The organism is Candidatus Nitronauta litoralis, from assembly GCA_015698285.1.
Lineage (GTDB): Bacteria > Nitrospinota > Nitrospinia > Nitrospinales > Nitrospinaceae > Nitronauta > Nitronauta litoralis.
In genome coordinates this window covers 2998914-3460286 of sequence record CP048685.1, presented here as the reverse complement: position 1 = coordinate 3460286, position 461373 = coordinate 2998914, and the positions used below count along the sequence as shown (strand labels likewise).

The window sequence follows — 461373 nt, the reverse complement described above, 5'->3', positions numbered from 1 at the left end:
TACAAGCCCGGTTGCGTAAGCAGCCGGGTTTTTTTATGGGAAAAAATCTTCTCTTTTCAAAAGGGATTAAATTGAATCGAAAATTTGTGTTACAACGTTGTAGAAATTCATAGAAATCCAGCGAATATTGAAAAAACTTCGGTGCAGGTACTCTGCTCTGATAGAATAGACCAGTAAATATAAAACTTATAAATCCCTTAGGAGGCGCATGAGCCGGATCGAAGATTTAATAAAAGAAGGCCTATCTGAAGATGGGACCATTCTCAATCTGCGGGACAAGTTTATTGGATTGCGTGGAACAATGGAATTGATGACAAAAGAAGACGCGCTGAAGAACGTGAAGACGTTTGTTTACTCAAATAATCAGATCGCTGATGAAGGAGCAGAAGCGATAGCCAGGTGTAAATTCTTACCGAATCTTGAAGTTCTTACACTTAATCACAATGAAATTGGAGATGAGGGTGCTGTTCTCCTGGCCAAAACACCCTATTTGCCCAAAGTATCTCACCTGTCACTGTTCGGAAATGTGATCGGTGATGAAGGAGCTCAGGCCTTTGCTGATTCGGAAACAAGCAAGAAATACGTCAAACTCGACTTGTACAAAAACCAGTTCACCCGTGAAGGCATTAAGGCGCTGACCGAGTCTCCTAATCTGAAAAACTGTGAGGAGTTGGAAATTTACCGGGAGTGATTTGACTCACACTTTTTGGTTTGATTCCCAATCATTGGGAGTAAAGGTTTTGATCTGGATGGCGTGGATAAGTTTAGGGGTACCATTGATCTGGTCGTCAAGAGCGGTATAAACCAGTCGACGCTGATCCAGCAGGTTCACGTCTTCAAATTTGGACGATACCACTGTCACGTGGTAGTGCCCTCCTCCTCCTGCGGCTTTGTGTCCCCTATGCAGATGGCTTTCGTCAATAATATCGACATGCGTGGCTCCCAGGGTTTCACGCATGATTCGGTCAATTATCTCTACTGTTTCATCCATTGTGTTAAACTCAGCGTATCAAGATTAGTAATGGGTTTATCAGGACAATTCTATTTCTCGTTTCTAAGACCAAATCCAGGCAGGTCGTAAAATTTTTTCAAATTTTGAGAGTATTTGGCGTGGGCGTCGTTTTTTTCTTCGTCGACCAGGGCAGTTTTGCATTTGGCGCAAACGGGAAGCTTTCCAGCTGAGTATACTTTAATTCGGTTTTTGACACCGCACTCAGGGCATTCTATGATGAAAGTGTCTCTTTGGTTTGTCATGTCTCATTATAACTTAATAAAACTGGAGAAAAATGCTTTTCATTCGAATTAACGAAGGTAGTCAGAAGATACCGTGGACGACCCGTCTTTTAATGATCCTTGGTGGCTTAATAGTGTTTTCACTATTGTTCTTTTTCGCTTTTACATTTTTTGTTGTGGCGATGGTTGTAACCGGAGTGGCACTGATTGCACAGTTTTTTGCAGGCAAAAGGCGTCCGGAAGTTCCAAGACCACCCAACATGCAATACCGTGGCCCGCGAAAAGATGATGATGTTATCGATATCTGATTAATTTTTTTTTCGATAGACATGGGTGGATATTCCCATTGCCACTTCCGCCGCTTCCATCACTGTTTCAGATAAGGTCGGATGCGGGTGAACAATATGCGCCAGATCTTTGACTGTTGCGCCCATTTCTACAGCCAGAACACCTTCCGATATCAATTCCCCTGCCCCCACTCCTACAATCCCGACTCCCAGTATTTTCCCGGATTCTTTTTCAGTGATTATCTTGGTGAAACCATCGTTCCTTCCAAGAGCTGTGGCGCGACCTGAGGCCCCCCAGGGAAATTTGGAAACCAGAACTTCTCTTCCTGATTTTGCCGCCTCTGTTTCAGAGATTCCACAAAGGGCGATTTCCGGGTCAGTGAACACAACGGCTGGAATTGTTGGTGCTTTTTCTTCAATATGTTTGTTGAGAAGGAAATCGACAGCAAGTTTAGCCTCGTGGGAAGCTTTGTGAGCCAGCATTGCTCCTCCGATGACATCTCCTATAGCGGAAATAGTCCCCTCCTCTGTTTTAAAATTTTGGTCAACTTGAATGAAATTGCGGTCAGTCAATTTGACCTTAGTATTTTCCAGAGAGAGGTTTTCGGTGTTTGGAACTCGACCTACGGAAACAAGGGCTCGGTCATACTCGTATACTTCCTCCTTGCCTTCAAAACAGGCTTCCAGAACTCCATTTTTTTCAGCAAGAGAATCCAGCCTGGTTGAAGTGAAGATCTGATTGAATTGCTTTCTAAGCCGGGCTTGCAGGATACGAACGAGGTCCCGGTCGACCCCTGGCAAAAGATCTTTGGTCATTTCGACTACGGTCACTTTACTACCTAAAGCGGCATAGACTGTCCCTAATTCGAGGCCTATGTAACCTCCGCCAACGACTAATAGACGTTCTGGAATATTTCTGAGTTCAAGAGCTTCTGTAGAGTCCATTATTAGCGGACTGTCCAGATTTAATGCCGCGGGGATAACTGGTCTTGAACCGGTTGCAATGAGGCAATGGTCAAATGAAACCGTTTCCCCGTTTTCTATATTGACGGTGTTTGAATCCAAAAATGAGGCATGTCCGGAAACAAACTTCAATCCACGTTGTTGGTTCAATTGTTTCAATCCACTGGTGAGTTTTCCTATAATGGAATCCTTCCACGCCCGCATTGCATTCAGGTCAATGGTCGGGTCAGAAAACTTAAGTCCCCATTCTGCAGCTTCCCGAGTTTCATTTATCAACCTGGCAATATGTAAAAGCGCTTTTGAGGGAATGCAGCCTTTGTTCAGGCAAACTCCCCCCAGTCGACTTTCAGTATCAACCAGAGTTACGTCTAATCCCTGGTCTGCTGCATAGAAAGCGGCTGTGTACCCACCCGGACCTGCTCCAATTACCAGAAGTTTTTTCATGAATAAGAAATTCCAGGTGAAAATAATGAATGAATGGCTTTCCTGAAGAGTTTTATTTGTGGCGGCGGCGACTAAGCTGGATCCATTCCCTTGGCTCGCCTTTCATTTTTACTCGACTGATAATAAAATTAAAAATGTGCCTTGCTTGTTGGCGATTGGTATTGGGGCCTTCGAGTTTTCTTAGAAAATCATTTTCCATTTCAATCAAGGGAGAAAGCTGCCGCCCGACTTTTTTTACAATTTGCAGATTACTTAGGTTGGATGAAGCATTGCCTTTCGAAGATTCACTATTTTCTAGAACTCCCTCTGAAATTGCACCTTGAAATCCTTGCGGATCGGGATACGCTAATGAAACTGACTCTGGAAGTTCTTTAATAAAATACTTTAACGCAAATCCTTTTGAGCTTTCGCAAAGTTTTCGGACCTTATTGGACCAGGCTTCCTTCCATTCTGCGGAAGATGTTTTGAAGTCTATACCTTCAATAATCCAGAAGGAATCCCTGGCTGAAGACAATAAACCCAGGTCCGCAAGATGCCCTAAAAGTGCATGAACGGACTTGTCACCCGGCCCCTCCAGTAGCAAGGTGGAACGTAAAAACTGCAGCAATTCCTCTTCATGAATTTCCTGTTTCAAGGAAAAGACCTCATCAAGTTTTGGTGGTTATTCGCTAAGGTAAACGCTTCTTGAGAAGTTTACGCCATTCATCTGTCAATGAATCCAGTTTTACAGCTTTCGCTAATCTCTGGAGGTTATTTTCTCCCTTGGACTTGGAGAGAAAGCTATTAATTTCATCGACAGAAAAAGTACCCTCCCCTTTTCTTACCCGAATAACCTTATCACCAGGTGCCACCCAGCCTTGTTCTATCACCCGAAAGTAATATCCCGTAAAACCAGAAGATTTGACCCAGCAAGCCATTTTCTGGTTATCGTAGACTTTGTTTATCTTATGGCAGGGTTGTCGTGGTTGGCTCACCTGAACCTGAGCTTGCCCAATATTGAAAACATCTCCAATATTAGTCTGTGTTTCAAGAAGGCCTTCAACGGTCAGGTTCTCTCCAAATGCTGGTGCATTTAATTTTAATCCCTTTTCGTTGGTCCAGTAAACAAAGTGTTCCTTACAATAAACACAAACAGCCTTGTCAACACCTCCGTGCAATCGCGGATCTCCAACCTGATCATTTTCAAACCCTTCGTATCCTAGAAATATTTTACTCTCGATAGGTGTTTTGATAAAAGAGGATTTAATGGGCCGGGAACTCTTTACTGGTATGGATTTTGGTTTTCCGATGCTGATGGATATAATTTGCCCCATTTATTTGAATTCCAGAAAGATTAAGGTTGGGATAGTTATTCAGAATCGGCAAAGTGAAAACTGTCGCGTCCTGCATTTTTTGAAAAAAACAGGGCTTTATCTGCTTTTTGAAGGAGAGTTTTTGAAGTGTCGCCATCTTTAGGGAAAATCGAGATCCCGACACTTACTGAAGTTTTAATTTCGGTACCTTCCAGCATGAATGGAGGTTTTACCGTTCCGTTTATTTTTAGAGCCAATCGCGCGATATCTCTAACTTCCTTTATTTCTGGAAGAACAATTACAAACTCATCCCCTCCCAGTCGGGAAACAGTGTCGCCTTTTCGCAAACAAGCTTCCAACCTTCTGGCGCCTTCTTTTAGAAAAAGGTCACCTGACAAATGGCCATAGGTATCATTGATGTTTTTGAAATGGTCGAAATCGAGGTAAAGGATTGCTACCATATCCTTATTTCGACGGGCCTGCCTCAAAGCTACATCCATTCGGTCATTTAATAAAACACGGTTGGGGAGCCCAGTTAATGAATCGTAATAAGCCATATTACGGATTTTAGATTCAGATTTTTGCCTTTCCAGTTCAGCTCCCGCCCGGGCTCCAAATAGTCGAAGAATAGAGAGAACACGTTCCGAATCGGTCAAAGGGTTTTCACTCATGATGGAAATGTGTCCCATCAGTTTCCCGGAAGTATCATAAAAGGGAACGGCAGCGAAACCTTCAATATTCGTTTCCTGTAAATAGGACAAATGTGGGAACAGGGTTTTTGTTCTCTCCGGGTAATAACTGTACATTCCACAAAGTATTTCTTCTGCGGGAGTGTTTATTAAATCAAAACTGCTTCCTCCTACAATTTTTGAACCATCCCAACCTTTTAAAGGTTGAGAATATGAAAGCCCACTTTCAACTATTTCGCAGACATAGGCGGTGCGGACTTCCAGGGCTTTTGCAAGATGGACGACCAGGGCTTCAAAAAAGGCATCACCGGTTTCACCCGAGGTTTGCTGCACCAGCTCCTGCAAAGCTTGTCCTTCACGGTCGCGTTTTAATTCCCAACCCAGACTTACAGAAAAAGTTTTTAAGGTTGATTTTAATTCCTCGTTCCATAAAAAATTTTCCTGATTTGTTCCAAAAATTATAAAACCCCAGAAACGATCGTGAACCCGGACGGGCACCAGCACATTTTTTGAAAAGCCGAAGATGCCATTCTGAAACACGGCATCCCTTTCCAGACCTTTTTCAAAATCATTGATATAGCTATGGAGCTTTGGATAGCTTCCAATATTCAAAAGAGTTTCACTTATCGCTTTATCTGTATTGTTTTCATTGGGTGAGGCCCATAGGGAGCTCAGCGACCATTTGCCCTGATTAGATTCCACCAGAGGAGATTTTTCAATGAGTGCTGCTGCGTCTGCCGGACATGCTTTTGCCATGACTTCCAGGGCATGAGTTATTCCAGATTTGTGGTCTGCAGATCTTAACAAACAGGATGTGGCTTCGGAAAGCCCAGCTAGCAGTGACTTTTGCAGGGCAAGCCTGTTCTGCATTAATTTTCCCTGCTGGGTATCCCTGTATAACCGGAGGCCTCTTTGAATAGAATGGTTCAGGGTTTCTGCCGTAAGATTGCTTTTTACGACATAGTCCGTAGCTCCCAAACGCAAAGCCTCAACTACGGTATTCTGATTTCCCTGCCCCGTCAAAACGATTACCGGTTCTTCACAATTATTTTTTTTAAGAATCTTCAAAAGATCGAGCCCACTGCTGACGTCCATTCTGTAGTCAAGAAGGTACAGGTCATATTTGCCAGGTTTTAATTTATTAAAAAAGTCTTCACAGGTAACGGCAACATCGAGTTGAAAATTAGATTCGCCTAATGAATCGACCAACAGTTTTTCAATTAAATATGCATCTTCCTGGTCGTCATCCACCATGAGAAAGCGCAGTTTTTGAGGGGATGCTGTTGAAATCTGGTATTCTTCTCGCATCATTATGGCATCCAGAGATAGAAAAAATGGGGGCCAGGATTTTCTGGTAAAAAGTTCAGGTTCAGATTTACAAGATTGATTACCGGTTGACCTGAAATTGACGAATACAAGTTTGATTTGTATTCACCAGACCGCCGGTAAGTCACCAATTTAATTTTATCTACACCTAAATCTTTTTTTATTAATTCAATGGCTTCATCGCGGTAAGCTATTTGGTCTATTAAGTTATTATTTAGTGCTTTTTCCGAAGAAAAAACTTGCCCGTCTGCCAGAGATTTGACCTGATCTTCAGTCAGGTTTTTCCTGTTTTCCGCGATAATTTTTACAAAGCGTTTGTAAAAATGGTCGATTGTTTCCTGAAACAGTTTTCGCTCTTCAGCCGTTATTGCTCTAAAGGGTGAAAGGAAATCTTTTTTCTCACCCGATTTTATGACTTCCCAATCAACCCCTACTTTATCCATTAATCCCTGGAGATTGACCTTGACTGTTATCACACCAATACTGCCTGTTATCGATGTAGGGTGTGCAAGTATTTTATCAGCAGCTTGCGCAATATAATAACCCCCGGATGCTGCCAGATCTACAACCCATGCATAAACGGGAATCTTTCGATCTTCTTTAAATCTTTTTAGTTCATGGTAGATGATATCGCTTGAAGTGACAGTTCCACCTGGTGTGTTAATTTTTAAAACGAGCGCCTGGATATCCTCCTCCTCGGTCGCTTTTTGGAGGGTTTCGCGAACTCTCTCTACCATCCCGACATCGGATTGAGAACCCATTAAAGTGCGTTTTTTCTGGTTGGAAATAAACCCCTCAATATTGAGAATAAGGACTTTTGCATCTCCTTCACCGCTTATAACTTTTTCCTCAAGGGGGGAAATTGAAGAGCCAAAATTCAACTTTACGAGAGAACATCCCGCAAGAAATGCGCATAACAAAATGCTTAAAATTATTTTCAAAATATTTTTTTCATTAAAAATCATGAAAAATATTATTTTCCGGTTCCTGTTGAAACCTCGAAAACACCTTTAAATTTGGGAATGGCTTCAGCCCAGTCGTTACGGCCCTGGAAAAACAGTCCCTCAATTCGCTCCCACAACTTTTTTAAAACTTCCTGGTTGCGTTTTTCCTCGGGGAGGATTGATTGCTCTATCAGAGGTTCCATATTAAGGACTAAATCTCGAAATAAAAGCGTTTCCCTGGCAACTTGCATTTTCCTCGCTTTTCTTTCCTTCATTGACTGCATTTCGCCCGACCCTTCATCCTGAAGAGTTTTGGCCATAGCCCGAATTCCCTGCTGCACTCCAGTTATGGCTTCATGGAGAGTTGGGTTCGCTTCTGCTTCTTTAAACATTAGATTAATGCTTTGGAGTGGACCCAGTAAATTCAATTCGTGCAGGAAAGTATCTTTCAGGTCATAAAAGTCGCAGATCTCTTTTGGCGACATTCTATTTTTGCTTTTCGAGTTCTCATCAGAGAGTTCACGACATTTTTCCATATAGGTTTCTGTGAGTTCCTGACATTTTTCCCTGGCTGCATTGACCCTGTTTGAGAATTCCTCGGAGGCACCGAATTTTCTAAATTCATCCTTATACAGTTTTTCTGTCTTCTGAATTAGGACTTCGATTTCAGTATTGATGAAGCTTAAAAGTTTTGTCTCCCTTTCGGGAGTAAACCCTTCAACGAACTTGACCCGGATTTCCTTTTCGATTTTAAGGATTTCCTTGGGTATGGCCTTTAGCAAACGCTCGTAGGACTCAAGGCATTTATCCCAATGTTCTAATGTGTGTTTCTTGTTGCTTCGGGTATATCGGATATTGTGTTTCCCGATCCGCACCTGATTTTGCTGGATAAGAGAAATGAGTTTTTCACGTTCCAACTGGTCAATTTGTAAATCAACTTTATCCATTGGTTTCCTGAAAAGACTAAATGTTTAGGGGTTTCTGAACAGGTTATTTTTTAGTGAGGGCGCACCGGCATCCAATGCCATAAAAGTCCTGGCCGTCATTGTTCCCATAGCGACGGCGGCTTCTCATGTAATCAGGAAGGCTATTCCAGGCCCCTCCCCGGACCACATGATATTTTCCCGCCTCCGGTCCTTTGGGGTTTCGGTAAGGACTTGACTTGTAGTAAGACGAATCATACCAATCAAGAACCCATTCAGCAATATTTCCACTCATATTGAAAATTCCATCAGGAGTTTGACCCTCCGGATACGCATTGACCTCCTCCAATACTTCGCCTTTTCGGATGAAACAACACCGCCCAAAATTAGCTTTTTTTTCGTTGGGGGGAGCATTGCCCCAGGGGAAAACCCGTCCTTCCAGCCCTGCAGCGGCCCGTTCCCATTCTGCTTCTGTGGGCAGACGTTTCCCACTCCATTTACAATAATTGCGGCATCGTTTCCAGGATAGTCCAATTACAGGGCGGTTTTCCATACCCGGTCTTGGAACACGGTCATACCAACCCGTAATGGTGGGGTGCTCTTTGGGATTGGCTTTTAAAAATTTACTGAAGTCTTCTCCGGAAACTTCGAAGCGGTCTAAATAATAAGCATTCAGGTAAACTTTATGTTGAGGGTGCTCATCGGCTAGCCCCTGATCCTCTGGACTCCCCATCAAAAACTCACCTTCCGGGAAAAGCACCATTTCCTTTTTATCCTGTGCTAAAACGGTTGAAAAGTTCCCCAAAAGGATTGCCACAATGGTGAGCTTAATACTCAATAAAATCTTCAAATCCTTCAAGATTCAGGCTCCAGGGCAAGGTTCGTCCAAGCAGTAAAAATGGTATTATATGGACCGAAGGGTCAGGAGAAAAGCTTTTACTAAGGAAGTTCCCGGGTCTTTCCATAGTACTTTCGCCCCGGCTTTGAGAAAAAACGTTTTCCCATTCCTGTAGAACGGGCCAGATCATGCGCATTTTGAGAAGTTTTGATACTCTGCTCGCCCGGGTAGAAACTTTTTTTTTAATATTAGTTTTAATTGCCCTAGTTTCCCTGTCATTTGGGCAAGTGGTCCTCCGAAACTTTTTTAACGAGGGGTTTTTGTGGGCGGATACCCTGTGCAGACAACTTGTCCTGTGGGTCGGTTTTCTGGGGGCTTCTCTTGCCGTTCATGAGAACCGTCACCTCTCAATAGATTTTATCCCTCACCTGGTATCTCCGCAAGTCAGACGATGGTTAAAAGTCATCTCAAGGCTTGCTGCAGCTATTATCAGTCTGTTCCTCGCCAAAGCAGCCCTGGAATTTCTGGTTTTCGAACGTGAAGGAGAAGCCACTCTTTTCGCAGAAATTCCAACCTGGTGGTTTCAGACGATTCTCCCCTATAGCCTGACAATTATTGGGGTCCGGTTCCTTTTCACCGCCTGGGACGCTTTCAGACAAACGGAGAGCTCCAAATGACACTGGCCATTACAGGTGGGTTGGTTCTGCTGGCTTTGGTAGGGACCCCGCTTTACGCGATTATTGGCGCATTAGCCCTGATCCTGTTTTTTCTTGCTGACATTGAAAGTGCCGCAGTTTTTATCGAACTGTATCGAGTAACCAGTCAGCCCAGTTTGATCGCCATTCCCCTTTTTACATTTGCCGGTTTTCTGATGGCTGAAAGCGGGACCCCAAAAAGGCTCACTCGGTTGACCGAAACTTTTCTTGGGGCCCTTCCAGGTGGGACGCCTCTGGTAGCTCTTGTGGCCTGTGGTTTTTTTACTGCATTCACAGGCGCATCCGGAGTGACCATTATTGCCCTGGGAGGATTGCTCTATCCAATGCTGATTCGTGAGCACTATTCACGAAAATTTTCTCTTGGGCTCCTCACCGCTTCGGGGAGCCTTGGACTTCTTTTTCCCCCATCTCTTCCTCTCATATTGTATGGCCTGATTGCTCAGGTAAACATAGATCAGCTTTTTCTGGCAGGGATAATTCCGGGAATTTTCCTGATCCTGATTTTTTTCTGTTACAGCTTTGCTATGGGAAAAAAGTTGAAGATTCCTATCACCCCTTTTAACCGTCGGGAGGCCTGGTCTGCAATCAAACAGGCGCGCTGGGAGATCCCCCTGCCCTTTCTGATCCTGTGGGGAATTTATGGTGGGTTCATAACCGTTACCGAAGCGGCGGCGGTTACCGTTGTGTATGTTCTGCTGGTTGAGACGGTCCTATACAAGGATTTGAACCTTCTTAGCGATGTGCCTCGGATTATGAAAACCAGCATGGTGCTGGTCGGTTCAATCCTGATCATCCTCGGAACCGCTCTGGGTTTTACCAGTTATCTGGTTGATGAACAGGTCCCGATGCAGATACTTGAAGCGATGGGTACTTATATTGATGACAAGATTACCTTTTTGATTGTTCTCAATATATTCCTGCTGATTGTAGGCTGCCTCATGGATATTTTTTCGGCAATTATTGTGGTGGTTCCCCTGATTGTACCGATCGCTCAAAGTTTCGGTGTCGACATGGTTCATCTTGGAATCATTTTTCTAACAAACCTTGAAATTGGCTATATGACTCCCCCAGTCGGAATCAATCTCTTCTTGTCCAGTTCCAGATTCAATGAGCCGGTATTAAAGATGTATCAGGCAAGCCTTCCGTTTCTTGGTTTGATGCTCATCGGGCTCATGCTCATCACCTACTTCCCTGAGCTCAGTCTTTGGCTGGTTCATACATTTCAATAATTCCATTCTTCGGTGCTAACTGCATCCCGTCGTCGTATAATTAGAATATGGAAGGACGTGGAAAAAGCAGTGTTTTTTTGAAGAAAACTCCCTTGACGTTACCCGATACTCCGGTGATTACCAAAGGAATTAGGGGCGCCGTGGTGGCACCCGCGACGAAGTTTGTGGGAAAAAGTTTTCTCGACCATAGGATCAGAACCCGGATCAGCAAGCTTAAAGAGGAAAACCCGAATATTGTGGTTGGGGAATTGCATTGCCACTCTTTTTACTCAGATGGGTATTTCTCCGTTGAATCGATTCTTAATCGAGCCGCATCGCTAGGGTTGGACTTTGTTGTTCTAACCGAGCACCTTGCTGCGGACCGCTTTCCAATGGAGCCGGTAATTAAATCGATTCAGGATCGCTATCAATGTCTCCAAAACTGGAAATTAAAAAACATTCCACCCATAAGGGCTTATCCCGCTTTTGAGATCAGTACCGAGCAGGGACATTTGATTTCCCTTTTTCCCGAAGAGTATTCAGCAGGCAATGATCTTATCTCTCTTGAAAAACGATTTTTACCATTCGAGCAAAAATGGTTTTCTGTGGAAGCGGCAGCAGGACTGACCCGTGAAATGGGAGGTGCAACAGTTATCCCCCACCCTGAGCTCCAACGCTCTTACCCGTTTGGCGTTCCCATTTCATTTATTAAAGAGTATCTCACTGGGTTAATAGATGGGATCGAAGATATCAGCGCTGCCCATGGATTCAATGAAAATTACTCAGGGTCACTAGGGCTTTCTTCGATTGGTTCCAGTGATGATCATTTTAATTTTCTTATTGGTGCGGCCGTTACAGTGTATGATGGTGACCGTCATAATAGTCTGGTATCTGCAATCAAAGCGAAGGATACCCGGGCTCACTCCATCGACAATTCCCTGGCTCCACTTATTTCATTAGCACGCAAAATTCTTTGACAATGAGAAAACCAGGCACAGGGCCGTTCAAGGCTCAAAAATTCTACTTTACAATTTTTGAATCGCCCATGGGGGACTTGGGATTGGTATCATCTGAGAAAGGGCTCTGTGAAGTCCGAACCCGAATCAGGAACCGGAATTCGTTCATAACCTATTTGAAAAAAAGCTACCCAGAGATACCGCAGGAAAACCCGGTAAAGTTGGAAACGGTTATTCGTCAACTGGAAGAATATTTTGCAGGAAAGCGCCAAAAGTTTACCTGTAAACTCGATCTGAACCAGGGGACTGATTTCCAACAAAAAGTCTGGAAAGCACTTCAATCCATCCCACATGGAGATACCCGAAGCTATGCCTGGATTGCCGAGGCCATCGGTCAGCCCAAAGCCGTTCGGGCCGTTGGCGGGGCAAATGGAAAGAACCCGATTCCAATTATAGTACCGTGTCATCGGATAATCCGAAAGGACGGGAGTATTGGAGGTTATACCGGGGGCCTGAACAAAAAACGATTCCTGCTTGAATTGGAAGGAGCCTGACTTGCCTCTTTTCAGAACCCGGGCTCTCGTTTTAAAAGTCCATTATTTATCTGATACAGACAAACTGGTGACGTTCTTTACCGAACGATATGGAAAGGTCAAAGCTGTGGCGAAGGGGGCACGTCGCCTAAAAAGCCGATACGGTGCTTCCCTGGAGCCCTTAACCCTGGTGTCCCTGATCTATTTTGGGAAAGAGCACCAGGATCTGTTTCGCGTCAATCAGTGCGACATCGTTTCCTTTCATCAGGAAATCCGCGACTCTCTGGATACCTTTTTTTACGCCCTGTACTTTATTGAACTGCTCGATAGTCTGACGGCAGAAGGCCATTGTGATACCGAGGTTTTTGCTTTTGCGACAGCTTCCCTGGAAGCTCTCAATCCTGAACAAAACCCGGAGCTCTTGTGTCGTATTTTTGAGCTTCGGCTTTTATCCTTGCTGGGCTACAGGCCACGCCTCGAGCAATGTGTGAAGTGCCGGAAGTTTCCGCGTTCACACTGGGTGGGATTCAGTTACAATAGCCAGGGAATTTTCTGTGCGCCGTGCCTTGAGGGAAATCCGGTTGAAGCCAGAATTAAGTTGGGAACACTGCAATACTTGAAGCGGTTACTCACACATGATCTTCAGCGCTGGACCCGCTTGAAAATCCCAAAAGATACGGAGCAGGAACTGGAACAATTCACTCACCGTCTCGTTCTTGCCCGTCTTGGGCGTGAGTTAAAATCTTATCCTCTGCTGAAGCAGATGACACAAAGCACTTAATCACTAAAAACGGATCTTGAAAATGAAAAAAGAAGGCATTCATACAGATAAAGCTCCTGCGGCGATTGGTCCTTATCAGCAGGCGATACGAGTTGGCAGTTTTGTTTACACTTCAGGGCAAATTGCGCTGGACCCCGTAACAGGTGAATTTCACTCGGGAGAAATTGAGGAGGAGACGGAAAGAACCTTGAATAATATCCAGGCCATATTAGAGGCTGCTGGTTTAACTTTGGAACACGTAGTAAAGGCAACAGTATATCTTGCCGATATGGGTCATTTTGCCCGCATGAACGCGGTTTATGAGAAATATTTTGCAGAAGGCAAACCCGCCCGGGCCTGCGTGCAAGCGGCCGCCCTTCCCAAGGGTGCCAAGGTGGAAATTGACGTTATCGCTTTCACGGATTGATTCGGGATTACAAAAGATCAATACTTTTGGTCACGAACAGGGCCTGAAAACTCAGGGCCTGGATGTTGCCAGGTTAATAATTATTTAAACATTTGGAGTCCCGTTAAAAAAATGGCTAAACGCAAAAGGAAAAAAGAGAATCCGCTGGCAGGGCAGATCAATTTTTATAAAGCCATGGCGGTATTGGGACTCATTATTGCTGGAACCTTTATATATTATTTTCTTGATTCCGCGCCACATCTAACGGCCCACCCGTATCATATTCCGACTGATACAGCTGCCAATTGTTTAGAGTGTCATCTGGGGCAAACTAAAAATGTTCCCATCATGCCGCATCGCCCGATGGAGGGTTGCACCTACTGCCACACTCCTCAGGAAACCGAAAATTGAATCCCTGTTTGTGATAGGCGGGTTTTCAATAATCCAGGAATAAACCTGAACCTTTATCTTGTTTAGCGAAGTCTGGGATTGGCAAAAAATGAAACCAGATCCCTGACGGATAACATCCCAACAATTACCCCATTGTCTGTGATGGCCAAATGCCGGATTTTCTTTTGGGCCATGAAGGAATTAGCCTCTGTCACAGGCCTGTGGCAATCGAGTGTTTGAATGGGTTGACTCATTACTAAATTAATCTGGGTCGTTTCGGGGTTTAATCCTTTTCCGATCACTCTCCGAGTCAAGTCTGTTTCTGTGACGATGCCATCATAGGTTCCATTTCCCTTTACAAGCAAGGACCCTAAATTATTTTCGGTCATCAATTTTGCAGCTTCTTTTACTGTTGCGGACGAATTAATACTCAAGACCGGCGAACTCATGTAATCCGCTATTTCCTGCCGGGAACCCGTTTGATCCTTTGCGAAATGATGTGGCTCATGTTTGTTGGCCATGGTTGGGCCTCCTCTCGCAAAATATGATGTGAGGTGTTTTTCTGATCCTTTGTTATTTTTACTTTTGGTATTATAACTGTCTTATTCCCTTGAAACATTAGAAATCATGCCAGTTCATTTTTCAGGACCTGATTGTTTCTCATGTTTTTGGAATGAACACAGAGCTTTCATATCACATTTAAACAATGAGATAATCTATGGAACAACGTATCAGCATCATAACCCTTGGCGTGAAGGACATTAAAAAAGCGCAGGCTTTTTACGATGCGTTGGGTTGGAAAGTTGCATCCGAAGACCAGGCGGAACAGATCGTCGCGTATGACCTTAGCGGAATGACGCTCGCCCTGTATCCACTTGAAAAGCTGGTCGAAGAAGCGAAGGTAAATGTTCAAAGCTCAGGGTATTCAACAATCACCATTGCCTATAATGTCCGATCTGATTCTGAAGTGGACGCGGTATTAAAAGAAGCCGTCACCGCTGGTGGGAAACTCGTTAAACCGGCGGAAAAGGTGTTTTGGGGAGGGTACTCGGGGTACTTTGCTGACCCGGATGGTAACTTGTGGGAAGTGGCCCACAACCCTTTTTCAAAACTCGGACCCAATGGTGAGTTCCAATGGAAGGGAGTGGGGTAAGCTATAAGGAAATAAATATAAACATGTTTGAATATCAGGAAATTTAATAAACGTGACGACCCGACGCATCTCCTCTATTCCTCCGGGCGTTGCCAGGCTAAAAATGATCCCGATCCGGTTTCCCGACTGAATACACGTTGAAACCAATATCAAACAATTTATCGTGGTCTAGATGGTTACGGCCATCAAACAAGTAAGCTGGTTTTTCCATACTGTCGAAGAGCCTTTGAAAATCGAGGTCCCGGAACTCCTTCCATTCTGTTAGTAAAGCAATGGCATGAGCCCCTTCCGCCGCTTTATAAGGGTCTTCCATAAATTCAATATTGTTACAACCTTCCATATCCAGTTTGGCGTTTTCGATGGCATGGGGGTCTGTAATCGCTAAATGTGCCCTTTCTTCCAGCAATCGCTTGCAGATAAAAATCGCCGGCGCATCGCGTGTGTCCCCGGTATCCGGCTTAAAGGCAAACCCGAAAATGGCAATTTTTTTATCGACCAGTGTGTTGAACATGGCTTTTAAAATTCGCTTTACAAACCGGTCCATCTGGAAATCGTTTAATTTCACAACGTAATTCCAGAATTGCCCAATTTCATCGAGGCCGTAATGTTCGCAAAGATAAACCAGGTTCAGGATATCCTTGCGAAAACAGGACCCTCCAAAGCCCACGCCCGCTTTGAGGAATTTAGGACCGACTCTGGAGTCGCGTCCTACGGCATCGGAGACCTGGGAAACATCTGCCTCGGTCATTTCACAAACAGCGCTGATGCTGTTGATCGACGTAATGCGTTGGGCCAGGAAAGCGTTGGCTACCAGTTTGGACAGCTCGCTGCTCCAGAGGTTGGTTGTGATAATCCGTTCGCGTGGGACCCAATGTTCATAAATCTTGATGAGTTCATCGCGAGCCGCCTGTCCTTCCGGTGTTTCCATGGACCCGATTAAAATTCGGTCCGGACTTTCCATGTCCTGAATACCGGTGCCTTCTGCCATGAACTCGGGGTTTGAAAGGATTTCAAAACGAGGCCCGCCTTTTCCGCTGTGTAGAATCTTACCCAGGGTTTCTGCGGCACGAACCGGTATCGTACTTTTTTCAATAACAATTTTGTTTGATTTGGAGGCTTCTCTGATTTTTCTTGCCGTCTGTTCGATAAACTGTAAATCGGCAGCCCGCCCGATGCCTTCCCCAAAAGTTTTGGTCGGGGTGTTGACGGCAACAAAAATTATATCCGCTTCTTCAATGCCACCTTCAATATCCGTTGAAAAAAACAGGTTTTTCCCGCGCACCTTAAATACACGTTCTTCGAGACCGGGTTCAAAAATGGGAAGGTTGTCTGAATTCCAGCGTCCTATCCTTTCCTCGGAAATGTCAACGACGTGGATTTTATAGTCTGGACAGTGATTGGCAATGACGGTCATTGTGGGGCCACCAACATAACCTGCGCCAATGCACAGTACTTTTTTCTTAAAGTTTAATTCAGGCATCATTTTTTCCTATTGATTTCAGCCAGAGGCCATATAAAAAAAAGGACCCGCCGAAAAACGGCGAGCCCTTTATTCTAAACTGGAAAGCTCCTACATACATTAACCTTTTTTGTATAGGGGCTTTTTCTTCTTTTTGCTGTAAGGCCGGGTGCCTTTTTTGAATTTGAGCTTGCCCTTGTCATTGACCTTCCATTCTTCAATGCGCAATGGCTTTTCATCGGATACACCCTTCTCTGCAGCACGATCTTCCACTTTCTCAAGTTTCTGATCCATGTTGTCTTCACTGAAGTATTTATCCTTGTCATGGACCTTACCCTTGCTCGCTTCATAGTCGAACTTTTCGTCTTTGTGCGGGCTTTGCGGGTGCATGTGACACCGGGTACAAACGTTGGCGTAATCCCAACGCATACCGTATTTCTCAGTATCGGCCTTTTTGAAATCGCCTTTGGTGTTTTTCATCACCACGCGGAACTGACTGCCTCCCATCGCGGCATGACACATTTCACAGCCAACCTGCTCCTTATTAGGTTCTTCTGGATCAATAGGAGTACTGGTATCCTTGCCTTTTTTACTTTTACTTCCAGGAGGTTTAAAGCCGCCTTTTTCGCGATACCCGGTGGTGTGACAGCGCAGACAGGTGGGGTCGTCTGTATAGTCTTTTTCAGGGTCAAGGCCAGCGGCTTTTTTAGCGTCAGCCTTTTCACCGGCTTTTAAACTTGCGAACGAATTCCCGTGAGGTGTGTTTTTCCAAGCCTGATAATAAGGATCGTGACAGCTACCATTACATTTTACTGATCCTACATACTTTGGCTTTTTTGGGATTTTCTTTTTTCTAGCTTCAGCATCTGGCGCTGCGGTCATGAAAAGACCTAAGGCTACCAGCATTAATGTCATACATTTCAGTACGTTACGCATATTAAGCCCCTGATTTCGCATTGGTGGTTGGTTTGGACCCGTTTAAATACTAACCGGAAGAGTATAATATCTTCCCCCGCGAGGTCAACCTGAAATTCATTGTGTAACCGATTGTAAATACGCTATAAAGGTTCAGCTTTTTCTATCAAGCCTTTACCCGTTTATCGGCTCTTTCAGGAAGAAATATAAGCTCATAAAATGTAAATAACCATTAAATTTTATTAATAGTTTCAATTGGTTAGGGACCCTATTCCAAAATTAACTTTAGACTATGAATCTTTCAGATTTCAATTTTGATTTGCCTGAGGAGTTGATCGCCCAGACCCCGGTTCCAAACCGCGAAGAATCGCGGTTGATGGTGGTGGATCGTGAATCGGGTCTCATTGAACATCACCGATTTCCGGCCTTTCTCCAATATTTAGAAGATTGCCCATTGGTGGTTATGAATGACACCCGGGTTTTACCGGCACGTCTCATCGGAAAATATACGGACACAGGAAAAGCGGTGGAACTGGTGCTGGTGCAGGAAACCAACCAGGCAACCTGGCAGGCACTGGTGAAGGGACTGGCCAAAATAAAACAGGGGCAGGAATTCGAGTTTGGAACCCCGGAATACCCGCTCAAAGCCATCTTCCATGGAATTCATGAAGGACTGGGTATATTTCGCTTTGAAACCTCCGGAGACTTGTTAACAGTATTGGAAAAGGTGGGGCTGCCTCCCCTTCCCCCCTATATCAAGCGTAAAGAGAGAAACCCTGAACAGGACCGTTTGGATCGTGAGCGCTATCAAACAGTGTTTGCTACAGCTCCGGGAGCTATTGCCGCCCCGACGGCAGGGCTTCATTTTTCAACTGAACTTCTGGAAAAAGTAAGGAGTAGGTCGAAAACGGTGTCACTCACTTTGCACGTAGGTGTGGGGACCTTTCAGCCAATCCGCACTGAGGTTGTGGAAGATCATGAAATGCATAAAGAATATTATCGAGTTCCGGTAGATACTTTAAATGCCGTCAGGGAGGCTAAGGAATCGGGTTCTAAAGTGTTGGGGGTGGGAACCACCACCACCCGTGTATTGGAAAGTCTGGATATGGAGGGGCTGCCTAATCGGACCGCTTCCGGTTGGACGAACCGGTTTATTTATCCTGGGCAGTCTTTTAAAGTGGTCGACCGTCTATTGACCAATTTCCATTTACCCAGGTCAACCTTGTATCTTCTTGTCTGCGCCTTTGGGGGAAAAGAGCTGATGGACCGCGCCTATCAGGAGGCCATTGACCAGCGGTACCGGTTTTTCAGCTATGGGGACGCTATGCTGATTATGTGACCTGTTCGGGGCCCCTTCGGATTACTCGTCTTCGTTGACCGCCTGTTTAAAGTGCTTGCCGGATTTGAATCGAACCACTTTACGTTCGCAAATTTCAGCTTCTTCACCCGTTTTTGGATTTCTACCCATCCTTTTGGATTTCTGCTTTACCTGAAACGTACCAAAACGCCGCAAAATTACAGGCTCTCCCGCACCAAGCGATTCTTTGATCAGACGAATAACGGTTTCAACCGCCTCTTCAGCCTTGGCTCGAGAAAGGTGAGCTTCTTGCGAAACGTGGTTGATAATATCCTGCTTGGTCATGATCCCTCCTTAATCAACATCACTATAAGAATTAAAATTTGATCCTCGATCACAGTGACCAGGAAATCAAGCTAATTTCACTTGGAAGACATTTACAGAAATTTTATTTGGTTTAAAACCGGGCAAAATCAGTAAACCCACCACGAATAACGCACAAAATTAAATTAGCCAAAGAACCTGGCGTATAAAAAAACTGTGCTAAAAGCTGCCTGGATTTGCCCCGGTATGTCCCCCGGTATTCAGTCTTAACGGATGTTCTTACTGTAACATTTATAGCAAAATTATCAATAGGTTAATCAATTTACGATTAATTTTTTTGGATCGTTTTTATAGGGGTAATTCATTGGCCAAAACCGGCATATAAGTATAAACGAACAAAACCCTTTAGACATAAAGGGTTCAGCTTTTAGAGCCTGCTGGAATAATGCGTTGAATTGAGGTAAATCTGAAGAGGGAAATTTTATTCGGGTTGGGACTCTTCTGGAACAATCTGATACACCACCTCACCGGGTTTAACCAGGTTGAGTTTTTCCCGTGCCAGGCTTTCTATTTGATAACCATCTGTCTTCAGACCTTCAATTTCCTTGCGTAGTTTTTCATTTTCCTCTGCAATATTCTGATTGAGCTGAACCAGTGATTGAAGCTCGCTTTCAAATTCATGCACAGTCACAAACCCGTCTTTACTGAATATCGCAACTACCAGCATCATAAGGGAAAGCGACAATCCCAGAATGAGCGTCTTCTGGGACTTCGAAAGGTTTAGCAGGAGATTTTTTATAAATTCCATATTGGAATCAGGTCAGGTTGTAAAACACATCTGGTCCGACAAATTCAGCCACGGGACCCAGTGTTTCTTCAATCCGTAATAGTTGATTGTATTTTGCTACTCGATCAGTTCGGCACAAGCTACCCGTCTTGATCTGGCCCGCATTGACCGCCACCGAAATGTCCGCAATGGTGGTGTCCTCTGTTTCACCCGACCGGTGAGAGATGACAGCGGTGTATCCCGCGCGTTTGGCCATTTCAACGGCTTCAAGAGTTTCGGTCAATGTTCCGATCTGGTTGACCTTGATCAGAATGGAGTTGGCAATTCCCTCTTTAATGCCTTTTGACAGAATCTCGGTATTGGTCACGAAAATATCGTCTCCCACCAGCTGCGTGTTGTGACCAACCTTATCTGTCAGCTTTTTCCAGCCCTTCCAATCGTTTTCTGCAAGACCGTCCTCAACGCTGACTATCGGATACTTTTTAATCAGGTTTTCCAGGAAGCCGACCATCCCATCGGATGACAGTTTTGATTTTTTTTCAGCCGCGAGTGTGTATTTGTTGGCTTTATACAATTCACTGGCTGCTACATCCAATGCCAGGAGGACATCCTTTTCAATTTTGTATCCTGCTTTTTTTACGGCGGTGATTAAAACCTCAACAGCTTCTTCATTGGATTTCAGGTCCGGAGCAAACCCGCCCTCGTCTCCCACTGCTGTGTTGTAGTTCTTGCTTTTCAAAACACCTTTCAGGCTGTGAAAAACTTCCGTTCCCATCTGGAGTGCGTGGGAAAAACTTTTTGCCCCGACAGGCATAATCATGAATTCCTGGATATCGACATTGTTGTCAGCGTGCGCACCACCATTTAAAACGTTCATCATGGGGACAGGTAATTGCCGGGCATTGGTGCCACCCAGGTATTGGAACAACGGAAGCTCAACATCGTTCGCCGCAGCTTTAGCAACAGCAAGAGAAACGCCCAGCATGGCATTGGCTCCCAGTTTGCCTTTGTTTTTGGTTCCATCAAGCTCCAGCATGATGCCATCAATGAGCGCCTGCTCTGTGACCTCTATTCCAAGCAGCTCCGGTGCGATTCGGGTATTAACATTTCCCACCGCTTTGCTCACCCCTTTACCGCCATAGACTTTCTTTTTTCCATCACGTAATTCGAGAGCTTCACGCATACCGGTGGAAGCACCGGAGGGAACTGAAGCTCTTCCCATCAGAACATCTTCCAGAAATACATCCACCTCAACTGTCGGGTTCCCACGGGAATCAAGAATTTGCCGGGCCATGATGGCGCTGATTTCACTCATTGAATTGATTTTCCTTTCAAATCGATGGATTAAGCTTCAATTGCTTTTTTTAGAGCCCGGAACTGGGCTTCTATAGTTTTTTCGATATCTTCCTGGGTGTGGACTGCGGACATGAAGCCAGCTTCAAACTGGGAGGGGGCTATATAAATGCCTTCATCCAACATGCCGTTGAAATAACGCTTGAACAAGTCGGTATCGCAAGACGTGACGGATTCATAGTCCACAACTTCTTTGTCGGTAAAAAACATGGAGAACATGGAACCAACCCGGGTGAAGCAGGCACTGATGCCAAGCTTCTCAACGTTGGCTTTAAACCCATCACAAAGCGTTGCTGACTTTTGCTCGAGATCGTCGTAGACGCCGTCCTCAGAAAGAAGGTTGAGCATTTCAATTCCTGCAGCCATCGCCAAAGGATTGCCCGACAAAGTTCCGGCCTGATAAACCGAACCAGTTGGGGCAATGCCATCCATAATGTCGCGTCGCCCACCATAAGCTCCGACAGGCAATCCGCCACCAATGATTTTTCCAAGACAGGTCATGTCAGGGACAATTCCATACAATTCCTGTGCACCACCTAACGCCACCCGGAATCCAGTTATGACTTCATCAAAGATGAGCAGGGTGCCATGTTTCTCTGTGACTTCGCGTAATGTTTGCAGATAGCCGGGTTTGGGTGGAACGACTCCCATATTTCCTGCCACAGGTTCCACAATCAGGCAGGCGATCTGGTCTCCTTCCTTCCTGAATAATTCTTTGACTTTTTCTGCGTCGTTGAAGGGTAAGGTCAACGTATGCTTGGCGAGATCCGCCACAACACCGGGACTGCCGGGAATCCCAAGCGATATCAGCCCTGAGCCTGCTTTCACTAAAAGGCTGTCGGCATGTCCGTGATAACACCCTTCAAATTTCAGAATTTTGTCGCGACCGGTATGGCCTCGGGCCAGACGTATCGAACTCATCACCGCTTCTGTACCCGAGTTGACCATTCGTACCGTTTCAATGCCGGGAACAGCGGAAACCACCTGCCCTGCCAGCCGGATCTCGTTTTCGATTGGTGTGCCAAAACTGGTGCTCATTCCCGCTGTCGTGCGAATGGCTTCCACGATCCGGGGATGGGCGTGGCCAAAGATAAGGGGGCCCCAGGATGAGTTGTAATCAATAAACTGGTTGCCGTCTTCATCGGTCAGGATATTTCCGTGAGCTTCTTTCATGAAGACCGGGTCGCCACCAACAGCGGCAAATGCCCTTACAGGACTGTTCACTCCACCGGGAATCACTTCCTGGGCTGCTTCAAAAAGTTCTTTTGATCGTGATCTATTCATAATGAGCCAAATAAAACTTTCAAATCTTTTTTAAGGTTTTCAGGAATTCGAGAGCGGTCTGTTACCACCGCACTCGCCGCCGCATTGGCACAGTCGCACTTGGTCTCTTCAACATTCCCGGCTGCTGTTTCCTTTACAATTCCCTGCGCCAGAGCGACATTCTGATGCATGATTTCAAGTATTGCTTCAAGGGTGACCGAGTCGTGGTCATTGTGCCAGCAATCGTAATCGGTTGAAAGAGCCATGGTCACATAACACAGGCCAGCTTCTCTGGCGAGTTTCGCCTCGGTGACATTGGTCATGCCAATCACATCGACACCCCAGGACCGGTACAACATGGATTCCGCTTTTGTAGAAAACTGAGGACCTTCTATGCAGATATATGTCCCACCGACATGAAGGGTGGCTCCTGCCGCCTGTGCAGCTTCTGCGACTTTTCCTTGAAGGTCCGAACATATTGGATCTGCAAGTGCCACATGGCCGACAATTCCGTCTGTGAAAAACGTACTGATGCGCCGATGGGTCCTGTCTATAAACTGATCCGGGAGAACAATGTGCCCCGGAACAATTTCCTCTTTCATGCTGCCGACCGCGCTCACGGATAATATTCGCTTAACACCGAGTTTCTTCATCGCAAATATATTGGCGCGATAGTTGATCTCTGATGGTGGAATCCGGTGACCCACTCCATGACGAGGCAGGAACAACATTTCCCGTCCCATTAAATTTCCGCGAATGAGTGCGTCGGATGGAGCACCAAACGGGGTGTCTACTGTTACTTCTTCCAGGACTTCCAGGTCTTTCATGCTGTAAAGACCGCTGCCTCCAATGACGCCTAGTACCGGTGCTGCCATATTAGTTTTGTCTCCTGAGATTGTTTACCGGATGGTAATTCATGATTGTGGGTGGGGAATCCTGTGATGCGAAGATTGTCGAAGGGCAAGGAAAGCCAGAAATCAGCTTTCGGTTCGTTTGTCCACTTCTTCCAATAAAAATTTGAGTTCGGAAACCTTGTCCCCCGCCTGGTGGATTAAGCCAGCTTCCTGTTTGAGATTTTCAATCTTGACATTGACGTCTTCAGTCATCAGATTCAACTGGTTTAACCGTTTTTCCAGTTCTTCAAGTAAATGGATTTTGCCAGAGAGCGCGTCAATTTTGGATTGAGCCTCATGGGTGATGGCGTTGAGTTTTTCAATGTTGATTGAGATGTTGTCGAGGTTGTCTTTTTCCAGTTCAATGCGTGCCTTGTCTGCCTGCACTTTCGATAAGGCACCGTCCAGTTCCTTGACTGCCTGCCGGGTTTCCTTGACCTTGCTGTCACTTTCCTGAACCTGGCGCAATCGGTCTTCCAGCCCATCCATCAGGTTCTGCAACTGGTCGATTTTCTTTTCGGCATGTACCACCATCTCTTCTTTTTCTTCCAGAATTTCCTGCCGGACTTTTAAATCTTTCAACAGAGTATCCTGATCGGCCAGCCTGGAATCAGTGGCATTGATTTTTTCTGTCTGATGAGAGATGGTTTCAAGTTTGTCTTCAAAGTTCCGGACAATCTGCCCAAGGTCTTCCCGGACTTTCCCAACATGTTCGATTTCCTCTTTGGATTCCTGCAATTCCTTGTATTTGGAACGGAGCTCGATTTCCATGATGCTGAGTTTGGAAGCGAGGTGGTTCATGCGGCGTTCCTGGTCGTCCACCGCTACTTTTTCCTTGGTCATATCCAGGATTTTTTCTTCCACCTGGTTGGTCATGGATTTCAGGTCTTCCAGTTTCTGATCGACCTTCTCCAGGAAATCGATCTTTTTGGAAACTTTGGAAATTTTCAGATTGGCTTCTTCAATAAAAAACTCGAGGCCATCCACTTTCTTTTCCATTTTTTCGATGAGCGACTTGCGCTGCATCTGGGTTTCCATCTTGACGTCGAGACTGATGACCATGGAGCTTAGATCGTTTACTTTTTTATCAACCTGATCCACCAACTGCTGTTTGCGGGCAATCTCGTCCATCTGTTGACGGACGGATTCACTCATCCCGGAATTTTTTTCCAATATTTCGCTGATCTCGTCGGCTTTGCGAATCTCCTGCTCAAATTGCTGGACCTTCTGTTCAGCATCCTCCGCCATTACGTGGAAACGCCCCATTTTTTCGGTGGCGGTGTCAATAACTTTCATCTCATCGTTGAGAATTTTCATCTTGTTGCTGATGTTATCGATCAGAAACGTGTTGAGCTTGGTGATTTTCTCTTCTGTCTTCTGGACTTGAACGCCCTGGTCCTTAACCTGCGCTATCTTGTTTTCGACATCGACCACGAGTGAATCCAGATCCCGTATCCGGCTGCTGACACTCCGCATCTGGTCGTTCTTGACGGAAACATTCTTGGCTTCTATTTTTAGTTCCTGGATTTCCCTGATCAACTGGTTGATGGTTCCCTGGGTTTCCTGCACCAGCTGATTGTGGCTGAGGACCTTGTCCGTGTTGGTCTGGGACTGCTCGAGCAGTGAGCGCAGGTCGTGTAAATCCTGCTGGTAACTGTCGACAACGGTTTTTTCCTTCTGGACCCGCTCCAGCCTTCCTTCCACGTTGTGGACCAGTTGATTCAGTTCCGAGACCGTCTCTGACCCGGTTTTCATGGTCTCCCGGAACAGATTGACCTGATCCATCTGCTTGGTGATGTTCTCCAGCATGTATTCAAGTCGGTTAATGTTCTTGTCCGTGTTCTTGACCTGCTTGATCTCCTCCTTGAGCTTTTTCATCTTGGAGTCCATATCCCACACCAGCGTGTTCAGCCGACCGGCATCCTCGTTTGCTTTTTCAACGAGACCGCGTTGCTGATTGAGGCTTTTTACCTTGTGGTCAATGTGCTCACTTAATAAATGGAGGTTGTCCAGCTCCCGCTTGAGGTGCTGGTACTGGGAGTCGAGGTCTTTGGAGATCGTCTGGAATTCGCGCACGCGGACGTCGAAAGAGCGTACCTCTTCAATGCGCTGGTTTACCGATTCCAGTTTGTCCAGAGTACCGGGGATCTGTTCCTGGATGCGTTCAAAGAACAGGCGTTTTTCATCAAACTGTTCTGATTTTTTTTCGAAGTATTCGACCAGAAGCTGCAGGTTTTTTCTTTCCTGGCTTGCCCGTTCAATGAGGTAATTCATCTCACGGGTAGTATCCGCGGAATCCGGCTCATTGGACGAAGGCGTGGAAGGTGGATCGATTGGACTGGAGGATTCTTCAGACATTGTTGTGTTCCTCGAACCTGAGGCTGGTCGGAGACGGGTAGAAAACCCGATAAGGCCCTATTTTTATATAAATTAGGGGTTTTGTAAAGTAATCCTTGAGGGTGGTTCCAATATTTTTCTGGGGCAGGCATTTGGCCGCGGTTTTTTGGACATGTTCCTTTTGTTTACATCATGAACCTAGATTCTGATGATGGTTGCCAGTAATTGACTGACAGTTGATCATTTTTGAAAAGAAAGTGGTCATTGGCCCTTGATTGGGTAAATTGTAAGTGTCTAACGCTTACGAACCTACTCGACAAGGAGAATCCAATGACCACCGTGAACAAGGTAGCACGAAGGAAACTGTCCATGCTAGAGCTGGCAAGTGAACTGGGTAACGTCAGCAAAGCCTGCAAAATCATGGGGTATTCCCGCACCCAGTTCTACGAGATACGAAGAAACTACCAGACCTATGGTGCTGAGGGTCTTATTGACCGTCTGCCGGGAGCTAAAAGCCCTCATCCCAATCGGGTTTCAGAAGAGATTGAGAAGGCGGTTCTCGAATATTCTCTTAAACATCCCTCCCATGGATGCCTGCGCGTTGCCCAGGACCTGATGCTTTCCGGAATCAACGTTTCCTCGGGTGGTGTCCGGGGTGTGTGGAGTCGGCACAACCTGCTACAGAAACATCAACGCTTCCTGAGATTGGAACAATCGATCAAGGGCAAGAAGATCGACCTGACCGAAGATCAGATTCGTGCGTTAGAAAGGTTCAGTCCGGAGTTCCGGGAACGTCATATCGAAACCCGGCACACTGGTGACCTGGTAGCCGTCGACACCTTCATGGTCGGAACCTTGAAAGGCGTAGGCCGTGTGTACCTGCAAAATGTCATCGACTGTTACAGCCGATACGCCTGGGGAAGGCTCTACACCAGCAAGTTGCCGGTCACCGCAGTCCAGACGCTTAACAACGAGGTACTCCCGTTCTTTGAATCTCACGATGCCAGGATCACGACTATCCTCAGTGACAATGGCAGAGAGTTCTGCGGACGAAAAGACCGCAACCCTTACGAACTGTTTTTGCAGTTAGAACAGATCGAACACCGCACCACAAAAGTACGTCGTCCCCAGAGCAACGGCTTTGTTGAACGTCTCCATCGAACACTACTCGATGAACACTTCCGCATCATGGGAAGAAAGAAGTGGTACGAGTCCGTTAAGGAAATGCAGAAGGACCTCGACACCTACTTCATCCACTACAACACTAAGCGTCCTCATCAGGGCAGAAATATGAACGGCAGGACACCGGAAACAGTCTTCAAGGAAGGTCTTCCAAAACCAGATAAAATACAGGAGCAAAAAATAAAAAAGACGGCTAAAATAGCCGCCTAAATCCAATACCCAACAAGGGCCTCTGTTCGGCAAATACTAGCTTTGTACACATTTTCCGTAAATTCCTTTATCATGATATTCGATCTCTTCATGTATGTTGATAGGTTCTGGATGATCAACATCAAACGGTTTTCATTCTATGGACTCGGTTGCAACACTAACTGGGTGACACACGGACAATCCCTACCCATAACAGCACCACCAACCGCGACTTCACCGGTTACGAACACCTAAACGAACTTGGCCCTATTTATTTTAGCTACAGGGCGCAGGATCCTATATTGAGTAATATTCGCCTATTATATGCCTATTAATATAATTCAACCTTAAGAACAATACTAACAGACCATTGTTTTTAAAGAGCCGGTGAGAGGAGTCGAACCCCCGACCTACTGATTACAAATATTCAATTCAGGTTTTCACTTTAGTTCTTGATTCTTCCTAACGTATTTATATCATAAGGTTTGGAGTGTTTTGTCAGTTCTCTATATTTCTGGGAAATGATGGGGAATAGCAGGGAATTCCAAGCAAGATTACACACGAATTACACTAAAAGATTTGGGCTCTATACTCAGAAGAATAGCTGAAATCAAATGCAACCAAGGAAAGAAAGGATTCTTTTTCCTTTTGATAACAGTACTCTGCACAAATTATTTATTGAAAACAGATTTTATAATTTTTCCCGTAGCAATATCAATTTCGCAATTATAGGAACAAACCGAATCAGCCATCAAATAAAATGACCAAGGGAGCAATTTACTCCTTACCTTGCTCATTTGGTAATAAGTATCCCTTTTTTTATCTGTCGGTAACTCTATACTGCCCCCCAAAAAGACTGGACAGGTGATAAGTGGTTTTATGAATGTTTCTGAGGGAGCTAAGATTCCCATCGGAGCCGCCCCGTCACTTTAGACAGGGGGCGGAGGAGATGGGGAATCGTATTCCCTTTGGTGAGCCCTTATCTGGAGTCATACGATGGAGAATGGAATTCAACGCTGGACGGCGAAGCGTAAGTCGGATTTGGTATTGCAGTTGATTAAAGGTGAAAAAACGCTGGTAGAAATCTGTCGGTCTCAGGACCTGAAGCAATCAGAGGTTCAGGGCTGGCTGGATCAGTTTTTAAAGTCTGGTGAACAGGGATTGAAAACGAGTGCGAAAGGCGAGCAATCGTTACATGAGCGCGAGGTGAAGGACCTGCGGGCCAAGGTTGGCGAGTTGGTCCTCGAACTGGATGCCAGAAAAAAGTTGCAGGCTCTGATCGAGTTGGAAGAGAACGCCTCTTAAACGTTCAGAGCCGAATGCAAGAGGAAGGTCGTCTGGTGTCAGTATCGAAGCTGTGTCGCTGGTTCGAGTTGCCGCGTTCAACGTTTTACTATCGCCCGCCTTCACCACAGCCTGCGAAGATGGACACCGAGTTAGTGTTGGAACTGAAGCGTGTGATTGATGAAGAACCGACCTATGGCGTGCGTCGGTTAACCGCGATGGCACGGCGGAGCCTGGGAATCCCGGTGAACCGCAAGAAGGTGCATCGCATTGTGAAACTCAATCACTGGCAGGCGATCAAACGGTCGAAGGGAAAACGTCCGCGTGTTAAAGGATGGATCTCAAGAGCCCAGCACCCGGATCAACGTTGGGCGATAGATGTGACGCATATTTTTTGTGGTCGGGATGGCTGGTGTCATCTGCCGGGAGTGATCGATTGTTCGGACCGGGAGTTGGTCGGCTGGCGATTGTCTAAATCCGGCAAGGCGAAAGTTGCGGCGGCAGCACTCGAAGACGGATTGAGGCAACGCAGGATTACGAAACGCCATAAGCTTGATCTTCGGTCAGACAACGGCCTCGTGTTCGGATCAAAAGTGTTCACCAGGGTGGCGAATCACCACGGCGTGAAGCAGGAATACATCACGCCGTACACACCGCAACAGAATGGCATGATCGAGAGGTTTTTCCGAACGTTAAAAGAGGAATGCGTGTGGCTCCACAGGTTCGAGTCGATGGACCATGCGTTTGAGGTGATTGCGGACTGGATCGACAAGTACAATCAGGCCCGACCGCACTCGGCACTGGGCTACCTCAGCCCACAAGAACACAGAATCAAATTAGCCGCTTAATCTGTCTTGAAAACAGGGGAGCAGTACAACTCCGCGATCCATAATTGCTCGCCTTGCAAATTGTAACCAAACAGGTTTTTAAATTGCTCCTGGTTCTTAAATTTTAACTTTTCGTCGGAATCCAATAAAACGATGACCGTGTCTTCAATGATAAACGCGTCATCAACTTTATATTCACAAGAAATTGTAACATCATCAGCTTTTACAGTATTTTCTGAATAGCTAATACTGGTCATCTAAAAGGCACCCCTTCAAGAAACTTTCCTTTAGGAATATCACTAAGTAGCTCAAATTGCTCTGCGCCACCCCTTCGGTTTGGAAACAATTCATTTGGTTACTTTAATTATTCAAGGAGCACGTACCCATCATCTGTTTCGGTTGGCCTCTCAAATCCAATTGCCTTGATACTTATAATTTGATTATTTTCAATCAATACATCGAATTCAATGCCATTCGCACCACAATGAGGGCATGGCCCCCCAAACCCTTCCACAAGGACTTTCTTATATTCAGGTTTTCCTTTGTCATTCCCTCCCCATTTAATTTTATCTCCTAGTTTGTATTCGAATTGCCAAGTACTGCCATATTTAAACTGGACTTCAAATTGACCTTTTTCCCCACATTGATGGCAATCGGTCTCTCCAAAAACTGTATTAAAAGCACTCATTAAAATAACTCCCCGATTGGGCCTACTCTCTTAAGAAGTTTTTCATCACGTGTTAACAACTTGGCGTTTTCCCTTATTGCTGATCCGGTAATTATGGCATCCTTATTTTTTATTCCCGACCTCTTTAGTCTATCGACTAAATCTCGGGAGCCCGCCTTGCCAACTCTTCCTCCATGGGTTGTTAAAAACTCACGAAGGACATTCATGTCCCCTTTTGCGCTAAACTCCTTTATTGCCGTCCTAGAGATTATAGGTCTTCGACCATCAATTGCCTTAATTACAGCATTTACTTCACTAGGAGAACCCTCCAATCTCTTAATAATTGCGTTGGTATCTAAAGCAACCTTTCTTCTTTTGAAAGTATTAAAAGCTTGTCTCGCCTTATTGGCTATTCTAGCAAATTTTATGGCTTGCAGGGCACCGGCGAAGGGTGCGCCGTAAAGGAGTCAAATCTTTATTTGACTGCATTTAAATACTATTGCCACACTTGCAGGTGGCGCGCCTGGCAGGATTCGAACCTGCGACCTACGGATTAGAAGGGTTCAAGTCAGGTTTTCGCTTTAGTTCCAGATTCTTCTTAACGTGTTTATAAACTTTGTGTTGGCGTATGTTGGCTGTTCTCTAAAACTCCCGGAAATGATGTGGAATAGCAGGGAATTCCAAGCAAGATTACACACGAATTACACCAAAAGATTTAACCACTGAACTGCAAAAAATTCACCTAAATTCAAATGCCGTCAAGAAAAGACTTGCCCTCTTTTTTGAAGAACTCTTTGCCTTAAACCAGATGGGTGACTGATGCGTATCATTGAAAGGAACCACATCCACCAGAACGAAAATCAGGACGCGTAATAAACAACTCTGGCCTGTTTAAAAGAAATTAACTTCCAGTAGAATGGTTTATTGGAAACAAAGGACACGCTCGCTCCTTGACACGGAACCGCTACTGGGTGACCCCTCCCTTCCTTTTATGTGAAACTGGGCTAGAGCGATAAGTCATACTCTGGTGGTGACTTCACATTTGAGGTTAAACGAACTCCAGCTTCTAATTTTTCCATAGCCGAGCTACCAACATAAAAAGCTTTTACCTTTTTAAACCTCTTCTTAAATTCCCTCAAAAGGTCCTTATATAAATCACCCGACCATTGATTGTCTGAAACTGTGCCTATCTGGCCTGCAATAATACACTCAAATTCTCCCATGACACCCCCAGGTTTAAGCAATACACTTTCTGGGTGAGAGAGTTGATCAAACAACTTTCTTGTCCCTCCTCTCCTTTGTTCTATATGCCTTATTTTAGGAGTCACACCATTTTCAATTAACAAATAACTATTTTCTCTGTTTAGTTCACCATTGACCGAAACGGATAAATTTGGCAAATCCAAAATAGAACGATATATTTTAGGAAATCCCTCCTGATCGTCCATATAAGAGGCGAAACAAAATAGGGTTCTAGATGCAACCACCTCCAAAACTTTCGAAAGATCATTGCGTGTTGCAAAAAATGAAAGTTGCCTTTTAGCCATTTCCCTGTACCTACTTCGGTTTTGGTATCAATAACAAGTGATCGCCGGGAGTTTGCGACCTTATTCTTGCCGCATTACGAGACTCCCTAGTAGTTAGAGAAATTCCGTCAACCCGAGTATCGACAGTATTTACTCTTAGTGTTTTACCCTCCACCTCCTGGTCCTGGAAGAAATTCCTCAGGGTGCCTGTTTCCACCACCAGTTATTTTAAAGCCACGCCTCTCCATTTCAGTAGCAACGGAATCGATATGATCTCTGGTGCTTCTCTTACCCAATTTCCCATCAGGGTTAGGTACTTTTTTAACACCTTTAAACCGTCCAAACAAACTTGAAAAAACTTTCTCCCCTTGCTGGAAATTGTAGCCAGCCTAACTGGCGCCGACTTTTTTTCCGATCCGTCGATTACGCCCGTCAATGAGGTACTCTATATCATCCGTCGTGTTGGGCAGATCAACGTTGCGCAGGTTGCCGAGTACATCGTAGGTGTAAGTGGTTACGTCCGATGCAACGGTTTTTGTGAATAGCTCCCCGTTGTCCGTGTACGCATAGCTGTTGCCCGCGTAGGTCGTCAACCGATCCTGATCGTCATAAGTCGCGTTGGTTGTCGTGCCGCCGTCTATACTTGTCCGGTTCGAGTTATCGTCATACTCGTAGTTGTTTTGAAGAATAGTGTCCTTCGTAACCGTATCCAGACGACCCGCCGTGTCATAGGTATAATCGTACACATGCGTGGTTGTGCCGTTCAACGTCTCGGTCTTCTTCGTGATGCGACCGAGTTTGTCCCGGTCCTCGCCGGACGGGCGACTGACTCAAAAAATATAAAAATTTAAAGGAGAATCACAAAAACAAAAATAGACGGCTAAAATAGCCGCCTAAATCACATACCAAACAAGGGCCACTGTTCGGCAAATACTAGCTTTGTACAGGCAATGCGTGTGCGCCAACGTTCTTTAATGTCATAGGCAGGAAAAACGTTACCTTTAAAGAAATAACCGGGGTTTCAACTTGTAGTCAAGTAAAGATTTAATCCCTTTACCCTTACACACCCAACAAACAATGAAATTCTTCCTTTTTTTACAATGAGGCACTTATGGCAGTTCAATCAGAACTAAATCCTCTCTCTCGTTCAAAATCTTTAATAATTTCTTCTGGTGACGTGTAAGAACCAAGCGCAGTGACCTTCCCATTAGATTTTTCCACAAGAAGAGGCCCGTTTCCCGCCAATCCATCTCTAAAGATTTTTGTTTCCAAATATTTTTTCGTGTTATAGAAAAAGAGCCAACCATAATTTTTCTCTATAGTGTATTCCGAAAGAATAGTGACAGGCATATGGCTTTCATATCTCTCACTTAAATATTCATTTGCAACTCTATATGCTGATTCCTTGTCAATCATGGGTTACCCTTAAATTAGTCCGTTCTCATAAACCTAAAAAAATCGAACTTGCCAATTCTAGCAGGCCCGCCAATTTGACCATCTGGAAAAAAAACTCTACCATTCCGGTTTGTGACATTAAAAACATGACCTACTCTTCCAGATTCGCCAAACACAATCCCTCTTGAACCAGAGCCCGCATTTAAAAAGCTCGATTCAATTGTAAAGGAGTCAAATCTTTGACTGTAAAGGAGTCAAATCTTTATTTGACTGCATTTAAATACTATTGCCACACTTGCAGGTGGTGCGCCTGGCAGGATTCGAACCTGCGACCTACGGATTAGAAGGGTTCAAGTCAGGTTTTCGCTTTAGTTCCAGATTCTTCTTAACGTGTTTATATACTTAGTGTTGGCGCATGTTGGCTGTTCTCTAAAACTCCCGGAAATGATGGTGAATTGTATTGAATTCCAGGCACGATTACACACGAATTACACCAAAAAATAAAGCCGCTACACCCAAAAAATTAGATTAATGCAGATTTAGCCAAGAAGAGAGGCGACAAAAAAGAAAACCAGAATGCGCATCAACCAGCCCCGGCCTGTTAAAAGAAATTAACGTCCAGTAGAATTGTCTATTGGAAAATAGGGACACGCTCGTTCCTTGATACAAAAACCGCTAATGGGTGCCCCCTTTACTTTGTCTTAAAATTTAGATTATTTCTTGGCTTTATAGTTTGGGTTAAGTATAAAGTCACCGCTTATCTCACCTCTATCATTGACCTTCCAAGCACCCACCACTGCCTCTGGAGGAATAGCTTCATCGTCTTTAAAGCTACCCGAAATTCTATAAACCCAACCATTGGGATATTTTTTAGCTTCTTCAATTTCACCAGGATCTGGAGAAATGGGTTCCATTTGGTCATTTCCCTAAAGATTTAAACCATTTTTCGTGAAACTCTTCTTGGGCTTCAGGTGTAGAAATTAGGTGAGGCTCAGTAAAATCAAAAATATCTATCAAGTTTTCAGGGTTACCTTGTTGTCCAAAAATTGTAATATAAGCTTTTCTACCACGACTCATGTCTCTCGACATAGCTGAGGGGAAAACATCCGCTCGTGCTCCATTACATAAAACAATATAGTTCTTCTCTTTAAGGAAATTTCTCAAGTATACCATTGCTTCAAATAAGTCATATTCTTCAATTAGTACTTCTCCAATACTAGGCGAATTGAATGCATTTTTCCAAGGTGGTTGGTCAGAAATAGAAAAAAAACCTATCTCTCTATTACCCTTAGAATCTTGAATTTCAATTTCTTTTATTTCCATCAAGGTATAAAGTTAGGGTTTAAATATGTAAAGGAGTCAAATCTTTATTTGACTGCATTTAAATACTATTGCGACACTTGCAGGTGGCGCGCCTGGCAGGTTTCGAACCTGCGACCTACCGATTAGAAGGGTTCAAGTCAGGTTTTCCCTTTAGTTTCAGATTCTTCTTAAAGCCTTTATATACTTTTTTTTTTGGTGTATGTTGGCAGTTCTCTAAAACTCCCAGAAATGATGGGAAATATTAAGGAATTCCAGGCAAGATTACACACAAATTACACCAATAGATAGGGCTTCTGCCCCCCCAAGAAACAGATCAAAGTGAATGCATCTAAGAAGAGAGGCGACCAGAACGAAAACCAGTATGAGTAGCAAATAGCTCCGTCCTGCTTAGAAAAACTATTTCCAGTAGAAAGGACTGCTGGAAGAAAAAGACACATTCGTCCATTGACACGGAGCCTGCTAATGGGTGACCCCTTTGCTTTACATGGCCTAGTAACGAGTTGCGTTGACAGAGTTGGTTCTTTGAAAGAGAAAGAGCCATGGTTTTCCGGTTAAGATAAGTTGTCGAATCTTAATCTTAAAAGGAGAAAACCATGACTCAATCACAATACGTTATCAGAAGAAAGCTGAACATTCTAGAGCTCGGTCAGACGCTGGGGAATATCAGTGAAGCCTGCCGGAAACTGGGCGTTTCTCGCCAGCATCATTACGACATTAATCGGCTCTTGAAGAGGATGGCCTGGAGGGACTCTTAGAGAAGTCCCGCAAGGCCCCTCGTATCGGCAATCGGGTGTCACCTGCAATCGAACAGAAGGTGCTGGATTATGCGCTGGAGTTTCCGACCCAGGGCCAGAAGCGGGTCGCCAATGAACTCAAGAAACAAGGCATCCAGATCAGCGATGGTGGTGTTCGTAGTATCTGGCTGAGACACAATATCCAGATCGCAAGCTTACGGCTGAAACGGTTGGAGGCATGGTCTGCCGAGAACGAAGGCATTCTCACCGAATCGCAGGTTCAGGCGTTGGAACAGGCCAAAGAGGAAAAGGAAGCTCATGGAGAGATCGAAACACCGCATCCCGGTTTTCTTCTTGGCCAGGACACTTGCTACATCGGTTACATCAAGGGTGTCGGAAAGATATACCAGCAAACGGCGATTGATACGCATTCTAATGTTGGTTTCGCCAAAGTGTACTCGGACAAAACGGCTCTGACAGCGGCGGACTTTCTGAACGACAAGGTCCTGCCGTTCTTCGATGCCCAGAACATGGCGTTGCTCCGCATTTTAACTGACCGGGGCACCGAGTACTGTGGCCGCATCGAAACCCACCCTTACCAACTCTTTCTTCATCTTTCTGGCATTGAGCATTCCAGAACCAAAGTCCGGCATCCGCAGACTAACGGCTCGACCGAACGCCTGAACCAGACTGTGCAGAATGAGTTCTACAAAGTGGCGTTCAGAAAAAAACTGTACCAATCCATTGAAGATATCCAAAAGGATCTGGACGACTTCATGCATCACTACAACAACGAAAGAACCAATCAGGGAAAACACTGCCAGGGCAGAACGCCCATGCAGACCTTCCAGGACGGAAGACCTCTCTATCAAAAATACGTCTTTGAAACTTTAAAGGAGGAAAATCAAGCCGCGTAGTATAATCAAAAACCCTTAACCGGAAAACCACCTGTACAGACTAATGTTACGCAGGGCAAATTAGTTTTAAAGAGCAAAAAGAAAAATTAATAAATCAAAACCCCTTAACAATATCTATACATTCTTCTATCCCCTCTAATCCATTTAGAGCTTTTTTCGACTTTGAATTCTCAGGGTTATCCTCTAATGACTCCTTAAAATATGACCTGGCTCTAATAAAATCTTTCTTGGCTCTAAAAACCAAACCCTGAAAATATAATATTTCATCATCTTCAAAAGATCCCCAATGACAATCGTAAACCTTTTCAAAACATTCATTCGCTTCATCTAATCGGCCCAAAAATAAAAAGTTTTGCCCTCTATTTTTCCAAAAAAAACCCTCATCCTTTCCTTTAACTTTACAGGCCAATGCGTACCACTTATCCGCCTCCACACTAGCCGCCTCTCCTCTACAGCTATTTATTCCCAATTCCACAAATATTGCTCCTTGAATTTCTTCTTGGCAATATTCAAGCGCCTTTTTAAAAGCTTTCTCTGCCTTCCTCCAATGAAACAATCCTCTCAAGGCTCTTCCGTACCAAATCCAAGCCAAACCATGGTCTTTATTTAGCTTCAAATATTCTTTTAATGTTTCAAAAATTAATATTTCATTCCAATTATCCCTTGCACTTTCATGAATTGCTAAATATAACTCTGCAACCTGATCTATCCGATAGTGAGATTCCCTTATTTTGCGGGCAATATCACTCGCCTCTCCGACACATTGAATCTTATCTAATTCATGTCTAGCCTTTGAATCATTAACAACATTTTTAAATATTGCTTCAGATTCTTGATAGGCTCCCATGGATTTATGGACTAGTCCAATATTCATTAAAATTTCATCCATTAATGAATTTTTATTATTCTGGTTACTTTCTTCAATTTGAATAGCTCTATTAAAGCTATCTAACGCATCTCGGAAGCGTTCTTCTTTTATTAGAAAATTTCCAAAAAGAACAAAATGAAACGGTTTACATACAAATGGATGCCCAAAAAATTTTTCAAATTATTTTCCTGCATTTCTAAAGTTCCCTATGTTCATTTCCAGATTGGCAAGTCTAAAATATACTTGGCCGTTTTCATTTCCCTGGTCATATTTTAAGCATTCCTGATATGCGTTCCTCGAAAGATCTATACAAAAATTTTCACCAAGTGAATATGCATACCAGAACCATCCAACAGGATTCTTTGGGTTTAATTCAATATATTTTTCAAAACAAATTATTGCCGGCAAAATCTTTTCAAGCTTTAAAATTTCATTTTGCCCTCGAATTAAAAGGTCGGAACCATCGGGTTTCAATTTGGATTCTCCATCATTTAAAATAACCTATATTTTAAAAAAATTATAACAGAAGGGGTTCTTGTTTTTATTATTTCTCATCCCAGTACAAATTTTCAACAGGAATCAAAAAATCTATATAACATATTCTATTTCAATAAAAGCGTTTATTTAGTGAGTTTTAAAAATCATTCAATCCCAACAAAACCTATTCAAGCATGAAATTTATTTTAAAATGTTATACAAAAAACTTAAGAAATTGATGTGATTCAAACAAATGAGACCCAATAGATTTTTACTTAAAACCAAAAAACTAGGTAAAATTTATTCCTTAGTTCTGCTTAAAGCTTTGCAATTCATTTTGCAATGATTTATCAACATTATTTATTGCTGTAGGGTTTTTACTCTGTTGGTCAATTATATCCGTTGCTTGGTCTGTAGGATTATCTCTTTTTATTCTATTTCTTTCTTTCTTGAATTGCTTGGTAAAGGAGTCAAATCTTTATTTAACTGCATTTAAATACTATTTCCACACTTGCAGGTGGCGCGCCTGGCAGGTTTCGAACCTGCGACCTACGGATTAGAAGGGTTCAAGTCAGGATTTCGCTTTGGTTCCAGATTCTTCTTAACGTGTTTATACTCTTAGTGTTGGCGTATGTTGTGAAGAGTGCTAGTAATAGTCTGACAGTTGATCATTTTTGAAGAGAAAGTGGTCATTGGCCCTTGATTGGGTAAATTGTAAGTGTCGAAGCTTACCAATTTACTCGAAAAGGAGAATCCAATGACCACCGTGAACAAGGTAGCACGAAGGAAACTGTCCATGCTAGAGCTGGCAGGTGAACTGGGCAATATCAGTAAAGCCTGCAAGATAATGGGCTATTCCCGCACCCAGTTCTACGAGATACGCCGCAACTACCAGACCTATGGTGCAGAGGGTCTCATCGACCGTCTGCCTGGTGCCAAAAGCCCCCATCCCAACCGGGTCTCTGAGGAGATTGAGAAGGCGGTTCTGGACTATTCCCTGAAACATCCTTCTCATGGTTGCCTGCGGGTGGCCCAGGACCTGATGCTTTCCGGAATCAACGTTTCCTCTGGCGGCGTCCGGGGTGTGTGGAGCCGTCACAACCTCTTGCAGAAACATCAACGATTCCTGAGATTGGAACAATCGATCAAGGGCAAGAAGATCGACCTGACCGAAGATCAGATTCGTGCGTTAGAAAGGTTCAGTCCGGAGTTTCGAGACCGCCACATCGAAACCCGGCACACCGGTGACCTGGTGGCGGTGGACACCTTCATAGTCGGAACCTTGAAAGGCGTAGGCCGTGTGTACCTCCAGTCTGTCATCGATTGCTACAGCCGGTATGCATGGGGAAGGCTCTACACCAGCAAGCTTCCGGTTACCGCAGTCCAGACGCTTAACAACGAGGTACTCCCGTTCTTTGAATCTCACGATGCCAGGATCGCGACCATCTTGAGTGACAACGGCAGAGAGTTTTGTGGACGAAAAGACCGCCACCCTTACGAACTGTTTTTGCAGTTAGAACAGATCGAACACCGCACCACAAAAGTCCGTCGTCCCCAGAGCAACGGCTTTGTTGAACGCCTTCACAGAACCCTGCTTGACGAGCACTTCCGCATCATGGGAAGAAAGAAATGGTACGAGTCTGTTGAGGAAATGCAGAAGGACCTCGACACCTACTTCATCCACTACAACACCAAGCGTCCTCATCAGGGCAGAAATATGAACGGCAGGACACCGGAAACCGTCTTCAAGGAAGGTCTTCCAAAACCAGATAAAACACAGGAGCAAAAAATAAAAAAGACGGCTAAATTAGCCGCCTAAATCCAATACCCAACAAGGGCCACTGTTCGGCAAATACTAGCTTTGTACAGACAAAATATCCACCTATAGTCAAAGAAGGCTTATCTCCTCAATGAATTCTAGAACTGAATTATGTTCTAGTTAGATCAATACAACTGGCTTACTTGCCTTTCTCCGACAACCTTTCTTCGCTTTTCTCAAGAAAATATCCGTAAGCAACAACTTCATCCTTCCAAGGCTTGTGCCGTTTACTTCGCTCATATACGGTCAAAAAATTAGTAGTTATATTTGCCCAAGTCGAATACTGAGGATAGTCCAAGTCCACATCAAATTCAAAAATCTCTCCGTCCTGCCTAATTATTTTTCCAAAAAACTCTGAAGCTCCAGTCATATACCAACTTACCAACACACAAAATTGGTAAGCAAAACCAGCATTTTTTAGCTGCTTATAAAAGGCTTGTCCAACTAACTCCTTTGACTGAAACTGTTGATTTAACAACTCGTTTCCTTCAATGCTGGCATCAACTTTCATGCTGGGTTTACGCTTATTTTTCTTATGAGGTAATTCCATGATCATCTCCTCAGTCTGCCTGGAAAAGTGGATACGAGATTTCCCTTAATGTCTGAAATAATAGACAAAATATTTGTTGATCCACCGCCAAACTTAGCTGCATTTATACCAACACTTTGACCTAGGTGCACTTCCCTTAGAAAGGTAGCCTTTTTACCAATACCAGTTAAATGACTTGCCGGGGATTGAACCACACTTTTTGAAGTTAAAATATTCTTTAAGGCTGATTGTGAAATAGTAAATTGGCTTTTTGATGCAATTTTTCCGGGATTAAAATGACCTTTTATAGTATGCCCAAAACCCTCATTGCTAACATTTATCCGGGATTGAACACTTCCAGGAATTTTAGTTGCAAACTTTCCTAGTCTACCAAAATAATTACCAAAGTTTAAAAACTTTCCAAATTGAAGTGGGTTTTTTCCTGCAGTTAAAGTGTCTGTAATTTTGTCACTGTCAAACATAGCAAATGCCGGGCCAAAAACATTTGCTAATAACCTTTCAAAATCTCCTGCGTCGTTAGAGATTGCCCGTTCGGCCCAATATTCCGCTCTTTCTCTAGCAATAAAGTAAAGGGGTCAAGTCCTTATTTAACTCTTTACTGTTGTTTTTTGATATTTAGAATATGTCTGACCTCTACGACTTGAAGTAACGCACGGCTGGTATCAAGAAAAGTTTCGAGGGTTAGTTTTTAAAGAAATCAGGAACTGACAATAAAAATAATCGATGTCTCATTAGAGATGTATAGGTAATGTTATGGATAAGCAAAGCGGGAAACTATTTGCAGGCTCCGGGTCAATGGACGAACGTGTTCCTATTCTCCAAAGGTTGATTTTGATTCAGTGATTATTAATCTTTTTGCAAATGAGACTTATATCGATCGCGAATCTGGGCGACGAGGGCGTGATCCGGACCAAAACGTTTTTCAAATATTTTGATGGCTTTTTCATAGGCCACCTTGGCTTTTTCGTCTAGCGCCTGCGACCTGTAATTTTCTGCCAGGTTATTCCAGCTTGCTCCCACATTAGGGTGATCTGCCCCCAACAATTGCTCATCCAGCGCCAGCATTTTTAGAATTATCTTTTCCGATTCTTTTAATTTGGACTGCTGACTGTATATACTTAATAAAGAGTTCAACGTTCCATGCAATCTCGGGTCCCCTGCTTCAAACTTCTCTGCATCTTCCAGAGCTTTCAATAAATATCGCTCTGCTTCCGCCAGGTTTCCTTTCAAATACTCCTGCTTCGCCGCCTCCCGATGGAATTCCCAGCCTTTATTTTGGAAATAATTTTCTTTAAAAAAAAGAAAAGTTCCGGCCATCAGAACTAATATCGCCAGAGCTTTGAACCAGAAATTTTCAGATCCCTTGGTGTTTTTCACCCGTGGCACTTTCCCAGTGTTTTCTTTCGAGTTTCCAATACTGGTTCATGTATTTTTGTACCCAGGCCAGTATTCCCCCCTGGAGACCCAGCAGGATCACTTCACCCGCCCAGTACCCTGTCATATTCAGCGGTAGAGCCTTGGCTAAGAGGCTGAATACGGCAAACAGGGAAGCCAAGGCGTAACTATTGAACAGGGCATCACACCTTTTTTTTATTATTTTACACAAGGTTTTTAAAAGAAACCAAAAAAACAAACCTTCGGCAATGGAAACGAAACCATATATAAAAAGCTCAGCAACATAACCACTGTAAGGAGTTTTAAATTCTCCCAGGAGCCGGGAAAATATATAGAAGGGAATGAGAGTGGCAATAAATAGAGACATGACCCTGAGTTCCGGGTTTACGTGGCATCCTTTATAGTTTCTGACCTGCCGGTAGGTCCTGTAAAACCAGAAATAAAAATAAAAGCCAAAAGTGAATATATAAAATATTACTATTTTTAATAGCGACTGCTGAAAGGGAGGGAAACGGGTAATGACCCAGCGCCTCTTTCCAATATTTCTAAAAAAAATCTCTTTGATCGTTTCCTGTTTTCCGGTGTCAACATCCACCACTAAATCATCCGGCCCCAGTTTTCCATCGGCAAGCTTGTTACGAATATTTTTTAATAAAAGAGGTCCGGATTTGATTCCCTCTTTTATTACCCAGAAATTTTTACGATAAAATTCGATTACCTTTGAATGCCGGGACAATTCTTTTTTGGCTCTCAAACCAAAATAGATTCCCAGACTCACCATTCCAAACAGGAAGACAAAGGACCATTGCGCGCCAGAAAAAACTATCGTGTCATAAAGGCCATGGATCAGGATAACCAGGAGGGTCCCGCCGGCAAAAATTCTCCTGGCATTTGGGCTGAATTTTGCCGTCCCAATGAAGTAGCCCAGAATCATCCCCAGAAAGGCGTGACCAGGAACAGCGGTGATCATTCTTAAAATCCCTACAGAGTGGCCATAGGAAAATACATAAATAATATTTTCAAAGGTAGCAAAACCGCACCCCATGATCCCGCCATAAACAATTCCATCAAATGGTTCATTAAACTGGCGGTCTTCATAAATAAAGGCCTTGAGAAAAAGCACTTTGCACAATTCTTCTACCAGGGCCACAACTAAAAAGGCGTAGACAACATCATCCCATCCAAATGCCAGCCCACTTCTGTCCAGTTCAAACGCCACACGAAGCGTGTCTTCTATATATCCAGAAGGAAATACTGCGAATCCACCCAACAGAAAACTCTTCACCACCATCCACCGGGGTTCCGGCTCCCATTTATCTGAATAATACAGATAAATGGCTAGAGCAATTCCGGGACCGATAGCCAGATAAAGCAGGTGGAAGAACGCCATTCAACCCACACCAGTTTAGGGTTTTTATTTTGGAGAGCTTTGCATATAACTCCAGAAGAAGGGCTGATTCACTTACAATATTATCCCCTTCAATAACTGCTATTCGTATTCTAGAATAAAAAAGGAGAGAAACAGAGGTGGTTTTATTGATGACCTCTCACGCACCCTCCTTTTAAAGGGGAACGTAATTAATAAAGAGGGAAAACCTTTAACTGGCTACAAGTTTATTTAGAATATTCCAATTGCCGGAATAGGGCCTTGTTTTTCTGTGCTTGCTCTTTAAAGGGAGCAACTGATTTATCGACTAGTTATGATTCTCTTTAATCTAACAAAGGGGATATCTAAATCTTTCAATTATACGCAAATAGCAATCTGTTCTTTGGAAGTCCTTAACGCCCGATCAGCTTCTCGGCTATCTGGACGGCATTTAGTGCGGCGCCTTTTCTTAAATTATCCGCCACGACCCAGAAGTTCAGGACCCGTGGGTTACCCAGATCTATCCGGATTCTTCCGACCTGCACTTCGTCTTTGCCCGCGGCATCGGTTGCCAGCGGATATTCATTTTTTCCGGGTGCGTCTACTACCTTGACCCCCGGAAAGGCATTGAGTTTGTCTCGCAACTCATTCAAATCGATTTCCCGTTCACATTCAACGTTCACCGACTCGGAATGTGCGACCATTACCGGAACCCGCACGGTGGTGGGAGAAACATCGATTGAATCGTCTCCAATTATTTTGCGGGTCTCGTTGACCATCTTCATTTCTTCCTTGGTGTACCCGTTGTCGGTAAACACATCAATATGCGGCAGGCAATTGAACGCGATCTGATGAGGATACACTTCCGGATTGGGTTCCTCACCCTCCAGCAAACTTCGGGTTTGATTCAATAACTCTTCAATGGCTTTTTGTCCGGAACCTGAAACCGATTGATAGGTGGACACCACCACCCGCCTGATTTTATACAAATCGTGGATCGGTTTCAGTGCCATGACCATCTGGATGGTGGAACAGTTGGGGTTGGCGATGATTCCCGGCCCTTCGCCAATTGCCTCTGCATTGATTTCCGGGACCACCAGGGGAACATTGGGGTCCATGCGCCAGGCACTGCTGTTGTCCACAACGACACAACCCGATTCTGTGGCAATGGGTCCGTATTCCTTGCTGATGGAACCGCCCGCAGAAAAGAGCGCGATATCCTGTCCATGGAAGGATTCCTTATTCAGCTCCTGGACTTCAATTTCTTTTCCTTTAAAAGAAAGTTTGGATCCAGCAGAACGGGCAGATGCCAGGCAGGTCAGTTTTGCCACCGGAAAATTGCGATCCTCCAGAATGGACAGCATGGTCCGGCCAACGGCCCCGGTTGCTCCTGCAATGGCTACGTTATACGCTTCTTTTTTTTTCACGCTAAATTCTCTCCTACCCCTTTAGCTACCAAGTCACCCATCTCCTTACACCCTACCTGCTTCATACCATCGGACATGATATCCGGCGTTCTGTACCCTTCTTCCAGAACTGATTCGACCACCTTTTCAAGGGCATCGTGAACATCCTCCCTGTTAAAGGAATACTTGAACATCATGCCTGCAGACATAATCGTTGCAAGAGGGTTTGCTTTGTCCTGCCCTGCGATATCAGGGGCGCTCCCATGGATCGGTTCATACATCGCGTGTTTTTCTCCAAGGCTGGCAGACGGCAGCATGCCGATGGAACCGGTCAACATTGAAGCCTCGTCGCTCAGGATGTCGCCGAACATATTGGTTGTGACGATTACGTCGAACTGTTTTGGATTGCGGACCAGTTGCATGGCGGCGTTGTCGACATACATATGGGACAGTTCGATTTCAGGATGCGCCTTATGTGCGTCGATCACGACCTCACGCCAGAATCCGGTGCACTCGAGTACATTGGCCTTGTCGACGGAACATACCTTTTTGTCTCTTTTTTTGGCCACATCAAACGCGATGGCGGCGATTCTCCGGACTTCACTCTCCGTATAAACCAGAGTGTTGAAGCCTTTTTTCTCGCCTTCCGGAGTGGTCCCGGTTCCGCGGGGTTCACCGAAATAAATACCGCCGGTCAGCTCTCGGACCACCATGATGTCCAATCCTTCGACCACTTCCGGCTTGAGAGTGGAAGCGTTGGTTAATGCGCTGAAGATTTTTGCCGGTCTTAAATTGGCAAACAGGCCCAGGCTGGAGCGAAGGCCCAATAAGGCGCGTTCCGGTCTCAATGAAAAGTCTATGGTTTCCCATTTGGGTCCGCCGACTGCACCGAGTAAAACTGCGTCAGCACTTTCCGCTTTCTTGAGGGTTTCTTCAGGCAGTGGATGGCCGGTGGCATCGTAAGCCGCCCCACCTACCGGACATTCTTTTAGCTCCAGGGTCAGACCCAGTTTTTGCTCCACAACCCGTAAAACTTTAATCGCTTCGGTCATGACTTCAGGGCCGATTCCGTCCCCGGGGAGCACCGTAATATTAAACTTTTCAGACATGGTTCGATCGCCTCATTTTCATAAATAAAACATTAATTTATACCCGAACCTGTCGCCTGTGGCAACCATCTCACTTTGTTTCGCTGGATGAGGGCTTTGTGTGGCATGCGGAAATCGTTTGATTCTCTAAAAACTGTCCTCTCTTCATTCTAAAAGGAAGGGATACAGAGAAGGTTATATTGATGGCCCCTCCCATACCCTCGCCTTACAAGGAGAGGGATTTTCAAATACAAAATCCAAGGCGAGATTCTTCTTCGCCTGGAGGCTCATCAGAATGACAAGATGGGATCAAAAATGTCACCCTGAGCTTAGAGCCTCTCTTGAGTTTATCGAAGGAAAGTGAGACCTCCTAATTGTTTTCATTTAGAAGGCCCTTAAACAAATTTCTCATTAAAAAAGGCTTCCAAAATTTAATCCTGATAATTCCGGGGTTCATAGGAAACCCACTCCAGGCAAAGGCCGCGGGAAGGGGCTGTAGGTCCCGCCAGGTTGCGGTTTTTGGCATCCAGAATCCGCTGCATTTCACCGACATCCATTTTCCCTTTTCCAATCTGAATCAGGGTGCCCGCTATGATTCGTACCATGTTCCTTAAAAAACCATCCCCCTGGATATCAATCCGGATATAGTCGCCTTCCGTTACAATCTGGCATTCGTGGATGGCTCGGATAGCGGTTTTTGCCGTACATCCCCTGCCCCTGAAAGAAGTGAAATCGTGGCATCCCACCACCACCTGGGCAGCGGTGCGCATCGCATCAACATCGAGGGGTGTGGCGATGTAGTGGGCAAATCGGCAATCCAGGGCCGAAGGGAAATCCCGGTTCAAAATTGAATACCGATATAATTTGCAGACAGCCGATTTCTGGGAATGAAAATTCGAATCGGCCTCTTCGACCTTCAGGATGACTACCTCTGGAGGAAGGCAACTGTTGAGGGCTTTCAGGAATTCCCGCAGGGTCATGGTGGACTCCGTAAAAAAATGGGCCACCTGCCCTTTTGCATGAACCCCGGAGTCTGTTCGCCCAGATCCGTAGATAGTGGTGCGGGTTTTGGTGATTACCTCCAGCTTCCTTTGTAGAAGTTCCTGGATAGTCGGGGCCTTGGGCTGGCATTGCCACCCCTGGTAATTCGTTCCATCGTATTCAATCGTTATTTTGAGTTTGCGCATTGAGGAATTCTAACAAAATGGGATGGGCTGGTCATGATACTGATTTCAACCGAATATGAAAGAAGGATTGTAACTTTTAGAGGTCAGGTCGGGTTGCCGGGAATTTCAGGTTCACCGAGCGCTCTTTTCTTTGGGAAAAAGGGCATGATTTCGCGGGCATGGTCAAGTACCTTCTGCTCAAGAGCGTTTCCTGTAGAAATATTTTTCAGCTCTTTTAAAAATTGATCCGCCCATTCATTATTACCGAGGTCCAGGTCATACAGTTCATTGGCTTCCAGAATGAATCGAGCCCATTCCTGTAGTTTTGAAGGTTCTTTATAATAGCGAAGGATCCCCCGCGCCAAATCTTCAATCTTTGCCACAATATTCAAATGGCGGGGATTTTCGATCCTGTGGCCTTCGGAGGTAAGGCTATGGTTGATCTTCAAAAAGGAGAGATGGTGATAGGGTCTTTCACCCCACAGGATCTCTTTAAGGATAGTTTCCTCTTTTTTCAGCATATTGATGACTGGAGAAAGATCCCAAAAAATCGAGGGGACTCACCGGGCCTTACAACCCGGGGTCCCCATTCCATTTCCGCTGGGCGCGGTATGTGCCTAATTATATAGGAACTTGAAAGTGTTTGGTTTTAACTTTTCTGGTCAGGTGGATTCATGGCTCCCTCTCTTTAAAAAGGTTGGGATCTCGGCTGCATTTATAATATGGGACAGTTCTGTCCGATTTCAATAGCCCGAAGCCAATAAATTGGGCAAACAAAACCTTCCCAATAATCACGACATTCTATATGATAGGGTGTGTTTCCCCGCAGTGAATGCGGCTTTCCCATCATTTCAGGAGGTTCCATGAAAACCTATGATGACCTGGCCACCGATGGTGGTTCCAATATCATCGGTCAGGTTGTAAGCCAGCGGGAGAAGTTACGATCCCGTCTGGACCAAATAAAGCACAAAGTCGCCCTTCTTTCCGGTAAGGGTGGTGTCGGCAAGAGTTCATTAACTGCAAATGTTGCTGCGTGTCTTGCAATGCAGGGTCACAAGGTGGGTATTCTTGATGCAGACCTCAACGGACCAAGCATTGCCAAACTTCTGGGCGTCCCTAATGACGTGAAGCTTAATGTTGAGGAGGATGGGGTGCAACCGGGAGAAGGTTCTCTAGGGATCAAAATCATGTCGATGGACATGTTGCTCCCCTCAGCAGATGCCCCAGTAATGTGGACTGAAGGTAAAGACGCTACGGCCGTCTGGGTCAGTACAATGGAATGCACAGCGCTTCGTGAGCTTTTAACGGACACGAAATGGGGTGAATTGGATTACCTGTTGATTGACATGCCGCCGGGAAGCGATCGAATGGATAATATTCGCGACCTGGTTCCAGAATTGGCGGGTGTTGTGGAAATCACGATCCCTTCAAATGCCTCTCAACATATTGTGACCAAATCAATCACCAAAAATACCAGCCTGGGTGTTCCCATCATAGGCCTGGTGGAAAATATGGCAACCTATGTGTGCCCCCATTGTAATGAAGAAGGAGAGCTTTTCGAAGGCGAAGACACCGAGGAACTTGCTAAGAAAAAAGGTGTGACTTTTCTGGGAAGAGTTCCCTTTGATACTCGAATCTCACGTAGAACAGATTCGGGTTCATTGTTTTATTCAGAATTCAAAGACTCACCAACCGGAAAAGCTATTTCCGGTGTGGTAGACAAAATACTAAAATTTATCGAAACTGGTTCCAAATAAAGGAAAGCAGGAGGAAGAATGAAATTTTTATGTATCAAGTGTGACGAGCAAATGGAAACCCAAAAAGACGGGCTGTTCAACGAATCCAATCGTTCCATCAGCCTTAGTTTTAAATGCAAAAAATGTGGGTACGCCATCGCCATGCTCACCAACCGGTTCGAAACTGAGTTTGTCAGTAAGCTCGGCGTTGAAATGGGTGGTGAATCAGAGGTCGGATCGGGCCCAATGAGTATGGTGGGATCTACACTGGCTCAGGGTAAGGAAGAATTGAAACAGGCCGAACCGCCAAAAAATGAAGTGGAGTGGACTCAGGGAGCGAAGGACAGAATGGCCAAGGTCCCCTTCTTCGTACGTGGCATGGCAAAGAAAACAGTAATCGATTTTGCTAAAGAGCGTGGCGTTAAAGTGATCGACGAGGAGTTGATGGATGAGGTTCGTGAAAAAGTGGGTATGTGACCCGGCCCAATCAGGTGTCTGGTCAACGACCATCTGAAACTATCGTCCCCAGGGGAAATTCATGGACCAACCATTTAAGAACTGGACAATCGATCTGGAAGAAAAAACTGCCACGGATAGTAGCGGACTTGTGATTAAGTTCACAGAACCCACAGAAGGAACTTTGGAGGGAGAAATCCAGAACCCGGATGATCTTGAAAATGAGGGAGACGCTATACCTCTAATCCAGGATGCCGCCCGTGCCCTTCTCGCAGAAATGAAGAAAAAGCGCGACAGTCTTAATTAGTTGTTTAGTTTAAAAATAAAACCCCCGAAGGTATTTCCTTCGGGGGTTTCTTTTTTTTACCGTGACTGGAGTGAGCTAAAGGGGCTGCTTGCCTTCAAGTTGTCGAAGCAAGGCGTAGGGATAAAGTCCTGTGCTATGGCCGTCATTCCAGTCGAACTGAAGAGCGTAGAGACCGACCGCCTTTATCTTCAGTGGACGAATGGTTTCGGGAATATCTCCCGGTTTAATTTTTTTCTCACCAGACCACTCGTCGATGCAGTGTGCGCACGGACAGCTTTCGCGTAGCATTCGTACAGAATAGGTAGACTGTTTATCGTCAGTCCAGGTAATGCCCAACGTGACAGGATCGATCTGTTTTATGTCACGTGGAACCGGCGTGTCTTCCTGGCTCTGCCTCAACTCCTTTTTTTCCTGGTAGCGCTGCTCTACAGGTGAAGGGTTCTTTTCACTCATTAGTACTCCTTACCCTTCCCAGGCGAGTTCAAAGCCTGAATCGATTTTATCTTCTTTATTAAATTGATTGATACTGATTTGCGCGGCGACTTGCTCAGCGAGATTCCTGTAAGCGAGCCCTGCTGGAGAATCCGGATCAGTGATCGTGATCGGTTGTCCTGTATCACCGGCTTCCACAATTTTCGGGATGATCGGGATTTGTCCCAGCATGGTGGTTTCGAATTGATTGGCCAGCTTTTGTCCCCCACCCTGCCCGAAGATGAAATATTTCTTGTCGCTCTCTTCAGTTTGAAACCAGCTCATATTTTCTACCACACCTAACACCGGTACTTTAACCTGCTGGAACATTTTGACACCTTTTTCGGCATCAATCAGGCTGATCTCCTGCGGCGTGGTGACGATTACCCCACCGGAAAGAGGCGCCTTCTGCGTGAGAGTCAACTGAACATCCCCCGTTCCAGGAGGCAGGTCAATCACCAGATAATCGAGTTCACCCCATTCCACATTTTGCAGAAATTGCTGAATGATTCCTCCAAGCATGGGACCACGGAGCATTAAAGGCTGACCTTCTTCAGTCAAAAAACCGGCAGATATTACTTTCATGCCGTATTTTTCGTGGGGAAAAATTTTATTGTTCTCTCCGCCTTTTGGTGGTGAGATTGGGATGCCCAGCATTTTTGGAATACTAGGTCCGTATATATCCCCATCCATGATTCCCACCTTTGCCCCTGTCAGGGCAAGGGCACAGGCCAGGTTAACGGTCACTGTGGATTTACCAACACCGCCTTTACCACTGGCAACTGCAATGATGTTTTTTACTGTAGTGAGGATGGGTTGTGAGTGATCGGTAGACCTTACAGCAGCAGTCATGTTGACGGAAACTTCACTGACTCCCTCAACGGCTCCTACTTTTTCCTGACATTCCGTTTTTAATTGTTCCTTGACGGGGCAAGCAGGCGTTGTCAACTCAACGTCGAAAGAAACGCTGCCACCCTCTATTTTCATGTTTTTCACAAAACCAAGGTCGACTATGTTCTTATGCAAATCAGGGTCCATAACGGTTTTCAGGGCCGTCATGACTCCAGTTTGAATTTCCTGTTCAGACATGAAAATCTCCTATGGGTGAATCCGGGCTCTGTATAACCGGCAGAGGCCGTCAAAATATTGAAAGCTGCTTATCAAAGATAAGATGTTAAAAATCAAAAGCAAGCCCGTCTTATAACCAATTGAGAGGACCTTTTGATAAATAATCCCTTTTCTTAGGATGCGTTCGTAAGCCTAAAGTTTTATCTTAATTGACTAACGGGCCCCCCTACCCCTTTCAAAACTGGCTGGAATCCGGAATCAGGTGTTTTTTAGGGTTTCACCTTTACAATACTCAAGCCATGTGATAAATCAAACAGTTAAGAGTATCAAGCCCTTTCGCCCGGTTTCAACCCAGGCTCATCTTCCTTTATTCTTGCTAGTATCCTTCTTTTCAAGCCGAAGCCCGGTAAAACGCTTTTTAACTCCCTCAGACTGAATTAATCACTCAAAACCCTTATCTTCGATAATCCTGAAATGGCCAAAGAAAAACCATCTGATATTGCTTCCGAGCTGGAAACACGCTTTCTGACCTATGCCCTCTCGACCATTGTCTCTCGGTCGCTCCCTGATGTACGGGATGGCCTGAAACCTATCCACAGGCGGATATTATATGCAATCCATGCTATGGGGGTTTCGGGGGACGCCAAACCGGTAAAGTCCGCCAAAATTATCGGTGAAGTCCTCGGTAAGTACCACCCTCACGGTGACGCTTCCACATATGAGTCCATGGTACGCATGGCTCAGGATTTTTCAATGCGATATCCATTGGTAGACGGGAAAGGCAATTTCGGATCACTCGACGGGGATGCTCCAGCTGCATACAGATACACAGAGGGAAGGCTGACTCCGATCACCTCGTACCTCCTTAGTGATATTAAAAAGGAGACAGTTGAATTCAGGGCGAACTACGACAATACCCTGAAGGAGCCTGTAGTCCTACCCTCTCGAGTTCCCAATCTTCTGATCAATGGATCATCAGGTATAGCAGTAGGGATGGCCTGCTCCTTTCCAAGTCATAACCTTTCTGAAACTCTGGAAGCACTCAAGGCTCTTGTCAAAGACCGGGAGTTATCTACCCCTCAAATCATGAAACACATTAAAGGACCCGATTTCCCGACTGGCGGGATTTTGCTGAGTTCTAAAACGGAGATCCGCAAGGCTTACGAGGAGGGTCAGGGAGCGCTCAAAATGAGGGGCGAGTGGGAAACAGAACAATTACCCCGTGGGAAGACTCAGATCATTGTGACGGCTATCCCCTACGGTGTAAACAAAGCCAGGTTGATTGAAAAGATTGCGGAGATCATTATTGCGAAGAAGGTACCAGGCCTCATTGATGTACGTGATGAAAGTGACCATCGCATCCGGGTTGTGCTTGAGCTTAAAGGTTCAGTCGATTCTGAAAAGGTAATGGCCTATTTGTTCAAGCACACGGACCTTGAGTGCAATTTTCAGATTAATTTTAATTGCCTCAAACCCAGCGGCGAACCAACCCGCATGCCGCTAAAAGAAATCTGTATTCATTTTCTGGATTTTCGCAAGGATGTGGTCACACGCAGGTTGACTTTCGACCTGGCTCTGATTGAAAAACGGCTTCATCTACTGGCTGCCTTTGCCATTATTTTTAACAACCTGGACAAGGCACTTAAACTCATACGTTCCTCCAAGTCAAAAAAAGAGGCAGGCCAAAAACTTCAAAAGACATTTAAACTTGACGAAGAACAAAGCGGAGCGATCCTTGATATACCCTTATTCCGTCTGGTGTCTCTTGAGATTGAGAAAATTCTTCAGGAGCAAAAAGAAAAGCTGAAGGAGCAAAAGCGTCTCAAAAGCATTTTAAATTCGGAGAAGAAAATATGGCAGGAAGTCACTAATGAATTGGATGAGATTAAGAAAGAGTTTGGAGACAAGCGAAGAACCAAATTGAAGGCTAACCTCGAAACCGTTGAGTTTAATGCCGAAGATTTTATTGAACACGAAGACGTTGTTCTGGTCTTAAGCCGTAACGGCTGGTTACGCAAACTAAAAACCTTAAATGATCCGTCGACATTGCGATTTAAAGAGAATGACTCTTCACTTGCAATAGTTCAGGCAAATACAAAAGATCTTGTGGCTATATTCACATCCCGCGGCATGGTCTATGTTCAGAAAATTTTCAGCCTGCCCTATACGCGTTCAGGATTTGGAGAGCCGGTTCAGAGTCTGTTTAAATTTGGTGATGGAGAGCGGGTTGTCCGTGTTTTCCCCTTAATACAAAACGATGATGAGAAAAAAGAAAAGACCAGTCAGGGTAAACAGCAAAGTCTTTTTTTTGAGGAACAGGTCGAACCGGAAACGGAATTGTTGTTAGCTGGAACTGGAGGATTTGGTTTTCGGTTTCCAATGGGCAGTCTTGCAGAAACCACTCGGGCAGGTAAACGGGTCATGACTCTGAAAGGTGATGATCGTTTGGCAGCTGTCGTTCCAATCACAAAGTCCCACCTGTTCCTGATAACCCATGCCGGGAAAGGCATGTTGATTGAACCGGGTCCAATAGCCCAGTTATCAGGCACCGGTAAGGGAGTGAAGCTGATCAATGTTGGAGACAGCTATTTGGTTGGCGGTGCGAGCGTTACTAAAAAGGATAAAGTGAAACTGCTCCTTTCAAATGGGAAGGAAAGTGAAATAAAAATGTCGGGAGTCCCGGTATACAAGCGCGGCAGCCAGGGTGTCGGGGTAGTTAAACGAAATAAAGTAGAACAACTTTCAGGTTAAATTTCATGTCGGATTATAAAGCTAAGGATATCCAGGTTCTCGAAGGTCTTGAACCCGTTCGCCGTCGACCCGGAATGTACATCGGTTCAACCTCTTCAACCGGACTGCATCATCTTGTCTGGGAAATTCTGGACAATGCCGTTGATGAAGCCCTCAATGGACACTGCACCATTATAGAAATCAATTTGCTCGATTCAAACAGGATCTCCATCAAAGATAACGGTCGCGGAGTGCCCGTGGACCAATACAAGAAAACCAAAAAAAGCGCCATGGAGATTTTATTTACCACCCTGCATTCCGGTGGAAAATTTGATGAAGGTTCTTATAAAGTTTCTGGAGGGTTGCATGGTGTTGGCATGGCGGTTGTTTGTGCCTTATCCAAGTCGCTGGTATCCACCTCTTACAGGGAGGGCCACGAATGGACCCAGGAGTATTCACAAGGGAAACCAAAAACGAAACTTAAAAAAGGGCCCAAGACCCGGAACAAGGGAACGCGGATAACCTTTAGCCCGGATCCCAAGATTTTCAAGAAAACAGACTTCAACGTCAAACTGATTTTAGAACAGGCAGAATCCAAGGCATTCCTGAATAAAGGGCTTAAAATCCTGGTAAAAGAAGGAAAGAACAACCATTCGTTTCAATATCCTGAGGGTATTAAAGACTACCTGAGAAAATTAACGGATGGGAAACCGATCCTGTCACCTGATCCTTTTTATGTAGAAAAGGAAGCTGACAAACTGAGGATGGAGTTTGCTTTTATATGGACCTCAAATACTGAATCACAGATCTATTCTTATGCGAACGCAATCCGGACGATTGATGGTGGAACGCATGAAACAGGTTTCAGAAATGGGATGACCCGCGCTTTGAAATCTTATATAGAGCGGCGCAGCCTTCTTCCAAAAGGGGTTCCAAGTATTACCGGGGAAGATGTGAAAGAAGGTTTGATTGCCATTCTAAATGTTTACCTGCAAGGGGAGGTTGAATTCCAGGGGCAGACCAAAGGCCGATTGAATTCGGATATAGCCTCACAGGTTGAGTCGGTCGTAAAACATTCTCTGGAACATTTTCTTCTTGATAACCAGACTATTGGAGATCAAGTAGCCAACCGTGTGGTTTTGGCGGCGCAGGCACGTATTGCTTCCCGCCTGGCAAAAGACGCGGTTCAAAGAAAGAGTAACATTTCCCACCGCCTGAACCTTCCGGGAAAACTTTCCGATTGTGCCTCAACTGTTATGCAGGAATCGGAGCTTTTTATATGTGAAGGTGAGTCTGCCGGAGGGTCCAGTAAGCAGGCACGGGACAGGAAGACCCAGGCGATTCTCCCTATCCGCGGAAAAATTCTAAACGTTGAAACGGCGACCCTGGACAAAATTTTGGCAAATACGGAAATAAAGAATATTGTTTCCGCCCTTGGCACTGGGATTGAACCCAAATTTGATTATAGTAAGTTGCGTTATGGAAAGATTATTTTAATGACAGATGCTGATGTAGATGGTGCTCACATTTGTACCCTTCTACTCACTTTTTTCTTCAGGTATATGCCGCAGATTATTGAAAATGGAAATTTATTCATTGCCCAGCCACCGTTGTATCGAATTGATGCAGGTAAAAAATCCTTTTATGCTTTGGATGATCAAGAAAAGGATTCCATTGTTGAGAAACTTAATGGTTCGAAGCACGAGATTGGTCGGTTTAAGGGATTGGGCGAAATGCCAGCGGCCGATTTAAAATCGACTACCATGGACAAGTCAAAACGAACCCTTATTCAAGTGAAAATTGAAGACCAGGAAAAAACCAGTGATCTGTTTGATCGCCTCATGGGAAAGGACCCGGGCTCTCGATTCGTTTTTATTAAGGAAAAAGCGCCTTTTTTCCAGGACTTGGATATTTGATTTTAAAAAGTATTTTCTGTTTTTCAATGCACCCGGCTTTTTTTATTTTAGCCTAACCTCCCCTCTTTCAAAAAAATTTCGACTACTCGAAATCCTGGTCTTACTCTTTTAAGCTTTATGTGTTTGTTCTCCCTAACCCGATCAAACAAAAAGTCGTTGAACCTAAAGGGCAAAGTCAGTAAGATAATAATGCGGAAATGCAAGGTTTTATAAGCGCACTATACTGTGTAGTCAAATTTGCTAACCTCAAAATATCGAGATAATCCATGGCAACCACAACTGCGGGAGAAAAAGTTAAATCACTTACCTCCCGAATAAATTCTGCAAGTGACCTGTCTACTGTGGTGCCTAATATCATAGATGAGCTTAAAGAGTTATTTGAGTCAGAGGCTATTGTGCTTTTCAGCCTGGAACGGGCAACCAAGCAACTTGTTTCCCGAAATCATCTCGGCAACGGAGTTGGCGAAATCAGACAAGATATTTCGCCTAAAACAATTGTCGGCCATGTGGTCACCAGTGGCAAAGCTCTTAACATTTCAGATGTTAATTCCAAGGCTGAACTTGCCATGTACAACCCGAATATGGACCTCGGATCAGCGCTGGACGGCGAATCAGGATTCACCACAAAATCATTGATTGTCGCTCCCCTTGCCCACAATAAAAAACTGGTGGGGGTGATAGAGATCATCAATAAAAAGGGAAACGGAAAGTTTTCCGATGAAGACTTTAAAACCGCCAAAGACTTATCGATCCCTCTCGGTTTAATGGTAACCAAATTGGATGAAGTGAGTAATGGTTCAGGGTCCGCTGGGGGCGGACAGAACTCCCAGGAGAAAATGGTTTCAATCGTTAATGCCATCCACTCTGCTAAAAATGTGGATGAAATTTTAATTGAACTCAAGCCCTCCATCCTGGAGCTATTCGACGCGGAGTTGATGACAATATATGCTGTAGACCAGCCCAAGAATGAGATTTACTCAAAAATGAAATCGGGTGATACGGTAAATGAAATTCGTGTCCCCATTGCCCCGCAAAGTATAGCCGGTTGTGTGGCCATGGCCCAAAAAGCGGTGGTCATCAAGAATGTTTACGATCAAAACGAGCTACAGGCATTCCACTCGGAATTGTCATTTGACAGTTCGTGGGACAAAAAATCCGGATTCAAAACCCAGAACATGCTAGTGGTTCCCATGATGAACCAGAACCGTCTCATGGGTGTTCTTCAGTTGATCAATAAACATTCAGGTGCTCCCTTCACTTCAAACGACGAGAAAAACGCGACTTCTATAGCTGAAACGATTGGCCTGGCATTTTTTAACCAGACCAAGTTTGTACAACAAAAACCAACCAAGTTTTCATACTTAATCAACAATGGAATCCTTTCAGATACTGAATTAAACCAAGCTATAGGAAAAGCAAGACGAAACCAGATTGATATTGAGCAACTATTGCTTGGTGAACTCAAAATTTCCAGAAATGACCTGGGGAAGTCACTTGAGAATTTTTACAATGTTTCTTATGTGGGATATGAGCAGGGAACGGTTCTACCCTCCTCCTTGTTTGAAGGATTGAACCTGAATTTTCTGCAAAAAAATGCCTGGGTACCAATAGGAAGAGAAGGCAAAAAGGTAACTATCCTGATAGATAATCCACTTAATCAGGATAAAATCCAGAACATAAAATTGATATTTGCAAAACATGAATTAGAGTTCAAGGTTTCTTTGAAAGCTGATATTCATGACTTTCTTACGGGAACCCTGGCCGATGATACGGTTGAAGAGGACGATGAGGAGGGGGCTGGAATCGGTGAAATGTCCTCCCTCCTGGACGCGCTGCAAAGTGAAAAAGATGATGGTGTTGAAACCATCGATGACGATGATGATGAAATAAATGCAATCAATGAAGCTGATAACACTATCATTAAGCTTGTAAACAAAATTTTAATCGACGCTTACGACCAGGGAATTTCAGATATTCACCTTGAACCCGGCGTGGGTAAGGACAATATGCTGGTTCGTTATCGCAAGGATGGCTCCTGTCGGATATACCAGGAAATTCCTCCTCTATACAAACAAGCGATTTTGTCCCGTATCAAGATTATGTCTAAGCTGGATATTGCCGAAAGACGTCTCCCCCAGGATGGCAAAATCAAAATGAAATACGGCAGGAAGGATATTGAATACCGCGTTGCGACATGTCCGACAGTTGGCGGAAATGAGGATGCGGTCTTACGTATTCTGGCAGCCAGCAAACCAATTCCTCTTGAAGGAATGAATTTTGCCCAAAGAAACCTGGAGCTGATTCAACGTCTGGCTGCAAAGCCATACGGTCTTATCCTGGTGGTGGGCCCGACGGGATCTGGTAAAACGACAACTCTTCACTCAACACTTGGATTCATCAACAAACCTGATCGTAAAATCTGGACGGCAGAAGATCCTGTGGAAATCACACAAAGGGGTTTAAGACAGGTCCAGATGCATCCCAAGATCGGGTTGAACTTTGCAAGGGCAATGAAATCCTTCCTCCGAGCTGACCCTGACGTCATCATGGTGGGTGAAATGCGGGATGCCGAAACCTGTGCTATTGGATTAGAGGCTTCCCTCACGGGTCACCTTGTTTTCAGTACTCTGCATACCAACTCAGCTCCCGAAACCATTACTCGTCTTTTGGACATGGGAATGAATCCGCTGAATTTTGCAGATGCATTGCTCCTGATTGTGGCCCAGCGTCTGGTGAGAACGCTTTGTAAGAAATGCAAGGAGGACTATCATCCTGGCCGCGACGAATACGATACTCTTGTCAAAGAATATGGTAGTGAAGAATTATTTATGAAAAATGTAGGAATAGAATATACGGACGACCTGACTTTAAAAGGTCCAAAGGGTTGTGATAAGTGCGGCAATACCGGTTATGCAGGAAGAACTGGTCTGCATGAGTTGCTAGAAGGAACAGATGAGATCAAACGGATGATTATGAAAAAATCCCTCGTCGAAGAATTACGTGAGCAAGCTTTAAGCGATGGTATGACTACCCTGAAACAGGATGGGATTAAGAAAATCTTCAAAGGGGACTGCGACCTCAAACAGGTCATGGCAGTTTGTATCGTTTAGCAGTATTAATTGTCAGCTTTTTAAATTTTCCAACCAATCCTCTTGAGCATTTAGTGCTCTCTCGACTATCGCCGCATTTCGCAATTTTTTGTCCCGTATGCGGGTTTCCTTGCCAGTAAAGAGACCAAAATTTATATTCATAGGCTGGAAGCTTCCCTTCCCTTTTTCAAGAACGTGTTTTAATAAGGAACCAATCGCAGTATCCCCCGGAGGAAGTTTGAAAGGTTTGCCCTGGATTTGTCTTGATCCGGATAACCCTGCCATGGCTCCCATGGCGCAGGATTCCACATACCCTTCTACTCCAACAATTTGCCCTGCAAAATAAAGACCTGGTTTTTCTTTAACCTGAAAATTAAGATCCAGTAATTCGGGTGCATTGACGTAGGTATTCCGGTGAATGGCGCCGTAGCGAAAAAATTCCGCTTTCTCCAGACCAGGGATCATTCGAAATATTTCTTTTTGGCCTGGATATGTGAGTTTGGTTTGGAAGCCTACTATATTATAGGCCGTACCTTCCTTGTTTTCTTTTCTTAGTTGGACCACTGCATAAAATCGTTCTCCGGTTACAGGATGGTTTAACCCGACCGGTTTCATCGGACCAAATGCCAGAGTCTTGTGGCCACGTGATGCCAGTTCCTCAATGGGCATGCAGCCCTCAAAGTAGACCGGCTTCTCAAATTCTTTTAGCGCCACTTTTTCAGCTTTGAGAAGAGCATCCAGAAAAGCATCGTATTGTTCCCGGGTCATCCCACAATTTAAATAATCAGCCGTCCCTTTGCCATATCTGGAAGCAAAAAAGGCTTTGGAAGTGTCTATTGTATTGGCATCCACAATGGGAGACAGCGCGTCGTAAAAATAGAGATATTCATCACCCATCAACTTTGCAATTTCACTGGATAAAGAAGGAGAGGTGAGCGGACCCGTTGCGATTACGACCGGCCCTTCATCGGGGATTTTTTCTATTTCTTCCCTTTTGAAAGTGATATTGGGGTGGTTTTCAAGGTGTCGGGTTATCTCGGCAGAAAACAAATCGCGATCCACGGCCAATGCAGCACCGGCGGGGACGGCATGTTGGTCTGCTGCCTTTATGACAAGGGAGTTTAAATTTCGCAGTTCTTTTTTTAACAGGTAGGGAGCCGAGGTTTCGTTCAGCGACCCCAGTGAATTACTGCAAACCAGTTCAGCGCATTGGCTGGTTTTATGAACGGGAGTAGGCTGATTGGGCCGCATTTCATAAAGGACAACGGGAACTCCGTTTTCTGCAGCCTGCCAGGCCGCTTCGGAACCGGCAAGTCCAGCCCCAACCACCGTTAGAAATGAGTTCATAGGGAGGGTCCGGTAAAACTGTTAAGCGGCTTCTTCAGATTTTTTAAATTTGCACTTGGGACAAATAATAGAGGCACCCTCATTCTTCTTCCATTTTTCCACCATGAATTTGCTATCGCAATCTTTTTCCGGGCATGGCTCTGGAACGGGCTTGTCCCAGGAAACAAAAGAGCAATCAGGATACGCGCTACAACCGTAAAATGTTCGCCCTTTTTTGGAACGGCGGGATGTCACGTAACCTTTACAGGATTCCTCCGGGCAGTCAATTCCGAGACTGAGGGGTTTAGTGAATTTACAATCAGGATATTTCGAACAGGCCAGGAATTTTCCAAATCTTCCCATTTTGAGTACAAGAGAACCTCCGCACTTATCGCATTCTCCTTCAATTTCCTGAGGAGCCTCTTCCTCCTCCTGACCAGGTTTCTTGACCTCACGAGTGTTTTTGCAATCAGGATAGCCGGAACAAGCCATGAATTTACCAAATCTTCCCCACTTAATAATCATGGGCTGATTGCATTTTTCACAAACCTCGTCAGTTTCTTCTACCTGGCTTTTGACATCCTTCATTTTCTTTTCTGCTTCAACCAGGTTTTTCTCAAAAGGCCCATAAAAATTCCGCAGGGTATCAACCCATTCAGATTTTCCCTCCTCTATGAGGTCTAGATTGCCTTCAAGCTCCGCAGTAAATTTTTCTGTCAGGATATCGGGAAAATTCTCCACCAGCATTTCACTGACCATGACCCCTAATTCGGTGGGTGAAAGCCGCTTTTCTTCGTTCCGGACGTAATCCCGATCTTTGATAACACTTATGATCGATGCATAAGTACTGGGTCGGCCGATTCCACGAGCTTCCAGCTCCTTTACGAGCATGGCCTCAGAAAACCGAGGTGGAGGCTGGGTAAAATGTTGCTCCGGATCTATTTTCAGGAGCTTTAACATTTCGCCTTTGGGAAGGTCAGGTAAAACTTTTTCTCCGGGCTTGCCTTTTTGCTCCTCACCCTCTTTCACGTTTTTTGACTGAGCCTCCTCTTCCGCGTCTTCAACATAGACTTTCATGAAGCCATGAAATTTAATGACCGAACCATTGGCGCGGAACACCAGATCACCGCATTTGATATCAAACTGGGTGGTGTCCAGTTTGGCAGGGACCATTTGACAGGAGACTGCTCTGGCCCAGATCAGGTTGTACAACCTGTACAGGTCTTTTTCGAGTTTCGGCTTTAAGCTTTTGGGTTCAATAGTGACATCCGTTGGGCGGATGGCTTCATGGGCTTCCTGTGCTGATTTTTTACTTTTATAGACATTTGGTTTTCCAGGCAGATAATCTTTCCCAAATTTTTCTACAATATACCCACGAATGGCTTCGATAGCCTCGTCAGCAAGGCGCGTAGCATCCGTTCTCATATAAGTGATCAGGCCAACATTTCCCTTGCCCTCAAGAGGGACTCCTTCATACAACCTTTGGGCCAGCATCATGGTTTTCTTTGGAGAAAACCCTAGCTTTCGGGACGCCTCCTGTTGCAGGGAACTGGTGATAAAGGGAGCCACCGGGTTTCGCTTGCGCTCCTTTTTAACAACATCCTCCAGTTTAAAGTCTTTGCCCTCGGTTTGGGCTACCAGTTCTTCAGCCTGCTTCTGGTTAGCGATTTCGGCCTTGTCCTCTCCAATTTTATGGAGTTTGGCAGAAAAGGTGGGTTCTTTGCTTCCTTCAAGGTCAGCGGTGATACTCCAGTATTCTTCTTGTTTGAAATCCTTGATTTCCTGTTCCCGCTCGCAAATCATCCTAAGGGCAACCGACTGCACCCTACCGGCGCTCAAGCCGCGATGAATTTTTTTCCAAAGGAGTGGGCTGATCTTGTATCCCACGAGCCGGTCCAGAATTCGGCGGGCTTGTTGAGCGTTTACCCGGTTGGTATTTAATTCCGTCGGGTTTTTCAGAGCCTCAGTAACACCTTTCTTGGTGATTTCGTTGAACATGACCCGGTAGACTTTTCCCTTAACCAAGGGTGCCACTTCATTCAGGATGTGGTAGGCAATGGCTTCTCCTTCGCGGTCGGGATCAGGGGCGAGATAGACATCATCAACCTTTTTGGCGGCAGCTTTCAGGGCGCTTAATATTTTCCCCTTACCCCGTATGGTGATATATTTCGGGCTGAAGTCGTTTTCTATGTCGACACCCAGGTCCTTCTTGGGCAAATCCTTGATATGGCCTACCGATGCCTTAATAATAAAGTTTTTGCCGACAATTTTTTTAAGCGTGTCCACCTTGGTAGGGGACTCGACAATAAGGAGTGACTTACCCATACAACCTCAGGAAATTTCGACTTGATTGTTAATAAACTTCTTACCCTCTGTTTGGCGCACCAGGTTTTTGAGCTCCAATTCCACCAGAGTAGCCGAAACTTCGGCTGGAGACAACCCGCTCTTCAGAATGAGTTCATCAATCTGAATTTCATTTTCGCCAATAAAAGACATTAATTTCTGCTCCCGGTCATTCAAGGATTCAGCGGAAATGCCTGAATCCCCCCTTTTTCCGGATAATGTGTCCAAGGCATGATCCGGCAATTCTTCCAGTATGGAATCAATGCTTGTCACCATTTTGGCCCCGCATCGTATCAGATTGTTGGTCCCCCTGCACTTCTCAGATGTGATATTTCCAGGGACGGCAAAAACTTCACGACCCTGCTCCAAAGCAAATTCTGCAGTAATCAATGCGCCACTTTTTTCACCGGCCTCAATGACCAGCGTTCCCAGGGATATGCCGGATATCACTCTATTTCTTGCAGGAAAATTATTACGATCAGGTCTCGTTGAAACAGGAAATTCGGTAAGGACGCATCCGGTTCCTATAATTTCCTCACGGAGCTTATTGTTTTCAGGAGGATACGTGTAGTCCAGGCCACACCCGAATATTGCCACTGTAGTGCCTCCATTGTCCAGTGCGGTTCGGTGAACCAGGGTATCAATGCCCCGAGCCATACCGCTTACAAGCGTTATTCCCAACGAAGCCAATTGGGAACAAAGACGTTGGGTCACGATTTTCCCATAGCTTGAAGCTAACCGGGTTCCCACAACAGCTATAGAAACCGGAAAAGTGTCAGGAACTGCCCCCTGATAATATATTACCGGTGGAGGATCATAGATGTTTTTGAGAAGTTTTGGATACCTCGCACTGTTTAAGGTCAAAACACCAGCATTGAGCCTGTCCAGTAATACCTGTTCACGTTCAATTCGAGAAACCGAATCAAAATCTTTGATTTGTTCTGCAGTTTTCTTCCCAACCCCTTCGACCTGCAATAAATCCCGATTGCTTGCCTTAAATACGTCCTCAGCAGAATGAAAATGGTTGATCAAACGGTAAAAGAGGGTTTTTCCGATGCCGGCCACCATATTGAGGGCAACCCAATACTGCTCTTCCCGGCTCAATCCTCCTGACAAAATAGCCTCCTGAATCAAAAAATCTCTACACGCTATAAAGTTAATTTAATTCTTCAACTACCAGAGTCTAAGAAAAAGCTCTTGAACACAAAATAATATGGAACTACGAAATAATCAATTCTCTTAAACGCAGGTTGTAATATTTCCCAACTATTAATGTTGTTTTGAGGGAGAGTTTATCACTATAAAAACCCCTGTTAAAATAACTGGAGTTCGATTAAACAACCATCGGAATCTTTTAGCTCATGGGATGGAGTCGTAAAGCCTGTTCACATCCAAAACAGATAAATTGAACTGATATATCGAACCATAATATCCAACTAAAACCTTCGTGTAGATTATTAAGGCTTCAAACAGGTCCCCTTCATCTCCAATTCCAAAATCATAGTTTGCTACTTCGGTAACCAATAAAGCCCTGGTGAGTTTGCGGACTTTACGGGCTAGTTCCAGTTTTTCCCGGGAATTGTTGACATCGACAAAGGCCTCCTGAATTTCAAGAAGCTTCTTGCCAACCGGTTTTTTTGTTTTATCGATCGATTTCTGGAAGGCTTCAAAATTCTGGTGAGGAAATTTAAGGACCACTAGCCCCTCATCAGTAACTTCACCATTTTCATCTATCGGTTTTCCTGTCCAGAATTCAAGTTGAAGTCTTGATTTTTGGATATCTGCTTTAAAATTGGAAATATCGTTCTGGGTTCCGGAGAGTCCAAGTTTTAACTTTGTAATTGCCGACTGGGTTACCTCCCCATCATCAGATTCCATCCGTTCATCAGCCTTGGTCACTGCCGTTTCAAAATGGCCCTTGACCTCATCAGATATTCCAAGCTGCTCACGTTTTGCTAAAAGCGTGAAGTAGGATTTACTGACTTCGTACTCAACCTGGTTTTGGTCAGTTTCAGGATGCAACTTGATCGCTGTTTGAATGGCTTCCTTTAGCGACGGTAGGGGGTTGACAGTGTCCGGACCCCCCGCAAAACTAAATTCAATCTGAATGGGAAGCAGAAGAAACAGAAGACTAATGATCCTCAAATGAGGAACAATAAAACGAAACCTTGTTAAAAAACTATTTGTAATATTTCGGTTTAACATCGAGAGGAGGCAGGCGAAAGGAAAGAAAAAAGGGTACTGAACAATCCGAAAAGAGGTCTTGATGGCAACCAAGAAAGGCAGTTCTCACTACCTAGGCAACTCTTTTTTGGAAAATGCCCTTTTTTTGGGCAATTGTCCAGTACCCAGAAACTTTAAGGACTCGAATCTAGCACATGGCCTTATGGCTGTCAATACAATTCTAGATGATTTCAACCTAATACCGCCAACTTTATTGTTTCTAACTCTTTATAAATAAAGGGGCTTCTCTTTTTATATCCTGTATTCAATAATCAAAAACCAATAATTATTGGAATGGGGATTTGCCTAGAAAAAGCTCTCACTTTTATCTTATAACCTGTTGATTTATTTATGAAATTTTTACTTTATAAGTGAAAGGGGAACGGGAATGAATGTAAGCAAAAATATCCCCATACAGCAATACCCCATCCACTTATGGACGGGCTCCAGCAGGTCATCATCATATGTAATAGGAGGGTGCTGAAGCCCCATGAGAAGAACCATGGCCGCTAGTATCCACCACCCTGCCCAAATGAATCCAAGCGCTATTAAAGCGCCAAAGGATAGTCTGGCGACCAGGAGATGCTTTTGCCTCTTATACATTGAATAAATCACATGCCCACCATCAAGTTGTCCTAGCGGAAGAAGGTTCATTGCGGTAAAAAACAAACCAAACCACCCTGCAAAAGCTGCTGGATGAATCCACAACATCATTCCTTCCCTGGAAGGTGACCCGACTAATAATTGAGTGACTCCCATGGAAAGAATCGAATGCCCGAACGATTGATCGCTTCCAATTCCGACGGCAGGTCGAACTTCTGACAAAGCAACACCTATCAAGAGAACAGGAAGAGCCACCACAAAACCGGCCAGGGGGCCTGATGCTCCAATTTCCATTAAAGCTTTACGATTCGGAATGGGTTCCTTAATATTTATAAAAGCGCCAAAAGTTCCAGCCAGAAATATGGAGGGTGCTGGTATAAAATTAGGCAGGCTGGCGTCTACATTATTTTTTACGCAGGCAAAATAATGTCCAAATTCATGGGCGGTGAGGATGAGCAAGAGACAAAATGAGAACCAGGGCCCACCCTGAGCCCATGTGGTCCAAACTGTTGCAAAGAAGAGGATACTGAACAGTCCCCAGGTTTTGGGGGTTAATTCGAAGCGGGAGGAAACGGGCTGGACAGCAGGAATTCCAGGTTCAGAAGAGAATGACTCCGAGGCCACAGGTGTTTCTTGATCTTCATGTTCTTCCTTCTTGGAATCCATGATTACCCATTGTTAGTTGGTAATGGCAATGCTTTATGTGTGAATGATTTTCCGTTTGCATCCGAATATTCTGAGACGGTCTGGCCCTGCCCTTTCACTTTATATTTGTAAATTACCAGTCCTTCCAGGCCGACCGGGCCCCGTGCGTGGGTCTTGTTGGTGCTAATACCTATTTCAGCTCCTAAACCAAAACGAAATCCATCTGCAAATCGGGTTGAAGCGTTCAACATGACACTTGAGGAATCCACTTCATTCATGAACCGTTCAGCGGCTTTTGGATTTTCCGTCACAATGGTGTCTGTATGACCTGAACCGTGTTTATTGATATGAGCTATAGCCTCATCAAGGGAATCCACCAACTTGATGGCAAGTTTAAGGTCGTTATACTCAGTATCCCATTCAGATTCGTCAGCACGATCCAGACCGGGGACAAGCGTACAGCTCCGAACACAGCCAACCAGATCGACTTGTTTTTCCTTAAAAGCATGCACCAGTTCAGGTATCAACTCTGGTGGCACCTTTGAATGGATCAACAGGGTTTCCATGGCGTTACAGGCTGCGGGATATTGCAGCTTGGAGTCCAAAGCAATGGCCAGTGCTTTTTCAGGATCTGCCTTTGAATCGATATACACGTGGCATAGACCCTCAGAATGGCCTAAAACAGGAATCCGGGTGTTGTCCTGAACGTGGCGGACAAAGGCATTGCTGCCACGAGGAACAATGAGGTTAATGTATTCATCCTGTTTTAACATTTCCGCCACTTCTTCACGGGTTTCGATCAATTGAATCGCATCTACGGGAACCCCCTCTATCGTGCCCACTGCTTTTCTCAGATTTTCAACAATCACGCGGTTGGAGTTCTGGGCCTCAGCGCCTCCTTTAAGGATTACGGCGTTTCCAGATTTGAGGCACAGGGAGGATATCTGGGGAACTGCATCAGGGCGTGCCTCAAAAATAGCCCCAATCACACCCAACGGACAGGTTACTCTGGTAAGAGTCAATCCTTCATCCAGTTCCATGGCCATTTGACACTCACCAACGGGGTCTTGAAGGGAAGCTACCGACCGAATTCCTTCCGACATGCCTGTTATTTTATTTTCGTTTACAGCAAGGCGGGCAATAAGTGGACCTGGCAGGTTTTCCTTTTTCGCATATTCGAGGTCCTTGCTGTTCGCCTCCAATATTTCTGTTGAATGGGCCTCCAAGGCATCAGCCATGGCCAAAAGTGCCTGATTTTTGATTTCAGTACTGATACCAGCCAGAGTCAAAGAAGCTGCTTTAGCTCTTGCTGCAATTTCATCGAGAGATTTACTAGGCATTAAGTTTTTCCAAAAATGGGGAATGAATGAAACTGGTATTGAGAACAAATTCTTCGGGCACGGATTACCCGATAAACTCAAGGAAAATTGTGGACCGTTACCCGCACCTCCAAACCGTCCTGCATCCAGCCAATGTTTTCATTCCCCGCAATCGAGGTGATGATCCCGTTTTTATCAATTTTACGGATCCTGTTATTGTCCCGGTCAGTAAAATAGAGGTTTCCCTGCTTGTCAAAAGCCATTCTATACGGAGCTTTTAGCAATGCGTCCCTGGCATATTTTCCATCTCCAGAGTATCCGGGCAATCCCTTTCCGGCAACCGTTGTGATAATTCCCTTTTTGTCTATCTTTCGGATCCGATTGGACGTTTCTTCGATGATATAAAGGTCACCCTCCGGTCCAAACTTCAGTCCACCAGGAGACCTGATCCCCGCTTCAATTGCAGGTCCTCCGTCACCGGAGTCTTCAAAATCTCCATTTCCAGCAAAAATGGAAATTTTCCCATCAGGCGAAATTTTACGGATTTTACTGCTTCCTGAATCAGAAAAAAAGACATTCCCTTTTTTATCTACAGCAATCCCATTGATGTGGACTTCATGGTCTGGAAGGCTGTTGATGGCGTTTGGCGCAATGGTCGAAATGATTCCATTCGGAGTGATTTTTCTGATATTTCTGTTGGAGTAGTCCACCAGATACATGTTCCCATTTGAGTCTATTGTGATGTCTTTTAGCATGGAAAACGCTGCATCAATGGCTTTTCCACCATCTCCCTTGCTGCCATGGCCTCCCATACCTGCAAAGGTGGTGATAATTCCGTCGGGGCTTATTTTCCGGATCAGGGAGCCTCTTCCTACCGGTGAAACCACATATAGATTTTCTTTTGAATCAAGGGCCATTTCGCCTGGAAGAAATAACGCAGCATGGTCGGCGGGTCCACCATCTCCTTCATTCCCCTGTTTCCCTGTTCCCGCAATGGTATGAATAAACCCATTTGGATCAACGCGACGAATCCTGTGGCTTTGTTTGTCAGAAAAGATGACGCTACCATCCCCTTTGACCACGATACCTGTGGGTGACCGAAGGCTTGCACCCAGTCCTGGGCCCCCGTCGCCTTTAAACAAAGCTTTACCATTACCCGCGATTGTTTTAATATCCCCGGTTTTTAGATCTACTTGCCGTACCCTGAAATGTGATCTGTCGACCACAATGAGGCGGTTTCCTGGGGCCATCGCCAAAGCAAATGGCAAATGCAGAGAGGTTTCCGAAGCGACTTCGTTGTCGCCATTATACTCATACTCCCCGATTCCCATAAGGGTTGTGATAATGCCGAGGGGGTCTACTCTTCGAATTCGGTTATTGTTGCGATCTGCTATGTACAGGTTCCCTTCTTCATCTTTGACTACATCTGTGGGATAAGCAAGACTCGCCCGAGGAGCGGGGCCGTAGTCACCTGAAAAAAAATGATTCCCATCTCCAGCAATTGTGACGATGGTTTTGTCAGGCCGAACCATTCGAATTCGATTGTTCCCTCGGTCCGCAATGTAAAGGTTTCCCTTAGCATCAAGTTCAACTCCAAATGGGTATTTTAGAAGGGCTTCAGTGGCCATCCCATAATCCCCCCCGAAATCAGGTTCCCCCATTCCAGCTATTGTGGTGATGATTCCATTTGTATCGACTTTTCGGATCCGGCTGTTGGATCGGTCGGAAAAAATTAGCCCCCCATTATTTTGACATGCGATATCGGATGGAAAATGAAGAGATGCTTCAACAGCCTTTAATCCATCACCGGTAAATTCTGGTAGTCCATTTCCTGCTACGGTAGTTATGATCCCGTGCTTGTCAACTTTTCGAATGCGATGATTATTTCGATCTGCAATGTACAAATCTTCATCCGGGCCAATGCAAAGCCCAGCCGGGAAATTGAGGGCTGCGTCGAGAGCCGGTCCTCCATCTCCCGAAAAGCCTGCAGCACCATTTCCAGCAACGGTTGTTATTTTTCCATCCAGACCCACTTTTCGAACACGATTCTGGGATCTGTGTGACAAAAAAATGTTTCCAGATTTATCAACGGTCACTCCATCCACCAGAGTGAGGGGCACATCTATTGCCGGCTTTCCATCGCCAATTTCCGGATAAGGCCAGGTTTTGGCGTTGGCTTGTAAAACTGCCCCGCTTCCAATCAGAAAAAATGCCAGGAACCAGGTAACCTGGTTTTGAAGTTTGTTCATTTTAAAAGTTCTCATTTGAAAGAGCGGTGAAGTCGTTTGCTTTTTACCTTCCGAAACTGCGTCAACGTGTCACAATCTTGCGTTTTCCGTCCGGATTATATTTAAAAACAGCACGTAAAGTTTCGTCTCCCAGAGAATTCTGGCTTAAATCCAAAACCTGAAGATTGGGGAATCGGTCAGATTTAATTAAAGCGATGGCCCCCTTGTCACCTATATTGTTTTGTCCGATAAACAATTTATTAATGTTTTTTAAATGCTGAGCGTCAGCGAGTATCATAGCCCCCTCATCGCCAATCTCATTTCGAAAAAGACTTAGAATTTCTAATTTCTGAAAACCCTTTGTTTGGGCCAGGTGTTGTAAGGCTTCTGGAGTAATGAGGTTGTCGCTAAGCAAAAGTGTTTTTAAATTTGAAAAATTTGGCGATTCTGCCAATAACCGGACACCGGCCTCCCCCACTTCATTTTTCCAAAGCTTCAAGGTGACCAGATTTTTTAAATAGGAAGATTGGGTAAGAGCCTGAATCCCTCTATCCCCAAGAAAATTCCCAAAGAGATCAAGATGTTCCAGATTTGCGACATGCGGTGACTTGGCGAGAATTTTCATTCCTTTGTATTGGATTTGATTACCTTGAAGGAGCAAGGTCGTCACATTTGCCAGTCGCTGGTCATCGGCCAGAGCCTGGACTCCTTTTGGCCCTATGCGGGCACCACTGAGGTCCAGTTTTTTTCCATCGGCACTTAAACGACTACTTATTAATGTGGTGATATCTTTTGCTAATGCCGCTTCGCAAACTAAAAACCAGAACATACAGATAGAGAGAATGTGCAGTATTTTTTTATTTCGAAAACATTTGGCGGCCACAGGTTTTCTCCAGATTGAATTTCAACCAATCTAGATTAGCAAATATTTAATTATGGTGTATATGATTTTTGTTCCTGCCCTAAAGGTTCCGGATACCGTCCCGGTTATTTTCGATACCCCTACCCGGTCGCGGTAGCGGACTGGGATTTCAAGGATAGACAGATTTTCTTTAACAGCCTTGATCTGCATTTCAACAGTCCACCCGAAGTTGGTATCCTGCATCTTGAGTTTCTTCAAAGATTTGTAACGAATGGCCCTGAATGGGCCCAGGTCTGTATAGCTTTTTCCGAAAAACAACCGGATCAAGAAAACGGCCAGCCAGTTTCCATAGCGGGCTTGGGGAAGGAGGGCTTTTCTGGACTCAGCCAGAATCATCCGGCTGCCAAGAACAAAATCCGCTTTTTCCTCTTCAATGGGTTTTAAAAGGGAAAGAATTTCTTCCGGATAATCACTGAAATCTCCATCCAGGAAGACCACAATATCTGGCTCATCCAAATGTGCCATTCCAGCAAGGCAGGCACTTCCGTAACCTCTTCGTGGTTCATGCACTACCTTTGCCCCATGGATTTGGGCAACGGCTACGGTGTTATCTGTGGAGGCATTATTAACTACCAGTATTTGGTGAAGTATTTCTTTGGGAAGAGCATCGAGAACGAGGCCAATGGATTGCTCTTCATTAAAGGCGGGGATAATGACCGATATTTTGTTTGGCATTCAGGGAGGTTGTCAGGCCAAAGCCTGCTTCATTTGACTGACAAAGTCTTTAACCTGGTTCACCCTTTCGTTTGAGTCCGGGTTTGCTTCAATCAAACGGACTATCGCACTGCCTACGATCACACCATCACTGATTGAAGCAGCTTCTTTTGCATTTTCCGGATTTGAAATTCCAAATCCAATGAGGACCGGAAGCGTGGTTTCGCTTTTTATAGACTTAACCTTCTCCGCAACTCCCTTTGCAAGGCCCTCACGCATGCCAGTGGTCCCGGTTAAGGAAACATAATAAATAAAACCACGGCTCTTTTCTCCTATCCAGGAAACACGTTCGTGGGTACTGGTAGGGGCCAGGAGGTAGATTAAATCCAGTTGATTGTTTTTGCAGTCTACTTCAAATTCCTCAGCTTCCTCGGGCGGAAGGTCGGGAACAATCATTCCGTCCACCCCTGCTTTCGTGGCATCGGCAACGAATTTCTCGGGTCCGTAAGCCCATACAGGGTTGTAACTGGTCATTAAAACAATGGGAAGTTGGGAAGTCTGGCGGATTTCGGACACAAGTTTAATGATTTTTTTCAGGGTGGTCCCAGATTTTAAAGCCCGCTGGGCGGAAGCCTGAATAACTGGTCCATCAGCCAGAGGATCTGAAAAAGGGACTCCGAGTTCTATAATATCGGCTCCACCTGCTTCGATCGCTTTGAAAATTTCTTTGGTGGTGTCGAGATCAGGGTCACCTGCGGTAATGAAAGCCACCAAAGCTTTTTTATTTTCTGCTTTTAAGCCATTAAAAGTTTCTGTAATTCGACTCACGTTAAATCCAATCCTTATAAGTCATTTTTCAGTAAGTCAGCCACTTGTTGTACATCCTTGTCCCCGCGTCCAGAAAGACAGACAACAATGGTCTGGTCTTTTTTCATTTTGGGTGCCAGCTCCTCAAGGTAAGCGATAGCGTGTGCTGATTCCAGAGCTGGAATGATGCCTTCTGCTCTTGAAAGAAGTTTTAAACCATCCAGAGCCTGTTTGTCCGTAATCGAAACATAGTCCGCACGGCCCGATTCTTTAAAATGACTGTGTTCACAACCCACACCGGGATAATCCAGCCCGGCGGATATCGAATGAGCCTCCTTGATCTGTCCATCCTCATCATATAGCAGGTAACTTTTCATTCCGTGGAGGACTCCAACATCACCCTTGCTAAGGGAGGCTCCGTGCTTATCCGTATCAACACCATGACCAGCAGCTTCTACCCCGATCAATCTTACTGATTCGTCTTCACGGAAGGGGTAAAACAATCCCATAGCGTTACTGCCGCCACCAACACAGGCCACGCAAGCATCCGGAAGGCGCCCTTCAATTTCCTGGATTTGCTGGCGTGCCTCGTCTCCGATGATTCGTTGGAAGTCTCGTACAATTTTCGGGAAAGGATGAGGGCCTACGACCGATCCAATGATGTAATGCGTGCTTTCAACCGTGGTGATCCAGTTCCGGATAGCTTCGCTGGTGGCATCTTTAAGAGTACGGGTGCCTGAGGTAACCGGGATTACCCGGGCACCGAGCAATTCCATTCGAAAAACATTAAGCGCCTGACGTTTCATGTCTTCTTCGCCCATGAAGACATCACACTCAAGCCCAAACAAGGCCGCTGCGGTGGCACTGGCAACGCCATGTTGTCCGGCGCCGGTTTCTGCGATAACCCGTTTCTTGCCCATGCGAAGCGTGAGCAAGGCGGAGCCTATTGTATTGTTTATTTTATGGGCTCCGGTGTGGTTAAGATCTTCGCGCTTCAAGTAAATTTTGGCCCCGCCGAGTTGTTCGGTCAGTCTTTTTGCAAAATAAAGAGGAGAAGGCCGACCAACATATTGGCGCAGATAGTACTCGAGTTCACTTTTGAATTCAGGGTCCTGGATCGCTTCATCGTAAAGAGATTCCAGCTCTTTAAGCGCTGGCATCAGCGTTTCGATGACATATTTTCCGCCAAATTGTCCGAAATGTCCTTTTACATCCGGTAAAACGGGTGTGCCCATCACTTACTCCTTTTTTGCACCTTTTACTGCCTTGAGAAATGCACGTAGTTTTTTTATGTCTTTTATTCCAGGAACCTTTTCAACTCCGGAGCAGACATCAACACCGTATGGCCGTGACTTCTGAATTGCTTCTGAAACATTTTTTGGAGTCAGTCCGCCTGCGACAATTATCCTTCCAAACTTATTGGCTTGTTTTGCCAGTTTCCAGTCAAAAACTTTTCCCGTTCCCCCATAAACGCCAGGATGGAAGGTATCCAGCAGGAAACCATCCACATCGAATTTTTTCAATTCATTGAGGGATGAGACATCATTGACTCTGATTGCTTTCAAAACCCGGGATTTTATCTTCCTGCAAAAGACCGGTGATTCGTCGCCATGTAATTGAACCACGTCCAGTCCCAGCTTTTCCTGCAATGAATTTATTCGCTCAGCAGATTCATTCACGAACACTCCAACCCGATGAACGAAAGGTGGAAGTTCTTTGATTATTGATTTTACCTGCCTGACGGTTACCGCCCTTGGGCTTTTCTTATAAAAAATGAAACCAACTGCATCTGCACCCAGTTCAACCGCTTTTTGCGCATCGTCTTCACGGGTCATTCCGCAGACTTTTACCCTGGTATTAAGCTGCTTTTTCATGGCCCAGTAATTCGCGTAACTTATCAGGGATGGAGTCAGCCCGCATGAGCGTTTCACCAATTAAAAATGCATGCACTCCGGCTTTCTCAAATTCGTCAATTTCTTGTCGGCCACGAATCCCGCTTTCACAGACAAGGGTTGGGTCTCCATATCCCCGGACCATTTTGAGCAATCGCCGGGTAATATTCAAGTCCGTCTTTCCAGAGGTCAGATCGCGGTTATTTATCCCTATTAAATCCGATTCTGCATAAAACGCTTTTTCGAGGTCGGCTTCGTCATGCGCTTCCACAAGTGCAGGCATCCCTAACTCCAAGCCCAGTGCTTTTAAGTCGCACAACTGATTTTTTTCCAGGGAGGTTGCAATTAAAAGAAAAAAATCCGCCCCAAATGCACGCGCCTCATAAACCTGATACTCCGAAAAAATAAAATCTTTCCTGATAATGGGGATCGGCACATCAATGGAAATACGGTCCAGATAATCCAGATCGCCTCCGAAATGGCGAGATTCCGTTAGAATAGAAATTGCCGCAGCACCATTATCAGCATAACTTTTTGCAATGCTCTGAGCGTCGAACTGCTCCACAAGGTCTCCCTTGAATGGAGTTCTTCGTTTTATTTCGGCTATGATTCGAGACCCTTCCTTTTCACGCAAGGCAGGTATCACCGGTTTTGGCTCGTGTCGACTTTCAATTCGGTTTTTGAGTTCGGACAAGGAGCGTTTGGATTTTGTTTCCTTAAGCTCTTCCTTTTTATCTGCAAAAATTTTGTCGAGAATATTTGCCATCAGCGTTCACTCATTTGTCAGTCGACACAAATCTTTCAGCTTTTGCCTTGCCGCACCGGAATTAATCGATTGCCTGGCTTTGTCGATACCCTCTTTCATGGATTCAGCTGCCCCACTTGTAAAAATTGCTACACCAGCATTCATCAAGGTGATGTCGCGGGGAGGTCCGCCGGAGCCATCCAGTATTTCACGCAGGATTTTTGCGTTCTGAACAGCATCGCCTCCTGCCAGATCTTCTTCGCAACAATACGAAAACCCGAAACCTGTGGGATCGATCAACCCCTCAGTCACCTCCCCATCTTTCAATTGAGAGACACGAGTGTCGGCAGCGAGGGTGATTTCATCCAACCCGTCTTCCCCATGCACCACCATTCCACGTTCACACCCCAAACCTTTAAGGACATGAGCAAACGGTTCCCGCCATTTGTCATCATAAACCCCAATTACCTGAGCCGAAACCCCTGCCGGATTAGTCAGGGGTCCAAGTAAATTGAATATAGTTCGGTATCCAAGTTCTTTTCTAATTGGCGCTGCATGTTTCATGGCAGGGTGAAATGAAGGTGCAAACAGAAAACCGATTCCGATTTCCTTGAGACACTGTTCTACTCTGGAACGGTCTATATCCAGATTAACACCAAGAGAAGCCAGAACATCAGCACTTCCCGCCCGGCTGGAAACCGCTCGGTTTCCATGTTTTGCCACCGTCACACCAGCTCCAGCAACAACAAAGGCGCTGGTGGTGGAAATATTAAACGTGTCGGCACCGTCACCGCCTGTCCCACAGGTGTCCACAGCGGGAGATTTGGGACTCTCAATTTTTTCCGATTTTTCCCGCATGACCCGTGCGGCGCCAAGCAATTCCGGTACTGTTTCTCCCTTCATCCGTAAAGCCGTGAGAAAACCACCAACAGACGCGGGGGACACGGTTCCTTCCATGATCCCAGTCATTGCCTGCATCATTTCATCTTCGGAAAGGTTTTCTCCTTCCACAATTTTGTGAAGAAGAGTTTTAATTGTCACGGATTATCAAGCACCCACAAGAAAGTTTTTTAATAAATCCTTGCCCTGCAACGTCAGGATTGATTCCGGGTGAAACTGAACTCCCTCGACTGCCAATTCTTTGTGACGGATTCCCATAATTTCTTCCTGTTCTGTCCAGGCGGATACTTCAAAACATTCTGGTAAAGTTTCCCTCTTTACAACAAGGGAATGATAACGCGTAGCCTGGAAAGGCTGCGGTAAATTTTTGAAAACCGTTTTATTATCATGATAGATCATCGAAGTTTTACCATGCATGATTCTCGAGGCTTTTACGATGTCGCCCCCAAATGCAGAAGCGACAGATTGATGGCCCAGGCAGACACCTAAAATTGGAATTTTCCCCTTAAATCGTTTCACTACTTCGACGGAAATTCCCGCTTTCTCCGGGGTGCAGGGCCCTGGTGAGATTACGATTTTACTTGGGGCTAGTTTCTCGATTTGATCCAGTGTGATCTTGTCATTTCGATGTACCTGCATATCCGCGCCCAGTTCACCCATGTATTGAACCAGGTTGTAGGTAAAAGAATCGTAGTTGTCGAGCATTAGAATCATGGCTGCAACCCCTTTTCAGCCAACTCAATTGCCTTAAGCAATGCCTTGCCCTTGTTCATGGTTTCTTCAAATTCTTTTTCAGGTACAGAGTCTGCAACAATTCCAGCTCCAACACCAAGGTAGGCTGTGTTGCCCTTAACCACAAGGGTGCGAATGGCGATAGCGGTATCCATATTGCCATTGAAGCTTATATAACCCACCGATCCCGAATAGACTCCCCTTCTGGTGGGTTCCATTTCATCAATGATCTCCATAGCCCGGATTTTTGGGGCTCCACTTACGGTACCGGCTGGGAAAGATGCTTCCAATACATCAAAGCTATCGAGTCCTTGCTTTAATTGTCCTCTGACATTGGAAACGATGTGCATGACATGGGAATAACGCTCAATTGTGAACTGCTCGTTAACCTCTACACTATGGGTTTGGGAGACCCGCCCCAGGTCATTGCGTCCCAGGTCAACCAGCATGATATGTTCTGCAACTTCCTTGTCGTCGTCCAGCAATTCCTCTGCCAGGCCCACGTCTTCAGCTTCATCTTTCCCGCGGGGCCTCGTACCTGCAATGGGTCGTACTTCCACCTGGTTATTTTCAAGCCTTACCAGAACTTCCGGAGAGGACCCGACTATCTGAACATCTCCAAAGTTTAAATAGTACATGTAGGGAGATGGATTGATCGTCCTGAGGGCTCGGTAAACGGTAAACGGGTCCTGCCCCAGGGTGAATTTTAATCTTTGCGCCAGAACTACCTGAATGGCATCCCCTTCATTGATGTAATCTTTAATGCGTTCGACCGCCTTGAGAAAATCTTCTTTTTGGAAATTGGATTCAAAAGTCGCGGGGGTATTGTTTGACTCAGTAAACTTAACTTCCGGTGTGGGTTGTCTTAAAAGCTGTTCAAGTTTTTCAATTTTTTCTATTGTTTCCCGATAGACTTCCTCAAGCTCCCCCTGGTCGGTATGGGCATTGGAAACAATCTTGATCGTGTGAGAAACATTGTCAAATATCAGAAGTGTGTCTGTGATAACAAAAAGGGAGTCCGGGAGCTCCAGATCGTTTTCGTTTTCGTCGGGGAGTTCCTCGAAAAACCGGACCATGTCATAGCTGATGAACCCTACCGCCCCACCAAAAAACCTCGGGAGGCGATCGTCCACAACCGGTTCGTAATCCTTTAATATTTTACGGAGAGCAGAAAGGGGTGACTCCCCTTCTATGGTTTGGGTAACGGTTTCGCCGTTTGTCTCAATAGCGACGGTTCGCCCCTCAGTTCGAACGATGGTCGATGGATTGCATCCGAGAAAACAATAGCGTGCCCATTTCTCTCCTCCCTCCACACTTTCAAGTAGGAACGAATATGGGCCATGCCCTATTTTCATATAAGCAGAAACAGGGGTATCGAGGTCCGCAATGATCTCTTTGCAGACCGGGATCAAGTTACCTTTACTGGCTTTTTCTTTGAATTCGTCTAACGAGGGGAAAAGCATGATCGAACAACAAGAAGGTATTTGACCTTCTTTCGCTAAAATTAAAAAGAGCCCTCAAGACACTGATCTGCCATTGCAGGGTCCCTGTAAAATACTACTAAATCAAGGGTTTAAACTCTGCACAGTAGCATGAAGGCAGGGTGTTGCGCAAGGCGTATCAATGTAGTTGGAGATGATTCGTTTACCCCTTAATGTTTTGCTTTTTAACCAGTTTTAAAATTGTTATCCAAACAGGTAATGAATCCCCCCATTAGAACGCTATTCATATTCTAAAAAATACATCAAAAATTTTTTCTGCTTTGTACATTTTAATTCAACATACGCCGCGTGACCTGATTCCGGGAAAACAAAATCCCGATAATGAAGTTCTGTTTGTCAGCAAAACTTTCCAAATGATAGATACAGGGTGGTCGAAAGCTGTCGGTGCAGTCCATGCTACCGGGTAAATCTATACTTTGAATATTGGCAGGTATCAACGCTTCAGAAGACCGAGAAAAGAGATTTTGCTGGCTCCACCACGCCACGATCGTGCTTTAACTTGTTTCCATTAATAATTATCACCCAATTCCACTTCGTGGAAGAATTTTAACCAAAGCTGTTTGTTGGGCAACAACCGGTTCAACCGAAAGAAAATAACCCCTTCATTTTTTAAGGTCAAACAAACGATCCCAAAGGCTTCGCGGACCGGTTTGGAAGTATTAAATTGGCCGATCAGCTTTACTTTTCTGGACCGGAATTAAACAAATTCTTCACTCGCAAATAATCCGATCTGCACCAGTATTCTGGTGGAAGCGCCCTAAGAACAAAGTTTTTAATGGACAAGGCCAGGCTAATGTGTATATATTGATATTGATTATGATTATTATTTTCCTCGGGAAATGTAATTCTACGATAATTTCGGTCTTTTAAAAAACTATATGAATCTGGTTTCCACAAGATCCAGGGAAGAATGGGTGGAACAGTTGTTCAGGCAACATCATTCTGCCCTGTGCCGGTATCTGGCTCGGATGATGAGGTGCGAAGAAGCCGCTGCCGAAGTCGCCCAGGAAACCTACTTGCGCCTCCTCCGGTTTGCTTCCCGTTCTCCGGTAACCAATCCACGGGCATACCTGTTTCAGGTAGCTTCTAATGTGGCGCGGTCACGTTTGGCCAAGGAAAGCAATCCCACTGTAGTTTTCCTCGATCCTGCCACCACCGCAGAAATTTCTTCACCAGCCTCTTCTGTAGAGCAAATCGCCAGCGTACAGCAGGAACTTGATATGCTGGCACGTGCCATAGAAGAACTTCCTCCACGGTGTCGGCAAGTATTCCGCATGAACCGGTTCCAGGGTATGAGTTACAGCGAAATCAGTCGGGAACTAAAAATATCAGTAAACATGGTTGAAAAACATATAATCAAAGCTCTCCTTAAATGCCGCAAATATCTTAAGCAAGACTTATAACAATTTAAAGGTCAGGGGTTCATGTGTTCTCGAGGTCTTAACTAATTATATATGAGAACACCCCTCTTCAGCTCCTGCTTGACGGTAATGTGTCCTTTGGAGCAGTATAGGACCCATGAATACGACCGGTTCCACTAACGAATCCCAGATAGAAAAAGCCACAGCATGGTTTGTCCGAATGCAGTCGGACAAGGTAACACCTGCGGACCACCGTGCCTTTCGCAAATGGCTTAAAGAAGACCCGCGCAACCAGGGGGCCTATCGGGAAGTGAAAACCCTTTGGGAAAAATTGGGGAAGATGCCCGCTCACGCACCACCACCAGTGGACTCCCCCCCTACTCCTACCCCGTATCCGTCAGCGTCTGCCGTTAGCAGCCAGGCCTCGCGCCTGCTCGTCCTTGCCGCATCGCTGGTTCTTACTTTGGGACTATGGTGGCAAGGTCCGCGGTATTTGGACCAGATGCTGGCAGACCAGTCCACCGGGTTCGGTGATATTCGAATCGTCAATTTGCCGGACGGTTCCAAAATTCACCTCAACAGCGACACCGCTTATCGTATGGATTTTAATGGACAACATCGGGGAATCATTCTTGACCGGGGAGAGGCTTTCTTTGAAGTGGTTAAAAACCCTGGCAAACCGTTTGAAGTAGTTGCCGGACAAACCCTGACCCGCGTCACCGGCACGAAATTCAACGTCAGACGGTCGGATGCTGGAGTGACTGTATCGGTTGTATCCGGGACCGTCCTCGTGATTCCAAACGAACAGTTAAACGAGGGCCCGAAGCCAGTCCTGTTGAAGGCAGGACAGGCAACTCACTACAATCGGGAAAATCCTGTTTTGGCTTCTAAACCGTTCAAAGTGGAAGAGGTTGTCTCATGGCAGCAAAAAAAACTGGTCTTTACAGACCAGCCACTAGGCAAGGTTATTGACGAATTGAACCGCCACCGCGCTGGCACCATTCTTTTAATGGATTCCTCCTTGAGGGAGGTCCCTTTCACCGGTGTATTCGATTTGAATCACCCGGACTCCGCTCTCGAAGTCATCGAAGCGGCTTTGCCCGTTACCATCCACCAGGCCACCCGCTATCTAATCCTGATCCGTCCCGCAAGCTGATTCGTAAACATATCTACCCCACCACGGACACACCCCCTCCAAATATTTTTTCAATCCAGGGTCAGGGGTTCCTTCTGAATTTGGGTCTTACCAGACATAAACTCAAAGTTTTTGCACTGGACCCAACCGTTCATAGGAGCTTAAAAAATGGATCAAAACCTGAAACTTTCCGGATGCATTCCGGGCTGGACTCTATACCCCCAACGAACCTTTCGTACGCTTGCGACAGGCCTGATTTTTGTTTGGGCTGGATTTTCTTCAGTCTGTTTCGCTGCACAGGAAGAATTGCCCCAAAAACCTTTTCAAATAGCCGAGGCAATCACGCTACATACTTTTCATATCCGTGCCCAGGATCTGCAATCGGCGCTCCTTGAATTTTCCAAGAAACTCAACCTTCAACTCCTGTATCCGACCGAACTGACCCAGGGGATGCATACGCTTGGCCTCGATGGCACCTTCACCACAGAGGATGGATTGCGACGGTTGCTCGAGGGTACAGGTCTGAAATACAAATTTGTCGGTACTAAAAGCATTACACTTTCCAATTCCTCAGATCAGATCGAACTGTCCCCGATCGATGTGGTTGGGACCGACAATATCGGCTACCTGAGCCAGAAGGCCATATCGGCCACCCGGTCCGGAGCCGATGCGCATGATATTTCGCAGAATATCGAAGTCTATAACCGGAATTTACTGGAAGACACCCGCAGCAACAGCATTGGTGAAGTCCTGCGGTTTTCCCCCGGTGCCAGTTGGGACGGAGACCAAATGGGGCCATTTGGTGACAATTTTCTGTTTCGTGGGTTCTTTGGCAATGAAGTGGTCAACGGGCTGAGAGGCGGCACAGGGATGATCACTCAGCGTGACACGCAAAATGTAGAGCGCGTCGAGGTACTCAAAGGGCCCGCATCGGTGATGTACGGGCAAATGGAACCCAGCGCAACAGTGAACGTCGTCACCAAACAACCCCTCGACCATTTTTTCGCGGAGGGGGGCGTGCAGTTCGGCACATTCGATGACTACCGCCTGACCGGCGACGTGAGCGGACCGGTTACTGACAACAAAAAAGTAAAATTCCGGATCAACGCGGCTTACGAAGACAATGAATCCTATATCGACTTCTTTACTCACAGGCACATTTTTGTCGCTCCAGTCGTATCAGTGGATTTCACGACGGATACCCGTTTGACTGTAGAGGCAACCTATTCTAATGACCACTGGAGCTCAATCAACAACGGACAACCCGCAAGCGGTCTGCTCACTCCCAATATTAATGGAAAATACGACCCTGCAACTCAGATATCGGAACCCAATTTTTTTGGCACCACTCGAGGTGGCATCAACGTCATGTCCCGTCTGGAGCACCGTTTCAATGACTGGCTGGTGGCCCGGGCAAATTTTTCCTGGATGCAAAACCGCCGGACCTTTCAAGAAGGGTTTGCAAATTCGTTTTTAGCTGATGAACGCACCCTGACCCGGGGAATGTTTTACACGCCTGGCGATACATCGGATGATTTTTACTACCTTGTGGATGTCACGGCCAACTTTGATACGGGCCCCGTGAGTCACGACCTGTTACTGGGAGTTGATTACCAGCGGCAAACAGCAGATTTTCATACCCTGTCTGTCCCTATGGGTTCCATCGACCTGTTTGCTCCGGTCCGCAACGTGACTCCGTTGCCCCCCCTATCGCCGACCAACACATTCATTCAAGACATCAGTACCTTCGGTGGGTTCCTGCAGGACCGTATAACGGTTTTCGAAAACTTCAAGCTGGTGGGCGGTTTCCGGTACACCTACCTGGATCAGGATACCTCCTTCGCCCGCGGGCTCGGGCCGCTAGTGCCTAACAACCGTCACGATTCAGCCTGGACCACCCAGGCCGGAGCGGTGTACCAACCCTGGGAGCCGGTGTCGTTGTTTGTCAATCGCATGCAATCCTTTGTTCCACAGGGTGGAACTTCCGTTGGCGGTACCCCGTTCGACCCTGAATCCGGTACCCAGTACGAAGGCGGAGTCAAAACCACCTTTCTGGACGGGCTCTTGAACACGACGGTCAGTTATTACCACATCACCAAAAGCAATGTTCAGACCTCGGACCCCAACAATCCTGGGTTTTCAATCGCGATCGGAGAAGTGGAAAGTCAGGGACTCGAAGCATCTCTTCAAAGTCAACCACTACCCAACCTGAACCTCATCGCTTCATACGGATACACAGATACGGAAATCACCAATGACAATGACGGCAATATGGGCAATGAATTACGCAATGTACCCCAGCATACGTTTGCCTTGCAAAGCCGGTACGATTTCCGGGGAGGGCCTCTGGACAAGTTCAGTCTCAACGGCAATATCCAGTACACCGCATCCCGGCAGGCCGACAACGCCAATACCTTGATAATTCCGGGCTACACCAAAGTGGACATGGGAGTTAATTACCAACCGGTACCCAAGGTGGATATCGCGTTTTGGATTGAAAACCTGGCCGATGAGAATATTTTCTCAACCGCCTTTGGTCCATATGTTTATTTGCAAAACCCCCGCACCTTTCACGGACAGTTGAAATTCCGTTACTGATGGAGATACATGGCAAACCCGGAAAACGTTGAGCCCTCCCGCAGCACCGTTACAAACCGCCGGACTCCTCTTCCTTCGGCGAGTAATCGTGCCGCCGGGAGGCCGCTCGCGTTTCTCATTCACTCCCTGCTTGGACTCAAGCTTTCATTTCTCACCTTGCTGGTGCTGGGCACGGGAACACTTGCCACGGTCAGTCATGAAATCGACTGGCTGAGGGACCCCAGTATCAGGGCTTCACCCGGCACCCACCCGGTTGATTTGTCCATGATCTGGAACACTGTCCAGAAACAATTCCCAGATAGCCGGCTGGAATACCTGGAGCTGTCTCCGGAAGAAATCGCACCATGGGCAGGCCTGGGGTTTGCTCCGAGGGTGACCCTCTACCTCCCTGACGGGAAACGAAACACGGTATTCGTCAACCCGGATTCAGGCCATATTATAGGTCAACGCGGGCATCCTGATTTTCCCTGGTATATGCGCTGGTTACATTTGAGCCTTTTTTTTTACCCGTTGGGTTTTTTCCTCGTGTGCCTGGTTTCCTTCCTGCTGCTAATTTCCACGGTAACCGGATTAATGATTTTTAAACGGTTTACGAGCAGCTTTTTTAAACTCCCACGCCGGAACAAAGGCCTGAGAACCTTTTTAGGGGACCTGCACCGTCTGGTGTCGGTCTGGAGCCTCTGGTTTATCCTGCTCATTTCCTTGACTGGTGTCTGGTATCTGGCGGAAGAGCTGCTCTGGCGCTCCGGTCTGCCTCAATTTGCCGACAACGCCCTACGCTTAACTGAGTCAGATATTGACAATTTACCAACGGAGGTAATGGGCCCTCTCCCCTTTAAAACCCTCCTAGACCGGGCACAAAATTTGATGCCCGACCTGAAGATTCGGTCTATTTACTGGGGGCGGCCCCCCTTGGGTGCCGTTCAATTTTCCGGCCAGACCGGCGCCTGGTTGACCCGTGACCGCGCCAGCTTTGTCTCTCTCAATCCTTATACCGGAGCTGTGCTGGAAAAAGGTCGCGCAGAAGAGTTGAATGCCTTTTGGCGCTTCTCTCACATGGCGGACCCCATCCACTTTGGCAATTTCGGCGGATTGCCAACGAAGCTGATCTGGTTTGGGTTCGGAACAGCTCTTTGCCTGCTGTCTGTTACAGGAGTCTGGATATTCCTGAAAAGAACAGTGCGTGCAACTCAACAATTCGCACCGGAATCAGACTCCCCCTCATCCCGACTCTGGTGGCTGGGTAAATGGAAGTGGATCAATATCGCCGTTCTGGTGATTCCAGCAGCCGGATTCATAATAAGTATCCAGCCGGAACCAATTCCTCAATGGGTCAGCCTCGGAAAAAAATCCGCCGGACCTTATCAGGCCGAACTGAAGATTCAGTATCCCAATACAGGCAGCAATCCGTTGAAGGCGAAGGTTGAACTGAGCCCAGATTCTCTCCGTAAGATCAAAACAGTTTATTTGAAAGCAAACCTGCCTAATGCATCCCCCGCCTTGCTGGAGGGATCACCCAGCCTTTCACCCGTTGTCATTAACCTAAAAACTCTTTCGCCCGATCCGCCATCATTTGGATTGACCATTCACGAGTGGAAAGGAGCCACGCATCGGGTCGCGTGGCCTTGACTGGTCCAGCTAGAACGGACCCGAAACAGTTTTAGCAACCTCTCTTTTAAAAATAATGATGGGTGAGCAGGTGGTGGAAGTCCATGTTGGACCATTCGAGGCCGGGTTGGGTGCTGCAAATTACAGGTGCAACGGCAGGTTAAAAAGCGTGACTGTTTTAACGTCCACGCCCACAATCTCTGTTTGTGCGGTGTTAAATTATCCTGGTATCAGTGCTTGGGTTGAGTAAGGTGGTTTTTAGAAAAATATTGACTCAGGCTTCAACTTGTTTCCAGTCTTCTCCATCCCAATGAAGAATAAGCCCAAGGTCTCCTGCTGCGTAGATATCATCTTCTGAACTGCCCCAGATTGCAGTCAGGTATTCCTCTGTATTGGATTCAATGCGGGTCCACTGGTCCCCGTCGAGATACATAATCATTCCAAGATCACCTACGGCAAAGACCATGTCTTCGTTGGGACCCCAGATATCGAGGAAAAACTCCATGGTACGTGTGGGCATCTCTTTAAATTCGGAGCCATTAAAATGGACAATGGCTCCGTCTGACCCACAAAAGTACATATTGTTCGGACCAAAACCATAAATTCCATAAAGCTCTTCATTCGAATTGTAGGTCAGCCTTTTCCATTTATCGCCTTCCAGTTGAAGTACCAGTCCATCGACTCCAACGGCGTACGTCGCTTCGGCACAACCCCAGACACTGGCGACATCGTTATTGGTTCCGGTGTTCATGAACTTCCACTCGGTGCCATTAAATTTAGAAATTTTTCCCAGACGGCAAACTGCGTAAATTTCATCCGGTCCCAGCCCCCAGATTCCCTGCATTGGGGGGAAGTTTTCGCTTTCCACCATATTCCAGGCACTGCCGTTAAAATGCAGGATTTTTCCGTCTGTGCAAACGGCGTACAAATTCTCCCGATCATGTCCCCACATGTCTTTCACCGTCCATCGACCACCTGTCTCCATCTTGGTCCAGTCCTTACCATTGAAATGGAGAATGGTGCCCTCAGCACCGCCGATAAACACATCATCACTTCCAAATCCGAAAATTGAAAGCAGGTTACTTTCAGTCAGGTTTGCCATACTCTTACTTTCTCAACAGAAGGCGTTCAGTATTGATCAGGGAGGGACATATCGTGCCATTTAGCACCATCCCAACGCAAGACAGTTCCATTTTCACCACAAATATAGATGTGGTCTTTAGATAAACCATGCACTTTGGCAAGGTATTGCTCTGTTCCGGGATCCTCTTTGTTCCATTTTGTACCGTCATAGTGGAGCAAAGTAGCGGCATCCCCTACCACCCAGATATCATCATCCCCCGTGCCCCAGATGCTGAGCAAATATTCTTCTGTTCCAGATTCCATTTTTTTCCATTCTTCACCATCAAAATGCAGAATGGTACCGTAGGAGCCTACAGTGTAAACACTGTTACTGTTAGCTCCCCAAACCCCATATAGGGAAATGGTTTCTTCGGTTAATTCCTCTTTCCGTTTAAACTCTTTGCCGTCATAAAACCTGTAAATTCCTTCGCCACCAACCGCGTGCATACGATTGATATCTTCTCCCCAAAACCCGAATAGATCATGGATAGTATTGGGTTCCCGGTATTCCCAGTTTTCTCCGTTCCAAAACAACACCCGTCCACCCACCCCGAAGATGAACATAGAATCCGGACCAAACCCATAAACCGAGTTCAATGAGTCGTAATTGCCCGTATCTACCTGGGTCCATTCCTTCCCATTATAGTGAAGGACTATTCCGCCAATTCCCACAGCATAAATATTGTCTTCACTGGAAGCCCAGATCCCCATAAGCGGGTTGGTGTTCGTTGTCCGAACGGGGGTCCAATCCTCCCCATCCCAGTGTTGGGGCACTCCATCCTTTCCCACGACATAAATACTGTCATGGCGAAATGGACAGATATCCATTAAATCTGGTTTAGCGCCGGTGAACATTGTTGATTTAATCCTCTAGCGTTTCTTTATTGTCCTGAATGGCAGGGACCAATATGTTAACTGCAATGGTGGGGCTTGTGGAATGAAATCGAAAGGGAAATCAGAATGGAGTTAATCTTCCACCCCACCCATCTTAAATACTGCTTGCTTTAGTTTGGGGAGATTCTCGGAGTTTTTGATCAATTCCTGGGTTTCCAGACTAATGTCATTATGAATGAGAACCAGGGATTCCAGATTTTTTAGATATGGAGAATTTGCGAGTGCCTTGGCTCCTTCATCTGTAATTCCACATTCGTAAAGGTCCAGTAACGTCAAATTTTTTAAAACCTCAGATTTTGCCAATGCTTCTGCACCACGATTGCCAATCGGGTTGTAAGTGAGAGTAAATTGTTCCAGGTTCTGGAGCGTCTCGGAATTAGCCAGTTCTATCAGGCCAGCTGTTTCGATGTAATTCCAGTTAAGATTAAGCTCCGTCAGTTTTGAAAGATTTTTGGATCGGGCAATCGCTTTAGCTCCCTCATCCGAAATATTATTCCGGTAAAGGGACAACAAATTCAATCGAGTGAGAATCTCGGATTCAGCTATATACTTTGTTCCTTCATCTTCCAGTGAGTCGCCCAACCAGAGTGAGACAAGATTTCCCATAATGGGCGACTCTGCAATAGCTTTAGCTCCCTCTGCGGTCACCTGATTGTCGCTCAGCACCAGTTCTGAAAGATCCAAAAACTTTTTCGATCCTGCAATTGCCTTAACACCCGCATCTGTAACCTCATTTTTAAAGAGATTGATTACAGTAACGTGTTTGGCATGTTCACTATCAACCAGAGCGTGAACTCCTTCATCCCCGATTTCATTGAATTCGAGGAAGAGCGCAGTAACTCCATTTAACTTTTCGTTTTTGAGGATTTCTGCGAGCGTAGCATCATCAATTTCTTTTTCGCGTAAATCCAGTTCCTGGTTTTCAATATTCAGGGATTGTTCAATAATTGTTTCTGCACTGGCTTCAGTCATGATGGCAACTAGCTTTCTTAAAGATTTTGATGTTTCAGGATGAGTTTCACAACTACGGTTTTGTTCTTTGCTAAAGACTGTTGCTAAATTTAGAACATATGAATGCCTGCAGCAAAGTAAAAACAGGGTTGGCCGGGGCCCACTAAATGAATTTCGGGCGTGTAACTGGTGTATTTTAGGAAATCGTCGTATTTTGTAAAGGTTTAATTTTAAGGGGTGTTCCCTTATCCCGGTAATCCGGTGCCAAAAATTTTATAATTTTTACCTGGTTCAACCACTACTTGAGACTTAAGGCTAGGAATTGATATATTTAAAGTTCAGAATGCAACCTGGTTTGGCCTTTTCCTGTCCTGATTTATAGACAGGACCATTTAGACCCATTACGAAAAACAGCAATTGACTTATTCCAAGGCTCTATTAGTCCCTAAATTATTCCCGAGACCCTTCAAATGACCCAGGAAATTGAAGTTTTGACCCAGCAGGTCCGCGAACAGAGCGGATTTATTCAAGAGATATTTCACGAGATGGAGCGTGTGGTGGTCGGCCAACGCTATCTGATCGAACGGCTTGTGCTAAGCCTGTTGACTGGAGAGCATGTCCTGGTAGAAGGTGTACCGGGTCTTGCAAAAACTACCGCCGTAAAGACTCTGGCAGATACTATCCACGCCTCGTTTAAACGCATTCAATTCACTCCGGACCTTCTTCCTGCCGATTTAATCGGGACCCAGATATACCAGCCACGTACAGAAGAATTCGTGATTAAAAAGGGACCTGTATTTGCCAACATAATTTTGGCAGACGAGATCAATCGAGCACCAGCGAAGGTGCAGAGTGCCCTTCTCGAAGCTATGGAAGAAAGACAAATCACCATAGGTGGCGAAACTTTTGCCCTGGAATCACCATTTATGGTTCTGGCGACACAAAACCCGATTGAACAGGAAGGAACCTATCCCTTACCTGAGGCTCAGGTAGACCGTTTCATGTTTAAACTCAAAATCGGTTATCCAACCAAGGAAGAAGAAAAGAAAATTTTGCAGCGGATGGGGAATTCCTCAAATCACAGGCCGCGTGTCAAAGCGGTTGTCCACCCCGAACAAGTTGTGAAGGCCCGCGAGGTTATCGATACGATTTACATCGATGAAAATTTACAGGATTATATTGTAAACTTGGTAACCGCAACCCGAGATCCGTCCTCACATGGCTTGAAATCCCTGGCACCATTGATTCAATTTGGAGCCTCACCAAGAGCATCGATTTTCTTAAACCGGGTTGCCAAGGCCTATGCCTTTATGCAAACCCGAGGATATGTCGTCCCACAAGATATCAAATCCATAGCCCTGGATGTTTTGAGGCATCGTTTGATTTTATCTTATGAAGCCGAAGCCGAAAACCTGACCGCGGATGATGTTTTAAAACAGGTTTTCGATACTGTTGAGGTTCCATAAATTCATTCCATGTGGCAATCACTTAAATCCATTTTCACAAGCCTTTGGGCCCCCATTCCTAAAGTCAGGGATACTGGGGAAGAGCGTCAACTGACTCCTGAAATGATCAAGACCATCAAGGAGATCCAGGTCAAGACCAATCATCTGGTGAACCATATGATGGCAGGGGAATATGTTTCAGCGTTTAAAGGTAAAGGTATGGAGTTTAGGGAGGTAAGAGAGTATGAACCCGGAGACGATATTCGCCTGATTGAGTGGAATGTTACTGCGCGTATGGGGCATCCCTATGTAAAAGAGTTTCGCGAAGAGCGAGAGATGACCATGATGCTCCTGGTGGATGTGAGTTGTTCAGGGCAATTCGGTTCCCGGCAGAAACTGAAAAACGAGGTGGCTGCTGAAGTGGCTTCCATTATGGCTTATGCAGCAATCAAAAATAATGACAAGGTTGGATTGATCATATTTTCAGATCAGATTGAACATTTTGTCACACCTCAAAAGGGACGTTCTCACATATGGCGTCTCATCCGGACGATTTTAAATTTCAAACCAGAAGGACGTAGAACCGATATTACCCTCCCCCTCGAATATTTGCTTCGTGTGCAAAAAAAGAAATGTGTGGCATTTTTAATATCGGACTTTCAAGCCAGCGGTTACGAGACGGCTCTCAGGCTCGCCCAGCAAAGGCATGATCTGGTCGCCATCGAAATTACGGATCCGCGGGAAATGACACTTCCTCCGATAGGCCTGGTTCACCTTGAAGATGCTGAAACCGGGGAAATGATTCTAGTCAATACACGGGACAAGGCCCTCATCATGAAGTACGAAAAAAAAATGGAGTTAGAAAGGAAAAACAGGAAGAGGAGTTTTAGATCTATCGGGGTAGACACTATTCATATCCGAACGGACGGTTCCCTGATCAATCCCATAATCCAATATTTCAAAATGCGCGAGAAAAAACATTGATGGAAAACGAAAAAGGAATTTCAAAAGAAAAGGAAACCGCATCAGGACACAAGAAAACGGATCCGGTTTTACCTCCATTGAAAAATGAGGAAAATAATTCGAGCACCGGGGAACCTGTAGATGGAATAAGTCCCACACTTAAAAAAGGCATTATTGGGTTTACAGCCATAACGGTACTGATTTTTGGAGTTTTTGGGACCCTTCTGATTAAAAAGCTCTTGAGTCCAGGGAAGGAAACCCGTCCGGAAAACCATGAGGTTTTGACAGTAGCGGAACGCCTTCATCAGGCGGGGCTTGAAGAACAGGCTCTGGAGCAATATGAGAAATTTCTGGTATTGCCCGGAATTGGTAGAGAAACCCGGGCTAAGGTTTCTTTCGACACCGGAAAGCTCTATTTGAAACTGGACAATTGCGCCGAAGGATTGGTTTATTTTTTTCAATCCCAGGTGGCATTTCCCAAAGCACCCTGGGCTGCAGAACTGACCTCACATATTGACCATTGTCTGACCCGCTTAAATCAATCACCTCCCAAATGATCTGTCTGCAAAAGTTTTTAAAACGATATTGTTCGCTATCCATTTGTTTGGGATTGTTGATGGTGCTTACAGCATTTTCTGCGTGGGCAGAAGACAAGCCCGCTTCTTCCGGGGTGAAGATTGATGCGGAAATTTCTCCGGCAGAGATAACCGTTGGTGACCTGGCAATTTATACGGTAACCATTACCCATGATAAATCTGTTCAAACGTCCCCTCCAGTTCCCAATGGTGACTTTACTGGCTTTGAACTGGTCGATCAGGGAACTTCCCAAAAAAATTTAAAGGCGGGAAAAACGGAGCATCAATTTTGGTACAAATTGAGAGGCGACCACGTTGGGGTCCATATCTTTCCAGGGCCAAAAGTAAAATATAAAGGCCTGCAACCGGATATCGTGGGGGAATTTGATAGCGGAGAGGTGTCAGGACCCGATGTTCAAGCTACTATCCGTTCCGTACTTTATCTGGATGGAGAGCCAAGGGATATCAAGTCGATCAAGCCTATTGTTGGCGCGGCCTGGCCTTGGAAAAAATACCTGTTACCTGCGTTAGCTTTTGTTTTATTGGCCAGCCTGATCGGATTCGCTGCAAATTGGTGGGTTAAACGAAATTTAGTAAAACCCCAGATTCCGAGGGCCCCTGCCCTGCCTCCTCATGAATTAGCCCTTAAAGAATTGGAAAGGTTGTATGCAAAGGGTTATCACCTGAAAAATCAGAATCGCGAACTATATTTTGAATTTTCTGAAATTTTTCGCCGGTACCTGGGATTCCGTTTCAACATTCCAGCCCTGGACTGGACAACCGAAGAAATCGGCCGGGTGTTAAACCATCACAACGATTTATCGAAAGCAGAACTTGATGGAATCCTGCGGATTCTGACAAGTACTGATCTGGTTAAATTTGCGAAATTTGAGGTTGATTCTGACACGGCTGTCCGCTTGATGAAATCAGCCCGAAGCCTGATACAGAAAATCACCAAAACCTCCAAACCAGAGACATCCACCGAATTGGAAACGGTAACCAATACCTCATGACCTATTTTCAGTTTCAGGATCCCTGGTTGTTCAGTCTGCTTTTGTTGATTCCGCTTGTTCTTTTTTATAGTTCAAAGAATCGACGGGCTCGACTCCAGTTTTCCGATCTTTCAATTCTCAGGAAATTTCCATCCCCCAGAACTGCCTTCCTTGGAGCAATTCCGATCTTATTGCGCTGCTTGGCAATTGTTCTACTGGTTGCGGCCCTGGCTCGTCCACAGGAAGGACGAAAAAGTACCGAAATTCTTTCTGCCGGGGTGGATATTATCCTGGCGATCGATACCTCAGGCAGTATGCGGGCTATGGACTTTGAGCAAAACGGTCAACCGATAGACCGGTTAACCGCCGTGAAGGGAGTTGTCTCGCGTTTTATCGAAGGTCGAGAATTCGACCGTATGGGGATGGTGGTCTTCGGGGCCGAAGCCTTTACTCAATGCCCCTTAACTCTGGATCACAGTATCCTTCATGGATTCCTTGAAAAACTCACAATTGGTATAGCGGGTGATGCAACTGCTATTGGTTCAGCAATTGGAATTTCGGTCAAGAGGTTAAAGGAATTAGCTTCAAAATCGAAAGTAATCGTATTGCTCACCGATGGCAGAAACAACGCAGGAAACATTACGCCCGCTCAGGCGGCAGAGGTGGCTAAAATATATGGAGTCAAAATTTATGCCGTCGGAATGGGAACAAGTAAAACGACAAACTCGGTCTTTGATCCGTCATTCGGCCCCAGATCCCTTATGCGAAAAGCTTATCTCGATGAAACAACTTTGCGGCAAATCGCAGAAATTACCGGGGGTCAATATTACAAAGCGACCGATGCCAACTCCCTACAGAAAATTTATGCGACGATCGATGAGTTGGAAACATCGGAAGTACGCTGGATCGATCATTCTGAATACAACGAATTGTATCCATATTTTCTGATCCCGGGTATGTTGTTACTTTTACTTGAGGCCTTGCTTGCAAATCTCATTCTGGTGAGGATTCCTTAAATGAAATTTGCCCAACCTGAATTCTTATACTTATTGTGGTCTGCCATTGTTCTTTTTTATTTTTTTAAATGGGCAAATCTTCGAAAGCGTAAACTCGCCAGTCAATTTGCTGAATGGGGTTCATTCCAGAAGCTTGTCCCAGGACGAAGCCTGACGGTTCAAAAGTACAGGGCCCTTTGGTGGATCGCGGCCTGGATGTTGTTCACCGGGGCTTTGGCCCAGCCGCGATGGGGTTTCCAATGGGATCAATTGCACCAACGAGGAGCTGACGTTATTGTCGCCTTTGATGTGTCAACCAGCATGCTTGCGACTGATATTAAACCCAACAGACTGGAGCGCGCGAAACGCAAGGTCACAGACCTTATACACATGCTGAACGGTGATCGTATTGGTCTGGTTGCTTTTGCCGGAACCAGTTTCGTTCAATGTCCTTTGACCCTTGATTATGAAGCAGCAGAAATTTTCCTTTCAGCACTGGATGTGGATTTAATTCCGGTTCAAGGCACCGCTCTGGGGCATGCCATCCGGACTTCCATCAATGCTTTCAGTAAAAAAGAAAAGAAGTCCAAAGCTCTCATTTTGATTACAGACGGGGAGGACCATAGCGGAACGGCTATGATGGCTGCCCAGGAGGCTCGAGAAGAAGGAGTCAAAATTTTTGTGATAGGTATTGGAAGTGATGATGCGGTGCCTATTCCTGATCCTTCCTCCGGAGGAGGTTTTAAGAAAGATGCGAAAGGCAATGTGGTGATGTCCAGATTGAATGAAACCTTATTACGAAAAATCGCCGAGGAAACGGGAGGAAGTTTTGTGCGTTCGGTTACAGGAGATCTGGACCTTGAAAAAATCTATGAAGAGGAAATAAAAACCCGGGTCGAGCAGAAGGATCTCAAGAGTAACCGTCGACGCCGTTGGCAGGAGCAGTTCCAATGGTTCATAGCATTAGGCCTGGTCTTTCTGGTTGTGGAGCGGGGAATTCGGGAAAGGTGATTTCTTCTGTTGAAAAATTAAAGCCTTAACTTGACCCCACTATCCGGCGATTTTATTGGTAAACTATTAAGTGAGTAGATTTGATAAACCTTAAGGAGTAACGAATGCAAAACATACCTTACCGCATGAGTGCCGACGCTATTGCATCTGAACAGCAACGGTTCATGGTTCGCGTTTATAACTGGATGGCAGCTGGTCTGGCTCTTACCGGTATTATGGCCCTTTATGTAGCCAGCAGTGAAACCATGATGAATCTGGTTTACAGCAATAAAGCGGTTCCCATTATTTTGTTTGTTGTCCAGATTGGACTTGTGATTTATCTATCCGGATGGGCACAGAAAATGTCTGCAAGCCAGGCTACAGGTGTCTTCCTACTATACGCGGGTCTGACCGGAGTCACGTTATCATTTATTTTCCTTGTTTACACTACCGCCTCTGTTGCCTGGACTTTTTTTGTTACAGCCGGAACATTTGGATCGCTTAGTCTTTATGGCTATGTCACCAAAAAGGACTTGAGCGGAATGGGTCAATTCCTTTTTATGGGACTAATCGGTCTTATATTGTCACGAGTAGCCAATATGTTTATTGAGAGCGCATCTTTTGATAGTGCCCTCAATATTATTGGCGTTTTGATTTTTGCAGGACTAACTGTTTACGATACTCAAAAAATCAAGCAGATGAACATTTTAGGAAATGAAGGTACGGAAGAAGACACGAAAGAAGCTATCGTAGGTGCTCTGACTCTTTACCTTGATTTCATAAATCTGTTTCTTCATCTTCTCCGAATCATGGGTGACCGTCGTTAGAGAATAAAACCGGCAAATGATTTCTATTCGGAATACAACACGGTGGGCTCTGGTCGCTATTGGTCTGTTAAGTTTCGTATGGAGCAATGCATACGGAAGTCCGTTTGGTTCAGAGGCTCAAGACGGGATTGACCTTTACAACCAGGAGGATTATGCAAAGGCTCTGAAAAGCTTTGAGGCAGCCCGGTTAACAGATCCAGAAAATGGTAATGTGCTTTACAACCTCGCAAACACCCACTACAAGCTTGGAAATTTTGATCATGCACTCAAGGCACTGGAAGAGGCAGAGTCCGTTTTAGACGACCCTGCCATGAAGCAGAAAACACACTACAATCGTGGCAATGCCTATTACCGAATGGGAGACGTGGAACGGGCAATAGAATCCTACAAGAAAGCTTTGGAATTGGACCCCAGTGATACAGACGCCAAGTTCAACCTGGAATATGCACGAAAGCAATATGAACGGGCTAAGCAGGCCAACCGGATGGCTCCCAGGGGTAATGACAAAACGGAGAAAGACAATGAAAATGGAATGAACCCGGCTCATCAGCAAGACCCAAATGAAAGCAAAGAACAAACAAATGAGACAGGGGAACCACCGGACTCTAACCCGCCCGAGGATGAAAAGGACAGCCAAAAAGCCGAAGTCGATAAACCACAAGATTCGGGCGGAGGAAAACTAAACGAAGAACCTCACTCTCCACCTGCCGGGGAACCTTCTGACGAAGAACAAAAAATGGCCAAGGCCATGCAGGAAATCACCTCAATGAACAAGGATGAGGCTGACCGCTGGTTAAATTCCCTGGATGAGGACCTCAAAAAAATGAGCCGTCGACAGGTGCAGGGCCAAATGAAGGACTTGTTTGTTGAGGGTGGCAAGGACTGGTGAAATTTTCTGCAAAAAACCTGGTAGCCATTTTCTTTTTTGTGCTGCTGGTCATTCTGGGGATGACTTCAAAGTCTCAGGCGACAGTGAGTATATCGGCCACTGTCAATAAAACCCACCTCACATTGGAAGACACCCTTATCCTCTCGGTAAAAATCAACGGAGTAAGGGAATCCGCCGAACCCGTTTTACCTCCCCTCCCCGATTTTCAAATTCAACCACAGGGAACTTCATCATCCATACAGGTAATAAACGGGAAAATGAAGGCAACCCTCACCTTCAAGTATGCTCTTTTCCCAAAGAGAACGGGAACATTTACTATTGGTGCCATTCGGTTGGAGCGCGACGGGAAAAGTTACCAATCCCCCTCCATTACGGTCGATGTTTCTGAAACATCCTCTAATTTACCCGATGGAGAAAAGAACGTTTTTGCAGAGGCAATCGTTTCTAAGTCTACCGCCTACCTTCAAGAGCAAATCAGATTGACCTATCGATTTTACCGAAAGGTCGAGGTCCGAAACCTTTCCCTGGACGCCCCTCTGGAACATTTTCGCAAAATCCCTTTAGGTGAACCTACAGAAACCAGTAGGGTGATAAACGGAGTTCGCTATTATGTGTCGGAAATAAACTATGCCCTCTATCCGTTGCAATCAGGGGTTGTAAAAATCCCGGCTGCCACATTCCAACTGGATGTTGTGAATAGAAATGGTGGAGGCCGCCGACCCTTTGGTTCGAGGCATTTTCCTGGCTCTATCTTTGACGATCCCTTTTTTTCAGGAGGAGCCACTCTCGATCGTAAAATCCTGAGAACCCGAACCATTGATATCAAGGTTCTCCCGTTTCCTGAAAAAAACAAACCCAAAAACTTTCAAAGTTTAGTTGGAGAAATCGCCCTGGATTCCAGGTTAAGTGTAGATTCTCTCAAAGTTGGAGAAACAGCTACCTGGATTCTGACTCTTAAAGGTAGAGGAAACCTGGAAGGTGTTTCTATTGAGGTTCCTGAAAACACGTCTGAATATAAGGTTTACAAAGATCAACCGGTTTTAGATGAAAGGGCTGTTGCTGGTTATATTGAAGCCACTAAATCATTCACCACCGCCCTGGTTCCTATCAAAGAGGGTTCTTTAAAATTACCCAAGGTGAAAATTGGATACTGGGACCCAAAGGAAAATATTTACCGTATGGTTACTACCAAAGATCAGATACTTTCGGTGTCCGGGGGGCAAAGCAACTCTATGAATATTTCTCCTTCAGATAGTTCCCGCGAAATTCGATCACAACCTGCAGTCGGCCCAGGTCTCCTGCCAATCCATACCAGGACAGAATATTTTGATGATCCTGGAAGCTTTACAACATCCAATACATTTAAATTTGCTGCTTTTATAATGCCCATATTGGGTTACCTCATGTTCAGATCCTTTTATGGCAATCGGCTTAGAAAAAAACGTGACCATGTATTTGCAAAAAAGCAGGAAGCTTTTCCAAAAGCAGTTAAAAGGCTTGAAGGACTGGGTAAACAAGGGAAACCTACCAAAGCAAAAGATGTTTCCGCTATTTTCCGGGAATATCTGGGTGACAGGTTTGAATTCCAGGGAACCGCACTAACTCCAGAAGAAGTCGATGATAAATTAAAACATAAAGAACTTTCCGAAAATCATATTGCTGCTGCCCTGAGTCTTCTGGATAAATGTCAGACAGCAGAGTTCACGCCGGATGGTTTACGAGGCAATGATGATTTGGTAGCAGAATCTCTAAGCCTTATCAATACCCTGGAGAAAACAAGGGCATGAAAAATATACTTTTCACCCTATTCTTTCTTTTGTTTTTTGCCAACGGGGTTCAGGCCGGTTCAGGGTTTTTCCAAAAACTTGCACAGACAAACAAACTTTACGAAGAAGGGGATTACAAAAAAGCGGCTACAGGCTACCTGCAATTGTTGGAGGAAAATCCGTCAAACGGACATCTTCATTATAATTTGGGTAATGCTTTTTACCAGAGTAACGAGTACGCCAAGGCTATCTACCATTATCTTCAGTCCAAAAAACAACTCCCTCGCGATGAGGATGTCGAGGCCAATCTTTCAATAACACTCCGAAAAACTGAAGATATCTGGGACGGAAGGAAAAATTCTCCTGCATCAGCCGTTTTATTTTGGTTGAATGATTTTACCCTTGATGAGCATATAAAAGGAATCATTGTATTGAATTTTTTGTTCTGGGTCGTAGCTGTCTTTCATTTTCAGAGAGAAAACGAATCGCTTGGAAAGGTAAAGCAGATCCTTGCAGGTATTCTGATAATTACCTTGCTTTCAACAGGGGCTCGCTGGCATTTGGAAAACTTTGTAGTGAACGCCGTTGTTAGTGAAAAAAGCCTGGACGTTTACTCTGGGGAAGGAGATAAAGACGAAGTGGCCCTTCAACTGCATGAGGGAGCAGTTTTGCCAGTCTTGGATAGAAAGGGAGAGTGGGTCGAACTGGAACTTCCAAACGGTAAAAACGGGTGGGTTCCCAGTAGTTCTGTGTTGATTTGAACCCACCCTTTTCAAGTCAGCCAGAAACGTCTAACTCAACCCCACTTAAAAAACCTTTTAACATAGCTTTTTGAGATGAAGTGCCCCTTTTATAAACTTCAACAAGGCGATTTACCGTTTTCCTCAGGTCCTTATCCTGCATCATTTGCATAAAAGCCGCTTCATGGGAAGTGTCTATTTCAATATTGCGGTCCTTTACAGTGATCGGCCCGGTCCCTGTTAACAGCCAGTAAATATTCAAGTCCGTCCGAATACAGAGGCCCGTGAGAGTTCCGGCCGAGGGAAGCGATTTATCATTTTCCAGGTCAGAAAGCGACCCTTGAGAAACACCGATTAATTCCGCTAAATCAACAAGGCGTAGCATATTGGAATGTCTCCACATTCTTAGCCTTGCTCCTACGGAATCGATTTTCGGTGAGTTATTTGTTTCTGTCATTACATCCTCCATGACCATATCCATTGGGTGATTCTCCCATATCAGATTTATGATGTTGTCAGAATACTGACTAAATTTGAAGAAAATATGTTGATTAAGTTACAATTTTGTCACAACCGAAATTTTTTTCTCGATTAAGATAGGTAGAAGCAACTTGGGGAGTATTGGAGATAACTTTCAAAAGAGTTATTGGTCTTCCAGGTGAAACCTGTATCCAATGCCTCGAACTGTTTCAATGTACCGTCCTGCGTTCTGTAATTTATTTCTTAACCGTTGAATGTGGGTGTCTACTGTTCTTGAAAAAATTTCTTCGGTATGGTCCCAGATTTTGTCCAATAGGGAATCCCGACTTTTCACCCTACCAGGAACTTCCAGTAACTCCGAAAGTAAACGAAACTCTGTGAGGGTAAGGGATACGGGACGGTCATCTACCCAGACCTGATAGTTTTCAAAATTCACCTGTAGTTCTCCAAGACTCAGAGTTTTTTCCCGTGGATTGCGCCCATACACTCGCCAGAGTATTCCTTTTATCCTGAGGAGCAGTTCTTTCGCGTTGTAAGGTTTCAAAACATAATCATCGGCACCGGTTTCAAGTCCATTGATTCTGTCTATTTCCATATCCCGTCCAGAGAGAAAAATAACAGGGAGGTGTGAAAACTTTTTATCCTTGCGCAACATTTCACAAACCTCCAACCCGTTCAGGCATGGCATGTTTACATCCAGTATTACCAGGTCTGGGTTTTCATTTTTAATGAGCTGTAATCCTTCCTCCCCATTACAGGCCACAGACAAATGCAATCCATCGCCACGAATATCCTCCACAAGAGATTCTAGAATCTCAGGATCATCGTCAACTGCAATAATGGAAAACTCTCTTCTGCTTGCCAGGTTGCTGGTACCTATCATGACTGTTAATTAAAATCCATGAAGTTTAAAAAAATGAACAGCGTCTTTGGCTATCCAATTGGAATGAGATAATAACCCATGATCGGATTTAAGCTCCACCAATTCCGCACGGAAATTTTTTTGGACATAATTTCTCGATTCTTCGATCGGGACAACATCATCCAACATTCCATGAACCAACCGGGATGAAATCTGTCTTCCCAAATTGATTTGCTCCCAACGCTTGGCATCACAAAAAATTTCACTGCTTAAATCCATCACTTTATTGTAACGAAAATTAAAAACCTGAATCAAGCTTGGAATTCTTACTCTATGGGGATATTCAAATCCGAGCCGTCTTTGCCACCGTTTTACAAAGTTTATTCCCGGACACATTAAAAACAAGGTCGTTACCAGAGGTTGAGTTTCTGCCGTCAGCAAAGCCAAATAACCTCCCATACTGCTTCCAATAACCCCATATTTCGAAGAAGGATTTTGATAAATAACATTGCGGATAATATTCATCTGGCTACTAATGGTTAAATTCCTAAAACTTCCTCCTTCCAAATCAGGAATAATCAAATTTATTCCATGTCGGGAAAACTCTTTACGGAATAAAACTGCCTTGTTGGATTGCGGACCAGATGAAAACCCGTGCAAATATAAAATAGTACTATCCGCTTCCACGATTTTCTCCTTCGGACCAGGCCAACATTTTTTTCACCCAGGGAAGAAAAAAGTAAGCGGGGAAAGCCAGAAAAAAGGTCAAAAGAAAATAGGGAGCGTATCCCATCGCATGAGCGCCAAATCCGCCAGCCCAGCCTGCTACTGAACGGCTAAAAGCAAAAATTGATGAAAGCAATGCATACTCTGCAGCTGATCTACGCTGATTGACAATGGCCATCAGGAACGCAAGGAAAGCAGCGGATCCAAGGCCGCCTGTAAATGACTCGAGTACACTAGCGCTGTACATTAATATTTTTGAATCGGCTGTTAACGGTATTCCCGATTCAGCCAGGGGAATGACAGAAGCAACGTAAGCGTATCCAAGATTAGACAAAGCCTGCCACAACCCCAGAACCCAAATCGCTTTGAATATTCCAGCGCGGTCCGTATACCACCCCCCTACCAGCCCACCAGCAATTGAAAGTCCAAGCCCTATTTGAACAGAAACCAGCCCGATTTGTGATGCAGAAAAACCGGTATCCACCCAAAAAGGTTTCACCATAAATCCCATAGAGGTGTCTGCCAGTTTAAAGATAAGTATAAAAATAATGATGGGAATAATATACGGCCGCTGTAATAACTCAAAAATTGCGCCAAAGACAGGTCCTTCCTTGAGTCGGGCTTTGGTTTCATTGTCTGTTCGTTTAGCTGAAGAGGAATAAAAAATTACTGCAGCCCCATATAGAACCCCTCCGGACAACAACAGAAATGGCCAAAGATAAGGGCTTGAACTCAGAATCCCGGTTTTCAAATCCACGAGTCGAAGAACACCAAGAAAAATGAAGTACACTCCAAGTACGGCCATTGGATGACTTGCAAGGTTTTTCCATTCCTGCCTTACGGAGATCGAGGATCGCGTATTGATTTGCTTTTCATCTGGAGCAAACAAACAAATCATTCCACAACATGCCAGGATTCCAGCCCCCGCCATGTAAGTTGCTGCCCACCCAAGCCAGTCGCTTAGAATTAAAATAAAACCGGCTGCCAACATTCCCACTCTATAAAATCCGTTGCGGAGCCCATTTGCCATTCCCAGCTCCTTTTTCTCAAGCATCTCGATGGTGTATGCATCAATGGCAATATCACTGGTGGCCGAAAACAAGGTGAAAAGACCTATTGCAACCCAAACCCAGGGTCCAAAATCCACCCAAAGTGCAAAAAGAAGAAGCACCCCTCCCATGAGCATATCCATACCAAAAATCCATTTTCGGTGGTGACGAAAATAATCGATGGCTGGAGCCCATAAAAATTTAATGGTCCATGACAAACCCAGTAAACTCATAAACCCTATTTTCCAAAGATCAACGCCTTGTTGTCGGAAGTGGACGGGAAAAACATCGTAAAAAACCCCCAGAGGAAAGCCCTCGGCAAAATAAAAAATGCCTATCCAAAAAAATTTTGACTTTAACAAGGGAGGTTGGTTTTTCAAGAAACGCGCCGAAAAAGGTGGGTTCGGAGGTATGAGACCTTCAACTGGCCTCAGGAAAAAGAGGATTTATAGGCCTGAATGGGATTATCTGGCAGGCCAATTGAAACAATATACCTTTCACCAGTTGATTTTAATATAATTATCTTAACCTTTCCAACCGTTATGTAAGGAACGGGATAAGAATACATATGGAAACTTCAGATAACATACAGCTTGTCAAAGAACAGCTAAAGATCAAATCGAATGAGCTGAAAAAGCAGGAAAAGGAAAAATCCCAGCTCAACGAAAAGATCCAGGCCATTCTGACCCTGAATCGAAAAAAGATTCAGGAAATGCACAAGGAGATCGAAGCCAAAGATGAGCAAATCCGGGAAGCCCAGTCGCAAGCCTGGGCGGCCAGGTTGGCTCGTCATTCCGGGATCAAGGATTCATTAAAGGAAATTGAAGAACCCACTCAGGAGATTGTCGATCAAGACCCGGTTCTACAGGATAAATTTGAAAGATTGAAGGAACGAGAGGCACATTTAAAGGAGCGTATTCAGGAAGAAAAACAGGTTAATGAAAAAAACCAAAAGGACAAATCCCTTCTTTTGAAAGAACTCAAACGCCTACGTAAAGACCAGGAAAAGTTTGAAACTCTTAATGATGAGATTGAGCAATTAAAAGAGGATTTGAATAAACGGTCCGGAAAACCCACCAAAGAAATTGAAAGATTGCTGCGGGAAAAAGATGACCTAATAGAAAACTATGAAAAGATGCTCTACGGAAGTGTCGAGCCAGGTGAAGAAGGTATGCTTCCTTCCGAAATCATACTGGATCTCAAAATGGAGATTAACGATCTACTAGAAGAACGAAAAAAAATGGTCTCGGACCTGGACAAACTTCAGGATTATATTGCTCAGTTAGAAATGAAAGTTTCTTTGAATGAAGAAAAAGATGCTTCAGAAAAAATGGAGCATCGAATGGGGGTTGAGAGCCGGGCGCAGGCCACCGCTGAGTTTTCCTCAGGTCTGGAAGGATTTTTGATTACCTATTCAGATATGATCACATTATTGTTGGCTGTGTTCATCCTAATGGTGTCGGTTTCACGTATTGATGCGCAAAAATTGTTCGATGTTACATCCTCCTGGCAAGACAGAAAAATACGAGTCGATAAAAAAAACTTTTATCTGACTCAAAAAGAATGGGAGATGTTGAATTGGATAAAAAAAGAATCCGAGAAGCATCAAGCCCGATACGAAACTTTTATTCCAGGAAACCGGGCAACCATACATATCGCTCTGAAGTCAGATGAGTTCTTTTCCCCAGGCTCGGCAACCCTTGTTAGTGGTGCTGAAGAAAAAATCATTGAATCGATTGGTGACCGGTATCTCGAAGGTCTTAAGGAAGTTATGGTTCAAGGGCACACTGATGATGTGCCGCTTCGTGGTGGTGGAGTTTATGCCTCCAATTGGGAACTCTCGGCCGCGCGGGCAGCTCGTGTTGCAAGAGTAATGATCGACAGACTCAAACTTCCCCCCGAAAAAATGTCTGTCACAGGGTTCGGGGAATTTCGCCCCAAAATGGACAATTCCAAAGGAGATGATGCCCGAGCTCATAACCGCAGAGTGGAAGTAGTTTTAGTTAAAGATAAAGATGTTGTTGAAGAAGAGTCCAATAAACAGGGGCTTAAAATTGGTTCAGAGCGGATAAAGAAAGCGAGTAGTGCCTTTGGAAAATCTCCCTCCGAAATAAAAGAAATGGAGGCTTCCGGAAAAAATTAACTTTTACCCGGTTTTTTGGACTCAAAATTTTAAATTGTTGGTTTTCTCTATCCTCCCTTATACTTAAAAAGACCCCGTTAAAACTCCCAAACGGCGGCAAAATAAAAGAGCCTGAATACTCACAACGCGAGGTCGGAACTTAATCCCGGTTTTTTTAAATTGTAATTTTTGCGGAACCAATATGACTGCAGACAAATCAAGATTTATAAATGAATTGTTTAACAATCGGCAGTTATTTATTCGTTACAATCGTTTCAAACTCGATCGCATAAATGAAATCCTTGCATTCAAGGATAGACGGGTTTTCACCCTGATTCCAAGGTTGCTTCACTCCAATCAGGAGGGGTTGCCTGGCTATATTCCTGGAGATATTCCTCAAGGAATATCCAATTACGTATTGACCCCAGAGATACTATTCACTGCCGAAGAGCTCTTCCCCGATGTCGTCATCCGGAGAAATATTGAGCTAAATCCCTTTATTGAGACGGTTCTTTTAATGGGGAGTATCGGCTCAATCGCCCATACTCAAAAATCAGATCTCGACTACACGCTTTTAGTCCACAAAGATAATGTCTCGTCCGAACAGCTGGATCTTTTTTCCAAAAAATTGCGCCTGATTGAAGAATGGGTATGGGAAAACCACCGTCTTGAAATCCACTTTTTTGTAAATGATATTGAGGAGGTTAAACAAAATATTTTTGGGGAAAGTGATAGTGAAAGCACGGGGTCTGCACTGGCTAAATTGTTGAAGGAAGAAATGTATCGTTCTCTAGTTATCATTGCAGGCAAAATACCTTTCTGGTGGATCATGCCCCTGGAAACAACTGATCAGCAATATGACGAGGCCTGTAAAATGATCCGGAACTACCAGACATTGCTCAACCCGGATGAATTTGTGGACATCGGAAATGTGGAAGATATTTCTGAGGGAGAGTTTTTTGGAGGCTCGATCTGGGCCTTGATCAAGTCTTTCAAGTCCCCTTTTAAAACCCTGATAAAGATGGGGCTTTTAGAGGAGTACATGTTCCGGGAAACCCGGTTCAACCTTTTATGCCACGATATTAAGAAAAAGGTGTTTTCCCAGGAATCTTTTGAAGACATAGATCCTTATCTGACACTGTTTTTAAGGTCTGAAGCATATTTTAAAGAAGAAAAAGGATTCAATGAACTGGATGCCCTACGCACTGCTTTTTATATTAAAGTTGGCACCCAGGTTTCAGCGGAAGACCTGGATCGCAGGAGTCGCGATCAGAAAAAAAGAATTTTAATTGACCTTATTAAAAAATGGGACTGGCCGGGGTCTAGATTGGATCATTTGAATAAATACATTGATTGGCAAATGATGCAAAAGGTTGCTCTTGGAGACAGAATCAATAAGATTCTTATGAGTTCTTACAAAATGATCTCGGAGAAAAACAAATCACTGGGCGAAGGCAAAACCCTCATAACCGAACGAGACACACATCTTTTGGGTCGAAAGTTATTCAGCTTTTTCAACAAATCCAATCATAAAGTTGAAAGTCTGTTTGCCCTCATTGATGGGGAAACGGGCGAAAAAGAACTCACTTTTCTTTTTCACCAGAAAGATCCAAGGGAAAAAGGCGAATGGTATCTTATCCGTGGAAAATCAAAAGCCTTTCTTGAGCAAATTCCAAAAGAAAACATCATCAAGAAAGCCTCCACCCTCCCCTTTTTATTAGCCTTCACTTGTTTTAATAATTTGTTTCGACCAGATTCGAACCTTCTCCTCAGATCTGAGCACCATCAATCTATCAAGGAATATGATTTGCGGTGTATTCTCCAGGAATTATCCAACTTTCTGTCTCAAGTCGATGTAGCCAATATCCCCAATGAACAATTGCTGATGGATGCTCATGTCGAGCAGCTTTATATGATTCTCGATTTTGGGAATCCCCTTCCTGCAGAAGTCCTGAAGGGGAGTATCAAGGAATGCCAGACTTCCGCACAATACAGTGAATTTATTAATTTGAGGGTTGGACGACTTCGGGCAGTTACAGTGATTTATCTCACCTCCTGGGGCGAACTGTTCTGTAAAACCTTTGGAGGGCTGAATTGCATGCACCGGGCTGTTGCAGAGCTTGGCCCGCAAGTTACGGAAACAGAAGCAGATAAGGAAGATTTTCTTAAGGTTTTTATCCCGGGAAGCCGCAGAGATGTAATGAGCCTCTCCTGGCTAAATGGTTATATTTTAAAGTCTCTAAGAGTTAGAACACGTGATCGCTCTGCCGGGGTAAAATCATGACTGGATCCAACTGGAACGGGAATAACAAAGTTAAATGGCAACTGCCGTAAAAACACAAGAAGAACTCAGGCAACAGGCTATCGATGCCACTCCACAACAGAATGTTGTGGATATGGGGACGATTCTGGGAACTCTGTGCGGATTCCTTTTGATCTTTGGGGCCATCCTTTATCAGGGGGAAGTTGGGTTGTTCTGGAGTATCCCCTCTGGTTTGATTGTCTTTGGGGGAACTGTAACCACGGCATTTATTGCTTTCCCTTCCCAAAAAATTCTGGGAATGATCCCGGTTATCATCAATGCCTATAAACCGGATGTTCACAAACCGGCGGATTATGTTGACGTAATTATGGCGCTTTCGTCGAAATACCGCACTGGTGGAATGAAGCGACTTGAATCCGAAGAGGAATTTCTTAACAACCGGTTTTTACGGTCCGGGGTTTCCATGATTGTTGATGGTTACAATTCAAGGGAGATCCAGGAAATCATGGAGCGCGAGATGCAGGCCCTCGTAGAAAGGCACAATAGTGGTCAGAAAATCCTGAGGTTCATGGCGGTCCAGTCACCCGTGTTTGGAATGGCTGGAACTCTTATCGGGTTGATTCAAATGCTGTCCCAACTTGAAGACCCAAGCCAGATTGGTTCTGGCCTGGCTACCGCACTGATCACGACATTTTACGGGATCATGCTGGCCAACCTTATCATCATTCCACTTGTGGCCAAATTGAATACCCGCACTGAAAATGAAACAACACTTTTAAAAGCGATTCGAGTAGGCGTAATGGGAATTCATGATCGTGTCAATCCACAAAAAATCCGCAGAAGCATGAATGCTTTGCTGCCCCCGGATAGTCAAAAGTAATGTCACAGGTTGAAGAAGTTTTAAATCAAGCGTTGAAAAATCCCACACAGGATGGGATAAACCTTCATGAATACGATTTAACTGGAATCAGCCTGAACGGAACTTCCTTTATTTTTGCAGTCCTGAATGAAGTTACTTTCGATAACGCCGAATTGACCGATATCAATTTTTCAGAAGCCAATCTTGAAAAATCAACCTTTCGAAATGCCCGCCTCAAGAATGTAAATTTTGCCAATACCAATCTTCAGGAATCCAACTTTGAAGATGCCATGCTGGTGAATTGCACCTTTCGTAATTCCAGCCTTCAGAATTCAGTATTTTCCGGAGGGACTATTAGAGGATGTGAATTCCGAGGATGCAACCTAAATCATTCAAACCTTTACCATTCAAAAATCATTGAATCCGACTTTGGTTTTGCACGAATGATGTACGCCTTTGCCAAATCAATTGAAGTAGAGAAATGTCAAATGACCGGACTCAATGCCCGCGGTTCCGATTTCAGTTTTTCTAAAATGGAGAATATCGATCTGAAAGGTGCGATTCTTAAATATTCAGATTTCAATTCCAGCACACTCACCAATGCTGATCTTTCAAATGCCGTTTTGGTTGGATGCGAATTTAAAGATGTTTTTTGCAAAGAGGCAATTATGGTGGAAACCAATCTGGAGGGTGCCGATATGACTTACGCTAATCTCGAAGGAGCAAACTTGGAAAATGCATTTTTACTGGAAAGCAACCTGCACGGAACTGACCTCTCTAAAACCAATCTGAAAAATGCTTATCTTGTAGATTCAAACCATTCTAAAGCGAATACAAAAGGAGCAGATATCAAAAATACTATATTCGATTGAATAGCCCTTAATATACAGATTACTCGTCTCCATCCATCAAACGTTTTATGTCCTTAACACATCTGAAACCGACGTTTTCATAGAACTCATCCGGATCAGCCTCTGTTCGATGGAAAACAAATCGATAAGCATCAAGAAAATAGTGCCCCCCTTTTTGAAATCCATTGCCTCTCAATACTTTTAAACGTTGCCCCATTTTTTTATTGCGGTAGTCACTTCCCGAATATGGAAGATACCAGCTCAGAGTCCATTCCATAACATTTCCCCCCATATCCATGGCACCGTAAGGGCTTATGTCTTTTGGATAACTACCCACTTTGGCTGAGTCTTTTCGACCTTCCAGTCCTATGTTGGAAACCCCTTTTTTATAATCATTGCCCCATGGGTAAAGACGTCCATCCTCTCCTCTGGCAGCTTTTTCCCATTGTTGTTCTGTGGGGAGGGTCTTCCCAGCCCATAGGGCATAAGCCATCGCTTCTCCCCAGGAAACATTGGTCACCGGGCGATCCGCAAGTTCAGGAGGATAATTGTCTCCCTGCCAGTTAGAGGGGCGGTCATGGTACAGGGTTTCATCAATAAACTTTTTATACTCCCGGTTGGTCACTTCGTACTTATCTATATAAAATGCATCCAGATGGATTTTTTGTTTTGGTTTTTGATCAAGATAAAGTGGTTTTACTGTACCGATTTTGAGGTGAGTGTCCTCAGTATCAACTTTGTCGGTTCCCATCCAGAATTCTCCGGCAGGGACCAGTACCATTTCTTTCCCATCCTTCTTAAAAACTGTAGAGGTTGGGAAATCCCTGCTGTTTTTATTTTTTCCTTCGGGAGAACAGCCGGAGAAAACCATAAACTGAATTGCAAAAGTAGCCAGCAACGAAAATTGCAATCGAGTTAACTGTATCAATGGAAATGTACCGTTCTAAAAATCGTCATCATCATCGTCATCGCTTTCTACAATTTCATGTTGTGCATCAACTTCAGCCTGTTCTGCTGCATCCATTAATTCCTTTATTTGCCCAAAACCAGTAGCCATACGCTGCATGTTGATCAAAAGGTTTATCAAATCCTCATCCGGGCATTCCCGAATACCTGCAACCAAGGGTCCACGAGGGTCTTCGCCAAACTCTTCGTCCCATTTATCAAAAGTTAATAGAACCTTATCTTTACAGTGGATCATGTCATAAAAAAAGCTTTGAATTTCTATCTTGGCTGCCATGAGTAGTTCCTGTCAGTTGAAAGATTGATCATTGCCTGAATCCAGCAGTGCGAAAACTATTGATATCATATATCACCTTTACCCGGACAGGCAAAATAGCCAATAAAAATATTTTTCAGTTCTTCTTCCCTGTTTTTGGATAGGGGTGACCCGAATCCTAAATTTGGTTTGAACTTGACAGGTGAGTTAAGGTATTTTAATGGTTTAATGCTGTATCCAGTCCTTCTTAGGACTTTTGAAAAACTTCATCCAGAAATCACATTTATGTCCGAGCGTTTTATCGACAACGAAAACGGTACCATAAGCGATACCAAGTACAAGTTAATGTGGACCAAAGAAGACAGCTATCAGATGAGAGGTCGCTGGTGTAACTGGAGAGGGGCCAATAAATTTGTGGCCTGGCTGAATGAACAAAATTTTGGTGGATTTAATGATTGGCGCCTTCCCAAAAATCAGGAGTGCCGTAATTTGTATGACCATGATTCAAAGAACATGGACTTTAATGATGACATTGTCCACCTTGATTACATATTCCCTGAAGGTTGCGGGTTTACCTATTGGTGCCAGGAAGAAAATGGGATCAACGCCATGGCCTATAATTTCTACAGCGACCGCGGTTATTTGATCCGGAAAACAGCCAAGGATGAATCCAATATGTCCGCTCGTGCCGTTCGCTCCACAGGAAAAGCGAAAGTCGCCAACCGGGTTTCAACATCCGGTCGAAGCCGCAGGGAATAAATCCTGCCGGCAAACTCTATTCTCCTACTTTTTGTGTGAACCCCATTTCGGACCCCATCCTAAACACAATCGAAAACAGTAAAGGCCAGCACAGAGCAACAGTAGCAGAGGTCAACATTCCTGCGCTCAAAAATAACTTTCAAACTTTGCAAAGTCTGCTGAAGCCCGGCGTTGAAACCATGGCAGTGGTGAAGGCCGATGCATACGGTCATGGTGCCTTGCCCTGTGCCCAGGCCCTGGTTGAAGCTGGAGCCCGGTCGCTTGGGGTGGGAGTAGTGGAAGAAGGAGTACAAATTAGAGAGAAAGGTATTAGCGTACCCATCCAGGTGCTTTGTGGAATATTCCCGGAAGAAATCGACGACCTGATTCGTTTCAAACTGACAACAACTCTCAGTACCCTGGAAATGGCTAAAACGCTGGCTATTCGTGCCGAAAAGTTAAATACCCAGGTTGGGGTTCATATCAAGGTAAATACCGGAATGGGGCGCCTGGGCATTCCACCAGAAGAGGCAACAGATTTTATTGAACAGGTACGCTCACTAAAGACCCTTCGTATCGATTCATTATTCACTCATTTTTCAACAGCAGATGAGCATGATCCTGAATATTCGCAAAAGCAATTAAAGCTTTTTGAGGAGCTAATGACCCGATTGGCTTTCAGGAAAATTTTGATACCGAAGATTCATGCAGCAAACAGCTCTGCCCTTCTTAAATTTCCGGAAAGCCAGTTTGACCTTGTTCGACCCGGAATTCTTCTTTACGGAGCGCTGACTTCTCCCGGTCTTGAGCCCTATAGAAAAGTGCTGGAACAACAATCAACCTCTTTTCAACCTGTGATGCAGTGGAAGACGCGAATTATTAACATAAATGAAGTTCCGAGTGATTCGTCTCTTAGTTATGGCAGGAAATTCACTACAAAAAAACAAAGCAAAATAGCCACTCTGCCTGTGGGGTACGCCGATGGTTTGCAAAGAAACCTTTCGGGAAAAATAGAAGTTCTTGTAAATGGGAAGCGGGCACCCCAAGTGGGCACTATTTGTATGGACCTTTGCCTGGTCGATGTGTCAGATATCCCGGAGCCACGTGAAGGGGATGAGGTTGTTTTGTTTGGGAATCAAGGCAACGAAACCATTCGCATTGAAGAAGTGGCATTGCATGGTAATACGATTCCATATGAAATCATGTGTTGTGTCGGAAAACGAGTGCCCAGAGTTTATACAGTGGAATGATGCCAAGTCTCATGGCTTTAGCTCGTTTAACGACTTGACCCCGTTTTGTTTACACCACTCACGAATACCGTTCACTATTTTGATAGTTACTCCAGGATCAAAAAAATTAGCAGTTCCAACCTGCACAGCGCTAGCCCCAGCCACCAAAAACTGCAAGGCATCTTCCGCCGTGCGAATACCCCCAATCCCAAAAACAGGTATCTTCACTGCGCGAGTTGTCTGATAAACCATCTGCAAGGAAATTGGTTTTATGGCGGGGCCGGATAAACCACCAGTGCCATTCGCAAGATAAGGCTGTCGGGTCTCCATATCCATCACCATACCAACAAAAGTATTCGTCAGGGACAAGGCATCCGCTCCTGCTTTTTCAGCAGCACGTGCAGTTTCCGTAATATCCGTAACATTCGGGGAGAGTTTAACAATCAGGAATTTTTTTGTTACCGCCCTCACTGCCTCCACGACTTCCTCAACAAGCTCCGGTTTTGAACTGAACTGATGTCCACCTTCTTTAACGTTAGGGCAGGAGATATTCATTTCGAGGGCATCGACCCGTTTCTCATCAGAAAGGGCGCCGGCCATCTCAATATACTCATCTACCGTATTTCCAAAAAAATTGCATATCAGGCGGCATTGATAAGGATGAATAAGAGGAAGCTTGGTCTGGATGAATTTTTCAAGACCAACATTCTCCAGCCCAATGGCGTTGAGCATCCCCGCTTCCGATTCAACAACTCTAGGAACCGGATTACCAAGCCTTGGCTTGAGTGATAGGCCTTTAGTTGAGAATCCACCCAGGGCATTCAAATCGACAAAAGGAGTAAATTCCAGGCCGTATCCAAATGTGCCTGATGCTGCAACCACAGGATTTTCAAGGAAAAGCCCTCCCATATCCACAGAAATGTCTGGGTTTTGTTGAGCCTGGGCCATATAGATCCTGTTCTAACTTTCTATCAAAAAGGTCGAAACTTCTTAAACAACAAATAGTTGTGCTTGACACTTGATTTCTGTGAAAATATAATACCAAAGAAATCAATTAGTTAAAAATTGGTTTCTTTAACACATTAAAATACAAGCATTTAAATACAGAGATGCTAACAAGATTCGAGTCCTACTTTCTAATCCCTTGGAAATCAATTGGTTTTAGCATCAGTCTGAAACTGCCAACAGGATTAACAACCTACACCACTGGGTAAAGCCATGTCCATCAATCTGACCTTAGAAAAACCAGAAGCCAATACCGAAGAACCTGCCGTTCGTTACACCAAGCGCATTGATGACCTGATTGAAGATGCCGAGATTGAGGCGGAAATCGAAGCGGAACGTAAAGTTCGTGCAAAGAACACCAAGATTGTCGCCATCGCGGGCGTGGCTATAAGTTTACTGGTTTTTCTTTACTATGGCATTCAGTCCCAGTCAAATACTTCAAAGTCGGATTCTGTGGCAAACAAAACTCAGATTGCCAAGTTGCCTCCGAAAGCACCAGCGAAACCAATTCCTTTTCCACTAAATGGAGGCACCAAGTTAGACAGCAAGGTTCCAGAAATTAAACCTGTTGCCAAGACGCCTCCACCGGCCCCAAAAAAACCGGAAACCAAACCGACAGTAAAAAATCCTGCAAAAACTACCAAAGCGGTGAAATCCTCGCAAGCCAACCCATCGGTCAAAAACCCACAAATCAGTTTTTCTGAAACGGGCGCAAAAGTAAAAACTAAAAAGAAGGTTGTGGGCACAACTTTGAAAGCCATGAACTTGCCACCAGCGCGAGATCTTAAAGCCCCAGGTTCAAACCTGTCTTCAACATCAAAAGTATCTGCTTCCTCCGGCTATTTTATTCAGATAGGAGCATTTTCCAGAAAAGCCAATGCTGATCGTCTGGCAGGAAAGTTAAAAAAAGCCGGCTTTAATCCCTCCATAGGCACCAAAACGGTAAACAACAAATCCATCAATGTAGTAAAGCTTGGCGGGTTTAATACCTCTTCGCAGGCACAAACGGCCCGGTCTGGTCTGGCGAAAGCGGGGTATAAAAACTCGTTCATTTTTTTCGTTAAAAAGGGTTAATGCCCTACCCCAATTAACGGTTTTGGTGGCAAAAGTTTAAAACGATTTTGCCTGATTTTTTTATATTCTTTCGTTCCACATCTAAGATACTCTGGGTGAAGCGACTTCAGGAAACATGCTTTGGCTATGTCGGCTTCAACCCAGCATGGCTGCGCACAAATTAATTTTAAAAGGAGATTAAAATGCAAAAATCAGGTATTGCAATTGTAACAGCACTCATGGCTATCTTTTTCTTTATTGGGACAGCCGTGGCAGACGATGGTAAACATCCCGGCAAGGGGCACGGAAAAGATAAGGCTCACATGGAAGAAGGAAGCGGTTCTTCTAAAACGGACAAACATGCCGGTGGTTCGGAATATAAAGACGGTCATAAAGGTGAAGGCAGCAGTGGTGAAAAAAATGGTGACCATAAAGGCAAGAAAATGGGACATGATAAGAAAGGCGCAGGCAACATGAAAGAAGGCCATATTGCCAACGCCCATTAGAATCATATTTCAGATTTTTTAGTTATGAATTAACCCTGGAGCTCACAAGAGTTCCAGGGTTTTTTTATTTGCTTTAGATAACCAGTGGTAATTAGTTGTATCACCCGCTAAATTAGATAGGAGTCTCTTTCAATTTTCCATATAACCTGATAGAGTTTCTCGTCAATCAACACACCATCAACCAGCCGCAACGCTCTTTTATTATCTGTTGCGTTATTATTATGACTGCCTATGTGGTTTGACCTTCTCCTCATCCTTTTAGGACTCGGCTTTCTTTATTTCGGTGGGGAGTTTTTGATTTCGGGTAGCATTCAAGTTGCCAAGTTTTTCAAATTATCCCCCTTTACCATTGGCGCCGTTGTGATAGGTTTTGGCACATCGGCTCCCGAACTATGTGTCAGTTTGTTAGCAACCCTACAGGGAGCCCCAGAGGTTTCGCTAGGCAATGTAGTGGGTAGCAACATTGCAAATATCGGGTTGGTTTTAGGAATAACAGCACTTATTGCCCCTGTTACTATTGAGCCGGGACGTCTGAAAAAAGAAACTCCTCCATTATTGTTTGCAACCGGAATGCTTCTGTTTTTTACCTGGAATCAATTTTTAAGCCGGATAGAAGGAGGCATTTTATTCGCCTGCATTGTGGGGTATGTCTTGTTGGCATTGACCGCAAAAGATGGGGGGGATCTGGAGCTCGAAGAGGAATCCAGCTATTTCCCAAGCGCAGGACTTCTCATTCAGGTTGGACTCATCATTGTGGGTTTGGTTGGGCTTGTTCTTGGAGCGCATTGGATGGTACAGGGCGCGGTCAATATTGCCCGATCCTACGGGATCAGTGAATGGCTCATCGGGATCACTATTGTTGCGGTTGGAACCAGCCTTCCCGAGATTGTTTCAGCCACGCTCTCAGCCCTAAAAGGTCACGGGGAAATGGCCCTTGGAAATGTGTTTGGCAGCAATATTTTTAATATCACAATGGTACTGGGGACCGCGTCTCTCATCCAGCCTCTAAATATTGTTTCTCCAATTCAAATGGACCTTGTCTATTGTGCAGGCCTGACCCTTGGACTCATCGCACTTATACGGTTTGGACACAATCTTAAAAAAATTGATGGTTTGTTTTTACTCACTGCGTACGCAGTTTATATCGTTATAAAATCGGTAGGCCAGGCCTGATGCTAACCTGCGGGAACTTTCTCATTTTTGAATTTCCACAATTGTTGCTTGAAATATTTTGAATTCGGGGCAATCTCTAAGGCTTTGGATATCATTTCCACGGCCTGATCTTTTTCACCAGAAGCAAAATAGATTTCTGACAATGTATCCATGTATTCTGGTTTCTTTGGAAACGCTTTTACCGTTTTTTGTGAAAGCGATAATCCCTTTTCCAGGTTAATTCTCTTTTTTGCATACAACCAGGCCAGGCGATTCATTGCCTCGTAAAAATTATCAACCAGATTGATACTTTTCTCGCAATAGCGGATCGCTACCGTGTAATACCCTTTTTTCCTGTAAGCATTACATAGTTCAAACTGGGCCTGGCCATTTTCAGGATCATTTTGAATGAGAGTCGATAACATTTTTACAGCACTATCGTATTGTTTTACTTCTACCAGCGTCTTTGCTTTTTGAAACTTATAATCTGTAGATTTCGAATCCAGTTTTGCCGCTTGATTAATGTGCTTTAATGCTTCTTCATACTTCTCAAGTTGAAAGAGGACCTTACTCAATTCATAATGAGCGGGAGCCAGAAGATCATTGAGTGACAGGGCTGTTTCCAGGGAAAGCCTGGCTTCATCCCATTTTTTAGCAGCCGATTGTAATTTCCCCAAATGAAAATGTCCGTCCGAAAATTTGGGATCCAGCTTGACCGCTTTTAAGAAAGCTGTCTCAGCTCGTTTCGAATCGTTTTGATCCAGGTAAATTTTACCAAGACGGGCTTGGACTCGCGGGTCCTGTGGTTTCAGTTTTTCTGCTAACTGATAAGACACCAGAGATTGATCGAGCGCTCCCGTTTCAAAATACCAGTCTGCCAGCTTTAACTGCGCTTTGAAATTCTGCGGATATAATTCGGTGACTCGCTTGAAGGCTTTTACGGCTTCTTTTTCTTTTCCGGCTTTAATTAACAACTCTCCCTTTAACAAAAAAAGATCCGGGTCATCATCCTTGGCTTTAATTGCATTTGCCACCTGATCCAGGGCAAGGTCGAGTTTTCCCTGCTCCGAGTAAATTTTTGCCAAAGACTGAAATACCCGGAAAAAACCGGGCTTCAGTTTTGCCGCCATTTTCAAATGCTGTATCGCTTCTTCCGTTTTTCCCTCTTTTAGTCTCAATTGCCCCATATCATAAAACGCCAAGTGATTTTGTGGGTCGATATCCAACGCTGCGCGATAAACCTTAACGGCCTCATTGAATTTGCCTTTTGCTGTATAAGCCTTGGCCAGTTTTATGTGGTTGGAGGTTGTTGAAGGCTCGAGCTCTATGGAGCGTTGAAACTGTGTGAGAGCTTCGTTGTATTCTTTCTTTTGAAGATATACATCACCTAAACCAGCATAAACCTTTGAATTATTTCGTGAAATTTTAAGCGCCTTACGAAACTCAGATTCCGCGTCCGAGTACCTTTTCTGGGCAATGAGCGTTTGTCCACGGGTAATGTGAAGGTCAATCGATTCGCCAAAGTAACGCGGATAGTTGTACCAACCCATACCAATCATTGCCAAAATTCCAGCCGCTGCAATGGGACGGGCTAATTTTCGCTTCTTTTTTCGGGTAGCCTTTTCTGGAGGAGAAACCGGAGATAGAGCCTCTGAAGCCTGATCTTCAATAACTTCATGTGAGGTCAAAGTTTCAACCAAAGCTGAGGGGGTAATTGATTTCTCAGGGGTGCCAGCCACTTCCCGCATTTGGCAGCTGCCTTCAAAACGGCACCCTTCTTCAACCACAAGGTGATGGGTCAGGATATCTCCTTCCAGCCGACTGCCACTGGCGAGAGCTACCTTGTGCTCGGCCACAATATTTCCGGAGATCAGACCCAGATTGGTAATATCGTAAGTCTGAATATCTCCCTTGACCCTTCCCTTCTCTCCGATAATCAGATGGTCCGTGGCAATGATCTCGCCATCAATTTCACCTTCGAAATGAACCGTTCCCTTTACCTTGAGAGTACCGACTAATTTAACGTCACTTTGAAAATAGGAGTCCACAAGTTATCCATTAAAATTTCAGGGGAATTCCGCGTACAGTTACCTGAATTATTATAAAGGCAAATAATTGAGTGTGTTAAAAAAAATAGCCTGCAATTGCTACGATTAATTGATTCGACTGTTTCAACCTGCTAAGGTACGCCCCTGATTCTCAATTTATCTGCAAATATCAGCCTTTTGGAGAGTGAAAAATGGAACGTCCAGATAAGCGGGCTTCGGATCAAATGCGACCGGTCAATATTAAGAAAAACGTCAACCGGTACGCCGAAGGTTCCGTACTAATTCAAGTGGGGAACACTCACGTTCAATGCACTGCAAGTGTTGAAGATAAAGTACCCCCATTTCTTAGAGGAAAAGGCCAAGGCTGGGTCACGGCTGAATATTCCATGCTGCCGAGGTCAACTCACACCCGCATGACAAGAGAATCCAGTAAAGGAAAAGTGAGCGGACGTACCCAGGAAATCCAACGGTTGATCGGTCGTTCACTACGAACCGTTGTGGATATGGAAGCATTAGGCGAGAGAACTGTATGGATCGATTGTGACGTATTACAGGCAGATGGTGGTACGCGGACGGCATCAATCACCGGATCATTTGTTGCCCTTTGCCTCGCCTTGAAAGAACTCAAGAAGAAAAAAGTCCTGACCTCGATCCCGATTCGGGATTTCGTCGCCGCTACCAGTGTCGGGATTTACGAAGGCAAACACATTCTGGATCTCAATTATGATGAAGACTCGACCGCCAGTGTTGATTTCAATGTGGTCCGTACAGGAGCGGGAAAATTCATTGAAGTGCAGGGAACAGCAGAGCGCGACCCATTCAGCACCAAGGATCTTAACGCTATGCTGAAACTTGCCGACCAGGGAATCAAGGAATTGATCGAAATGCAGAAAAAAGCGATTGGGGCTCTCTAGGCGAAACTCGTTTAAAATCATGTACTTCTAATTTCGAACTAATTTACGAATCATAATTTCCCGGCTCAAAAAAATAATCAGGTAAAGGATTTGATGGTAACGGTTTTTCAATATGCCCGATAAACAGATCATAATAATTCCCTCCGGGAGTTTTAAAACTCTCATCCTGAAGGATGTCAAAACGGGCCTGACCTACAGGGATTCCTCCAATAGCAACGCTTGGAACGGCAGTAGAAAGAAATTTATTAATTACATTTGCCACTGCTTTGTCACCTTTCAAGGAAAACATCCCATAGTTTATTGGCAATTTATCTACATCTTTGCCCCATATAAAAAAGTAATTTAAGGTTTCATGGAGCATTTCTCGATCCATTGTGTCGGTCAGCTCTTCATAACTCCTCAATTACTAATTTCAATTCACAATACAAAGTCGAAACTAAACTCTTAATATTCTCAATGTCTATACCCACTCTTAAAAAATCAATTAACGCTTCTTTTTAACACCTCGGTTACGACAAAACTCTTCGACCGGGCATTCGCTGCAGATTGGGGATGTCGGTTTGCAGCAATTCTGACCAAACGCAACCAGCAATTCATTGAACTCTTTCCAGTATCTTTTTGGGAGTGACTCACGAAGAGCCATTTCGGTTTCATCCGGGTTGCGCGTCCTGACATAATCCCACCGGTTCACTATCCTGTGAACGTGGGTGTCCACACAAATACCCGGTTTATCGAATCCCAGTATAAGCGTCAGATTCGCCGTTTTTCGTCCCACTCCCGGTAGGGCGAGCAATTCTTCAAGTGTATCCGGCACCTCCCCACCATATTCCGCAACCAGTTTTTGACACAAAGCCGAGAGGCTCCGCCGCTTATTTCTGAAAAATGCTACGGGATAGATTGCTTTTTGTAGTTTTTCGGGTGGTATCCGCAGCATGCTTCTGGGGTTGTTGGCAAGAGCAAAGACGCGTTCTGCCGCCTCTTCCATCACTTCATCCCGGGTCCGCAAACTGAGTAAAGTGCTTACCAGAACACGAAACGGGTCCCCTTCCCTCGCTATTTGAGTTACCGATGGAATCCGCCACTTTTTGGCTGCCGCGCGGAGTCGTTTCAAGGTTATGGGAAGTGAATTGGAGTCCATGGAAGATAAACAGTGGAATCTTGGCGGAATTTCTAGAAAAAAGTCTTTGATTTTGCTAGTATAACCAGCTTGAGGACAACTCAAATACAGGGTGCCCATTAGAGCCTCTCCCCCAATAACAGGGAGGGGCTGTTTCAGTCCTGAAAAGAGTACTCATCCTTAAAATAATTTCTGATGAATAGCGGTCTATTTAACTCTTAAGTTTTTAACTCATGCAACATACCATATCCATTCTTGTTTCCAATAAATTCGGGGTTCTGTCCCGGATATCAGGGCTGTTCAGCGGTCGGGGGTTCAACATAGAAAGCCTCAATGTGGCAGAAACCACAGACCCTAATATTTCCCGGATGACCATCGTCACCCGTGGAGACGATAAAAAAATTGAACAGATCACAAAACAACTCAATAAGCTGATCGATATTATTAAGGTTATCGATCTCACTGAGGAAAGCTTCATTGACCGGGAAATGATTCTGGTCAAAATGAATGCTGAGCCCAGGGTCCGTGAAGAAATTCTGCGTATCGTTGAGATATTTCGGGCCAAGGTGGTTGACGTCAGTTCTGCAACCTACACAATCGAAATCACCGGTGACCAGGGAAAAATTCAAGGCTTCCTTGAATTACTGCGTCCACTTGGAATCAAGGAACTTGTGCGGTCTGGGCGTATAGCCATGAGCCGCGGTGTGAAATCAATCAACTAGCCTAACTGAAGGAGAACTCCCTTGGGCAAAGCATATTACAACAAAGATGCGGACATCAAAATTCTTAAAAAGAAAACTATCGCCATCATCGGTTATGGTAGCCAGGGGCATGCCCACGCACGTAACCTTCATGACAGTGGACTGAAAGTCATCGTTGGCCTACGTAAGGAAAGTAAGTATTGGAAACGCGCGCAGAATGACGGCCTGACTGTTAAAACCGTCGCAGAAGCAGCTAAAGCGGCCGATATCATGATGATTCTTGTGCCGGACGACAAACAACGCGCACTTTATGTTTCCGAGATTGAACCGTATCTTAAAAAGGGAAATGCTATCGCCTTTGGACATGGTTTCAATATTCATTTTGGTCAAGTTGTCCCACCCGAAAATGTTGATGTATTCATGGTAGCTCCCAAGGGTCCCGGACATCTGGTTAGAAGAACGTACGAGCAAGGAGCCGGTGTTCCATGCCTTATGGCCATTCACCAGGATGCGACCAAAAATGCCAAGAAAATCGCCCTCGCCTATGCCAAGGGAATCGGCGGAACGCGTGCCGGAGTTCTTGAAACAACTTTCCGTGAAGAGACCGAAACCGATCTTTTCGGAGAACAGGCTGTTCTTTGCGGAGGTGTTACTGAACTTATCCGCGCTGGATTCGACACCCTTGTAGACGCCGGGTATAATCCCGAACTGGCATACTTTGAATGCCTGCATGAACTCAAACTTATTGTCGACCTGATTTATGAAGGAGGTATTGGCAATATGCGTTATTCGATCAGTACCACCGCAGCATATGGAGATGTGACCAGGGGACCGAGGATTATCACTGAAGAAACCCGCAAGGAGATGAAGAAAATCCTGGGTGAAATTCAGAGCGGTGAATTCGCCCGCGAGTTCATTCTGGAAAATCAGGCCAACCAGCCCGTTATGAACGCCAAGATGAAACGGGATTCAGAGCATACCATCGAAGTGGTCGGAGAAAAATTACGCAAAATGATGCCGTTCGTCGGCAAAAAACTTCAGTAATCTATAAAGCATGCGTATTCCTATCGCCGGTGATGGCTACCGTTTTATTCTGCCACTTCTTGCAGTCACAGTTCTGTTCTTTTGGTTGAACTGGATCATCCCTGCAGGTTTAAGTTTCCTGGCTCTGCTGTTCGTGGTGAACTTTTTTCGTGATCCGGAGCGGCAGATCCCCACTGAGCCAGGTCTGGTTGTTTCTCCGGCAGACGGCAAGGTGGTCGAAATCCAGGACGATACTGACCCTCTATTAACCCAGCCTTCGGTCAGAATCAGCGTTTTTCTCAATGTGTTTAATGTTCATGTTAATCGAGTCCCGGTTCCAGGCAGAATTCTGGCAATACGGTATAATAAAGGGAAGTTCCTGAATGCCGCCAGTCATAAGGCATCTCTGGATAACGAGCAAAACGCTCTGTTAATTGAAACCGGCCCCCACTCTGTACTTGTGAAACAAATAGCTGGGTTAATTGCAAGGCGTATAGTCTGTTGGGTTCGGGAAGGCCAAACGATGGAAACGGGGGAACGCTTTGGCCTCATCAGATTTGGGTCGCGAACCGACATTTTCTTACCTGCCGATTCTAAAATTGATGTAAAAATTGGCGATCACGTAAAAGGTGGTAGCAGTATTCTGGGAAAACTTCCTGAAGGTTCCTGAGGATGAAGGTTAATCGGGTACAGTTAAAAAAAGGCATCTATATCCTACCCAGTCTTTTAACAACTTGTGGGGTGTTCTGCGGGTTTTACGCCTTTATTGCCACGATGGAAGACAAATTTGATGTGGCAGCAGTCGCCATCCTGATTGCCATGGTCTTTGATGGTCTCGATGGTCGGGTAGCCCGTCTGACCAAAACATCAAGCGCCTTTGGAGTCCAATACGATTCTCTTGCAGATGTAATTTCCTTTGGCATGGCACCGGCATTTCTGACATACGCCTGGGTTTTAAAGCCCTTTGGTCACCTGGGCTGGATGGCGGCTTTTCTTTTTCTTCTATGCGGAGCTTTACGTCTGGCGCGTTTTAATGTCACAAAGCCCGATCTTCTGGGGAATAACTTTCTGGGTCTGCCAATTCCAGCAGCCGCAGCGGTTATCTCATCAATCATTATCGCGTTTGAAGACCTTTTCTTTACAAAACTCGATCCTATAATAATGGTTGGCGTTGTTTACTGCCTCGCTTTTTTAATGGTGAGCAATCTTAAATACCCGGCATTCAAACAACTTGAGTTTAAAAAGAGAGTCCCTTTTACCCGTTTCCTTTTTATTGTGCTCGTTCTTTACGCCTTTGCCACTGTCCCCAAGATCGCCCTGTTCATTATTACCGGGCTCTATCTTTTAAGCGGACCATTCCTTTTTCTGAAATCTGTTGCCCAAAGCTCAAATGCTCCACAGCAACAGGGTGTCGATCCCAAATAATTAATCTTAATTTTGTCCCTGGTAATAAGGGGATTCTTTATAACTGGAATTAAAAATGTCCTGGATTGATAAATTTAAATCCAAAGCGGGAATCGGGAAAAAAATCCCGAAACCCACTCAAAACTGGGTTGAATGTAAGCGCTGTAAGGAACAGCTTTACCAAATTGACCTGGAAGAGAACTCCAGCGTTTGCCCAAAATGCGATTATCATTTCAGGATCAGTGCGGGTGAACGGGTTGAGCAATTATTGAACCCGGGTTCATTTATTGAGCATGACGGGAATCTTGTTTCCGGTGATCCACTTAAATTTAAAGACGTAAAAAAATATAAAGATCGTCTTAAATCTGCACTACGGGATAACCCCGGCAAGGATTCTGTATTGTCAGGCACAGGAATGATCGGGGATCATCACGTCGAAATTTGCGTGTTCCAGTTTAAGTTCATGGGTGGCAGTATGGGCTCGGTGGTAGGTGAAAAAATCACCCGTGCTATCGAACGAGCCATTCAGGAAAAACACGCCATGATCATTGTGAACTGTTCAGGAGGGGCTCGTATGCAGGAGGGTATTTTTTCTCTTATGCAAATGGCCAAGACCTCCACTGCCCTCAACCGACTTTCCGAAAACGGCCTTCCCTACATTTCTATACTGACAGATCCCACGACAGGAGGCGTTTCAGCCAGCTTTGCTTTTCTTGGAGATATAATCCTGGCCGAACCAGGTGCGACGGTAGGTTTTGCGGGCAAACGGGTCATTGAACAAACGATCAAGCAAAAGCTGCCGGAAGGATTCCAAACGGCAGAATTCCTTCTGGAACACGGATTAATCGATCAGGTCGTGCACCGGCGCGAGCTCCGCTCTACATTAAACCGGCTTCTTTCCCTCCTTAAAAACACTCCTATCGAATCTCTAAGGTCTTGATTCTCGCCCTTTTTCTTCTTAAAAAACGGTTTATCTGATAGCATTATTCTTAAACTTTTGAGGAAAGATTCTTGCGCCGTTCATTCGAAATATTAGGTCTGCCTCCCGAAAGCTCATTCGAGGATATAAAACGGGCATATAAATTTCAGGCAAAGAAATGGCATCCGGACCGTTTCCCCGAAGATGCTCATCACCTTCAAAAGAAGGCGCACGAGCAATTTCAAAAAATCACAGACGCTTTCAAAAAACTGGAAGAGCATTTTAAAAATCATGAGAAAGGCCGATATGCGGCTGACCAGCCTGATACCAGTTTTCAGAGCGCAACAACGGAAACCGCTTCAACTTCTTCATTTGATAAAGGAAATCCTGAAGGACAAACGTCGACAGTCCGCGAACACGACCATGTCCCGGGTTATTTTTACAGGGAATGGCCTAATGGTGATCGATACGAGGGCCAGATGCGCGGTGAGATCCCTCAGGGTATGGGGGTGTACACCTCAAGCGACGGTACAATTTATACCGGACAATTCGATTGCGGGAAACCACACGGTCAGGGCAAATTATCCTTTTCTAACGGTGATACTTTTAATGGCGAATTTCGCGAAGACCGGATGTGTGGGCAGGGAACCTATAAATATGCTAACGGTGACCGCTATATAGGCCAGTTCGAAAATGATCTGCCCCATGGAGAAGGTGCTCACATATTGGCGTCTGGAAAAGTTTATGCCGGGCTTTGGGAAGGCGGCTATCTCATCGACCAACGCTGATTTCACTTTAATCTATTATTTTTCTGGAGACTATAATCTCCATCCTGCCTCGGCAATAAAACAGGAAGCTCAGGATATTTGCGCATGATAATTCGATAAGTATGATGACGCCGGTCAACCAGAACCGCCTGGCTTGGGTCAATTTTATAAAGCCTGCACAATTCCAAAGGCTCAACAAAATGGGGAGACCCGTCTTCATCTGTCAAATGGTCTCCTACCACTATATAACGTTTATCCTGCATGGTTTCCAAATATTAATCTAAAAACTATCGCCAATTAATAAAAAAGCCACCCTGAAAACAGAGCGGCTTTTTAAAGTTTACCATTTGTTTCTTACTTAAAACTTTTTTGTTACTGCTACCCTTTGGCCCCTGAAATTAAATTCCAAGTGCGTTTACGGCATCTTCCGGAGCCATTGCAGTACAAGTATAAATTGGGGTGTCCTTTTCAGTAAACCGACTACCTTCAGTTTCACGCAAGTCCATGACAAGGTCAACAAAATCACCTGGTTCATCACTTTCAAACGCCACGACGAACTCATAGTCGTCTAATCCAAAGCAGTAGGTGGTGTTCAACTTTACTGATGGGTATTTATTGCCGACAAAAATATGCTCATCCATGATTCCCTGCCGGGTGTGCTTGGTCAACAGGTACCACTCACGTTTCTTTACGAAAGGATAAATGAACAGGTATTTAGCCTTTCCGGGAATGATATGAGTTCTATCTTCCTCATGTTCAGGATTCAATGTGTCCATATACATGGACCGCTTTGTCTGGGATAGATAGGAATCGGTTGTGATAAGCCACTTGCCAAGTTCCGTTTGATACATCCGGGTGCTCATTTTCTGGAAGTCTTCCATCTCGTATGAAATCCTCCAGAGCATCAAATCCGCATCGGCTCTAACACCAATAAGCGTATAGCAGATCATGATCATGTTACCTTCGCTGTCAATATCAGTCAGCAAGTCAATGAACTCCTGCCTCGCACGTTCACGTACTTCTTTGGGCTGACGACGGAACGCTGGGTCCAGTTTATAAAAACTGAAATTGACATATTGCCGTTTAACTTCTTTTCCCTCCTCAACTTGTGCTGTTCGTTCCGCCTGTCGTGCTTCAATGGCGGCACCTTCTCTTTCCTGTCTTGCTCTGGAGACCACCGCATCATCTATAAGGTCCAACCCCTTTTCCTTGGCAAAGGTTTCGATGCCTCGCACCACACTCTTGCGAACGAAAAAAGGAACATTCAACATACGGGCTTTGGCGTCTTCGGTCCAATCTACGGTGAGAGCCGGCATCAGAGTTTCTAGCTCTTTGTCATCAATGGCCATAACTATCCCTTAGGAAAATAGGTTTTTAAACATTTAAGATTTATCCTGGCTTTTCAAAAGGTACCAGCGAGCAAGTGGCCAGCCTTCCCTTTTACAAAATTGTATGCAAGCGGCCCAAGTCTTTATTAGACGTGGGTTTTCGGATTATCCGATTATACCTAACAAAACCTTGAATTATCAACGCTAATTTATGTTTCTGCAGGGTGTTTTCATCCCCTTCCTGAATGATAAACTGAAAGTAGAATATTTTTCCAAATCCACACCAAAAACAAGAGGTTAATATGAACACAACAGATTATATCGAGCTTGAGGAAAATTGGGGCGCAAACAATTATCGCCCTCTGGATGTGGTTTTGACACGTGGCAAAGGAGTCTGGGTTTGGGATACAGATGGGCGAAAATATCTGGACTGCCTGGCAGCCTATTCAGCGGTCAATCAAGGACATTGCCATCCCCGGATTAAAAACGCCCTTATTCGGCAGACAGAAAAACTGACTTTGGTTTCAAGGGCTTTTAGACATGACCAACTGGGTAAATTTTACGAAGAAATTTGTGAATTAACCGGGTCGCACCGGATTCTTCCCATGAACAGTGGAGCAGAAGCGGTTGAAACTGCCATAAAAGCAGCTCGAAAATGGGGCTATCAGTATAAAAATATTCCATATGGAAAAGCCGAGATCATCGTTTGTCATAATAATTTCCACGGACGAACCCTTACTGTAATCAGCTTCAGTACTGAGGAACAGTACAAAACAGGGTTCGCACCATTTACACCCGGCTTTATCACAGTCCCATTCGGAGATGCACAGGCACTACGAAATGCGATAACTCCAAATACTGTGGCCTTTCTGGCAGAACCCATTCAGGGCGAAGGTGGAGTGATCCTTCCCCCCGATGGGTATTTAAAAGAGGCAAGAAAACTCTGCGATGAAAACAAGGTTCTCATGGTACTGGATGAAATCCAGACTGGCCTGGGCAGGACAGGAAAGTTGTTTGCAGAAGAACACGAAGGGATTGAAGCCGACCTGACCGTGATCGGGAAAGCCTTATCCGGTGGTTTCTATCCAGTGTCGGCTGTATTGTCCAACCAGGAGGCACTTGGGGTTTTTAATCCGGGTGACCATGGAAGTACCTTTGGTGGTAATCCGCTTGCCTGCGCAGTTGCCCGGGAGGCCCTCAAGGTATTGGTTGAAGAAGGGCTAATCGAAAACTCTGAAAAGATGGGAAATTACTTTTTAAATGAATTGAAGAATATTTCCTCTCCCCATATCAAGGAAGTGAGAGGGCGCGGTTTATTAATAGGCATTGAACTGCATCCTGAAGCCGGTGGAGCCAGGAGATTTTGTGAAACCCTCATGGAACAGGGCCTTCTCTGTAAGGAAACTCACACTCATGTACTGCGCGTGGCCCCTCCCCTGGTCATTGAAAGTCAGGAAATCGACTGGGTACTTGAAAGGTTGTCAAAGGTACTGACCGGGCCGTGATAAACTTTTCAAATTAAATAATTGAGGCCCTATGAATTCAATACTATTAATCCAGGGAAGCCTGAATCCAAATTCAAAAACATCAGTGGTTATCCAACATGCTGCTGATGAACTTCAGAAACGTGGTAAAGGCCATGAGATCCTCGATCTGCGTCATTTAGACTTACCTTTTTGCGATGGCCGTTCCCTTGCGCAATACAACGAGGACACACAAAAAGCCTATAAAAAGATGGAAGATGCCCAGGGCTATATATGGGGAATGCCTGTTTACTGTTTTTCAGTTTCGGGCCCTTTAAAGAACTTTATTGACCTGACAGCTGGTGCCATGGAAAACAAGGTATCTGCCACAATTTGTAATGCTGGAGGCAACCGTTCCTATATGGCTCTGGGAGATTTGAGTCGTATACTTGCTTTTGAAGCCCGGGTGGTTACGGTTCAGCCTGCTGTCTACACCACTTATGAAGACTTTAAGGACGGTGCGCTTATAAACGAAACAATTAATGAGCGTATCAATGAAATGATTGACGCACTGCTAATTCACACATCCAATCGGTTATGACTCAAGCTCATCCAGAAATTAAAATTAGAATTGGCTGCAAGAATGATGCAGCGGTATTGGCAGAGTTTAATCAACTTCTGGCAAAGGAAACCGAAGGAAAAGAACTGGACAACAGCACCATTATGGCCGGAGTTGTTGGCGGTCTGGAGAGACCAGAGCGTTGCCAATATTTTGTTGCGGAATCCAGAGGCCAGGTAATTGGTCAGGCAATGATTACCTATGAATGGAGCGACTGGAGGAATGGTGAACTCTGGTGGTTACAAAGTGTTTATGTCCAAAGAGATTATAGAAGGCAGGGGGTCTTCACCGGCATATACAGATATATAGAGAGCCTTGCAAGAAAAAACGAATCCGTCAGGGGTTTGCGGCTATATGTTGAAGAGGAAAACAGTCCGGGACGAAAAGTATATTCACATCTTGGTATGAAACATGCGGGGTACCACGTGTACGAGGTGGAGTTCTAAAAGCTATTTTTTATCCAACCCTGAAAATTTGAAGATTTGCGACATGGCATTCAGGAATTGTTCCTGCTCTTTCTTCTCCATGTCTTTAGTCGCACCTTCCTGATCATAAATATTCAGTTGGATAATTGGCGGTCTGGTTAATTGGGAATCCAGATCTTCGGCTGATGTAACTGGGGGATGACAGGTTTGTTTTTGACATAAGTACACAGTAGATTTACCCATAATGGGTCCCCGATCCTGTGAAAGGGGTACACGCTTCTCCTCATCAGCACCGGGATATCCGACAACAACTTTCGAGGGTCGAAAGTCCTGGTATATACGGTCCATGAGCTCTTCATGGTCCGTCCCCGAAGTTGGGCCGCTCACAACAATTTCGGTGAGGGAACCGGAATCGAAATCCTGGGCCGCCAACAAGCCAAGATGAGCTGCTGGCCGGTTCTCCATTTCTGCCCGAAACGAATCCAGAACCCCACGCCCCTGCTTTGTAAAATTCGAATTTCCCGTAACAACGCCAAGTTTTAAAAAGGCCAGGGCCGCAACAGCATTTGCTGATGGGATTGCCTCGTCGGCCCCAGGTTTGAGTCGGGTGATCAATCCTTCGTGATGATTACCCGTCATAAAAAAACCGCCCTCTTTCTGGTCAGAAAATTCTTCAATTGTATATTGGGCCAAAGACTCACAGCGATCGATCCACTTCAGGTCAAAGGTTGCTTCATACAAGTTCAAAAATCCATCGAGCAAATGAGCACAATCTTCCAGGCAGGCATCGTATTTAGCTTCACCTTCCATTATTACTCTCTTCAGGCACTTTCCATCCCAAAGGGTGTCCCAAAGATAATCAGCACATTTAATGCTCCGGTTCTTTAATTCGGGGTTATTCAAAACCCGGGAACCAAATGCAAGAGCCGAAATCATCATGCCATTCCAGGACGCGATTATTTTGTTATCGCGGGTTGGCCTCTGTCTTTTACTCCTTGCCTCGAACAGGGTTTCTTTTGCTTTTTTAAGGGAATGGTCAACTTCAAAAATAGCCATCCCTTCTTCTTTGGAAATGGTTTCAGGGTCAACCGCACGGAACAGGACATTCCGCTTCTCAAAATTTCCTCCGGGTGTCATGCCATAAGCACGTGCAAACACTTTTGCATGTCGTGGTCCGAGCAAATCAAGAACTTCTTTTAATTCCCAGGTAAAAAAGTGTCCCTCCCCTGCTTCCGTGTCCGCATCCTGGCTGGCATAAAACCCGCCGGCTGAAGAAGTCATTTCACGGTCGATATATTCAAAAATTTCTAATGGGATTTCACGATATAGATCTTGACGGGTAGCCTGACAGGTTTCCAGATAGAGGCGTGCCATCAAAGCATTGTCATAAAGCATCTTTTCAAAATGCGGCACGCGCCATTCCCTGTCGGTTGAATAGCGATGAAAGCCACCACCAATCTGGTCATAAATGCCACCACCTGCCATTTGCGTCAGACTTCGGTCTATCATTTCAATCGAACTGTTTTGCCCCGATTTCACCCAATGCCGGAGGAGCAGGCTGTAAACCATAGGTTCCGGGAATTTCATTCCGTTCCCAAAACCTCCAAACTTTTCATCAAACCGTTCCATCAGGAGATCCACTGCAGCCTGGATCACTGTATCCGCTGAGTGACCTTTTGGATCTGGCAAAGGTATGGGCTCTTCAATTTTCTTTATCACTTTTGCCGCCTGTGATTCGATCTGTTGCGTTTTGTTATGAAAAAGATCATGGGCCTGTTTAAGAACCTGGGGAAAGCCAGGACGATTGTGTCTTGCCTCAGGAGGATAGTAGGTTCCACCTAGGTAAGGTTTCTGGGCAGGAGTCAAAAACACACTCATGGGCCAACCACCGTGCCCATTCATGGCTACAATTGATTTCATATAGACAGCATCAATGTCGGGCCGTTCCTCACGATCGACCTTTATATTGATAAACCAATCGTTCATCAACCGGGCAATTTCTTCATTATCGAATGATTCATGTGCCATGACATGACACCAGTGACAAGCCGAATACCCAATGCTGAGGAAGATGGGTTTATTCTCTTGCTTGGCTTTTTCAAGGGCTTCCTGGCCCCAGGGGTACCAGTTTACTGGTTGGTGAGCGTGCTGGAGAAGATAGAGACTGGTCTCATTTGCCAGCCGATTGGAATTTTCAGGGGAGTTGTTCAAGGTATCCTGCCTGTATGTTTGTTAAAAACATTGGCAGGATACCTAAAAGAAAGATCAGTAGAAAGAGACAAGTTGGGAATAAATCAATTTTTAATTTATTTTAAAACCTGTCCTTCAGTGTACTGATGATAGAAGTCGCGCATGCTGATATAGGGGTCGATGGCTTCCTTCTTCAGCGTTTCTATGTCTTCCACTCTGAAGGAGGTGTCGTTAACAATCCTTCCACCTGACAATGCAGCCCCAACTGCAAATCCGGGAGCCGCCACGATAGTCGGGCTCAGAAAGGAGTCAACCACACGGCCAGCAACACCTCTTGCAGTCGTGGGCCCTAAAAAGGGAAGGACAATATAAGGTCCCGAACCGACACCGTGATACCCAAGTGCCTGGTTAAAATCCTCATTCACATCTTTGATACCGTACTCCTGGCCCGCAACGTCCAGCATACCACCCCAACCAAAAACCGTGTTGAGGAGGGTGCGCCCAACAACTCGGCCCGCTTTTCCGGGATTCAATTGGACGACACTACTGACAAACTTTACAGGAGCCAATGCATTGTTAAACAAGTTACGAACTGCTATGCGCACTTCTTCGTGAAGCAGATCGCGGTAAGTCTCTGCCACTGGCTTGAGCAGATTGTCGTAAACGGTATCGTTAAAATTATAAACAGTCCGGTTTAGACCCTCAAGAGGATCACTAAGCTCCGGGATTTCCTGCTCTTCAGTTGCAAAGGGGTCATCTTCAAAATCTGATTCCATTGGGTCCGGCCCAAGGAATGGCTTGTCACTAGACCCTTGCATTGCGGGCATCTTTTTTTCCAACTGAATTGTTACTTCAGTTGTCTGCGTAACTTCAAATGGCCCTTTATTGGTTTGCGCCCCGGGCTTATTGGATTGGCCTTTGGATTCATTATTATTTTTATTTACTTCTTCATGAACGGACTCCCAATCAAAACCCTTAAAAAAATCAAGATTCCCTTCAAAGTCAGCCGCAAATACGGAAACCGGAGCAAAGCCGATCAAGGCAAACGCAATTACGGCAAATAAACGTTTAGAACTACCTGTTTTGTAGGACAACACTAAGATTTTCCTCCCAAGCTGTATGACAGGGACTGACCAGGTGGGAACTACCAATGAAGGTCACCTGAATAGGGCAAATAAAACTGGAATAATATAGCAAAAAACTGGGAAAATACCACAAAATATTGAAATAACTTGAAATTCAGCCCTTTAAAACCAATTTTTTAACCCAATTCTCTTAAAATGTTTCCATTTTAAAGTTTTAATTGAACTACCCCTTTTCGGGGCTTACTTTCCTCAATCTTGACAAAGTTCCTTCCGGAATTGTCAGTTTTTGTTTTTTTGCATTTTTAACAGTCTCCCATGCTTTGGGATAATCTCCAAGATGGAAGTAAGAATCAACCAGAACTCCGTAAGCCAGTTTGTTAAAAGGATTCAAATCCAGAGCTTTAATCAACTTTTCAACAGCTTCCTTATGGCGCCCCATCTGTCCCAGCGCTGCTCCCCAGTAAGTAAACCCGTTGCTGTTTTCCGGTTCCAGAAGCAGAGCGTTTTCATATTTATCTATGGCTTCCTGATAGCGTCCCATTTTTACCAGGGTGAGCCCCCAAAATTGATAGGTCTTAGCCTGGTTCGGGTCCTTAGATGAGGATGCTTTAAACATTTCAATCGCCTCATCCATTTTCTTCAAGTTTACCAATGCCACTGCCCACCAGGTGCGTGCAAGGGCATTTTCAGGATCTTTCTCAACCACTTCTTTCGCAAGTATAATCGCTTTTTTATTTTTTCCCGAAGCTACCATTTCCCGGATATTTTCGACCTTTTTAGAAAGGGCCATGGCCGCCTTGCGTTTTGCCAGTTTCTCCTCATAAGCTATCCGTGATTCTTCAGCTCGGCGCTTGTGGTCCTCACGAGATTGTTGCACTTGAAATTTAATAGAGGTAAAGAAAAACCCAAGTACAATGACAATGCTGGTTAGAACCCATAAAACTTTGATTTTTTTAGGCATATTTAAAAATCACTCATCTCATCCGATATTGAAGATCAAGGATGTTTCTGTTTATTTCCGTTAATTATAAACTTTTCAACAGTATGAGAAAGTTCTGCGAGTATACAGACTACCCAACAATGATTAAAGTTTGTTTAAAAGCTCCCGAGCTTTTTGCTCCATATTCTTAAACCGGCTATCCCCGGCAACCCGATTGAGGAAATAATCAAGATACTTACGGGCCTTGCTACTATCTGATTCTGATAGATACAACCCCAGATAGAAATAGGCTGGAAGATAATAGGGGTCAGATTGAACTGCTTGCATGATTTCCTCAAGGCCCTCTTCCAACCTATTACTCTTAATATACGACAATCCGAGCCAGGTCCTAATTTCAGCATCCTCCGGCAAAATCTGCAGAGCCCGATTCAACACCTTATGAGCCTTACCCGGTTGCTTGGTCACAAGATAAACCTGCGCCAGTCCCATGGAGGCAAAAACATAGTATGGATTGATTTCAAGCGCTTTTCTGTAGGAAATCTCTGCTTTTTCATATTTCCTCATCCCTCGATAGACGTTTCCCATATTGAAAAATGTCAGCACATGATCTGGATCGAGCTTTAATACTTCAAAATAGTTTTGTAGAGCTTTTTCCATCTGCTGAGCATTTACCGCCTCCAGGGCTCGTCCCAAGTGTTGTTCCACCTGAGCTTTTCTTTTTATTTCTTTTACCTGCGTTTCAGTTCTTTCAAGTGCCGCAACCTCTTTTTTAACCTTTAGACTGGTATCAACATCTGTCGTTGTAAATTTCAGTAAATCCGGTTTTCCCCCAAAAAACGGAGTCAACTGACGGACAATAATATGTCGTTCATCTTTATAAATATATTCCGGAGCATTAAATTCAAGCAGTGAGTTGTCATCAGTATGCATTGGGGCTTCTGCACTAAAATTTTTCAGTCCCTCCTGGTCCATAATAAAAAGTCCCATTAAATCTTTAATTTCGGCCAGCCCCAGCCTTCTTAAAGCCCGTCCACGCTTTGGGTCATTAAAAAGGGCTTGTGTCTTTTCGAAGGGTAACTGATAGGGCTGCATCGAGCCCACCAGCAGATAATCTTCTCCAACAATTGATTCCCACATAGTCACATGCCCAAAAACGGAAGTGAAGGCTTTGACTATAGATTTGAAATTGTCAGGCGACATATTGGTATGAACCCAGACACAGGCGATTCCGCCTGGATTTAGCTTTTTGACCAGCAACTGGTAGAAATCTTTGGTGAATAAAGCACCAACTCCAGAAATCCAGGGGTTAGACGGTTCGGAGATAACCACGTCATAACTTTTGTCTGTCAAAGTGAGATGATTGCGTCCATCCTGAAGAATGGTTGTGACTCTGCTGTCATCAAGTGAGTGGTTGTTGAACGGACCAAAATAGCGGGAACCTTCAATAACAGCAGGAGAAATTTCAACCAGATCTGCGCTTTCAACAGGAAAACTCAATACAGCTCCAAGGGTCACTCCACTACCCTGCCCCACAACCAATGCATTTTTTGGATCAGGATGCACCAACATTGGAATGTAGCCGGATAAAAGTTGAGTCCTCATATCTCCGGCAAGTGATGCATCTGTTTTCCCATTTACTCTCAAGAAAATATTTCCTGAGTAAGAAAGTTCTGTGGTGACCGTTGTATGAATACCCTCTTTATAAAATAAAATTTTATTTTTTTTCTCAATAGCCTGTTCAAGATCAGCCAGGCGATAAGGCATGAAAGACCCACTTGATATAATTGCCCGATCCCAACGCGGGACAAGCTGGGAACCCATCAGGCATAAAAGCAAAACCATTGTAAGAGTCACAAATTTTGATTGGCGATTTAACTGACTTGCAAAAGTGAGTAAAACAATTCCAGTGGTGATGTTAATTAAAGTGGATATCCAGAGGGTGTCCTGGATTCCAACAGCAGGAATTAAAATAAATCCGGCAAGAAACGCTCCAATAATTGTCCCAATAGTATTACAAGCATAGACCTGTCCTACACGTTTCCCAAGGGAATCAAGCCGTTTAGCAACGAGCTTAATTACAACCGGGAATTGTCCTCCCATTAAAAAGGTTGGAAGAAATATTAAAACCAGAATGGTTAGAAAATTGGCCCATTGGATAGTTTGAAAATCCTGGCCCCAATTAAGATAAACCCAGCGGTTGACATACGGGATAGAACCGAAATATGGGAGTGTAAGCAGAGCGGAAAACCCAATTGCCAGCTGCAGGTAAGAAAACACTTCATTCAGGTCTTTAAAACGATGACACAATCGGGAAAATGCAATCGTCCCCAGAGCCAGGCCTAATATGAACGTAGTCAGGATCAAGCTGAAAGCGTAAACTGAAGAACCAAGGACAAGTGAAAAAATTCGGTTCCACGCAACTTGATAGATCAAAGCGGCTACCCCGGAAACTCCAAAAGCCAATAACACCCCCCATTCCTTTCGTGTCAATTCTGGTTCTGATTGCAGGGAAGCTTTTTTTTCGAGGTTCCGTGTAGAATCTGTAATTAATACAAATGAAGAAGGAAATTTTTTTAAAAAATAAAAAATGATGATGGCAATCCCGATGTTTATGGAGGCCGCCAGATAAACAGTCATACTGATCCCCAACAACCGCATTAACCAGTAGGCACTGACATAGGCCCCCACAACAGCCCCAAATGTATTCAAACCATATAAAGTTCCGACATCACGCCCAATTCCTTCAGGGTTTCGGGAAACAAACTTGCCAAGGACGGGCAAGGTAGCTCCCATCAAAGTTGTCGGGATTATCAGGATGGATGCACAAACCAGGAAGCGTAAAAAGCTGGATTCCAGGTATGAACTCTGGAAGCCAGCATAAATCATTTTAAACAGCGGTAAGGCAAGATCAATCAACCAGGGGATGGCAAGACAATAAAGACCGATCGCCGCTTCGAGCATGGCATAAACCAGTAAAGGATTGCCATGCCTATCTATCCATTTTCCTCCAAAAAAACTACCCAGTGCCAACCCGGCCATGAAAGTGGTAAGAACGGTGGCCACTGAATAGTGGGTGTTTCCAAGAACCAGGGTGAGTTGACGGGTCCAGACCACTTCATAAATAAGACCCGTCGCCCCTGAAATAAAAAACAGGAAAAATACAGCGTAGCGGAATCGATTGGAAGGCGTCTCAGTCAAAGCTCAGATAGCTCAGTGTGGTAATTTTTCAAACCCTTGGTGCCATTACAAAGAATTAAATCAGGCGAGATAAAGTCAGGAAACCGGTTTAATTGGCCTTGCAAATGATTAAAACTATTTTGCAACGGATTTTTCCTTTTCGGATGATTTCCCACAACGAAAACCTACAATCGCATCTTTTCTACCAGGTGTAGCGGCAAAGCGCTTGGAAGCGCGTACATTCACCTTGGTAGCATCCCAGGATCCGCCCCGATAAACACGGGTTTTGGTTTCCTTGTCGTAAACAGGATTGATCATCTCCAGCCGTTCAAATGCAAACTGATCGTAATAATCTTCCACCCATTCCGAGACATTTCCTGCCATATCGTAAATGCCATATACGCTGCGGCCCATCGGATAACTGCCTACCGGAGCCATATAAGGGAAATCGTCTGCGGTGCCTTTAATATTAGCCCGTTTTGGCAACATATCATTTCCCCAGGGATAAACCAGGCCATGGGTCCCACGCGCCGCTTTTTCCCATTCTGCTTCAGTCAAAAGTCGTTTCCCCGCCCAGGCACAATAATTAACTGCGTCGTACCAGGAAACACCAACCTGAGGAAAATTAGGAGTGTCCAGAATCTCATGATTTCCCTGGAAAAATGGAACAGAAGCCTCGACATAATCAGCAGCTTTACGAAATTTGTTGTACGCTTCAACTGTCACTTCAAACTTATCCGCATAAAATGCGTCTAAATAAACTTCCTGTTCTGGTTTTTCATCAATATCTCCCATTCTGGAACCCCGGGTGAACACCCCTTCAGGGATCAGGATCATCTCTCTTCCGTCATCACCCACCATGGTTTCATAAATGCTGAAATCCCTGTTATCTTCTATTTTCATTTGTTTGTTGTCAGGCCGGGAGTCAGCCATTTTTTCCTGAAAATCGATAGACTTCTTGATTTCCCAGACAATCACCATAAAAAATAGAATGGCGATGAAAAACACAAAAATTATCCCAAACGTTAACTGTTTATTATTCATAATTTTAGAAAGACCTTTTCAATTTGGTGCCCAAAGATTTTGAGTTTATAATTTACAGGGTCTTGAGCGCAACCTGTTTTTATATTGAGTGACGATAAATAAAAGAGCCTCACTAACAGTACCACTCCCTTTCAGGCATCAATATTTTGAAATTCCTTCTTGAAACGAAAGATTCTGTAATCTCCTGGCTTAAACCCGCGAACCGGCAGGTAATGAATTATTTCAGAACCTCGGTAAAAGTTGAAACCAAATCCGATCAAAGCCCTGTCACCATAGCCGACAAAAAGGTTGAGGAAATGTTGCGCAAACGGATTATGCGGTCGTTTCCTGATCATGGAATTATAGGTGAAGAGTTTGGTTCTGAAGAAGATCATCGAGAGTGGGTATGGACAATCGACCCTATTGATGGCACTAGATCTTTTATTCGGGGGCTTCCACTTTTCTCCACCCTCGTCTCTTTGTTGCACCACGGTAAACCGGTTTTAGGCATTATTTCTTTACCCGCCCTTGGTGAAACCGCCTGGGCAATCAAAAACCAGGGGGCCTGGCTTAAGGAGGAGAGGCTTCATGTTTCAAAACATTCAAAAATACAGGGAGCGGCCCTGGCAACAGGGGATGTTTATTGTTTCCGTGAAAAAAAGCGGATGCGGCTTTTAAATCAACTACATAGAGAGGCGGGGTTAGTCAGAACCTACCCAGATGCATTTGGGCATCTAATGGCCATCCGGGGTATTGTAGACGCCATGGTAGACCCCTGGGCCTATATCTGGGATTTTGCTCCCTGCAAGGTGATGGCCGAGGAAGCTGGTGGAACTTTCATAAATATGGGAGGTACCGGGAATGACGTTAATTTAAGACAGGGGTCTGCTTTGGTTGGGAATAAAACACTGGTAAAAAAGTTAAATCAACTTATTTAAGTTACCGAAAACAGGGATGAAGCGTTTGTCACCCAGTTTATACAGGCTGTCTACCACTGAAACCTGTATCCAGATCGTGCCAATATTCAATTTTGGTTTCAGGGTATTTCCAACAAAGATAGACTTCTTTCCCCTCCCGAATTGATAAAAAATCGACCAAACCCTGTTCTACACCTTTCAGGTCGGCACCCATCTCATCCAATTCCTTTTTAAGACGCTGGTATCTGAGGACGTGCTCCAGGTAATCAGCCCCTTGCATACTCCCCCCATTAAACTTGGACTGTCTCCATGCATTTCTCACATCCGGATAATCCTGACTCATAGCGGCATGTAATCGCTGCATGCAAGGTAGAATTTCCAAAAGTTTAGGAACAAACTGATTGGCCTCTTCCAATGTGTAATATTTTTTTTCGTTCACGCAATACCTCTGCCAGTTTTGATTCAAGATTTTCAATTATTTTCAAATAATTCAAGCACTTCTTTGCATATCTTAATGTTAATTCAGATATGATTTGGGCTCGCGCCAATACAAGAAATTTATGAAAAACAAAACAGCAATATCATAAACTCAATGTGGGTTCAAATTTCACAGGTTGTCATGGATAAAAATAACACATGAACTGAAGCTATTATCTTTAAGTATTTCTTATCCGGGATGCCGACTTAAAAAACCTCTGCATACGAGCACCAAAACCAAAGGAGGGTTAGTCTGATAACAACTGCGCCTTAAAACCGGTCTGCGAAAACGGTCAGAGGTCTTGATCGCTTTGTTGCTTAAGTTCCTTGGGATGATTAACGTTGTATCAAATTATCCCGATTATGCAAAGCTTTCCAATTAAACGACGTCCTTTGAAATCAGAATTACCACGAAAATTTAAAAAAAAGCTGATTTCCTTATTATTTTCAAATAGTTAAACTCACAATGGTTTAAAACCCCTGTTTTATCGGAAAACTACATTCGAAAACCCGGTTTTGCTTTGTTTTAGGGAGTTTTGTGTTGACAAATCATCTACAAAATTATAAATTGCGCCTGTAAACTTATAGAAGAGTATATTTTAGCTCTTAAGGTAGGTTGACTTACTACTTTGATAACTTTCCTGCTTTCACGTAATTCATTCACTTTGTGAATTATTAAATTAATAGAGTTAACATTAACAGGGGAGATTACAATGAAAAAGAAAGCTTTGTTGTTTGTTGCAAGCTTCATGGTTGCTGGTTTTATGGGTTCCAGCTCCGCCATCGCTGACAGTGTTGTTCCTGGCACAGTAATTGGTGTTGATCAGAGTGTAATGGGGGTTGGCAAAACAATTATGGAAATGGGAAGTGCTGACCGTGCTTATTCAAGGTCTCTGATTGCCAAATCTGGTGCTTTGCTTGCAAACCAGGGCGGTTTGTCCGGTGTTAATACTTATTTCCAGTTTGGTTCTTCTCAGACCGATCAGTCTTGGAAAGCCCAGCGGACCGTTGAAGAAGCTTCAGTACGTGGCCTCGTTCCCGGTGACTGTCAGGGAGACAACTCAGACGACGCATATCGCAACGCGATGAATCAGAGTCGTGATGGTTTCATGAAAGAAACGCTGGTTCCAAACAGCATGTGTGCTGATAACCATCCCACATTGAAGTAAGCTAAAGGAAAAGTTCCTCAGGGTGCAAAACATCCGGAGAGTAATTCATAGAAAAGCCGGTAGACAATGTCTACCGGCTTTTTTTTATTCCCCAATCAATCTTCAAAAAGTCAGCCTTCTTAATTCAGTTTAAATTATTTATTACTTTGATTATTTTGAGAAATAATAAGTGTAAAAAAATTGAAGCAAAAGTTCTCCTCTCCACCGGCTTTTTTGTTTTTTTTATGTTGTTTTTTGCTTTCAACAGTTCTTTCGGAAAAGAATTAATTTCATTAAACCAATACAAAACAAAAGCCATCGCAGTTGATAACCCGCTAGACATTACCCAATTGCAACGCGGAGCTGTCTTCCAGGTCAATACACCTGGTTTTATTATCCAGTTTTTTCTGAATGGAAAAAGCATTATTGGAATTGTGCTAAAGCGAGATAAGCGTTTTCCAATTCATATCCGCTGGTGTTTTTTTCGAAGCTGTGAACAAAGCGTATACGACTACAAATCGGTATTAGCCCAGGCATACCAGAAGCCTTTTAATGAAGACTCATTTCAAGTCCGCTTGCCAGCCCGGTTTTCCTATAGGTTTCACGGACTACATTTTACAAATGGGCCTCCACCATTTTTTCTAGACTAAATTTGTTATAATGCAAAACAAACACAAAGAGGCTTTACTATATAAGTTTTAAATTAAAGCCCGCGAAAATATATTTCAAAAATTTCTAGTCTGTTGCGGAGGACGTTAATGGCAGATTCAAGGTTCACAGATAATGGGGATGACACAATCACCGATACCCAGACCGGGCTAACCTGGCTCAAAAAGGACACCCGGCAGTTGCTCGGTAAATGGCGAAACCTGGAACAGTGTAAGGCTTATGCCGAAGACTTGAACCAACAACAATTTGGTGGAAAAACGGATTGGAGAGTCTGTTCCCTTGAAGATATTAAATCAATATTTGATAAAAATTGCCAAATGAAAGCAAAAGGAGGAGATATGATTCACCTCCCTCCAATATTCGAACCAGAATGTGCTGATGTAACCTGGACTGATACAGTGAACGGAGATCGCGCAATGATGTTTAATCTCATAAAAGGCCGCTCAAACTGGATCAATAAACTGGGAGAAGGCCCCTTCGCCGCCCGCCTTGTAAGTGGTGAACGAAAAACCTGATCCTTCAGGCAGCACTGCGAGTCGTCCAGAATAACCAACAACCAATTCCAATTATCAAACAGGCAAATCCCCGTTTAAACATGATTTCTGGAACCTGCTGCAATAGAACAGGTCCTATTTGCGCCCCGACAACCCCGCCTACAGCCAGTAATAGCCCCGTCTTCCATTCTATATTTCCAAATCGACCATGGGCTGCTAAAGAAGAAATAGCAATTAGAAAAATAACCAGAAAGGAAGTTCCAACGGCCAATTGGGCTTTTTTTCCCATGTAAATTAAAAATGGGACCACTAGAAACCCACCCCCCAAGCCTGAAAGGGAAGACAATACTCCTATTAACACTCCAAATAGTATCAGGATTAACAATTCTTCACCCTCCTTCCACATATTTTTTTTCCAGTTCATCTACAACCGCAACTCCTACCGAATCTCCCCATACGTTTACGGTAGTTCGACATCGGTCCAGAAACCAGTCGATCGCCAATACCATCCCTATCCCTTCGAGAGGAAGACCGACAGACTGCAAAACTATAACCATGGTCACCAGACCTGCCTCCGGAATTCCCGCTGCTCCAATAGCTGCCAATGTCGCTGTCAAAAAAATGATGAACTGCTGCATAACACCCAGCTCAACTCCAATCATCTGGGCGATAAACATTGCCGCCACCGCTTCATAAAGAGCCGTTCCATCCATATTTACCGTTGCGCCAATAGGCAGGACAAACTGAACCATACGACGGGAAACCCCGTTTTTTTCCTCTGCGCATTCCATAGTAACCGGCAAAGTAGCAGAGCTGCTTGCTGTGGAAAAAGCAGTCGTCAAGGCCTCCACGACATTTTTCATATACTTCACAGGGTGTCGACCAGTGAACTTCCAAAGTATTAGAGGTAAAACAACAAACGCATGGACACCTAGGGCCAGGAGAACGGTCAGGACAAATTTTCCTATTTTTAACAGCTCTGCAAAAAACGCGTCTCCCCCACCAGCGGAACCCAGTTTCGATGCTACAAGGCCAAAAATCCCAATGGGTGCAAGATACAAAACCAGATGCACCATTTTCATAACAGCTTCATTTACGGTTTCAAAAAATCCGATTACTTGTCGCCCCTTTTCGCCAAGGGTTGTCAGAACACCGCCAAAAATCAGAGAAAAGACGATTAAAGGCAAGATATCCATCTCCGCCATCGAGTGGATCAAATTGGGGGATACAACGCTAAGCAGGATGTCGACAAAGCTGGTGTCCTTTTTCGCGTGTGCCGATTCCGGAACTTCAGCATCAAGAACAACCCCTACTCCTGGCTGCAAAAGGTTTACAAAAATCAGGCCCAGGAATACAGAAATGGCAGTCGTAATCATGTAATAGCCAATAGTGATCCCCCCCGTTTTTCCCATTTTGGTGACATCACCCAGACCCGCAACTCCCACAATCAGAGAAGAAATGATAAGTGGAATCACCATCATTTTCAGCGCATTTAGAAACAACTCTCCCATCCAGGCTACTGAGCTCATAGCAGTTCCAAAAAACCAGCCACAAACCAGCCCCAGGCTCACACCAAACAAAATAAAATAAAGTAATTTATTTGAAGATTTCATAGTCCAGACATTTAGAAAATAAAACGTATTCTTCTTCTATCCCTATTTATAATGGTTATAATTAAAAGGAAAGAACTGTTAATTTATAACTTCATTTTGATATCTTGGGGGCCATTAATGGGTGATTCAGTTCAGGTCAGTTATGAAGGCAAAACGTACACCTTCCCTGTCCTTGAAGGAACTTGCGGTGAAAAAGCATTCGACATCACAAAATTACGCAACGAATCAGGACTGATTACTTTTGATCCTGGGTTTATGAGTACAGGAAGTTGCAAAAGCGATATCACTTTTTTAGATGGTGAAAAAGGCATCCTGCTTTATCGCGGAATCCCGATTGAACAACTTGCCGAGAAAAGTAATTTTCTCGAAGTGTGTTACCTGCTCATTTATGGAAATTTACCCAATAAGGACCAACTCGATTATTTCAACTACAATATCACCCACCATTCCATGGTGCATGAGTCAATCAAAAACCTTTATGATGGGTTTCCCCAGAACCCTCATCCAATGGCAGTTTGCAGCACTATTGTCGGATCATTAGCCACTTTCTATCCAGAACATCAGGTCAACGTCCGGGATGAACGGGAAATCGAAATTTCCATTCATCGTCTACTTGCAAAGTTGCCAACCATTGCCGCTTACAGCTACAAGAAGTCCATTGGGCAACCTTTACCCTATCCCAAAAACTCGCTTAATTACACAGAAAATTTTCTCCACATGATGTTTTCTAATCCCTGCGAGGATTTCGAATTGGATCCAATTGCCGCCAAAGCTCTCGATGTTTTGTTAATGCTTCATGCCGATCATGAGCAAAACTGTTCGACCAGTACCGTAAGGCTGGTAGGCAGTTCGATGTGCAATTTATTCGCTTCTATTTCAGCAGGAATTTACGCACTTTGGGGCCCCCTACATGGAGGAGCCAACCAGGCGGTAATCGAAATGCTGCAACGTATTCACGATGACGGTCGTGAGGTTGAGAAGTTTGTTGATATGACTAAAACACCTGACAGCAATTTTCGCTTGATGGGTTTTGGTCATCGGGTATACAAAAATTTTGACCCCCGTTCCCGAATAATCAAGGACCTGGCTCATAAAGTTTTTGAAAAGTCTGGCGTACATGAGCCCCTGCTTGAAATCGCTCTCAAGCTTGAAGAAATTGCATTGAAAGATGAGTTTTTCATTGAACGAAAACTCTATCCCAATGTGGACTTTTATTCTGGGCTAATTTACAAAGCTCTCGGGATACCCGTCAATATGTTCCCGGTTATGTTTGCAATAGGAAGACTGCCAGGTTGGATTGCCCAGTGGAAGGAACTACAGGAAGATTCTGATTTCAGGATCAGCCGACCCCGCCAGGTTTATACTGGGCCGGCAAAGACGGATTATGTTTCATTGGAAAAAAGATCCGGGTAGACCAGAGAGACCGGGGAGGCTAATTAAACGGGTTCTATGGTACAGCGGAATGGGAAGCCTTCCATTTTTGCCGCAGTATGGACCTGTTCTACTTTAAATTCAGCCCGTTCGAGAGGAAGGGTATCAACGTGAGCAGACCCACTGTAATGAACCTCGTACGTAAGGCTTTCAGCAGTTTTAATATCTTTTACAAAAACCTTGACCAGAATACGGATTACAAACTCCATAGTCGTCACATCATCATCCCACATGATGACGCGGTACAATGGCATATAGCCGGTTTTAAGGCCAGTTTCTTCATCCTGAACAACCTCAGGCAATTCTTCCACAACACCGGAAGTTATCGGAGTCAGTGCACTTTTCATAAATTAAACGGTTTGGAAAGTTAGATGATTATGATTTTAATCCAAAAATTTATTATGGAACCAATCCGCATTTTAATAGATACAACCCATGTATTCAATCCCTTTGTCCCAATTTTCAAATCCCCTTCTGTGTTCTCCACAAGAAACCCCACAGGTTTCAGGATTTCCGATGCTTTTTTACGGGTTCTTTTAATTGGACTGGTCTGGATAGGGACGTTCGCCCCGGTAACGGGAATTGCGGAAACTGAAACTACTCAGAAAAAGGGACTATATAAAGGATTTAAAGCAGAAGGAGATATTCGCCGTTTTGAGGGGGAACAACTCCTCTTCGATATAAGTTTTATGTTTTTTGATAATGCTGCCACAGCCCACGTCCGGTTTTATGAAAAAGATGGCCGTTATTTTTCAACTTTGAAGGCCGAGACGAAAGGGTTCGTGGGTTTTGTCACCAGCCAAAGAAAACATTTTTACAAAGCCACATTTGATGTTTCAAAGGACGGTCGCCGGGTATTGACCCGGAAATTTGAACGGGAAGTCAAAATTGGAGATGATGTCGAGAAAACCACACATTATCTGGATTACACCAATAGAAAACATTTCTGGTTTAAATACAATAACGATAAGTTGACCGAACAGGAGACAGAAGTTATTCCTGAGGGGAAATTTTACGACGATATTCTCGCCTCATTTTATAATTTTAGAAATGGGGTTTACGGCCCACTGATCAAAGGGCGCCGATATAAAATTGACACTATCCCTGATAAGAGTATGAAAGATATTTCTGTCTATATCCTCCCTGAGGCAGAGGAAAAAAAAATTCGTGAAGAACAGGATCGTCCTAAAGGTGATGAATATCTTTTGAATGTGGTGATCCCGAAGGAAATATTTAAAACCGATACCGGGGAACTGCTGTTCTGGGGATCCCGCCATTTTGTTCCGCTAGAAACTAAAGTCCTGAATTACGTTTTACTTGGGGATTTGCACGTCAAACTCAGCAAACGCGTCCAGAATTAATTTTCTTCCTTCCCTTAAACATCAAAAGTAGGCAAAGGTGGGTCGCTCCAGACATTCACTTCTGTTTTATCATCGAGGGTTACGGGACCAAAAGTTACTGAATAGGGCTCTGTATTTTCACAATTAAAATCGACCTTTATCGTTTTAACTTCCCAATCGCCCTTTACCGGACCTATCAGGGTCATGCTATGAGCAAAACTGTTCACCTGGAAACCACCTGAAATGGTTTCCCCGGGTCCACAACCACCTTCAACATTTTCCAATGGTACCTGATGGTTATTGATGGAAAACATCACGGGTCCCTCCGTGCCCTTTTCCCCGGTTTCAATGGTCATTTTAAAATCTAAAAGTCTAGGCATAGGTTATCAACTGAAGTAAGGGTTTTGACCAGCAGCGTGATCGGTTTCATCATATATCGCCCCAACAAATGGAACCGATTTTCGAAATGCTCCGTGAATCCCCTGCTTAAGGGTCAGGTCAGCAGCACTGCAGCCCTGGCATCCCCCTCCCATTTCAATGGTCACAGAATTGCCTTCAACCTGCCTGAGGGTAATTTTCCCTCCATGCCCTGCAACGCCAGGGTTAACTTCGGTATCAATTACTTTCTGGATTTCCTCTTTTATTTTTTCCTCAGGTGGCATTTCATCCATTATCTTTTTTGCAAGAACCTGTTCTCCATCCTTCAAGGTCTCTCGGATCATTTTTCCAATTTCGGTAGCAAGCGGCTTCCAATCAGAATGTCCTTTTTCCTTTTTTGTTACGGTGGCTGTAGAATCGTGGATCAAAAGGGACTCCAGTTCATCAAGACTGAACAATTTTTCCGCAAGAGCCGATCCCTCGGCACTTTCAAAGGAGGGAAAATACCACGAGTGCCCGGGAAACAAACTACGATTGACCATGAATTTACAGGAGTCTCCTTCACGTGAAGGCTCGGCTTTAATTCTGATTTCACCATCATCTGCCGAGGCCTCTTCCTTTTTGGTAATAATCACCGGGGCCTGAATTATTGTCCGCTGTAAAGGACGTTGGTCTTCTGCACTTTCCTCTCTGGGTGGCGTCATGGATGCCGGCGGGCTTCCAGCCGGTTGAACCTCTTCGACTGTTGCCTTCTCCGCCTCTTTAGCACGGATCTCTTCCGCAATCCTCGCTGCTTTCTGCTTATTATTTTCGGTTGGAGCTTTATCTTTATTTTTGCTGCCGCCGAATAAATTCGACAGTTTTTTTAGCATGGGTGTCATCCCTGATATCTCCTGGATTAAAATGGAAACACTGGCACAAAATTAAGATTCAATTATTATCAAAGGGATTCAAATACTTATCGAGCAATTCCTGTAAATTGTGATTTTTCAGAACTCATACATGAAACCTGAAGGCATCCTGAAAAAGTTCCAGTTTCCAGGACTTGGGATCCTCAGGAGCTCCTGTAATGGCAACCACGTCGAAGCGACAATCCCGACCTAATAGTCCATTACTGATCCGAAATCTCTCTGCAACCTGTATCAATTTCCTCTGCTTGGCTGAAGTAACTGCATCCAAAGGATGACCATGTTCATTGTCAGCCCTGCTTTTGACTTCAACAAATACCAGTACCCCACCCTGCTCTGCCACAATATCAATTTCGCCTGCTTTGGTGGTGAAATTAGTCTCCAGAATACGGTATTTGTTTTTCTTTAAAAACTTGACTGCCCTTTTTTCGCCATCCTGACCAAAACTAAGCCTTTTAAAAGTCATGATTCGAACCGATTGCAGACACTCCGACATACTGCTATTCTTTGCAGCATGGTTCTTAATTTTGAAGACATAACAGGCAGTGCCTTTATCATCTGGCTTATATTCACCGGACTATTTTACCTCGTTCTTTATATGGCCGTGCTCAATATTGCCGATGATAAATTTGGTAATAACCCCCTGAAAATCCCAGTCTTATTGGTTTTGTCGGGTCCCCTGGCCTTTCTTATTGCGATGTTTGACTACAACCCAATGATCTTGTTTTTTCTCATGGTTGGGTCAAATTACTTCCGGATTAAAAATCAAACTCATTTGCGCGGCACTCAAACACCCGTCAACAAGCCTCTATCCTATATTGCCAGTTTTGCTTATCTGGTCGCGCTGTACGGACTCGCTGCCTGGTTTCAACAACCCGTTGGTCTTGAAGGGGACCAAATTCCTTTATGGAAAACCTGGTTACCCGAAACTCCGCAGTAATTCGCAAACATCAATTACGCCAAGGAAACCACATCCCTGTCCTGCCTCTATAGAGCCTGTATTCCTCGCCAAATTGCTGCTTGAGAGCCTTCTCTTCATGATAAATTCTATACTGAAAACCACACCAGGCCACAATCAAACCGAAACTTCCTGCTAAAAAATCATGGGTGGTCAGGGCATAAGAAAAAATCACAACCATCATCGCTGTGTAGGAGGGATGGCGCATCCAGGAATATAATTGACCAGTCATCAACTTTTGTTCCTCACGAAAAACAATATCAAACTTAAAACCGGATCTTCCTAGCTGAAATACTGCTAAAACCCTGAATAAAGAACCTAATAGGAAAACAATCAATATCGTCCACCACTCATAGCAGGTCACTTCCACAATGTTACCCCGGGCATAATACGAAAGCCCAATCAAAGCCGCTGCAATAGGCAAGGTATGTCCCAGAAACTGTTTCACATGCGCACTGTCGAAACGGGCATCATTGGGTTTTACAGTCAACACAAAGATAACAAGTTCAATAACCCCGAATACTGTATTTTGAATTGAAACCAGAATCACTCTTGTCAGGTTAACGGGGTCAAAACCAAAAGGAACTAGAGGAACCAGATAAATAAGGCCCACAACAACCGTGTTGAAATTGTAATTTGCGTATAGTGAAAACGCGAAAACCAGACAATACAGCAGAAAATTGAACCAGACCCAGAAAAGGCCTAAATCATGGGCACTGAAGGAGGAAATATCCATAAACTCTCATTTTTTCGACGCTAACCCGGGGGGTGGTCAGCCATTAAAATACAGCTTAAATCCTTTAGAGGGTAACACCTGACCCTGTTTTTCAAGGCATTTTTGTTATATTATACAAGATCATTCGTACGGGAGGCTCTGCCACTTCGGCCGATTCCAAGCCGATCCGGTTTTCAGCACTTTTCAGTTAACTAAAGCCCCTCAACATCAATAAAAAAACGGTTTGCTTAAACGTTGTTAATACACAAGAGGACCCCATGGACAGTTCCGAACTTAAATCATTGAATGTTCCACCTGCTGTTATACAAGAGATCGAAGACTTTGCAACGGAAGTCGAACGTCTCACAACAGGAGAACTGGACGTCGAGGATTTCAAGCGGTTCCGTCTCCAACAGGGTATTTACGGCCAGCGTCAGGATGATGAGCAAATGGTTCGAACCAAACTTCCTTTTGGGCAGTACTCTGCAGATCAGTTGCGCTGTCTGGCGGAGTTTGGCGAAAAGTATTCAAATGGCATTCTGCATGTAACCACTCGTCAGGACATCCAGTTTCATTTTGTCAAAATTAAAACGGTGACGGAAGCTTTGGCCCTTCTTGCAAAAAGCGGCCTTACCACCAGGGAAGCCTGCGGCAACACCGTGCGCAATGTAACCGCATGTCACAAGACGGGAACCTGTCCCGACGAGCTATTCGATGTCACCCCGTACGCCAAGGCAGTGATGAGTTATCTAATCAGACATCCCCTGACTCAGAGCCTGCCCCGCAAGTTCAAGATCACCCTTGGAGGATGTAACGGATGCGGCCTTGGCCCAATTAACGATATCGGACTGAATGCCCGCGAACAAAATGGGGAACGTGGTTTTCGAATGCTGATCGGCGGAGGACTGGGGTCCTACCCAAAATCCGCAGAACCTCTATTTGAATTTTTACCTGTTTCGAAATTACTGCGGACTTGTGAAGCCATTGTGGCGGTATTTGACAAATATGGTGACAAGCAAAATCGGAATAAGGCACGCTTCAAATTTGTTCTCGAGCGTCTCGGGCTTGACAAGACCCGCGAACTCATTATGGAGGAATATGAGAAACTCGCGGACAGAAACTATCCACAGATTGAAGCGCCGGATGAAGTCGTTCCAAATATTCCACAGTTTAAAGACAATACCGATTTCGATCATGATCCCGAGTTTCAAGCCTGGGTAGCCCGCAATACCTTTGAACAGCGTCAGAAGGGTTTTTACAACGTTCACATAAAATTACTTCTGGGTGACCTCAATACCGTACAGGCACGAAGCATTGCAGACCTTGCCAGTAACTTTGCAGGCAGTAAACTGGTAAACACCGCGCATCAAAACATCATGATACCGTGGATTAAAAAAGGAGCACTGGGGCATGTTTATGGAATTCTGAAAGATCTGGGATTGCATAAAGCGGGCACTGAAGAACTTAAAGATATGACCAGCTGCCCGGGTTCAGAAACCTGTAACCTTGGAATCACTCACTCCCGAGGATTGATCGACCAGTTGAGCGACGATGTCGACAACGAGTTCACTGGAGATTCAGACCTTGACCACATCACCGTTAAAGCGAGCGGATGCCCCAACTCCTGCGGCCAGCACCATATTGCCGCCATTGGTTTTTCAGGATCAGCCCGCAAGGTAAACGGAGTTCTGGCACCGCACTATGAAGTCATGCTGGGAGGACGCATTGATGATAACAAGGCAACTTTTGGAGAAACGGTTGCCAAAATTCCAGCCAAAAATGCGCCCAACGCGGTTCGTCGTCTGATTGATGACTATAAGAATGCTAAACAGAATGGAGAAACCTTTCAGGACTACTACGATCGATTGGGCAAAAAGTATTTTGGAGTCCTGTTAGAAGATCTAAAAAGTGTTCCTCCAATTGAAAATTCGCCCGAGTCCTATATTGACTACCACTCATCTACCCGGTTTTCGCTGGATGACCGTGGTCAGGGTGAATGTGCCGGTTCGATAAGTGAATTAATTTCAGATCATATCTCCGAAGGTGAGCGCGCCCTGTTCCAATGTAAGAAACTACTCGAAAAGGGCGACTTTGCAGATTCAGTGAAGCAGGCACAACGAGCATTCATCTGTTGTGCGCGCGGTATGATGCACACTGAAGGGATCGACTTTTCGGATAATCTTTTGACCATTCAAAAATTTGAATCACTGATTGTGGACACTGGGATTGTTAATGAAAAACATTCTGGTATCGCAAACCGCTATGAAGCTTCTGCAGATGAAATGAAAGAAGCTATGGCCCGGGAATATCTTGTCGAAGCCGAGTCTCTGGTGGCTGAAAGCAAGGAAGCCTATCAAAAAATGAAAACTCAGGGTACCTTGCGCATCCGGGTTGAGAATAGCGATGAGAAAGATAATGATGGTCATACTCCCACCCGTGAAACTTTTTTCGATGTCACGCATGCAAAACATGAGGAAAAGGTATAAGCCGGAATGTTAAAAAGTATGACCGGCTACGGTCGATTCGAGCAACAAAACGGTTCATTCTCATGTAAGGCGGAAATTCGCTCTGTAAACAACCGGTTTATAGAAATCTCTGCCAGATTGCCCAAATACCTTTCCTGTATTGAATTACCTTTGAAGAACATGGTCAAAGCCCGCTGTGCACGCGGGTCTTTTGACGTGTTTATTACGATCGAGAAAGACAGCAGTTCGCAGGAAATGGAAATCAGACCCAACCTTGACCTGGCGACGCAGTACCACAATGCGTTTAAAGAAATTCAGGATCAGCTGGGTCTGCATGGAAATATCGAAATTTCATCACTGCTTTCCATGCGGGATATCATCAAATCCGAACCTATGGAATTTGATGAAGAAAAGCAAAAACTGATTCTCGATACGGTGAACAAAGGGCTCACAGAATTAATCCGGATGCGAGAGGAAGAAGGAAAGAGTCAAAGCAAAGATCTTTCGGGACGCCTGGATGAAATAGAAGACTGGATTGACAAAATCAGGTCCCGGCAGCCGGAAATCATCAATGCCTATCGGGACAAATTACAGGAAAAAATCAAAACAATCAGTGATGGAATCGATATTGATCCTGCTCGTTTAGCCCAGGAAACGGCCATCATTGCGGACAAATCCGATATAGCAGAAGAGCTGACTCGCCTGGAAAGCCATCTCGCCCAATTTCGGGAGCTCATTAAGCAAGATCAACCGGTAGGTCGGAAACTTGAATTCCTGACACAGGAGATCAATCGGGAAACCAATACCATTGGCTCAAAATCTATAGACTTTGAAGTTTCCCAGCATGTTGTCGAAATCAAAAGTCTGCTTGAAAAAATCAGGGAACAGCTCGCCAATATTGAATAATTCAGGCTTTACAAATGTCTTCCCCCTCCCCTAATCAAGGTTTGGCACTCATTGTATCCGCTCCCTCCGGTACTGGTAAAACCACGGTTTGTGGGAAGTTGCGTGAACAGATACCTGACCTGCGATTCAAGATTTCCGATACCACGCGCCAACCTCGTGAAGGTGAAAAAGACGGTATCCACTATCACTTTATTTCAGAAGACACTTTTCAAAATGGAATAAAAAATGGAGATTATCTGGAGTGGGCACAAGTCCATACAGATCACTATGGGACCCGGCGGAATCAGATCGAGCAAAACCTGCAGCAGGGATACGACCTGTTAATGGAACTTGATGTTCAGGGTGTGACGTCTTTGCGTGAACAGAATTTCGATGGAATATTTGTATTGATACTTCCACCTTCACTTTCAGAACTGGAAAAACGCCTGGTGGGCAGAGGCACCGAATCACCGGAAAAAATCCAGAAACGTCTCGAAACTGCCAAAAGTGAAATTGCCCAATACAAACTATTCGATTACATCGTCACCAATAATGAGGTGAACGAAACTGTTTCGGTCCTTAATAATATTCTTCAATCAGAAAGATTCAAAACAACCCGGTTCCGTCCGAAAAGCGACGAGATACTTTCAATTTTCAACTCCCAGGAAACCAACTAATGGCGCGGATTGATCTTCAGACAAAAGTATGTGAACGCGTCAAAGCCCTTAAGGCCTATCACGTGGACAACTATGACGCGGAAATAAAGTTGCACGCCAATGAAAACTCACACTCCTTACCTCCTGCAGTGGTTGAGCAGTTTGGCAACCGGCTGAGAGAACTTGATTTAAACCGCTACCCGGACCCGGATTGCGCTGATTTAAAAAAGACTCTGGCACGACAGCTCAACATCAACCACAACCAGTTGACCATCGGAAACGGTTCCGATGAACTCATCCAGATTCTTATTCAGATATTTTGCGATCCCGGCGACGCTCTGGCCATTCCAGATCCTACTTTTGCGATGTACAACATCATCGCGAAAGGACTGGGAGTTCGCCCTATCCCTTATTCTTTAAATGAGCATTGGGACCTGGAAGCAAAACCATTTCTGGATTCTATCCGCGACCAGAAAGTACGCCTGATATTTTTCAGCTACCCCAACAATCCTACCGGGAACTGTTTCAATAAAAATGAAATCCAGAAAGTAATTGAAGAGTTTGATGGAATCGTTGTATTGGATGAAGCTTATTATGATTTTGCCCGTTTATCATTTATTGAACAGCTTTCGAACCACAACAACCTGATTGTGCTAAGAAGTTTGTCCAAAATTGGACTGGCGGGTTTGCGGGTAGGATATGGAATTGCTACCCCGGAGATTATTCAGGAAATTGACAAAATAAGACTACCTTATAATTCCAATATGCTTTCACAGGAATTCTCTGATATCGTTCTTTCCCAGTTTGAACTTGTGAAGGAACAAATAAATGAAATTATTGAAGAGCGTGAACGGATTCGCCAAAGCCTTTCCGAAATCGAGGGGGTGACCTCATACAAATCGGATGCTAATTTTATTTTATTTCAGACTGAGAAAAGTTCAAGAGATGTGTTCAACGAACTTGCAAAACGTGGGATATTGATCCGAGACCTCGGAGCCCATCCAAGGTTAAAAAATTGCCTGCGGGTCACGATTGGAACCCGGGACGAAAACAACTTTTTTTTAAAAGAACTGAAGGCAATCTCGCAAACCGCCTGACCGGGGCTTGGATGAAGAGGTTCCATGCGTAACCTGAAACCCATCTTGACACTCACAGCCGTCGTGCTCACTTTAGTGAGTCTTACCTTTGGATCTGTTTTTCTTGTTTACGTAAATCAGGCGGCAAGCAATAATAAGGCGGAAGTGATGATCAATGTAGAACCCGGGATGTCCCTGACCCAGGTAGCAAACCTCCTCACCACCAAAAAAATAATCGCTAATAGCACCACGTTTCGAATTTATACCTACCTCAAAGGCAAGCAGAGGGATATTCAGGCCGGAGAATACTTATTATCCCCTTCCCTTAAACCAGAGGTCATTCTGAATAAACTGACTTCCGGGGAAACAGTAGCCCATACGATCACCATTCCTGAGGGATTCCGAATTCTTGAAATAGCCGATCTGTTTGCCGCAGCCGGCCTGGCCAATCGAAACCGTTTTATAGAAGCCACCCAGGATCCGGAGCTTTTAAAACGATTAAAAATTCCCACTGCAGACCTTGAGGGTTATCTGTTCCCAGACACTTACCAATTTCGTCGTCAATCAGGAGAAAAAGAAATTGTACGGACCATGCTCAGTAACTTCGAAAAACGTCTGTTTAAATCGAAATACATTGAGCAGGCAAAAAGCTTAGACATGACATTCCACGAGGTCATTACCCTGGCTTCCCTGATTGAAAAAGAAACAGGGTTACCCAAAGAGCGGCCGTTAATATCATCAGTATTTCATAATCGGTTGAAACGCAAAATGCTGCTGCAAACAGACCCCACTGTCATCTATGCCCTGACCGGGTTCGACGGCAATATCCGGAAAAAAGACTTATCCATTGACTCTCCTTACAACACCTATGTCTATAAAGGCCTTCCACCCGGCCCCATTGCCAGCCCTGGAGAAAGTTCGGTAATTGCTGCACTCAACCCCGCCATATCCAAGGCCCTCTTTTTTGTTTCCCGCCAGGATGGTAGTCATCAGTTTTCTACCAATCTCACAGATCACAACAAAGCGGTAGTGAAATACCAACTCCAACCTGCAAAGGGATGAAACATTTTAAATTGTTTTTAAACTTCAAATTTAACCTTTAAATACTACAGTAATCACAGTTTATCCCACCGTTAATCGTCTGAAACTGGATCAAAAATTGTGTTGCAAAATTTTGTCGTAGTACTTGTATACTTACTTTCAATGCAAAGTTGTGGCCGATAATTTCGAACCCAATTTCCCTGGATGCCCTTTATGAATCGTTCAATTCATTTTCTTCTGAGCGCACTTTTTTTAAACCTTCTAATTCCCTCTTTTTCATTTGCTGTTCCCGCTAATCCGGATGATATCGAATTTATCCAACCTGATGGAAGTGTCTTCACCGGTCACCTTATTGGAGACGAATGGAACAACAGGGCGGAAACACAATCGGGGTTCACTATTGATCAGGATCAAGATGGAACCTGGCGTCATGTGTTGCGGTTCGAGGGAAATACTGCGGTGTTGGGAAATACCCGTGCAGATCAGGCTCCGGCACCGGGCCTTTCCCAGGGACTTCGCAATACCCAGCCACGTATCCCAAGCGACGCACATAATCGTTTGGGATCACCAGAGCACTCTCATGGAGAAGGACCCCATGCACCAACAGGCAACTTCACCGGACCCGTCCTCTTTATTCTGGCAGAATTTTCCGATCGCGCCGGCACTTATGGAGAGTCCACCTGGGGAAATTTTGTTTCCAATAATATCGCCGACTATTTCAGCGAAGCCTCCTATGGAAAGGCAAACCTTGTACCTGCCACAGAAACCTCAGGAGTCAACAATAATGGAGTCATTGGATGGGTTAACCTGGGTTACCCTCATCCCAATACAGCCAACAGTACCGGTACGGCCAATCAGGTCATCACACGGAATGCAATCATCGCAGCCGATCCTTTCATCGACTATGCTTCATATGACACTGATGGCAATAATGTTCTCAGCTCTGAAGAGCTCGCTATAGTCATCGTGGTCGCCGGATTCGAAAGAGCATACAGTGCAAACTACACACCCAGTGTCTGGGGGCACAAGTGGGGAATCGGATTTCTCGCTGGTGGCGCACCCACTGTGGATGGCGTTTCCGTTGGTGGGTTTTCTGGGGGTTATGCCCAGTTCGGGGAAATTCATCAAAGCAACTCCAGTAACCAGCACCAGGCAACCATGGGCATCATGGTTCACGAATTGGGCCACTTGATATTCGGGTTGCCAGACTTGTACGACACGGACGGCTCCTCCAGCGGTATCGGAGCTTTTGGTGTTATGGGGGGAGGCAGCTGGGGCCGGGCCAACGGTCAATCTCATTCTGGAGAATCCCCTGTTCTCCCTACCGCCTGGACAAAATTGAAACTGGACTGGGCCGATGAAACCGAGGGAATCAGCGTGGAGGCGTTAACCGCATCCGGAGACCCCGCTGCCAATTCAGCCAACTCTGTGCGAAAAGCTTCAACTTCTGTATCCACTCAGTATTTTCTGGCTGAAAACCGTCAACCTGTAGGATATGACCTTGGGCTCCAACGTTGGCTGGGTACCAATTTTGGTGGTGTGGCCATCTGGCATATTGACGATTCTCAATCTACAAACAGGAATGATTCAAACCGGCTTGTTGATCTGGAAGAAGGAGATGGAACCCAAATGGGTAGCAGTCGGGGTTCAGCAACGGACCTCTGGTATCAGGGAAATGGAACAACCTTTAACGATACCTCCACTCCAAACAGCAAGCTGAATAATGGGGCTACATCGAATGTGGCTTTGACCAATATTTCCTCATCATCTACTGTCATGACAGTTGATTTCGGCGGAATTGCTCCTGGCGAAATTGCCCTTTCCACAACTGACGACTTTTTTTCGAATGGAGAAGTCGGTGGCCCTTTCAACCCCGGTTCCATGGTTTACGGAATCAGCAACTCAGGTGGAACTCCGATCGACTACACAGTTACCAAAACGGAATCCTGGATTGATTTAAGCAATGCATCGGGCACCCTTGCCCCCGGCAACAGCGTAAACGTAACCGTGACGATCAACGCTACAGCAAACGGACTTGGTGATGGAGTGTATAACGATACCCTCACGATCACCAACACAACCAATGGAAACGGCAACACGACTCGCGATGTAACCCTCACAGTGCTACCCGTTACAACTTCTGAAACAATCAACGACTTTGACAACGATCAGGATTCAGATCTGCTCATGGTGCATGACACAGGAATTCTTGTTGGCAGCATCCTGCAAAATTCTGTTCCTCAAACGTTTGACTTCCTGCTTCAGGCTGACCCTACTCAAGGCTGGTCTGTACATTCCACCTCGGATTTTAACGGCGATAACAATGCTGATATCTTGCTCGCCAATACCACGACCGGAGATTATCGCGTTGTCACCATGAATGGCTCCAGCGTAATCACAGATACGGTGGTTTTATTTATGGATCCGGTTCATGGACTGGAACCTCGGGGAGTTGGAGATTTCAACGACGATGGTCTGGCAGAAATCATTTTTTACCAACCATCCAGTGGTTTTACAGCGCTGGCCTATTTGAATGGAGGCGTCTTTTCTTCATTTGAAACAGTGACTATTATTGACGAAGCCAATAACTGGAGCCTTAAAGATGCCGTCGATTTTACTGGCGATGGAAAAACCGATCTTTTCATAACCAACTCGGTAACCGGGGAAGCTTCGGTGATTGAAATGGATGGGTCCACACCCGTTGCCACCACCCCTATTCTCTCCCTGGATCCTGCTACCGGCTGGACATATAAAGACACTGCAGATTACACGGGTGATGGTAAAACCGATGTTCTTATTCTTCATACCTCCGGTGCGCTAGGAGTCCTCGTAATGGATGGTTTGGTGTTCCAATCAATTTATGTTCCGGGGGGGTTGCAGGCTGGTTGGGACCTTGTAAATTCCGGACACTACAACAACGATGGAAAAGCCGACTTTCTCTTTCACGTTCCAGCAACAGGAGAATTGATTGCCGGCATTCAGGACGGGGCCACGATCACGGCTTACAACAATATTTTGAACCTGGGACCCGGCTCCGGCTGGAACTTTCATAGTGGAAAACCATTGAATTAAAAAAAAACTAAAAACTAACTTATATTTTTCAAATACTTAAATTCTACTCCCTAATGTCATAAGTAAAGCTGTTAGTTGGGGTTTTTAGTTAAAGCCAGATCATTCTAAATCGGGCTAAACCAATCAAATTTCATTTTTTAAGCCCCTTGTCTTTTTAGGCTTTACAACCGATAAGCAAAGCATGTTTTGCTATAAATTTTGGATCTATAAAAACTTCGGCAGGGTTGCAAGCATACCGCTGCTCACAATTATTCTTTTTCATACTCCGGTGCGGGGCCAGGTGCTGGATAGACTTCCCCTGCTTCCTGAACCCCGGCTATCCGAAAAATTTAACTTGCAGTCGGGCAAGAACCAATTCCGCGGCACCATAGAAGATTATCTCCAGGCGATCCATGACGACCCCAGGAATTACCGGGCACACTTTGGGTTGGGCCGGTTGTACCAGCAGATGGGCCTCTATGAAAAAGCCATTGCTGAGTACCAGTTATCGCTCGACACAGAGCCCCTGTTTCCGGGAGCCTATCATGGCATTGGAGGAAGTTATCTCCAGTTACAAAGATTTGAAGATGCCGCTAAATACTACCTAGATGCGGTCCATCTGGATCCCTTATACCCGGAAGCTCAATATGGTTTGGGACGCTCTTATTTCTTTCTAAAGCGTTATTCAAAAGCCATTGAACCCCTCCTGACGGCTCTCGAATTGAATCCCAAAATGGCTGTTGCCCATTTCGCTCTGGGACAGGTTTATCAAGTCTTGAAGCGTCCCAAGGAGGCTTTAAAAGAATTTAAAACCACAGTCCAGTTGAACCCCCTCGATATCGAAGCCTATTTCGCCATGGGCGAAAGTTATGAAACCATCCTCGATTTTGAAAAGGCCATCGACGCTTATGGGGAAGCGCTTGATATCAACCGCAACTACGGGCCTTCTTATAGCGGCATAGGACGTGTACAGGTGAAAATTGGTAACCCGAGAATGGCAATCGGTCCCTTAAGAGAGGCACTGCGTTACTACCCAAACGACGACCAGGCGCTTGAATATCTTGGAAAAGCCTATCGTGACCTGGGTCGGCATCAGGAGGCTGTTGATCCGTTCCGGAAGCTGACCTTACTTCGCTTCAAGGACCCGGAAGCTTTTTATATGCTGGGTATCGAGTTTATGGAAGTCAGGAAGTTTGAAGACGCCATCACCAACTTTGAAAACACCGTTCGTCTGAATCCCAGACATAGCCGCGCCTATCTTGCACTAGGCGATATTTACGAAATGATCAATCGTCCCCGGGACTCCCTGAGGAATTACAAGGCCGTTATCAAAATCAACCCAGACCACCTGGAAGCCTGGCGACGTATGGGGACTCTTTATGCCAGTTTGAAGCGGTTCAAATCTGCCGCCAAAGCATACAGGGAAATGGTTCGCATCGACCCCAAAGACGGTGAAGGCCATTTTCTTCTGGCAGATGTCTACCTTGAACTGGGCGATCTTGAACGTGTCATCGAATCACTTAAAAAGGGTTTAAAGCTCCAGCCGGGGAAAGCACGCTCTCTAGAAACTCTTGGGCGGTCTTATGTACTCCTTGAGCAATACAAGAAGGCTATTCATCCCCTTAAACAAGCGATCAAAGCTGATCCAGGCCTGGGGTGGGCCCATTACTATCTGGGAAGTGCACTTGTTAAATCAGGAAGGTTTCCGGAAGCCCTGGAACCCTTAAAAAAATCTATCGAACTTCTGCCGGAACATTCAAATTCAAAAAAAGACCTGGGCATTGCATTGGGCAAGCTGAACAGATCTCAGGAAGCCATTCAATACCTTGAAGAGGCGGTCCGGATTGAACCGGGAAATTTCGAAGCCCAGTTTTTGCTGGGGAAAAGTTTTGCTGAACTTAAAAGGTATGAACAAGCCATAGGCCCCTTGATAAAGTCGCAACCAGGCTATCTTAAAGATCCTTCCCCCTGGGCAGTGCTAGGTAGATCCTATGAAGGTTTGAAACAATACCCGGAAGCTATACAAGCCTGGAGGCATGCCGCCTGGTTGAAACCCGGAAACCTGGATTTCCAGTTAAACCTTGCACGCACCCATACCCTGGCGAACCACCCTATTCCGGCTCTAAAGACTTATGACAAAGTAATCAAACTCGACCCTAAAAACGCAAAGGCCTATTTCAGGAGAGGACTGCTCTTTGACCTGCTTGGACGCTATGAAGAAGCCATTCTTTCCTATCGAAAAGCAATCCAGCTTGACCCGACACATCCTAAAGCACGGGTCAGCCTTGCCTGGGCTTTAGGTGAAAAGAAACGCTTTCTGGAAGCACAGGAAACGGCACGTGAAGAAGTCCTGTTGCATCCGGATAACACGTCCGGGCATTTTACGTTGGGTTGGGTTTACCAGCAGATGGGGCGTTATACAGAGGCGCGTCAGTCTTACGAAAATGTTTTGAATCTAGAACCCGGTAATACCGGTGCTCTCAGTCAATTGGAAGAAATTCAAACCCTGCAATCAAGGCCCACCGTGGCTGCCACGCGGGAAGCATTTCCACGACCAAAAAAAACGAGACGCTTAAAACCAAAATTTGAGGAACAACCTCAGCCGGAAATCCAGATTCCCGCCATGCAACCGGATTTATCCGGGAAATAATTAACCGTTAAAATCTTGCCCCCCTCCTCTACTGCTTTTGGGACAAAAACTGACTCACTAAAAACCCGGTAATAAATTGCGGAAGGGACATCACTATCATCATAATTATCGAAATTGGCCAGAGGTTCATCGACCCTCCGGCTATCCACATGGCCGATGTCTGCCCCAAAGCCATAGCTAGTGACCAGCGCCAGGCTTTTACAGGCGCAAAGTAACTGAGGCCTGCAATTAACAGGCACATCACAGGAATACCAATCGGGTAGTAAATAGAATTATCCCAGACTTCCTTTTTTCCAGAATCGATCAGGATAAGATAGCAAATCAGGAAGCCGGCAAGACCCGAAACTGCATAAGCTATGTAGTCTTTATTTTGACCTTCCTGTTTCAAATTCGTCTCCATACCCTTAAGATCCATTCTCCGATACTCAGTCTAACTCCTGATTCCACTCAATCAATAGCAATAAAGCCATTGAAGGATTCCGGGTAATTCAGACTCTATTTTAAATCTCGTATCCAACTGCCCTACTATACCCCTCTGGGAATGGCCGTTCTTTGCCCTTTCCGTACCCCTTAAAACCGCCGACCCCTTATAAAATAACCAGTTATTCCATCCGGACGTCCAGATTTGAGTTGACTACCTAAAACCCCGCAGATATACTTCTGTTTTTTCTCAGGCCTCTGCTATATTGGGCCTGATTTGAAGTCTTTAGAAGCCGGGTAACGTCCCCAGCTCCTTAATAATCCAATCCGAGACAAAAAGATTATGACAGAAGCTACCGACACTGCTGAAGCAACACAGGAAGCTCCGGAAGAGAAAAAGATTTGCATGACTGCGTTCTACGAAATTCTCGACAGCTTTCCGGAGAAATCGCGGCGCTATCTCATCCCGATAATGACCAAGTTGCAGAACGAGTACCGTTTCCTCCCGCCTGAAATGATGGAAATTCTCAGAGAAGAATTGAACCTGTCAAAAGCGGAGCTCTACGGTGTCATTTCCTTCTACCCTCAATACCGAACAGAAGAGCCTGGAAAATATATCTTCAAGCTTTGTTACGGTACCGCCTGTTTCGTAAAAGGGGCTCCTATTATTGCCGACAAGTTGAAAGAAAGATTCAATATGGGTAAGGGCGAAACCGACCCATCGAAACTGTTCACCCTGGAGTTCGCCTCATGTCTCGGTAACTGCGGTGCAGCACCCATGGCAATCATCGGAGATGATACCCACGGCAACATTGACCCCGAAAAAACCTACTCGGATGTCACTGACAACTACTCTCTATAAATCCAAGCACTGGAGTGAGCTTCCAAGATGAGCACAGTCGTAAAACAAACGATTAACTTTAAATATAACGGACAGGATATGTCCGCACCTGAAGGCACCGTCATCCTTGATGCGGCCAAGCGGGCGGGTCATTTCATCACCAACCTGTGCTCCAATCCCAAACTCAAACCTTTCGCCGCCTGCCGTACCTGCATGGTTGATGTTCGCGAGGAAGGCGAGAAAAAGCTGGTCTACTCATGCACTCACCCGGTGTCTGAGGGTATGGAAATCTTCACCGATACCGAGGAAACCAACCGCTACAATGGCGCCTGCCTCGAGATGCTGTTGGTTGAGCATCCCCTGGACTGTCCCATATGTGACAAGTCCGGTGTTTGTCCTCTTCAGGACAATACCGATGCATTGAAACTGTATAACGGCCGGTTTGAAATCAAACGACGCAACGAACCCAGTATCAAGACCAACCCGATCATCGAGTTTTATCTGAACCGCTGCATCATGTGTGGCATGTGTGTTCGTATCTGCGACGAAATTCAAGGCGTGCAGGCACTGGACTATCACAAGCGTGGTTATCAGATCATGATCGGTACCGCTAATGAAGAACCGCTTGATTGCGAATTCTGCGGCCAGTGCATCACGGTGTGCCCAACGGGTGCTTTGATGGACCTGACGTCAGAAGCACGCGGGCTGGCTGCCATGTTCACCGAAACCCATTCAACCTGCAGTTTCTGTTCATGGGGTTGTACGGTGAAACTGGAAACCAAAAAAGGTAAATTGATCCGGATTGAGGGCGATGAAACTTTTGATCTTGGAATCAACGAAGGCAACTTGTGCGCCAAGGGCCGCTTTGGACACGGCATTGTCCAGAATGAAAAACGCATTCAAACCCCAATGATGAATGTGGGCGGAGATTTCAAGGAAATATCCTGGTCCGAGGCAATAGAAATGATTGCCGAACGTATGAACACCCAGGTCAATCGCAGCGGTCCGACGAGTATCGCCGGACTTGCAGGGGAAAACCTGACCAATGAAGAGGCCTATCTTTTCCAAAAACTTTTCCGCGGAATTCATGGATCAAACCAGGTGACCAACCTGCAACACCTTCGGGCACCCTACATCAACCGTTTTCAGGATAAATGCTTCGAAAATGGAATCGTGTCAAAGCCAATCACCGAACTGGAAAATGCCGACGCTGTCCTGATCTTTAATTCAGACATTCCATCCGAATACCCGGTTGCCGGGAACTCCATCAGGAAGGGAGCCATCTACACGGGCACCGATATCCTGATTGCCAACCCACGTCGCGTAGTCTTTAATAACGAGGCAAAAGTAGATATCCGGATGACCTACAAAGCCGGAGCCGATCTTGCGGTGGCCTCCCGTCTTGCCCGGATATTAATTGACAACAACATCATAGACACCGACAAAGTAAAAGGTGCGGTTCCCAATTACGACGATCTCGTTAAATCCCTCGCACCCTATACAGCAGAAGCGACAGAAAACCTCACTGGAGTCAGCGACTCCGTTCTCGTCCGGGCAGCAGAAAGGTTTGGGCGGACTGCAGACAGGGCCATCCTGATTGGAAACGATATTCTGGAAACAGGACAAGGCGATTCCATACTCGACACTCTGCTAAACCTCTCCTTACTGGTACACCACGGAGCTGAAGGCAGTGTCAGTATTTACCCACCACGTGAACACGCTAACAGCCAGGGTGTTCAGGATATGGGGTGTACTCCCGATCATCTTCCAGGTGCTGCCCAGGTAAATGATGCCGAAGCCCTAAATCGGATCAAGCAAACCTGGAATATTACAGAATTCAAACCGGATCAGGAAAACCTGGTTGCCGACTTATGGAACAATTGTTCGCACGGTCACCTGAAATTGCTATATATCGCAGGTGAGGATCCGGTCCGATCTTTTTATAAGAGTGCCCCCGTTATCGATGCATTGAAGACGGTTCCATTCATGGTGGTCCAGGATCTCTATTGGACGGAAACCTGTCAATTGGCAGACTTGGTTCTACCGACAACATCAGCTGCAGAAAAGGACGGGACGTTCACGAATATGTCGCGGCACGTTCAAAGGGTTCAAGCTGCGGTTTTACCTGAAGGACAGTCCCGGCCTGATTTTGAAATATTCTCAGACATTGCAGAAGCCTGCGGCAAGCCTTTCCCCACTTTCGATGTCAAGGAAGTGCAGGATGAAATTGAAAAAGTTGCGCCTGCCTACCAGGGAATGTTCCCCGGGAGGAAATCCAAACAGTGGCAACCAGAGAAACAAGGCAATAAATCAGGCTTTTCACTTGTTAATGAATGGGTGGAGCCAGAAGCTAATGAGAGCTTTCCGTTTAAACTGATCACTAATAACCATATGTTCCATATTGGGGGCTACACCCATTATGCAAAAGCATTAGTGGATATTGGGCCCGAGTGCATAGCTGAAATAAACCGCGAGGATGCAAAAAACCTCAACTTGAATGACGGAGACCGTATCCAAGTAGAATCGGACACCGATTCCGTGGAAGTTGCGGTGATGGTCAGCAGCCGTTCCACCCCTGGTGTTGTTTATGTCCCAAAAAACTGGACCGATGTCCCGGTCAATAAAATGCGAAACGGCCACGAAGGTCTGGTCGCTGTAAAAATTTCCAAGGTGGGGTGAAGGTTCCCCAAATCCAAAAACTGTAACGTCACCCCAAAGAGCCTGCAATGTCCGATTTAAAAGAAAACCTGCATACAGACCACATGACTCTTAACATGGGTCCGTCCCATCCGGCGACCCATGGAACAGTTAAATTTCTCCTCACTCTGGACGGCGAAACCGTGGTCGATATGATCGTGGAAGTCGGCTATCTTCATCGCGGGTTCGAGAAGATGTGTGAAAGCGTGACCTGGACAAACGTGTTCCCTTACACGGATCGTTTGAACTACTGTTCCGCTATCATGAACAATATCGGTTACGCGGTAGCTGTTGAAAAGTTGCTGGGAATTGAAACGACTGAGCGCTGCGATTACATTCGTGTAGTCATGAATGAGTTGTCCCGTATCGCCGATCACTACACCAATATCGCTGCAGCTGCTCTGGAACTTGGGGCGTTAACAGCTTTTATTTACTTTGTGGAAACCCGTGAGATTGTGTGGGATCTTCTCGAAATGGTTTGTGGGGCTCGGCTCACATCCAACTACGTTCGGATCGGAGGCTTAATGTGCGACCTTCCGGACAATTTCAATGAAGAACTTGAGGCCCGCTACCCGAAACTGGATGCTCTATATGACGATGTAGACAAACTGCTCACCAAAAATCGCATCTTTCTTGACCGAATGCGCGATACGGGAATCCTTTCCAAGGAAAGTATGCTGTCTTTCGGGTTCACGGGTCCCTGTCTAAGAGCGGGTGGAGTTGATTATGATGTCCGTAAAGCCCACCCCTATCTTGTCTATGACAAACTGGATTGGGACGTACCAATCGGTACTGTAGGAGACAATTTTGATCGCTATCTGGTGAGAATGGAAGAGATTAAACAGAGCTTTAAAATGATCAAGCAGGCTATGAAGGACATGCCCGATGGTCCCATCAATGTTGACAATCCATATATGCGTCAACCTTCCAAGCAGGATGTGTATTCGCGGATGGAAGAGATGATCGCCCATTTCAAAATGACGATCGAAGGCTTGAAACCACCTGTTGGTGAAGTTTACATGCCCACCGAGGCCGCCAACGGTGAGCTCGGTTTCTATCTTGTCAGCGATGGCGGTGGCAAACCCTACAAATGCCGTGTCCGTCCTCCTTGTTTCACAATGACAGCGGCAATGGAAGAAATCTGTAAAGGCTCCATGCTGGCAGACATCATTCCCACCTTCGACATGATAAACATGATCGGTGGGGAGTGCGATCGATAATACCCTTCTCGCAACAAAGCCCTGATCCGTATAAAACTGGAATCAAGTGAATTCAGTTCTTTTCCTTTAATCTCCCGATTAACAATCCCTGCAGGGCCACCTGGAGTTTTCTACTCCTAACCCCATGCCCAAAATACTCGTAAAATTTCTTTTTCTGGCCCTTGGGTTAGGACTTTTCGTCTGGGCAATTCTCGCGGTGGATATAAAAAGTGTACTCGGCCTGATAACTCAACTGGGTTGGGGCCTTTTCTGGGTGCTGGCGATCTATAGTATTGTAACCTGGGTCGACACCATTTCCTGGCAATACGCGTTTAAACCCGCTGAAGCCGAAAAACTCTCTTTGTGGAACCTCTGGAAAATAAGGCAAATCGGAGAGGCCTTTAATATCATCACGCCTTTCGGAACGGTTGGAGGAGAGCCCTTAAAAGCCCAACTCATAAAGGTCCAGCACGGTTTAACTTTCAAACAGGGTATCGCCTCTCAAGTCGTAGCCCGCACAACCTTCCTGGGAGCACTAATCGGATTCATGATCCCGGGAATCATCATTTTGATTTTATCCGACACTGCTACGGGTCAATTCAAAATCATAAGTTCGGTTTTGCTGGTTATATTCACCATCTGTATTTTTCTATTCTTTCTGTTCCAGGCCCGTGGCAGCCTTGGACGCGTTACCGGTTGGCTCACCAAGCCCTTCCCTTCTCTAAAAGGCAGCGATTTCCTGAACCAGATGAAAGATCTGGATGAACTGATGTCTTCCTACTATCAGAATCATGCTGATCGACTCGGCACCTCTGTATTGTATGCTCTGGCAGGATGGATCATCGGACTGGGCGAGCTATACGTCACTCTTTATTTTTTAGGGGCCGACGTCCAGTTTTTCGATCTCTGGATAATGGAAGCTGTGTCCCAGCTTATCAGGGTTTGCAGTTTTTTTATTCCACTTAGCCTGGGAGCGCAGGAAGGTGGCCTGATTCTGATATTTTCTTCTATTGGGTTTACAGCAGACCTGGGCCTGGCGGTTTCATTTGTCAGAAGAATAAAGGAACTTTTATGGGTGGGATTAGGTTTGGCTCTGGGCGGCGGAGCAATATTCAGGTCACGGCCAGCTTCAAATTAAAGAAGGCCTGCTACATAACATCCCGATTGACCCCTTTATCGCGGCCTTTCATATGCCAAGGGGTTTTATCGACTGATTTGGTGAAAACATCTCCCTGCTGAACCAGTCCGTCGTGCGGCGTGCGGATGGTGCCCACGCGCTTGTCCTTGATCTCTTTTATCGCCTGTTCAATCAATTCTTCTTCAAACGATTTTTCCCCTGGATCTGCTTTTTTCTTTTTGGAGGATGGCTTGGTGCTTTTCTGTGCGTTTGCTGGTTGAGCTTTTGGAGCAGCCTGGGCAGGAGTTGAGTTTGCGACTGGCTGGGGTGCAGGGGGTGCAGTTGGTGTTTTGGGTATTCCGGCGCTTGGTGGTAAAGCAGCCCCATCGGACACCGAGCTGTCTTGAACCACGGTAGCATTTTCAGTTTCTACAGGAGCAGCTTCCTTGGACTCAGTTTTATCCAGTTCTTCGGCCTCTTTCATAGAGGTTTTAAAATTACGGATACTCTGCCCAAAAGCCGATCCAATTTGAGGCAGTTTACCTGCGCCAAATATAATCATGATAATGACCAGAATTACCATCAATTCCGGGAAACCAATCCCCATCATCGCGTATTCTCCAAGAGTTGTAGATTTTTTCTAAACTAAGGAAATTATAGCACAAACTGCCTTGGCAACCATGTTTCCTAAAAAAAATCCGGCCCCGCTTTTCTAGCAGGGGCCGGATAAATTTTTGATTTAAAAAGGTCAGTGGCCAATATGGGCATTAAGAATCGGAGAATTGATAATTTTCTCATTGCCATTGGCATTCTTTTTTGCGGCTTTAAAATGCATGGTCGCTTCTGCATGCCGGCCCATTTTATCAAGAGCAACGGCTTCATTAAAATGAACTTCACCAATAGACTTATCAGCGGCTGCGGCTTCCTCAAAATGCTTCAATGCAACATCAAAGTGCCCCATGCCAAAATGTTTGATCCCTTCTTCATTGTGCATATTCGCATCTGAATTGGATCCTGAGGGCAATTTCATGGGCCCTTCACTCGCCAAAACTGTACCCGGAATGACCCACAGACTCAATGCCAGAAATAAAATCGTCAAACGTTTCATAATTAAATCCCCCAAAAATGAAAAGGTTAAATAGGTTGCTTCATACCTTTACTGATTACCACCTTCTTCTATTATGCCTAAAATGAACCCGCCTATGCAATGGTCAGTTCAATTCAATTTAAACCCGGAAATAACCGCTTGGAACAATGAGAATCAGGTCTTGAGGGTTGATTGAGGGCTTAAAATTCAATACACTTAGCTTTTACTAGTGTATTGGCAAACCTTTGGGAGTTCCGTGAATGGCTAACGTTGAAGACTTGGTTCAAAGAGGTCTGCATGAAAATGAGGTTCTGGATCTTGAGAATAATAACCTGGGTGATGACGGGGTTCATCAGCTTGCTCAAATGGAAATTCTCAAGGATATCAAACGCCTCGAACTTGGCGACAATGAAATCACGGATACTGGAGTTGAAGCTCTTGTAAACTCTCCTTACGTGTCTAACCTAAAATCACTGAATTTAAAGTCCAATAAACTGACTTCAGTGGGAACCCGGGCCATTGCAGTTTCACCGCATCTGGGAAATCTGGATTCATTGATCCTCAAATTTAATGACATCGGAGAAGAAGGTGCTCGTCACATCGCCAATTCAGAAACGCTGACAAACCTGACTACCCTCGACCTTTTCCGCTCACGTATTGGCAAGGAAGGCACGCTTGCAATTAAAAGATCACCCCTTTATAAGAACTTGTCACGGGTTCGCCTTTCAGAAGTCTGATCATCATGCAGGAAGTACTCGATCTAAATATAAGGAATCCCCGCCAACCCAGGGATTCTTGGGCAGGTATGGTCTGGATTCCCAGAATGGCAGATAAAGCACGTGCAGCAAGGGTTGGTACCCTTGGAGAGTTTATGTATCCCTGCCCGATGGATAAGATTATTCTGGGCTGCCTGAAGCTTGATGCTGGAAAATTTGGGGATCTGGCAGAAAAACTTTCTGATGAAGAGCTTTCATCCTGGTTTCAAGATCACCTTAAGAATGCACCCGAGAATGAAATAGAAAAAGCCAACCAGGCCTTGTTGACCAAACAACCCGACACCCCGGAAAAATGGGAAAAGTTTTATGCCATCCGCGATGAATTAGCTCCCGACCGAACAGATATAAACACCTGGGCAGCTTTGATAGAGCTTGAAGAAAACCAGGCTTGACCACTCAAAGTTAAATTCAGCCTTACAACCCCTCTTACATGAGTCGAATCCTGGACAATCAACCTCCCGTAACTTTCCGAAGAAAACTGAAAAAGAAAAAAAAGAAAAAACCCGGTTTCAAAAAATTAATGCTGGTTTCTTTTCTTTCACTTTTTCTTCTGGTTCTATTTGCTGGTTTTGTTGGAGCTGGTTTCATTTTCTTCTATTACTCCCAGGATTTACCAGATGTGCGATCCCTGAAAGAATACCAACCCAGTACAATCACTCGGGTTTACTCGGATCAGGATGATCTGATTGCCGAGTTTTATATTGAAAAGCGGATCATCGTTCCCTTAAAAACAATACCAAAACTATTAAAGCAGGCTACACTCGCCGTTGAAGATTCCAATTTTTACTCTCACTTTGGAATAGATCCCAAAGCCATTTTCAGAGCTTTTCTAACCAATATACAGGCTGGTCATGTGGTTGAGGGAGGCAGCACCATCACCCAGCAGCTTTCCAAAACTCTTTTTCTTTCCAGCGAGCGAAGTCTCGAAAGAAAAATCAGAGAGGCGATTTTATCGGTCCGGATGGAACTGGTTTTTTCCAAAGATGAAATCCTTGAAATGTACCTCAATAATATTTACTACGGACATGGCAGTTATGGTGTCGAAGCAGCAGCAAGGACTTATTTTGGAAAAAGTGTAAAAGACCTGACCCTTGTGCAATGTGCGGCCCTCGCAGCTCTTCCAAAAGCACCAAATAACTATTCTCCGTACCGTTATCCTGAGAAATCCCTCAAGCGCCGGACTCATGTTTTAAAGAGAATGGTGATCATGGAAAACATCACCCCTGAAGAAAGAGAGGCAGCTTTAAAAGCGCCGCTTCAATTGGGTGAGATCACCAACATGCTGAACAAGGCCCCCTATTTTGTTGAACATATCCGGCAGTTTCTGCAGGAGAATTATGGGTCCAATAAACTTTATCGGGATGGGCTGAATGTCTACACCACCTTAAATCTCCCATACCAGGAAATAGCAACTGCCGCTGTTCAAAAGGGTTTGCTGGAGGCTGACAAGCGTTATGGCTACCGAGGACCGATCAGCTCTGTGGATCTGGATGGGGGCCGCGAAGCCATCATGAATTCGCTTGATCAGTACAACAAATTCAAGGAAGGTCACATTCCTGAAAGTGGGGATCTCGTTCACGCGGTAGTTCTTCAGGTGTTCCCTAAAGAAGTGGATGTGGACCTAGGTTTCGCTGAGGGTTCGATTGCCCTTGAAAAAATGAATTGGGCGCGCAAACCCAATATCCGTCTTGACGGACGATGGGCGCGCATCAAGAATGCACATCAGGCTTTAAAACCCGGAGACCTCGTTCAGGTTCGATTGCTTAACCAGAATCAGGATGGTGATTGGGCTCTTGCCTTGGAACAAACACCGGAAGTCCAGGGAGGGTTGATCAGCTTAAACCCACTAACGGGTCAGATCCTTTCAATGGTCGGAGGATACGATTTTCAGGAAAGCCAGTTTAACCGGGCAATTCAGGCCATCCGACAACCCGGCTCTGCGTTTAAACCCATTATTTATACCGCAGCACTCCAGGAGGGGTATACCCCTGCTAGCATTATCATCGATGCACCAGTCATTTTTAATGAAAAGGAAGATACCTTTGATAAATGGAAACCCGTAAATTTTGAAGAGAAGTTTTATGGTCCTACTTCCATTAGAACGGCTTTAACCCATTCGCGCAATGTCGTCACTATTAAACTCCTGCAAAACACAGGAGTTCAAAAAGCAATTGACCTTGCCAGACAGATGGGGATTAAAAGCCCTATGTCAGAAAACCTGTCTATCGCCCTGGGTTCTTCCGGTCTAACCCTTTATGAACTGGTGTCTGCTTATTCTATTTTTGCTAATGGAGGAAAGAAGGTGGAGCCCACTTCCGTCCGCCATATCATAAACCGGGACGATGAGGTCATATACCGGGCAACACCTTCTGAAATTCAGGTTATCTCCCCAGGCATGGCTTATCTGATTACAAGTTTGCTTCAAAGTGTAGTGCAACACGGAACCGCTACTAAAGTAAAAGCCCTGGGCCGTCCTGTGGCTGGAAAAACTGGCACAACCAATAACTTTGTAGACGCCTGGTTCATGGGATATACCCCTGAAATGGTAACAGGAGTCTGGGTTGGAAAAGATAAAGACGAGCCGCTGGGACAGAACGAAACAGGCTCGAGGGCTGCCATTCCTATTTGGCTGGATTACATGAAGAAAGCTATGAACGGAAAGCCCATAATGGATTTTCCAGTCCCCGATGATGTGATGTATATAAAAATTGATCCTGAAACAGGAAGTTCGGCAGAGTTTGATTCACCTTCATCAAAATTCGAGGTTTTCCTTAAAGACAATCCACCTGAAAAGGGAAAAAGCGAATTGGATCCAATGTCGCAGAATACATTCTAGAGTTATACCGCTATCAAAATAAAATCATTCTACTTCTTCTATTCGGTGACCGCGTACGCGTAACCGTGACAGTTTCTTTTCTGATTCACCCGATGGCAATATCGTAGTGGTCCCAGCAACACCGGGAAAATCTTTAATCTTGGGAAGGCGTTTCAAAATCTCAATCCGGTTTTGAGCATTCTCCCGAATGAGCTTAATGAAGATTCTCGCACTGTCATAAGCCTGGGCTGAAAGCGCTGGCGGCTCTTCCCCGAACGTGGTGAAAAATTCCTTCTTGAATTTTTGCACATGTGGCAAACGGGAATTCGAAAAATAACCATCTACAAACAAAGCTGACCCCAGATATTTTCTGGCCTGATCCACCAACTCTCGGGAATTCCATCCATTGGTTCCCAACAACTGGACTTGCTCGATATTATAAAAAACCAATTGCGGGGCAATCAACCCAACCTTGTCATACAAACCAGGGATGAATATAGCGTCATAGTTTAGTTCCATTGAGACCTTCAACCCTTCGATCTCATCCTCATCGAAGACTCCTCCTTCAACAACCGGTCTGGAAAATACTCCTTTGTCATTAAGGTCCTTTGGCCTCGTCCCATTTTTAAGGTGCCGCATAATTATTTTCTTTAGCTTATCATCGGGGACACCACCAATTTTCAATATCTGCTCCTTAAAATCGCTTTGGCTGCGATCATAAGAAAGGCTTTCAACAATCGTTCCTCCTAGAGCTTTCACATGTTCCGTAAACTCATCTCGAAGTTGATGCCCAAAGTTTTCGTCGGGATAAAGAATGACAAATCGATAAAGCCCCATATCATTTATTGCGTGTTCAGCGAGGAATCGGGCTTGGATACCTCGAGTCAACGCATTGCGAAAAATATTTGGGCTTAACTCGGTTAGCCCTGGAGATGAAGCTGTTGGTGTAAATGCCGCCAATTGATATTGTTCCAGGGTTTTTGCAGATTCTCTTACTTCACCGCTTAAAATAGGGCCGATAATACCTACCACGTTGGGGTCTTCTGCCAGTTCTTCAATCATTTTATTAACATCACGGCCTATCCCCGAGTCTCGAACCACTAATTCCATTTTTTCTTTTTCAACCAGGGATAATTGATTAAATGCCAATTGAATCCCCTGTAAAACCTTTTGCCCGACAAGAGCACGTTCGCCGGAAAGTGGAAGCACCGCTCCGATTCGAATTACCCTCCGGGAATCCTTTTTCTGCCTCTTTTGTACCCTACGAAAAAACTCTATCTTTGGATGGGTCGGGAAGCGGGAAATAAAGTCCTCAAGTACAATCTGATAACTTCCAGAATCACGCTCCGCCCGGTAATAATCCATTAATCGGAGAAGAGCCAGGTCCCCTGGGTATTGCCTTAAATACTGGCGAGATAATTCTACAAGTTGGCCTTTGTCCAGACCTTCTTTGATAAGGGCCTCGATCTGCTGATGCGCCTCCTCTTTTAGATCTTCATCCAGCTCCTTCCCTTCAATTTCCAGAAGCCTTTCCAAAGATTCTTTATAGTCGGCTTTTTTTGCGTTAATTTTTCCAAGAAAAACCAATGCTTCCCAACGCAAGGCTCCATCCGGATTGTCCTTTAAGACCCGATCAAATACTGCTTCGGCTTCATTGAATCGCTTCAATTCAAATAAGCATTTCCCTTTAACTGACAGTCCTCTTTTCGCAAAGGATGAACTGGAATGGTTAAATACAAGAAAATCCATTAATCGGAGAGAAGATACGTAGGATTGGCGCGCAAAATCTATTGTACCTAGCCGATATATAGCCTGGGGAATCCGAGGATCATTCGGGTGAAATTTCAGAAAATCATTGTAATTTAATTGTGCATCAGACAAATCACCTGAGTGGTAATAATTCTCCGCCTGCAAAAAGAGATCGCCCGGATTACTCAATTCTTTCAAAACAGGCTTCTTTACAGCAATGGAATTCTCCCCCGATTTCACAGTTGAAAAATGAGAGCTTTCCTTTTTCAATTTTCGTAAAGGCGGTAATCCCGGAATAATATCAGTTTTTACTTTTCCTGTTTCAAAATTGGATTCGCTTAAAGAGTCATTAGCAGATTTAACAGCTGAGCCCGTGGAAGGTGAAGCGGTTGTCGAGGTGTTTTCATCAGCATTCACAGATCCCGATAATAAAAGGCAAATCACCAGAAACAATGAAGGCCGAGATAAAATGACCGGCTTTAGTTTTTTAAAGGGTTTATTCATCAATCTGAACTTTTCCTTTTAGCTGGTGTTTCTTGACTCGGTACCGCATGGAACGAAAACTCAAATTAAGCATTTTAGCTGCCTTGTTAATCATACCGTCTGATTTACTTAGAGCCTTTAGCAACATGCTTTTTTCAATTTCATCCATAGTTGTTTCTAGATCGATAGGTCCATCTGTTTCTATATGAGGAACCGCTCCTATTGGTACGGTTTGAGTTCCGGTAATATCATCAGGCAGGCTTGATTTAGTGATCAGGTTTGAAGTTTCCAAAACAACGGCGCGCTCAATTACATTTTCCAATTCTCTAACATTTCCTGGCCAGGAATAATTCTCCAGGACTTTCATTGCTTCCGAATCAATACCCTCTATTTTCTCTCCTCCCTTGTGTTGACTGATAAATTTTTGAAAAAAATGATTCGCGAGGAAAGGAATATCTTCAGGTCTGGAGCGTAGCGGTGGTAACTCTATCGGAACAACTTTCAAACGATAATAAAGGTCTTCTCGAAAAGTTTTGTCTTTTACATTGGATTCGAGATTCTGGTTTGTCGCCGCAACAATTCTGAGATCTACTTTGATAGGATGAGTTCCACCAACACGGACAATCTCCATTTCCTGGAGAACCCTTAATAATTTTACCTGGATGGATAAGGGAGCTTCTCCAACCTCATCCAGAAAAAAGGTACCCCCACTGGCCGCCTCCATCAAACCAACTTTGGTACTATCAGCACTGGTAAACGCACCTTTTTCATGCCCGAACAACTCACTTTCCAGCAACGCTTCCGGAACGGCCCCACAATTGATCGATATAAAGGGGCCCTCTCTGCGTGGGCTGTTGAAGTGCAAAGCTTTGGCGACCAGTTCTTTTCCGGTCCCACTCTCTCCAAGAATAAGTACGGTTGCATTGCTCGTGGCCACTTTGGAGATGTAATGGAAAACCTTCTGCATCCCCTGGCTTTTCCCAATAATGTTTGCGAATTCGTATTTTTCCTTTAATGCCAGTTTCAGTTGAATGTTTTCGTCTGCAAGGCGTTTTTTCTCAACAGCATTTTTGAGGATCAGCTTTAATTCTTCATTTTTAAACGGTTTGGACACATAGTCGAATGCTCCCTGTTTCATAGCATGCACTGCCGTTTCAGCGGAAGCAAAAGCGGTCATCATGATTACAGGAGTTTGGGGGCGTTCACGGGTGACGGCATCCAAAACGTCCAGACCATTCGATCTGGGCATTTGGATATCGGTAAGAATGGCATCAAAATCTTTTTCTCTGAGGAGTTTGACGGCCTCAATACCATTTCGAGCTGTCCGGACAGAGTAGCCCTCTTTCTCGAGCATTATGGAGAGAACTTCACAAATGTTCTTTTCGTTGTCGACCACCAGGATAGAACTCATGGGCCTCATTTAGTCATCAGACTTCATACTTTCCAAAAGCCTGAGCGTAGAGCTTCAATCGGAGAGCATTCAACCGGATAAAACCTTCAGCATCGTCTTGCCTATAAACGTCGTCTTTTTCAAAAGAGGCGGTTTCCTGATGATAAAGAGATTTTTCAGCCTTCCGGCCTACTATCCAGCAGCGCCCTTTATAAAGCTTAACCCTTGCCGTTCCGGTTACATTTTTTTGTGATTCATCAATTGTTTTTTGAATCAGTTCCCGCTCGGGCGAGTACCAAAAACCATTATAAACCAAGCGGGCGTATTCCGTGATGAGCGAGTCACGCAACCGCATCACCTCTCTATCCAGTGTAACCGATTCAACACCTCTGTGAGCCTCATGCAAGATTGTTCCTCCCGGGGTTTCATACACACCACGGGATTTCATTCCAACGAAGCGGTTTTCAACAATATCCACCCGACCTATTCCGTGCTGCCCACCCAGCTCGTTTAATTCAGAAAGCAAGGCATCTGGAGCCATCCTCACGCCATTCAAGGCAACAGGATTTCCTTCAACGTATTCAATCTCAACAAGGCCTGGCTCTTCTGGCGCATCTTCGGGGGATACACTCATAACAAACATATCAGCTTCCGGCTCAAACCAGGGATCTTCAAGCACTCCTCCCTCAAAACTGATGTGGAATAAATTACGATCTGTGCTGTAAGGCTTCGCTTTGGTTACGGGTACCGGAATCCCATGTTTCTCTGCGAAATCGATCAAGGCAGTTCGCGAATCCAGGTCCCATTCCCGCCAGGGAGCCACAATATGAATATCGGGGTCCAATGCCAGGTAGGCCAGTTCAAAGCGAACCTGATCATTTCCTTTTCCCGTGGCACCATGGGAAACCCCATCTGCTTTTTCAAGGTGGGCAATTCTTATTTGCTCCTTTGCAATCAATGGACGCGCAATCGATGTTCCAAGTAAATAAAAATTTTCATAAAAAGCGTTGGCCCGGAGCATTGGGAATAAAAAGTCGCGTGCAAACTCAAGTTTCAAGTCCTCAACGTAGACCTTGCATGCTCCCGTCGCAAGAGCTTTCTCCCGAACAGGATCCAGTTCCGCTCCTTGGCCGATATCTGCGCAAAAGGCGACCACCTCACTTTGATAATTCTCTTTTAACCATTGAATGATTACAGATGTATCAAGTCCGCCAGAATACGCCAGCACAATCCTATTTAACTTGGTTGGTTTCATAAATCCACTACCTGATCTTTTTTGATTATTAATTAAGGAATCAACTTTCCGGAATTATTATATGGGGATTTACCAAAAGGCCGGCAGCCCCCCATAAAGGAGCCCGTTCATTAATGATCATATAAACTGGAACTGATTCCATAAAAGTATTGAACTTTTTTTTATTTCTAAAACTTTCAAGAAACAACTTTTGCTGTGGTTCCTTCAGGATTTTTGGCGGAATGCCTCCCCCGATGTACACTCCCCCAGTTGCCAGCAATCGAAGAGCCATGTCGCCAGAAACGGCTCCCAGCATTGAAGCGAACAAGTTTATAACCCGACGCCCCAGGCTTGAATCATCCTGACAACTCTCTTCCAGAATTTCAGCGGCTGTCAGCTTAATTTTATGGCCTGCAGTTCCTTCATTCTCTTTTGAAGACTCTTCGGGCTTATTAAAATATTTGTAAATTCTTTCCAAACCTGGCCCAGACAATAAATCCTCAATAGTTAATGAAAGCCCTGCGTCTATAAAGCTGGAGCACAGTTTCAATTGTTCATGAGTGGAGGGTGCAAAACCGCATTGCCCACCCTCAGTATCCAGAATCTGAAATTTGCCATCACCCTGTGAAATCAAATAAGCCTGTCCTAAACCGGTTCCTGCTGAAACCACTGCTTTCCGGCCTGAATCCACAGGTTTTCCAGCCTGTAAAACCAAAAGGTCTGCCTCTTTTAAAAGAGGCAGACTGGCAGCCGTTGCGGCAAGATCATTTACAAGCAAAGCTTTTGAAAAACCAAACCGTGACTTCAAAGAAGCCGAATCTATTTCCAAGTCAACGTTTGTCAGCTGACATCGACCATTTAAAACAGGCCCAGCGACCCCAATACAGGCTCTATCCGGCTGTGCTCGGGCATCTTTTAAAAATTTCTCCAGTGCTTCATCAAGGGAACCCAGTTCTTTAACAAGATACCCTGCAAATTGTTCCAGTCTTAATTCACCGGCAACAAAATCAAACAGGCCAAAGTTTACTTTGGTTCCTCCAATGTCACCTGCCAAAATCATTTGGAGTCAGCGTTTACAGGAAGGATGCAATGCGATCATCCAGTGCCGCCTGATCTTTAGTGAATGACATTAAAGCGGATTGGGTCATGAGGTCATCCAGGCTCACTGTTTCGGGCCATTTCCCCACATTCGGAATTTTTCCATGGGCCTGGATCGAATCAAGGTCCTGCTGGGAAAAACGATGAAACAGGGAAATATTTTTCCCCTCAAAAAATCCCACAAGTTCCTCCCCTGTCATTTTATCCAGACCTGGTGCCTCCAAAAGCTGATCCACTCCATTTTTAAACGATTCGTTGACCTCCCACAAAGCGTTACATTTGACTCCCCACATCTGATCAAAATCAATACCGGGCTCAGGGTCGTTACCCACCTGATTCGCAATATCTCCGGGTGTTCGGGATGAGTCGATAAAGTCCTGCATGGCTTTAGGCGGAATGGTCTGCACATCGACTCCACAAAGGGCCGCTACCTGATCGCCATTTCGAATACTGGCTGCAATCAATTTTGATTGTATAGCGGGATTCTCCCGACGCAGCTCCAAAAGGGCCCGCTGAGTAGCCCGGGTAACCTTTTCTCCAACCATTTGTCCTGAGCCCAGTTTATTATCCACGACTACCTGATTGAGACGTCCCAGAAAAACATTAACAAACTCAGGATTTGACAAACGTGCGGCAAGATAGTTTTGTCGTGCAGAGAACCCCAGCGTGAAGTTTATGGGCATGCCCTCTTTTGCAAGTTTCCTTACCGAAAGTAATCCTTCGGGTGTCAGAGGAATTTTAATAATGAAAAACTCCGGGCAAACACGAAGATATCTGCGGGCATAATGCAAAGTGCTTTCAATATCACGTGCCATAGTGGGATGCAATTCAACACTGACCTTAACCCGGAAGGCTTCAACCAGACGTAGAGCGATCCTGCAGTTAATTACAAAGCCGATTTCCAAGAGCAGGTCTTCCCGGCTTAAATTCCCCGCATCCCCTTTCAATCTGGTCACTGTTTCAGAAATCACGTCATCCATCACCCCACTTTGAACAACCTGATTGGCTAACGTATTATTCGTTGTCAGGGCAGTCAATTCCTGTCGCCAAACGGACTGGGCTAATTCCAGGTCACCAGTATCGATCCATAATTCCGACCCGTTTTTTTTAAGGGCAGCAAGCAAAGGTTCGCTTTTATAATTTGCTGAAACAGCTTTTTCCCCTATTTCCTGACAAGCCAGTTGATGAACTATCCCATCCAATTGTTCGCTCACAAGCCCCATGACGTTATTCCTTTCCATAGCCTGGTTTACCAAGAAGACGAAACATATTGCGTTTGTAAAACTCCACGCCCGGTTGATCAAACGGATTCACTTCCAAAAGATATCCGGACATGGCGATAGCCCTCTGGAAAAAATAAAACAAGGCCCCTAGAGTCCTGGGGGACCGGTCTCTTAATTGGAGCGTCAAGTTAGGAACACCACCCTCCAGATGGGCTTCTACGGTACCTTTGTAAGCTTTTTCGTTGATAAAATCCAGCGATTTTCCTTCAAGATAAGACAACCCGTCCCCATCCCCGGCAAAGGCTGGGACCTTGAGGTCTTTATTGGATTTTTCAATCGTCATAAACGTTTCAAACAGGTTGCGTTGGCCCTCTTGTATCCATTGGCCAAGTGAATGCAAGTCCGTTGTGAACAGCACAGAAGCAGGAAATATCCCCTTTCCTTCTTTACCTTCACTTTCACCCGCTAATTGTTTCCACCACTCCAGAATAAACTCTAAAGAAGGATGAAAACCCGACATCACCTCCAGAGTTTTACCCTGCTTATAAAGCGCATGGCGAACGGCGGCATAGCGGTAGGCAGGATTCCCAAGTAAATCTGCAGTCTCAGTGCTCAACTGCTCCATTTCACGAGCCCCTGCCATTAATTCCTTTATGGAAATTCCTGCAATTGCAATAGGAAGCAAACCGACTGGAGTCAATACAGAAAAGCGCCCTCCCACATCATCTGGAATCACAAAAGCAGGGTAACCTTCACTATCAGCCAATTCCTTTAAGGCACCGCGTTGACTGTCTGTTGTGACTACAATCCGCTGTTTCGCCCCATCAATACCAAAGCGCCTCTCCAGGTGCTGCTTCAAAACCCTGAAGGCAAGAGCAGGTTCTGTTGTGGTCCCGGATTTCGAAATGACATTGAGAGCAAAAGGACGGTCACCTATTGCATCAATAAGGTCGGAGAGGTAATCCGAACTGATGGCATGCCCTGCAAAATAAATCTCTGGGCCACCCCTTTTGTACCTCGAAATCTGATTCCCGAAAGTGTGGGAACAAAATGTCAAAGCAGCCTTGGCCCCCAGGTAGGACCCTCCGATACCAATACAGACAACTACATCAACGAGATTACGAAGTCGATCGGCTTCTTTTGAAATTTCTTCCAGCAAGCTTTCTGAAGTTTTTGAAGGAAGGTGAAGCCAGCCTAGAAATTCACTACCGAGCCCCTCCCCTTTTTCCATTTGATGGTGGATTTCAGCTATTTTTTTCTGACATTCAGCAAGGGTATCCCCACAAATCAACTGACTTAAATTTTGGAGATCAATGGAAATAGGAGTCATTTGGGAAAGGCCCTCTAAAGCGAACCTGAGTTTCCTGGTTTGAAAAAATCTGGCCTCAGGAAGACTTGGCAGGTTGCTTTATGGCGATAAGAAAATAGTTGCGAATTAATCTGAGCTGCACCATTCGATCCGCTATTGAACGAGCCTGATCTTTTGTGTCGAAAGTGCCGACCCGTATCTTATACCAGTATCCGCCTTTTTTCCGCTCAACTTTAAGAATATAGGCCCCGTCTATGCTGTTTCTCTGGATGGCTTTGATCAATTTATCTGCTTTGGCCTGTGTGGTCACAGCCGCCACCTGGATGGTGTAGGTTCTATTGTCAGCAGATGGGACCGGCTTGGGAGTCGCCTTCTGTTCCCATTCGACCCCTTCACTTTCATCGGGTAACGGTTCTGGGGTTTTAAGTTGCCAGTCAACCATAGCGGCACCCACAAGAAAAAGAAACACAGCAAAACCAAAAACCCCGAATTTCACCCGGGTTGGCTGCCCGCCAAGCTGATGTACCCCATCCATAGCCTTGAGAACCAAAGCTTTTAAACCTAACAAAATGGAATTAAAAACCCAGCTGAAAAACTCCCTGATATAACGCCCCCAAGGTTTGACAATACCTGTTTTGACCAAAAGCTCTTTTAATACTTTCTGGTCTTCCGAGGTAAATAACCTGACGCGTTTCCACTTTCCTCCCAATCGGGATTCTTCCGCCCTGTCAATAAGGGCACCACGAACTCTGGGGTTTAATTCCGAAAACACTTCTCCACATTTTTGGTGCAAAACCGGGTCTCCGGTTTCAAACCTCTTCTCGGCATAGCAATACCCGATCATTTCCATCAACTTTTCTTTTTGTTCCGGGTTAGCCTCTGGAAGAGCGTAAAGATAAAACTCAATGGTATGCGTGTCGTTTTTTTTCTTTGCCAGTAGAATCGGCAACATGAAACGCGCTATTTTCTTATGTGCGCCGGTTTTCAGTTCCAATGCCTTTCGGAAAACAGGTTCCGATTTATGCGTGAAAAGATCCTGTTCCAGAAAGTAGTTGGCAAGAAACTCTACGAGCGGTTTGTCCTCGTAATGCTGCGCCTGCAAAATTAATAGCAAAATATCAATTTCCTTCGAGCTTGGGTCGACTTTACGAGTCAGCGAAGACACCATTACATCCCGAAAACGCTTGTCTTCAGGATCACGCAGGAAGGCTTGCAAAAAAATGCGCTGGGCTTCAGAGTCCTCAACCCCGGTTGCCAGTAGATACTCTGCATATTCTCTCAGAGCCCTCTGCCGCAAACGCTTACCTGTTCCAGGCCAGAAATAGGAAGAACGTGTAAAGTCGATCAGGTTTTCAAAGCGGTGGGTGACCCCTTCTCGCCCAGCTTTAATATCAATTTCACGTAGACCCGCGAGCGCATTGGCAAAACGCCAATCTCCAATAAACCCAAATGCAATGAAACCCACCACCATAGAAGTTCCCAACAGGGACCATTTCAGAACGGAGTCGTCTACCTGCATGCCCTGGAAAAAAACTTCGTGAAGGGCAAACAGAACACCATAACCGCAGGTAATCACAAGCATCACCACAACGCCCATGCGAACAAAAATAAATTTAAAACCCTGGTATACCATTTGTCTCAGACTGCCCTGTTAAAGGAGGCGCGGGAACCAACTCATCCACTTCTCCCCTGGTTTCATTAAAAATTGGAGCCATCTGAAGTGGAGTCTCCAACTTGACGGCCACCTCCAGAGTATTTGGCATATTAGCTGTCGCAAGGTAACCGGTGGTAGCGTCAACCCTCGCAAACCGGATTCCATCCGGAACTGGAAACTTCACCCGTGATTTATCTTTTAACGCCTTTTGCATGAAATATGTCCAGATAGGAGCAGCGGCAGAAGCTCCTGTCATTCCTTTGTCATTTTTGTCCAGCATGGGGAGGTTATTATCTTTTCCCACCCATACGCTGGTAGACAGGTCTTTGGTAAATCCGTTGAACCAGGCATCTTTAAAATCATTTGTGGTTCCGGTTTTTCCACCAGCAGGATGCTTGAAGCCCATTCGACGCACTACTCTACCGGTTCCCTGCTCCACCACACCTGTCATCATATCCAACAAAGGATAAATAGCTTTTTGCGAAAACTTTTGAACACCATGATAAAAATGCTCATAGAGTGGGTTTCCTCGGTAATCTTCCACTCTTTGAATTAAGTACGGCTCATTCACTACACCCAAATTGGCTATGACACTATAGGCTGATGCCATCTCGATTGGAGAAACCCCTGAGGTACCGAGAGCCAATGAAAGATGTGGTCCCAGCGGACTGGTTATTCCAAACTGCTTTGCAGTCTTGATCACTCTTTGGGGAGTAACCTGGTGAATCAATTTGGCAGAAACTACATTGAGTGATCGCATTAACGCTTTTTTTAGAACGATGGGACCTTCATAAGAATCGTTGAAATTTTTTGGCTGCCAGGGTTTTGAGCCCGGCACCGGAATGGTTACCGCTTCGTCCACAACAACACTTGCGGGGTTTAGCCCAAGGTGTTCCATTGCAGTAAAATATACAAATGGCTTAAAAGAGGAACCAGGCATTCGTATATTGGAAACAGCACGATTAAACTGGCTTTGCGAGTATTTCCGACCCCCAAGCATGGCCCGTACAGCACCTGTTTTATTTTCTATCGAAACCAACGCGGCCTGCAATGGATGCAATCCATCAAGTTCCGGTTTTAACCTTTTTTCCAGAGCAGTGAGGTGGGTTTCAACAGACAATTGGGCCAAACTTTGAAACCTGGAGTCCAGCGTAGTAAATATTTTCAGCCCCCCAAAATGCACAAAATCCTTTCCGTATTTTTTTTCAAGTTTTTCAATAACAAAATTGACAAAATAAAGGTTCGGGTTGGTTTCCTGTTTAGGAGGTACCAGCTCCAGCGGCTCGTTCAATGTGGCATTCATTTCACTTTGGGTTATAAACCTAAGCTCCACGAGACGCTTGAGCACATAATTTGCCCGTTCCATTGCGCGATCAAGATTGTTATATGGATTTCGATAATTTGGGGAATTGGGTAGACCGGCCAAAAGCGCTGCCTGGAGAAGAGTGAGATCACGAGCCCGTTTCCCAAAATACTGGAGGGATGCTTCTTCAACCCCATAAGCCCCACTGCCAAAATATACCTGGTTGCAGTAGGCCTCCAGAATTTCCTCTTTGGAAAATGCACTTTCCATTTGAAACGCTATTAACAGCTCCTTGTATTTCCTGATCCAGACACGATCAAATGCAAAAAATAGATTTTTGGATAATTGTTGGGTGATTGTACTCCCGCCCTGAACTATACGACCCGCTTTAAGGTTCGCGATGGTGGCCCGTATCATCCCTATATGATCCAGGCCATGGTGATCCCAGAATCTTGAGTCTTCTGTAGCAACAATGGCTTTTGTGAAATGAGGGCTGACTTCTTTGAGTGATATTGGATGCCTCTCACCCAGAACCTTCATTACCTCACCATCGGCCGAATAAACCTCAGTCGGTAAACTCAATGCAATCTTCTCGAGACTGTCGGGTAATTGTGGAAGCTGATCCTTGACCATGTGATAGATTCCCACGACCCCAAAAAAACCGATCAGGATAAAAACATAAATGCCAAAAACAAGATTTTGAAGGAACGACTTCATCGAAGCCCTCCTTCATTTGAGAAGGAAGACAGAGCTCCCGCATCTTGCGGAGAACGCTCAATTAAAGACAGCATGTTATTGGCCACTTCCTGGGGAACAGGAATGAGCAGGACCTGTGTAAAAAATTCGGATTCGTATTCAATTCCGAAAACAACAGCCCCTGGAAACCGTGGGCTATCATTTTTCACACCGACGCGCGTAATATGAAATTCCTTTGATAAAAACCACTGGGGATCGGGAAAAAGGGTTTCCTGTGTAATCGGATCGAGCGTTCGCATTACCTCGAGAAATTCCTTTATCGGGTATATGGACTCAGATAAAAACTCCTGTGCCTCTAATGTCCCCTCCTCCACAGTCCGGGTCGACTCCATTTCCTCAATCTGATCAACAGTAAGAAACACTTCGCGAATAGGAAAGTTTTGAGCATTAATGAAACTGACTGTGATCCATGAGCCAAAACGGCTCATCAAGACTCGACTCCAGGATTTGTTGGAATCAATTTCAATCAGCTCAAACGGAGATATGATTCGCCTCGCCCACTTTCCGGGGAAATCAAAATACAATTGCAGGAACTTGTCGCGGGAAACCAACAAAGGGAATGAAGGGTTCAGAGATTGAAATAATTCACGGAAAGACTTGATGGAATCGGAGGAAATTCTGCGTAAATTCTGGTTAGAAAGAATGGATTGAATTTTCTTTTTTGCTGCGAGCTGCTCCTGATCCCTCTCCCACATACGGCCCAATTGTGCACGTTCATGGTTATTCCATTTTAAATAATTCCCGACAGCCTTTTCGACGGCCTTGCCATAAAACTCGGCGACCCCCAGGAAGACAATAAACGAGAAAAATACAAGACTATTCAAATAGCCCTTTATTGCTTTTTCTTTCAAAGCCTCAACCTACCGTTGTTTTTCGAACTGATCGAGTTACGGACTTTAATTTGCTGATTTTTTCTTTAAGAGATTTACGGTTTAATTTTTTTCGACCTGGTTTACCCGGGCTTGGCTTTGTATCAGGTTTTATGGCACCAGCCTGTTCCAGAACCTTTGCCTGCTCTTTCATGTTTTTTTTATCCCGGGTAGTTGTAGACCACGATCCAGTTCGTTTTCCACTCCCGGACACCCTGTATTTTTTTCCAATATTATTTAAAAAAGCTTCCTGTTGCGGCTCCGGCAATTTTCTAAATAAAGCCAGTAATTTCATTTCTTCACTGTCCATCGCAATTATTGATTCTGTTGCAGGATTCTTGAATCTGACAATACCCCGCTTCATATCAAAAGATTTAATCTCAGGCTTTGGGTAGTCCAACCTATCTGCCAGCATGGGGGAGAGTTGGTAAGGAGTCATTTCCTGTGTCAGCAGGCGTTCAAGAGAGATATTGCCCAAGCGGGATAACTTGACCAGAGTGCCCACCGAAGCATCTCTTTCTCCTGCTTCGTACCGCACATATGTTCGAAAGCCGACTTTCAAAATTTCCGCCATTGCCCCCTGGGTGCACTTTAATTCCTTACGAATGGTCCGGATATTTTTAGACAAAATGGACATTAACCCCCTCCTGATTTTAAAAATCGTAACTGAGTAATTTCTCTGGGTTTCATTTTGATCGAGCCCCAAATTACCTAAGACCTTTTTGTCGACCAGGTTATTTTTAATAACTTTTTGGCTGGCAATTATGGGTAAAAATAGACACCTCTGGTCCGAATTAGGATGAGGGTATTTAGGGCAGCATAAAACTGTTTTTACGAGGTTTCGTAGTTGCCAACTGGAAGTTTGCTAAGGCAGGTCCAATTGGAAAAAGCGGCAGAAACTCCTTATCTTCGATAATATCTTGACCTCGCTTTTATTGTCAAGGCAACAGAAAATAAAGCAGTTACGGATGCTCCTGCCAGAAACCCGGGAAGAGGAAATAACCATTTCCTGGAAAACATTTTCTTGACACTCTGACCGTTTTTTGACGATTCAATCGACCACCCGTCAATTGCTTGAAATAATAATCCTTTACTTCCAATAAGTTAGCCGACATAGACGTATTCGCATTTTGGTATGAGTTTTGCTTTTTTATTGTGGGAACCCAATAACAACCCAAACCTGGAGACCCCGACCATGGAACAAGGTGACCCAATGGAAGAACACTATTCCCGGCTGAGTGATGCCATTATGAAAGCCATATCTAATTCCCCTGAAATCAGTAAGTTGCTAACCGAATTGAAGGAAAAGGGATTGATCACTCCCGAATCTTATTTCAACTTTATTTTGAGCCTGGAAGAATTGTCGACCCTTCTGGAAATCCCGTCTTATCCTGAAAACCTCTACAAATTGGAACCGTCCAAGGAATCAGATGATGAAGAAATTTTAGGGGAGAACATTGAAAAAAGTGGATTTTCTGAAAACGAAATGCGCTTTGAAGAGTATTACCGCAAAATGTTTGACGAAAAAGAGTGGTTAAGAAAAGCTCGATTAAAATTTTAGTCAACCTGGCTCAGGTTTCCATTTGGCGAAAAACGCTACCATCACATGAAACGTATTTGATCTGCCTGACTGGTACGATGATCACCTCTTTGTTAGTGGTAACCTCCAGCATCTCTAAATCATCGCTAATGTAATGCTTCTCCGTGTCTTCAAGTAACAATTCTTTATTGTCAACAAAAACCACTTTTAACCAGTAAGCCATACGTCACCTTTTTAGTTTTCTCTTTATTACAGATCCCGCTTTCTGGACCTACGCCGGCAAAGGAACCTGCTCGAATTTTTTTGAAAGCGGGTTTCTTACATAGTCTTCGATATAGTTCTTGATGAAACCTTTTTCATATAGTTTTTTATTGGATTTTGCAGTATTTACATTGTGGAGAATTCGAAACCGTTTTCTCGGAAACCAGGATTTAAACTCATCAAATGTGGTCCCGGCAATATCCCGATCCCCACCTGACGGATGCTCCATAATGACTTTTGGCAGATAGACCATCCCTTGCCCGTTCAATCGTTTGGCTACATCTTCAAAAGTCAGTAAAGTAGAACAATCTGAATCCCCCCCGAGCATTGCATTAGGAACATAAAGATAGCGCGCCCTGTTTTTTCTGAACAAGGTCAGAAGCCGAAAAATATTTCCGGAAACCACTACCCAGTCATTTTTCTCAAGACCGCAGGCATCAAACATCTTTAATATTTTTTTTCGATTGAGCCAGGCAGTGATGTAGGACTCCGTGTGTAACTGGGTCATGTTGGGATAATCTGCATCCAAAATTTTTTCTGCTTCTTGCGCAAGATGCCTTCGTCCCACACGCATCACTTCGGTAGTTTCCGCATCAATATATTTTAAAGGAGTGAGGCATCCCATCCACAGAGCGCAATCCGGGTTCACCCTGGATATGACCTTCGCATCAGCGGACATGGTATTGGGCCCAAAAGAATAAAAATTCGCCGATGTCACCGAAGGGCCATCAATGAGCTGCAGAACCTGCTGGACGGATGGTGCATGTGGCATTAATTTCTTTCGAGCTTCCCCCAAAGTGATGACCGATAATTCGAAATCTATTCTCCCTGGGTATTTTTTTGCCAGATAATCTATTTTTTCGGGTTTTGCATAGCCCACCGTAAAAAAAATAACTTTCTTGTCTGTGGTATCCAGAAACTCTTCCAGCCAGTTCATGGCTTTAGGATGCAAAAACAAATCGGTCCATTCCATATATTCGTTGCCACCAAGCAGCCAGGCTTCGTTTCCTTTGGTAGGATAACTCTGAATTTCGCGGAGGATAAATTCCCAGTGCTCCTGGGTTGTCATTGGAGCTTCAATTGTAGGACGATAGCTGTGGTCTTTTTCGTAACAAAAGGTACACTTGACAGGGCAGGTTTTCCCCAAACTTATGGGGATTTTTCTTTCTCTTATTTCCTGACGCAAAACATTGTATAAAACTTCAGAATCCAATTCGTTTCCCCTGCATTACTTACTGTAAACAAACTTCAAGTATCGGGATGATCTTAACTGAAATGAAAATAAATTTACCCTTAAAAAGAGGAATTATTTTCCCATCAATTATACGACACTATATCATGTTTTTTAAGGTAACTTTCTTACAGGAACCAAAGACAGGGAGCCGAAAAAAGACAAAAATCACACCAAGGTTGGTGGACAGTTTCTTTAACTAGAAATCTACCTTGAATCAATGAGGTCGGAAGTTAATAGAAATAACTGGTATTGTATTTTCTCACTTACAAAACATTTGTTATTTAAATATAAAACCGAAAAGAATTCGGTACCCAAATCATAGGTTTCCACCTATTTTATATGTAAAATTTTCAAATATTATTATGCTTTTAAACCCCAAGCGCCCCCGGCAACATTAGCCTGGGAATCAATGCCAACTGTTAAAAGCTTCCAGAAGGGATTGTTCAATTGGGACCTCTTCCTTTTCCTCTTCCGTAAGCTCCGCTACTAAACTGTTCAGGTGAACCGCAGAGCAACCCATATAGGCGATGCTTTCCTGATCAAGCTTATAAGATCCCGATTTCAGTTTTTTAGTCAATTCTCCGAGATGACTGGCATCCTCAGGATTGACTGATGCACAGGACTTAAACAACTCAATTGCTTCTTTAAATTTTTTTTCCTGATGCAGGTCCATCCCGTTTTTAAAAAGCTCCTGGGCTTCGCGGACCTGTTCAACCGAAACGGTTTGTTCTCGCGGCATGATGATTATCCTGTTCCCTGAAAATTAAAACTAAGAGCGTTAATTCGTCATTATACCATGATTACCCGTTACTTCTTTTCTTGCAGGTTGGCAATGCCACAGTTGAGAAACTGCAAAAAAGAAAAGCCCGCCAACTTTGGCGGGCATTTTCATTTACCAGTTCCTTGACCTGTTTGAAGAGAAAAATCAGGGGCACGGTATATTAGGGACTCACAACCCGGGATTAGTAAAAACACAAGCCCGCTAAAGAACCTTCACAGTTCTTTACTTAATTGATGTCCCATTGAGGTATTACCAAGTGTCCGTCAAATAAAGACTATCCTTGAGGAAAGTCCATAACCTGACGGTACTATTCGCCTCCGCCGGCTTTATCCGGGTTTGGAATTTCTTTCTCGATCGCTGTAGGGTTGTCGTATTTTTGCTTACAAACACCATGAGGACAAACACCCGTCGCGTCCTCGCACCCGGCGGTCATTACGGAAAAGGCGATAAACATTATCGCGATGACCAGCTTTTTCATCAATTTCTCCTCTTTATTTGGACGACATAGAATTCTGCATATTACAAGACACGCCTTTTTATCATATTTCACAAACATTTCAATCTATTTTTTCCTCCATAGGCCCATTTTTTCTTTTCCCACGTTCCATGGCCAGTTTAGCCCGTACAAGCTGCCTATGAGCCTTGGTATCTATACCAATTACAAAGAAATAGCCAACCACAGCTAGAATGGTGCCAACAATGCATCCACCAACCCAAAGGGCCTGAAAAACCTCCCCGCTGAGTTGTTTAAGACTATCCATCGATAGATCATTTACCAGGCTGCTGTCAAATTGGGTTCCCAGTATTTCAGCCCCTAAATAATACGTAGCAAAATAAATGGGAGGGGCAGTCAACGCATTGGTTAATTGGGCTGCCACAACCGCCACAACTTTACTGCACCTGAATATGGCAGCCAGAACCAATGCTATTCCAGTCTGGAAACCGAAGGTTGGTGTGGTACTGATAAAAAGCCCTAACGCCATTCCCCTGGCCATACTCTCTTGACTCACCTGAAGACGGATAAATCGGTAATAAAAATACCTGAAAACTCGACGTATGGTTTCCATTATGGATTTGAGATAAAGTGAGTCAACACAAGGTCCACTTTTCTGTGGAACCACCATGTCGAGCAGAAATTTTCCAATCTGGAAAACATCTATTGATAAGAATTCTCATTAAAGCTTTTCGTGTATAAGGAAGCCTTCTGGCGGAATACCAGGGCGCAGGAAAAGTCATTTGAAGTCAATTTACGCCCATTATACCCAACCCGGGACTTTTAGCCATGTATGAAGATACCCTGGATCCCGTTTTTCTTATCGAAAACACAAAAACCCACCTACTGGGTTCCCGCTGGATTTTCGAAAAAAGCATTTCTTCTACCAATGATCTTGCAAAACAAATGGCTTCCGAAGGAGCCCCTGACGGCAGTCTGATCGTGTCAGACACTCAAACCATGGGGAAAGGAAGATTGGGAAGACAATGGGACTCACCTCCTGAAAGTGGAATCTACTTATCTGCCCTTTTGTATCCACCAGACCCGGAGAAATCTGGCCCCTTCCTGACCCTGCTCGCTGGTGTTGCAGTAGTCAATGCACTAAATACCTGGTGTGAAGTCACTTTAAAGTGGCCTAATGATTTACTTACAAATAACAAGAAAATATGCGGCATTTTATGTGAATTTTTCCATGAAATACGCCCCCGGCCTGCGATGGTGATCGGTATCGGAATCAATGTTCACCAGAAAGCTTCCCACTTCCCCAAGGAAATTCGACAAACAGCAACTTCCCTATTCATGGAAACTCAAAAGCACCTTTCGCGCACAAGGATCATTAAAAAGCTGGTAGAAGAACTTGATAAAGAATATCAGGAGTTTTTAGCGAATGGCCCTCAACTTCTGATTCAAAAATGGTCTGACCGCAGTTGCATGTTTGGGGAAGTAGTCGCCCTAAAAAAAGGAAAAAAAACAACAAGAGGTATCGTCAAACGGTTGGATTCAAAAGGCCATCTTGTACTGGAAACCGAAAGTGGCGAAGAATCTTTTGGATCTGGGGAAGCAACAATTCTAAAATAATTTCCCTTATTTATTAAATAGTTAAAACGACAAACCTCCGCCTATACTGAAAGTCGATAGCGGCCTCGAATAATAATAATCCTCTATTGGCCATAAATGAACTTCTTCCAGATTCAATATTGGATAAGTGTAAGAGGTTTGCCCCAAAGCTCTTGATTGAACTCCTACTACCTTGCCCGCCAAAGTCACCAGTCTGTCCCTCGACCAAACCTGCGGGTCCGGCTGTCCTGCCATTTGAATGAGGAATCTTCCGGCTGAAACATCAGCATCTGCAGGACGTAAACGGGAATCGAGGGGATGTTCCAACACCTCAAGGTAAGAAATTCCATCCACCTGATGAATTCCCAGCAATCTCCCTCCTACAACCACCAGTTTTCCCGTGGACTGGTCCGGGTTTTCCCGCACTGTGGCAAACGAAACAGAAGGCTGTGCCTCCAGAACCCGGTCCGAAAGGACTGATGAGCAGCCTGCCAAAGCCAATAACGTAACAATCACTATCAGATATTTAACCATTAGCCTCTACCAGTAGTAGTATGGGTAAAATCGGCCGTAGTATCGATAGGCATAAAAGGGATAGGGCCTCCAGAAAGGTCTCCATCCGGGACCATAATAGTACGGTGGATAACCATAATCCGGATATAAATTTTCCCTCCACAGCTTAAGCTCCTCAACTTCGACCACGGGAAATTGATAGTCTGCCTCCCCTATTTTTCCTCTTTGAGTTCCAACCAGCTTGCCAGCACCTGTCACAACCCGGCCCTTTGAAAATATCTCTGCTTCCAGATACCCTGGCTTTCTAAATATAAACCGGCCTAATGATTTATCAGCGCTACTCGGGTACCCGGAATAGTCGAGATCCTTTTCAACCACTTCAATTTCGGTGACACCATCCAGATTGCGGGTTTCAGAAATCACCCCGCCAAGAACTACCGTTTTACCTATATAAGCCTCCGGAGCCTGAAGCACATGAACAAATGTAACCGAAGGATCCACCTGCGACCTCAGCCCGGAAGATATGGGATGAGCACAACCTGAAAATGCCAGGCCAAAAACCATGAGGACAAAATAGAAACGTTTCATAAATCGCTCCCTTAATTTCCATTTCTCAATCTTGAACTTTAAGCGAAGCAGCCATTTTCTAAATAAGAACAAAAATATTCCATGCCACCAATATAAGCTCCTTCACTCGATGTCGCCAGAAATTGCCTTTTCCCAAATGTCGAAAAACCCGAAAAAACCTGACTAAAAACTTGATGATTTTCCGTTATTTCCAAGGTGGCCTGTTTTATCCTAGAATTATAATCCTTAGTCAAAAATTCCTTCGGGAAATCAATGATCGAATCCTTATTCATCCTTCTTATTATTTTTCTGTTTATCATGCCGGTTCCAACCCTGGCACTGGCTACCGGCTTGGGAATCGGGCATCTTTTTTACAAACAGTTTCTTTTATTCCGTTTTCAACCAGCTTCCCAGAAAAAACTCATCTGGTATACCCTGCTTTGTAACGGAATAAATTTTATTTTGAGTTTGTTTCTGGCCTTCGGCATGTCCTACGCTGTTCATTATTTTTTAACTGACCTTTTCTGGCTGTTCCTATTCAATTTTCTTTTTTGTTTTGCGGTATCCATACGCTGGTTTGATTTTTCAAACCGGTTGTTCCGTTTCCTCGTCCACCGTCTTTCAGAAAAACACACCCCGTCATTAAAAACAACGGGGAATACTGCTTTTGTCATGGTTTACGGGTTACGCAAAAGTATCGGTTGGGGTGCGGGCTGGACTCCGGTTTTTGTGGACGCAGGTGATATCGACCTGACCCGGGAAATACTGAGATTCAAAGGATTGTTTCTTGATTTGACTCTTAATTCGCAAAGTCTTGAAAATGCGATTTCGGTCAGCTCAGAACAAATCACACTCATTCCACGACGGGAAAATGATTATCAGAGGGCAGGACGCTACAAACTGGTGATCCGCGACCAGTTTTACCCCTTCCGTTGTCGAGAAACCCGTGACCTGATTATTTCCAGAATATTCCCCACTGAAAAGCCTCCAGCCAATACACCGTCCTCCCCCCTCCCTCTCAATAATCCTACAACCGGTTGAACGTTAAAGGATAAAAGGGATACAATAGACACCGCTTTAATTAAAAACCTCAAGCCCTTTTCAGGGCTCAATCTCCCAAAAAAATATATGGGCACACGGGCTTCCGCAAATCGAGACTATTACAAAATCCTTGGCGTTCAAAAAAAGGACAATGCCCAGACGATTAAGAAAAAGTTCCGAGCCCTGGCACGCGAGCACCATCCGGATGCCAATTCAGGCAGCGAAACTTCTGAAGAAAAATTCAAGCTAATCTCAGAAGCTTATGAGATTCTCAGTGACAATAAAAAGCGCAAGGAATATGACCGGATGCGGTCCGGCAGTGGGAGTGGACCATCCTCGCGACGCTATTCCCGCCAAAGGGGATCAGGAGCACCTGGAGACGATCCTTTTGACTTTGGTAGAAAGTACCAGCGTCAAGAACAACCAAATGATGGACCGGGCCCCGGAGCTGGTACAGGCTTTGATCAGGAACCCGTTATTGACCCTGACCTTCCCACGCGGGGTTTTGATCTCCAGTTTATGGTCAACATTCCGTTCCAGACGGCCTGCCTGGGAGGCCAGATTTCTTACAATTATGACAAGCATGTGCCCTGTACAAATTGCAAACAGACCGGCAAGACAGAGGACTACGAAACCTGTCCGGTTTGTGATGGCAATACGCGGGTAGTGGAAAATGTAACCGTCGATGTTGAAATTCCGCGTGGTGTACGGGATCAATACACGCTCAGGACACGAAATCTGGGAGGAGCAGGCCGCAATGGAGGCCCTCCCGGCGATTTGCTCATCAAGGTCTGCATCATCCCGGACAAGCGTTTTAAACGCGTCATAAACGATGTCTGGATGGAACTGGCTATCCCAGAACCTTTGGCTGAAACCGGCGGCCCTCTGGAAATTAAAACCCTCGATAAAACCCAGACAATTGAAATTGAGGAAAATACGCTGACAGGAGAGGAACTTCGCATACGAGGCGCCGGGGCCTATGAGCCCTGGGGGAAAAAACGAGGCGACCTGATAATCAAATTCCGTGTTGAACCGGTTGAGGAAACCGTATGAAACTGGCCCTGTCTCTTTTAGTCATGGTCCTGGCTCTTATTGGACTCGTTTTGGTGTTAAAACCCGAGAAGAAAAAAAAACCACGACCGTCGCTGAAAGGAAAGTCACCCGCAACACCACTCCCCCCTGCCAAAGAAGAAAAGAAATTCCTGACTCAACCAACACCCTCGGACAAGAACTCGCTCCCACGCGAACCCACTATGACTGAGATCCGGTTTGCCGTTCGTAAATACGTCAACAAGTTTCCCGGTGTAACGGCAGACGTCATGCAAGACTGGATGAAAAAACGTCCCTGAATTTTATTTCCAGTTTGCCTCGACTATTCGACAGGAGGTGTCGTGCCGGATGGATTTGAAGCGGTGGGCTTGGGTTTGTACTCTATTAATTGAGATTGTAATTCTTCGATCGTTTTATCTTTTCGATGCAACAGGGCCTTGAATTTGAGTCGGGAGACCCACCCGCTGAACCAGGCAATGGAAAACCCGAAGGCCATTGAACCAATCATGACCAATATCAGAGGAACCTGGATATTATGGGAATCCAGAGAGAAATCGTAAAAACTCACCTCCACAAGCTCCCTGTTTTTTAATCCCAGGACCACAACCAATAGAGCGATGATAATTACCAGAATTAATTTAAATGGGGACATGCTCTTTCCATAAAACAACGGCCCGGAACCCTGTTAAGGGTCCAGGCCGCGTTGTTGATATCAGTTACAGAACAGGGGAAAAGGTTCTATTCATCTTCCTCTTCTTCGTCATCTTCACCCTCTTCTTCGCCACCTTCCTCTTCGCCTTCCGATTCATCAGATTCTTCAGACTCACCTGAGTCCTCAGACTCTTCAGATTCCTCGGATTCACCTTCAGAGGCCAGTTCAATAACTCCAGTGGCATCTTCTTCTGCTGCCGGTTCCTCTTCCACTGCTGCTTCTTCAGCAGGTTCAGGAGCAGGCTCCGGTTCATGGGCTGGTTCTGGTTCTGGAGCAGGAGCCGCATCCTCTGGTGCTGCTGCTGGCGGTACGGCCATAGTCAAAGGCGCACTACCGTCTCCCGCACCCAAGTCATTCAGCAGACTATCAATATTGGCGATGAGTTGTCCACTTTTACTCTGGAGTTCAGGATCAGAGTTTGCGGTTACTTCCTGAATGGCCACCTTGGCACGCTTCAGTTCCATAACCGCTACCATTTTCTCGTAATTTCCTACTTTGCCTTTCAGATCACTGACATCCTGATCAATGCGGGCAAAACCGGATTCCATCGTTTGTTTGATCGGTCCAAATTTGGTTTCAATGGTCTGGATGGCGGCATCCACATCCCCGACCTTGCTATTGAGATCCCGAATAAAAAACAGGATAAAAATGATGGCCAAAGCAGCCATCCCAAAACCCAGGAATGCTACGGCTTTAAGAAGGCTCATCTCCTCCTCTTCAGGATCAACAGGAGGAACCGGCTCTTTGAAATCAGCTTCAGTCAATCCTTTTTCACCACTGCTACCCTGAGCGTAATAGGTGCTGGCATCTTCTTTTTCTTCCTGCTTGATAGCTTCCAGCTTATCCTCGTTGGAAGCAGGCTTTTCTTCTTCAGGATTTTGATCGCTAGTCGTCATGGTTCCTCCAACTCACTCCATCGAAATTCAAGGCCCCGCAGTCAACACAATCTAGCCCTTCCGACCTTTAATTAAGATCAGGAAGAAGCCACCCCGGACTTCGTTCGACTGCCTCTGACCTGACTTGGTCAGGTGACCCAAATGCTATATAATAAAAAGAATTAACCGGCCAGGGAGATTGTACTAAAGGGTACCTCTAAAGGCCCCCTTAAAGGGTATTTGGCCAAAAAATGAAGACTGATATTACAAGCGAGAGCCGCATTTTGTCAAGGAAAATGAAGCCTTTTTACAGGGTTCTGGGGGCTCTCTTGTGTTTGATTTCAACGGCATCCTCCATCCAGGCCAGCCCGGCAGCAAACAACCTCCAAATGACACCAGAAGAGCTCCATTCTCTGCCCGAAAACCAGCGCGTCATTCTCGATACCCGATCCAAATGGGGCTACCTATGGGGTCATATTCCGGGAGCCCAGTCCACAGGCAGTTGGAAGGATTTTGCTACCACTAAAGATGGTGTGCAGGGTCAACTCAATCGCGATAAAAAATTTCTCGTCGAAAAACTAAAAAAACTGGGCGTAAGCCCGGGCAAGGCAATTTTCATCTACGGCGACCCAGAGAATAAATGGCGTCAGGACGGCCGGTTTTTCTGGATGTTCGAGTTCCTGGGCTTTAAACAGGTTTATCTTCTGCAAGGCGGGTTCGATAGTTGGAAGAAGGCCGGTTTTCCAGTGGAACGGGGTTCGGGCAACCCTCCTCCAGGATCAACTCTCAACGAACAGGATATCGAATTCAACCCCGATACCATCGCCGACTCTAATTTAATCAGGGGAAAACTTGGCCAACCCAATTTTGTGCTCATCGACAATCGGGAGAAACATGAATATGAAGGATCAACCCCATACGGCTCGTCAAGAGGAGGACATATTCCCGGAGCCATTCACATTGACTGGCGGGATTTTTTCACTACCAAAGGCCAGTTGAAACCCGGTGCTGAACTGGAAGGAATGCTGAGCCAGTACAAGATCAAACCAGGGAATGAAATTGTTGTTTATTGTACCGGCGGGGTGCGATCCGCCATGGCCTACTTTGTTTTCAGAACCCTGGGGTATTCCGTGCGCAATTACGATGGTTCCTGGTGGGACTGGAGTCACAACCCTGCCCTCCCCGCAGAAATTTCTTGAATGAAATATTCGGGAATTTGCGGAAAAGTTCACAATCCGCCTTCATGAGGCAAATTAAACCTCAGGAATGTCATTCTGAGCGAAGCGAAAAATCTCGCATTAGATTTTGATGTGATATAAACAAATCCCTCATAAATTTTAATCAAAAAAAAATTTCAAACGGTGAATCACAAATGCCCTTCATTCCAGTCGCTAAAGTAGAAGACATTCCCACAGGTGAGCGCAAACGCTTCGATATCGAAGGAAAACGCATCACTGTTTTTAATATCGACGGAGAACTGTTTGCCATTCTCGACACCTGTCCACACAAAAAAACCGCGCCCTTAGTAAGAGGTACTCTGGACGGTGACGGAATCAAATGCCCGAACCATGGTTATCGCTTCTGCCTCAAGACAGGCGCGTGCGACGTCGGGGAACGCTGGAATACCGAAGTCTATGAAGTGAAAGTAGAAGATGGAAAAATATTAGTTCTGCCTGAATGCGAAACCGCATCAAACTAATTACAGGTTATCCCTTTTCTAATTTTTACTACTAAAGGGAAAACTGCCAGATCTGAGTTACTTTAAAATCGAGAGCCCAAAAACACGATAAGACCGACTGAAGAGATTTTAACTCAGTCAGATTTGGTTGAAGCAGCGGCAGTGGCGCCTGAGGCGGGTTTCGCTGCGGGGGTTGCCCCTGCTGCAGGAGCAGGTTTGGCTGCAGCGGCAGCGGGTTTGGCAGCCTCTGCTGGTTTGGCTTCACCACGTACAGCGTAGATAGACGCCCACACTTCTGAAGGGGGATAGATCATCTCGCCGCCAATTTTAAAATCGAAGCGGATGACTTTTTCCGGCGTGCACTCGGTGATCCAGGTATTACATACACGACCTTCTGAAAAAATGGGATCAAGCGGGAACTGGGTCCCATTTTTATCCAGACACATTTTAGACTTGGTCTTGTCTACCAGTGTTGTGGCCTCTGCCTTGTTTGGCATTCGCCAATCATCATAACCTGCAAACTTTTCTTTATTCAAATTGTCTATATATTCACCTGCTGCTTCAAAGGTGAAAAACTTGTGGCAGTCGAGCCAGGCATCTGACTGTTTCCACATGTAACCAGAGTTTGGGTCCGTAATCGTTCCATCGCCATTGTCGATGAGAGGATCTTTGGGCTTGGCTGCGGCTTTTGCCTTTGCTTTGGCTTTTGGAGCAGCCTTAGGGGCGGCTTTTGGAGCGGCTTTGGCAGCAGCCCCAGCGGCAGGTGCAGCTGGTTTTGCAGCTTCTGCTGCAGGTTTTGTTGTGCTCTCTTCTTTTGGTTTCTCTGGTGGTGTTTCAGACATTTTTTATTATTTTATCTACAGGAAATTTTTTAAACGGGACTTCCCTTTCCATTGCGTTCTACAAACGCGGGAGAGTTGTCCAGTATCTCGTTCAGGTGTTGGCCGGTTGTCGCTACCTTTTTCAAAATGTCACCCAGTTCAGAAGTAGAATGAATTTCAAGACAGTCACGAAAATGCTCCCGATAACCCCGGGCATTGTATCTCACCCAATTCATCACCAACTCATCGCATTGGTCGGAACAATTGTTCTTGCTGTAACCTTTTTGCTCGAGAAGGTTACACTGTGACTTCCGAATAATTTCGCAGATCAGGTCTGTCTTAAGCGGAGACATTTATTTTCCAGATTCAGGTACCGCTTCCCGGGGCAAAACCCCAAAAGAAACGGTAATTTAAATCGACTTTATCAGGTTGTCAACCACCAAACCTCACAGGCTGATGGAATCAGCTGCAGGCCTTTTTAAAACAAAGGTTAAACAGCTACCAACTATTCAATTAATATTTTACTCCTATCCAAATTCAATGAAAACCCCCGTGACCAGAATTTCTTACATTTAAAGCACTGTAAACATTCTAGATAGCTTTCCTCCGTTTAGGATCCAGGTAATCACGGAGCCCATCGCCAAGGAAATTGAAGGCCAGAATGGTTATAAAAATCGCCAGAGAGGGAAACAAAATAAGATGTGGGTAAAATTTGATCGCTTTCCAGCCTTCATTTGCGAGCGTTCCCCAGCTGCTTGCCGGGGGCGCTATTCCAAGCCCAATAAAACTGAGGGTCGATTCCGATAATATGGCTGCCGGTATTCGAAAAGATAGTGTCACCAGTAACACGCCATAAAGATTGGGCAAAATTTCTTTCCAGAGAATCCGGATGGGACCTGCTCCCAGGGCACGTGATGCCGTAACATAGGAGTACTCTTTAATCTTGAGAACCTCTCCGCGGACAAGTCGGGCTACGGTGACCCAGCTCACCATGGTCAACGCAATAAAGATACTGAGCACCCCTTTCCCGAGCATTACCATAATCAGGATGATGAGCAACAGGTCGGGTAAGGCAAACACCACATCCACCACCCGCATCATAAAACTGTCGACGCGTCCACCTGCATAAGCGGAAGCCGCACCGTATGCAGTTCCAATCACCAGCGCGATCAGAGTGGTGAGGATGCCTACAAACAGAGAAACGCGTGCTCCGTAAAGCAGCCGTGAAAAAAGGTCGCGTCCCAATGTGTCCGTTCCCATCCAATGTTGAAAAGATGGTGTCTGTAAAGCCTGTGAGGTGTCCTGCAAGTCAAATGAATAGGGAGAAATCCAGGGAGCGAAAACGGCAAGCACACACATCGAGACAATCAATCCGGCACTCACCTTCCCCATTCTGGAAAAATGCCTCATGCCTTCTTTCCACCTCCGGCGGATTCAATCAACTTCACTCTTGGATCCAGTTTGATATAGACAAGATCTACCAGAATATTGGCCAGAACAACCAGCACCGCGTAGACCAGTGTCACTCCCATGATGAGAGGGTAATCCCGATTGGTCACAGCGGTGATGAAATAATTCCCCATTCCTGGAATTGAAAAAATGTACTCGATTACAAACGAGCCAACCACCAGGCCTGCTGTTAGCGGTCCCATAACCGAAACGATTGGAGATGCTGCATTGATCAAAGCGTGTTTTAAAATGACTGTCGATTCACGCAGCCCTTTAGCCCGTGCGGTACGGATAAAATCCTGTTCCATTACTTCGAGCAAGGTGGAGCGGGTCAAGCGGGCAATATAACCTGCAAATCCGGCACCAAGAGCAAAAGCTGGCATCACAATATGCCGGGGCCCTTCCCATAAAGCCGGCGGCAACCACTGCAATTGATGGGAAAAAACGAGAATCAGAAGAGTGCCAATGACAAAGCTCGGCAGGGATATCCCGAGTGTGGCCAGAAAAATACAAGCCCGGTCGATCCAGGTATCCCTGCCCACTACAGACAAGACACCAGCAGGAATTCCAAGCGCTAATGTAACCAGTACGGCACACAAACCCAGAGTGAGCGATACAGGAAATGTTTCTTTAAGGATGTCGGACACATTACGTCCGACGTATTTATAGGACGGCCCAAGATCCCCCTTCACCACCTGCTTTAGATACAGGAGGTATTGTTGAGCCAGAGTTTTATCGAGATGATATTTGGCTTCAATATTGGCTAAAATTTCGGGCGGTAGTTTCTTGTCACGGTCGAAAGGTCCACCCGGAACAAGCCTCAAAATAAGGAATGTCAAAGTTGCTACTACCAGAATGACAGGCAAGCCGTGAAGAACCCGTTTAAAAAAATATCCAAGCATTTATTGCCTCCACTTTCCCGACAAACTTAACACAGACTTCTACAGAGGAAAATCTAACAAATTCCCCTCAGTTCCCCGTGCTGCGATATAATAGCCTCTTGACCTTTTTCCACGGGGCATCAATGGCTTTTCCATCATTAAGAGAGTTCATCGCAAAAATTGATTCCATGGGAGAACTTGTCCGTATCTCCCAACGCGTCTCACCCATTCTTGAAATTTCCGAAATTACCGATCGCGTTTCAAAACTGGAAGGCGGAGGCAAGGCACTTCTGTTCGAAAATGTAGAAGGCAGTGCCATGCCGGTATTGATCAACACGTTTGGCAGTTGGAAACGTATGTGCGCAGCGCTGGATGTTGAAAAACTGGATGACATTGCCACGGACATGGAACGGTTTTTAAAAATCGCTCCTCCGCAAAGCCTTTTTGATAAAGCCCGGTTGATTCCACTTTTACTCCAGGCATCCAATTTTCCGCCACGCATGGTATCCACCGCTCCCTGTCAGGAAATTGTACACACCGGCGACGCAGTTGACCTGTCTCGAATTCCGGTGCTCCAGTGCTGGCCCAATGACGCAGGCCGGTTCATCACTTATCCCATTGTCATCAATCGCAGCACAGACCGGAAGATAAGAAATGTCGGACTTTATCGAATGCAGGTTTATGATCGCAACACCACCGCGATGCACTGGCACATTCATAAAGATGGAGCGCATTTTTTTCACGAATTTAAAAGAAAAAACAAACGCATGGAAGTTGCCGTCGCTATAGGAGCAGACCCAGCTACCTGCTATTCCGCCTCTGCTCCCCTCCCCTATGGGGTCGACGAATTTTTGCTGGCCGGATTCCTGCGGAAAAAGGCGGTTCCTTTGGTGAAATGCAAAACCGTAAACCTCGAGGTTCCTGCCAACGCTGAAATAGTTCTTGAAGGTTATATCGATCCCCAGGAGTTACGCTTGGAAGGGCCTTTTGGAGACCATACGGGTTATTATTCCCAGGATGGCGATTACCCGGTTTTTCACGTCACAGCGGTCACCTATCGAAAAAACCCGATTTATATGACCACCATCGTCGGCATTCCTCCTCAGGAAGATTATTACCTGGGAAAGGCGACTGAACGAATTTTTCTTCCTCTACTGAAGATGCAATGGCCGGAAGTGGTGGATATGAACATGCCCCTGGAAGGGGTTTTTCACAACTGCGTTATCGTCTCCATCGACAAGCGCTATCCCATGCAGGCTCGCCGACTGATGAGTGCCTTATGGGGTGCGGGACAAATGAGCTTCGTGAAAATTATTATTGTTGTGGATTCCAGCCAGTGTTCTGTCCATGATGAAGGCGAAATTCTAAAACTGATACTCAATAGAACAGATCTGGACCGTGACCTGTTTTTCTCTGAAGGCATCCTCGACGTATTGAACCACGCTTCCGACAAGGCTCTCTACGGTTCAAAGCTGGGAATTGACCTGACTGATCCGGTGGATGGTGAAAGTGAGAGAAACGAACTTGAGCAAGCCACGATAAATGATTCAGGTAACCTGGAACGCCATATTCTGAAATCCTTCCCGAAACTTGAAGGTTGCCGACTGGTTCATGCGGACACCAGGCGATCTGTCCTGCTCGCATCAATGAACAAGACCCAACCGCACCAGACATCTGACTTTATAAAAGCTTTCCTGGCAAACGAGGAGTTCGCTGACATCACAGTCCTTTGCGTGTTTGAAAAGCATGTCGATTTGAGAAACAATTCCACCATGCTGTGGAAACTTTTTAACAATCTCGACCCGAAGCGCGATTACTATCGTGATGGGAAGAGGATTGGTATCGACCTGTCGCAAAAATTAGCTGAAGAAGGATATGAACAGGATTGGCCAGAGGAAATCATTATGTCGGAAGACATTAAAAAGAAAGTAGACGAAAACTGGAACAGGATTTACCCTCAATAATTTTCCCTCCGATAAAGAAAACGAAACCACCATGGCTTTAGACACGATCACCATTAAAGGCGCACGCGAGCACAATTTAAAGAACATTGACCTCTCTCTACCACGCAACAAATTGGTGGTGATCACAGGCCTTAGCGGTTCTGGAAAATCTTCTCTGGCATTCGATACTATTTACGCAGAGGGCCAACGACGTTATGTGGAATCCCTATCCGCTTATGCACGTCAGTTTCTGGAGTTAATGGAGAAGCCGGACATTGATTATATAGAGGGGCTATCTCCAGCGATTTCTATAGAACAGAAGACGTCCAGCAAGAATCCTCGTTCAACGGTCGGAACAGTTACCGAAATCTACGATTACCTGAGACTGCTCTACGCAAGGATCGGAAGAGTATTCTGTTACAAGTGTGACCGCGAAATCGCATCCCAAACCGTACAACAGATTGTCGATCAGGTACAAGGCTTGCCAGAAGGACAAAAGGTCATGATCCTCGCACCAGTTGTCCAGGGGAGGAAAGGAGAATTCAAAAAAGAACTCGCCGCCCTTCGAAAAAAGGGATTTGTACGAGTCAGGATAAATGGTGAGGTCAAATCCCTTGAAGAAAATATCGTTCTGGATAAAAAGTACAAACACACCATTGAAACGGTGGTCGATCGCCTTGTCATTAAACCAAACCTGAATAAACGCCTGGCAGATTCTGTAGAAACCGGCCTGCTGGAGGGCGATCATTCACTGATTGTTTCAATTTTACCAAAAGGGAAAGAGGAAGGCGAAGACCTGTTGTTCAGCGAGAAGTTTGCCTGCAGCTATTGCAACATCAGCTACCCGGAACTGGAGCCCCGCCTGTTTTCATTCAACAACCCAACGGGTGCCTGCCCGGCTTGTGACGGACTCGGCAACAAGATGGTCATTGATCCTGACCTGGTGGTACCCGATGACTCATTGTCCATAAGAAATGGTGCCATCAAACCCTGGGAGAAAAAAACCTCAGTCTATTTTCACCAGATGCTGGAAGCAGTTTCAGAGCATTTTGGATTTAAACTCAACACTCCCTTCAAAGACCTTCCCAGGAAAACAAGAGACCTCATTCTTTATGGCTCAGGTGACACCAAGGTCCCCTATTTTTACGAAAAACAGGAGCGTCGTCACACGTATGAAGGAACCTACGATGGAGTGATTCCTGATCTGGAGCGACGCTACCGGGAAACCGACTCCTCACACGTCCGTGATGACATTTCCCGTTTCATGCGCTCCCTCCCCTGCCCTTCCTGCAAAGGCAATCGGTTAAAGCCCGAAGCGGTTTCAGTACGGGTTAATGATGAAAACATTATCCAGATGACAAGTCGATCCATTGGGGATCTCAAAACATTTTTTGAAAAGCTCAAACTTAACCGGCAGGAATCCCACATTGCCAGACGCATCATAAAAGAAATCAAAGAACGATTGACCTTCCTGAATAATGTCGGACTCGACTACCTCACATTGAACCGGACCTCTGCGACGCTTTCAGGAGGAGAAAGCCAACGTATCCGTCTCGCAACACAGATCGGTTCCCAACTCATGGGTGTACTTTACGTTCTGGATGAACCCAGCATCGGCCTGCATCAGCGTGACAATGACCGCCTGTTAGAAACACTGGTCAAGCTTCGTGACCTTGGCAACACCGTGATCGTGGTCGAACACGATGCCAACACCATTCTGGAAGCGGATCACGTGGTCGACCTCGGACCAGGTGCTGGTCGCCATGGCGGAACCATCGTATTTTCAGGTACGCCCAAGGCCATGTTGAAAGATAAAAAGTCCCTCACGGGTCAATACCTGTCGGGTCGGCGGTCCATCCCACTACCCAAAAAGAGGAGGAAGGGAAACGGAAACTTTCTGGAAATCACTGGAGCCAGGCAGAACAATTTAAAAGACGTTAACGTCAAGTTTCCTCTGGGTTGTCTGACCTGCATCACAGGTGTTTCCGGGTCCGGCAAGAGTACACTGACTCTGGATATTCTTTATAAATCACTTGCCTGTCATTTCTGGAATTCCAATACCCGTCCAGGTAAATTCGATAAAATCAAGGGAGTCAATTTTCTCGACAAGGTGATCGACATTGATCAGTCTCCGATTGGCCGAACCCCTCGCTCCAATCCCGCAACTTATACAGGATTGTTCACACTGATCCGTGAGTTGTTCAGTGAGGTTCCCGAATCGCGTGCTCGTGGCTATAAGCCAGGCCGGTTCAGCTTTAATGTTAAGGGTGGACGTTGTGAGGCTTGCCAGGGTGACGGCATTTTAAAAGTGGAAATGCATTTTCTTCCCGACATCTTTGTCACCTGCGAGGTCTGTAATGGAAAGCGCTTCAATCGGGAGACCCTCGAAATCCTTTACAAGGGGAAAAATATTGCCGAAGTTCTTGAACTCACAGCGGAACAGGCACTGGAGTTTTTTAAAAATATTCCTGCTTTGAAAAACAAACTGAAAACCTTAACGGATGTTGGCTTGAACTATATCCACTTGGGACAACCTGCGACTACCCTCTCCGGTGGCGAAGCTCAGCGCGTCAAACTTTCAAAAGAATTGAGCAAACGCAGCACCGGGCAAACCCTTTACATATTGGACGAACCAACAACCGGCCTGCATTTCGAAGATATCGAGCATCTACTCGGTGTGCTGCAAAGATTGGTGGATGCCGGCAACACCGTCATTGTAATTGAGCACAATCTGGATGTAATCAAAACAGCAGATCATATTATCGACCTGGGTCCCGAGGGCGGTCACAAAGGCGGGGAAATTCTCGCAGTGGGCACACCGGAGGAAGTCATAAAAATCAAAAAATCCTACACCGGGCGATATTTAAAAGAAACGCTCCAAAGCGTCTAGCAGGAAAGACACTTTTTACTCTGCAGGATATCGATAATGACCGGTTATTTTAAAGTCAAACAACACATCTTCTAGCTTCGGGCCCTCCCCGATATTATGTACAATCAAGGGGCGCATTCCGTCCCTTGATTTTTGGTCAGTCACAATTCCAATATGAGGTAAATGGCCTGACTTTTTGAGATTCCAGGTCACCAGGTCCCCCGGCTTGTAGTCGCCTCCTCTTCGCGTTTCAGGAAGTTCAACCCCATGCCTTTTAAAGAATATCCGCAGATTGGGGACACGGCGGTGGTCAATATTCGAATCCGGCGCCTTCAATCCCCAGAAACTGGGATACAACTCAAAATGCTTGACCATATCTTCGTGAATCTTTTGCTGCAGGTCTATTCCAAGTTTCCTGAAACTACGGATGACCACATCACTGCAGACGCCAATATCTTTTGGGACATCCCCTCCCGGGTACTTAATTGAAACATACCGCCCATCATAGGCAACGGTGTGCCGGGTTCTTTCCAATGCTGCCGCGACCAATCGTTTAGGGAGTTTTAAATCGGCGAATGCGGGTGCGCTGGAAAAATGGAGGGAACTACCGATTAAAGCCAGATATAAAAACACATTGGGAATCTGCATCCTTTCCCCCTAAATTGTAAATAACTACAAGATTACCAGGAAGGTTTACGCGATTTCCAACCCAATTTCAGGCAAAACCAAAAACTGGTTTCTCTTTCAGGGAAGTACTTTAAAAGGTGGGTGGTGGGGAAAAGTCAGTTGCTTTGGGAGTGTTCCAGTCGGGCCAGGGCGCGGAACAGTTTCTTTTGCGCTTCGCGGAGTTCATCTTCCTCAAGACCACCTTTGGCGATCAACGCTTCCGCTTTCTTGCGAGCTTCTTCAGCCCGTTCACGGTCAATACCACTGACATACTCAGCCGTTTCTGCAAGAATCGTCACCCGGTTGGAGGTGACTTCAACATAGCCATCACTGACAACAAGCGCGACCTCTTCACCGTCTTTCTCATACGACAGTTGTCCGGGTCGGAGGGTGGAAAACAGGGGCGAATGATCGAACAGAATCCCCATGTCGCCTTCGGTGCCTGGCACATTCACCTGGTCGACTTCATCAGTCACCATATGCCGTTCAGGTGTAACGATGCTGAGTTGTAGTTTATCTGCCATGATTCTTATGCCGCTTCCGCTTTAAGTTTTTCAGCTTTCTCGTAGACTTCATCCAGTGCCCCAACCATATAAAATGCCTGCTCAGGGATGTGGTCCATCTTGCCGTCAATGATTTCCTTGAAGCCTGCAATGGTGTCTGCAACCTTAACGTATTTGCCTGGAGAGCCCGTGAATACTTCAGCCACAAAGAACGGCTGTGAGAGATATTTCTGAATTTTACGGGCTCGATCAACGATGAGCCGGTCATCTTCAGACAACTCATCCATACCGAGAATGGCAATGATGTCCTGTAAATCTTTATAACGCTGCAGGGTTTGCTGAACGGCACGGGCCACCTGATAATGCTCTTCCCCAACGATCTGTGGATCCAGAATCCGTGACGTAGAGTCAAGTGGATCCACCGCAGGGTAAATACCCAATTCAGAAATACGACGGTTGAGAACGGTCGTGGCATCGAGATGTGAGAAGGTGGTCGCCGGCGCGGGATCAGTCAAGTCATCCGCTGGAACGTAGATCGCCTGAACCGAAGTAATTGAACCTTTTTTCGTAGAGGTGATGCGCTCCTGCAGGTTACCCATTTCAGTTGCCAGCGTCGGCTGGTAACCCACGGCAGAAGGGATACGACCCAGCAACGCGGATACTTCGGAACCGGCCTGAGAAAAACGGAAGATGTTGTCGATGAACAGTAGAACGTCTTGTCCGCCTACATCGCGGAAATATTCGGCCATGGTGAGCCCGGTCAGAGCAACCCGCATACGCGCTCCGGGAGGTTCCGTCATCTGCCCGTAAATCAAAGCCGTTTTATCGATAACGTTAGAGTCAATCATCTCGTGATAGAGGTCATTACCTTCACGAGTACGTTCCCCAACCCCTGCAAATACTGAGTAACCGCTATGCTCCGCACCGATGTTACGGATGAGTTCCATGATGAGAACAGTCTTGCCAACACCCGCACCCCCGAAGAGGCCTGTCTTGCCACCTTTCAGGTAGGGCTCAAGCAGGTCGATAACTTTAATACCGGTCTCCAGCATTTCCATACTGGTGTCCTGGTTCTCCAGGGAAGGCGCATCGCGATGGATACTCCATTTTTCATTCGATTCAGGAGCCGGTTTCTGATCCACCGGGTCACCTGTTACGTTCAGGATTCGGCCCAGCACAGAATCACCCACCGGAACAGAGATCGGGGCACCCGTATCGACGGCGTCCATTCCACGAACGAGCCCGTCTGTCGGGTGCATGGAGATAGTGCGGACAGCGTTGTCGCCAAGGTGCTGCGCAACTTCGAGAACGATCTTGTCCGTCTTGCCATCGTCTGTTGGTTTTTCAATATTGATGGCGTTGTAAAGAGAAGGCAGTTGCCCTTCTTTAAAACTCATATCCACTACCGGACCGATGATTTGCGTCACAATCCCCTTGTTCATTCTTATCTCCTTTGTCCTGTTTAGCCTTTGAGCGATTCGGCCCCGTTGACCACTTCGATCAATTCTTTAGTGATGTACGCCTGACGTGTGCGGTTGTAAAACAACATCAGTTCGCCAATCATTTCTTTTGCATTGCGGGATGCATTATCCATTGCCGTCATCCGGGCACCGTGCTCGCTGGCACTGGATTCCAGAAACGCCCGGTAAACCTGGGTTGTCATATAACGAACCAATAAATGTTCCAGGATAGATTCTTCGTCCGGCTCATAGATATAGTCCACTGAAAGTTTTTCTTCACCCTCTTCCACAGGCTCCGGAACAATCGGCAACAATTGCTCGAGGATCACTTCCTGATTCAACACCGACTTGAATTCATTGTAGACCATGTAAATTTTATCGGCCTTGCGTTCGATAAACATCTGGGCCAGCTGGTTCCCGATTTCCTGGGCCTTCAGATAATCAAACTCCTTAGTCCAATTGAGGAACTTGTCGGCAATGTTCATTTCCCTTCGATTGAAATACTCGTAACCTTTTTTACCTGCACAAAGCAGCGAGAATTCGCGGTTTGGATTTTTCTCCAGAACCTGTGACGCCATCTTCAGAATATTTGAATTGAAGGCACCACACAGACCACGATCGGAAGTGATGACCAGTAAAAGGATTTTTTTCCCTTCCCGGTCATCAAGTAGCGGATGCAGGTCATTATTACACCTGGCCGCCAAATGGTTCATGACTTCCATCAACTTGACTGCATAGGGTCGAGCACTCAGGATCGCCTCCTGTGCGCGGCGCAGTTTGGAAGCCGAGACCAGTTTCATGGCCTTGGTCATTTGCTGCGTATTTTTTACGCTACGAATCCGTTGTTTTACATCACGAAGACTGGGCATGGGTTAGAACAATTCCTTATATTCTTTAAGAGCAGCAATGATTTTCGCCTCAGAATCATCGTCCAGCTTTTTCGCAGCGGCAATGCCTTCCATGACATCATTGTGTTTCTCTTCCATGTAATTAAGAAAACCGGACTCGAACTTCTGGACATCACCCGGTTTAATATCATCCAGCAGACCTTTAACGCCGGTGAAAATCGAAACGATCTGCTGAACAACACTCAAGGGCCTGTACTGATCCTGTTTGAGAAGTTCTACCAGACGTTCACCCCGGCTAAGCTGTGCTTGTGTTGCAGGATCAAGGTCACTGCCAAACTGGGCGAAAGCTGCCATTTCGCGGTACTGGGCAAGATCCAGTCTCAACTGACCCGCAACCTGCTTCATGCCTTTGATCTGAGCGGAACCACCAACACGAGAAACTGAGAGTCCCACATTAATCGCCGGTCGGACACCGGAGAAAAACAGATCTGATTCGAGATAAATTTGTCCATCCGTAATTGAAATCACGTTTGTCGGAATGTAAGCGGAGACATCCCCAGCCTGGGTTTCAATAATGGGCAGTGCCGTCATTGAACCCGCACCCAGATCATCGCTCAGTTTCGCCGAGCGTTCAAGCAACCGTGAATGAACATAGAAAACATCACCCGGGTACGCTTCACGTCCAGGAGGTCGTCTCAGCAAAAGGGACAACTGACGATATGCCGCTGCCTGTTTTGACAGATCATCGTAAACGATGAGGGCGTGCATGCCGTTGTCACGGAAGTATTCACCGATAGCACAACCACAATAGGGAGCAACAAACTGCATCGGTGCAGGGTCACTGGCGGTTGCAGCAACCACTACGGTGTACTTCATGGCATCGTGTTCTTCGAGTGTTTTCACAACACGCGCAACGGTGGATCTTTTTTGACCGATCGCAACGTAAATGCAGTAAACGTTCTGCCCTTTTTGGTTAATGATCGTATCGAGGGCTACAGCAGTTTTTCCGGTCTGCCTGTCGCCGATGATGAGTTCACGCTGCCCGCGTCCAATCGGGATCATACCGTCGATCGCTTTAATACCGGTCTGCATTGGCTCATGCACCGATTTACGATCAATAACGCCGGGAGCGATTCTCTCAATCGGGCCTGTTTGAGTTGTGTTCAGAGGCCCTTTTCCATCAATGGGCTGTCCGATGCCATTCACAACACGCCCAACGAGTTCCATACCCACCGGAACTTCCATGATACGGCCGGTTCGTTTTACCTCGTCGCCTTCCTTGACATGGGAATCGAATCCCATAAGGACCGCACCGATGTTGTCCTCCTCAAGGTTCAGGACCATTCCATACAGGTCATTGGGGAAAAGAACCAGTTCACCCGCCATGGCATCTTCAAGGCCATAAATACGGGCAATACCATCACCAACCGAAATTACCCGACCGGTTTCCTTGAGCTCAATTCCCTCGTCAAATCCTTCAATTTGTTTTTGGATCAGAGAACTGATCTCATCAGCTCGCAAGCTCACTTAAGGCCTCCTCATTACGGATCACGCGTTTTAATTGCTCCAGCCTGTTTTTAATGGTGGCATCCACCACACGGCTTCCCACCAGCAGGCGAATCCCGCCAATCAATCCCTCATCTACAGAGGTTTCAAGGATAGCGGTTTTACCCAGTTGGCGATCCAGCGAAGTTTTTAATTTATCCAGTTCAGCCTGCCCAAGGGGGCTGGCTGATATAACTTTGACACGAACCTGGCCCAGGCGTTGATCGACAAACCCCTGGAAGTAGGTTGCAATATGTTTCACGAATGGCATTTTTTGACGTTGAACCAACAGCGCCATCAGTTTACGGACCTGATCCGGAGCTTTGGTGCGGTCGCACATTTCCCCGACCATCGCCTCTTTTTTTTCATCCGGAAAAGAAGGATGAATAAAAAATCGATAGAGGTTGGGATCCAGGCTAAATGCTTCGCCTATATTTGTCAGCGATTCCAGAGCCGCATTCAACTGACTCGATTCTGAAATAGAATCGGACAACGCTTCGGCAAATCTTTTACCAATCTGATTTTCAATCATGTCTTATTACCCACACCTTAAATCCTGAAACAACTTTAATCAGGCGTTTTGCTCCAGATTACTCAGAACTTCCTCAATCGATTCATCGATCAAACGCTTCTTGTCATCGTCGCTCAAAGTCCGGCGCAATACTTTCTCAGTAGACGCAACCGTCAGGACTGAAATGTAGTCCCTGATTTCACTCATCAGTTGGTTGCGTGAGGTGAGAATTTCATGTTCTGCATCTTTTTGAATTTGACGGCATTTGGCCTGAGTATCGCTGATAGTTTTTTCCGAAATTTTCCTGGCCTCTTCCTGTGCAAGAGAAACAATGGTCGCCGCCTTTTCCTGGGCGGTTTTCAACTGGGCTTCAAAATCCAGTTTCAGTTTCTCTGCTTCAACCTTCAGATTCTCTGCAGACTGGATATCCGTCCGGATTTTGGAGGTTCGCTCTTCCAGAGCCTTTAAAATAGGCGGAAAAGCAAACTTCCAAAGCAGAAAGAGAAATATTGCAAAGGAAATAAGAGACCAAAAAAGCAGGGGGGTAAAGACTGCTGTTTGTTCAAACTGTGGCATATTTATTTACGTTTAAGTTGGAGGTTAACATTCGGTCGTCTCCTGAAATGGAGCCCACCGGATTAGCTTATGCTTTCCCCATCAAAATAAACGCCAGGACCAGCGCATAGAGCGCGACGGCTTCCACGAGTGCAAACCCGATCCAGCAGTACTTGGCCACACGGGCTTCGGCGTTGGGCTGACGGCCTACGGTTTCGATCGTCTTCGCAAATATGTAAGCGATCCCGAGAGCGGCGCCAAAAAACCCGGCAGCACACAATCCCATTCCCAAATACGCAGCTGCTGATGCTTCCATCCTATCCTCTCCTATTCTTTAAGGATTCAATCAGTGTAACTTGATGACATCTCCGATGTACACGCAAGTCAGTGTTGCAAATATGTAAGCCTGGATCAGCGCAATCGCCATTTCCAGGACATTGATGATGACAGTAAACCCGAATGGCAACCAGCCAATCCAGATTGGTGCAGACATGGTTAACGCAAACAAAACGCCCAAGACAGTATGCCCTGCCGTCATGTTGGCAAACAAACGGACGGAAAGTGAAATCGGCCGTGCCAACAGGCTGATCGTTTCAACAATCACCATAAACGGAATCATGATCTTGGGGACTCCCGGTGGAACCAGAATTCCCAGAAAATGAAGACCATGCTTGGCGAAACCAATGAGCAGGGTCATGATGAAAATCAGAACAGAAAATGCACCAGTGACGACCAGTTGACTTGTAATGGTATAGGAACCGGGAACCAGTCCAATGAAGTTGCACGCGAATATAAAGAAGAATAATGCAGCAATAAAATGAAAATATTTTTTGCCTTCTTCGCCGATGAATTCGTCCGTCATTCCACGAATAAACTCCAGCGCCACCTCCCCAACGCTTTGCAACTTACCGGGAACCAGTTTCACTCCCTTGCTGACCACAAGCATAAAAAACAAATACACAAGAGCCAGCCCGATCCACATCGCAATGATTGCTTTGTTGATCGATATATCTAGACCCCCCAGGTGCAGTTCCACCAGGGGATGCAATTCAAAATGGTGTAATGGATTTTCTCCGGACATTCACGCTCCTAAAATTTTAAATCGTCCGATTTTTCCTTTGACTCTGGTTTATCAGAATCGTTTTCTTCTTCCGGAGGGGTCAACTCTTTGGCCGCCCGGTAAACATTCAAACAACCGGCTGCCCCACCAAAAATCACTCCGAGAGCTAAAAACCAGGGACTGCTCTCTAACCAATCATCCAGAAAGTACCCCATCAATGTTCCAACCCCGGTCGCTACCGTAAACTCTATCCCGAGTCGGGCGGCAAACCCCATGCCCTGTCGGAAACTATTATTGGTTTTCATGGTGGCTTGGGTGGGTTTGTCCGGGCCGGGGATCAAAGCATTAAGCTGGTTCGTCTCCTTAGGGGGTGTATATCACATAACCTTCTGTTTTATTTACTCTAGAAAAGTATTCAGACGAACACCTTGTCCACGGCCCCCACCTTAAAACTGCTCAAACATAAAAAGGAACAGTTACAAGATGGTTTCTTCGCAAGTAAATTGGACCGAAAATATCGTTCAATTCGCTATAAGTCAATGGAAAAGTGGATATTTTCTTGCAAGAACACTGGGAGCAAGTGAAACCGGTCAAAAAAGCCCAAAAAAAACCGCCCCTTTTCCAAGGAGCGGTTTAAATTTTTCGTGTCTCCCGTTCAATAAGGGAGCTCTCCCATCTCAGTTTCATACTTGGCGAGTGGCCACATATCGATGGCATCCCAGGGACAACCTTCCAGGAATGTGTCCATGGGCCCTTTCGACGTGCATTTTTTACAACCAATACAGGTCAAAGGATCCACTTCTACCCGGTTGAAAAAAGGAGCATCCGGGTTTGTCACCTCGTACATACAATTGTCAACGGGGCATTCAGTTATGCAAATGGGCGATCCGCCACAACCCGTACAGGCATCGTTGATCACCGCGAGAATTTTTGGTTTGCGCTTGCGTTTCTGAGTCCGCTTGGCTCTTTCTGCAACTGCCATGTCAGTCCTCTAAATTAAGCCTGCAATTCAGGCTGTTTCTTTAATTAGGCTAACAGTTTCCTGCCAGATTTATAACAAAATACAAGGATTAACGCAAAATAAATCCCTAAATTTTCTGCCAATTTTCAATCAAATTTTTAAGTTATTGCATTAAATATGCAAGAAAGGGAGGCTCATTTCCTTACATATTTCAGGCACTGTTATTGAATCGGTCAAGGAACAGTCTATAATGTTGTTGCCTTTTCAACATTGGGCCAAACGACCTACCCCTCAAAAAAACACCTGATGTTTTACCTTAGGCTTTCTTGTTTAAAGTTGAATTTAAAAGTAATTAAACCATGTCTCTACAAGCAATACTAGGTCAACCGCAAGCATCGGGAATTCTCACGCGGGCTTTGGAAAGCGGGAGAATAGCCAATGCCTATCTGTTTTACGGCCCCGAAAGTGTTGGCAAAAAGAAGGCGGGTTATGAACTTGCCAAAGCCCTCAATTGCGAAACCCTGGGGCCAAAAAATTCCTGTGACCAATGCTCTTCATGCAGAAGGATTGACCAGGGACTTCATCCGGACGTTTTCTTTCTCGAACCCGATGCGAGCGGATCCGTCCGGGAACCATGGATAAAAATAGAAGCGATCCGTGATCTGCAAAAAAAACTGGCGTTCATGCCCTACGAAGGTAAAACAAAAGTTGTGGTTATCGATGCGGCCGACAGGATCAATCCTCAGGCTGCAAACGCTTTTTTAAAAACGCTGGAAGAACCGCCGGCAGAAACAGTTTTGATTCTCATCACCTCCAACCCGCAGCAGCTTTTGCCCACTGTCGCTTCACGTTGTCAGGGAATCCGTTTCCAGCCACTATCAGAACCCACTCTGGAAATAATTCTGAAAGAAATTACCAACGGAAACGAAGAATTTAATAAAGATGAAATTCCCAGAAGAGTCAGTCGTTCCGGTGGCAGCGTACAAAATGCTCTGGATTTCGATCTCGAAGAATGGGGTCAAGTAAGACAATCTCTCATCCAGCTGCTTTTAAACCTTTCGTTGGACAGGGTCGATATTCTATTTTCATTCGCGCGCACATGGGCAAAATCTGAACCGACCCAGATCACCCGGATGCTAAAAGAAATGAGCGGTATGCTGCGGGATGTTACACTTCTACAGATTCAATGCTCCCCGGAATTACTTTTCAACCGGGACCTTTCGAGTGAAATAAAACCAATGGTTGGCAGGCAAAGTCAGCAGGCACTCGCAAAGATGCAGGAAACGATCCATAATACGAGGCTGGCTTTAAAAGGGAATGCAAATGTGCAGTTGACCCTTGAAACAATGCTGCTCGATTTTTGTGAGGTACGATAGAACCCTATGGCCATGAACCCAATCTGCAAACTAGAGCCTCCCAATGATGCCCCTAATGGCCCCCCACCCAAATTTGTACTGGGTGTCCGGGTGAAGGGAGTAGACAAATCGGTCCTCTGCAACCCAGGCGACCGCAACCTCAGAGTCGGTGCTTCCGTGATGATTGCCACGGCCCAGGGGGATAAACTTGCCGTGGTGGCCTCAAATAAACTACCCAATTTCAAAAAAGAATCAACAGCCCCCATTTTAAATATCATCAGGTTAGCAACAGAGCAGGATATCGCGAAGGAGAAAGAACAGGAACAGCGGGAGAAAACAGCTCGAGAACATTGTCTGGACCTCATAGGGAACCTCAAACTTCCTATGAACCTGAGTCGGGTCATGTATTTAAACGATGAGAATAAATCCGTTTTTTTCTTCACCGCGGAAGGCAGGGTCGATTTTCGTGAACTGGTCAAGCAACTGGCAGGCAGGCTCAAACACCGTATTGAAATGAGACAGGTGGGAGTGAGGGATGAAGCCAGGTCCATCACAGGGTATGGAACCTGCGGAGAGGCTCTTTGCTGCTCCACATTTCTCGACCAGTTTTCCCCCGTCACCATACGCATGGCAAAAGACCAGGGCCTCGCTCTGAATCCCAGTAAAATTTCAGGTGTGTGTGGCCGCCTTATGTGCTGCCTGCAATATGAACACGCCAACTACAAAGAACTCATCAAGGAAATGCCGAAAATGAACAGTCGCGTCCAGACACCGGACGGCCCTGGTAAGGTCATTAAACAGGATATTCTGAAAAAGACACTGACTGTCCGCCTTGAGGATGAATCGATCCTGTACTATCATCTGGACGAAATCATAACGGCATCCAAACCCGCTGCCAGTTCTCAAAACACCCCATCCTGATTCTCCCTGAAAGTGAATTGAAATGAGCGAGCGTTTTTATATCACCACACCTATTTATTACGTCAATGATGTGCCTCACATTGGGCACGCCTACACCACGATAGCTGCAGACGTTGCTGCGCGCTTTCACCGCTTAAAGGGTGAGGAGGTTTATTTTCTGACAGGCACCGATGAACACGGGCAAAAGGTTCAGGAGGCTGCGGCAAAACGAGGCATTTCATCTCAGCAACATGTTGATGAGCTACACGTCCGGTTCAAGGAACTCTGGCAGCGCTTTGATATTTCCCACAGCGACTTTATAAGGACCACAGAGGACCGCCATAAAAAGGTAGTTCAATCCATTCTGCAGGATCTATTCGACCGCGGTGAAATTTATAAGGATACTTATGAGGGCTGGTACTGCATCCCCTGCGAGAGGTTCTTTACCGAAAAAGATTTAATAGAAGGCAACTGCCCTGACTGCGGACGAAAAGTGGACCAGATAAAAGAAGCTAATTATTTTTTCAAGATGGGTCAATATCAGGACTGGCTCATTGATCACCTAAAATCAAATTCAACATTTATTCGACCTGAATCCAGAAAAAATGAAATTCTCGGTTTCCTGAAAAAACCGCTTGGTGATTTGTGTATCTCCCGCCCTAAGGAACGTTTGCCATGGGGCATCCCCCTGCCCTTCGATGACCAATACGTAACTTATGTATGGTTCGATGCGTTGATCAATTATATTTCAATTCATGGTCAGGTCCCGGAAATTAAAGCGAGCGGTTTTTGGCCTGCCAATCATCATCTCATTGGCAAAGACATTCTGACCACGCACTCGGTGTACTGGTCCACGATGTTAAAAGCGGTCGGACTCGACCTGCCAAAAAATATCTTTGCACACGGATGGTGGACGGTGAACGGTCAAAAAATGTCGAAATCACTTTTCAACGTAGTTGAACCCAATAAGCTGATCGACCAGTTTGGAGTCGACGTTATCCGCTACTTTTTGTTGCGCGAGGTTCCCTTCGGACTCGATGGAGATTTTTCTCACAAAGCTTTGATCGGCAGAATCAATAGTGACCTTGCCAACAACCTGGGCAACCTTCTTAATCGTTCTCTCAATATGATTAAAAAGTATTGCAATGGAATTATCCCGAAGCCTGGAGAAACCGGAGAGGAAGATGGAGCCCTCATTTATAAAGCTCGTGAAGTGACCAATGAGGTTAATAGACTTTTCGACGAACTGGCGTTCAACAAAATTTTGATGCAGATATGGGAGTTCCTCGATGCAGCCAATGTTTACATAAACGATACCGCTCCCTGGAACCTGGCCAAATCAGATGAAGATAAAGGCAGGTTGTCGACAGTTCTTTATAACGCCGCAGAAGCTATCCGTATTGCTTCCGTTTTGTTACACCCATTCATGCCCTCTTCCTGTGACAAAATGCGCCAACAGCTCGGGATATCCGATCCTGTCATTCAGGATAGTTTGTCCTCTCTGGAAGATTGGGGTGGAATCCAGGCAGGTACTAAAATCAATCCCGGTGACCAATTGTTCCCAAGAATTGAAGAAAAGGAAGCGGAGAAAATAATGGCAGAAGCAGAGGCAGAAGAAAAAGGCGACGACAGCACCACTAATGTTGACCCAATAGCCGACCAGGTGACCATCGACGATTTCATGAAACTCGATTTCCGAACCGGTGTTATTCTGGAAGCTGAGAAAATTAAAAAATCCAGGAAACTAATCAAACTCAAAGTGGATATCGGTATCGAGCAACGCCAGGTTGTTGCAGGAATCGCCGAAGCCTACGAACCCGAACAGTTGATTGGCCGCACCATCGTTCTGGTCGCAAATCTAAAGCCCGCCAAACTGATGGGCATCGAATCTCAAGGCATGGTTTTAGCGGGAAGCGATCCAGATAAAATTGTCCTCGCGGGTTTCGATCAGGAATTACCAAAAGGTTCGAGAGTAAAATAAAACACTATGATTATTGATACCCACGCACATATCGACCAGGACGCTTTTGATGAGGACCGCGATGCGGTTGTAGATCGTGCCCGCGAAGCTGGCATCAAGTATATGGTGAATGTCGGCTGCGATATTGAAAGCAGCTATCGCTCAGTGGAACTTAGTGAAATGTACGATTTTATTTTCGCCACGGCTGGTGTTCATCCGCATGATGTCAAGACTATAGACAACGACACCTACCTTCATCTTCGCGATCTGCTATCCCACCCCAGGGTAATCGCACTGGGGGAAACAGGCCTGGATTATTTCAAAAACTATTCGCCACAGGATCAACAGCGGGAACACTTCCGAAAACAGATCGAACTTGCCCTGGAATGTAAAAAACCGATCATAATTCATTGCCGCGATGCAAAGGAAGACATGATCAGCATCCTGCAGGAATACTATCCCCAAAATATGGACAACCGGTCCGGGATTTTTCATTGTTTTTCAGGCGACCAGGAACTTGCCGATGCAGCGCTGGCTATGGGCTTCTATCTTTCCTTTTCCGGTTCGGTCACCTTCAAAAAGCTGGAAGGATTGCGTGAAGTGGCCAAAAATGTGCCCGCGGATCGATTGTTTGCCGAAACCGATTGTCCCTATCTCGCGCCGGTTCCCAAGCGTGGTAAACGTAACGAACCGTCCTATGTTGAGCACACCATAAATCTACTGGCGGAAATCAGAGGCCTGAAGGTGCAGGATGTTGAACGGACCATGGAGCTCAATTTTTTTGACCTGTTTGGTATTGGCGAAGCCGCGAACCCTGGGACCATCACTTATAAAATTCGAAATTCTTTATATCTCAACCTGACGCAACGCTGCACGGCCAATTGCGTTTTCTGCACACGCCTCACTAAACCCGTGGTGCAGGGTTATAACCTGGCACTTGACCGCGAACCCTCTGCCAGTGAAATTTTAGGCGAGATTGGGGACCCAACGGCTTATGATGAAGTTGTGTTTTGTGGATTTGGCGAACCGACATTAAGGCTCGATGCCCTTAAGGAAATTGCGCAAAAAGTAAAATCCATGGGTGGACGCACAAGGCTTAACACCAACGGTCATGGCAACGTGATCCACAAACGCAATATCGTTCCGGAATTATCAGGCTTGATTGATGAAGTGTCCGTCAGTCTCAATGCGGACAATTCAGAAGCCTATGACGAAATCGTCCAGCCCCTGCCAAATTTTCGGGGGAACATATACCAAGAAGTAGTGAAGTTTATCGAATCTGCACGCGAGCATATTCCGGATGTCCAGGCGAGCATAGTGACCCATCAACCTGGGGTGGACGAAGAAAAGTGCGAATCAATTTCCCACGACAAGCTGGATGTAAAGTTCCGGGCACGTCGCTATAACCTGGTAGGCTGACCATGCGAATCTGGATCATGATCGGAGGAATCCTCGGGTGTATCGGTGTCGTCCTGGGAGCCTTCGGTGCCCATTCCCTGAAGGCGGTTCTTACCGCGAAGCAACTTGCCGGCTTTAAAACCGCCGTCCAATATCACTTCCTTCACAGTTTCGCTCTTATCCTGATTGGGGTCATTCATGGACAGGCCGATCCGGCGAGTCATGCAAAGATTAATCGAGCAGGCAAGTTTTTTGTAGCGGGCATCATCATGTTCAGCGGCAGTATTTACGCTCTCACACTGGGGGGGCCCAAATTCCTGGGGCCTATAACACCCCTTGGCGGACTGTGCTTCATGATCGGCTGGCTCATCCTCGCCTTTTCGACTCCGAAGAAATAAACTTTTACGATCAACCTTCCCTCTTCCACATCCAGGTGAGTTCGTGTTTGTTGTGAAATAGATGCTGGACCTTGCTTCCGGGTATTGCAGCAAACCGCTTGGCTATTGAGTAATCGGCTTCACCCTGGAATTTGATAGTGGCAATCATGTGCTGTGCCTTTCCACTCTCGACCCAGCGGATGACCCAATCCAATAGTTTCTCTGGATAACACACCACATCGCAAATCAACCAGTCGACCTTTTCAAAATCTTCGGGTTTTTTGTTGAACGCATTGCCCTGTTCAAATTCAACCTCTTTCAGATTCATAACCTTTTCATCAAGTGGCGCACGGTCCACACTTAACACCCGGGCTCCCAGTTTCGCAACCGTCCACGCCCACCCACCCGGCGACCCGCCAGCATCTATACAAAATTCACCTTGTTTCGGACAGGACTCCATCAAGGTAAATGCTTCCCACAGTTTCAGGTAAGCCCGGTTTGGTGGACCCGTCTTGTCCTCTTCAAAATATATTTCACCGTTTAAAAATGCACTGGAACATTGAGGGGATGCAAGCAAGGTGTTTTTATCCAACAGGGTCCAGGAACCCAGAGTGGCTTTGGGAAGCGGGGAAGGAAATACTACTGGTTTTGCCGAAATATGGGGAAGCTTTTCCTGAATGAGCGCCGACCTTCGATGCAGATCTTTGGCATAACAACACCAGTTTCGCTGAATCTGTTTTAACGTCCGTACGGCATGATTGATTGATTCGATTTCATGAGTTTGCGGATTGTGCCAGATATTTTGCGCCCAGAAAACATTTTGAGGGGGCTGGTCCGAAAAGAACAATCGGCCATGCCGGCCAACAATACCTGCCAGTTCCTGCTCCAGTTGGGACTCGTACCCTTCAGCCAAAAGGTACGCCGATTTGATTTCAGGTAACATTATGGTTGCGAGTAGACCGGAACCAGGAAACGGGCGCTGTAATCAATACCAGGAGTTTGTGCTTCAATCACCATCTCCCAGAAAAAAGCGGGACGTTCAGCAAGACGTGTACCCAGATCATTATCAGTAGGCAAATCCCAGGTTATCTTGAACCTTCCATCGGGACCTATTGAAATATTTGACTGTGAACGCTCTTCCTCATAGCGCTTGTAACACACAACCTGTTGCCGCCTGTTTTTCCCCGACCCGCGCATCTCGTAGGCTTCCTCAACAGCCCGAAGCTTGATACCCAGATGGTCCATGTGATTTGGAAGACCTTCCAGAATCAAATCAGCTCTCGATCCAAGAAAAAAAGGAAAATTCCCAAAACGCAAACGACTATTACCATATTTGATTAACTGGAACAGTTTATAAAACGCATGCCCGGAAACAATAAGCAGAATCAGGTCGAAAAAACCGACGATGCCAACGACCATGGCGGAGCTATCTTCGGACATAAAGGCCCACCAATTAAACGGAGACAAAAAAATTATTAAAAATACAGCCACCATAAAATGGTTAATGACCTCTTTGTGCTTGGTCTCACTGATACCCAGCGGCTCCCAGTCATAATCCCATAACCAGGGTTTATCTGGCTGATGCTCCCTCCCCGCCTCAAGTCGAACTTTTAGAGACAATCCCTTTGCACCATGAATCATCAGGAAAGCTCCTGGCAGCCCAAACATTAGTCCTGCAGCGCTCAGTACCCACAGGGGTGCATGTACGGTCGAGGGGTCGACGGGAATTACACCGATTGAAATCAGAAATATGAAAACACCAACACTCAGAAAGGGGATTCCAAAAATAACGGAAGGCCATCCATGTATCGTTGTTCTACTCTCAGGCCGGGCCCCTTTTATTTCACTTCTTGAAAATGTTCCGGCCAAGGCAATCCTCTTTAACAAAATAAACGTTATTTCCGGTCAATCGGAGACACTCGATGGTTATGACAGATTTTCCAGGTTGCGACGACGTAACACTTTAAAAATCCCATAAGATAAAAAGAGGAAAACAAGCATTTGAGGCAGGAGGGGTCCTGCTCCCCAGAATGGTCCGAAATTAACCGTTCCCGGTATATCCCCGGAATAATGTTTTAACATCTGGCCATATTCAAGCAGCATATGAACTGGGAACTGCCCACTGGGAAGTCCCGCGTTTTTCTTCACCTGTATATCAAAACTTTTCTCCTCACCCGAACGCAGGGTGAAACCTTTCATACTTTGAAACTGCTCGGCTTTAATACCAGGTGGTAAAACCAGCATCATTCGGACATTTTTAAAAGAGGTGGATTCGTTTTTCAACACCACCCTTAACAGGGAGTCATCAGCCCTTTTCGAGGTCAGAATACTTCCTTTAATTTCAGAAGGCAGGGCTTCCTTGAAAAAGAAACTGCCTGTGTGCACCGTGGAAACAGGATCGGCCGTTTCATCTGGCTTGTAGCCAACCATCGCGACCAGGGGATAACTGCCCGGCAGCCTGACCGGCGGATGTTCGTTATTTTCTATAGTCACCGAATCCCCAGCATCCAACCGATGGATGCCATCCAGCATGGTCATGGTGTGGTGAAAATGGAGCATGGGGTGGATATGAAAAAGCGGAGTCGAGCCCTCGTTTTTTAAAGTCAGGGAAATACCAACCTTCCCTTCCTGATTCACTTTGGCCTCAATCGATATATTCAATGGGTCAGACACTTGTGCGCTGGCTACAACAGGAATGAGAATGAAAAGCAGGCCTGCAGCCTTAGCAAAACCATATTTGCTTAATTTCCGGAAAAATTTCATGGATTCAATTTTAGCATAGGTCATTCTATTCAATAGCACATCGGGTCAGTTTAATTTCAACCGTTTAAAGCTGGCAAAACTCACAGGTTGCTGATACATTTATAAACAAACAAAAACACGAACCCCTTTATTTATATGCGACTACGCATCCATATTCTTATTATTGCTTCGCTGTTTTTTAGTCCTCATTGTCTGATGGCGGAGCAATTTGGAGTGGTCACAAATGAACTGAAAGCTGCTGCCAGGTTTAAGGAAGGTGTTGATCTTTGGCACTCTGGCCACAGGAACAATGCCGTCTTAGCGTGGGAAAAGGCGATCGAACTTGACCCAAAATTGACAGAAGCCCATTACAATTTGGGAGTGGCCTTGCGAGACAAGGAAATATTATCCGATCAGGAAAACTGCCTGGAGAAAGATGACATCCTCCAATGCCTGTCAGCAAAAAGTAATCTTTCACACGGCCCAGCCACACAACTTGAAAAAGCCCTCCGTTCCTTAAAAGAAGCCTCCCGTCTAAACCCGGACCATCCAAAAGCGGTTTATATGAAGGGAGTCATTGAGGGTCAATTGGAGCGATACGACACTGCCAAAACCTCCCTTATTCAACATTTGGATAAACATCCCAAAGATGCTCAGGGACATTACCTGCTTTGTGCCGCATACCGGGCTCAAAGGGAATTTAACAATGCCATTGCTTCCTGCGAGCAAGCCGTTGTTGAGAAACCCGGATACCTGGAGGCGAATCACATGCTGGGCATGATCTACCTTTCACTGGAACGCTCCGAGGATGCAGTTACTGCTTTTAAGGAAGTGGTGCGCCTTCAGCCAGGCTTACAATCTGGATGGTTTAATTTAGGACTGGCTTACAGCGGGCAGGATAGTTTTATTGAGGCAATCGATGCCTACAAACGGGCACTCGACATTGGCCCAGCCAATGGCGCCATCAATTTAAACCTGGGAGCCGCCTACGACGAACTGGGGAGAGGGTCACGGGCCATTGCGTTTACCCGCACTGCCAGAGAGTTATTTTCAGAAAAACAGGAATGGAGACAGGTCGCGCGTGCAGAGCAGAACCTCAACCGCTTCCTGAACAAATATTGGGGCCTGCCAGATAAAAAGCCCTTTTTCTTAAACTAAATTCCCCATTAAATTTTTTACCGTATTTGAATCTACCCTTTTCAATTCCACGTATTCCTTAAAACCGGACAAATCGGGTAGTTGAAGGAATGTCCATACTCTCTTGAGGATTCCCTGATGGGATGAGATAATAAAGGGGTTAGCAATAGATCAGGCCCTATCTTTTAATGGAATCCAACAACCGAATTCAGCTGTTTCTGGACGAAGTGCGGCGTCAACGCGCCCACAATTTTGGTCTCAATGGAGCATTTCTGGCCGCTACTGTATTAACAATCGGGTTTCTCCTCGTCAGCATACTCGCTTATTTTATTCCGGGTTTTGGTGCATATTTCCCCTACTTTTTAGCTCTGTGGGCAATCCCCATTGGGTACGTGATATTCCGTTATTTCATCCGGGGAATGTTCGGTCGATTTTCCCGGGAATCGGCGGCCCTGCTAGTTGAAGAAAAAACCGAAGGACTCGAAAATGGTTTGATCAACTCAGTCCAGCTCCAACCTTTCCTCAAGGAAAAACAACCCGGTTCAAATAATATCTCCCCATCATTTGTAAAGGAACTTCTGGATCGCACCAGTAAGCGTGTTGAAACCCTCAAGCCCGATACCCTTTTACCGAGCCAGGAACTTTTTCGTAACCGCAATATTTTTGTTGCCGCACTTACCGTTCTTTCGACTTTATTTTTATTCTGGCCAAATTTGTTTTCCGAAGGCTTTCGCAACCTGATGGCGCCTCCTGCTGAAGCCAGGATTAACCCGACAGATGATTCCGGGTCAAACCACCCCGATCAAGCAAACGCCAACACCTCCTTTCATCTTGAAAGCCTGAAATTGACGTTCAACTATCCGGCTTACACTCGATTGAAACAAGTCACCCTTGAACCTTCTGATGGAAAAATCCAGGTTCTCCCAGGAACAGAAGTTGTGGTGACAGCAAAATTTGATCGTGTCGTAAAAGACGCCGAACTTGTATTGAACTCCCGGGATTTTTTATCCATGACTGCCAAAAAAAACGGGGCTTTCGAAGGCAGATTTTTTGCCAAGGACAACGGTTATTACCAGTTCCGGTTAAACACCGAAAACGGTGGCAAGGTCCTTCTCGCCTCCCAATACCCGATCAAGGTAGTCAATGATCAGTCGCCAACCATCACCCTGATGCTCGCAAACCCTAAACCGGTATATCTTCCCAACGACAAAATAAAAATGTTTTTCGAGGCCCATGATGATTATGGAATCTCGCGAATAGAGCTTGTCTCCGAATCCGGAGGACAAATTACTCGAAAAGCCATCAAAACGGTCAAATCGATTGAAACCGAGCTAAAAGATGGCTTTACCTGGGAACTCGGTACTATGAGGTTTGAGCCGGGAGCTGAAGTCCGTTATTTCCTTGAGGTGCGCGACAACGACAATATTCTTGGCCCAAACACGGGCCAGTCCGAAATGTTTTCCTTTGAAATTTTCGACGAGTTCAAAAAACGCGAAGACTTGCTCGTGTTGCAGGAAGAGCTATTGGAGAAAATGATCGCCTTGCTGGCCAATACACTTTTGTTTTCGCCCCAGGGCTTAACGCATACCGTAAAGGGCCTGAACACAGTTAAAAGGCAAATGGGAAATCACACAGATCAATTAATAGAAGTCATACGACTCACTCAAACTATTCATGAACAGGCGAAAACAATAGGATCATTTCCACAAACCTATCTCACCCTGTTAAAAAATATGGCCCGTAATTTTAATGGTATCAGAGAGGACCATATACAGGCCATAAGTCGTTTAACCGACGCAATTGGTAACGCCACTCCAGTCGGGCTCAATTTCCCTCCTATCGAATCTGTCAACCAGGACCTCGTCACCCACCTTGAAAGGGATATTCTACTCCTTGTGAAAATCATCAATCGGGAGCGTATGGATCAAGTTCTTGACCTGAACGATGATCTGCAAAGCCTGGCCGATCAATTGAAAGAAGAATTTGAAAAAGCTCGGGACCAGGAAAATGCCCTGAACAAACCTCAGTTCAAAAAAGCCTTGGAAAAAATCAGGGAAACGATGCAGAAGATTATGGAACAATTGGCTCGCCAAACTCAGGGAATGTCAGATGAGTTCCTTAATCCAAACGCCATGGAAAATCTTGAAATGCAGGATTTCAAGGCTTCACTCGAAAAACTGATGAGTCTTGTTGAAAATGGGCAAATGCAAAAAGCCATGCAGGAAATGGAAAACATGATGAAGGACCTGCAACAATTGTCCCAGCAGCTCGACCAGATGATGAACGACCAGGAAAACCTGATGGATATCCAGACGGTAAAAAAACTGGAGGAATCTCTCGCAAAGGTTGAACAACTTGAAAAAGAACAAAAAGGCCTGCTTGAGAAAACTGCCAAACTGAACAAAAAACTCAGATCCAAGCAATCTCAGCGCTTCGAAGACAGGCTCAAAGAATTTTTTGCAAGTTTGAGAAAGGATGTTAACCAGATTCAAACTCTTCTCAGGGATTCTGGCACTTTCCTCGAAGAACACCAACAGATGAAACAGCTCGAAGCTTTAATGGACGAGGAAAACAAACTGAAACAGAAAATTCAGGACCTGAATCAGAAAACCATCGATGCCCTGCAAGATCAATTGCAACAGGAGAAATTTGGAGAGCTCAATATTGCCCGCGAGGAACTTTCAGGAATAAACCAGAAAATACAGGACCTCAGGCTAAAAATGTTCCACGGATTCAAAACTTTTCTCCCCCAACTCAAAGATCAATATGACCGGCTGGAGGAATTCACAGAATTGCAAGACCTCCATGAATTCGACGCCTTGTTTAAAAATACCTATCCGGAAATTTTCAGGTGGGATAACCATTTTCGGACCGCCCGTGATGCTCGTCCTGATCTCAAGGATCGTCTGACTGCAGACTTACAGGAAGTTTCCAGGCTCAACACAGAAATCTCGAAAAAGCTCGGTACCATGCGCCGCGATCTCCGCGCAGACTATCGGGCCTTAATCACAGAACCAGACAAGGAAAACCTGCAATCCATGGCAAATAAACAGGGAGAGTTAAAAGATCAATCCAACGAGCTCGCAAATGATTTCAGAAAGATGCAGCAGGACAACCCGATGGTTCCCTCAATTCTTGACCAGAAAATGAAAGGTGCTTCCCGCAATATGGGTTTTTCCCAAAGCAATTTAAAGGAGCAAAATGTTCCGGAAAGTATCCGGGCAGAAAACAAGGCCCTCAAAGATTTAAGTGAACTGAAGGACATGCTTCAACAAATGCGGGATGGTCAGGGCAATACAACACCACAGCAAACCCGTCGTATGGCTCGATTAGGTACTGGACGAGCCCGCGATACAAGCCCGGGTGGTGGCTCAATTCGTATGCAACGTGAAAAAGTCACCCTCCCCTCTGAAGACCAGTATCATGTCCCTCAGCAATTTCGCGAGGAAATTCTGGAGGCGATGAAGCATCAGCATCCTCGCCAATATGAAAAGATGGTCAGTCAGTATTACAAGGAGCTTGTGAAATGATCCGTTCTCCTTTACCCAATATTCTTCTTTTATCAGTGCTTCTGCTGAGCATACCTTCCCTCACCCGGGCAGATCTCCGTGGGGATTTGAATAAAGGATACGAACTGGTTGACCAATGGAGAATCGAGGAAGCTGATGATTTTGTCAGGGAACTCGACAACACCTATCCCAATTCAGGCGATGTACTTTTTCTGAAGGCCCGTGTCGAATTTTTTAAGGGCGACTACGATACCGCAAACACCATTTTAAAAGAGGTTGAAGAAACCGAGCAGGTTGTTAAAGATTTCAAAGGTCTGGTTTCCAGAACCCAAAAGGCCTCTGCCAAGTTTGTCACAAAAGAAACGGAGCATTTCAGGATTCGCTACATTGATGGACCTGATGAAATTCTTATTCATTTTGCTGAACAGGTCCTGGAACAATCCTACAAAGTTCTAGGTGGGATAATTGATTATCATCCACAGGAAAAGGTGCTGGTAGAAATTTATCCAGGACGAGAGGATTTCTCTAAAATATCTCCGCTCACTCTAAAAGACATCATGACATCGGGAACGGTCGCTCTCTGCAAGTACCGCCGAATCATGATCATCACGCCCGCCTCAGCTCTCCGCGGATACAACTGGATGGACACACTCAGTCACGAGTTTGTTCACTACCTTCTCAGCTCTGCAAGCCATAACAACGTACCGCTCTGGCTGCACGAAGGCATTGCCAAGAACCTGGAGGCCCGCTGGCGTGATGGCGAGCAAATGACACCCATCATGGAAACAGTACTCGCTTCCGGAATTCAAAATGATTATCTGGTGAAATTAAAAGACATGATGCCTTCGTTCGCCAAACTGAAAAGCGCAGAGGATGTTCAGTTGGCTTATGCCGAGGTATCGACCATGGTCGATTACCTGATCAAGCTGAAGGGCGGCACGATTATCTCGAGTCTCGTCAAATCCCTCCGGCAGGGCACCACGTTTGAAGAAGTGATTCAAAAAGAAGTCGGGATGAGTTTACCGGCATTTCAAGAGGCATGGAAAAAAGATATTAAGTCCAAAAAACTGAGGACTATTCCTGGCTTGCGCGTTCTCCGTTTTGAGTTCAAGAAAAAAGGAGAAAAGACACCTGAAAATGAGGAAGACATTCCAAGCGCTTTCGCCGCCATCGGTGGAAAAAGGACAAGAGACCTGGTCTTGCTTGGGGACATCTTAAAAGAACGAAACCACGTGCCTGCAGCCATTGTGGAATATGAAAAGGCCCTGAAATCAGCAAGGTCATTATCCCCTGTTCTTTACAATAAACTGGGTGGCACCTATCTGCAGGAGAAACAATACGACGAGGCTAGAGACCTGCTGACAACTACACTGGGTTATTACCCAGATTTCCCAACAACCCTGGTCAACCTGGGCGAGTTGCATTACCAGAAAGAAGAAATGACCAAGGCCGAAGATTATTTTCAACGGGCTATCCGCCTCAACCCTTTCAACCCATTCCTGCACCAGCGATTGATCTCCTTGTACAAAACCACCGGTCAAAAAGAGGCAAAAGCCAATCAGGAGAAGTTGTACGGCTATTTAAAATAAGGTAATCTGAAACCCGATTCCAGAAACGCGGCATTATAGCAAGGGGACCCCAATCCAAATGGAAACAGAAATTACCCAGGATGATCTGGCACTCGCCAAAGAGTTTTTTGAAACAAAGGAAAAAGTAATACGCGAAATTCGCAAGGTCATCATTGGGCAGGAGCCGGTGATTGAAGATTTACTCATCGCCCTGTTCTCTCGCGGGCACTGCCTGTTTGTCGGCGTTCCCGGGCTTGCCAAGACCCTCCTGGTCAATACCCTGGCAAAGGTTCTGCAACTCCGCTTCAGTCGCATCCAGTTCACCCCGGACCTGATGCCCTCAGACATTACGGGCACGGAAATCCTCTATCAGGACAAGGCAAGTGGCAACCGTGATTTCCGATTTATTGAAGGTCCGGTTTTCGCCAATATCATTCTGGCGGATGAAATCAACCGCACCCCGCCAAAAACACAAGCCGCTTTGTTGCAGGCCATGCAGGAGCTGCAAGTGACCGTGGGCTCGGAAACTTATCCTCTGGAACAACCTTTTCTAGTCTTCGCCACTCAAAACCCGATCGAGCATGAAGGAACCTATCCATTGCCAGAAGCGCAGTTGGACCGTTTCATGTTTATGATCAACGTCCCCTACCCGACCCGCGAACAGGAAGTCCATATAGCCAAGTCCACAACCTCGGGCGTGCAACCAAACCTGGAAGTGGTGATGGACGCAAAACGGATTCAGGAATTACAGAATCTGGTCCCGCGTGTTCCTGTATCGGATCATGTCGCCCATTTCGCAGTCGACCTCGTTCAGGCCACCCGCCCCGGCAATGGCGCGACCCCTGACTTTGTCAATGAATGGGTGGATTGGGGAGCCGGACCAAGGGCATCGCAATATTTATTATTGGCCGCCAAGGCCCGCACCTTGATGGAAAATCGCGTTGCCGTCACCATCGAGGATATCCGCATGATTGCAAGGCAGGTACTGGAGCATCGTATAATTTTAAACTTCAAGGCCGAAGCCGAAAACGTGAAGACCCTCGACGTGGTCGACCGCCTGCTCGAAACCGTTACTCCTGCTACTGCGGAAGTGAGCTGATTTTTTGAACCAATCCAAATAATTTGCGGTTTTTTGAAGTCTTATTGCGTTTCAACTTTCGGAATAAAAATTGCCACCCACAAGTAAAAAACCCCTCAGAACCCTATCTACTCCGAACAACATTATATGTACTTGTTGTGACTTCCTAGAAGCAAGTATCTGTAATTTACAAGAAAGCATCGGCAAAGACTTTATTCAATTGAAAGGGTTACGTAACAAACTGGTACATTTTAATAGTGATATAAATACAGTAAAAATTTTCGAAAAGAAGGTTAGTGGCTTATCAGACACTACCGTTTTTCACAATTTAAAACTGTCTGACTAAGAAAATGCTTTGAAGGTCGTACGAGGTTTTATAAGGGAATTTTTATCTTGCAAGGAATCTCAAAAGAGGAGTTCCCGGAAAGGATGCAATATTGGACGGGGCTGACTCAAGAACATCAAAACCCAAAATGAGGCCCGCTAGGCTCTCGACAAAACTTAAGAATTCCCGTTTGATTTGGCGAGGCGTTTGATGAGATCACTGGAATTCCAGTCGACGTTCATGCTTTGCGGTCCTCGACTGCGGCTGTCGTATTTCACAAAACCGTTTTCCTGCCCGAATAGAAACAGATCCCGCGTCACGTTGACGTCCTGCTTGCAATACTCAATGATGAGGTCCATTTTGCCCTCTTTGTACCATTGCAGGGCCTTGAGTCCATCCGCACTTTTGGTCTCGCCGAGAGTCCGGGACGCCAGATTGTCGAGCGACAACCGGTGATTGAGCTTTTTGTGGACATCTGCCAACATGTCATGGGTTGGCAATTCAGTCAGGTCGACTCCAAGTTTATTGGCATAAGGCTGAAGAACCGAGTAGTCGAAGCCAATAACGTTAAATCCGACCACGAGATCGGCTTTCTGCAGATGTCGGACCAGGTCTTCCGCCTTGTCTTCTTCGTAAACTCCGTAATCATTCTCAACACTGTCCCAGACCACACCCACTGACATCTTCATCAGATGGCTGTTTCCCCACCCACCGACGTCATCCGCACTTTTCTGGGTTTCCAGATCGAAGTAAAGAATCCGGCCAGAAGTTTGGGGCTTGGGAGTCTCTTTTTTCGGGCTTGGTTCCGGGGCTTCCCCGAATAGATCAAATTGTTCAGACATGGCCAACTTATACCATGCCTGCAGGGGCTTAATCAAGCGCTCATTACAGCCAGAATTAACATCACATATAGTCACATAACCTATTGATAATTAATACCTTTTAAAATTATTTATTTATCGGGTTTTTAAGACCTGGTTATCTGAAAATCTCCCTAAAGTTTGACAAAAATCAAGCCGATAAATCAGGTGATAGAAGTTGACCTGAACCACACCAACGTTTTCGAGCCCCCCAATGGCAGAACTCACATCCGTCTTCGGCATTAATTCAGGCTTTGACACTGCAAAAGTCGTCGAATCCCTCATCGCCCTGCAAAGTCGCCCGATTGACATCAATCTGGCAAAACGCGACGCTGAAGTTGAAAAACTGGAAACTTTCCAGGATTTGAAAGCACGGCTTGGAAGTTTCAAAACCGTACTCAATACCCTCAATAAAGAGAGTCGCTTCATCTCAACCCAGGGAAGCTTCTCTGGAACAGGAACCACAACCACCGATATAGTGGACATCACCACCACTTCGACCGCGACCTCCGGGACATTCACTTTATCCGTCTCACAACTGGCACGTGAAGCCAAGCTGACCTCTGAGGGCTTTGCCTCTCTGGAGGCGACCATACCGTCTGGCACCCTGGAGCTGATCGTGGGAGGCAATACCACCCTAATCGATATCAATTCCACGAACAACACGGTGGACGGGCTTCGACTGGCGATCAATAATTCCGGGGCTGAAGTTTCAGCTAATTTTGTTAATGATGGAAGCGCCAACCCGATTCGTCTCGTTATTTCCGGAAACCAAACCGGTGCGGAAAATACCGTGAGTGCCCGCATTTTCACCAATGGGCTCGGTGTCGGAGAGCAAACCCAGTTATCTTTTACCGAGACCCAGACACCGCTTGATGCCCTCATGACCCTTGATGGAATCAGTATTTCCAAATCCAGTAACACCGTTACAGATATCATCAATGGAGCGATTCTCAAGCTCAAGGGAACTGGCGACGGAAATATTCAACTATCTACGGATTTGGGAGCAATAAGCGACAAGGTCACGGATTTTGTCACTGAATACAATGACCTGACCGAGTATATCCAGGAACTTCTCAGCTTCAATCCAGAAACACTGGAGTCTGGAGCATTCCTTGGCAATTTTGCTATCCAAAACCTGCAGAACATATTACGTGGAACTGTATCAGGTGAGGTCAGTGGAACCCAGGGCCCTTTCAGCTTTCTTTCGCAAGTTGGAATCACCACCCAGTCGGATGGGAAAATAGTGCTCGAGAATTCCAAATTAAACGATGCTTTGCAGTCCGACCTGGGAAACGTGGCCGATCTTTTTTCAAGCCGGGCGACAGTTGACAATGTCAACACAACCTTCATCGGGTTTACCGAAACCACTCAGGCCGGGACATTTGAAATCCGGGTTCAGGGAGGAGTCCCTCAAATCCGCCGTCAGGGAGAAACCGCCTTTGTCGATGCCACTGGAAGTGGCAACTTCTTTGCCGGACCTGAGGGGCATTCTTCAGAAGGTTTGAATTTTCGACTCGCCAACCTGACTGATGGAAATTACGGGACCATCAACCTGACCATTGGGGTAGCGGAATCCCTGAATCGGCAGATCTCATTCCTGACCGACTCCAGTCAGAATGGACCGGTCACCAGCGAGATCAATACCATAACAGAAACCATCGACAACCTGGACGACACCCTGCTCCAACTGGATGCCAGAATTGCCGAATTCGAAAAAAATATTAAGGAACGATTTGCCAATCTTGAGATCATTCTGGGCCGTTTGAACACACAAAGCCAGTCTTTTTCAAGTTCAATCGCCAGCATTCAAAACCTTGGCAAGAAATAAAGGGATTTTAAACTGATGGGCCCATCAAATTTTCACAAGGAATATCAGAAAAATGCGGTCGCAACATCCAATCAGGGAAAGCTTATTCTGATGATGTATGACGGGGCGATCAAGTTCACCCGCATGGCCCTGGACAGCATGGATCGAAATGACTTGGCAGGAAAAGGAAACAACATCCGCAAGACTCAGGATATCATCAACGAATTGTCTCTGGCGCTCAATATGGACAAGGGAGGCGAGATATCGGTAAAACTGGAAAGCTTGTATCGATACACGATCAATCAGTTAACCCTGGCCAATGTGAAGGCGGATCGTGACGCCCTGCAAACGGTTCTCAAAATTCTGGTACCCCTGCGGGAAGCCTGGAATCAGATTTTCACTTCGCCCCCCGAGAAGGAAACCTCCGGCCCTCCAGAGACTTCGCCAAATGCAACTGCCCCCCCCTCCTCAATAATGCCTTCTTCCAATTCCAATGGGGCAGAAACACCACCACCCCCCAGAAAAACATCCTTTACATTCCGGGCTTGACTGATACCACTAAAAAATTCTCCGGTGGGTATTAATTTTATCAGTTTGTTTTTCGTTTGACTGGTTTCCTTTTATCCAAGGTCTTCTTTTTTTTCATACTCCGGATGGTTTTGGGTTTCAACTCCGTAACCCCCAGTGGTTTTTTGTAGTAGGATTGTGAAACTTCATTTCCTTTCATGAGGCGGGTGATTTTTCTGGCCCTCTCTGAATGGATGGAGACCATGGAAGGATTTCCGCAGTAGGCACACACCATATGGCTGCGTGCCCGTCTCCAAATGGAATAAATCAATCCGGGAATCAGAAAAAACAACCACAATATAATCTCAACCCAACCGGTACCTCGCCTGGCTTCAACAGGAAGTGCGGTAGATCCGCAATCGGCGCAGATTTGATCGTGTTTATCATTCATAGAGGAACCCCAAATGCCTAAAGAATCCAACTTCAAAATCAGCGGTCGAATTAAAAACAATCAAACCGGCTACGATGAAGACTTTAAACTATTCGTGAAAGGTCTCGATAAAAATCATGCTGTGATGATTGCCAAAGACTACTTGAGACGGAATGCGCCAGTCCAGGAAGACGGCAAATTACCAGGAAATATTATAATAGAAAATATTCAGGAAAAATTTTCGTCTTGAAATTTTGTTTTGTGGAGGGCCGCTTGAAAGCTGTTTAACGATGCTTTAATTACCTATGACCGGATCAAGTTCCAGGTTCTGCTCCGCAACATAACGGGTCCCACCGCCCCCGTGGACCTGCACATGGTACCAGGGCTTGTCCTTGGGAGGACGAGACGTGGCAACCTTCTGGTACCATTCTTCTGTGCTGCGGAAATCGGGGTCAACTCCGAGGATCACTCCATGATAATCGAACAACTTGTGACAAATAAGCTGCCCTATACAAAATCGGGGTTTTGAATATTTTTTTTGTGATTCGCTCATAAAGTTTTCAAAAGTTAAGTTTTCGTTTTTTCTAATATAACCAAAAAATAATTTTAAAAAAGAGTTAGTTTTTTGAAAGGATTCATTTCCTTTGAAATCAACAAGATAATTTTTTAAAGCGATAGCGGGACCAACCAGAACCGGCAATCTATTCTTCAAATAGCAGCTTTAAAAAAGAGAACTTTTCATAAGTGCTTTTTAATTGGAGCAAGCAAGGATGCCCCACTCCGACAGGCTCAGTGTGACACATTCTAACGACTGCATTTCCTTTAAAGCTAAGACCTTCGACAGTCCAGGGCTAAGTTTTGTAATTCGCCTTTACGACCGGTTATATGAAAAGCTCTCTTTATAATCCGGGAGGTAACTGGGTTGTTTCATCCCGGACAGCTTTTTCAATTTGAGCAGACTCCAGATTATCCACATAACGCAGGTCTGTGTCCCTCAAGTCTGCATCCTCCAGTTTTGATTTCTTAAAGTTTGTGTCGCTCAGGATCGCTTTTTTCAGAACGGCCTTTTTCAGGTTGGCTCCGGTTAAATTGGCTTCCAGCATATTTGCGCGAGTGAGATTTACCCCTTCCAGGTTCGCCTGTTTTAACTTAGTCTCGGTTAACTTAGCTCCCGAAAGATCAACTCCAGTGAGGTTGGCTCCTCCAAGGTTGGCTTTACTCAAGTCGGAAGACTTCAGGTTAACATTGGTCAAATCCTGTTCTGCCAGATTAGCCTGCACGAGATAAGCTTCCTGCAGGTTGGAGTTTTTAAGATTTGCCCCCACCAGATTGGAACCGTTCAGGTATGCAGCGCGCAAGTTGGCTTCTTCAAAATCACACCCTCTTAAATCTGAAATATCAAAATTTACGTCCACTAATGTGGCACCGACAAAATCGCAATCCCGGATTCGAGCCTCATTCATACTGGCTTCCGTCAAATTGGCCTCTCGAAAACTGACTTTGCACGCACTGGACCAGCTGAACAATGCCCCCTTGGCAAAAGCACCTGTCAATTTTGCGCCGTCCAGCAAAGCTGAGTTGAATACTGTTTTCTCAAGATTGGCCCCTGTGAGGTCGGCATTGGACAAATTGGCACGGATCAGGTCTGCCCCCTCCAGATCGGCCCCTTTGAGATTGGCTCCCCTGAGATCGGCTTCCGTGAGACGCGCTTTAACCAGATTGGCTCCGCTCAGGTCAGCACCGGAAAGGTCGACACCGAACAACTCGGTTCCGCTCAAATCATGTTTGGATGCTATCAGTTTTTCTCTATCAGGCAGGACATCTCCCTCCATCGCCTTTCACCCTCCAATTCCTCGACAATATATTTAATTCTCCCTGTCTTACCAGACCCGGGACCAAACCGCAAGCAGGAGTCCTTTATCAAAACCCTAAATAAATAAATGTTCCGCTTCCACCTAAAGACTATAAAAATTCTCCATTGTGTGAAGCATCCGTATTCCGGGTGCAAATGGGTACATTCTCAGCAAAATGACTGATTTTACAAGGCAAAATGGTCTTTACATTTTTATCAATTTATAGTAATTTTAATGTGATTCCTTAAAATTAGAATAAATTGGGAAAAGTTCTTTTATGACCCATTTTGCCCGTCCAATCACGGCCATTCTGTTCATTTTAATACTGGCATGCCCGGCTCTCGCTGATCAGAAAACCGGCATTTATGTCTCGTTGTCTCCTGCCATCACCTCCCCTGCCGCAGAACCCACAACGCTTGATGAAGTCGAAATCGATTCTACAACTATTCTCGATCCAATCATTAATGGACAGGATGCCAAGTTCAAAATGAAGTTTGGATTGGGGATCAATGGAGAAGTTGGTTACAAATGGCGCACCAATATTCGAACCGGATTGGAAGTGGGTTACCGGGCCTCGGATATAGATCAGGTCAAAAGTACCGCTGGCAGTGGTCTCGTTGATGGACAACTGGAAACATCCACCGTCTTTTTAAACATTGCCTACGATTTTGACAACGAAGAAGGTCCAGCCCCCTATATTTTTGGCGGACTGGGTGCTGCATACAATGAACTGGATTTAAGAAGTGTCAATTCTCGATCCGTCCGGCAGGTCGCAGACGATCTCACTTTTGCCTTTCAAGTTGGCGCGGGTTTCTATAAACCCCTAAATGAATTCATAGATGCCGGACTGGGCTACCGGTTTGTTTTTGTTAATGACACTAATTTCGGGAATATTTCCACAGAATTTGGTGTTCACCATATTGAACTCACCTTTCGCCTCTTCTGATCAAATCCCATGGACTTAATCGACAAACTGGAAGCAGTTCAACGTACTCTCCGCTTCAGCGATACTATCCGCCAATGGGTGGAATCCGAACACCAGGTCTACTTTGACGATTTCGATAATTACAATGTAGAAGATTACGAAGATGGCTATGGCGACCTCGCAGATCAGATCATTCAAAAAGGTATAAAGGAGAACGTCCTCGACGAAGAAGACCTGCAGGATTTTTCTTAGCACCCCCCACTTCCTTTAGCCATCCGGCAAAAAGCACACTGGCATTTTTTTATTTTTTACCGCACACTTATTAGACATAATAAATCCAATTTAGAAACTCCAAGGGAGATTATTTCCTCATGTCCACCGCTACAATAATTGTACTGGGAGTATTCCTGTTTGGTCTTTTGGGCGTTGTCGGTTATTTCATCATGATCTACAACGGCCTGATCTCGCTCAAGGAAAACATCAAAAAATCCTGGGCCAATATCGACGTCATTCTCAAACAACGTTATGACGAGTTGCCAAAACTGATCTCAGTCTGCGAAAGTTTTGCCCAGTTTGAAAAAGGGGTCATCGATCGCATCACAAAAGCTCGCGAAAACTATGGTCGGGCAAAAACGGTTGGACAAAAATCGAAGGCCAGCGGAGAAGTCAGCGGAGCTCTCATGGGTCTTTTTGCAGTGGCAGAAAACTACCCCGAGCTCAAAACAAACGAGAATTTCATGCAGTTACAGAACCGGATTTCCCACCTAGAAGAAAGTCTGGCTGATCGACGCGAATTCTACAATGACAGCGTCAACAATTACAATATTCGTATCAAGCAGATCCCGGATGTATTCATCGCCAATATGCTCCGCTATCAGGATGAGGAGTTATTTGAGGTATCTGAGCAGGAACGCCAGGACGTGGATATCAACATCAAGCTTCCTAAATTTGATTGATCCCGTTTTATGCAAATTGACCTGAACAGCACATTCGGTGGAGCTATGGGATGGGGGGCTGGAATTTACTGGTTCTTCCAGGGTTTCCGTGACCTCAAAGCCCGCCGCGTAATGGAAAACATACCAACCAGTAAAATCATGACTGGCGCGGTGGGCTCGGATGTTGAAATAAAAGGGAAGGTTGTTTGCGAAGCAGAAAAACTGGTCACCGCCCCAATCAGCAAATCTCCCTGCGCTTTTTATTCAATCGAAATTCAAGAACTCCGCAGGCGAAAAAACAGTACCTACTGGCACACCGTTGATCAGTATTATTCTGATGAAGGCTTCTATGTAGACGACGACAGTGGAGCCACCGCACTGGTATTTGTAGACAAAGCAAAAATAACCCGTAAGGGAGGAAACAATTCATACCGCATTAAATCGAACAATTTCCCTCAGATGCCGGCTACGTTAACGGATTCTCTGGCTTTCTATAAAAAACAGCTCAGGCATTTCAAACTGAAAGAAACCTCCTGGCTATTCTCTAAAGAATACAAATTTATTGAATGGTGTTTTTTCGCTGGAGAAACAGTCTACGTATTAGGCTATGCCGAATCCGGCTTAAAACTGCTGCCTAAACAAAAAAAGAAACTCAGTGCAAATGATTACAACAAAGTAACGAAAGCCATCCAAAGCGATCCCAAAATGATTTCCCGTTTTGATACCAATAAGGATGGAAAGCTTGATTTCGAGGAGTTGCAACAGGGAGCAAAAGTAGTGGCTGATAAAATACTTGAAAAATACAGTCGGAAAAAGCTGGAGGATCTTCTCCCCAAAACCAAAATGGTTTTTAGACACAAAAAAGGACACCATTTTCATATCAGCAATATGAAAGAAGAAGATCTGACAAAAAAGATTGCACAATTGTCCGCCCTGAAAATCTGGGGCGGCCCTGCCCTCACCATCGCCTGCACATTATTTCTATTGTTTCAGTGGGAAATTTTATAACTTAAGCGTAAATCAGGAATGGAGAATGAGCTCCTTGCGGGTTTTCAATCTCATCATCATATAAATAGATAAACACAGAACAAAGATCCCAATAAACTGTGACGTTGACAGTACGCCTCCAAATACGGACCCGCGATTGTCATTCCGGAAAAATTCGATTATGAACCGTCCGATAGAATATAGAATTCCATACATCCAGAATATCTGACCATGAAATGATTTTTTCTTTCGCATCCAGATCAAAATTCCAAATATTAAAAGACCATTGAGGGAGAGATATATCTGGGTAGGATGCAGGGCTATATTTTGAGGAGCCAGTGAATTTTCATTGGTGAAGGTAATCCCCCAGGGCAAATCCGTGGGAGCCCCATAACAACAACCCGCAAAAAGACAACCCCAACGCCCCACTCCCTGCCCAATGGCAAGACTGGGCGCGATTAAATCAGCAACCTGCCAGGTCGGCAGATTTTTTTTGCGGATAAAATACCAACCGGTAGCAACTGCCGCAATGAGGCCTCCGTAATAAACCAATCCTCCCTGCCAGAACATGAAGGCTTTAAGAGGATGTTCCAGATACTGTTCATACTCGATCACTACATAAAGAAATCGGGCTCCCAGAATGGCAGACACCAGAATAAAAAAGCATAGATCCAGGATGACCTGAGGATCGAGTCCTTCCCGCTTGCCCTGCTGGGCTGCCAGCATAATCCCGATTAAGAAACCGGATGCCACCATTAACCCATAGGTGTGAACAGTCAGAAAACCAAATTCGGCAAGGATGGGATGCATTGGCTTGAAGGACCTATCAGATATTTGTTGAGGGCAACTTAAATACTGGCTATTCTGGTTGAGACTTAGCTTTTGCCTGTAGTTTTTTGGCAGCCTGATCCTTTTTGAAAAGATCAATAAACATCAGGCCCACCCCTATGGTAATACAGGAATCGGCTATATTGAAAGCTGGGAAATGCATGCCTTCAATATAAAAATCCAGAAAATCCACCACTTCGTGATACATAATGCGATCGATCAGGTTCCCAATAGCACCGCTGAACAAAAGAATCAGGCCAGTGAGCGTGACCTTATGATCTCTGGGTGTTTGAAAATAGAAAACCAGAATTGCCAGAATCGCGATGATAGAGAAAATGATGAATAATGGAATTTTTGCATTTGAAGTATTTGATGCAAAAATCCCAAAGGCCACACCTGGATTCCGAATGTGGGTAAATGAAAAAAAACCTTCGATTATCGGCAGGGAATGATTTTCAGGAATATAGCCCTGAACCCACCGTTTGGAAAACTGATCGAGGATGATCAGCACGTTGGATAAAAGAAATAAACTAAGAAACTTGTTTGACAAAACTTCAGGCCTCAGCCGATTCAAGGTGAGCAACACAACGCTGGCAAACACTTGAACCTTCACCGTCGTTTCCGGATGCAACAAAAAAGTTCCAGCAGCGGTCACACTTGACTCCCGGTGCCGGGGACACAGCAATCATTAAACCTTCAATATTTTCAGCGGTCACCACATCCTCAACACCCTCGAGGGAACTGGCAAACTCGACTGCCGAAACAATGAAAATGAACTGAAGCTCTTCTTCAGCTCCTTCAAACAATGCCCGCAGCTCTTCCGGAAGTTTAAGAGTCACTTTTGCATCCAGAGAATGCCCGATGATTTTTTCCTGCCGCTTGAGTTCCAAAGCCTTGCTCACCTCACTCCTGAGCTGAGTGATCGTTTCCCATTTCTTCACAAGTTCCTCAGGAAGGGACGTTTCAGGATTTTCAGGAAATCGGCTTAAGTGCACACTTTCGCTGTCCCTGTTTTTTTCGGACATAAAGGACCACACCTCGTCCGCCGTAAAACTCAATATCGGCGCCATGAGTTGTGTCATGCCCTTCAACAGAATATTGAGAGCCGTTTGTCCGGAACGTCGTCCTTTTGATTGACGCGGATAGGTATAAAGCCTGTCCTTGATTATATCGAGATAAAAGGAGCTCATATCCACTACACAGAAATTGTAAAAGGTGTGAAAAAAAACGTGGAATTCGAAATTCTCGAAGGCCTTGCGAATTTTTTTATTTATAACCTGAAACCGGTGCAGGATATAACGATCTATCTCTTCCATCTCCTTTAGTGGAATAGCGTCCTGATCGGGATTAAAGTCATGCAGGTTTCCCAGAAGAAAACGGTACGTGTTACGGATTTTGCGGTAGGCTTCGGTCAACCGCTTTAAAATTTCATTGGAAACGCGGATGTCTTCCCGATAATTTTCCGATGCTACCCAGAGCCGTAAAATTTCCGCTCCATATTGGTCGATAATTTTTTGTGGGGCGATGACATTACCCTGGGACTTTGCCATTTTCTTGCCCTTGCCATCCACCACGTAGCCATGTGTCAACACCGTTCTATACGGTGCACGATCACGCGTCCCCACAGATTCCAGTAGAGAACTGTGAAACCAGCCACGGTGCTGGTCGCTGCCTTCAAGGTACAAATCTGCAGGCCACGATTCATTTTCATTCGCCTCAAGCACGGCGGCATGGCTAACACCGGAGTCAAACCAGACATCGAGGATGTCCTGTTCTTTTTTGAACTCTGTGCCTTTGCATGAAGCGCAAGAAGTACCCTTGGGCAATATTTCGTCCACCTCTTTTTCAAACCAGAAGTCTGCGCCACCTTCAGCTGTCAGGTTGACCACATGATCAAAGACTTCTTTTGAGATCAAAGGCTCTTCGCATCCTTTACAGGTGAATATTGCGATGGGAACCCCCCACGCCCGCTGGCGGGAAACACACCAGTCTGGTCGGTTTTCCACCATACTGTAGATCCGATCCCGTCCCCAGGGTGGCACCCATTGGGTCTTGTCGATTTCTGCGAGGGACTTTTCCCTCAACCCATAGCTATCCATCGAAATAAACCATTGAGAGGTCGCACGAAATATAATCGGCTTGTGACAACGCCAGCAATGCGGGTAGGAATGTTTGATCTCACCATCACGAATCAGGAATCCATCTTCTTTTAACTTCTGTGTGATCTCCGGATTGGCTTTAGTGACGAACATTCCACCAAAAAAAGGCAGGTCATCTTTGAACACTCCGGCATCGTTGACAGGGTTGTACGTTTCCAGTCCATACTTCATTCCGACAACATAGTCTTCCTGCCCGTGACCCGGGGCCGTGTGCACACAACCCGTGCCCTGCTCAATCGTAACGTGATCTCCCAAAATTACGGGGGAGTTCCTGTCCGCAAAAGGATGTCGTGTGATCACTCCCTCAAGATCCTTGCCTTTGCATTTACCCAGGACCTGATGGTCAGCAACTTCCCATTCCTTAGCTAATTGGTCCAGGAGCCCTTCCGCTATGATTAACACCTCGTCATTCATTTTTACCGCGATGTAATCAAATTCAGGATGCAGGCACAGCGCAAGATTGGCCGGAAGCGTCCACGGAGTGGTCGTCCAGATTGCAAAATGCAGATTGTCCTGACCTACGCCCGGAATACGATCGTTCCACTCTTCTGTTACAGGAAACTTAACGTAGATGGAAGGTGACTTGTGGTCCTGATATTCAACCTCTGCTTCGGCAAGAGCAGTCTGACAATTGGTGCACCAGTGCACCGGTTTGAGTCCCTTGTACACCATGCCTGACAATGCGAACCGGGTGAACTCCTCAACAATAGTGGCTTCATAACCGAAATTCATCGTGAGGTAAGGGTTCTCCCAGTCGGCAAATACTCCGAGGCGTTTGAATTCATCACGTTGGATATCAACAAACTTGTCTGCGTATTCGCGGCACAGTTTGCGAACCTCAACTTTATCTTTCACCTGCTTTTTGGCTTTCAGTTCCTTGGTGACCTGATGCTCAATCGGTAGACCGTGACAATCCCAGCCGGGAATAAATCCAGCGTCAAACCCTTCCAATCCCTTGATACGAACGATGAAGTCTTTCAGGATTTTATTGAGAGCATGCCCCATATGGATATGCCCGTTGGCATAAGGGGGACCATCATGAAAAACGTACTTCTTTCGCCCTTTAGCCTGCTCGCGGATTTTTCTGTATAGGCCTTCTTTTTCCCAACGCTCAAGAATTTCCGGTTCCCGTTTGACCAGATTGGCCTTCATCGGAAAGTCGGTTACCGGGAGGTTGAGAGTATCTTTGTAATCCATAGGTTCAAGTTGCTAAATTTTAGTAATAGAAAATTACAAGCCCATTGCAGCTTGTGCTTCTTTCATCGTTTCACGGGCCACCTGTCCTGCCTTTTTGGCACCCTCTTCCAGAATCTCTTCCACTTCTTTTGGCTTTGCCGCAATTTCCCGGCGGCGCTCCATGTGAGGTCCCATCCCTTTCATCATGGATTCATACAACATCTTCTTACAATCCATGCACCCAATTCCAGCTGACCTGCAGTCCGAGTCAATCTGCTGTTGCATCTCTTTATCAGAGTACAGCTTGTGAAGTGGAAACAGGTTGCAGACATCGGGGTCCCCCGGATCATTGCGCCGTTGCCGCGCCGGGTCCGTCAACATCGACATGACCTTTTTCTTGACACCCGCTTCGTCATCAGAGAGGAAAATAGCGTTGTTGTAGCTTTTGCTCATTTTCCTTCCATCAATTCCATTGAGCTTGGGTGTTTCTGAAATTTTAGCTTGGGGTTCAGGGAACACATCCTTTTTATAGATGTTGTTGAACCTGCGAACGATTTCCCGAGAAATTTCCAAGTGCGGTTCCTGGTCAACCCCTACAGGCACAAAATTCGCCTTGTAAAGAATGATGTCTGCCGTTTGCAAAACTGGATAACCAAGGAAACCATAGGAACTCATGTCGACATTTTTAACTTCGTCCTGTTTTTCCTTATATGTTGGATTCCTTTCAAGCCAAGGTACCGGGACGATCATGGAAAGGATCAAGTGAAGCTCCGCATGTTCCGGTATCTTTGATTGAACGAACATCGTGGTTTTTTCCGGATCAAGTCCGGCAGCCATCCAGTCCACTGCAACGTTATACGTGAACTCCTTTATTTTTGACGGGTCCTCGTAAAGAGTGCTCAGGGAATGCCAGTCTGCGATGAAGAAAAAACATTCAAAATCATCCTGCAGGGAAATCCAGTTTTTCAGGGCACCAAAGTAATTACCGAGATGCAGCAGGCCCGAGGGCTGCATTCCACTTAAAATTCTTTTTTTCGCCATGGGGTCTTATAACTCAAAGTCTTGATAAAAAGGCAGGAAAAGCTTCCTGGGTCAAAAACTGTACCACAAACATGACCGGCTTTAAAAGAATCCCGCCAAAAATGCCAATTTTTAAAAAACCATCCGCAATAAATATTCCGATAAGGAGAATAGCAAAATACTTATCCACATTGGCCAACCGGTCAGCCCAGGTTGAAGGCAATAACCCTTTCAGGATACTGGAACCATCCAAAGGGAAAAACGGTAACAGATTGAACAAGGCCAGGATCACATTAATCAGGACGACTACGCAAAAAAAGTCGAAAAGACCCACGTAATTCTCAACATCCTTAAACACCATCCGCAACAAAAACCCACCCACCAGGGCTATCATCAAATTAGCTGCAGGTCCTGCCAAGGCAACAAACATCATATGTTTGCGCGGATCGCTAAAATTCCGGGGGTCTACCGGGACTGGTTTGGCCCACCCAAAGTGGAAAAAAATTATGAACAGTGTCCCGATAGGATCCAGGTGACGGAGCGGATTAAAAGATAATCGCCCTCTCCTTTTCGCAGTATCATCCCCTAACAAATAGGCAACGTACCCATGAGAATACTCATGGAGCGTTAGCGAAATGAGGGCAATGGGCGCGAGATATATAAAAAATTCGGTCTGTGTCAAATACAACCTCGGTCTTACTAAAGAAACCTTTGCATAATACCAAAATCAGGGTTTTATTGATTTGAAAGCGGTTCTTTCAAAAAAAAGTCACCGCGAGCTCCTGAAAAGAGCGTGGCCAAGGTATTTCACCTAAGCTTCCGTGGCCCAAAGGGATAGATCCAGAGGGTTTTTCAGTTACCTCCGGGCGTTGCCCGGTTGGGTTGCTTCGTCGCACAGCTCCTCGCAATGGAGAACACTTTGTTTGAAAATTTCCCACGGTATGCAAAGTTCTTCTTCTCTCCTTTAATAAAGGGAAATTTTAAAATCCAACAGGGAAGGAACTGATTTCAACTAAATCGCGGATTAAAAATCAATCCATGCGGTATGGACCCATTCTATCTTATTTAGCCACACCTCCAAAAATTTTCCTGGCTATTTAGCAAAAACACCAATAATTGTAAAAATACCGCGTAATGTGTTACTATATTTCGCCAGTACTATAATAAATTCAATAACTTCTGAGCAATTGAGTATGGATCAGGTTTTTTCAATTGGACACCAGGTTTGGGCTTTTCTTCAATCCCTGGTGAATCCGGAGCAATATTCTGAATGGATTCAACAAGGTTGGCCTATTGCAGTAGGCGTAATAATCCTCATTGCTTTTGTTTATTTATTGAAGGGCCGCCGCCGTAACGTAGAGCGCCGACAGCAATTGGAAGCTCTGGAAGAAGCTCTCCTCGATGATGATATTGAAGAAAAATCACTGGAACTTCCCGATCTTCCAAATGAAACCAGTCTTTATGAAGAATATCCTGATGGTGAAGATTTTTCCGAAAAGGCAGAGGACGATCCTGTTCCTGAGCCACTAGCTCGGACTCTGGCACGAGACCCCGAATTTGGCGGACAAATTGTGATTGCTGCAAACAGCAGTCGCAGACCACCTACAGAACCAGGGCCCGATACGCCCCAGCCGGACAACTCATCTTTGGACCAAGACGATTCGACGGCGGATATTGAAGAGGAGTTCGCCCAGTTTGCCGAGGAACTAAAAGAAAAGGCAAAAGAAGTTCAGCGCCGGCATCAGATTGAAGCTGAGATGATGGAAAATGAGCTTTTTGAGGAAGATCTGGAAGAGCAGGTATCTACAGGACCAATCGTCCTTTCTGCAGTTGACATGTTGCCGGAGGAAGATGAATCTGATAGCAGTTGGAATCAGGAACTTGATGACTTACTTGAAGAACCCCAAATCTCCAGGGTAAGTGACGGGGACTTATTCGAGCGCGAACCTCTGGAGGTTAAAGAGCGCAATGAAAGATTGATCGAGACTCTTGAAGAATTCCAAAGGGATTTTGAGCATAAATTACAGTCTCGAACTTTGTCCCAACTTGCACAGAAAAATTTTGAACTGGTAGAATCATTAAGCGACTCTGAGCAGACCCGGGAATACCAAGCAATGAAAAGAACACAACTTGATTCCCTTTCAGCCCTGGAGTCCATAGTATTCGGGACGGAGAAGAAAAAGCGATGAGCTCCAATCTCAGAATTGTAGCTGTAGGCAGTGGCAAGGGCGGTGTTGGCAAAAGTCTGCTTTGTACCAACATGGCAATCGCCATGGCACTTAGCGGGATGAAGGTTGTTCTGGTTGATACCGATTACGGAGCATCCAACCTCCATGCGCTTTTGGGAATCAGCAACCCCAAACTTGGTCTTAAAGACCTTTTTCAACAGAAAGACCTGGATCCGGAAGACTTCCTGCTCAATACCGGCATTGACAATCTGAAGTTTATGAGCGGCTCAGGAGATCTTCCGGGTAGCGCCAACCTCAATGAAGAACAACTGTCACGTGTACACTCTCTCATCCGGGCACTGGATGCTGACATGGCATTTCTTGACCTTGCCCCCGGGAACGCCTCCGCCAATATGGATCTGTTCAATCTGGCGGATGATCAGGTTGTCGTGTGCACCCCAGAAATGACTTCCGCCATGAATACCCTGAGTTTTATCAAAACCGGGCTGTTCAGAAAAATCAGCGAAGCGTTCAGTGATGACCGCGAAATCCATGATGTTACTGACTATTCCCGCCACCTGGGTTCAGACGAGGAAATATTTGAGATCAACAGGCTCCGGATGAAAGTTCTGGACAAGGACAAAGAGGCCCTGGCGAAACTCAATACCATTATCCGTAATTATCGTCCTTACCTGATTCTCAACCGCGTCCGGAAAAAGAAAGATCTTTTAATGGGCGACAATGTAGTTCAATTGTCCAGAAAATACCTCGAAGTAGAAACCCGTTTCTCTGGATACCTCGTGGAAAGTGACCGGGTCCACGACTCTGTCGATGAAATGATCCCGTTTCTGATTAAAGACCCACAAAGCCCTCCCTCCCAGAATATACAAAAGATTGTAGGTGCCCTGACCCAGATGGACATTCACCTTGCAAAAAAAGACGATGCTATTTACGTTTCGAAACAAATCAAACTAACGGCTGGATGGGGATCCTGACCCCCTATCCACGGATTCGCTATCACATTTTAACCGAATACCTGTTTGGGGTTGATTTCGTATTCCACAATTGGACAATAAGATTTCATGGATTCCAGGACAAAAAAGCAACTACGCGATCTTGCATTAAAAGCAAAGGAGCGAAAGGACTCTCTTTATGTTGTTGGTGGCACGGTAAGGGACCAATTACTTGGCCGTAATTTTCGTGATATTGACCTTGTTTGCGTCGACGCCGGTTTCTGGGCCCATTGGTTTTCAAAACATATCAACTCCAGCGTGGTTACCCTTCACGATACACCTGGGCAGGAGGTGCTTCGCGTCCCCATCAGCAAAAATTTTTATTGCGATTTTTGTACACGCCAGGGGAATTCTTTAGAAGAAGACCTTTCACACCGTGATTTCACTATCAATTCATTGGCCCAAACTCTGGATAGTTTTTTAGACAACAAAAGAGCTCTTACTGATCTATTTAATGGTCTCCAGGATATAGACAATCGCATCATCCGCCTGCTTCCCTCCGATCCAATTAAAGATGACCCGCTACGGATGTTGCGGGCTTTCCGACAGGCAGCAGTTCTGAACCTTCGTATTGCTTCAGACACATTGGATGAAATAAAGGAAAAAGCTTACAGCATCTATCAGGTTTCAAGTGAACGAATTTCTCAAGAATTGTTGCAATTCTTTAATGCACAGCGACCAGACATCCATGGTTTTTTGGGCACTGGATTACTTTCTGAACTGATGAATTATGCGGGAATTGTTTACTGTGAAGCTGAACATCTGTTGGATCATTGGAATTATTATCAAACCTGTTGGGATGACCCTAAAAATCCTTTACGCCGCTATAAAAACTACTATGAGGATTTACTTAAAAACAATTCACAACGCGCCCAATTTGGTATATCGCTTCTTTTTGCTCATTTAAATTTTAAAGCTGCAAATAAGTTTTTGGAGTTTTATAAATTCAGCAACAGGCAGACAGAAAATGTGGTCGATACAGTTCAACTCTGCAAAATAATTGACCAATATTGGATCGACAATAGAAACCAGCCATCCGGCCACCTGCTATACCAATGGTGCAGCAAATTCGAAAAGTCATTCCCTCAAGCCTTACTTCTGGCTTCCATCTCACTTATAAACAACCCGGATAAATCCGAAAATTTAAAAACATTTAGTGAAACCTGCTTTAACTTTTACAGAAATCAATATTTGCCCGCCATTACAGCAAAACCACTAATTTCGGGAAATGATTTACAGGAAACCTTTAATTTGAAACCTTCCCCAGTCTTCAAAACCCTTCTCGAAAAAATCAGGGAAGCTCGCGTACTGGGTGAAGTGAAAACAAAAGAACAGGCCGAATCGTTAATTCCGGAATTACTTAAAAAGGAATCTAATTGACCATGGAATACACCACCACTGAATGGAACAATAAAAAAATCATCCTGGGAGAAAGCGACATAAACCCCTCTGAACCCTTCCGCCTGTTGATCGGATTCCACGGAGCCGATTCCACTCCTGAAAACATGCTCATCCATGCCGGAAAATTAAATCTCAACAACACCGCTCTGTTATTCCCAGAGGCTCCAATCGATGCAGGAAAAGGCCTCTGGAGCTGGTGGAAAGATGGGCCTAATCAAAAAGAAACAGTGGCTGAGTTTTTAAAATTCACTGACAACTTTGTTAAGTCTGCTCAACACTGGGCTTCAGAAAAAGCAGATCAGTATGAAACTCACCTCTGGGGTTTCTCCCAGGGAGGTGCCGCAGCTCTCGTTTACTCTATATTGGGTCCACACACGATCCATAAATCTGCATCTATTTGCGGATTCCTCCCTGAATTACCAGAGGTTACTCCTGAGTCAGAAAAACCTTTATGTAATATTCTTGGTATTTATGGTGCAAATGATAATGTAGTCCCCTCTTTCCTCGCCGAGTTTGCCCTGGATGAAATCAAGGGACAGGGACACAATGTTAAAATTCTGGAAACAGATCAGGGACACGAAGTCACAGCTGACAATCTCTCGGAACTCAGTGGATTTTTCTCCACACAATAGCCCCGCCAGTCCTGATAAAGATTGACTGCCCTCCCCCTTCTGGTAATATTGAAATTGTTTTTATTAAAACTTGTTTTAATCAGGCGCTAGGAAAGACGGTGCAATTCCGTCGCGGACCCGCCGCTGTAACCGGGGACAAAAGCCGCAGAATGTCACTACCCTAACGGGTGGGAAGACGCGGTGAGTAGATAGATCCGGAAGCCAGAAGGCCTGCCTGGTTAGACTTCACACACTCTTCGGGAGAACAAGAGGTGAAGAAATACCTGAAATTCTCACTGCCCCGGTTCCAGGAACCGGCCCCTTCCAGTTTTCAAACTAGACCTAAAAGAAACGGCAACACCTGCCTTTTTGCCTGTGTATTCCTGATCTTACTTGTCTCTGTCGAGACCGCTTTTGCAGATAAAGCTCCACAGCGCATCATATCCATGGCTCCGTCCATCACCGAGTCCCTGTTCGCTTTGGGCGCAGGTGAGCGCGTCGTTGGCCGAACCGATTTCTGTAAATGGCCAAAGGAAGCGTGCCAACTCCCCAATGTTGGAGGAATGCTGAATCCCAGCACGGAAACCTGGTTAACCCTTAAACCAGACTTGATCATATTTTTAAAATCCAGTGATCGGTTGGTATCCAAAGCTAAAAGCCTGGGGCTCAACACCCTCACGGTTGATATGAACCGAATCAATAGCATATTTAAAAGCTGGAAGTTGATGGGCGACACTCTCGGGATTCAAGATTCAGCAGCAAACCTGGAACACTCTATTCTCAAAGAAATCGAATTTATTAAATCCAAAACCCGAGGACTCCCAAAAATTGAAACCTTACTGCTGTTAGGTGACAGTTCAGATCCCGGCCGTGATTTGTTTGCAGTGGGTCGTTCCACCTTTCTTGGAGAACTTATTGAGCTTGCAGGTGGTAAAAATATTCTGGAAGACCCGGATGCGAATTACCCTCGTATCTCAAAAGAATTTATCCTTGCACGGTCTCCAGAAGTGATTATCGAAGCAGGGCCAAAATCCAATTTAACCGGCGACGAATACAAACGCCGTATGAAAGAATGGGAACCTTTCTCCTCGATAAAGGCCGTTCAATCCAAGCGGATTCATTTTATCGGTGAAGACTATGCCGTCATTCCAGGCCCACGTTTGCATTTAATACTCAAACAATTTGCCCAGGCTTTACACCCTGATATTTTTGCCGGCAGTTCTTCAACCACGAAAAAATGAAAAACATTGAAATCGCAACATCATCCCGGATTAAAAATGAAATTGAAAAAGGTGGTATTCCTCTGCTAAACGTTCAGGACCTGTCTTTCTCTTATACAGATACTCCTGTTTTACGTGGAATAGCAATGAGCATCCATCCTGGAGAATGGGTGGGAGTAATCGGCCCAAATGGTTCTGGAAAATCCACTTTGATTAAATTACTGGGAGGCCTGTTAAAGGCACCTTTCAACTCTATTCAATTCCATAATAAAAGTATTGAGAAATATTCCAGACTGGACCTGGCTCGCGAAATTGCCTGGGTTCCACAGGAAACAGCAACACCATTTTCCTTCACAGCTTATGAGATGGTGATGATGGGTCGCCACCCTTATCTGAAAGCCTTTCGTTTTGAAAGTCAGGAAGATCACGATATTTGTCATCGGGCAATGGAGGTCACTTCAACCACAGAATTTAAAGCCCGCAAATTTTCTGAATTGAGCGGTGGCGAAAAGCAACGCGTCCTCATTGCGAGCGCCATTGTCCAGTCGCCTAAAATCATGCTCCTCGACGAACCCACCGCCTCTCTCGATCTAAAATACCAGGTTCAAGTCCTCGACATACTGGAAAGGTTGAACATACAGCGTGGTATCACTTTGGCACTGGCCATGCACGACCTGAACCTTGCCACAAAATATTGCCATCGTCTGGTTCTCATAAAAGAAGGAAGGATTATTTGCGACGGTCCTCCGGAAACAGTCCTGCAAAAGGAAATCATCGAGGAAGTCTACGAAGTGAAAGTTCAAATGATGAAATCCCCAAAAGACGGAACTCCATTGATCTTTCCGGAGTCCGCGTAATGATTACTGGAATTCTTACCGCGCGGAGATTTGCACTGAGCCTGACTGGCTTTGGCATGTTATTCGTAGCAACTGTGACCCTATCCCCACTGATCGGCCCTACAAAAATTGATTTATATAATGCCCTGTTTGGTTCCTCAAATTATACAGAAAACGTGGATGCCAATATTCTTTTTGTGGCCCGTTTACCTAGAATATTAATGGCTGCACTTACAGGTGCGGCTTTATCACTTGCCGGTGCCGTATTTCAAGCTCTATTGCGAAACGATCTCGCAGCCCCGTTCACTTTGGGGGTTTCAAGTGGCGCCTCCCTGGGTGCCGTTCTGGCGATCAGCCTGGGATGGAATTTTTCAATCCTGGGATTACCAGCCTTTTCCCTGGCCGCTTTTCTTGGCGCACTGGGTTCTATTTTTCTTGTGTTTAATCTCGTCAGAACTCCGCAGGGACAGTTTTCAACTTCACTTCTTTTACTGGCAGGGGTTACGGCCAATTTCTTTTTCGCCTCGCTCGTGATGTTCATCCATTACCTATCCGACTTCACCCGCTCCTTTCAGATTGTTCGCTGGTTAATGGGGAGCCTCGATGTCACTCATATGGAAAACATGCTCTCCATTTTTCCCCTGGTCGCTCTAGGTATAGCAGTCCTGATATTTAATGCTCGAGATTTGAACCTAACCAGTACCGGAGTTGAATCGGCAATGAGCCGTGGCGTAAATGTTGAGCGAACCCAGAAAATTGGATTCATCATGGCTTCTCTCGTTACAGGAGCCGTAGTATCCATCAGTGGCCCAATCGGTTTTGTCGGTCTTATCGTGCCTCATATTGTTCGCCTGATTGTTGGTCCTGATTTACGCATCCTTTTACCCTCTTCTATATTTTTTGGAGCCAGTTTTTTAATACTCTGCGACAACTTTGCCCGCACACTCATGGCACCTGTAGAAATTCCAGTGGGTGTTATAACTGCCATGCTGGGTGGACCATTTTTTATCTGGTTATTGAAGAGAAAGCCAGCGTAATGAATCTATCTTATCTCTCATGACAACCAATTCTAAATCCTTGATGATTCAGGGCACGGGCTCGGGCGTAGGAAAAAGTATTCTCACGGCTGCTTTTTGCCGCTGGTTTAAAAAGCGAGGGTTCCGTGTAGCTCCTTTTAAAGCCCAGAATATGTCTCTCAATTCTTTCGTGACAAAAGAAGGACTCGAGATGGGCCGTGCTCAGGCCTACCAGGCACAGGCATGTGGAATTGAGCCACATGTTTGCATGAACCCGGTTTTACTCAAGCCCTCCGGAGACAATATGTCCCAGGTTGTGTTAATGGGGAAACCACGCAGAAATGCAGATGCCCGACAATATTACGATAGTCGTGAAGAACATTTGGCGGCTGTAAGTTCTTCTTTAGAATATTTAAAAAAGAATTATGAAATGGTTGTAATTGAGGGTGCCGGGAGCCCCGCGGAAATCAATCTACGTAAAAACGATATCGTGAATATGACCACAGCAAAATTGGCTAAAGCTCCAGTTTTGATTGTGGGGGACATCGACCGGGGCGGAGTTTTTGCCTGGATGAAAGGGACCTACGACCTTTTAACAGAAGATGAAAAGGCGCATGTTGCGGGTTTCATAATCAATAAATTTCGTGGGGACATCAACCTGTTAACTCCCGGAATCAAAATGTTTGAAGACATGGTCAAAAAACCCGTATTGGGGGTAATTCCTTTTCAACGCGAATTGTTTGTTGATGAGGAAGATGCAATCCCTATCCTGGACAAAGCCCAAAATGATCCTTCTCTTTTGAAAATTGTTATCCTGCGACTTCCGCGTATTTCAAATTTCACTGATTTCACCCCTTTGGTCGAAGACCCGAATGTGTCCGTGCAATATGCCTGGCAACCTAACCAGATAAGTCATCCAGATCTACTCATCATTCCAGGAAGCAAAAACACTCTGGCAGATTGCCTTTTTCTTAAAGAACAGGGACTGGATAAAGTCATCAAGGAGTGCCATGAGAATGGTTGTACCGTCCTGGGAGTTTGTGCCGGGTTTCAAATCCTTGGAAAAACCATTGAGGATCCGGGCAACGTAGAGAGTGGATTGCAAAATATCTCTGGCCTCGGATTTTTCGAAATGACCACTACTCTCCTACCTGAGAAAGTAACGCGACAGGTCAATCCCAATACATGTCCAAGCCCATTATTGAATGAATCTCTTGAACTTGCGGGCTACGAAATACATATGGGAACGACTAATTTTGAAAATACTTATCACTCCATATTTTCCAATAATGATGGCACACCATCTGAGCCTCTTGGAATTTGCAACGATGACGGAAGCGTAATCGGTACCTACCTGCACGGGTTGTTTGATACCGACGAATTCAGGGAAACATTTTTAAAAAGATTACGAGAAAAAAGAAAACTTCCCGAACCGACCAACAGATTTGATTTCTCCAAAACCCGCGAAGAACAGTTCGAAAACCTTTCAGACCTTATTGACAAACATATTGATCACCAGAAGATACTTAAGGTTTTGGAGCAGCAGGCATGATTTTAAAAAATTCACCCGTACCAGGATTCGTCGTTGCTGGGACACATTCATCAGTTGGTAAAACCTCAGTGACCCTTGCCTTGCTTCGCCTCCTTCGGAATAAGCGAGTCCCTGTTCAACCATTTAAGGCTGGCCCCGACTACATCGATCCGGGGCATCATAAGCAAGCCGCCGGAGTACCCAGTTACAACCTGGATTCCTGGATGTGCACCCGCACTTACCTGAAAAACCTTTTCGCTGATGTTATGCAGCCCGGCTCCCTGGCCGTTGTGGAAGGTGTGATGGGTTTATTTGATGGAGCCTATCCAACAAATGACCGGGGAACCACGGCTGATATCGCCAAGCTGTTCAACCTTCCCGTAATGCTCGTTATCGATGGCAGCCAGATGGCCCGTTCGGCTGCGGCACTTGTTGATGGTTTCACCAAATTTGATCCAGACCTGAAGTTTCTCGGTGTGATCGCGAATCGTGTGAGCAGTCCGAAGCATGCAAACCTTATTAAGGCAGCATTGCGATATCACACAGACATCCCCTATCTCGGAAATATCCCCACCAACCCTTCACTCAGCATCAGTGAACGTCACCTCGGGTTGCATCAAGGCCTGGAGCAAACGGACCAGCGATACAATGATTGGGCCGAACATATTGATAAGCATATCGACATCAAAAAACTATTGCGCAAAACCGGGTTTAAGAAAGAAATAAAAACAACCGTCACCACTTCATTAAAACGATGGAAAAAAAACTCCACAAGAACATTCAAGGTTGGAATCGCAAGAGACGAAGCCTTTCAGTTTTGTTACCAGGACACTCTGGATTTAATAAAACATCATTCAGGCAGCATCTCATTCTTCTCACCACTTAAGGACAAGAAACTTCCAGAGGATTTGGACTGGCTTTACTTTCCCGGGGGCTACCCCGAATTATTTGCAAAAAAGCTCAGCAAAAACTCGAAAATCATAAAATGCATCCAGGAATTTGCTAAAACCCGCGGGGTGTTGGCAGAGTGCGGCGGTTTGATGTACACGGGCAAAGCTATTATTGACTCCAATGGTGTAAAACACCCCATTCTCGGCCTTTTAAATTTAACGACCTCCATGAAACCTTCTGGACTGACCATAGGGTATCGGGATTTAAAACAAGTCCAATCAAAACTTCCTACGAAAATAATAAAACTTAAAGGCCACGAATTTCATTTTTCAAATTTCAAATCTAATAGAGAACCCCCCGTTTTTTCACAAAAAACCAGGAAAAACTGCGAACCAATCACAGACGGCTATATAAAGAACCGTACTCTGGCCTTATACAGTCATATCTACTGGGGATCCTCACCCGAAACTTTCAGAGCCCTGGTCGAGTGGATGCGCGGGACCCATTAACTCATGACTAAACGTTCAGGTTTTTTTTCGGCATTGAGTTTTTTGACTGTCCTTCCCGTGGGGAAAACACGTCTTGAGCCCAGCCCCAACGCCGCCTTGTTTTTCCCAATCGTAGGCGTGCTAATCGGGTTATTTATTTTCGGGGTCGACCAATTCGCCACCGACTTCCTGTTTCCTGAGGTTCGTGGACTTTTTGTTGTTGCATTACTCGCAGTTCTGTCAGGCGGACTTCACCTTGATGGCCTCGCAGATTCTGCAGATGGCCTACTCTCACACCGAAGTCGAGAAGAAATGCTGACCATAATGCATGACCCCAGAATCGGTACCATGGGGGTACTGGCACTGGTCTTTTGTCTTACTTTCAAATGGGTAGCGCTGATCTCCCTCTCGGCACCCGAAACCAAATACTGGATTCTGGCAGCACCGGCTATCGCCCGGGTAGCCCTGGTTGCAGGCCTCGTCATTTATCCCCACGCAAAATCAGAGGGAGGAACTCACTCGACATTTTATCAAAAAGGCAAATGGCTCCTGTTGTTTCTGGCCTGGCTGCCTTTCCTCATCCTGTTTTTAAATGATTTGGGTTCTGGAGTAGCAGGGCTTGTTGTATTTATCAGTGTCTTTTATTTATTCAACCAGTTTGTTGTTGGAAAACTCGGAGGAATCACGGGAGATACTCTGGGAGCCCTTTGTGAGATAATGGAAACCTGCATATTTTTAGTCGGAGCAGTAATCATGGCAAATGGATTTTAAACCTATGGCATCAGGTCTCAAATTACTCATCACTGGCGGTTGTCGGAGCGGAAAAAGCCAATACGTGCTCAACCGCTTTAAAATTTTCAGTGGAAAAAAGTCTTTGCTGGCTACCGCCGAAGCGCTCGATGAAGAAATGAGCGAGCGTATTGTCCGCCACCGCGTAGAACGGAGTAAGGATTGGACAACAATTGAGGAGCCGTTGGAGCTTAGCCCGATATTTGAAAAAGAAATGTCACAAGATAATCTCATCGTATTGGACTGCCTCACCCTTTGGGTGACTAACCTGATGATGAAGGGACATTCGGAACAATCTATTTTTCAAAAAGCGGATCAATTAATTGCTACGATCGCCCAATGTCCAGGAACAGTAGCTGTGGTAACCAATGAAGTTGGCTCCGGCATTGTTCCGGATAATGAAATGAGTCGCCAGTTTCGTGATCTCGCCGGCCATATCAATCAACGTTTCGCTGTCGCTTTCGATGAAGTGGTGATGCTGGTGTCAGGTTTGCCCGTAACAGTCAAACAGCCCCCGTCTCGTTCTGGCAACTTCATTTCGAGCACCACACCCCATTCCTTCCCTCAAACTGAAAAACGGGGAGTCTACAACGCTATTTATAATCGGCGGGACATGCGGCATTTCTTATCAGACCCCATACACCCTGAAGTGGTCGGACGAGTTCTGGACGCAGCGCATCACGCAGGGTCGGTGGGTTTCATGCAACCCTGGAATTTCATCATTATCGATGACCCAACTGTTAAACAAAAGATTTATGAGAATTTCAAACAGGCTAATGCGGAAGGAGCAGAAAAGTTTGAAGGAGACAAGAAAGAATTGTATCAGTCCATGAAACTCCAGGGCATTCTGGATGCCCCGCTCAATATCTGTGTCACTTGCGATTCATCCCGAATGGGTCCAAATGTATTGGGACGGAACACAATGCCCGAAACCGATTTGTTCAGCACCTCTTGTGCCGTACAGAACCTGTGGCTTGCGGCACGGGCAGAAGGACTGGCTGTGGGTTGGGTTTCTATCTTGGAAAAGCAGAAGCTGAAAAATGACTTGAGGATCCCTGAACACCTGCAACTGGTCGCTTATCTTTGCATGGGACATTGTGAAGGCTTTTACAGTGAACCCATGTTGCAAAAGAAAGGTTGGGCCCACCGCCTGTCTCTAAAGGATCTGGTCTTTTATAACCATTGGGAGGGTGAACCCAGCGAATTTAAAGTCTCTCTACCCAATCCACCAAACAAGTCAAATTAACAATTTGGTAGTGTCAAGAAAGTTTCGCACTTTTGATATTGGAAAGTCCTCAATCAGGCCTGTTGTTGGACCTGTGGATTTGATGGAAAACGCTAAAGCGTTTTCCATCAAATCCACAGATCAGGATCAGGCGACTTTCTGATTCTCCATTTCCTTGAAGTGGTCCATGTTGATGTACCGCCTCGCTCCCCACTTGGTCCCGGCGACGTGCATAAGCCTGGCCGCCGCCAGCATCAATGCGGACTGTCCATCTGGGAAACGCCCAACCACTCGCGTCCGGCGCCTGATCTCACGCAGGACGCGCTCCAGCGGATTATTCGTCCGGATATTCGGCCAGTGCTCTCTGAAAAAGTTGTAATACGATAACGTTTAATGCGCTCCGGTCTTCACTTTCTCCAATGCTTTCGACAGTTTCATTGTCATTAGTTTTGCCGCAACCGCATTAATCTTCTCCAGAACCGCCTGACGATCCTCCTAAGCATGGATTGCCTTCAGCATGTTCGACACTTCTTTCATCTTGTTTCGAGGCACAACTGAAATTACATTGCTATAAAAGTGTACCGTGCATCGTTGAGGATCTGCATCCGGATAGAAGTCATGAAGCGATTCCACCAGCCCCAGGCACAGATCCGAGACGAGCAGCTTCACGCTCTTAAGGCCACACTCCTTAAGGTGTCGCAAAAAGTTGCTTGATCCGGCCTTGTCTTCCTTCGCCCCCTCGCAGACACCCAGCACTACCCGGTATCCCTGTCGGTTCACACCGATGGCCAACAGTACAGAAACGTTCTTCACCTCACCTCCCCAACTGCGTTTCAAACAAATCCCGTTCAGATACACATACGGATGCTCCCCTTCGATCTTACGGTTTCGCCATTCCTCGATCTTTTTATAAACCTTCTGGCTTAACTTGCTGACAGTACCCGGACACACACGAGTTCCCCATAACTGCTGAGTGATGTCCTCCACTCGACGAACGGACATACCTGCCAGATACATTTCCATCAAGGCTTCCTCAACTGACGATTCACGCCTCTGTTACCGCCAAATGATCGCCGTCTCGAACGTAAACGTCCGCAGTTTCGGTACCTTCAGGTCCATCTCGCCCGCCTGCGTCAGAAGCTTCCGATCATAATGGCCGGCCCACGTTTCCTTCCGACCCTCCGACCTCTCATACTTGGAGGCACCACACAACCGGTCCGCCTCCGCATCCAGAAAACCGTTCAGCGTTTCCTCAACCGTCGAACGCATTATCCCGTTCACATGACTCTGGATTTTACCTTCATATATCGATACAATATTTGACGCTACGTCTTCCCTAGACTTCGCTTCCATTTTAAGTCCTCCTTGGTAAGTCTGTTTTTGGCTTCTTCCAAAACGAAGTATACAGACCCAATCGAGGGCTTTCCTTTTTCCAGCCAATACGACCAAATCAAATGTGCGAAAAATATCGTACGGTATCCCAAAACCGGATAAAACACAGGAGCAAAAACAAAAAAAACGGCTAAAATAGCCGCCAAAACATCATGCCCAACAAGGGCCACTGTCCGGTGAATACTAGCTTTGTACACCCTGTGGGAAAATGCTCCGCATTTTCCACAAGGCCACAGCCTGACTGTTAACCAATTTCGCGGCACTCACAAATTAAATTGACTTCTTGCAACAGATTAATATTCCTTGCCCTTCATAAACTCTCTCATTTACAAAATATGGGGCATCAAATCCAGCGGATATTAAGAGTTCAATTAAATGGTCCTTAGAATACCTCCTGAGAAGCAAATCTAAATATTCATTATTTATATTTTGGACATGCTCAAAACTTTCCCTTAAATCCTCGAATTTCCCTGACTTTTCTAAATCGTTTCTAATTGCCCTAAACAACTTCTTTAAATTTGCGTCTTTTCTTGGACCAGTTATCCTTATTTCTCCTCCAGGCTTAAGCACCCTTTTAACTTCAGACAAGCAATCTACAACAGATTTTTCTTCCAAACTGTAAATAACATTATTTGACAAAACATAATCGAAAAAATTATCATTTAGGCCAAATAGAGAGGTAATATCTTGTTTTACTGGAATTATTCCTGGCCCAAGCGAATCCTTTCTTAAGTGTGCTTTACATTTTTCACGCAATATATTTAACATCATTTCATTGTTATCAATCGATACTATCAACCGATTTGAGCCTTTTTCCGAAGCTAACAAACTAGTCAAATTCCCAGTTCCTGCACCCATATCTAAAACTTTAGCGCTGGATGAAATCAATTCTACCGGTTCATTATTCTCCCCCAAAATACTATACAAAAGATTTGGATATACTTTTGTATTCATTAAAATTTGATCATAAGACAAAGAATATTCCGACCACACCAAAGATTCTTTTAATAAATGGACCAAGTCCATAAAATAATGATTTTTTTTATGAGGATCATCGAACATTAACTCAATAGTAATTAGCCAACCTCGCGTTTGGGAAGTATTGTCTGCCTCATTCAAACTCGGATCTTTAGGGATTCTATAAGCTCTCTTAATGCCATTAAGTCTTGCATAGCGCTTACTAGTATATGTAATATTTTCAATATCAATTGAAGGCAGGTTTTCCTTATCCCCAAACACTTTTATTCCATGCTCAATCACCTCTTTATAGTTGTCCAAAAAGTAAGTCCACTCCAATACACTTTTCCATCTATTCCCCTCCATAGTTTGATCAAATGCCAACGACAATGCCTGATTCCAATCTAATATCCTAAACTTGGAATCCAGAACATACATGGGTGTCAACGGATCAGCTGTAGGTAAAGTCTTAAAATTAAATCCCTCATTTAAAAGGTGTAACGGAGACGCGTCCAATCCAGGAATTCTTTTGTTCTCTGAAAAAGCTTTTCTGACTACAACCTCTTCAGGCCTAAGTACCTTTTGAGGCCTATCAATTCCCCTAAAAAAAGTAACACTGGTGCCCAAAGGAAGATTCAAATTTTTTAATTCCAAACCCCTTATTAAAATAATTGAAAAAACAAATAGCAAAAGGATAGGCAACCAATATTGAATCGTCAGCTCATGGATCAAAGCATTTACAGACCCCCATGAAGCAATTAAAAAAACAATAAAACCAATTACGCGGTCGGGGTTAAAAATAGAGCTATTAAAAAAACTATTCATCGCTCAAAATAATTTCAGGCCCATTGCAATTGCCGGGACATTTACATTTGCGAATCGTTCACAACTCAACCCTTCTAGGATTTCAAATCCACATTTTGAATAAAACCCCTCATTTTTACTTTCACATGCTAGAAAAAGTTCTTTAATTTGAAAAGAACAATATGCTGTATCAATTAACGAATCAACTAAAACCTCCCCCAACCATCTTCCTCTAAAATCGGGATGAACAATCACCCTACTAACCTCAGCTTTATTTATTTTTCTTTTTACCATCGAGGAGTAATAGTCATCGAACCCATTAAATGATTCCAAAATATCGAAAGGATGCTGAAACTTCTCAAGAACTTGAAAGTTTTGACTTAAAACAGGATCATTTGCTTCTCTTACAATTTCATCAACATATTTTTCATAATATAATTGCACTTGATGCATTGGAAAAACTAATCTAGCGCACCCAATAATATTTTGATTTTGATCGAAAGCGCCTAATGGATATGAAAATCTGTCGGAAAAATCTAGTTCCATTTTCAATATATCAGCATTTTTTTCCTTTGGTATATACCCCAAATTATTCCATACGTCATATCGCAAGGAAAAATAGTCTTTCAACTCTTTTTTACCTTGAAGAGGCCTAATCTTCACCCAACCTTTGACCCTTTGCTTAATAAAGGCTTTTCTTAACATTGAAAACAAGTCAGTTGTAGAGGTTACTGCAGACGCCCTAAGGATTGAAGCAGAGTTTCTTCCCCCATCTTCTCCATGAAATTCCGGGATTGATGAAACAACAATTTCTACCCGGCTACTTTCTTTAATATTTTCGAAACTATCTATTGCCTCAGAAACCTCTTCAATCGAGTATCCCATAGCAATAAAAATGATTTTGTAATTTTTGCATCTTAAATCTTGATTAACTAGATTTAGGGCTTCCACCAAATCATCTTTCTTTATTACTCCGCCATCATTTTTTCTTCTTAAATAATACAAATGACACCATTGCTTAATATTCTTTGTAGCATGCAGCATTCTAGATTCTTTATTAACTGCAGTAACAACTTTTATTGGATCAATTTCAATATTTCTTGAAATTTCTTTTTCTTCAAATCTCGGCATTTTAAATTTTCATCTAAATTTTAGTGGATCGCTAATTATTGTTCCCCAATCCAATTATTGTCAATAAAAAATATCCCTCACTCCTTATAAAAATTCAATTTTACTTGAAAAATAAATATTGCTTACCGAAATTAAAACACACTCTTCATACCCAATCTAATACTTCGGATAAAATACAATTCAATACATTTTTATGCCCAAAATTTTAATTTCCATATTTATTCCCTATTTTTCAATTTAAGTACTTTTTCCTTAAAATGGTTATATGAATTAATATAAAGTATTCTTTCTCATAAGTTTTATTCTTTCAATTATTTGTTTCAAAAGGGGTTGTTCCCTTATAATCTAGATAGCAAAACAAACAACATTACACCCTGATGAACATTTCTATTAAACATATTGGAGCTTCTCTCCTGCTTTTTTTCGGTATTTTCATACAAAATGCCAATTCAGAAGTGTTCCCTATTGATCTGGATGAGGATGGGTTGATCGATCAATGGCAACACAAGACTGCCAACGGCCTTCCAACCAAAATAGAATACGATAAAAATGCCGACGAGCAGATCGATCAGACGGACTATTATGATCCGCGCGGAGTGTTAATTCGTGCGGAGCTTGACCGGGATTTTAATGGCAAAATCGATCAGGTCCAGTATTATTCAGCGGAGGGTGGGCTGATACGCATTCGCAAGGATCCCATCTTTACCGGAATTATGTCCCTTACTGAATATTACGATCGCCTTGGCAGACTAAAACAGATCGAAACAGATATCGAAGGCGATGGGAAACCAGAGGTTCGCAAGGTTTTCAACCAGGACGAGCAGTTGTCTCTTGTTGAACGCGACCGTGATGCCGACGGAAAATTCGATACCTGGGAATACATCGGAGAACTAGGCGAATTGACTCACGCCGCGTTTGATACTACCGGGGACGGGAACCCGGACCAATGGCATTATTTTAAAGGTGACAAAAGGATCCGGGTTGAATACGATCTGAATGGCGATAGCACAGCGGACCGCTGGGACCACTACAATTCAAGAGGTCACCTGATCCGCGTTGAAGTGGACAACAATTACGATGGAAAAATAGATACCGTCAAACGTAAAAGGAGGTAAGAGTGTTAAAACGTATCAGCTGGTTGGTCCTGGTTACCGGCCTCGGAACCCTTACGGCCTGTGCTCCAGGCCCTACTAAAACGGTTCCCAAGGAGTATCAGGCCGGGCAGGAGTATTTCCACAAAGTCTGCTCAAACTGCCACGGACCCGATGCCATGGGAGGTGGAAAAGGCCCCAAACTGATTGACGCAGAATTCCTGCCCCCGGATTTTACGGACGACGATATTCGCGACACCATCATCAACGGTTCCACTTCAGGGAAAATGCCTTCGCAGAAATCCAAATATACGGACCAGGAAATCACCGAAATCATTAAATACCTGCGCTATTCTCAACAGGCTGCGGGGATTGCCCCAGAGGAAGATATAGAAGAGGAAGAAGAGGAGGAATAGTTCTGAATATTAAATTCCTTCATCCCAACGGGACCGTTTGATGCAAAATTTTATTAAACCAATATCTCCCATCTCTAAAGACAATCTTGAAAAGGCTCGCGCCCATCTCGACAATCTCACCAAACCCAGAGGCAGCCTTGGGGAACTCGAAAACTGGATAGCCCATTACGCTGCTATCAAGGGACCCGAGTCCTGTGAAATCAAATCGAAGGCTGTCGTTCTGTTTGCCGCCGATCACGGGGTGGTCGAGGAAGGAGTCAGCGCCTACCCGCAGGAAGTCACTGCACAAATGGTGCTCAATTTTATCGCCGGGGGAGCAGCCATCAACAGCCTGGCACGCCATGCAGGGGCTGAGCTTTCGGTGGTCGATGTCGGGGTCAAATCCCCTCTCCCGAAACACTCGACACTTTTATCTCATAAAATCGCTAACGGTACTCGCAACATGGTTCAGGAACCCGCCATGGAGCGAAATCAAGCTGAAGATGCCCTGAATCTGGGTTATCAAGTTGCGCAGGAAAAGGCAGTCGGAGGAGCCGACTTACTGGTTGCCGGAGACATGGGAATCGGCAACACCACCTCTGCAACAGCGATACTTTCGGTCTTACATGCCAAGCCGCCTTCAGAATTGACTGGGAGAGGCACGGGAATAGACGATGCCACGCATCAAAATAAAATCAGAGTGATCGAAAAAGCGATCAATCGGAACCAACCGGATTCCTCTGACCCGGTGGATGTCCTCACAAAGCTTGGTGGTTTTGAAATTGGAGCTATGGCGGGGTTTTATCTTGGAGCGGCATCGAATGGCACTCCGGTCCTGATCGATGGAGTGATTTCCTGTGCCGCTGCGTCACTGGCTCAAACGCTTCAACCCAACCTTAGGGCATATTTGTTTCCCGGGCACCGCTCCGCGGAACCTGCGAGTGATGCATTCCTTGAACAACTTGACCTTCTCCCCTTACTGGATCTTGAAATGCGGCTGGGAGAAGGAACAGGAGCTGTCATGGCCATGACCTTACTGGAGGGAGGAGTACGACTTTACAATGAAATGGCGACCTTCGGGGATGCCGGTGTATCCGAAAAAAATTCAGCGCAATAAAAAAGGGAGCGCCGATGGCGCTCCCCATTCCCCCGCTATCCTGAGAGAAATTTCCCTAAACGAACCTTTAATTTTTTATTCGAACAAAGTGAATTTCAAACCAAACACAACCGTATGATCTTCGAAATCCGTTTCTGTGACTCCAGTTGGATCCCACTGGTTCGAAGTAAAATTGGCATGAGTGTATTTGTACTCACCGAATGCACGCAAACGTTTGTTGATGATGTAATTGGCACCCACCTGGCCCAGAAATCCTGCATCAACATCGCCAGCACTGGCACTTCTTGTAGTAAACGTTCCTGCAGGGTTGGACAGGCGGAATTCTTCAATATCAATTGAGTTTACAGCAAGCCCTACCCCTACATAGGGTTCGATTCCTCCCCAGTTTTGGACCATATTTTCCGGCGCACGAACGTTGAACAAAAACCCGAAGGTATCCATATTGTCAACAATAGCACTGGCATTTGCTGCCCCGGTAAAATTAAATGGGCCGGTTGCACCAGGAACGGATCCTGTCAGGGTTACGGCACTGGTGTCTGCATCAGGCTGCCGACGGTACCATTGGAATTCCACACCCAACCATGGAAGAAATGAGAAATAATGTCCCACACGAACGCCCCAGGCGGTGGAGGCATCCAGATCCAGTTCAGGAATAGTGAGGGTATTAGCAGTAAAAGGGGCATTTCCTCTATAAGTGGTATTGCCCAGGCTGCCACCGAAGGATGCACCTACGGAAGCACCAACATAAGTTTCCGCCTGTGCGGAAGAGATCAGACCACCGGCAAGCATAAGGCTCACCAGAATACATGTTATCGGTTTCTTGAAATATCGGGCCAACTGCATGAGATTTCTCCTCTCAAGGACGCTGAAAAATAAGCGCTTTTCTGGTTCGACTTTTAGGGATAGATTTATTTTACACAAAATGTTCAGGAAACAAAACAAAAATGATTCATTTTTATTGTTCTTTTCCTTTAAAAAGACTAAAGTTTATTTAAATTTAAACAAACTCCTATGTTATAAAAATTTATTAACTCATTGATTTATTTATAGTTATTCGTATTTATTTAATTAATCTAATAAAAACAGTTGGTTGGCCTAAAACGTGCTGTATCACTCCCTGAAATGCTTCCAGCACCTCTATTCCCCCTGTCTTGACAGGCCCCCCCTTTTTGGCTAAATTGATCGCCTTCTTAAGCAAACCTTCTTGCAGTCCCAATACGGAGAAATCAATGAGCTATATTCAGGAGTTGTTTGCCGAGCGACTGGGCGGCAACCAGTTTGGCAAAGACACCACGATCTATAAATTTGAAAAAATAAAACGCGCCAAGCGAGCGGCGCTTGAAGCAAACCCCGGCAAGGAACTGTTCGATATGGGGGTTGGTGAACCCGATTCCATGGCCGATCCTGGCGTTGTCAGGACTCTTAAAGAAGAAGCCGAAAAGCCTGAAAATCGTGGATACACAGATAACGGTATTGATGAATTCAAAAAGGCCGCAGTGGATTATATGGATTCGGTTTTTGGGGTCAAAGGTTTGGACCCGGCGAAACACGTCAATCACACTATCGGTTCCAAGCCCGGCCTGGCGATGGCTCCCTTGATGTTTGTAAACCCGGGAGATGTGGTTTTCATGACGACTCCAGGATATCCCGTAATGGGCACCCACGCCCAATACCTTGGAGGTGAAGTAGTCAATCTGCCTCTTACAGAAGAAAACGGGTTTATGCCGGACCTCAAGAGTATCGATCCGGCAATGGCGGCAAAAGCAAAAATCCTTTATTTGAATTATCCCAACAATCCCACAGGAGCCCAGGCGACTCGGAAGTTTTTTGAAGAAGCCATCGCTTTTGCAAAATCCAATAACCTCATCATTATTCAGGATGCGGCCTACGCTGCCCTCACCTACAATGGTGAGCGGTTGAGTATTTTATCGATCCCCGGTGGTATGGATGTCGCTATTGAGCTCCACTCCCTGTCGAAAGCCTACAACATGACCGGATGGAGGATGGCATTCGGGGTTGGTAATGAGCTGATCGTAAAAGCCCTTTCACACGTGAAAGACAACATCGATTCAGGCCAGTTCGCTGCAATTCAGAAGGCCAGCATTTATGCCCTTAACCACCCGGAGATCACCGAGCAAACTGTCGCCAAATATAAGCGCCGGTTGCAACTCCTGGTAGAAACATTAAATGGAGTAGGATTTAATGCCAGCATGCCCGGAGGATCATTTTTCCTGTATGTAAAAGCACCTGTCGGCATTCAGGGTGGACGGAGATTTGAGAATGCGGAAGATTTCTCCCAGTACCTCATCACCGAGCATCTCATCTCGACTGTTCCCTGGGACAACGTGGGGAGCTATGTGCGTTTCTCGGTAACTTATGCAGCCAAAGACGCGGAAGATGAGAAACGCATTATGGGTGAAATAAAAAATCGATTGTTGACTGAGAAGTTCGAATTTTAACTTTGCACAAAGTCCAACTTTCAGGAAACCTTTTTGACTAAGGGGCTATGCCCGAAACCATCTTCATTGGACTGGGGTCCAACCTCAAGCAGCCAGCGCATAATTTGTACACTGCGTTTGTTGCCTTGTCCAAAATAGAAGGAATGTATAGCCCCCTTCTTTCCCCTCTTTATAAAACTTCTCCTTTTGGTGTTCAGGATCAACCTGATTTCATCAATGCAATCGCTCAATTTCAAACGACACTTGAGCCTCGCACAGTATTAAATGCATTGCTCGATATTGAAATAAAAATGGGACGTGTCAGGAAAGAAAAATGGGGACCGCGCCTGATCGATCTCGACCTTTTATTTTTCGGGGACCAGACCATCGATGAAGACGGACTCAAGGTCCCGCATCCGGGAATTGCTGAACGGGATTTTGTTTTGATTCCAATGATGGATATTGCGCCGGACTGGATACATCCGACATATGCAAAAAGTATCAGCGAACTGGTAACTCAACTGGACGGCACATCTACCATAAACAGGATAGAATCAGATCGGTAACGGCTCGGGGTCAAGCACTTCTATTTTCTCTATAGCATCCTGCATGAGGTCCCGCCAGGGATACCGCGTTTCGTCGTTTTCCAATTCCGGAATTTTGGCTTTGGTAGCCGGGCGATCTGGCATGAACACCGTACAGCAGTCGGGTTGTGGTTCAATACTGATTTTATAGGTACCGATTGCCTTGGACTCTTCTATGATTTCATTTTTGTCCATCCCGATCAAAGGCCTGAACACCCCACCTTCAACCACCCTTGACACAGCATCCAGATTTTCCAGAGTTTGAGAGGCCACCTGCCCCAGAGACTCTCCTGTCACCAGAGCTTTATAGCCTTCTGAATCAGCAATATCCTGTGCAATGCGATACATCATCCGGCGATACAAAATAACGCGGTTTTCCGGTCTGCAATGGTCCCGAATCGCTACTTGAATATTTTCAAATGGGACCACCCGCAGGCGCATGGACTCCTGAAAACGATTGAGCACACCACACAACCGAATCACCTTGTCATACCCTCCCTGCCCCATATACGGGCGGTTATCGAAAAAGACACCGTGCACCCGGCAACCTCTTTTTATCAGACGATACATGGCCACCGGGCTATCAATACCTCCTGAAATAAGACCGAGGACCTTGCCAGCCGAGCCGACTGGAAGACCGCGTAAACCAGGAACCCGATTCTGAAACACAACCGTGTGGTTCATTCCAATTTCAATTTCCAGTTTAAAATCGGGCCGATCCAAATTGACCGACAACCCCCGATTGCCAAGGGCCTGCAAAATTTTTCCACCCACTTCATGGTCCACTTCGCTGGATGTCTTTTCATACCCTTTATGGGAACGTTTTGTCCTAACGCAGAATTTAAGAGCCGGGTTGGATTCAAGCAGGGGAGAAATCCAATTAATTCCCTTTTGTGAAATCAGATCAAGGTCGGGTTCCATCATTTCACCCACACTGAGCGAAGCGATTCCAGGAACAAATCCAAGTCTTCGCACCACCGCCTCGGTTTGGCCTTCGTCACAATCCAGAATAATCCGCCCGTGAGGAACACTGATCGAAATACCATCAAGATCCTTTAATCGTGACCGGATATTCTGACGGAGCCGGTCGATAAAAAACCGCCGGTTCCTGCCCTTTAATCCTATTTCATCGTAACGAATGAGGAGGGTTCTTCTATTAATCACGTGGATACGACCCGGGATCTGAAGGCAGGGTATAAGGCGAGCCAGGCTTCTCGAAATTCTTTTAAAAACGTTTCAACATGATTCCTGGTATTTCCAGCACCGAACGATACCCGCAAACTACAGAGGGCTTCTTCTTCAGTACATCCTGTTCCCATCAAAATTTTTGATGGTTCTTTAGAGTGGGCACTGCAGGCACTTCCCAAGCCTACAAAAATTTTGTTCTCTTCAAGATGGTGTAACAAGACCTCTCCTTCAACGGGTGTAAAACTGAAGTTTAAAATGGCACTGGATTGTCGGGCCCAATCCTGTGATGGTTCTGAATTAAATTTTATATCCAACTCGGGTATTTCGGTTTCTATCTGCCTCAACCCTCCAACCAGCAATTTATGGAGAGATTCCATATGATTGCAGGTTTCTTTGACTCGCGCTGTCGCCAGCTTCAACGCATGCATCATGCCTAGAATCAGAGGCACTGGCAGGGTACCGGACCTTACTCCATATTGTTGTTTTCCACCATGTATTTGAGGATTTAAGTTCAGTCGTGAATCATAAACCAATAAACCAATTCCCTTGGGTCCATTGAATTTATGCGCAGAAATTGAATACCCGGAAAGACCCTGCCAGAATTTTTCAGTGTAGATAATTTTCCCCACAGCCTGGACTCCATCGACGAACAATCTTGTTTGCGGGGAACCTTCTCTTAGGATATTTGAAACCTTTTCAATTGGCTGAACAGTTCCCAATTCATTATTGACGTGGGTCAAACAAAGCAGCCTCACGCGATTTTCAACCAATTCCGATATAAATTTTTCCTCGAGCCTGCCCTTTATTGAGTACCCCTTCAATCGGACCGGTTCATTACCAAATTCTTTCATAGAATCGATCGCTTCGGTCACACTTGGGTGGTCAAGCCCTGTACTGGCAACCCTTTTATTGGGAAAACAAATCCCCTTAATGAAAAGGTTATTGGCTTCACTACCTCCCCCAGTAAAAATCAGATTAAAATCTGGGGGCAGGTTCAGGAACCGCGCGATTCCCGCTCGTGCTTTTTCCAACTTGCGATTGGTTTCCACTCCAAGAGAATATACCGTCCCTGAATTGGCAAAGTCCTCGCGCATGGAACGGTTCATTATCTCGATAACTTCCGGGTCCATCGGCGTCGTCGCTGCGTTATCGAGATAAATCATATGGACTTCTGTCTTCTTTTGGGTTCGTAGGGCTCCTGAATACGATGTTCCATCCCAAGATGATCAAGGATCCGGGCCACAATAAAATCAGCGACATCTTCTACAGATTGCGGGTTGTCGTAAAACCCCGGATTAGCCGGTAGAATAAGTGCCCCGGCCTGGTCAAGCTCAAGCAGGTTCTTGAGGTGTATCGTACTTAAAGGAGTTTCCCTTGGAACCAGAATCAATTTACCCTTTTCCTTCAACACAACATCCGCCGCACGCTCGATCAGAGAAGACGAAACACCCGATGCGATACGTCCAATAGTCCCCATTGTTCCCGGACACACCACCATCCCATCGGTTTTAAAAGACCCGCTGGCCAGAGAATCATTCATCCTGGAGTTACGATGTACCTCAGCATTCTCCTTTTCAAAATAAGCTGCTGTCAAACCCAACTCCAGTTGAAGAACCTCAGCGCCATGTTCAGACAAAATCACATGGGTTTCAGCTCGCGGTTGCAATTGATCAAACAGCCGTTTGGCGTAAATCATGCCACTGGCACCTGTGATCGCAAGCACTATTCTTTTCATTTTATCTCTCCTGTTTTTAGAAACGCACTGACGCAGTTCTGGACATCCTGTTGGACATCATCCATTTCGCGGTTGGCATCAATGCGTTTGATATGGAGCCCTTCAAAAGTATTAAATATTGCTTGTACACGTTTCAGGTAATCCAGTTTTTCAAAAGAGCTGAAACCGTCTCTTGAAGATGAAATCCTTTCCAATCCAACCTCAGGGTCGATGCTGAACATTAAAACCAGATCCGGCCTGGGAGCAAATGTTTCATTTTCCTGACAAATGGCCTCAGGGTCGAATCCCAAAGCCCCTTGGTAAGCCGCTGTAGAATAATAGTACCGATCAATCAGGACTATCGCTTTACGCTCCAATGCGGGCTGAATGTTCAAGGCTACATCTTCGCGGCGATCATTATTAAAATATGAAAGTTCCTCTTCAGGAGTTATCCCGTCTCGCCCTTCTGTAAGCAATCGGCGTATTTTCTGGCCCCAGGTTCCATTGGTTGGTTCCCGCAGCTCGACAACATCATGCCCTGAGACCCGGAGGTTCTCAGCCAGTTTCTTCAATTGTGAAGATTTGCCCGCTCCATCGATCCCTTCTGCAACAATTAAAAAACCTTTGTCCAATATCAAACCCTATTTTTTAAGTTTGGGCCAATCCGTACTGTTTGCATTTTACTTTCATTTTATTTCATAATACCTTAAAGAAAAAGAGTTTTACTGACACAACTTTCCAAATAATCCGGTTTCTTAAAAACCAATTTAACCAATTATTCTTACTATTATCTTATGAAAAAATTCTGGGCAATTTTTGGGTGGATTTTCGTCGGAATAATGCTTCAATCCCAGCTTAATTTACTGTACGGGATTGTAACCCTCGAAAACCTGTATTTTCATGACCGGGCATATTGGGTCAAAATGGACCTGAAGCCGATTGATAACCAGATAAAACTGTTGACCGTTGAAACCACGGTACATCATTCACTTGGGCCAGACTATTTCGCGAATGTCTACATCCCTGAAAATTACAAGGTGATCAATAAGGAACCCTATCTGGGGGCTGAAACTCGACCTGGCTACAAAACTTATCAAATGAACATGAAGCGCAAGTACAGGGATGTCCTCAGCCGGGAAATGTTTATCCTGTCCCCGGTCGACAAAAAAAGCGATGTTCCTGAAACCCCTCTTATTGTCCATTTTCAAAACATGGATCAACTATTGCACGAAGATAAAACCTATCAGCTCGCCACGACCAAAAAAGAAACCTCTCTAAAAGGTCCTGAATTGGCTGAAACGATATATCCGCAGCAATGGGGAATGTAAAATAACTGTAATGAGACCAACAAGTAAAGATTATTACAGCATATTGGGGGTCGCGGATAATGCAGATCCCGAGGCTATAAAAAAAGCTTATCGGGCTCTGGCTGTAGAGTTTCACCCGGACCGCAACCCCAACAACCCCAAAGCAGAAGAAAAATTCAAGGATCTCACAGAAGCCTACGGGGTGCTGATGGACCCCAAAAAACGCTCCGAATACGATCTTTACAGAAAAACCTTTGGAGCGGGTCATGCTGGCGCGGGGGGAGGACAAGGTCCTCGTTTTGATTACAGCCAGCAGGAAATTTTTGAAAACATGTTCCGGCAGGCCTTCGGACGCGACGCCTTCAACGACCTCAACATGCAGTTCAAAAATCAGGGCTTCCGATCCGGTTCCGGGTTCTTTGACGCCATTCTCTTTGGCGGTGTCGGAGCGATGGGAAAACTGGGTCGATTGCTTTCCATGGTACCGGGTCCGATTGGGAAAGTCGGGCTTGGCCTGCGGGTTTTACAAGGAGTGGGAGCTTCACTTTTAGCACTGAAATCCATTAAGCAGGCGGCACATGACAAGCAACATGGAGGCCGTTCTCCCAGGAAGGACAGCGGTTCCACATTTGACAACGTAAAAAGTATATTTGATCCGGAAGCCGGACATGGACTGGACCTTCATTTTCAGATCACCATCCCTCCTCATGAAGCGGTAGCTGGCGCCAGAAAACAGTTTTCCTACACCGTCAATGGTGTTCTGGAAAAACTTATGGTCAACATCCCCCCAAACACGCCAGCGGGACAAAAACTACGAGTGCGTGAAAAGGGTAAAATGAATAACGATCGGCGGGGTGACCTGATTTTAACCGTCAACGTAGGCGCAGTTTAAATAACTCCAGGATTTCAGGAAAAGTTTCCCATACCCGTTTTGTTTCGTGCTATTCTAGAACCCCTTGATAACATGGAGCTTTTGGAATAGCCCTAATTGAGCCAGTGGATTTGTTGTACTTATTTTGGCTTTCTATTTTTATATGAAACGTTTCACTTTCATTTTATGTGTTATCTGGATTCTGGCCCTGGCCTCCCTCTCTTTTGCCCAGAAAAAAAATGCGCCTTCCCCGGTCCGTGTAGCAAAAGCACAAACATTGTCACCCCGGGAGATCATCAAATTACCCGGAACAGTTATTCCATGGGCCTCGACAAGACTCGCCGCTGAAATCGATGGACGGGTTGAGTCCATCCACGTTCGAGAAGGACAATTTGTAAAAAAGGGGACACCCCTTCTACAACTGAGGACGGTTCCCCTGGAACTTGAACGGGCATTGTCCCTGGCGGAAGCAAAACGCGAGGAAACTCTCCTGCTGGAATTGAAAAATGGAACCCGTGTAGAAACTATCGAGGCGGCCAGGTTTGCTAAAGACCAGGCCCTGGCCCGGGTCAGGCTCGCAGATAGTGATCTGAAGAGAATAAAGCAATTATACGAAGAAGGAGTGGTCAGCCTTGACGACTATGACCGCAGCAAATCAGAGGCGGAAAGTGCCCTCGCGGAATTACAGGAAAAAGAAGAAGTTCTTAAAGAGCATATGGCCGGGCCTCGCATAGAAAAAATCAAACAAGCGGATGCGAATCTTGAAGCCGCACGAGCGCGCATTAAAATCATTGAAGATAATATAGACCGTGCCACATTGAAAGCTCCGTTCAACGGCTATATCGTCAGTAAGCAGACAGAGGTTGGTGAATGGCTGGAAACAGGAGACCCTGCATTTGGAATCACTTCTGCTTATCCCGTTAAAGTTGAAGTCGACCTCCCGCAGTTCCATTACAACAGTATCAGGGTTGGCAATTCTGCCAAGATAACTCTGGAAAACCCTAAAACAGGAACCAAGAGTAAAGAATATAAAGGACGGATCATTGAAATCGTCACATCGGCCGACCCCAATTCCCGCACATTTCCCGTTCGGATTCGAGTCAATGCTTCAGGCAGTAAAATCGCACATGGTATGCTGGTAAACGTGGAAATTTACCCCACCGCAAAAACAGGCAAGCGGCTCTATGTTCCCAAGGACGCCCTGGTTCAATCCCCCAAAGGCACCACTTTGTGGGTTGTCGAGACCAAAGGAAATAAGAAAAATACAGTCAGAGAAGTTCCTGTGACCCCAGGCAAAATGGAAGGCAACCTGATCTCGGTAGACTTCAAGAAAAAGGCTCTGAAATCCGGAAATCTGGTTGTGGTGCAGGGGAACGAACGGTTAAAGCCTGGGGCTCCCGTCACCATCGTGAAGCAAAAATAAAACCACCCTAATGAACATAATTGGAAACTCACTCAAGTACGGTGTCACCGTTGCCGTCGGGGTAATCCTTATCCTGATGTTTGGGATCATGGCCCTGTTACGGGTTCCTATTCAGCTCACCCCGGAAATCAGCCAGCCGGAAATCAGTATCCGTACATTTTGGCCTGGTGCCAGCCCAGAAGAAATAGAACGGGAGATCATCGACAAACAGGAAGAACAACTGGAATCACTCGTCGGTCTGGTTGAAATGGAAAGCGACTCCCAGACCGGGCGCGGCGAGGTATATCTGGAATTTCAGGTTGGCACCAATCTACAGGAAGCCCTGGTAAGAACCGCCAACGCCCTGCAGCAGGTTTCGGACTATCCGGAAGATGTAGACGAACCTACCATCAAAACGACAAACGTCTCCGACCGGCCTATAGCCTGGTTTGTTTTGCAGCCTCTCCCGGAATACAAAGACAAAATCAACGTTTACCAGTATCGCGATTTCGCTGAAAATTTTATCCAGGCACGATTCCAACGTGTTCCCGGTGTTTCCGACAGTGATGTCTATGGCGGAAGCCCTGCCGAACTGCAGGTCATCTTTGACCCCAATGCCCTGGCAGAACGCGGTATCACGGTGTCATTTTTACGCGACACCCTGCGCAAACAAAACCAGAACATCAGCGGCGGAGATCTTGATGAAGGCAAGCGGCGTTATATTGTCCGCACCACAGGGGAATTCAAATCTCCGGAGGATGTAAAAAATATTATCCTCACTCAGCTCAACGGTAAGCCGGTTTATGTAAAAGACGTAGCAGAGGTCAAAGCCACTCATGAAGAACTGCGTGATTACGTCAGGCACAACGGACTCCCCGGTATATCCATAAATGCACGGCGGGAGATTGGTTCCAACATCCTGCAGGTGATGGGGCATTTGAAAGAAACCGCCCGAGGCCTGAATGAAAAGTTGTTGCATCCCATGGGACTCCAACTGGTCCAGACTGCCGACAAGACCGATTATATTGTACGAGCTATCGACATGGTGCAGACCAACCTGATTTTTGGTGGTGTATTGGCAGTGGTGATCCTGCTGGTGTTTTTACGTAGCCTCTACAGCACCCTGGTTGTTGCCTTCGCGATTCCGATCAGCGTCATCGGCTCGTTCATCATCGTCACGTTAATGGGACGTACCATCAACGTCATCATGCTGGCAGGTATGGCTTTTGCCGTTGGAATGGTACTGGATGCCTCCATCATTGTGCTGGAAAATATTCATCGTCACCACAAGATGGGAGAAAAACCACATATGGCGGCCCTACTGGGGGCAAAGGAAGTCTGGGGAGCCATCCTCGCCAGTACCCTGACCACCCTGGCAGTGTTCATCCCGATTCTTTTTGTACAGGAAGAGGTTGGGCAACTGTTTCAGGATATCGCAGTAGCCATCAGTGCTTCAGTGGTGTTGTCCATGACTGTCAGTATCCTCGTCATCCCTCCGCTCAGTAATAAACTGCTGACACTTGAGGACCAGAGCAAATCAGGCAGCTCTTTTTTTAAAAAAGCATTTGGCCATCTGTTCGGATTAAGATGGCTGGGTAAAAATTTTGCAAGTGGCACGGTTGGCTTTATCAATGTGCTTTCCCGCAATCGAGCCATTCAGGGACTGGTAATCCTGGCCCTGACGATACCCCCTGCCCTGCTGGCCTGGTGGCTGTTACCCAAAACAGAATACCTGCCTGAAGGAGATCAGAACGTCATCATCGGGTTCATGATTCCTCCACAAGGATACAATGTCGGGGAGATGACACGGATCGGCGACCAGATGGAACAGAGCTATCGAGCCTATTGGGAAGCAATGCCGGGTTCGGTTGAAGAATCAAAACTGGACGGACCTGCAGTTAGAAACTTTCTTTTTATCGGGAGTCGGGGTCGTCTGTTTACCGTTGTCAAAGCGAAAGATCCCGAACGTGCTGGAGAATTGATAGCCATTCTCGACAGGGAATTCGACAGGGTGCCGGGGATGCTTTCGTTCAGCAGACAGCTTTCTCTTTTTTCAAGTGCTCTCAGTGGTTCCCGTGGAATTGAGATAAACTTTTCCGGACCGGATCTTGTAAAATTGACGGACATTGCCCGGGATTCGTTTTATAAATTGCGTGAAATTTTACCTGGCTCCAGAACCCGCCCGAACCCTGGCATCGAACTGGGGCAGCCTCAAATTCAGGTCAAGCCCCGTATCAAGCAATTGACAGAACTCAATATGTCGTCAAATGAGCTAGGGTACTCTGTTGCTGCATTGACCGATGGGGTCTATGCAGACGAAGTTTTTCTTGATCCGGAAAAAGTGGATCTGCCCTACCTGCCGAGGGAGGGGATTGATCTTGTATTGATCAATAAACTCCAGAACGAGCAAAAGACCCAGGACCTGGAACAAACCATGATCCACACACCGGGGAACCGGACGGTCCCTTTGAAACAGGTGGCTGACATTATCCATACAGTAAGCACGGAAAAGATCCGTCACTTTGAAAGGCAGCGTGCCATAACATTGGAGGTTTCACCGCCAAAGGATATTCCTCTGGAGGAAGCCATTGACCGCGTAAAGAAACAAATTATCCAACCCATGGTCGACGATGGAACATTGAGTGGTGACTATAAAGTTGAGCTATCTGGTAACGCAGATAAACTGGAGCAGACACGCGAGGCAATGAAAGGCAATTTTCTGCTGGCAATTTTTATTACTTACCTTCTTCTGGCCACACTGTTTCAGCATTGGGGATACCCATTGATCATCATGCTTAGCGTACCCATGGCTGCCGTGGGCGGAGTTTTTGGTCTGGCTCTCCTCAATGTTTTTGTTACGCAACCCCTGGACGTTCTCACCATGCTGGGATTTATTATTCTGGTCGGCGTGGTGGTCAACAACGCGATTCTGATTGTGTATAAAACCCTGTCTAATATTCGTGAAGAAGGTATGCCGCATGATAAAGCGGTACTCGACTCCGTTCGCACCCGCATCAGGCCGATTTTTATGAGCACCCTGACCAGTATCTTCGGCCTTCTGCCCTTGGTGGTGATGCCAGGTGCTGGAAGCGAAATTTACCGGGGAATCGGGGTTGTGATACTTTCAGGATTGCTGTTCAGCACCATTTTTACCCTGTTCCTGATTCCGGCCCTGCTCGACATGAGTTTTCAATTTTCAAGTCATAAGCAAAAGACAGACACACCTGATGAGGTAGCCGTTTCATGACTGACCGCACACACGTCATCCAATATTGGCAGAAGTTTTTTGCGGACTTGTTGATTGGCACATTTCTCTACCTGTTTCTGTTTTCTGTTGGAGGTGTCGGCGTGGGGCTACTTGCTGTCTGGTGGCTCAATAGCGGCTATATCAATCCGGAGATTGAAAGTGTCTGGTTAAACTGGCTGACGTTTATCGTTGCGTTCGGGTGGCAATCGGTCTTTGGCTGGGCTCACGGACTCATCGCCTGTACGCTCTGGGTAGCTGGAAAGAAATTAAAAGAAGGCCTGGTCGGGTTGCACGATCTTCTGGATATATTGACCACGGGTGTAATGGCCTCCTATCCGAATCTGGACAAACAGATTCCCAAAAAAGAACTCGAGGAAAAATTTGAAAAGCTGGGGCACCAGTTTCTCGAAGACCTGAAGTTAAAAGGCGGTCCGATCAATTTCGCCAAACGCATGATCTTCCTTGTGATTTTGAAAGTCCTCAAATTTTTCTTTATCAACGATTTTCTTGAAGAGATTCGGAAGAAGAACAAGGACGAATTAAATCGAGCCGACATTGAAAGCGCGGTAAGACGTGTCGGCGTCGACATCCTGTTATCGCCGCTGACCGACTACATTTATATACTGCACGGCCTCAACGGCGCTGCCTTGCTGGGCACTGTAGGACTGCCTTTATTATTGTTCTGGATTTTTTAGTTGAAGATAATATTAAAACGCAGCCAGACGTTGCTCAATATTTTCTCTCTCGTGGTGGCCGAGGTAAAGCAGCCCATCGGCCAGCGAGTAATTATGCGGGAAGGTTGAGACTTCCTGACTGAGCCGAGCCAGGACTTCCTGATAAAGCTCCGTCGCCTCTTCTGCAGTCAATCCAACATTGATATCATACGAATATCCCAGTGCCAGGTCGTGACCTTCAGGACCTTTTAAATTGTACACATGATATTCATCCGGGCTTTTTGCCATTGGAGTGCCCTTCTCCAGATCAAACTGGGACGTGATGCAGGAGAAGCCTGGAGAGTTGAGCAGTTTGGGGTTGTTCAATACAAAATTGACCGAATCATAAACTTCTTCCCGGGTTTCGGTCGGGAACCCGATCAGCATATACAGGTGGATGCCGATCCCAATATCCATGCACTGTTCGACCGTCTCGTCGATTACTTCCACCGGACAGCCCTTCTTCATGAAATCCAGTACTCGCTGGTTGTAGGACTCCATACCGAAGATCAGCTTGCGACACCCCGAACGATATAACAGCTCCATCCGGTTTTCTTTAAGCAGGCTCTTTTCAAATTTCAACTCCCCCGTCCATTGGACATTCAGTTCCATGTCGACCAGTTTCTGCGAAAAGGTCTTCAGGAAATTGATGGGCAGGGCTTCATCGGTGAAGAAGAAATAGTTACAGCCGTATTTTTCCTGCAAATTTTTAAAATCATTGGCCACGGTTTCGGCGTAACGCACGTGGAAGTCGATGTGATCAAACGGAATGGAGCAGAAAGCGCATTTCTCCCAATAACAACCACGGGAGCCCATCACCGGCAAAACCCGCTCAGGAGTCAGATACAAATCAAAGGGCATCCCATCGAAATCAGGTGTCGGCAACGCATTGAGTTCTTCTTTATAAAATGGGCGGTTAACCTTGACCGTGTCGCCATCTTTATAAACAAGGTTCGGGACTTTGGAAAAATCCTTGTCAGACCTTACCGCCTCGACCAGTTTGAGTAACGGCGTCTCGCCTTCGTGCACCACAAAGCTGTCGACAAAATCGAAAAGAGGCGATCCCTTTTCGAGAACATCGACCAGTTTGGTGAAAATACTGCCACCCACCGTGATATGAACTTCCGGGCGTGCTTTCTTGATCTGATGTGCCAGACTCAAACCCGGCAGGACCTGTTCAACCGAAGTGATGGAAATGCCAAATAATTCGATGTCCTCCTTGATGATCTCCGGCACATAGTGTTTCTGATACAGATCGTAGAAAAAGTTTTCTTCCGGATGCTCGAAGGATTCCAGAATTTCCTGAGTCGCGTAGGGAGACCAGCGTAATTGACTGCCGATGACTGTTAGCTGTGATGGGAAGTAAGCTGCGAGAATATTGTCGAGCCAGACATCGATAATCTTGAGGCTCTCCATATAACGGTCAACATCATAAAATTCGGGTCCGCGCAGGGATACCTTGGCAGAGTCTATCTGACCGGCAAGGGACGGGATGATCTCGATGGCTTCTGCCAGTTTCTGGATTTTCTCACGCTGGAAATCGGTGAGATACGCCTTGCGCCTCAGTTCTTCAAATTCATCCTGAATTCTGGAAAACAGGGGTTTGGTTTTCTCCCAGGAACAAAGATGGTCGAGCAGCTCGATGGCAAGGTCACGCTGCACAACATCTTCTATACCATTCTGGTGCAGGAACCCTTTGAGAGCAGGCAAACTCAGATAGGGTTGGGAGGGATGCCAGGATGAAGGGAAAACCAGATAGATCATTGAACGCGAACCTTTAATTTTTCTGAATTTTTGTGTTGGCAACGCGCAGGTTTTTAAGCCTTTTACCTGCATGTTGCCCAGTTCAATTTCTTATAAGTGCTTTACCCTTTATTGCGGTTTGGGTGCCATGAACACCAGCAAAACAAGTTTCTCGCCCGAGTCATTCACGACGCCGTGTTCATCTCCGGATGGAGCCATGGTGATCTCGTCAGCCCCGAGTTCCCTTGTTTCACTTCCAACCGTAATTTTGCCTTTACCTTCAAGGACATAATAAACTTTATCCGAGCCCTCATGAGCATGAACTTTCTGTTGTTGACCCGGTTCAAGACAGTATATATCACAAAAGAAGCGCTCCGAATCGAAAAGGCTGACCTTGCTCATCTTTTCGGCTTTAAACGCCACCTGATCACGTACTTTCAATACTTTCATGTTTCACCTGACTCCCTTCCAAACACCAAATATTTAAGGGGAAATTTTAACACATTTGCAGGCTTCCATGAAATGGCGGGAAATCTGGGTATGGCCCATATTAGATTGGAGGCAGGGGGTTTCGAGGAATCCCGGAATTGCCTGTTGACAGTTAGAGGTCTATCCTGCAAAATCCGCAGTTGTTAAAACAAGTAAGTGAAAGCAAAAACAGGACTGAAAAGTGTCGGGGCGTAGCGCAGCCTGGCTAGCGCACCTGGATGGGGTCCAGGGGGTCGGAGGTTCAAATCCTCTCGCCCCGACCAACTTTTCTAAAAAACAGCTCAAACCATCCCTTTTCCCTACCACCAACGCCTTTACTTCGCTTGAAACACAATGGAGGTTTTTTTGTGGAACCAGTAAGAGAAATCTGGATTATTGAATCAAAGATGAAAAACAAAAAGGACGGTTGGTGGCCCCAGGCGGACAAAACCTTCCAGGAAAAACGCTTTGGTAAAGAAACGCTGGATGAACTCAAAACAGAGTTTAAAAATTTCGATTTCCGCCTGGCACGCTACCTTCCCGAAAAATAATTACTTAGAAGGGGCTTAACTTTAATCCCCCTTGAAATTTCTTTTTTCTCCCTTCTCCCTTCATCCTCACAACCTGATTTCCACCGTGATAAACTAAATTCTATGTTCATGCTGTTTCTGGAAGGGAATTTCATGCCCCAGTTCAGGATCCGCCTTCTTGATGCAAGCCGTCAACGACTTTATCTAGTGGGCATCCTCATGGCTGTTTCTCTCGTGGTCGCCTTTCTTGCGATTTTTATTTTGTACAGGGCTGCATTTAAAGAAGAGCAGGCCCGGCTTGTTGAAGCTGCACAAAGCCAGGCCCGTTTAATGGAGGCGGTAGCGAGTTTTGATTCTGAGTATAGCCACAATTTTCCAGGCGGAACAGAAGCGGCAACTCTGAGCCAGTTCATAGAAGCCCACAAAAAGTTCAAGGGTTTTGGCAACAGTGGCGAATTTCTTCTGGCACGCAAAGAGGGAGAAAAAATTGTCTTCTTGTTAAGTCATAGGCATTCCACTCTGGCGGTACCCGAATCCATCCCTCTGACTACAGATCGATCACCTTATATTTTGCTTGCACTTCAAGGTGAATCGGGAACCATGATCGCCAGGGATTATCAAAATATCGAAGTATTGGCAGCTTATGAGTCTATCAAGGGACTTGATCTAGCCCTGGTTGCAAAAATCAATCTGGATGAAATTCGGACCCCTTTTTATCAGGCTGGTTTATGGACGCTTCTTCTCGGAGTTGGCGTCATGAGCATCGGTATTTTTCTGTTTTGGAAACTCACCAACCCCCTCGTCGATGAAATCCTTGAAAACCGGGAACAGATGCTGAACCTTTACCACCGGCTTGAGGCCATTCGCGAAGAAGAAAAAACCAGAATCGCCCGAGAAGTCCACGATGAATTAGGGCAATCACTGACCGCATTAAAAATTGATTTGACCTGTCTTGAGGAAGATTTGATTGATAAAAAATTGCCTGAAATTCAGACGGTCCAGGGGATGTCACACCTTGTAGACGCAACCATCGAATCCGTTCAACGAATATCTACTGAGTTGAGGCCACAAATACTTGATGTATTTGGGCTTGGCGAAGCTATCCGGTCACATGCCCAGGACCACCTGAAATATGGCATTCATTTCGATTTAACTGGTTTGGATACTCAAATACAATTGAAGGAAGAGCAAGCGACCGCTTTATTTAGAATCTTCCAGGAAGCCCTTACCAATATCCTGCGGCACGCCAAGGCCACAGAAGTAAGCGTAAAATTGTACAATCAGGATAACAACACGGTTCTGGAAGTTCTGGACAATGGTGTTGGGATCGATCCCGCGCGGGTTCCCGCTGCGGAATCCCTGGGGTTGAGAGGAATGATGGAACGGGTTCAAAAACTGGCGGGGCAATTGACAATTTCCAGAGGAGCTGATGGAGGGACCTGTGTCCGGGCAATCCTTCCACTTGAAAAATGAAAAATTCCAGCGACAAAATATCTGTAATGATTGCAGACGACCACGGGATTGTCCGCCAGGGGATTGAAAAGGTACTTTCAAAAGCCAGTGATATTGAACTAATATCTCAGGCAGAATCTGGAGACGAGGTATTAAAAAAACTCAAAGAGGTTTCCCCGGATGTGCTGGTAATGGACATCGAAATGCCCGGAAAAAATGCCTGGGATATTTTATCGGACTTGAAACATTCCCACCCGCGGGTCAAAATCATTATCCTCAGTATATTTCCGGAAGAAAAATATGGACCTCGATTTATTAAAGGGGGAGCATCAGGCTATGTCAGCAAAAGCGCCGCACCGACAGACCTTCTGAAAGCCATCCGCAAAGTGAGTCTCGGGGGGAAATATGTAAGTCCTGAACTGGCCGATATCCTGATCTCCGGAATCGGCTCCTCCAAGCCCCCCGATGACCTTCATGAAAGCCTTAGTGATCGCGAGTTTCAAGTCTTTATTATGATTTCTTCTGGAAAAAAACTGAAGGAAATTGCCGAAGAACTTAATGTTGGGATCACAACCGTCAGCACCCATCGTGCAAGAATTTTACAGAAAATGAATATGAAAAGCACAGCCGAACTCATCCAGTATGCAATGCGGCAAGGGCTGGTTGAGGGCCCTCCCCTCTGAGTGTCGTATTTTTACGACAACCCGTTTTGAAGGTTTAAGGACAACCTGATTCATCATTCCTCCACTTGTCTCTCCTCCCCTAAAATTTTATTTTAGAAACAGGCAGGGGTTGTAGAACCCAAAGTTTATTAATTACTTTTTCAAGTTACAGGAGGTTACCATGCGAAAACAAATTACCCTGGCTTGTTTAACTATATTTCTCGCAACGACATCTGCAAATGCCGAAATGAGCCAGAATGTATTCTTTCAATCTCTGAATACACCAAAAACCTATGGCGAAATTCAGGGTCGTGTTCAAAATTGTACGAAACAGAATGTACTCGAAAATGTCCTTCTCCATGTTCCGGGTAAATCCATTGCCACCCGCATCAGTGCCGATGGCACTTTCCACCTGCACTGGGTGCCGACGGGTACCTATAAACTGGATCTGGAAATTGAAGACCGGCAAATCGGAGAAGTTCAAAACATTCCCGTCAAAGAGGGGAATGTCACTCATTTGGACTCCATCAAAGTTTGTGTAACAGAAAAAGAAAAAAAGGGCATCCTGGCCAATACGTCAACGGTCAAAAAAGCTTCCAAAATACGTTGCCCGAAAGGTGGTTTCACCTGTTCTTCAAGCTGGCACAATATCAAGGCCAGAAAGTCCGAGGCCCGGGAATCTGAAAAAAATGCGCGGGAACAGAAAAGGCCTCCGGTCTACACCGTCAGCGAGGGACTTAAATTAATTCAGGTTCAATAATCCTGAGAATAATGCAATAGTTTTAACAGAAATGTGAGTTACAAAAAGGTCTGCCAGTAAATTGGCAGGCCTTTCTTTTTTGGTTCCGGATGAAAGGACACTTTAAATATCCGCAACCTATCTAATTTGGGGCGGGTGTTCCAGTCGGGTCAGGTCGAACCTCTGAGTCTTGAGATTCGCAATCACTGTATCGTAATCGGTAGGATTCATTTGAGGAGTACGACTTAAAATCCAGAGATAATCCCGGTCCGGGGCGCTCACAACAGCATACCGGTAGTCAGGTGCCAGATCAATAATCCAGTAATCACCTACAAAGGGCCAGAAGAACTGAACTTTCAACTTAGCCTGAATCGGCGGGTCTTCCACCCACGCTTTTGCCTGGGCTTCCTTCAAAGGACCATCGACAGTTCCCTCATGACAGCGATTAATGACTTCTATATGTTTCCCATCGCGCATTAACCGATAAGTCGCCGTTGCTGCGACACAACCCTCTTCGAAAAAATGAGTGAAACGAGCTATCTCGTACCAGGTACCCACATACTGTTTATAGTCCACGTAAGGCACCACAACCAGGGGAGGCTTGGACGTATCCGGCGCATGGGCGCAAGCTGCCATAAAAATGACGAGCCCTACCTGGATGATTCTCTTATAAAAACGAATTGAGAAAATCCTCATCGTCAAGATCGTCCTTCAGGTAATCAGGAAGAATGGTTTCCTTATCCAGGATAGCACCCTGAATATTATTTGGATGCAAACCTGAGGCGTCTGTCAGGTTCGCGCCCTTCAGATTTGTTTTCATAAAAAACACATCATCGTTAAACTGGGACCCTGATAAATCTGCCCCTTCAAAACTTGCCCCCTGCACGTTGGCTTCCATAAAATTGCAATGGGTTACCACAGCCCCCTGCAACTGGGCATTCTGTAGGTTGACTTCCTGAAACTTGGCACGGGCGAGATTGGCCTTCTCCATCTGGGCTCCGGATAAATTTGAAAACTGAAATTTTGCCCCAGACATATTGGCTCCACTTAAATTAGCGCCTTTCAGGTTAGCCCCACGCAAATCACCTTCAGAAAGATCCACCTCACTATCTGGATTGGCCTCACGCCACTGGTTCCAGCCTTCTACCCCTTTCTTTAAATTATCCACCTGATCCTGACTTGGCATAGTACATTCCTTCACGTTTTGAAGTTTTGTTAACCGGTCTGGCCGGATTACTTGCAAAAGAAACCATATGATACCTGATTTTTCGCACCTGGAACCCGTAATTCGCATCATAATTCCAAAAGAAGATAACCCCTTATACGGAGGCTTTCATGCCAGGAATCAGTCAGGTCGATATTCATCAGGTCAAACAATGGCTCGACGATAAATCCACCACCATTCTGGACATACGCGATCCCATGACCTACGCCATGGGCCACATCCCCACTGCCCAGCATATAGATAATGAAACTGTGAAGCAGGCTATGGAATCCCTGGATAAGGACGGCAACGTGGTGATTTGTTGTTATCACGGGAACTCAAGTCAGGGAGCGGCTGGTTTTTTCATGGAAAACGGTTTCACCGATGTCCACAGCATGATGGGTGGATTCGAAGAATGGAAACAAACTTATCCCGCTGAAACGGGCAATCCATCTGAGGATGAATGAACATGCCTTCAACCGTTTTACTAGTAATGCCTCGTAATCAGTTTTCGGAAGAAGAACTGTTTCCATTGCGCGATGGTTTCCAGGAAGCCGGATGCCGGGTTTTTACCTTGTCGCGAACCGGGAAAGAAGCCACAGGGATTAACAAAACCAAATTTACGCCGGATGGTATGCTGGCGGACTGGAACAAGCAGGAAGGCGTAGGAATGAAATATGATGCAGTCATCGTTACTGGCGGTAAGGGAGCACTTAAGTCGCTTTGGACGGATGATATTTTGCCTCAGATTTTGACGGACCATGCCCGGGCAGGGAAAACAGTTGCGGGAATTGGCTTCGGTGTTGGTTCGCTTGCTCAAGCCAATATCCTGACCGGAGAAGCATCGGGCCCCAACACACCTGAATTCATCCAATTACTTGATGATGCCATGATCGCCCGATCAGATGAGACCATAACGGAGACAGGAAATATCTTGAGCGCTCAAGGGGCGGGAGCTGCTGAGGAACTGCTCACCTTGATTTTTTCGAAGCTGAAAATCTAGTTTCCCACCGGCAGGGTCAGGGTCGGAGTAAGCGCTTTCGCATTACCGGATTGCAGGGAAAACAATTGACCCAGCATGGAAAAAGTTGATTTAGAGCCGAGGTCTGTGTCATCCAGGAAATACCATTCACCACGATACTCCACGGCTACGATTGCGTTTTCAGGTTTCGAGTGTGAGGTGCGAACATGCATCAGGTCGCCCGTAACCAGATCCCAGTCGAACAATTTCCCGTCCTTATCTCGTGTAACGGTGACACGCCCCCTTTCCCGGTCTGCTTCGGGTGTGTCTACACTATGGGACAGATAATACATGATGCCAATCAACGATCTTGCTTCCGCCCTCAAATAAGGCTTGTTGTCCGGTACCGGTTGGGTGGTGAAAAAGATTTGTTTCGAATCTAAAGGCATTTTCAGAAGTTGAAGAAGTTCCTTTGTCTGCGGTAATTTCCTGCCACGATCATTAAGTTGCAGGACCAGGCCGGAGATAGTTCCATTTTCCCCCAGGGATACCTGAAGCCCGTTTTTCAGATTTATTGCTCGAACAAGCTTGGCTGCCTTCAGAAATGGCTCGTATTCCGGAGCGGTGGCGGGAGTGGGCCCTGAAGCATTGGGTGCATTTTTTAGTGGCCCCAGGTTTTGAAAACACACTCTAAACACCCTTTCCAGACTCCAACCGGTGCGCGCCAGCAACACGATGGTCTGCATGGGGACCTGGGACAGAAAACGGTGTATAAAATCTTCCCCCTGTAAAGGTGCATAAGTCACCGTAGGTCGTTCCTCTATGGCCGCGTCAGCTCCCAGATTGAATATCCCCTTTACGCCGGATTCCAATCGACTTCCGGCATTAGCACCGGCGCTATAGGTGAACTGGGTGGCAACACTGCTGACTTCGAGAAAAAAGGGAGTGTCTCTGTACCGTAAGCGAACAAGGTTTAGCAGTAACTGTTCATCGTTAGAGCGTTGGATGGCTACATTATAATTACTTCGTTCCCCTTCGATACGACCATGGCCTACTCCGGCACAACCTGAAGTTACCAAAACAGCAAGGAACAAACCCAGAATTGTAGCCCGCTGAATCAGGGACTTGGAAAGACTAACTCTTTTCATAAATTTTTATTCACCTCGAATCAAAAAAGAACAAAAGTGATCATACGGAGTCCCCTATTCCCTGTCAACATTTGGGAAGATACCTTTTAATTGGAAACGTTCTTAGCCAAAAAACAGATACCCTAAAACTATAGCAGCCACGATCCCGGCGAAATCAGCGGCCAGGCCAAAAGGAATCGCATTCCTCGTGTTCTTAATTTTGACTGCACCGAAATATAAAGCAGCCACATAAAATGTAGTCTCTGTGCTCCCCTGAACAATCCCTACCAGTTTTCCAGCAAAGGAATCTGCACCATGGGCTTGCATGGTTTCGACCATCAGACTACGTGCCCCACTACCACTGAATGGTTTCATCACTGCGGTCGGAAGTGCATCCACAAACCGAGTATCTCCACCCATGACAGACACAAATATCCGCATCAAATCGAGCAAGCCATCGAGCACTCCACACGCCCGGAAAACGCCGATTCCCACCAGCATGGCCACAAGATAGGGAATGATGGTGATGGCTACATCAAACCCTTTTTTGGCTCCTTCTATAAAAACCTCAAACACGTTAACTTTCTTAACAAGTGCTCCACTGATGAACCCGGTAATTATGCTGAAAAGAAGAAAATTGCTCAGAAAAGCTGATTGTGACTGCATTGCCTCCTGGTTCAAGTTTACGAAGTAAAGGAGGAGCGCTGCCATAAAAAGGAAAAACCCACCCAGATAGCTCAACACCACACGATCAAACAACTTCAGCCCCTGGTTCCACCCCACAAAAAGCAGGCCAGTAAGGGTTGAGGCAAAGGTGGCAAACAAAATAGGTATGAATACATCTGTAGGGTTTTCGGCTCCCTGTTGAGCGCGAAAAGCAAACACAGTGACCGGGAAAAGAGTTACCGAAGAAGTGTTGAGTACAAGGAAAAGAATCTGGGCGTTTGTTGCTCTTTCCGGGTCTGGATTCAAGGACTGCAGGTCCTGCATCGCTTTGAGTCCAAGCGGTGTGGCCGCATTGTCCAACCCAAGGGCATTGGAGGATAGATTTAATAACATTGATCCCATAGCGGGATGGTCTGCAGGAACTCCCGGAAAAAGCCTTTTCAACAAAGGCCGAAGAAAACGCACGATAGCATCCAGAAATCCGCTTTTTTCCCCTACCTTCATGATGCCAAGCCAGAATGCCATGACCCCGATGAGCCCGAGAGAAATTTCAAAAGCCAGGCGCGACATGGAAAAAACAGAATCCATCAGGCGAACGAAAACCTGGGTATCACCCCAAATAATCAGTTGGAAAAGTGCGGAGATAAAGGCAATTATAAAAAACCCCGCCCATATAAAATTCAGCAATGGGATCCCTTAGAAAAGGAGGAAGGTTTTGTTGTGGAAGTATTTAAGGTGGTAGAACACGGTGTGATCATCCATCTCGAACCAGTCGAACGCTCATAGCAGGGCTTGTGAAATCCCTGGCAACCATTTTATCGTAACCCCCAATAAAGAAAAAATAACCTGCGTTATTTTCCGAGGTGGTCGTAGAAGACCAATAACCGTAGCCTCCACCATCTTCAAAAGCCAGAGGATAACCTACTTTATAATTTTCTCGATTTTCAAATGCGGTCTTGATGTGATTTGGATCATATGTCGCTTTATACTCTTCCAGAGTAGGCAACCGCCAGTCAGAAAAACCACCAAATTTTTTTTCGTTCATTTTTATAATCCACTCATTGGCTTCATTCCAGGATTTGGGTGCGCGTTTTTCTATATTTCGGAAATCGACCGACATCCAGGTTTTGCCAGTGCTGGTATCTTTGGCAGTCCGGTTGGGGTACAAAACCCAGGTCCCATACTTCACACTCCCTTCTTCAATTTCCCGGCCTTCCAAATATGCGTTGACACCATACCCACCAGCAATGGTAACCACAATCATTCCGACCCCAATCACAACTGCACGCAAAGATTTTTTTAAACTGGCGATTTGAGATTTTTGTTCTTTTCCCTCAGATTTTAAAGATTTGAATTCACCAGTCAATTTATCCAACAGTTTTAATTGACCGGCAATCGATACATTTTTGTTATATTCGCGAAGACTTTCCTGCACGCATTTTAATAATAATTTATTGTCCAACGGCTTTTTCAGAAAGCGGAAAGGCTCCCCAAGATTTATGGATTCCTCAATCGACTTGACATCGACCTTGGAGGAGCAAAGGATCCGTGCTGTATGGGGTGAAAGCTTTTTGGCCTTACTCAAAACCTCGGCCCCACGGAGGCCGGTGGCAGTTTGTTCCGTCAAAATTACTGAAAAAGGCCCTTTGGATTGCAAAACCTCCAAGGCTTCCTCACCTGTATCAACATGGTCCACAACAATCCCCGCGCCTGCCGCCACTTTGGGGACCAGATCATGTAACTTCTTATCCGGATCTACCAGAAGCAAACGAGGGGTGGCATTTTTCTTTTTGGATGGTTTCTCCCCTTTCTCATCCTCGCCATCCTTTGCTTCTTCCCCAACGTAATCTATTTCTTCGGCCATCTTGAATCCTGTCTCAAGGCTTGGTTAAATGAAGGAGGCCCAACTAATTGGCAAACACCCAATTAGGCTCAGGGTTAATAAGAAAAAAATCCAGCATTTTTAACAACCGATCATATGAACTCAAAACTTGTCAATAAGTTACATCTTTTTTTGTGCCTCCTGATTTTTTTTCCGAACCCTGTCTGGGGTGAGGGTAAAAACGAGGAGGAAAATTTTATCCGAACAGGCACAATTGCTTTTTCCGAAAAGTATATTCTTGCCGAAGACTTCAGTCATATTATTTTTAAAATTAAAAACCACAATCCGCGCAGTTTATCCCAGATTTTTGCCTGGGTTTACAGAATCCCTGCCTCGAAGGAAGTAAAGAAAGGGAAAAACACCAAACTTTTCCTTGTCAACAATCCTCATCGTGGAGGCATTCTGGTAAAAGGAAGGCCGCATAGACCGGGGGAAAAAGCCCAATGGCGTTTTCTTCTGGACCGGAACATGGAAGGGGCAACTGAAAAGGACAAGTTTATTCTGCGGGCCAGCCCGAAAAGTGTATTTTTCCCAAGCCTGGAGCCCCCCCCTGCCTACCCAACGGGCAAAAGGGAAAAATGAACCGGCTTAATTCAATGTTCAAGACTATCCAGAGCATCTCTCAATTCTCTGATACTAAAATGTCCCTGTTTAAAAATCACAGAATGAAATTTTGACAACTTCAATTTTTCTTGAGGATTTAGTTTTCTGGTTGCAAGTAAAAACAGAGGCACATTTTTTTCCAGTTCCGCCACTTGTATAATTTCATTAATCCCAAGCTGAGTTTCCATGAAAATGATATCGACAGAATTATTTTCGAGAAAGCTTCGGGCCGACTGAATCAGGGGAGTCGATTCAACCAGCCACCCTAACCTGGCAAACTGGCGGGCCAGAACTGTGTTAAACAAGGTATCCGGATTGATTAATAATGCAGTTTTTCGAATAGTCTCGCTGGTAGTTTCTTCAAGAATTTTCTTAACATACCCCCAGTCCAGTGGGCGAGGTAATAGAGTCGCTCCAGCAGGCGAAATTTTCTCATGCTGTTCTATCACAAGTATTTTGACATCCTCTACTTCACTTTCCTGCCGAAGACAGTCGACCTGACTTTGCAAACCCAGCTGTGTTTGAGCCTGTCCCAAAATAATTACGTTTGGGAGAAATGAATGTAATTTTTCAGATACGTCCTCCCAGGAGCCTGCGAGCGCATAGGGATAACCAGCTTTTTCGATTAAACGACTTAGAAGTTGGAGTGAAACCGAGTCCTGCTCAATAACGAGGACATTTACTGAATTTTGGAGGAGTTCGCTTTTAACAGAAGGGGTTGGATAATTTTCTGGCTTCCCGGTTTCCATAAGGTTCCCATTGAATATAATTATCAGGCAATACAAACTGCGGCAACCTGTTTATAGTCACAGTCACCTTTAAAAATTTTGTAAATACCATCTTGCTTCAGAGTGGACATACCGTCTTGAATTGCCTGTTCTCTGATTTCTTCAACCAAAGCTTTTTTCATTATCAAACGCTTCATCATGGCGGTCCCCTCCATCACCTCATGAAGGCCGGTCCGACCGGAGTAACCCGAATCTCCGCATTTTTTACACCCTTTTGGGCGTTTAAGCATAAGGTCGTCATTGTATTCAATTCCTAACCGCGGGAACCATTTTTCACCGTACTCTTCTACCAGATTATCGAACTCCTGTTTTGAAGGATGATAGTCTTCTTTGCAATGTTTACAGAGAGTCTTCACAAGGCGCTGAGCAAGAATCACCAACAAGGCATCTGCAAAGTTAATGGGATTCATCCCCATATCAATAAGCCGTGAAACTGTTTCAGGGGCAGAGTTCGTATGAAGAGTACTAAAAACCAGATGGCCTGTAAGTGAAGCTTCAATACCAATGGCGCAGGTTTCCACATCCCGCATTTCACCCACCATAATGACGTCCGGGTCACCGCGCAAAAATGAACGCATGGCTCGAGAAAAATCAAGGCCAATCTTGTTTTGCATCTGGACCTGGCGCAACCCTTCCTGTGTGATTTCGACAGGGTCCTCCGCAGTCCATATTTTTTTCTTTGGAGTATTGATGTATCCCAGACAGGAATGGAGTGTCGTTGTTTTGCCGGAACCCGTGGGCCCGACCACCAGAAAAATTCCATAGGGTTTCACAACATTGCGTTCAAGAATTTCCAGGTTTGGTGGAGAGAAGTTCATTGCGTCCAGAGGAAAAGGTTTGCTCGCAGCCAGAATACGCATGACTACATCTTCATTTCCTCCCACGGTTGGACATGTAGCTACCCGCAATTCAATCTGCTTTCGGCCATATTTCATTTTTATTTTCCCATCCTGTGGCAACCTTTTCTCAGCAATGTCCAGGCGGGACATAATTTTGATTCGCGATATCATGGCTTGCTTGTACATGGATGGAATTTTCTGGATTATTTCGCAATCTCCTTCTTTACGATAGCGAACTCTCAGTTCCTTCTTATCAATCCCGGGCTCAATATGGATATCAGAAACTCCCTGGTCATAAGCATCGGTGATAACTTTATTAACCAATCTGACAATAGAACTGTCGCCCTCGGTAATAGCACTTTCTTCATCCTCATCGCCTTCCATAACATCGACATCGTCTGCTTCGCTCATCAAGGATTCTAAAAGTTCAGACATATCTTCGCTTGGAGGCGGTGCGGAATCATCGACCTCTTCGGCGGGTTCATCTGACAAGGTTCCCGAAAGAAACTTTTGAATATCAGACTTTAGACCTACCTTAAACTGTATTTCTTTCCTGGGAAAAATCATCTTGATGCTTCTGATTCTGTCCATATCCGAAGGATTATCGATCAGAATCACCGCCAGGTTCTCATCATTTTGGATGGGCACCCAAAAATGTTTTTTCATGTGTTTCCGGTTTAACCCCTCGAAATACCTTTTAGGAAGCACAATGTCATCGCTATGGCCAAAGTAAGGAACACCAAAATAATTTTCATAAGACTTGCCTAATTCTTTAGCCTTAATACCTATCTCATCGATCAGCACAGATTCCACATCTGATTGTGTCTTTCTGGCTTTAGCGATCGCCTTTTGCAGTTCCTCGGCAGTCAGGAATCCGTTGTTGACCAAATAACTGAATTTGGTTGGCCGGTTTCCCATGAACTTCTTATTGTTGTAAAGGGAAATGGCTAGCATTTGAGAAACTGTGATCAGGTTCTTTTCGTCGTGATTATTATATCGTTCTGCGTTTACCCGATTGGTAAGCTGGACCACTCCCATCACATTATTTTCATAGAGCATGGGACAACAAAGCATTGATGTTGTTTTATTACCGGATTTTTCATCCCAGGCTTTATCAAATTTTAATTCCGGGTGGTACTGGGTCAGGCTCTTGGAGTCATACACATCGGCCACGTTCACCATACGTTTTTCCTGGCCAACCCACCCTGCAACACTCGAAGGGCCAACTGTCAATCGGATTTCCTGGATTTCCTCCCCCGTTTTGACTTTAGAAAAAATTTCCCCCTTTTCCTTATCAAGGGCATAAATGGCGATAGACTCAGACAAAAATATTTCTTTCATTGGGTCAATCAGCTTGATAAACAATTCATCCATCGCACTCGCTTGCTGAATGAGCAGACCCAGGTCTTGAATCTTCTCCTTAATTTCTTCTTGTCTAAGCTTTTCAAGTGGGCGACTCAGAGCCTTGGCCATTTCCTGGGCAAGCTTAAGAAATTGATCGGAAAATTCTTCTCCAGTACGATTATTAATAATTTCAATTGCACCCAGGGTTTTCTTTTCATAAAAAACTGGAACAACCAAAGCCTGTTTGGTTTTTGAACCCAGTTTTTTATCCCAGGTGCTGTCGTGTTTCAGACCAGGGTAACGTTTTAGATCTTCCTCATTATCAACGTTGAATATATTGAGAGCCGTTTCGTTTTTAACCGCATAACCAGGCAAATTATCATTGGTGATTGGCAACCTCTTTTCCTCAATACGATCGGAAATCAGATTGCGCGAAACCAATTGATTATTTTTGGAGTCAATTGAATAAACGATCAGGTATTCCGAATCAAAAAACTCTTTAATTTCATCGGAAAGGTTTAAAAAGGCTTCTGTAATATTATCGGAAGATACAAGGGTAACAAGTTGTGCCAAAAGGGGTTTGATCCGGTCGGAGACCCGCCGCCCTCCGCATTTTTTGCGCATTTCCTCATCACGCCGCTCTTCTTGAGAAAGCTCTTTTCCCGGAGGGGACGGGGTTATTGCCTGGCGCTGTTCATTTTTGACCTCAGGACTTTCATCTTTAGCTTTTCCGGTGTCCTCTTCCTGAGCATTTTTTATTGCTTCTTCGAGGGATAGTCCGGTCCCTGAAAGTTCATGGTGTTTGTTTTTCTCCGGACCCTTTTTCTTAACAGAATCCTTGGCAGAGGACTTGGGAGGCAGTTCTTCCGATCCACCTCCGCCTCCCTTTTTTTGCGTAATGAGTGGCATTCCAGATTTCCTGTATTTACAGCTTTATTTACACTTATTAGATGATGGAATTTATCGTACTATTTAGCAAGTTAAATCTCAACATCAAACATCCCCTTAATTTTCAATGAGAAATAGCAGTTTGGGACAAACTGGAATACGAAAAATAATAGCTGTCATTCAACTTGGTCCTCCTATCAAAAACATCCCTCCAAAAAAACAAAATAAGTCATTTATTTTCAATATTTTAAGTAAATCGCTTGAGTGTGTTTCATTTTTCATCACTCCATGCTCCGGACCCCCTAATATCCCATAATTATTTGCTTTTCAAAGAGTTATAAGATAAAATTTTATGCACTAATAAAAATTTTAATAAAAAGAAGCCTGTTTCGCCTTGGCGGGTGTTGCCTGTAATTTCTAAAGGAAATTTCGAGCAATCTGGCCAGGTTGATTCCAATTTATGGCGTCTTTATTCAACTAACTGGAACTAAACAGGGGATGGCGAAGCCTTCCAAAGCTTGAACCACTCCCTTTCTGAGACTGTGAACCATGGGTGAAAAAAAAGACCAGGTTTTGAACCAGATCGGAATTACCGTATGTATTGCCCTTGTCCTTTTGGTGGCATGGGTTTTCTTCCTGGAAAATCTGGTCATGGACCTGATGGGGCTCGCCTCTTCTAATTCGTCTCCCTCGAATCGGTGGGTCTTCTCCGTTGCAACTCTGGGAATTATCGGCTGCGCTCTGATCTATCCCTGCCTGAAGCTACTTGGTGCCCGGTCCCTTGTTCAGGAAGTGGAACAGGCTCTGATAGATGAAAGAGCCTTTAACCGAATAGTCAATAACGTAGATAGTTCAATCGTGTTGGTAACAGACAGTGCAGGAAAAATTTCCCAAATAAACCAGAAAGCCGGACAGGTCCTGGGGTTTCGCGGAAAGGAAATTCTGGGAAAAGACTGGGCGCAGGCCCTTATGCCTGAAACTTTTAGGAGTCAGGCTCGAAAAATTCTCCACGATATAGCTGGAGACCGCAATAAGGGGGTTGAAACCTTTAAGTCTCCTGTTGTTTGCAAAAACAAAACGGAACTAACCATAGAATGGCAGGCTGGCCCATTTCACGGTAATCAGGGAGAGCTCCAGGGGATCGTATTATCAGGAATTGATATCACTCCCCAATTTCGGTTAAAGGGCGAGCTGGATAGCCTCCAGAAACATTATGAACCACAGATTAAACAGCTGAGCACAAACCTCTCGGACAGCAAAAGAAAACTTGAAGAAGAGGCCAGAAAAAACCGTGAAGCCCGAATGAAATTCCAGTTCTGGGTTGAGTTTGACAAAAACCTGCTCACTATTGACGAGGAGGTAAAAAGTAACCGAAACAAAGTAGATGAGCGGGTAAATAATGTTTTAATTCACCTTGGTGACCTCACAAACGCTGAGAGCGGGTACATTTTTCTTTTTGTTGATAATAATAAACAGATGATCAATTCCCACATTTGGAGTAAAGAAAACCCAAACCTTGAAGCCAGCCCCGATGATTGGATTGACCTCGATATTTTTCCCTGGTTCAAATCCAAAATCGAAAAAAAAGAATTGGTTCACGCCAAAAGACTGGAAGACCTTCCAGACGATGCATCAAATGAAAAAGAAGTCTTTCATTCCCAGGGAGTAAAGTCTTTTATTAATGTCCCTATCGTTTGGAAAAACGATTCGATTGGCTACATTGGGTTTGAAACCACAAAACGGGAAAAAAGTTGGACCGCTGATGAAATAAGCATGATTCGCATTTTTTCCAAAACACTGGGCCCAATTTTAATCGACAGGCTTGAACATGCATCGGTGGAAGAGGAGAATCCAGCGGAATCCATAGCCCTGCCTCCAGAAACACCCGCTCCTGCCACTACGGGTTCCCTTCTTGAAGATGCTCTTTTGGAAATAAGTGACGAAAAGGAGAAATCAAATGAAAGTCAGGAAGCCCTGCAAGAAGTAAAAGAAGAATATGAGCAGGAAATCAATGCCCTGAAAGAACAAATGCAAGCACAGCAAGACCAATGGCAAGCCCTGAATGAGGAGCTCCAATCCACACGTTCCAGTCTGGAGCAGGAACTGGAAAACCGGAAACAAACAGAAGAAGAATTATCTGATACCCGGGCCAGCGTTCAGCAGGAGTTGATGGACCTGAACGCTCAACTGGAACAGGCCCGCTTTCAACTTGAAGAAAGAACGGACGAAAAATCAAGATTGTCAGAGGAAAAAGCCCATATAGAAGAACAACTGGAGAACTTGCGCGCCAGCTTTGAAGAAGAAAAAAGCCAATTCCAGGAAAAATCTGAAGAATCCTCCCATAAAGATGAAGAACTGGCCATCCTCCAGGCACAACATGAAGAAAAGATGGGAGAGGTAGAAAAAAGTCTGCTAGCAAAAGAGGAAGAAATCGCTCGCAAAACAGCCGAGATTGATTCCATGCAGGAAAAACTGGGCATGGAAGCCGTTAAGAGGCAACAAATCGAATCGGACCTGGAAATTCTTAACCAGAAAATGAAGCGCCAGGAACAGGAAAACAACGCCCTCAATCTTGCCCATGGAATGTTGCAAACTGAGTTGGACGACTTAAAAAAAGTCCAGCAGGACTTTGACGCCACCCTACATGAATTGGAGGAAAAGGAAAAAAGTTTTGAGGACTATCAGAAAGAAATGGAAGGCGACCTGCTCCTGCAAAAACAACTCGTAGACACCCTTGAAAACCAGGTCAAACATTTTGGCCAGCTTGACCTGCCTATCTTATCCATCAATGACAAGGGGGCCATTACAGAATGGAACAAAGCTGCTGAAAATATTCTGGGACCAACAGACTATGAAGCTATCGGGCAAGGCCTTCAATACCTTTTGAAGGACGATACTGATTTTGATATGGAATCGCATCTGATTTCCCCTCTTGCCGAACAGGGTACTTTAGAAATCACGCTGCCCTTGGCGGCTACAGATGGTGAATATAAAGATACAACAATGCATTTCACCGCCTTGCACACTTCGGAAGGTGTATTTGATGGAGGCATTGCCTATATCACCCCTCCCAGAGGGGAATCTGCAAATACACCCAAAACAGCAGACTCTTTATTCGAATATTCCGACTTTTTAGTTTTCAGGTTAAGCACAAACTTTGAAACCCTCGACATCAACCCTGCAGCCTCCCGATTGTCTGGCCTGGAGAGAAAAGATGTCTTTGAAAAAGATTTTTTCAATCTCATTTTTAATGAAGAGCAAGCCACAGAATATCGTGAAGATGTCCTCAATGTTTTCAAGTCAAAAACAAATAGCGACTTTGAATGTGTGATTAAACTCGGAAACAATGAAGAAAGAACCCTGCTTTTCAATCTGATTAAGCAAGAAACCGAATCCGGAGATCTCCATTCCATTCTTGCCATTGGTCAGGACCTCACTGAATTCCGCCAATCAGAAAAACTGCTTAAAGAAAATGAAACCCTTCTCAACTCAATTGTCGACCATTCCGCTGATGGGTTCATAACAATCGACGAAAATGGGATTATCCAGTCATTTAACTCCGGAGCTGAAAAGGTTTTTGGTTACAGCACCGAAGAAACAGTTGGCCAGAATATAAACCTGTTAATGCCGGAACCTTATCGCAGTGAACATGGAAATTACATCAGTAATTACCTGGTAACCGGAACAGCTAAAGTGGTTGGCAAGCCTCCACGGGAATTCATGGCCCAGAAAAAAGATGGCACTGTTTTTCCTGTTGAAGTTGCCGTCCGTGAAATATTCCAGGATTACCGGCGTATGTTCGTCGGAATCGTGCACGATATTTCACGCCGAAAAGCAGTGGAACAAGCACTGAAAGAAAGTGAAGAAAAATTCAGGAAAATACTTTCTGCCGAAAGCGACGCCATTCTCATTATCAATGCCACCACTAAACGCCTGCTGGAGGTAAATGAATCTGCCGTCAGGATGTTTGGTTTTGATCGCGACGAAATTCTCAGGTTGAAATTGACCGACATTTCAACGGAGCCTGAAATTAAAGTCGGTAACGGATCCGTCAGTGGAATTGGATTAGCAAGCCAGTCATTCATGCGTTACCACAAGAAAAAAGACGGCACTGTGTTTCCCGCTGAAGTATCTTCAAGCACCTTTATGGCTCACAACCAGAAACTATACTTGAGAGTGATTCGGGATATTTCAGAACGCGTGCGAATGGAAGAAAATCTACGTGAGGGAGAAGAACACCTGCAGCATATACTGAATAACACACCTGCAGCCATATATCTGAAAGACAGCGAAGGACGTTATCGCACAGTCAACAAACAGTTTGCAGATCTATTCCGGGTTACCCAAAATGAAGTACGGGGTAAAGTAGACCATGATATTTTCCCTCAGGACCTTGCCGACGAATTCAAAAATGCAGACATGAAAGTTCTCGAATCGGGAACAACATTTGAGTGTAAAGACACAATCTTATATAGCGATGGAGCTCATATATTCGACACCATCAAATTCCCCCTCCGCAATTCCTCAGGAGTTTTATACGGTTTAGTGGGTATCCTGACTGACATCACACAAAGGACCAGACTGGAAGAGGAATTGCAAAATATTCGGGATCATCTTGAAGAAATGGTGGTCAAGAGAACGGAACAACTCAAAACGGTCCAGGACAAAAAAGTGCGTTCAGAAAAATTAAAGGCGACCGCACAACTCGCAGGTGTCGTTGCCCAGCAAATCAACAACCCGATTCACGGTATCCGCAATATTCTGGAACAAGTTGGTGACCGGGTCCAGATGGAAGAAATCCACAAAGGGTTGGTAGACATCGCGATAAAAGAATGTGGGAGAGTGTCGGACCTCCTCGCTCGACTGAAAGATTGCCACACTCCAGAAACGGACGAACCAGAAAATATGGACCTCAATCAGGTCATCGAGGAAGTGGTCAATGGAGACCAGGAAAAACTTGGCGACCAGGTCACTTTCGAAAAACATTTCGCACAAGGCCTGCCGCAGATATCCGGCTCAACAACACAAATCCGGCAAGCGTTGGGGCATCTTCTACAAAATGCTGAGGAAGCCCTCCCGGATCATAAAGGAAAAATTCTAATAGCCACAGAGCGTGATGAAAATCAGGTCAAAATCCATATCCAGGATTCTGGCTGCGGCATCCCCCCCGAAAACCTCGACGCTATTTTTGATCCGTTCTTCACTACTAAATCTGCATTCAAACGCTCAGGGCTCGGACTTCTCCTCACGCTTGGGGTGATCAAAAACCATCAAGGAGATATCGAAGTCAAAAGCCAACCGGGTAAAGGCACCACTTTTACTGTAATGCTGCCTGTAAAAGCAAATGGGTAGAGGCATAAAGCCGGGAACACATAAGGCTGATTCATTCTGAAGAGTGCTAGTAATAGTCTGACAGTTGATCATTTTTGAAGAGAAAGTGGTCATTGGCCCTTGATTGGGTAAATTGTAAGTGTCGAAGCTTACCAATTTACTCGAAAAGGAGAATCCAATGACCACCGTGAACAAGGTAGCACGAAGGAAACTGTCCATGCTAGAGCTGGCAGGTGAACTGGGCAATATCAGTAAAGCCTGCAAGATAATGGGCTATTCCCGCACCCAGTTCTACGAGATACGCCGCAACTACCAGACCTATGGTGCAGAGGGTCTCATCGACCGTCTGCCTGGTGCCAAAAGCCCCCATCCCAACCGGGTCTCTGAGGAGATTGAGAAGGCGGTTCTGGACTATTCCCTGAAACATCCTTCTCATGGTTGCCTGCGGGTGGCCCAGGACCTGATGCTTTCCGGAATCAACGTTTCCTCTGGCGGCGTCCGGGGTGTGTGGAGCCGTCACAACCTCTTGCAGAAACATCAACGATTCCTGAGATTGGAACAATCGATCAAGGGCAAGAAGATCGACCTGACCGAAGATCAGATTCGTGCGTTAGAAAGGTTCAGTCCGGAGTTTCGAGACCGCCACATCGAAACCCGGCACACCGGTGACCTGGTGGCGGTGGACACCTTCATAGTCGGAACCTTGAAAGGCGTAGGCCGTGTGTACCTCCAGTCTGTCATCGATTGCTACAGCCGGTATGCATGGGGAAGGCTCTACACCAGCAAGCTTCCGGTTACCGCAGTCCAGACGCTTAACAACGAGGTACTCCCGTTCTTTGAATCTCACGATGCCAGGATCGCGACCATCTTGAGTGACAACGGCAGAGAGTTTTGTGGACGAAAAGACCGCCACCCTTACGAACTGTTTTTGCAGTTAGAACAGATCGAACACCGCACCACAAAAGTCCGTCGTCCCCAGAGCAACGGCTTTGTTGAACGCCTTCACAGAACCCTGCTTGACGAGCACTTCCGCATCATGGGAAGAAAGAAATGGTACGAGTCTGTTGAGGAAATGCAGAAGGACCTCGACACCTACTTCATCCACTACAACACCAAGCGTCCTCATCAGGGCAGAAATATGAACGGCAGGACACCGGAAACCGTCTTCAAGGAAGGTCTTCCAAAACCAGATAAAACACAGGAGCAAAAAATAAAAAAGACGGCTAAATTAGCCGCCTAAATCCAATACCCAACAAGGGCCACTGTTCGGCAAATACTAGCTTTGTACATTCATTCGTATTTCCCCGCTTCAATCTTTGATCACATAGAATCTCTCTCCTCCCTTATCTACAGCAGAAGTTTTCTTTTCGTTATATTCCAGAAAACAAAGCTTTCATCCCAAATACACTTTCTTTAGAAGTAATTGAAATCCTTCGATCCCAAACTCCATGTTTCTGAAACTCCCAATATGTTAATCCCATAAACGTCCTGACAGGCTTGGCGACTCCTCCATTATCTAATATATTTAATAAGTAGACTTACTATTGTTAGCTACTCGCTAACTCACTTTTTATTCAAAAGTTTTTTATTCAACCATTAAAAAACACAGTGAAAAAATACAAAAATAATATTGGTGTCCGACTTGAATCTTTCGAAGGAGAAAAGGTTTTCAGGATTTATGTCGTTGGAGATGCAGAGAATCCTGATTGGGCAACCTTGATTGAAAACACAATAAAAAATAATCAGGACGTTAAACACTTTCGTTTCCTTTTGGATAACAGGTTTGGTAATGATGGAATCGATATACACGGCTTTCAAATGTTGGGACAATTATTCAGGAAATACAAGGTTTTGGATGGAACCGTGTGTGTCCTGACCTGGGACAAGGGGTTTTTACAGCTCAAGGAATTATTTTTAACCGTAATGAAAAAAATGGGTTTGGATTTTAAAGCCAAAGTATTTTTCGACGAACCTCAGGCTGTGCAGTGGCTGGTAAAATAACTCCTTAATTATTTTTCAAAATTAAATTTTAAGTTTGCGCTCTTGGTTTTAAGAGTTTTTTCATTCCAGATTTGGTGGGTTACTCTTTTCTCCAGCCTGAATTATTTCCAGGACAAAACATTTTTTCATGCAAATAAAAAAACCCCCAGGCAATTAAGCCCGAGGGTTTTTATTTTTTTCAGGTCAACTGCCCTCACAAACCGGAAAACCTGCCTGGGACAGCCAAAAGGTTTTTAGCGTGGCAACCGAAACTATTCCTTGATCTGTTTTTCCCGCAATTCAAGATAAAAGTGGCGTTGCGCTTCGTAAGGGTCAATAGCACTTTTGTTAAGCTCATCAATGTCGTCGATATGACCGGAGGTTTCATTTACCCGCTCTGTTGTGTTAACAGCCGCATTGACAAAAAATCCAGCGCCCGTATAAGTGAGAGGGTTTAGAGCCGTGTCCACTACCCTTCCTACAACACCGCGGGTGGTTGTTGGCCCGAGAACAGGCAGGACAAGATAGTCTCCGGACTCCACTCCGCTGGACGCCAGAGCCTGGTCAAAGTCTTCATTTACATTTTCAATTTCATACTCTTCGCCCGCAACATCCAGCATACCGCCCATACCTGCTGTCGTGTTGATGAGAAAACGGCTCACTACCCGTCCGGATTTATCTGTATCCCCCTGAATGGCACTGCTGACCAGTTTGGCCGGTGCTTTCAGATTATCGAATACATTGGTAAGAACTTTGCGACCGTCATCTGGCATGACTTCCTTATAACCTTTTGCCAATGGACGAAAAAAATATTGGTAGATCGTATCGTTGACATCGTGCATGGCACGATTGACCCCTTCCAGATTATCCTCATCTTTTTCGGCCTTGTCCTCTTTTTCCCCTGAAGCAAAAGGATCATCTTCAAACTCCTCTTCCGGCTCAGCCCGGGGAGATTCTGGCATTTTCTTTTCCATTTGAATGCCTGGTTCATCCTTTTTCGGCTTTGTTTTTTTTTCCAAATGGATATCTATTTCTTTTGCAAGCAAGTCATCCCCTGCAATGGACTGCTCCGAATGGTTCATAAATGAACTATCAGAAGTCATGCTCAATCCTGGCGTCGCCAGTAAACTCAAAATCAGAATGGTGCTGCCTGATAATGTTTTGAGCTCCATGGTTTTTTCCTCCGGTTTAGACAAAATTTTTGAAGTCAGTTTACACGGGACACCTTCAATTTACACGGAATTTTTTAGGCTCTTCCTCAATCCTTTCAACACCTTCCCCGCATTCTCGACGAAGTCTCCGAATCTCTTTCTGCTGTATGCGAATTGTTTTTGCCATCTCATTACAAGTTTCATTTAGTAATTTCATTACAATATCCTGGTCCAGCTCTTGATCGTTCCCCATAAGGTACCCCCATATTAAAAGACGGCGGTGGATTGCCCCCCAGGCTCCTTCGCATTATTAAGTACAAATTCAAAAAAACTTGTGGTATATTTAATTTTTAAAAATAATCTAAAAAATTATTAAGCAAATGTCAACAATAAACATTAAAGAACACAATAAACTAAACGATAGATTAGTTTTTTTTCGTAAAAACAAGGGGTTCACGCAGAAAAAATTATCTGAACTTGCAGGAATTTCCGAGCCGACGATGAACCACTATGAATCCGGCAAGCGGGTTCCCACGGTTGATACTCTCTTGAACTTGGCCAGAATTCTGGAATGCGACCCAGGTTGGCTGTTAACCGGGGGTGAATCACCTGCCCTTAAACAGGAGCCTGCCTCTACAGTTCGGAAAGATACAGGAGGATTCGTCTTTGTTCCCCAATATGACCTCGGGCTCTTGTCAAATGGCGCCTCGATTCAATCCAGTCAGGTGGTTGATCATCTTGCCTTCAAACGGGATTGGGTTGTTCAGGAACTGCGATCCGTCCCCGATCAACTACTGTTAATTCGGTGCACTGGTGACGCTATGGAACCCACCATTAAAGCGGATGACCTCCTGCTGGTCGATCGGTCCCCTGAAAAAAAACGTGAGGATGGTATTTTCCTAATCCATATTGACGGCGGGCTTTATGTCAGGCGGGTGGAACGCCGCCTCGAAGGAGGATTGACAATTCGCGGGGACAAGACCGGGGCAGCCCCTGAAGAAAAAATTCCACGGGAAAAAGAAAAACAACTCGACCTTATCGGCCGCATCGTTTGGGTTGGAAGGCGTCTGTAGTCGTTTGGAGGGGTCAGTTCAGACAGATTTCGCGGCTTTTCAGGCTTTTAATTTGCAATTCCTGAAGAACATGCCGGGAAATGGAAGACGTATCTCTGTCCTTCAACCCATCGCGAATCTTGAGAGATTGGTTCAGGTCGAATGGGTACGTTGGCAGGAAACGACCATCCACCAGAAGCGATTCAAGTAAATCGGGAATGTCGTCTTTAGAGTTATCCATACACTTTAGATTCAAAGTAATCAAAAAAGTTTTATTTTTCCCCAAAAACCTCTTTATTACTCTCCTGGACGTTCTCCAAACTTAAATTTTCCGGTGGCCTCCACCACCCGGCTCAAGGCCTGGGTCCCCTTTTGGCCATGTCCCATTTCAGAGGCCGCCTGAAATAAACGCTCCACCATGCCAGCTCCCAATAAAGGGAGATCAAGACCAGCCGCCTCTTTTTGTACAATAGTCAGATCTTTTCGCATGAGGTCAACCATAAAACCGGGCTCCATATCACCTTCGGCAATCTGTTTTCCCAGATTATCCAGTGCCCAGGATCCCGCCGCGCCTGCGCCGGTGACCTCCAGCATCTTGTTTAAAGCCAGCCCGCCTTTTTGTGCCAGAGCCATCGCTTCACAAACTCCTAACAGATTCAGCGCCCCCATTATCTGGTTACAAGCCTTACACAACTGCCCTGCTCCATTTTCTCCAACATAAGTGATTTTTTTTCCAACCGCCTTTAAAACTGGCAAGCTACGCATAAAGACGGGTTCCTCACCACCGACCATAATGGAGAGTGTTGCATCCCGAGCACCGATATCTCCACCGGTTACTGGGGCATCAAGAAAATCTATTTTCCTATCTTTCAATCGCCTGGCAAACCCCCGGGTCGCTTCCGGGCTTATGGTTGAATGATCCACTACCACTAAAGGTGAGCTGCCTGACCGCCCTGCTATTCCTCCAGCACCAAATAACACAGCCTCAACATCCGGGGTATCGGTAACGTTCACACAAATCAATTCCACCTGGTCTGCCAAAGCCTCTGGAGATTTGGCCCACTTAGCTCCATCATTTAGCAGCACATCCGCCCGAGACTCTGTTCTGTTCCAAACAATAACCTCAAAACCCTCACAAAGCAGATTACGCGCCATCGACGCCCCCATGATTCCAAGGCCGATATACCCGATTTTTTTCATACAGAGCCTCCCATTCCCTTAAATCCCCTATTCTTTTTATGTTAATGTAATACCTTCGTTTCTCCTTCCGACTAACCCAGTGGCAGGGGCAATCCCCAAAACTATATGCTCCGCATAGGCCATCGTGTTGACGATCACCTTAAAATTGAATGACATTTAAAAAACTGATTCAAAATTTTCTGCTCCTCCTGTTCAGTTTAGCCGCAGGTTACGGCCTGTTGGAGTTTGTCCTGTTTCCCAAGTTCATGGACAAGATACCGCTGAAGCTTCACTTTGCAGTTAAAGAGGATATTCGAATTCTAACCCAAAGCTCCAAAGATGAGGTGATTCCCAAAAAATACATTGCGCTTTTTGGCGATTCCTATTCGCAAGGGTATGGTGATTGGCTGCTGGATGCCAACCCCAACCGCAATTTACCCCATCATTCCGCTCATGTGCTTCACGATCTCACTGGACACAATATCATCACCTTTGGAAAATCGGGATCAGGCAGCTTGTCCGGGTTAGTGGGCAACCCTATCAACTGGCTCAATTATATCCGTCAATCCCGGCTGGGCCCCATGCCTAACCCGGAAGAAATTCTGGTCTATTTTTATGAAGGCAACGACCTCAATGACAATCTTGAAGACCTCAAAAAGCGTTTTATAAACCGCGACTACGATCCATCCAGGGTTTATGACGAAACTTATTTCCGAAGATTCATTAAAAGCGAAGTCATTCGCTCAGAAACAGATCAGAAGGAAGACTGGAAAGAGACCTTATTTTTCACGGAATTTTTAAGACGAACGATCGATTCCTTCGAAAACAAGAAGAGTACATTGATTGCTCCCGAAAGTATTTCTCCGGGTGCAGGAAAAATCAACCGTATCCTCTTAAATGGCAGGCAGGTTCCAATTCCCGATGGGCTCCAATCACCCGCCCTGGAGCTCACACAGGGAGAAATCCACTTGACGACAGCGGTATTCGAACAATCCCTGAAATACATGCGTGAACATTTCAATGGAATTCCGGTCACCGTGGTGTATCTGCCTTCAGTCCTGTCTTGCTACGAAGTGGTATCGCCTTACGTCAGCATCCAGATATATGACAGCGGACGCGAAAGCAACTATCCATCATATCTTGTGAGACAGCGTAGCGAAGAAATCGCGACAATGATCCGCACCATAAGCAAGCAGGAAGACGCGCGTTTTATAGATGCCCGTCCCGCTTTGCGTGCACTCGGCAGAAAACAGATTTTTCACGGACCAAAAGACTGGAAACATTACAATAAAGATGGATATACTGCGCTAGCAAAAACAATTTATGAAAAAATGAGTCCCCCTTCATAATTTCCCGACTCATCTCGCTCCTCTTTTTTGGGAGGCAGAGGCCTTGCAAAATTTCTCCGAACAAGTTGCTGACCTGAACGAGCAGATAAAGGAACTTCAGTTACTGGTCCACCATTCCCTGGATGTCATTTACAAAGTCGACACGGATGGAATGCTGAAGTATGTATCCCCATCAGTAGAAAAGCTGACCGGACGTACCGTCCCTGACTGGATTGAAAACGCCAACGCCTATGTCCGGTCCATTCCAGAAAACCTCGCTGCCATTGAAAATGCGATCCAGTTGGCCCGTGCGGGGAAACCCGTTCCACCCTATCGTATCCGGTACAACCACCCGAACGGCAAACTCATTTGGGTCGAAATCAAAGAACAGGCTTACAAGGAGGATGGCATCTTCGCGGGGTTTATCGGAATAGCCAGAGACATCACCGACCGCGTCAAAATGGAAGAAGAGTTACACCGACAGCATATTTTGCTGGAAAGGGAACTGGAAGTCGCAACCCGCGTTCACGAAACCCTCATTCCGAAGAACCTCAAAACTGACCAACTGGATCTCGCTCTGACTTATCGTCCTGTTTCAAGCATGGGAGGAGATTACGCCAGTTATTTTCTTCATGACAACCGGTTGCTGTTCATCATCAGTGATGTTACCGGTCATGGCGTTCCGGCAGCACTCCTTGTAAATCGTGTGGACTCGGAATTTAAACGACAGGCCAGCAAGAATAAAGAACCGGGAGATATAATGAAGACGTTGGAATCATTTATCGAGCACCAGTTTCGCGGTACGCAGATGTACCTGAGTGCGTTTTGCGGTGCGCTGGAATTTGGTTCGGGACGACTCGCGTATTCTAACTATGGGCATCTTCCTCAAATCGTTTTTAATCCTGAAGAAAATAAAATCGACTTGATGGAGGCCCAAACCACTCTCCTGGGAATTCCCGTAAACCGCGGCGAAGCCCCGATTCAGGATGAGATCACACTTTCGCCACAGGCCCGGATCTTTTTATTCACAGACGGCGTAACTGAAACAAAGGGGCCGGAAGGAGAATTGTTTGGCTATGACCGGTTACAGGGTTTGATTCAGGAACACGCTGGACTACCACCGGAAAGATTCAACAAACACCTGTTGGATGAACTGACTACCTTCAAGCATGATGACTTCGAAGACGATATTTTTATGTTTCATTTGGAGCGAACAACTTAAATAACCATCCAGTTCAATTGCCTAAACCCTTTATAAAAAATATTCCCACAATAACACCGCCAAGCCTGCTAAAACTGCTATTACCCCACCAATATAATTTCCAATGATTAACATCTGAGCCCCAACAATTTTTTTTCCAATATATTGAGAGGGCTAAAAAATATTTTTTGAAAATTTATCAGGATCTACCCACCATTATTTTTGCTGTGGGTCCCACGGATAATCCAAACCCCAGAAGAAATAGCAACAAACGAAAAAATTATTGATATCACTAATCACCTAAGCAACGGCGCATATTTTTCATTCCCATTTGCGGTGGCGAGGGAGGCAACGGTCTGGCCTTCTGCGGTTTTGTCTTTAATATCCGCCCCCATGCCGAGTAGCGCGCTTATGATCTCGCCATTGTCCGGACGGGTGACCGCCCACATGAGCGGAGTCATCCCTCTTACATTGCGCGCATTCACATCTGCTTTATACTCAAGAAGGTGCTGGACACTCACCGCCCGCCCTCCCCTTGCAGCGATCATCAATGCGGTATTGCCCTCCACATCTTTTTGATCGACGTCCACATTATTCTCCAGAAGCGATTTTACCATTTCGTCCTGACCGTGTGCCACGGCTTCCATCAACGGTGTCCATCCAAATCGAGACTGCGCATCGAGTTTGATTCCCTCAACTGCGATCAATATATCGAAAGCCTTTTTGTTGCCCTCACGAACCACGACAAACATAGGGGTTCGTCCATGAGGGAAACCAGCATTAGGATCTGCACCCGCTTCCAGCAAAATAGATAGGGCTTTTGGTCCGCCGCTGGAAATAGCAAGGGACAATACGGACTCCGTCATGCTCGCCTCTTTTGGTGACGCGCCTTTATCGATCAACTTTTTCATGATTGGAATATTGCCCTGTGCTGCGGCGAGCATAAGGGGTGTTTCCCCGGCATCCGTGCGCGCACTGACGGGATACTTTCTCGCCAGGAGGAGGTCTACTATTTCAACATGGCCTTCAAAAATGGCGTGGGAAAACAGTTTCGCCTGATAACGTTCCACTCGGCGTGGGTTGTCCATTACAGCCAGCAGTTCATCATACTTTCCCAGGTTTTCCTGAACAGCCGTGATCCATTTGGCAATTTCGTCCGGATCCTCATCCATCAGGATATCCTGCCCATCCTCCATCTGGAGTTTAAACAAGTCCAGATGATGGGCCACATCCTTCTCCCAGGCTTTGCTTCCTGTGGTTGGTTGTGCATCCTTCTTGCTATGCCCGGAACCCGGATTTTTAGCCATTAATACATTACCATCAAAATTGGCCAATTTAACTGGTTTATTAATATTGGAGCCAAAAACGGCCTGGGGGCCCAATACCACAAGACCCGCACAAACTACCAACTTTAAAAGAGTTACCTGATTAGACACGTTCTATCCTCATGGAATCATTAAAAAATATTAATGCAGGTTTAACGAAGGATTAATACTTGGCTTCTATTATATACCCGTAACCTCGGATTGGGGACGCTTGATTAGCGGGTCCACTGAGGACAGAGGCTCAAAGTTAACCTGGGATTTGAGCTGCTAATCAAACACCCTGGTCGGATAAAAAAGGCAAACCCGGCCAGCAATGAGATGGAGGTTGATATGTTCTATCCGGTGAAAATTTTCAAGTCCAACGGCAAATTCAAAAAAGAGATTTCCAGCGAAAAGCTGAGTGAGCGCTATTGGAACGAATTCAACGAAGCGGTCAGAACTAATATACAAATCAACCCCAAAGGCCGCCGTCCGAAAAAAGAAGAAGTATACGAACCGATGTACGATCAGTCGTATTTCTCTGAAGATTAAAGCGTTTTACTGTTTTTCCCGCCAGGGACCGTAGTAGATCTCCTTCGAGGGGCTAAGTCTAAAGCCCCTTCCCTTAAACAGGGAAGGGGTACCCCGCTCCCTCTCCCAAATCCTACTCTAAACCCCACCAAAATCCAAAAAGCTTGACAGAATTGCGTATTTATGGAATTCTCTATCCGCATTTGCAACTGATTTGCAACTAAAAGATGCAGATAAGATCAAGCGGAGTGGTCCTTGAAAACGCAGTCCCAATTCAGATTACCGACCGGTTCCGGTCAAGCCTGGGCGCTTTGCATCGCTTTGTGCTTTGGGGTGATGACCCTTTTCTCCCCTATTCTGCACGATCACGACTGGGACCCGTTCCATGCGGAATCGGATTGTGCTCCCTGTAACTGGACCCAATCCAATGTCAGCCTGGAAGTTCAGACTCCGGACACTTCAGTAGATTTTCGAATCATTGTCTGGCAACTCCCTGCTCTGGGAACGATCCCGGCGAGATTCCTAAAGACCTTCAATAGTAGAAGTCCTCCCTCCTTCCGTTGAACTCTAGTTCTAACTCCTGAAAACTAATTAACATTATCGGATTCCTTTGGGGCATTTCCGCCTGGAGTCCAATACGAGTTTCTATTTTTACGCCGAAACTCCTTCAACGGAATGGATTATGCGACCTTACATTACATTAATAGTTTGCTTAAGTATGGCTCTTTTAACTTCTCACGTCTGGGCCGAAGAAAAACACCAAATAACTGAAAGCCCTAAAAAGCATTTTGAAATCCACCTTAAGGAAGTCGTTGTTTCCACTCCAATGGAAGAAACCATATCCAGCTCTGCAAGACCCGTAGAAGTTTTGCATGATGAGGAGTTAAGGTTGAAAGCCGCTTCCACTATCGGTGAAACTCTGAAACTGCAACCGGGTGTCCACAGCCAATCCTTTGGGCCAGGTGTCGGTTTACCGGTAATCCGCGGACAAAGTGGGCCGCGTGTACGGGTGTTGAACAACGGGCTGGGGGCAAACGATGCATCCCAGGTAAGCCCTGATCACGCCTCTTCAGTAAATCCATTAACGGCAGACCGGATAGAGATTTTACGTGGTCCGGCCACACTTTTATATGGTAGTGGCGCAATTGGTGGTGTGGTCAATGTGATCGACAACAGGATTCCCCGATTGGTTCCAGAAAAACTGGTCACAGGCGCTTTTGAACAAAAGTTTAATTCCGTATCCAATGAAACCTCTACAGCCATCAAATTAGAGGGCGGAAAAGACTATTTTGCCTATCATCTCGACGGTTTTTATCGTAACAACGCGAACGTCGATGTTGGAGGTTTAGCTATAGATCAGGCACGCGGCCAGGTTAGTGAGCCTGATTTAATGGTGACCCGGAATACAAACGGTTTTATCGACAACAGTGCTTCCGAGACCAGAGGCGGAACTGCCGGATTCTCTCTGGTGGGAGATTCAGGGTTTTTCGGTGTTTCTGGCAACTTCCTCGACAATGCCTATGGCATACCGCCGGAAGGAACTGACGACGGTGAACGGGTTCAAGTTAAACTGGAACAAAACAAGATCGACTTCAAGGGGGAATTGTACAATCCGGTCAGCTTCCTCGAAGCAATCAAAACAAGCATGAGTTACACCGATTACGAACATCGGGAAACGGCCATGAACGAAACGGAAGCTTTCTTTCAAAACGATACGTATGAAGGCCGTCTGGAAATTCCTCATAAACCTTTGGCCGGTTTTACAGGAGTGCTCGGGGTACAGGCCATTTCAAGTAAGTTTTCCGCTCTCGCAGTTGAGGACAGCATATTTATAACACCTCCTACCCGGACAAACAGTATTGGTATTTTCGGTCAGGAATCTGTTGATGTTGGCCCAGTCAATGTGAAGGCAGGGGTAAGGGTGGAACACACTTCCTTGGATCCAGACTTTGCTGGAATGATGTATCGCAGCTTTACCCCGGTCAGTGCCTCCGCTTCTGCAACGTGGAGCCCCAACGACCAGCACCATTTTAGAGGCGCTTTCACCCGCTCCCAAAGAGCACCGCAGGTTCAGGAGCTATTCTTTTCAGGATTTCACGAAGCTACCCGCGCTTTTGAGAGAGGTAATCCAAACCTGACCGAAGAAACCTCTAACAACTTTGATTTTGGATACAGATTCGATGCCGACTGGGTCATTGCGGAGGTTGATCTTTTCTACAACCTTGTTGACGATTACATTTTTCTGGGTCGGACAGGCGCTGTCGTCGACGATGCTCCGGAGGTTTTAGCCCAACAGACCCAGGCTTACTTCCTGGGATATGAAGCCAATTTGATATTTCCAGTAATGGACAATAATCACGGGGCAGTAGACTTTACCCTGTTCAGTGACTTTACCCGCGGACGCTTGACCAACATGGGTGATGTCCCACAGCAACCACCGCTGCGATGGGGGTTCCAGGTGGACCATTCCAAGGGGCAATGGAGCTCCAACCTCAGGCTGACACGAGGGGAAGCCCAGAACAATCCAGGGGCCAATGAGGCAAATACGCCCTCTTATGTTCTGCTGAACCTGGCGACGCATTACCATCTTCTTGATTTTCACGGAACGGATGTTCTGCTGTTTGCGAAGGGAAACAATCTTCTGGACCAGAATATACGGAACTCAACTTCGTTTCTTAGAAACTTTGCGCCTGAAGCTGGCATCGGGGCAGAACTGGGAGTACGCGTCAATTTTTAATGGTTAAAAACCAATGCCTGGGAGGGACACATCACATTAAAAAAATGTGAGTGACCTTTCCAGGTTTTTTTATTTATCTTTTGAAAGTGTTGTGTCGGGTCAAAATTAATCACCGGGGTTCTTCGAAATAACTTCAGTCTGATATTTCCTCGCCAAAAACCAGGATAATCAGGCAGTCTTTTTTAAAAAAGTCTTGAATTCAGATAGTTCTTTTTGTGCTTCTTTTATTATCGAGATTGAAGAGTTCAGGACAAAAAGACAAATGAGGATGGCGACAACGATATCTGGCCAGGGCGAATGAAACATGTAGATTCCCCAGGCTGCGATAATAACCCCCAGATTAGCTAAAATATCGTTCCTGGCGCACAGCCACGTGGATCGCATGTTCAGATCCTGATTTCTATACTGAAACAGACAAAAAGCACAAATTATATTTGCCACCAAGGCCAGCGCACCCACTCCTCCTATAATTTCCGGGTCAGGTTTTAAAGGCTCTAAAAATCGAAAAATTGCGGAGAGGAATAGTCCAATAGATAAAACTCCCATAAGAATTCCTTTTCCAAGAGCGGCACGAGCTTTCCATTTCTCCCCTGCTTTCAAGACCAGGATCGATGCCCCAAAGACCAGAGCATCGCCAAGCATATCCAGCGAATCCGCCCATAGCGCATGCGATTTACCTACCCAACCAAAAGCAATCTCCACAAAAAACATCCCGAGGTTTACCCATAAGACCACCCAAAGAATCTTTCGGTGATTTTTTAAGATATCATTCAAGTCCTCACCGCAATTTGAAGAACAGCTGCTCACTAGCTACTCCTGATTAACTATTATTTTGCTTTTTGATTGGTTGTTTTAAATCATTCAAAAAATCTATTTAAAGTAGCTGATCTGTAAACTACAAATTTTTTAGAAAATTCTATATTATTTGCAAAATACTTGCAAAATTTTACGCAAATTATTCGCAATTTATTTGCAATTCATTTGCATTTACAACCTTGCCATGGTATTTTGCAACTCAAATTAAAAAGGATCCTGAAATTACTCACAATTATAGTTTCTACCTCCAGAATTAATAACCACCGACTATTTCAATTTTCCGGGGCCGGAAAGACATGGGAATGACAAATTATCCTCCTCCAAGGAGATAATCCTTCCGGCCCTGGAATTCATCGCTTGACTTCAAATCTATTTTTCGGATATCCGGGGCTCTTTAGATATTGAAAGGAATCAAGACCAAATAAATGGATACAACTGCACCCTATTCTTTCCTGGGTTTCACATTCTTCATTACAATGCTGGGCGGATACATTCCCACAATTCGATTTTGGAGCCCAGGAAAATTCCTTTTCCTTATCAGTTTTTGTCTGGGGAGTTTATTAGGGGCTGTTCTATTTCATATCATCCCAAGGGTGAATCCAGTTTTAGGAATAGAAATGATATACCCATTGGCCTTGGGGTTTTTAATTACTTTTTTCTTTGAAAAAACTTTTGCCTGGAACACACTGGAGTCGGGAAAGATTTCCTACCAGACCATTGGATTATCAACGCTAGGCGGGTTATCTTTTCACAGTCTGGTGGAAGGGTTGGCCATGGGTACCGCCATGAAGATGGAAATCGGGATCGTTGTTATAGCTGCCCTCATCATTCACAAATTCCCGGTTGCTTTGATATTGAGCAGCCTGTTTATTAAAGCCGGGATATTCAAAAAAAGAACCATCCTTTTTATTATTTTTCTGTTTGCCTTAATCACACCTTTGGGAGCAGGTGTTTCCTATGTAATGTTTGGAATAGTGGACCCCTACCTGCTTGAATTGGCTATTGCAGCCTCGGGAGGTACTTTCCTTTATCTGGCTCTATTTGACTTTCTACCAGCAATAAATAAGCAGAACCAATTCGGTCGGATTCATACAGTATCTGTTTGTATGGGCTTTTCCGCTATGTATTTTATTTAAGGATAAGTTTACAAATAAAAAAGACCTTGGCCTGTTGGATAGGTTTAAACCACCATTCAAAGCTCCCTCATGGAGCAGCATCCTTTTTCAATTTTTCAACAAAGGCTTCCCGTTCCTTCCGTAATTTTTCTTTAAACGCTTCCACCCCACCGTGTTTTTTGTCGTAGCGTTTGCGGATTTGATCCACGCTGCGTATCTTGTCAGCGTGTTCTCCCAGCAGACACATACCTTGACGGTCACATGCCCAGATCGGCAAGTCTTTTTCAACCTGATCACGCAGATCCTCAGGAATATTTTTATTATGCGGCAGGTTGGCGTAGTTGGGATCGGCTCTTTCTTCGATTCGCTCCAACTCCTTGACCAGATCCTCAATATTTTCGCCATCCCATTCGCCGAGAGTTTCGTCACCATCGGCTGACTGGATTCTATTTAACAATTTGGGATCGATTTCCACCTTGTCCAGTGAAAATCTCCTTCTTGGATTTGTCGACATGGTTTATTCCTTCTAACAGTTCTTATTGAAGAACCCTTGATGTATTCAAAAGTTATACATAACGTTTTTATTTTACCCTGCATAGGGCCTTAATCTTTTTGAAACACCTTAACATATCTCAACACACCCGGAAAACCACGTTTCAGAACAGCTTAAGCCCTTTAGGCAATTGAAAAATAAAGCTTAAATCAACAAAATATGTTACCTTAACCTGATATTAAATCCCCAAAATTCAGGTGAGTAGCAGTTATGGCGTTGTTCCGTGTTTTGATTGTTGAAGACAGTGTGACGGCTCAGCAGATGTTGAAAGAAATGATTGAATCGGACCCTGATATTGAGGTTATCGGAATAGCCTCTAATGGCAAAGAAGGTGTGGAAAAAACACTGGAGCTTAAACCTGATCTGGTTACCATGGATTTGATGATGCCGGTCATGAGTGGCCAGGAGGCCATCGACCAGATCATGCAACAATGCGCCCGCCCCATCCTGGTTATTTCAAGCAACAACGATTCCAAAGTAGCCTTTGATGCCTGTTCGCGGGGAGCATTGGATGTTTTCCCAAAGGACGATCTGGACCCTGACAAGTGTGAAAAACTGACGTCCAGGATCAGGTTGCTGGCAAAAGTCCGGGTCATCGGGCACATTCGGCCAAAAACTACTGTTAAACCGCAAGTGATAGGAAATCATCGTGATGCCAAAGTCATTGCCATCGCCTGTTCCACTGGTGGACCCAAAGCTTTGTCGCAAATGCTCCCTCACCTCCCAGAAAATTTTCCGCACCCGATTGTCATTGCCCAGCATATTGAGGACGGTTTTACTGATGGTCTGGTGGAATGGCTGAATCAGGTGTGCCCGCAAAAACTGGAACTTGGAAAACAGGGAACCCGGCTGGCAGCCAATACAATCTACATTTCACCTTCAGAAAAAAATATGAAAGTTGGATTGGGTGGAGTAATTGAGTTTGAAGAACGCAGCGAGAAAGACCGTTATGCTCCTAATTGCGATGTCCTCCTGAATTCTGTAGCCCAAAACTATGGCCCGAAAAGTGTGGGCGTTATTTTGACGGGTATGGCAACGGATGGCGTAGCCGGGATGAAAAACATTCGGGATAAAGGGGGACAGACTATCGCGCAAGATGAATCCAGCAGTGTAGTCTATGGAATGAACCGGCAGGCAATTGAAACGGGTTGCATCGACAAAGTGTTGCCCATTGAAGAAATTGGGCAGTATTTGGCAAAACTTTAAATGCTATCTGAAATGATGAGGCAAGAAACAGAGGCGAACAGGATGGATCTGAAACATTTTCAGAACGGAATCCAAAAAAGGTTCCACCTCAATTTCAAACCTGATTTCTTCCGGTTTCTTGGCGAAGCTGTCGAAGCCCGTATCCGGGCCACTGAATCAAAGGGAATTGAACAATACCGATTCTTTTTTCAGGAAGACCCAGAAGAAGTTTCCCACCTGATCAGCCTTTTAACAAATAAGGAAACTTATTTCTTCCGTGAGAACCCCCATTACCGCCTGGTTACCCGTGTAATTTGTCCGGAGTTATTAAAGAACCGTGCCTACTATGGCCAGCCTATCAAAATAGTCAGTGCCGGTTGTTCCAGTGGTGAAGAGCCCTATTCCCTGGTCCTGGCATTGGTTGAAGTATTTGGCGAAGGAATAACCGATCAGATTGAAGTGGTCGGTCTGGACATTGATCATGATGTTCTGCACAAGGCCAGTATGGCTGTTTATGGGGCGTATTCTTTCCGTGGTGTGGGCTCCGAAGTTTTAAATAATTATTTCAGCCCGTTCGCGGGAAATCGAAATGTTTTGAAAGCATCTATCCGCGAAAATGTCCGTTTTGTGCAACACAATCTTGCAGACTGGCCGTATCCCGAAGAAGCCAGGGGTGCCGACCTGATTTTTTATCGAAATGTCTCCATTTACTACGAAAATGAAACCCAGGAAAAGATATATCAAAACCTCGCCCGACTTTTAACACCTGGTGGATATCTGGTGACAGGTTCAGTCGAAATTTCACATCATGATACCGGGCGATTGGCTTTAAAAAGAGAAGAAGAAATATTCTACTTTTGTAAAGAAACTGAGGCTTCGGAATCGTCCGATCTCCTTTCTGGATCTCCTGTTCAAAAACTATCCAGACTTCCAGATAAAAAGGCGCTGCTAAAAGAAACGAATAAAAACCAAACCAAAAACATTCAACCGAACTTATCCGACGAAGAAAGAACTCTTTCTAAAGCCCTGAGTTTAACAACTGATGAACAATGGGAAGAAGCTTTAATAACAGTAGAAGAACTGGTCACTAAGAATCCGGATTTTCTTTCGGCCTATAGTTTAAAGGCCCTTATATTGTTACAACTGAACAGGGCCCAGGAAACTGAACAGGTATGCCAACAGGCTCTTAAAAAAGATGGGCTGTTTGCGGCTCCCTATCTCCTGCTGGGTCTGGCATCACAAAAAAACACAGATCACCCCGAGGCGGTCCACCGCCTGAGAAAAGCAATTTACCTGGCCCCCTCCTGTTGGTTGGCTCATTATCATCTGGCAGACAGTTACCGGGAAACCGGAGATAATGATTCGGCTCGGAGGGAATACAATGTCACCCTTAATTTATTAGAGAATTCCGGATTTGAAAATCATGGTTTACCGGTTTTTCGCAGTGAATACACAGAGTCACAGATTGCAGGCATCTGCAGGGACAAGTTAAATCAATTGACGGTCAACTGAAGGAAATATCCTTTAATATGGTATTCGACAAATCCAAATTTATACCGAGGTTCATCCAGGAAGCGCGGGAACACCTGGGAACCCTGAAGCGTGGACTGGATGCCAGCAAGGAAACCCCTGAAAATTTAAGAGTCGATGATGAACTGGTAAGGACAGCGCATACCATTAAAGGATCAGCAAAAATCCTGGGGTTCCAACAGGTTGCTGCTATTTCCCTGAAGTTGGAAGAGATTCTGAGAAGTTCTCAAAAACAGGAACTCGACATGACGGAGGATATCCACTCCCTACTTGTTAGTTCATCTGACCTGCTGGATGTTTTCATAAACCAGATTGCGCGTGGTGAAACCATTACCACGGACATTGATAACATCCTGGAGAACCTCGACCAGGCTCTTTCCGGTGAATACACGGCTCCGGCAATCCCCAAACCAGAAGAACCACCTGTACCCTCCCAGCCACAACCCCAGGTCCAGGAACAAACCGCCGCTCAACCCGATGAAGTTTCAGCCAAGAAAGCCCCCACTGAAAAAAAATCAGGGGGATTTGATCGAAGCAAATTTGTTGCACGATTTGTGGACGAAGCTCGTGAACACATCAACACATTGAACGAAGGTTTGATCAATCTGGAAACGCAACCCGGAAACCTGGAAATTTTAGATCAAATCTTTCGTGTGTCCCACACTTTGAAAGGTTCCTCCAAAATCCTCGGGTTAAAACCGATCTCACTTCTTGCTCACAGGGTGGAGGACGTTTTGGATGCCCTTCGCAACAATAGGTTCTCATTCAATAACCCCCTGTGCGACCTGCTTCTAAAATCGGTAGATCTCATTTCTGAGTTTGTTGAGGAAATATCACAGGGGAAAACTCTTGATACCGACATCCGCCCACTCATTGAAACGCTGGAATCGGCAGCCCGGGGAGATAAGGTTAAACCTCTTAAATCGAGTCAACTCACGAAAGCTGTTCATGATTCGGAGGACGGCGGGGAAAGTGGCCTTGTAAAAAAGCAGGACCAAACACCTCAAACCATGTTCAAGACTGCCATGAGTGATACCGTCCGGATCAACACATCCAAGCTGGACGACACGGTAAAGCTAATGGGAGAAATCGTATCCAACCATATTCGGATGAAGCAGAATGTGCTGGATATCGATGAGGTCACCAAGCTGTTTAACAAATACCTGGATCAACTTGGAACCGTCCAGAAATCCCCTGAAGGCCCATTAAACGGTCAAACTGCAGAGATTATAGATGAAGCCCGTTCCATTCATGACAAGCTGAAAGCGCTTTCATCTCAAACTCGTGATGTCATGAGTTTTCAATCGCTCGTCACAGACGATCTTCGGGAAAAAGTTCTGCGAATGCGGATGCTCCCCCTTTCCACCGTACTGGATGGTTTTCCACGATTGGTTCGTGATATTTCCAATGCCTGTGGCAAGCAGGTCAAACTTGAAATAACAGGTGGTGAAACCGAGTTAGACAAAAAAATTATAGAGAGGATTGGCGATCCACTTCTCCACATGGTGCGCAACAGTATCGATCATGGCCTGGAAACGCCGGATATTCGTAACGATCAGGGAAAGTCGGAATCAGGGACAATTTCCATCTCTGCGGCTTACGAAGGCGGACATGTGTTGATAACAATAACTGATGATGGCTCCGGGATTCCGGTGGATAAAATCCGTGAAAAAGCAGTGATGAAAAAAATTTACGATGAAGAAACCGCCCAAAACCTGCCGGAGTCAGAGATTATCAATCTGATTTTCCGTCCAGGCTTCAGCACAACAGCGCTTGTCACTGAAGTTTCGGGGCGTGGTGTTGGGATGGATGTTGTTCGGGATAACATTGTCAAGCACCTTAAGGGTTCCCTTCAAATTGAAACAAAGAAAAACAAGGGAACCAGTTTTTTCATTCGTCTTCCACTGACTCTAGCCGTGATGAGAGTTATGCTGGTGAGTCTTGGCGAAACCCAGGTTGCGATCCCTCTTAATTCAATACGTGAAATTATTCGGGTTCCGACCGATTCCCTCATCGAAGTGGTCAACCGGTATGCCGTATCGCTCAGAGACCAGATCATCCCGGTCACTGAATTAAAAACACTTCTGGACACTGAGGACGGTGCTCTCACTGATCAAAAATTATCCCAAAGCAACCTGGTGATCCTGATCGTCGCTATGGGTACCGAAATGCTTGGCCTGATTGTTGATGAAATTGTGACGGAAGAAGATATGGAAATTAAACCTCTGCCGGATCACATGAAACACAACGAACTGGTTTCAGGTATTACCTTGTCCGGAAAAAATGAGATCGTACTAGTCCTGCAAATTACACGGTTGTTCGGCCTCGCCCGTGAATCACGTGAAGAATGGTTCCAGGAAAAAGCTTTCGATTCAGGGCCAGGGAAACTCCGCATTCTGGTTGTAGACGACTCGGTCAGTACGCGGCATGTTGAAAAAAATATTCTTGAAGCCAAAGGTTACAAGGTAGATCTCGCTGCCGATGGGGTCGAAGGGTTTGAAAAAGCCATGGAAAATCAGTACGACCTGATACTGACCGATATCGAAATGCCCCGGATGGACGGCTTTACCCTGACGGAGTCATTGCGTCAGGAAAACAGGTACCGGCACACTCCAATAATCATTTTAAGTTCTCGCAGTGATGAGGCGGACAAACAAAGGGGCATGGATGCCGGCGCCAATGGCTACCTTGTCAAGGGGATCTTTGATCCACAACAGTTAACCAATGCCATCCAGAATCTGGTGCAATGAATAATCAAACTATCAAAATACTTGTAGTCGATGACGACTCTTTTGTTCGAGATATCCTCGCTGATATCCTCGAATCTTCAGGATACCTGGTGGTTACAGCGGAGAATGGCCAGGAAGGAATAAACCTGATCAATTCAGAATCCGGTTTGGACGTTATTATTTCCGACATCCACATGCCGGTCCTCGATGGATTAGGACTTATCCGCAAGTTGCGCACCGAGGAAAACTCAGAAATTCCAATTATCGTTTTGTCCGGAAATAATGAAGTCGCAGTGGCTATAGAGGCGATCAACCTGGGGGCCAATGATTATCTTTTAAAAGATGAGAACCTCCAGGATACAGTCCTTCTTTCCATTGAACAGGTCCTGGAGAAAAAACGGATCGTAGACCAAAACCGCCAGCTCCTACTCGACATCACGAAAAAAAATCAGGAACTTGGAACCATTGTTGAAACCATGACCGAGATCGGGTTGGCGGTTTCATCTGAAAAAAACTTCCCCTCTCTCATGGAAATCATCATCACCCATGGAAGATCCCTCACCAACGCTGACGCTGGGACTTTGTACCTTGTAGAAAATGGAAAACTTGAATTTAAAATTGTGCAAAACCGAACACTGAATGTCTTCCTGGGGGGAAAGTCAGGGGGGAAAATCGAGTTCCCCCCCTTGGATATCAGGGAATCCAATGTTTCCGGTTATGTCGCGATAAATAAAAAACCGGTCAACATTCCGGATGTTTATGAATCAGAGCTGTTCGATTTCACTGGACCCAAAAATTTTGACAGGACTTCCAATTACCGATCACAGTCGATGCTGGTTGTGCCAATGGTGGATCGTTTCAACGAAGTGCAGGGAGTCTTACAATTGCTCAATGCCACGGATTTATCAACGGGGAAAATTATTCCATTTTCTGATTCACACCTCGAGGTTGTGCAATCACTGGCCTCACAAGCTGCAGTCGCCCTGAATAATCTAAGGCTGGAAGAAAAGACGGAGCGACTGCTTGAAGAAGTCCTCAATATAAAAAACTACAATGAAAATGTCCTGGAAAGCCTCACCAACGGGGTAATCACCCTGGATAGCGATTACCGAATCATAACTGCCAACGCGGCTGCACAGAGAATTCTTGACTTAAAACTTGAACAACTTATCAGCAGAAAACTCGACGATTTTTGCAGTGGCCCAAACCACTGGATTCTGGACAAGGTTGATGGAGTAGTAAAGTCCAGACGACCTTCCATAGTCATGGATGCCGAAATCACGCTGGAAGAGGATAAGCGAGTACCCATGAACCTTACATTTGTTCCTCTAAAAAATTTCAAACAGCAACTGATCGGAACCATGCTGGTGCTTGAAGACATCACGACAGAAAAAAGAGTGAAAGGCACCCTGGCGCGTTATATGACCAAAGAACTGGCGGACAAGTTATTGGAAGGCGGTCAATCCATGCTGGGGGGACAGATACAGGAAGCGTCTATCTTATTTTCGGATATTCGGGATTTCACCACTATCACAGAAAAACTTGGAGCAAAGGAAACAGTAACAATGCTCAACGAATATTTCACCGTGATGGTTGATCAGATTTTCCAATGCAATGGAATCCTTGATAAATACATAGGGGATGCCATCCTTGCGGTCTTTGGAGCCCCATTCAAAAGTGGACAGGATGCGGACTTTGCGGTAAAAGCAGCCATCAACATGGTGAACTCCCTGGAAGGATTAAATAAAAGCCGGGTTGAATTGGGAAAAGATCCAATAGCCATGGGAATAGGAATCAATACAGATGAAGTTCTTTCCGGAAACATCGGATCCGAAAAAAGGATGGATTACACCTGTATTGGAGACGGAGTCAACCTGGCTTCCCGTCTGGAAGGATTGAATAAATATTTCGGCACCAATATTTTAATCAGTGAAAATACATTTAGAAAATTAAAGGAAAACTATCGAACACGCAAATTGGACTGGATCAAGGTGAAAGGAAAGACAAAGCCCGTTATAATTTACGAGGTCCTTGGTTTTTACGATAACAACAGTTCCCTACGTCTGGATGAAAGTTTTGGGGTTTTTCAGGAAGGACTTGGCTTATACCAATCCAGAGATTGGCAGGGTGCCATTCGTTGTTTTATGCGTGCCAGTGAAATAAATCCGCAGGATCGTGCCGCAATTGTTTATAGAGAAAGGTCCGAGTTTTTCCAAAACAACCCACCGGCTTTTGATTGGGATGGTGCCTGGGAAATGCGTTCAAAATAACTGGAAATTTAAAACGACAATTAAATCGATGGAAGAAACAGAAAATTTTAAAAGCGATCGAATCCTTGAGGAAATCCACAAGCGCAAGGACCAAACCCTTGATGTTCAGAAGGAAGAGGAAAAGGTCAAGCTTGTTATTTTCACCCTTGGGAGTCATTACTATGCACTCCATGGCGATAGCGTGAAGGAAATTTTGACCGTCTTGAAAATAGTCCGGGTTCCCGCCACTCCCCCTTTCATTCTTGGGATCATAAACGTCCGGGGGGACATTCAATCTGTCATAGATGTAAATTTATTTATGGGGCAACCGCCCACAGAAACAGGTGTGGACAGTCGGATTGTTATTGCAGAAAAAAATGGAATACGGTCAGGTATTCTGGTAGATACGGTCCAGGATGTTCTGGACGCTCCAAAAGAATCGATACAGAAACCTATCTCAACCTTGAATGACACAATACGTTATTTTGTCGATGGAGAGTTTTCATACCGCCATCACAACGTTACCTTGCTTGACGCCGGTAAACTTTTCGAAAAAATAACAGAAAAGAATGCGGATTGAGTTTTTATAAAGGCAATCGATGACAACAGCTCTTCAAAAATTACAAATAGAAGGTTTTCAAGCCCTGGTGTTTAGAATGCATGACACCCTGTTTGCGACTGACCTTGAGCAGATTGATGAATTGGTCGAAGGCGACCATTGGACACATCCGGACGTGGAAGTGTTCCTGCTTGACCGTTTGATGCCATTAACTGCCAGTCCATTGGTGTATAAAGACCCACATGTGATTACCATTCATTTTCAGGGAAATACGGTAGCTTTACAGATCGATCAACCCCAGGACATTGCTTATATCCCCATTGAGGCCATAAGGTCTTTTCCCTTTATCGTGGAAAAAGTCCGACAACATCTCTGGCTGTGGGGGATCAGCCTGGAAAAGAAAGAGCCCGTCCTGCTGATCGATTGCCACAAACTGGCCGCCGGGTGCCTGTCTCAACAAGAGGAAGTATGGAATTAGTAATTTATGGCCCCGATATTCAAGTAAGAACGAGTTCATCCAGGGTGGCTTTTCAATCCCTGAATCATACATTCAGTTTATTCGTTATTGCCTGTAGAGCTGGAATAGTCAAGGAATTACCCTTCATTCAATCATCCCCGGGAGACCCCAAGAGATGAATAATCTCTCTATCAAGCAAAAGGTCTTTATCATGTTTGCCGTCATGGGAGCAGTCGTAATCGTCTCAGGTGCGGTAATTTTCAATTCGCTGAACAATGCGGCAGAAGATGCTGACATCACCAACGCACTTGGTCGTCAGCGTATGCTCAGCCAGGCCATGGGTAAATCCGCTTTAAGCAATGCCATGGCAAAAAGCCGGCGCCGGACGATTGAACAAAATGTCGAATCCCTGAATCACTATATAACCCAAATGAGGGCGATCTTTACCGAAGATATAGTCAGCGCCGCAAAAAAGGTCAACCTTGGAATCAGTATGGACCCGAGCTCCGAAGCACACCCGGCGATCCCCTTCCCTGCAACTTTCACCCGAATGGTGAATGAGAAATTTGGAGAAAACCAGTTTTATAAAATCGATATTATCAACAAGGATCCGATCAATCCCCAAAAGGGCCTCAAAACGGAAATGGACAAAAAGGCTTATGAATTCCTAACGGCCTCACCTGAAAAAATATACAGCAAGGTATTTGAAGAAGACAGCCGCCTTTACATAGGGCTTTATTCATCTGATCGAGCCACAGTAAAAGCCTGTGCGGAATGCCATTCTGCTCTAAAAGGCAAACCATTCAAGGTTGGCGAGTTGATGGGGATTCGGAAATTTTATCTGATGTTTTCAGAAGACATCAGCCTGGGAAAAGAGGAGCTCAACCCGAGTCTGGAAGAGTATCAACGCGCCAAAGAAGTTTTCGACCGCACAATTTCAGCAATGAAAAACGGAGGAGAATATCCCGAAGATCTGGCAATGACCCACTTTAAGGCAGTCAATGCCATAGACAATGAAGTTATTCAAAATAAAATCAGGGAAGTCATCCGCCAATTCAAGGAGTTTGTGAACCACGTCAATTCCCTGATGAGCTCTGAAGTCAATTCACTTCCTTACCGAAAAGCCCAGCAATCCATTGTGGTGTCATCTAACGATTTGAGGAAACTCAGCGATGATCTGGTAACTCAATACACTGCCCTATCGAACCAGAATCAAGTCACAATCCGATGGACTGTCATCAGTGCCATAATCCTTACTGTCCTGATTATCATGGGAATTTATTACTATTTCGCAGCAAAAATTGTACGTCCAATCCTCAATGTTTCCACACAACTCAAGGAAATCTCTAAAGGAAACTTTGTTCAGGACAAACTTCATGTGAATTCGTCTGATGAGATAGGCACCCTCCAGGATATTTATAACACTTTGCTCGACACAATGAAGGAGGTAGTCAATCAGGCAGAAGACATCGCCGCAGGCAACCTCTCCAAACAATATGAAATGAAAGGTGACCTTGCTCACGCTTTTGGGCAAATGACGAAAGAGTTGCGTGATAAACAGGAAGCCGACCGTTTATTCAAGGAAATGTCTGAAGAACGCCACCGTCAGGCAGAAGAACTCCAGAAAAAGGTTAACAGTATCCTGGAAGTGGTAAGCGCTGCTGCCAAGGGAGACCTGACCCACAAGGTTACGGTAACAGGGGAGTCACCAATCGGTCAAATGGGAGAAGGGTTAATTCAGTTTTTTGAAAAGCTGGTGGACAGCATGCAGGAAATCTCAAATAACGCAAATGAACTGGCAATCTCTTCCAGTGAAATTTCAGCCTCCGTGCAGGATCAAGCTGCGGTAGCTGCTCAACAATCCACTTCGGTCACAGAGATTTCAACAACAGTTGAAGAACTTTCCATTTCCTCTTCCCAAGTGGCCGATAATGCAAACGCAGTTGCCGAAATATCGAATAACGCCTTGCATGAATCGGAACGGGGCAGGGAAGCAATGGAAAATCTGAAAATTAAAATGGACACCATATCTGACGACAATCAGGTCAGCATTCGTGAAATTGTTGAATTGGGAACTCGCTCTGAAGAAATCGGAAAGGTTATGGAAATCATCAACAACATCGCTGATCAAACAAAACTGATCGCTTTTAATGCGGCAATTGAAGCTTCCAGCGCAGGCGAGGCAGGAAAACGATTTGGCGTTGTGGCAGTCGAAATCCGCCGTCTTGCAGATAACGTGATGGAATCAACCGGAGAAATCGAAAACAAAATCGAAGAAATTCAGCAAGCTATTAATCGACTTGTGGTCAATTCAGAACGGGGTTCAAAAAACATCAAGGCGGGAACTGAGTTAACAGCTCAAACTATATCTGAGCTGGAAAATCTGGTATCTGGTGCCAAAACCACAGCCGATGCTGCGGCCCAGATTTCATTATCGACCCAACAACAAAAGACTGCGACAGAACAGGTTCTTTCTGCTCTGAAAGAAATAGTTGATGGCAGCCGCCAGTCTTCAGCGGCAATAAAACAAACATCTGCTGTAACAAACAGGCTATCCGAGATGTCCTCACATTTAAAAAACCTGGTTGGGCGCTTCAAGATCAATCAGTAACATTAGCCGACTGAGCCAGCCTGAACCCAAAAATGTAATGCCGCTTATCGGGTTTGCTTCTGTACCTTGAGGCAGAGCGAACATAAGAAGCCAGGTTTGCCATGGAACCCCCTCTACGTGTTCGCATTGTTCCGGATTCAGGGCCCTTCGGATTATCTTTTTGGCTTCGTTTAAAATACTTGCTATCGTACCAATCACTCACCCACTCCCAGACATTTCCCAACATATCATATAATCCAAAAGCGTTTGGAAGTGCCGTTCCTACCCGGTGTGCGGTGAATTTCGAGGAACCATAGTACCAGGCATATTCATTCCTGATTTCATCTCCCCAATAATATCGGGTATTCGTTCCCGCGCGGGCAGCCCGCTCCCATTCGGCCTCTGTCGGGAGTCGGTACCGGTTTGTTTTCTCCTTTTCATTCAAACGACGAATGTATTCAACAGCGTCATTCCAGGAAATCCTTTGGGCGGGCAATTCATCACCAACAAACCTGGCCTGGTTTGGCCCCATCAAAGCACGCCATTGCTTCTGGGTAACTTCATAACGACCGATAAAAAATTCATCAACACACACCTCATGTTCTGGCTGTTCATATTTATATCCATGATTGTCTCCCATAATAAAACACCCTCCAGGAATTTTGACAAATTCAATTTGGGTTGACGGCGAAAGCAATGTTGCTGAACTTTTACCCTGTGCCCACAAAGGCGACACAAAAAATACGTTCACAAGAAAAATTCCAACAAATAGGGAATACAAACTCAAACTGTTCTTAACGTTTAAATAACTGATTTTTTCCTCATAGATAAGAGGTTAAAATTCATTTAACAACCATGTCCTCTGTTTGGAATTTTATAACAAAATTTAAATTCTGGACCCCTTATACAACCTATACTTGCTTATTTTTTAGGGCAAATCATAGGGGCTTATTAATAAACGGACGGATCTATCTGTTCAAATAACCAGAAAAACATCTTTATAAATAAAAATAAAACTTGAAATTTCTTATTATTTTTCCATTGATTTTGAATTTCACGCCCTTAGACTAACTTCATCAATTGAGAGAAAATTTTTTCGGGTAAAAATCTATATTGAATTTTTTCAGTTGGGATTCGACACGTTTTTTATACATTTTTCCTGGTCATGACTAACAAACATTAAGAAAAAGAGGACATGAGGCTACCATGGAAATGATCAAAAATCTTTCATTAAAGAAAAAAATATTTGGAGCTTTTACACTTCTATTTCTAGTGCTGATTGGTTCTGGGTGGGCAATCACATCAAACCTGTTGAAGTCCAGTGATGACACCAAGATAACAAACGCCCTCGGACGACAAAGAATGTTGACCCAGGCTATGTCTAAATCTGTACTGGGTTATGGCATGTCCCAAAGCCGAAAAAAGACTATTGAAAAACAGACCAATGATTTGGACCGTTTTATAACCAAAATGCGGGGTACTTATACGCAGATGGTTGTTAAACCAGTAAAAGCCACCCAATTCCCGATCAGTATGGACCCCGATAATGAAGGCCATCCAGCCATTCCGTTTCCTGCTACTTTCACACGTATGGTCAATGAAAAAGTCGGAGAAGGCCGGGACTTTACAGTAAGTATTATTTCAGAAGACCCAATCAATCCCAAACAGGTATTAGCAACCTCGTTAGACAAAGAAGCTAACCGGTTTTTAAAGAAAAACCCCAAAAAGATCTTCTCTAAAGTATACGAGGAGAGCGGAAAACTCTATATGGGCCTTTATACTGCAGATATTGCAACAGTTCAGGCCTGCGCAGGTTGCCATACTGCAATGAAAGGAAAAGATTTTAAAGTAGGTGATATGCTGGGAATCCGAAACTACCGTCTGGTCTATTCCAATGCCATCGGAGTCGGTAAATCTGAACTGAATGCAAATATGTCCGAGTTTAATAACGCAAAAAAGATTTTTGTTGATACTCTCAGGGCAGTTCAAAAGGGCGGAGAATTTCCCCTGGATTTAAAAATGACGGAATACACTTCAATCGAAAGGGTTGACGATCCTGAACTTCAAAACCATTTAACCAGGGTAGAAGGATTATTTGGTAATTTTTCAAATGCTGTTGACTCGATGATCAAATCTGAAACAAATTCAGACCCTTACCGAAAAGCTCAGTTTGACATTTTAAATCTTGGGAACGAGCTACGGACGGCGAGTGACGCCGCCGTCACAAGATTTGCCCAGTTGGCAAAGGAAAGTCAGGATCAAATTTTCTATGCCGTCGGTATCTCGACAGGTATTAGCCTTGCCTTCCTGATAGCAATTGCCGGATTCTTTTCCAAGATGGTCATTACACCCATGCAAAAGATGGCCAAATCAATGGAACAGGCTGGTAACGGAAACCTGACTCATGAAGAATTGGAAGTAACAAGTCGTGATGAGGTGGGGATTCTTTTTGGATCATTCAATAGTTTGATGTCCGGGTTGAGAAGCTTCATGGACCATTCAAAAGAAATCCTCCAGGGAAATACGGAGAATGACCAGTTCGAAGTGAAAGGAGAATTCCATACCGCCCTTGGAGATATGCTGGTTCAAGCACGTGAGCGCAAAGAAATAACAGAACGCGAGCGGAAGCAGGCTGTAGAACTTCAAACCAAGGTAGACCAAATGCTGGATACCGTCAAGGCTGCCGCTAGTGGTGACTTGACAAAACAAGTGATGGTAAATGGTAACGATGCAATTGGACAAATGGGTGCGGGCCTTTCAAATTTCCTCAAAACCCTGAGGACAAGCATGGCTCGAATAGGTCAAAACTCAAACTACCTGACGGACTCCTCTTCCAAAATGTCGGAAGTGAGTCAACAGTTGTCAGGAAATGCGGAAGAGACTTCTGCCCAGGCTGATGTCGTCACCAATGCATCCACTACCGTTAACGAAAATATGAATGCGGTGGCTGCGGCATCAGAAGAGATGAACGCCAGTATTCGCGAAATTGCTGAGAGTTCATCGCAAGCTGCCCAGGTGGCCTCATCTGCTGTTGAAATGGCCAAGACTGCCAATGAAAAGGTTTCCAAACTTGGTGATAGTAGTGCAGAAATTGGACACGTCATTAAGGTGATCAATTCCATCGCCGAACAAACCAACCTACTTGCCTTGAATGCAACCATCGAAGCAGCCAGGGCCGGAGAGGCAGGCAAAGGGTTTGCAGTTGTGGCCAACGAAGTTAAAGAGCTGGCCAATGCAACAGCCAAAGCGACTGAGGAAATCAGTCAGAAAATCCAGGCAATCCAGGAAGATACGTCAAATGCGGTTGATTCAATCGGCCAAATCACAGGCGTTATCAACAAAATCAGTGACATCTCCAGCACAATCGCCAGCGCTGTCGAAGAACAGACGGCGACCACCAACGAAATTGGTCGAAGTGTGAATGAAGCAGCGCGTAGCAGTTCGGAAATTTCCGAAAACATATCCGGTGTTGCCGTCGCAGCCAAGAGCACCACAGAAGGAGCGACGAATACTCAAACTGCAGCCTCAGAAATGTCCAAAATGGCAGCTGAACTTCAAGAGCTGGTCAGCCAGTTTAAATGCTGATTATTATGCGAAGATCACCTAAGGGCGGGCCTGAAGGCCCGTCCTTTTTTGTTAAAATACCTTAGTTCAAAAAACCCCGTCCTCTTTTCCAATTCTTTCCATAGAGGAAGCGTATGTCACATTCGTTCAAAAATCATTTCACATTAACATTGGGATTATTTTTTCTGGCATCCCTGACACCAGATTCCATTTGGGCAGAAACCCGTTACGTGAAAAAATCGGGCACTAAAGTTTATAAAGAAGCCTCAGCCCGCTCTAAAGTTGTGGAACTCGTCGGTGCCGGCAAGGAACTTGAGACTTCAGGTATCCAGGGGAAGTTTTATAAGGTGATCACTTCTTCAGGAAGGAAAGGGTTCGTGTTCAAATTCAAACTGGGAGATTCAGCCCCTGAAAAGGGAGGTGACCTTGCCTCTCTCAAAGGAGAAAAAATGGCTGTACGTGAATCTTCTTCATCCTCAAGTATCCGGGGATTGAGCCCTGTTTCCGAACAACACGCTCAGAAAAAAGGTATTTCCAAAGCTGATATTCAGGCTGTGAAGGACATGGAAAACTACGGCGTCTCTGCCAGTGAGGTAGACCGATTCCTGTCCAGCCGTAAACTGGGAGAATACCAGGAATGAAAAAAAATACCCTATTACTTTTAATACTTGCTATCTGCAGTGGTTGCGTAGCAGCCGCGGCCCCCATCATTGAAGGATACCAAGCCTACAGTCTGGGAAAAGGCGGGGCTATGGCTGTTGAATCCATGAAACCAATAGAGCTGGAAGAGGAGCTTGCTATTGGAGGATCACTGGCCATCCAGGTTTTTAATCGTTTTGGTGGCCCCTATAAAAACGACAAGGTCCAGCGGTACATCACTACCCTGGGCCAGGCCCTGGCCGATGTTTCAGACAGGCCGGGAATAAAATATTACTTTGCCATACTGAATTCTGAAGAACCCAATGCATTTGCAACCCCAGGTGGTTACGTTTTTGTCAGCAAGGGACTGCTTAAGCTAGTTCACAACGAAGCCGAATTGGCAGGAGTCCTTGGTCATGAGCTTGCACACATAACTCACCGTCATGCTTTGCAAACCATTGAGCGCAATAAAAAAATGGCAGGCCTTGGATCTCTAACCATAGGGGCTATGGGAGCAGACCCAGAATTGTTTGATGAAATTATTGAGCAAGCTGCTGATACCCTGTTTTCCCATGGGTTGGACAAGGGACTTGAACATGAAGCGGACGAAGTGGGTACTGATTATAGCAATCGGCTGGGTTATCATCCTGGAGGCTTAAAAAACTTTTTGACGACTCTGAATTCCCGTTCTGGTCATGAGTCCGTTTTCTGGAGTACCCACCCGACTCCGCAGGATAGGCTTGATAATCTGGCACAAAAATTAAGCCGATTCAGCCAGGGGCTATCCCAGCCAAAATATGCTGCAGAATTTACCCAAATGGTTCAAGGCCAACTTTAATAAAACTTATCTTTAATATTAAGTACAGAAGAAAAAAAAGGGAACCCGGTACTCCGGGTTCCCATAAAAATACGGTATCAGTTTTTTAAAAACTATAAGCTATTTTGGTTTTGAAGGTAGCGACACTGGACCTTGAAGGCTATTAGCCTCAAAATGATTGGATTCAACGCGAGAATTAATATTAAGAACGGTCCAGTTTGCTTCATGGGCAATTTTCATACAAGCTTTCAAAGTACCACGACAAGGCATATAACATCCGGCCCAATAGTCACATTTGACAAACAGCCAGTGGGTCATATTTGGATTTTCATTCATCGGCGGTGTCACCACTCGCTGGTTTTTAATGGCGAATTCCTTGCTATCATCCGCCAGGGCCACTGAACTAAACATAAAGGTTAGAGTCAGCAATGCGATTCCCAACAATAAAACCCGCTTATTTAAAATCATGATCCATCCCTTTCACCAGTTGTTGCCAATTATTAGTGTGTTGGTTTTCTTAGGATAAATTAAAATAACGGGCAGGGCAAGCAATATCCCAAAATATTTCAACCACTTACTAATAAAAATTCCCCCCTACCCTTTACCCTGATTCCAATGACCCTTAAATCACAAATTATCTAATTCATAACTCATAAATTTTTTTCTAATATATTGAGGTTTTAAGGTAAAGTACTTGTGAAAATTAATAGAATTGTCTGAACTTTTTCAGATGGTTGAAGGCCCAATTCTGAATGTTTTGTTTAAACAAATACTTTCAGGTTGAAATCATTCATGGGCCAATCATATTCATGTATTAACTTTTATTCAGCTGGCAAATCTTATGAAATTGACTGGTAAAATTTTGCTTATTGATGATGATCAAACCACTCTTCTGTTAATCAAACGCTATCTTGAAGGAAGCCCATATTTTATACACACCGCCACTGAAGCGCGGCAGGGTTTACAGATTTTAAAAGACAACCCTGAAATTTCCCTGATAATTGTCGATTACATGATGCCCCACATGACCGGGGTTGAGGTCCTGCATGCTGTACAGGATATGTCACCGGAGCCTTTTATTCTCCTAATGAGCAGTCTTTCTAAGGAACAGATTCCGTCAGGCCTCCATGCAGACGGTTTTATCAAAAAGCCCATTTCAAAGACCAACCTCCTCGAAGTTATCTCAAAAGGAATTCAAACCTACTCCGAACGCATGTCAGGACGAAAAGAAAGCCCCTTTCAACAAGAAGACGGTACTGATTCTTAACCCTGCTGCTCCCTCATAGAGCTTTGCAAAAGTGGAGTATTTTGGAACAAAGTGTCCGTCATTGTGAGGAACTTTTGCGACGAAGCAATTCAGCCAGGCAACACTCAGAGGAAACTGGGAAATAACCTCTGGATCTACCCCTTCGGGACACGAAAACTTAGGGGAAATACCTTCGCCGCGCTCCCTTTGGTCGCAAGCGATGGTGGGTTTTTATCAAATTTGCTATAGATAAAACACTCCGTTGGTATCGCGGTTTTGCAAAGACATCCTTCCCTCCCGGGTTATCAATTCCGCCTCTTTTTAGTATTTTTATAAATCAGGGACAGGTTGAGTTTGGCGTGCCACCAGCATTCGTAAAAGTCAGGGTATTGTTGGTGATGGTTGCACCAGCAGTTTCACAGGAGGTCCCGATTGGCGCAGTGAGACTTGAGCCGACTCCTGAAATTGACGTGAAGTTTCCATCGAAGTCAAAAGCATCGTCCCCGGCGTTTGCAATAGAAAGGTTATTTAATGTTACGCTGTTGACAGTGTTCAAGAGTACCCCGTCTGTAGCGCTGTTCGTTATATTGAGTCCGGACAGATTAACCGTATTGGCCGTCGCGATATTGACCCCATCAGCTGTACTTCCCCCAATATTCATGTCAGCCACATCAACTCTCAGAATTGAGTTGGCAAACAAGCCGGTCGCAAATCCTGAAAGTGTTCCACCGCTCCCGGCAGTTCCTGTTCCCGTAATTGTCAAACCACCCAGGCCTCCGGTGGTATCCAGAGTTATTCCCTGCCCCAGGGTGTTTGAGGCATTGATACTCTCGAATGTGAGCCCACTGGTTCCTATTGTTGTATTAATCAGGCTCAAACCTGTTCCTAAAGTCGTGTCGATGGTATTGCCAGCCCCGGTGATATTGACCGTTCCTCCATTGTTCGCGCCAAAACCTGTCGCACCATTGGTAAAAATGTTCAGGCTGGAAAAGGTAAATGTCCCTGTGTTTGCACCGCTCAAGTTCACCGCTTGATTTGTCATCCTGCCTGCACTGCTTCCCAGATCCAAATCGCTGAAGGTGACATTACTCGCAGAGTTATTGATCAACACACCTGTGCTCGCCGCTCCCCCAGTCAGTTTTCCAATTTGAAAGATGACAGACCCACCAGTCATACCATCGATATTAACCAGACGCGAAGCATTGGTCTGACTGATATTCCCATCAAAAGTTACGTTTGCTGTTCCTCCGGCAATATTGAATGCCGTTCCAGTGGGATTGGTTATAGTTGTACCGGTACCAAATGTGAAGGTACCTCCTGATCCATTCAGGATATCTATTCCCGAATCGCCTCCGTTCAGCGACGTGGTTCCCTCAAACTGATAAGTGCCATCTGCATTATCAAACTGAAGGCCAGTTCCATTAGTGACATTGATGGTACCCGAATCGAAACGGATTGTTCCCCCGGAGTGCCCACCCGCAATATTTACCGTCGCGACATTTCCTGTCTGAGTGATGTTTCCACTGTAGGTAACACTTGATGAACCCCCAGCAACATTAAAGGCAGTCCCGGTAGGATTTATTATTGAGGCACCCGAGCCAAAGGTGAAGGTACCTGTAGAACCATTTAGAATATCGACTCCTGCATCGCCTCCATTCAAATTAGTGACCCCTTCGAACTGATAGGTGCCATTTGCGCTGTCGAATTGAAGTCCGGTGCCATTGCTAACGTTGATGGTTCCTGTATCAAACCTTACAGTTCCAGCAGAATGCCCGCCCGAGACATTGACCGTTGCCACATTTCCTATTTGAGTAATATTCCCACTGAAAGTAACACTGGAAGTACCCCCGGCAATATTCACTGCCACACCCGTTGGGTTGGTAATCGTAGTTCCAGAACCAAAGGTAAAAGCTCCTCCTGATCCATTCAGAATGTCGATTCCCGCATCTCCGCCATTTAAGGTTGTGGCTCCATCGAACTGGTAAGTGCTATCTGCATTATCGAATTGCAATCCTGTTCCATTGGTTGCACTCAAGGTTCCAAGTTTAAACACAACCTTTCCGGTTGAATGCCCACCAGAGACTGAAACCAGAGCATTGTTACCTGTCTGGGTAATGTTTCCTTTATAAGTAACACTTGCGGTCCCTCCCGCCAGGTTGAATGCAGATCCTGTAGGGCTTGTGATGGATGTGGCTGGCCCAAAATTGAAAGTACCCGCTGAACCGTTCAGAATATCGATTCCAGCATCACCACCATTTAATGTAGTTGTGCCCGCAAAATGATAAGTCCCATCTGCATTGTCGAATTGCAGACCCGTTCCATTGGATGCTGAAAGTGTGCCGTTTCGGAACATGACTGTACCGGCAGCATGCCCCCCTGATACATTTACCAGCGCTGTGTTGTTCGCCTGCGAAATAGTGCCTTCAAATGTCAGGGTTGAGGTCCCCCCGGCAATATCAACCGGTGTCCCTGTTGTATGGAGAATTTTAGTGTCTGTGAAAAAATAGTTTCCTGAACCCGCATTGATGTCGATACCTTCGCTGCCCTGAAGCAAGGCGTTTCTTATCGAGACTGAACCCGCATTGGAATTTAGAAAAACTCCGCTTCCTGTATCATTAATTGCATTTGCCAGTGCACTATTAAAATTTACGCTTCCGCCCGTCGTGTTCGCTATTGCTATCGCATCGTTCACCGCATTGTTGATCGTGCCGGAGTACGTGACAGTCGGAGTCCCTCCATCCAGATTGAAGGCTGCTGCCGTACGCTCACTGATCGAAGTGTTAGTTCCAAAATTAAAGGTTCCTGTTGATCCATTCGTAATATCAACCCCGGCAAGACCTCCAAATAGAGTGGTCGTGCCAGCAAAGGTATAAGAACCATCGGCATTATTGAAAGAAAGTCCCGAACCATTGGAGCCAGACAAGGTGCCGTTGGAAAACTGTGCAGACCCTGAATGGCCATTGAGTACTTCCAACAAGGCCGCGTTATTGTTTTGAGTAACGTTTCCTCCAAAAGCCAACATACCCGATCCACCATCCACCTGAATGGCAGAACCCAATGGGTTTAATACCATGCCATCGAACGAGACAAATCCGTTGTGATTCAACAACTGGATTGCCGTGGATGCGTTATTTTGAACGGTAGTACTTGTTGCCACCAGGTTTCCGGAGCCCTGCACGGAGATTCCTACTGTGCCTCCCATGACAACAACATCGTTCATGGTACCGGTGACATCATTAACCAGAACACCCGTCGCGCCAGAATGAATGGTGAAACCCTTTGCAGTGGAACCATCGGACATGGTCAAAGCAGTGCCAGTGGCAGGTGCAAGAGTGGGTCGACTCCCAAGGTTACTCAGGTTCAGTTGGCTGCCATTCGAAAACTGGATTCCTGCCGTTCCGGTGTTCCCGCCCCCAACAACCTGCTGCCGTGGTTGTGTCAGCAGAATATTTTCTTTTATGTTTCCGTTGGAACTTCGAAGGACAAGAACGTCGCCGGAGCCGTAATTCCCATCGCTCTGGGCTCTGGCGACGGAACAGGGATTGTTCTGCGTACAGTCACCCGCTCCATTCTCGGTGACAAAATATACATTTAATGGCTGCCCTGTTGCGGGATCGGTAGCGACTCCTCCCTGAATCGTGGTCGGAACAATTTCTTCCTCCATCTCGGGAGCATCGGGAGAATCAGCAGCAGCATCAAGATCCTGTGCATGAGTGACAACATCAATATCGCGGATGATGGTTGCATTCATGCGGGAACGAATGTCTCTATAGGTCCGGCGACTCCTCCTCCCTGGAAGAAGCTTTTCCAACGGAACCCTGATTCGAATCATTCCAGCACCCTGACTGCCACGAACATCGTCATCCTGCCATTCAGCTCCAAGCGTCAATCGCGCGCCACGAACCCGAAAAACATCCTCCAGCCGGTATTCTGCACGTAGTCGAGGTCCATTAATATCAGGAAGACCCTCAACATTATTGAATTGGAAAAATCCACCATACAGCCATAAGCTTTGGCGACGGGTCAGGTCAAACTTATAGCCCCCTTCCATATCAAAGCCACTTAAAGCACGTTCACGCGCGACCATCATGGTTACTGTATCGTTCCGTGTGAAGTTCCCAGCCAGAACCGAGGTTCCAGACAACGAGAGCGGAGCAGTTTCGGGTCCCGAAAAACGAGCCACATTTCGTGAAGATAGAATGTTGGAAGTGTCTCCAAACGGAATATAACCGTTTGCGCGGAAATCCCACCGGTTGCCAAGTAATTCGAAACCCAGAGTAGCCTGGTGATAGGTGAAGTCGTTCTCTGAACTTCTTACATCATAGAACGTGTATCCCCCGGCAATCAGGGAACCTAAACCAAAGTTTTTGCCCGGAATGATACGACGGAGCCCCATTCCAAAATTTCCTTCTTCAGTAGAGTTTGAGGCAACGACACCACGAAAATCTCCGAAAAACAGGGATTTTTTGGATTGAGCCAAAGGAAGAAACAAGTCAAAGCGGCCTATATCCCGTTCTGAGCCAAATTTTCCGGAAGCTTCAATATGCCCCTCGTAATAACCCGGCTTTGCAAAAAGGGCGGTAGAAAAAAGCAGGGAGAACCCCATAAACCCTAGCAAAATAAGGGATTGATGTTTCAAAGCATAAAAATAATATGTTCGATTTTGACCAAACACGGGATATCCGGAAAAGCCGAAAAGGGGGAAATCCTATCAACTGGTTGATTTATATATCTCTTATCGTTCTATTTTAAAAATATCTTTAAGCCAAAAGCGGATACACTTTAAACAGAAAAACATCAGGAGTGAGTTTGTTTAACGCTTCTGGCATCACTTATTTTGGTTTATATACTTATTCCAAACAAGCAATCTCAATTACCAGAATATTTACCTGACATTGGGTTTAACTACAGGTGTAGTCGGCTTATCGCTTTCCTTTTGTTATGAAAGGAGGATTGGGCCAGGCTTAGGACTGAACACAACGGCATTCACCCATGGGATAATCAACACGACCATATTGACACCCACCCTGCTCTATTTTGCTTTTAAAAATTTTTCAAACTAAAACATTCAGCAAAATTTGCTCTTTGCCCCATGGCAAGATGGTGTCCCCGGCAGGAGTCGAACCTGCGGCCCCAGGATTAGGAATCCTGTGCTCTATCCAACTGAGCTACGGGGACGTATTTTGGGTTGGTTTATCTTAAAAAAATATCCAGGCTGGTCAAAACAAATTCCAATATATCACCATTTCCCAGCCTGCAAAACTGCTCTTTTATAAGCCAACGAGGCCTTTCCTATTGTTTCCATACAAATCACGGAACTTTCCCTTCATTCACCGTATCTGATCTTCCAAAAACCCTCACTACCCAAAGGATTTGATTCCCGGTCGGGGGCATTATATGATGCTTACCTGAATTTTAATCCATAGGCTTCCTCTTTATAAATTCCAGGGTCGCCTTTGAAAATATCCAGGAGGTTGTTTCCGCATGATCAAAGTACGTGTCAGTCAAATTTTCAGTCCACAGGTAGATGATGTCGTCAAGGCAAAAAAAGCTCTAGACGAGGGAACTTCGTTTACCGAAGCTGTGGCCAGTTTCAGTACTTGCCCCTCAAAAGAAGCTGAGGGTGACCTGGGCTGGATGCCTGAAGAAAATGCCCAGGGATTAATCGGGCAGGCAATCTCTGAAAACGATGTGGGGAAAATTCTTGGCCCTATTCATTCACCTTATGGTTATCACATTCTCAAGGTCACTGAAATTGAATTGGACATGCCAGATGGTCCCTTCACCCGTGACACCTTGATGACGGAAGTGAACCAGCAATTGCCGGAAGTCCACACGCTGCTTTTCAAGAAGTTTCAAATTGGGATGCCGGTAGCCGGATACAAAGAAGGAGAAACCGTAAATTCAGTTGCTGAAGCCCATAGCAAGAATGTCACGGAAATCCTGGCTTTGCTCAACAATGAAATGGGTGATCAAACCGTAAGCCTGATTTCACCTGAAGACCTCAAGGCCAAAATGGATGATGGTGATCCCAACCTGAGAATTCTTGACATCCGGGAACGTTGGGAATACGACATCGCAAAATTCAAAGGGGCCGAGTTTATAACAAAAGAAACAGTGGAATCTATCCTGGGGAAACTGAAGCCGGAAAACGAAATCATCTTGATCGACTGGAAAGGCGACAGGGGTCCCAGTTTTGAAAAGTATCTTGCAGAAAAAGGCCTGCACAATGCCAAAACCCTGGACGGCGGAATAGACGCCTGGGCTGACCGTATCGATCCCTCTGTACCCCGGTATGAGATTGATGAAGAAGACGAGGACTACCGGTACGATGATGTGTTCGATGACCTTCCCCAATAAATAAGCCCGAATCTTTGTGGGCACCAAATGAGTAGTCCATGTCCCACCTTCTTTCAATAAGCGACCTCAATACCTGCTTTGATACCGACGATGGCGTAGTCCAGGCGGTTCGCAATATTGACCTCCATCTCGATCAGGGAGAAATTCTTGCCCTAGTCGGTGAGTCAGGGTGTGGCAAATCTGTAACTGCCCTTAGTGTAATGGGCCTGATCCCCACTCCTCCCGGCCGTTTTGCTTCCGGAAGAATAGAGTTTGAAGAAACCGACCTGCTAAAATTAGATGAGCAAGGCTTACAAAATATACGCGGGAATGCCATCGGGATGATCTTCCAGGAACCCATGACGTCACTAAACCCCATTTTCACCATAGGTGACCAGATAATGGAAGTCATCCTGAGACACCGGAATGTTACACAGTCCGAAGCGCGCGAGCAGGCCCTTTCCATGCTAAAAAAGGTAGCGATCTCATCACCTGAAACCCGACTCAATCAGTATCCGCATGAACTTTCTGGTGGCATGAAACAACGGGTGATGATTGCCATGGCGATTGCCTGCAACCCCAAATTGTTGATTGCAGATGAACCCACCACCGCGCTGGATGTTACAGTACAAGCCCAGATATTGGAACTCTTGGATGAATTGCGGCGAAACACAGGGATGGCCATTCTCCTCATCACCCACAATCTGGGAATCGTTGCTCAATATGCAGATCGGGTTGCTGTCATGTATTCCGGGAAGATTGTTGAGGAAGGAGGCGTCGAAACTATGTTTGAGAATCCGGCCCACCCTTATACTCGCGGGTTGTTAAATTCGTTGCCAAAGGGAGAAGTCGGGCTTCCCCTTGAAACCATTCCGGGAATGGTTCCTCACCCCACCCGCCTGCCCAATGGCTGCGCTTTTCACCCCAGGTGTAGTGAAGTTCACGAACCCTGTGCCGAGAATCCGCCAGACTGGTTCCCTGCTCCAGGAGGATCCTCTGAACATCGTACAGCCTGCTGGTTGTATCAAGCCTCTCCTGGAAACCCGGTGACACCATGACACCGCTTCTTGAAATAAACTCCCTAAAAAAATACTTTCCTGTTTATGCAGGCTTGTTTCAAAAAGTCGTTTCCCAGGTTAAAGCTGTTGACGATGTTTCACTTTCAATTGAGAAAGGGGAGATACTTGGGCTCGTCGGAGAATCCGGTTGCGGGAAAACCACACTGGGTAGAATGACGCTTCGATTGATTGAACCCACAGAAGGCGAAATAAAGTTTGAGGGACAGGATATTCTGAAACTTCGACCGCAGGATCTCAAACTGCTCCGTCCAAGAATGCAGATTATTTTCCAGGATCCCTTCAGTTCATTAAATCCAAGGTTTACTGTACAGCAGATTCTAGGAGAAGCCTTACTGGTGCATGGTCGAGCTACACGTGACAACATTTCAGAAAAACTGGATGAACTAATGAACCGGGTCGGATTATCCCCTCAATATAAAAATCGATACCCCCATGAGTTCTCGGGTGGCCAAAGACAGCGGGTCGGAATAGCACGAGCATTAGCACTCAATCCGGATTATATAGTCTGCGATGAACCGGTGTCTGCACTTGATGTATCTATTCAGGCACAGATAATCAACCTGCTTATGAATCTTAAAAAAGAATTCAACCTGACCCTGCTGTTTATCTCCCACGATCTGAATGTTGTTCAGCACTTGTCGAATCGAACGGCGGTGATGTACCTTGGCCGGGTGGTTGAACTGGCCACAACTAAAAAACTGAATGAAGGGGCAGCACACCCTTATACCCGTGCACTGCTTGCTTCCAAGCCCAATTTAAATCCTAAAGAGCGTGCCAGGAGAGCCCCTTTGGCCGGGGAAGTTCCTTCTCCCATGAACCCACCCTCCGGGTGCCATTTCCATCCACGCTGCCCGGAAGCCCGGGACCATTGCAAGACCCAGATTCCCCAAATGGTCCAGATCGAAGACGGACATTTCGTCCATTGCCATCTTTATTCTTGAGCGACCTTTCCCAAATAGCGTCAGGTGTTTTGTCAGTCACCCATCACGTCACTCCTGCGTTCATCGTAATAGGCTTGGGATACCTGTTTAACAAAATATTCAAAAATGGGATTGAAACACTGGTAGGGGTCAGCATGAGTCTGCTTATCCCCTCTTTTGCGTTTGTGCATCTTTACCAAATGGAATTGCATGCCGGTCAACTCAACACCCTTTTCCTTTCCGCCTGGATCATCCTCTTATTGCCAGGTGTCCTGGCCTGGCTCTATTTTCAAAAGCAAGACATGAACCATCGAGGCTTGTATCTTCCGATCATGTTCATGAATTCGGTTAACCTGCCTTTCCCGATTTTACTTTCAGCATTTGGTGAAGAGGCTTTTCCCTATGCCCTGGTTTTCTATCTGGCCTCCCTCCTGGGAATTTTTACGCTTGGCTCGTTGATCGTTGCAGAGAAGAAAGGCTTTTTTCAGCTTTTTAAAGAACCTGTGATCTACGCCATCGCAATCGCCATGTGGATGAACCTTGGAGAGGTAGACGTTCCAGAAATCCTGATTCAACCCTTGTCACTTCTTGAATCAGCCACAATTCCGATTGTTTTATTAGTTCTGGGAATGCAGTTGTCACGGGTCAAAATACGCCAATGGAAATTACCTCTTTTGGCAGGAATATTTCGATTAGGCGGAGGTCTGTTGGCGGCCGTTTTATGTATCTGGCTTTTTAAGCTGGAAGGCCTCCCTCAAAAGGTTGTGCTTCTGGAGGCAGTCATGCCCAGCGCAGTAATCGGTGCTCTGGTTGCTGAAAAATACCAGGCAGACCCTGAACTTGTCGCCTCCACAGTGGCTTTATCAACATTTGCCTCTATTTTTATTATCCCTCTGGTCCTTTATTACATCACTTGAAAAAGTTCTGAGAATATTGAATCTCTTCCAAAACATTTTGAATTAGTTAAAAAAATATCAGGTTTTGGTTTTCATTTTTTAAACAAGTAAACAATCATTTCTATTCCCTGGCAAGGTTGCTTCGTATCAATGTGTATCTATACCTTCAATTTTTAACTGGCAACCACCCAGATTCGATAATACAATCACATCAAAATCCAATCTAAAATAAAGAAATATTTTATTCCGCGTGACTCATGGAAGTTTCCCAACTAAAGGAAATCGAGCTCTTTCAATATCTCCCTGATGAAGTTCTAGAAGAATTGATTACAATCTCGTCTCTTATTCATCTGGATGCAAACGAGACCTTGTTCGAGGAAGGGGATCCTGGTGAGACAATTTACGCCGTCATTTCAGGACGTCTGGCCTTATATAAGGAAGGACAGGAAATTGCCCTTATTTGGCAGGGTCAGTTTTTTGGAGAGATGGCTGTAATCGAAGAAAAGCCCAGATCAGCAACCATAATAGCCTCCAGTGAAAGTCAGTTAATGGAGATACCCAATGACTTTTTCCAGAAACTTTTAGTCAACCATCACTCTTTTTTCTCAACAGTATTGACCACCATGTGCCAGCGTGTCCGCGGAAACCTTCAAGACCTGGCTCTGGGTTATCACAAAATCAAATCACAAGAGCAATTATCCTCCCAAATCCATCAGATTATAGACAGTTCCCCGAGTGAAATCCTGATATTTGACTTTCCAAGTGGCCGATTGGTTCGCTCCAACACTGCTGCGGTAAGGCGATTAGGATATCTCCCAATGGATATTCAAAACTTGACCATCTATGATTTGATAAAGGATTTATCCAAAGGAAAATTTATTTCCCAAATGGATCAGATTATTGCAGGCAAGCAAAACTCTCTAAAGTTTCAAGCTCTTGTGAACCTGAAAAATGATGAAGAATATATTACCGATGCCATCATCCAGCCAATGGGACATTCTTCGGAATCCCTTTTTATTGCAATCTTCAAGGATAAAAATGGCTCGAAGCCCCTGAATGGAACAGGGGAAAATCAGAATAATTACGATTCACTAACGGGCCTACCCAACCGGAATCTGGTCAATGACCGGATTCAGTTCTTCCAGGCCTACGCAGAACGTCATGACACCCTGTTCGCAATCATCGTTTTGGATATCGACAATTTCAAAACCTTAAATGAAGGTCTCGGACCAAAAGCGGGTGACGAGCTTTTGAAATTGATAGCAAACCGATTAGTTCAGTGTTTGAGGAAAGAGGACACTGTCGCCAGGCTTGGTGGTGATGAATTTCTCATATTGCTAAACATCAAAGAAGAAGGCGATGCTTCCAGAATGGGAAAAAAACTGATGCGTCTTTTTGAACAAACCTTCTCCATCGAAAAAGAAGAAGTTCGGGTAGGGGCAAGTGTTGGAATTGCCTTGTTTCCTTACGATGGTAAAGACCCGGTTTCCCTTTTAATGGGAGCCGATGCTGCCATGCACAGGGCTAAAGAACATGGCAAAAGAACTTATCAATTCTATAATTCCTCTCTTCTTACCAAGGCGGCTAATCAATTAAAAATTGAGAATGCGTTGTATCGCGGCCTGGAGCAGGATGAATTCGTTCTGTACTATCAACCCAAAGTTTCAACCAAAAATTTTCAAATCATGGGCGTTGAAGCTCTGCTACGCTGGAACCATCCTGAAAAAGGCCTGGTCCCTCCAGGCGAATTCATTCCCGTAGCGGAAAGCAGTCGGCTGATTGTCCCTTTAGGGGAATGGATTCTTAAAACAGCGTGCAAGGCGATCAAGGAATGGAGGGACCTTGGGCTCAACGAGTTCACGGTAGCTGTCAATATTTCTGGTTACCAGTTTAATCATAGTAATATCCTGCAAACAGTGGATCAGGCCCTGAAATCTTCAGCTATTGACCCCGCCGGACTCGAACTCGAACTTACCGAGTCCATACTGCTTGACGACACAAAAGGGTCATTAAACAGAATTAACCAAATGCGGGATATGGGGCTACAGCTTGCGATTGATGATTTTGGGACAGGTTATTCATCATTGACCTACTTGAGAGATTTACCCATCAATAATTTAAAAATTGATCGTTCCTTTATTCATAATCTTCGACACCAAAGAAATCTGGCAATAGTCAAAGCGATTATTACTTTAGCCAAAACTTTAAAATTAAAAACTATTGCCGAAGGAGTAGAGGAAGAAGAAGAACGAAAACTCCTGGGTGAAATGAATTGCGACCAGATTCAGGGTTACCTTTACAGCAGACCGATTCCCCACAGAGAAATGACAGCATTGTTAAAAAACTCAATTGAACTCAAAAATGAGTAATGCCAGTCTCCCCACTTCCAGCTTCAATTCTTCCTCAACATCAAGTTTTTATTGCCCTTTTGGCAAACAGATATTAAATTGATTTCTTAGCCTGATTAAATTCTTTTGACTCAAAGGCGATTTCTGATATGACCTCGCCACCCTTATCGGTTTAATTTATGGACTCCGCTTCCTTTTCAGGAATTCTTCTTGGTATCGCTTTAATAATAGGAGCCATATTCATTGGTGGAGAAATTCACAATTTCTGGAACCTCCCAGGAATCATGATCGTTATTGGAGGTACGATTGCCGCAACATTTGTCACTTTTCAATTAAAAGATGTTCTCCGGGCCTTTAAGGCGGCCGCTTTTGTGTTTCGGGAAAAAAAAAGAGACCCAAACGATATGGTAGAAACCATGGTCGAACTTTGCACCATGACGAGGCGGCAGGGACTGATTGCCATCGGGAAAATTGAATTTCAAGATGGAAATGCTTTCCTGAGAAAAGCCTGCAATCTGATTGCCGATGGTTCCAAAGAAGACAACATCCGGGATACCCTTAATATTGAAATCGAATCGCTCAAGCAGCGACACTTGATAATCCAGGATATTTTCAGGAAGATGGCGACTTATTCTCCTGCATTTGGAATGATTGGAACCCTGATTGGCCTGGTCCAGATGTTAAGCCGATTATCCAATCCCGAAACCATCGGACCCGCAATGGCCGTTGCATTACTGACCACTTTTTACGGAGTTCTCTTAGCCAACTTGATTTTTTTGCCCATCGCGGGAAAGCTAAAGGACAGGACCTTGAACGAAGTCATCATGCTTGAAACAATTTTTGAAGGGGCAATTTCCATTTTGAATGACAACAACCCGCTTTCTCTTTATGACAAGTTATCGGCCTTTATTCCCGAAAGCGAGCGGCGCCCCCTCAGCAGAACAGGAACGGGTAAGAATTTTAAATAAAAACATGAAAGAAACACAGGAAAACCAACAACTCAAGGAACAAGTCCGTATAAAAAATACGGAGTTGAACAGGGTGCGTGTAGAAAAGATCAAACAGGAAGAAAAGGTTCAGTTCCTGCAGGAATTCACTCAAAAGCGAATCAAATCCCTGCAAGCCAAAATTGAAGAACAGGAAGAAGAAATCCGCTATTTCCAAAAACGCGGATTGGAAATTTCAAAAAACAGGAAAGACCCAAATTCTGACAATCATCTTGAAGCGGAGGAGAGCGCAGAAGATTCTATCAATCAAAAGGAACGGTATTTAAAAACCCTTCAATACCTAAAAGAGATCAAAGCAAAAAATGATCAGTTGGGCCTTAAGCTGGAACACGAGAAAAAGGAACGGGATCGCCTGACAAAAGAAAAGGGAATACTGGCTCGTGAAATCAAGCGTATAAGAGATGAACCTAGATCGACATCAATAAACCCTGGACTCAGCGAAAATGCCAGGATAATTGAAGAGCGCATGGAAAAGGCCCAAGTTCGTTACGAACAACTTTTGAAAGAAAAGGACGAATTAATTTCGAGTTACGAAGAAGCCATACACGCAGCAACAAATTCTGGAGAGGCCTCGCCAACAGCAATTAAAATACTGGCTGAAAATCTCGAGGAACTTCGGAAAGAGAAAGTTATGCTGGAGAGCAGCCTTGAACGCGAGCGCAAATTGCAAAAAACCAAGCTGCAAAGACAACTTGCTCAACTTGAGATTGAAATCACACAACAATTAAAAAGAAAATTAAACCGGAAGAAAAAATCCAAAGATAGCCTCCTGGAGTCTATTGAGGATGGAAGCACCGACGGATGGATCACGACCTATGCAGACCTGGCCACTCTGCTCATGACTTTTTTCATTCTTTACTATTCTCTCGGGCAGATGGATATAGAAAAAATTCGCGATGTTGTCGAGGAAGGAGGCCCTCCTGAAAAGCTTCAAAGCATAATCAAGGCAAAAGACAATCCTGAATCACTTGAAATGGCTATGGGTTTAATCCCAAACCAAATTGAAAAAGACATGCAGAGTTTATCCAAACAACTAGAGAATCAGGTGGAAATCGAATCACCCCCGGGAGAGAATAAAATAATTTTAAAACTTCCAGGGGAAACCTTGTTTTCATCTGGCAGCGCAGATCTGGAATTGAAAAAAAGCCGTGAAATTCTGGAAGAAATCGTAAAGGTTGCAAAAAAATATTCAGGGTATAAAATCCAGATAAATGGTCATACAGACGATGTCCCAATAGACTCGGAAAAGTTTCCGACAAACTGGGAGTTATCTGCGGCAAGAGCTGCCGCAGTTCTGAGATTTTTCCTGGATAAAAATATTCCCGCAGAACGAGTCTCGGCTTCAGGTTACGCGGACACTTTCCCCGTGGCGGACAATGACAGCGCGCCGGGTCGCAAAATCAACAGGAGGGTTGAAATTGTTCTGGAAAAAGAAGGCTGAAGAGGGAGAAGGGCTGAAACACATAAAAGTCCCGCCGGACAGCAGGCAGGCTTACCGGATCTCTCCGTCAGAGCTCGACCCGATTGTTGTGAATTCTGGAAAGGATTCCTATGATGTTGCAGACATCAGTTCTGGCGGTCTTTCATTAATCAGCGACAAGTTAAAGGTCGAAGATGAACTCGATATAACTTTTACCCTGCCGGTAAGCGAAGACAAAATAGAAGCACGAATTAAAGTTCTTCGAGTTGGCAGGAAAAATATTCGCCACTGTCAGTTTCTTGGGCTTCAACAGAAAATGGAAGACAAAATTCACAAATACGTACTTGAACGCCAAAAGGAAGAACTTCGGTTCTGACCGCCCCCAAACCTCCACTCACCCCTAAGGTTATTTTGAGCCATCCCCAACCCACACCCTCTGACTCCTGGAATGAAACTGAGCTAAGGATGTTAAGGACCGTAGACCTGTTCCAGCAGAAACCAGGAATCATTAAAAAAGCAGAAGAAAAACTGACCGCCCTGAACCTGGCCCTGCAAAACCTGATTTCAAATGGCAAAACTTTCTGTCCCGAAAACGCCGATAGGACAAAGGGGCAAATAGCCAGAGGTGAAAACCATAAGGGGTTTCCCTATCTATCCCTCGACATGCCCCAGCTTTTAAACAAGAAAGAATTTTTCACCTTTCGCACCCTATTCTGGTGGGGACATTATCTGGGTTTCTCGCTCATATTAAAGGGGGGAGATTTTAAGGAATACCAGACCCAACTGCAGCAAAACCGCCAAGTCCCCGGAGCCAACGAAGATATATTTTTTTCAGTTTCAGAAACACCCTGGGTCTGGGAAATCGATAGCACGGCGCACCAGAGACTTGTTGAAATACAAGATGAAAAAATCATCCAGCATTGCGACCAGGCAGGGTTTATTAAGCTGTTAAAGGTCTATCCTATGAGTCGACCTGAATTTTCCTCACTTGATTGGACAGCTATTGGATTAGAAACTTATCAGGCCATGATCACATTGATTTCGAAACCTGTCTGACAAAACCTCAAAATCTGTTTTTTAATCCGGAAAAGGTAAAATTCAAAACTTCAAATCCAACCAATCAACCTGGTAAAATTTTTACTAATGGCAATAACCGGTTTGATTGGCTCGTTGATACAACTTCAAGGTTTTCCCGATCGTATAACTTAAGATAAAAAAAAGAATGTGTGTAATCCGGTATGGGTGAAACTTTACTGGTGGGTATGTGGAGAGGTGTAGGGGTCATGAAACTTTTACGGCGAGTTGAGCGAAACACCTCCCCGGCACCGGCTTTTTGTTCAGATCTGACCATTCGGCAAAAGTGTGGAATTTCTGGAGAGAAGCGCAGTAGAAAAATTTGGTCAACGGGTTCACATGTTTCAAATTGCTTTGCAAAAACAGGTACCCCCTGTCCATAGAAAGGTAATTTATTACTAATATCCTGTGGAGAAATGGCGAAACAGTCTTCAGGAATAGGAGAATCGACGTAGGTCTGAGGCAGAACATCTCCATTGTCCTCACCTGAACTCCCTATTAAAGCTTCTACATCCCGAAGCCTCACCAATGGAATATTCAATCCAACTTCCTTCCAAAAGATTTGCAATTTATTCTTCATTAAAAATAATTAATTTTATTTTACCTTACACAGCATACTCTCAAGTGAGAAAATAAAGCAGCCTTTTGGGCCCTAAACTCGTGAATTCTTCAGCGTTTCGTTTCTTTGTCAGTTAAAAAACAATGGCTCCGGATGAACTACGAACAAACTTGTGATTACCTTGACGATTTAATTAAAAGCGGCATCAAACTTGGTCTGGAAAATACCTCTCGCCTGCTGAAGGCACTAGGAAATCCACAGTTAAAGGTTCCAACAGTCCACATTGCCGGTACCAATGGGAAGGGATCTACTGCGATCTTCACAGAGTCAATTCTACGAAGTGCCGGATACAGAACCGGCCTCTACACCTCCCCTCACCTTCTTGATTACCGGGAACGAATTCAAGTTAACCGACAGGAAATTCTGCCGGAGGAACTGGCGCAGGTTGCGACCTGCATTAAGGAAGCTTGTGAGCAAGAAAATATCCCGGCCACCTATTTTGAGGTGGCAACGGCTATTGCCTTTCTTCACTTTTTCCAGAGTGGATGTGAATGGAATATCATTGAAGTTGGAATGGGGGGTAGATTGGATTCAACCAATCTATGCAAGGCCCAGGTTTCGGTGATCACTTCCATTTCCAAAGACCACGAAAGCAGTCTGGGCCAAAACCTGGAGGCTATCGCAGCAGAAAAAGCCGCCATCATAAAACCCGGCGGTACAGTTCTTGCTGGAAAAAATAAGCCTGAGGTTTGCGAGGTTATTGAGGCCTGGGCGCGGGAAAAAGGGTGCCCTGTCGAATTTCTGGGCCGGGAATTTAAAATTCGCGGGCGAACCTGGAACGGCCATGTTCAAACATTCGATTGGAGCAGTCCAGATTTGTTGCTTGAGGGGCTGGAAATCCCCTTACTGGGTGAATTTCAGGTACAAAATGCTGCTTTGGCAGTGGCAGCGACACGCCAGGCAGTTAAGACACAAGAGGCTGTTTTGAGTGAACACTACCTGCGATCAGGTCTTAAAAATGCATACTGGCCGGGCCGAATGGAAGTCGTTGAGACAAACCCAATAGTTCTCCTGGATTGTGCCCACAATCCTGATTCTGTCAAAAAACTGACGGATTCTATCCGGGAGCATTTTAGGTTTGAAAAATCCAGAGTGATCCTCGGGGTCATGAAGGACAAAGACCTCCCACAAATTGCTGAAATTATAGGCAGTTTTGCAGATGAGGTGTATATCACTCAGCCCAGGATGGAACGCAGTGCAGACCCCCATAATTTGTTTAAATTATTACAAATTTCCAACAAAGTTATTGAAATTATTGACGAAATTCAATATGCTTTGCATACAGCAAAAAATCGATCCGGGCCCCGCGACCTCATACTGGTTACCGGTTCAGTGTTCACCATCGCTGAGGCAAAGCAAAGCATTGAACATCAAAAGCTTCATTAGATTATTTGCACTTCTCGCGGTGTTTGCCTTAGGTGCAAACCTGGCTCAGGCTCAGGATCGATACCAGGGCAGCCAGTTCCCCTCTCCTTACAACTACGCGCCCATTCCAACACCTCCCCCTGAAGCAAAAAAAACACGGACTGATGCCAAAACCAAAAAAAATACCGAGCCCCCTATCCACATATCTGCAGATCACCTGGAGCAGATTTCCGAAAAAAATCAAATCAGGGCCTGGGGTCGGGTTCGCATCACTTACCAGGGTCGGATTATCAAAGCGGACCGTGTTCTGGTGAACCCTAAAACCGGAAGGGGTGAGGCCGTTGGACACGTGTTGATGATTGCTGAAGATGGAACGAGGCTGCGCTCAACGAAAGCCCAGATAAACATCAAATCAGAAAAAGGCCGGTTGTTCGACGCTGAAGGCACCCTTGGGAGCCCCAAAGGAATCAAGTATTTTGTAAAAGGCAAAGAAATCACCAAGCTCAGTGAAAATCACTACAAGATCACGGAAGCCAGCCTGACTACCTGTACCGGTAAAATACCGGACTGGAAAATTGAAGTTGATGACGCAGACGTGGAAGCCAAGGACCGGGCATTATTCAAGGGCGGTGTTGTCAAAATCCGTAACATGCCTGTCGGCTATATCCCCATTGGATATATACCGCTCGACAACCGAAGAAAAACAGGGTTTCTGACCCCCAGCATTGGGCAGTCCAACCTGGACGGGTTTACTCTTGGCAATTCTTTTTTCTGGGCGATCAACGATCATCAGGATGCCACCATCGGAGTCCGGTACATGGAAAACCGGGGAGTCGAGACTTCACTCGAATACCGATATACCCCGAGTAAAACTACGACGGGCCAATTTAACGCAGTGTTAATTGACGACAATGTCACTGGAAATTTTTTCTGGAAAATCGACGCCTTTCACCAGCAACAGCTACCCTATGGATGGGCACTGAACGGCAAACTGGATTTATCCTCAAGCGACAACTTCAACAAAACATTCCGAGACCAGACCGAAAATAGAACACGGCGCAGCACCGATTCCTGGGCGACATTGTTTAAAACCTGGGGCAATCAATCCTTCGACCTGCTTGCGCGATTGAGAGAAAGTGAAGACGATGGGCGCGACGACACCTTCGGTATCCTGCCCCAGGCCATCTGGAGGACACAGCCGGTCGAGATAGGGAAAACCAATATTTACTTTAATCAGGATACAACTTTCACTACATTTGTAACCGATCTGGATGGAAGCACTCTGACGGACCAAGTGGTCAACCTGCAAAGGATCGATATTCATCCGCAGCTTTCTGCCCCAGTCCAGCTTTTCCCATGGCTAAACTTCACGCCTACGGTGGGGGTCCGCAATACTTATTACAGCGACTCCTTTCAGGGAACAACATCGCACGGTTCTATCAACCGGGAGTTGATAGACGTTCGTGGTGTCCTCGAGGGTCCGAAATTCAACAAAATTTTTCAACTGGATTCCAATGGCGGGGACACTAAGATCAAACACGTAATCGAACCTCGCGTTCAGTATGACTATATTCCAGATATTGATGAACTGGACAGAAATCAGATTTTTCAAATCGACGGGATTGATCAGATTCCAAACACCAATTCGATTTCCTACTTTCTGACCCAGCGACTGTTGAAAAAAGTCACCACAGACGGCTCCAGCAACACCCAGCAAATCGCGCGCTTCGAAATCAGTCAAAGCTATAACTTTAACGAAGCTGGGCGGTCCTTGACCTCTTCGATGGATAAGAATCGACCATTCTCATCTCTCCGCTTTGATCTGGACAGCCGTCCATTTGATTGGTTGATGGTGAACATGGATTCAACGATTGACCTCTATGATGGAATTGTTCAGACCGTCAACTTTGATGTTGGTGTGCGCCCGACAGACAACCTGATGGTCATCATGGAACGACGTATGGCGCACAACACCTCGGCTTCCATTCTCGGAACAATCGACTATTCTTTCCTACCTGGCTGGAACATGAAGTTCAGCACGCGCTTCGATGAGTTCAACGAAACCCTGCTTGAAAAAAATGGACGCTTGTCGTTTAATAACCCTTGCGGATGCTGGGGTGTTTCTGTCGATGTAATCCAACGCCTCAACATCAACGGCGGACTTCGACAGGAAGAGACCCGGTTTCTCTTCAACCTGACACTTAAAGGGCTTGGCGAAATCGCCGGAAGTGAAGGAGAATCCTTTATCCACCGTTCTTTCTGATAAACATGCCTTCGGAACTCGACCCACCCGTCTCAATACAACTCGCCAAAATTGCCCTCGACCTGGGAGCCATTAAAATTTCCCCGGAAAACCCCTTCACCTGGGCCTCCGGTGCTCGAATGCCGATTTACAATGATAATCGGTTATTACTCGGTGATAGCTCCCACCGCCAATTGGTCGCGGAAGGCTTTCAAGCCATTATCGATTCCCGCAAAATACCAACTGATGTGATCGCGGGTACAGCCACCGCCGGCATACCACACGCCACTACGTTAGCCAACCGACTGCAATGCCCACTTATTTATGTCCGGCCCACCCCCAAAGAACATGGGATGAAAAACCAAATCGAAGGCCCTCTGGACCCCGGCAAAAATGTGGTGGTTGTTGAAGATCTCATCTCAACGGGAGGCAGCGTTCTAAAAGTTGTGCACGCACTCCGCGAAGCAGGCGTCCGGGTTCAACATTGTATGGGGATTTTTTCGTATGGCTTTCCTGATACTATTGAACGGTTCAATGAGAAGGACTGCCAGCTTCATACCCTGATTCAATTCGAGGAACTTCTTGATTTTATGAAGAGCTCAGGAAAATTATCCAGTGAGCAGCTCCAGACCCTGATGGAATGGAAAGACCACCCTTTTGAATGGTGGGAGAAGAAAAAATAAATGGGGCAACATAGACTCAGGATTGCCATTTTGGCCCTGGTAGCGGCAATTTTAACTGCCTGCGCAGGTGCCCCCGCTAAAAAAGAGAAGAAAGACCCATTGATGGTACGTGACTCCAGAGAATGTCGGTCACTCTCACACATGGATGGAATGGAGCGCAATGGTCCCCAAGCCTATAGAGCCCAGGCTCATTACAGCAAATGCATGCGTGACCGGGGATGGCCCGGAGAGTGAAACAACTCAAAAACGCGAAGTAAGCCCTTTAGATTTAAGCCTTTAAACCTTCATTCCCTGGAAAAGGCGTATTAACCATAGAAAATTCGAAACATCTTTTTTACAAAAATAAGGGCCCCAGGCCCCCTCATTCTGGATTTATGTATTGACAGTTTCTGCAATTGATAATAGGATTAACCTCTTTAAAAACCTTGGTTTATTTAGCTTCCTGCCCTACAAGTGGTATTTAAGGCAAAACCGGGTTCAAATCCGTCGTTAACTTTATCCTTTAAAATATAAACAAGCTCATTATCATCACAAGTTTGGATTAATCGGAGGTTTATTTAGAATGCCAAAATTACCATTAGGGCCCGCAGGTTTTCTTCCGCCATCAGCAGCAGCCATGGGTATTTTTCAACCCGAAGAAGGATCTGGTCATCACCTTCTTGAAGGCGAACCAGTTGAAGAAGAAAAGGTCTACGATATCAGTGCAGAAAAACTATTGACCCTCAGAAACCCGACCCTATTTCCCGGCCCAATGTTGGTCTGGGGCTGGACCGAAGAAACACGTCATAAGGCAACATTGGCGCTTGACCTGGTCAAGGAAGTTCCCGGTATGAATATCATTCCAATGCCGGACTACCGCCCAATTTACCCAAAGATTGATCCGGAAGCAGTGATCAACCCTTGTCACCCAAACCTCACAATCCAGCACAACAAAATTCATGTATGTGCTTTTATCGGGGTTCACTGTCATTTTGCGAACATCACCCTCAGGATGATCCGCGCGAACACCAACTGTTATACTCAGGCATGGTGTGCCTATGATGGTCATGAAGATGCCCTTCTTGCGATTCGCGACTTTGACTCAGCCAAAATCGAAAAGATCAAACAAGCAATCATTAAACTTAAACAAGGTGGCCTTACACCTTGGGCAGAAACTCCTGAAGGCAAGGAAGAACTTGAAGAAATCAGGGCAAGAAAAGAAGAGCGCGCTAAGGACACCAAGGAAAATGCGCAACTCTTCATGAACGAACTCGAACAGGGTCTCGACGAAAACGCAGAATAAAATACCAGTTTAATGGTTTAACCTAATCCCGCAGTTTTCTCCTGTGATTACACAGGGTAACAACTGCGGGATTTTTGTTTTTATCCCGCCTACATTCCTCTCTTTTTGTTCCAATTATTTTCCGTTGACAGTAATTTTTTTCCCCTTAACCTGATTACACGTTAGAAAATAAATTCAGGTTTTCTGGTTTCCCGATAATACCAAAACCATATCAGATCAGGTGTTATTACAGGAAACCTAATTAAATAGTTTTTTTATGACAATGGGAGGTTAATGTGCGTGCATTGGTAGTCGATGACTCGAAAGCCATCAGGCGTATTCTGACTCAAATGCTGGTCAGCATGGGTTTTGAAGTCAGTGAAGCCGGGGACGGCAAAGAAGCATTTCAAGTCGTTGAATCCAGCGACCTTTTTGAATTCGCCCTTGTCGATTGGAATATGCCGGAAATGAACGGCTATGAACTTGTCTGCGAAATCAGAAAAAACTCAAAGTATGACAATATGCGGCTCATGATGGTCACAACTGAAACGGAAATGTCTCAAGTGGTTAAGGCTCTTGAAGCAGGAGCCAATGAGTATGTAATGAAACCATTTACCAAGGAAATGATTCAGGAAAAACTAACTCTGATGGGAATAGCAGTCAACTCTTCGTAGTTTTTAATTTACGAATCAAAACTCTATCTCTCCACATTTTCCAACAAAGGTTTTATGGCTATCGCATCAGCAGATTTTGATTACATTAGAAAACTGGTACTTAATCGATCGGCTATCGTTCTCGAACCCGGCAAAGAATATCTGGTTGAATCCAGAATGCTTCCCCTGCTTCACAGCGAAGGCCTGGAAACAATCCAAAGCCTTGTCGGCCAACTTCGTATGGGTGGGTCCAGAAACGGGCTTTCCGACAAAGTGGTTGACGCACTCACTACAAACGAAACTTCTTTTTTCCGGGATGTTCACCCCTTTGAAGCCTTAAAAAAACATGTCCTTCCGGATATCCTGGAAAAAAACAAAATAAAACGTGAATTGAACATCTGGTGTGGTGCAAGCTCCAGTGGGCAGGAACCCTTTACCATTGCCATGATTCTTAAAAATGATTTTCCCGAACTAAACAATTGGAAAATCAACTTTATGAGCAGCGATATATCCAGGGAAATGCTGGCCCGTTGTCGAACAGGTAAATACTCACAACTTGAAGTCAACCGTGGATTACCTGCAATGCTTTTGGTGAAATTTTTCGAACGGGTGGGCACCGATTGGAAAGTGAAGGATGACTTATTAAAAATGGTCCAGTTTCGTGAAATCAACCTCTCTGAACCTTTTCCCCCAATACCTCCCGTAGACATCATGTTTCTCAGGAATGTTTTGATCTATTTTGATGTGGAAATGAAAAAAAGTATTCTGGGAAAAATCAAGAAAGTTTTGAAGCCTAGCGGTTACCTGTTTTTGGGGGCTGCAGAAACAACGATGAACATCGATCCTGCATTTGAAAGGCTCCCGCTACCACAATCGGGATGTTACAGCCTGAAAGGTTAAAATACAAATGGACCACCTTGAAGACGATATCACCCAGTATACAGAGGTAATCTGGAAAAACGTCCTCGGAATGGATGTCACCAAATCTGAAAAAATATATGAGCCCGATCATCTGGACAATGCCCTGGCCAGTTGTGTTCATATTACGGGGGAATGGTCTGGTACAGTCACCCTCCATTGCCCTGCAACCCTGGCGAGAAAGGCTGCAGCTATCATGTTTTCTGTTCCAGAAACAGAAGCTAAAATGCAAGATATCCAGGACGCCCTGGGTGAATTGGCAAATATGACCGGAGGAAACCTCAAAGCCATGTTCCCCGAACCCTGTTACCTCTCCCTCCCTACAGTCGCAGTCACCAATTTTAATCTGCGGGTACCTGGGAGTGAGTTGATTTGTTTAATATCGTTTACTTGTGGAAACAAACCCTTTTCAATTTCAGTATTGAAAAAAACGGATACTAATGGCGCCGTGACCAGTTAAAACAATGCCCACACAATACATGGAAAAGGAAATACGACACTGTGCCGAGATGGTTTGGACAACTGCACTTGGGTTGTCCCTGACTCAGAAAAATACTAAACAGCCTATTACAGAAATAAAAAACCTAAGGTGCGCAACACAAATCAAGGGAAGGTGGAACGGCTGGTTTGTAATCACTATCGCGCCGGGACTCACTCACACAGCCTCCCGGATATTTTTTGGAGAAAGTGACTCTGCAATTGAAAACGAAAATATTAAAGACACTCTAAAGGAACTGGCTAATCAGATTGGTGGAAACCTGAAAAACCTGGTGCCACAACCCTCTTCAATCGATATCCCTGTCATGTCGTTTGAAGCAGGCGATCTAAAGTTCCCACATACAGAACCTTTAACCCGCCTGACTTATGAATGTGAGGGCGATCTGGTCGAATTTCAACTACTCGAATTTCCTGAGAAAAACCAAAACAATTAAAATATATTTGTAAAATTTTTATAACGATAATTTAACCTGAAATCATGTCTCAAACTTTCAGGAATTCTCGACGTTTTCATATTCCCTGCAAAGAAGCTCTATATCAGTCCGACTGAGAGCTTCTTCTGTTAAACCGCAAAAATACCGGCCCGCCCCTTTCTTCTGGTTAAATCGACAGTTTCGACAAATCCCAAAAGGACGCATAGCATTGGACTTTTGCATTGCCTGCAAAAGTAAACGCAGGTTTTCTAATAGTTGTTTTTGAGTTCTCTCGGGCAATTTTTTTAGTGCCTTCTCCCCTGTTTGCGTCGGCAAAAATTTTTCAATGACTTTTATCCCCTCACTCGTCACCTTTAAATGGAAAACCCTGCCATCCGCCATGTCCTTCTTCTTTTGAATGAGCCCCTTACTTTCCAATGATTTTAGAGTTTGGGAAACCGTGCCCTTGGTCAAACCGAAATAATCAGAAACGCCTTGATGAGTATCGGAATAACGGTTGCACCTGTGTAAATAAAACAGAGCGTTTAATTGTATGGGGTGAAGGTCGTAATCAATTCCCGCCAGCCTTATTTCGGAACGAAAAAAGGAAGAAATCCGCTCAATATAGTCGTAGAAAAGCTCAGCGTCCATGCAACATATTGTATCGAATCGAAAATAATTTGACAATTAATTCTGCGACTGATATTTTAGTTTCGACTAAAAACTATTAGGTTTATTTTTTTTTAAAGGAGATAAAATGAAATCATCCAAGTGGGTCATAACAGGAGTCTTGTTGGTTTTTCTTGCACTGACGCAAAATTCACAAGCCAGCGAACAGAAAGTAAGTTTTCCAACCGGTTATAAACAGTGGAGCCACATTAAATCTATGGTTATCGAACCAGGGCACCCCCTTGAAAACCCTTTTCAGGGATTGCACCACGTTTACGCCAATCCCATAGCTATTAAAGGATTTAAGGAAGGTATTTTCCCGGATGGCTCTATTCTGGTCTTCGATTTGGTTCAGGACAAAAAGGAAGGAAAGACAATTCAGGAAGGTGAGAGAAAACTGGTAGGTGTCATGCAGAAAGACAAAACGGTTTTTAAAAAAACAGGGGGCTGGGGATTCGAAGGATTTGCAGGAAACAGCCAGACCGAACGCCTTGTAAAAGACAATGGAATTGGCTGTTTTTCATGTCATGAATCTCAGGAAAAACAGGATTATATTTTTTCCGCACCAAGGAAATAATATTATCTGCAACTATTTAAATAAGGGCGAATTCGATGAAATCTTTAAATGAGAACACTTCTAATAATTAGTAAGCATTGCAATCCCTTTTCACAGAAAAAACCCGGATCTATAAACTACCCGAGGGTCTGGTGTAATTCATCAGGCCCTCTTTTAAAATAAATTTTTGCGCTATATGAAGGTAAAGAAAACCATTTGCAGTAATGTGCTATCTGGGATTCAATCCAACATGCTTTTTGATCTCATCCTCTGATTGACTGGGGTTATTTGAGTTGAACTGAACAATGTGGTTGAGGTGTTCATAACTTTCAAGTGGAATCTGGTTAAATTTAACACCCACTCCATCTGGCTCTACCCGCTGGATAACCCCCTGCAAAACAATTTTGATTGGAGGCTCTACACCTTCCAACTTCAAGTTAATCTCACAATTTCCACCTTTTTCAATTTCAAAATTGCTTTCCAGGAAAATCCCACTCATGCTGATATCCTTAATACCCACATTATTGAACTCATGATCACCAACCTTAAGTTCCGCTGCCATGCGAAAAGAAACCCGGCTGAATTGCCTCGACTCCGATTTTTCGTAGCTCATAAAGTACTCCCTGGAAATCCATAAAAGAAATTTAGCCCAATATTTTCAATTAGTTATAAAATCAAAACCCGAATCAGGATAACCCGATTTTTTTCATTTTGAACCAATTCCTTACCTTGACACCTGTTCACAGGAATCTTATTTAACTCTGTAACTGATTTTAGTGTAAGCACTTCAACTCAAATAGGCAAATATTTCGGATCGAAATTATTAATAAATTGGCCGTTGTTTTTTGATCACAAGAAAGGATTTTCAACATGGGAAAGATTATCGGAATTGACCTGGGAACCACCAACTCAGTGGTGGCCGTCATGGAGGGAAACGAGCCTAAGGTCATCGTGAATGAAGAAGGCAGCAATACAACTCCCTCTGTAGTCGGGTTCACCAAAGATGGTGAAATTCTAGTCGGGCAGGTCGCGAAACGTCAGGCGATTGCCAATCCGGAAAATACGATCTTTTCCATTAAAAGATTTATGGGACGTTCCTGGGATGAAATTCAGGGTGAAACAGAACGCGTACCTTACAAACTGGTTAAAGGTTCGAAAAACGACCCGAAAGTAGAAATCCAAGGCAAACAGTACAGCCCGCCTGAAATTTCGGCAATGGTTCTACAAAAGCTGAAAAAATCAGCTGAGGCCTATCTCGGTGAAACAGTTTCCGAGGCAGTCATCACAGTCCCCGCTTATTTCAACGATGCCCAGCGCCAGGCAACCAAAGATGCAGGCAAAATTGCCGGACTCGACGTCAAACGGATCATCAACGAGCCGACCGCTTCTGCCTTGGCTTATGGCCTCGATAAGAAAAAGGATCACACCATTGCTGTTTACGATTTCGGTGGTGGTACCTTTGATATTTCCATTCTCGAAGTAGGCGACAATGTTGTCGAAGTTAAAGCCACCAATGGCGACACTCATCTGGGTGGTGACGACCTGGATGACCGGGTTATTGAATGGCTTATCACTGAATTCAAAAAAGACAGTGGTATCGACCTCAGTAAAGACAAAATGGTCCTGCAGCGCCTTAAGGAAGCGGCTGAAAAAGCCAAGATCGAACTTTCTTCTACCACGGAAACTGAGATCAATCTGCCCTTCATTACGGCAGACGCAACCGGCCCCAAGCACATGCAGATCAAGCTTAGCCGTTCCAAATTTGAGTCCATGATTGATGACCTGATTCAGAAAAGTAGAAAGCCTTGTGAAATGGCCCTGAAAGATGCCGGTCTCGATGCTAATGGCATCAATGAAGCCATCCTCGTTGGTGGATCAACTCGTGTACCGAAAGCCCAGGAACTGGTGAAAGACCTGTTCGGTAAAGAGCCTCACCGTGGTGTGCATCCGGATGAAGTGGTTGCACTCGGTGCAGCAGTACAGGCCGGTGTCCTGGCAGGTGATGTCAAAGATATCCTTTTGCTGGATGTCACTCCGTTGTCTCTTGGTATTGAAACCTTAGGTGGGGTCACCACCCGGCTGATCGAACGCAACACCACGATCCCGACCCGCAAGGCGGAAACTTTTTCCACAGCGGCCGACAACCAGCCAAGCGTGGAAATCAACGTTCTGCAGGGCGAACGTGAAATGGCCAAGGACAACCGGTCAATTGGTAAGTTCCACCTCGACGGCATTCCGCCAGCACCTCGCGGAGTACCTCAGGTAGAAGTCACGTTCGATATCGATGCAAACGGCATCCTGCACGTTTCCGCAAAAGACAAGGGAACGGGCAAAGAGCAGAAAATCACCATCACCGATAACACGGGTCTTAGCGACAATGATATCGAACAAATGGTGAAAGACGCTGAAGCCAATGCAGAGGAAGATAAGAAACGTCGCGAGGCGATTGATGCCCGCAACCAGCTTGATTCCCTGATCTACAACACCGACAAGACGGTGAAGGAGAACAAGGAAAAAATCAGCGAAGAAGAATTCAAGAAAGCCGAAGAGGCTCTTGAAGAAGCCCGTAAGCACGTCCAAAGTGAGGATGCGGATGCGATCAAAGCCCAGATTGAAGCGCTCACCGCAATTTCTCATGAACTGGCACAAAAGATGTACAGCCAGCAGGCGGAAAATCCGGAAGGTGGAGAAACGCCTCCTGGTGAAAACGGCGGCCCGGAAGGCAGCACCGATGATGCCAAGGGCGAACAGGACGATGTTGTCGATGCAGAGTTCGAGGACATCAGTAATAAGAAGTAAGATTCACTCTGTGATGTAATTCGACCTCAAGGTCGACCACGGGTGGGAGTTGCCTTCTCCCTCCCCAACTGTGCACCAACATCCCGAAGCGCCGGGAGGTCCTCCCTCCTCCCGGTGCCCGGGTTTTTCCTTTTATGGACTTATGACTGACAAAGATACCAAACCTGCCAATAATGAAGAATCACAATTCACAGTAAATGATCGCCGCCACTGGGTGCATGAAGATGACGAGGTTTTAGAGAATCTACCTGAGCCAGAGGAACGCCTCCCATCTTATGTTGAACAGTTAAAAAAAGAGGCAGAGGAAAAGGATCGCCAACTCAAAGAATATATTCAGGCTTACAAACAGAAAACTGCCGAGACCGATGAGTTTCGTCAGCGGTTGCAGCGGGAAAACGACACCCGCCTGGATCAGGCGCGTGCCCTCTTCTTTAAAAAGCTTGTCCCCATTCTCGACAATTTCAATCGCGCCCTGGAATCTGCCGATTCAACAGGTGACCTTGAAAGCTTCAAACAGGGTGTCGGGATGATCTTCAAACAAATGAAGAACGAATTCGAAACCGAAGGTGTAAAAACACTGACTCCGGCCAATGTTCCGTTCGATCCCTCTCAACATGAAGCTTTCATGACCGAAGAAGTTGACGATCCTGCACAAGATGGTATGGTACTCGCGGCGCTTGAGCCAGGGTATTTTTACAAAGACAAACTCATCAAGCCAGCGAAAGTGAAAGTGGCAAAACTCAAATCCTCCAACTGAGGCGTTCATGTCCCAGCGCGATTATTACGAAGTTTTAGGCGTATCCCGAACCGCATCCGATGATGAATTGAAAAAGGCCTACCGCAAGTTGGCCATGCAATTCCATCCGGATAAAAACCCCGGAGATAAGGAAGCAGAGGAGAACTTTAAGGAAGCTGCGGAAGCTTACGAGGTTCTCCAGGACTCCCAGAAACGACAAATATACGATCAGTACGGGCACGAAGGTCTCAAAGGCCGCGGACCCTCCTTTAGTGGAATGGAAGATATCTTCTCTTCCTTTGGGGATATCTTCGGAGACTTTTTTGGTGGAGGTGGTGGACGCGCCCGCACCGGAGCTGATTTACGCGCCGATGTCCAGGTAACCTTTGAAGAGGCTGCATTCGGTGTTGAAAAGGAAGTCGAAGTTAAAAAACCAGTCACCTGTAAAACCTGCAAAGGGTCTTGTTCCAAACCTGGCACCACACCCGAGCGCTGTTCCATGTGTGGAGGGACAGGTCAGGTTGTCCGCACCCAGGGGTTTTTCAACCTGGCGACCCCCTGCCCGCAATGTGAAGGCCAGGGCCAGATTTTACGGTATCCCTGTCCGGACTGCCGTGGTGAAGGACTGCAACTCGAAACAAAAAACATCCAGGTCAATATACCTGGCGGTGTCGATGACGGCTCGCGCCTGCGGCTACGCGGTGAAGGGGGAGCACAGGCAGGACTTCCTCCCGGCGACCTCTATGTCATCGTTCATGTAAAACAACATGATTTTTTCCATCGCGAAGAAAACGATATCTACAGTCGACTCCTCATCTCCTTTTCTCAAGCCGCCCTTGGTACGGAAATAGAAGTTCCGCAACTGGATGGAGAAACCAGAGTCATTTCCGTTCCCTCCGGGACCCAGACCGGGGATCGCCACACCATACGCGGTGGAGGCATTCCAAATTTACGTGGTCATGGTAGGGGAAACCAGATCATCCAGTTTGTTGTGGAAACACCCAAGAAACTCAACAAGCGGCAGAAAGAACTGCTCCACGAACTCGCCGAGATTGACGGCAAACCTGTCAAGGAAACGGTCAAAGGATTTTTCCAGAAACTGGTGGGGCTGTAGTTCATTTATAATCAACAAAGTCAAAGAGGCCATGCACCTAAAAAAGGAATTTGGCCTTTTCACTGTCACCCTGAGCCAGGAGCCTGTCCTGAGTCCAGTCGAAGGAAAAACCGGCAGCGCTTTTTAGCCAGAACGCCTACACTCCAACAAGGTAAACCTCCATACCGCTCTTCAATTCAGGGTGACATAATTTAACTGGGTAGAGAGCTAGTTCATTTCAATTTCTATTACTTTAGGAAACCTAAAATTTTCATTGGATTTCCAAACAAACTCCGGTAAGATCGCCTTTTACAAGGTTTTTTCTCCCCGGAACAAATGAAAAAGTTTTTCGCCTCCCTCCTTCTCGTATTCACTGCCCTTTTGCTTTTCCGGAATTTTGGTTATCAGTTTTACAAAATTCCAGCAGGCTCCATGCAACCCGCACTCCTCATTGGAGATGTGATTGCAGCCAATAAATGGGTCTATCGTTTTGAAGAACCCAGTCGCGGAGACCTCATCCTCTTTGATTATCCAAAAGACGAATCACAAGTGTATGTGAAACGCCTGATTGGTTTACCAGGGGAAACCATAGAAATTAAAAACCACCGGGTCTACATAAACGGTTCACTTTTAGAAGAACCCTATGCACGTGGACAGGAAAAGATAAAAAGGAAAGCGACTGAAGATAAGAGGGATCCTTTTGGTCCGGTGACTATACCTCAGGCCAGCTATTTTGTTCTCGGAGATAATCGGCTGGAGAGTGAAGACAGCCGCCATTTTGGATTTGTGCGCCGCGAAAAGGTATTTGCCAAAGCTGACAGAATTGTCGGCTCAACCGATGGGAATGGAAACAAACGAACTGAAAGGATATGGAAAGCATTTCCCGAAATGACGTTCATCAAACAATGACCATTCATCCTGGGCCATAGCAAAGAAAGGTAGAAAGTTAAACGTGAAGTTTTTCGCTGTGGGGCAGGAAGGTGTAGCCCATGAGGTGTTCGTCCACAGCACGTGCAGCTTCGCGTCCCTCCGCAATCGCCCACACGATCAATGACTGACCACGCGTCATGTCTCCCGCAACAAACACTCCGGGCACACTGGTCGCCTTGTTCTGATCCGCTTTAACATTGGACCTCTGATCGCATTCAAGTCCGAGCTCTTCAACCAGGCCTTTGTGGATCGGCCCCAGGAATCCCATGGCAAGAAACACGGCTTCCACATCCATCGTAAACTCCGAGCCAGGAACTTCTTCAAGCCCGCGCCGCCCCGTTTTGGGATCGAGATCGCCAAATCGGCATTTACACGCCACCACCTGCTTAACCCGTCCATTTTCATCCCCGACAAACTTCTTCGTCATCACATTGTACTGTGTGATTTTTCCACCCGCTTCTTCGTGTGAGGAACTGACCCGCTTGATGTTGGGCCACTGCGGCCAGGGATTGTCTGGTGAACGTTCAGGCGGGGGTTCGCCCAGCAGTTCAAACTGGTGAACACTCTTTGCTCCCTGACGTAAGGAAGTTCCCAGACAGTCGGAGCCCGTGTCACCACCCCCGATAATAAGAACATTTTTTCCTTCAACAGTGATAGAGATATCTTCGGGTACAGTATCGCCTTCGTTGCGTTTGTTCTGTTGTGGCAGAAACTCCATGGCAAAATGGATGCCGTCCAGATCGCGGCCTTCCACGGGCAGGTCACGTGGACGTTGAGCACCACAACACAGGATGACCGAATCAAAATCGTCTACCAGTTTTTTTGCGGGAATATCGACCCCGATGTGTGAGTTGGGTTTGAATAATACCCCTTCCTCTTCCATCACCTTGATCCGCCGGTGCACCACAGATTTTTCCAGCTTGAAATGTGGGATTCCATACATGAGCAGGCCGCCGATGCGATCGGATTTTTCGAATACGGTGACTTCGTGTCCAGCGTGATTGAGTTGATCTGCCGCTGCAAGCCCGGCAGGACCACTTCCAACAATGGCGACTCGTTTACCTGTACGACGCTTGGGAGGATTGGGCCCCATCCATCCGTTCTCGAAACCCTTTTCTGCAATGATCTCTTCAATGTTGCGAATGGTTACTGCAGGCTCTGTAATACCAAGGACACAGGCCCCTTCGCAGGGAGCGGGGCACACCCGGCCGGTGAACTCGGGAAAGTTATTGGTCTTCAGGAGTAGCGCCACCGCTTCTTCCCAGCGATTGCGATAGACCATATCGTTCCAGTCCGGAATCGCATTGCCAAGCGGACACCCTGTGTCGCTCTGGCAAAAAGGCACACCACAATCCATGCAGCGTCCCCCCTGCTCCTGGTACTTCTCTATAGGAAACGGTTGATAGACTTCCTTCTGGTCCTTCAACCGTTCTTCAATGGAACGCCCTTTAGGCACTTCCCGCTCGAACTCCATAAACCCGCGTATTGCGCCCATTAATTCACTCCTGCCGTTTGTTCCTGTTCACGTTTTTTTCTTTCCTCAAGCACCCGCCGAAAATCCCGCGGGTACACCTTGATGAATTTCGATTGCAGTTGATCCCAGTCTTTAAGAACACGCTCACCCACCGTACTGCCGGTCAGGTCTACGTGCTCTTTTACGAGCCCTGTCACCAATGCGACATCATCCTCTTCCAGTGGGACCAGATCAACCAGGCCTTTGTTGCAATGAATTTCAAACTCGTCGTTTTCGTCCAGCACATAGGCGATACCACCACTCATGCCAGCAGCAAAATTGCGTCCCGTTGGCCCGAGCACCACGACGTGCCCACCGGTCATGTATTCACAGGCATGGTCCCCTACACCTTCGACCACTGTTTGTGCCCCGCTGTTACGGACACAGAAACGTTCACCCGCCACCCCGCGGAAGAAAGCCTTTCCGGAAATGGCCCCGTAAAGGACTACGTTGCCGGCAATGATATTTTCCTCCGGAACGATAGGGGAATTGAGCGCCGGGCGGACCACGATGTGTCCTCCGGATAACCCTTTACCGACATAATCGTTGGCGTCGCCGTATAAATAAAACGAAATGCCTGGAGCGAGAAACCCTCCAAAGCTTTGTCCTGCCGAACCACCAAAAATCATCTGGATGGTTTTTTCTGGAAGACCTTCTTCACCATACCTTTGAGATACCGCATTACTCAACATCGCACCTACAGCGCGGTCAATATTGCGTATGAGATAGTTTCCGGCATAAGGTGTTTTATCTACCAACGCTTCCTGTGCATCAGCGATCAGCGTTCGGTCCATTACATTGGGTCCAATATCCGCATCCAGGTCCTGCTTCTGAACGTGTCGAATCGCAACATTTGGCTGCGTCTCCGGCTTGAACAAAATCTTGCTGAAATCAAGCCCCTGGGATTTCCAATGACCGATTGCTGCATCCATTTTCAGGAGATCTGAACGCCCGATGATGTCATCAAATTTTCTAAAACCCAGTTGCGCCATTATTTCCCGGACTTCTTCAGCAATGAACCGGAAAAAATTAACCACGTAATCGGCATCGCCGGAAAATTTCTTGCGCAGCTTTTCATCCTGGGTTGCGATTCCCACTGAACATGTATTGAGATGACACTTACGCATCATAATGCAGCCCATAGTGACGAGAGGTGCAGTAGAAAACCCAAAACTGTCTGCCCCCAGCAACGCGCCGATGACCACATCCCTACCTGTTTTCAATTGACCATCAACCTGTACGCGAATGCGTCCACGTAGATCATTCATCACCAGAACCTGTTGTGTTTCAGACAAACCCAGTTCCCAAGGAAGCCCTGCATGCTTGATGGAAGTCTGGGGAGACGCTCCGGTACCGCCATCGTGTCCTGCAATGAGAACACCGTCACTACGCGCTTTGGAAACACCAGCGGCAATTGTACCCACGCCACTTTCGGCCACCAGCTTCACACTGACTTCCGCTTTGGGGTTCGAATTGTGTAAATCGAAAATGAGTTGCTGCAAATCTTCGATCGAATAAATATCATGATGAGGCGGAGGACTGATCAACCCGACTCCCGGAGTCGAGTGTCGGATTCGGGCTATGTATTCGCTGACCTTATGCCCAGGTAACTGACCTCCCTCTCCCGGTTTAGCACCTTGCGAAACCTTGATCTGCAATTCATCGGCATTGGTCAGGTAATAGCTGTTTACCCCGAAACGACCGGAGGCAACCTGCTTGATCGCACTGCGTCTGGAATCCCCATTGGGATCTGGCGTGTAACGAACGCTGTCCTCGCCGCCTTCACCTGTATTGCTTTTTCCACCCAGCCGGTTCATGGCAATAGCCAGCGTCTCATGCGCCTCACGAGATATGGATCCGATTGACATGGCTCCAGTACAAAATCGCCTGGTGATCTCTTCTACCGGTTCTACTTCCTCAATGGGTACAGGGGTACTATCTTTAAAAGTGAATAAACCCCGCAAGGTACAGGCACGGGTGTTTTCTTCATCTGAAATTTTGGAGAACTTTTTAAAGGTGACGTAGTCATTGGATCGGGTAGCGTGTTGAAGAAGTCCAATAACCTTCGGATTAAACATGTGCTTCTGCTCACCGCGCCGCCAGTAATAATCACCACCGGCATCAATGAGGGGAGAAAGTACACGCAGTCCCTCGAATGCCGCCCGATGCCGGGCCAGCACTTCGCGCGCCAGAATTTCAATACCGACACCTTCAATTCGCGAAGGGGTTCCGGAGAAGTACTGGTTGATCACTGAGTGATTGAGTCCAACCGCTTCAAATATCTGAGCACCTCTATAACTCTGGATAGTCGAGATCCCCATTTTCGCGATGATTTTATAGAGCCCCTTGCGGCAAGAGGTGATGAAGTTTTTAATAGCCGCTTCAATGGCAATGTCCTTGATGAACACATTCTCGCTTGCGATTTTGGCAATGGTGTCATACGCCATGTAGGGGTAGATCGCTCCAGCACCATATCCAATTAAAAGGGCAAAATGGTGCATTTCACGCGCTTCACCTGTTTCGACAGCAATACCGCACAACATGCGGGTGCCCTCCCGAAGCAGATGATGATGCACTGCGGCGGTGGCCAGCAGGCTTGGTAATGGGGCGTTGTCTTCATCTACGCCGCGGTCTGAGAGCAATAAAATTGTTGCACCGTTTGCAATCGCTTCCGACGCCTGGGCACATAAGTTTTCCAGCGCCCGCTCCATGCCCTCCTCCCCTTCGCTTGCAGGGAACAGGGTGGAAAGAGTGACTGTCTTGATATCTTTCTGATCGAGAACGCGGATCTTTTCAATTTCTTCCGGCGTAAGAATCGGGTGATTGAGCTTCAGCTTCCGGCATTGTTCAGGTGTCTCGGAAAGCAGATTGTACTCGCGTCCCAGTGTGACATACATCGACATCACCAGCTCTTCCCTTATTGAGTCAATTGCGGGATTGGTGACTTGCGCGAATAACTGCTTAAAATAATTGAACAGGAGAACAGGTTTTTCCGAACGAACCGCAAGTGCGGCATCGTTGCCCATGGATCCCGTCGCTTCCATACCTGTTTCCGCCATGGGGGCCAGGACGATTTTGATGTCCTCCATGGTGAATCCGAAAGCAATTTGACGTTTAACCAGATCCTCAAAATTGGCAGATTTGGTATTCGGCGTGACCGGTAGATCATCAATGGACACCTGGTTTTCTTTCAACCATTCGCCATAAGGTTTTTGGCTGGCCAGGTCCGTTTTAATCTCTTCATCCGCCAGGATTCGGCCCTGCTTGAGATCGACGAAGAACATCTTTCCAGGTTGTAATCGCCCTTTCTTAATGATCTCTGATTCAGGAATCGGTAAAACGCCAACTTCTGACGCCATGACCACCTTGCCGTCTTTGGTTACGATGTAGCGCGAAGGACGCAAGCCATTGCGATCCAATACAGCACCGACCACTTCGCCATCCGTGAAGGTAATAGAAGCAGGTCCATCCCACGGTTCCATTAAAGAAGCGTGGTACTCAAAAAAGTCCCGCTTGTCTTGTGCCATAGTCTCGTGGCCAGCCCAGGGTTCGGGAATCATCATCTGTGCCGCATGCGGCAAGGACCGGCCAGCCATTACTAAAAACTCCAGCGCCTGATCAAAGTCTGCCGTGTCACTTCCACCGGGCGGAATCACCGGCTTTACGGTGTCAATATCAGGAAACAGTTCAGATTCCATCATGGCTTCCCTGGCCTGAATCCAGTTTTTGTTGCCACGAATGGTATTGATCTCACCATTATGCGCAACCATACGCATGGGTTGGGCACGCCCCCAGGAAGGAAAGGTATTGGTGCTGTATCGCGAATGCACCAGCGCCAGGGCGGTTTTCATTTCCGGGTCCTGGATGTCCTTGAAATAATGTTCGACCTGGGGTGCCATCAGCTGACCTTTGTAAACAAAAGTCTTGCTCGAAAGGCTGCAGATGTAATAAGACTCGTAAAGCTCGGCAAGTCCAGAGGCGCGTATGGCCTGCCCGGATCGCTTGCGAACAACATAAAGCTTGCGCTCCAGTTCATCCTGATCATGAACCACACCTGCGCCACCAACGAACAACTGCTTCATAAGAGGCTCGACTTGCCTGGCAACATCACCGCATTGGGTACTGTCAACAGGAACGTCGCGCCAGCCAAGGCAAATGAGCCCTTCTTCCTGGATCACCTGTTCGAATATCTTCATCAGTTCTGGAGCAAGGCCGTTTTTTGGGAAAAACACCAACCCAGTCCCATATTGACCCGTTTCAGGCAGGTCGATACCGATCTTTTCGCATTCCTTTTTGAAAAACTCGTGTGGAATCTGGATAAGAATTCCTGCACCATCGCCCGTGCGCGGATCCGAACCACAGGCGCCACGGTGCTCCAGACGATAAAGCAGATCAAGTGCTTCACGAATAGTTTCGTAAGTTTTTACACCGTCCATTCGGGCAACAAAACCAACACCACAGTTGTCTTTCTCAAAAGCGGGATCATAGAGCCCTTGTTTTTCAGGTAATTTTTGTATAGCCATTTGGGATAAATCTTCCAAAACAATTGAAAAATAGGGGTTAAAATAAAACACCCGGGCAAAATTTAAAGCAAATGAGATGCCAAAATCAGAAGGATAAAGAATTCAAGGGCTTACATATCAACCGCCATAAAAGGGACTAGAATATACATATTTCTGAGTAACTTTTCAATACATTAATTACTTTAAAATCGAGAAAACCTTCTGACTGAAACAACAGGAGCCCAACCTCTGGAATTGAACAGCCGGTTTTTGGCTTAAAACCAGAGCTGGAAATTACCCCTCTTAAGAAAAACACCGCATATCAATAACGCGACCAAACTGACTCCAACCCCGAAATTAAACAGCGGTGGTTGATACCTCATTTCTACAATCGATTTACCCGGTGGAACAACAATAGCCCGGAACACCATATTGGCTCGATAGATTTTTACTGGCTGATCGTTTACTTTAGCGACCCAACCCGGATAAAAACTTTCACTCATGAACAAAATCTGCCGTTTCGGGGACCTGACTTCCAGTTGAATCGAATCGTAGGTCTTTTCTGTGATCTTTACCCGACCTTTCTCAACCATTCTTGCCCTGTTTTCATCATTACCGCATTTAAAAAACTCAGGGTCTTCTTCAAGAAGAACCTTTCGCGTTGGCTTAAAATCTTTTGCGAACAGGCTTGCCATCATTTCTTGATCGCTTATAACAGTCTTGCACTCAGGAACCAGAAACGCACGAGGTTTATAATTCTCGTTCTTGTAACTAAGTGTAGGGATTTTCTTAAGCCCCCTGTCGCCACGGTCTTTACGTGCTTCGTCGGAATGAGGAGGGTTCATAAGAAACAGGGGATAGTTTGGTCCCACAAAATTTGAAGTCAAAATATATTTCACGTTCAGGGCATTCAGCATTTTCATCCGTCCTTCCACGGACTGATGGTTGATCAGATTATAGAATTGACGGTACCGCTCCCGCCAGATCACAACCGGTCCTCCCACCTGGTACACACCATTACGGGAACGAATATCGAGTGGAATGGTTTTTTTTGGCACTCTCAAACCACTCAGCTTTTTTATTCTGCCATCCTTTGAACCTACAGATTCAGCATCTCTGGTAACAAAAATCCTGAACAGGGATTTATCCGCAAGGATCATCCTGGTTTCGGGAGCTTGTTTTTCAAATTTTTCAACCGGAACCTTGAAGTAAAATCCAAACCCGCTGAAAAACAAATCCACACACAAGATGCTGAAACAAGCATGCAAAGCCCATTTTCTTCTTCCCTGTGATTGCAGAAACAAGTAAATCAAAATAGCGTAGGAGAAAAGAAATAACAGCAACCGCTTCCCGTTGTAAATCGTAGTGAAAATAACCTTCTTTTCCCTGTATAGGGAAATTACCTGATTAATCATTTCGTCAAGATTTCGGGAAGGCCTATAGCTGAAAAAATGTTCCTGAAGAATGTGGCGTTTAAACAGATCTCCCCAGAATTCGGGAAATTCTTTTAACCAGATAAACATCGCGGCAGAAACAATTGTGAGCGACAGGCAAACCATACTTACCCGTGTGTTCACTTTTAAGGAATGAGAACCGTTTTTCAGGCGATCCCAACCCAACCCTGCCCCAATGGCTATCACCAAAATCGCAGGAAAAATAAATTTGACCGGGTATCGAAAATGATTAAAGCCTGGCAGGTAGTCATAAAATAAAGGGAACAAGACACCGTTTTTTCCAAGGGCGATATCGAAAGAAACCAAAACGATCAAAATAAAAATCCACCCACGCCTTCCCTCCTGGAAACTACTATAAACAAACAACATCAAAGGGAGCGAACCAAGGTATAAAGAATGCAGCCAGACCTGATTGAAGCGGACTTCCTTTATATTTTCCAGATAACCATAGGGATCGAGAAAAAAGAACTGCACAAAATCTTTTAAGCGCATGGACCATAAAGTCGCCACATCCCAGGGGATTCCATTATGCCTGTCGGACAGGTGCGAGAGCTCCCAGGTCGGTAAAGCCTGAACAGCAATAACTCCGACAAACAGGACAAAAAAGATCGCAGTGTATCTGGCCCTGAATTTCCAGTCACCGGTATTCCTCCCCGAATAGATCAACCCGGGAAAAGCAGCGAACACAAGGCACCAGGCGAACAATTGGTAGCAGGTTTCAACGCCGCCGGCAAAAAACATCAATGCCGCAATCAAGACAGCCGCGAAGGATCCTCTTATGTCTCTACAAAATATCCCACCCAAAAATACGAGCAGGAACAGGGGCGACCAGGCAACAGGGAACAGGGTTGAAAGATAATAATGGATTGCCAGCATATACCCGCCCAACATAAAAATTATGGCAGAAACGAGCGCCCCCTCTTTCCCAATATTCTGCTTGCGCATCAAAAGGTACATAAAAAAACCGGCCAGCGCATAATGCAGAACGATCGAAATATTAAACGTAAAATAAAAGGGGAAAATAAAGTAGAGCCAGCTAAACGGATAGAGTACTGCGGTTTGCAAAGTGGCAAACAAAGGGTTTCCGCCAAGCAGGTAGGGGTTCCAAAAGGGAAAGTGCCCCGAAACTATCTGTTCCAGCCAAAGCTTTCTCATCGGGATGAAAAACAAACCAAAATCATGACCAGAGAAAACTGTATCGTCTGTCACCATTCCATAGAAATAAAGAACTGCGATCAAAATAAAACCGTAGAAAGCCAGCACCAACTCCTGTCGGTTGACTCCTCTGTTTTGATTCCCGGGCGATCCACGTTTCATTTAATGTGCTATCCTTTTTGCAGTTTGACCTTAATTTCAATCCGGATTGTAACATTCATCTGCACCAAGACTCTCTCCTCTCAAGGGTGGATGCCCTCATGCACCGTTGCGTTACTATTCTCCTTTTTACGTTTCTCGCTTTCTGGGGTGGCCACAGCGCATCGAACAACATCAACGATTCATTTCTGGCAGTAACCTATTTTGTGGCATCCGCTATTTTCGGCTTTTTTTCTATCATTTACCTTTTTCAAAATGGTGTAAAACAAAACACATTAGGCCGACCAATCATCACACTCCTCATTTTTCTTGGGTGGCTGGTTTATGGTTACAGGTATGGGCTTGATGGGGAGCAAAGTTTGTCCATGGCTGTTAAATACCTGTCAGGCATGATACTCGCCATCAGTTTTTCCATTTATTCAAAAGAACCAAAACTGTTCTCCACAGCGCTCTGGACTCTTCTAGTTGTTGGAGGGATTTACGGGTGTCTGACTTTCTTGTTGCTGCATGAAAATGAACTCTGGAATCCTCTTGTAGACAATGGGGTCGCCACCCTGTTTTCCAATCTCAATATTCTCGGAAGTTTTTTCCTGGTGCCACTTGCCATCTGGCCTTTTCTAGCCCATAGAGAACAGAAACCACTTCTAAAAAACACGGCCCTTTTGTTCGGGTTCCTCTCTTTATTCGGGTTGTACCTTTCAAACTCCAGGGGGGCTCAGATTACAGGGTTGGGAATTCTGGGGATTTCATTTTTATACTTTCAAAAAAAACGAGGGGCTGGCTTAATCAAGCTTGCTCTCATATTTTTAGCTACTGTCGCAATATCCAACATTGTTCCTGCTTCCTCTATGAAATACTTAAAGCTGGGTCAATATTCGCTGGCACCACCTGACGAATTTAACAATGGAAGATTTATTAAGGACACCATGGGGGCTTCATTAGGTCACCGGTTCAAATACTGGAAAAAGTCTCTTGAATTTATTCAGGAAAAACCGTGGTCCGGTTCCGGCCCCTACTCCTTTATTGTCCTTTATAAACCTTACCGTACCGAATTCAGTCACAACGCCCACAATCTGTTCATTCAAACAACGGTGGACTCGGGAATTATTGGGCTCGTCCTGCTCGTGGCCTGTCTGTTTACCGTTGCATTTAAATTACTGAAGAAACTTACTCGAGGAGATCCGGCAAATAAAACTCATTTTATTATTCTGGGGTTAATTTTGTTTGGAACGCAGACCCACTACCTAATCGAATATTTCTGGCACATCCCCTTTTTCCTCACAATATTTATTTTCATCGTCTCCATGATGAAAACGGGAGAGAGCGAAAAAGATTTCAAAAGGGGTATCCGTGGACTGCACGCTCCGCTTTTCTTTATCCTTGCAGTATTCGGAGGGTACCTGGCGAACAACTTATACCAATATCAAAATATTCTTCATCAGAATGCCATCTACGAAGATTCCAATCCAGAAACGATTACTCTTCTCGAATCAGCCAAATCATACTGCCCCAGATGCCAGCAACCCTTTCTTGAGTTATCCAAATACTATTTGAATCAGTACAGAAAATTCCCGGAAAAGCCTCAATGGATCAAAAACTCTACCGAAGAGTTATTAAAGGCAAAAAATTTCAACTATAGCGATGAACACTATTACCTGGCCTGGGGGGACCTTTTAACTGAACAGGGGTTGGAAACCGAAGCTAAGGGAGCCTATCTCAAAGCATTAAAAGTTAATCCCAAAAACCATCTGATATTGGAAAAAATCAACGGCCAAAAAATAAGCCATTCCGATAAAAAACCAATAGAAAGATTTTGACAAAACCTTGACTAATATGGTCTAATTCTTTGATATATTTCCACATAACTCTTCTCTGAGCAAAACAATTGCGCGCCCCAAAAATCAATTTTTTTTCCAAAATTAACAGGAAAAAAACTCTTGGCCTGGCAGGTACCCTGATATTGGGCCTCTGGTTGCCCAGTTCTGCCAATGCTGTTGATTTTTCACAGAAGGGGAAAAACTGGAAGGCAAAAATTAAATCCCAATATGTTTATGATTCTAATGTAACGCAGAATCCAATTGAAGGCCGGGACGTTCCCTTATCCCTTCGTGGTGCAGATAATGACGACTCTGCGATCAATTACGATGCCTTTGCCAGTTATACGGTAAACTTCACCAAAAAGTTCAAGGTAGAAGGCTCATACGAAATTGACGGTACCACCTATTTCGAATTATCCCGTTACGACCTGATAACCCAGATGTTCGGGCTAAAACCCGTATACAATATCAGCCCCCTGGCAAATATCACATTCCAGTACTTTTACTTTCATAACATCAATGATGGAAACAGTTTCAGCGGTGTAAACTATATAAGCCCCAGCTTCAATCACTTCAGTAAAAAATTCGGGGTCACACGTCTTTACTTAAAGTACAAAAGCACGGATAACTTTGTAAACCAGGGTCGAGATGCTGACAGTTATGGCGTAGGCTTCAAACATATCTACCTGTTCTCCAATTACCAGAATAATGTAGGTATTGGATACGAATACTCGAATGACGATACGGCTGGAAATTTTGACCGTGATATTCACACAGTGACGGTATCATCAAAAGTGAGCCTGCCACTGGATGTGGTGATGAATACCTCATACCGGTATTCCAACAGGGACTATCGCACTTTCCTTGCCACAACCGCCCCCAATACACGTGAAGACTTCTTTCACACATTCAGGGCAAACTTTCAAAAGGTTTTTCTGAAAAACTTTGGGATTATTGAAAAGGTATTGGGGAATGTTAAATACACCTACAACTTTAACGATTCCAACACGGAGTTTCGAGAGTATCAAAACCACCGGGTTGATGTTGGTTTAGATGTTCGATTCTAAATTTATTCTATCGGGAAAAAGGTCCTTCTGATGAAAACAAAAATAAATTCCTTCCTGAAAGTTGCTCTAATCCTGATGCTGGTGGGGATCTGGAGTTCTGAAATTCTCAACTACTCCATTGTGGGTCAGGTTAAAGCGCAGGACGAACCTTTTGTAAACCCGGAGGATGTTTTCGATCAATATATGGAATCATTTGATCGCGAGCAAACCGTTCTCGAGAGAGAATCCAACAAACAGACCACCCGGGAATCCATTGTGGAAGATATCGTTATTGAAGCGGAGATGAGTAACCCGGAACATACAGATGGAACTCCCCTAACGATTCCCTAGGCTTACCAGAAAACTCCCTGTCTTCATTTAACTTTATCTACTGGGCACTTTACCTGCTGGAATTTTAGTACCTGAGTACCATAGTCTCCAAATTTACATATATTTTTTGCCCGTAATTTGGTACAAATAAAAAGCATACCTGACTTTTTCCGAATCAAATGCAGGAGGTCAACGTTTTATCTGCAGCGAAGCTGTATCATTCAGCTTTGCATTCCGGATAGATATGTCGGTATTTGAATTTTCAGTTTGCTTCCACACTGAGGCGAACTCCATTTTCGACTCCGGCCAAAAGCCTGGGGGTCGAATTTATCCACCCTACCCAGGGTAGAAAGAAGGACAACATGCAATCTGAACGACTCATCATCTTTGACACCACATTACGAGACGGAGAACAATGCCCCGGCGCCAGCCTCAATAAAAAAGAGAAGCTGGAAATCGCCCGGCAACTGGCTCTGCTCAATGTTGATGTAATCGAGGCTGGCTTTCCCGTTGCCTCCCCTGGAGATTTTGAGTCGGTTGAACTAATTGCAAAAGAAGTGCGTGGCCCCTCAATCGCAGGGCTTGCCCGCGCCCTTCCCAAGGATATTGAGGCCGCAGCTCGCTCTCTTGAAAAAGCGGAAAAATTCCGGCTCCATATTTTCCTGTCCACCTCCAAAACCCATCGCGATTTCAAATTGCAGAAGGATAAGGGGGAAGTGATCCAAATGGCCGTGGACGCAATTAAATTCGGACGCAAGTTCTGCGACGACATCGAATTTTCGCCTGAAGATGCTTCCCGCACCGAACCCGAGTTTCTTAAGGAAGTTGTGGAAGCGGTGATTGATGCCGGTGCTACCACTGTGAATATTCCCGATACCGTGGGTTACTCCGTGCCGGATCAGTTTGGAAAACTCATTGCCAGCCTTAAAGCCGATGTTCCCAATATCGACAAGGCCGTGATCAGTGTGCACTGCCACAACGACCTGGGAATGGCCGTGGCAAATTCCTTAGCCGCGGTTAAGGCAGGTGCGCGACAGGTAGAATGCACGATCAATGGAATCGGGGAACGCGCGGGAAATGCGGCTATGGAAGAGATTGTCATGGCGCTCCGAACACGTCGTGATTTTTTTGGTCTCGAATCTGTGATTGACGCCAAACACATCATGGCCTGCAGTCGACTGGTCAGTTCGCTCACCGGTTTTTTCGTGCAGCGCAATAAAGCTATTGTGGGAAAGAATGCTTTCGCGCATGAATCCGGTGTGCACCAGGACGGCTTCCTGAAAAAGAAAAGTACCTACGAAATAATGGATCCCTGCGATGTCGGTCTCGATGCGTCGGAGTTGGTTCTAGGTAAACACAGCGGACGCAATGCCCTGTCCGACCGTGTCGTAAAACTGGGGTACCAGTTATCGCAGGAGGAACTGGACCGGGTTTTCACAGACTTCAAAGTTCTCGCGGATGAAAAGAAAGAAGTCTTCGATGAGGACATCCAGCTTTTGATCCAGAAGAACACTACAATGGATGAAACCCTCAACACCTATCGGTTGGAAAATGTGAAGATGGCGTTTGAGTCCGGCACCACCCCCCACGCAAGTGTTACGCTGGTGAGCCGGGACGGCCAGCAGCGGGAAGCCGAAGGCACGGGTGATGGCCCGATCGATGCCATCTACAACGCTATCGATAACATTACCGGACAACCTTGCAAATTACTGGAGTATCAGGTCATGTCCCGCACCAAGGGGAAAGATGCTCAGGGTGAAGTCACGGTACGGGTCCGGCACGAAAACCGCGAACTGCTGGGCAAAGGAATTGGCGTCAACACCGTTGAAGCCAGTGCTTACGCCTATATCAACGCGGTCAACAAACTGCTGGTCAATACAAAATCCGGCCCTGTTGACGGCGACGATATTCAAGGTCCGTAATAACCGCAAGCTATTAATGCCCTGCCCTTCCCCTTTTTCAGGGGATGGGCGGGGTTCTTCTTTTTTATGGCAGGAAAAAAAGACAATCTGTTTCAATCCACCGGCCCCATCGGGAAATTTGAATTCAATGCTCCCGTTGTCCGTGTGTTTGATGACATGCTCGCCCGAAGTGTCCCCTTCTATAAAGAATGCATGAGCCTCACGGTTGAGTTTGTGTGCCATTACGCCCGTCCAAAAACAAACGTCTATGATCTGGGCTGTTCGACAGGAACTTTATTATTCAATCTAGCAGACCGGTTACCAAAATCAGTTAAGCTGGTGGGTATCGACAACTCCCCTGAGATGTTGAAAAAAGCAGAAAGAAAATTAAGAGACCATTTAAAACGGTGCGAATTGGTCGAAAAGGATCTCATGAAACCGCAGGAATTCCCGAATGCCAGTGTTGTTGTCATGAACTACACCTTGCAATTCGTTCCACCGGAGAAACGGATCAAAATGATGAAAACCATCAATAAGCATCTGATTCCTGGTGGAGCTCTGGTCCTGATAGAGAAAATAAAAGGGGAAAGCGAAGGAATGGACAACCTGTTTGTGGACGAGCACCACCGGTTTAAAAAATCAAAAGGCTACAGCAAACTGGAGATCGCCCGCAAGCGCCAGGCCCTTGAAAAAGTCCTGGTTCCCCAGACGGTTAAACAGAATGAAAGCATGCTCAAACGGGCCGGTTTCCAGGAATTCGAAACATTTTTTCGCTGGTGCAATTTCGTTGGCTGGGTGGCGGTAAAACACCCTGAAAACAGCTAAATCGTGCTAGAATTCAAGATCCCCTGGGGTTGGCAACTTCAGTGGAGTGTTGTATTCTTTTGCCTTTCAAATGGAGGGATGGCATGCCGCAATACGACCATGTTTGTAAAAAATGTAAAAAAGATTTCGTTGTAGAAATGCGAATTTCAGAAGTCGACACAAAGAAAGTTTCGTGTCCCCATTGCAAAAGCAAAAGTGTCGAGAGACAAGTGACCAACACTTCCTTCTGGTCGGAAAGTGTGGATCGATATAATTACAGCAAGGGCAACTGAGAAAACCTATTCAGAGCCCCATCGGCAAAGACCTTTAATTTACCTATAGTCGGGATGTAGCGCAGCCTGGTAGCGCACTTCGTTCGGGACGAAGGGGTCGGAGGTTCAAATCCTCTCATCCCGACCACATTCTTGGTAAATTTTGTAGCCTCTCTACTATTCCATTTTTTGGTCCGCAAAACCAGACTCGCCTGCCCCAGTCTCAACCCTTACCGGCTCGTTTTTATCTCCAACTTTTTATTTTAACTAAAACTTATTGCCGACTGGTGATCTCGATCAGATGATATCCAAATTGGGTTTTTACCGGCCCATGGACTTTATTCACTTCATCACGGAAAACCACTTCATCAAATTCAGGAACCATTTGTCCAGGACGAAACTCACCGAGGTCTCCTCCACTGGCTCCTGAGGGGCATTTGGAATGGGCTTTGGCAACATCTGCGAAACTGGCTCCCCCTTCTATCTCACTTTTAAGCTCATTACATTTTTCCTCGGTTTCAACCAAAATATGCCGTGCCGATGCTGATGCCATTTTTCTCTCCCTATAAATATTGAAATTGTCTGCTATTTTTTCTAGCAGGTCATTTTAGAGGATAAAGTCCTGTTCGTCTTAATTATTCAATAATTTATTTCAAAATTAATTTTGACTCCCCAATTTTCCAATGAACCCATTTAATTCCAGGATCAGCAAAAGGAGAAGTTTCTTTAATTACAAACAATTTTCGACCACTGGGGTCGTTCTTCAAATGTGGCATTAATCACTAAATATACATTGACACTAGACAAAAGAAGCTGTATTTTGTGAGAACGATTTTCAAATTCATAGACAAGAGTTCCTCGAGGACCAATTAACTTCAATAATACAGAGGCTTGCGAAGCCCAGACCTGTAACCAGAGTGTAGCAAAATTGGGCAAATCCTCATGAAAAATCAAATCAACAAACAGATTCGATGCAGAAAATGCAACCGCCTATTAATGAAAGGTGAAGTCCACTACATTGAAATCAAGTGCCCCAAGTGCGGTTACCTCCAGACCGTTTCCCACCCGGAAAACCTCTTCCAGGTGCGGAAAACGGAGCGACAAGGTTCAGGTTTAATGTGAACTCGATGCTTTTTAAGGAGGGCAATCGTGATTACCAAAAGCTTCGCAGGGAGAATAATCCTCATTCTCCTGGTATGTATCCAACTGTTGTTGTTCCCCACATTTCTTTTTGCTCAAGAAGAGGAAGAAGGCGATCCACCTGAAATTGTGAACGGGGAACGGATGTTCCTCGAAACCCGGTTTGCCCAGTTTTTTGCATCAAATTCCGGCGGCAATGCAAACTTCCAACTTGTGGAAGGTGATCCCGTATTAGACGAAACTGAAACGGTGGATGGCACCATGCCAGGTCCTTTCGCGGGACAATCCATGAACTGCCGGGCCTGCCATTTTGTGGATGCCTTTATCAACACAAATGAAGAGGGCGAGTTCATCGAAGGCGATCCTTCCAATGTACTGATGAAAACCTATTCCGATTTCGCGCGGCGTAGCCCGGTCCCTGACAGGGCTGAAGACGACGCAACCCATGCACCGCGTAACTCACCTCCCCTGGTTAACGCCTCTCTTCCTCGTCGGTTTGGTGACCTGTTCCATTTCGATGCCGAATTTAATTCCATGGAAGATCTTGTTATCGGGACCTTGACCGGAAGGAACTATGGCTGGCTGCCAATTGAACATTCCAACGCCCTGGCCCACATTGCACACATTATCCGGAATGACAACGGACAGGGTGAACTGGCGCAGGAGTTTGGCGGTATTCCTTATATGGACCTGTTAACCCGGACTGATCTTGATCCGGAGTTTCAATTGCCGAATGAGTTTCTAATTTCTCCAGGTGCTTCGGATAAACAGATTGTTGATGCCGTTGCAAAAATCATTTCAGCTTATGTCATTGATCTCATGTTCAGCCAGGATGAGGAAGGGAACTTCAACCTGACACCTTACGACCGATTTCTTGAAATCAACGACCTGCCACGTCAACCGGAAAATAATGAATCCGAAGACGATTACAGCAAACGGCTTTTGGACGCTATTAAACAAAAGGAACAAAACAGCAACCTTCTGTTTGTCACCGATAACCTGCATGGTCCTTTCATGTTTCATGAACAGGAGTTTCGTTTTGGTCCGTCGGAACTAAAGGGGCTGAAGCTGTTCTTTTCCACGCCAGATGGTGAGATTGAAGAAGCCGAAGGGGAAAACCTGGGTGTTGGTAATTGCATCACCTGCCACGCGGCCCCCAATTTCACGGATTTCAGTTTCCACAATACGGGTGCCACTCAAAAGGAATACGACGGCATTCATGGTCAAGGAGCTTTTGAGCAATTAGAAATCCCTTCTTATAAAGAGCGTATTCGCAATAAGAATCGTTGGTTGCCTCCGACACCAGCGCATCCTAATGCAACTGGAATATTCCGTTCTATTCCGGCTGCAAATAAACCAGGCCACACAGATCTTGGTTTGTGGAACGTTTTTGGAAACCGGGATTTCAGGAGTCCTCAACGTAAAATCTGGCGACACCTTTGTGAGGAACTCCGCGGAGAAGAAAGGACTGGAGGCGATTCTCCAGATGCTCCTCCTCCACCAAGAATTGATTGCCGTGTCCGCAACCTGTTACCTGTGGCCATCGCCATGTTTAAGACTTCAGGGTTGCGCGATCTCGGGCATTCTGCACCTTATTTTCACAACGGTCAGGAAGACACGCTTGTGGATGTCATAGATTTTTACCGGGATATGTCGGACCTGGCCCGCGCTGAGCAATTGCGCAATGGCGCGAAGGAGCTAAAAGACATCAATCTTGGTGAAGACGATGTTCAGCCGCTTGTGGATTTTATGAATTCCCTGAATGAGGATTACGAGTAGTCCCCTCCCTGCCCGGAAACAACATCCCTTGTTTCCGAAAATAAGTCCAAACAAAGAAAGCCTCCGGAAGAAACCACTTCTTCCGGAGGCTTTAATTTTTTCAACATTAAACCCGCATGTATTAATAGAATACTCTTCTAGTAGTTCAGATCCTTTTCTTCGAAAGGCCTCTTAACAGGGCCCTTCAAAATTTTCTTTAAAAGGCTGTTCATGGTCACCGGGTCATTGTCGAAACCACCATGCGTCTCACTTTTTGATTGCGGAGGCCGACCTTCTTTCGAATAGAAAAACTTGATCTTGGGGTTTCGTTTGATGGGGCCATGAAACTTCTGCATCCCCATGATCGGCTTCCCATCTTCTTTTTCATTTTCCCTTTTTCTCTCAAATGCATTCGATACGAGATACAACAGGGACTTCCGGTACAAAGCAGTTACTTTATCATCCAACTCCTGCTCATCTGTCAGGCAGTATAAATTCAGCAAGGGAAGTTTTGCCTTATCCGGTACTCCTTTAAGCCGTGGTCCATATTTTTCCTTATAAAAATCCATAGTGCAGGCTGGAGCCAGGAGGGAACAACTGTTGATTTTTTTGGTCCACTGCGGAATGGAATCCAGGGCATTTAGCAAATGACCATGCAGGATGGCTCCAGTGCTGTGCCCGACCAAATGTATCTTGATGTCCTTTTCTGCTAACTCTTCAGCAAAAATTTCAAGGGTTCGATAGCCCGCATTTCCCGGATGAAAAGCGACATCTGCATCGGATTTCATTTCATCCCAGATAATGGTTCCCAGTTTACGGGTCGTCGCCTCAAAAATTTTATCCGTAAAATCGCTGAAACCACCTACCCGGGCTTTCGCTTTCTTATCCTTATTAAAGATGACGTCTTTAAACTCTTCTCCCAAACCGGTGTCGTACATAAAGTGGAATGGATAAATACCGTTATCCTTAAATACATCTTTCATGGCGCGGATACGCTTTGCCGAGGCCTTGGGTGGATTTAGACCTCCATGAGCGTAAAACAAAAGATGTTGATACTTATCCGAATCCCTAATGAGCTTGGCGGTTTCAAGAATGTCACTTTCTTTACTACTGTAACGGCCTTTTTCGTGAAACTTCCCATCGTCGACATGTAAAAAGTGGCCGGCAATTTCATTGCGGCGCGGCGCCTTTGAAGCCAGTTCAATTGAAGCAGGATCGTTACTGGAAAAACCGCTTCGCCGGTCAAAATTATGAGGGGTCCTCACTGCCAGACGGAAGACCCAGGCATCCATAATATTCTTGGCCCAGTCCTCATAAGTCCACAACGCGGTACCCTTATCTCCCCAGGATTTTCCCCAGGAGTTCTGAACCCAGAATCCATCGTTGTTGTAACCCACAATGACAAACGCATGTCCACCCTGAATACTATCGCTCTTAAGGATTTCTTTATTTCGTCCCAGACTGTTGAACCACCCCTGATGCACACGGGCAGATGCGCACACCACACCGGTTTCCGTCAAAGCTGAATGATAGTCCGTCAGGTTGGGACGCAATCTGTAATAAGCCCCAAGCGGATTTTCCATTGCTTCTTTGGCGCGATCAACGGTCAACGTTGTATCAAAAGGTGGGCGGGTTTTATAAGACCAACTGTCTTCTGTACAAACCCCATTGTTGAACCATCCCCGAAAAGCACCCCGCAGACTGGACCCGGAATAATCTTCGCCCGTCCATTCGTCAAATCTTTTAGCCATCTCATACAGCATCCTGACGCTGACCTTTAGATTCGACCTTCCATGGCTTGCATTAAGAAAGTCAATTGCTGCAGCCAACGAAAAACCAGTACAGGCCCCTTCTTGCCCCTGATTTCGAACAGTCAGCATGGACTTGTTCGGCTTAATTTCTGATGGAAGCTTTACCAAAGCGGGTTCATAATATCGATCACGCAAATCCGGGATATCAGCTGCTGCATCTAACGTAGGTTTTGTAGATGACGATGCTTTAACTCGCTTAGCCATACACACCTCCCCGAAATATTTATTATATTTTTCCTGACTGAACCGAAGCTATGAATAAAAATTTTTTAAAATCAATGTGAATCAAAGTTAAAACATCCCCTGTAAAAAACATCTTTCATAGGGAAATAAACATTCTGGACAGCTTAATCTTTAAAAAAGAAATACGCCCTGCCTTCGTTTATTCTTTTCGTCAAAACATTCCGTGCTATCAGGCGTGCCAGACCGCGAATCTTGGGTGTAGTCATGATCAAACCAATAATGTCGGTAACAACACCCGGAGTCATCAGCAATTTACTGCCAATAACCATAACAGTCCCATCCAGCACTTCTTCAGGTGCCTGTTCGCGGGAACGCAAATGCCACTGCATCTTTTCTACCCAGTCTTCGTGATAACTGCGCCCCAGTATTACGCCAACCAGCATCGTGAACATGATGAGAGATATCGTGTTAATCGTACTGATGTATTGAGCTGTGTAAAAAAGTGAGGTGATCTCAACAATCGCCAGAATGATAAAACCTAGAATAGGGCCCGCCATAAATCTCCTTTATGGGAAAAGTTTGTTGCCAAATTGTAGTACACCGTACCTGAAAAATCAAAACCGTCGGAGAACAGCCATTATGGCGCTAACTTTTGCAAAAACCCGGCGATTTCCGCCAGACCTTTTTCATCGACAAATTGCTCAACGTTTTGCTTGTCGACGTTGTCCTTATGATGAAATCCCATAAATTGACTCTTGAAATTTTTTCGTTCCCTCTCACTCGCGAAATCAAACTTATCCAATAAAGAACCGCCCTTGTTACCCCCTACCCCTTTTAAAGAATGACAATAAACACAATTATCCTTGAAATGTTTTAAGCCCGGGGCCGCTTTGGGGTCATTCTTTACCACCGAATCAAGCGGCGCGTAGTAATCCGCAAGATTTACCAAAACCAATCCATTAATATTCGCTGTCAGAAACCGTTCCTGAAAAGGGGCATCGACTCCATCCGGCACCAGTATCAATAAAGGCTTCAGCCAGCTCGGGGATCGTATTCCGGAAGGCAGGTGAATACGCGTTGCCAGTTCCAATTTGTAGCGTTTTATATCTTCAATCGAAATTAACCCCTGATAGTCGTCGAAACAATTGAGCAATACGGAATCTACCTCACCCAGTTCGTCCTTTGAAAAGTCTTCAAATAATCTCTTAAAGGGTAATGCTGTAAATCGGGTTCCCTTGTATTGCATGGCCTGATCAAAATATTTACTTGATACCACCCGTACCCCTAATTCCTCCAGGCTGCGCCGGTCCACTTTCAGACCTCCAAACCACCAACTAAAAGTATAGCGCTGGTCTACAAAGCCATTCGAAAGCGCCCTTACCTCAGTGACAAACCCCACCTTCAGCCCAAATAACAGCAACGCGCTTCCCAGCAGCGCATAGAACCAATTCAACCTTTTCAATCTCTTCATTTAGGACTGCCTGTTGGGAAATATGCTATTATGTGGGATTCGAATAGAGCCTCTTTTTTGAGGACTCCGATCTAATTTTAATTCTTACGGCTCAATGCCTTGAAAGCCTAATATACCATGACGACAACTACCGTTTCAGAACCTGGGACAAAACCGACTGCCAACCCGTTTCGCGCCTATTCCATTTCATGGAATCTCACCAAACGCTGTAACCTGAATTGCGATCATTGCTACCTGGATGCTGATTTTCGCGGTGGATTCAAATCCGATGAACTCAGCACAGAAGAGTGCTATCGCGTGATCGACCAGATTGCCCAGGTCAATCCGAATGCGTTTTTGATCCTGACCGGTGGTGAACCGCTATTGCGCCCGGACATCTATGACATCGTGCGCTACGCCGCCGACCGAAAATTCATGGTCGTACTGGGGACCAACGGCACCATGATCAATCACGACAACGCAAAAAAAATCAAAGAAGCCGGCGCTCACGGGGTGGGAATCAGTATCGACTCAATGGAACCGGGCAAGCATAACCAGTTTCGCGGTGTTGACCGTGCCTGGGAACAATCCATGGCAGCGTTCGATATCCTCAACGAAGTGGGAGTTGATTTCCTCATCCAGATGTCGGTCTCGGACATGAATTATAAGGAAATTCCGGCGGTCGTTGAATTTTCCGAGCGTATCGGGGCGGTAGCGTTCAACCTCTACTTCCTCGTCTGCACTGGACGAGGGCAAGGCAACACAGACATCAGCAACGAAGCTTACGAAGAAGCGCTCAAACTGCTTTATCAGGAACAGATGAAATACAAGGGCCGCCTGATGATCAATTCCAAGTGCGCACCGCAGTACAAGCGTGTGGTTTACGAAAACGATCCGGAGTCAGTTTATCAGCGTACTTATTCCGGCGGTTGCCCGGCGGGCACCCATTACAGCAGGATCAGCCCGGAAGGGGATCTCACCCCCTGCCCTTTCATTGCAGAATCTGTAGGCAACCTGAAGACAGACACCTTTGACAACCTCTGGTACAACGCCCCATTAATGAAACAACTGCGGGACCGTTCGAATCTCGAAGACCGATGTGGCACCTGTGAGTTTTCGGCCATGTGTTCCGGCTGTCGGGCGCGCGCCTTTGCCGAAACCGGCAACTATATGGCGCAAGATCCCTCCTGTGACTACGAACCGGGTAACGCCGGTGGCAAGACCATCGAACTGAAAGTGGAAGACACTCTGGGGCTGGAAGTGGAATATCGCCAGGTATGGACCGATGAAGCCAAAGCCCGGCTGGAGCGGATTCCTTCTTTTGCACGCGGGATGGTGGTTTCCGGGATTGAAAAATTTGCGGCCGAACGCGGGGTTGCACTCATCGACGAACAAGTCGTGAAAAAATCCCGTGAAGAGATGATCGAAAAACGCGGCGCAATGTTCCCGTTCCTGAAAAAGTTTATCAATTCAGAGAATGCTTAGTAGAAGCATTTCTATTCATCTCTCAACACCACGCTTCCGGCCAGTTTGTCGTGCCAGCCCTGCTTGTTCTCATCGAAGGCGATCCAGATGAATCCCAGAAATAACGGCAGGATGGCGATGATATAAGCAAAGTACCGTCCTACAGCCTGCCCCATGGAGAGCGCTTGGTGGGTATCTTTATCCACCACTTTTAATTTCAGGATCATTTTTCCCGGTGTCCCAAGATATTTAAGCCAGAAAAAAACGGTTAAGGCAAAGGGAACAATATAATTAAACAAAACATCGGCACCACTCCCCGGCTCTAGAGGACCACCAAAAATAAAGGCCAGGGGGATACCCAGTACGACAATCATAATAACCACATCAATCAATACGGCCACTGCCCGAATCCAGAAGCCCGCGTAATTCTCCTCCTGCATATTCCTACCTCCCAACAAAACCCGGTTTATTTTTAAAGAGTCCGTGAAACTCTTTTCAAAACCAATCTAATTTCCTGCCTGATATAAGCTTGCATATATAAATAAAAAAAACTATTTCTTTCCGTACAAACTGCCCATACGAAAACCCTGGCTGTTGATTCCACCGCCATCTTCAGGTTTAGCCAGTTCATTCGCCACTTCATTCCGGTAATTTTTTACTTTGCGGTACAGCGGGTGGGTGATATCCAGTTTTAAATTGGAAAGAGCGGCTGTAATTTTTTCTTCGCCCTCGATCACCACTTCACAAACAACCTCACCGGACTCCGCATCACGAAACACCTCAGTGGCGGTCAGGGGCGTTTTCTTATTCACCACTTTTCCCATCTCCCTCAATATCTCCATTACCGGCCCATTGCCATAAACGCGAAGTGGCAGGTGTTTTTTAATCTCAACCAGTAAATTTTGCGCACTCATTGATCTTGCCTCCAGAAAATATCCAGGCCGTGTTCCCGAGACCCCGGAAACCAACCTTGAAAGCCTTAAAAAGGACCTTTTATCCCCCGTTTTCCTACACGGGAAAACCGCTTAACCTTTTGTTTTAAAAAACCGTTAAGAAATCGAAGACCAGCATAGCACAGCAGGGGCATTGGGTCACCTCCATCAAAAAACAGGCTTTTTTTCGGTTGGCGGACCTCCCCCGGAACTTGGTATAATGTACTTATATTATTGGTCTTAACGTCGATCCCAAGGGGAAAAGTGCAACAAAAGCTCACCATTTTTAACGCATTTCTGGCTCTAATGAGCATCGCATTTGCGTCATTCGCCACTATTATCTGGATTGAACCCAGTCACCCCTCCAGGGTCGACCCACGCACAATTCATCCTGAAAAGCGCCAAATGGAAGAAACCAAAGTGACACGCCCTTATCTCAGCAGGGCTGATGTTAACCCGATCGCAACCGCCAACCTTTTCAGGAAGCAGCGTGTGGAATATAAAAAACCACCGCCTCCAAAGACCAACGCTCCCAAGGTTGTTTCCCCCACGATTCAGAGGCCAACGGTGCCACCCCCCAATGTCAGCTTGAAGGGAACCTTCATCGCTGCGGGTACCCGTGTCGCATTTCTGGAAGGAAAATATTCCATAATGGGCGCTGGAAATAAAATGCAGGAGAAGAAGGTCAAACGGAAGGGCTATTACCTCGGCGATAGTCTGGGTGGTTTTAAAATTAAAAAAATCGAAAAGACCCGGGTCTCACTCACGAATGATTCTCAGGGTAGTTCAATGACGCTCCGCCTTGCCAAGCGCACACCTGCCGACCAGATTCAAAGAAAAGGAACCCATCTTTTTCATAAAAATAAAAAAGGACGCGGTACTAGTAAAATTGATGTAGAGAAAATCAAAAAAGCACCCGCGAGACCACGTGTGGTGAGTCCCAATAAAAACAGGCGAGCGCGAAGCAGACCAACGACTTCTCCGAAGCCGGCTTCTTCAAGGAGAGTTAAATCGAGTAAGAACAGGAAAACACCGGCTCTACCTAAAATCACGGTACCACCCAATATTAAATTACCGCCTAACGTCACCCTGCCAAACATACAGCCAGGACAAGTTCAGCGGGAAATAACACCCCCTAAAATTACACCGCCCAGAATTTCCGGAGCGATCAGCGCACCTACAGCTTCAAATGTTATTCCCCATGTCTCCGGGGTACCTCGATGAGGCCTATATAAAATGACAGCACTTAAGAAGATTGATCCGGTAGAAAAAATCCTTCTGGAACATAACCAGATCACCCCGGATGCGATTGAAGAAATCCGAAAAAACAAATTGCAGAATGGAAAGTTTCTTGGCCGGGCACTGGTAGAGCATGGTTACCTACACGTGCAAACTTTGCTTGAAACCCTCAGCAAAGATCTTGGTTACCCTTATATAACCAAGGAACAATATCCAAGAGACCAGCTACCTGTTCCGGACCTCCAGTTTCCCGAAGGCTATCTCAAGGAAAAAACTGTTTTCCCATTGGCCGTGGAAAACGGCAGCTTGACACTCGCGGTCTTCGACCCCTTTGACTGGTCGACTTTTGAAGACCTGAAAATTTCAACTGGCAAAGATATCAAACTCACACTCAGTGCTCCGGAGGATATTCAGGAAGCCATAGAGAATTACTATGGGCTTGGCGGTTCCGCGATGGACCGCATGGTAGGGGACATCTCAGATGAAGATGCCGACCTCGATCAGGATTGGGAAAATACCGAACACATCCGCGACATGGCGTCCGAGGCGCCGGTCATTAAACTGGTGAACCACATCATCAACCAGGCTATTGAAACCGGAGCCAGTGATATTCACCTCGAGCCCTTCATGGAAGAGCTGGCTCTGCGTTACCGTATTGATGGGATGTTGTACGATTTTGAAGCACCGCCCAAAAGACTCCAATCAGCCATCAGCACCCGTATCAAAATCATGGCAAAGCTCGATATATCCGAGCGTCGTTTACCCCAGGATGGAAAGATAAGGGTCAAAACACAGGGCAAGGATATCGACATTCGTGTTTCCACTCTGCCCACAATTTATGGCGAAAGTGTGGTCATGCGTATTCTTGACCGGGGCAACATTGTAGTGGACCTTGAGCATCTGGGCTTTCCCAAAAAAGAACTCGAACTTTTTCAACAACTCATCAAAAAACCCTACGGCATGATCCTGGTAACAGGGCCCACGGGTAGTGGTAAAACGACCACGCTTTATGCAGGACTGTCCAAGATCAACACTCCGGATAAAAAAATTGTCACGATCGAAGACCCAGTCGAGTACCAGTTAAGAGGGATCAACCAGATTCACGTCAAACCACAGATCGGCCTGACCTTTGCCAACGGACTACGGTCTATTGTGCGTCAGGATCCCGATGTCATCATGATCGGTGAGATTCGCGACCCGGAAACCGCAGACATTGCGATCCAGGCTGCACTCACGGGCCATCTGGTTTTCAGTACCGTGCACACCAATGATGCGGCGGGTGCCATCACCCGTCTGCAAGACATGGGGGTTGAAAGTTTCCTGCTTTCTTCCGCGGTGCTGGGTGTTCTGGCCCAGAGGCTCGTGCGGGTGATTTGCACGGAATGCAAAGTTTCTTACGAACTGGACAACGAAACCAAATCCGAGCTGGGAATCAAAAAAGATCGATCAGTAAAAGCATACCGGGGAACCGGCTGCAAAAACTGCAACACAACAGGGTACAAAGGCAGGATGGGGATTTATGAACTCCTGATTATTGACGATAGCATTCGCAAACTCATCCTGACCAAATCAGGGGCTCAGACCATCCGGGACCGCGGTCGCAAACTTGGCATGAACGTTTTGCGTGAAGACGGTCTTAGAAAAGTTATTCGGGGATTGACGACCGTTGAAGAAATCATGCGGGTCACCCAGGCAGACCAGGTTGGCTAACTAAAAACCATCATCCTTTATGGCAGTCTATTTCTATCAGGCAACGGACGAAGCAGGAAAGGTCGTAGAAGGCGATCTTGAAGCGCCGGACCTGCGTGTTGCCATTGAAAAAGTACGCAAACTTCGCTACTTCCCAATAAAAGTCACGACGGACAGTCCTGGGAAAAGTGGCGGCAGCCAATTTAAAATTCCCGGAATGGAATGGCTGCAAAACGTTCCCAAAAGGGAAATTCTAAATTTCACCCAGCAGCTTTCGACATTGATCACATCCGGACTCACCCTGGATCGTAGCCTTTCAATCACCGTCAACCTCACCCAAAACGAAAAAGCTCGCGAGGTATTCGCCGATGTTCAAAAACGGGTGCATGCCGGTAGCACATTCTCAGAAGCCCTGGCCATATATCCCACAGTTTTTCCAAAACTTTATATCAGCATGATTCGCGCTGGTGAAGCGGGGGGTGTGCTTAACGTTGTACTAGAAAGACTGGCTTCGTTTCTTGAAGCTTCACAGGATATGAAAAGCAAAATCCTGACCTCGCTGGCCTACCCTCTTTTCCTGGTCGTCATGGGTGGAGGAGCGATCGTAGTCCTGATGACTGTCGTGGTTCCTAAATTTGAGGCCATCTTCGAAGGGATGGAGCACCGGCTGCCCTTGATCACCGTATTCCTGATGCAGTTCAGTAAATGGGTAACTCAATACTGGTGGGCTTTTTTCCTCTTAATAGGCCTTGCCATATTCGGTTTCTTTAAATACATAACCAGTGCCGAAGGAAAACCCAAATGGGATGCCTTCCTGCTGAAGCTACCGGTTTTTGGCGACCTCATTCGTAAAATTGAAGTGTCTCGTTTTTCCAGGACCATGTCGACCCTGCAGAAAAGCGGGGTACCGGTATTACAGGCTTTAGCCATTGTGACCACCATCGTCGACAACAAGGTGATTTCAAAGTCTGTCCAGTCCCTTCATTCTGCAGTCAAGGGAGGACAAGGCATGTCCCGCTCACTTCAAAAATCCGGAGTCTTTCCACCACTCGCCGTTCACATGATCGTAGTGGGCGAAGAAACCGGAGCGTTGGACGAAATGCTGGTGAAGGTTGCCAATATTTTCGACAAGGAAGTGGACAACGCTCTTAAAAGAGCCATCAGCCTGATTGGACCCATTCTAATTCTGGCTCTGGCCATTTGTATTCTATTCATCGTAGGCAGCGTTCTGGGAGGAATTGTCAGCCTGAATGATCTTGCTTTTTAACATGAGGAGCACCATGCAAACCCCTGTTATTCAAAAAATCCCAGCTTCAAACAAAACGGCCCCCTCAATTCGGGGAGAACGAGGATTCAGCTTACTCGAACTGATCGTGGTGATCACCATGATCGCCATTATGGTTTCTCTGGTAGCCCCCAAATTTCTCGGCTACGTAGATCAGGCCAAACAAACTGATGCCCAGGCTCAAATTGAATTGCTGGGACAGGCTCTGGATTTATATCGGTTGGAAAAGGGTAAGTACCCTTCCACATCAGATGGTCTGGCAGCCATAAAGGGTCATTTGAAAAAGGACCTTCCGAAAGATCCCTGGGGAAACGACTACCGATACGAGTACCCGGGGCAACATGGTGAATACGACCTGATGTCTTATGGAGCGGATAACGCCGAAGGTGGTGAGGGCAATGATATGGATATCGTGTCCTGGAAAGGGATGGATAAAGGCGAAGACTCCTGATCCGGCTCACGCTACCACCAACAATTTTCAACGAGTGACGACTCTGGTAAAACCAGGGTACCGGGGCTAGATCATGACCACTTTAAAACAAGATCCATATTGCAACAATCATCGTTCCTCCGGGTTCACCTTACTGGAATTGATACTGGTTCTTGTTGTGATTGCTGTGATCGCGTCCCTCACCCTACCCGCCTTTTCCAGCATTCTTACGAGAATGGAACAACGTTCCTCCGTCAAGGAGATCACAACCGCATTGCGTTATGCCCGAAGCAAAGCCGTTTCAGCCAAGGTCCCGGTGGTTTTTCAGGCGGAGCTTGAAAACAACCGTTACTGGCTCGAAGAGCTGCAGACCGGAAAGGTTTCAGAAATGAAATCCCTTTCAAAGGGAATTATCTTTCGAGAGTTTTTTGACGGTGAAGACACCACAACCGACGGACAAATCTCAATAGTTTATTTTCCCCGCGGCAATACGTCGGGAGGAGCACTACGCCTTTCAGCTCCAAAAGAAGATGATCAGCAGGAATGGTTTGAAATCGAAATCGACCAGATAACGGGTAAACCCGAAATCACCAACAACCCCTACGCTCCGGAAAAAGACAATGCATAGGCAAATGAAACCTTCTGGCCCGGCTTCGACTCCTGATCAATCCCTTTTAAAAGAAGAAGACGGGTTCACTCTCATAGAAATCATCGCAGCGTTGGTAATTCTGGCAACCGGGTTTCTAACGGTGCTGCAGCTTTTTCAGGGTGGGGTCCAGCTCGCTACCTCTTCGGACCGGTATATTCGGGGAGTCAATCTGGCCAATACAAAGTTCAGTGAGCTCGAGCTGGTCAATTTTCAGACCGAAGAAAACTCCGGTGGTTTTGAATTAGACCCGGATTATCGGTGGGAATACGAAGTCGCTCCCTTTGCATCCCCATTAAATGATCCGGGTGTTGGAATCCAATTGAATCAGGTCACATTGAAAGTTCTCTGGAGTGAAGGCAAAGAAGAAAAACAGATCCAACTGGCTTCCCTTTGGGAAGAAGGAAATACCACACGTCTGGCTCCGGATACCGTTCTGCTTGGCAACACAGCTGGCCTTTCTTCAGGAGGAGGTTCTGCAGCAGATTCACCAACGGCAACCAGCAGCGATGGTGGCGGGAATTTAGCCGCAACCACAACCGGGTCTGGTGGATTTGCCAAGTCCCAGGGTGTGGGAACTGCCCAACCGGAAGTTGGAACCTCAACCCCCAAGCAAGACCCCAATCATCGGTTTGATATCAGTGGAATGCCAATTGGGACCTCCACTCCCCCTTGCGGAATTGGTGTTTCCTGTAAATGAATGGTTAAAAACCTTATGGCTACCCACAGACTAAAAAACGAATCCGGGTTCACCCTGCTGGAGCTGATTCTTTCATTAGCGATTGTCGCCGTGATAGGCGCTCTATCTGTGGTGAGTGTTCGACTTGCAGTTTCTTCCCAGAAGGCAGGAGGAGACAAGGCGGAACAGTACCAGCGCTTGAGGTTCATAGGAGAGCAATTGACCGAAAAAATTCATTCCGCGCATCCCTTTTTCCTGATGGGTACCGATGCTCCTTTATTTTCCCGCCTCAATACAGACAAAATTAAAGGTAAGCGGATCCTGGCTTTCGATGGTGAACCCGACCAGGTCAAATTCATCACCACGGCAGGACGTCTAAACGACATTGATGCAAGAACAACGGAATTTCATGAAGTCCGGTTTTTTAAGGGAAAGAATCCCAAAACAGGAGAAACCGGGGTCATTCTGGTCGAAAAGCCGTTATCTTTCGACACTGCCTTGCAGGATACCCCGGAAAGCCTGGAAGAGGCTACCTTCATCACGCTCGCTCAAAATGTAGACAAGCTTGAATTCCGCTATCTAAAGGTTAAGGCGACTAAAGCAGCAAGCGATCAACCAGGCCAGAAATCGGTCAAGTATATTTCCGAATGGGTCGATACAATAAAAACGGAACCTATTGAATTTTCAGGAAAAAGCCAGCAATCCCTCTTCAAAGCCCAGGAGGGGGCGGAAGGCCGAATGAGCCTTCCTAGGGCCATTGAAGTGTCTCTGAAACTGGAAAATGACTCTGAGGATGAAGAGGATGAGGATGAAAGCAAAGCGCTTCCCAAGGTGGTCATCCCCACACATACCGGTCTGGTTTATGAGCGTAATTTAGTCCCACAAGCTGAACAAGAGGGTTAAACGCGATGCCCGAATCGCTGAAAAACGAAAAAGGTCTGGCCTTCATCATTGTGATGTGGGTGCTTGTCCTCTTGATTGCGCTAGGCACGGAATTCGCATTTTCCATGCGAACCGAGGTCAACACCACTCGAAATTTCAAAGAAGACCGGGAAGCCTATTTTCTGGCCAAAGGTGGAATCCAACTGGCCATGACCGAGCTACTGCAGAAAGCCCGCTATCACTCAATAACCGATGAAAAAGGTTTCATCATTGGGCAACCCGAGGCTCCTCCTGAAGAAGGCGAGGAAGCAAATCAACAAACAGCTCAAGAAGAAGTGCCTGAGGAGGCAATCTACGAAACGGCGCGGGAAGACATTCCGCTGGGTGGAGGCCTGATCACTTACACCATTGAAGATGAAAACGGAAAGCTGAACCTGAATCGAGTCTCTCGGGAAATTCTGGTCAAGGCCCTCGAATTAAACGGCATGGAGCAGGGATCCGATCGGGACAGCATTGCAGACTCCATTCTGGATTGGGTCGATGCGGATGACAACCATCGTCTGAATGGGGCCGAAAATGATTACTATCTTTCCCAATTCCCGCCCTATCACGCAAAAAACGGCCCTCTCGACAGTCTTGGGGAACTTTTAAAAGTTAAAGGGATGACCCCGGAACTACTTTACGGTGACGAAGAATACGACGAAGCGGAAGACAAGGAGGGCTTAAAACCGGGCCTGGTTCGATTGTTCACGGTTTACAACACCCCCTATTTTAATCCCAACACGGCTCCTGTTGAAGTCCTTCGAGCTTCTTTTCCTGAGGAAAAGGTTCAGGACATCCTGAACGCGAAACAGGAAAAAGGTTATTACGGATTCACCCTTTCCAGCCACTTCCGGATAAAAGCAACGGGCAGCTTTGAAAACAGTTCAACCCGGCACAGCATCGTTGCCGTGATCGAAAAAGTGGGCACCGATGAGAAAGCCAAAATGCTGATCCGCTATTGGAAAGACAACGATTTTAGCTAATATTTACAATTACTTAGATAGAAAAGTGAAAAGAAAAACATGAAGCCATTTTACTTTGAAAAATCCCTGGGAATCGATATCCGGGAAGACTCAACAGCGCTTTGTCTGGTCGGGAAAAAGCTCCGTGGAACCGAAGTGATCGCTTCCTCTTTCTTTGACAATGAATCTCTGGGACCCGATTCTCCGGCTGAAAACTCAGATCGTTTTACCCAACAGGTAGATCAGTTTCTGAAAGATATTGGAGGGGCTCCTGATCAGATCATCGTCAGTCTGCCAAGACGCTTTGTTTCTGTGAAAACCTTTTCCCTGCCAGCCCCAGACCTTCAATCAGTGGACGCCATGATCGAGTTTGAACTCGGGCGCCATTTTTCTGCTCCTGAAGGGGAACTTCTCACCACCTATCGGGTTGAGGAATATGGGAGCAACCTGTACCGGATAATCGCAGCTGGAATAAACAATGGTCCATTCCAATACTTTTGGGACCTTTTGGAAAAATCCGGAATTCACCCTTCCCAGATTGACGTTTCCACCTTCAGCAATCTGAACCTGATAAGAAAAGCGGGAACGGTATCCCACGGAAACATTGCGATTATCGACCTTGGTCGAAACAGCGTGGAATTTTCCATCATGAATCAGGGAATTGTTGATTTGTCCCGGACCGTTTCGATATCCGACCCTGGTTACCAGAAGGCCTTTGACCGCCATGATATTGGTCGGGATGACCTGAAACCTCATGCTGTCAGAATGGCAAAGTTTTTAACGGAAGCCCTGCAATCCACCCTGTACTCCTGCAATTTCATTCCATCCAATGAAGGAATTGACCAAATCCATCTGGTTGGAGGCGGTGTTTTTTCAGAAACCATCGCGTTTCAACTGGAAGAGGAAACCGGGACAACTACCCGAACCGTTGAACCTCCCGAGGCCATTAGAAAATCCCTGCCGATGGAGTTTGAGCCCGCAACAATGAATACCGCCCTTTCACTTGCTTTACGCGGGGTCACACAATGCCATTATCAACTTAGTCTGCTGCCAGCGGATAAAATTCCTGTTCGGCGACGGTCCAGCTTGAGGACCACTGTAGCCCTGGGTGTCATCACGCTCCTGCTTGGAGCCGGTTTTCTTATCAGTAAAGTTTCTTACAACAAACTGACTCTCGATTCCCTCAACACCCAGTTAAAGGAAGTGAAACTGCAAGTCGGTACACTCGAAAAGGTAGACCGTGAATTTGAAAAACTGTCAGCTTTTGCAAAAAAGCTTAATGAAATTGATCGCAATTACCCTCTAAAAATGCAGGTTCTGAAAGAACTCAGCCGTGTGTTGCCCAAAGATACCTATGTGACCCGGTTTTCTATCAAAAAAAATACAATTGAAATTCAAGGATTCAGCAAATCAGCCTCCAGGCTTATTGAAAAAATAGAAAACTCCAAACTCTTTTCCAATGCCGCGTTCAAAGGCTCGGTTGTGAACAAGAAGGATGGGGAAAAGTTCACCATCAAATCGGATATCAGGTTTGAAGATGAGGAGCCGGCCTAATGAAAAAGATGACTCAACGAGAACGCATCATTGTTGGAATGGGCCTGGCGCTGGGGCTGGTTTGGATTCTCAATAAATTCATGGTTCAACCCCTCTACAAAAAGCAAGTTCGAACCGACCAGGAAATTGAAAGCAAGATTCTGTTCATCAGCCAGTACTATTCCATCCTCAGCCAAAAGGACTACTACCTCAAAAAAGAAGAATCCACCCGCCTCCTAACCGAGGAGCTGGACCAGCGCTTCATTCCACAGGAAAAACCCGCCCTCGCAGGTGCCGACCTGCAGCGGATACTTCAGGACCTGGCCAAGTCCAATTCGGTACACATTGTGCAAGTTAATACGGAGAAGCCAAAAAACACTGTCGGACTTTTGACGGTCCCGGTGCGCATTGTGGTCCGTTCTTCCCTCAGAAACCTTTCGGGGTACCTGCACGGGATCGAAAACCACAAACTGTTTTTGGTGGTCGAAGACTTGCAGACCAGACGTATTAACCGCAATGAACCCGAATATCTCGAGTCGCGCCTTCTGGTCAACGGGTTTCTGAAACAATTGATTCCGGAGAATCAAAAACGGACATGAATCGCTTTTGGGTCTTTATTTTATTAGGTTTAAGCCTTGCGCTGCCAGTTTCCGGGTGCATAAAAAACAACTCGTCCATCGACCAGTTGACTGAAGGGGATCCCGTCAAAAAACTACAGATCCCCAAAAGCAAAAAAAGCGCGAGAAACCGATCATCCGCAGAATCTAACTCTAAGGGCTATGTCACCAAGGTTTCCAACAAAGGCCTGGACCTGGGAGATTTGAAGAAATTAAAGCCGCCTGCCGACAGGAAAATGGCGGTGGTCACCGGAAATAAAGTTCCCCTGAGAAAAGGACCCGGCATAAAATTCCGGAAAATAGGTTCTGCCGACAAAGGTGACGAGTTCAAATTTTTGAGGGAAGTCCGACGATCTGCCAAAACTCCCATCTGGTATCTGGTTGAAAATGACAAAGGGGAAAAGTTCTTTCTCCCAAAACTGTTCGCCAAAATTGAAAAAAGAAAACTGGATGGTTCCGAGGGAAAAGATGGAAAAGGAAAATCATTCAGCAAGGAAGGTGAAATCGTCCGCACGGGCACCCGGCTGAACCCGGAAAACGTACGCTATGAAAAAGATGCAACCCCTCCCCTCCCCAAGGAACTGAAAAAAGCCAAACACATCACCCTCAACTTTGAGGGAACGGACATTTACGAAGTCATCACCACCTTTGCGGAACTTCTCAAACTCGATTACGTTATCGAGGGCAACGTGCAAGGCAAAGTGACGCTGCAAACGTTCAATCAGATTCCAGCGGAAGACCTCTACTCCGTGTTCGAACAGATCCTGGCAGTCAGCCAGATGACTGTGGTCAAAAGCGGAAGCTTCTATCGATTTCTTCCACTACCCGACGCGCCAAGAAAACCGGTAAGTATTTATTATGGAAACGATCCCAATCTTCCCAAAGGGGACCGGGTTGTTATCCAGATCATTCCGTTGCGCTATGTATCGAACACAGCCATGCGCCAGGTCATCACTCCCCTGCTCTCAGGCACGGCAACCCTGCTCGACGTTCCCGACACACGCAACCTGATGCTGGTCGACCTCGCCTCTAACGTAAGCAAGGTGATGAAAGTCATTCGCGCTATCGACATCGACAAACTGGCGGCATCGGATATCAAACTATTCGAAATGGATCACTCTGATGTAACCATGGTCGCGGAGGAGCTTGAAGAAATTTTCACTTCGATGGGCTATCAGAAAGCCCTCGGTGAAAGCCTGACCTTTCTTCCCATCACCCGGCTGAACTCTTTACTTGTCGTCAACTCCCTTGAAGAAGTCATGGAAACGGTCGAATTCTGGGTAGGCAAGCTGGATCAACCCATGTCAGGCGGCAACCTCAGCACCTTCGTGTACTACGTGCAAAACGCGGAAGCCACTTCCCTGGCCACAATTCTGAATTCCATCTTCGCGGAAGAGAAGAGCAAACAAAAAGACAAGAAAAATGCCAAAACAGCAGCGGCTGCCCAAAAGGCGGCGCAAAACAAGAACAAGAGAAACATCAATCCCCGAACGGGAGCGCCTACAACCACTCCTTTCCGGGTGGCTGGTGGTTTGGAGACACAGGTCGAAGGCGACCTCATCATCATTCCGGATGAAGACACCAATTCCCTGGTGGTCCGCACCGCCGCAAAAAATTATCCTGGAGTTCTCGAACTGGTGAAGAAACTCGACCTGCTTCCGCAGCAGGTGGTGATCGAGGTGATGATCCTTGACCTCACCATCGACGAGCAGACCCGTACCGGTCTTGAATGGGCAACACAGCAGGCGGGCCCGGGAACAAATGTATTCGCAGGCGGTACCAACGGCAACACTACGGGAACTCTTTTGGGAACCGCTCTCGGACAGGCGGCAACTCCGCTGTTCGCGGCAGGATCCAGTTTCTTTGTCGGCGATCCCGGCAAACTGATTGCCTTGTTGCAGGCCTTCTCAAATGATTCCAAAGCCAACGTGGTAGCCAATCCGATCCTGGTAACTTCCGACAATAAAGAAGCCACCATCTCCATCACAGACGATATCCCGATTCAAAGCTCCACCATTTCGTCGCCCACTGCGGGACAGCCGTTGACGCAGACGACGATTGAATTCAGAAGTGTCGGTGTGAAACTTGGGATTCTCCCCAAGATCAACTCGGACAACTTTGTGAACCTGAAGATCAATCAGGAAATCAGTAACCGCGGCCCGGATGTGGGCACGGTCCCCTCTTTCAGTACGCGCGTGGTCAATACAGAAGTGGTTCTTAAAGACAATCAGATCCTGGTCATGGGTGGGTTGATGCGAACCACAACCAACGAAACCATCACCGGTGTTCCACTGCTCAAGGACATTCCAGGCATTGGCCGCTTGTTCAGCAGCACAGACGAAACCCTGAACAAAACCGAATTAATGCTGTTCATCACACCGCATATCATCTCAAACACCGGCGACGGCAAAACCGTTACCGATCATTTCCGCAGACGCCTCGGCAACCTGAACACCAAGTTCAAGACCAAAATCGGCGGTTAGACCGCACCCCCGCAAACCAGAAATCATTAAAAACCGAGTTCATCAACAGCTTGACAATGCCTGTGTTTAAAATCAAAACAGCTATTTAGAGATGTATAAAAAGCTGCCGCGAGGTTTAAATACGGGCACACTTATTCAGCGAAATTACTGATAAAATACTAATGCTTTTATTCTAACTTGCTGGGGCGGTGACAGTGCAGGTTAAAGTAGCAAGAGTGTAGTTCCCTAGAGGCCCGGCAGTCGAAGGCTCCGGCAAATCACAGGTGAAATTGACCCGAGGAGAAGCTCCCGAATAACCGCAACTGGTTACGCCTGTGCAGGTAGCGGTTATTTGAAAAGTACTTCCTGGTTGACCTGATAAACTGAAATACTGATTAGTGACTGCCCCGCTGGTCGCGGAACATATGGGGGTTCCATTGGCAAGAACGGATATACTTCCAGGAGTGGCACTGCAATTGATAGTTGAGGTCGCCGTAACATCTCCAACCTCCGCTTCCTCTTCAGCCTCCTGAATTTTAATATCTTCGCGGTTTTGCTCGTTAGCCAATTCCTTATTCTGCCCCTTGATCTGCTCTTTACCTCCGAAATTAAAATCCTGGTCCAAACCGTTGATCACATCATCGATGTCCATCTGAGCTGAAAGTTTGAAGGGAAACGTCACCAAAAGGGCCCAGACACACGTGAATAGGAAAGCCCTCATAATCAGGTAGCGGATGTTTTTTAAGATCCTAAATTTCATAAGGCTATAGATTTATAAAAAGGAATAATTAAAGAAGTTTTGCCAAAGTATTACCCGGCACAAAACAAAACGAGGGAATTTTAGCGTAGGAAAAGTGGATTGTCCATAACCCTATTTTGGATAGCCTCATTTTAAATATCAGTTTCTTGCTTTTGCTGGATAAAGACGGATCAACTGCAGCGAAACCATCACTGTTGTATCCCTGCCCAAAGATAATCCTGCCATTCACCGACTGTTCAGCACCATGGATGAAACCTTGAACAAAAACGAACTGATGCTGTTCATCACCCCACACATCATCTCATACACCGGCGACGGTAAAACCGTTACCGATCACTTCCGCAGACGCCTCGGCAACCTGAACACCAAGTTGAAGACCAGAATCGGCGGCTGACCTGATCCCAGCTTTGTCACCCCCCCCTCCTCATGAATTTCCAGCCAACAATGCTATAGTGGAAACAGTGGCCAAGCACTTTATGGGCTATTAAAGCCTGGCCCTATTTAAAAGAGCAAACATGCTATTACAAGTAGTCAAATAAGGATTTGACCCCTTTATGAGAAGCTCGACTTCACCTACAACGGTTCTCTGCCGATCAGCACAACGTGGAGCCGCGGCAGTTTTATTGTCGGCACTGTCTCGCGTGAGTACGATAACTCATTCCGCATCACATCGCGTACCGTATCGGACAATGCGACTTCTACAGAAGTCGCACGTTTTGCCTACGACGATGACGATTTGCTCACCTCCACCAAGTACGACCCGGATGGAATCGCGGGCAACGGCGATGAGTTCGAACTCGGTCTGATCTACGATACCGTTTCTGAAATCGCCAATAGCACAGCGAATGGCCTGCTTGAGACAACGGAGATGTATGACAACGCCTCTCCGCCGGTCAAGAAGATCACCGATGACTACCTGTACAACGGTTTCGGTGAGATGGAGGAATACAGCGCGTCTTATCTTGCCAGTGAACGATTCAAGACCGTGTTCGAACGAGACAAACTCGGTCGCATCACAAAGAAAACGGAGACGCTGAACGGCAGCACGAATTCTACTCAGTATGAGTATGAATATACGTATGAGGTGTCACCGGGTGTGATCAAGGATGCGGGTCGCCTGCAGAAGGTGATAACAACACCGGTCATCAACGATGTGCCGGACACGGGCAACAGCACCAGCGTCACTTATAACTACGATGCGAACTCGAATCGTTTAAGCAACGGCGCGGTGTATGATAATCAGGATCGTCTCACCTCAACCTCCAGCGCGACCTATACATACACGGACAACGGGGAACTGTTGACGAAGACCGTCGGTTCCGACGTGACGACGTACACCTATGACGTTCTCGGCAATCTACGCAACGTTGACTTGCCCAACACCACCGACGATATCGAGTATCTCATCGACGGACGTAATCGACGGATCGGCAAGAAAGTCGGCGGCACACTTGAGCGACAGTGGTTGTACAAGGATCAGCTTAACCCTATAGCCGAACTCGACGGCTCCGGCAACATCACCAAACGCTTTATCTATGCAAGTCGTGCGAACGTGCCGGATGTGATGGTAATCCCAACGGGTTTGACCAATGCCGGAGTCTACCGGATTATTTCCGATCATTTAGGTAGTCCACGTTTTGTTATAGACACCTCTAGCGGAAACACCGTACAGGCGTTAGACTATGACGAGTGGGGCAATCTACTCAGTGACACCAATCCCGGCTTCCAGCCCTTCGGCTTCGCAGGAGGACTGTACGACGAGGACACCAAGCTCATCCGCTTCGGTGCCAGAGACTATGATCCAGAAACAGGGCGATGGACCAGCAAGGACCCGATACGGTTTATTGGCCGTAGTGCAAATTTCATGAGTTATGCTCAAAATGATCCTGTAAACTTTAGAGACTTGAGTGGTTTATTTGGCAATAAGAGAGTCCCAATAAACCATAGATACACTGATGTCCACAAAAGAGATTTTTTTGTGATAGAACCTGATGTTGGTAATGACCCAATTGATGATTGGATTGAAGATAATATTAAAGTGGTTGGAACTCATGATATAGGTGTATTAAATTTGGAAACGGATGAGGATGGAAATGTCACAAAAAATATTAATGTGATTCCAACTGGGAGGATCTCATCTGGTGCAACGATTAAGGTATTTCGGCCAAATCCTGGTGAGAAAGTGGTTTTCTCCTGTTCTTTATCTACACCAGGGGCAGGCATTTTTGGAATCGGTTTTGACAGAACACAAAACCCGAATACTGGTGAAACATCATTTGGGAGTATTAATATATTTTTAGGAGGGAGTTTTGCTTTCAGTCCTTATAATGAAACCATACCTTTACCCTAAAAATTAAAGAGGATATCTTCAAATGGTATCATTAATTTTTTCCTTGCTCTTAATAGGATACGGTGGGGCTTTTATTATCGGGACAAAAAAGAAGTGGCCTTTTTTTGTTTGTCCTGATGAAAAATCAGCGAATATTTTTGAACAAGCCCAAGTATCATTGAAGAAGGTTTTTGGAGAAGATTTTCTAGTTTCTTATAATTATTTAGCAGGGACCGCTTTGGTTGGTGTTGGTATTTGGAATCTTATGGGTGAGTTTATTTTCTAGTTGTACAAAGACCAGCTCAATCCAATAGCCGAACTCGACGGCTCCGGCAATATCACGAAACGCTTCATCTACGCCAGCCGCGCCAACGTGCCGGATGTCATGGTGATCCCGGCAGGTTTAACTAATGCCGGAGTGTATCGGATCATTTCCGATCATTTAGGAAGTCCACGTTTTGTTATAGACACCTCTAGCGGAAACACAGTTCAGGCGTTAGACTATGATGAATGGGGCAACGTGCTTAGCGATACTAACCCCGGCTTCCAGCCATTTGGCTTCGCAGGAGGAATCTACGATGAAGACACAAAACTCGTCCGCTTCGGATTCCGGGACTACGATCCGCAAACAGGAAGGTGGACCAGTAAAGACCCCATTAGGTTTAGGGGAGATATCCCAAATTTTTATGGGTACGCGTTTCAAAACCCGATAAACAATTTTGACTTGAATGGATTAGCTAGCACAAGTGCTGGTCAACAATCTACTACAATCAATTGGGATGGAAAAGGTAGTAAGCCTATTGTTGTTCCAGATACTGATAAGCCTTCCGATCCTAGGTTTACCCCTATTGACGAGGCTAATGTTGATGTGAGTGGAGGTGTCGTTTTTGGAGCAATAGCAAATATTAAAGTTACAAAAAAACAAATTGTTTGCAAAGTGAAGCCTGCGGCTGGATTTGGGTTTTCTGCAAAACCATCTGTATCTGTTCCAATAGCAAAGGTACGAGGGACCAAAAATACTGGTTTTGGAGTCCAAGGAAGTGTGGCAGGCGGAATTGGAGTAGCTGGTGTAACAGTAGATGTTACTGCTGATTTTGGCACTGGAGGAGGGGATGAAGGTAAAGTGAGTGCTACGGCAGGGGCAGGGTTTAGTGCCACGGTAACAACCACCACGGCACCTACCTTTACCTTCACTTTTGATCGTTAATTTCATTGGAGTCTAAAAATGGACTTTAAGATAGGTCAATTTTCATTTGAGGGGCCCGTTTCCGGGCTCGTACTCCTTTTATTTATATTATTTGGTTTTGCGATCACGATGAAATTTGATTCTGATTTAAAAAGCAAACATAATAAAATTTGGAAAAACTTAGGCTCACCCACTATTTTTTGGAATAATTCAATTCAGAATGGAGTTGCTAGGTTTTGGTTTGTAGTTAAAGGTGAATACAAACTGTTAAAGGATAAAAGCTTAAGTATTTTGGGCGATGTATTAAGATATTCCTATCTGATATATTTACTACTTTTTATTTATTTTTCAGTTTACAGCATTCCCAATTAGTCTCTGCCACGGTCAATGATATCGAGTATCTGATCGACGGACGTAATCGCAGGATCGGAAAAAAAGTCGGCGGCACGCTCGAGCAACAGTGGCTGTACAAAGACCAACTCAACCCGATCGCAGAACTTGACGGCAGCGGCAACATTACCAAGCTTTTTATTTATGCCTCCCGCGCGAATGTGCCAGATGTGATGGTGATTCCGAGCGGCTTGACGAATGCGGGAGTGTACCGGATCATTTCCGATCATTTAGGAAGTCCACGTTTTGTTATAGACACCTCTAGCGGAAATACAGTTCAGGCGTTAGACTATGATGAATGGGGCAACGTACTTAGCGATACTAACCCCGGCTTCCAGCCATTTGGCTTCGCAGGAGGGCTCTACGACGAAGACACCAAGCTCGTCCGCTTCGGGGCTCGCGATTACGACCCCGAAACAGGAAGATGGACCAGCAAAGACCCGATTGGGTTTGATGGGGATGGGCCAAATGTGTATACCTATTCGCTTAGTGATCCGATTAACTTTTATGATCCGTTTGGACTGCTAAGGATGGAATACGACCCAACAGAGAATACCATGACAATAATTGACCAAGGTGATACTGTCGTTCAATTTCCAGCATATAATAATACTGATAGTAAAAGTAAAGGCCCGTTTCCAGAAGGCCAGCATAGTCCTGTGAAAATTATACCCACGACAGGGAAACGTGATACAAAAGAAAGGAGGCGGAGAATTGGAGCATATTTTATTTGGGTGCAAGGAGTTCCAAATAGGACTGAGATGGGTGTCCATGCTGGAAGGAATAATCCGAGGCACCCAACTTTTGGATGCATTAGGGTTTCTGCAGATGATTTAGAAGAAATTGTAAAAATTGGAAAGCAATTTGGTCCCTACGAATCCTTATTAGTATTGGATAGGCAATGGAATCATTTTTAATTAGAAGCTTGCTCCTTTTGTTTATTTTCTGTTTACCGTGTTGTGCAAATGCCGAGACTCAGAGAGTTCTGTTTTTTGATAACAGTATTCTGGGTATCGAGATTGGGACTCATCAAAAAGAAGAATTAGAAAAGCTTTTGGGCGTTGGAAAACCTGACACTGAAATGGGAGATATGCTTTGCTACCTTAATAAGGGATTAAAACAGAGAGTAATCTTTAGTTTACGAGAAGATGGGTTGATTGGATCGGTAAGATTAATTATTGCCCAAGAAAACATTGGTTGGGACTGTGGTGAGGCTTTGCTTGAACAATCCCCAAAAACCAAGAAAGGAATAGAGCTGGGTGTATCAAAACAATTTGTCATAGAAAAATATGGAAAACCTATATCTGAGAAAATCCTTGAGAATGGAGATGAGATTTTGGAGTATACAGCCACAGATAAAGACGACCAAAGAATCATAGTCAATTATGATTCTTGGTTAACTTTTAGGGAGGATCACCTTATTGAATTAATTATTTCAAATGGCCCTTAATCTATACAAAGCTAGTATTCGCCAGACAGAGGCCCTTGTTGGATATGTGATATTGTAGCCGTTTTTTTTATTTTTGCTTTTGTATCTTATCTGGCTTTGGCAGTTGCACTACAACGGCTCTCTCCCAATCAGCACAACGTGGAGCCGCGGCAGTTTTATTGTCGGTACTGTCTCGCGCGAGTACGACAACAGTTTCCGCATCACATCGCGTACCGCGTCGGACAATGCGTCCACTCCCAATGAAGAAGTTGCACGTTTCGCCTACGACGATGACGATCTTCTTGCCTCTGCCAAGTACGATCCTGACGGAATAGCAGGGAATGGTGATGAGTTTGAACTCGGTCTGATCTACGATACCGTTTCTGAAATCGCCAACAGCACAGCCAATGGTCTGCTTGAGACAACGGAGATGTACGACAACGCCTCTCCGCCAGTCAAGAAGATCACCGATGACTACCTGTACAACGGTTTCGGTGAGATGGAAGAATACAGCGCGTCGTACCTTGCCAGTGAGCGTTTCAAAACTGTTTTTGAAAGAGACAAACTGGGCCGTATCACGAAGAAGACGGAGACGTTGAACGGGAGTACGAATTCTACCGATAACGTACATTATCTTTCGCACATTTGAATTGGTCGTATTGGCTTGAAAAAGGAAAGTCCTCCGTTGGGTCTGTATACTTCGTTTTGCGAGAAACGAGAACCGGACCTAAAAACAGGAGGACTTAATATGGAAGCGAAGTCTAAGGAATACGCAGCGTCATCAGTTGTGAGGAATTTTGTATCGATAGATGAAGGAAAAACCCAGAGCCATGTGAACGGGATCGTGCGTTCGACGGTTGAAGAGACGCTGAACGGCCTGCTGGATGCGGAAGCGGACCGTTTGTGCGGCGTTTGCAAGTATGAGAGGTCAGAGAGTTGGAAAGACACCCGTGCGGGTCATTATGACAGGAAGCTTCAGACCCAGGCGGGTGAGGTAGTCCTGAAGGTTCCGAACAGGCCCCAAAGGGCCTAAAGGCTCACAGGTCCAACAACCGCAGACCTGATCGAGGACTTTCCAAAATTCAAAGTGCGAAACTTTCTTGACACTATCAACGTCCTTTATCCGAAGTGAGCGTAGCGAACGAAGGGAAAAAGACGGGACCTTAAAAATCGGTTAATCATAAAAGCACTGAAAAATATCCTGCTCTATCTGTTCAATTGTTTTATGCACTTTCTTGGTATTGTGAAAACCCGCAATATGATAAAGAGCGTCGCCGCCATTCACTAAAGGCAATTTTAACTGGCCAATAAAGGTGTCAAATCTTTATTTGACTATATATTGCCGATATTAGCCCTGGATATTTCAGAATCCAATCCTGCATAAAATCTGTAAGAATAGCCTTCTCTGTATCCCTTCAATTGATAACGTACGACAAGTTTCGCACATTTAATCTGGTCGTGTTGGCTGGAACAAGGAAAGTCCTCCGTTAGGTCTGTATACTTCGTTTTGCGAGAAACGAGAACCGGACCTAAAAACAGGAGGACTTAATATGAAAGCGAAGTCTAGGAAAGACGTAGCGTCATCAGTTGTGAAGAACATTGTATCGATAGACGAGGGTAAAATCCAGAGCCATGTGACCGGGATCGTGCGTTCGACAGTTGAGGAAACGCTGAACGGTTTGCTGGATGCGGAAGCGGACCGTTTGTGCGGCGCTGGCAAGTATGAGAGGTCGGAGAGTCGGAAAGACACCCGTGCGGGTCATTATGACAGGAAGCTTCAGACCCAGGCGGGTGAGGTAGTCCTGAAGGTTCCGAACAGGCCCCAAAGGGCCTAAAGGCTCACAGGTCCAACAACCGCAGACCTGATCGAGGACTTTCCAAAATTCAAAGTGCGAAACTTTCTTGACACTATCAACGTCCTTTATCCGAAGTGAGCGTAGCGAACGAAGGGAAAAAGACGGGACCTTAAAAATCGGTTAATCATAAAAGCACTGAAAAATATCCTGCTCTATCTGTTCAATTGTTTTATGCACTTTCTTGGTATTGTGAAAACCCGCAATATGATAAAGAGCGTCGCCGCCATTCACTAAAGGCAATTTTAACTGGCCAATTATAATTCCTTCAATCGGAGAAATGATTTCTCCTCTGGGCTTTCCAAATTGATCTGTGATTACACCAAGCGAATCACCCTCTTTAATTCGTGTCCCAAGATTCTTTAAGGTATGCACAAGTCCACTGACAGGAGCACGGAGCCACTGGCTTCCCCATGAAACAAAGACTTCTTTTCTTTCCCGGTGTTTTTTCTTGGGAAGCATCCCTATTGATCGCATTACAGACAGGCAGCCGTTCACACCAATTTCAATGACTTTTTCATTAAATCTCAGCGCTTCTCCCCCTTCAAAAAGCAACATGGGTATTTTTTTTCTTCGAGCAGCTTCTCTCAAAGAACCATCGCGAATATTGGAATTCAAAATTACCGGGACCCCAAAATCAAAAGCCAATCGCCTGGTTTCAGCATTGCTCATCCATGCTCTGATTTGCGGAAGATTGGTTCTATGAACCGCTCCGGTATGTAAATCGATTCCATGAGTTGATTTCTTAACAATTTCATTCATGAATATATTTGCCAATCTGGAAGCAAGCGACCCATTTTTTGAACCGGGGAATGATCGGTTTAAATCCCGCCGGTCAGGCAAATATCTGGATAGCATGTTAAACCCAAATACATTTACAACAGGAACGGTAATTAAAGTTCCTTTCAGTTTTTTCAGTGTCCTGTTTTTCAAAATCCGACTGATTATTTCTGTTCCGTTTATCTCATCCCCATGAATGGCAGCTGAAATAAACAAAACAGGCCCATCCTCAACCCCACGGATAACTTCTACCGGAATCGACAGATCGGTCCCGTCATAAAGATGAGAAACAGCAAGTTGGATCTTTTTGCGCTCTCCTTTTTTTATTAAATTTCCGCCTATTTTAAATTTGGGAGCCATTATCCAATTCCAGCGGTTCTGGTTTTCCCGTGTTTTGCATCTTTTTCCATAAACTGAATAATTTTATCGGCGACATCAATTCCTGTAGCCCCTTCGATCCCTTCAAGTCCTGGGGATGAGTTGACTTCCATTACGACCGGGCCATGATTAGAGCGTAATAAATCTACACCCGCCAGATTCAATCCCATGGCTTTTGCCGACCGCACTGCGGTGCTTCTTTCTTCAGGCGTGATCTTAATGACTTTTGCGCTTCCACCGCGATGCAGGTTTGAGCGAAATTCCCCTTCTTTCCCTTGCCTGATCATTGAGGCCACCACCTTGTCATCAATGACAAAACATCGGATATCCGCACCACCGGCTTCCTTTATAAACTCCTGTACTAAAATATGAGCATCCAATTCCATGAAAGCCCCAATGACGCTTTCGGCAGCCTTACCCGTTTCAGCCAATACCACTCCCTTTCCTTGTGTGCCTTCCAGCAGTTTGACGACTAATGGCGCACCCCCCACCATTTTAATAATATCTTCTGTATGCTCGGTTGAATGCGCAAACCCCGTCACTGGCAAACCAACCCCTTTTTTGGCAAGGATCTGTAAAGACCGTAATTTGTCCCTGGAACGCGAGATAGCTACCGATTCATTCAGGGGATACACTCCCATCATTTCAAATTGTCTTAATATGGCCGTTCCATAAAAAGTTTTAGAAGCACCAATACGGGGCACCACTGCATCAAATTGATTCAATACCCGGTCTTTATAATGAACCGATGGTTTGTGGGAGGTGATATTTACATAGCACTTGAGATAATCGACCACTTCAACCTCATGCCCTCTTTTCTTGGAAGCCTCGACCAGTCTCTTGGTTGAATAAAGTTTTGGCCCTCTCGATAAGATTCCTATATTCATTTTTAACCTCTTTTTGTTTTTGCCGTTTTTGTTTTTGCTTCCTTTTGTTTAAATTTCTTATCAAGCAAAAAGGATTGTCCCGGATTTACAAGAAAACGCTTTTTCAAGGCACTTCTACCTAAAAGCAAGCGGAAACCCATAAGATCTCTGTTAACCAGGGTTAATTCGATAAAATAAAGTCTCTTTCCAATTTTTAGTTTTGTTTTAACCACTGGTCTAATCGTTGTTTCGCCATTTGAACTTTTTATTGCGCGTTCACCCACCAATTTTCCTTTTGTATTTTGGACGGGTAAACGTTGTCTCTGAACCGGATGAATGGTGAATGAGACCGTATTGGTTTTTTTTCTTATTTTAATATTGGAAACATGAAGGGCTGAGGTTCTCGCTCCTGTATCAATTTTTGCTTTTATGGTTTTAATTTTTAATTCAGGGAAGGAAACCCACTCCCGCCAGCCAATTTCATCAAGCTTATTTTTTTTCTTTTTCATAAGATCACGAAAAGCTTCAGAATTATTATTCTCAGATTCAACTTGCAAATGCTTTTTGGAGGTCGATCAAGAAACCAAACGGGACAATATTCCCGGCGTTTCATCAATCGCCAAACTGAAGTTCCTCTTTTTGGCAGTAAACCCGGTTGACGGACGAACAACGGGGCCTAATCCCCCTTTTTGAAAGCAGGTTTCAGGTAAAAAAATGGCAAACTCCTCACATTAACTATTCAAACCCCACCATCCCCTTTTCCAGTTTTTATATTTTCAACTCAGCTTCCTCATATCAATCATACAGGCAAATAATCTTCCAACGTCATTCAATAAACATAAGAAAGAACCTTCCCTGGTTCCCGGAAAAAGGCAAAACAAGCAACCCATGGTTGGCCTTTTATTGCCTGGCTTCTTCAAACTACCCATTTTCAATCAATTTCCTGCTGTTTTTGGGGCCTCGAGCCTGCTATAATCCCTTATGTTGAAACAGGTTAACGGGAATTCGCCCGTTTTACCCCCCTGTCCGGGTGGTTTAAAATCCCGGCCAGTTGACGTATAATTCCAGCTTTGTTTTTATTCTGACATCAACCCCTTTTTGAATTTTGGTTTTGGAAAAATCTAAAGAAAAAGCAGACACCGCTCTTGAATTGATTGGAGATACTCCTCTGGTCAAACTGGGAACACTTGTGCCGGAAAACGGTGCCAACATTTACGCCAAGGTGGAATCACGAAACCCAGGCGGCAGTGTGAAGGACCGCATTGCCCTGGCGATGATAGAAGAGGCTGAACGTACGGGCGAATTAAAGCCTGGCGCCACGATCATCGAACCCACTAGTGGCAACACAGGAATCGGGCTTGCGTTGGTGGGTGCCGTGCGTGGGTACAATGTCGTTCTCGTCATGTCAGAAAACATGAGCGAAGAACGCCGCACCATTCTGGAATCCTTCGGTGCAAAATGCGAATTGAGCCGAGCCGAGTTTGGTATGCAGGGCACGATTGAACGTGCGGAAGAACTGCTGGCTGAAAACCCTGACTGGTTCATGCCGCAACAGTTCAACAATCCGGCCAACCCGGAAGTTCACCGCCAGACCACGGGACCCGAAATTATCTCGGCGATGGAAGGTGACAAAGTGGATGCCTTTGTTGCCGGTATCGGTACCGGTGGCACCATCACGGGGACGGGTGAAGTATTAAAGGAACATTATGGAGACACCCGGGTGGTTGGTGTCGAGCCGCTGACATCGGCTGTTTTATCCGGTAATCCACCGGGTCCGCATAAAATCCAGGGAATCGGCGCAGGTTTCAAGCCCAAGGTATTGAACCTGGATGTGCTGGACGACCTTCATCCCATTTCGGACGAAGACGCTTTCGAATTTACAAAGAACCTGGCCACGCAGGAAGGTCTGCTGGTTGGCATTAGTTCCGGCGCGGCCATGGCCGCAGCTTATAAAGTTGCAGAGGAATTAGGTTCTGGAAAAAATGTGGTGGTCATACTGCCAGACACTGGAGAACGGTACTTCAGTTTTTATCAATATTTTTAAAGGACCCTCTGGGAAAATAGTTGCAGGTAATCAAGCCTGCGAGGTTCCTTTTCGTTTGAGGCTATTTTAATGAGTTTTGTAAAAGGGTTACGTTGCAAGGAATGCAGTAAGGGATACGAAAAGCTCCCGATTCATGTTTGTGAATACTGTTTTGGACCGCTAGAAGTCGACTATGACTACGAAGGCATCCAGAAAGTCATCAGCAGAAAATCGATTCAGGATGGTCCGCCTTCCATGTGGCGCTACCGCCCTCTTCTGCCTATTGATGGCGATCCTCAGGTTGGCCACCACACGGGATATACCCCACTGGTCAAAGCAGACAACCTGGCCAGGGCGCTGGGTGTGAAAGAAATCTATGTCAAAAACGACTCTGTAAATCACCCGACCTTTTCCTTTAAAGACCGGGTGGTCGCCATTGCCATTACGAAAGCTTTGGAAATGGGTTTTGATACCGTCTCCTGTGCTTCCACCGGCAACCTGGCCAATTCGGTTTCCGCCCAGGCTGCAGAAGCTGGACTCAAGAGCTGCATCTTCATTCCCGATGGTCTTGAAACCGGAAAAATTATCGGCACACTGGTGTACGGCACCAAACTGATCGCAATCAACGGCAGTTATGATGATGTTAATCGACTTTGCAGTGAAATTGCCGCGACCCATAACTGGGCGTTCGTGAACATCAACATCCGTCCTTATTATGGAGACGGTTCCAAATCCTACGGATACGAAATCGCGGAGCAGTTGGGTTGGAGAACACCAGACAACGTGGTCGTTCCTGTTGCCGGTAGTTCCCTCATCACGAAAATCTGGCGCGCCTTCAACGAGTTCAAGGATCTTGGACTGATCGACAAGGTCACCAGTAAAATATTTGCAGCGCAGGCGACAGGATGTTCGCCAGTCACAACCGCGATCAAAAACGGATCAGAAATGATTACACCGGTGAAACCCAACACCATCGCCAAATCCATTGCCATTGGCAACCCGGCAGACGGTTACTATGGTATTAAGACGACCCAGGTGAGCGGCGGTTGGGGAGAAGACATCACCGACCAGGAAGTGGTCGAAGGCATGAGGTTGCTGGCCGAAACGGAAGGCATCTTCACTGAAACGGCTGGAGGCGTTACCGTTGGTGTCACCAAAAAACTGATCGAGCAGGGCCGGATCAAACCGGATGAAACCACTGTGATCTGTGTTACCGGCAATGGATTGAAAACAATTGAAGCGCTGGATGGTCAGTATGAAATGCCTTCAGTCATTCAACCCAATATTAAAGATTTCGAAGAACATTATTCCAGCCAAGTGGCGGTTTGAAGGAGAAAATTGAAATGTCAGTAAAAGTACGAATCCCGACCCCTCTTATGAAATTGACCAACAACCAGGCAGAGGTGGAAGCTGAAGGGACTACCATAGAAGAAATGTTCAACCATCTGGAGTCCCAGTTTGGTGGCATCAAGGAACGTATTTGTGAAGAAAACGGTTCTCCGCGCCGCTTCATCAATATTTACGTGAACGAAGAAGACATCCGCTTTCTTGAAGGTGAAAAAACTGCGATCAAGGATGGGGATGAAGTATCGATCATTCCGGCGATTGCCGGGGGTGCCTGGTAAGGTTTTTCAGCCCAAAAACGCTGTATTTTTGGTTATTTTAATCTGAAAACCGGCTTTTTTTAACTTTTCATGGAACCATCAGGTTTAATAGCAATCTAATGAATATGTCCAAGTCAAAAGTCGAAAATATTAAACCCGATACAATATCCGGTGCTCAGGAGATCAATGTTCCTGCCTGCCCCTTGATCACGAACCAGTCGATCCTGGAGCAAATCGGGAACACGCCGCTCATTAAGATCAATAAACTGACCAAAGACATGCCGGGTATCGAAATTTACGCCAAGGCGGAATGGAAGAACTCTGGCGGATCGGTCAAATCACGGCCGGCTTTGCAAATGATTGAGGATGCCGAGAAATCAGGTGAGCTTACCAAGGACAAAATCATTCTCGATTCGACCTCAGGCAATACAGGGATTGCATACGCACTCATTGGCAAAATAAAAGGGTATAAAGTTAAACTGGTCATGCCGGGGAATGTCTGTAAAGAGCGTAAGGGGTTGATGGCTGACTATTATGGAGCCGAAATCGTAACGTCGAGTCCTTTTGAAGGTTCCGACGGCGCTATCATACTGGCAAGAGAAATTTACGAGTCCGACCCCGACAAATACTATATGCCCGACCAGTATAATAATGATTCCAATTGGCGGGCCCATTTCCTGCACACATCACGTGAAATTTGGAAGCAAACGGAAGGACGCGTCACGCACTTCTGTGCCGGAATTGGAACCGGTGGCACCATTATGGGAAACACACGTGGATTGCGTGAACTAAACCCTGATATTAAATGCTACGCCCTCGAACCCGCTGAAGAATTGCACGGACTTGAAGGCCTGAAGCACATGGCCTCATCAATCGTGCCGGGCATTTACGACGAATCAATACTCGATGGAAAAATCAGCGTCAGCACAGAAATCTCCTATGACATGGTAGAAACCCTCGAAAAAGAAGAAGGCATCCTGGTGGGGCATTCTAGTGCCGCCGCTATGGTTGGCGCTCTCGAATTGGCCAAACAAATCAAGAAAGGTGTCATCGTAACTGTCTTCCCGGACAGCTGTGACACCTGCTACGTGAATTTCGGAAAATTCAAGGAATATTACGAATCACACGAGCAAACCACCCTGCCCAAGCCGGAAAGCTCTTGATTCCGGCTTTATATTTCCCCTAAAAAAACCATGAGCCGATTCGAAAGACACCTGTTCATTTGCGTTAACGAGCGCAAGGGTGATGACCCTCGCGGTTGTTGCATTTCCCGCGGTTCAGCGCAACTTCTTGACTATCTGAAAAAACGGGTGCATGACGCTGGTTTAAAAGGCCGGATCCGAGTGAACAAAGCTGGTTGTCTCGATGCGTGTGCCCAGGGCCCGGCCATGGTCATTTACCCTGAAGAGGTCTGGTACACTCCAACGACCGAAGAAGATATGGAAGAGATTTTTCTGGAACATGTACAGAACGGAAGAATTGTGGAACGATTGGTCAGCAAATTTCCCACTAAAAAATAACATCATAATAAGGGTTTGTTCCTTGTCTTCCCGGAAACACCGGAAAAGGATTCTGCGTTCAGCTTGAGCAGACGATAGTAAACCCCTCTTTTTTTTATCAAATCCTGCCGGGTGCCAAACTCCACAATCCTGCCTTTTTTAAGCACGAGTACCTTGTCTACATCCTTTAGAGTCGATAACCGGTGGGCAATAATGATCGAGGTCCTTCCTTTTATCAGGCTTCGCAAAGCGGATTGAAGCAATTGTTCCGTCTCCGTATCCACACTGGAAGTTGCTTCGTCCAGAACCAGAATACGAGGATCCGCTGCCAGGGCACGGGCGAAAGACAACAGTTGTCGCTGCCCCTGGGAAAGCCTACTTCCTCTCTCATTAATTTCCTCGTCGTATTTCATGGGAAGATCATCGATAAAATGATGTGAGTTAACCGCCTGCGCAACGGCATGAACCTGATCCTGGCTGAGGTCCGGGTTGCCAAGACGTATATTGTCTGTCACATTGCCTGAAAAAAGAAACACGTCTTGCTGCACAAGTGATATTTGCCTGCGGAGATCCTGTTTATTCATTTCCCGAACCGGAAGTCCGTCTATCCGAATCTCTCCCTTTTGCACATCATAAAAACGACACAGAAGATTAATCAATGTAGATTTCCCCGACCCAGTTGCTCCAACCACCGCCAGGCTTTCCCCCTCTTCCAGCGAAAAAGAAACATCCTTCAACACCCAATCCTTATCATTGTAGGCGAAATCTACTCCATCAAACTCAATCTTGCCCTTAAATCGATCCAGTTGCTTTGCATTTTTATTGTTGGGTAAACCTTCCGGTGTATCCAGAAGTTCGAATACTCTTTCAGAAGAAGCCATGGCAGTTTGAATGATGTTAAATTTTTCTGCGAGATCACGAATCGGTTCAAAAAACTTCTGAATGTATTGCAAAAACGCCACCAGAACACCCAACTGAATTTCATTCTGGACAAACCGCCCACCACCGTACCAGATAACCAGCCCTATTCCAGCCGCGCTGAATACATCAATCGAAGGAAGATAAACTGAATTGTAAAAAAGAGACCTCAGGTCTTCCTTCAGTTTTTTTTTATTCGTCCCCTTGAATTCAGTTTCCCTTTTCATTTCCTGATTAAACATCTGGATGGTCGACATACCCGAAAGGGTTTCTTCAAGATGTGAATTGAGCGTTGTCTGGTGCGCCCGGTTTTTTCTTAAAGCATCGCGTGCACGAACACGGTAAGCATGAGTTGCCCAGGCAAGAAAAGGAAACACCGCGCATACCACCAGCATCAAACGCCAGTCCAGCCAGGCAAGCATTATGAATATTCCAGCGAGAGTAAACAGATCGCTGAACACCAGAATTAATCCTGAAGTGAGCATTTCATTCAACACTTCGACATCATTTACAGTGCGAGTCACCAGTTTGCCAATGGGATTGCGGTCAAAAAACCTGAAGGACATTCGATGCAAATGCGCGAATACCTGAGTCCTGATATCGAACATCACCTTTTGCCCTATGCTCTGCATCAGGATATATTGAAAAAACTGACATATGAAAGCTCCAATTAACACCGCAGCATAAAGCAAGGCGATCTGATCCAGTCCCTCAAGATTGGACACTTGAATATAATCATCAATTACAATTTTAGTGAGGTAGGGTCCGGCAAGGTTCAACAAGGAAACCACAAACAATAAAAATATCGAAAGAATGACCAGTCCGCGATAAGGCTTTAGATAACTGAGGATACGACGGAATAATCCCCAGTCGTAATAAACATCATCCAGGTTTTCATCAGAAAATTGGTTCATTGGAGAATGATTTCCATTTCCTGCGCCAAAGCCTGACTTCCAAAAACATTCTTATAATATCCCGGGGCAGCCATCAGCTCCGAGTGCGTTCCCTGCGCTGCAAGTGTTCCGTTTTCAACTACAATAATCCGGTCTAAATTTCGTCCAAGAGCCAGTCTGTGAGTGACCAGGATTGGTGTCACCCCTTTCAGACGCTCCCGAATATTGGTAAAAACGATCCTCTCTGTTTCCACATCCAGACTGGAAAACGCATCGTCCAGCAAAAGCAAACGAGGTTTTTTTATAAGGGCGCGCGCCAGAGCAATCCGCTGTTTTTGCCCACCGGAAAGAGAGACCCCACGGTCTCCGACAATGGTATTAAGCCCTTCCGGCCAACTTTTGATGTCATCGTTAAGATTCACACAATCCACTATATCGTTGATTTCCTCATCGCTTGCATCAGGATATCCAAACGCAATATTGTCACGAACAGAAAGGGAAAAAAGAAACGACTCCTGCTCCACCACACCAATCCCCTGCCTCAATACCTCAGGGTTAATATCCTGAATCGGGACTTGATCAATGAGTATCGTTCCCTCCTCAATATCAAAATGACGGAGTATCAGGTTTAGCAATGTGGATTTTCCTGCACCGACGGGTCCTATGACCGCCATACTTTGACCTGCCGACAACTTGAAAGAAAAGTTAGCAAGACCTGGTTGAGTTGAGCCCGGATAACGAAATGTCACATTCTGAAACTCAACAGCACCTTTCAGCTGAGGCAGTTTACCCGGACCGCTTACCGGCTTCAGCGTTGGACTTGCATTAAAAATTTCCTGGAGTCGGCCCATAGCGGTCAGCCCTTTTTGCGAGAGGTTAACGATGTAACCAATGGCCATCATAGGCCAGGACAGAAGCATCAGGTACCCGTTAAACGCAACGAAGGATCCAAGAGAAAACTCTCCAACAACGACCGCCTTCGCTCCAATCCATAACGATATCAGTGCGGACACACCGATCGTGAGACTCAAGGAAGGCGTGAATACGCCAAAAAGTTTGGCCAACGACATGTTGCGCCGAATATGTTCACGATTAAGATCTTCGAATCGGGATTTTTCGTAAGCCTCCCGAACAAACGCGTGCAGGACCCTAATCCCAGCCAGGTTTTCCTGGACGCGGTCGGTTATACGGGACAGGTTTTCCTGAATAGCCGTGTGCCGAAGACTTATGTTTTTTATAAATCCAAAAAATAAGATTGAAACTACCGGAAGGGGTAACAGGCAATACAGGGTCAATTCAGGATTCAAAGACACCATCAAGGTAATGCTGGCAACAATGACCACCACCGCATCAATAAGGACCAGGAGGCCAAGCCCAAGAAAATCTTTTACAGCACGCAAATCATTGGTAGCCCGGGAAATCAGATCACCAATTTTTTGTGATTGGAAATAGGTCCGATCCAAAGTCAGGAAATGGGAAAACAATTTGTTTTGAATATCCACTTCCATCCGCCTTGAAGGACCAAACAGGTATTGCCTCCAACCGTAACGCCCTATTCCAAGAAGGAAAGCCGTGAGTACCAACCCTCCAGCATAGACAGATAAATCATCAGAAGATGGATTCTCCGCCAATGAGTCGATAAATTTTTTAATCCACCATGGAATAACCATGGTTAACACATCAGTGATTACCAGGGAAAGAATTCCGATGGTGACTTCTTTTTTATACCTGGCAAGAAAAGGCAGGAAAGGTTTTAATCGCGAAGGGATCATTAAAAAAACCGGGACAAATTAGGAACCAGATGCCATCTCTAGTTTGGGGAACTATGGGGAAGAGAAGGTTTTGTATCAGGGCGCAGCATCTTGAGCAGATAGCCTGCTGCATAGGCACGGATCACAACTGCAGAATCATCAAGCATCTGCAATAAAAGGGGTAACAATTTTGGGCTTCCAATTTTCCCAACCGCGCGTACTGCCGCAGTCCTGACTCTGGAGTTTGAATCATTCAGGCCATACACCAGAAGTTTGGCGCTGTCCGGCCTTTTGAGGTCTCCTAAAATTCTTGCCGCAACACTCCGAACTCCATAATCCCCATGCTGCACCGCCATCTTGAACACCTCATCACATTTTGGGGACTTTAATCTGGATGCTGCCATGGCAGATACCACCTGTACCATTGGATCCTTATCCACGCAAAGAGGTGCCACCCTGCTTAGTGCTGCCTGGGCAGGCAAGTGCCCCATCACCATCACGGCCTGTTTTCGAATCCGGGGATTTGTGTGCTTCAATAACTTTTCGAGAACCAGAAGTTGTTCAATTTCCGCATGGTCATCCAGGGCTTTAAGGCAGTAAATTTTGATCTCATCATCCTGATCTTCCTCCAGCAATTTAACCAGGTGAGAGCGCGTAATGGGAATATTGATTTTACCGAGATAGGTAATCGCCTGATAGCGCTGTACCGCATCCCCACCATCCGCGGCCTTGAGCAACACATCAAGTTGCGAGGCGTCTCCAAGAGAATAAAGAGCATAGGAACTGCCCAGCCGAACCATAGGATCGGGCGCTTCCAATAGGGGCTGAACCTTGGGCCTCATACTCTGGTTGCCAAGTTCCCCGATGATCTCTAAAGCGGTGGCTTGTACCCAAACGTTGGAATCGTTTAATAGATTGAGAGCATTTCGAACCGCTTCTTGTTCCGAAACTTTGCGGAGCCCCTGAAGTGCAAATTGTCTGGTTGTGGGAAAAAAGTCATGAGTCCCCTTCAATAAAACAGGAAGCACTTTGGGGTCACCAGATTCCCCTGCTGCCCGCACTGCTCCACTACGAATAAACGCTTCATCGCTAGCTAACGCATTTTTTAAAACTTCGAGACAGTGAGAACGTAATTTTTTCAGGGAAGCCCCGACTGTTGGTTCAGCCTGCAAAACCGGGTTAATCGAGAAAACCAGAACAACGGCCAATAGAATTGGAAATAAAATATTTTTATGCTTCATATTTTTTTCTGGAACCCCTCTTCGGATTTTCCGGGAATCGTGGTTAATTCTGCGGCGTAATTTTCAGCTTTTTCGAAAAACAGCGAAGCATCTGCAGGTTTATTATTGTTATTATACCCGTAACTGAGTATTCGACATTTTTCTATCAACATCTCAAGAACCCACATTTTTTGCTCCGGTGAAATCCCAGGGTTCTTCATAACCTTTTCCATGGCATAAACCCGAAAGCGGTCCATTCCCCAGTATTTTCGAGACAACTGATCGCTGTGGCCCCCGGTTTTAACGATTAACTTTTCATCTATGAAATGGACGGGATTCCGGAGAGTCAAACGTAACCACAAATCATAATCTTCACAAGCAGGAAGTGATTCATCAAATACGCCTATGTCGTTAAAAAGTTCCCGTCGCATCATAATAGACGAGGGACTTATAATACATAAAGGGAGGCAGTTCCGGAACACCTGGCCTGAATACTTGCGGTGTTTTTTCATAGGGTTGACCCGGACCCCATTCCGAATCCAGATCTCATCCGTATAGCAGGCGGAACATTCTGGATTCTTTTCCATCCATTGAACTTGTCGGGTCAGTTTCTCAGGGAGCCATTGATCATCAGAATCCAGAAAACAGATAAATTCTCCACCAGCTATTTCTATTCCGCGGTTTCTGGCATACGAAACCCCTTTATTTTCTTCAAATCTAAGGAAATTAACCTGGGGAATCCCTTGCATGGTATCTGCTGTATCATCCGTTGACCCATCATCAACAACAATCAACTCCCAGTTAGACCAGGTTTGCAGAAGAACCGATTCAACGGCCTTCTCAAGGAATTCAACTCTATTATATGTAGGAATAACGACTGAAACCCGCGGGGTGTTAATGTAGGTATCTGGCATTCAACCTGCTTTTTTTGGCGTATTCTGTCCTAAAGGGTCGGAATCCTGTATACTGGACAAAACCCTTGACAATCTAGCGATTTTCCCATAATAGTTAAGATTTCGCGAACGTTTTTAGCTCAAATTTTCCATGAGGCCTAACTCCCGATTTCGGCTCCTGAAATAAATCGTTCCCATAGGAATAATTGATGGACTTTAAAGAAGTCAGCGCAGTATTCAAAGACGATCTGGCAGGAGTAGAAAAGTGTCTCAGGGACAACTACTTTTCCGACATCCCACTGGTTCCAGGAATTGGCGACTACATCATGAATGGTGGCGGCAAACGTGTTCGTCCCCTGTTACTTATGATCTGCACGCGACTTTCCGGCATTGAAGTTAATGACAAAGTTATCCGTCATGCTACCGCCGTAGAGTACGTTCATGCCGCCTCTCTTCTGCATGATGATGTTGTAGACGAAACAACCGTCCGCCGCGGGAGACCTACGGTTAACACTAAATGGGGAAGTGACGCCAGTATTCTTGTTGGCGATTTTTTAATTGCACGAGCCCTGCTTCTTTTATCCAACGATGTCGACGAAACTGTGTTCCGTTGCTTTGCAGAAGGTGCCAAAACGCTGGTTGAAGGTGGCCTTCTCGAATTCACCCATGCACGGGATATCAATGTCACTCAGGAACATTGTCTGGATGTAGCCTATCGAAAAACAGCTTCCGTTATGGCCCTGGCCTGTCAGTTGGGCGCACAACTCGGAGGAGCGGATCCTGAAATCGTTACCTCCTTGTATGAATTCGGCAAGGACTTTGGTATCGCCTTCCAGCTTGTCGACGATGCAATGGATTACGATGGCACCCCTGAGCAACTGGGTAAATCCCCAGGCACAGATTTTAACGAAGGACATGTCACGCTCCCTCTTCTTTATCTCCATCAGCATTCAGATTCTTCACAAAAAAGGGAAATTGAAGGGTTCATCCAGAATGAATGCCTGACCCAAAAAGAATTTGAGTATATTCTGGAGCGAATGCGGGAAGTGAAAGCGATCGACTATACGCTCGATATTGCTCGTGACCATATGAAGCGGGCCAAAGAAAAGCTTCAAAACCTGGAGTTCCCCAACCCGGACTTCAAACCCGCTCTCCAATCCACAGCCAATCATATCGTGGATCGTTTCCAGCCAACGGGAACCCATTTAATTCCATCAGGCCGTTCATATTAGTCCGGTTTTAGTTTCAAATCACACAAGCCACCCAATTCTTTATATCTTTAAAGTTCACCCGCGAGGCATTAAATGCCCTCTTCCCACCCACTTGTTCAGTTAGCCCGAAACGCCATACAACACCACCTGGATTCCGGTAAGAAACTTGTTCCCCCCGAAAATATCCAATCCAGTTTCAGTAAACCGACCGGAGCGTTTGTTACCTTGTACCAGGATGGAAGTTTACGGGGTTGTATTGGTTCCCTCAAACCACAGACCCAATCACTTGCTGAGGAAGTGGTACGAAACGCGATACTGGCTGCCACAAAGGATCCACGCTACGATCCGGTAAGCCACAGTGAGATCGATGGACTGACCATCCGCATTGAAGTGGTCACACCACCTGAACCCGTAGACGATATTTCAAACCTGGATCCAAAGGTAGATGGCTTGATTGTGCGGAGCGGTAAAAAGCAGGGTGTTCTCTTGCCGGGAATCGAGGGTATTGAAACAGTGGACCAACAGGAAAAGATCTGTCGTTCAAAGGGTGGTATCAAAAACAACGAAAATGTAGCTTACTCGCGGTTTCGGGTAGAGCAGCATATTTGAAATCACGCCTGATATTTGAAATTGCCCTGCTTCAGTCAAAAAAAATGGCGCCGCCCGTTAAGGCGACGCCACTTTAAAAACTCTTCTGCATTTATCCTACATAAGCGCATTTGCTCGCTGGAGTACGCGTATCCATGTTCTTACCACGGTTGGCGTGATCATCAATCTCCGCTGCACAACCGATCATACGGCCAAAGAGAAAAGCAGTGAAGCTGGCTAACTCGATGTCTTCCTCGTTTACCTTGCCTGCCTGATATTCTTTCCAGACCGTTTTCAAGAGGATCACCGCGATTACCGCATCGATGTTCACGCAGTAAACGTTTTTGCTGACCTTGTTCTTGAACAGGCTTTGTACCAGTTCATGATAGAAGTCGAGGAAAACGTTGCTGATTCCCTTCTCCTTGAAAAGGCTGCGAACGTAATCTTCACGCGGGTCGATGTTGACATCCTTGCCCTTAAAAACAGGATGGTTGACACACGGAATCTTGCCGTAGTCGAGATTGCCCAGCTCTTTCTGCTTTTTCTTATAAGCTGAGTAACCACTCGCGAATTCATTGGCAATCGCCGCAAGGTCTACACCGTGGTTCGGATCAGCAGGATCTTTAAGCCCGGTGTCCCGAAATTTTTCAATCAGAAAAGCAGCGGCTTCGTAACCGTTACCCCCATGGGCGAACCCGGTATGCGTCATGAATCCGATGAAGCCTTTGTTGATCTGAACACGTTCAGGCTGTTCCGGACCATCGGCACTAACCGCACCTTTGGAGCCCTGGGCGGAAATGGTCCCTGGTCCGTTAGTGATGATGAGCCCCAACAGAACCTGAAACTCAAACAATTCATCGCTCGAAGGTTCGCGTCCCAAAAGCGCCATAAACGCCGTTTTAGTGAAGCTGTAATTCGGGATCAACTCCTCAAGTTTCACACCACAGAAAGTTCCTTCACCATGCCGTTCTGCAGGTGCGGCACAGCCGACGAGTGTGCTGTAAATTCGGCTGAACCACGGCAGTGTTGTGACGGTGTGGCGGGAAATTTTCTTAGAACGCAGACTTGGCCAGGCAACCGTCAACCAGACCGCAGCGACACAAGCGTCCGTTGACGGATTCCCTCCATTTTTAGAAGCCAGTTCATCCAGCAGGCCGATAAAAACCGAATCGCCTTTGAGGGCTTTGGCTGCAGCCAACATCTTCGCTCCACAACCCTCATCCCCTGACTCCAGAAGAACATCCTTGTGAGCATCCGCTTCCGCAAGCTGAGCGCTGTAATCGTACTTACTTTCCGGATTATCCATGTCTGTTAATTTGAACAGGTCCAGAAGAACCGTCGCAGCATCCATCGAACCCTGAACAGTTTTCTTACCAATCAGGGCAACCGCTGCAGAGAGCGCCGTGTTCGGAGAATTCCCCGCTTCACGAGAAGCTTCTGCAGCTGCCAACGCCGGTGAACCATGCTGATTCACAAATGCATTTAACGCCAGATTCACCAGAGATTCACCAAAGTCTGACGGATATTGCCGTGTCAGCGCAAACACCAGATTGGATTCCAGGGAATGACCGGAAGCATCAAGGATAGAGGTTCCATGCAGTTGCGAGACCTGGGTTTTCGGGTCCATCTTGGAAGCACCGCTGGCATCCTTCAACGTTTCCCGGCGGGTCTGTGCTCCAACCGTTTTTTTCAACGATTCGATCTGCTCGGAATAAGGTTCGATGGCCGGTACTGGCTGAATGTTGAGCTCCGATGGAACATTGATTCCATTGTTACTCGCAAACCAGCATTTGAGATCGAGATTCCCTTTTGGTTCAAAGTCAGGCTTCTCTCCGTTCAGCTCCATCACCTTGGTGAGGGCATCCGGGATATGGGCAATATTCGTGACCAGCGCACCTTTCTTGGAAAACACCGGCTTCTCTGGAGTGTAAATATCATCCACTCCAAAGTAATCCATGAACCATTTTTCCTTGGCCATAGCGTCATCACCGGATCCGGCAAGTGATCCTGCATGCCCGCAAGCCTTGGTCAATTTTGCTTTCCAGCGACCCACCACACAGGCAACGATCGGTTTGTCGGATTCCAGACCTTTTTCGTACATCCCACCAGGCTCAGCGTAAACAACCGCCGCTTTGGAGCGATCATCATTGTTGAAACCGTGGATGAACTCCTTCGGGCCATAATGAATGTAGACATCTTTTCCGCTGGAAACGGAAGTTGTGGTGCCCCAGCCTGCAGTTGCGAGGTACACGGCGATGGTGGTCGTGAAATTACCTGAGTTGGAAAACAACGCAACCGAACCCTTGATGAGAGACTCTTCAGGAGCGTTACCCCCCAAAGCACCACCCAGGCGCACGTGGTTCCAGGAGTCTGCGAGACCCAGGCAGTTTCCACCGAACAGGTCAACCCCATTGGTCTGGCAGATCGCACGCATAATGCGAGAATCTTTAACTGAAACTTTTTCTGTCAGAACGATGACTTTTTTCAGGTCAGGGTTGGCGCGAACCGCTTCAGCCACACCGTCTTTCACCCCGGAAGGTGGCAAGTAAACGACAACCGTATTGAATTTGTGACCGGCTGCCATGCCTTCTTCAATTGAGTTGTAAACGGGAATTTTGCCATTCTTGGTCGGCAGTGATTTTCCGGATTTACCAGGCCCCGTTCCGAATACAATGTTGCCACCGGAATACTCGTGGCTGACCGGGGTTACACCGGAACTTTCTTTTCCTAAAATATTGAGAACGACAACACGGTCGTCTTTGGTTGCAAGTTCAGAAAGAGAGTTGATCCCTACGTAATATGGGAAACCCTCAACACCATTTGGATGCATTGGTTTTTTCCTCCGCTTGGGATTCGGAAGCAATATTGAATCCCGGGTTCGATTTTTTGCAATCTATTAAAAGGAATCGCACAGTTTCGTTTTCCTGCTACTTGATTCCAAGTTTCTTTTTGATTTCTTCCTTACCGCCGTTGGCCATCCATTTATTCACGTCACGCACGTAGTTGATAACTTCAGACATGGCGCTGTCGTGACCAAAGAAGCGGTAAGGCAGGCCCAATTGATCGAGGGTATCGCGAAGGTACGCCATTCCGCGAACCAGGTTGGGTCCACCACGTCCAACGACAACGAAAATGGGTACCGGGCCGTGAACCTGGAAGTGCGACTTGATGCCATCGGCCATCGCGCGGAAGGTTTCAAAGATATCCGTGTTGTTTGCCTTACCCCCAATGATGAACAGAACATTACTCTGTTCAAGCCAGAACTTTAGCGTGATCCTCGCAATGTCATTCATCTTTTCGTAGGGAGGATTTCCGCCAAAATCGGAGGAGATGGTTGCGTCTTCACCAAGAAGCTCGGTGACCATCGCGTTGGCACCACCACCAAAGGTAAACGCGGTGATGTTCCCTTCGTCATTGATGACGTAAACATCACTCTGTCCCTGATAGGTTCGGAGCTGATTGATTTCCTGTTCGAAATCTGAATCGTCGGACGCGAACAAGTGAGATGGCAGGTGCAAACGCTTCCATGCAGGATCGTCCTGATCAAACGAGCATTTGAAGTCACAGGCAACAGGCACAAGGCGTTTGCCAGCCGTGCTCATTCGGATCGGGTTCAACTCCAGCATCAACATGCCATAGTTGTTGTAGAGGTCCCACAGCTTGGGCAGGTTCTGTACCAGGGGACTGATGATCTCCTGTGGTGCTCCAAGATCAGACAGAGCATTGGAAACATGGAATGCTTTCAAACCGGTAAGCGGATCAAATGGAACCACCGCAAGTTTGTCCGCCGACAGCTCTTCAATATCAACACCACCATGATGAGTGATAGTCATCGCCGGTGTGCGGGATTCTGTGTTATCGGTAATAGAAAAGTAGATTTCATGATCGGCGGGAACACCACCTTCGAAGGTCACACCATCCGATTTAAAAACCGCGTTGCCATCGCGATGCTCAGCAAAATACAGACGCTCTTTTTCCTTGAGAGCATCGTGGATGTTGTCCACGCGACCGATCAGGCCGGACTTGCCTTTTTTACCCACGCCGCCTTTAAACACAGGCTTCACGAACACCATCTTGTGCTTGGCGATCATTTCCTTAATTTCATCGACGCTGATTTCCGCGCCGCGTACATCTGACCTGGGAAATTCCACCAAGTCCAGCAACTTGTGGCCCCATTGCATACCGGTGATTTGCATTGCTTTCTCCTGTTATTCCAAATAAATGAGATTCCTCTGCAGGTGGACTAAAATTATATCCACCTGGGGAACCCCCAATCTTCCTAAGCGATTTATGATTTTCTCAGAGACACTCAAAAACACCCGGTTTCGGCGCACATCTCACAAGCCCTTGATTTGCAAGGGATAAAGACAGCGAAAAACAGGTTTTGGAGTTGCCCTGAAAGGTCTTCCCTGGACATGCGGGTAGGGAAAGAAACGCCCATTTTATTGAAATTGGGGATTTTGTCAACAGGAGGGAAAGGCTTGAAAACAGTTTATTTTTGAGGGTTTTTGGGGGTGGTTTGGAACCATAAAATTTCTTTGTTACCCAATGCGTATTTTTAATTCACAAACACGGGACTGCTTCTCCTCTGCGCTGATAAAACCTTCGGCGTGGTCGAGGGAAAGCATCTCGATTTCAAACTCAAGGGCAAGTTTTACTGCTTCACCAAAAGACACTGCTGAATCATTGGCAAACGTCACCACGCGCGTGTTGAAATGAGATGGTGCGAGCACTTTAAGTCTCTCATCGATATTTACAGGCGTGATTCCACCGCCGATTGAAACCGGAATGCCTTTGCTTTTGATCTTATCGGTACATAAGGTCACAAGCTCTATCACTTCTGGATCGGTCACCTTGCATCCCATCGAACTTGATAAGTCACTGCATCCGATGGTGATCTCATCCAGTTGCCCCGCCCAGGGACTGTCCAGAATGGCATCTAACTGTTTCGCAGCGGTGATGGTTTCTATATTGATATGTTTTCCAAGAATATTGAACTCCAGCGGAGTCAACATTTCTCCAAGGGCTTCAATAAAATTCTGCAGGCCGTAGGGCGATTCCACCATCGGCGCAATCAACCCATCCACTCCCCGGCACACCAGTTCCCGAATATCGTTGCGTGCGTTGGGTCCGCCAATTTTCACGACCACCGGCATCAACCCTTTGCAGCGCCGCACCCAGAAACCGACCTGGTCGAAACCCATCGCTGCATCTTCGGTTGACAGTTTCAACGCGGACGCGCCGTGATCTTCTACCAGACGCGACAACAATTCCAATACCGGGTCGTCTTTGGCGGATGGCAAAACCTGAATTTGTGCTCTTCGTGTTTTCATAAACTAATTTCCTGGTATATTGGCCAATCCTTGAAAAAAGTGTTCAATCTAACCGTCATTGCGAGGAGCGCTAGCGACGAAGTAATCCAGAATTCTGGATCGCCACGCTCCTTTCAGTCGCTCGCGATGACGACCTACGATTCTTCGTCCCTTTGGTCCTCAGAATAGCAGGAAGTATTGCAATGTCATGCTGAGCTTGTCGAAGCATCTCGCATTTGCTTTTTTAAATAATACTTACCCTTTTCGTTCCCGGACAATCACAGAAGGGTCGATGCGATCGACACTCGGGCAACCGGTCAGGATCATCGCTTTCTTCAATTCATTTTCTTTTTCTTCCAGGTAAAACGACACACCCTCCTGCCCTGCCCCGAACGCAGCAATGCAGATGGGTCGACCGATCAGCACAGCATCGGCTCCCAGTGCCAGCACTTTTAAAATATCCGATCCATCGCGAATGCCGCCATCCACCAGAACTTTTATGCGACCGTTCACCGCCGCCGCAATCTCGGGCAGCACTTCTGCGGTGCCAGGCATGTAATCCATCACCCGGCCGCCGTGGTTCGACACCACAATCGCATCAGCTCCCGCTTCCATTGCAGCCAATGCCGACTCGGGGTTCATGATCCCTTTAAGAATGAAAGGAACCTTTAAATGCTTTTTTAAATCCTGCAAATCTTCGATACTTTTAGGACCAACACTCTGCCCTTTGAGCGACATGGTTTTAAAAGAAGCCGCATCGATGTCGATACCCACAGCAATCGCTCCGGCTTCAGTCGCCGCATGAAAGCGGTGCAGGATGTCGAGGTTGGACGCACGTGGTTTGAAAACAGGGATACCGAGTCCACCACGTTTCTTGATTGCTTCCAGGCCAATACGGTATTTTGTTGGACTCGCACCGTCACCTACCATTCCGAGCGTGCCGCAACTCAGGCAACCGTCGAGCACGGCAGCGGCGTATTCCTCTTCGCTCATGCCACCACCCAGATTGGTTTCCATTCCGGTGATCGGTGCGGCCAGCACCGGGGAGGCAAGTTTCTGTCCAAAAAGCTCGACGGATATATCCGGGTTACGTACATTGTGGATGGTGCGTAAGTTGAGTTTGTACCGGGCCAGTGCTTTCAGGTTTTCGTGAAAGGATCCTCCCGTTCCGATGCCACCAATGCCGGGCACCTTGCCCGAACACTCCACGCCATCGCACACAACGCAGGCTTTACAGGCGACATAAAATTTTCTGCGTGCGTTGTTACGAATGATGTCCCAGGTGATGGTTTGCTCGTTGCCCGTTTCAACTTTCAGAGTCTGTCGAGCCAGTTCGTTAATGCGTATGGCTTCTTCGCGGGTTTTCGCCGTCGTGATGACATACCCGGTTTTTCCCATGTTGCTGCGCAGGTCGCCGACGGAATCTCCCGGTTCTTTCATGAGGATGATCTCGCGCACACCGCGAATTTTCATGGCCTCGTCCACACCGCGTATTGATAAAATTTTCCCCGCCGGTGGAATGATGGATCGCTCCACCGCCACCATTTCATGTTTTGGTTTCAGGTCAGAAGGAGCCTGCCCCAGCGCCACTTCAATACCAGCACGTATCAGGTTGACTCCGCTGGAAAGCGGGTACGTGTGAGCCGACATCCAGCCACCACTGAGTCGGGATGCCACTTCGACTATTTTGGCCCCTTCGGCTGTCATTTTGATATCGCCTTTGGCAGCACCATGATTAATTCCCAGAGCCCGGATCGCTGCAAGAAACGTCTGCTCCACTTCGTCCAGAATATTGCGGGGTGCGTTGGAGGGCATGGTGTGCCCTTCTTCCACGAACCAGGGCTCACGCGTGATGTGCCGGTCTGCAACACCGGTGATCGTAATCTCCCCATCGTAGATGATGGCATCCAGACTGAACTCCGGCCCTTCCATATATTCTTCTAGAATGAGATTGCCGCTGATGGATGATTCTTTAGCTTCCTGAAAAGCTGAGGGCAAATCGTCGGGCTGATTTATTTTTTTTACGCCACGTGCTCCCATGTTGTCGCAAGGCTTGATGACCAGCGGCAGTGTTGTGGCATCGACAATCCGGCGCGCTTCATCCAGGGTCGTCACAGCTGTGAACCCCGGAACGGGAACACCTGCACTTTTGAGACAACGCCGCATCTTGATTTTGTCGGTGGAACGTTCGGCCACCTCGGTCGGAATGCCTGGCAGATTGAGCGCGTTGGCTACTGCCGCTACGGTGAGCGATGCATCGGTACCTACTGTCATAGCGCCATCAATCGGTATCGACCTGTGAAACTGTCGGGCGGCATTGACTGTCAGATTTATATTGCGGGTGCTGACCACGATAGGAAAGTCGGCCAGCTTCATGCCTTCAGCATCGGGATTGTAATCGGTGACCACCACCTTGAGCCCCATATCCTGGGCCGTCTTGATAGCTGGGACCTGAAACACACCTCCTCCTATGATCAGGAGATGTTGTTTTTTCCGGGCGGGCATAGGCTCTCCGCAAGAGATTGAAATTTACGGCGGGATTAGGACAACGCCTGTTCCTACTATTATCGGCGGATCCGGGGAATACCTTGAGCGCAAGAGGCGCAGGCGAAAAGCTTCAAAGCCTTATTCTATACTAATTTAGCGGCATCTCCACAAAAGGATTCAGATTGGCACCGTTGGGGGCCTCGTTCACGACTCTGAAATGGATTCCGGAAGACGGGTCTGGTCGTCGGTGTAGGCTTCTTCCAACTGTGAGCGGGTGAGTCCAGTGACATCCCGAAGGTCACTGCCCTGAAGATAGGTACCTCCCATCAAGGCATCAGTGAGGTCGGCCCCATTCAGGCTGCCCCAGTTGAGATCGGCCTCTTCCAGGTTAGCGCCTTTCATACGTGCATTTTTGAAAGAAGCCTCGTTCAGAAAAGCACCGCGAAAATCAGCCTTCTCAAGATTGGCTTCATCAAAAATGGCACCGATTAAATCTGCTTCAACCAGGGTAGCCCCGGTCAATACAGCACAGGATAAATCGACTCCACGAAGCACAGCGCGTTTGCCTTCACGGCCCTTGGTCTTAAACCACAGAGCATGATCTTCAAGAGCTTTTTCAAGCACACTTCCTCCTAATACGGGCCTCGAATATGATCCGCAACTTCCCTCAAATAATATTTGTGAAGATCCAGGTGCATTCGTGTTCCAAGTTTTGGCATTCTTGAGGCCGAAACGTTTTCCTGCACCTGTTCCGGTCTGCGGGCACCAGGGATGATCACGGAAACTGCGTCGAAGTCCAGTATATAGCGTTGCGCCATCTGGGAAAGAGACATTCCGTCTGGAACAATTTTTTTCAGGCCATCTGCAAGCTCAACCGCTTTTTCAAATGGAATTCCGGCGAAGGTCTCCCCAACATTAAAACACTCACCGTTCGCATTGTAATTGCGGTGATCTTCTTCTGCAAAACTCTGATCCGCTTTCATCTTTCCCGACAATACGCCGGAAGCAAGTGGGAGCCTGACAATGATCGCGACCTTTTTTTCAAGGGCCTGCTCAAACAATTCCGTAACCGGTTTCTGCCTGAATAGATTAAAAATGATTTGAAGCGATTCCACCCCCTCCTGCTCAAGGCAAAACAACGCTTCTTCCACGGACTCCACACTGGCACCAAAACGTTTTATTTTACCTTCCTTCTTTAACTCACGCAGCCACTCAAACACTCCGCCTTCTTTCAAAGTCTCAAATGGAAGGCAATGTAGTTGAGTGAGATCGAGCGCTTCAATACCAAGTCTTGAAAGCGAGGCTTCGGTGAATTTTCTGAAATTTTCACGTGTGTAGTTGGCATCACCACCTGGATCAGGAAAGCGCCCCAGCTTGGTAGCAACAAACGGTAAGACTTTTTGTTTCTTTAGAAACCTTCCAATCCGTTCTTCACTCAACCCCTGACCATAAACATCCGCGGTATCGATAAAGTTGACACCTTCAGCCATGGCAGTTTTCAAAATGGATTCAGCAGTCGGGTCGTCAACCTTTTTCCAGTCACCACCCAACTGCCAGGCCCCCAATCCGACCTCGCCGACCTCGGGGCCATCGCTTCCAAACTTGCGTCTATTCAAAAGCCCAACTCCTGTACATTTACTTCAAAATTCAAGGAAATCCGCGTGAAACTCATTATTCCATAAGGAGTTTCACTTGCAACTGCGGACCCTGATTTTATTTCATTTTACCTGTTTTCCTGGCCACAATTTTTGAGGTAAACTCAAGGGAGTTTCATTTTTTCCTTGGGAGGGGAAATGAATCGAAAACAGGTAACAATAGGCATTGTTTTGTCCGCGGCTCTGCTCTCTCCCGTTCTCACACCTCACCCTGCCCTGGCCGAGTCCGATCCAAAATGGGAAATCACCCAAGCCCTCATCGACTTTGATGAGCACAAGTACCTGGAACATCTTTCCTTTGTACATAGTTCCGTTTCTACAGGAACTGCTGCAGCCACCTGGAGACTTCTAAACCAGAACGAAACACAAGCCCACTTTTATCTGGGTGTCTTTTTATTTGAGCAGGGACAGAAAGAGCTGGCTGAAAATCAGTTTGTAAAAACACTTGAACTCGACCCGGATCACGCTCTCGGTCATTTCAATCTTGGGTTACTTTACAACGAACAAAAAAAACTCGATGCAGCAAAAGCAGAATACAACGAAGCCATCCGGCTGGACCCCACACTTCACGGAGCCCATACCAACCTGGGCACGGTTAATCTGATTCAGAAAGAGTATCAAGCGGCGACTGAAAATTTTAAAACGGCCATTGGGTTAGAGCCGGAAGACCTGAAAGCTCATATCAGCCTGGGGCATCTCTATTTTTATGTCTTCAAGAATTTTCCGGCCGCAAAAAAAGAATATAAGAAAGTCCTGAAGCTGGACCCCAGGATCAAACTGGCAAAAACGAACTTAAGAGCAATCAAAAAGGACGAGCGGAAAGCACGCAAACAGGAACGCAAGTTTGAAAGAAGCCTGAGAAAACCTGACAAAGAAGAAGTGATCGGAGACATCGAGACTCCCGCAGACAAAACCGATGCAAGTGAAGACGAAACAACTGCCGATGAGAAGAAAAAAGATCTATTTAATTTTTGACAACTGACCAGTGAAATTTACAATCAAATAAAAATTTCCAAATTTAGAGTTTGCACTTTTCTTATTCCTTTTAATTTTCCTTCCTGACATCGTCCATACTGAATCCCTTCAAACAATAATTTCTGAAAAAAGAGCAATCAATTTATCAAACAAATTTTTGGAAAAAGAAAACTGGAATCACAAGGACAAAACCATCAAAACTCAAATTGCTTCTGACCCATGGTGTGATTGCCTTCCCTCGAAACAAGAAATAAATCTACTAAACAATGAAAAAACTACTGAAAATGAGAAAAAAGCATTGAGTGAGTTCTTTGATTTTTTAAATCATCTATCTAACAGGACTTATTGGGCAATTTCTTATTCTCCCAAAAATCGATTAGTCCTCGATGGAGGTGTATGCATTTTCATAGATGCTTATACCGGAGAGTATTTAGGGAGATTTGGGATGGGGTTGCCCGGTTATTATTAGAACTGGAAACCGTCTGCTTCGTCCCTTAGAGAAGAGGGGTTTGCATAACCCAAAAAACTAAGGTCCAAGGCGAGATTCTTCGCTTCGCTCAGAATGACTTACTGTGGTTTTCATGTTTCCAATGGAGGCTTTTAGCTCTCAATTAACTAACGCCTCTCTTTTCTCACCCTGTTTACCTTGGATGACCTGACTGATTTTCGCCTGCGTTTCTTCTTTACCTTGGGAGATTTTTTTCTTTTCTCCGGCAGGTACCAGCGCACCCCAAATTCGATATTGTGGCTCTTGTTCTGCAATTGCAGCAATCCGAGTTGGGCGTCGATGGTCCCGAAAAAGCGATAACCCAGCACCAGTTCCCAGCTTCGGTTAATGGCATAACCCACCCCGGCGATTACCTGATACGCAACCGTCAACTCCTCTCCCTCGGAAGCCGGCAAACTGCCATCCGCCAAGGGACCAAACTCTCCGCGCTGCCAGTTCATCCCGAGTCCCCCACCGACATACGGAGTCCAGCGTGTCCTGTTATGAAACATCCAGGGGATATTCAGCATAAAGGAGAACGCACTCAGATCCCCAACAGCCGAAAAATCACCCGCCGGTGTGTGCAACTGATCGAGGCTTTCCCAACGACCCGTGAACTCAATTTCGGTATTGAGGTGTTTGTCGGTCTGAAATCCAAAAGCGGCAGTGAATCCTGTTCCGGTTTCAAAAGAAAGATCCCGGTTGGGGAGGGCAATCACTGTCGCGGCGTTGGGTAGAGGCTCCAGCCCGATATCCGAATCCATCTTGGAATAACCAAGACCACTCAGTTTAAAATATTTTTTATTCTCACCGGAATGCATGGACTTCCCCAATGCGTACTGAGGAGGGAAGAGCATTAAACCAAGTAATAAAATTTGAGTGCAAACCTTCATTAAATATTGAGAGGAAAAAGGTTTATCGGTAACTTAACGGCAAAAAATGAAATTTATTCAATAGTCTTACCGGTTTTAATGCGGGCCTGATGGCCTTTTAATGCTCAAGATTCTGCAAAATATTTTATCTCTCTGATCATTTTGTCAAAATCAGAATAAGTCAAAACCTGGCCCGACCAAACCGCAATAGGCTCAGGTTTTGCTATTTTTATTAACACCATTTTTCCGGAGGTTTGACGAAGCATCTGGTACCCACTGAATTCACCCGGACCAAAATAGGACTCCCAGTTTTGGTTTTTAAAAGGCCAACTGTTATCGTAAAGCCACCCAAATTTTTTCGCGTAATCATCAAATTCATTGAGGCCAACAAAATCATTTGTTTTATTCATTTTGCCCCCCGAAATTTAGAAATAACAGACCTTCACCTTTCCTTTGGCATACCGAATCCAGGTGATATAATCCCCTTTTTGTCATCTCGGACCCAAATATGATTGCCCGAATTCAAAGTGGAGCCGTTTCCGGCATTGAAGGTTACCCGGTCGAGGTGGAAGTCCACCTGGCTCCGGGGATTCCCGGTATGACTATTGTCGGTCTCCCGGACGCTGCCGTCAAGGAAAGCGGCAACCGGATACAGGCTGCATTTAAAAATACCAACCTCGATCTCCCGCTGAAAAAGATCACCGTCAACCTGGCCCCGGCGGATATCCGCAAGGAAGGGTCCTCTTACGACCTTCCGATTGCCCTCGGCATCCTGGGGGCCGCAGGGCTGCTCAACAAGGAACGCCTGGACAAGTTCATGATTTTCGGTGAACTGTCGCTGGATGGAAGGATTAAGCCGATCAAGGGAACGCTTTGCCTGGCCACCTGCGCCCGGAAGGAAAAGCTTGAGGGACTCATCCTCCCCCGCGAAAATGCACCCGAAGGTGCCTGGGTTGAGGATCTCCCCATTTACGCCATGGACACTCTTCCTCAAGCAGTTGCCTTCATCAATGAAGAGGCAGATTTCCCTCCCTTCCCCCCGCATTCTCCGGACGAATTCATCCGTAATGTGTCACACGACTGTGACTTCACGGATGTAAAAGGCCAGCAACACGTCAAACGATCACTGGAAGTAGCCGCTGCAGGTGGCCACAACATTTTACTCATCGGGCCGCCTGGTAGTGGCAAGTCCATGCTGGCCAAACGCCTGCCCAGCATTCTGCCGCGGCTCAACCTGGGGGAAGCGATTGAGTCCACCAAAATCTACAGCATTCTTGGTTTGCAGAAAAACGGCGTGGGCCTGCTGACACAACGTGCGTTTCGTTCCCCGCATCACACGATCTCCGATGCCGGGTTGATCGGTGGTGGACGGATACCGCTTCCGGGTGAAGTGTCCATGGCGCACAACGGTGTTTTATTTCTTGATGAACTGCCGGAATTCAAACGCAATGTATTGGAAGTGCTGAGACAACCGCTGGAAGACGGGGAGGTTTGTATCTCGCGGGCGACCGGCTCGACCACCTACCCAACACGCTTCATGCTGGTGGCGGCGATGAATCCCTGCCCGTGCGGATACCGGTCCGATCCCAAACGGGAATGCCATTGCTCTTTAATGGAGATAAAAAAATATCTGTCGAAAATTTCCGGCCCGCTACTTGACCGTATCGATTTGCATGTCGAAGTACCGACGCTGAACTACAAAGAGCTATCGACAAAGGAAGCAGGAGAACCTTCAGAGATCGTGCGGTCCCGTGTTGAAACTGCGCGACAGGTACAGGAGGAACGGTTCAGAAATTCAAAAATATTCTGCAACGCCAATATGTCAACAAAACAGCTCCAGACTATGTGCGCGTTGGATGCCGCATCCAAAAAACTGATGGAGACCGCTATCGATCGCCTGGGCCTGAGCGCCCGTGCGCACGATCGTATTTTAAAAGTCGCTCGCACCATCGCCGACCTGGCTGGTGAAAAAGACATTCAATCCATGCACGTTGCCGAAGCAATCCAATACCGTTCACTGGACCGAGAGACGCTTCTTTGAAAAAGAGTTTTGCATAAGTGGATTATTTTGTAATAAAGTGTGCGTCATTACGAGGAGCCCTTCGCCAAGCTCAAGATAAACTCTAACGACGAAGCAATCCAGCCAGACTTGCCCCTGGCGCGGAAGAGAGCTACCGAGTTCTTTGAGAATGGAATGATTTAGAAAGCCGGAGAGTCTTGGTTATAACGATCCTTCTTTTAAAAAAATACTTGAAGAGTTTTAATTTGATGAGCGGTGGAATAAATAAACATTCAGTTTCAAACTAATATTTATTTATCCACCCAGTTTTCAAGGTTTTTTTGGTCGAATGCGATAAAGATTCCACAGAAGAGATAAAAATTTTTGGAATTCCTCTTTTCTCAATAGGTTTAACCGCATTATTCGATTGCTTTTTTCGTTTGGGTTCAGGAGAATGTAGGTAGAAACACTTTCAAGGATTTTCAAATTGTAGGGGGACACGTGAGCACACCGGAATATCATGAAATCAGAGCCTGGTGCAAGGAATCCCAGGAGATCGCCGACGAGTACGGGATAGAAGAAGCTTTATCCTATCTTCTGGGTGAAAAGTTTGCTCCTCTGCTACGCGAGCTCAAGAAAGCACGCCGTCAGGTTCAATTCCTTTACAGCGAAAAGGATCGGTCTATGGTTGAACCCCTCGCCAAGAAAGACCAGGATTTCCGGTTGGGCTACATGATGACCCTTGAGAACAATTACAGGGAACAACTCGAAGCCATCAAACACCTTGAGCGGTTGACCGGGGATTTTATGGAAGAAATCCGGGATGCTTTCGAGGAACAGGATGTGTTGGAATTTCTTGAAAACTATCCGCGCCTTGACTCCCCGCAGGACGATCTGACTATGAGCTTTGAAACTCTTGGGGGTACAGATTCAGATCAGTTCACCACCAAAGACCTGATGGCTGAAGTCGAAGATATCTACCTGGCCGAAGAAATCAGGAAGTTGCTGCAAAACAAATGGCAGGCACGGTAGCCTGAATGTCAGTAAAAAACAAATTAAGCCAAGGCACCCGCCTCAAGATCGCATTTGGTGTTCTCACCCTGTGCACCTTTGGTATCCTGTTCACAGGTCCCACATTTAATTTTGCTCTTCAGGTCGTCCTGACCTTCATCCTGCTTATTTTTCTTTTCTGGTTGATCACCTGAGTATCCCCTCCCCTTTTCCAAAACAAAACTTCTCGCCCCCATTCATTTCGGAAGAAGGCAGGTAATTCTATTGTCTTATCAATTGATCTGGCCCTTACGGATCGGATCAATGTGAACACAGAAATTGAAAACAGGGCGATGGAAGGAAGCGAAACCTATATCCTCGGTCAATTGGCCATGGAGTTTATTTTCCAGAAAAAACTTTAATATAGATATCAAAAAACCATCCTTAAAAAAACATCGCGACCACTGCCGCAATCACTCCCAGTACGCCAATTGAGATACCGGCTATGGCGAGTCCCCTCACTTTCTCCATTTCCAAGTCGTTCTTTTCTTTTACCGCCTTTAAATGTTTCTCGATTTGTTCTCCAACCTGATCCTCAACATATTGTTTCATTTGTTGCGTAAACCCATCGGTACGCTCTTGAATTCGCGCATCCAGTCCGTTCAATAATATCTGCCCCATTTCATCCGACTTGGCATCAATCTCCTGGGCCACGATCCTTTTAGCGTCCTGTTTCCATACATCCATTTGTGTCCGGATCTCATCCAGCTTTTCTCGAACAGTTTTCTCAAGCTTGGGTTCGATGTTTTCATAAACCTTTTCCAGACTGTCCTGTGCATTTGCGATGGCTTCATGAAGGTGCTCCTCAATTTCTTCCTCCAATGCACCCTTACGGTTTTCTACGTGCTCACAAAGCACCTCGGCTTTTGTCTTGATGTCAGAAAGATTCTTGAGCAATTCTCGGGCCTGCTGCTCGTCATCCGGTGATAAATGTTCCATTAACTCAACCTCGAAAAATGTGAATGCCTGTCTATTAGATGCTAAAGACCGTCCCGGATTCTAAAAACTGTTACCTTGCGTGGAAAAACATCAAAAACGACCTTTGGTTCCAGCCCCATATTTGCTAATATAACCTTTTATAATACAGTAATTTAGCTAAATTCGGGATGATGGAAGGAGCCACCCGGGTGCAACAACAAATCGACCAGTTCCAATTATATCTGGAAGCAGAAAAAAATGCTTCTGAGCACACGCTCTCAAATTACCTGACGGACCTGTCTCAATTCAGGGCATTTCTGGAGTCCACGGGTCACGCCACCCGGGAGGGACAGGTCGATTTGAAGAGGGTTGATCGCCTGGCTGTACGTGCCTTCATGAGTCATTTGTATGAAAAAGGCTGTTCAGGAAGGACTATGAACCGCAAAAGAGCTTCCCTGAGTTCCTTTTTTAAATTTTTATGCCGGGAAGGTTATTTGTCATCCAATGTAGTTCAGTCCATCCCCTCCCCAGCGATGGAGGAGGGCCTTCCCTCCTTTCTCTCAGTAGACGAAATGTTCCGGTTGCTGGAAAAACCGAAGGGTGAGTCGTTTCTCATGGTGCGGGACCGCGCTATACTGGAAATGTTTTACACCACCGGCATGAGAATCAGCGAACTGGTTTCTATCAACCTGGACCACATTCGATTGGATCAAAGACTGGTCAAGGTGTTGGGAAAGGGGAAAAAAGAACGCTTGCTGCCCCTTGGGAAAAAGATTCTGGGTACTTTAGACCGCTATTTGCCCCTACGCAGGAAGTTTCTGGAACAAAAAAAACTGGCCGAGACAACAGATCAGGTTTTTGTGAATTTCAGGGGTGCCGGGCTCACAACTCGGGGAGTCAGAAAAATATTGGAAAAACACTTGAAAGGAACGCCTCTTTTTGGAACCATATCGCCTCACTCGATTCGGCACAGCTTTGCGACTCATATGCTGGAAGCAGGAGCCGACCTGAGAACGATTCAGGAAATGCTGGGACATTCAAGTCTTTCGACTACACAGAAATACACGCACCTGACTGTCGACAAACTGATGGAAACTTATGACAAGGCACATCCACGCGCAAAGAAATCCTGACTCCTTTAATAGAATGGACAAATCACACAATGGCTGAAAACGGCATGCACGGCACAACAATCCTTTCCGTCCGTCACAAAGGGAAGGTCGCTCTGGGGGGAGACGGACAAGTCACCCTGGGCAATACTGTAGTCAAACATTCTGCACAGAAAGTCCGCAGGATGTACGAAGATAAGGTTCTGACCGGATTTGCCGGAGGAACGGCAGATGCTTTTTCTTTATTTTCCAGGTTCGAGGAGAAGTTGGAAAAATATAATGGGAACCTGCCTCGCTCGGCTGTTGAGCTGGCCAAGGATTGGCGGACCGACAAATTACTACGCAAACTCGAAGCCATGTTACTTGTTGCCGACAGCGGCAATACTTTTCTTATCTCCGGAAACGGGGATGTGGTCGAACCAGATGACGGAATTGTCGGCATCGGTTCCGGCGGAGCCTTCGCCCAGGCCGCAGCCATTGCGTTGGCAGCGCATTCACCACTGGAAGCCCGTCAGATTGTTGAAGAAGGGTTAAAGGTTGCGCAATCAATTTGTATTTACACCAACGATCACTTCACGATTGAAGAGCTTTAGCAAAATATTTTTAATACATTTACGTTTTAAAATGGAACCCAATACATCAATGGAAACTGAAACAGTGTCTGAAGATAAAAAACAACCTGTCGATTTCATGGCATCTATGACCCCACGGGCCATTGTCCAACAACTCGACAGTTATATTGTAGGACAGGAAAAAGCTAAGAAAGCTGTCGCCATCGCTCTGCGAAACCGGTGGCGTCGGCAAAAACTTCCTGACAGCCTAAAGGATGAAGTTGCCCCCAAAAATATCCTGATGATCGGCCCCACCGGTGTGGGTAAAACTGAAATCGCACGCCGACTGGCAAAGCTGGCGAAATCCCCGTTCATAAAAGTGGAAGCATCCAAATACACGGAAGTGGGTTACGTCGGTCGCGATGTTGAATCGATGATACGCGACCTTATTGAACTGACACGGACCATGGTCAAGGAAGAAATGGAAGCAGAGATGCGGGATCTTGCGCGTGGCTATGCTGAAGAGCGCCTCCTCGACATACTGCTTCCTCCTCATCCAAGCCATGTAACAGGGGAAAACAAGGATTTCGGAGCCGACAGTCTTGGCAAAAAACAATACCTGGAAACGCGGGAAAAATTTCGCGGGTACATTCGCGAAGGCAAGTTTGACAACCGTGATGTGGAAATTGAAGTTTCAGAGCGGTCAGGACCTTCCATTGACATCATGACCCCACAGGGCATGGACGACATGGATAACAACCTGAAAGACATGCTGAACAACTTCATGCCAAAAAAAACCAGCAAAAAGAAAATGAAAGTGCCGGACGCTTTCCGTGTACTTTGCAGGCAGGAAGCGGAAAAACTGGTCGATCAGGAAAAGGTCAGCCAGGAAGCTCTCGAACGTGCCCAGCAAAACGGGATTATTTTTATTGATGAAATCGACAAGATCACAGGTCGAGACGGCATGCAAGGCCCCGATGTTTCCCGCGAAGGTGTTCAGAGAGACTTGCTGCCAATCGTTGAAGGATCGTCCGTAAACACCAAACACGGTATTGTAAAAACGGACCATATTCTGTTCATCGCCGCCGGGGCCTTTCATTCAGCAAAACCCTCCGATCTGATTCCGGAATTTCAAGGCCGCTTTCCCATCCGGGTGGAACTGGAATCCCTCGATGAAAATGATTTTTTCCGTATTTTAACGGAACCCGACAATGCACTGGTCAAGCAATACGTGGAGCTTCTAAAAACCGAAGGCGTTGAAATCGAGTTTCGGGAAGAAGCGATCCGTGAAATTGCCAGAATGTCTGCAAAAGTAAATGAGCGTACGGAAAACATCGGCGCACGTCGTCTGCAAACGGTATTGGAAAAAATGCTGGAGGAAATTTCCTTTGAAGCACCGGACTTGGAAAACAAAAATATTGTCATTGATCCGGCTTATGTAAACGAGCGGCTTAACGACATTATCGAAAACGAAGATCTCAGCCGTTACATCCTATAAATAATTATGAAAAAACTCATCAGCAAGGCGGAGACACTCATTGAAGCGCTCCCCTTCATCAAAACTTTTTATAACAAAACCATCGTGATCAAATACGGCGGCAACGCCATGGTCAACGAAACACTTAAAGACAGTTTTGCTGAAGACGTGGTTTTGATGAAATACATCGGTATCAATCCGGTTATCGTTCATGGTGGCGGCCCACAAATTGGAAAAACCCTGGAGTTATTCGGAATCAAGTCAGAATTCATTGACGGTCAAAGAGTCACCAGCAAGGAAATGATCGATGTTGTCGAAATGGTTCTGGGTGGAAAGGTAAACCAGGATATTGTTTCCCTTATAAACCGGCATGGCGGGAACGCTGTAGGCATCACTGGAAAGGATGGGGATCTGATTCAGGCCAAGAGGTTCAGGCGGATCAGGGAATCCCCCGAAACGGACCGCCCGGAAATCATCGACCTGGGCCTCGTTGGAGAAATCCAGAAAGTAAACGTTCGCGTTCTTGAAACACTGGACGAGGCAGAATTTATTCCTGTGATCGCTCCCATTGGAAGGGGAAACGAAGGCGAAACACTCAACATTAATGCAGATTTTGTTGCATCATCTGTCGCCCAGGCATTAAAAGCTGAAAAGCTGGTCCTGATGACGGATGTCGAAGGGGTTAAAAATAAAAAGGGTGAACTTCAATCCACTCTTTCCAGAAAAAAAGTCCAGCAGATGATCAAATCCAAGGTCATCCGGGATGGAATGCTCCCCAAAGTAAACTGTTGTCTGGACGCGTTGAAAGTGGGTGTTCATAAAACCCACATCATTGATGGACGGGTAAAACATGCTCTCCTCCTTGAAATTCTTACCAAAGAAGGCATCGGTACTGAGATAACTCCGGACTGACCTTGCTTGCTCTCGGCACCTTTTTTATCAGTAGTTCAGGATATTGACATTGCCCTTCCCGTACTGCTAGGTTATGGTTTAGAAGTAAACTTTATAAGAGGAACAGTATCCTTGAAGCAGCAATTCAAACAGCCGAACCTCGACCGAAGAAGCCGCTCTATTCTTCTGGAGACGATCAACGAATATGTCTTAACCGCGGAGCCTGTGAGTTCACGCAGCATCTCCCGCAAACTCAGTGAAAAACTGAGTCCGGCAACGGTAAGAAACGTGATGGCTGACCTTGAAGAACTCGATTTCCTGGCTCAACCGCACACCTCCGCAGGGCGTGTGCCAACTGATCGGGGATATCGGTATTTTGTCAACGAACTGCTCCTTAACCAGGAAAGGGTGGCTTTAACAACTCCTTTGCCTGCGTCTCTTGTAAAGTCATCCTATGACAAAAATCTTCAGGATGTCCTGGGCTCAGTGTGCCACTTATTATCAGCAGACTCGCATCAAACCAGTCTGGTGATGGCGCCAGCTATTGGCAATCTCCACTTAAAAAGAATCGAATTCATTCGTCTGGAAGAAAAGCAGGTCCTGGCAGTCCTCGTATCAAGTCTTGGTCCGGCACAAAATAAAATGCTCCGCCTCACGGAAGATATTTCGCAGGATCGGCTGATTTCGACCGCCAACTACCTCAACACCGAATACGGTGGACATCCCCTGGTATCCATTCGCCGAGAACTCCAGTTTCGGGTGGAAAAAGAACAGCAGCGGTGCGACAAACTTAAAAAGCGGGCATTTGATCTATGGGCTCAGGTTTTCACCACAGAAGACCATGCCGAGTTGTTAATCGAAGGGATCAATCATTTACTGGACCAACCCGAATTTCAGGGAGACTTGAAACGCATCAAGGCCCTTCTCAAGACAGTCGAGGAGAAACAACGTTTGATCGAATTACTGGATTTGTGTATGCAGCAGGACGGTCCGAGTGTCATTATTGGAGAGGAGCATCAGTTAGAAGAAATGCAGGGCTGTAGCCTTATTGCCAAGAACTACAAGATGGATAATGCTACCGTCGGTACGGTAGCCATTGTAGGGCCGAAGCGGATGGACTACCCCAAAATGATTGAGATTGTGAACACATCGGCAGCAAATGTTTCCGATTTCTTATCCAGAAACCCTGACCAGGGAATTTAAGGAACTATGAACAAGGAACAACCATTGGACGATATTGACGATTCAAATGAATCTAAAGAGCATTCCGAAGACTCATTTTCATCAGAGGAAGAAGAAATAGAGATTGTGGAAGAACCTCTTGACCCGTTGGAGCAGAAAGAGAACGAACTGAGTGACTTGAAAGAGGAAATGATGAGGCTCCGAGCGGAAACGGACAATTTCCGAAAGCGGTTGAGCAAGGAAAAAGAAGATTCCGTGCGCTATGCGAATGAAAAGTTGTTCAAGGACCTAGTCCCGATTTATGACAACTTGAAGCGTGCCCTTGAAGCTCCAGACGTTAATGTCAAAAGCCTCAAGGAAGGTGTCGACATGATCGGCAAACAGTTTTTAACCTTCCTTGAAAAACACCATGTCAAACCCATAGAAGCGCTTGGTGAAACTTTCGATCCAAACCTCCACGAGGTGTTGAGTCAGATTGAATCAGAAGAGCATGAAGAAGATGTCGTCATTGATGAATTTGGCAAAGGGTACTACATCCATGACCGGGTGTTGATGCCCTCAAAAGTTGTAACATCCAAAAAGCCTCAAGGTTCCTCCAGCGAGGAAAACGCCTCATCTGAAGAGACCGCTGGCTAAGCCGGATATACCCGGCCATGCCCGAACTTCCTGAAGTAGAGACTCTCAAGCGCGCTCTCGAACCTCTGATACTGGACAAGAAGTTTAAACGTCCTGTATTTTTTAGACAGGATTTACGTTTTCCCATCCCAATTGACACTCTCCAGGCCGAACTCCCGGGTCGAACTCTAAACTCAATTTGCCGAAAAGCTAAATACCTGCTTCTGGAAACCGGAAGCGGTGCCATGCTCTGGCATCTGGGGATGAGCGGGCGGGTGACACAGTACCCCACCAACCAGCCTCAGGAAAAGCACACGCACGCCGTGTTCAGCTTCTCAACAGACCTTCACCTTCACTTTATAGACCCGCGCCGGTTCGGTGCAATTCTCTGGATACCCAGAGGCTCCGGACATAAACTTCTCGATTCTTTAGGACCTGATCCTCTGGAACTATCCACAACAGGAGACGTTCTGTTTGACCGGGCGAAAACCTGCAAAGGTCCTGTAAAAAACTTTCTGATGAACTCACAACGATTGTCGGGGGTGGGCAATATTTACGCCTGCGAGGCTTTGTTTAAAGCCAGGATCAGCCCGCGTAAAGGTGCTCATAGGTTATCTAAAAAGGATTGGAACCTTCTCCTCATAAGTCTCCGCACTGTCCTGGAAAAAAGTATTGCGGCAGGAGGCACAACCTTAAGGGACTTTTTCGATGCCAATGGTCAACCTGGATATTTTGTATTAGATCTGGCTGTCTATGGAAAAGAAGGTGAACCATGCAAGCGCTGTGGTTCTGAAATTGCAAGAATCGTTCAAACCGGGCGGTCCACCTTCTTTTGCAAGACCTGCCAGAAAAAATAGTTTCGATAAATCGTCAAACTTCCATAAAATGGGCTCATGCAACCTTCAATCGGCCTGATCACACTGAACGCAAAGTTCATCCATTCATCGCTCAGTCTGCGCAGTTTGCGCAATGCAGCTCGAAATGCGGGATATCATTCTGCCTGGATTCGTGAGTTCACCATAAACCAGCCCATCTGGAAAATTGCCGCTGAGGTTCAAAAGCAAAACCCGGACATATTAGGAATCAGCATTTATATATGGAACAGGCAGAAGAGCCTGGAACTCATTGAAATGCTGCAAAAACAAAAACCGGAAATTAAAATTGTTGTCGGTGGCCCTGAGGTCTCTTTTGATGACGAACCTCCGGCAGGCTGCACACTAATAGCAGGTGAAGGCGAGGCCAAGTGGGTTGAGTATCTTGGTTTTGCGTGTGAAGGGAACCTGCCACCTGCCAATGTCCTGGAACGTTTTAAGACATTTGGAACCGATTTACCTTCCTTGGCAGCACCCTACCTGGAAGAGGATTTACCAGATTTAAGAAACCGTTACGCCTATATTGAAACCTCACGGGGATGCCCTTACCTTTGCTCATTCTGTCTTTCTGCGCTTGATGAAAAAGTTCGGTATTTTGACGAAGACCTGATTCGCGAGCAGTTGGCAATGCTGATCGAGGCCGGGGTCCGTAAATTCAAATTCGTCGATCGGACTTTCAATTTGAATCCCAAACGAATGAAAAGGCTTATAAAGTGGCTATCCCATTATGAGGATCGTGAATTTCACTTCGAGGTGGTTGGCGATATTTTAAGCGACGACATGCTGGATTTCCTGTCCAGTGTTCCAAAAGGAGTATTCCAGTTTGAAATAGGGGTTCAAACTTTAAACGAAGACGTCAATTCAAGAATGGATCGACGGCAGGACAACGCCAGACTATTTTCAGCAATTAAACGTCTCGTTCGAGAAGATAGAATCCATATCCATTGTGATCTCATATTCGGGTTACCGGGAGAAGGCCTTAAAGATGCCTTGAACTCCTTTGAGGAGGTTCTTCAACTCAAGCCACATGAGCTGCAGTTGGGTTTTCTTAAATTTCTACCAGGAGCCCCGATTAAAAACCTGATCAAGGAATTTGATTATCGATATCTTTCAACTCCACCTTATGAAGTGATCGCAAATCGCGACATGCCATCAAATGATATTATTTTTCTAAAAAACTTTGATGAAATTTTTGATCAGTTTTATAACTCCAAGCGCTTCCGGTTCACAATTGAGCACTTGTTTCAGACCATAAAACCCGTCGATCTTTTTTCTAAATTACTGGATCAAAGACAAAAAAGGTATTCCATGGATGAGCATTTGTCACTGGACAGCCAGTTCAGGCTTTTGTCGGATACTTTTGAACTTCATCAATCAGCGTTCACTCGCGACCTATTAAAACTTGATTTTCTATACCATCGGAAACAATTCCGATTGCCGGCCTTCATGCGTGAAGGAGTCTGGCATCTTCCCCGAAATAAACGGACCTCATGGGAGGGCGATCGAAAAACTCCCATCCACACTTTTATGCATACCCTCCATCAGGATGAAGCAGGAGTTCGGTTGAAAAGCTCTGAAGATCCTGTTTTCTATGCCCTCGTGCACCCCGAATGCGATTCAGGTTATTTTACCCACCCCACCCTTCACCGTATCTGACCCCATCTTTCTCCTCACTTTCAGCACCTAAAAAACGAGTTCAAATTCCGATCTGAACGTTATATAGTGTATTTTTGCTCACATTTCACCTGTCACCAGAAAAGATGCCATGAAAAAAGGATTGAATTGGAAAAGCCGTATTGTAACGGGAGGCGATAAACGTTCTCCAAACCGCGCCATGCTCCGCGCTGTGGGGTTTAAAGATGACGACTTTGAAAAACCCATTTTGGGAGTCGCGAATGGTCAAAGTAATATCACGCCCTGTAATGCCGGCCTCGGCCGCCTGGCGGATGTCGCTTCTGAAGAAATCTCGCGTTTAGGGGGAATGCCCCAGATGTTCGGGACTATCACCGTGAGTGACGGCATTTCTATGGGAACGGAAGGAATGAAATGCTCTCTCGTCAGCCGGGAAGTCATTGCTGATTCAATCGAAACCGTTTGTCGCGGAGCCAGTATGGATGGTGTCATCGCCATTGGTGGCTGCGATAAAAATATGCCCGGTGCGATGATCGCCATGGCAAGACTCAATATACCCAGTATTTTTGTCTATGGGGGAACTATCAAACCTGGGCACCTTGAAGATCGCGACCTTACGGTCGTTTCATCCTTCGAAGCGGTTGGCCAATTCAGCGGGGGCAAAATAGATCATGATGAGTTGACCGCAATAGAAAAAAACGCCTGTCCTGGAATGGGGTCCTGTGGTGGCATGTTTACCGCCAACACCATGTCCGCCGCCTTCGAAGCAATCGGCATGAGCCTGCCGTACAGCTCTACCATGGCCAATGAGGACAAGGAAAAAGAAACCAACACCAGGGAAGCAGCGGATGCATTGCTCAATATGCTCGAAAATAATATCCGGCCCAGTGACATCATCACGCGCAAGTCTCTTGAAAATGCACTTGCCGTTATCATGGCCGTTGGCGGATCGACCAATGCTGTCCTGCACTTTCTAGCCATCGCACACTCAATGGGAGTCCCGCTCACTATCGATGATTTTGAAATGGTACGACGAAAGGTTCCGGTGTTCTGCGACTTAAAACCTTCTGGTCGATATGTAACAGTTGATCTGCATCAGCAGGGCGGAATACCCCAGGTCATGAAGCAACTCCTGAACGCAGGACTTTTGCATGGCGACTGTATAACCTGTACGGGCAAGACTGTCGCTGAAAACCTGAAGGATATTCCTGATTCTCCGCCGACAAATCAGAAAGTTATTCTGCCGGTAGACAAGCCTAAATCTGTTCAGGGACATCTCGCCATACTCAAAGGGAATCTTGCAGAAGAAGGTTCCGTTGCCAAGATTTCCGGGATCAAAACCAAACGTATTGTTGGACCGGCCCGTGTTTTTGAATCTGAAGAAGACTGCCTGAACGCTATTCTGCAGGACAAGATCAAAGCAGGTGATGTTGTTGTTATCCGCTATGAAGGGCCACAAGGCGGCCCCGGTATGCGTGAAATGCTCGCACCAACGGCAGCCATTGTGGGCAAGGGCCTGGGTGATCAGGTCGGACTCATTACGGACGGGCGCTTTTCGGGGGGTACGTTTGGGCTGGTTGTCGGTCATGTTGCGCCAGAAGCCCAGGTCGGTGGAACCATTGCATTCGTCAATGAAGGTGACCAGGTCACGATTGATGCAGAACACAACCTGATCCAGGTAGAAATCTCTGATGAAGAATTGCAGAAAAGAAAGGCCGGTTGGACCGCGCCTCCTATCAAATACGATTCAGGAGTCCTGGCCAAATACGCCAAACTGGTCTCATCTGCATCGCTTGGGGCGGTAACTGACTCGAAGATATAGATACCTTTTTATAAAAAGTTCCTGAACCTTCGCAATCCCACTCTCACTTGGCAGGTAAGTTCCTTGAAAGACACCCGGATGCCGGATGGGCTTTTTGCCGGACCGAAAAGAATCAATTTATATTACCTGCATGAGCTGTTTCGCCATTCCGCCACCATGGTCCGGTCGGAGGTCAAACAGGAATTGGGTGAGGACATTGCCTTGAATGCCGGGATGTGGGGGGGCTCCTATCTGGTGGCTGATGACACGGGTGTCTCAAAAACCAATGTCGTCCGTTTGTATTGCATCACCTCTGTTCCAAACAACAGCATCCTGGATAAAAAAGAAAACCTCGACAGCTTCATGGACATTTACCGGAAGCGACTGCAGGAAAACTTCAAACAATACTCACTTGAACTGGTCGATCCAAAATGGGGAGAACCCATTCCTTATACCAATCGCGCACGGCCCACCACCGCCATGCAACTGTGGGATGCAACGAAACGGGTTTCTTTCGTTCGTGTTTTTTTTGTCTGGAATGAAGCGACGTGGGCCGATTCGATTATTTATGACACCATTCGAAATATTAAGGTCATCAAGGAATTACTCAATATCGATTCCAGACCTCCTGTGAAAGAAGTACAGGAGCTGAAATTTTTACTGCAGGATGTCCTCATCATCTATTTTACTTTGCGCCCAATATTAACTCCCGATTTTGTCGAGCACGCTGAGCCCACCATTACCGAGTTGTTCAATCATTTCATAAATGGAATGCATGATCCCGAACTTGTAAAAGCTCAGTTTATGCAAGTGTACTCCAACGCTCTTGTTTACGGCTACGAGGAAGCGCTGGCCCCCGCATACAAGGAAGAAGGGCTCAATATCCACCGCATAGAAGACTGGCCGGCCGAAAAAATCAACTATGTTCCAGATTCCATAAAGACAATTCTGGCACCGGCTCTGGAAGCCAAATTCCGCTGGTTTCGGAAAAACCTGAACTCTTCGAAATAACCTCAATCCTTCTCAGAAAAGAATATTTTTTCCTAAACAAACTTTAGAAATATCCAATCTGACAATCCTTTTTGGCCATTAGTTTCCCGATTACCGCCATTCCAGACAGCTATTGCCATAGGTGTCGAACCGACAAACTGTGCATCTTCTTCCTGATCATCGACCAGTTTTCTTTTCAATACCACCTGCCAGTGTTTGCCATCATGATATCCCTGCCCTGACACATCCTGCTGATCCTGCCGTGTCAGGGTGCTGTATCCCTCAGCGTTGAGGTCCTCAACAGGGCTGGGCACGTTGTCGGGCGCTCGCCCTCGCAATGACAGATCCCGGCTAGCTTTCCAGATCCAGATATTTACTGTCTCCCCTTCACTCCCCATGGTGATGGAGGGTAATTCCTTATTTCGGTTCAAAGGAAACAAAGCGGCGGCCTGGTCAGTGTACATACGTGTCTGGCCCTGCCCGGAATCCACATCCTTGTCATCCCATTCAATATGCAAAGCGATTTCCTTTTCATTTCGCGCGGCGCTCACTCTCACCTCTTTTACAGAGGGGTTTGGCCATTGGGGGTTCGTGATTAATTGGGGACCCAGTTCAATGGTGACCTTTTTCGGGCCTTCGGCAGATTTCCAGAACCCTGACCGGGGAGACAAAGGTAATTCTCCCGAGTAACGCTTGACTTCAATGGTAGAGGAACAGATGCCCTCCTCATCGCAATTGGTGAATACAGAATGATTACCACACGCAGACAGTCCGAAAACAATCAGGACCAGGGAGATGATTTTAAATTTCCATGATATTTCCAGTTTCTTAAAACGCATCGGCTATTTTCTTTACCTCCTGTTTCAATTCTTTAGAGATTGGGCCCACCACTACAATATTTAAGGACTCAGGAATTAAAATTTCACCTGCAACACGTTTGCAATCATCGAGTGTCACGGCTCTCATACATTTCTGCTCCTCTTCCACAGACATTACACTGGAATACAATTGTGGAAAACCATAGCGATCTATTTGCTTATACGGATCATCAATGTCCAGTTCCAGATCGAAATCATACCGATTTTTCACATGCGCCAGCTCTTCCTCTGTCGGCCCCTCGTCAACGAACAATTTAATTTCCTTATAGAGGATTTCGAGGACCTGCCGGGCTTTTTCGGGACTGACCTGAACATCGAAATCAAATGTACCGGTATCGGACCAACTGGTTGCCCGACATTCTACTGAATACACCAGACCGCGATCTTCCCGGAGTGAACGCTGCAACCGTGAGCAAACACCGTCATCAAAAATACGGCCTATCAGGCAAAGAGTGAAATAATCCGGGTGATTATACGACCGTGATCGAAAACAAAACTGCAATTGAACCTGGCTGTCTTGATCTTCCTGAAAAAGTACGGCGGATTTTTCCTGTTTTTCTTTTAAGTCAAAAAACTCATTCGTAACAACTGTTCCCTTTCGCCCCCAACCTCCAAAATGCCTGTGGACGAGCTCCATGAAACTATCATGCTGAAGTGCTCCCGCTCCAACCAGAACAGAATTCCCGGGATTGTAAAACTTCTCAAAATAACCTTTCAACATCTCCGTATCAATGGCCTGGATAGTTTTTTCAGTCCCAATGGTAGGCCAGGACAAAGGGTCACCCTCGTACAACAGTTGGCATGCCAGATTGTTGATATTGATGTTCTCGCCCTTGTCGTTCAGATCTTCAAGGCACTCTTCCAGAATAATCTCCCTTTCCAGTTCCAATCCGGGAAACGTGGGCTCATCAAAAAATTCTGCGAGCAATTCCACGGCCCGGTCCAGAAACGACAGATGTGGACTAAATCCAAATGATGTGTATTCACTGTGTGTTGCCGCTCTCAGATCTCTTCCAATCGTTTCAAATTCACGATTGAGGGAAAGGGAATCCGGAAACCTTGAATTTCCTCTAAACAGCATGTGCTCGAGGAAATGAGAAATACCATTATTTTCCTTTGTTTCCATACGAAGCCCTGCACGCACCATGAGCGAAATTTCCACCGTATGCAAATGGGGCATTTCCACTGTCACCACGGTCAAACCATTTTCGAGAATTACCTTTTGGGGCCGGATGTTTGAAATGGGAGGACCCGTTTTTATTTTATTCAAAAAATTTCTCCTGCCAACTGAGTAGCCGGACGGGGTATAATTCGTGGATTTTAAATCAACCGACTCATTCTCACAAGCTGATATGAAACATTCCGACTGGGCTCAGAAAGATTATGAAATTGCCCGAGCGTTTATAGAAGATCATGAAGAGCTGGCTTCGAAAAACCCTTTGTTAGATTGCGGGCAGGGAGTGACTGCCATTTTACCTCTGGAGGTCCCTGGATTGGGGTTTCGTTTGCATGGATTGATTATGCTGGCTCCTCTCCCCTTGTTTATAGTTTGCGCTATTCTGGTTCCGATATTTGGATTTTCCGGAAATTGGGAAATCTCCCTGACCACTATTTCAATCACATTTGGTTGCGCCATCATGATCCTGGGATTATTCAGGGCAATCAGACTGGTTGTGGGACAACGGGAAACTTTTCCCCGACAATATTTTTCTACAATTGGGCCACAAGGACTGTCCATGCATTTTAGCCGCCTTCAGATTCCTTTCTGTAACCCCAGACAGGAACTTCTTTGGAAAAATATGGAACATTTTGAATTAACAAAAATATTTTTTCTTCCTGGAATATTAATTTTTAAACCAATGCTTTCTGCTGTTAGCGCAAAATCAAAGGAGGGTACTTCCGTTATCCTGCCGGCCCCTTATTCCCAGAATGGTCTGTCTCGCTTGCAAAATCTATTAAATTCTTCACAGCGTTAAATATCATTCAAAACGAATTGCTCCTTTTCCCACGACCTCTTCCACCTGGGCAATCAGATCATCCGTCGGGTTAACCGTGAGGTCCATCAGCAGGGTGCGTGTGTGCTGGTCCTGGTCTGGAAAAATAAATCGTACTTTCACCTGGTTTTGCCCTCGATGATGAGCCAGAACTTCATGCAGGGATTTTAACGTACTGGATTCCAGGCCGAGGGTCCGGATATCGATGCTTACTTTTCCCTGGAAGTGATTCTTATAGTCCTCCAGTAAAAATATTTCGTCGACGATCACTTTCGTACCCTGAACATCCCCGGATTCCACTTTTCCTTTGACCAGAATTGGCTGATCGTCTTCCAGCAAGGTCGCACAGCGTTCATATATATCCGGCCAAACGGTGAGCTCCACAGTCCCCTGTAAATCCTCAAGGGTGACCAGCCCCATTTTATCTCCCTTGCGCGTCACCTTGGTGATCACTCTGGCGGGAATTCCGGCCAACGTAACTTTTGCTCCATTGCTGCTTTCGGCAATTGATGCTGTGGTGGCATTCGAAAACCAGGCCATATCGCGTTGGAAACGATTCAAGGGGTGTCCTGAAACATAAAACCCCAAAGTTTCCTTTTCATATTTCAACCGATCACGCTCGGACCAGTCTTCAACTTTTTTAATGCTCGCGGACATCAAGTCCGATTCAGATTCCTGAATTCCATCAAACAAACTGCTTTGCCCCATCTCCCGATCCCGTTGCCGAGCCTGCCCAAGATCCATATACACCTGGAGGTTTTTAACCATCACGGCACGGCTTTCTTCGAAAGAATCACAGGCTCCACTTTTTATCAGGCTTTCAATCACTCTTCTATTCACCTGCCCAAGGTCCACATTTTCGCAAAACTGTTTAATGGAATTGAAACGTCCCAATTCCTCCCGGGTTTCAATGATAGAATCAATTGCCTTGGCTCCCACATTTTTGATCGCACCAAGGCCAAACAACAATTTATCTCCAGAGATGGAGAAGTCACATTGCCCTTCATTTACATCGGGCGGCAGGATATTGATATCCGATTCACGGCAATCATTAAAATAGCGAATCACTTTATCCGTATTGTCCATTTCACTGGTGATCAGTGCTCCAAAAAACGGCAAGGGATGATGGGCTTTTAGATAAGCTGTCTGGTAAGAAATCAACGCATAGGCAGCACTGTGTGATTTATTGAAGCCGTAGCCCGCGAACTTTTCCATCAGGTCGAATATCTTTTTCGCTTTTTTCTCAGGTACTTTGTTGGAGTGGCTTCCTTCCATGAATTTTTCACGCTGGCGGGCCATTTCTTCCGGTTTCTTTTTTCCCATTGCCCGGCGCAAAAGATCCGCATCACCCAGAGTAAACCCAGCGAGCACGTTTGCGATCTTCATCACCTGCTCCTGATACAAAATAACCCCATGCGTCTCTTTCAAAATAGCTTCTAATTGGGGCAGATCGTATTTCTCCTCCATGGTGCCGTGTTTGCGTTTGACGTAGTCATCAATCATCCCGCTCTCAAGCGGCCCAGGGCGATACAATGCTAGCAAGGCGATGATGTCTTCAAAACAATCCGGTTTCATTTTTACCAGAAGGTCACGCATACCGGAGCTTTCAAGTTGAAACACCCCTAGTGTCCGCCCTTCCCCAAGCAACTTGAACGTCTCAGCGTCATCTTTCCTAATGGCATTGATATCGAGGTCCAGCCCAGTGGAGCTTTTAAGGAGCTTGAGGGCATTGTCGATCACCGTCAAAGTTCGCAAACCCAGGAAATCCATCTTCAACAATCCCAGCTTTTCGATATTGTTCATCGAAAACTGGGTTGTGATTTCGTCGTTGCCTCCCTTGTACAGGGCACAGAATTCAGTCAGAGGCTTGGGAGAAATCACGACCCCTGCAGCATGCGTGGAACAATGCCGAGGCAATCCTTCAAGGCTCACAGCGATGTCCAACAACTCATCGACCTGCTTGTTCTCCTTGCGCATGGATTTAAATTTGGATTCTTCCTTGAAAGCCTCCGCCAGGGTGATATTCAGCTTATTGGGCACAAGTTTGGCGATTTTATCGACATCTCCATAAGGCATTCCCAATACCCGGCCGACATCCCGGAGAACCCCTTTGGCATTCATACTGCCGAAGGTGATGATCTGGGTAACAAACTGATTCCCACCGTATTTTTTCGAAACGTACTCGATAACCTTTTCACGCCCATGGATACAAAAGTCGATATCGATATCAGGCATGCTGACACGCTCAGGGTTCAGGAAGCGCTCAAACAACAGGTCATATTGCATGGGATCCAGATCCGTAATACGGAGACAATAAGCCACAAGACTGCCCGCAGCAGACCCGCGCCCTGGCCCCACCGGGATGTCATTCACCTTGGCATAATGGATAAAATCCCAGACTATCAGGAAATAGCCGGGGTACCCCATCTTCTCAATAATATGTAACTCTTCTTCGAGTCGCTCTTCATAAGGCTTTTTATCAAACTCCAGCCCCAGAGCCTTAAATTCAGAGAATCGCTCTTCAAGTCCCTTCCGAGAAATCTCAATCAAATAAGTATGGAGGGTGTACCCTTCCGGAACCGGGTACTCGGGCAGGTTGTCGATTCCAGTTTCGATTTCCACATTGCAGCGTTCGGCAATTTTGATGGTGTTTTCAATTGCCTCCGGAACATCCTTAAACACCTCCTTCATTTCTTCAGGGGATTTAAAGTAATACTCGTCCGACGGATACCGCATGCGGTATTGGTCATCCATGGTTTTACCCGTCTGCAGACAAAGCAGGATTTCATGCGCTCGAAAATCTGACTTTTCGAGATAATGGCAATTGTTGGTCGCAACCAGGGGTAAATTGAGATTTTTTCCGAGGGTGATTAACTCGCGGTTTATTTTCTTCTGCCAGTCCTGTCCATGGTCCTGCAACTCAAGGTAAAAGTTATCCGGGCCCATGATTTCCATATATTGCTGAGCCACCTTGGTAGCCCGTGGCAGGTTTTCCTTGCCAAGGTTGTGAGCTATCTCACCTCGATTGCAGCAACTCAGGGCAATGAGACCGTCCGCATTCGAAGCCAAAAGCTCCTTATCTATTCTAGGTTTATAGTAAAAACCCTCAAGGTAAGCACGAGTAACTAATTCCAACAGGTTTTTGTATCCCCTGTCATTTTTTGCGAGCAGGAGGAGATGGTAGGAAGCGTCTCGCAGTTGATGGTTTGCATCCTTCTCCTTTTTCAATCGGCTCTCCGGCGCCACGTAAACTTCACAGCCAATGATCGGTTTGAGGCCATGTTTTTTGGCTCCCTGAAAAAACTCAAGAGCCCCGAAAAGGTTGGAGTGGTCCGTCATCGCCACCGCAGGCATTTTGAATTCTGCGGCACGCTTGAACAGGTCTTCATGCCGCAAGGAGGAGTCAAGCAGGCTGAAGTGGGTATGTACGTGGAGATGGACGAAATCCGAATGTTTCAAGAAGGGCCTCCCCTAAAATTTCCATTTTGCTTTGGGCGGGGGTTTGAGGAATTAAAAAAGGGCTTTTTCTACGGGAAGATATTCCCTTTGCATCGCTTCGGCTACTGCGGGATGCGTGATATGACCTCCGAAGGTGTTGAGTCCGTGTCTCAGCTCCTGGCTGTCTCTTAATGCCTTATTGAGTCCTTTTCCGGCAAGTTCCCGGGCATAGTGGAGCGTCGCATTGGTCAAGGCATAAGTTGAGGTACGGGCTACCGCTCCGGGCATATTAGCTACACAATAATGAACCACCCCATCCACCACATATATCGGATCGCTATGGGTTGTGGGTTTCGAAGTCTCCATGATACCGCCCTGGTCGATACCCACGTCGACGATGACTGAGCCTGGTTTCATATGTCCCAGCATTTCCCTCTGGATCAGGCGGGGAGCACGGGCTCCAGGGACAAGAACGGCACCTATAACCAAGTCAGCCAGTTCAAGGAACTCCATCAGGTTGAGCTTGGTAGACATTATCGTTTTGACCCGTCCACCAAAGATATCGTCTATATAGCGCAGTCGATCAAGGTTGATGTCCAGCAAAGTAACGTAAGCACCAGTACCCACAGCCATTTTTGCAGCGTTCACGCCAACAACACCGCCACCTATGATGACAATATGGCCTGGATCGACCCCCGGCACTCCACCCAGCAGGATCCCTCGTCCACCGGTTTCGCGTTCAAGGTATTTGCCACCTTCATTGACCGACATCCGACCTGCAACTTCGCTCATGGGGACCAGAAGTGGCAAGCCTCCATTGGCTGACTGTACTGTTTCATAGGCCAGACCAGAAACTTTGCGCTGTAAAAGGGCGTTGGTCAAATCCGGGGCTGGGGCCAGGTGGAGATAGGTATAAAGCAACAGATTTTCCCGAAGACGGTCATATTCTTCCGGGATCGGCTCCTTCACCTTGATGATCATTTCAGCTTTTTGAAACACATCATCCTGGCTCGCAATAATCGCACCCACCTTTTCATAGTCCTGATTCTCGATCCCGCTGCCAATCCCGGCCCCGTCTTCGACCAGGACCGTGTTCCCATCCTGCACCAGCTCCGCAGCCCCGGCAGGGGTCAGGGAAACCCGGTATTCATCCAGTTTGATTTCTTTAGGAATGCCGACGATCATAAGAGTTATTGGTAAGTCGCTGAAGGTTGATGAATAGATTAACTTGATGTGGTGATCATATTACCGACTTTACACCCTCAGGGAAAACCCAAATTTTTGCAACCTTCGCTTTCAGGTTGAAAAATATTGAATGGCCCACTTTAAACTTTTGATTTTGCTTATATTGCTTTAAAAACACATTAACAGGGCTAAACTCAAGATGATTAATTTAAAGCCTCATAAAATTGGGCTCTGGATACTTTTCGGATTGTTTTGCTTCCGGGTCTCAGCCCAGCTCCTGCAGAATTTTTATCCTGTTTCATTTTTGCCTCCATTTGATGACTGGCACAGCGGTGCACTTCCCTATGGGATTCTGGTAGGGTTTCAAATTGTTATTATCGTCCTCTGCCTTTTAGCCATTCAGGACGTGAGCAACCCCATCCCCAAACCAGACAGGGAAAAGGGCAAATATTTGCTGACCATTGGGTGTTTTTATTTTGTAATTATGGTTGTTCGTCTGGCAGGGGGTTACACCTTTGCCTCTTCAATTCATTGGTTCAACGTTAGAATCCCAACTATTTTCCACCTGGTGCTCGCATCCTTTATTCTGCTATATGGGCACTTCCATTTATATAATTCAAAGATCGCGAAATAAATGAATCCGGCAAATAAAACATTGTTAACTCATATTACCTATCCCGCAGTAATGACAGCAGGGATTACTGCTCATATTGTTTTTATGGGATGGGGATTGAATGTAATGCTTTCCACTTACCTGCCCATCCTGGCCGGTGCCGCTCTAATAACCCTGACGGAGCACAAACTCGTCTACAGAGGACAATGGACGGGAAGAAAAAAAGATGTAATAGAAGATGGAATTTATATGGCTCTGATTCAAATAGCATTGCCTAGAATAATAATGGCAGGCTTTTCCCTTTATTTACTGGAGATTTTGAGAGAAAGTGAGACGATTTCTCTAAAATTCTGGCCTCATGACTGGAATACAGGCTCGCAGGTTATCCTCATGCTTTTGTCAGCCGACTTTTTCAGATACTGGCTGCACCGGGCGAGCCATGAATGGGCTTATCTCTGGAGGCTGCATGCTGTACATCATTCTCCACATAAGCTCTACTGGTTTAATGTGGGTCGGTTCCACCCCATCGAAAAATGCCTGCAGATGCTCTTTGACACTATTCCATTTGTTTTGCTTGGAGTCGGAGAGCAGGTCTTTGCTCTGTATCTCGTTTTCTATTCCATCAATGGATTTTTTCAGCATTGCAATATTGAATTAAAACTTGGACCATTAAACTACCTCATCAGCGGACCGGAATTGCACCGCTGGCACCATTCCCGTCTCCCTGAAGAGTCTAATCAAAACTATGGGAACAATTTGATCCTCTGGGATTTGCTGTTTGGCACCTGGTTCCTGCCTGAAACCCGACAGGTAGGTGAATTGGGGCTGACAAACAGAAGCTATCCCATGAGATTCCTGGATCAGCTAAAGGCTCCTTTTATTAAAGGTCTGGATAAGGATTAAAATTTTGAGCCTCATTTCTGATGGCATCACCAATATTCTTTTAAAAACCCAGATGGCGCTTGTGAAACATGGGTTGTGGGGCGAATTTCTTGAACAAACAAAAACTCCTTTAAAGATTCAAAAACGTTTGCTCTTCAAACAGCTCGATCAAAACCAGACGACCCGATATGGGAAGGAGCACCATTTTTCTAAAATACGTACTATAGAAGAGTTCAAAAAAAATGTTCCCATCAACCAGTATGAAGACCTGGAACCGTATTTTGATCAAAACGAATCAAGGACAGAGACAGGTCTGACCCAGGAGCGTCCTTCCCTATATCTGCAAACCAGCGGAACAACCGACCGGCCCAAAAACATTCCCCTGACAAATTCGGCTGCCGAAGAACTAAAGAACAGTCAGACCCTTTTCGCATTTGCACACCACCAGGGTATTCAAGGTATTTACAAAGGAAAGCTTCTGACAATTTCAGGGATGCGTGTGGAAGGAAAGTTGGAAAATGGCAAAGCTTACGGTTCTATGTCAGGGATGATCAGTCATTCCATGCCATTTATTTTAAAGTCGAAATATGTTGTTCCCAATGCGGTTTTAAGAGTTTCTGATTACCAGCTCAAATACCTCATGATCGCAGCCCTTGGTTTAAAGGAACGCGATATCACCTGGATGGTCAGTGCCAATCCTTCCACTTTTTTTAAAATTCTTGAAGTCATGGAGAACAACCTGGATTCCTTGATTAAATTGCTTGATACCGGGGATACTACAAACCTGCCAGCAGGATTCAAGCAAATTTCGACTCGCCGTTTTAGAGCAAAAAAGGATCGGGTTCAGGAACTGAAAACCTTATCCAGAAGCAGCCCCCTCAGTTTCAGCAGGATCTGGCCAAACCTGAAGGCAGTGACTACCTGGACTGGCGGGAATTGCGGACTCCTTCTCACAAGACTTGAAAATCTTCTCGCCCGCGAAACACGGATTACCGAGCTGGGTTATATAGCAACCGAGTTCAGAGGCAGCGTGTTGGTAGACACTAAAAATAACACCTGTGTTCCAGCGATTACTGAAAATTTTTACGAATTCATAGAACCCGACAGATGGAATTCTGGCAGTGTGGAGACTATGACTCTGGATCAGGTTGAGGTTGGGAAACAATACTACGTCATCGTCACCACCAGGAGCGGACTTTACCGATACTTCATAAATGATATTGTTGAGATCACTGGGAAGTTCAATCAGACTCCCACTATTAAGTTTGTTCAAAAAGGCAAAGGGATCACAAACCTGACCGGAGAGAAATTGACCGAGTTTCAGGTTTTAAAAGCCATGGAATCCATCCCATGCATGACTAAATTAGATGAATATTTCTTTTTATTGATAGGAGACCCGGGCACCTTGCAATATAGGCTCTATATTGAGATACCACCCAGACCAGATATCTCAAAAAACCTCGACCAGGAATTATCAAACCTGAATATCGAATTTGCTTCAAAGCAAAAAAGTGGCCGCCTTTTACCCACGAAAGTTTTCTTCTTAACACCGGGTTGCGGGGAAGCTTACAAGCAACAAGCCATCGCCGGAGGACAGAGGGAGTCTCAATACAAAACTATTTATCTCCAATACCTGACGGATTGTAACTTTGATTTCGAGCCCTACATTATTTCTTCCACATGAAGATCAAAGACCTCACTTTAAGAAAACTTTCTATCCCCTTTAGAACAGCATTCAAGCACGCCTCGGCCACAAGACTGGAAACAGAATCGGTGATCGCAATAGCGGAATCAGAATCAGGAAAAATGGGTTACGGAGAAGGCTGTCCCCGCTCCTATGTCACAGGTGAATCCCAGGAAAGCTGCCTCCAATTCTTTGAAAAACATAAGCCTGATTTTCCACAACTCCATGGCCTCAATCAACTGCGGGAATGGGTTGCGCAAAACCGATCAACCATCGATTCAAACCCAGCCGCATGGTGCTCAATAGAAATGGCCATACTCGATCTTATTGCAAGAGAAAGAAATGTTTCTGTTGAGGACTTGCTATCGCTGCCTGAAATCTGCGGTTCATTCAAATACACAGCGGTGATGGGTTTGAACAGCCTGCCGTCCTTTAAAAAACAACTGCAGCGGTATCTGGAAATCGGATTTACTGATTTCAAAATAAAAATCTCGGGAAAACTTGAGGAAGACAAGGAACGAATTGAACTTTCAACTTCTTTTATCAATGATCCATCAAAAATCCGTCTGGATGCCAATAATGTATGGGACCAGCCAGAGGATTGCATTCAATACATGGAAAGTTTGGAACCTTCCTTTTTTGCCATTGAAGAACCCATTTCAAAAAATGATTTTAAGGGTCACAAAAATATCTTTGCGGCATTGAAACTGCCAATAATTCTGGATGAAAGTTTTTGCAGGTTATCTCAATTCGATGAACTACAAGAGGTTCCAGTAAAATTTATCCTCAACATTCGGGTTTCTAAAATGGGAGGAATCCTGCGTTCTCTGGAAATCATCCAGGAAGCTAAACGTTTAAATATTCCTGTGATTGTTGGAGCCCAGGTGGGGGAAACCAGTTTACTGACCCGGGCAGCGCTTACCCTTTGCAGTGCCTTTCGGGATAATATCGTTGCACAGGAAGGGGCCTTTGGGACCCACCTTCTGGAATACGACATCACCCCCTCCCCCCTCATGTTTGGTACCAAGGGAAATCTGAATGCATCAAAAGCAGGCCAAAAGCCCGGGCTGGGGATCCATGTAGATTCCAAAACCCTTAACGCTTTTACTTTTCACTGATTATTGAATTGCATACAAATACACCTTTAGACCTCAAAATTATCTGCAAGTCTTGATTAACCGTCATATAATCAATTGTAGGAAAGTCACATATTCCGTTTATCAATTGTTGGGGGAACTCATATGTTTCGTTCATTTTCCTTTTTGATTGTTTTCGCCATCATGTCAGGTTGCGCAGTTCCTAATACGGCATCAGTAAAAAGTTATGGAAATTTACCTGAGGCTTTGCCTGACACCGAAGGCGAACTCCTGTTTGTCGATGTACAATGCACGGTATGTCATGGGCATCAGGGGGCTGGGAATGGGTTTCTGGCAGAGGGATTGGCGGCTTCGCCACCCGATTTCACAAATCCGTCGATTATGAACTCAAAGAGTGACCAGGCTATTGCTCAGGCAATCCGGAACGGAAAAGGCAAAGTCATGCCCGCTTATCCGCGCCTTACGGGCTCTCAGGTCAATTCGCTGGTACAGTATATCCGAGGTTTATCCCGCGACCCTGCGTAATCCAACACTCGCATTGATCTTCGGCTGTAAATCCGATACATTGGCCCTAATTCAACTTCAAAAAATAAACTGTGGAAAACGCTACCGATACAACATTTGAGCAACGCGTACAAGACCAACTGGCCAACGGCCAGACTCTCCTGGACCTCGAAAACCAGGCGATAGGTGTTAAGGAGCTTGAGCAATTGCGTGAAATAGAATGTTTCACGCAGGTGCAAAAGCTTTACCTTGGCAATAATGAGCTAACCGATGACACCCTCATTCCTCTCGAAAAACTGGGAGGGAATCTGCATTCTTTGTATTTGAACAACAACCTCATAGGAGATGCCGGTGCAGAAACATTAGCCAATTCTCCTCTGATGGGTTCTATCAGGTGTTTAATGCTTGAAGGTAATAGCATTGGCCCCAAGGGAGCCAAAGCGCTGGCAAACTCCCCGTATTTTCAAAAACTGGAAGAATTGTTTCTGGATTCCAACCCCATTGGGGCAGATGGAGTTCTCACATTGTCTCAGTCGAACAATTTCCCCAACCTGAAGGCCCTCCACCTTGATAGTACGGGAATGGGAGATGGAGGGGTGATAGCCCTGTCAAACACCAAAACACTTTTAGGACTTGAGCGTCTCTATTTATGCTCCAACCACATAGGAAATGTTGGCGCACTGGCACTCGCCAAATCTGACAGTCTGAAAACATTGCGGGTTCTTAGCATCTGGCGCAATGAAATACGGGATGAGGCAGGTGAGGCCATGATCGCCTCATCGACCTTCGACAATCTGGAGCGACTCTATATGAGCCTCAATTTAATTGAACGTCCAGTTAGAAAAAAAATCAGAGGGTCAGATCTCGCCAAACGGCTCAAAACGCTGGTAATGGATTAGGAGAAAACGCCATGGATGATGGCAAGGAAACATATAAATATGGATATGGGAAACTGTTTAACGTCCTGTTCCACGCAGGGGTTATCTTCAACGTCTGCCTTGTGATCTGGATTTTTCTGTTCTTCTTTGAAGTTATCTGATACCTGCCAGTTATTCCGGACGGAAGGCGTTTAAATACTTCGGCGGGAAGTAGCCTTTACCAATGTATCCGTATTTTTCCAGGCAATCTTGTCTTCGGGGACCAGGAAATCTCCGGCAGCATTCCTGAACGGTCGCCACTCATGGTCGATGTATAGTTCGCTGGGTCGAAAGTTGGCTTTATAGGATAGCGATTGATTCTGGGCAATATAATAACCGAGATAAGTATAAGGAATTCCACGCCCAAGCGAATACTCGATCTGCTTGACCACACTAAACGTACCGATAGGCAGCTTTTCAAGATCCGGCTGGTAAAATGTATAGATACAAGAAAATGTTTTACGGGTCACATCACCCAGAGCCGCACCGATGAGTTTGCCGTCCAGATAATATTCGAATTCCACCCCGAAAGAACCCTTTCCATAAAATGACAACTTAAAATTTTGTAAATCCTCGACATCATCCTGAAGGGATTTAAAACGTGTTTTGTGGGCAAGATACAAGTCGAATTTTTCAGGTGTGAATCGAGGGGCTCCAATTCTGATTTGGACATCTTTACAAGCCGCAACTGCCCTTTTCTGACTCCGGTTTATTTTGTAGTCATAAGTCCGAACCCGGATGGGAACACACGCATGGCAGGCCCCACAATTCGGTCGAAAAAAATATTCCCCAAAATGCCTCATCCCGTGAACCAGAAGGTATTCAAACTCCACCTCGGACAGATCTTCAAGTAAATATTCCTCGAAGACGGAATAGCGGTCATTAAAATAACCACACTGAAAAGGTTTTGAGTCGATGAAGTGAGCTAGCATTGTATGTAATTTTGAAAAAAGCCACGAAACTGTGGGCAGGGGTACGGCTTATTATAAACCATTTTTATCTACCAAAATCAAATTACCACCATACATAATAATCTACTTTAATAATTTGATCGATTTGCCAATTTATGCTTAACTTTTGCAGCGACCTTCCACTCCCCCCAAAAGGGCGTTACCGGATCAAATCCTTGAAAGTATCGGTCATCATTCCCACGTTGAATGAAGAAAGCAGCCTGTCCAGCACACTGGACCACCTGGTTTCACTTGAACCGGATGAAATTATTATTTCAGACGGAGGCAGTACCGACAATACACGGAAAATAGCCCACCGGTACCCAATCCATTGGGTTGAAGGTCCTCCAGGGCGCGGGTGTCAGATGAACAGCGGAGCCCAAAAGGCCCAAGGGGATATCCTCCTGTTTCTGCACGCAGACACTATTCTCGACCGGGCTGGTTATTGTAAGATGAAGTCTATAATGAGTGAAGGAACACTGGTAGGGGGAGCATACAGCCTCAATATTTCGTCCCCGCAAAAGTCCCTTCGGCTTATTTCCCATTTTGCCAATTTCCGTGCCAGAACTTTCAATATGGCCTATGGCGACCAGGCTATTTTTGTGACCGTTGAAACTTTTAACAAGTTGAACGGATTTCAGCCGCTTCCAATCTGCGAGGACCTCGATTTCTACAAGAGGCTGAAATCTCAGGGAAAAGTCTCCATACTCCGACACAAAGCCAACACTTCCTCCCGACGCTGGGATTATGACGGTGTCTTTTTCTGCACCCTGCGCAACACACTCATTGCAGGAGCTTTCCTTCTGGGATGTTCTCCTCGCATTCTGAGCCGGTGGTACCCGTCCAGGCGATGACAGGTTGATAGTTTCCCTCCTTGCAATGGCCTTCAAGCGCCAGATATAATAACTTTAAGCAGGCATTTCGCCTGGACATATCAAACCTGCCAAAAAACACAACCATGGCCAAAAAGAAATCCAAAAAATCCGAGACCGGTAAGGCTTCGGCAAAAAGTAAAAAAATTAAAACCGCTTCGGTTTCACTGGGTGCTGTTGCTCTGGCGGTGGCGGGATTCACTCTCCTTTCTGGAAAGAGAAGAAAGAGATCCGGGGGTCCACCTGCACCGGCAACTGGAAAACTGTTGGAAACCCGACCGATTCTCAGCCACAAAATGTTCAGTGGCAAAGCGGCCATAGCCTATAAAATGGCCGCCGAAATCCCGAAAGTGATCGACAGCCAGTTCTGTTACTGCTACTGTAAACGCGACCACGGACACAAAACACTGTTGACCTGCTTCACCAACACACACGGTTCCAAATGCGGAATCTGCATGGGTGAAGTGATCTACGCTTATGAACTTTACAAGGAGAAATTGAGCCTGGACGACATCGTCGCGGAGATGGATGAAAAGTTCTATCGTCCTTACCGGGGTCACAAAACCTGATTTGACTATGGATTACGCAATAGAAGAAAAACCTGTTTCGATTTTTATTCCCTACGCCCTGCTGGCAATTTCCATGATGTGGGTGTTCGTTCAGTTTGTCCAGCGGGTTGACCCCGAACCTGGAATGACGGAGTTTCCGGAAGAAGCCTTTATCTCTCCGTCATTTGAACTATCCACATTGCATGGTAGTAAAGTGAAGTTATCTGACTATCGGGGAAAGGTGGTGTTCATCAATTTCTGGGCCACCTGGTGTGCCACCTGCGAGGTTGAGATGCCCTCCATGCAGAAACTTTACGACAAGTTTAAGGGCAAAGGGTTCGAAATGTTGACCATCAGCGTGGACAAGGATCCTGAAAAAATCCCAGCGTTTATGGAAAAATACAACCTGAATTTCCCGGTCCTGCTTGACCCGAAGGAAGAGGTCGCTAAAAAAAGTTATAAAACAACCGGCGTTCCTGAAACCTTTATCGTGGACCAGCAGGGAATCATCCGCCATAAGGCGGTGGGTCCCCGTGACTGGGCAACGGATGAAATAATCCAGTCTTTTGAAATGTTGATCAATGAAGAAATCTAGATTACAGGCAATGATCATCGCCACTCTCCTGGCTTTTTTATTAATGTCCGGAAGTGCCTGGTCACACGGTGGCGGACATGGACCGGCTACTTCCTCTCCTTCAATGCCAGAGGTCACTCAGGAAAACACTGATAGGAACCACGACGGGCATTCTCCTGAGGCTTCAGTAGAAGCTGGTCTCGAAGAGCCCTCCACTTATGGCAACATGGAAATTGATCCAGAAGAAATGGAAGGCCAAGGAACCTACGGCATTGAAACTGATCATGCTGCGGAGGACCACTCTGGTCATGAAGACATGTTGTCTTCCACTGAACCTGGATTATTTGAAGACCCTCTGGTCGAAATGGAACCAGTAGATTCCTCAACCCGACATGATGAAAGCCACTCAATGGCATCTCATGAACAGCACGTTGAACCGACATCTTTTGAAAGTGTTTCATCCGATGCACCGGGGCACGGCGTGGCAGTTGGGCTGACTGTCTTTGTGGGCCTCACGTTCGGATTGCTGACCCTGATACGCCCCTTTGAAAAATAACGCACCTCTGCAGGCAGGGTAATTATGGCCAACGGCCTCATTCAGACTATTAAAGATCGCCTCGGCTTCGATGCTATCGAATACGAAGTACCGGACCATTCCAACACTCTGCTTTATTCTCTTGGCGGGATCACGCTGGGTGCCTTTGTTGTATTAGTTCTCAGCGGTTTCCTCCTGTCCCAGTTTTTTGTTCCAACACCTGAGCGCGCTAACGCCAGTGTCCATTATCTGGTCGATCAGGTATACCTCGGCTGGTTCCTGCGCGGGGTCCATTTCTGGGCGGCGGATTTACTGTCTGTCACCATGGTGCTCCACATGATTCGGGTGTTCCTCACGGCGGGATACAAAAAACCACGGGAGATCAACTGGCTGATCGGTGTTGTTTTATTGATCTTAATGTCTGGTCTTCTGTTCACCGGAACCGTGCTCAAGTGGGATCAGGAAGCTTATGAAGCATTGGCTCATTTCCTGTGGACAATTGACAAGTTTGGCCCATTGGGAACGCCTTTGACAGAAGGGTTTGCGCAGGGTGTTCCACTCCTCTCGCGCATCTACATGTGGCATATTTCGCTTTTGCCTCTCATCAGTGGAGCGTTTATCGGTCTCCATATTTTTTACATCAAACATCACAAGCTGTCTCCTAAACCCGGCCAAAAAGAAGGTGAGGGAAAAACTATTCCGTTTTACAAACACCTTGCCTACCTGAAACGCTCTGGAGTGGGAGCATTTACTCTTATCTGCCTGCTGGCACTCCTGTTCATGCCGCCTCTGGGTGAAGAGCCTGTCATGGGCATGGAAGTGACCAAACCTCCCTGGCAATTTGTCTGGATCTATGCTTTGGAAAACCTTTGGGTTCCCTTTTTGATTGTGGCCCCACCCGTGTTCCTTTTAATACTAGCGGCTGTTCCATTTGTTGATCGATCTCCGGAAACTCATTGGAAAAAACGCCCCATTGCTACCTCCCTGCTAATTTTTACGGTCTTATTTTTTATCGGACTCATCATCTGGGGTTCCGTCACCACCATGACTCACAGCATGTAGTCTTATGCTTTCTCTTGAACTAATGACCAAAGGTGACTGCCCTCTTTGCGATATTGCAAAGAAAGTGATTGATCAGGTCATAAAAAATTATCCCGCTGAATTGAAATTATCAGATATAGAGAAAAGTCCTGAGCTTATGGAAAAATACAGCGAGCGCATCCCGGTTCTGTTAATTGAGGGGAAGGAAAGTTTTGTCTACAAGGTCCATGAAATTACCTTGAGACGGAAACTGGACCGAGCTTTGAGAGATAAGGAGGGATAAAACTAGATTTTTCGGTTTTCAAGACCGCGACGGTCTATCAATTCCTTCAAGTGCACGATAAAAGCCGGATTATTGGCAATTGCAAACTGAAAGCTGGATTTAAACAAAACAAAACATTCCGACTTTTCCAGGGCCACGGCGGAGGCCATCCTGGGTCGAAAAGTAGCAAGCGACATTTCCCCGAAAATCTCCCCCGGTTTAAGCTGAGTGATCTCATGTTTCCGTCCAAACCATTTTTTTAGCGCAATCTGCACTCGTCCTTTAAAAACAATAAACATGGCTGTGCCCTCGTCACCTTCACTAAATATCACTTTCCCTTTAGGAATAACCACCTTATGCATTTGACCAATCAGCGTATCCATTTCGGCAACGGTTAAAAAAGTAAACATCTCGACCTCTTTCAAGGCCTGCATCAAAAAAGAAACTTCTTGTGAGGTGAGTTTTTCCGCCATAATCTTTTATAATAAGTTTTTGAACTACCACCCGTTTCGAAAAATATAATAAACCATAAAGAGAAGGATAAAATAATAAAATGGTGGAAAAAAAAGCACTAACTGACGAGGAACTGGAATCATGCCTCAAGGAAATGGCTCCGGAATGGAAGCGGGATAATAACGAGAAAGGGATTCCATTTATTTACAGGGTCCATCACGCGCCTTCTTTTATGGAAGGAATCGATTTTGTTGGGAAGGTCGCGCGTTTGGCTGAAGACAACAATCACCATCCGGATATTTTGATTAATTATAAACGCATCACCGTTCGCTACTGGACACATACTGTGGCCGGAGTAACACTCGCTGATGTGCAGATGGCTCAAAAAATCGATTCGGTTTTTTAAAATACAGCCACAATCCCAGTTTCCCTCCCCAACCTGCCCCGAATATGCCCACTCCAAAACCTAGCTCTGAAAAAAGCAAGCCCCTGTCCCTAAAGAAAAAAACTGTTTTCATCCTGATCCCTATTTTGTTTTTTCTTGCAGGGCTTGAGGGTATTCTCCGACTAACCGTTGGACTCAGACAAATTCGTTACAAATGTCACTACCCTGTGTTAGACAACCAGTATTGTCCCAATATTGTCGCGATCAAGGACAAAAATGGCGAAACTATCAGGTCCAATTCTGATGGACTATTGGACAAGGAATATGAAAAACCCCCTCCACCCAATACATTCCGGGTAGCGGTTCTTGGCGATTCATTTGTAGCGGGTGAAATAGTAAAAGATGGTTTTGAATTTCACGCCGTCCTGGAAAATAAATTGACTCAACGACTGAATCAACCAATTGA

428 protein-coding genes, 3 tRNA genes, 2 pseudogenes and 1 riboswitch (1 of these 434 cut by a window edge) are annotated in these 461373 nt (G+C 45.6%); of the genes and pseudogenes, 238 read left to right on the top strand and 195 right to left on the bottom strand.

All coding sequences use genetic code 11. The annotated features are described in order from the left end of the window. Positions 1–208: 208 nt before the first annotated feature. Complete coding sequence (locus tag G3M70_15800; GenBank protein ID QPJ63257.1) at positions 209–691, top strand: hypothetical protein; 483 nt, start codon at positions 209–211, stop codon at positions 689–691. A 6-nt stretch (positions 692–697) separates the two neighbouring features. On the opposite strand, the gene G3M70_15795 is transcribed toward G3M70_15800, so the two are convergent. Beyond that, positions 698–991, bottom strand: a complete 294-nt coding sequence (locus G3M70_15795) for a BolA family transcriptional regulator (GenBank protein ID QPJ63256.1) — start codon at positions 989–991, stop codon at positions 698–700. A 295-nt stretch (positions 992–1286) separates the two neighbouring features. Between G3M70_15795 and G3M70_15790 the strand changes: the two genes are divergently transcribed. Next, positions 1287–1541: a hypothetical protein gene (locus tag G3M70_15790; GenBank protein QPJ63255.1), complete on the top strand. Its 255-nt coding sequence runs from the start codon at positions 1287–1289 to the stop codon at positions 1539–1541. On the opposite strand, the gene lpdA is transcribed toward G3M70_15790, so the two are convergent. The 7 genes from lpdA to G3M70_15755 are packed head-to-tail and all read right to left on the bottom strand — an operon-like array spanning position 1542 to position 8864. Next, positions 1542–2927: a dihydrolipoyl dehydrogenase gene (gene lpdA, locus G3M70_15785; protein ID QPJ63254.1), complete on the bottom strand. Its 1386-nt coding sequence runs from the start codon at positions 2925–2927 to the stop codon at positions 1542–1544. 52 nt (positions 2928–2979) lie between these two features. Continuing rightward, on the bottom strand, positions 2980–3561 hold the full coding sequence (locus tag G3M70_15780; GenBank protein ID QPJ63253.1) for a hypothetical protein: 582 nt from the start codon (positions 3559–3561) through the stop codon (positions 2980–2982). Between the two features lie 34 nt (positions 3562–3595). After that, the gene (locus tag G3M70_15775; GenBank protein ID QPJ63252.1) at positions 3596–4240 is read right to left on the bottom strand and encodes an MOSC domain-containing protein; all 645 of its coding nucleotides are present in this window, start codon (positions 4238–4240) and stop codon (positions 3596–3598) included. A 35-nt stretch (positions 4241–4275) separates the two neighbouring features. Further along, positions 4276–6219, bottom strand: coding sequence for a GGDEF domain-containing response regulator (locus G3M70_15770; protein QPJ63251.1), 1944 nt, complete (start codon positions 6217–6219; stop codon positions 4276–4278). After that, the gene (sppA, locus tag G3M70_15765; protein ID QPJ63250.1) at positions 6219–7199 is read right to left on the bottom strand and encodes a signal peptide peptidase SppA; all 981 of its coding nucleotides are present in this window, start codon (positions 7197–7199) and stop codon (positions 6219–6221) included. Before sppA ends, G3M70_15770 begins: the two co-directional genes overlap by 1 nt. Positions 7200–7207: 8 nt before the next feature. Then, the gene (locus G3M70_15760) at positions 7208–8125 is read right to left on the bottom strand and encodes a hypothetical protein (GenBank protein ID QPJ63249.1); all 918 of its coding nucleotides are present in this window, start codon (positions 8123–8125) and stop codon (positions 7208–7210) included. Positions 8126–8168: 43 nt separating this feature from the next. After that, complete coding sequence (locus G3M70_15755; protein QPJ63847.1) at positions 8169–8864, bottom strand: formylglycine-generating enzyme family protein; 696 nt, start codon at positions 8862–8864, stop codon at positions 8169–8171. Positions 8865–9127: 263 nt separating this feature from the next. Here G3M70_15755 and G3M70_15750 point away from each other — a divergent pair, with 263 nt between their 5' ends. From G3M70_15750 to G3M70_15720, 7 genes are all read left to right on the top strand, one after another. Continuing rightward, entirely contained in the window at positions 9128–9616 is a 489-nt protein-coding gene (locus G3M70_15750; protein ID QPJ63248.1) for a TRAP transporter small permease, read from the top strand. Beyond that, the gene (locus G3M70_15745) at positions 9613–10884 is read left to right on the top strand and encodes a TRAP transporter large permease (GenBank protein ID QPJ63247.1); all 1272 of its coding nucleotides are present in this window, start codon (positions 9613–9615) and stop codon (positions 10882–10884) included. Before G3M70_15750 ends, G3M70_15745 begins: the two co-directional genes overlap by 4 nt. Positions 10885–10976: 92 nt before the next feature. After that, complete coding sequence (locus G3M70_15740) at positions 10977–11840, top strand: PHP domain-containing protein (protein ID QPJ63246.1); 864 nt, start codon at positions 10977–10979, stop codon at positions 11838–11840. A gap of 2 nt (positions 11841–11842) precedes the next feature. Continuing rightward, positions 11843–12373 (top strand): methylated-DNA--[protein]-cysteine S-methyltransferase, encoded by a 531-nt coding sequence (locus G3M70_15735; protein ID QPJ63245.1) that lies wholly within the window; start codon positions 11843–11845, stop codon positions 12371–12373. 1 nt (position 12374) lies between these two features. Further along, a complete protein-coding gene (gene recO / locus G3M70_15730) occupies positions 12375–13133 on the top strand; it encodes a DNA repair protein RecO (GenBank protein ID QPJ63244.1) in 759 nt (252 codons plus the stop codon). 22 nt (positions 13134–13155) lie between these two features. Continuing rightward, positions 13156–13539: a RidA family protein gene (locus tag G3M70_15725; GenBank protein ID QPJ63243.1), complete on the top strand. Its 384-nt coding sequence runs from the start codon at positions 13156–13158 to the stop codon at positions 13537–13539. Positions 13540–13650: 111 nt separating this feature from the next. Next, positions 13651–13929 (top strand): hypothetical protein, encoded by a 279-nt coding sequence (locus G3M70_15720; GenBank protein ID QPJ63242.1) that lies wholly within the window; start codon positions 13651–13653, stop codon positions 13927–13929. Between the two features lie 62 nt (positions 13930–13991). Here the strand turns inward: G3M70_15720 and G3M70_15715 are convergent, their stop codons facing one another. Further along, a complete protein-coding gene (locus G3M70_15715; GenBank protein ID QPJ63241.1) occupies positions 13992–14429 on the bottom strand; it encodes a CBS domain-containing protein in 438 nt (145 codons plus the stop codon). A gap of 197 nt (positions 14430–14626) precedes the next feature. Between G3M70_15715 and G3M70_15710 the strand changes: the two genes are divergently transcribed. Further along, the gene (locus tag G3M70_15710; protein QPJ63240.1) at positions 14627–15061 is read left to right on the top strand and encodes a VOC family protein; all 435 of its coding nucleotides are present in this window, start codon (positions 14627–14629) and stop codon (positions 15059–15061) included. 97 nt (positions 15062–15158) lie between these two features. On the opposite strand, the gene G3M70_15705 is transcribed toward G3M70_15710, so the two are convergent. Then, positions 15159–16541 carry a nucleotide sugar dehydrogenase gene (locus tag G3M70_15705; protein QPJ63846.1) on the bottom strand — a complete coding sequence of 461 codons (1383 nt, stop codon included), beginning with the start codon at positions 16539–16541 and terminating at the stop codon, positions 15159–15161. A 99-nt stretch (positions 16542–16640) separates the two neighbouring features. Further along, complete coding sequence (locus G3M70_15700) at positions 16641–17477, bottom strand: cytochrome C-554 (protein ID QPJ63239.1); 837 nt, start codon at positions 17475–17477, stop codon at positions 16641–16643. A gap of 250 nt (positions 17478–17727) precedes the next feature. Between G3M70_15700 and queA the strand changes: the two genes are divergently transcribed. Then, positions 17728–18774: a tRNA preQ1(34) S-adenosylmethionine ribosyltransferase-isomerase QueA gene (gene queA, locus G3M70_15695; GenBank protein ID QPJ63238.1), complete on the top strand. Its 1047-nt coding sequence runs from the start codon at positions 17728–17730 to the stop codon at positions 18772–18774. A gap of 21 nt (positions 18775–18795) precedes the next feature. On the opposite strand, the gene G3M70_15690 is transcribed toward queA, so the two are convergent. The 6 genes from G3M70_15690 to G3M70_15665 form a co-directional block, all read right to left on the bottom strand. After that, positions 18796–19077, bottom strand: coding sequence for an integration host factor subunit alpha (locus G3M70_15690; protein QPJ63237.1), 282 nt, complete (start codon positions 19075–19077; stop codon positions 18796–18798). A gap of 460 nt (positions 19078–19537) precedes the next feature. Next, positions 19538–19843: a septum formation initiator family protein gene (locus G3M70_15685; protein QPJ63845.1), complete on the bottom strand. Its 306-nt coding sequence runs from the start codon at positions 19841–19843 to the stop codon at positions 19538–19540. A gap of 28 nt (positions 19844–19871) precedes the next feature. Next, entirely contained in the window at positions 19872–21158 is a 1287-nt protein-coding gene (eno, locus tag G3M70_15680) for a phosphopyruvate hydratase (protein ID QPJ63236.1), read from the bottom strand. A gap of 29 nt (positions 21159–21187) precedes the next feature. Beyond that, complete coding sequence (gene hemL, locus G3M70_15675) at positions 21188–22480, bottom strand: glutamate-1-semialdehyde 2,1-aminomutase (protein ID QPJ63235.1); 1293 nt, start codon at positions 22478–22480, stop codon at positions 21188–21190. Then, complete coding sequence (gene mtnP / locus G3M70_15670; protein ID QPJ63234.1) at positions 22477–23334, bottom strand: S-methyl-5'-thioadenosine phosphorylase; 858 nt, start codon at positions 23332–23334, stop codon at positions 22477–22479. Before mtnP ends, hemL begins: the two co-directional genes overlap by 4 nt. A gap of 102 nt (positions 23335–23436) precedes the next feature. Further along, a complete protein-coding gene (locus tag G3M70_15665) occupies positions 23437–25710 on the bottom strand; it encodes a hypothetical protein (protein ID QPJ63233.1) in 2274 nt (757 codons plus the stop codon). A 309-nt stretch (positions 25711–26019) separates the two neighbouring features. Here G3M70_15665 and G3M70_15660 point away from each other — a divergent pair, with 309 nt between their 5' ends. The 3 genes from G3M70_15660 (at position 26020) to G3M70_15650 (ending at position 29192) form a co-directional block, all read left to right on the top strand. Further along, positions 26020–27081: an IS481 family transposase gene (locus G3M70_15660; GenBank protein ID QPJ63232.1), complete on the top strand. Its 1062-nt coding sequence runs from the start codon at positions 26020–26022 to the stop codon at positions 27079–27081. Between the two features lie 975 nt (positions 27082–28056). After that, positions 28057–28365, top strand: a complete 309-nt coding sequence (locus G3M70_15655) for a DUF1153 domain-containing protein (protein QPJ63231.1) — start codon at positions 28057–28059, stop codon at positions 28363–28365. 14 nt (positions 28366–28379) lie between these two features. After that, complete coding sequence (locus G3M70_15650) at positions 28380–29192, top strand: IS3 family transposase (GenBank protein ID QPJ63230.1); 813 nt, start codon at positions 28380–28382, stop codon at positions 29190–29192. Here G3M70_15650 and G3M70_15645 read toward each other — a convergent pair. The 9 genes from G3M70_15645 to G3M70_15605 form a co-directional block, all read right to left on the bottom strand. Further along, complete coding sequence (locus G3M70_15645) at positions 29189–29428, bottom strand: hypothetical protein (GenBank protein QPJ63229.1); 240 nt, start codon at positions 29426–29428, stop codon at positions 29189–29191. The genes G3M70_15650 and G3M70_15645 overlap by 4 nt on opposite strands. Before the next feature lie 107 nt (positions 29429–29535). After that, complete coding sequence (locus G3M70_15640) at positions 29536–29859, bottom strand: hypothetical protein (protein ID QPJ63228.1); 324 nt, start codon at positions 29857–29859, stop codon at positions 29536–29538. Continuing rightward, positions 29859–30170, bottom strand: a complete 312-nt coding sequence (locus G3M70_15635) for a type II toxin-antitoxin system VapC family toxin (GenBank protein ID QPJ63227.1) — start codon at positions 30168–30170, stop codon at positions 29859–29861. Before G3M70_15635 ends, G3M70_15640 begins: the two co-directional genes overlap by 1 nt. A gap of 672 nt (positions 30171–30842) precedes the next feature. Then, entirely contained in the window at positions 30843–31385 is a 543-nt protein-coding gene (locus tag G3M70_15630) for a hypothetical protein (GenBank protein ID QPJ63226.1), read from the bottom strand. Between the two features lie 368 nt (positions 31386–31753). Then, the gene (locus tag G3M70_15625) at positions 31754–32131 is read right to left on the bottom strand and encodes a hypothetical protein (protein QPJ63225.1); all 378 of its coding nucleotides are present in this window, start codon (positions 32129–32131) and stop codon (positions 31754–31756) included. A 352-nt stretch (positions 32132–32483) separates the two neighbouring features. Further along, on the bottom strand, positions 32484–32780 hold the full coding sequence (locus G3M70_15620; protein QPJ63224.1) for a hypothetical protein: 297 nt from the start codon (positions 32778–32780) through the stop codon (positions 32484–32486). 14 nt (positions 32781–32794) lie between these two features. Next, the gene (locus G3M70_15615) at positions 32795–32980 is read right to left on the bottom strand and encodes a hypothetical protein (protein ID QPJ63844.1); all 186 of its coding nucleotides are present in this window, start codon (positions 32978–32980) and stop codon (positions 32795–32797) included. A gap of 492 nt (positions 32981–33472) precedes the next feature. Then, the gene (locus G3M70_15610; GenBank protein QPJ63843.1) at positions 33473–33664 is read right to left on the bottom strand and encodes a hypothetical protein; all 192 of its coding nucleotides are present in this window, start codon (positions 33662–33664) and stop codon (positions 33473–33475) included. A 13-nt stretch (positions 33665–33677) separates the two neighbouring features. Continuing rightward, on the bottom strand, positions 33678–34082 hold the full coding sequence (locus G3M70_15605; protein QPJ63223.1) for a hypothetical protein: 405 nt from the start codon (positions 34080–34082) through the stop codon (positions 33678–33680). A 593-nt stretch (positions 34083–34675) separates the two neighbouring features. Here G3M70_15605 and G3M70_15600 point away from each other — a divergent pair. Beyond that, positions 34676–35733: pseudogene (locus G3M70_15600) on the top strand (IS481 family transposase). Positions 35734–35827: 94 nt separating this feature from the next. Here G3M70_15600 and G3M70_15595 read toward each other — a convergent pair. Next, a complete protein-coding gene (locus tag G3M70_15595; GenBank protein QPJ63222.1) occupies positions 35828–36622 on the bottom strand; it encodes a tetratricopeptide repeat protein in 795 nt (264 codons plus the stop codon). Between the two features lie 159 nt (positions 36623–36781). Then, positions 36782–37075 carry a hypothetical protein gene (locus tag G3M70_15590; GenBank protein QPJ63221.1) on the bottom strand — a complete coding sequence of 98 codons (294 nt, stop codon included), beginning with the start codon at positions 37073–37075 and terminating at the stop codon, positions 36782–36784. 760 nt (positions 37076–37835) lie between these two features. On the opposite strand from G3M70_15590, the gene G3M70_15585 reads away from it, so the two are divergent. Beyond that, entirely contained in the window at positions 37836–38897 is a 1062-nt protein-coding gene (locus G3M70_15585) for an IS481 family transposase (protein ID QPJ63220.1), read from the top strand. 139 nt (positions 38898–39036) lie between these two features. Here G3M70_15585 and G3M70_15580 read toward each other — a convergent pair whose 3' ends face one another. The 8 genes from G3M70_15580 to G3M70_15545 all read right to left on the bottom strand — a co-directional run bounded on the left by G3M70_15580 (position 39037) and on the right by G3M70_15545 (position 46389). Next, positions 39037–39447: a hypothetical protein gene (locus G3M70_15580; GenBank protein QPJ63219.1), complete on the bottom strand. Its 411-nt coding sequence runs from the start codon at positions 39445–39447 to the stop codon at positions 39037–39039. A gap of 2 nt (positions 39448–39449) precedes the next feature. Next, a complete protein-coding gene (locus G3M70_15575) occupies positions 39450–39908 on the bottom strand; it encodes a hypothetical protein (GenBank protein ID QPJ63218.1) in 459 nt (152 codons plus the stop codon). 385 nt (positions 39909–40293) lie between these two features. Then, positions 40294–40824 carry a tetratricopeptide repeat protein gene (locus tag G3M70_15570; protein QPJ63217.1) on the bottom strand — a complete coding sequence of 177 codons (531 nt, stop codon included), beginning with the start codon at positions 40822–40824 and terminating at the stop codon, positions 40294–40296. Beyond that, positions 40802–42232: a PrsW family intramembrane metalloprotease gene (locus G3M70_15565; GenBank protein ID QPJ63216.1), complete on the bottom strand. Its 1431-nt coding sequence runs from the start codon at positions 42230–42232 to the stop codon at positions 40802–40804. Before G3M70_15565 ends, G3M70_15570 begins: the two co-directional genes overlap by 23 nt. Before the next feature lie 389 nt (positions 42233–42621). Then, positions 42622–43635, bottom strand: a complete 1014-nt coding sequence (locus tag G3M70_15560) for an aspartate-semialdehyde dehydrogenase (GenBank protein ID QPJ63215.1) — start codon at positions 43633–43635, stop codon at positions 42622–42624. Beyond that, complete coding sequence (gene leuB, locus G3M70_15555) at positions 43632–44723, bottom strand: 3-isopropylmalate dehydrogenase (GenBank protein ID QPJ63214.1); 1092 nt, start codon at positions 44721–44723, stop codon at positions 43632–43634. Before leuB ends, G3M70_15560 begins: the two co-directional genes overlap by 4 nt. Positions 44724–45133: 410 nt before the next feature. Further along, positions 45134–45889, bottom strand: coding sequence for a tRNA pseudouridine(38-40) synthase TruA (gene truA / locus G3M70_15550; protein ID QPJ63213.1), 756 nt, complete (start codon positions 45887–45889; stop codon positions 45134–45136). Between the two features lie 83 nt (positions 45890–45972). Continuing rightward, positions 45973–46389, bottom strand: coding sequence for a hypothetical protein (locus tag G3M70_15545; GenBank protein QPJ63212.1), 417 nt, complete (start codon positions 46387–46389; stop codon positions 45973–45975). A 342-nt stretch (positions 46390–46731) separates the two neighbouring features. Between G3M70_15545 and G3M70_15540 the strand changes: the two genes are divergently transcribed. The 3 genes from G3M70_15540 to G3M70_15530 all read left to right on the top strand — a co-directional run bounded on the left by G3M70_15540 (position 46732) and on the right by G3M70_15530 (position 48367). Continuing rightward, complete coding sequence (locus G3M70_15540; GenBank protein QPJ63211.1) at positions 46732–47625, top strand: Mrp/NBP35 family ATP-binding protein; 894 nt, start codon at positions 46732–46734, stop codon at positions 47623–47625. Positions 47626–47643: 18 nt separating this feature from the next. Further along, on the top strand, positions 47644–48081 hold the full coding sequence (locus tag G3M70_15535) for a hypothetical protein (protein QPJ63210.1): 438 nt from the start codon (positions 47644–47646) through the stop codon (positions 48079–48081). A gap of 61 nt (positions 48082–48142) precedes the next feature. Continuing rightward, positions 48143–48367 (top strand): hypothetical protein, encoded by a 225-nt coding sequence (locus tag G3M70_15530; GenBank protein ID QPJ63209.1) that lies wholly within the window; start codon positions 48143–48145, stop codon positions 48365–48367. 75 nt (positions 48368–48442) lie between these two features. Here G3M70_15530 and G3M70_15525 read toward each other — a convergent pair whose 3' ends face one another. Both G3M70_15525 and G3M70_15520 read right to left on the bottom strand, forming a co-directional pair. Further along, positions 48443–48820, bottom strand: coding sequence for a DUF971 domain-containing protein (locus G3M70_15525; protein QPJ63208.1), 378 nt, complete (start codon positions 48818–48820; stop codon positions 48443–48445). 9 nt (positions 48821–48829) lie between these two features. After that, positions 48830–49927: an Mrp/NBP35 family ATP-binding protein gene (locus G3M70_15520; GenBank protein QPJ63207.1), complete on the bottom strand. Its 1098-nt coding sequence runs from the start codon at positions 49925–49927 to the stop codon at positions 48830–48832. Between the two features lie 453 nt (positions 49928–50380). On the opposite strand from G3M70_15520, the gene G3M70_15515 reads away from it, so the two are divergent. From G3M70_15515 to G3M70_15505, 3 genes are all read left to right on the top strand, one after another. Further along, a complete protein-coding gene (locus G3M70_15515; protein ID QPJ63206.1) occupies positions 50381–52657 on the top strand; it encodes a DNA topoisomerase IV subunit A in 2277 nt (758 codons plus the stop codon). Between the two features lie 5 nt (positions 52658–52662). Then, on the top strand, positions 52663–54552 hold the full coding sequence (locus tag G3M70_15510; GenBank protein QPJ63205.1) for a DNA gyrase subunit B: 1890 nt from the start codon (positions 52663–52665) through the stop codon (positions 54550–54552). 266 nt (positions 54553–54818) lie between these two features. Then, entirely contained in the window at positions 54819–57662 is a 2844-nt protein-coding gene (locus G3M70_15505) for a GspE/PulE family protein (protein QPJ63204.1), read from the top strand. 12 nt (positions 57663–57674) lie between these two features. On the opposite strand, the gene G3M70_15500 is transcribed toward G3M70_15505, so the two are convergent. From G3M70_15500 to trpE, 16 genes are all read right to left on the bottom strand, one after another. Next, a complete protein-coding gene (locus G3M70_15500; GenBank protein QPJ63203.1) occupies positions 57675–58988 on the bottom strand; it encodes a methylenetetrahydrofolate--tRNA-(uracil(54)-C(5))-methyltransferase (FADH(2)-oxidizing) TrmFO in 1314 nt (437 codons plus the stop codon). 21 nt (positions 58989–59009) lie between these two features. Continuing rightward, positions 59010–61292, bottom strand: coding sequence for a type I DNA topoisomerase (topA, locus tag G3M70_15495; protein ID QPJ63202.1), 2283 nt, complete (start codon positions 61290–61292; stop codon positions 59010–59012). 6 nt (positions 61293–61298) lie between these two features. Further along, on the bottom strand, positions 61299–62426 hold the full coding sequence (gene dprA / locus G3M70_15490; GenBank protein QPJ63201.1) for a DNA-protecting protein DprA: 1128 nt from the start codon (positions 62424–62426) through the stop codon (positions 61299–61301). A gap of 243 nt (positions 62427–62669) precedes the next feature. Next, entirely contained in the window at positions 62670–63455 is a 786-nt protein-coding gene (locus G3M70_15485) for a hypothetical protein (protein QPJ63200.1), read from the bottom strand. 438 nt (positions 63456–63893) lie between these two features. Next, positions 63894–64802 carry a site-2 protease family protein gene (locus G3M70_15480; protein QPJ63199.1) on the bottom strand — a complete coding sequence of 303 codons (909 nt, stop codon included), beginning with the start codon at positions 64800–64802 and terminating at the stop codon, positions 63894–63896. 2 nt (positions 64803–64804) lie between these two features. Beyond that, positions 64805–66121, bottom strand: coding sequence for a glutamate-5-semialdehyde dehydrogenase (locus G3M70_15475; GenBank protein QPJ63198.1), 1317 nt, complete (start codon positions 66119–66121; stop codon positions 64805–64807). Between the two features lie 77 nt (positions 66122–66198). Further along, positions 66199–68349 carry a hypothetical protein gene (locus tag G3M70_15470; GenBank protein QPJ63197.1) on the bottom strand — a complete coding sequence of 717 codons (2151 nt, stop codon included), beginning with the start codon at positions 68347–68349 and terminating at the stop codon, positions 66199–66201. A gap of 61 nt (positions 68350–68410) precedes the next feature. Beyond that, complete coding sequence (locus G3M70_15465) at positions 68411–69157, bottom strand: hypothetical protein (protein QPJ63842.1); 747 nt, start codon at positions 69155–69157, stop codon at positions 68411–68413. 84 nt (positions 69158–69241) lie between these two features. Beyond that, positions 69242–69925, bottom strand: coding sequence for a glycosyltransferase family 2 protein (locus tag G3M70_15460; GenBank protein ID QPJ63196.1), 684 nt, complete (start codon positions 69923–69925; stop codon positions 69242–69244). Between the two features lie 12 nt (positions 69926–69937). Beyond that, positions 69938–70732, bottom strand: coding sequence for a tryptophan synthase subunit alpha (locus G3M70_15455; protein QPJ63195.1), 795 nt, complete (start codon positions 70730–70732; stop codon positions 69938–69940). A gap of 14 nt (positions 70733–70746) precedes the next feature. Beyond that, positions 70747–71946 (bottom strand): tryptophan synthase subunit beta, encoded by a 1200-nt coding sequence (gene trpB, locus G3M70_15450; GenBank protein QPJ63194.1) that lies wholly within the window; start codon positions 71944–71946, stop codon positions 70747–70749. A gap of 3 nt (positions 71947–71949) precedes the next feature. Beyond that, positions 71950–72585, bottom strand: coding sequence for a phosphoribosylanthranilate isomerase (locus G3M70_15445; protein QPJ63193.1), 636 nt, complete (start codon positions 72583–72585; stop codon positions 71950–71952). Next, entirely contained in the window at positions 72569–73369 is an 801-nt protein-coding gene (gene trpC, locus G3M70_15440) for an indole-3-glycerol phosphate synthase TrpC (protein ID QPJ63192.1), read from the bottom strand. The genes G3M70_15445 and trpC overlap by 17 nt, the downstream gene beginning before the upstream one ends. Positions 73370–73375: 6 nt before the next feature. Further along, positions 73376–74389 (bottom strand): anthranilate phosphoribosyltransferase, encoded by a 1014-nt coding sequence (gene trpD / locus G3M70_15435; GenBank protein QPJ63191.1) that lies wholly within the window; start codon positions 74387–74389, stop codon positions 73376–73378. Between the two features lie 6 nt (positions 74390–74395). Beyond that, positions 74396–74962 (bottom strand): aminodeoxychorismate/anthranilate synthase component II, encoded by a 567-nt coding sequence (gene pabA, locus G3M70_15430; protein QPJ63190.1) that lies wholly within the window; start codon positions 74960–74962, stop codon positions 74396–74398. Then, positions 74959–76443, bottom strand: a complete 1485-nt coding sequence (gene trpE / locus G3M70_15425; protein ID QPJ63189.1) for an anthranilate synthase component I — start codon at positions 76441–76443, stop codon at positions 74959–74961. The genes pabA and trpE overlap by 4 nt, the downstream gene beginning before the upstream one ends. A 917-nt stretch (positions 76444–77360) precedes the next feature. On the opposite strand from trpE, the gene G3M70_15420 reads away from it, so the two are divergent. The 4 genes from G3M70_15420 to G3M70_15405 all read left to right on the top strand — a co-directional run bounded on the left by G3M70_15420 (position 77361) and on the right by G3M70_15405 (position 83205). Further along, the gene (locus tag G3M70_15420; GenBank protein QPJ63188.1) at positions 77361–77885 is read left to right on the top strand and encodes an RNA polymerase sigma factor; all 525 of its coding nucleotides are present in this window, start codon (positions 77361–77363) and stop codon (positions 77883–77885) included. Positions 77886–78000: 115 nt separating this feature from the next. Then, positions 78001–78999, top strand: coding sequence for a DUF4880 domain-containing protein (locus tag G3M70_15415; protein ID QPJ63187.1), 999 nt, complete (start codon positions 78001–78003; stop codon positions 78997–78999). Between the two features lie 147 nt (positions 79000–79146). Beyond that, positions 79147–81576 (top strand): TonB-dependent receptor, encoded by a 2430-nt coding sequence (locus G3M70_15410; protein QPJ63186.1) that lies wholly within the window; start codon positions 79147–79149, stop codon positions 81574–81576. A gap of 9 nt (positions 81577–81585) precedes the next feature. Continuing rightward, a complete protein-coding gene (locus G3M70_15405; protein ID QPJ63185.1) occupies positions 81586–83205 on the top strand; it encodes a PepSY domain-containing protein in 1620 nt (539 codons plus the stop codon). Between the two features lie 253 nt (positions 83206–83458). On the opposite strand, the gene G3M70_15400 is transcribed toward G3M70_15405, so the two are convergent. The 3 genes from G3M70_15400 to G3M70_15390 form a co-directional block, all read right to left on the bottom strand. Continuing rightward, positions 83459–84286, bottom strand: coding sequence for a hypothetical protein (locus G3M70_15400; GenBank protein ID QPJ63184.1), 828 nt, complete (start codon positions 84284–84286; stop codon positions 83459–83461). Between the two features lie 26 nt (positions 84287–84312). Next, the gene (locus G3M70_15395; GenBank protein QPJ63183.1) at positions 84313–85161 is read right to left on the bottom strand and encodes a hypothetical protein; all 849 of its coding nucleotides are present in this window, start codon (positions 85159–85161) and stop codon (positions 84313–84315) included. Between the two features lie 111 nt (positions 85162–85272). After that, positions 85273–86172: a hypothetical protein gene (locus G3M70_15390; protein ID QPJ63182.1), complete on the bottom strand. Its 900-nt coding sequence runs from the start codon at positions 86170–86172 to the stop codon at positions 85273–85275. Between the two features lie 449 nt (positions 86173–86621). Between G3M70_15390 and G3M70_15385 the strand changes: the two genes are divergently transcribed. The 10 genes from G3M70_15385 to G3M70_15340 all read left to right on the top strand — a co-directional run bounded on the left by G3M70_15385 (position 86622) and on the right by G3M70_15340 (position 96354). Then, positions 86622–87617, top strand: a complete 996-nt coding sequence (locus G3M70_15385; protein QPJ63181.1) for a MoxR family ATPase — start codon at positions 86622–86624, stop codon at positions 87615–87617. Between the two features lie 9 nt (positions 87618–87626). Continuing rightward, positions 87627–88580 (top strand): DUF58 domain-containing protein, encoded by a 954-nt coding sequence (locus G3M70_15380; protein ID QPJ63180.1) that lies wholly within the window; start codon positions 87627–87629, stop codon positions 88578–88580. Next, a complete protein-coding gene (locus G3M70_15375; GenBank protein ID QPJ63179.1) occupies positions 88580–89116 on the top strand; it encodes a hypothetical protein in 537 nt (178 codons plus the stop codon). Before G3M70_15380 ends, G3M70_15375 begins: the two co-directional genes overlap by 1 nt. A gap of 59 nt (positions 89117–89175) precedes the next feature. After that, positions 89176–90147: a hypothetical protein gene (locus G3M70_15370; protein ID QPJ63178.1), complete on the top strand. Its 972-nt coding sequence runs from the start codon at positions 89176–89178 to the stop codon at positions 90145–90147. Further along, positions 90144–91142, top strand: a complete 999-nt coding sequence (locus tag G3M70_15365; protein ID QPJ63177.1) for a VWA domain-containing protein — start codon at positions 90144–90146, stop codon at positions 91140–91142. The genes G3M70_15370 and G3M70_15365 overlap by 4 nt, the downstream gene beginning before the upstream one ends. Before the next feature lie 195 nt (positions 91143–91337). Further along, on the top strand, positions 91338–92132 hold the full coding sequence (locus G3M70_15360; protein ID QPJ63841.1) for a VWA domain-containing protein: 795 nt from the start codon (positions 91338–91340) through the stop codon (positions 92130–92132). 104 nt (positions 92133–92236) lie between these two features. Beyond that, the gene (locus G3M70_15355) at positions 92237–92938 is read left to right on the top strand and encodes a Bax inhibitor-1/YccA family protein (GenBank protein ID QPJ63176.1); all 702 of its coding nucleotides are present in this window, start codon (positions 92237–92239) and stop codon (positions 92936–92938) included. Between the two features lie 16 nt (positions 92939–92954). Continuing rightward, entirely contained in the window at positions 92955–93827 is an 873-nt protein-coding gene (locus tag G3M70_15350) for a tetratricopeptide repeat protein (GenBank protein QPJ63175.1), read from the top strand. After that, complete coding sequence (locus tag G3M70_15345; GenBank protein ID QPJ63174.1) at positions 93824–95614, top strand: protein BatD; 1791 nt, start codon at positions 93824–93826, stop codon at positions 95612–95614. Before G3M70_15350 ends, G3M70_15345 begins: the two co-directional genes overlap by 4 nt. Then, complete coding sequence (locus tag G3M70_15340; GenBank protein ID QPJ63173.1) at positions 95611–96354, top strand: tetratricopeptide repeat protein; 744 nt, start codon at positions 95611–95613, stop codon at positions 96352–96354. The genes G3M70_15345 and G3M70_15340 overlap by 4 nt, the downstream gene beginning before the upstream one ends. A 16-nt stretch (positions 96355–96370) precedes the next feature. On the opposite strand, the gene G3M70_15335 is transcribed toward G3M70_15340, so the two are convergent. From G3M70_15335 to G3M70_15320, 4 genes are all read right to left on the bottom strand, one after another. Continuing rightward, positions 96371–96790 carry a helix-turn-helix domain-containing protein gene (locus tag G3M70_15335; protein ID QPJ63172.1) on the bottom strand — a complete coding sequence of 140 codons (420 nt, stop codon included), beginning with the start codon at positions 96788–96790 and terminating at the stop codon, positions 96371–96373. Between the two features lie 186 nt (positions 96791–96976). Further along, the gene (locus G3M70_15330; protein ID QPJ63171.1) at positions 96977–97696 is read right to left on the bottom strand and encodes a response regulator transcription factor; all 720 of its coding nucleotides are present in this window, start codon (positions 97694–97696) and stop codon (positions 96977–96979) included. A 9-nt stretch (positions 97697–97705) separates the two neighbouring features. Beyond that, positions 97706–98362 (bottom strand): hypothetical protein, encoded by a 657-nt coding sequence (locus tag G3M70_15325; protein ID QPJ63170.1) that lies wholly within the window; start codon positions 98360–98362, stop codon positions 97706–97708. After that, positions 98349–99830 (bottom strand): AmpG family muropeptide MFS transporter, encoded by a 1482-nt coding sequence (locus G3M70_15320; protein ID QPJ63169.1) that lies wholly within the window; start codon positions 99828–99830, stop codon positions 98349–98351. The genes G3M70_15325 and G3M70_15320 overlap by 14 nt, the downstream gene beginning before the upstream one ends. Positions 99831–100018: 188 nt before the next feature. Here G3M70_15320 and G3M70_15315 point away from each other — a divergent pair, with 188 nt between their 5' ends. The 4 genes from G3M70_15315 to G3M70_15300 all read left to right on the top strand — a co-directional run bounded on the left by G3M70_15315 (position 100019) and on the right by G3M70_15300 (position 105566). Then, positions 100019–101593 carry an OmpA family protein gene (locus tag G3M70_15315; GenBank protein ID QPJ63168.1) on the top strand — a complete coding sequence of 525 codons (1575 nt, stop codon included), beginning with the start codon at positions 100019–100021 and terminating at the stop codon, positions 101591–101593. 181 nt (positions 101594–101774) lie between these two features. Continuing rightward, complete coding sequence (locus tag G3M70_15310; GenBank protein QPJ63167.1) at positions 101775–103856, top strand: adenylate cyclase; 2082 nt, start codon at positions 101775–101777, stop codon at positions 103854–103856. 34 nt (positions 103857–103890) lie between these two features. Continuing rightward, positions 103891–104715, top strand: coding sequence for a biopolymer transporter ExbB (locus tag G3M70_15305; protein QPJ63166.1), 825 nt, complete (start codon positions 103891–103893; stop codon positions 104713–104715). Further along, complete coding sequence (locus G3M70_15300; GenBank protein QPJ63165.1) at positions 104715–105566, top strand: pentapeptide repeat-containing protein; 852 nt, start codon at positions 104715–104717, stop codon at positions 105564–105566. The genes G3M70_15305 and G3M70_15300 overlap by 1 nt, the downstream gene beginning before the upstream one ends. Positions 105567–105585: 19 nt before the next feature. Here the strand turns inward: G3M70_15300 and G3M70_15295 are convergent, their stop codons facing one another. Continuing rightward, positions 105586–106416, bottom strand: a complete 831-nt coding sequence (locus G3M70_15295) for a formylglycine-generating enzyme family protein (GenBank protein ID QPJ63840.1) — start codon at positions 106414–106416, stop codon at positions 105586–105588. 72 nt (positions 106417–106488) lie between these two features. Next, positions 106489–106785, bottom strand: a complete 297-nt coding sequence (locus G3M70_15290) for a hypothetical protein (protein QPJ63164.1) — start codon at positions 106783–106785, stop codon at positions 106489–106491. Positions 106786–107049: 264 nt separating this feature from the next. Here G3M70_15290 and G3M70_15285 point away from each other — a divergent pair, with 264 nt between their 5' ends. Together G3M70_15285 and alr are read left to right on the top strand one after the other, a co-directional pair. After that, positions 107050–107523, top strand: coding sequence for a DUF1566 domain-containing protein (locus tag G3M70_15285; GenBank protein QPJ63163.1), 474 nt, complete (start codon positions 107050–107052; stop codon positions 107521–107523). Positions 107524–107591: 68 nt separating this feature from the next. Next, the gene (gene alr / locus G3M70_15280) at positions 107592–108752 is read left to right on the top strand and encodes an alanine racemase (protein QPJ63839.1); all 1161 of its coding nucleotides are present in this window, start codon (positions 107592–107594) and stop codon (positions 108750–108752) included. A 9-nt stretch (positions 108753–108761) separates the two neighbouring features. On the opposite strand, the gene G3M70_15275 is transcribed toward alr, so the two are convergent. Continuing rightward, the gene (locus G3M70_15275) at positions 108762–109679 is read right to left on the bottom strand and encodes a dihydroorotate dehydrogenase (GenBank protein ID QPJ63162.1); all 918 of its coding nucleotides are present in this window, start codon (positions 109677–109679) and stop codon (positions 108762–108764) included. A gap of 270 nt (positions 109680–109949) precedes the next feature. Between G3M70_15275 and G3M70_15270 the strand changes: the two genes are divergently transcribed. The 3 genes from G3M70_15270 (at position 109950) to G3M70_15260 (ending at position 112468) form a co-directional block, all read left to right on the top strand. Beyond that, on the top strand, positions 109950–110810 hold the full coding sequence (locus G3M70_15270) for an SPOR domain-containing protein (protein ID QPJ63161.1): 861 nt from the start codon (positions 109950–109952) through the stop codon (positions 110808–110810). Positions 110811–110992: 182 nt separating this feature from the next. After that, entirely contained in the window at positions 110993–111295 is a 303-nt protein-coding gene (locus G3M70_15265) for a hypothetical protein (GenBank protein QPJ63160.1), read from the top strand. Between the two features lie 231 nt (positions 111296–111526). After that, a complete protein-coding gene (locus G3M70_15260; GenBank protein QPJ63159.1) occupies positions 111527–112468 on the top strand; it encodes a calcium/sodium antiporter in 942 nt (313 codons plus the stop codon). A 2-nt stretch (positions 112469–112470) separates the two neighbouring features. On the opposite strand, the gene G3M70_15255 is transcribed toward G3M70_15260, so the two are convergent. Next, positions 112471–114495: a tetratricopeptide repeat protein gene (locus G3M70_15255; GenBank protein QPJ63158.1), complete on the bottom strand. Its 2025-nt coding sequence runs from the start codon at positions 114493–114495 to the stop codon at positions 112471–112473. A 191-nt stretch (positions 114496–114686) separates the two neighbouring features. On the opposite strand from G3M70_15255, the gene rph reads away from it, so the two are divergent. Beyond that, the gene (gene rph / locus G3M70_15250) at positions 114687–115409 is read left to right on the top strand and encodes a ribonuclease PH (protein QPJ63157.1); all 723 of its coding nucleotides are present in this window, start codon (positions 114687–114689) and stop codon (positions 115407–115409) included. A gap of 43 nt (positions 115410–115452) precedes the next feature. Here rph and G3M70_15245 read toward each other — a convergent pair whose 3' ends face one another. Together G3M70_15245 and G3M70_15240 are read right to left on the bottom strand one after the other, a co-directional pair. Then, positions 115453–115770: a hypothetical protein gene (locus G3M70_15245; protein ID QPJ63156.1), complete on the bottom strand. Its 318-nt coding sequence runs from the start codon at positions 115768–115770 to the stop codon at positions 115453–115455. Positions 115771–115893: 123 nt separating this feature from the next. After that, positions 115894–116547 (bottom strand): endonuclease III, encoded by a 654-nt coding sequence (locus G3M70_15240; protein ID QPJ63155.1) that lies wholly within the window; start codon positions 116545–116547, stop codon positions 115894–115896. A gap of 212 nt (positions 116548–116759) precedes the next feature. Between G3M70_15240 and ilvN the strand changes: the two genes are divergently transcribed. The 6 genes from ilvN (at position 116760) to G3M70_15210 (ending at position 121361) form a co-directional block, all read left to right on the top strand. Next, a complete protein-coding gene (ilvN, locus tag G3M70_15235; protein QPJ63154.1) occupies positions 116760–117248 on the top strand; it encodes an acetolactate synthase small subunit in 489 nt (162 codons plus the stop codon). A gap of 21 nt (positions 117249–117269) precedes the next feature. Further along, entirely contained in the window at positions 117270–118271 is a 1002-nt protein-coding gene (gene ilvC / locus G3M70_15230) for a ketol-acid reductoisomerase (protein QPJ63153.1), read from the top strand. A gap of 10 nt (positions 118272–118281) precedes the next feature. Continuing rightward, positions 118282–118920 carry a phosphatidylserine decarboxylase family protein gene (locus tag G3M70_15225; GenBank protein ID QPJ63152.1) on the top strand — a complete coding sequence of 213 codons (639 nt, stop codon included), beginning with the start codon at positions 118282–118284 and terminating at the stop codon, positions 118918–118920. 2 nt (positions 118921–118922) lie between these two features. After that, complete coding sequence (gene pssA, locus G3M70_15220; GenBank protein ID QPJ63151.1) at positions 118923–119675, top strand: CDP-diacylglycerol--serine O-phosphatidyltransferase; 753 nt, start codon at positions 118923–118925, stop codon at positions 119673–119675. 55 nt (positions 119676–119730) lie between these two features. After that, a complete protein-coding gene (locus G3M70_15215) occupies positions 119731–120594 on the top strand; it encodes an acetyl-CoA carboxylase carboxyltransferase subunit beta (GenBank protein ID QPJ63150.1) in 864 nt (287 codons plus the stop codon). A 71-nt stretch (positions 120595–120665) separates the two neighbouring features. After that, on the top strand, positions 120666–121361 hold the full coding sequence (locus G3M70_15210) for a DnaJ domain-containing protein (GenBank protein ID QPJ63149.1): 696 nt from the start codon (positions 120666–120668) through the stop codon (positions 121359–121361). 2 nt (positions 121362–121363) lie between these two features. Here the strand turns inward: G3M70_15210 and G3M70_15205 are convergent, their stop codons facing one another. Both G3M70_15205 and G3M70_15200 read right to left on the bottom strand, forming a co-directional pair. Then, positions 121364–121603: a hypothetical protein gene (locus G3M70_15205; protein QPJ63148.1), complete on the bottom strand. Its 240-nt coding sequence runs from the start codon at positions 121601–121603 to the stop codon at positions 121364–121366. A gap of 135 nt (positions 121604–121738) precedes the next feature. Further along, complete coding sequence (locus G3M70_15200; GenBank protein ID QPJ63147.1) at positions 121739–122689, bottom strand: chlorite dismutase; 951 nt, start codon at positions 122687–122689, stop codon at positions 121739–121741. A 281-nt stretch (positions 122690–122970) separates the two neighbouring features. Here G3M70_15200 and G3M70_15195 point away from each other — a divergent pair, with 281 nt between their 5' ends. The 3 genes from G3M70_15195 to G3M70_15185 are packed head-to-tail and all read left to right on the top strand — an operon-like array spanning position 122971 to position 125196. Further along, positions 122971–124173 carry an ornithine--oxo-acid transaminase gene (locus G3M70_15195; protein ID QPJ63146.1) on the top strand — a complete coding sequence of 401 codons (1203 nt, stop codon included), beginning with the start codon at positions 122971–122973 and terminating at the stop codon, positions 124171–124173. Between the two features lie 31 nt (positions 124174–124204). Then, entirely contained in the window at positions 124205–124732 is a 528-nt protein-coding gene (locus tag G3M70_15190; GenBank protein QPJ63145.1) for an NAD(P)H-dependent oxidoreductase, read from the top strand. Beyond that, the gene (locus tag G3M70_15185) at positions 124729–125196 is read left to right on the top strand and encodes a GNAT family N-acetyltransferase (protein ID QPJ63144.1); all 468 of its coding nucleotides are present in this window, start codon (positions 124729–124731) and stop codon (positions 125194–125196) included. Before G3M70_15190 ends, G3M70_15185 begins: the two co-directional genes overlap by 4 nt. Before the next feature lie 3 nt (positions 125197–125199). Here G3M70_15185 and G3M70_15180 read toward each other — a convergent pair whose 3' ends face one another. The 5 genes from G3M70_15180 to G3M70_15160 form a co-directional block, all read right to left on the bottom strand. Continuing rightward, entirely contained in the window at positions 125200–127386 is a 2187-nt protein-coding gene (locus G3M70_15180; GenBank protein ID QPJ63143.1) for a thioredoxin domain-containing protein, read from the bottom strand. Positions 127387–127481: 95 nt separating this feature from the next. Next, entirely contained in the window at positions 127482–128459 is a 978-nt protein-coding gene (locus tag G3M70_15175) for a VacJ family lipoprotein (GenBank protein ID QPJ63142.1), read from the bottom strand. A gap of 214 nt (positions 128460–128673) precedes the next feature. Further along, positions 128674–129411 carry a tetratricopeptide repeat protein gene (locus G3M70_15170; protein ID QPJ63141.1) on the bottom strand — a complete coding sequence of 246 codons (738 nt, stop codon included), beginning with the start codon at positions 129409–129411 and terminating at the stop codon, positions 128674–128676. 123 nt (positions 129412–129534) lie between these two features. Then, positions 129535–132588: a tetratricopeptide repeat protein gene (locus tag G3M70_15165; protein QPJ63140.1), complete on the bottom strand. Its 3054-nt coding sequence runs from the start codon at positions 132586–132588 to the stop codon at positions 129535–129537. Between the two features lie 114 nt (positions 132589–132702). Then, complete coding sequence (locus G3M70_15160; protein ID QPJ63139.1) at positions 132703–133611, bottom strand: formylglycine-generating enzyme family protein; 909 nt, start codon at positions 133609–133611, stop codon at positions 132703–132705. Between the two features lie 212 nt (positions 133612–133823). Here G3M70_15160 and G3M70_15155 point away from each other — a divergent pair, with 212 nt between their 5' ends. Next, the gene (locus tag G3M70_15155) at positions 133824–134528 is read left to right on the top strand and encodes a hypothetical protein (GenBank protein ID QPJ63838.1); all 705 of its coding nucleotides are present in this window, start codon (positions 133824–133826) and stop codon (positions 134526–134528) included. Positions 134529–134565: 37 nt separating this feature from the next. Here the strand turns inward: G3M70_15155 and G3M70_15150 are convergent, their stop codons facing one another. Beyond that, on the bottom strand, positions 134566–134946 hold the full coding sequence (locus tag G3M70_15150) for a DUF2203 domain-containing protein (protein QPJ63138.1): 381 nt from the start codon (positions 134944–134946) through the stop codon (positions 134566–134568). Between the two features lie 751 nt (positions 134947–135697). Here G3M70_15150 and G3M70_15145 point away from each other — a divergent pair. Further along, positions 135698–136153, top strand: coding sequence for a hypothetical protein (locus G3M70_15145; protein QPJ63137.1), 456 nt, complete (start codon positions 135698–135700; stop codon positions 136151–136153). Positions 136154–136890: 737 nt separating this feature from the next. Further along, entirely contained in the window at positions 136891–137316 is a 426-nt protein-coding gene (locus G3M70_15140) for a DUF1566 domain-containing protein (protein QPJ63136.1), read from the top strand. A gap of 4 nt (positions 137317–137320) precedes the next feature. Here G3M70_15140 and G3M70_15135 read toward each other — a convergent pair whose 3' ends face one another. Then, positions 137321–137680, bottom strand: coding sequence for a sulfite exporter TauE/SafE family protein (locus G3M70_15135; protein QPJ63837.1), 360 nt, complete (start codon positions 137678–137680; stop codon positions 137321–137323). Between the two features lie 4 nt (positions 137681–137684). Next, positions 137685–138908: a dicarboxylate/amino acid:cation symporter gene (locus tag G3M70_15130; GenBank protein ID QPJ63135.1), complete on the bottom strand. Its 1224-nt coding sequence runs from the start codon at positions 138906–138908 to the stop codon at positions 137685–137687. 117 nt (positions 138909–139025) lie between these two features. Between G3M70_15130 and G3M70_15125 the strand changes: the two genes are divergently transcribed. Continuing rightward, entirely contained in the window at positions 139026–140321 is a 1296-nt protein-coding gene (locus G3M70_15125; protein ID QPJ63134.1) for a citrate synthase, read from the top strand. A gap of 23 nt (positions 140322–140344) precedes the next feature. Here G3M70_15125 and G3M70_15120 read toward each other — a convergent pair whose 3' ends face one another. Beyond that, on the bottom strand, positions 140345–140686 hold the full coding sequence (locus G3M70_15120; GenBank protein QPJ63133.1) for an ATP-dependent Clp protease adaptor ClpS: 342 nt from the start codon (positions 140684–140686) through the stop codon (positions 140345–140347). Between the two features lie 54 nt (positions 140687–140740). On the opposite strand from G3M70_15120, the gene G3M70_15115 reads away from it, so the two are divergent. Continuing rightward, the gene (locus G3M70_15115) at positions 140741–141700 is read left to right on the top strand and encodes a DUF3108 domain-containing protein (GenBank protein QPJ63132.1); all 960 of its coding nucleotides are present in this window, start codon (positions 140741–140743) and stop codon (positions 141698–141700) included. A 14-nt stretch (positions 141701–141714) separates the two neighbouring features. Here G3M70_15115 and G3M70_15110 read toward each other — a convergent pair whose 3' ends face one another. From G3M70_15110 to G3M70_15100, 3 genes are all read right to left on the bottom strand, one after another. Next, positions 141715–142059, bottom strand: a complete 345-nt coding sequence (locus G3M70_15110; GenBank protein QPJ63131.1) for a helicase — start codon at positions 142057–142059, stop codon at positions 141715–141717. A 6-nt stretch (positions 142060–142065) separates the two neighbouring features. Further along, positions 142066–142761, bottom strand: coding sequence for a hypothetical protein (locus G3M70_15105; protein QPJ63836.1), 696 nt, complete (start codon positions 142759–142761; stop codon positions 142066–142068). A gap of 292 nt (positions 142762–143053) precedes the next feature. Continuing rightward, positions 143054–143431 (bottom strand): YraN family protein, encoded by a 378-nt coding sequence (locus G3M70_15100; GenBank protein ID QPJ63835.1) that lies wholly within the window; start codon positions 143429–143431, stop codon positions 143054–143056. A 48-nt stretch (positions 143432–143479) separates the two neighbouring features. Between G3M70_15100 and G3M70_15095 the strand changes: the two genes are divergently transcribed. Beyond that, entirely contained in the window at positions 143480–143905 is a 426-nt protein-coding gene (locus G3M70_15095; GenBank protein QPJ63130.1) for a hypothetical protein, read from the top strand. Positions 143906–143915: 10 nt separating this feature from the next. Here G3M70_15095 and G3M70_15090 read toward each other — a convergent pair whose 3' ends face one another. Beyond that, positions 143916–144659, bottom strand: coding sequence for an isoprenylcysteine carboxylmethyltransferase family protein (locus G3M70_15090; protein QPJ63129.1), 744 nt, complete (start codon positions 144657–144659; stop codon positions 143916–143918). A 257-nt stretch (positions 144660–144916) separates the two neighbouring features. Here G3M70_15090 and G3M70_15085 point away from each other — a divergent pair, with 257 nt between their 5' ends. The 7 genes from G3M70_15085 (at position 144917) to G3M70_15055 (ending at position 156462) form a co-directional block, all read left to right on the top strand. After that, positions 144917–147124 (top strand): sulfite reductase, encoded by a 2208-nt coding sequence (locus G3M70_15085; protein QPJ63128.1) that lies wholly within the window; start codon positions 144917–144919, stop codon positions 147122–147124. A 6-nt stretch (positions 147125–147130) separates the two neighbouring features. After that, positions 147131–148009 carry a YicC family protein gene (locus G3M70_15080; GenBank protein QPJ63127.1) on the top strand — a complete coding sequence of 293 codons (879 nt, stop codon included), beginning with the start codon at positions 147131–147133 and terminating at the stop codon, positions 148007–148009. 14 nt (positions 148010–148023) lie between these two features. Continuing rightward, on the top strand, positions 148024–148665 hold the full coding sequence (gmk, locus tag G3M70_15075; protein QPJ63126.1) for a guanylate kinase: 642 nt from the start codon (positions 148024–148026) through the stop codon (positions 148663–148665). Next, positions 148665–149741, top strand: coding sequence for a histidinol-phosphate transaminase (gene hisC / locus G3M70_15070; protein QPJ63125.1), 1077 nt, complete (start codon positions 148665–148667; stop codon positions 149739–149741). The genes gmk and hisC overlap by 1 nt, the downstream gene beginning before the upstream one ends. Positions 149742–149765: 24 nt before the next feature. Continuing rightward, on the top strand, positions 149766–150782 hold the full coding sequence (mltG, locus tag G3M70_15065; GenBank protein QPJ63124.1) for an endolytic transglycosylase MltG: 1017 nt from the start codon (positions 149766–149768) through the stop codon (positions 150780–150782). Positions 150783–150974: 192 nt separating this feature from the next. Continuing rightward, positions 150975–153833, top strand: a complete 2859-nt coding sequence (locus G3M70_15060; protein QPJ63123.1) for a M6 family metalloprotease domain-containing protein — start codon at positions 150975–150977, stop codon at positions 153831–153833. 280 nt (positions 153834–154113) lie between these two features. Further along, positions 154114–156462, top strand: a complete 2349-nt coding sequence (locus G3M70_15055; GenBank protein ID QPJ63122.1) for a tetratricopeptide repeat protein — start codon at positions 154114–154116, stop codon at positions 156460–156462. A 28-nt stretch (positions 156463–156490) separates the two neighbouring features. On the opposite strand, the gene G3M70_15050 is transcribed toward G3M70_15055, so the two are convergent. Next, the gene (locus tag G3M70_15050) at positions 156491–156850 is read right to left on the bottom strand and encodes a hypothetical protein (GenBank protein QPJ63121.1); all 360 of its coding nucleotides are present in this window, start codon (positions 156848–156850) and stop codon (positions 156491–156493) included. A 375-nt stretch (positions 156851–157225) separates the two neighbouring features. On the opposite strand from G3M70_15050, the gene G3M70_15045 reads away from it, so the two are divergent. The 4 genes from G3M70_15045 to G3M70_15030 all read left to right on the top strand — a co-directional run bounded on the left by G3M70_15045 (position 157226) and on the right by G3M70_15030 (position 162757). Next, positions 157226–157744, top strand: coding sequence for an NAD(P)H-dependent oxidoreductase subunit E (locus G3M70_15045; GenBank protein QPJ63120.1), 519 nt, complete (start codon positions 157226–157228; stop codon positions 157742–157744). Between the two features lie 27 nt (positions 157745–157771). Next, entirely contained in the window at positions 157772–160402 is a 2631-nt protein-coding gene (locus G3M70_15040) for a molybdopterin-dependent oxidoreductase (protein ID QPJ63119.1), read from the top strand. Positions 160403–160449: 47 nt separating this feature from the next. Continuing rightward, positions 160450–161640, top strand: coding sequence for an NADH-quinone oxidoreductase subunit D (locus G3M70_15035; GenBank protein ID QPJ63118.1), 1191 nt, complete (start codon positions 160450–160452; stop codon positions 161638–161640). Positions 161641–161764: 124 nt separating this feature from the next. Continuing rightward, positions 161765–162757 carry a flippase-like domain-containing protein gene (locus G3M70_15030; protein QPJ63117.1) on the top strand — a complete coding sequence of 331 codons (993 nt, stop codon included), beginning with the start codon at positions 161765–161767 and terminating at the stop codon, positions 162755–162757. Between the two features lie 10 nt (positions 162758–162767). Here the strand turns inward: G3M70_15030 and tatA are convergent, their stop codons facing one another. Together tatA and G3M70_15020 are read right to left on the bottom strand one after the other, a co-directional pair. Next, positions 162768–163346 (bottom strand): twin-arginine translocase TatA/TatE family subunit, encoded by a 579-nt coding sequence (gene tatA, locus G3M70_15025; protein QPJ63116.1) that lies wholly within the window; start codon positions 163344–163346, stop codon positions 162768–162770. A gap of 138 nt (positions 163347–163484) precedes the next feature. After that, positions 163485–163844 carry a hypothetical protein gene (locus tag G3M70_15020; protein ID QPJ63115.1) on the bottom strand — a complete coding sequence of 120 codons (360 nt, stop codon included), beginning with the start codon at positions 163842–163844 and terminating at the stop codon, positions 163485–163487. A gap of 239 nt (positions 163845–164083) precedes the next feature. On the opposite strand from G3M70_15020, the gene G3M70_15015 reads away from it, so the two are divergent. From G3M70_15015 to G3M70_15005, 3 genes are read left to right on the top strand one after another with little or no spacing between them, the layout of a single operon-like run. Next, positions 164084–164560: a hypothetical protein gene (locus G3M70_15015; GenBank protein ID QPJ63114.1), complete on the top strand. Its 477-nt coding sequence runs from the start codon at positions 164084–164086 to the stop codon at positions 164558–164560. A gap of 5 nt (positions 164561–164565) precedes the next feature. Then, positions 164566–164991 carry a DUF5069 domain-containing protein gene (locus G3M70_15010; GenBank protein ID QPJ63113.1) on the top strand — a complete coding sequence of 142 codons (426 nt, stop codon included), beginning with the start codon at positions 164566–164568 and terminating at the stop codon, positions 164989–164991. A gap of 38 nt (positions 164992–165029) precedes the next feature. Continuing rightward, complete coding sequence (locus G3M70_15005) at positions 165030–167435, top strand: PBP1A family penicillin-binding protein (protein ID QPJ63112.1); 2406 nt, start codon at positions 165030–165032, stop codon at positions 167433–167435. A 24-nt stretch (positions 167436–167459) separates the two neighbouring features. On the opposite strand, the gene G3M70_15000 is transcribed toward G3M70_15005, so the two are convergent. The 10 genes from G3M70_15000 to G3M70_14955 are packed head-to-tail and all read right to left on the bottom strand — an operon-like array spanning position 167460 to position 181119. Beyond that, on the bottom strand, positions 167460–169667 hold the full coding sequence (locus tag G3M70_15000; protein ID QPJ63111.1) for an ABC transporter substrate-binding protein: 2208 nt from the start codon (positions 169665–169667) through the stop codon (positions 167460–167462). Then, the gene (locus G3M70_14995) at positions 169660–171066 is read right to left on the bottom strand and encodes a sigma-54-dependent Fis family transcriptional regulator (protein ID QPJ63110.1); all 1407 of its coding nucleotides are present in this window, start codon (positions 171064–171066) and stop codon (positions 169660–169662) included. The genes G3M70_15000 and G3M70_14995 overlap by 8 nt, the downstream gene beginning before the upstream one ends. 7 nt (positions 171067–171073) lie before the next feature. Continuing rightward, positions 171074–172291, bottom strand: a complete 1218-nt coding sequence (locus G3M70_14990; protein QPJ63109.1) for an argininosuccinate synthase — start codon at positions 172289–172291, stop codon at positions 171074–171076. Between the two features lie 40 nt (positions 172292–172331). After that, positions 172332–173330 carry a glucokinase gene (glk, locus tag G3M70_14985; GenBank protein ID QPJ63108.1) on the bottom strand — a complete coding sequence of 333 codons (999 nt, stop codon included), beginning with the start codon at positions 173328–173330 and terminating at the stop codon, positions 172332–172334. 13 nt (positions 173331–173343) lie between these two features. Further along, positions 173344–174591 (bottom strand): transaldolase, encoded by a 1248-nt coding sequence (locus tag G3M70_14980; protein QPJ63834.1) that lies wholly within the window; start codon positions 174589–174591, stop codon positions 173344–173346. A gap of 4 nt (positions 174592–174595) precedes the next feature. After that, positions 174596–175921, bottom strand: coding sequence for a glucose-6-phosphate isomerase (locus G3M70_14975; GenBank protein ID QPJ63107.1), 1326 nt, complete (start codon positions 175919–175921; stop codon positions 174596–174598). Between the two features lie 55 nt (positions 175922–175976). Continuing rightward, the gene (locus G3M70_14970; protein ID QPJ63106.1) at positions 175977–177533 is read right to left on the bottom strand and encodes an SPOR domain-containing protein; all 1557 of its coding nucleotides are present in this window, start codon (positions 177531–177533) and stop codon (positions 175977–175979) included. Next, positions 177514–179574 carry a PBP1A family penicillin-binding protein gene (locus G3M70_14965; protein QPJ63105.1) on the bottom strand — a complete coding sequence of 687 codons (2061 nt, stop codon included), beginning with the start codon at positions 179572–179574 and terminating at the stop codon, positions 177514–177516. Before G3M70_14965 ends, G3M70_14970 begins: the two co-directional genes overlap by 20 nt. Further along, positions 179571–180464, bottom strand: coding sequence for a hypothetical protein (locus G3M70_14960; protein ID QPJ63104.1), 894 nt, complete (start codon positions 180462–180464; stop codon positions 179571–179573). The genes G3M70_14965 and G3M70_14960 overlap by 4 nt, the downstream gene beginning before the upstream one ends. Before the next feature lie 4 nt (positions 180465–180468). Continuing rightward, positions 180469–181119 (bottom strand): helix-turn-helix domain-containing protein, encoded by a 651-nt coding sequence (locus tag G3M70_14955; GenBank protein ID QPJ63103.1) that lies wholly within the window; start codon positions 181117–181119, stop codon positions 180469–180471. Positions 181120–181677: 558 nt separating this feature from the next. Between G3M70_14955 and G3M70_14950 the strand changes: the two genes are divergently transcribed. After that, entirely contained in the window at positions 181678–182043 is a 366-nt protein-coding gene (locus tag G3M70_14950; GenBank protein ID QPJ63102.1) for a hypothetical protein, read from the top strand. A 10-nt stretch (positions 182044–182053) separates the two neighbouring features. Here G3M70_14950 and G3M70_14945 read toward each other — a convergent pair whose 3' ends face one another. The 5 genes from G3M70_14945 to G3M70_14925 all read right to left on the bottom strand — a co-directional run bounded on the left by G3M70_14945 (position 182054) and on the right by G3M70_14925 (position 185422). After that, positions 182054–182245, bottom strand: coding sequence for a hypothetical protein (locus tag G3M70_14945; GenBank protein ID QPJ63101.1), 192 nt, complete (start codon positions 182243–182245; stop codon positions 182054–182056). Positions 182246–182293: 48 nt separating this feature from the next. Further along, positions 182294–183496, bottom strand: a complete 1203-nt coding sequence (locus G3M70_14940; protein QPJ63100.1) for a radical SAM protein — start codon at positions 183494–183496, stop codon at positions 182294–182296. A gap of 427 nt (positions 183497–183923) precedes the next feature. Then, entirely contained in the window at positions 183924–184256 is a 333-nt protein-coding gene (locus tag G3M70_14935; protein ID QPJ63099.1) for a hypothetical protein, read from the bottom strand. 349 nt (positions 184257–184605) lie between these two features. After that, positions 184606–184776: a hypothetical protein gene (locus tag G3M70_14930; protein ID QPJ63098.1), complete on the bottom strand. Its 171-nt coding sequence runs from the start codon at positions 184774–184776 to the stop codon at positions 184606–184608. Positions 184777–184855: 79 nt separating this feature from the next. Further along, positions 184856–185422, bottom strand: coding sequence for a DUF2062 domain-containing protein (locus G3M70_14925; GenBank protein QPJ63097.1), 567 nt, complete (start codon positions 185420–185422; stop codon positions 184856–184858). A gap of 158 nt (positions 185423–185580) precedes the next feature. On the opposite strand from G3M70_14925, the gene G3M70_14920 reads away from it, so the two are divergent. Beyond that, the gene (locus G3M70_14920) at positions 185581–186369 is read left to right on the top strand and encodes a biotin--[acetyl-CoA-carboxylase] ligase (protein ID QPJ63096.1); all 789 of its coding nucleotides are present in this window, start codon (positions 185581–185583) and stop codon (positions 186367–186369) included. A 21-nt stretch (positions 186370–186390) separates the two neighbouring features. On the opposite strand, the gene G3M70_14915 is transcribed toward G3M70_14920, so the two are convergent. Both G3M70_14915 and G3M70_14910 read right to left on the bottom strand, forming a co-directional pair. Further along, positions 186391–186882: a hypothetical protein gene (locus G3M70_14915; protein QPJ63095.1), complete on the bottom strand. Its 492-nt coding sequence runs from the start codon at positions 186880–186882 to the stop codon at positions 186391–186393. A 6-nt stretch (positions 186883–186888) separates the two neighbouring features. Continuing rightward, entirely contained in the window at positions 186889–187449 is a 561-nt protein-coding gene (locus G3M70_14910; GenBank protein ID QPJ63094.1) for a Slp/YeaY family lipoprotein, read from the bottom strand. A gap of 252 nt (positions 187450–187701) precedes the next feature. On the opposite strand from G3M70_14910, the gene G3M70_14905 reads away from it, so the two are divergent. From G3M70_14905 to G3M70_14895, 3 genes are all read left to right on the top strand, one after another. Beyond that, positions 187702–188469 carry a hypothetical protein gene (locus G3M70_14905; protein QPJ63093.1) on the top strand — a complete coding sequence of 256 codons (768 nt, stop codon included), beginning with the start codon at positions 187702–187704 and terminating at the stop codon, positions 188467–188469. An 87-nt stretch (positions 188470–188556) separates the two neighbouring features. Next, on the top strand, positions 188557–189522 hold the full coding sequence (locus tag G3M70_14900; protein ID QPJ63092.1) for a DnaJ domain-containing protein: 966 nt from the start codon (positions 188557–188559) through the stop codon (positions 189520–189522). Next, positions 189519–189818 (top strand): hypothetical protein, encoded by a 300-nt coding sequence (locus tag G3M70_14895; GenBank protein ID QPJ63091.1) that lies wholly within the window; start codon positions 189519–189521, stop codon positions 189816–189818. The genes G3M70_14900 and G3M70_14895 overlap by 4 nt, the downstream gene beginning before the upstream one ends. Positions 189819–189841: 23 nt before the next feature. On the opposite strand, the gene G3M70_14890 is transcribed toward G3M70_14895, so the two are convergent. Continuing rightward, entirely contained in the window at positions 189842–190171 is a 330-nt protein-coding gene (locus tag G3M70_14890) for a LapA family protein (GenBank protein QPJ63090.1), read from the bottom strand. An 86-nt stretch (positions 190172–190257) separates the two neighbouring features. Beyond that, entirely contained in the window at positions 190258–191127 is an 870-nt protein-coding gene (locus G3M70_14885; GenBank protein QPJ63089.1) for a hypothetical protein, read from the bottom strand. Positions 191128–191402: 275 nt separating this feature from the next. On the opposite strand from G3M70_14885, the gene G3M70_14880 reads away from it, so the two are divergent. Both G3M70_14880 and G3M70_14875 read left to right on the top strand, forming a co-directional pair. Then, on the top strand, positions 191403–192305 hold the full coding sequence (locus tag G3M70_14880; protein QPJ63088.1) for a sulfurtransferase: 903 nt from the start codon (positions 191403–191405) through the stop codon (positions 192303–192305). Between the two features lie 173 nt (positions 192306–192478). Continuing rightward, positions 192479–192805: a Rieske 2Fe-2S domain-containing protein gene (locus tag G3M70_14875; GenBank protein QPJ63087.1), complete on the top strand. Its 327-nt coding sequence runs from the start codon at positions 192479–192481 to the stop codon at positions 192803–192805. 113 nt (positions 192806–192918) lie between these two features. Here G3M70_14875 and G3M70_14870 read toward each other — a convergent pair whose 3' ends face one another. From G3M70_14870 to G3M70_14855, 4 genes are all read right to left on the bottom strand, one after another. Further along, positions 192919–193626: a DUF1566 domain-containing protein gene (locus tag G3M70_14870; protein ID QPJ63086.1), complete on the bottom strand. Its 708-nt coding sequence runs from the start codon at positions 193624–193626 to the stop codon at positions 192919–192921. 29 nt (positions 193627–193655) lie between these two features. Beyond that, positions 193656–193958, bottom strand: coding sequence for a hypothetical protein (locus tag G3M70_14865; GenBank protein ID QPJ63085.1), 303 nt, complete (start codon positions 193956–193958; stop codon positions 193656–193658). Positions 193959–194196: 238 nt separating this feature from the next. After that, complete coding sequence (locus G3M70_14860) at positions 194197–194997, bottom strand: ABC transporter permease (protein ID QPJ63833.1); 801 nt, start codon at positions 194995–194997, stop codon at positions 194197–194199. Between the two features lie 14 nt (positions 194998–195011). Next, complete coding sequence (locus G3M70_14855) at positions 195012–195956, bottom strand: ABC transporter permease (GenBank protein QPJ63084.1); 945 nt, start codon at positions 195954–195956, stop codon at positions 195012–195014. 122 nt (positions 195957–196078) lie between these two features. Between G3M70_14855 and G3M70_14850 the strand changes: the two genes are divergently transcribed. Both G3M70_14850 and uvrA read left to right on the top strand, forming a co-directional pair. Continuing rightward, entirely contained in the window at positions 196079–197899 is a 1821-nt protein-coding gene (locus tag G3M70_14850) for a menaquinone biosynthesis decarboxylase (GenBank protein QPJ63083.1), read from the top strand. A gap of 31 nt (positions 197900–197930) precedes the next feature. Next, positions 197931–200768, top strand: a complete 2838-nt coding sequence (gene uvrA / locus G3M70_14845) for an excinuclease ABC subunit UvrA (GenBank protein QPJ63082.1) — start codon at positions 197931–197933, stop codon at positions 200766–200768. Positions 200769–200783: 15 nt separating this feature from the next. On the opposite strand, the gene G3M70_14840 is transcribed toward uvrA, so the two are convergent. The 11 genes from G3M70_14840 to G3M70_14790 form a co-directional block, all read right to left on the bottom strand. After that, positions 200784–201395 (bottom strand): DUF1287 domain-containing protein, encoded by a 612-nt coding sequence (locus G3M70_14840; GenBank protein QPJ63081.1) that lies wholly within the window; start codon positions 201393–201395, stop codon positions 200784–200786. A gap of 134 nt (positions 201396–201529) precedes the next feature. Continuing rightward, positions 201530–201940: a F0F1 ATP synthase subunit epsilon gene (locus G3M70_14835; GenBank protein QPJ63832.1), complete on the bottom strand. Its 411-nt coding sequence runs from the start codon at positions 201938–201940 to the stop codon at positions 201530–201532. 2 nt (positions 201941–201942) lie between these two features. After that, positions 201943–203358 carry a F0F1 ATP synthase subunit beta gene (gene atpD, locus G3M70_14830; protein ID QPJ63080.1) on the bottom strand — a complete coding sequence of 472 codons (1416 nt, stop codon included), beginning with the start codon at positions 203356–203358 and terminating at the stop codon, positions 201943–201945. Between the two features lie 20 nt (positions 203359–203378). After that, the gene (atpG, locus tag G3M70_14825) at positions 203379–204245 is read right to left on the bottom strand and encodes an ATP synthase F1 subunit gamma (protein QPJ63079.1); all 867 of its coding nucleotides are present in this window, start codon (positions 204243–204245) and stop codon (positions 203379–203381) included. Between the two features lie 3 nt (positions 204246–204248). Further along, the gene (locus G3M70_14820; protein QPJ63078.1) at positions 204249–205751 is read right to left on the bottom strand and encodes a F0F1 ATP synthase subunit alpha; all 1503 of its coding nucleotides are present in this window, start codon (positions 205749–205751) and stop codon (positions 204249–204251) included. Beyond that, positions 205735–206301 (bottom strand): ATP synthase F1 subunit delta, encoded by a 567-nt coding sequence (atpH, locus tag G3M70_14815; GenBank protein QPJ63077.1) that lies wholly within the window; start codon positions 206299–206301, stop codon positions 205735–205737. The genes G3M70_14820 and atpH overlap by 17 nt, the downstream gene beginning before the upstream one ends. A 39-nt stretch (positions 206302–206340) precedes the next feature. Beyond that, the gene (atpF, locus tag G3M70_14810) at positions 206341–206856 is read right to left on the bottom strand and encodes a F0F1 ATP synthase subunit B (GenBank protein QPJ63076.1); all 516 of its coding nucleotides are present in this window, start codon (positions 206854–206856) and stop codon (positions 206341–206343) included. Positions 206857–206923: 67 nt separating this feature from the next. Continuing rightward, a complete protein-coding gene (gene atpE / locus G3M70_14805) occupies positions 206924–207151 on the bottom strand; it encodes an ATP synthase F0 subunit C (GenBank protein ID QPJ63075.1) in 228 nt (75 codons plus the stop codon). Between the two features lie 30 nt (positions 207152–207181). Beyond that, positions 207182–207916: a F0F1 ATP synthase subunit A gene (locus G3M70_14800; protein ID QPJ63074.1), complete on the bottom strand. Its 735-nt coding sequence runs from the start codon at positions 207914–207916 to the stop codon at positions 207182–207184. 8 nt (positions 207917–207924) lie between these two features. Beyond that, the gene (locus G3M70_14795) at positions 207925–208200 is read right to left on the bottom strand and encodes an AtpZ/AtpI family protein (GenBank protein ID QPJ63073.1); all 276 of its coding nucleotides are present in this window, start codon (positions 208198–208200) and stop codon (positions 207925–207927) included. A 350-nt stretch (positions 208201–208550) separates the two neighbouring features. Then, positions 208551–208877, bottom strand: coding sequence for a 4Fe-4S ferredoxin (locus tag G3M70_14790; GenBank protein QPJ63072.1), 327 nt, complete (start codon positions 208875–208877; stop codon positions 208551–208553). 338 nt (positions 208878–209215) lie between these two features. Between G3M70_14790 and holB the strand changes: the two genes are divergently transcribed. The 5 genes from holB to G3M70_14765 are packed head-to-tail and all read left to right on the top strand — an operon-like array spanning position 209216 to position 214867. Further along, the gene (gene holB, locus G3M70_14785) at positions 209216–210232 is read left to right on the top strand and encodes a DNA polymerase III subunit delta' (GenBank protein ID QPJ63071.1); all 1017 of its coding nucleotides are present in this window, start codon (positions 209216–209218) and stop codon (positions 210230–210232) included. Positions 210233–210244: 12 nt separating this feature from the next. Beyond that, positions 210245–211132 (top strand): sporulation protein, encoded by an 888-nt coding sequence (locus G3M70_14780; GenBank protein ID QPJ63831.1) that lies wholly within the window; start codon positions 210245–210247, stop codon positions 211130–211132. A 22-nt stretch (positions 211133–211154) separates the two neighbouring features. Continuing rightward, positions 211155–213092 carry a methionine--tRNA ligase gene (metG, locus tag G3M70_14775; protein QPJ63070.1) on the top strand — a complete coding sequence of 646 codons (1938 nt, stop codon included), beginning with the start codon at positions 211155–211157 and terminating at the stop codon, positions 213090–213092. Positions 213093–213098: 6 nt separating this feature from the next. After that, positions 213099–214490 (top strand): YchF/TatD family DNA exonuclease, encoded by a 1392-nt coding sequence (locus tag G3M70_14770; GenBank protein ID QPJ63069.1) that lies wholly within the window; start codon positions 213099–213101, stop codon positions 214488–214490. Positions 214491–214492: 2 nt separating this feature from the next. After that, positions 214493–214867: a DUF423 domain-containing protein gene (locus tag G3M70_14765; GenBank protein ID QPJ63068.1), complete on the top strand. Its 375-nt coding sequence runs from the start codon at positions 214493–214495 to the stop codon at positions 214865–214867. A 10-nt stretch (positions 214868–214877) separates the two neighbouring features. Here the strand turns inward: G3M70_14765 and G3M70_14760 are convergent, their stop codons facing one another. From G3M70_14760 to G3M70_14750, 3 genes are all read right to left on the bottom strand, one after another. Continuing rightward, complete coding sequence (locus G3M70_14760; protein QPJ63067.1) at positions 214878–215789, bottom strand: hypothetical protein; 912 nt, start codon at positions 215787–215789, stop codon at positions 214878–214880. Further along, a complete protein-coding gene (locus tag G3M70_14755) occupies positions 215789–216487 on the bottom strand; it encodes a hypothetical protein (protein ID QPJ63066.1) in 699 nt (232 codons plus the stop codon). The genes G3M70_14760 and G3M70_14755 overlap by 1 nt, the downstream gene beginning before the upstream one ends. A 285-nt stretch (positions 216488–216772) precedes the next feature. Then, positions 216773–217633, bottom strand: a complete 861-nt coding sequence (locus G3M70_14750) for a hypothetical protein (protein QPJ63065.1) — start codon at positions 217631–217633, stop codon at positions 216773–216775. Between the two features lie 111 nt (positions 217634–217744). Between G3M70_14750 and G3M70_14745 the strand changes: the two genes are divergently transcribed. The 4 genes from G3M70_14745 (at position 217745) to G3M70_14730 (ending at position 224901) form a co-directional block, all read left to right on the top strand. Beyond that, positions 217745–218746, top strand: coding sequence for a tetratricopeptide repeat protein (locus tag G3M70_14745; protein ID QPJ63064.1), 1002 nt, complete (start codon positions 217745–217747; stop codon positions 218744–218746). Between the two features lie 167 nt (positions 218747–218913). Beyond that, a complete protein-coding gene (locus G3M70_14740; GenBank protein ID QPJ63063.1) occupies positions 218914–222255 on the top strand; it encodes a hypothetical protein in 3342 nt (1113 codons plus the stop codon). After that, a complete protein-coding gene (locus G3M70_14735) occupies positions 222252–223823 on the top strand; it encodes a DUF3808 domain-containing protein (GenBank protein QPJ63062.1) in 1572 nt (523 codons plus the stop codon). Before G3M70_14740 ends, G3M70_14735 begins: the two co-directional genes overlap by 4 nt. Positions 223824–223881: 58 nt before the next feature. Further along, complete coding sequence (locus G3M70_14730) at positions 223882–224901, top strand: MoxR family ATPase (protein ID QPJ63061.1); 1020 nt, start codon at positions 223882–223884, stop codon at positions 224899–224901. A gap of 480 nt (positions 224902–225381) precedes the next feature. On the opposite strand, the gene G3M70_14725 is transcribed toward G3M70_14730, so the two are convergent. Beyond that, the gene (locus tag G3M70_14725; protein ID QPJ63060.1) at positions 225382–226047 is read right to left on the bottom strand and encodes a DEAD/DEAH box helicase; all 666 of its coding nucleotides are present in this window, start codon (positions 226045–226047) and stop codon (positions 225382–225384) included. A 232-nt stretch (positions 226048–226279) separates the two neighbouring features. On the opposite strand from G3M70_14725, the gene fliD reads away from it, so the two are divergent. Further along, positions 226280–227896, top strand: a complete 1617-nt coding sequence (gene fliD / locus G3M70_14720; protein ID QPJ63059.1) for a flagellar filament capping protein FliD — start codon at positions 226280–226282, stop codon at positions 227894–227896. Positions 227897–227911: 15 nt separating this feature from the next. Continuing rightward, positions 227912–228424 (top strand): flagellar export chaperone FliS, encoded by a 513-nt coding sequence (gene fliS, locus G3M70_14715; protein ID QPJ63058.1) that lies wholly within the window; start codon positions 227912–227914, stop codon positions 228422–228424. 40 nt (positions 228425–228464) lie between these two features. On the opposite strand, the gene G3M70_14710 is transcribed toward fliS, so the two are convergent. Next, complete coding sequence (locus G3M70_14710; GenBank protein ID QPJ63057.1) at positions 228465–228833, bottom strand: hypothetical protein; 369 nt, start codon at positions 228831–228833, stop codon at positions 228465–228467. Positions 228834–228846: 13 nt separating this feature from the next. Here G3M70_14710 and G3M70_14705 point away from each other — a divergent pair, with 13 nt between their 5' ends. After that, entirely contained in the window at positions 228847–229062 is a 216-nt protein-coding gene (locus G3M70_14705) for a hypothetical protein (GenBank protein QPJ63056.1), read from the top strand. A 45-nt stretch (positions 229063–229107) separates the two neighbouring features. On the opposite strand, the gene hspQ is transcribed toward G3M70_14705, so the two are convergent. After that, positions 229108–229365: a heat shock protein HspQ gene (gene hspQ / locus G3M70_14700; protein ID QPJ63055.1), complete on the bottom strand. Its 258-nt coding sequence runs from the start codon at positions 229363–229365 to the stop codon at positions 229108–229110. 346 nt (positions 229366–229711) lie between these two features. After that, complete coding sequence (locus G3M70_14695) at positions 229712–230644, bottom strand: pentapeptide repeat-containing protein (protein ID QPJ63054.1); 933 nt, start codon at positions 230642–230644, stop codon at positions 229712–229714. A 298-nt stretch (positions 230645–230942) separates the two neighbouring features. Here G3M70_14695 and G3M70_14690 point away from each other — a divergent pair, with 298 nt between their 5' ends. The 4 genes from G3M70_14690 to G3M70_14675 all read left to right on the top strand — a co-directional run bounded on the left by G3M70_14690 (position 230943) and on the right by G3M70_14675 (position 233533). Next, positions 230943–231611, top strand: coding sequence for a porin family protein (locus G3M70_14690; protein ID QPJ63053.1), 669 nt, complete (start codon positions 230943–230945; stop codon positions 231609–231611). Positions 231612–231629: 18 nt separating this feature from the next. Continuing rightward, entirely contained in the window at positions 231630–231842 is a 213-nt protein-coding gene (locus tag G3M70_14685) for a hypothetical protein (protein QPJ63830.1), read from the top strand. 119 nt (positions 231843–231961) lie between these two features. After that, positions 231962–232546 carry a LemA family protein gene (locus tag G3M70_14680; GenBank protein ID QPJ63052.1) on the top strand — a complete coding sequence of 195 codons (585 nt, stop codon included), beginning with the start codon at positions 231962–231964 and terminating at the stop codon, positions 232544–232546. Between the two features lie 9 nt (positions 232547–232555). Beyond that, entirely contained in the window at positions 232556–233533 is a 978-nt protein-coding gene (locus tag G3M70_14675; protein QPJ63051.1) for a hypothetical protein, read from the top strand. Positions 233534–233545: 12 nt separating this feature from the next. Here G3M70_14675 and lgt read toward each other — a convergent pair whose 3' ends face one another. Genes lgt through G3M70_14650 form a run of 5 tightly spaced genes read right to left on the bottom strand, consistent with a single transcriptional unit; the run spans position 233546 to position 239377 of the window. After that, positions 233546–234322, bottom strand: a complete 777-nt coding sequence (gene lgt / locus G3M70_14670) for a prolipoprotein diacylglyceryl transferase (GenBank protein QPJ63050.1) — start codon at positions 234320–234322, stop codon at positions 233546–233548. Between the two features lie 49 nt (positions 234323–234371). Then, entirely contained in the window at positions 234372–234890 is a 519-nt protein-coding gene (gene lspA, locus G3M70_14665; GenBank protein ID QPJ63829.1) for a signal peptidase II, read from the bottom strand. A 4-nt stretch (positions 234891–234894) separates the two neighbouring features. Further along, positions 234895–237696: an isoleucine--tRNA ligase gene (ileS, locus tag G3M70_14660; protein QPJ63049.1), complete on the bottom strand. Its 2802-nt coding sequence runs from the start codon at positions 237694–237696 to the stop codon at positions 234895–234897. Positions 237697–237729: 33 nt separating this feature from the next. Beyond that, a complete protein-coding gene (gene trpS, locus G3M70_14655; protein ID QPJ63048.1) occupies positions 237730–238716 on the bottom strand; it encodes a tryptophan--tRNA ligase in 987 nt (328 codons plus the stop codon). Between the two features lie 13 nt (positions 238717–238729). Next, positions 238730–239377, bottom strand: a complete 648-nt coding sequence (locus tag G3M70_14650) for a site-2 protease family protein (protein ID QPJ63047.1) — start codon at positions 239375–239377, stop codon at positions 238730–238732. Positions 239378–239888: 511 nt separating this feature from the next. Between G3M70_14650 and G3M70_14645 the strand changes: the two genes are divergently transcribed. From G3M70_14645 to bluB, 11 genes are all read left to right on the top strand, one after another. Next, a complete protein-coding gene (locus G3M70_14645; GenBank protein ID QPJ63046.1) occupies positions 239889–240884 on the top strand; it encodes a hypothetical protein in 996 nt (331 codons plus the stop codon). Further along, the gene (locus tag G3M70_14640; protein ID QPJ63045.1) at positions 240881–241858 is read left to right on the top strand and encodes a MinD/ParA family protein; all 978 of its coding nucleotides are present in this window, start codon (positions 240881–240883) and stop codon (positions 241856–241858) included. The genes G3M70_14645 and G3M70_14640 overlap by 4 nt, the downstream gene beginning before the upstream one ends. Positions 241859–241945: 87 nt before the next feature. After that, positions 241946–243256 carry a hypothetical protein gene (locus G3M70_14635; GenBank protein QPJ63044.1) on the top strand — a complete coding sequence of 437 codons (1311 nt, stop codon included), beginning with the start codon at positions 241946–241948 and terminating at the stop codon, positions 243254–243256. Further along, the gene (locus G3M70_14630; protein ID QPJ63043.1) at positions 243253–243909 is read left to right on the top strand and encodes a phospholipase; all 657 of its coding nucleotides are present in this window, start codon (positions 243253–243255) and stop codon (positions 243907–243909) included. Before G3M70_14635 ends, G3M70_14630 begins: the two co-directional genes overlap by 4 nt. Before the next feature lie 64 nt (positions 243910–243973). Further along, positions 243974–244142, top strand: a riboswitch (cobalamin riboswitch). An 18-nt stretch (positions 244143–244160) separates the two neighbouring features. Continuing rightward, entirely contained in the window at positions 244161–245129 is a 969-nt protein-coding gene (locus G3M70_14625) for an ABC transporter substrate-binding protein (protein ID QPJ63042.1), read from the top strand. Continuing rightward, positions 245126–245965 (top strand): ABC transporter ATP-binding protein, encoded by an 840-nt coding sequence (locus G3M70_14620; GenBank protein ID QPJ63041.1) that lies wholly within the window; start codon positions 245126–245128, stop codon positions 245963–245965. The genes G3M70_14625 and G3M70_14620 overlap by 4 nt, the downstream gene beginning before the upstream one ends. After that, positions 245965–246981: an iron ABC transporter permease gene (locus G3M70_14615; protein QPJ63040.1), complete on the top strand. Its 1017-nt coding sequence runs from the start codon at positions 245965–245967 to the stop codon at positions 246979–246981. Before G3M70_14620 ends, G3M70_14615 begins: the two co-directional genes overlap by 1 nt. A gap of 19 nt (positions 246982–247000) precedes the next feature. Further along, positions 247001–248512 carry a cobyric acid synthase gene (locus G3M70_14610; protein QPJ63039.1) on the top strand — a complete coding sequence of 504 codons (1512 nt, stop codon included), beginning with the start codon at positions 247001–247003 and terminating at the stop codon, positions 248510–248512. Further along, on the top strand, positions 248509–249891 hold the full coding sequence (locus tag G3M70_14605; protein ID QPJ63038.1) for a cobyrinate a,c-diamide synthase: 1383 nt from the start codon (positions 248509–248511) through the stop codon (positions 249889–249891). Before G3M70_14610 ends, G3M70_14605 begins: the two co-directional genes overlap by 4 nt. A gap of 3 nt (positions 249892–249894) precedes the next feature. Then, positions 249895–250641: an adenosylcobinamide-GDP ribazoletransferase gene (gene cobS, locus G3M70_14600; GenBank protein ID QPJ63037.1), complete on the top strand. Its 747-nt coding sequence runs from the start codon at positions 249895–249897 to the stop codon at positions 250639–250641. Then, positions 250631–251905 carry a 5,6-dimethylbenzimidazole synthase gene (gene bluB / locus G3M70_14595; GenBank protein QPJ63036.1) on the top strand — a complete coding sequence of 425 codons (1275 nt, stop codon included), beginning with the start codon at positions 250631–250633 and terminating at the stop codon, positions 251903–251905. Before cobS ends, bluB begins: the two co-directional genes overlap by 11 nt. 126 nt (positions 251906–252031) lie before the next feature. Here bluB and G3M70_14590 read toward each other — a convergent pair. From G3M70_14590 to G3M70_14580, 3 genes and pseudogenes are all read right to left on the bottom strand, one after another. Continuing rightward, positions 252032–253237, bottom strand: a pseudogene (locus G3M70_14590) (IS256 family transposase). Between the two features lie 309 nt (positions 253238–253546). Then, positions 253547–255058: a class I SAM-dependent methyltransferase gene (locus G3M70_14585; protein QPJ63035.1), complete on the bottom strand. Its 1512-nt coding sequence runs from the start codon at positions 255056–255058 to the stop codon at positions 253547–253549. A gap of 3 nt (positions 255059–255061) precedes the next feature. Continuing rightward, positions 255062–256168: a GNAT family N-acetyltransferase gene (locus G3M70_14580; protein QPJ63034.1), complete on the bottom strand. Its 1107-nt coding sequence runs from the start codon at positions 256166–256168 to the stop codon at positions 255062–255064. 377 nt (positions 256169–256545) lie between these two features. On the opposite strand from G3M70_14580, the gene G3M70_14575 reads away from it, so the two are divergent. Genes G3M70_14575 through cobT form a run of 3 tightly spaced genes read left to right on the top strand, consistent with a single transcriptional unit; the run spans position 256546 to position 258771 of the window. Beyond that, positions 256546–257283, top strand: a complete 738-nt coding sequence (locus tag G3M70_14575; GenBank protein ID QPJ63033.1) for a hypothetical protein — start codon at positions 256546–256548, stop codon at positions 257281–257283. 2 nt (positions 257284–257285) lie between these two features. Continuing rightward, positions 257286–257675, top strand: a complete 390-nt coding sequence (locus G3M70_14570) for a cytochrome c (protein QPJ63032.1) — start codon at positions 257286–257288, stop codon at positions 257673–257675. A 40-nt stretch (positions 257676–257715) separates the two neighbouring features. Beyond that, positions 257716–258771 (top strand): nicotinate-nucleotide--dimethylbenzimidazole phosphoribosyltransferase, encoded by a 1056-nt coding sequence (gene cobT, locus G3M70_14565; protein QPJ63031.1) that lies wholly within the window; start codon positions 257716–257718, stop codon positions 258769–258771. 75 nt (positions 258772–258846) lie between these two features. Here the strand turns inward: cobT and G3M70_14560 are convergent, their stop codons facing one another. Then, positions 258847–259614, bottom strand: a complete 768-nt coding sequence (locus tag G3M70_14560) for a porin family protein (GenBank protein ID QPJ63030.1) — start codon at positions 259612–259614, stop codon at positions 258847–258849. Between the two features lie 386 nt (positions 259615–260000). Here G3M70_14560 and G3M70_14555 point away from each other — a divergent pair, with 386 nt between their 5' ends. Continuing rightward, a complete protein-coding gene (locus G3M70_14555; GenBank protein QPJ63029.1) occupies positions 260001–261230 on the top strand; it encodes an LL-diaminopimelate aminotransferase in 1230 nt (409 codons plus the stop codon). 47 nt (positions 261231–261277) lie between these two features. Then, positions 261278–261775 carry a 2-amino-4-hydroxy-6-hydroxymethyldihydropteridine diphosphokinase gene (gene folK, locus G3M70_14550; GenBank protein QPJ63028.1) on the top strand — a complete coding sequence of 166 codons (498 nt, stop codon included), beginning with the start codon at positions 261278–261280 and terminating at the stop codon, positions 261773–261775. On the opposite strand, the gene thiI is transcribed toward folK, so the two are convergent. The 4 genes from thiI to tmk are packed head-to-tail and all read right to left on the bottom strand — an operon-like array spanning position 261764 to position 265330. Further along, positions 261764–262954, bottom strand: a complete 1191-nt coding sequence (thiI, locus tag G3M70_14545; protein QPJ63828.1) for a tRNA 4-thiouridine(8) synthase ThiI — start codon at positions 262952–262954, stop codon at positions 261764–261766. The two genes, folK and thiI, sit on opposite strands and share 12 nt — an antisense overlap. Beyond that, the gene (locus tag G3M70_14540; GenBank protein ID QPJ63027.1) at positions 262954–264144 is read right to left on the bottom strand and encodes a cysteine desulfurase; all 1191 of its coding nucleotides are present in this window, start codon (positions 264142–264144) and stop codon (positions 262954–262956) included. Before G3M70_14540 ends, thiI begins: the two co-directional genes overlap by 1 nt. After that, on the bottom strand, positions 264141–264716 hold the full coding sequence (locus tag G3M70_14535) for a UbiX family flavin prenyltransferase (protein QPJ63026.1): 576 nt from the start codon (positions 264714–264716) through the stop codon (positions 264141–264143). The genes G3M70_14540 and G3M70_14535 overlap by 4 nt, the downstream gene beginning before the upstream one ends. After that, entirely contained in the window at positions 264713–265330 is a 618-nt protein-coding gene (gene tmk / locus G3M70_14530) for a dTMP kinase (GenBank protein QPJ63827.1), read from the bottom strand. The genes G3M70_14535 and tmk overlap by 4 nt, the downstream gene beginning before the upstream one ends. A gap of 159 nt (positions 265331–265489) precedes the next feature. Between tmk and G3M70_14525 the strand changes: the two genes are divergently transcribed. The 5 genes from G3M70_14525 to G3M70_14505 all read left to right on the top strand — a co-directional run bounded on the left by G3M70_14525 (position 265490) and on the right by G3M70_14505 (position 272217). Continuing rightward, positions 265490–266023, top strand: a complete 534-nt coding sequence (locus tag G3M70_14525) for a hypothetical protein (protein QPJ63025.1) — start codon at positions 265490–265492, stop codon at positions 266021–266023. 10 nt (positions 266024–266033) lie between these two features. Continuing rightward, positions 266034–266894: a J domain-containing protein gene (locus tag G3M70_14520; protein ID QPJ63024.1), complete on the top strand. Its 861-nt coding sequence runs from the start codon at positions 266034–266036 to the stop codon at positions 266892–266894. A gap of 142 nt (positions 266895–267036) precedes the next feature. Further along, positions 267037–268296: an efflux RND transporter periplasmic adaptor subunit gene (locus G3M70_14515; GenBank protein ID QPJ63023.1), complete on the top strand. Its 1260-nt coding sequence runs from the start codon at positions 267037–267039 to the stop codon at positions 268294–268296. Positions 268297–268306: 10 nt separating this feature from the next. After that, on the top strand, positions 268307–271522 hold the full coding sequence (locus G3M70_14510; protein ID QPJ63022.1) for an efflux RND transporter permease subunit: 3216 nt from the start codon (positions 268307–268309) through the stop codon (positions 271520–271522). Continuing rightward, entirely contained in the window at positions 271519–272217 is a 699-nt protein-coding gene (locus G3M70_14505) for a hypothetical protein (protein ID QPJ63021.1), read from the top strand. The genes G3M70_14510 and G3M70_14505 overlap by 4 nt, the downstream gene beginning before the upstream one ends. Positions 272218–272229: 12 nt before the next feature. Here G3M70_14505 and G3M70_14500 read toward each other — a convergent pair whose 3' ends face one another. Together G3M70_14500 and G3M70_14495 are read right to left on the bottom strand one after the other, a co-directional pair. Then, positions 272230–273999, bottom strand: a complete 1770-nt coding sequence (locus G3M70_14500) for a radical SAM protein (GenBank protein QPJ63826.1) — start codon at positions 273997–273999, stop codon at positions 272230–272232. Positions 274000–274107: 108 nt separating this feature from the next. Beyond that, a complete protein-coding gene (locus G3M70_14495) occupies positions 274108–274428 on the bottom strand; it encodes a cupin domain-containing protein (protein ID QPJ63020.1) in 321 nt (106 codons plus the stop codon). Between the two features lie 224 nt (positions 274429–274652). Here G3M70_14495 and G3M70_14490 point away from each other — a divergent pair. The 5 genes from G3M70_14490 to G3M70_14470 all read left to right on the top strand — a co-directional run bounded on the left by G3M70_14490 (position 274653) and on the right by G3M70_14470 (position 277850). Beyond that, positions 274653–274730, top strand: a tRNA-Pro gene (locus tag G3M70_14490). 84 nt (positions 274731–274814) lie between these two features. Beyond that, the gene (locus G3M70_14485; protein ID QPJ63019.1) at positions 274815–274997 is read left to right on the top strand and encodes a hypothetical protein; all 183 of its coding nucleotides are present in this window, start codon (positions 274815–274817) and stop codon (positions 274995–274997) included. A gap of 132 nt (positions 274998–275129) precedes the next feature. Then, entirely contained in the window at positions 275130–276449 is a 1320-nt protein-coding gene (locus G3M70_14480) for a hypothetical protein (protein ID QPJ63018.1), read from the top strand. Continuing rightward, on the top strand, positions 276446–277111 hold the full coding sequence (locus tag G3M70_14475) for a response regulator transcription factor (GenBank protein ID QPJ63017.1): 666 nt from the start codon (positions 276446–276448) through the stop codon (positions 277109–277111). Before G3M70_14480 ends, G3M70_14475 begins: the two co-directional genes overlap by 4 nt. Positions 277112–277271: 160 nt before the next feature. Beyond that, on the top strand, positions 277272–277850 hold the full coding sequence (locus G3M70_14470) for a carboxypeptidase regulatory-like domain-containing protein (GenBank protein ID QPJ63016.1): 579 nt from the start codon (positions 277272–277274) through the stop codon (positions 277848–277850). Positions 277851–277967: 117 nt separating this feature from the next. Here the strand turns inward: G3M70_14470 and G3M70_14465 are convergent, their stop codons facing one another. Next, positions 277968–278525 carry a lipocalin family protein gene (locus tag G3M70_14465; GenBank protein ID QPJ63015.1) on the bottom strand — a complete coding sequence of 186 codons (558 nt, stop codon included), beginning with the start codon at positions 278523–278525 and terminating at the stop codon, positions 277968–277970. Then, entirely contained in the window at positions 278497–279015 is a 519-nt protein-coding gene (locus G3M70_14460; protein ID QPJ63014.1) for a pentapeptide repeat-containing protein, read from the bottom strand. Before G3M70_14460 ends, G3M70_14465 begins: the two co-directional genes overlap by 29 nt. Positions 279016–279164: 149 nt before the next feature. Here G3M70_14460 and glpE point away from each other — a divergent pair, with 149 nt between their 5' ends. Next, the gene (gene glpE, locus G3M70_14455) at positions 279165–279500 is read left to right on the top strand and encodes a thiosulfate sulfurtransferase GlpE (GenBank protein ID QPJ63013.1); all 336 of its coding nucleotides are present in this window, start codon (positions 279165–279167) and stop codon (positions 279498–279500) included. 2 nt (positions 279501–279502) lie between these two features. Next, complete coding sequence (locus tag G3M70_14450; GenBank protein ID QPJ63012.1) at positions 279503–280036, top strand: DJ-1/PfpI family protein; 534 nt, start codon at positions 279503–279505, stop codon at positions 280034–280036. Here G3M70_14450 and G3M70_14445 read toward each other — a convergent pair. From G3M70_14445 to cpaF, 5 genes are all read right to left on the bottom strand, one after another. Continuing rightward, positions 280033–281142: a hypothetical protein gene (locus G3M70_14445; protein ID QPJ63011.1), complete on the bottom strand. Its 1110-nt coding sequence runs from the start codon at positions 281140–281142 to the stop codon at positions 280033–280035. The two genes, G3M70_14450 and G3M70_14445, sit on opposite strands and share 4 nt — an antisense overlap. Positions 281143–281244: 102 nt before the next feature. Further along, the gene (locus tag G3M70_14440) at positions 281245–282474 is read right to left on the bottom strand and encodes a spore maturation protein (GenBank protein ID QPJ63010.1); all 1230 of its coding nucleotides are present in this window, start codon (positions 282472–282474) and stop codon (positions 281245–281247) included. A 67-nt stretch (positions 282475–282541) separates the two neighbouring features. Next, on the bottom strand, positions 282542–283651 hold the full coding sequence (locus G3M70_14435) for a DUF1566 domain-containing protein (protein ID QPJ63009.1): 1110 nt from the start codon (positions 283649–283651) through the stop codon (positions 282542–282544). A gap of 611 nt (positions 283652–284262) precedes the next feature. Continuing rightward, positions 284263–285021: a response regulator gene (locus G3M70_14430; protein QPJ63008.1), complete on the bottom strand. Its 759-nt coding sequence runs from the start codon at positions 285019–285021 to the stop codon at positions 284263–284265. A gap of 23 nt (positions 285022–285044) precedes the next feature. Continuing rightward, the gene (gene cpaF, locus G3M70_14425; protein ID QPJ63007.1) at positions 285045–288152 is read right to left on the bottom strand and encodes a Flp pilus assembly complex ATPase component; all 3108 of its coding nucleotides are present in this window, start codon (positions 288150–288152) and stop codon (positions 285045–285047) included. Between the two features lie 528 nt (positions 288153–288680). Between cpaF and G3M70_14420 the strand changes: the two genes are divergently transcribed. The 3 genes from G3M70_14420 (at position 288681) to G3M70_14410 (ending at position 295463) form a co-directional block, all read left to right on the top strand. Then, complete coding sequence (locus tag G3M70_14420) at positions 288681–293483, top strand: PAS domain S-box protein (GenBank protein ID QPJ63006.1); 4803 nt, start codon at positions 288681–288683, stop codon at positions 293481–293483. Positions 293484–293640: 157 nt separating this feature from the next. Then, the gene (locus tag G3M70_14415) at positions 293641–294702 is read left to right on the top strand and encodes an IS481 family transposase (GenBank protein QPJ63005.1); all 1062 of its coding nucleotides are present in this window, start codon (positions 293641–293643) and stop codon (positions 294700–294702) included. Positions 294703–295070: 368 nt separating this feature from the next. After that, entirely contained in the window at positions 295071–295463 is a 393-nt protein-coding gene (locus G3M70_14410) for a hypothetical protein (protein ID QPJ63004.1), read from the top strand. A gap of 251 nt (positions 295464–295714) precedes the next feature. On the opposite strand, the gene G3M70_14405 is transcribed toward G3M70_14410, so the two are convergent. Continuing rightward, the gene (locus G3M70_14405) at positions 295715–296614 is read right to left on the bottom strand and encodes a VacJ family lipoprotein (protein QPJ63003.1); all 900 of its coding nucleotides are present in this window, start codon (positions 296612–296614) and stop codon (positions 295715–295717) included. A 55-nt stretch (positions 296615–296669) separates the two neighbouring features. Further along, entirely contained in the window at positions 296670–296846 is a 177-nt protein-coding gene (locus tag G3M70_14400) for a hypothetical protein (GenBank protein ID QPJ63002.1), read from the bottom strand. 127 nt (positions 296847–296973) lie between these two features. On the opposite strand from G3M70_14400, the gene G3M70_14395 reads away from it, so the two are divergent. Beyond that, positions 296974–297666 (top strand): helix-turn-helix transcriptional regulator, encoded by a 693-nt coding sequence (locus G3M70_14395; GenBank protein ID QPJ63001.1) that lies wholly within the window; start codon positions 296974–296976, stop codon positions 297664–297666. Positions 297667–297679: 13 nt separating this feature from the next. Here G3M70_14395 and G3M70_14390 read toward each other — a convergent pair whose 3' ends face one another. Both G3M70_14390 and G3M70_14385 read right to left on the bottom strand, forming a co-directional pair. Next, the gene (locus G3M70_14390; protein QPJ63000.1) at positions 297680–297886 is read right to left on the bottom strand and encodes a hypothetical protein; all 207 of its coding nucleotides are present in this window, start codon (positions 297884–297886) and stop codon (positions 297680–297682) included. Between the two features lie 56 nt (positions 297887–297942). After that, complete coding sequence (locus G3M70_14385; protein ID QPJ62999.1) at positions 297943–298845, bottom strand: NAD(P)-dependent oxidoreductase; 903 nt, start codon at positions 298843–298845, stop codon at positions 297943–297945. Between the two features lie 149 nt (positions 298846–298994). Between G3M70_14385 and G3M70_14380 the strand changes: the two genes are divergently transcribed. Next, on the top strand, positions 298995–300173 hold the full coding sequence (locus G3M70_14380; GenBank protein ID QPJ62998.1) for a hypothetical protein: 1179 nt from the start codon (positions 298995–298997) through the stop codon (positions 300171–300173). 43 nt (positions 300174–300216) lie between these two features. Next, entirely contained in the window at positions 300217–301374 is a 1158-nt protein-coding gene (locus G3M70_14375; protein ID QPJ62997.1) for a SpoIIE family protein phosphatase, read from the top strand. 275 nt (positions 301375–301649) lie between these two features. On the opposite strand, the gene G3M70_14370 is transcribed toward G3M70_14375, so the two are convergent. Continuing rightward, positions 301650–302789: a hypothetical protein gene (locus G3M70_14370; GenBank protein QPJ62996.1), complete on the bottom strand. Its 1140-nt coding sequence runs from the start codon at positions 302787–302789 to the stop codon at positions 301650–301652. 219 nt (positions 302790–303008) lie between these two features. Here G3M70_14370 and G3M70_14365 point away from each other — a divergent pair, with 219 nt between their 5' ends. From G3M70_14365 to G3M70_14355, 3 genes are all read left to right on the top strand, one after another. Continuing rightward, on the top strand, positions 303009–303209 hold the full coding sequence (locus G3M70_14365) for a hypothetical protein (GenBank protein QPJ62995.1): 201 nt from the start codon (positions 303009–303011) through the stop codon (positions 303207–303209). A gap of 234 nt (positions 303210–303443) precedes the next feature. Continuing rightward, positions 303444–303752: a hypothetical protein gene (locus G3M70_14360; protein ID QPJ62994.1), complete on the top strand. Its 309-nt coding sequence runs from the start codon at positions 303444–303446 to the stop codon at positions 303750–303752. Between the two features lie 118 nt (positions 303753–303870). After that, complete coding sequence (locus tag G3M70_14355; protein QPJ62993.1) at positions 303871–305925, top strand: TonB-dependent receptor; 2055 nt, start codon at positions 303871–303873, stop codon at positions 305923–305925. 168 nt (positions 305926–306093) lie between these two features. Here the strand turns inward: G3M70_14355 and G3M70_14350 are convergent, their stop codons facing one another. Further along, a complete protein-coding gene (locus G3M70_14350) occupies positions 306094–306732 on the bottom strand; it encodes a cation transporter (protein QPJ62992.1) in 639 nt (212 codons plus the stop codon). Positions 306733–307358: 626 nt separating this feature from the next. Here G3M70_14350 and G3M70_14345 point away from each other — a divergent pair. Next, complete coding sequence (locus G3M70_14345; GenBank protein QPJ62991.1) at positions 307359–307877, top strand: ZIP family metal transporter; 519 nt, start codon at positions 307359–307361, stop codon at positions 307875–307877. Positions 307878–307944: 67 nt separating this feature from the next. On the opposite strand, the gene G3M70_14340 is transcribed toward G3M70_14345, so the two are convergent. Further along, positions 307945–308370 carry a hypothetical protein gene (locus tag G3M70_14340; GenBank protein QPJ62990.1) on the bottom strand — a complete coding sequence of 142 codons (426 nt, stop codon included), beginning with the start codon at positions 308368–308370 and terminating at the stop codon, positions 307945–307947. A gap of 249 nt (positions 308371–308619) precedes the next feature. Between G3M70_14340 and cheB the strand changes: the two genes are divergently transcribed. From cheB to G3M70_14305, 7 genes are all read left to right on the top strand, one after another. Then, positions 308620–309615, top strand: a complete 996-nt coding sequence (gene cheB, locus G3M70_14335; GenBank protein QPJ62989.1) for a chemotaxis-specific protein-glutamate methyltransferase CheB — start codon at positions 308620–308622, stop codon at positions 309613–309615. A 42-nt stretch (positions 309616–309657) separates the two neighbouring features. Next, positions 309658–311106 (top strand): methyltransferase domain-containing protein, encoded by a 1449-nt coding sequence (locus G3M70_14330; GenBank protein ID QPJ62988.1) that lies wholly within the window; start codon positions 309658–309660, stop codon positions 311104–311106. Between the two features lie 17 nt (positions 311107–311123). Continuing rightward, the gene (locus tag G3M70_14325; protein QPJ62987.1) at positions 311124–313874 is read left to right on the top strand and encodes a response regulator; all 2751 of its coding nucleotides are present in this window, start codon (positions 311124–311126) and stop codon (positions 313872–313874) included. Next, entirely contained in the window at positions 313871–316123 is a 2253-nt protein-coding gene (locus G3M70_14320; GenBank protein ID QPJ62986.1) for a response regulator, read from the top strand. Before G3M70_14325 ends, G3M70_14320 begins: the two co-directional genes overlap by 4 nt. Before the next feature lie 28 nt (positions 316124–316151). Next, positions 316152–316682, top strand: coding sequence for a chemotaxis protein CheW (locus tag G3M70_14315; protein QPJ62985.1), 531 nt, complete (start codon positions 316152–316154; stop codon positions 316680–316682). Between the two features lie 19 nt (positions 316683–316701). After that, positions 316702–317139 (top strand): hypothetical protein, encoded by a 438-nt coding sequence (locus G3M70_14310; protein QPJ62984.1) that lies wholly within the window; start codon positions 316702–316704, stop codon positions 317137–317139. A gap of 154 nt (positions 317140–317293) precedes the next feature. Continuing rightward, positions 317294–319729: a HAMP domain-containing protein gene (locus tag G3M70_14305; GenBank protein ID QPJ62983.1), complete on the top strand. Its 2436-nt coding sequence runs from the start codon at positions 317294–317296 to the stop codon at positions 319727–319729. Here G3M70_14305 and G3M70_14300 read toward each other — a convergent pair. Next, positions 319719–320348 carry a formylglycine-generating enzyme family protein gene (locus G3M70_14300; GenBank protein ID QPJ62982.1) on the bottom strand — a complete coding sequence of 210 codons (630 nt, stop codon included), beginning with the start codon at positions 320346–320348 and terminating at the stop codon, positions 319719–319721. The genes G3M70_14305 and G3M70_14300 overlap by 11 nt on opposite strands. A gap of 566 nt (positions 320349–320914) precedes the next feature. On the opposite strand from G3M70_14300, the gene G3M70_14295 reads away from it, so the two are divergent. The 3 genes from G3M70_14295 to G3M70_14285 all read left to right on the top strand — a co-directional run bounded on the left by G3M70_14295 (position 320915) and on the right by G3M70_14285 (position 324749). After that, positions 320915–323293, top strand: a complete 2379-nt coding sequence (locus tag G3M70_14295; protein QPJ62981.1) for a HAMP domain-containing protein — start codon at positions 320915–320917, stop codon at positions 323291–323293. Between the two features lie 113 nt (positions 323294–323406). Then, on the top strand, positions 323407–323913 hold the full coding sequence (locus G3M70_14290) for an SH3 domain-containing protein (protein ID QPJ62980.1): 507 nt from the start codon (positions 323407–323409) through the stop codon (positions 323911–323913). Next, positions 323910–324749 carry a M48 family metalloprotease gene (locus G3M70_14285; GenBank protein QPJ62979.1) on the top strand — a complete coding sequence of 280 codons (840 nt, stop codon included), beginning with the start codon at positions 323910–323912 and terminating at the stop codon, positions 324747–324749. Before G3M70_14290 ends, G3M70_14285 begins: the two co-directional genes overlap by 4 nt. Before the next feature lie 99 nt (positions 324750–324848). Here G3M70_14285 and G3M70_14280 read toward each other — a convergent pair whose 3' ends face one another. Next, positions 324849–325196 carry a hypothetical protein gene (locus tag G3M70_14280; protein ID QPJ62978.1) on the bottom strand — a complete coding sequence of 116 codons (348 nt, stop codon included), beginning with the start codon at positions 325194–325196 and terminating at the stop codon, positions 324849–324851. Positions 325197–325569: 373 nt separating this feature from the next. Here G3M70_14280 and G3M70_14275 point away from each other — a divergent pair, with 373 nt between their 5' ends. Continuing rightward, positions 325570–325995, top strand: coding sequence for a response regulator (locus G3M70_14275; protein ID QPJ62977.1), 426 nt, complete (start codon positions 325570–325572; stop codon positions 325993–325995). 316 nt (positions 325996–326311) lie between these two features. Here the strand turns inward: G3M70_14275 and G3M70_14270 are convergent, their stop codons facing one another. Then, positions 326312–330580: a hypothetical protein gene (locus G3M70_14270; GenBank protein QPJ62976.1), complete on the bottom strand. Its 4269-nt coding sequence runs from the start codon at positions 330578–330580 to the stop codon at positions 326312–326314. Positions 330581–331075: 495 nt separating this feature from the next. Continuing rightward, a tRNA-Arg gene (locus tag G3M70_14265) sits at positions 331076–331152 on the bottom strand. 306 nt (positions 331153–331458) lie between these two features. On the opposite strand from G3M70_14265, the gene G3M70_14260 reads away from it, so the two are divergent. From G3M70_14260 to G3M70_14220, 9 genes are all read left to right on the top strand, one after another. Continuing rightward, positions 331459–332334 (top strand): hypothetical protein, encoded by an 876-nt coding sequence (locus G3M70_14260; GenBank protein QPJ62975.1) that lies wholly within the window; start codon positions 331459–331461, stop codon positions 332332–332334. Positions 332335–332372: 38 nt separating this feature from the next. Beyond that, entirely contained in the window at positions 332373–333371 is a 999-nt protein-coding gene (locus G3M70_14255; GenBank protein QPJ62974.1) for an ABC transporter ATP-binding protein, read from the top strand. Next, positions 333368–334333: an ATP-binding cassette domain-containing protein gene (locus tag G3M70_14250; protein ID QPJ62973.1), complete on the top strand. Its 966-nt coding sequence runs from the start codon at positions 333368–333370 to the stop codon at positions 334331–334333. Before G3M70_14255 ends, G3M70_14250 begins: the two co-directional genes overlap by 4 nt. A gap of 134 nt (positions 334334–334467) precedes the next feature. Next, complete coding sequence (locus G3M70_14245) at positions 334468–335229, top strand: AEC family transporter (protein QPJ62972.1); 762 nt, start codon at positions 334468–334470, stop codon at positions 335227–335229. Between the two features lie 236 nt (positions 335230–335465). Continuing rightward, positions 335466–337577 (top strand): EAL domain-containing protein, encoded by a 2112-nt coding sequence (locus tag G3M70_14240; GenBank protein QPJ62971.1) that lies wholly within the window; start codon positions 335466–335468, stop codon positions 337575–337577. Between the two features lie 158 nt (positions 337578–337735). Next, a complete protein-coding gene (locus tag G3M70_14235) occupies positions 337736–338524 on the top strand; it encodes a motility protein A (protein ID QPJ62970.1) in 789 nt (262 codons plus the stop codon). Positions 338525–338528: 4 nt separating this feature from the next. Next, positions 338529–340004, top strand: coding sequence for an OmpA family protein (locus G3M70_14230; GenBank protein QPJ62969.1), 1476 nt, complete (start codon positions 338529–338531; stop codon positions 340002–340004). Beyond that, on the top strand, positions 339982–340359 hold the full coding sequence (locus G3M70_14225) for a PilZ domain-containing protein (protein QPJ62968.1): 378 nt from the start codon (positions 339982–339984) through the stop codon (positions 340357–340359). Before G3M70_14230 ends, G3M70_14225 begins: the two co-directional genes overlap by 23 nt. A gap of 89 nt (positions 340360–340448) precedes the next feature. After that, positions 340449–341039 (top strand): hypothetical protein, encoded by a 591-nt coding sequence (locus G3M70_14220; GenBank protein ID QPJ62967.1) that lies wholly within the window; start codon positions 340449–340451, stop codon positions 341037–341039. Between the two features lie 64 nt (positions 341040–341103). Here the strand turns inward: G3M70_14220 and G3M70_14215 are convergent, their stop codons facing one another. Continuing rightward, complete coding sequence (locus tag G3M70_14215; GenBank protein QPJ62966.1) at positions 341104–341598, bottom strand: hypothetical protein; 495 nt, start codon at positions 341596–341598, stop codon at positions 341104–341106. A gap of 171 nt (positions 341599–341769) precedes the next feature. Here G3M70_14215 and G3M70_14210 point away from each other — a divergent pair, with 171 nt between their 5' ends. From G3M70_14210 to G3M70_14170, 9 genes are all read left to right on the top strand, one after another. Continuing rightward, complete coding sequence (locus G3M70_14210) at positions 341770–343062, top strand: bifunctional folylpolyglutamate synthase/dihydrofolate synthase (GenBank protein ID QPJ62965.1); 1293 nt, start codon at positions 341770–341772, stop codon at positions 343060–343062. Next, positions 343040–345304 (top strand): LPS-assembly protein LptD, encoded by a 2265-nt coding sequence (locus tag G3M70_14205; protein QPJ62964.1) that lies wholly within the window; start codon positions 343040–343042, stop codon positions 345302–345304. Before G3M70_14210 ends, G3M70_14205 begins: the two co-directional genes overlap by 23 nt. Before the next feature lie 5 nt (positions 345305–345309). Next, the gene (gene pyrE / locus G3M70_14200; GenBank protein QPJ62963.1) at positions 345310–345966 is read left to right on the top strand and encodes an orotate phosphoribosyltransferase; all 657 of its coding nucleotides are present in this window, start codon (positions 345310–345312) and stop codon (positions 345964–345966) included. Beyond that, complete coding sequence (locus tag G3M70_14195) at positions 345967–346200, top strand: hypothetical protein (protein ID QPJ62962.1); 234 nt, start codon at positions 345967–345969, stop codon at positions 346198–346200. It begins immediately after the preceding gene. A gap of 328 nt (positions 346201–346528) precedes the next feature. Continuing rightward, entirely contained in the window at positions 346529–347248 is a 720-nt protein-coding gene (locus G3M70_14190) for a 2-oxoglutarate:ferredoxin oxidoreductase (protein ID QPJ62961.1), read from the top strand. 275 nt (positions 347249–347523) lie between these two features. Then, positions 347524–347901 carry a response regulator gene (locus tag G3M70_14185; protein QPJ62960.1) on the top strand — a complete coding sequence of 126 codons (378 nt, stop codon included), beginning with the start codon at positions 347524–347526 and terminating at the stop codon, positions 347899–347901. Positions 347902–347955: 54 nt separating this feature from the next. Next, positions 347956–348780: a protein-glutamate O-methyltransferase CheR gene (locus tag G3M70_14180; GenBank protein QPJ62959.1), complete on the top strand. Its 825-nt coding sequence runs from the start codon at positions 347956–347958 to the stop codon at positions 348778–348780. Positions 348781–348787: 7 nt separating this feature from the next. Continuing rightward, positions 348788–349258, top strand: coding sequence for a chemotaxis protein CheX (locus G3M70_14175; GenBank protein ID QPJ62958.1), 471 nt, complete (start codon positions 348788–348790; stop codon positions 349256–349258). A gap of 4 nt (positions 349259–349262) precedes the next feature. Further along, on the top strand, positions 349263–349730 hold the full coding sequence (locus tag G3M70_14170; protein ID QPJ62957.1) for a chemotaxis protein CheX: 468 nt from the start codon (positions 349263–349265) through the stop codon (positions 349728–349730). Between the two features lie 57 nt (positions 349731–349787). Here the strand turns inward: G3M70_14170 and G3M70_14165 are convergent, their stop codons facing one another. Beyond that, complete coding sequence (locus G3M70_14165) at positions 349788–350360, bottom strand: MarR family transcriptional regulator (protein ID QPJ62956.1); 573 nt, start codon at positions 350358–350360, stop codon at positions 349788–349790. A 106-nt stretch (positions 350361–350466) separates the two neighbouring features. On the opposite strand from G3M70_14165, the gene G3M70_14160 reads away from it, so the two are divergent. Continuing rightward, complete coding sequence (locus tag G3M70_14160; GenBank protein QPJ62955.1) at positions 350467–350955, top strand: cytochrome P460 family protein; 489 nt, start codon at positions 350467–350469, stop codon at positions 350953–350955. Between the two features lie 208 nt (positions 350956–351163). Here the strand turns inward: G3M70_14160 and G3M70_14155 are convergent, their stop codons facing one another. Continuing rightward, a complete protein-coding gene (locus G3M70_14155) occupies positions 351164–351547 on the bottom strand; it encodes a PilZ domain-containing protein (protein ID QPJ62954.1) in 384 nt (127 codons plus the stop codon). 257 nt (positions 351548–351804) lie between these two features. Here G3M70_14155 and dnaK point away from each other — a divergent pair, with 257 nt between their 5' ends. From dnaK to lepB, 4 genes are all read left to right on the top strand, one after another. Then, positions 351805–353733 (top strand): molecular chaperone DnaK, encoded by a 1929-nt coding sequence (gene dnaK / locus G3M70_14150; protein ID QPJ62953.1) that lies wholly within the window; start codon positions 351805–351807, stop codon positions 353731–353733. A 142-nt stretch (positions 353734–353875) separates the two neighbouring features. Further along, positions 353876–354490 (top strand): nucleotide exchange factor GrpE, encoded by a 615-nt coding sequence (locus G3M70_14145; GenBank protein QPJ62952.1) that lies wholly within the window; start codon positions 353876–353878, stop codon positions 354488–354490. Between the two features lie 7 nt (positions 354491–354497). After that, positions 354498–355583 carry a molecular chaperone DnaJ gene (gene dnaJ, locus G3M70_14140; protein QPJ62951.1) on the top strand — a complete coding sequence of 362 codons (1086 nt, stop codon included), beginning with the start codon at positions 354498–354500 and terminating at the stop codon, positions 355581–355583. A gap of 315 nt (positions 355584–355898) precedes the next feature. After that, positions 355899–356471: a signal peptidase I gene (lepB, locus tag G3M70_14135; protein ID QPJ62950.1), complete on the top strand. Its 573-nt coding sequence runs from the start codon at positions 355899–355901 to the stop codon at positions 356469–356471. Positions 356472–356508: 37 nt separating this feature from the next. Here lepB and G3M70_14130 read toward each other — a convergent pair whose 3' ends face one another. The 3 genes from G3M70_14130 to G3M70_14120 form a co-directional block, all read right to left on the bottom strand. Then, positions 356509–357987 carry a glutamate synthase subunit beta gene (locus G3M70_14130; GenBank protein QPJ62949.1) on the bottom strand — a complete coding sequence of 493 codons (1479 nt, stop codon included), beginning with the start codon at positions 357985–357987 and terminating at the stop codon, positions 356509–356511. Then, positions 357987–362528: a glutamate synthase large subunit gene (gene gltB, locus G3M70_14125; protein QPJ62948.1), complete on the bottom strand. Its 4542-nt coding sequence runs from the start codon at positions 362526–362528 to the stop codon at positions 357987–357989. Before gltB ends, G3M70_14130 begins: the two co-directional genes overlap by 1 nt. A gap of 254 nt (positions 362529–362782) precedes the next feature. Next, positions 362783–365278: a YfhO family protein gene (locus G3M70_14120; protein ID QPJ62947.1), complete on the bottom strand. Its 2496-nt coding sequence runs from the start codon at positions 365276–365278 to the stop codon at positions 362783–362785. A 98-nt stretch (positions 365279–365376) separates the two neighbouring features. On the opposite strand from G3M70_14120, the gene G3M70_14115 reads away from it, so the two are divergent. The 7 genes from G3M70_14115 (at position 365377) to G3M70_14085 (ending at position 371593) form a co-directional block, all read left to right on the top strand. After that, entirely contained in the window at positions 365377–367092 is a 1716-nt protein-coding gene (locus tag G3M70_14115) for an O-antigen ligase family protein (protein QPJ62946.1), read from the top strand. Positions 367093–367160: 68 nt separating this feature from the next. Then, on the top strand, positions 367161–368159 hold the full coding sequence (locus G3M70_14110) for a DUF560 domain-containing protein (protein QPJ62945.1): 999 nt from the start codon (positions 367161–367163) through the stop codon (positions 368157–368159). A 30-nt stretch (positions 368160–368189) separates the two neighbouring features. After that, entirely contained in the window at positions 368190–368489 is a 300-nt protein-coding gene (locus G3M70_14105) for a hypothetical protein (protein QPJ62944.1), read from the top strand. A gap of 341 nt (positions 368490–368830) precedes the next feature. Continuing rightward, positions 368831–370390, top strand: a complete 1560-nt coding sequence (locus G3M70_14100) for a 2-isopropylmalate synthase (protein ID QPJ62943.1) — start codon at positions 368831–368833, stop codon at positions 370388–370390. Positions 370391–370456: 66 nt separating this feature from the next. Continuing rightward, the gene (cmoA, locus tag G3M70_14095) at positions 370457–371194 is read left to right on the top strand and encodes a carboxy-S-adenosyl-L-methionine synthase CmoA (protein QPJ62942.1); all 738 of its coding nucleotides are present in this window, start codon (positions 370457–370459) and stop codon (positions 371192–371194) included. Between the two features lie 83 nt (positions 371195–371277). Then, positions 371278–371466 (top strand): zinc ribbon domain-containing protein, encoded by a 189-nt coding sequence (locus tag G3M70_14090; protein QPJ62941.1) that lies wholly within the window; start codon positions 371278–371280, stop codon positions 371464–371466. A gap of 50 nt (positions 371467–371516) precedes the next feature. Further along, positions 371517–371593, top strand: a tRNA-Pro gene (locus G3M70_14085). Between the two features lie 126 nt (positions 371594–371719). On the opposite strand, the gene G3M70_14080 is transcribed toward G3M70_14085, so the two are convergent. Beyond that, positions 371720–371998 carry a peptidylprolyl isomerase gene (locus G3M70_14080; protein QPJ62940.1) on the bottom strand — a complete coding sequence of 93 codons (279 nt, stop codon included), beginning with the start codon at positions 371996–371998 and terminating at the stop codon, positions 371720–371722. A gap of 389 nt (positions 371999–372387) precedes the next feature. Between G3M70_14080 and G3M70_14075 the strand changes: the two genes are divergently transcribed. After that, on the top strand, positions 372388–372567 hold the full coding sequence (locus tag G3M70_14075; GenBank protein QPJ62939.1) for a Com family DNA-binding transcriptional regulator: 180 nt from the start codon (positions 372388–372390) through the stop codon (positions 372565–372567). A 27-nt stretch (positions 372568–372594) separates the two neighbouring features. Next, positions 372595–374364 (top strand): hypothetical protein, encoded by a 1770-nt coding sequence (locus G3M70_14070; GenBank protein QPJ62938.1) that lies wholly within the window; start codon positions 372595–372597, stop codon positions 374362–374364. Between the two features lie 137 nt (positions 374365–374501). Here G3M70_14070 and G3M70_14065 read toward each other — a convergent pair whose 3' ends face one another. The 3 genes from G3M70_14065 to G3M70_14055 form a co-directional block, all read right to left on the bottom strand. Beyond that, the gene (locus G3M70_14065) at positions 374502–376358 is read right to left on the bottom strand and encodes a C1 family peptidase (GenBank protein QPJ62937.1); all 1857 of its coding nucleotides are present in this window, start codon (positions 376356–376358) and stop codon (positions 374502–374504) included. Positions 376359–376501: 143 nt separating this feature from the next. Then, positions 376502–376894, bottom strand: a complete 393-nt coding sequence (locus G3M70_14060) for an FxsA family protein (GenBank protein QPJ62936.1) — start codon at positions 376892–376894, stop codon at positions 376502–376504. Between the two features lie 80 nt (positions 376895–376974). Continuing rightward, entirely contained in the window at positions 376975–377808 is an 834-nt protein-coding gene (locus G3M70_14055) for a hypothetical protein (GenBank protein QPJ62935.1), read from the bottom strand. 117 nt (positions 377809–377925) lie between these two features. On the opposite strand from G3M70_14055, the gene G3M70_14050 reads away from it, so the two are divergent. Next, positions 377926–379272, top strand: a complete 1347-nt coding sequence (locus tag G3M70_14050; GenBank protein ID QPJ62934.1) for a radical SAM protein — start codon at positions 377926–377928, stop codon at positions 379270–379272. A gap of 11 nt (positions 379273–379283) precedes the next feature. On the opposite strand, the gene G3M70_14045 is transcribed toward G3M70_14050, so the two are convergent. Both G3M70_14045 and G3M70_14040 read right to left on the bottom strand, forming a co-directional pair. Beyond that, positions 379284–379691, bottom strand: a complete 408-nt coding sequence (locus G3M70_14045) for an RDD family protein (GenBank protein ID QPJ62933.1) — start codon at positions 379689–379691, stop codon at positions 379284–379286. A 111-nt stretch (positions 379692–379802) separates the two neighbouring features. Continuing rightward, entirely contained in the window at positions 379803–380165 is a 363-nt protein-coding gene (locus tag G3M70_14040) for a hypothetical protein (protein QPJ62932.1), read from the bottom strand. Positions 380166–380447: 282 nt separating this feature from the next. Between G3M70_14040 and G3M70_14035 the strand changes: the two genes are divergently transcribed. The 11 genes from G3M70_14035 to gspD all read left to right on the top strand — a co-directional run bounded on the left by G3M70_14035 (position 380448) and on the right by gspD (position 392670). Further along, the gene (locus G3M70_14035) at positions 380448–381407 is read left to right on the top strand and encodes a hypothetical protein (protein QPJ62931.1); all 960 of its coding nucleotides are present in this window, start codon (positions 380448–380450) and stop codon (positions 381405–381407) included. A gap of 12 nt (positions 381408–381419) precedes the next feature. Beyond that, positions 381420–383132 (top strand): type II secretion system ATPase GspE, encoded by a 1713-nt coding sequence (gene gspE, locus G3M70_14030; GenBank protein ID QPJ62930.1) that lies wholly within the window; start codon positions 381420–381422, stop codon positions 383130–383132. 19 nt (positions 383133–383151) lie between these two features. After that, positions 383152–384378, top strand: coding sequence for a type II secretion system protein GspF (locus G3M70_14025; protein ID QPJ62929.1), 1227 nt, complete (start codon positions 383152–383154; stop codon positions 384376–384378). A 13-nt stretch (positions 384379–384391) separates the two neighbouring features. After that, positions 384392–384847, top strand: a complete 456-nt coding sequence (gspG, locus tag G3M70_14020; protein QPJ62928.1) for a type II secretion system major pseudopilin GspG — start codon at positions 384392–384394, stop codon at positions 384845–384847. Between the two features lie 73 nt (positions 384848–384920). Then, the gene (locus G3M70_14015) at positions 384921–385454 is read left to right on the top strand and encodes a prepilin-type N-terminal cleavage/methylation domain-containing protein (GenBank protein QPJ63825.1); all 534 of its coding nucleotides are present in this window, start codon (positions 384921–384923) and stop codon (positions 385452–385454) included. A gap of 4 nt (positions 385455–385458) precedes the next feature. Then, positions 385459–386172 (top strand): prepilin-type N-terminal cleavage/methylation domain-containing protein, encoded by a 714-nt coding sequence (locus G3M70_14010; GenBank protein ID QPJ62927.1) that lies wholly within the window; start codon positions 385459–385461, stop codon positions 386170–386172. A gap of 15 nt (positions 386173–386187) precedes the next feature. Then, entirely contained in the window at positions 386188–387054 is an 867-nt protein-coding gene (locus G3M70_14005; GenBank protein ID QPJ62926.1) for a type II secretion system protein, read from the top strand. A 5-nt stretch (positions 387055–387059) separates the two neighbouring features. Beyond that, positions 387060–388058 carry a general secretion pathway protein GspK gene (locus tag G3M70_14000; GenBank protein QPJ62925.1) on the top strand — a complete coding sequence of 333 codons (999 nt, stop codon included), beginning with the start codon at positions 387060–387062 and terminating at the stop codon, positions 388056–388058. A gap of 39 nt (positions 388059–388097) precedes the next feature. Next, on the top strand, positions 388098–389591 hold the full coding sequence (locus G3M70_13995; GenBank protein QPJ62924.1) for a hypothetical protein: 1494 nt from the start codon (positions 388098–388100) through the stop codon (positions 389589–389591). Then, positions 389591–390169, top strand: coding sequence for a hypothetical protein (locus G3M70_13990; protein QPJ62923.1), 579 nt, complete (start codon positions 389591–389593; stop codon positions 390167–390169). Before G3M70_13995 ends, G3M70_13990 begins: the two co-directional genes overlap by 1 nt. Next, positions 390166–392670 carry a type II secretion system secretin GspD gene (gene gspD, locus G3M70_13985; GenBank protein QPJ62922.1) on the top strand — a complete coding sequence of 835 codons (2505 nt, stop codon included), beginning with the start codon at positions 390166–390168 and terminating at the stop codon, positions 392668–392670. The genes G3M70_13990 and gspD overlap by 4 nt, the downstream gene beginning before the upstream one ends. 172 nt (positions 392671–392842) lie before the next feature. Here the strand turns inward: gspD and G3M70_13980 are convergent, their stop codons facing one another. Then, complete coding sequence (locus G3M70_13980; protein QPJ62921.1) at positions 392843–393331, bottom strand: DUF4402 domain-containing protein; 489 nt, start codon at positions 393329–393331, stop codon at positions 392843–392845. 334 nt (positions 393332–393665) lie between these two features. Here G3M70_13980 and G3M70_13975 point away from each other — a divergent pair, with 334 nt between their 5' ends. From G3M70_13975 to G3M70_13950, 6 genes are all read left to right on the top strand, one after another. Then, positions 393666–393803 (top strand): hypothetical protein, encoded by a 138-nt coding sequence (locus tag G3M70_13975; protein QPJ62920.1) that lies wholly within the window; start codon positions 393666–393668, stop codon positions 393801–393803. A 192-nt stretch (positions 393804–393995) separates the two neighbouring features. Then, complete coding sequence (locus G3M70_13970; GenBank protein ID QPJ63824.1) at positions 393996–395759, top strand: hypothetical protein; 1764 nt, start codon at positions 393996–393998, stop codon at positions 395757–395759. Positions 395760–395781: 22 nt separating this feature from the next. After that, positions 395782–396024 (top strand): hypothetical protein, encoded by a 243-nt coding sequence (locus tag G3M70_13965; protein ID QPJ62919.1) that lies wholly within the window; start codon positions 395782–395784, stop codon positions 396022–396024. Continuing rightward, entirely contained in the window at positions 396025–396945 is a 921-nt protein-coding gene (locus G3M70_13960) for a hypothetical protein (protein QPJ62918.1), read from the top strand. 281 nt (positions 396946–397226) lie between these two features. After that, the gene (locus G3M70_13955) at positions 397227–398231 is read left to right on the top strand and encodes a hypothetical protein (protein ID QPJ63823.1); all 1005 of its coding nucleotides are present in this window, start codon (positions 397227–397229) and stop codon (positions 398229–398231) included. Continuing rightward, entirely contained in the window at positions 398216–398764 is a 549-nt protein-coding gene (locus G3M70_13950) for a hypothetical protein (GenBank protein QPJ62917.1), read from the top strand. The genes G3M70_13955 and G3M70_13950 overlap by 16 nt, the downstream gene beginning before the upstream one ends. A gap of 67 nt (positions 398765–398831) precedes the next feature. On the opposite strand, the gene G3M70_13945 is transcribed toward G3M70_13950, so the two are convergent. Continuing rightward, positions 398832–399374, bottom strand: a complete 543-nt coding sequence (locus G3M70_13945) for a hypothetical protein (protein QPJ62916.1) — start codon at positions 399372–399374, stop codon at positions 398832–398834. A gap of 117 nt (positions 399375–399491) precedes the next feature. Between G3M70_13945 and G3M70_13940 the strand changes: the two genes are divergently transcribed. Together G3M70_13940 and G3M70_13935 are read left to right on the top strand one after the other, a co-directional pair. Further along, positions 399492–399776: a hypothetical protein gene (locus G3M70_13940; protein QPJ62915.1), complete on the top strand. Its 285-nt coding sequence runs from the start codon at positions 399492–399494 to the stop codon at positions 399774–399776. A gap of 517 nt (positions 399777–400293) precedes the next feature. Then, positions 400294–400578 (top strand): hypothetical protein, encoded by a 285-nt coding sequence (locus G3M70_13935; protein QPJ62914.1) that lies wholly within the window; start codon positions 400294–400296, stop codon positions 400576–400578. Between the two features lie 141 nt (positions 400579–400719). Here the strand turns inward: G3M70_13935 and G3M70_13930 are convergent, their stop codons facing one another. Genes G3M70_13930 through G3M70_13920 form a run of 3 tightly spaced genes read right to left on the bottom strand, consistent with a single transcriptional unit; the run spans position 400720 to position 403129 of the window. After that, complete coding sequence (locus G3M70_13930) at positions 400720–401736, bottom strand: succinylglutamate desuccinylase/aspartoacylase family protein (GenBank protein QPJ62913.1); 1017 nt, start codon at positions 401734–401736, stop codon at positions 400720–400722. Next, a complete protein-coding gene (rimK, locus tag G3M70_13925; protein ID QPJ62912.1) occupies positions 401736–402641 on the bottom strand; it encodes a 30S ribosomal protein S6--L-glutamate ligase in 906 nt (301 codons plus the stop codon). Before rimK ends, G3M70_13930 begins: the two co-directional genes overlap by 1 nt. A gap of 2 nt (positions 402642–402643) precedes the next feature. After that, a complete protein-coding gene (locus tag G3M70_13920) occupies positions 402644–403129 on the bottom strand; it encodes an ATP-dependent zinc protease (GenBank protein ID QPJ62911.1) in 486 nt (161 codons plus the stop codon). Between the two features lie 593 nt (positions 403130–403722). On the opposite strand from G3M70_13920, the gene cysK reads away from it, so the two are divergent. From cysK to G3M70_13895, 5 genes are all read left to right on the top strand, one after another. Then, positions 403723–404664, top strand: a complete 942-nt coding sequence (cysK, locus tag G3M70_13915; GenBank protein ID QPJ63822.1) for a cysteine synthase A — start codon at positions 403723–403725, stop codon at positions 404662–404664. Between the two features lie 69 nt (positions 404665–404733). Next, positions 404734–405972 carry a threonine synthase gene (locus G3M70_13910; GenBank protein QPJ62910.1) on the top strand — a complete coding sequence of 413 codons (1239 nt, stop codon included), beginning with the start codon at positions 404734–404736 and terminating at the stop codon, positions 405970–405972. Positions 405973–405986: 14 nt separating this feature from the next. After that, positions 405987–406268: a MoaD/ThiS family protein gene (locus G3M70_13905; GenBank protein QPJ62909.1), complete on the top strand. Its 282-nt coding sequence runs from the start codon at positions 405987–405989 to the stop codon at positions 406266–406268. 104 nt (positions 406269–406372) lie between these two features. After that, complete coding sequence (locus G3M70_13900; protein ID QPJ62908.1) at positions 406373–407410, top strand: cysteine synthase family protein; 1038 nt, start codon at positions 406373–406375, stop codon at positions 407408–407410. A gap of 30 nt (positions 407411–407440) precedes the next feature. Further along, the gene (locus G3M70_13895; protein ID QPJ62907.1) at positions 407441–407767 is read left to right on the top strand and encodes a (2Fe-2S) ferredoxin domain-containing protein; all 327 of its coding nucleotides are present in this window, start codon (positions 407441–407443) and stop codon (positions 407765–407767) included. Positions 407768–407769: 2 nt separating this feature from the next. Here G3M70_13895 and G3M70_13890 read toward each other — a convergent pair whose 3' ends face one another. Genes G3M70_13890 through G3M70_13875 form a run of 4 tightly spaced genes read right to left on the bottom strand, consistent with a single transcriptional unit; the run spans position 407770 to position 413442 of the window. After that, the gene (locus G3M70_13890) at positions 407770–409578 is read right to left on the bottom strand and encodes an ABC transporter ATP-binding protein (protein ID QPJ62906.1); all 1809 of its coding nucleotides are present in this window, start codon (positions 409576–409578) and stop codon (positions 407770–407772) included. Continuing rightward, a complete protein-coding gene (locus tag G3M70_13885) occupies positions 409575–411329 on the bottom strand; it encodes an ABC transporter ATP-binding protein (protein QPJ62905.1) in 1755 nt (584 codons plus the stop codon). The genes G3M70_13890 and G3M70_13885 overlap by 4 nt, the downstream gene beginning before the upstream one ends. A gap of 38 nt (positions 411330–411367) precedes the next feature. After that, positions 411368–412549 (bottom strand): HEAT repeat domain-containing protein, encoded by a 1182-nt coding sequence (locus G3M70_13880; GenBank protein QPJ62904.1) that lies wholly within the window; start codon positions 412547–412549, stop codon positions 411368–411370. Continuing rightward, positions 412546–413442 (bottom strand): glycosyltransferase, encoded by an 897-nt coding sequence (locus G3M70_13875; GenBank protein ID QPJ62903.1) that lies wholly within the window; start codon positions 413440–413442, stop codon positions 412546–412548. Before G3M70_13875 ends, G3M70_13880 begins: the two co-directional genes overlap by 4 nt. A 188-nt stretch (positions 413443–413630) precedes the next feature. On the opposite strand from G3M70_13875, the gene G3M70_13870 reads away from it, so the two are divergent. Together G3M70_13870 and amrA are read left to right on the top strand one after the other, a co-directional pair. Further along, positions 413631–414653: a polyprenyl synthetase family protein gene (locus G3M70_13870; GenBank protein ID QPJ62902.1), complete on the top strand. Its 1023-nt coding sequence runs from the start codon at positions 413631–413633 to the stop codon at positions 414651–414653. 72 nt (positions 414654–414725) lie between these two features. Continuing rightward, the gene (gene amrA / locus G3M70_13865) at positions 414726–415241 is read left to right on the top strand and encodes an AmmeMemoRadiSam system protein A (GenBank protein QPJ62901.1); all 516 of its coding nucleotides are present in this window, start codon (positions 414726–414728) and stop codon (positions 415239–415241) included. 91 nt (positions 415242–415332) lie between these two features. On the opposite strand, the gene G3M70_13860 is transcribed toward amrA, so the two are convergent. The 6 genes from G3M70_13860 to G3M70_13835 all read right to left on the bottom strand — a co-directional run bounded on the left by G3M70_13860 (position 415333) and on the right by G3M70_13835 (position 424635). Next, positions 415333–418050, bottom strand: a complete 2718-nt coding sequence (locus tag G3M70_13860) for a CoA-binding protein (GenBank protein QPJ62900.1) — start codon at positions 418048–418050, stop codon at positions 415333–415335. A 97-nt stretch (positions 418051–418147) separates the two neighbouring features. After that, positions 418148–419416 (bottom strand): carboxylate--amine ligase, encoded by a 1269-nt coding sequence (locus tag G3M70_13855; GenBank protein ID QPJ62899.1) that lies wholly within the window; start codon positions 419414–419416, stop codon positions 418148–418150. A 345-nt stretch (positions 419417–419761) separates the two neighbouring features. After that, on the bottom strand, positions 419762–420553 hold the full coding sequence (locus G3M70_13850; GenBank protein QPJ62898.1) for an aldolase: 792 nt from the start codon (positions 420551–420553) through the stop codon (positions 419762–419764). Positions 420554–420787: 234 nt separating this feature from the next. Then, complete coding sequence (locus tag G3M70_13845; GenBank protein QPJ62897.1) at positions 420788–423037, bottom strand: ATP-grasp domain-containing protein; 2250 nt, start codon at positions 423035–423037, stop codon at positions 420788–420790. Between the two features lie 186 nt (positions 423038–423223). Then, positions 423224–423643, bottom strand: a complete 420-nt coding sequence (locus tag G3M70_13840) for a pentapeptide repeat-containing protein (GenBank protein ID QPJ62896.1) — start codon at positions 423641–423643, stop codon at positions 423224–423226. An 8-nt stretch (positions 423644–423651) separates the two neighbouring features. After that, the gene (locus tag G3M70_13835) at positions 423652–424635 is read right to left on the bottom strand and encodes an aldo/keto reductase (GenBank protein QPJ62895.1); all 984 of its coding nucleotides are present in this window, start codon (positions 424633–424635) and stop codon (positions 423652–423654) included. Positions 424636–424812: 177 nt separating this feature from the next. Here G3M70_13835 and G3M70_13830 point away from each other — a divergent pair, with 177 nt between their 5' ends. Both G3M70_13830 and G3M70_13825 read left to right on the top strand, forming a co-directional pair. Continuing rightward, complete coding sequence (locus G3M70_13830) at positions 424813–425649, top strand: tetratricopeptide repeat protein (GenBank protein ID QPJ62894.1); 837 nt, start codon at positions 424813–424815, stop codon at positions 425647–425649. Between the two features lie 157 nt (positions 425650–425806). After that, the gene (locus G3M70_13825) at positions 425807–426118 is read left to right on the top strand and encodes a hypothetical protein (protein QPJ62893.1); all 312 of its coding nucleotides are present in this window, start codon (positions 425807–425809) and stop codon (positions 426116–426118) included. A gap of 146 nt (positions 426119–426264) precedes the next feature. Here G3M70_13825 and G3M70_13820 read toward each other — a convergent pair whose 3' ends face one another. Together G3M70_13820 and G3M70_13815 are read right to left on the bottom strand one after the other, a co-directional pair. After that, positions 426265–426957: a porin family protein gene (locus G3M70_13820; protein ID QPJ62892.1), complete on the bottom strand. Its 693-nt coding sequence runs from the start codon at positions 426955–426957 to the stop codon at positions 426265–426267. Positions 426958–427133: 176 nt separating this feature from the next. Continuing rightward, the gene (locus G3M70_13815; GenBank protein ID QPJ62891.1) at positions 427134–427418 is read right to left on the bottom strand and encodes a hypothetical protein; all 285 of its coding nucleotides are present in this window, start codon (positions 427416–427418) and stop codon (positions 427134–427136) included. A 98-nt stretch (positions 427419–427516) separates the two neighbouring features. Here G3M70_13815 and G3M70_13810 point away from each other — a divergent pair, with 98 nt between their 5' ends. The 3 genes from G3M70_13810 to G3M70_13800 all read left to right on the top strand — a co-directional run bounded on the left by G3M70_13810 (position 427517) and on the right by G3M70_13800 (position 430212). Further along, complete coding sequence (locus G3M70_13810) at positions 427517–429049, top strand: YifB family Mg chelatase-like AAA ATPase (protein QPJ62890.1); 1533 nt, start codon at positions 427517–427519, stop codon at positions 429047–429049. 459 nt (positions 429050–429508) lie between these two features. Then, entirely contained in the window at positions 429509–430039 is a 531-nt protein-coding gene (locus G3M70_13805) for a PTS sugar transporter subunit IIA (GenBank protein ID QPJ62889.1), read from the top strand. A gap of 5 nt (positions 430040–430044) precedes the next feature. Then, positions 430045–430212, top strand: coding sequence for a hypothetical protein (locus tag G3M70_13800; GenBank protein ID QPJ62888.1), 168 nt, complete (start codon positions 430045–430047; stop codon positions 430210–430212). A 229-nt stretch (positions 430213–430441) separates the two neighbouring features. On the opposite strand, the gene G3M70_13795 is transcribed toward G3M70_13800, so the two are convergent. Next, positions 430442–430996 carry a hypothetical protein gene (locus G3M70_13795; GenBank protein ID QPJ62887.1) on the bottom strand — a complete coding sequence of 185 codons (555 nt, stop codon included), beginning with the start codon at positions 430994–430996 and terminating at the stop codon, positions 430442–430444. Positions 430997–431184: 188 nt separating this feature from the next. Here G3M70_13795 and G3M70_13790 point away from each other — a divergent pair, with 188 nt between their 5' ends. The 10 genes from G3M70_13790 to G3M70_13745 all read left to right on the top strand — a co-directional run bounded on the left by G3M70_13790 (position 431185) and on the right by G3M70_13745 (position 442116). Beyond that, the gene (locus tag G3M70_13790) at positions 431185–432108 is read left to right on the top strand and encodes a tyrosine recombinase XerC (protein ID QPJ62886.1); all 924 of its coding nucleotides are present in this window, start codon (positions 431185–431187) and stop codon (positions 432106–432108) included. Positions 432109–432152: 44 nt separating this feature from the next. Next, positions 432153–432677, top strand: a complete 525-nt coding sequence (hslV, locus tag G3M70_13785; protein QPJ63821.1) for an ATP-dependent protease subunit HslV — start codon at positions 432153–432155, stop codon at positions 432675–432677. 97 nt (positions 432678–432774) lie between these two features. Continuing rightward, positions 432775–434133, top strand: a complete 1359-nt coding sequence (gene hslU / locus G3M70_13780; GenBank protein QPJ63820.1) for an ATP-dependent protease ATPase subunit HslU — start codon at positions 432775–432777, stop codon at positions 434131–434133. A 6-nt stretch (positions 434134–434139) separates the two neighbouring features. Then, a complete protein-coding gene (gene argB / locus G3M70_13775) occupies positions 434140–435024 on the top strand; it encodes an acetylglutamate kinase (GenBank protein ID QPJ62885.1) in 885 nt (294 codons plus the stop codon). Positions 435025–435135: 111 nt separating this feature from the next. After that, positions 435136–436206 (top strand): heat-inducible transcription repressor HrcA, encoded by a 1071-nt coding sequence (gene hrcA / locus G3M70_13770; GenBank protein ID QPJ62884.1) that lies wholly within the window; start codon positions 435136–435138, stop codon positions 436204–436206. A 6-nt stretch (positions 436207–436212) separates the two neighbouring features. Then, complete coding sequence (gene grpE / locus G3M70_13765) at positions 436213–436821, top strand: nucleotide exchange factor GrpE (GenBank protein QPJ62883.1); 609 nt, start codon at positions 436213–436215, stop codon at positions 436819–436821. Positions 436822–436838: 17 nt separating this feature from the next. Continuing rightward, positions 436839–437657, top strand: coding sequence for a bifunctional DNA-formamidopyrimidine glycosylase/DNA-(apurinic or apyrimidinic site) lyase (gene mutM / locus G3M70_13760; protein QPJ62882.1), 819 nt, complete (start codon positions 436839–436841; stop codon positions 437655–437657). A gap of 36 nt (positions 437658–437693) precedes the next feature. Then, a complete protein-coding gene (locus G3M70_13755) occupies positions 437694–439328 on the top strand; it encodes a DUF4080 domain-containing protein (GenBank protein QPJ62881.1) in 1635 nt (544 codons plus the stop codon). Positions 439329–439437: 109 nt separating this feature from the next. Beyond that, a complete protein-coding gene (gene ilvD, locus G3M70_13750; GenBank protein ID QPJ62880.1) occupies positions 439438–441126 on the top strand; it encodes a dihydroxy-acid dehydratase in 1689 nt (562 codons plus the stop codon). A gap of 78 nt (positions 441127–441204) precedes the next feature. Then, the gene (locus G3M70_13745) at positions 441205–442116 is read left to right on the top strand and encodes a hypothetical protein (GenBank protein ID QPJ63819.1); all 912 of its coding nucleotides are present in this window, start codon (positions 441205–441207) and stop codon (positions 442114–442116) included. 32 nt (positions 442117–442148) lie between these two features. Here G3M70_13745 and G3M70_13740 read toward each other — a convergent pair whose 3' ends face one another. Continuing rightward, positions 442149–442934 (bottom strand): hypothetical protein, encoded by a 786-nt coding sequence (locus G3M70_13740; protein ID QPJ62879.1) that lies wholly within the window; start codon positions 442932–442934, stop codon positions 442149–442151. Further along, positions 442924–444153 (bottom strand): insulinase family protein, encoded by a 1230-nt coding sequence (locus G3M70_13735; protein ID QPJ63818.1) that lies wholly within the window; start codon positions 444151–444153, stop codon positions 442924–442926. The genes G3M70_13740 and G3M70_13735 overlap by 11 nt, the downstream gene beginning before the upstream one ends. A 133-nt stretch (positions 444154–444286) precedes the next feature. Here G3M70_13735 and G3M70_13730 point away from each other — a divergent pair, with 133 nt between their 5' ends. Beyond that, complete coding sequence (locus G3M70_13730) at positions 444287–444949, top strand: hypothetical protein (protein ID QPJ62878.1); 663 nt, start codon at positions 444287–444289, stop codon at positions 444947–444949. 3 nt (positions 444950–444952) lie between these two features. Here G3M70_13730 and dnaE read toward each other — a convergent pair whose 3' ends face one another. Together dnaE and ald are read right to left on the bottom strand one after the other, a co-directional pair. Beyond that, positions 444953–448426, bottom strand: a complete 3474-nt coding sequence (gene dnaE, locus G3M70_13725; protein QPJ62877.1) for a DNA polymerase III subunit alpha — start codon at positions 448424–448426, stop codon at positions 444953–444955. 51 nt (positions 448427–448477) lie between these two features. Then, the gene (gene ald / locus G3M70_13720) at positions 448478–449590 is read right to left on the bottom strand and encodes an alanine dehydrogenase (GenBank protein ID QPJ62876.1); all 1113 of its coding nucleotides are present in this window, start codon (positions 449588–449590) and stop codon (positions 448478–448480) included. 199 nt (positions 449591–449789) lie between these two features. Between ald and G3M70_13715 the strand changes: the two genes are divergently transcribed. The 6 genes from G3M70_13715 to G3M70_13690 all read left to right on the top strand — a co-directional run bounded on the left by G3M70_13715 (position 449790) and on the right by G3M70_13690 (position 455269). Next, positions 449790–450224 carry a hypothetical protein gene (locus G3M70_13715; GenBank protein QPJ62875.1) on the top strand — a complete coding sequence of 145 codons (435 nt, stop codon included), beginning with the start codon at positions 449790–449792 and terminating at the stop codon, positions 450222–450224. Then, positions 450225–451106: a sterol desaturase family protein gene (locus tag G3M70_13710; protein ID QPJ62874.1), complete on the top strand. Its 882-nt coding sequence runs from the start codon at positions 450225–450227 to the stop codon at positions 451104–451106. A 4-nt stretch (positions 451107–451110) separates the two neighbouring features. Beyond that, positions 451111–452769, top strand: coding sequence for a GH3 auxin-responsive promoter family protein (locus G3M70_13705; GenBank protein QPJ62873.1), 1659 nt, complete (start codon positions 451111–451113; stop codon positions 452767–452769). Further along, positions 452766–453887: a hypothetical protein gene (locus G3M70_13700; GenBank protein ID QPJ62872.1), complete on the top strand. Its 1122-nt coding sequence runs from the start codon at positions 452766–452768 to the stop codon at positions 453885–453887. Before G3M70_13705 ends, G3M70_13700 begins: the two co-directional genes overlap by 4 nt. A gap of 123 nt (positions 453888–454010) precedes the next feature. Further along, entirely contained in the window at positions 454011–454391 is a 381-nt protein-coding gene (locus G3M70_13695; GenBank protein ID QPJ62871.1) for a c-type cytochrome, read from the top strand. 71 nt (positions 454392–454462) lie between these two features. Beyond that, positions 454463–455269 carry a hypothetical protein gene (locus G3M70_13690; protein QPJ62870.1) on the top strand — a complete coding sequence of 269 codons (807 nt, stop codon included), beginning with the start codon at positions 454463–454465 and terminating at the stop codon, positions 455267–455269. 170 nt (positions 455270–455439) lie between these two features. Here the strand turns inward: G3M70_13690 and G3M70_13685 are convergent, their stop codons facing one another. Then, complete coding sequence (locus G3M70_13685; GenBank protein QPJ62869.1) at positions 455440–456219, bottom strand: arginyltransferase; 780 nt, start codon at positions 456217–456219, stop codon at positions 455440–455442. 194 nt (positions 456220–456413) lie between these two features. Here G3M70_13685 and G3M70_13680 point away from each other — a divergent pair, with 194 nt between their 5' ends. The 6 genes from G3M70_13680 to G3M70_13655 all read left to right on the top strand — a co-directional run bounded on the left by G3M70_13680 (position 456414) and on the right by G3M70_13655 (position 460090). Continuing rightward, complete coding sequence (locus G3M70_13680) at positions 456414–457091, top strand: glycosyltransferase family 2 protein (GenBank protein ID QPJ62868.1); 678 nt, start codon at positions 456414–456416, stop codon at positions 457089–457091. A 104-nt stretch (positions 457092–457195) separates the two neighbouring features. Continuing rightward, positions 457196–457678 (top strand): hypothetical protein, encoded by a 483-nt coding sequence (locus tag G3M70_13675; protein QPJ62867.1) that lies wholly within the window; start codon positions 457196–457198, stop codon positions 457676–457678. A 7-nt stretch (positions 457679–457685) separates the two neighbouring features. Then, positions 457686–458252, top strand: a complete 567-nt coding sequence (locus G3M70_13670; GenBank protein QPJ63817.1) for a TlpA family protein disulfide reductase — start codon at positions 457686–457688, stop codon at positions 458250–458252. Next, a complete protein-coding gene (locus G3M70_13665) occupies positions 458239–458787 on the top strand; it encodes a hypothetical protein (protein ID QPJ62866.1) in 549 nt (182 codons plus the stop codon). The genes G3M70_13670 and G3M70_13665 overlap by 14 nt, the downstream gene beginning before the upstream one ends. A 24-nt stretch (positions 458788–458811) precedes the next feature. Beyond that, positions 458812–459828, top strand: coding sequence for a cytochrome bc complex cytochrome b subunit (locus tag G3M70_13660; GenBank protein QPJ62865.1), 1017 nt, complete (start codon positions 458812–458814; stop codon positions 459826–459828). Positions 459829–459832: 4 nt separating this feature from the next. Then, a complete protein-coding gene (locus G3M70_13655; protein QPJ62864.1) occupies positions 459833–460090 on the top strand; it encodes a glutaredoxin family protein in 258 nt (85 codons plus the stop codon). A 2-nt stretch (positions 460091–460092) separates the two neighbouring features. Here G3M70_13655 and G3M70_13650 read toward each other — a convergent pair whose 3' ends face one another. Beyond that, complete coding sequence (locus G3M70_13650) at positions 460093–460542, bottom strand: cyclic nucleotide-binding domain-containing protein (GenBank protein ID QPJ62863.1); 450 nt, start codon at positions 460540–460542, stop codon at positions 460093–460095. 80 nt (positions 460543–460622) lie between these two features. Here G3M70_13650 and G3M70_13645 point away from each other — a divergent pair, with 80 nt between their 5' ends. Then, positions 460623–460928 carry a 4a-hydroxytetrahydrobiopterin dehydratase gene (locus tag G3M70_13645; protein QPJ62862.1) on the top strand — a complete coding sequence of 102 codons (306 nt, stop codon included), beginning with the start codon at positions 460623–460625 and terminating at the stop codon, positions 460926–460928. Positions 460929–460972: 44 nt separating this feature from the next. Beyond that, positions 460973–461373, top strand: the 5' portion of a protein-coding gene (locus tag G3M70_13640; protein QPJ62861.1) for an SGNH/GDSL hydrolase family protein. 850 nt of this gene lie beyond the right edge of the window; the window shows 401 of its 1251 coding nt (coding positions 1–401); its start codon is at positions 460973–460975; the stop codon falls past the right edge of the window.

Bases quoted from the DNA above. Each gene is read 5' to 3' on its own strand.
- G3M70_15800 (QPJ63257.1), top strand. From the start codon at position 209: ATGAGCCGGATCGAAGATTTAATAAAAGAAGGCCTATCTGAAGATGGG.
- G3M70_15795 (QPJ63256.1), bottom strand. From the start codon at position 991: ATGGATGAAACAGTAGAGATAATTGACCGAATCATGCGTGAAACCCTG.
- G3M70_15790 (QPJ63255.1), top strand. From the start codon at position 1,287: ATGCTTTTCATTCGAATTAACGAAGGTAGTCAGAAGATACCGTGGACG.
- lpdA (QPJ63254.1), bottom strand. From the start codon at position 2,927: ATGAAAAAACTTCTGGTAATTGGAGCAGGTCCGGGTGGGTACACAGCC.
- G3M70_15775 (QPJ63252.1), bottom strand. From the start codon at position 4,240: ATGGGGCAAATTATATCCATCAGCATCGGAAAACCAAAATCCATACCA.
- G3M70_15770 (QPJ63251.1), bottom strand. From the start codon at position 6,219: ATGATGCGAGAAGAATACCAGATTTCAACAGCATCCCCTCAAAAACTG.
- sppA (QPJ63250.1), bottom strand. From the start codon at position 7,199: ATGATTTTTAATGAAAAAAATATTTTGAAAATAATTTTAAGCATTTTG.
- G3M70_15760 (QPJ63249.1), bottom strand. From the start codon at position 8,125: ATGGATAAAGTTGATTTACAAATTGACCAGTTGGAACGTGAAAAACTC.
- G3M70_15755 (QPJ63847.1), bottom strand. From the start codon at position 8,864: ATGGTGCTTTTCCCGGAAGGTGAGTTTTTGATGGGGAGTCCAGAGGAT.
- G3M70_15750 (QPJ63248.1), top strand. From the start codon at position 9,128: ATGCGCATTTTGAGAAGTTTTGATACTCTGCTCGCCCGGGTAGAAACT.
- G3M70_15745 (QPJ63247.1), top strand. From the start codon at position 9,613: ATGACACTGGCCATTACAGGTGGGTTGGTTCTGCTGGCTTTGGTAGGG.
- G3M70_15735 (QPJ63245.1), top strand. From the start codon at position 11,843: ATGAGAAAACCAGGCACAGGGCCGTTCAAGGCTCAAAAATTCTACTTT.
- G3M70_15725 (QPJ63243.1), top strand. From the start codon at position 13,156: ATGAAAAAAGAAGGCATTCATACAGATAAAGCTCCTGCGGCGATTGGT.
- G3M70_15720 (QPJ63242.1), top strand. From the start codon at position 13,651: ATGGCTAAACGCAAAAGGAAAAAAGAGAATCCGCTGGCAGGGCAGATC.
- G3M70_15715 (QPJ63241.1), bottom strand. From the start codon at position 14,429: ATGGCCAACAAACATGAGCCACATCATTTCGCAAAGGATCAAACGGGT.
- G3M70_15710 (QPJ63240.1), top strand. From the start codon at position 14,627: ATGGAACAACGTATCAGCATCATAACCCTTGGCGTGAAGGACATTAAA.
- G3M70_15705 (QPJ63846.1), bottom strand. From the start codon at position 16,541: ATGCCTGAATTAAACTTTAAGAAAAAAGTACTGTGCATTGGCGCAGGT.
- G3M70_15700 (QPJ63239.1), bottom strand. From the start codon at position 17,477: ATGCGAAATCAGGGGCTTAATATGCGTAACGTACTGAAATGTATGACA.
- queA (QPJ63238.1), top strand. From the start codon at position 17,728: ATGAATCTTTCAGATTTCAATTTTGATTTGCCTGAGGAGTTGATCGCC.
- G3M70_15690 (QPJ63237.1), bottom strand. From the start codon at position 19,077: ATGACCAAGCAGGATATTATCAACCACGTTTCGCAAGAAGCTCACCTT.
- eno (QPJ63236.1), bottom strand. From the start codon at position 21,158: ATGAGTGAAATCAGCGCCATCATGGCCCGGCAAATTCTTGATTCCCGT.
- hemL (QPJ63235.1), bottom strand. From the start codon at position 22,480: ATGAATAGATCACGATCAAAAGAACTTTTTGAAGCAGCCCAGGAAGTG.
- mtnP (QPJ63234.1), bottom strand. From the start codon at position 23,334: ATGGCAGCACCGGTACTAGGCGTCATTGGAGGCAGCGGTCTTTACAGC.
- G3M70_15665 (QPJ63233.1), bottom strand. From the start codon at position 25,710: ATGTCTGAAGAATCCTCCAGTCCAATCGATCCACCTTCCACGCCTTCG.
- G3M70_15660 (QPJ63232.1), top strand. From the start codon at position 26,020: ATGACCACCGTGAACAAGGTAGCACGAAGGAAACTGTCCATGCTAGAG.
- G3M70_15655 (QPJ63231.1), top strand. From the start codon at position 28,057: ATGGAGAATGGAATTCAACGCTGGACGGCGAAGCGTAAGTCGGATTTG.
- G3M70_15650 (QPJ63230.1), top strand. From the start codon at position 28,380: ATGCAAGAGGAAGGTCGTCTGGTGTCAGTATCGAAGCTGTGTCGCTGG.
- G3M70_15645 (QPJ63229.1), bottom strand. From the start codon at position 29,428: ATGACCAGTATTAGCTATTCAGAAAATACTGTAAAAGCTGATGATGTT.
- G3M70_15640 (QPJ63228.1), bottom strand. From the start codon at position 29,859: ATGAGTGCTTTTAATACAGTTTTTGGAGAGACCGATTGCCATCAATGT.
- G3M70_15630 (QPJ63226.1), bottom strand. From the start codon at position 31,385: ATGGCTAAAAGGCAACTTTCATTTTTTGCAACACGCAATGATCTTTCG.
- G3M70_15620 (QPJ63224.1), bottom strand. From the start codon at position 32,780: ATGATTGACAAGGAATCAGCATATAGAGTTGCAAATGAATATTTAAGT.
- G3M70_15605 (QPJ63223.1), bottom strand. From the start codon at position 34,082: ATGGAAATAAAAGAAATTGAAATTCAAGATTCTAAGGGTAATAGAGAG.
- G3M70_15595 (QPJ63222.1), bottom strand. From the start codon at position 36,622: ATGGATGAAATTTTAATGAATATTGGACTAGTCCATAAATCCATGGGA.
- G3M70_15585 (QPJ63220.1), top strand. From the start codon at position 37,836: ATGACCACCGTGAACAAGGTAGCACGAAGGAAACTGTCCATGCTAGAG.
- G3M70_15580 (QPJ63219.1), bottom strand. From the start codon at position 39,447: ATGGAATTACCTCATAAGAAAAATAAGCGTAAACCCAGCATGAAAGTT.
- G3M70_15575 (QPJ63218.1), bottom strand. From the start codon at position 39,908: ATGTTTGACAGTGACAAAATTACAGACACTTTAACTGCAGGAAAAAAC.
- G3M70_15565 (QPJ63216.1), bottom strand. From the start codon at position 42,232: ATGGCGTTCTTCCACCTGCTTTATCTGGCTATCGGTCCCGGAATTGCT.
- leuB (QPJ63214.1), bottom strand. From the start codon at position 44,723: ATGTCTGAAAAGTTTAATATTACGGTGCTCCCCGGGGACGGAATCGGC.
- truA (QPJ63213.1), bottom strand. From the start codon at position 45,889: ATGCGCAAACTCAAAATAACGATTGAATACGATGGAACGAATTACCAG.
- G3M70_15545 (QPJ63212.1), bottom strand. From the start codon at position 46,389: ATGCTGAAAAAAGAGGAAACTATCCTTAAAGAGATCCTGTGGGGTGAA.
- G3M70_15540 (QPJ63211.1), top strand. From the start codon at position 46,732: ATGAAAACCTATGATGACCTGGCCACCGATGGTGGTTCCAATATCATC.
- G3M70_15535 (QPJ63210.1), top strand. From the start codon at position 47,644: ATGAAATTTTTATGTATCAAGTGTGACGAGCAAATGGAAACCCAAAAA.
- G3M70_15530 (QPJ63209.1), top strand. From the start codon at position 48,143: ATGGACCAACCATTTAAGAACTGGACAATCGATCTGGAAGAAAAAACT.
- G3M70_15525 (QPJ63208.1), bottom strand. From the start codon at position 48,820: ATGAGTGAAAAGAACCCTTCACCTGTAGAGCAGCGCTACCAGGAAAAA.
- G3M70_15520 (QPJ63207.1), bottom strand. From the start codon at position 49,927: ATGTCTGAACAGGAAATTCAAACTGGAGTCATGACGGCCCTGAAAACC.
- G3M70_15515 (QPJ63206.1), top strand. From the start codon at position 50,381: ATGGCCAAAGAAAAACCATCTGATATTGCTTCCGAGCTGGAAACACGC.
- G3M70_15510 (QPJ63205.1), top strand. From the start codon at position 52,663: ATGTCGGATTATAAAGCTAAGGATATCCAGGTTCTCGAAGGTCTTGAA.
- G3M70_15505 (QPJ63204.1), top strand. From the start codon at position 54,819: ATGGCAACCACAACTGCGGGAGAAAAAGTTAAATCACTTACCTCCCGA.
- G3M70_15500 (QPJ63203.1), bottom strand. From the start codon at position 58,988: ATGAACTCATTTCTAACGGTGGTTGGGGCTGGACTTGCCGGTTCCGAA.
- topA (QPJ63202.1), bottom strand. From the start codon at position 61,292: ATGGGTAAGTCACTCCTTATTGTCGAGTCCCCTACCAAGGTGGACACG.
- G3M70_15480 (QPJ63199.1), bottom strand. From the start codon at position 64,802: ATGGATTCCAAGAAGGAAGAACATGAAGATCAAGAAACACCTGTGGCC.
- G3M70_15475 (QPJ63198.1), bottom strand. From the start codon at position 66,121: ATGCCTAGTAAATCTCTCGATGAAATTGCAGCAAGAGCTAAAGCAGCT.
- G3M70_15470 (QPJ63197.1), bottom strand. From the start codon at position 68,349: ATGAACAAACTTCAAAACCAGGTTACCTGGTTCCTGGCATTTTTTCTG.
- G3M70_15465 (QPJ63842.1), bottom strand. From the start codon at position 69,157: ATGTTCTGGTTTTTAGTTTGCGAAGCGGCATTAGCAAAAGATATCACC.
- G3M70_15460 (QPJ63196.1), bottom strand. From the start codon at position 69,925: ATGCCAAACAAAATATCGGTCATTATCCCCGCCTTTAATGAAGAGCAA.
- trpB (QPJ63194.1), bottom strand. From the start codon at position 71,946: ATGGGCACACCCGTTTTACCGGATGTAAAAGGACATTTCGGACAATTT.
- G3M70_15445 (QPJ63193.1), bottom strand. From the start codon at position 72,585: ATGAAAAAGCAGCTTAATACCAGGGTAAAAGTCTGCGGAATGACCCGT.
- trpC (QPJ63192.1), bottom strand. From the start codon at position 73,369: ATGGCAAATATTCTCGACAAAATTTTTGCAGATAAAAAGGAAGAGCTT.
- pabA (QPJ63190.1), bottom strand. From the start codon at position 74,962: ATGATTCTAATGCTCGACAACTACGATTCTTTTACCTACAACCTGGTT.
- trpE (QPJ63189.1), bottom strand. From the start codon at position 76,443: ATGCTTTTCCCCTCGTTAGACGAATTCAAAGAAAAAGCCAGTAAAGGT.
- G3M70_15420 (QPJ63188.1), top strand. From the start codon at position 77,361: ATGAATCTGGTTTCCACAAGATCCAGGGAAGAATGGGTGGAACAGTTG.
- G3M70_15415 (QPJ63187.1), top strand. From the start codon at position 78,001: ATGAATACGACCGGTTCCACTAACGAATCCCAGATAGAAAAAGCCACA.
- G3M70_15410 (QPJ63186.1), top strand. From the start codon at position 79,147: ATGGATCAAAACCTGAAACTTTCCGGATGCATTCCGGGCTGGACTCTA.
- G3M70_15405 (QPJ63185.1), top strand. From the start codon at position 81,586: ATGGCAAACCCGGAAAACGTTGAGCCCTCCCGCAGCACCGTTACAAAC.
- G3M70_15400 (QPJ63184.1), bottom strand. From the start codon at position 84,286: ATGGCAAACCTGACTGAAAGTAACCTGCTTTCAATTTTCGGATTTGGA.
- G3M70_15395 (QPJ63183.1), bottom strand. From the start codon at position 85,161: ATGTTCACCGGCGCTAAACCAGATTTAATGGATATCTGTCCATTTCGC.
- G3M70_15390 (QPJ63182.1), bottom strand. From the start codon at position 86,172: ATGACTGAAGCCAGTGCAGAAACAATTATTGAACAATCCCTGAATATT.
- G3M70_15385 (QPJ63181.1), top strand. From the start codon at position 86,622: ATGACCCAGGAAATTGAAGTTTTGACCCAGCAGGTCCGCGAACAGAGC.
- G3M70_15380 (QPJ63180.1), top strand. From the start codon at position 87,627: ATGTGGCAATCACTTAAATCCATTTTCACAAGCCTTTGGGCCCCCATT.
- G3M70_15375 (QPJ63179.1), top strand. From the start codon at position 88,580: ATGGAAAACGAAAAAGGAATTTCAAAAGAAAAGGAAACCGCATCAGGA.
- G3M70_15370 (QPJ63178.1), top strand. From the start codon at position 89,176: ATGGTGCTTACAGCATTTTCTGCGTGGGCAGAAGACAAGCCCGCTTCT.
- G3M70_15365 (QPJ63177.1), top strand. From the start codon at position 90,144: ATGACCTATTTTCAGTTTCAGGATCCCTGGTTGTTCAGTCTGCTTTTG.
- G3M70_15360 (QPJ63841.1), top strand. From the start codon at position 91,338: ATGTTGTTCACCGGGGCTTTGGCCCAGCCGCGATGGGGTTTCCAATGG.
- G3M70_15355 (QPJ63176.1), top strand. From the start codon at position 92,237: ATGCAAAACATACCTTACCGCATGAGTGCCGACGCTATTGCATCTGAA.
- G3M70_15350 (QPJ63175.1), top strand. From the start codon at position 92,955: ATGATTTCTATTCGGAATACAACACGGTGGGCTCTGGTCGCTATTGGT.
- G3M70_15340 (QPJ63173.1), top strand. From the start codon at position 95,611: ATGAAAAATATACTTTTCACCCTATTCTTTCTTTTGTTTTTTGCCAAC.
- G3M70_15335 (QPJ63172.1), bottom strand. From the start codon at position 96,790: ATGACAGAAACAAATAACTCACCGAAAATCGATTCCGTAGGAGCAAGG.
- G3M70_15330 (QPJ63171.1), bottom strand. From the start codon at position 97,696: ATGATAGGTACCAGCAACCTGGCAAGCAGAAGAGAGTTTTCCATTATT.
- G3M70_15315 (QPJ63168.1), top strand. From the start codon at position 100,019: ATGGAAACTTCAGATAACATACAGCTTGTCAAAGAACAGCTAAAGATC.
- G3M70_15310 (QPJ63167.1), top strand. From the start codon at position 101,775: ATGACTGCAGACAAATCAAGATTTATAAATGAATTGTTTAACAATCGG.
- G3M70_15305 (QPJ63166.1), top strand. From the start codon at position 103,891: ATGGCAACTGCCGTAAAAACACAAGAAGAACTCAGGCAACAGGCTATC.
- G3M70_15300 (QPJ63165.1), top strand. From the start codon at position 104,715: ATGTCACAGGTTGAAGAAGTTTTAAATCAAGCGTTGAAAAATCCCACA.
- G3M70_15295 (QPJ63840.1), bottom strand. From the start codon at position 106,416: ATGGTTTTCTCCGGCTGTTCTCCCGAAGGAAAAAATAAAAACAGCAGG.
- G3M70_15290 (QPJ63164.1), bottom strand. From the start codon at position 106,785: ATGGCAGCCAAGATAGAAATTCAAAGCTTTTTTTATGACATGATCCAC.
- G3M70_15285 (QPJ63163.1), top strand. From the start codon at position 107,050: ATGTCCGAGCGTTTTATCGACAACGAAAACGGTACCATAAGCGATACC.
- G3M70_15275 (QPJ63162.1), bottom strand. From the start codon at position 109,679: ATGGCCCAGGCTCAACAAAACCCAGACATTTCTGTGGATATGGGAGGG.
- G3M70_15270 (QPJ63161.1), top strand. From the start codon at position 109,950: ATGTCCATCAATCTGACCTTAGAAAAACCAGAAGCCAATACCGAAGAA.
- G3M70_15265 (QPJ63160.1), top strand. From the start codon at position 110,993: ATGCAAAAATCAGGTATTGCAATTGTAACAGCACTCATGGCTATCTTT.
- G3M70_15260 (QPJ63159.1), top strand. From the start codon at position 111,527: ATGTGGTTTGACCTTCTCCTCATCCTTTTAGGACTCGGCTTTCTTTAT.
- rph (QPJ63157.1), top strand. From the start codon at position 114,687: ATGGAACGTCCAGATAAGCGGGCTTCGGATCAAATGCGACCGGTCAAT.
- G3M70_15245 (QPJ63156.1), bottom strand. From the start codon at position 115,770: ATGCTCCATGAAACCTTAAATTACTTTTTTATATGGGGCAAAGATGTA.
- G3M70_15240 (QPJ63155.1), bottom strand. From the start codon at position 116,547: ATGGACTCCAATTCACTTCCCATAACCTTGAAACGACTCCGCGCGGCA.
- ilvN (QPJ63154.1), top strand. From the start codon at position 116,760: ATGCAACATACCATATCCATTCTTGTTTCCAATAAATTCGGGGTTCTG.
- G3M70_15225 (QPJ63152.1), top strand. From the start codon at position 118,282: ATGCGTATTCCTATCGCCGGTGATGGCTACCGTTTTATTCTGCCACTT.
- pssA (QPJ63151.1), top strand. From the start codon at position 118,923: ATGAAGGTTAATCGGGTACAGTTAAAAAAAGGCATCTATATCCTACCC.
- G3M70_15215 (QPJ63150.1), top strand. From the start codon at position 119,731: ATGTCCTGGATTGATAAATTTAAATCCAAAGCGGGAATCGGGAAAAAA.
- G3M70_15205 (QPJ63148.1), bottom strand. From the start codon at position 121,603: ATGCAGGATAAACGTTATATAGTGGTAGGAGACCATTTGACAGATGAA.
- G3M70_15200 (QPJ63147.1), bottom strand. From the start codon at position 122,689: ATGGCCATTGATGACAAAGAGCTAGAAACTCTGATGCCGGCTCTCACC.
- G3M70_15195 (QPJ63146.1), top strand. From the start codon at position 122,971: ATGAACACAACAGATTATATCGAGCTTGAGGAAAATTGGGGCGCAAAC.
- G3M70_15190 (QPJ63145.1), top strand. From the start codon at position 124,205: ATGAATTCAATACTATTAATCCAGGGAAGCCTGAATCCAAATTCAAAA.
- G3M70_15185 (QPJ63144.1), top strand. From the start codon at position 124,729: ATGACTCAAGCTCATCCAGAAATTAAAATTAGAATTGGCTGCAAGAAT.
- G3M70_15170 (QPJ63141.1), bottom strand. From the start codon at position 129,411: ATGCCTAAAAAAATCAAAGTTTTATGGGTTCTAACCAGCATTGTCATT.
- G3M70_15160 (QPJ63139.1), bottom strand. From the start codon at position 133,611: ATGAATAATAAACAGTTAACGTTTGGGATAATTTTTGTGTTTTTCATC.
- G3M70_15155 (QPJ63838.1), top strand. From the start codon at position 133,824: ATGAATTATTTCAGAACCTCGGTAAAAGTTGAAACCAAATCCGATCAA.
- G3M70_15145 (QPJ63137.1), top strand. From the start codon at position 135,698: ATGAAAAAGAAAGCTTTGTTGTTTGTTGCAAGCTTCATGGTTGCTGGT.
- G3M70_15140 (QPJ63136.1), top strand. From the start codon at position 136,891: ATGGCAGATTCAAGGTTCACAGATAATGGGGATGACACAATCACCGAT.
- G3M70_15130 (QPJ63135.1), bottom strand. From the start codon at position 138,908: ATGAAATCTTCAAATAAATTACTTTATTTTATTTTGTTTGGTGTGAGC.
- G3M70_15125 (QPJ63134.1), top strand. From the start codon at position 139,026: ATGGGTGATTCAGTTCAGGTCAGTTATGAAGGCAAAACGTACACCTTC.
- G3M70_15120 (QPJ63133.1), bottom strand. From the start codon at position 140,686: ATGAAAAGTGCACTGACTCCGATAACTTCCGGTGTTGTGGAAGAATTG.
- G3M70_15115 (QPJ63132.1), top strand. From the start codon at position 140,741: ATGGAACCAATCCGCATTTTAATAGATACAACCCATGTATTCAATCCC.
- G3M70_15110 (QPJ63131.1), bottom strand. From the start codon at position 142,059: ATGCCTAGACTTTTAGATTTTAAAATGACCATTGAAACCGGGGAAAAG.
- G3M70_15105 (QPJ63836.1), bottom strand. From the start codon at position 142,761: ATGACGCCACCCAGAGAGGAAAGTGCAGAAGACCAACGTCCTTTACAG.
- G3M70_15100 (QPJ63835.1), bottom strand. From the start codon at position 143,431: ATGACTTTTAAAAGGCTTAGTTTTGGTCAGGATGGCGAAAAAAGGGCA.
- G3M70_15095 (QPJ63130.1), top strand. From the start codon at position 143,480: ATGGTTCTTAATTTTGAAGACATAACAGGCAGTGCCTTTATCATCTGG.
- G3M70_15090 (QPJ63129.1), bottom strand. From the start codon at position 144,659: ATGGATATTTCCTCCTTCAGTGCCCATGATTTAGGCCTTTTCTGGGTC.
- G3M70_15085 (QPJ63128.1), top strand. From the start codon at position 144,917: ATGGACAGTTCCGAACTTAAATCATTGAATGTTCCACCTGCTGTTATA.
- G3M70_15080 (QPJ63127.1), top strand. From the start codon at position 147,131: ATGTTAAAAAGTATGACCGGCTACGGTCGATTCGAGCAACAAAACGGT.
- gmk (QPJ63126.1), top strand. From the start codon at position 148,024: ATGTCTTCCCCCTCCCCTAATCAAGGTTTGGCACTCATTGTATCCGCT.
- hisC (QPJ63125.1), top strand. From the start codon at position 148,665: ATGGCGCGGATTGATCTTCAGACAAAAGTATGTGAACGCGTCAAAGCC.
- mltG (QPJ63124.1), top strand. From the start codon at position 149,766: ATGCGTAACCTGAAACCCATCTTGACACTCACAGCCGTCGTGCTCACT.
- G3M70_15060 (QPJ63123.1), top strand. From the start codon at position 150,975: ATGAATCGTTCAATTCATTTTCTTCTGAGCGCACTTTTTTTAAACCTT.
- G3M70_15045 (QPJ63120.1), top strand. From the start codon at position 157,226: ATGACAGAAGCTACCGACACTGCTGAAGCAACACAGGAAGCTCCGGAA.
- G3M70_15040 (QPJ63119.1), top strand. From the start codon at position 157,772: ATGAGCACAGTCGTAAAACAAACGATTAACTTTAAATATAACGGACAG.
- G3M70_15035 (QPJ63118.1), top strand. From the start codon at position 160,450: ATGTCCGATTTAAAAGAAAACCTGCATACAGACCACATGACTCTTAAC.
- G3M70_15030 (QPJ63117.1), top strand. From the start codon at position 161,765: ATGCCCAAAATACTCGTAAAATTTCTTTTTCTGGCCCTTGGGTTAGGA.
- tatA (QPJ63116.1), bottom strand. From the start codon at position 163,346: ATGATGGGGATTGGTTTCCCGGAATTGATGGTAATTCTGGTCATTATC.
- G3M70_15020 (QPJ63115.1), bottom strand. From the start codon at position 163,844: ATGAAACGTTTGACGATTTTATTTCTGGCATTGAGTCTGTGGGTCATT.
- G3M70_15015 (QPJ63114.1), top strand. From the start codon at position 164,084: ATGGCTAACGTTGAAGACTTGGTTCAAAGAGGTCTGCATGAAAATGAG.
- G3M70_15010 (QPJ63113.1), top strand. From the start codon at position 164,566: ATGCAGGAAGTACTCGATCTAAATATAAGGAATCCCCGCCAACCCAGG.
- G3M70_15005 (QPJ63112.1), top strand. From the start codon at position 165,030: ATGAGTCGAATCCTGGACAATCAACCTCCCGTAACTTTCCGAAGAAAA.
- G3M70_15000 (QPJ63111.1), bottom strand. From the start codon at position 169,667: ATGAATAAACCCTTTAAAAAACTAAAGCCGGTCATTTTATCTCGGCCT.
- G3M70_14995 (QPJ63110.1), bottom strand. From the start codon at position 171,066: ATGAGGCCCATGAGTTCTATCCTGGTGGTCGACAACGAAAAGAACATT.
- G3M70_14990 (QPJ63109.1), bottom strand. From the start codon at position 172,291: ATGAAACCAACCAAGTTAAATAGGATTGTGCTGGCGTATTCTGGCGGA.
- glk (QPJ63108.1), bottom strand. From the start codon at position 173,330: ATGATTTTGGCAGGTGACATTGGAGGAACCAAAGTAAACTTTGGCCTG.
- G3M70_14980 (QPJ63834.1), bottom strand. From the start codon at position 174,591: ATGGGGCTTGTGAGCGAACAATTGGATGGGATAGTTCATCAACTGGCT.
- G3M70_14975 (QPJ63107.1), bottom strand. From the start codon at position 175,921: ATGACTCCTATTTCCATTGATCTCCAAAATTTAAGTCAGTTGATTTGT.
- G3M70_14970 (QPJ63106.1), bottom strand. From the start codon at position 177,533: ATGGTATACCAGGGTTTTAAATTTATTTTTGTTCGCATGGGCGTTGTG.
- G3M70_14965 (QPJ63105.1), bottom strand. From the start codon at position 179,574: ATGAAGTCGTTCCTTCAAAATCTTGTTTTTGGCATTTATGTTTTTATC.
- G3M70_14955 (QPJ63103.1), bottom strand. From the start codon at position 181,119: ATGTCCATTTTGTCTAAAAATATCCGGACCATTCGTAAGGAATTAAAG.
- G3M70_14950 (QPJ63102.1), top strand. From the start codon at position 181,678: ATGGAACAAGGTGACCCAATGGAAGAACACTATTCCCGGCTGAGTGAT.
- G3M70_14945 (QPJ63101.1), bottom strand. From the start codon at position 182,245: ATGGCTTACTGGTTAAAAGTGGTTTTTGTTGACAATAAAGAATTGTTA.
- G3M70_14935 (QPJ63099.1), bottom strand. From the start codon at position 184,256: ATGCCGCGAGAACAAACCGTTTCGGTTGAACAGGTCCGCGAAGCCCAG.
- G3M70_14930 (QPJ63098.1), bottom strand. From the start codon at position 184,776: ATGAAAAAGCTGGTCATCGCGATAATGTTTATCGCCTTTTCCGTAATG.
- G3M70_14925 (QPJ63097.1), bottom strand. From the start codon at position 185,422: ATGGTGGTTCCACAGAAAAGTGGACCTTGTGTTGACTCACTTTATCTC.
- G3M70_14920 (QPJ63096.1), top strand. From the start codon at position 185,581: ATGTATGAAGATACCCTGGATCCCGTTTTTCTTATCGAAAACACAAAA.
- G3M70_14915 (QPJ63095.1), bottom strand. From the start codon at position 186,882: ATGGTTAAATATCTGATAGTGATTGTTACGTTATTGGCTTTGGCAGGC.
- G3M70_14910 (QPJ63094.1), bottom strand. From the start codon at position 187,449: ATGAAACGTTTCTATTTTGTCCTCATGGTTTTTGGCCTGGCATTTTCA.
- G3M70_14905 (QPJ63093.1), top strand. From the start codon at position 187,702: ATGATCGAATCCTTATTCATCCTTCTTATTATTTTTCTGTTTATCATG.
- G3M70_14900 (QPJ63092.1), top strand. From the start codon at position 188,557: ATGGGCACACGGGCTTCCGCAAATCGAGACTATTACAAAATCCTTGGC.
- G3M70_14895 (QPJ63091.1), top strand. From the start codon at position 189,519: ATGAAACTGGCCCTGTCTCTTTTAGTCATGGTCCTGGCTCTTATTGGA.
- G3M70_14890 (QPJ63090.1), bottom strand. From the start codon at position 190,171: ATGTCCCCATTTAAATTAATTCTGGTAATTATCATCGCTCTATTGGTT.
- G3M70_14885 (QPJ63089.1), bottom strand. From the start codon at position 191,127: ATGACGACTAGCGATCAAAATCCTGAAGAAGAAAAGCCTGCTTCCAAC.
- G3M70_14880 (QPJ63088.1), top strand. From the start codon at position 191,403: ATGAAGCCTTTTTACAGGGTTCTGGGGGCTCTCTTGTGTTTGATTTCA.
- G3M70_14875 (QPJ63087.1), top strand. From the start codon at position 192,479: ATGCCCTTCATTCCAGTCGCTAAAGTAGAAGACATTCCCACAGGTGAG.
- G3M70_14870 (QPJ63086.1), bottom strand. From the start codon at position 193,626: ATGTCTGAAACACCACCAGAGAAACCAAAAGAAGAGAGCACAACAAAA.
- G3M70_14865 (QPJ63085.1), bottom strand. From the start codon at position 193,958: ATGTCTCCGCTTAAGACAGACCTGATCTGCGAAATTATTCGGAAGTCA.
- G3M70_14860 (QPJ63833.1), bottom strand. From the start codon at position 194,997: ATGGGGAAGGTGAGTGCCGGATTGATTGTCTCGATGTGTGTGCTTGCC.
- G3M70_14855 (QPJ63084.1), bottom strand. From the start codon at position 195,956: ATGCTTGGATATTTTTTTAAACGGGTTCTTCACGGCTTGCCTGTCATT.
- G3M70_14850 (QPJ63083.1), top strand. From the start codon at position 196,079: ATGGCTTTTCCATCATTAAGAGAGTTCATCGCAAAAATTGATTCCATG.
- uvrA (QPJ63082.1), top strand. From the start codon at position 197,931: ATGGCTTTAGACACGATCACCATTAAAGGCGCACGCGAGCACAATTTA.
- G3M70_14840 (QPJ63081.1), bottom strand. From the start codon at position 201,395: ATGCAGATTCCCAATGTGTTTTTATATCTGGCTTTAATCGGTAGTTCC.
- atpD (QPJ63080.1), bottom strand. From the start codon at position 203,358: ATGAACAAGGGGATTGTGACGCAAATCATCGGTCCGGTAGTGGATATG.
- atpG (QPJ63079.1), bottom strand. From the start codon at position 204,245: ATGCCCAGTCTTCGTGATGTAAAACAACGGATTCGTAGCGTAAAAAAT.
- atpH (QPJ63077.1), bottom strand. From the start codon at position 206,301: ATGATTGAAAATCAGATTGGTAAAAGATTTGCCGAAGCGTTGTCCGAT.
- atpF (QPJ63076.1), bottom strand. From the start codon at position 206,856: ATGCCACAGTTTGAACAAACAGCAGTCTTTACCCCCCTGCTTTTTTGG.
- atpE (QPJ63075.1), bottom strand. From the start codon at position 207,151: ATGGAAGCATCAGCAGCTGCGTATTTGGGAATGGGATTGTGTGCTGCC.
- G3M70_14800 (QPJ63074.1), bottom strand. From the start codon at position 207,916: ATGTCCGGAGAAAATCCATTACACCATTTTGAATTGCATCCCCTGGTG.
- G3M70_14795 (QPJ63073.1), bottom strand. From the start codon at position 208,200: ATGAAAACCAATAATAGTTTCCGACAGGGCATGGGGTTTGCCGCCCGA.
- G3M70_14790 (QPJ63072.1), bottom strand. From the start codon at position 208,877: ATGGCAGTTGCAGAAAGAGCCAAGCGGACTCAGAAACGCAAGCGCAAA.
- holB (QPJ63071.1), top strand. From the start codon at position 209,216: ATGTCTCTACAAGCAATACTAGGTCAACCGCAAGCATCGGGAATTCTC.
- G3M70_14780 (QPJ63831.1), top strand. From the start codon at position 210,245: ATGAACCCAATCTGCAAACTAGAGCCTCCCAATGATGCCCCTAATGGC.
- metG (QPJ63070.1), top strand. From the start codon at position 211,155: ATGAGCGAGCGTTTTTATATCACCACACCTATTTATTACGTCAATGAT.
- G3M70_14770 (QPJ63069.1), top strand. From the start codon at position 213,099: ATGATTATTGATACCCACGCACATATCGACCAGGACGCTTTTGATGAG.
- G3M70_14765 (QPJ63068.1), top strand. From the start codon at position 214,493: ATGCGAATCTGGATCATGATCGGAGGAATCCTCGGGTGTATCGGTGTC.
- G3M70_14760 (QPJ63067.1), bottom strand. From the start codon at position 215,789: ATGTTACCTGAAATCAAATCGGCGTACCTTTTGGCTGAAGGGTACGAG.
- G3M70_14755 (QPJ63066.1), bottom strand. From the start codon at position 216,487: ATGATTCATGGTGCAAAGGGATTGTCTCTAAAAGTTCGACTTGAGGCG.
- G3M70_14750 (QPJ63065.1), bottom strand. From the start codon at position 217,633: ATGACCTATGCTAAAATTGAATCCATGAAATTTTTCCGGAAATTAAGC.
- G3M70_14745 (QPJ63064.1), top strand. From the start codon at position 217,745: ATGCGACTACGCATCCATATTCTTATTATTGCTTCGCTGTTTTTTAGT.
- G3M70_14740 (QPJ63063.1), top strand. From the start codon at position 218,914: ATGGAATCCAACAACCGAATTCAGCTGTTTCTGGACGAAGTGCGGCGT.
- G3M70_14735 (QPJ63062.1), top strand. From the start codon at position 222,252: ATGATCCGTTCTCCTTTACCCAATATTCTTCTTTTATCAGTGCTTCTG.
- G3M70_14730 (QPJ63061.1), top strand. From the start codon at position 223,882: ATGGAAACAGAAATTACCCAGGATGATCTGGCACTCGCCAAAGAGTTT.
- G3M70_14725 (QPJ63060.1), bottom strand. From the start codon at position 226,047: ATGTCTGAACAATTTGATCTATTCGGGGAAGCCCCGGAACCAAGCCCG.
- fliD (QPJ63059.1), top strand. From the start codon at position 226,280: ATGGCAGAACTCACATCCGTCTTCGGCATTAATTCAGGCTTTGACACT.
- fliS (QPJ63058.1), top strand. From the start codon at position 227,912: ATGGGCCCATCAAATTTTCACAAGGAATATCAGAAAAATGCGGTCGCA.
- G3M70_14710 (QPJ63057.1), bottom strand. From the start codon at position 228,833: ATGAATGATAAACACGATCAAATCTGCGCCGATTGCGGATCTACCGCA.
- G3M70_14705 (QPJ63056.1), top strand. From the start codon at position 228,847: ATGCCTAAAGAATCCAACTTCAAAATCAGCGGTCGAATTAAAAACAAT.
- hspQ (QPJ63055.1), bottom strand. From the start codon at position 229,365: ATGAGCGAATCACAAAAAAAATATTCAAAACCCCGATTTTGTATAGGG.
- G3M70_14695 (QPJ63054.1), bottom strand. From the start codon at position 230,644: ATGGAGGGAGATGTCCTGCCTGATAGAGAAAAACTGATAGCATCCAAA.
- G3M70_14690 (QPJ63053.1), top strand. From the start codon at position 230,943: ATGACCCATTTTGCCCGTCCAATCACGGCCATTCTGTTCATTTTAATA.
- G3M70_14680 (QPJ63052.1), top strand. From the start codon at position 231,962: ATGTCCACCGCTACAATAATTGTACTGGGAGTATTCCTGTTTGGTCTT.
- G3M70_14675 (QPJ63051.1), top strand. From the start codon at position 232,556: ATGCAAATTGACCTGAACAGCACATTCGGTGGAGCTATGGGATGGGGG.
- lgt (QPJ63050.1), bottom strand. From the start codon at position 234,322: ATGCATCCCATCCTTGCCGAATTTGGTTTTCTGACTGTTCACACCTAT.
- ileS (QPJ63049.1), bottom strand. From the start codon at position 237,696: ATGGATTACAAAGATACTCTCAACCTCCCGGTAACCGACTTTCCGATG.
- trpS (QPJ63048.1), bottom strand. From the start codon at position 238,716: ATGGCGAAAAAAAGAATTTTAAGTGGAATGCAGCCCTCGGGCCTGCTG.
- G3M70_14645 (QPJ63046.1), top strand. From the start codon at position 239,889: ATGGATCAGGTTTTTTCAATTGGACACCAGGTTTGGGCTTTTCTTCAA.
- G3M70_14640 (QPJ63045.1), top strand. From the start codon at position 240,881: ATGAGCTCCAATCTCAGAATTGTAGCTGTAGGCAGTGGCAAGGGCGGT.
- G3M70_14635 (QPJ63044.1), top strand. From the start codon at position 241,946: ATGGATTCCAGGACAAAAAAGCAACTACGCGATCTTGCATTAAAAGCA.
- G3M70_14620 (QPJ63041.1), top strand. From the start codon at position 245,126: ATGAAAAACATTGAAATCGCAACATCATCCCGGATTAAAAATGAAATT.
- G3M70_14615 (QPJ63040.1), top strand. From the start codon at position 245,965: ATGATTACTGGAATTCTTACCGCGCGGAGATTTGCACTGAGCCTGACT.
- G3M70_14610 (QPJ63039.1), top strand. From the start codon at position 247,001: ATGACAACCAATTCTAAATCCTTGATGATTCAGGGCACGGGCTCGGGC.
- G3M70_14605 (QPJ63038.1), top strand. From the start codon at position 248,509: ATGATTTTAAAAAATTCACCCGTACCAGGATTCGTCGTTGCTGGGACA.
- cobS (QPJ63037.1), top strand. From the start codon at position 249,895: ATGACTAAACGTTCAGGTTTTTTTTCGGCATTGAGTTTTTTGACTGTC.
- bluB (QPJ63036.1), top strand. From the start codon at position 250,631: ATGGATTTTAAACCTATGGCATCAGGTCTCAAATTACTCATCACTGGC.
- G3M70_14585 (QPJ63035.1), bottom strand. From the start codon at position 255,058: ATGAATAGTTTTTTTAATAGCTCTATTTTTAACCCCGACCGCGTAATT.
- G3M70_14580 (QPJ63034.1), bottom strand. From the start codon at position 256,168: ATGCCGAGATTTGAAGAAAAAGAAATTTCAAGAAATATTGAAATTGAT.
- G3M70_14575 (QPJ63033.1), top strand. From the start codon at position 256,546: ATGAACATTTCTATTAAACATATTGGAGCTTCTCTCCTGCTTTTTTTC.
- cobT (QPJ63031.1), top strand. From the start codon at position 257,716: ATGCAAAATTTTATTAAACCAATATCTCCCATCTCTAAAGACAATCTT.
- G3M70_14560 (QPJ63030.1), bottom strand. From the start codon at position 259,614: ATGCAGTTGGCCCGATATTTCAAGAAACCGATAACATGTATTCTGGTG.
- G3M70_14555 (QPJ63029.1), top strand. From the start codon at position 260,001: ATGAGCTATATTCAGGAGTTGTTTGCCGAGCGACTGGGCGGCAACCAG.
- folK (QPJ63028.1), top strand. From the start codon at position 261,278: ATGCCCGAAACCATCTTCATTGGACTGGGGTCCAACCTCAAGCAGCCA.
- G3M70_14540 (QPJ63027.1), bottom strand. From the start codon at position 264,144: ATGATTTATCTCGATAACGCAGCGACGACGCCGATGGACCCGGAAGTT.
- G3M70_14535 (QPJ63026.1), bottom strand. From the start codon at position 264,716: ATGAAAAGAATAGTGCTTGCGATCACAGGTGCCAGTGGCATGATTTAC.
- G3M70_14525 (QPJ63025.1), top strand. From the start codon at position 265,490: ATGAAAAAATTCTGGGCAATTTTTGGGTGGATTTTCGTCGGAATAATG.
- G3M70_14520 (QPJ63024.1), top strand. From the start codon at position 266,034: ATGAGACCAACAAGTAAAGATTATTACAGCATATTGGGGGTCGCGGAT.
- G3M70_14515 (QPJ63023.1), top strand. From the start codon at position 267,037: ATGAAACGTTTCACTTTCATTTTATGTGTTATCTGGATTCTGGCCCTG.
- G3M70_14510 (QPJ63022.1), top strand. From the start codon at position 268,307: ATGAACATAATTGGAAACTCACTCAAGTACGGTGTCACCGTTGCCGTC.
- G3M70_14505 (QPJ63021.1), top strand. From the start codon at position 271,519: ATGACTGACCGCACACACGTCATCCAATATTGGCAGAAGTTTTTTGCG.
- G3M70_14500 (QPJ63826.1), bottom strand. From the start codon at position 273,999: ATGATCTATCTGGTTTTCCCTTCATCCTGGCATCCCTCCCAACCCTAT.
- G3M70_14495 (QPJ63020.1), bottom strand. From the start codon at position 274,428: ATGAAAGTATTGAAAGTACGTGATCAGGTGGCGTTTAAAGCCGAAAAG.
- G3M70_14480 (QPJ63018.1), top strand. From the start codon at position 275,130: ATGCCCCAGTTCAGGATCCGCCTTCTTGATGCAAGCCGTCAACGACTT.
- G3M70_14475 (QPJ63017.1), top strand. From the start codon at position 276,446: ATGAAAAATTCCAGCGACAAAATATCTGTAATGATTGCAGACGACCAC.
- G3M70_14470 (QPJ63016.1), top strand. From the start codon at position 277,272: ATGCGAAAACAAATTACCCTGGCTTGTTTAACTATATTTCTCGCAACG.
- G3M70_14465 (QPJ63015.1), bottom strand. From the start codon at position 278,525: ATGAGGATTTTCTCAATTCGTTTTTATAAGAGAATCATCCAGGTAGGG.
- G3M70_14460 (QPJ63014.1), bottom strand. From the start codon at position 279,015: ATGCCAAGTCAGGATCAGGTGGATAATTTAAAGAAAGGGGTAGAAGGC.
- glpE (QPJ63013.1), top strand. From the start codon at position 279,165: ATGCCAGGAATCAGTCAGGTCGATATTCATCAGGTCAAACAATGGCTC.
- G3M70_14450 (QPJ63012.1), top strand. From the start codon at position 279,503: ATGCCTTCAACCGTTTTACTAGTAATGCCTCGTAATCAGTTTTCGGAA.
- G3M70_14445 (QPJ63011.1), bottom strand. From the start codon at position 281,142: ATGAAAAGAGTTAGTCTTTCCAAGTCCCTGATTCAGCGGGCTACAATT.
- G3M70_14435 (QPJ63009.1), bottom strand. From the start codon at position 283,651: ATGGCCGAAGAAATAGATTACGTTGGGGAAGAAGCAAAGGATGGCGAG.
- G3M70_14430 (QPJ63008.1), bottom strand. From the start codon at position 285,021: ATGGAAACCGGGAAGCCAGAAAATTATCCAACCCCTTCTGTTAAAAGC.
- cpaF (QPJ63007.1), bottom strand. From the start codon at position 288,152: ATGCCACTCATTACGCAAAAAAAGGGAGGCGGAGGTGGATCGGAAGAA.
- G3M70_14420 (QPJ63006.1), top strand. From the start codon at position 288,681: ATGGGTGAAAAAAAAGACCAGGTTTTGAACCAGATCGGAATTACCGTA.
- G3M70_14415 (QPJ63005.1), top strand. From the start codon at position 293,641: ATGACCACCGTGAACAAGGTAGCACGAAGGAAACTGTCCATGCTAGAG.
- G3M70_14405 (QPJ63003.1), bottom strand. From the start codon at position 296,614: ATGGAGCTCAAAACATTATCAGGCAGCACCATTCTGATTTTGAGTTTA.
- G3M70_14400 (QPJ63002.1), bottom strand. From the start codon at position 296,846: ATGGGGAACGATCAAGAGCTGGACCAGGATATTGTAATGAAATTACTA.
- G3M70_14395 (QPJ63001.1), top strand. From the start codon at position 296,974: ATGTCAACAATAAACATTAAAGAACACAATAAACTAAACGATAGATTA.
- G3M70_14390 (QPJ63000.1), bottom strand. From the start codon at position 297,886: ATGGATAACTCTAAAGACGACATTCCCGATTTACTTGAATCGCTTCTG.
- G3M70_14385 (QPJ62999.1), bottom strand. From the start codon at position 298,845: ATGAAAAAAATCGGGTATATCGGCCTTGGAATCATGGGGGCGTCGATG.
- G3M70_14380 (QPJ62998.1), top strand. From the start codon at position 298,995: ATGACATTTAAAAAACTGATTCAAAATTTTCTGCTCCTCCTGTTCAGT.
- G3M70_14365 (QPJ62995.1), top strand. From the start codon at position 303,009: ATGTTCTATCCGGTGAAAATTTTCAAGTCCAACGGCAAATTCAAAAAA.
- G3M70_14355 (QPJ62993.1), top strand. From the start codon at position 303,871: ATGCGACCTTACATTACATTAATAGTTTGCTTAAGTATGGCTCTTTTA.
- G3M70_14345 (QPJ62991.1), top strand. From the start codon at position 307,359: ATGATATACCCATTGGCCTTGGGGTTTTTAATTACTTTTTTCTTTGAA.
- G3M70_14340 (QPJ62990.1), bottom strand. From the start codon at position 308,370: ATGTCGACAAATCCAAGAAGGAGATTTTCACTGGACAAGGTGGAAATC.
- cheB (QPJ62989.1), top strand. From the start codon at position 308,620: ATGGCGTTGTTCCGTGTTTTGATTGTTGAAGACAGTGTGACGGCTCAG.
- G3M70_14330 (QPJ62988.1), top strand. From the start codon at position 309,658: ATGGATCTGAAACATTTTCAGAACGGAATCCAAAAAAGGTTCCACCTC.
- G3M70_14325 (QPJ62987.1), top strand. From the start codon at position 311,124: ATGGTATTCGACAAATCCAAATTTATACCGAGGTTCATCCAGGAAGCG.
- G3M70_14320 (QPJ62986.1), top strand. From the start codon at position 313,871: ATGAATAATCAAACTATCAAAATACTTGTAGTCGATGACGACTCTTTT.
- G3M70_14315 (QPJ62985.1), top strand. From the start codon at position 316,152: ATGGAAGAAACAGAAAATTTTAAAAGCGATCGAATCCTTGAGGAAATC.
- G3M70_14310 (QPJ62984.1), top strand. From the start codon at position 316,702: ATGACAACAGCTCTTCAAAAATTACAAATAGAAGGTTTTCAAGCCCTG.
- G3M70_14305 (QPJ62983.1), top strand. From the start codon at position 317,294: ATGAATAATCTCTCTATCAAGCAAAAGGTCTTTATCATGTTTGCCGTC.
- G3M70_14300 (QPJ62982.1), bottom strand. From the start codon at position 320,348: ATGGGAGACAATCATGGATATAAATATGAACAGCCAGAACATGAGGTG.
- G3M70_14295 (QPJ62981.1), top strand. From the start codon at position 320,915: ATGGAAATGATCAAAAATCTTTCATTAAAGAAAAAAATATTTGGAGCT.
- G3M70_14290 (QPJ62980.1), top strand. From the start codon at position 323,407: ATGTCACATTCGTTCAAAAATCATTTCACATTAACATTGGGATTATTT.
- G3M70_14285 (QPJ62979.1), top strand. From the start codon at position 323,910: ATGAAAAAAAATACCCTATTACTTTTAATACTTGCTATCTGCAGTGGT.
- G3M70_14280 (QPJ62978.1), bottom strand. From the start codon at position 325,196: ATGATTTTAAATAAGCGGGTTTTATTGTTGGGAATCGCATTGCTGACT.
- G3M70_14275 (QPJ62977.1), top strand. From the start codon at position 325,570: ATGAAATTGACTGGTAAAATTTTGCTTATTGATGATGATCAAACCACT.
- G3M70_14270 (QPJ62976.1), bottom strand. From the start codon at position 330,580: ATGGGGTTCTCCCTGCTTTTTTCTACCGCCCTTTTTGCAAAGCCGGGT.
- G3M70_14260 (QPJ62975.1), top strand. From the start codon at position 331,459: ATGATCAAAGTACGTGTCAGTCAAATTTTCAGTCCACAGGTAGATGAT.
- G3M70_14255 (QPJ62974.1), top strand. From the start codon at position 332,373: ATGTCCCACCTTCTTTCAATAAGCGACCTCAATACCTGCTTTGATACC.
- G3M70_14250 (QPJ62973.1), top strand. From the start codon at position 333,368: ATGACACCGCTTCTTGAAATAAACTCCCTAAAAAAATACTTTCCTGTT.
- G3M70_14245 (QPJ62972.1), top strand. From the start codon at position 334,468: ATGAGTCTGCTTATCCCCTCTTTTGCGTTTGTGCATCTTTACCAAATG.
- G3M70_14240 (QPJ62971.1), top strand. From the start codon at position 335,466: ATGGAAGTTTCCCAACTAAAGGAAATCGAGCTCTTTCAATATCTCCCT.
- G3M70_14235 (QPJ62970.1), top strand. From the start codon at position 337,736: ATGGACTCCGCTTCCTTTTCAGGAATTCTTCTTGGTATCGCTTTAATA.
- G3M70_14230 (QPJ62969.1), top strand. From the start codon at position 338,529: ATGAAAGAAACACAGGAAAACCAACAACTCAAGGAACAAGTCCGTATA.
- G3M70_14220 (QPJ62967.1), top strand. From the start codon at position 340,449: ATGTTAAGGACCGTAGACCTGTTCCAGCAGAAACCAGGAATCATTAAA.
- G3M70_14210 (QPJ62965.1), top strand. From the start codon at position 341,770: ATGAACTACGAACAAACTTGTGATTACCTTGACGATTTAATTAAAAGC.
- pyrE (QPJ62963.1), top strand. From the start codon at position 345,310: ATGCCTTCGGAACTCGACCCACCCGTCTCAATACAACTCGCCAAAATT.
- G3M70_14195 (QPJ62962.1), top strand. From the start codon at position 345,967: ATGGGGCAACATAGACTCAGGATTGCCATTTTGGCCCTGGTAGCGGCA.
- G3M70_14190 (QPJ62961.1), top strand. From the start codon at position 346,529: ATGCCAAAATTACCATTAGGGCCCGCAGGTTTTCTTCCGCCATCAGCA.
- G3M70_14180 (QPJ62959.1), top strand. From the start codon at position 347,956: ATGGCTATCGCATCAGCAGATTTTGATTACATTAGAAAACTGGTACTT.
- G3M70_14175 (QPJ62958.1), top strand. From the start codon at position 348,788: ATGGACCACCTTGAAGACGATATCACCCAGTATACAGAGGTAATCTGG.
- G3M70_14170 (QPJ62957.1), top strand. From the start codon at position 349,263: ATGCCCACACAATACATGGAAAAGGAAATACGACACTGTGCCGAGATG.
- G3M70_14165 (QPJ62956.1), bottom strand. From the start codon at position 350,360: ATGGACGCTGAGCTTTTCTACGACTATATTGAGCGGATTTCTTCCTTT.
- G3M70_14160 (QPJ62955.1), top strand. From the start codon at position 350,467: ATGAAATCATCCAAGTGGGTCATAACAGGAGTCTTGTTGGTTTTTCTT.
- G3M70_14155 (QPJ62954.1), bottom strand. From the start codon at position 351,547: ATGAGCTACGAAAAATCGGAGTCGAGGCAATTCAGCCGGGTTTCTTTT.
- dnaK (QPJ62953.1), top strand. From the start codon at position 351,805: ATGGGAAAGATTATCGGAATTGACCTGGGAACCACCAACTCAGTGGTG.
- G3M70_14145 (QPJ62952.1), top strand. From the start codon at position 353,876: ATGACTGACAAAGATACCAAACCTGCCAATAATGAAGAATCACAATTC.
- dnaJ (QPJ62951.1), top strand. From the start codon at position 354,498: ATGTCCCAGCGCGATTATTACGAAGTTTTAGGCGTATCCCGAACCGCA.
- lepB (QPJ62950.1), top strand. From the start codon at position 355,899: ATGAAAAAGTTTTTCGCCTCCCTCCTTCTCGTATTCACTGCCCTTTTG.
- G3M70_14130 (QPJ62949.1), bottom strand. From the start codon at position 357,987: ATGGGCGCAATACGCGGGTTTATGGAGTTCGAGCGGGAAGTGCCTAAA.
- gltB (QPJ62948.1), bottom strand. From the start codon at position 362,528: ATGGCTATACAAAAATTACCTGAAAAACAAGGGCTCTATGATCCCGCT.
- G3M70_14120 (QPJ62947.1), bottom strand. From the start codon at position 365,278: ATGAAACGTGGATCGCCCGGGAATCAAAACAGAGGAGTCAACCGACAG.
- G3M70_14115 (QPJ62946.1), top strand. From the start codon at position 365,377: ATGCACCGTTGCGTTACTATTCTCCTTTTTACGTTTCTCGCTTTCTGG.
- G3M70_14105 (QPJ62944.1), top strand. From the start codon at position 368,190: ATGAAAACAAAAATAAATTCCTTCCTGAAAGTTGCTCTAATCCTGATG.
- G3M70_14100 (QPJ62943.1), top strand. From the start codon at position 368,831: ATGCAATCTGAACGACTCATCATCTTTGACACCACATTACGAGACGGA.
- cmoA (QPJ62942.1), top strand. From the start codon at position 370,457: ATGGCAGGAAAAAAAGACAATCTGTTTCAATCCACCGGCCCCATCGGG.
- G3M70_14090 (QPJ62941.1), top strand. From the start codon at position 371,278: ATGCCGCAATACGACCATGTTTGTAAAAAATGTAAAAAAGATTTCGTT.
- G3M70_14080 (QPJ62940.1), bottom strand. From the start codon at position 371,998: ATGGCATCAGCATCGGCACGGCATATTTTGGTTGAAACCGAGGAAAAA.
- G3M70_14075 (QPJ62939.1), top strand. From the start codon at position 372,388: ATGAAAAATCAAATCAACAAACAGATTCGATGCAGAAAATGCAACCGC.
- G3M70_14065 (QPJ62937.1), bottom strand. From the start codon at position 376,358: ATGGCTAAGCGAGTTAAAGCATCGTCATCTACAAAACCTACGTTAGAT.
- G3M70_14060 (QPJ62936.1), bottom strand. From the start codon at position 376,894: ATGGCGGGCCCTATTCTAGGTTTTATCATTCTGGCGATTGTTGAGATC.
- G3M70_14055 (QPJ62935.1), bottom strand. From the start codon at position 377,808: ATGAAGAGATTGAAAAGGTTGAATTGGTTCTATGCGCTGCTGGGAAGC.
- G3M70_14050 (QPJ62934.1), top strand. From the start codon at position 377,926: ATGACGACAACTACCGTTTCAGAACCTGGGACAAAACCGACTGCCAAC.
- G3M70_14045 (QPJ62933.1), bottom strand. From the start codon at position 379,691: ATGCAGGAGGAGAATTACGCGGGCTTCTGGATTCGGGCAGTGGCCGTA.
- G3M70_14040 (QPJ62932.1), bottom strand. From the start codon at position 380,165: ATGAGTGCGCAAAATTTACTGGTTGAGATTAAAAAACACCTGCCACTT.
- gspE (QPJ62930.1), top strand. From the start codon at position 381,420: ATGACAGCACTTAAGAAGATTGATCCGGTAGAAAAAATCCTTCTGGAA.
- G3M70_14025 (QPJ62929.1), top strand. From the start codon at position 383,152: ATGGCAGTCTATTTCTATCAGGCAACGGACGAAGCAGGAAAGGTCGTA.
- gspG (QPJ62928.1), top strand. From the start codon at position 384,392: ATGCAAACCCCTGTTATTCAAAAAATCCCAGCTTCAAACAAAACGGCC.
- G3M70_14015 (QPJ63825.1), top strand. From the start codon at position 384,921: ATGACCACTTTAAAACAAGATCCATATTGCAACAATCATCGTTCCTCC.
- G3M70_14010 (QPJ62927.1), top strand. From the start codon at position 385,459: ATGAAACCTTCTGGCCCGGCTTCGACTCCTGATCAATCCCTTTTAAAA.
- G3M70_14005 (QPJ62926.1), top strand. From the start codon at position 386,188: ATGGCTACCCACAGACTAAAAAACGAATCCGGGTTCACCCTGCTGGAG.
- G3M70_14000 (QPJ62925.1), top strand. From the start codon at position 387,060: ATGCCCGAATCGCTGAAAAACGAAAAAGGTCTGGCCTTCATCATTGTG.
- G3M70_13995 (QPJ62924.1), top strand. From the start codon at position 388,098: ATGAAGCCATTTTACTTTGAAAAATCCCTGGGAATCGATATCCGGGAA.
- G3M70_13990 (QPJ62923.1), top strand. From the start codon at position 389,591: ATGAAAAAGATGACTCAACGAGAACGCATCATTGTTGGAATGGGCCTG.
- gspD (QPJ62922.1), top strand. From the start codon at position 390,166: ATGAATCGCTTTTGGGTCTTTATTTTATTAGGTTTAAGCCTTGCGCTG.
- G3M70_13965 (QPJ62919.1), top strand. From the start codon at position 395,782: ATGGTATCATTAATTTTTTCCTTGCTCTTAATAGGATACGGTGGGGCT.
- G3M70_13950 (QPJ62917.1), top strand. From the start codon at position 398,216: ATGGAATCATTTTTAATTAGAAGCTTGCTCCTTTTGTTTATTTTCTGT.
- G3M70_13945 (QPJ62916.1), bottom strand. From the start codon at position 399,374: ATGTACGTTATCGGTAGAATTCGTACTCCCGTTCAACGTCTCCGTCTT.
- G3M70_13940 (QPJ62915.1), top strand. From the start codon at position 399,492: ATGGAAGCGAAGTCTAAGGAATACGCAGCGTCATCAGTTGTGAGGAAT.
- G3M70_13935 (QPJ62914.1), top strand. From the start codon at position 400,294: ATGAAAGCGAAGTCTAGGAAAGACGTAGCGTCATCAGTTGTGAAGAAC.
- G3M70_13930 (QPJ62913.1), bottom strand. From the start codon at position 401,736: ATGGCTCCCAAATTTAAAATAGGCGGAAATTTAATAAAAAAAGGAGAG.
- rimK (QPJ62912.1), bottom strand. From the start codon at position 402,641: ATGAATATAGGAATCTTATCGAGAGGGCCAAAACTTTATTCAACCAAG.
- G3M70_13920 (QPJ62911.1), bottom strand. From the start codon at position 403,129: ATGAAAAAGAAAAAAAATAAGCTTGATGAAATTGGCTGGCGGGAGTGG.
- G3M70_13910 (QPJ62910.1), top strand. From the start codon at position 404,734: ATGAGTTTTGTAAAAGGGTTACGTTGCAAGGAATGCAGTAAGGGATAC.
- G3M70_13905 (QPJ62909.1), top strand. From the start codon at position 405,987: ATGTCAGTAAAAGTACGAATCCCGACCCCTCTTATGAAATTGACCAAC.
- G3M70_13900 (QPJ62908.1), top strand. From the start codon at position 406,373: ATGTCCAAGTCAAAAGTCGAAAATATTAAACCCGATACAATATCCGGT.
- G3M70_13895 (QPJ62907.1), top strand. From the start codon at position 407,441: ATGAGCCGATTCGAAAGACACCTGTTCATTTGCGTTAACGAGCGCAAG.
- G3M70_13890 (QPJ62906.1), bottom strand. From the start codon at position 409,578: ATGAACCAATTTTCTGATGAAAACCTGGATGATGTTTATTACGACTGG.
- G3M70_13885 (QPJ62905.1), bottom strand. From the start codon at position 411,329: ATGATCCCTTCGCGATTAAAACCTTTCCTGCCTTTTCTTGCCAGGTAT.
- G3M70_13880 (QPJ62904.1), bottom strand. From the start codon at position 412,549: ATGAAGCATAAAAATATTTTATTTCCAATTCTATTGGCCGTTGTTCTG.
- G3M70_13875 (QPJ62903.1), bottom strand. From the start codon at position 413,442: ATGCCAGATACCTACATTAACACCCCGCGGGTTTCAGTCGTTATTCCT.
- G3M70_13870 (QPJ62902.1), top strand. From the start codon at position 413,631: ATGGACTTTAAAGAAGTCAGCGCAGTATTCAAAGACGATCTGGCAGGA.
- amrA (QPJ62901.1), top strand. From the start codon at position 414,726: ATGCCCTCTTCCCACCCACTTGTTCAGTTAGCCCGAAACGCCATACAA.
- G3M70_13860 (QPJ62900.1), bottom strand. From the start codon at position 418,050: ATGCATCCAAATGGTGTTGAGGGTTTCCCATATTACGTAGGGATCAAC.
- G3M70_13855 (QPJ62899.1), bottom strand. From the start codon at position 419,416: ATGCAAATCACCGGTATGCAATGGGGCCACAAGTTGCTGGACTTGGTG.
- G3M70_13850 (QPJ62898.1), bottom strand. From the start codon at position 420,553: ATGAAAACACGAAGAGCACAAATTCAGGTTTTGCCATCCGCCAAAGAC.
- G3M70_13845 (QPJ62897.1), bottom strand. From the start codon at position 423,037: ATGCCCGCCCGGAAAAAACAACATCTCCTGATCATAGGAGGAGGTGTG.
- G3M70_13830 (QPJ62894.1), top strand. From the start codon at position 424,813: ATGAATCGAAAACAGGTAACAATAGGCATTGTTTTGTCCGCGGCTCTG.
- G3M70_13820 (QPJ62892.1), bottom strand. From the start codon at position 426,957: ATGCATTCCGGTGAGAATAAAAAATATTTTAAACTGAGTGGTCTTGGT.
- G3M70_13815 (QPJ62891.1), bottom strand. From the start codon at position 427,418: ATGAATAAAACAAATGATTTTGTTGGCCTCAATGAATTTGATGATTAC.
- G3M70_13810 (QPJ62890.1), top strand. From the start codon at position 427,517: ATGATTGCCCGAATTCAAAGTGGAGCCGTTTCCGGCATTGAAGGTTAC.
- G3M70_13800 (QPJ62888.1), top strand. From the start codon at position 430,045: ATGTCAGTAAAAAACAAATTAAGCCAAGGCACCCGCCTCAAGATCGCA.
- G3M70_13795 (QPJ62887.1), bottom strand. From the start codon at position 430,996: ATGGAACATTTATCACCGGATGACGAGCAGCAGGCCCGAGAATTGCTC.
- hslV (QPJ63821.1), top strand. From the start codon at position 432,153: ATGCACGGCACAACAATCCTTTCCGTCCGTCACAAAGGGAAGGTCGCT.
- hslU (QPJ63820.1), top strand. From the start codon at position 432,775: ATGGCATCTATGACCCCACGGGCCATTGTCCAACAACTCGACAGTTAT.
- argB (QPJ62885.1), top strand. From the start codon at position 434,140: ATGAAAAAACTCATCAGCAAGGCGGAGACACTCATTGAAGCGCTCCCC.
- grpE (QPJ62883.1), top strand. From the start codon at position 436,213: ATGAACAAGGAACAACCATTGGACGATATTGACGATTCAAATGAATCT.
- mutM (QPJ62882.1), top strand. From the start codon at position 436,839: ATGCCCGAACTTCCTGAAGTAGAGACTCTCAAGCGCGCTCTCGAACCT.
- G3M70_13755 (QPJ62881.1), top strand. From the start codon at position 437,694: ATGCAACCTTCAATCGGCCTGATCACACTGAACGCAAAGTTCATCCAT.
- ilvD (QPJ62880.1), top strand. From the start codon at position 439,438: ATGAAAAAAGGATTGAATTGGAAAAGCCGTATTGTAACGGGAGGCGAT.
- G3M70_13745 (QPJ63819.1), top strand. From the start codon at position 441,205: ATGCCGGATGGGCTTTTTGCCGGACCGAAAAGAATCAATTTATATTAC.
- G3M70_13740 (QPJ62879.1), bottom strand. From the start codon at position 442,934: ATGCGTTTTAAGAAACTGGAAATATCATGGAAATTTAAAATCATCTCC.
- G3M70_13735 (QPJ63818.1), bottom strand. From the start codon at position 444,153: ATGCCCCATTTGCATACGGTGGAAATTTCGCTCATGGTGCGTGCAGGG.
- ald (QPJ62876.1), bottom strand. From the start codon at position 449,590: ATGATCGTCGGCATTCCTAAAGAAATCAAACTGGATGAATACCGGGTT.
- G3M70_13715 (QPJ62875.1), top strand. From the start codon at position 449,790: ATGATTAATTTAAAGCCTCATAAAATTGGGCTCTGGATACTTTTCGGA.
- G3M70_13710 (QPJ62874.1), top strand. From the start codon at position 450,225: ATGAATCCGGCAAATAAAACATTGTTAACTCATATTACCTATCCCGCA.
- G3M70_13700 (QPJ62872.1), top strand. From the start codon at position 452,766: ATGAAGATCAAAGACCTCACTTTAAGAAAACTTTCTATCCCCTTTAGA.
- G3M70_13695 (QPJ62871.1), top strand. From the start codon at position 454,011: ATGTTTCGTTCATTTTCCTTTTTGATTGTTTTCGCCATCATGTCAGGT.
- G3M70_13685 (QPJ62869.1), bottom strand. From the start codon at position 456,219: ATGCTAGCTCACTTCATCGACTCAAAACCTTTTCAGTGTGGTTATTTT.
- G3M70_13675 (QPJ62867.1), top strand. From the start codon at position 457,196: ATGGCCAAAAAGAAATCCAAAAAATCCGAGACCGGTAAGGCTTCGGCA.
- G3M70_13670 (QPJ63817.1), top strand. From the start codon at position 457,686: ATGGATTACGCAATAGAAGAAAAACCTGTTTCGATTTTTATTCCCTAC.
- G3M70_13665 (QPJ62866.1), top strand. From the start codon at position 458,239: ATGAAGAAATCTAGATTACAGGCAATGATCATCGCCACTCTCCTGGCT.
- G3M70_13660 (QPJ62865.1), top strand. From the start codon at position 458,812: ATGGCCAACGGCCTCATTCAGACTATTAAAGATCGCCTCGGCTTCGAT.
- G3M70_13655 (QPJ62864.1), top strand. From the start codon at position 459,833: ATGCTTTCTCTTGAACTAATGACCAAAGGTGACTGCCCTCTTTGCGAT.
- G3M70_13650 (QPJ62863.1), bottom strand. From the start codon at position 460,542: ATGGCGGAAAAACTCACCTCACAAGAAGTTTCTTTTTTGATGCAGGCC.
- G3M70_13645 (QPJ62862.1), top strand. From the start codon at position 460,623: ATGGTGGAAAAAAAAGCACTAACTGACGAGGAACTGGAATCATGCCTC.